A 393,864-nucleotide genomic window follows, 5' to 3' on the forward strand; every position below is an offset into this window, starting at 1 on the left:
GATCTACACATTGATGATCACCACACCATTGAAGATACCGCTTTGGCTCTTGGTCAAGCTTTGAAAGAAGCGCTGGGTGATAAGCGCGGTATCGGTCGATTTGGCTTTAGCTTGCCGATGGATGAGTGCTTGGCGCAATGCGCCTTAGATCTATCTGGTCGCCCATATCTTAAATTTGATGCCCAGTTCTCTCGTGAGCAGGTGGGGGACTTGTCTACAGAAATGGTCGTTCACTTCTTCCGATCTTTGACCGACACGCTCGCATGTACACTGCACTTATCTTCTTCTGGCGATAATGATCACCACATCATTGAGAGCTTGTTTAAGGCCTTCGGCCGTACACTGCGTCAAGCCATTAAGGTAGAAGGTAACGAGCTGCCAAGTAGTAAGGGAGTCTTGTAATGGCCAACAGCAAACAAAATGTAGTCATTATTGATACCGGTTGTGCCAACGTGTCTTCAGTCAAGTTTGCTATTCAGCGTCTTGGCTACGATGTCGTTATTTCTAAGGAGCCTCAAGTGGTTCTTAGTGCTGACAAGCTGTTTCTGCCAGGTGTAGGCACGGCAAGTGAGGCGATGAAAAACCTTCAAGAGCGCGATCTTATTGAACTGGTCAAGCAGGTGGAGAAACCCGTTCTCGGTATTTGTCTAGGTATGCAGCTATTGGGCAAACTTTCACAAGAAAAAGGCCAAAAGGCGGACGAGCTTGTTGAGTGCTTAGGCCTTTGTGAAGGGGAAGTAAAACTTCTGGAGACAGGTGACTTACCTCTTCCTCATATGGGGTGGAATACCGTAAAGGCGGTGGCTGGCAATCCGCTGTTTAATGGGATTGAAGAGGGTGAATACTTCTATTTCGTTCACAGTTTTGGGATGTCTGTTGGCGACTACACCATTGCCGAATGTGAGTATGGCAAACCGTTTAGTGCTGCGATACAAAGTGGCAACTACTACGGCGTACAGTTTCACCCAGAGCGCTCGTCAAAAGCCGGTTCAAAACTGATTCAAAACTTCTTAGAGTTAGTGTAATTCCTTACTAACAAGAAGTTATCGATAGAATTTATCAGCTTCACACGGTCGTGAGGCTTTGAAGGAAATGATTGTGATTATTCCAGCATTAGATTTAATTGAAGGACAAGTGGTTCGCCTATATCAAGGCGATTATGGTCAGGTTACTGAATACAAAGTAGATCCGGTTGAACAGTTCAACCTTTACCATCAAGCTGGAGCAAATTGGCTACACCTTGTCGATCTGACTGGCGCGAAAGACACATCAGCGCGCCAGCTTGATTTAATTGCCAAACTACTAGCAGGAACGCCAGCAAACATCCAGATTGGTGGTGGTGTGCGTACTGAGCAAGATGTCGTTGATTTGCTTGAGGCCGGTGCTCAACGCGTTGTCGTTGGTTCGACAGCGGTTAAACAGCCAGAGTTGGTCAAAGGGTGGATGGAAAAATACGGCGCTGAGAAAATTGTGCTAGCACTCGATATTAACATTGACGAAACCGGTACACGTAAAGTCGCCATCTCAGGTTGGCAAGAAGATTCTGGCGTCACCATTGAAGCGTTGATTAATGATTATCTCACTGTGGGCCTAAAACATGTGCTTTGCACTGATATTTCACGTGACGGCACGTTAGCAGGCAGTAATGTTGAACTCTATGTAGACCTGTGCAAGCAGTACCCACAAGTGCAGTTTCAGTCTTCAGGTGGTATCGGTAGCCTTGCAGATATTGAAGCACTAAAAGGCACAGGCGTATCGGGCGTGATTGTTGGACGAGCGTTATTAGATGGTAAATTTACCGCAGAGGAGGCATTCCAATGTTGGCAAAGCGAATAATTCCTTGTTTAGATGTCCGGGATGGTCAAGTGGTGAAAGGCGTTCAGTTCCGGAACCACGAGATTATTGGTGACATCGTTCCGTTAGCTGCACGTTATGCAGAAGAAGGCGCAGATGAATTAGTATTTTACGATATCACTGCCTCAAGCGATGGCCGTGTGGTGGATAAAAGCTGGGTAGCGCGAGTGGCAGAGGTGATTGATATCCCATTCTGTGTCGCTGGTGGTATTAAGTCTGCTGAAGATGCAGCACGTATCTTAGAATTTGGTGCTGATAAAGTGTCAATCAACTCACCAGCATTGGCTAACCCTGAATTGATTACCGAGCTCGCGGACAAATTTGGTGTTCAGTGTATTGTCGTCGGTATCGACTCCTACTTTGATAAAGAAACGGGTAAGTATCAGGTGTATCAGTTCACCGGTGACGAATCACGTACTAAAGCCACTAAGTGGGAAACCCGCGACTGGGTTCAAGAAGTACAAAAGCGTGGTGCAGGGGAAATCGTACTTAACATGATGAACCAAGATGGGGTGCGAAATGGCTATGACATTGAGCAGCTTAATATGGTTCGCGAAGTGTGCAAGGTACCTCTAATTGCTTCTGGCGGTGCGGGTGCGATGGAGCACTTTGCAGAGGCGTACAACAAAACCAATGTTGATGGTGCGTTGGCCGCTTCCGTATTCCACAAGCAGATCATCAATATCGGTGAGCTTAAGCAATATCTAAAACAACAAGGTGTGGAGATCAGACTATGAGTGAAGCAGCAGTAGCGCTCACCGAGCGTATCGACTGGGAAAAAGTAGATGGTCTTGTACCTGCTATTATTCAGGACTTTCAGTCTAGCCAAGTTCTAATGATGGGGTATATGAACCCAGAAGCGTTGGAAAAAACTTTAGAAACTGAGCAAGTGACCTTTTTCTCTCGCACTAAATCCCGACTTTGGACGAAAGGAGAAACGTCAGGCAACGTACTCCAGCTTCGTAACATCGCTCTAGATTGTGACAACGATACTGTACTTGTCAAAGTGGACCCAATTGGACCAACGTGTCACACAGGTACGACTACGTGTTTTGATGGTGACCCACAAGAAGAGTCTCAAATGGTGTGGCTTCATCAGCTTGAGCAATTGCTTGCCGCTCGAAAAGATGCGGATCCGCAATCTTCTTATACCGCGAGCCTCTATGCCCGTGGTACCAAACGTATTTCGCAGAAAGTGGGCGAAGAGGGCGTTGAAGTCGCGCTTGCGGCAACGTCGGGTGACAAGGCGGAGCTAGTATGCGAATCAGCAGACTTAATCTATCACCTAATGGTTTTACTTCAGGACCAAGGCCTATCGATGAATGATGTGGTTAATAAGCTGAAAGAACGCCATAAGTAAAACACGCTCTCTAATTTATGAGCCAATAGGGTTTAACCTTGTTGGCTTTTTTTGTTTTTGCTTCTTTCTAAATAGCCGAGTGCCTAATTAACTTAAATTTTCGAAGTACGTCGAGAGGTAGTGGAATAATTGAAAACTTTGCAAAGCCAGCCATAGTGAGAATGCTGAAAATAATACCTGTTGCGAATTGAAAAGGTGCACTCATAGACTCGGTTATTAGCCAGTGAGTCGAAATTGCCAATGCTGAGATCGTAAGGGCAGAGAGCCACGCCATGTGGCAATAAGGCAGAAACTCAAGAGATTGACTTGCTTTGTATAGCATCATGAGCCGGGCTGTATAAGCGATAGTAAGCACCAAAATAACCCCCAATAATCCCCAAATAGGCACCAACACAAAATACCCAATAACCGCAATTGTGGCACAAATGCCCTGAATCCACATTTGTGCCTTACTGGAATCACCACTGTAGCAGCCCAAATTTAAGTAATCGCCGGCGTTTTTAATTACGCCTATAACAAGGAGTGCAACCAGAAGTGTACTTGCTGATTGATAGGTGGTTGGTAGTATCAAAGTAACGAAGCTCGGTGCGGTTAGAATCATTACAGTAGCAAGCAAGATTGCAATGTTAACACCGAGAACTGCCTTATTAGCACACTCTTGTTTACCATTGGCTCCGTTTAGTATCGCGACTCGATTAGGAAACCACCACAGCGCGTAGGGCTGGAGAGCAAGTCCAAGTATTAGAGCAAATTTAGCACTGACGGCATAGATAGCGAGTTGTTCCACACCAACAAAACTTGCAAGGAACCAACGATCAAGTCCATTAATCATATAGACTGATGCCCCTCCCACAAGTACGGGCAAACCAAAACTCAAAATTAGACGTGACGATCCTAAATAACCAAAACTCCCCATTTGACTCCATTGATACTTGAGTAAGCACATTAGCAGAAGCAAGCTAGAACAGGCAGCTGATATTAATACACCATCGATACCAAACCCTGCTTCGAGTAGAACGAAGGTCATCATCGCTTGAACGAGCGCTTTAATGACATTAAGAATACAGAAGCGTTTCGCCATGGCATTCATACGCATTAATGTTAACGGGATGGATATTGCGCCATCGATCATGGTTGGAATGAGCAGTAATAAAATCTGGTAGCTTTCGAAGGTAACAGGCAAAGCGTGAATCAACCAGGGGAGGGATATTCCAATGAGGCTACCGCCAACAATACAAACGATGATACTTAACGTAAAGCAATTTGAGATAAGCTGCTGTTTCTCGGCACCTTCTGCGGTACCAATATATCGATACATGGCATCGACTATGCCAAAACTGAATAGAATAGTACCTATGTCTGCGAGTAACACTAAAGCCTCTAGTGAACCATACTCGGCTAGCGACAACTTATGTGTGATGTAGGGAATCATGATGAGCGACACCCCTTTCATCATCAAGATGCCGACGGCGTAGTAAGCGGATTGCTTCAGCGAGTTCATGATGCCGACCTATCTGGTTGAATAATGATGCTTTTACAGTCTCCTAGTAGACTGCGTAAACGTCGTTTTTCTGGAGCCAAGGATAGTGAGCGTAGGTCAAGTATGATCGCCGATAAAGGTTGATTCAGACAGCGGTGGTAGTCTGCATAACCTTCAAGAATGCGTGCTTTTGAACTTCGTAAAGCAGAGGAAGAAATATTCCAATAGAGGTGAGCGGATGTGTACCTGTGCAAGATGGCTTCTAAAGATTTTAAGTTACGTAGCCGATTATCGTCGGTCTGAGTAGTTGAACCTTGACGCATGACATAGCCCACTTCAATAGAGTTCACCACACCGAATGGGTGTTGCTCGCAAATGCGTAGCCACAAATCGAGATCTTCTCCGTACTCTAAACTGGCATCGAAAGGTGCGATGTCTCGAAAGATCTCAGCCTTAATCATTACCGTTGAAGTACCAATGACGTTATTTTGAAGGACAAACTCCAAGGCATCGTCCATCACTATATATTGGCGACTGTCAGACTGAAACTGATTCCAATAGCCAAAGCAATCGACGATGGCTTTGTACTGTTCGGTGACGTGTTGATAGTTGGTAAAGGTAGCTGCAAGCTCGGGGTGGCATTGATGAAAGTTGAGTTGTTTCTCTAACTTGGTAGGCATCCAAAAATCATCAGCATCAAGGAAGGCAATGTAATCTCCGCTAGCTCTGTTAATTCCCAAGTTTCTAGCCCCGGAAGCACCAAGACCTGATGTCGTAATTATCTGCATTCGAGAATCATTGATGCTGTTCAGATACTTGGAGGTGTTGTCCGTGCTGTTGTCATCGACAACAATCACTTCAATGTCCTGATGTGTTTGGGAAAACACACTTTCAATTGCTTTAGGCAAGTACTTAACGCAATTGAAAGTTGGAATGATAATCGAGATTTTAGCCATATCCTTAGCTCTCTTATATGCAGCGGTATAAGACAAGTAGCACTATATATGCCAAGACTGATATTGTTTTAAAACATGAGCTTATGATTACCTATCGCAAATTGGAGGTTTTCAGTTAGCTAAGAAGTGTCAGATTAGGCAAATTGAATATCGAATTGCGAATAGAGCGATATTTAGACGATAAAAGGTTGTTTAACAAGCCTTGTGACTTTGGTGCGTATCTTGCTTAGAACAAAAGACAGAGTCAGAATTTGGGACGGAAGAATGAAGAAAACCGCGTTTATTGCACCGACATACCCGGTGCTGAGTGAGACTTTTATTCAAACAGAAGTGGATTCGATTAGAGAATGTGGGCATCCCGTCTGTGTGTTTGCTTTTGAGTTGGAAGAAACGCAATCGACTTTTGATTATGACGTTATCAAAATCGGTGAAAACTTCCGTTTGTTCGCACTGGCGCAGTTTAAGTATAAAAATTTGCTAACGGCAGCGCAGTTTGTTCGTAATCAGAGTTCACTTCCTATGCGTTCATTACTCGTTTATGGAGCCAAGTTAGCCACTCAACTCGCTGAGCATAATGTTGAGCACGTTCACGCTCACTTTTGTCAGCATACCACGGCACACGCTATTGTTGCAGCAAAGCTGCTTGGTATCAGTTGCTCTTTTGTTGCACATGGGCACGACGTTTATGAATCCCCTTTCGATGTCGGAGAGAAACTTGCCGCCTGTGACTTCGCTGTCGCTGTTTGTCGTGACATGCTGGATGACTTCAAAAACATGGCAGGTAAAAATATCAAATTGTTACATTGTGGAGTGAAAACGGAGCAGTTTACGTACATGCCTAAAATACCTCGTCCCGAAATCTCACTTGTCTTCTTAGGCCGCCTAGTGGAGCAGAAAGGTGTTCAACATTTGTTGGAAGCGATGGCTCCTGTGGCAGAAAAGCTCAATATTTTCCTCGATATTGTTGGGACAGGTGACTTAGAAGCAGAGTTAAAACAGCAGGTACAACGACTAGGTTTATCCGATAGAGTCCGCTTTTGTGGAGCAAAGCCTCATGATTGGGTGACAAAGTCCCTGCCTAACTATGATTGTTTAGTCGCACCATTTTGTATGGCCTCTACGGGTAATGTAGATACGGGGCCCCTTGTCCTTAAGGAAGCTATGGCGGTAGGTACGCCTGTTATCACTACAGACATCATGGGGTGCAAAGAAATTGTGACGCCAGAGACGGGCTTCGTTGTCCACGAAAAAGATGTCACAGCGCTTAGGGCGAGCATTGTGCAGTTTTCCCAGCTCAGTTTTAGCCAAAGAGTGATAATGGGGCGATTGGCGCATGAGCGCGTCCAAGTGAACTTCAACGCGCAGTTACAGGCCAGAAAGTTGTCTCGCTGGATAGAGAATCCAGTTTAACGAATGTACCTTGCGTTGATGCTGACGTGCCAACGATGCAGTTGTCCGTTAGGTTTCTTTATCCATAAATCATTATGATACTCGTAGATGCGGCCATTAACGGTGAGGGTGAATCCATTGTCTTTGATTTTTTCTAACTTTGTGAATTGGTCGGAAGTGACTAGGAAAGGCTCACTGTTATTTATTGGAGTTGCGTCAGATAACACAAAGTAGGCGTATTTGGGACCAGCATCGGGGTCGGTGGAATGAATTCTGTGGGCAACGAGTTTGAATTCATCACTCAAAGGGACGTTGAGAGTTTGTTTACCCATTGTTTCGTGAGTAGGTATAAAAACCCATGAGAGGGTTGCGATGATGGCAAGTAAGACCACGCTGAAAGCTAGGAGTAATTTGTTCATAAGATACGAGTTGAAACGAAGGATAGAGAACCAGTGCCAAGCTTACCATTGAAGGAAAGGGAGTGCGAAAAATTATCTGGTCGCAGGAGGGACCCACGACCAGTAGATGCTTTAGATAGTAGAATTATAAGGTTCGCGTTTAGGGCAAGTGCCGAGAATTTCTCTTCGCCCAGACTCCTTCACTTCTTCTAAAATGACATCGAACCCCCAAAGTCGATAAAGGTGCTTCAAGACTTCGTCATGGCCTTTATCCAGAGGAATGCGATTATGTGGAACATGTTGTAATGTAAGTGAGCGGTCTCCTCGAACATCCACATTATAGACTTGGATGTTCGGTTCGAGATTACTCAGGTTGTATTGCGCTGCGAGTTTTTCACGTATCTGGCGATATCCCATTTCATCATGAATAGCGGAGACTTCGACGAAGTTCTTTCGGTCATCATCGAGAATGGAGAAAAACTTAAACTCACGCATTAAATGTGGAGATAGATATTGGCTAATAAAGCTCTCATCTTTGAAATTGTGCATAGCAAAATGCATAGCATCCAGCCAATCACTGTCAGCCAACTCTGGGAACCATTCTCTGTCCTCGTCCGTTGGTTCTTCACAGATGCGCTTAATATCCCTAAACATTGCAAAGCCTAGAGCGTAAGGGTTTATGCCGCTAAAATAGGGGCTGTTATAAGCGGGCTGAGCAACGACACTGGTGTGGCTGTGCAAGAATTCGAGTATGAACTTGTCAGACACCAGACCTTCATCATACAGATGATTTAGAATGGTGTAGTGCCAGAAGGTTGCCCAACCTTCATTCATTACCTGTGTCTGTTTTTGCGGATAAAAATATTGGCTTACTTTGCGCACGATCCTTACGATCTCACGTTGCCACGGTTCTAGTAGTGGGGCGTTCTTTTCAATGAAGTAGAGGATATTCTCCTGAGGCTCACTTGGAAAGCGTACCTTTTGGTCTTCTTCTGGTGTTCGGTTTTGAGGTACAGTGCGCCACAGGTCATTGACTTGAGACTGCAAATAGGCCTCACGTTCTTCTTGGCGAATCTTTTCTTCTGCAATTGAGATTTTTTCTGGACGTTTATAACGGTCCACACCGTAATTCATTAAGGCATGGCACGAGTCTAGAATTTGCTCGACCTCTTCTTCACCATACTTCTGCTCGCAGTCAGCAATGTATTTCTTAGCAAAAAGCAGGTAATCAATAATAGAACTAGCATCTGTCCATGTTTGGAATAGATAATTGCCTTTAAAGAAGGAATTGTGGCCGTAACAGGCATGTGCCATAACTAGCGCCTGCATGGTGACTGAATTCTCCTCCATGAGATACGCAATACATGGGTTGGAGTTGATTACGATTTCATAGGCCAAACCCATTTGGCCATGTTTGTACCCCTGTTCAGTCTGGATGAACTTCTTACCAAATGACCAGTGATTATAGTTAATGGGCATCCCTATACTCGAATAGGCATCCATCATCTGTTCTGACGTAATGACTTCGATTTGATTAGGGTAGGTGTCGAGACGGTAATGCTCTGCGACACGCTTTATTTCTTTGTGGTAGCGTTCCAACATATCGAAAGTCCAATCAGGACCGTCTGGAAGTACCTTCGACTTCACTTTAGTATCTGTCGTCATATGCGCGTCTCCCTATGCGGTCTCTTTTTGAAACAACTCCCTAAACACAGGGAATATGTCTTCAACAGAACGAATGTTCTTCATTGCAAAGTTGTCGAATTCATTCTCTAACTTTTCATATTCATGCCACAGTGTTTGGTGTGTCCTACGAGTAATTTCGATGTAAGAGTAATATTGGCAAGCTGGTAACAGTTTATTGACGAGTAATTCACGGCAACGAGGTGAATCATCAGCCCAGTTATCTCCATCTGAAGCTTGCGCTGCATAGATGTTCCATTCTCCAAGAGGATAACGGTCTTCTACAATTTCCTTCATCAATTTGAGAGCACTTGAAACGATGGTGCCGCCAGTTTCTTGAGAATAGAAGAATTCGTGCTCATCGACCTCTTTCGCTTGGGTATGATGTCGAATAAACACCACTTCAACGTTCTCATAGGTGCGTGTTAAGAATAGATACAGCAACACATAGAAGCGTTTAGCGATATCTTTGGTTGCTTGGTCCATTGACCCAGATACATCCATCAAACAAAACATCACTGCTTGGCTTGAAGGAACTGGACGTTTTTCATAGTTTTTAAAACGAAGATCGAAGGTGTCGATAAAAGGCACGCTATCGATTTTTTTGCGAAGCTCGGCTATCTCTTCTTTAAGTCGGTTTTCCTCAATTGGTTTAGCTGGCTCGCTCATCTGGACGTCATCAAGCTCTTTACACAGTTCATCGAGCATACGTCGTTTGCCCGCTGTCATCGCGGTACGTCGCGCTAACGACTGTTGTAAGGAACGAACAATGGCAATGTTAGAAGGCATACCAGCAGTTTGATAACCTGCTCGATGCGTTTTCCATTCTTTAATTTTGTTGATTTGATTCTTTTTGAGGTTCGGTAGTGCGAGATCTTCAAACAGAATATCGAGATATTCATCTTTAGAAATCTGGAACACGAACTCGTCTTCACCTTCACCGTCAGGACTCGCTTCTCCCTGGCCAGAACCACCACCCTGTCCGCCTTTCGGTGGACGTTCAATTTTGTCTCCGGTGATGAATTGATCGTTACCAGGATGAACGCGCTCTTTCACGCCCCCTTGGCCTTGATGGAAAATCGGTTCGCTAAGGTCTTTTGCAGGAATCGAAACATCCTCTCCAGTCTCAGTATTGGTAATGGAGCGGCGATTGACGGCATCGGTAACCGATTCTTTGATTTTTTGTTTATGCCTGCGTATGAAACGCTGTCTGTTAACGGCACTTTTGTTCTTGCCGTTCAAGCGTCTATCGATAAATTGTGCCATGAGTTACTCCCTGTATTCCTCTCACCAAACAGCCACCGAGCTTTCGCTCGGGGCTGAGATAAACAGTCAGGTGTACTTATGAGGATTTACGAACTCTCAAGTACCACTCAGACAGCAATCGTACTTGTTTCTCGGTGTAGCCTTTCTCCATCATACGATTGACAAAGTCGTCGTGTTTACGCTGGTCTTCGGATGATGTTTTCGCATTAAATGAAATGACAGGTAGCAGCTCTTCCGTATTGGAGAACATTTTCTTCTCGATAACCGTGCGAAGTTTCTCGTAACTTGTCCAAACTGGGTTTGAACCATTGTTATTAGCACGAGCACGAAGTACAAAGTTAACGATCTCATTTCGGAAATCTTTAGGATTACTAATACCCGCAGTTTTTTCGATTTTCTCTAGCTCTTCGTTAAGTGAAGCACGGTCGAATAGCTGGCCTGTTTCTGGGTCACGATACTCTTGGTCTTGAATCCAGAAGTCGGCATAAGTGACGTATCGGTCGAAGATATTCTGGCCGTACTCTGAGTATGACTCCAAGTAAGCGGTTTGAATTTCTTTACCTATGAATTCCACATAGCGAGGGACTAGATAACCTTTAAGGAATTCTAAATATTTCTCACCCACTTCTTGTGGGAACTGTTCACGCTCAATTTGCTGCTCAATGACATAGAACAGGTGCACAGGGTTCGCTGCGACTTCAGATTGGTCGAAGTTGAATACTCGTGACAAGATCTTAAAGGCGAAACGAGTAGACAGGCCAGACATGCCCTCATCGACACCGGCATAGTCGCGGTATTCTTGATAACTCTTAGCTTTAGGATCGGTATCTTTTAATGTTTCACCGTCATAAACGCGCATTTTCGAGAACAGAGATGAGTTTTCTGGCTCTTTTAGGCGCGATAGTACGCTGAATTGACCCAGAAGCTCTAGGGTGCTTGGTGAACAAGGTGCTTTTGAGAGCTCACTATGATCAAGAAGTTTCTGGTAAATTTTAACTTCTTCAGAGACGCGCAAGCAATATGGTACCTTAACGATATAGACACGGTCCAAGAATGCTTCGTTGTTCTTGTTATTACGGAAGGTTTGCCATTCTGATTCGTTCGAGTGAGCCAATATCATACCGTCGAACGGCAGGGCTGAGAGTCCTTCAGTACCGTTATAGTTACCTTCCTGTGTTGCGGTTAGAAGTGGGTGCAAGACTTTAATCGGCGCCTTGAACATTTCCACGAACTCCATCAAACCTTGGTTTGCGCGGCACAACGCACCTGAATAGCTATACGCATCTGGATCGTCTTGTGAGAAGTGCTCAAGTTGGCGAATATCAACCTTACCCACTAGAGCGGAAATGTCTTGGTTGTTCTCATCTCCGGGTTCAGTTTTAGCGATCGCAACTTGGTCTAAAATAGATGGTCTAACTTTAACCACCTTGAACTTAGTGATGTCGCCGCCAAATTCGTGTAAGCGTTTAGCTGCCCAAGGTGACATGATTGAGCGCAGGTAGCGTTTCTCAATACCATATTCACTTTTCAGTAGGTCGCCATCTTCTGAAACATCGAACAGACAGAACGGGTGATCGTTGACCGGACTGCGCTCGCCGTTGGCAGATAGCACGTAAATAGGCATCTTTTGCATTAGTGCTTTAAGTTTCTCTGCAAGCGAAGATTTACCGCCACCTACTGGACCTAGAAGGTATAGTATTTGTTTTCTTTCTTCTAGACCTTGAGCGGCATGCTTGAGATAAGAGACAATTTGTTCGATGGCATCTTCCATGCCGTAGAAATCTTCGAACGTTTTGTAGCGAGAAATAATGCGGTTTGAAAAAATACGACTTAAGCGAGGATCCTGAGCGGTATCAATAACCTCAGGTTCACCGATTGCGAGTAAAAGACGTTCTGCTGCATTGGCGTAAGCACTCTTGTCGTCTTTACATAGAGATAAGAATTCCTTGATAGATAATTCTTCATCTTTTGCGGCTTCGTAGCGCGCTTGATAATGATCGAAAATACTCATAGCTGATTCCCCTTAAACCTGCAAAGCTGACCATTGACAGATATACAATGCGACTCCATGTCATTTTTAAGACTAGTAGGGTTTTCAGATTTATGCTTATCAATTATGCATTTATTTACAAAACTTCCTTAATTTAGTCAGATGATTACCCTCCAGTCTCAACTTTTATACGTGAGTCCCGATTATTAGATTAGACCGCTTGATACTAAGAAAAATTACGTAAAAAAAGCCCTCTGCCTAGATAGGAAGAGGGCTTTTTGATAACTGATTGTTTTAACGCGTTAAAGTTAGGCGTTGAAAATCTGTCTGAATTCTGCTGCTGATAAGTGGTATTGACGTGGGCAATTTCTCCATGTCACCAACATACGACGATATTTCTCAAGCATCGGCACATGGCTATTAAAGTGGTGATCACCTTTGTCGAATTGTGGGTAAAGCCCTTCAGAATCGAGCAAGAATCGAACATAATTAACCAATTGTGCTTCGGTCGCGATATCAAACCCTAAGAACTGCAAACGACGTTGGTCTACATCGTTACGCTCTTCATCTGAAAGCATCTTATTGGATTCTTGCATGGCGTGGTACATTTCCATGATGTCGATTACTTCACGACACTCATCTTCAACTAAACAACCATACTCTTTGTTCATTTCACGCATTTGCAGTTCATAACCACGTTCTACAATTGTTTGTAGGCGTTTATACTTTTCTGCGTTTTCTGGCGTTAGCTTAGCCATTAGATAATATTGATTAGATAGGATTAGACGTTGAGCATTTGTCATTTCCATGGTGAAAAGCCTCACTAAAAAGTCATCATTATAAGTTTACGAATGAATTCGCTATACCGACAGGTTATCAGCTTCTCGATATTGTGTAACATGATCTCAACACGTATTTATTACAAAAAAACGCGCTTTCTAGCGCGTTTTTTTCGTGTCAAAAGATTTCCGAATCTACGGTTAGTACTTAACGGTATCAGTATATTGAAGAAGAATATTTTGGATGTTATCCATAACTTCTTTAGTCGGCGGCTGCGTCCCTTCAAGAGGGTACTCAAAACCGAGCGCTTCCCACTTATGTGCGCCTAACTTGTGGTATGGCAACAGTTCGACTTTCTCGATGTTGTCCATATCTTTAATAAACTCACCAAGCATGTGGGCGGCTTCTGGATCGTCCGTATAACCAGGGACGACAACATAGCGAATCCATGTTTTTTGGCCAATTTTGTGTAGATAACGAGCGAAATCTAATGTGCGGCGATTAGATACACCGATGAAGTCCTGATGAATTTCATCTTTCATGTGCTTGATATCGAGCATCACTAGGTCGGTAGCATCCAAAACTTCGTCGATAACATCAGTATGCTTACGGATGTAGCCGTTTGTGTCCAGGCAGGTATGAATGCCTTCCGCTTGAGCTGCACGAAAGAAGTCACGGACAAACTCTGGTTGAAGCATGGCCTCACCGCCGGAACAAGTAATACCACCACCAGATGCATTCATAAAGTGGCGGTAGGATTTTGCCTCGGCGATCAACTCGTCGACGGACACTTCTTTGCCGTCATGAGTATCCCAAGTATCACGGTTGTGGCAATACATACAACGCATGAGACAGCCTTGAAGAAAGACAATAAAACGGATCCCAGGTCCATCGACCGTACCGCAGGATTCGAATGAGTGAATGCGACCAGTTGTTGACATATGCTCTTCTCTACTTACTTATTTTTAAGCGTCATTTTATTACAAAATGGGCCCCTACAACAGGAAAAGTGGTACCCCATTCATAGTCTGTATCGATCAAAAACCGACTTCTGTTGCCCACAGTGAAATAATGTTATAGCGTTGTTAATTATATTATTAATACATGGTACATAGATTGCTAGCTTGCTTACATTAAACCGGTATCAACTGGTTTCGTCTGTTGCAGATACTATCGGTCGGGAGACCGGCATGCTTGTCGTCACAAGGGGAAATACATGGAAGTAGCCTTATCACAAAAACAAAAAACTGCCTTTTCGATGATCACTCTTTGGTCAGGGTTCATCATTTTGGTGTTTTTTATTTTTAACTCACTCTCCAGTTTAAGCGAGAAATTCACCAGTAGTAGTGAAATGGAGCGAGCCAGTGCACATTTAGCCTCTACTCAAGTGTTGCTGATGGATACCGTTAATCGACGAACCACACTAGTGGCGGGCGGCATGGATGCGTTTGAAGATAGCATGGACCGATTAGAAACCAGTGCGGAGCAAGACCTAGCATTCTTGAAGCAAGCTGGTTTGACTACTGAGAGTGATAATGTTTCCAGTACCTTAGAATCTTTTATTTTTAATTTAAGCCCGTGGCTTACCATCAAATCAGAGTTAGGTTTCTCCGTGAATGATGGATTGCTACAACAGCTACAGCAAAATAACGCCAAGATCGATGCCGCGATCAAAGAAACAGGTATGGTGACGCTGACTTCAGATTTTCAGAAAGTAGTGACTAGTTTGCAGGAATACTTAATCCAGCCCAGCGAACAAAACGAAAAAGGTTTCAAGCGAGCTCTCGCAGGATTTGTTAACGCATCTAATACCTATGCCATGTTGGAGCTGTATGAGAATGAAGTCAAAGCGTTGGAACTCGGCTTTGCGCGAGTGGTTGAGCTGTCAGGTACTTTGGTTGGTTTAGAGCAGAAGTTAGACCAAGCTCAGGCGATTACATTGGAGGCCTTTGACAAGGCCGCTCTAGCACTTAACCAACAAGCACTTTCATTAGGCAATCAAGCCGCCGATGTATCGAGCATGACTAAGGTTTCTGTCGGTATCGCTTGTGCTTTATTAGCGCTATTTACTACAGCTATCTTCCTGACATTAAATGTCTCTTTGGCTCGTTCGTTAAAGCAAACACTGTCGGCACTTAAACTGGTAGAGCAAGGTGATCTTTCGACACGTCTTGCCGTGAGTAACAATCATCGTGATGAGTTCAACCAACTTAAGCAAGCCATCAATGTGAGTTGCGAAAACCTAGGGACTCTGGTTGACGGTGTTAAAACCAACAGTCAGCAACTTTCGAACAGTTCTGGTGAGCTAGACAGTGGAATCAATCAATTAAGACAGCACCAAAGTCAGGTTATTGAACAAACACAGCTATTGGCGTCTGCGACTGAAGAGGTGAGTGTTACCACACAAGAAATTTCTGGTTCTTTAGAGTATGTGGCAACCATTAGTAAAACCTCAGCAGAGTCTGCGCAAGTTGGTGGCGAAGTCATTGTCGATACCATCGCTGCTTTTGAACAAGTGGGCACTATTCTGGAAGAAGCCGCTACCCATATCGAACAACTGGAGCAAGCTTCCCAAAAGATAGACTCAGTGATGGAAATCATTAATGGTATCGCTGAGCAAACCAACCTGTTGGCACTTAATGCCGCCATTGAAGCGGCGAGGGCAGGAGAGCAAGGTCGAGGTTTTGCCGTGGTGGCAGATGAAGTGCGAAGTCTTGCGGTAAGGACAGTACAAGCGGTAGAGGAAATTTCTGGCACGATAGACACAATGAAACAGGAAAGCACTCAAGTCATTCAGTTTATTGCCCAATCTGACAGTTCCATGCAGTCTGGTCGAGAGCAAGGTAATCAAGCGAAAACTGCACTTGAAGAGATCATGAATAAGGCACAAGAAGCAAGCTCTCAAACTGAAGTGATTTTTGCCTCTGTTAAGGAGCTAGCGACAACTTCGCAGTCTATGGCGAGCAACATGGCTCAAATCAGTGAGTCTATGGGTGAACTTGAGTCGAGTAGTCAGAGTTTGAAAGAAACCAGTGATGGGGTAGACAAGCGCTCTACCGAGCTGTATCAAGAATGTGAGAGATTCAAGACGACGTAACAAAAGTTATAGTTTAAGGAAAATATCTATGAAATAGGCACCTAGGCAAGTGCCTATTTCATTTTAGAAGAACGCAAAAAGAGAGACTCCTCCATTGCCATAGATGGACTTGGACGCTTCTTTATATTCTGCCGACTTAGAACCGACAAAGGCACTGATACCTACATAGGTGTTATACCAAGTTACACCAAGGACGGCCTCACCTTGCCAGGGCTGCAAAGTGACATCGTAAGCATCACGTGGCTCGGGTATTCCAGGTCTATCTCCTTGAATAGTAAGATCGTTAAATCGGTAGCGGGCTTTGAGACCAAAATAAGTAAACCAGCCCTTATTAGAGGCGCCGATCATCCCGGCCTTAAACGGGTTTTCTGTACTGATGTTTGCAGAACCGAAGTTACCTCCAAGTTCTGAACCAAAGCGAAACATCATCCCCGTGGAAACATCACTTCTAAAATTCCCTAGGTTTGCTTCGGTGACGTTCGAGACTTCCCATCCAGTATCGCCAAAAAGCGCTTCGCGCTTCCAATTTAGATGAGTTAAATAACCAATACTGCCTGCGACTTGATCTTCAATCTGATATTCCCAGCCTTTTGGGTCTGCTGAACCCACAATCGAATGCACTAGTTGTTGAGCTTTATCCGCAAATGACCCTTCACCAGTGCTACCTAACGTGAGATTAAAACGCTGTGCCTGTTGAGGGTGCAAACTAATGTAATTCAATTCACCATGGAAATAACCTGCATAGGGGCGTTCATTAGCCAGAGGTACAGTGGCCTCAATATCCGAAGGGGTCCACATCTTATGCCCAAGCTGAAATTCAAACTTATCAAGGGAAGCGGCTCCCCAATAAGACAGACTAAGTGGTCTGAAAAAAGACCAAGGGGTCATGGCACTGCTGGTATAGGAAAGAAAAATACCGTTGGTATAGTCTTCGTCTGTACCAAAAACACCGTCATTGTCGAGTGAAAATGAGACGGTAGAACGTTCAGAGGCTAAGGCAACACTGCTGACAAAAATCAGAGGTAAAATGGAGGCTGCTTTCATGATGTGTCACTCTCTTCAAATACGGCTAGTAGAGATGCTTTATTATTAAGTTGAGTGTGACACGAACGAAAAAGGTTAGTCAGTGATCTATAGATGAAAAAGTATCTCTAACGTAGGTAAATTGTAAACAATCCTTAACCAGTGGGAACTTAGTACTTTTGTTATAGATAAAAATGAAAAATAGATAGAAATAAAAAAACCCCGCCGAAGCGAGGTTTTTATCTCAATCAGTATAATCTGAGATTATAGAGATTCAGTAAACGTACGTGCGATTACGTCAGCTTGTTGCTCTGCAGTTAGAGAGTTGAAGCGAACAGCGTAACCAGATACACGGATTGTTAGCTGAGGGTATTTCTCAGGGTGCTTAACAGCGTCTTCTAGAGTTTCACGGTTAAGAACGTTCACGTTTAGGTGTTGACCACCTTCAATGCCAGCTTCGTGGTGGAAGTAACCATCCATTAAGCCTGCAAGGTTAGCACGTTGGCTGTCTTCTTCTTTACCTAGAGCGTTTGGAACGATAGAGAAAGTATAAGAGATACCATCTTTAGCGTGTGCAAACGGTAGTTTACCTACAGAAGTAAGTGAAGCTACAGCACCTTTCTCGTCACGGCCGTGCATTGGGTTAGCACCTGGTGCGAAAGGAGCGCCTGCGCGACGACCATCTGGAGTGTTACCAGTTTTCTTACCGTATACCACGTTAGAAGTGATAGTTAGGATAGACTGAGTAGGCACAGCGTCACGGTAAGTTTTCAGTGAACGGATCTTGTTCATGAACACTTCTACTAGTTCACAAGCGATGTCATCTACGCGAGCATCGTTGTTACCGAATTTAGGATAGTCGCCTTCGATTTCGAAGTCGATTGCAACACCGTCTTCGTCACGTACTGGCTTAACTTTAGCGTACTTGATAGCAGCTAGAGAGTCAGCAGCAACAGAAAGACCAGCGATACCACAAGCCATAGTACGGCGAACGTCACGGTCGTGTAGAGCCATTAGTGCAGCTTCGTAGCTGTACTTGTCGTGCATGAAGTGGATGCTGTTTAGTGCAGTTACGTACTGCTTAGCTAGCCAATCCATGAAGTGGTCTAGTTTGCCCCATACATCGTCGAAGTCTAGAACTTCGTCAGTGATCTTAGGCATTTGTGGACCAACTTGAATCTTAAGCTTCTCGTCTACACCACCGTTGATTACGTATAGTAGAGTCTTAGCTAGGTTCGCACGAGCGCCGAAGAATTGCATGTGCTTACCAATAACCATTGGAGATACACAACATGCGATTGCATAGTCATCAGACTCGAAGTCTGGACGCATTAGGTCATCGTTCTCGTACTGGATAGAAGAAGTATCGATAGATACTTTTGCACAGAATTTCTTGAAGCCTTCAGGTAGCTGCTCAGACCAAAGTACAGTGATGTTTGGCTCTGGAGAAGGACCCATAGTGTATAGAGAGTTTAGGAAACGGAAGTTTGAACGCGTAACAAGCGTACGACCGTCAAGACCCATACCACCCATAGACTCAGTAGCCCAGATTGGGTCACCAGAGAACAGATCATCGTACTCAGGAGTACGTAGGAAACGAACCATACGTAGTTTCATTACGAAGTGGTCGATCATTTCCTGAGCTTCAACTTCAGTGATCTTACCTTCAGCGATGTCACGCTCAATGTAGATATCTAGGAAAGTAGAAGTACGACCTAGAGACATTGCAGCACCGTTTTGAGACTTAACAGCAGCTAGGTAGCCGAAGTAAGTCCACTGAATAGCTTCTTGAGCTGTTTCAGCTGGGCGAGAGATGTCGCAACCGTATTTCTCAGCCATAACTTTCATTTGGCCAAGTGCACGGTGTTGCTCTGCAATTTCTTCGCGAAGCTGCATAGTCATTTGAAGATCTTCGCCGTTCTCGAAACGCTCTTGTAGAGAAGCGAATTGAGCTAGCTTGTCTTGCATTAGACGGTCAATACCGTAAAGCGCCACACGACGGTAGTCACCGATGATACGACCACGACCGTATGCATCTGGAAGACCAGTTAGAACGCCTGACTTACGGCATTTCATGATGTCTGGAGTGTAGATATCGAAAACACCAGCGTTGTGAGTTTTACGATATTCAGTGAAGATTTTCTTAACTTGTGGGTCTAGTTCGCGGTTATACGCTTTGCATGAACCTTCAACCATACGGATACCACCGTTAGGGATGATTGCACGCTTAAGCGGCGCTTCAGTTTGAAGACCTACGATAGTTTCAAGATCTTTTTCGATGTAACCTGCATCGTGAGCAGTGATGGTAGAGATAACTGAAGTATCAAAATCAACTGGTGCGTGAGTTGAGTTTTCTAGTTTGATACCTTCCATTACCTTAGCCCAAAGCTTGTTAGTTGCTTCAGTACCTTCAGAAACTAGGAAAGACTCGTCACCCTCGTATGGAGTGTAGTTCTTTTGGATGAAATCACGAACGTTAACTTCGTTTTGCCACTCACCTGCAGCAAAACCTTCCCAAGCTTTAGCAAATTGCTCTGCCATGACATACCTACCTTTTTAGTAGAAAAAACACGTACTGTACGCTATTACGCATGTTCACCGGAGGATGAACCAGTACACTTGAATAAAAATATCTATAACCACTTAGGGTTAGTATGGATATAGATATTGTCATTCCCTACGTTAAAATCAAGCTTACACTAAAAATAATTTGTAAAACTTAAACTAAATCAATAAAAGTTAAAAAAGTTTGATAAAAATATGGGCAGTGAATGTCACTGCCCAAATAATCAACTAGATATTATAGGAAAGCTGGAATGCCGTACTGGCCTTCTAACATACCTACAGCTAGCATCGCTACTAAGCAGATAACGAACACACCCACAGGGATGACAATCTTATCTACAAAAGATAGACGAGAAGCACGTTCTTTGTCACCAATTAGACCATTATTATCTAGGAACATGGTCAGCGCCCATGCTAACACTGGGTTAGCAACGACTGACGCAAAGATACAGATACCTGCCGCTTGTGAATCCTTAGTCTCTTTTACCATCTGCATACCAGCTTCAAGTAGAGGAAGGAATACACCCACTAGTAGCGCCACGCGCATTACTGGAGGCCATACTGCTACGTCCATTGGGAAACCAAGAATAGCAACAATGATACATAGAGAACCAAGTAGAATCGCACCCGCTGGAATTGGACGCTTAGCGATCGCCGCTGGGATCATATAAGTACCCCAAGAAGACGTGATGTTACCACCACCAACCGCAGTACCTACCATTTGACGGATTGAACACATAGTCATGGTGTCATCTACATCCATCAGTACTTTTTCAGTCTTACGTGGGTAGTTAAGTTCTTGGAAAATACGGTGACCAAGGAAGTCAGGTGACCACATCGCAACCGCTAGAATCGCGAACGGTAGTGAAGCAATGAAGTGTTGTAGGTTAGGTAGACCTAGCATCCAACCTTCTTCTGTGCTACCCCACCAGTAAACTGGGTTTAGGTTAGGAAGACCCATTTCAGTTTCGAACGTTAAGTCGAAACCAGCACCTAGACCAAGGGCTAATAGAAGGCCTGTAACGGCACAAACCGGAATAGCAAGCCAACGCATGTTGATCTTAGCGAGGTATGCGTACACAGCGATGTTGATGCCAAGTACGACCAAGCCAACATAACCCATGCTGCCTGCTTCAACACTCGCAGATTGCAGACCTACTGCCCATTCTTGTATGGAACCGATTTGGCTCATCGTACCGGTGAAGCCGAGGAAGATTAGCAAGCCCCCCGCCGTACCTTGGGAGGTGAGGTTTACAAGCTTCGAGCCACCTTTGAAGTAACTTAGCAATAGGCCGAACACACCAAGCAGGATTGCAAGAGCAAGAGGGTGAGCACCAGCAAGCGCGATAGAACCGATAAGTGGGATCATCGGACCGTGGTTACCAGCAAGGTTAGCTCTTGGGTTAATGAAACCTGATGCAAGAACACAGAAAAGAAGTGCTGGAATTAGCATTTCTACACGTGCAACTTCGATCGCAAACTCTTTCCCAAGGTTTACGTGATCCCAAGCAGCGGTTAGACCGTCAGCCCATGACATCATTACTGCAGAGTACATCGCAATAATGCCGATGGTACCAGCAAGAGCAGGTACTAAATCTTCTAGTTCAAAACGGAAGTCGCGGCCTGGTAGGTTTAAACCAAAGCGGCGCGGTTTCATGATTTGAAGTTCGTGGTCTAGGTATTCAGAGCGGCTGGCAAACTCGGATGCTGGACGGTGAAGCTCTTGATAGCTCTTAGTCTCGATATCCGAATCAGAATGCGCTTTGTTAACTGCGTCTGACATAGATTCCTCATATATATAAAAAGTTAGTCGTTTGGCTTGATAAACGAACTGGTTCACACCGACTTGGCTAGGCTGCTGCACGTTAACAACGTGCTAAGAATAGACGAGATTCCTAAAAATGGGGTGAATAATTCGTGCTATATCAATGGAGCCGAGTCTAACAAGCAACACTAAGACCTTGATTGATCTTGATCACTTTAAGAAAAAATGTGAAAGAAAACTACAACAGTTGTTTGAATCAGCGCACTTTATTAACAGTGATCGTAAGCGACTTTCAATATGAAAATTTTATGAACAATAAGGTTTAGCGTGAGTTTATTGTGTTATCGAACAGTGAAGAGTCGAGTGAGAGAGAGGCGGAGTATATCTGTCAATCGTGGCGAACCGAAGACGTTGAGGAGTACGTCTGTCTATAAATCATTAAAAGCGATGGGCTGCAAGGAGGCTGTATCGTTCGTTAACAGTGCTCGTACTCAGTATTTTGATCTAACTATCAAAAAACTCAACTAGCTCATTATCGTTGCTAATGTGTCATTAGCTAGGCTTATGTTCTGATTCAAGTTGTATATGCAGATATAAGGTCTAAATAATGATTGTTTAATGTAACAATTGCGCAATAAAGTTGCGGATGGCATAAAAAATCACCAGTGACTAATTGTGCAGCATTCAGTAAAGATTATTCACAATTATAAGTTATAAACTCTTTAAATTGCATAAATCGTCAGATACAATCGCTGTGTAAAGAATAAAAACAGGTTAATAGTTTGTTGCAAACTGTACATTGTAGTGCTAGCTTGTATCGAACAAATAAAAGGTCGGAGTACCTTTCGCCTCTAATAATAGGCATAGCAGTCAATAATATACAGGGAGCACAAGCGCATGAATGATGTACCAGCGCTGGACATAAAAGAACTGCACAAGACCTTTGGTCAAAATGAAGTTTTAAAGGGGATTTCCCTTTCTGCACATAAAGGTGATGTCATCTCGATTATTGGCTCATCTGGTTCTGGAAAAAGTACATTTCTTCGTTGTATCAACCTTCTTGAAACACCCACAGAGGGCGAAATTTGGGTTAACGGTGAGTTAATCGAAATGAAGCGTAATCGTTCGGGTGAATCTCTTCCTGCCAATGAAAAACAAGTCCAGCGAATCCGTTCTCGCTTGGCCATGGTATTTCAAGGTTTTAACCTATGGTCTCATATGACGGTGTTGGAAAATATTATTGAAGCACCAGTTCATGTTCTAGGCGTCCCTAAAGCTCAAGCTATCGAGAATGCAGAACTGCTTCTTAAAAAAGTCGGCTTGTATGAGCGCAAAGATTATTACCCAGGACACCTTTCTGGTGGCCAGCAGCAACGTGCTGCTATCGCTCGTGCATTGGCGGTTGAGCCCGAAGTTATGCTTTTCGATGAACCAACATCGGCTTTGGACCCAGAACTTGTGGGTGAAGTACTGGGTGTAATGCAAGATCTTGCTGAAGAAGGTCGCACCATGTTGGTCGTTACTCACGAGATGGCATTTGCCCGTGACGTTTCAAATCATGTGATGTTCTTACACCAAGGTCTAGTTGAAGAGCAGGGCGATCCTGCCAAACTGTTTACTAACCCGGAATCTGAACGTTTACAGCAATTTATCTCATCCATCTACTAATATAGAGGGTGGTATACCGGAACCTAGGTTCTGAGAACAATCAAACAAACACAACATTAATAACAAAAATCTCAATCACAGGAGTATGGAAATGAAAAAGTGGTTAATGGTAGCAGCACTTGCTGCAACAGCGGTAACTGGAGTAGCACAAGCTAAGGAATGGAAAACTGTGCGCTTTGGTATTGAAGGTGCTTACCCTCCATTTAGCTGGACTGAAGCTGACGGTTCACTGAAAGGCTTTGACGTTGATATGGCAAACGCATTATGCGAAGAGCTTAAAGCGAAGTGTGTGATCGTTCCTCAAGATTGGGATGGCATCATTCCTTCACTATTGGCGCGTAAATATGATGCAATCATCGCAGCAATGTCTATTACGGAAGAGCGTAAAAAGAAAGTTGACTTCACTGGTAAATACGCACAAATCCCTAACAAGTTTATCGCTAAGAAAGGTGCTGGCTTGGACTTTGATAACCTAAACGGTGCGAAGATTGGTGTACAGCGTGCAACTACACACGATAAGTACCTAACAGATAACTACGGTGACCAAGTGGAAATCGTTCGTTACGGCTCTTTCGATGAAGCATACTTAGATCTAGCAAATGGTCGTATCGTTGCTGTTCTTGGTGATGCATCGGCTCTTGAAGAAGGTGTAATCAATAAAGATGGCGGTGACGCGTACGAGTTCGTTGGTCCTTCTTTAACAGATCCTAAGTGGTTTGGTGAAGGTATGGGCATCGCAGTTCGTAAACAAGATAAAGATCTAACTAAGCAACTTGATGAGGCTATCAAATCTCTACGTGAGAAAGGTAAATATCAAGAGATTGCAGCTAAATACTTCAACTACGATGTATACGGCGACTAATCATTTAGCTTAAACAACGATAAGGGCTTGAGCTAGTCTCAGGCCCTTTTACTAAAAAGCGTGTCACAGGTGTTTTTTAGTATGACTTACCAACAAATTTGCTGTGCTGTTGGAAGGAATTATGCTCGATTTACAAGGATATGAAGCCTCAATACTAAAAGGGGCCGTACTGACCATAGAAGTAGCAATACTTTCACTATTGCTCGCTATGTTGTTAGGTATGTTAGGCGCGCTCGCTAAGCTTGCTCCCTATAAGTGGGCACGTGCGATAGCGACACTTTACACTACCATTATTCGAGGCATTCCAGATCTCGTTTTAATGATGCTTATCTTCTTTGGCGGACAAATACTGCTCAATAACAGTCTGTACGCCGTTAACGAGTGGCTCAACAACTGGTTCATGTCCAGTGACCCGAACCACGAGTGGACCTCATACTTACCTGACTATATTGATGTGTCTCCGTTTATTGCCGGGGTATTAACTATCGGATTTATCTTCGGTGCTTATATGGCCGAAACCTTCCGTGGTGCAATCATGGCGGTTGATAAAGGTGAAATGGAAGCAGCGAAGGCCTATGGTATGAGCTCTGTTTTAGCATTTAGACGCATACTGTTACCTCAAATGATTCGTCATGCTTTACCTGGATTTGGTAATAACTGGCTTGTACTTCTTAAGACAACTGCACTCGTCTCCATCATTGGATTAGAAGACATGGTACGCGTGAGTTCATTAGCGGCGGGTTCAACCAAGATGCCGTTTACCTTCTATATGTCGGTGGCGATAATCTTCCTACTGTTCACTAGCATCTCAACCGGTTTCTTAAAGCTGGTTGAGCGCAAATTCAGTATTCATGTGAGGTAGATATGGACTTTTCATTGATTATAGAAAGTTTCCCAGTCTATCTGGATGGCCTTTGGACTACTGCGTGGTTGGTGTCGCTGGCATTAGTGATTGGCTTGTGCGTGGCAATTCCATTGGCGGTAGCCAGAAATAGTACTAACTACTTGTTCAGTTTGCCATCGTGGGGTTTTATATATTTTTTCCGTGGCACGCCATTGTTGGTTCAACTCTATTTGATTTACTACGGCATGGACCAATTCTTCCCAGTCAAAGATACGCTGTGGGAAAACGCATGGTTCTGCGCGTTAGTCGCGTTTGTACTTAACACATCAGCGTATACGGCAGAAATTATCCGCGGTGCGATAAATGGCTTACCAAAAGGTGAAGTCGAAGCCGCAAAAGCTTATGGAATGAGCCCTTGGAAGACCTATCGTCGCATTATTTTGCCTAGCGCGTTACGCAGAGCCTTACCAGCATACAGTAACGAAGTTATTTTCATGCTTCACGGTTCGGCGGTAGCAGGTATCGTCACCATTATGGATTTGACCGGTGCTGCCAGACTAGTGAACTCTCGTTACTATGCACCGTTTGAGTCATTCCTGACCGCAGGTTTGTTCTATATGGGACTGACCTTCATTATTCTTTGGGTATTTAAGAAAGCAGAGAAGCGATTCCTAGCGTATATGAGACCATTAGAGTCACAGTGATGTAGTTATTCCTTAAGAAAGAATAATTAGAATTATTATCCCCGATTGTTGTGAAAGTGATGATCGGGGATTTTGTTTTTGTATTACGCTTTGGGTAGATTCCTGCTCGGAGGCAGGAATTACGGTATATTAGCGCGAACCAAACCTTAGCTTAGCCAAACACAGACCAAATTGGCGCGTGATCAGATGGCTTCTCAATGCCACGTAGTTCGTAATCAATACCTGCTTCTGAACACGTTTTTGCAAGACTCTTCGTTGCCAATACTACGTCAATTCGCAGGCCGCGATTATCATCGAATCCGCGAGAACGGTAATCAAACCATGAGAACTGATCATCGACGTTTGGATGCAGTTGACGGAATGTATCCACGAAGCCCCAGTCGAGTAGAGTCTGTAGCCATTCACGTTCAATTGGCTGGAAGGAACACTTACCGGTCTTGAGCCAGCGCTTGCGATTTGGTTCACCTATACCGATATCTAGGTCGATTGGACTGATGTTGATGTCACCCATAACGATAAGCTTCTCATCATTACTATGGTGGTCATTCAAATAGGCCATCAGATCTTTATAGAACGCTTCTTTGTAAGGAAACTTGGTCTCATGGCTAATGTTATCCCCTTGAGGGAAGTAGCCATTTAACACGGTCACTTTGTCGCCATTCGCATCTTCGAATGTTGCCATGATCATGCGTTTTTGATGATCTTCGTTGTCAGTAGGGAAGCCTTTTTGAACCGAGATAGGCTCCTGTTTACAAAGCATAGCGACACCATAGTGCGCCTTTTGGCCGTGGAAATAGACTTTGTAGCCCATTGCTTCTACTGCTTCTAATGGGAATGCCTCGTCGTGAACTTTGATTTCTTGCAAACCAATGACGTCTGGTTGATGTTTGTCAATCAACGCTTGAAGCTGATGAAGTCGAGCGCGTAGGCCATTGATATTAAAACTGATGACTTTCATTTCTCACTAATCCTGTGATTTTTATATCAGGGTCAAAATACTAGCATTGAGCATCCGGAACGTACAACGCTTCAGTTGAGGTGTAGATGTAAAAATGATGTAATAAATCGCTAAATAAATACGACAATACGTCGATAAAAAAACATACTGGCTCACGTTTGCAAAAAGGATGTACTATGCGAACTCTTTCCGTGCAGTGGAAAATCACGGTGTTGGCAGGCTGCTGCTTGCTATTTACTTCCATAGCTTTGATAGGCTTTTCTCTCTATAACGCCATCAACAGCCAAAAAGCAATTCAAACACTCAGTTCCGAATCGGTGGTTGAAAAATCACAAGCGTTACTTGAAGCTCGTGCGGATATCAACGCGCGAGAAGTCAAAGATTATTTCAATGAAGCGATTTACCGTGCGGAAATGTTGATCGCCAACGCTAAGTTTCAAAAGTATAACGCGGAAGAAAACTTCGTCCCTAGTGAGGATCTGCGTACTGCACTGGATGAAATGATTCGACAGGCCGTTATCGAGTTTCCTTCGATCCAAGGTGCATATTTAGTGTTTAAACCCAATATGCTCGATGGAGAAGATTCAAACTATGAAGGAGCCGACTACGTAGGTTCCAATGAGCTTGGACAGTTTGCAACCTATTGGCAAATCACAGAGACGGGTGAAAATGCCGTCCGCACGGTTCTAACCAAGCGTAAGCTAGACGCTTTAGAAGATGGGGAGCGCTTTTATTGTCCTCTCGCTACCGAAGCATCGTGTGTCAGTACCCCACGACTCAGTACTATTGGTGATCAGCAACATCTCACTTCATCACTCTCAATTCCGATTGAAGTTGATAACATTCTGATTGGATTTTTAGGTATCGACCTTAAACTGACGGAGCTCGCCAATACCGTTATGGAGTCAGATGCCAGCCTCTTTAATGGCAGTGGACACGTGAACATCATCAGCCTCGATGAAAGTGTAATTGCCAGTGACGATTCGAGTATTAAAGTTGGCTCTCCTTATAAAAGCGCCATTTTATCGTCAGAGCAGATTACTGACCTTATGTTTGGAGAAGAAGCTAGCGCTCAATGGAGTGCAGATGGTCAGTGGTTAACGGTATTTAATCCGGTCACCATTGCTAACCAGACATGGGGCGTTTTCTTTGATATGCCTCGTAGCAGCGTTCTCAGTGATGCCATTGAGCTTGATAGCATTATCTCTAAGCAGCTAGAAGAGGGAATTGTATTTGAAGTCTTAGTAGGTGCTGGTTTTGTTATTGTAGGGCTCGTCATCATCGCTCTAATGTCGCTGCGCTTAGTTAAGCCAATTAGAGAGGTGGTTACTCGCCTCGAAGATATTGCCAGCGGAGAGGGAGACCTAACGCAGCGTTTGGAAGTTAAATCGGGTGATGAGATAGGTCAGCTTGCAGAGCAGTTCAATGCCTTCTTAGCGAAACTGCAAACGACGATCCAACAAGTTGCCGTAACCACCGAACGTATTGCAGGTACCGCAGAAAGCGCTAATGCCACGGCGGTAGCAACACGAGAGAGTAGTGAAGCTCAATTTAGAGAAGTTGACCTTGTTGCTACTGCTTCAGAAGAGATGACACAAACGGCGTCACTCGTAGTCCAAAATGCTGAAGTAGCGGTGCAAGCAGCAGCGTCAGCAAATGAGTCTGCTAGCCAAGGTCAGGAAGTCGTTGAGCTATCAGCCAGCGAAATGGTTCGTTTGGTTGAGCAGATGAAAGCTACCGTACCGGTGGTTGAAGAGCTAGCGAAGAACAACACTAATATCACAGAGATACTCGCCGTCATTGAAGGGATTTCCGAGCAGACTAACCTACTAGCGCTAAATGCAGCTATTGAAGCGGCGAGAGCAGGAGAGCAAGGTCGTGGGTTCGCGGTAGTTGCAGATGAGGTTCGAAGTCTAGCAAGTCGTACTCACGACTCGGTCGGCGAAATCCAAGAAGTGATTGAGCGCGTTCAGAAGGGAACGCGAGATGTGGTAAGTGCAATTCAAGAAGGCTCACAACTTGCAGATTCCACTGCGACGCATGTACAGCAAGCCGTTGCAGCACTGAGCAGCATCTTCGAGTCTATCTCAGCGATTAACGATATGAACAGCCAGATTGTTAAGGCGGCGGAAGAACAGCAATCCGTATCGGCGGAAGTTAACCAAAACGTGAGTAACATTCGTGATTTAAGTGCTCAAATCTTAGAGAAAGCAGGAGATTCAGAAAAAGTGGGCAAAGAAATCAACCAGCTTTCTGGAGAACAACAAGGGTTGATGAGCCAATTTAAGGTATAGCCGCTCTTTTTGAGCACAAAAGTAATAACAAAAAACGCGACCGAATAGGTCGCGTTTTGTATTCAACAATTCAGTGAAGAAAAGAAATCAGCACAGAACCGTTATGACGCTTCTTCCTCATTAACGTGCCCAAACATCTTAGCCGCATAGGCAACACGCTCTTCTGGAGAAGGGTAGGTAAACGGATTAGGTTCGCCTAATGATTCGATGTGTTGCAGTCTCGGTAAGATGCCGCACCCATTGGCAATTTGAATCGCAAGACCAGGACGAGCATTAAGCTCTAACACCATTGGTCCTTCTTCCTTGTCTAACACCATATCCGTACCCATATAGCCCAAGCCTGTCATTTCATAAGCACTTGAGGCAAGAGTCAGGAGTCGTTCCCAGTGAGGTACAGCAAGCGTTGCAAGTTCTTTGCCGGTGTCTGGGTGGAGGGTTACTGGCTGGTCAAATTGAACCGCTCGAACCGCTTTGCCGGTAGCGATATCAATACCAACACCTACAGCACCTTGGTGAAGGTTGGCCTTGCCGTCGGACGCGGATGTAGAAAGGCGCATCATCGCCATCACTGGGTAACCTTGGAATACGATGATTCGAACGTCAGGAACCCCTTCGTAACTGAAACCTTCAAAGCAGTCATCAAACTTGATGAGGTTTTCGACGACCGCTACATCGTTCTTGCCACCTAATGAGAACAGTCCCGCTAGCGCGTTACTGATGTGACGTTCAACGTCTTCTTTGTTAATGGTAGAGCCAGATGGTTTAGTGTAGACCCCATCTTTGTGCTCCGTGACCACTAAGATACCTTTACCACCACTACCTTGAGCAGGTTTAATTACGAATCCAGGCCAGTCTTTAACCATCTCATGGATGGTTTTAACTTCAACCTGACTTCGAATTACACCAATCAAGGCTGGTGTGGTTGCGCCAGCTTCCTCTGCGATGATTTTGGTTTTAAGTTTGTCGTCTACCAACGGGTATTTAGAACGATCATTGTAGCGACCAATGTAACTATGGTTACGCTGGTTCATACCCATGATACCGCGTTCACGTAACTTAAAAGGACTGGTTAGCTTACGTAGCATAAATTAGTCCTCCGTTAGAGGTTTGAAACGGCGTAGTTCTGTCAGACGGTAGCCTGTGTATGTACCTAACATCAGGATACCACCAAGGATAACCAGTTGCAGACCGATAAAGTTAAACGTTAGGTGCTGTACATATGGATTGGTCATCGCGAGATAAACCAGAACCGCAGTTAGTAGCGAGCCACCACCTTGCAGTACAACCTCTTTCGCGCCTTCCTCTTCCCATAGAATCGACATACGTTCGATCGTCCAAGACAAGATGATCATTGGGAAGAAGGTAATTGACAGACCTTCAGTGAGACCAATCTTGAAGGCAACGACGGTAAAGACAGAAATAATCAAAATAACGGTGATGATGACCGCTGATATCCTGGCAACTAACAGTAAGTTGAGTTTGGATAGATAGCTACGGATAACTAAACCGGTACCAACAATCAATAGGAAGCCGACAATACCTGTGACTAACTGTGTCTGAACGAAGGCTACGGCAATCAGAACTGGCATGAAAGTACCGGAGGTCTTCAGGCCGATCAGTATTCTTAAGAACACAACAATCAACGCGCCAATTGGTATCAGCATGATAGTCTTAAACATGGCTTGCTCTTCGAGAGGCAGGCTATGAATAGAGAAGTTAAGTAGGCCGTCAGCATCAACTTTGCTGTTTGTCGCTTCTTGAGGGGATACCTCTTGCGAAATCATGGTGAAATGAACTTTACTGTCTTTACCACCCACGACATCAAGTAAAGAGACGTTGGACTCATCCCAAACCAACAGGTTTTGCTGTTTCTTACCTTCAGTTGTTTCAGGAGAGAAAATTTGCCACTTCTTGCCATCCCAAACTTGCAGCATTTGTTGGCTAGATTGGCGACGGCGGCCGTCTTCTAATTCAATAACGCCGACCACTTTGCTTGGAACTTCAGCATACGCAAGAAGTTTAGAAGCTGCTTGCAGCTTAGTCATGTTGTTCAGAATAAGAGCTGAGTTTTGGCTATCGCCGTCATTCAGTGCTTTGATGAGCTCGCGAGTAAAAGTGATATTGTCAGAGGAGCGAGAGTTAGCACGTTCGACCAAAGCGATTGCTGCTGCTTCTTCTGGACCATCAAAGGTTGGTTTAATGACTTCTTCGGTAGGCGGTGTCGAGTTAGCGAGTGCTTGGTCATCGACAAGAAATTGAGTTTTGTAGTAGATCGTTTGAGGGCCTTGCGCTTGGCGGATTGACCACTCTGCCCGACGACCTGCGTCAGAATCTACATAGGAAACACCGTAACCTGGTGACGATGCAGATTCTCCAATGAGCGTGAAGCCTTCTTGAGTGTAAGGTGCCGCTAGAGAAACTTTTGCGGGCTTGCCAATGGCATTAAATTCAACTCTAGCCTCGATATCCCAGACTTGGCGAGTTTCACCTGGAGTCCATGGAACGCCGTATGTTTCGTGCCTGATGACACTAAGCGCAATACCTGCGGCAATCAGTAAGCCTACTGATAGGTAAAATGGAATACGTGAAGTCATAAACAACCTTATTATTGTAATTGCTTTCCCTGAAAGTGTTATTCAAAAGAGATTTATTTGTTAGATGAAAGTATATATTGCTGACTTACATCCACTAAAGCAATATCTTTGATAAATTCTCTTCCTAGTAATATAGGGTGGGTCATTTGCGAGCGATCCGCCAGTGTAAATTGCGCTTTTTCATGGATTTTTCCTACACGGATCCACAATTCAACCACAGCTCTGCGTTCCATTTCATCGCTAGTAGATTGGCGTATTTTAACGTATCGGAGGACAGGAGCTTCAATCCAACGTTTTTCCTGCTCTTTAACTTTGTCGTTGACTAGGTGAAACTTCACCCATTGCTTACCATCTCTCTCAAACGCCTGAATATCCCCGGCATTTAATGAGGACGTCGCAGCGCCTGTATCAACACGTGCATCGAAAGTCTGTTTCAAAACATCAAGTTTAACTTTTTCAACAGAACCCAAGATGACAGGGCTTGAAATTGAAGGCACAGCAACTATAGCCGGAAGAGGCTTAGATTCATCAATTTTCTCCAATCCTGCCGCTTGATTGTTTTCAAGTACCTTAATTTGTTCATTGAGTGCGATGATTTCAGATTCCAAACTATCGATGTAGTCAGTTTGGTTACTCAACTGCAGGTCGATATTGGTGAGGCGATTCTCAAGGCGCTGATCAGATTGCTTGATTGCATTGAGTGTACTTTGGTGAAGTTCTTGATGATTAATAGTGGAACAGCCGGAAAGTAAACCGATGGCGACAAGTGGTGCCAAGCGTTTGTACATCTTAAACCCTAAAACAGTAAATAATGGAACAGGAAGTAGCATGGATTTTAGCTGATCAATAAGGGAGTTTGATACTCCCTATTGTCAGAGCTGCGTTAGAGTTATAAACGTCATGTCAAAACTCAATAAAGTGAGACGTATACAACACTTACGATTGATTAATTGCTTGGATTATCAGCAATTAAGATAGCGCGACGTGGAGCAGGGTAGCCCTCGACAGTTTTGCTAGGATCATTCTGATCTAGATATTCAGGCAACGAGTTATGTGTCATCCATTCAGTGGTTCGTTGCTCACCGATTGTCGTCACGTTCTCATCAACGATACGTACATTTTCAAAGCCAACTTTCTCGAGCCAAACTTTCAATGCACGTGCTGACGGGAAAAAGTAAACATTGCGCATTTGAGCGTAGCGATCGTGCGGCACCAACACAGCATTCTCGTCACCCTCGATAACTAAGGTTTCTAAAATCAGCTCGCCACCCGCTACCAATTGGTTCTTTAACTGGATAAGGTGATCGAGCGGCGAACGGCGGTGATACAACACACCCATGCTGAATACCGTATCAAACGCTTGCAGTTCAGGAAGCTGTTCGATACCTAATGGCAGCAAATGAGCGCGTTGGTCGTTGCCCATCATTTTGCGAATCGCTTCAAATTGAACCAAAAATAGGTGTGATGGGTCAATACCCACGCATAGACGCGCACCTTCACCTAGCATGCGCCACATGTGATAGCCGTTACCACAGCCAACATCCAATACAGAGCGATTCTTTAATGGAGAGATGTGTGGCAGCACGCGATCCCATTTCCAATCAGAGCGCCACTCGGTATCAATATGAATGTCATGAACATGGTACGGACCCTTACGCCAAGGGTGGAAAGTACGCAGTAAACTCTCAAGCTTTTTCATTTCGCCGGTGGGCAATGGCTCAGAGTTTGAAATGGTCACGCTGTCTTTCAGCTCTACGTTATCAGGCTGACCCACATCAATCTTTGCGAGGGCTCTTAACCAACGATCAAAATCGCCATGCTGAGCGTTTTGCCAATCAGTCAGCTGTTGAGGCAACACATTAAGCCACGGCTGTAGGCGTGTATCTTGAGCAATAAGTTGGTAGAAGTCTGCAAAATTAAACATGGGATTCTCTAATTTTTAAACTTAGCGACATCTCGCTAATGGTCTATCTGGGTAATGGTTGTAATACGCTATTTAATAGCAAACATAGAGCCGAAGTTGAAACACTGGAACCAAACTTCGCAGCTGCTAAAACCGATCTCTTCAAAGCGCGCCTTGTGCATCGTGATTGAGTCTGGGCGCATCACGTTTTCAATGGCACTACGCTTTTGGCTAATTTCGAGTTCGCTGTAACCATTGGCGCGCTTGAAGTCATGATGCAAATCGATTAATAGTTCATTGGCGCTTTCGTCTTCGAACACATATTTCTCCGATAAGATCAAAATACCGCCAGGGCGCAAACCAGCGTAGATCTTTTCAAGCAGAGTTCGGCGATCCTCTGGAGATAAAAATTGAAGCGTAAAGTTAAGCACCACAACGGACGCGTCGGTGATATCAATGTCACGAATATCGGCTTCAACGACATTAACCGGAGTATCAGAGCGGTAAGCATTCACATGAAGTTTGCAACGCTCAACCATAGCTGGAGAGTTATCGACCGCAATGATTTGGCAACCTTCTTGAGTAATGTTACGACGCATAGATAGCGTAGCAGCGCCCAAGGAACAGCCTAAGTCATAAATAGTGGAGTGAGGCTTTGCAAAGCGCTCAGCCAGCATTCCAATAGCAGAAATAATATTGCTGTAACCCGGTACACTGCGTTGAATCATATCTGGGAAGACTTCCGCTACGCGTTCGTCGAAGGTAAAGTCACCAATTTTATCGATAGGTGCAGAGAATATCGTATCTTTGTTCTGCATATCATTGTTCCCCATACGGTCTCACTCAGTCCTAAACTTGGCTCAGCGCACTGCTAAGTACAAGTTCAGAGGCAATAAAAAAGGCGCGCATTTTACGTTATTCATCAAGAAAAGTCATCCCGCGTGGTTATATCGCAATTTGTGTTAAGTCAAATCAGTGAGAAATAAACACACAGTAATGAATTAGAACATGGAAATTTGATGATCATCGCGCAATGCAGGAATTGTGTTGAGTGGGGAAAGCGTTGTTTGAAGCGTTGCCATATACTGGCTTAGCACTTCATAAAGCTTAATGGCAAGCTCAGGTGCTTCGACATTGTCAGGAGTATGGATCATAACGTAGGGCTGCTTACCTTGTTGAATCCACTCGGCAAGTTTGTTTTCCCAAGGCTTAAAGAAGCGAAGATTTTGTTCCATATCGGGGTGACCAATAAAGCGAATCAGTGGATGTTGTGCAGTGGCAATAGCGTGAACAGGTACTTTTGGTTTCTTTTCATGAGCGTCGATGACGGCAGGGGTATCCGGCTTGGCCGCGAAAACAGGACGACTATCCATAATAATGCGGTCGATATTTTGCTCCATTAACCATTGGTTAAACCGTCGTTCGTCATCAGATTTATTGAAAAATCCCAAATGGCGAACCTCAACCCCCAACGGCATGTCGCTAGGGAACCACTGGCAAAAAGATTGCAGTGATGCGAGGTGTTCGGGAGCAAAACTGATCGGAAGCTGAATCGTCCACATACCAATTTTCGAGTGCAGCGGTTCCATAACTTTGAGGAAGTTGTTTAGCTCTGCTCGGCATTGAGTGAGCATTTGCTCGTGGGTGATCTGTTTTGGGAGCTTGAAGGTAAAGCGGAAATCTTCAGGAGTCGCACGATTCCAGCTATCGACAGTAGAATTATTCGGTGTAGCGTAAAAGGTGGTATTGCCTTCCACAGTGTGAAAAACAGATGCATAACGCTCCAAGCGCTCATTTGGCTTGGTACCTTTACCATAGAATGAGTGCTGCCAATCACTGTGTGACCACATGGTTAAACCCAATCTTAACTTAAGCTCGCTCATCATCTTCCCTTGCTTTCGTTTCCATCTATGGCATCTCGTGTATTGACTGTAATGTTCTGGCTTAGATCGTATCAACAGGATTTGTTGATATTTTATCCATTTCAAGAGTTCTAGTGCCGCAACTGGCAATTAAACACAACAATTCTGTCAAATTAGGTCGATTTTAGACGATTTTCCGAGTATAAATGAACCTTTGATTTTATGGGTGTAATGTAAGTTGGCTAGATAATAGTCACTTGCCCATACTATACGTTTCATTATCACTATTGGAAATTGGGAAATTCACTATGCGTAGCCATTACTGTGGTCACCTGAACAAGTCCCTTGCAGGACAAACTGTAGAACTGTGCGGCTGGGTAAACCGTCGCCGAGATTTAGGCGGTCTTATCTTTATCGATATGCGAGATCGTGAAGGTATCGTTCAGGTAGTTGTTGATCCAGACATGGCTGATGCTTACGAAGTGGCAAACCAACTTCGCAACGAATTCTGCATCAAGCTGACTGGTGAAGTTCGTGTTCGTCCAGAAAGCCAAGTTAACAAAGACATGGCAACTGGCGAGGTTGAGATCTTGGCAACTGGCCTTGAAATCATCAACCGCAGTGATGTATTGCCACTAGACTTCAACCAAACCAATACTGAAGAGCAGCGCCTTAAGTATCGTTACATCGATCTTCGTCGTCCAGAAATGAGCGATCGTATTAAGCTGCGCGCTAAAGCATCAAGCTTTGTTCGTCGTTTCCTTGACGACAATGGCTTCCTAGACATCGAAACACCAGTACTAACTAAAGCGACACCAGAAGGTGCACGTGACTACTTAGTGCCTAGCCGTGTTCACAAAGGTTCGTTCTACGCACTACCTCAATCACCACAGCTATTTAAGCAGCTGCTGATGATGTCTGGTTTCGACCGTTACTACCAAATCGTTAAGTGCTTCCGTGATGAAGACTTGCGTGCTGACCGTCAACCTGAATTTACTCAAATCGATATCGAAACTTCTTTTATGTCTGCGGATCAAGTTCGTGAAGTGACAGAAAAAATGGTTCGCGATATGTGGCAAGAGCTATTGAACGTAGACCTAGGTCAGTTCCCAGTTATGCCTTTCTCTGAAGCGATTCGTCGTTTTGGTTCAGATAAGCCAGATCTACGTAACCCGCTTGAGTTAGTAGACGTTGCTGATCTACTAAAAGATGTTGAATTCAAAGTGTTCTCAGGCCCAGCTAACGACGAAAAAGGTCGCGTAGCGGTTATCCGTGTACCAGGCGGTGCTTCTCTAACTCGTAAGCAAATTGATGGTTACGCAGAGTACGTTGGTATTTACGGCGCGAAAGGTCTTGCGTGGATGAAGGTTAACGACCGTGCCGCAGGTATGGAAGGTATCCAGTCTCCAGTAGCGAAGTTCCTAAACGAAGAAGTGATCAACGGTATTCTTGAGCGCACTGAAGCTGAGTCTGGCGATATCATTCTATTTGGTGCAGACAAAGCGAACACAGTTGCTGAAGCAATGGGTGCACTTCGTCTTAAAATTGGTAAGGATCTTGAACTTACTGATGAGTCTAAGTGGGCACCTCTTTGGGTTGTTGACTTCCCAATGTTCGAAGAAGATGACGAGGGTAACCTGCACGCGATGCACCACCCATTCACGTCTCCTCTAGGCATGACTGCGGAAGAGCTAAAAGCGAACCCAGCGGCAGCAAACTCAAACGCGTACGATATGGTTCTAAACGGCTATGAAGTAGGTGGCGGTTCTGTTCGTATTCATAACGCAGAAATGCAAGCAGCAGTATTCGAGATCCTTGGTATCGATGCAGAAGAGCAACGTGAGAAGTTTGGTTTCCTACTAGATGCACTTAAGTTTGGTACACCACCACACGCAGGACTTGCATTCGGTCTTGACCGTCTTGTGATGCTACTTTGCGGTACGGAAAACATCCGTGACGTAATCGCATTCCCGAAAACAACCGCGGCAGCGTGTCTACTGACAGATGCACCAAGTGCAGCAAACCCAGCAGCACTTGAAGAGCTAGCGATTGCTGTGACTGCAGCGAAAGAGAAGAAAGACTCTTAAGGTACGACGTGGTTTTTTAGTTAGGTCGCATGTCTTGGGTAGATTCCTGCCTGCGCAGGAATGACACATCAACCTTTGGTGTGCTCAAGCTGTTGTCATCCCTGCGTATGCAGGGATCTTCTAACCGCGAGCACCAAAACTAAAACCCAAGATCACAACATACCCAAAACTCCCGCAACAGCGGGAGTTTTTGTTTCCAAAATCTGTATAGTTATACCAACATAAAAAGTAATCCAACTTCATAGAACTCAAAGGATTTGTTATGGCAGGTCATAGTAAATGGGCGAATATTCGTCACCGTAAAGCAGCGCAAGATGCCAAGCGCGGCAAAATCTTCACTAAATTGATTCGCGAAATTGTCGTTGCCGCTAAAGAAGGTGGTGGTGAACCTGAAAACAACCCTCGTCTTCGTGCCGCTATTGATAAAGCACTCTCCAACAATATGACTCGTGATACGGTAAATCGTGCCGTGAGTCGTGGTGCTGGTGGGGAAGGCGATGACAACATGGAAACGGTCATCTACGAGGGTTACGGTCCCGGTGGAACGGCAGTCATGGTGGAATGCATGACCGACAATCGTAATCGAACCGTATCTGGCGTTCGCCACGCATTTTCTAAAGCAGGGGGCAACCTCGGTACTGATGGTAGTGTGAACTATCTATTCGATAAAAAGGGCGTCATTTCTTATGCTCCAGGTCTGGACGAAGACGAAGTGATGGAGGTTGCACTAGAAGGTGGTGCTGATGATATCGAAACCGGAGACGATGGCGCTATTGATGTTTACACCACACCTGCTGACTTTGGTGCAGTGAAAGATGCGTTAGATGGCGCTGGGTACCAAGCCGCCAATGCAGAAGTGACACTTGTGCCGTCAACCAAAGCGGAGCTTGATGAGACGACGGCACCAAAATTACTGCGCTTGATTGACGCACTGGAAGACCTTGACGATGTGCAAGAGGTCTATCACAACGGTGATATCTCTGACGAAGTCGCAGCAAGCCTTGAGTAATTAACGAGAAATCATGTCAATAATACTAGGAATCGACCCTGGCTCACGTATCACCGGATATGGTGTAATTCGTCAGCAGGGTCGCCATTTGCAATACCTCGGTAGCGGGTGTATCCGTACATCAGAAGCAGAGTTACCGGGCAGACTCAAACAAATCTACGCAGGTGTGAGTGAGATCATTACTCAATTTCAGCCAGATGTGTTTGCTATTGAACAGGTGTTTATGGCTAAAAACGCTGATTCAGCGCTTAAGTTAGGACAAGCCAGAGGCAGCGCAATTGTTGCCGCGGTGAATAATGACTTGCCTGTCTACGAATACGCAGCACGCTTAATCAAGCAAGCGGTAGTGGGTACGGGTGGAGCAGATAAAGCACAGGTTCAGCACATGGTTATGGCAATGCTGAAATTGCCGTCCAAACCTCAAGCTGATGCGGCTGACGCCTTAGGTGTTGCAATCTGTCATGCAAACACCAACAAAACACTTGTTGCTTTAGCAGGTAAAGCAACAGGCGCAAAAAAAGGGCGTTATCGCTAATCAAATTAATCGCATGAAGCCATTAAGGAAGCGTGGCGATATAAACGCCATACCGATAATTTTAACGATAGCCAGTCCACACTTTTAGAGCTTTTCGCCTAATTCGCCTTGTTAATTATTTGTTAACTTCCTAATATTGGTCCGATGAGTCAATTCAAAGGACCAAATGTCCGAATAATCAAATAACAAGGAACTCCAACGGCATGTGGCATTATTTTATCAATAATTCGGATAGCCTTTCTCGTAACACCCTTCGTAAAGCGGAAATCACCGCGGTCTTCTCAGTTGTGGCTTTGGTGGTTGGTTTATACAGCGCGATTAAGTGGCAATCCAATGGTCATGCGTCTCTATTTCTCACCTCTATCGCGTTGATTTTGGTCGAAGTTATTGCTTTAGCAGTGCTTCGTTTTAGTAAGATGATCACACTTGCACTGAATATCGGTTTCTTTGGTATGGTGTTGCATGCGGTGAATATTATTTTCCAAAGCGGTGGCATCGTTGATTCGACGCAGGCGTTCTGGGCCCCGCTGTTGATCGTAGCCTTCTATCTTTCCGCATCTCGTATTATGGCATTAACGTGGAGCGTCGGGATTCTAGCGGTATCCGCTGTGATGACCTATTTGCATACTTCCGGCTATCAGTTCCCAACGATTAACTTGTCGGCATCTAAGCAGAATATAGAGATTTGGTCTGGCATGTTACTGCCGCTCTTTGTCATTTGCTTCGCACAAAACTTTACTTCAAAACAGAAAGAAAGTGCGATTTCACGCGCTGAAAAAGCGCAAAAAGAGAGTGCGTTACAAGCAGAAAAAGCCTCAGAAGGAGAGAAGAAACTCGATAGCATGCTACTCGCTGTTAACGAAAGTGTTCAAGAGTTAGATGAAGTGATTCATCAAGTGAACACGCAATCCACACAGCTGACAAGTAACGTACAGTCACTGAGCCTTAACAGCGCTTCTCAAGCCAGTGCCGCAGAGGAAATGAGTCAGCAATTGGAACAGTTGTCGTCGTTCACCCAAGAGTCGGTGAACTTTATGGAGCAAGTGATTACCCAAACCGATTCGATAAAGCAGCAAGCAGAGAGCAGCTCGGAAATGCTGAATGCTTCGACGCAGGCCATCACCAATATCGATAACAGTAATCAGAAAGTGGTGTCGGTTATTGAGCTGATTACTTCCGTGGCAGAGCAAACCAACTTGCTTGCGTTAAATGCTGCTATTGAAGCAGCAAGGGCAGGTGAACATGGTCGTGGCTTCGCCGTCGTTGCTGAGCAGGTCAGAGAACTGTCGTCTAAAACCAGTAATTCAGTGGATGAGATTCGCACTCTTATCAACAACAGTCAGCAAGAAATCAACTCCGGACAAAAAACCATTCAAACCACAGTCTCTGAGTTGAGTATGATGATAGAACAGGTGCAAACCATTTCTTCAGAAATTACCGAGCTCAGTGAGTTGGTCACTCAGCAGAATTTAGCCATCGGCGAATTAGACCAGGCAAGCAGTGATGTGGCGGAGTCTGTCGTCGGCAGTAAAGCGATTGCCGAAGACATTCAGACGATTAGTGATCAGCTTGGTCAGCAAATCCATGAGGGCACTGAACTCTCCGAGCGCCTACGCTCTGTTATGCCTTAAATTTTACTTAGAATAACTGGATACCTATCCAGTTATTCTATATCCTAAGCCCTATTGCAACTAACATGAGACATTGAACTGTGATAGGACGATTACGTGGAACTCTAATCGAAAAGCAACCGCCAGAACTGTTAATTGAAGTGGGCGGCGTTGGCTACGAAATTCAAATGCCGATGAGCTGTTTCTACGAACTACCTGAAATTGGCCAAGAGGCGATCATTTACACTCACTTTGTAGTGCGTGAAGATGCGCAATTACTTTATGGCTTTAATACCGTCCGTGAACGTGCATTGTTCAGAGAGGTCATCAAAGCCAATGGTGTTGGTCCAAAACTTGGTCTTGGTATCCTATCCGGCATGTCGGCTACTCAGTTTGTTGCGTGTGTAGAACGTGAAGACATTTCTACTCTTGTTAAGCTACCTGGTGTCGGCAAAAAGACTGCTGAGCGTCTAGTTGTTGAAATGAAAGATCGTTTGAAAGGTTGGGGCGCGGGTGACTTGTTTACGCCTGCGACTGACGCTGCACCAGTTGATAGTGTTGGTGCTATGAATGCCGACAACGCGGAAGAAGAGGCGGTCAGTGCACTGCTTGCGTTGGGCTATAAACCTACACAGGCATCAAAAGTAGTTTCTCAAGTTGCGAAACCAGATATGACCAGCGAAGCGCTGATTCGTGAAGCACTGCGTGCTATGGTTTAAGTTGTGGGAAATTAAATCTCACCTTTATTAAATAAGCTGAATGAATAGCAAAGAGACAGCGTGACATGATTGAAGCCGATCGCTTAATAGCGCCTGAAAATCCTGTTTTCAAAGATGAGGACGTGATTGACCGAGCAATACGTCCTAAAAAACTGGCCGATTATGAAGGTCAAGAGCATGTTAGTGACCAGATGGAAATTTTCATCAAAGCGGCACAACTGCGTAATGAGGCGCTTGATCACTTGTTGATATTTGGTCCTCCGGGTCTGGGTAAGACAACCTTAGCCAATATCGTCGCCAATGAAATGGAAGTGAACATTCGCACCACGTCCGGTCCGGTGCTTGAGAAAGCAGGAGACTTGGCTGCGCTGTTGACCAACCTCGAAGAAAATGACGTCTTGTTCATTGACGAGATTCACCGTCTAAGTCCAATGGTTGAAGAAGTTTTGTATCCCGCGATGGAAGACTACCAACTGGATATCATGATTGGCGAGGGTCCTGCTGCACGCTCTATTAAGATTGACTTGCCTCCGTTCACTTTGATTGGCGCGACAACCAGAGCTGGTTCATTAACTTCACCACTTCGCGACCGCTTCGGTATTGTTCAGCGCTTGGAATATTACAAAATTGCTGATCTGCAAAAGATCGTGCAACGCAGCGCGTCTTGCCTTGGCTTGTCAATGGAACCAGAGGGCGCGTTGGAGATTGCTCGTCGTGCTCGTGGTACACCTCGTATTGCCAACCGTCTACTACGTCGCGTTCGAGATTATGCGGAAGTGAAAGGCAATGGACATATTTGTGCAGACATCGCAGACAAAGCACTGAATATGCTTGATGTCGACCATCAAGGTTTTGACTACATGGATAGAAAGCTTTTGCTAGCAATTATGGAGAAGTTCGCAGGTGGTCCTGTAGGTCTCGACAACCTAGCAGCAGCCATTGGTGAAGAGAAAGACACCATCGAAGATGTGATTGAGCCTTATTTGATACAACAAGGCTATTTACAACGCACACCTCGTGGCCGTATCGCGTCTGACCGAGCTTATTTACACTTCGGTATCGATAAACATTGATAATTGTCAGATTTCATCCAAATAGTTCCTTTTTGTGAATAATTATTAAGCCGCATTATTGTAAATTTATATTGCAAATATGCGGCTTTGTTTTATTTGTCATATCTATCGTTTTGTGTGATTTGAAGTCCAATTCTGTTTCATATAGCTAACACTTCACGCTATAATCCCTTGCTACTAAAGGGGTATTCCCAATTCTTCCTCCCCTTCACACTTCCCTTAATTTGCTTACATAAATTCATTGAAATTGATCTGCATCAATGTGATTAAAGATCGTACAATCAACTCTTTGTGTTTATTGATGTAAATCAAAGCAACTCTACAAATAAACCTTTTGAAACCGAGTCAATTTAACAGTAATATTAGCGCCAGCTATATTAGCGCAAGCTTAACAATTAACTAACCATTGAGGTACATTTTTGCAACAAGGATGATGATTTGCTCAACAAGTTTAATGTCTATTAAACAAAGTCCTTGAAGCTAAATGTAGAAAGTGTCGTTCAGCTGACACAAAAGGAGTTACCATGATAGACGTTGTTGATCTGTCGAGACTGCAATTTGCACTCACGGCAATGTATCACTTCTTGTTCGTTCCATTGACTCTCGGTATGGCGTTCCTGCTAGCCATCATGGAGTCCCTCTACGTAATGACCAATAAGCAAATCTACAAGGACATGACAAAGTTCTGGGGTAAGCTATTTGGTATTAACTTCGCTCTAGGTGTTGCCACCGGTCTTACTATGGAATTCCAGTTTGGTACCAACTGGTCTTACTATTCCCATTATGTTGGCGACATATTCGGTGCCCCGCTTGCTATCGAAGCCCTCGTAGCCTTCTTCCTCGAATCCACTTTTGTCGGACTTTTCTTCTTCGGATGGGATAGGCTCTCAAAACGTCAGCACTTAGCCGTTACATGGTTAGTTGCGCTTGGTTCGAACTTCTCTGCACTCTGGATTCTTGTTGCAAACGGTTGGATGCAACACCCAGTAGGCGCTGAGTTCAACTTTGAAACAATGCGTATGGAAATGGTGAGCTTCGCTGAGGTAGTACTCAACCCAGTAGCTCAGGTTAAGTTTGTTCACACAGTAGCATCAGGCTATACAACGGGTGCAATGTTCATCCTAGGTATCAGCTCTTACTACCTACTTAAAGGTCGTGATGTTGCATTTGCTCGTCGTTCGTTTGCTATCGCAGCTTCGTTCGGTATGGCATCTATCCTATCGGTAATCGTACTTGGTGATGAATCAGGTTACGAGCTGGGTGATGTTCAAAAAGTGAAACTCGCGGCTATTGAAGCAGAGTGGCACACTGAGCCAGCACCGGCAGCATTTACTCTGTTTGGCTTACCAAACCAAGAAGAAATGCACACCGACTTCGCGGTTAAGATCCCATATGTAATGGGTATTATCGCAACGCGTTCTCTAGATACTCCAGTAACTGGCCTTCGTGACCTACGCGAAGAGCACGTCGATCGTATTCGTAACGGTATGTACGCTTACGAGCTGCTAGAAAAACTTCGTGCAGGTGACCGCAGCGAAGCTAACGTTGCCGCGTTTGATGAAGTGAAAGATGACCTAGGTTACGGTCTACTACTTAAACGCTACACAGACAAAGTTGTTGATGCGACAGAAGATCAAATCCAAGCAGCAGCGGATGACTCTATCCCTAAAGTTTGGCCGCTATTCTGGTCATTCCGTATCATGGTTGCGTGTGGCTTTGTCATGCTATTCGTATTCGGCGCAGCGTTTGTACAAACATGTCGTCAAAAAATCGAACAGAAGAGATGGATTCTCAAAGCAACGCTATTCAGTATCCCACTACCTTGGATCGCTATCGAGGCAGGTTGGTTTGTTGCTGAATACGGACGTCAACCGTGGGCTGTTGGTGAAATTCTACCTACTCACGTAGCCGCGTCAGCGTTAACGGTAGGCCAGCTATGGTCTTCACTGTTCGCAATCATTGCCCTCTATACTGTGTTCCTAATTGCTGAAGTTTACTTGATGGTGAAATTCGCACGTAAAGGTCCAAGTAGCTTGAAGACTGGTCGTTACCATTTCGAACAAAATGACGAAACGGTAGAGAACAAAGTTAGTCGCCAAGTAGAAGCGTAAGCAAGGAGAAAAAGAATGTTTGATTACGAAGTCTTACGACTCATCTGGTGGATTCTGATCGGCGTACTATTGGCTGGTTTCGCAATCACCGATGGATTTGATATGGGGGTAGGTGCTCTAGTGCCTATCCTAGGTAAAACGGACAGCCAACGCCGTGTAATGATCAACTCGATTGCCCCTCACTGGGATGGTAACCAAGTATGGTTGATCACTGCTGGTGGTGCGTTATTCGCTGCATGGCCACTTGTTTATGCAACGTCGTTCTCCGGTTTCTACTTTGCAATGATTGTGACGCTAGCAGCGCTATGGCTACGTCCAATCGGTTTGGACTACCGTTCAAAGCTAGAAGACACCAAATGGCGTAACGTTTGGGATATCGCTATTTCAATCAGTGGTTTTGTTCCACCAATCATCTTTGGTGTGGCATTTGGTAACTTGCTACAAGGTGTACCGTTCCAACTGAGTGAATTCATGATGCCAACGTATCACGGTTCGTTCTTTGGTCTACTAAACCCATTTGCGCTACTTTGCGGTCTAGTAAGCTTGTTCATGATCTTGCTACAAGGCTCAACTTGGCTACAAATGAAGACAACAGGTGATATCCATACTCGTGCTCGCAACACAGCACAGCTAATGGGTCTATTGGTTGTTGCGGCTTTCGTAGCAGCAGGTTTCTGGATTCAAAACATCGATGGCTACTCAATCGTAAGCGCAATCGACGGCAATGCAGCATCTAACCCACTTAATAAAGAAGTGGTTCGTGAAGCAGGTGCGTGGATGGCGAACTTTGAGAAGTACCCACTACTTTGGATTGCTCCAGCACTAGGTGTGGTGATGCCTCTACTAGCAGTACTGGCTTCGCGTCTAGAGAAATGTGCAGTGTCGTTCATTGCTTCTTCTCTAGCGAACGGCGGCATCATCTTTACGGCTGGTTTTGCAATGTTCCCATTCGTAATGCCAAGTAGCCTAAACCCTAACCATAGCTTGACTATGTGGGATGCGACTTCAAGTGAGTTGACTCTGAACCTAATGACAGCAGTAGCGTTCGTAATGGTTCCAGTAATTCTTAGCTACACAGCTTGGACTTACTACAAGATGTTTGGTCGTCTTGATGACAAGTTCATCGAAGAAAACAAAAATTCACTTTACTAAGGAGCATTTGATATGTGGTATTTCGCTTGGATTTTAGGTGTATTACTTGCGTGTGCATTTGGCATCATCAATGCTCTTTGGCTAGAGCATAGTGAGATGATGGACGAAGACAGTGAGTAACCTTAACCAACAGTTAGAGCAACTCCACAAACCAGTAGATAAGACGCTATTGCGCGTCTTATCCCTGATACTCGGCTTTGTAAATGTCGGTTTGTTTATGTGGAGTCCAGACCAATACGCTGACGCCATTGGTGGCTTCTCGCCATTCTTAGGATTGCTATTTGTATTGTCTGTTTGTGCCAGCATGGTGTTTGGAGTCGGATTCCGACCGAGGTTCTGGCTCTGGCAAGCGGTGTTCAGTCCGTACTTGTCACTAACTGTGTTGAGTTACTTAACGTTAATGTACGTTATCTAAAGAAAACCCGAGCATAGCTCGGGTTTTTTACCTTTTGAAACAAACAAACTTTCGAAACTGCTAATAACTTCATCAGTTGAGTGTAAATTTTGGCACTTTATTCAAAATTTTTTGTCAGCTCTTATAACAAACACAATCACTTGCGTTATATTAGAGCGCAGTATTCATTAGGAAGTTACCAGTTTGTCTCAGTTATCACCGTATTTCGAATTCCCCATCACCGTCTATTATGAAGACACCGACGCAGGCGGTGTGGTCTACCATTCGAATTATCTCAATTTCTTTGAACGCGCCAGAACCGAGTTGCTTCGTAGCAGAAACGTACACCAACGTCAGTTGCTTGACCAACAAGTAGGTTTTGTCGTTCGTCATATCGATATTGATTTTATCCGCGGTGCACGACTAGACGACCACCTCACAGTGAAGACACATATTTCTGAATTCAAACGAGCGTCATTAACATTTCAACAAGAAATTGTTGATGAGCAAAATGTGACAATTGCAAAGGCTCTCGTTAAAGTGGCATGTATCGATAATATAAAAATGAAGCCGAAGGCTATCCCTTCGACTATCTTATTGGAGTTAAAAAACAGTGACGGCTGATATTTCGTTTGTGGACCTCATTCTAGAGGCAAGTCTACTGGTTCAATTGGTAATGTTGATTCTGCTTGGGATGTCAGTCGTATCTTGGGCGATGATCATCAAACGCAGTAAGGTACTAAAACAGGCAACTAAAGACTCAGACGAGTTTGAAGATAAGTTCTGGTCAGGTGCCGATCTTTCACAGATCTACCAAGATGTGAAGAAAAGAAAAGACGATCTTTCTGGGTCAGAAGAAATTTTCTACAGTGGCTTCACCGAGTTCTTAAGACTTCGCAAGTCGAATGCTGATTCTCCAGCATTTATTATGGAAGGCACTGGTCGTTCTATGCGCGTTGCCGTTTCTCGCGAAGTAGAAGAGTTGGAAACTAACCTACCGTTTCTGGCGACTGTTGGTTCAATCTCTCCATATATCGGCCTGTTTGGTACCGTTTGGGGCATTATGCATGCGTTTATCGCGCTAGGTGAAGTAAAGCAAGCAACACTAGCGATGGTAGCACCAGGTATTGCCGAAGCACTGATTGCAACCGCAATGGGTCTATTCGCGGCTATTCCTGCCGTAATGGCGTACAACCGACTCAGTAATAAAGTGGGCAAGTTGGAGCACAACTACGCGACCTTCTCAGAAGAGTTTCACAGTATCCTGCATAGACAGGCAATGGCAGGTAGGGAGCAGTAATGGCTGGCTACCAACCAAAGAAACGTAAGCTGACATGTGAAATCAACGTTGTTCCTTATATCGACGTAATGCTTGTTCTGCTTATCATCTTTATGGTGACGTCACCTTTCGTTACACAAGGTGTCGATGTTGAACTACCAAAAACGTCTACCGCTAAGCCAGCCACTGAGCTAGCTGGTGACACTGATGCAAGTTTTATTATTGTAGAAGTTGATCGCGACGGTAATTTTGGTTTGAGCGTTAACAATGAGGACATGCAAAGAGGACTTAGTTTGCAAGACATTATCGTACGCGTCCGAGCTGAGTTGTCGATCAACCCAAATTCGCCTGTCGCTGTAGGCGGCGATGCGGCTACCCCTTATGCAGAGGTAGTGTTGTTGTTAGATGAGTTAAGTCAGGCCGGTATCCCAAAAGTGGGCCTACTAACCGATATCAGGGAATAGTCATCGCAACGGTATGAAAAGCAATAAGAAGAATAACTCAAGCTACGGAAAGCCAATAGCGATCTCTTTGTTTGCACACTTGATGCTGGTCGTTGCTTTATTGTGGGGGACAGACTTCACAATGAATAAAGCGGAACCAACAGGCATGGTGCAAGCGGTGGTCATCGACCCTGCTAGAGTGCGCCAACAAGCGCAAGAGATTCGCAAGCAGCGCGAAACTGCGGCGAAAAAAGAACAAGATCGTCTCGATAAGCTACGCCGAGAAAGCGAACAACTTGAACGTAATCGTAAAGCGGAAGAGGAGCGCATTCGCAAGCTAAAACAGCAGCAAGCAAAAGATGCGCAAGCTGCTCGTGAAGCAGAAAAACGCCGTGAAGTAGAACGAAAACGTGCTGCGAAAGCGGAAGCAGAACGCAAAGCGAAAGAAGAAGCTGTCCGTGTTGCAGAACAGCAGCGAATTGCGAAAGAAGCTGCGATAGCCGAAGCAGAGAAAGAGCGCCTTGAAAAAGAGCGCGCGATTCAAGAAGCACAGGCTAAAGCACAACGTGAGAAAGAGGCCGCGGAGCGTGCTGAAAAAGAACGTATTGCTAAAGAGAAAGCAGCGAAAGAGGCAGCTGAAAAAGCTCGAGTAGAGAAAGAACGTCTGCAGCAACTAGAGCGTGAGCGTAAGGAGCAAGAGGCAGCGCTTGATAACATCTTCTCAGGTCTTGAAAGTGAATCAGCACTTAATACTAGTGCTCGTTCAAATCACGTTGCATCAGAAGTACAACGTATGGGGGCTATCTACACTCAGCTAATTCAACAAAAGCTGCTTCTTGAGGACAGCTTTCGGGGAAAGCAATGTCGAGTTAACTTGAAACTGATACCTGCGGGTAACGGCGCTATCGCTGGTCAAGTTGCAGTACTCGATGGAGATAGCAGACTTTGTGCCGCGACTAAGCGTGCGATAGCTCAGGTTGGAACCTTCCCGCTTTCAAAAGAAGCAGATGTGAACCAACAACTTAAAAACATTAATCTGACCGTAGTTCCAGAGTAAAAAGGAAGACCTCGTGATTAAGCGAATACTATTAGGAATGGCATTAGTGCTGAGCTTCGCTGCTCAGACTGCAAATGCCGCTTTAGAACTTGTCATTACCGACGGTATTGATTCCGCAAGACCTATCGCCATTGTCCCATTTAAGTGGGAAGGTGAGGGAAAACTTCCTCATGATGTTTCGGCCGTGATTGCATCAGACTTACAACGAAGTGGTAAGTTTAGTCCTGTAGCAACCAGCAAAATGCCGCAAACGCCTTACGATGCGTCAGACATAAACTTCGAGGCGTGGACATCAATTGGTGTTGATTCGTTGCTAACGGGTACCATCGTGAAAAACGCAGAAGGTAACTACGAAGTAAGCTACCAACTGGTTGATGTAGTACGCGGTCAATTGACTGGCGGCAAATCAAAGGCTCTAAGTGATGATGGCCAACTGGTTCTGTCGAACGATCACGTCCTATTCAAGAAGAAAGCAACCGTTCCAGGTAATCGCCTACGTGAATATGCTCACCGCATTTCCGACCTTGTTTATGAAGAACTAACTGGTGAGCGTGGCGCATTCTTAACTCGAATTGCTTATGTCGTTGTTAATGACAAAGATCAGTACCCATATCAAATGCGTATTGCTGACTATGATGGCTATAACGAGAAGCTTGTTCTACGTTCTAAGCAGCCACTAATGTCTCCGGCTTGGTCTCCAGATGGGAAAAAACTTGCCTATGTAAGTTTCCAAAATGGACAAGCTGAAATCTTCATCATGAATATCTACACAGGTAAGCGTGAAAAGATTACGTCATTCCCACGTCACAATGGTGCGCCAAGATTTTCTCCTGATGGCAAGACGTTAGCGTTAACACTATCAAAGACTGGGCAACTGCATGTATATACGTTAAATCTTGAAACAAGAAAACTACGTCAAATTACTAGCGGTAGGTCAAATAATACGGAACCGTTCTGGAAACCAGACGGCAAATCCCTTATTTTTACGTCGGATAGGGGTGGTAACCCTCAGATTTATGAAGTAAATTTGTCCGACGGTAAAACTAAACGTATCACATGGCAGGGTAGACAAAACCTCGGTGGGCAGATCACCCCTGACGGTCGCTACCTCGTGATGGTAAATCGCTCGAACTCTGGATTTAATCTTGCAAAACAAGACTTAGAGACTGGTTCAGTGCAAATTCTCACGAAAACACTGCTAGATGAATCACCAAGCATCGCACCAAATGGTGGCATGGTGATATACAGCTCTATTTATAACAAAACTAACGTCCTTTCTATGGTTTCCATCGATGGGCGATTTAAAGCTAGACTACCGGCTACAAATGGGCGCGTAAGAGCACCTGCATGGTCACCGTTTTTATAGCAATTAAATTTTTAGGTTAAGGAAATAACAAATGCAATTAAACAAAGTTTTTAAGGGGTTGCTAATCGCACTTCCAGTTCTTGCGATGACAGCATGTAGCTCAACTGATGACGCTGCGTCATCAACAGGTGCAGAGACTTCTAACCAACAGCAGCAAGAAACTGTTGTTGCTACTCCAATCGATGAGAATGCACAACTTTCTGAGCAAGAGCTAAAAGAAAAAGCGCTTCGTGAAAACCAAACTATCTACTTTGCGTTCGATAACTCTACAATTGCTGGTGACTACGAAGATATGCTTGCAGCACACGCAGCATACCTAAGCAAAGACCCATCACTAAAAGTGACTATCGAAGGTCACGCTGATGAGCGCGGTACACCTGAGTACAACATCGCACTAGGCGAGCGTCGTGCACAAGCTGTAGCTAAGTACATCCAAGCTCTTGGCGTACAAGCTGACCAAATCTCTATCGTAAGCTACGGTGAAGAGAAACCACTAGTACTAGGTCAATCTGAAGACGCGTACGCGAAAAACCGTCGCGCAGTTCTAGTTTACTAATTCAATCTGCTTAAGATTGTTGAGTCGCAGCCCTTGCGCTGCGACTCATTGTTTTAAGCCACGGCAATTGAGGTAATAACCTTTATGAACAGTAACATTAAGCGCGTTGTTACGCTTACGTTACTAGCCGGCGCAGCAAGCACAGCTTACGCGACAAAAGCACCGGTTACCGACTTGAGCGCAACATCTTCCTCGGCAACTGCTGCCTCTATTTCAGCAGCCCATGCTGCAACCAATGAAACTGACGTTCAACGATTAGAACGCCTGCTTCAAAACCGCAATCGAGTTCAGTTGCAAATGCAGCAACAGCTCGACGACATGACGCAAGAAATCGCAACCTTACGTGGTCAGCTAGAACGCAACAGCTACGATATGGAGCAAATGTTGCAGCGTCAGAGAGAACTATTCATTGAGATCGACAAACTCCGCTCTCAAGCAAGCACGGCCGCAGTCCCAGTTCCTGTCGCAAAAGACAGTACAGCTCCTCAAGGTAAGTTCAGCACCGACGCTGATGAGCAAACCGCCTATCAAAATGCTGTAGACCTTATCCTGAAGAAGCGTGACTATGCAGGTGCTATCGAAGCATTCAAGCAATTCCAAAAAGATTATCCAAACTCAACCTTTATGCCGAACACGCATTATTGGTTAGGTCAGCTTTACTTCGCCAAACGCCAAGATTCAGAAGCAGAAAAGAGCTTTAAAGCGGTATTAGGCTTTAAAGAATCCAACAAACGTGCAGATGCACTAGTTAAACTAGGCGACCTAGCGAAGCGCAGCAACAAAGCAGCAGAAGCGAAAAAGTACTACGAGCAAGTGATTGCTGAGTACCCTGGTAGCTCTTCTGCGAAAGTGGCTCAGTCTAATTTGAAATAATAATCAAACAAGTGCGTTGTCGCTTTTATAGCCGGGCGCCTGCATTGGCAGGCGTTCACCTAAAGCGATCCCAACCACCCAAAGCTCGTCATTCCTGCGCAGGCAGGAATCTACTAAAAGCGCGTTCAGCACTCGCTGGAATAAGACCCCTGCCTCCGCAGGGGTGACGCTCAAAACAACGTCTGTATCAGTTGTGGATGTAATTGTTCTATCTTCCAGCCTAACACTCCCATACAACCCATCACACTCTTAGCCCGATGCGACCACTTTCTATTCAACTTTGGTCGATTACCTCAGGCCTGCCTTTGTCCTTGTAGGAATATCCGTGTACAATGCTCGGACTATTTGGAAGTAGCATAGAGCATGCGCTATGAGCCACATCTTAGACACTATTGATACGGTATATCCGTTTCCCCCTAAGCCTGTTCCTCTAAGTGATGACGAGAAACAGCAATACATTGCAAACATCAAAACGCTATTAAAACAAAAAGACGCGGTTTTGATTGCACACTATTACACCGATCCTGAAATCCAAGCTCTTGCAGAAGAGACGGGTGGTTTCGTGGGTGACTCTCTTGAAATGGCGAAGTTCGGTAACCGCCACGATGCGTCGACACTGATCATTGCCGGCGTTCGCTTTATGGGCGAATCCGCAAAAATCCTAACGCCAGAAAAACGCATTCTGATGCCAACTCTAGAAGCGGAATGCTCTCTAGACCTTGGCTGTCCTGCGGACAAGTTTACTGAGTTCTGCGATGCGCACCCCGACCACACGGTGGTGGTTTACGCCAACACTTCAGCCGCCGTAAAAGCACGAGCTGACTGGGTTGTGACATCAAGTATCGCCCTTGAAATCGTTGAGCACCTAGATGCAGAAGACAAACCAATTATCTGGGGTCCAGATCGTCACCTAGGTTCGTACATTGCAAACCAAACTGGTGCAGACATGCTTTTATGGCAAGGTGAGTGTATCGTCCATGACGAGTTCTCGGCCAAGGCATTGAAAGACATGAAGTCAGTGTATCCAGACGCAGCGATTTTGGTACACCCGGAGTCTCCAGCGAGTGTAGTTGAACTGGCGGATTCTGTCGGTTCTACCAGCCAGTTAATCAAAGCAGCTAAAGAGCTACCACACAAGCAGATGATTGTCGCGACCGACAAAGGCATCTTCTTCAAAATGCAGCAAATGGTGCCAGAGAAGGAGCTGATAGAAGCTCCAACAGCAGGTGCTGGCGCAACATGCCGCAGCTGTGCACACTGTCCTTGGATGGCGATGAATGGCCTACGTGCCATTGAAAAAGCACTAAAAGACGGCGGTGAAGAGCACGAAATCTTCGTAGACGACGAGCTACGCGTTAAGTCGCTGATTCCTTTAAACCGCATGTTGGACTTTGCTGAGCAACTGCAAATTAAAGTGAAAGGCAACGCGTAACCACTAAAGTTAACGCTGTTCTCAAAAACCAGTCTTCGGACTGGTTTTTTCGTATATGTTGTTAGCCATTTTCATATATGCTTAACACATAATCCGTCTACGAATAGGGAAGTCAGTGGCGATTTGGTTACAACTCAGAAAATGGTTTCATTCTCATCTGTTCGAACTCAGGTTTAAAAGCTTAACGGCTGCCATTTTGCTTTATGCTGGCTTGTCATGGGTATTACTCAGGGCCAGTGGCGAAACGGACCTGACGGTTCCTATTTCTCAATTCATCTACTTTATTGTCGTTACCGCTTCAACGGTTGGTTACGGCGACTTATCTCCAACGACGGAAGCAGGTCGTTGGGTGGCTATCTTATTTGTCATCCCCGGGGGACTGATGTTGTTTGCGGCGTTACTTGGCCGCTTAGCAGCACTCGGGCTCGATTCTTGGCGTTCTGGACAACTCGGTAAAAGGAAAGTAAATGTGGAAAATCATATTCTAATGTTGGGTTGGAATGGTCAGCGTACTATTCATCTTATTCGTATGTTGCAACATGAAGAGACAGGTCGCAGACCTATAGTTTTGTGCAGTCGTTCGGATATCGAAAACCCGCTTCCCGGTGAGATTTCTTTTGTCAAAGTGAACAGCTACACCGACGGACGAGAAATGGAGAAAACCAACATCGAAACCGCTAGTTGTATTCTTATTGATAACCCCGAAGATGATATAACCCTCTCTGCGGCCCTTTATTGCTCGAACCGCAACCCTAATGCTCACCTGCTGGTTTATTTCAAAGACGAAGCGCTGAGCGACCTTCTACATCAACACTGTCCAAACTCAGAATGCATTCCAGCTGTAGGAGCGGAAATGCTTGCTAAGGCCGCGGTTGACCCAGGTTCAAGTGCCTTACATCAAGAGCTATTAAGCTCAACACGAGGCATGACACAATACTCGGTTCACTACCCAAACGATGCTCCAGACTCATCGGTCGAAGCCTTGTTCAACTGGATGAAAGTAGAGTACCAAGCGACTTTAATCGCAGTGGATGTAGGAAATGGCATCATTCTTAACCCAGATCTCGAACAATCCATTTCCGCTGGCAATAAATTGTTCTATATCGCCGACGAGCGAATTGACAATTTTTCTTGGAAAAACCTCTAGCCACAAGCCTATGTCATCAAATTGTTCATCGATATTTGAAATGTGAATAATTTGAGAAAGAAAAATATCTTGATACGGAAATGTGTTCTGTTTATTATGCGCGCGCTTTTTTGAAAAAATGAATGAACGTTCATTCATTGATTATGGGAACCTTACAATTCATGCGCGTAAACTTGTTGTCGCTACTTGTCCTTTCTGCTATTGCACCATCTATTGTGGCCGCGAAAGAAGACGTCGTTATACCTAGCTATGCTCAACTTGAAACCAAGAAAGAAGAGATGGTGTTCGAACACGACGTTACTAAAGCAGACGCTAAGGTAGACGAATACGATGACGCTATCTCAAAACTAAAAGACGACAATACCGATAGCCGCTATTCAGAGACCATCTCAGATCTAAAGTACGCAAAAAAATACTACCGTGAAGTGAATGGGTTACCCATGTTCAGCTTCCTAGGTGGACCTGCATTTACTCCGGAACAAGGTGTACTTGTTGCGGTAGGTGGTTTGTATTCATTCAAAACCGACCGTGAACAGCAACAACTGCAACGCTCAAGTGTCTCGGCATTTATCATCGGTAACTATGTTGATTCGGAAGTAGGTTATGGTTTGCGAGCTAAACATGACCTGTTTTGGAATAACGATGATATTCAATTCCAAGGTGCATGGAACGCAGGTACTCAAGGCAAACACTATTGGGGCATCGGCTATGATGCCGCGCAACAGTTTGATTTTGGCGATGTCACTCAATACAAAGCCAACACCAACAATTATAAAGGCAATTTGATCTTTCGAATGGTCGACAACTGGTTTGCAGGCCCCGCAATAAAGCTGAATTACTTTAGTCCAACCACCGAACCTGATTCGGCGATATTGGATGAAAATTTTAACGAGTTCAAAGATAAACCTTTTACATGGGGTCTAGGTGGCAGCATTCAATACGATTCTCGTGACGTTGCCGTTAACCCTTGGAGTGGCTCTTTGTTTAGAACAGAGGTGCTGCTGTATAGCGAAGCACTAGGCAGTCAAGCTGAGTACCAGAAACTGGACGTGGAATATCGAACTTTCCATAGTTTCCAGAAGGGTCGAGTGTTGGCAGTGCTAGGTCGATTCCAACAAGCTTTTGGCGATACGCCGTATTACGACATGCCTGAACTAGGCGGCGCAAACTCGATGCGCGGTTACTATCAAGGCCAATATCGTGACAAGGTGACGGCAGAAGTAACCGCTGAATACCGACATACATTCCGTCGTAGCTCAGGCGCGCTATCTAACCATGGCATTACCGCATGGACGGGCGTGGGCTCGGTGGGAGAGTCTGTCGAAGATTTATCGGGACACGCTATTTTGTCTTATGGCATTGGCTATCGCTATGAACTTCAACCGCGCATGAACATCCGCCTTGATTTAGGGATGGGTAAACATGGCTCGGCATTTTATTTCAACTTTACTGAAGCTTTTTAGGTAAACCGTTTTGATTAGATTACTAACCATACTCGTTCTTACATCCCTTTATATGGTATTAAATACTGTATATGCGGCGAGTGATGAACTGAAACAACAAGTAGAAAGAGAGAAGAACCAAGCGCACTGGAGTGGTCTACCGGTTTGGGGTGAGCAGGCTCGTGACCTAGGTTATGAGTTACCGATTCCCGTTGGTTTTGGCATTTATATGAACTCTCAAGATGTTGAGTATGTGGCGACGGATGATTTCAAAATTGACGCAACAGGTGGGCTACTTGGCGGTCGTAACAAGCCTAATCACTATGTCGTACCAGCAGATGATGTATCGATTAAAGGGTCTGATAAGAGTGTTCAGCTTAGACTTGACGCATGGGTATTTCCATTCCTAAATGTTTATGGTTTAGCAGGCTATACCGAAGGAAATAAGGAGATCAGCGCCGATCTTTCCAATGCAACACGTAATGGCAAACCGTTTCCTGTACCAGCGACCATACCAATCAACATCGAATATGAAGCCTACAACTTAGGTATTGGTGCGGTACTTGCGACGCAGTTTGAAGTGATCGATGGATTCAACCCAATTATTGTCACGGCAGCGGGTGCTGTAACCAATGCTTGGACCACCACGACAGACAGTACCATTTTAACCAAAATCGGTGCGGTGCGAGTTGGTCAGCGTTATGACGTACCTTACGGTAAGCTAACGATGTTATTGGGTTATCAGTATCAAAGCATTGAGCAGAACGTGACAGGTAGCTTAACCGACTTGCAAGTTGGTGGTTTGAACCTTGCTGATGAACTGCGCTTTGACGTAAACCTAAAAAGCAAAGAAACATCCAACATGTCACTCGCAGCAGTCTACGACTTTGGCTATGAGAAAGAGTGGAACTTAATGGCGGAATACAGCTTCCTGAACTGGAATCAGCTGATTGTGTCGATGGGTTACCGTTTCTAAAAATAATAAAAAGCTCCTCATTATGAGGAGCTTTTTGCATTACTGCTGCTCAGCTAGTACCGCGCCTTTTTGCGTAATGCCACAAAGCATCATTGGCATAGCATTATAGATTTCAGCAAACTGCTCCAAACCTTCAATACCTTGTGCTTGTAGCGTTGCGATAGATGTCTCTGGGTCGTAAAGCATGCTCAATGATAGTAGCACGCCGCCTAACAGAGCGTTGTCTTCACTGTGCTCTGGCATGATAGTTTCCCAGTCATCTCTAGCCAATTGCCAACCCTGAAGAACACCTTCACAGAAGTCTTTGGTTGCCAACGTCATGATCTCTTCTTCGTCTAGTTCACAACCTTCTGGCCACTGCCATTCGCCGTCTAATAGAGCAGGGCGGAAGTCGTTCCACAAGCCAATAATTGCTTGTGCGTAAGTTTCTAACTGCTCACCGGATGTGAATGGTGCTACTTCCTCACCACCCCATAAAAATGGTAGCCACTCTTCTGGTGGTAGCGTATGTGGCGCAGCGGCCATCGAGGTGACAAAGCCTTGTGTTTGCGCTTCGTTAAGAAGTTTACCTTCTAACTCAGGAAGGGAAAGTATGTCTTTTAATGTCAAAATGCTTTACCGTAAAGGCGAAAATGATGCTTAATAGTAACAAGCTACAGACGAATAAAATAGACGAAATTATCTGAGTCGAACAAGAAGAAAAGGATCGCTTCTCTAGTTATGGTTATCAACGAGTCTCTCAAAAAGAAAAGTGTCGTCGCGCTAGCGCTGTACCTAGCTCTGTTTATCGCGGTATTCGGAAGCATCACCTATATGGTGGTGGAGTCTCCAGTTCGTGCCAAGCTCGAAGAAAACCTCGATATCAAAAACGAGTTTCTCGCCGCCGAGATCTCAGCGCCACTTTCCAGCTCTGTGGGTGTATTGAAAAGCATCGTCGCTATGGCGCAGTCCATTGAAAACCGCACCGCACTCGATGAAGCGCTCTGCCAGGTATTTAAGCTTAATGATGGAATCGCCGTGAGTGGTGGCATTTGGCCTGAACCGTATTCTGTAGACCCCAACGTTAAACTCACCAGTCTGTTCTATAACCGTACCAGTGATGGAACGGTGGATAAAATTGATCTTTGGAACAACCCCGAAGCTGACGGTTATCACTTAGAGCCGTGGTACACCTCAGTAAAAAATCAGCCTGTGAATACTATTACATGGTCTGAGGTGTACATCGATCCTTATACCCACGTGCAAATGATCACGGCTTCAGCGCCTTATTACTTAAATGGTCAATTTGCTGGAGTTGCTACCGTCGATCTTTCACTAGAAAACCTAGTGAAATTCGTCAAAAGTAAAGCAAGAGAGCACGATCTTGGGGTGATCGTGCGCGACACGAACAATCATGTGATTACCGAGCACAACTTCCGAGTAGGGCGTGATATTTACGTCAGTCAACGTCAATTTGGTGATTTTGATTGGAGTCTAGAAGTCGTCAATGCGAGACGACTGGTATCTGATCAAGTGTCAGACATCGTAATGGCAGTCGAGTTGGGTATCGTGCCGGTCATGCTGCTTTGTTTGATGTTTGGCTATTACCTTATTAGCCAATATCTCATTAAGCCGATTACTGATATTGCTAAGAAAGTCGATGAGTCCAAAGAGGGCGGTAGTATCGATATTAACTATCAAAGTCCGGACGAGATTCGCTACCTCATTGACACCTTCAATGAAAAAACCATTTACCTAGACCAGGAACGTGTCAAAGCGCAGGCTTCCACTAAAGCAAAAACGGCGTTCCTAGCCACGCTCTCCCATGAAATCCGAACACCGATGAACGGTGTATTGGGCACCGCTCAAATCTTACTTAAAACCGACCTCAATCTAGAGCAGCGCAAACTACTCAAAACCCTTTATGATTCAGGCGATCATATGATGTCTCTGTTGAACGAGATATTGGATTACTCGAAGATTGAGCAAGGTCACCTTGAGCTTGAAAATCGTCCATTCCCGCTGAGCTCCATCATTGGCAGTATGCACAGCGTTTATCACACCTTATGCAATGAGAAAGGGCTACGTTTTAGCGTCTTCTCGGAAGTTGATGAAATTCGCTGGTATTCCGGCGATAAAGCGCGCCTGCGTCAAATCCTATTTAACTTGCTCAACAACGCGGTTAAGTTTACTTCACAAGGAATGGTGGAAGTCTACTTGTCTGAAGAAGTGAATGATGGAGTGACGGCGCTCGTTATCCGAGTCAAAGACACTGGAATAGGAATCTCACCCGACGCGCAAGCGAGAGTGTTTAAGCCATTTGAGCAAGCCGAATCGAGCACCACGCGCCGCTTTGGAGGTACTGGGCTTGGTCTTGCGATAGTGCAAGAGATTACTCACTGTATGGGAGGCAACATCACGCTTACCAGTCAGGAAGGGATGGGATCTGAGTTTACGGTTCGCGTCCAACTTGAACCATGCAAACCAAAAGCGTTAGATGTTCATATTGAACGTCACCTCGACTATCGTGGACTCAAAGCGCTTATCGTCGAGGATAATCGCACCAACACCATCATTATCGAGACCTTTATGAAGCGTAAAGGCTTTATCACTTCTTCGGTAGAAAACGGCGAACTGGCACTAAAAGCCGTCTCAACCCAACAGTTTGATCTTATCTTAATGGATAACCATATGCCTGTTATGGATGGGGTAGAGGCTATCGCGGGTATCCGTAATATGCTCGGCCGTGAAAAAGATACCTTGATCTTCGGTTGTACCGCCGATGTCTTTAAAGAGACCCGAGAGCGCATGTTAGGCGCTGGCGCAGACTTTATTGTTGGTAAGCCCATTGATGAAAGAGTATTAGACGATGCGCTGTATCAATACGCCAACAAGCTATTCCAATTCTCAAGCAAACGCCGTTCAAACGTAGAGTCTCTGCGTTAACCCTTCGTAGTGACGCCGTTATTGGCGTCACTGCACCTTCCTAGCTTGTTATTCAACTCACTAGATTTCATAAAACACCCATTTCGGCGCCATCCACCCCGTAAGCCTAAGTAAACTCTGCTTAGACAAGAACATCTAATTGTTTAGAGCTGTAACTATTGTACATAACGTGCCACTAACTCACTGAATATCAGTGGTATAGTCAATAAATGTAATCAAATTACAACAAATAGCGAGTTTATCTAGTTTGAACTTTAAAATTGGTGATTAATTTACCAAGTAACTTTAAATACGGTATGTAAAACTACCAAATTGGTGTTCTAATAGCGACGAAATCTAGATAGTAAAAGATATCTAGTTATATGAATTGCCAAAAGCATTTTTTGATAGTTTATTATTCCGTGAGATTCCTGAATTGAAACCTAAAGCTCCTTTTTGTATTCGTAACGCCGCAGCAGACACTTTTGCTATGGTCGTCTTCTGTTTCGTCTCTGGCATGCTAATCGAAGTATTAGTATCTGGCATGACGTTCGAACAGTCACTGGCATCACGTTTACTGTCGATCCCCGTTAATATTGCAATTGCATGGCCATATGGCGTTTTCCGTGACTGGGCACTAAGACAAGGCGCGAAAGTATCAGGTTCAGGCACCATGAAGGCCATTTCAGACCTGATCGCCTATGTAGCATTTCAGTCGCCAGTATACGCAGCGATTCTATTTACTGTAGGCGCATCGACTGACCAAATCATCACCGCAGTATCGAGTAACGCAGTAGTATCATGCGGAATGGGCGTACTTTACGGCTACTTCCTAGACCTATGTCGCCGCTGGTTCCGAGTACCGGGTTACTACCAAAGCGTCTGATTTGCCGATCATTTGATCGAATTAATCACAAAGTAAGCAAACAATTAAAAAAGAGCGCTTTTTTCCCGATTTGCACTTGACCCCATCAAGGATAATCATTAAATTAGCGCCTCGTTAGCCAACAGCGCTAACAAACAATACGGTGAGTTGTCCGAGTGGCTGAAGGAGCACGCCTGGAAAGTGTGTATACGGCAACGTATCGAGAGTTCGAATCTCTCACTCACCGCCACATTCGAAGCCCCAGCAGAAATGCTGGGGCTTTTTCGTTTCCATACTTCCCCCCCCTTTCTATGACCGACAGCCTTTTCATTAAATAGTGACTTAGGTCAAAACATCTCGTACTAACCTAGCACTCTCTAGCTTTATGCAACTTGGCCCTATAAGATGGTTTCAGTTCAAAACGGGGTATCATAATGTCTATAACCTCCTCTTTTTACGCGGAAAATGCAGATGAACTTGCCAAACAATATAATTCTCTAGCGGCTACGAAAGTCCATCACGTTTGGCGAAAGTACTGGCCCAGTGTAGGAGACAATGTATTAGATATTGGCGCAGGCTCGGGAAGAGATTCACTTTGGTTTACTCGTCTGGGCTGTCATGTGGTTGCATGTGAACCTTGCAAAGAGCTGCTCGTTTTAGGGAGTGCTCACACTGGGAAAGAGGTTGTATGGCTTGATGATAGGCTTCCTGACCTTAAACAACTATCAAAGCTTAATACTAAATTTGATGTCATTTTGGTCTCTGCGGTTTGGATGCATATTCCTAGTAACTTGCGTAAAAAGGCGTTGAATGCCCTAGTTAACCATCTGAAAAATAGTGGTGTTATTGTGATTTCATTGCGTCATGGTTTATTCAATGATGGCCGCGAGTCTTACTCTGTTTCGGTTGAAGAGTTAACGGAACTGGCGAGTGACTTCAACTTAGCTTTAGTTGATGTATTCAATGGCGAAGACATACAACATAGGCAAGGAGTCAGCTGGCAAACCGCTGTGCTAAGAAACAATCCAAGTGTTGATAGGGAGGGACGACATGGCTCTTGAGTTGTATCTGGATAAGTTCAGAAACCTCAATATGAATAGTGCAGGTGGTAAGAAAAGTCCTCACAAGGTTTGTATGCTACTGGCCGTTATGGATCTTATTCATGTGGGTGGCATTGCGTCGAATAAGATATTTTTTAACCAGGCTCTCAAAGATCAATTTACCCATCACTTTGATAACTTTGCTCAAGGAAGAGATAAGAATACGCCTGAGAATCCATATTTTTATCTAAAGAGCGAAGGCTTTTGGCATCTCAAATTTGAGGAGGGGTATAAAGAACAAGCTGTCAAACGTTACTCATCAAAAGCTATCTCATATGCTTATCTAGATGAGGAGCTTTTTGACTTTATGAAAAGTCATATCGTGTCAAACGAGTTGAAAGATGCCTTAGTAACCAATTTGTCAGACATAGCATCACTTTACTATCAATGGTTATTGGATTTAGGTAAGTCTGAGAAGACGGCAACCAATTACCTTGGAGCTATTCGTGGCTCAATTTCAAATTGGCTGATGGATGCAAACGAGATCCGCGAACCATTAACAGAGGTGAAATCATATAGCCGATTTGTTTCGTTGGAAGCGAAGGCCAAAACGATGGAGATCTTTAAACAGCGCGATAGCAAAGGTAAAGGCATGTATAGTGCGGCGCTGGTTCACTACAACAATTTCTTGGCAGATCTGGCTCAGGTAGACGTCAATGCAGATATACGTCAAGTTATGTCTGACCAGAAGCTTACTGAAACGGAAAAGACAATTCTGGTGAATACTAGAATTGGACAGGGCAATTTTAGGGCTCAGCTGGTTGAAATGTGGGGCGGTTGTGCCTTAACCGGATATAAGAACACTCAACTCCTTCTTGCTTCTCATATCAAACCTTGGCGGGATTCGAGTAACGAAGAACGTTTAGATAAATACAACGGGTTGCTCCTGTTGGCAAACTTAGATAAAGCGTTCGACCTCGGATTTATATCGTTCGATAATCAAGGAAAAGTGATGATCTCCAAATACCTCGAAAAGCCTGAGGTAGTTGGTATTCATGAAGCTATGTCATTTCAAATATCAAGTCAGCATAGGCGTTACTTGGAACATCATAGAGGTGTTCTTTTTAAGGGGTTTTGAGCGGTAAATAATAGGCTTTAATTAGAGCCCAAACGAACGATATTGACTCCAATTTCGCCACTATGTCAACTAACGTCATCCAATAAAACTTCTCTTTACAGCACTTGCGCACTTATTCGCATCACTACTTTTATCTTCTCTGTAATTTTCTGACGTTATCAGACTACGATAGGATTATTCCTATTGGCTTCTGCTTTTTCAAACACAATTGGAAGTTATAAACATATCGACATGAAATTCTAGGCTAATGATATTTCTGCCGTTATATCCAATAGGAATCACCAAAATAGTAGTTATATTACCGGATTGTAGATCGCGGTGATTTGACACAATTAACATCATGATAAATATAAATTTAATAACGTCTGCCTATGCAAAAGCAACATTATTCAAATAGGGAGAATATGATCATCTTCAAGATCATGATTTATTACCACGTGTAAAATAAATCCAATGTGACAGAAATCACCACATTTGATTTTTGATGGTTATAGTATGTATACATCATGTATACAACACAAAAACAATAGAGGGGCTGTGTTTAGCATGATCACGATTAACTAACATTAGGACGTTATCTTATGCTAGATCTCATACAAAGCTTTTTGGACTTAGGATCCATTGTAGTTCTACCCATACTCATATTTGTCTTTGCTATAGCCCTTGGTACACCTATATCTAAGGCAATAAAATCAGGCTTAACCGTCGGTATCGGTTTTATCGGTTTGAATTTGGTTATCGGACTCTTGGGAAGTAGTTTAGGCCCAGCAGCTCAACAAATGGTTGAGCACTTAGGTCTCAATTTGAACATCATCGATGTAGGTTGGCCCGCGGCTGCGGCCATCAGTTATGGTACGGCTCTTGGTGGTCTATCAATACCTATAGCAATTGGAATAAACATCGTTCTCATCTTTTTTGGTTTAACTAGAACGATGAATGTCGATTTATGGAATATATGGCATGCCGCATTTATTTCGTCATTGGTGTATATAATTACTGGTGACTTTGCAATTAGTATCGCAGCAACGGTTTCCTATGTATTAATGATACTTCTTTTTGGCGACATACTCGGTGGCACAATTAATCGTTACTATAAATTCCCCAACATTACGTTTCCCCACGGTACTGCTATCCCAGGCTATATATTTGCTCTCCCATTTAACTGGTTGTTTGACCGAATCCCAGTTGTTAAAGATTGGAAGGGTGACCCTAAAACAATTCAGGAAAAACTCGGTATTTTTGGTGACAGTACGGTCATGGGGGTATTAATCGGCCTTGGAATTGGTCTCTTAGCGCAATATGAAATAAAGGAGTTGCTTCAGTTAGCTGTGACGACGGGAGCTGTAATGATGCTGATGCCAAGAATGGTGGCTTTGCTTATGGAAGGTTTAACGCCAATTTCTCAAGCAGCGAATGCATTTATTAAGAAAAAATTTCCAGATCGTGAACTCTATATAGGAATGGATGCGGCATTGAGTGTTGGTGATCAAGCTGTTTTATCATCTTCACTTATTTTGGTTCCGATCACAATTGCATTGGCGGTAGTTCTTCCTTTCAACAACACTCTACCATTTGGTGATTTGGCCACTATTCCCTTCGTTGTGTGTCTGATGGCAGCGGTCTTTAATGGCAACATCATCAGAACCATTATCGCTGGTACATTCTATATGGCCACAATTCTGTGTATCACTACTTGGGTCGCTCCTTTAGTCACTGAAGCCGCTATCGCGTCTAACTTTGATCTTCAAGGGAATACAACCATAACAGCGCTTGCTGAAGGTGGGTTATGGACGACAGGCCTTTATGTATTGATAACTAAGCTCCTTAACTGGACCGGTATTATCGCTATTGGTGGAGTGTGTTTAGCGGGTTTGATCTATGTAAATAAAATTAAAGGTAAGTCTGTAAAGACTCAATCTGTCGAGGAGAGTAAAGCATGAGTAAGAAATTAATGGTTATGTGTGGTACCGGAATCGCGACTTCAACTCTTGTCACCACAACGGTAAAAGAATGGCTTTCAGATAACAACCTTTCGAATCAGGTAGATATGTATCAAGGTAAAATTGCGGACGAAATTGGCAGACTTGAAGACTTTGACATCATCATCAGTACCACTGCTGTGCCGGATCAATTTAATGACCGCTGTTTGATGAGCTTGCCTTTATTGCAAGGGATGGGTGTCGATGAGTTCTACGGAAAGTTGGAACAGATGATAAGGAGTTAAAATTATGCTTGTATCAACAAAAAAAATGTTGATGGATGCACGTGAAGGGGGCTACGCAGTTCCCTCCGCTAACTTCATTGACTATGAGATGGCAAAAACATTTGTCGATATTGCTGAACAAAAACAGATGCCTTTGATTCTTTCTTTTGCTGAGTGTCACATGGATCTTCTCACCTTAGAAGAAGCAGCAAACATCGCCATCTTTCTAGCGTCGAAGGCTAGTGTGGATATTGCATTGCACCTAGATCACGGGATGAACTTTGATGTAATCAAAAAGGCAATTGAGTGTGGTTTTACGTCCGTGATGGTCGACGCATCGGCAGAGAAATTTGATCGCAACGTGACGTTAACCAAACAAGTTGTTGAATATGCCCATAAACACAACGTTCCTGTTGAAGCTGAAATTGGTCATGTAGGAGCTGGCGAGAACTTTGAAGATCACGAACATAATGACTCCGTCTATACCGATGTTCAAGAAGCCATAAGGTTTGCGGATCTCAGTGGTGCTGACTCACTAGCGATCTCCATTGGGACTGCTCACGGTACCTACTCTGGTGTACCGAAAATAAGTTTCGAAAGATTAAAGGAGATTAGAGCATCCGTTGCTATTCCTCTTGTACTTCACGGAGGTTCTTCAACAGGAGATGAAAACCTTTCAACATGTGCTTCTCTTGGTATATCGAAAATTAACATTTTCACTGACTTCATAATCGCCGCGCTAAGCGCCGCAAATGAAAAACAATACAGTGATTATTTTTCGATGAAGCGAGAAATTAACGAGCGTGTTGGCGAAACACTCTCCCACTACTACTCGGTGTATGGGACAAAAACTAATGACTGAAATCAGAGCACCGTTTATTGCGGTGAACCCTAAATCATATTTATACGGCGACAAACTTCTTGCGATGGCGAAGAAGGCCGATGAACTTGCGATCCAATACGACCTAGATATTTTCTTTACGGCTCAACATGTCGACCTGCGAATGATCAAGGATAATACATCTCGTCTCATTGTGACGGCTCAACATATGGATCCTATTGAAATAGGACGAGGTATGGGGCACATACTTCCAAATGCGTTGGTGGAGGCTGGCGTTGGAGCCGTGTTTTTGAATCATGCTGAGAGACCTCTAACACTTGCTCAACTTGTCGCAGCTCTAAAGCGTACGAAGGAGCTAGGCTTATTCTCTATCGTTTGTGCCGACTCACTTGAAGACGCACAAGCCATTGCGATGCTTCATCCCGATGTCATGGTCTGTGAGCCCACAGAACTTATTGGGACAGGGCAAACTGCTAACAAAGAGTACATTCTATCTACGCAGACAACTATCGCAGAGATATCACCAAAAACATTGGGGTTACAAGCCGCTGGGATATCTTCACCGGAAGATGTTGAATACGTTATCAAAAACGGTGCGCATGGAACTGGTGCTACGAGTGGTATTTTTGCCTCAGAAGATCCAATGTATACGATGGTTTCGATGATAGAAGCTGTGGCAAAAGGAAGGAGCTTAAACTCATGAACTTTTACAACAGAACCATCTCTTTAGATACTGTTGTTGGTCGGGTCTCGTATCACAATATCACGGACGAAGTTAAAAACATCGTTCGAGAAAGTGGTATAGAGAATGGTATTTGTGTCATTCAAACTGCCCACACGACCTGCTCAGTGATTTTCGAAGAATATGTGCATGATACAGATTTTAACGGAGACGAGTTTTTACAGGTAGACCTAAACAAGATTCTTGACAAAATAGTCCCTAGAGAACTGACTGAGAACACCAATTATCGTTATCCCGGCGACAAGCACTTAGATTTCTTGATGTCCCTTGATGATCCTAATTATCCCGCAGACCCAGGAACCATATTAAATGGAGATGCGCATATTCGAGCGAGTTTTTTTGGGCCTAGCAAGACATTCATCTTAAAAGGTAAAGAGTTGAATCTAGGGAGTGTAGGGTACGTCTATTTTGTAGACTTCGATCAAAATCGAGAGCGGACCCGAAAATTTGATGTGATGGTCATGGGGCAGTAAATGAGCAAGAACAATTTATTCAAAAAGGAACTGTTAGTATCTTCTTTAAATGCTTCAACCAATGAAGAGGTACTGCGACAACTAGCACAGGTCCTTTTTGAGCATGGTTACGTCAAAGAGTCATTTTCAGATGCAATTGTCGCGAGAGAAGGTGTGTTTCCTACAGGACTAGGAAGGTTGGCTATACCTCATACTGACCGTGAACATACAATTTCGGATTCTATTGCTGTGGCGATCTTATCTAACCCAGTCGAATTTACAATGATGGGTGCAGAAGATGAGGTATGTCTCGTGAATGTCGTGTTTATGTTAGCGATGTCTTCAAACGACGCACAGATTGAGACACTGCAGACCATTATGGGTTATGCACAATCACGAGAAGCGCTGGATATTTTGTTACGTAGTTCGGGCGTGAATGAGATGTACCAAGTACTTTCAAAGGAGTTAGTGTATGAAGACTGACGAAGTTATCGTGAAAGATGTGGCGGGTATACATGCGAGGCCTGCATCTCTGTTGGTTAAGTCGGCCAAGCGATTTGATGCTGATGTATTTCTTGAATATGACAATAAAAAAGCCAATGCAAAATCGATAATGGCATTGATGAAGCTGGGGGTTAAAGGTGGAGAGAAAGTAAAAGTCTGGGCGGAAGGAGCCGATGAAGAGATAGCGGTGAGTGAAATTGTAAAATCTATTAGCACTAACTTTAAGTAAACTTAAATGCACAATCTTCATTGATGGAGATTGTGCATAATCGGGTGTTGTTTATAACTCACCAAACAATCGGTAATAGCATGCCGCTAAATGGAACTTTAAGTGGTGAACAGCTTTATCTTGATCTTCACTGCAGATGCTTTCTAGAAGCGCGATGATTTCTTCAACCGATTTTCTCTTAACTTGGTCAATCAGCTCTACTTTAATTAGGTTGGCTTTGTTGTGTAACACGCTGATGTTTTCAGCAAGGAGTTTGTTATTTGACTTGGAATTTAGCTCTTGATAAAAGTCACTCATTATTTGAGGCATTTGCTCATAGTTACTATTTGAGACAACGTGTTCACACTGAGATTTTATCTCAGCGATTTTCTCTCTATCAATTTCGGACCAAGCGAGCTCCAGTAGCAGCGCTTCTAGGCTCATGCGAACTTGGAAGATCTCACGTGCTTGATCGACGGTTATTTTACAAACTACCTTGCCACCGTTTTCCAGGACTTCTACCCAACCTTCAACAATTAATCGTGCTATGGCTTCCCTTACAGGAGTACGGCTGATGTCCAGTATCTCAGTAAGGTCGTTTTCTACAACCGCATCTTTGATTTCACTAGTTTGAATCATATTAAGTATGGATTCATAAGCGCGTTGGCTTGCTTTCATGTAACACCCCAATAATTCTAAGTAGGACCTTTATAACACAAGATTAATGATTAATAAGTTCGTGCATCTTGAGAGGGCATAATGTCAATAACGTGAATTATGTTCTTTCAACATTATATCTCGAACCGATTATCGAGTAACTGACTAATTGTATTGAGACATCATTATGGCGACTCATCAGGGAGATTAACCAATGAACGTAATTGTTACCCCCATAGCGTTAACCAGGGCAATTAAAAAACATGCAAGTGCGCACATCAAATCCCATTATAAAGATGAGATCGATAAATATGACGTTGCAATGGGGAAACTGTTTCAGAAAATGGGGCTGCTTGGAAGTAGGAGCCAATTTGAGGAAAAACCAGAGCTTGCTAAATTATTTGAACTACATGCTAAGGAGTTGCTAAAACCCGAGAATCAAGCGGTTATTAGAGAGAATATCAGACGCAATGTGTACAGTGCTGATACCATTGTCGATGAGCTCGTCGATTCCTTCGTTGAGGTCATGCAACAGCTCAATGTTGCCAATTATTCAGAAGAGGCGTTGCACTTTGAAAGCATGAGGAAGCACTTACTTAAGAGGTTGCTTGGTTCTGAGTTCAGTCCGCAACAACGAGATTATGATGGTACTGCCGAAGATAGTTCAACATTTGATGTGAGCGGACTACTTGAGCGCGTGAACAACAGCGTTGTGCTGACCGAATATTATCGGAGCCTAGATGCTAGGACTACTGATGATGTCGATATAGATTTGATTTTTACCTTAGAAAATCGGCAGAGGTCTATTACTCCAGCGAAAATTCAAATCAACAGGTCAGATCTTTACCTTAATAACAAACTTTCTATAAACGCTCTTCTTGAAATTAATCAAAAAACCATGCGTGTAGATATTGATTATAGTGACGTAGAAATAGAGTCAAAAGCACTTTTCGAAGAGTTGAGCTTTGTCGCCTCGGCATTGAAGTCCAAAAGCAAGTTTCGTGAAGTAAAGGGCTTAGTTAGTCTAGCTAACAATGGGTGGACCTCACATCTTCTCTGTGGGAAGTTTGATGTCAGCTACTCAGATGGAGACTTTTCTCTCGGCGTCATAACTAATGTCGAACAACTACCGCTTGATCCCTCCGTTCTTTCTTCCGCTAATTTTGTGGTGCTTAGTGGAATTGAGGATTTGCTAGACTGGGATTTCTCGTCCCTAAGAACGTTTTCCCATAACATTCAATCAATGGTTGAAAGTGACAAATTGGTAGGCGTTAAAATAACCAACCAGATAGATAAGCGATTGATTATTCTTTTGATAGGAATGGGAGTTCGAGAGTTCTACGTCAATGAGTCGAGTGGTGCTCGTATTAAATCAGTAATTCGGTATTTATCTTACGCTGAAATTGAGGCGATCACGCTAGAGTATTTATCTGCAAATAATGAAGCTGATGCTAGACAAACATTTAGAAGTAATCTGTTTCTTGGATCTATCGTTAGTGAATGAATTCTCGGCGCATTTGACTTTCGAAATGAGAGAACTCTACTTCAGGTTTCTCGTCGTTATGGCAGACCAAGGGATATTAATACTAAATTGCCTATAAATAACTCTACAAGGGACAAGATTATCTTGATGACGAACGGCTATCTTGGGTTTGCTGTTGTTAAAATCACACGGTCGAGCTTTGTTATTTTGCTTCAAGCAATAGTGACAATGGAAGTTTATGGGGATTTGTTTAGTTAAAAGCTCCCAACGGGAGCTTTCCAATCACCAATTCTCAATTCAAACCACCAAGCCTAAAGCTCAGCAATCTGCTTATTTCGAATAACTCGGCGTTCTTGCCACGCGGCGTTTAGTTGCTGCTTTTTTACCAGCAGGCTTCGCCATTTTCTTCTCAATTTCAGCTTTTGCTTTTACAAAGCGCTCTGGAAGAATTTGCGTTGCGAATACATCTTCAACCGTTTCAGCGCGTTTGATGAGCTCTGCTTCGCCGTCTTTCACTAGCACCGTTGCTGGGCGTGGTAGTGAGTTGAACTGGCTCGCTTGAGACTCAGCGTAGTGACCGACATCCATAATTGCTAGTACATCTTTTGGCTGTAGAGCTGGCATGCGTGCGCCGCTTTCCCAGATAGATGGGATACAGATTGGGCCTGCGATTTCAGTGGTTCTCTCTACCAATGGTTGGGTCATTTTGTTTGCTGGAAGAACTGGGTTCTTCGACTCTTGAGACTCGACCAATGTAGCTAGGTAAGTCGATGCATCAACCATGGTGTAGGTGTAATCCATCTCTTGGTCGTCTTTCACAACGTATACCGAGGTAAGTAGCGTGCCGATGTTACCTGCGATATAACGACCTGGTTCTAGCCATAGTTGTGGTACTTCGAAGCCTTCTTTAGTGAACTCTTCTAGCATGCCCCCACACACTACTTTTGCGTAGTCTTCGATGGTGTTCGGGTTCATCATGTGTTCTTTGCTACGACACTCAGGCTCACGCTCACGTGGCCAGCCGCCACCTAGGTCTACTTGGAAAGGTTGAACGCCACACTCACGAGAGATTTCGATAATGTTGCGTGCGTATTCGCGGTATAGCGCATCCCAACCTTCAGGCTGTTTAGAGAAGCGGCCTAGGTGAGTGTGGAAACCGTAGAATTCGAAGATGTCGATTTCTTTTACGCGGTTGATGATTTTCTTCGCTTCTTCTTTTAGCAAGCCGAATTTGATCCACTTCATCGCGCCGATAAAGTTAGGGAACGGGTAAGCATCTGGTTCAAAGTCATTGAAGAAATCTTCAGGGATAACTTTTAGACGAACCGCGATACGTACTTTTTCCGCCGGTTTCACTTCGCGAGCGATGCGCTCAACGATTTCAATCTCTTCGTAAGAATCTAGGTGAATCGCGTAGCCATATTCAACTGCTTTACGGATAGCAAGTTCAGGCTTTACGGTACCGTTTAGTGCGATGGTTTTTGGGTCGGCACCTGCGATGTATGTCGCTTCAACTTCACCCGGACCAAAGCAATCACCGCCCACGCCTTCTTCGTTACAGATAGCTCGAACCGCGAAGTTGGTGTTCGACTTGATAGCAAACATCACGTTGACTGGTTTTGGCCAGTAGTTGCCAAACGCGTTTTTCACGCGGCGCAGGTTGTTACGGAGCGTGTCTTCGCTCAACACGAACAGCGGGCTACCGTATTGCTCGATAAGATCAGTGGCTTTGCAACCACCAATCAATAAGTCGTCACCTTGAGTGGTTAGCTCATCGGTTGGAGTCAGAATGTTTTCAAGACGCTCAGCATAGTTCTGGTTAGCTTTGTGCTCTGCTAGAAGCTGTTGCTGTGTCTCTAAAATAGTGCTCAGTTGCTTTACAGACTCTTCTAAAAGCGCTTGATTTTTCATATTCATTCCTCACGAAGTGTTCGTAATTGGGTATCGATTTGATGAACGCTAGTCTATCTGGAGGTCAAAAATGCAGCATGTCACTGAGGGTCAATTTATTTTACACCTAGTGTTAACGTATTGAATTAATGTTGCTTTTATCAGAAAGCAGATGTTGGGATTGGGCTGATAGGTTAACAAACTACGGTTGTGGGTGAACTAACGTATTGTTTGCTAAGAGGCGAGAGACAGTGAGGGGTTACGTAATGAGTCAAGTTATCGCTGTGGGTTATTTGTGTTAATGGGTCAAATAAGCTGACACCCAGTGACATCGTGTTGATGAGTGTCTGGGTTAAATTATAGCCATATTAGGTGAGGAATTAGCCTTACTAAACATGTCGAAAAGAACTGGCATAACGCCTAGTTCTTCACAATACCCAATTTTACGAGGTAATCACTATGTCTTTTGATATTAACAACGCTAAAGGTGTATTCGCGACAGTGGACGCTGCGATTGAAGCTACTCATAAAGCTCAACGAGAGTTCTACGTAAACTGTACCAAAGAAGGTCGTGAAGCCATCCTAACTGCTATTCGTGAAGCAGTATTAGCGCGAGCAGAAGACTTCGCAAAAATGGTTCGTGAAGAGACAAAACTGGGCCGCGTGGAAGACAAAATCGCTAAGCACCATCTTACGGCAATGAAAACGCCGGGTACGGAAGTACTGGATACTAAAGTATGGTCTGGTGATAACGGTATTTCTCTTGGTGAGCGCGCACCTTATGGTGTTATCGGCGCGGTGACGCCTGTGACTAACCCAACAGAAACCATAGTGAACAACGCAATTTCGATGCTTGCTGGTGGTAACGCGGTTACATTTAATGTTCACCCATCGTCTAAAGTGGTTTCTGCGGTGATGATTGACTTGCTAAACAAAACCATCGTAGAAGCAGGCGGCCCAGAAAACCTAGTAACTATGGTCAAAGAGCCAACACTAGAAACACTAAACGAAATTGCTCAGTCACCACTGATTAATATGCTTGTGGGTACAGGTGGCCCTGGTCTTGTTAAGGCTATCCTACAATCTGGTAAGAAAGGTGTTGGCGCAGGCGCTGGTAATCCACCAGTAATCGTAGACGCTTCTGCTAACCTAGAGCTAGCTGCGGCGGGCGTATACGGCGGTGCGTCTTTCGATAACAACCTGCTGTGTATTGGCGAGAAGGAAGTCTTCGTTGAAGAGGCCGTAGCAGATGCATTCCTTGATAAGCTAGAAGAAGTTGGCGCTTACGTGTTAACAGCAGAAGAAGCAGAGCAGTTAACTGAGCAAATTTTGACGCTAGATGAGTTTGAAGGCGCGAAGCCGTGCACAGCCCATGAGATTGCTCGTGTTTGGCACCCGGTGAAAAAACACGTCGGTCAAGATGCAGGTGAAATCCTAAAATCAATCGGTGTTGAGTCTGATACTCGCCTTGCAGTAATGCTGGTAGAAAACGACCACCCATTGGTTCACGTAGAGCAAATGATGCCAGTGCTTCCTGTGGTTATCTGTAAAGATATCGATGAAGCCATCGACCGCGCAGTGGCGGCTGAGCGTGCCAATAAGCACTCGGCATGTATCTACTCGGGTAACATCGAGAACGTGACTAAGTTTGGTGCTCGCATCAACACCACTATCTTTGCGCACAACGGCCCAACGCTATCTGGTGTGGGTTATAACGCAGAAGGAACGTCTACATTCACTATCGCGGGTCCAACTGGTGAGGGTATTACTAACGCATTGTCGTTTACTCGTGCTCGTCGTTTTGCTATCGCTCAAGGTGGTCTGCGTATCGTTTAATCGATGGTGTGATGACCCGTCCTGAGATGAGTTGAAAGCCGGAGCGTTAGCTTCGGCTTTTTTGTTTGATTGCCGCAGGAACGTTTCCTCTGAGAGATGCGCGGGCAGTAGACATCGACGGCTTTAACCAGAATAACGCTGTTATTTTAGTAGGTTAACGATTTTATGAAGTCAAATAGCATACTGATTATGCCCATATTCCATCTAAGTATCACAATGTAATAGCGCTTGTAGCACGTTGATATTGCTAAATTTGTTCTAAGATGGCGTGTTGATACGAAGATCAAATTTAACGACTGATTTATCAAATAAGCAGTTCCTTCCATTTATTTCTATGATACTGATATTTTTATCTAGTAGATCTTCCTAATTCAAACCTTCATTCGAGCTGAGCTTAATTTTCGTACAAGTTGCAACATTTCGTAATCCCTCTTTATGTCTGAAAAACAAAGGATAAATCACACTTTCTAAAATCAAATGTTGCTCAGTTGTTAATCAAAACTAGGTTTTTGAATAGCGCTCAGTTTTTGAGGTTGAGCTTGAAGCAGAGGGATAGGCAGTAGAAATGGACAGTCGTTACGTACAATTCAAGAATGTAAAAAAGAGTTATGACCGACACAATTTTGTGGTGAAAGACTTTAGCCTCGACATCGCTAAAGGGGAATTTGTAACACTGTTGGGGCCTTCTGGCTCTGGCAAAACCACATGCTTAATGATGCTCGCTGGGTTTGAAGATGTGACCAGCGGCGGGATAGAAGTCAACGGAGAACTCATCACAAACGTTGCGCCTTATCATCGCAATATTGGCATGGTATTTCAGCACTACGCATTATTCCCTCATATGACGGTGGCAGAAAACCTAGCTTATCCCCTTAATGTTCGCAAACTACCCAAAGAGCAAATCAAACAGAAGGTTCAAGAGTTTTTAAAACTGGTGGAGCTTGAACACTTTGGTGACCGCTATCCGGGTCAGCTCTCCGGCGGTCAAAAGCAGCGTGTGGCACTGGCGCGTTCGCTGATTTTTGAGCCTTCGATTGTTCTTATGGATGAACCTTTAGGTGCATTGGATAAAAACCTTCGCGAGCAGATGCAATTTGAAATTAAGCGCTTGCACGAACAGTTAGGTTTTACCGCCATCTATGTTACCCATGATCAGACCGAAGCACTTACTATGTCTGACCGTATTGCAGTGTTTGAGGACGGCGTAGTTCAGCAGTGTGCGGACCCTTCTACGCTGTACGAGCGTCCAGCCAATGCGTTCGTCGCCGATTTTCTCGGCGAGAATAACCATCTTCCGGGGACTTTAACCAAAATTGACGGCGACCACGCTCATGTTGAATTGAGCGATGGGACTCAAGTCGTGGCGACTGCGATCAATGTTCCTGAAATTGGAGAGCGCTGTATGTTGGCAGTGCGCCCAGAAAACTTCTTTATCGGAGACAAGGACGAAGTGAACAGTAACCAAGTCTCCGCTACCTTTGTCACCCGATTGTACGTTGGTGACTTCATTCGTTACTTCTTTAAGTTGCAAGACGGCAGAGACGTGATGGTGAAGCTCCTCAATGACCAACAAGCACCGACCTTCAAGGCCGGTGATGTAGCCAGCCTAACGTGGTCCATTTCTGATGGGTTAGCGCTTGATCACCCTTAGTCAAGGAAAGAAAGGATATATGATGACGAAAATGAAAAAGTGGCTTCCTATTGCTCTTGCGCTTGGACTGAGCAACGCAGCAATGGCCGACCAACTAACGGCAGTGTCGTTTGGTGGTGCTTACGGCGATGCCCAAAAGAAACACATGCTTGATCCGTTTACTGAGAGTACCGGACACAAGGTGCTGTCTGAAAACTATTCAGGCGGTATCGCAGAGCTTAAAGCCCAAGTAGAGAGTGGCAACGTGCTTTGGGACGTGATTGACGTTGAGGTTATCGACCTTGAGCGAGCTTGTTCAGAAGGATTGCTAGAAGTATTCCCAATGGATACCTTGCCTCCGGGTGATGATGGTACGCCAGCCAAAGATGACTTCAGCAAAGAGGCGCTCGCTAATGAGTGTGGGGTAGGTAACATCGTTTGGACTGTCCTTTTCGCTTACAACCACGACACCATTCAGGGTGGCAAACCAAACTCGATTCAAGATCTTTTCGACACTAAAACGTATCCAGGTAAACGTGCTTTTCGTAAGCGTCCTCAAGTGAACCTAGAGTGGGCACTACTGGCTGATGGCGTTGCTAAAGAAGACGTGTATGACGTGCTAAGTACCGATGAAGGCCAAAAACGTGCGTTCGCGAAACTCGATACTATCAAAGACGACATTGTCTGGTTCGACAGCTGGTCGCAAGCGCCTCAACTACTTAACGATGGTGGCGCGGTCATGGTTCAGTCGGCGAATGGTCGCTTCTTCGATGCCATTCAACGTGAAGGCAAACCGTTTGAAATGGTCTGGGATTCGCACGTTTACGATCTCGATGTTTGGGCGATTGTAAAAGGCACTAAGAAGAAAGCGTTAGCGGAAGAGTTCATTCGCTTTGCAACGGGTTCAAAACCACTGAGTGGTATGCCTGAAGTGGCGTATGGTCCAACTCGTAAATCCGCTTATCAGTATGTGGATCCTGCGGTTATTCCAAAACTGCCATCATCTCACCTAGATGAAGGGGTAAAAGCATCGGGTGATTTCTGGGCTGATTACGGTGAAACACTGGGTGAGAAGTTTAACGAGTGGTTACTTCAATAGCCTCAATTCTATAAGCAAAAGTTGGGCTATCTAAATGTATTAGATAGCCCATTTAATCGAGTTTTTAAGCGTTTAGATTCAAGGATGAAAACAGAATGGCGAGTGAAAATACGCTAACACTGACAGAGCTTTCTGAGAGTAAGAAGAAGCATCGCAGCAAACAGTTAATGCTGTTTTTGTTTACTTTGCCACTGCTGCTGTTTGTGTTTCTTTCCTTTTTAGCGCCGATCACCACCATGCTTTATCGCAGTGTTTATCATCCGACGGTTGCTCAATTGGTACCAAACACCTTAGAGGCGATGGCATCTTGGGATGAGTCAACCGGAGCCATGCCGCCTGATGAGGTTATTCAGGTGTTCACGTTAGAGCTTCACGAACTGGCACAGGAACGCCGCTCCGGAAAGTTGGCCGAGGAAATCAACCGCTCACTGCCGGGCTCTTCAAGTCTTATCAAATCCACTGCACGAAAAATCAAAAGAATGCCGATCGAAGAGCTGCGTCTCGAAGGCACCGATATTCTATTAGATAAACATAAAAAGTGGCGCTCCCCCGATGTGTGGGTAGCGATTAAAGTATCGGGTAACAAATGGACTGAACGTTACTATTTAACCGCTCTGGATCTGAAGAAGTCATTGCAAGGCGACATCGAAGCCCGAGACACCAAAATCTATATCAAACTGTACTGGAAAAGCTTGAAAATCGCCCTGTACATCACTGTGCTCACAGCGATTATTGCGTTTCCATTGTCTTACTATTTATCTACAGCCTCACCGAGCAAAGCCAATAAGTTACTGGTGTTTGTATTGTTGCCGTTTTGGACCTCATTATTGGTTCGAACCACATCATGGATTGCGCTTTTGCAAACCAACGGGGTAGTGAACAGCACCCTAAAGGCGATAGGCATTATTGATGAGCCTCTTGACCTACTGTACACCGAGTTTTCGACCATCATTTCAATGACTCATATTTTGCTGCCTTTCATGATTTTGCCGCTATACAGCGTCATGAAGAACATCGACCCAAGCTATTATCGTGCGGCGCTGTCTCTGGGTTCTAAACCCATGCCTGCGTTCTTTAAAATCTATTTCCCAATGACATTACCCGGCTTAAGTGCAGGGGCTCTGCTGGTGTTTATTATTTCTATTGGTTACTACATTACGCCCGCGCTGGTCGGGGGTACGGACGGGCAAATGATCAGTAATATCATTGCGTTCCATATGCAGTCATCCAATAACTGGGAGTTAGCAGCAGCACTAGGCAGCTTGCTACTGGTTCTGATTTTGGCGCTCTATTGGTTATATGACCGCTGGGTAGGCGTGAACAACATTAAGTTAGGTTAACAGTATGAAGAGATTTCCAAGCTATTTTACGCCTCTGCAAAAACTGGGCTCACTGTCTCTTTCTGCTAGTGCGTATTTGACTCTGTTTTTTTTGATGATGCCGATTTTGGTGATCATCCCGCTTTCATTTAATGCCGAGCCTTATTTTAGTTTTACGCCAGGGATGCTGGCATTTGAAAAAGAAGCCTATTCGCTCGAGTGGTACGCTGAGATTTGGCACGATGATAACTGGCTGCTCGCCATCAAAAACAGCTTTTTAATAGGTATTTGCGCCACGATTATCGCCACAGTATTAGGGACATTGGCCGCAATAGGGCTTAGTAATTCAGCGATGCCAATGCAGCGCATCATAATGGCGATCTTGTTGTCTCCGATGATAGTGCCTTTGATTATTACCGCTGCAGGTATGTTTTTCTTCTATACCCAACTCAACTTGGCGGGCACGTTCTGGGGGGTGGTGATTGCACACGCAGCTCTAGGGACGCCATTCGTGATCATCACAGTGAACGCGGCATTAGCGGGTTTTGATTATTCGCTTGTGCAAGCCTCGCTGGGAATGGGCGCAAGACCGGTTTATACCTTCGTTAAGATCATTATGCCGCTAATCAGGCCAGGCGTGATTTCGGGGGCGTTGTTTGCTTTTGTGACCTCGTTTGATGAAGTTGTAGTCGCGTTGTTCTTGGCAGGACCGGAGCAAAAAACAATTCCGAGACAGATGTTCTCGGGACTAAGAGAGCAAATCAATCCGACCATACTGGCCGTTGCTACCTTGTTGGTCGTCTTGTCGGCTATCTTATTGTTTACTATTGAATATTTGCGCGCCAGATCGGAGCGCATCAAGGTCAATAGTTGGTAATCCATTTCTATCGCAGTCTATCTTTGAACGATAGGCTGTTGTCTCATTACCTTGCTTTCTTCACCTTGTTTTGTGTGTTGATTTTGGGTCTGTACTTGCTTGAAAACTGTGAATTATCTTTAACTTTCAGAACGATAGCGGCGGGTGTACCGTAGTTGGGTTTTTCGTTTGTTTAATCCAAGTATCAAGGACCCTAAGATGAACATTAAAAGTTCGCTGAAGCTTATTACTCTCTCTGTACTTCTTGCCTCTCCACTGTCATTCGCTAAAGTCTACACCACCACCGATATGCAGGCTGTCAGCCACCAAGCGCCACAAATGGAAGTCTATAAAGACATCAATTGGGTGTCGGTATCTGACATTCAGAAGCAGCTTCCTGACCATCCAATTACTGTCGGCTTGGATATTGACGACACCATGCTGTTCTCATCACCGGTGTTCTATCGCGGCCAGCAAAAATACTCTCCCGGCTCGAATGCGTATCTTAAGAACCAAGACTTCTGGAACGAAGCAAGCACAGGCTGGGATGATTTTTCACTACCTAAGCATTCAGCGCTTGCCTTAGTAAACATGCACCTAGCGCACGGTGACACTATTTACTTCATCACCGGTCGTAACGCTCCAGAAGGCAAAGAAACATTAACCAGCACCATCCGCCATCTGTTCCCTAAAGATCGCCGTGACCAAATCAAACCTGTGGTCTTCGCTGGTGGCTTAGAAAAAGAGAAACAACTCAAACAAGCTGGTGTTGAGCAATATTACGGTGACTCAGACTCCGATATCACTAGCTCAATGCATGTGGGCATCAAAGCAATCCGTTTCCTTCGCAACGAACAGTCAACCTACGTCCCTATGCCGCAAGCAGGCAAATACGGAGAACCTGTTTTGATTGGCTCTAACTACTAGTTAGTCACACTAAAACAAAAGGGCGCAGCCAAAAGCCGCGCCCTCAAACACTTAGTCTTCTTATATATCGTCCTCAAAGGCGCCCGTCATTCCTGCCCCCGAGCAGGAATCTACTCAAAGCGCCTACCGCCCTCAAGTGTGGCACTCAATCCCAATCTCAATGGCAATTAAAAAAGTTACGAATGTACTTTTCACCAGAGAGATTCTCCTTATCCGACGATAAGGAAATCAACTCCAACACAATATCAATCAGCTCTTCCTTTGAATAACCAATACTTGGGAATTGGTAAGAGCCAAAATGAGAGAAGAAAGTATTATCAAACCCAATAATTACTGGACGGTCATCTTGGTTACCAAAGCTGTCCACCGCTGCCATCGCCATGGCATCAGAGGTACAAATCACACCGTTGTTTGGTTGAACAATGTCGTTTGAATTGCCGATGAGATACTGCTTCGCCTCATTGTACTTGTAGTTGCAATAGGCGATGTTTTTCAGGGAGATATCGTGGCGTTCGAGGTTGTCTTGGTAGAGAGCAAGTCGACGTTCTTCAACCGCAGAGCTTTGTCGTCCGGCAAGTAAATGAACTTCTTTAACGCCGGATTGAACTGCATAATTCACCGCATCCTGAATGGCCTGTTCTTCGTCGAGTAACACCGACCATGTATTGTCCCAGTTTTGCCCGTTAAGGTTAATCACTCGCGGAGTAAGAAACAGCTTTGGCATGTCTTTAGGTTCAATGAGATCCGAGAAAATGATCGCAGCGTCTACGCGATGAACGAACGCGTTGTCGGTAATTGATGCAATATCCTGCTCGGTTTTGATGCGAATGAAGATCGGCAGCTTGCCTATTGATTGCAGTCCTCGTAGTAAATGATCAAACAGCTCAAGGTCGCTCAAATCACTAATGTGGTTGACCACAATGGCGACGAGTCCAGTGGTATTACTATTCAAACTTTGCGCGAAGGGATTCATGACGTAACCGAGCTCTTCGGCGGCTTGCAACACGCGCTGCTTTTTTACTTCAGATATGGGTTTTTTCTCTTTCGAAAAAGCCCGAGAAGCAACCGCTTTTGATACGCCTGCTCGATCTGCTACATCCTGCAATGTAGGTAGCGTTTTAGTACTCATTCACAAATAACCTCACGATTTTCTTCACTTTATCATAGTCTGTTACCGAGACCCAATCATCGCAACTTTCTGTTCCCATGGAGATTTGTGAGGACTGTTGAATCATATTACTAGGGCGCTGACCTTTACCAGAAAGGTGCAGCTCGGTGATGCCTGTGTCAGCCAGTGAAAGCGCATTGCTGTCGTTTACTCCAGAGCCCGCCATAATGGATAGGCGACCCTGAGCGGTGTCGACTAACTGTTTAATCATCGCTTTACCTTCTGGCGCAGTCGGCTGGAGACCTGAAGTTAAAATTCTTTCAATCGGGTAATGGCAGAGGAGCTCTAAACTCTCTATCGGGTTGGCAACTAAATCAAATGCGCGATGAAAAGTGATTCCGATACCTTGAGCGGCGTTTGTCCATCGACGCAGGGCATCTTCGTTGATGGTAGCGTCGGGATTCAGTGCACCAATAACTACGCCATCAACGCCAAGCAACTTGTAGCTGAGTATTTCCTGCTCCATAAAGTGGATTTCTTCTTCACTGAAGACAAAGTCACCATCACGAGGGCGAATCATCACGTAAATAGGAATGGAGGAAACCGCGACAGCCTGAGTTATTAACCCTAATGAAGGCGTTAGGCCGCCCAGTGACAGAGCGCTACACAATTCGATTCGGTCGGCGCCTGCCTCGATGGCAGTGTGCAGTGATTCAATATTATCGATACAGACTTCAATTTTCATACAGCTCGCTCATTGAAACTTATGGAAAGATAGAGAGGAAAAAAAGGCCCGGGGGAAAGGGCCTTTGAGTTATCGGTTTACCAAGTACCCGCTAGTTTAGGTGGGTTAGCATCCGCACCCCACCATTTGTGGTAAGACGCTTCATAAGCACCAGAGTTAATGTAGTCAGAGACAAACATATCCATCCAGCGTAAGTACTCGGCGTCGCCTTTTCTAACTCCAATAGCGATAGGGTCATTAGAGTGTAAGCCTGGCAGAGTCACAAGATTTGGGTTGTTGGTGGCTAGGTAATCAATCAGAGAGCTGTCTTCGATACCCGCATCTACACGGCCTTGACGAAGCAACAATACACCGTCTGGTGCGAAGTTATCGGTATAAACTAATTCAGCTTCTGGCACTTCACGTTTCAAAAAGGCTTCGCCTGTTGAACCGCGTCCGACAACAACGCGTTTGCCTGCAAGATCCTGCAGTGAATTAATATCTTGGTCTTTTTGATGAACAATACGAAGACCAGCACGTGCATAAGGAATGGAGAAATTCACCGATTTAGCACGTTCTAATGTCGCTGACATGTTACCAATGACCGCATCTAGTTGGTCAGAAAACAGCATTGAAACACGAGCGTCACCATGTACATCAGTGAAGCGTGCCTCAACGCCAAGCTTTTCTGCTAGGCGTTTCGCTAGATCAACGTCATAACCTGCTGGGTTATTCTTTTGATCACGGAATCCGATAGGTTCGCCACCAAGTGATACACCGATTTTGATGTAGCCGCGTTCTCGAATGTCTTCGAGTTTGCCAGCAAACGCTGAGGTGGAGCTGATTGCGAGTGCACTTGCCAATATGGTGGCAACCAATGCCTTAAATTTCATTGTGGTTCTCCATTTCATTTCGTTTATCCATATAGCGCCTTTCCGCTATTCTTTGTTCAGGTTTACTCATTCCAGATTTGTAAACCCAGTATTTGATGTCCTCTTCACATCCAAAATTGATTACTCGATAGTTGTCATCTTTGTCGATCGCATGAATGACAACGCCAGCCAAAAAGCCTGTTCTAAGCGAATTTAGTTCTTCAATGGCCATATCCACCGCTTGATCGAGCGAAAAGCCAAGACGCATCGCCATTACGATGGAGTAGGAGGTATTGGCTCTAATGGTCATTTCGCCAGTATGAGTACAGGCCGCCGCGCCATATCGGCTATCGGCATAAAAGCCAGCGCCGACAATAGGTGAATCGCCAAGGCGTCCTGGGTATTTCCATGCCCAGCCTGAGGTGCTAGTGGCTGCATAAATACTGTCTGTACTGTCTTTGGTGAGAAAGACGGTGGTATCACGGACTTTCTCTGGGTCAGTGATCATTGAGTTGAGGTGTGCAAGCGGACGAGTCGACATATTGGGGTTGTCTTCGCCAGTAATTTCTTGAAGCTTCTTAAACCACACCTCTTTAGAGTCTTCTAGTAGAGGGTTAGGGCACTCAAAACCCATCTCATAGGCAAAGCGTGTCGCCCCTTCACCTACAAGGATCTCGTGGTTCAGCTCTTCCATCACTTTTTTGGCAATGCGCGTGACGTGAAAATGATCTTTGACGGCCCCAACGGCACCGGTTCGAAGCGTGTTGCCGTCCATTACCGCACCGTCAAATTCCATATCACCCAATAGGTTAGGCCAGCCACCGTAACCAACACTGCGAATTCTTGGTTCTGCTTCGACTTTTTCAATACCACAAATGATCGCATCGAGACCATTGTCGCCGTTATTAAGCATACTTACCGTGTCGTCGATTCCCGGCCAGGCTTCTGAATTTGATAATACAATCATTACTTGCTATCCATTTTCTCTAAAAATCGTCTAATTCTTTCGTCTTGCTTACCGCCCTCATCGGAGAAGAAAGCATCTTTGTCCATGTCAGCTCTTACTACCCCTTCGTCGAGGAAAACAATGCGATTGGAGATCTTTTTCGCGAAGGCAATTTCGTGAGTGACAAAGATTAATGTTGTGCCTGATTTGGCAAGGTCAGCGAGCACGTCAAGCACCTCTGAGGTCATCTCTGGATCAAGTGCACTGGTTACTTCGTCTAGTAGCAAACACTCCGGCTTCATCGCTAGAGCGCGACAAATACCGATACGCTGTTTTTGTCCGCCAGAGAGTTGAGCTGGGAAGCTGGTCTCTTTGTCCGCTAAATCAACAAGCTGCAACAGTTCTCGCGCGGTGCTTTCAGCTTGCTCTTTGCTTTGCCCTAGCACTTCAATAGGTGCGAGGGTGATGTTGTCTAAAATGCTCAAATGCGGGTAAAGATTAAAGTGTTGGAACACCGTCGACACTGACGTTCGGATCTTTTGTAATTCCGCTTTGTTGGAGACCGAGAGGTCGCGGAAGTTGATGTCACCGTCATTAATCGCTTCTAGTCCGTTGATACAGCGCAGTAGGGTAGATTTTCCAGAGCCACTTGCACCTAAGATAGAGACCACATCGCCTTGCTCAATATTTAGGCTGACCCCTTTTAATATGTCGTTGCTTCCAAACGACTTCTTTACGTTGTTAATTGAAATCATGGGGTTCACCTTATGCTAAAGACCAAGTTTGATGTTTTCGTAAGTAGAGCTCGAGCTTTCTGCCCAGCTTGGAGATGGCCATCGACATGGCGAAGTAGGTCAGCCCGATGACAGGCCAAACAATAAATGGCTGCCACGTACGTTGGTTCAAAATGGCACCGACTTTGGTAATGTCCATAACCCCGATAACGGAGACCAGTGACGTTACCTGAAGTTGGTTCACCGCAAGACCGACGAGTGGCGCAATGGCAACTAGCAGTGCTTGAGGCGTGATGATTTTCTTCAAAATTACCATCTCGGAGATTCCAAACGAGCGTGCAGCTTCAATCTGACCTTTATCAACCGCTGCCATTGCGGTAACAATAATGACGGAGACAAATGCAGCCGTATTGCCAGTCAGCGTGATTGTGGCGGCTAGTTCCGCTGACATGTCCATGGAGAGGAAAATCGGCAGGCCGAAGTAGATCAGGAACAGCTGAACCAGAACTGGAGAGTTTTTAAGAAACTCGCTCACAAAAACAGAAAGCTGGCTCAATAGAGGGAATCGATAGTGACGAAAGAGCGCGAGCCCTAATCCTAATAGACCGCCAAACAAGCTTGAAATCAAGAACACCTTTAACGACACGCTGATGCCACTAAGCAGAACAATAAGGTCATAGGGGACAAATTCATTACTAGACATTGCTATGCTCCCGCTTCAGAAAATCGATTTAGTCGCTTGTGCGCTAAAGTGATAAGAATGGATAAGATGTACGTCAGCACGCAGTAGAACAGTAATAAGAAGAAGTAGACTTCAAATGGTCTAAATGTTTCCGCCGCAATGATTTTTGCGGTTCCTGTGAGTTCGTTAAGTGTTACTGTCGATAAAATAGAGGTGGTCAAAATTAGGTTCACGAAAATCGAACCTAACGGTTTGATCGAGTTGCGCAACGCGATAGGAAGAATGATTTTTCTATAGATAGTTAAGCGTTTTAAGCCGAAAGATTGAGCTGCTTCGATCACGTCTCGATCGACCTGCTGAACTGCTGCGCGCAGCACGTCAGCACAATAAGCACCAACTGCAATAGAAAGCGCCAACACTCCCGTGGTGTAGGGATCAATGAAAATGCGTAATTCAGGTAGGCCATAAAAAATAAAGAACACCTGAACAATAAAGGGAATGTTCCTAAACACGTTTATGTAGGTATAGCCCGTTTTAGACAGCACTTTCGACTGACTAATACACGCAAACATCACCAGCAAACCAATACAAAAACTACCAATAATAGAAGCGACGCTAATACTAGCGGTTATCGCAAATCCTTCTATAAACGAGTCTAAGTATCGATACATTATCGAGATATCAAACACGGAAGCTCCTTCTAATTGAAACTAGTTTCAATTTACGTGCTGATTCTTTTTTACGCAATGCCATTTAGTTAAAATTGAAACCGGTATCACATTGTTAATAACAACATGCTTAATTAGAGACTTGGTGGTCTAGAAGGTATAAATGAGGATGTTTTTCATACTAGAAATTGCTTCAAGTGCACGTCATTCCTGCCGTCGAGCAAGGTAGGGCAGGCACTTGTGGCAGGAGGTTTCCTTTTTCAAAGAAATAACGGCTTGTCTTAAGGCGAACAAAAAACGAGCACTAATCCTCACCTGCCCTCCGAAACTCCTTCGGCGAACACCCGCTCCATTTCCTAAATGCGTGCCGAAAATTGGCACTGTCAGAAAAACCAATTCGCTCTGAAATCTCTTCCATGGTGATTTGTGTAGTAAGCAGGTAGTGGCGGGCCAGTCGATAGCGTACATTATCAAGCACCTGTTGATAGCTGGTCCCTTCTGCTTTCAAATGACGGCGCAGCGTACGTGATGACATGCCCAGCTCGGAAGACAAGGCTTCAATGGATGGATAGTTGCCTAGACGTTCGATAAATATCTGACTGATTTTTTCTTGCAAACTGGTACCGCCTTCGGCTTTTTCCAGCATTTCATCACAAGATTTCAAACACATTTTCAGCGTCATTGCATTGGCAGCAGGCAGAGGCTCGTAAAGTACCGTAGCGTCAAACTGCCATTCCAAACAATCGCTATCAAACTCGATGGGGCAATGAAAAACCTGCTCGTATAGATGACCATATTCTGGCTCAGGGAAGGGGAATTTAATCAGTGTTGAAGGGAACGGCTGCTGCATCACCTCTTCACACAAATTTTGAATGGCAGTGAACCAGTACTCGGAGCAAAACGGCAGCAGTTCGTCCAAATCGATAAGTTGCTCGGCGCGAAAATAACCGACATTACCTTCGACCCACATCTTCTTTTTAAGCACAGGACCGGCCAGACGAAGGTATTTAAAGCCCATCATAAGAGCATCGAGCATGGTGTTACTGCTGAACACCGCATAGCCCAACACTCCAAAATCACTGAACCTTGCTTGCTTACCCACTTGGAGCCCTAAACCCGCTTCATTTGTCTGAGTGAGTGCGTTGCTGAAGATAGCCATCTTTTGAGCAAAAGTGAGCTGTGTATCTGGTTGATAGAGTTGGGAAGAGGTGACGGTCGTACCCTCAAATAATGATTCGGTGGCAAAGCGACTGTCGAGATAACGCGCCATAAGCTGAAGATCTAAAATCCCGCAAGCTTGAGTATCTGGCTCATAAACTGCCGTGTATTGCATCCAACTTCTCCAAAAAGGTTAATAGGCGACTTTCAATAAGTTAGCGTGATTGTGGGATCTCAATGTCTGAACAATGTCCGAATTTCACCGCTTTTTGTCTCAATGTAACCTGTGCTCAATGTTATCAGAATGTTGTAATGAGGCAAATTTCAATGCGAGATTAATAAATGAGCGAAATGATTGATTGGGTAAAAGATGTAAGTTCTGAATGCGAAAGTGTCGAAGTGAGCGAGCTTAATACTTGGTTTTCTGAGCTTCAAACCGCATACCAACAAGAGACCAACCCTTCACTTGCTGTGCGAAAACAGCGATTGCAGGCTCTCAAAACACAGCTAACGCGATATCAATCGGTATTAGCGGAGGCAATGAGTGATGACTTTGGCGGGCGCAGCCATACTGAGTCATTAATGGCTGACGTGTTAGCACCTATTCTCGATATCAACCATGTCAATCGCCACTTGAAAAGCTGGATGAAATCGAAAAGTCGCCCAACGGAATGGCTGTTTAAAGGCAATAAGTTACAGGTTCGCTATCAACCAAAAGGTGTGGTGGGGATTATCTGTCCTTGGAACTTTCCGCTTTATCTTTCTATTGGCCCGATGATTACCGCGTTGGCAGCAGGTAATCGCTGCATGATTAAGATGCCGCCTAACTGTCCGGCAACCACAAAGGCTCTGCGAACAATGTTGGCTGAGATATACGCGCCAGATCTCGTCAGAATTGTTGATGGTACGCATCCAGAAGCGATGGAAATCTCTCACTTGCCGTTTGACCATCTGGTCTTTACCGGGTCACCAAATAGCGGCAAAACCATAATGGCCAATGCGGCAGCTAACCTTACGCCTGTGACGTTGGAGCTGGGCGGAAAGTCTCCGGTGGTGGTTTTTGATGACTACGATATTGAGAAAGCAGCAAGCCGCATTGCTCATGGCAAAGGTTTTAATTCAGGGCAGATTTGTATCGCTCCGGATTATGCGTTTGTTCCAGAAGGCAAGGTCGATGCATTTGTAGAAGCGCTCAAAAAAGCTCACATCAAGATGTACGGGGAGATCGAGGGTAACGCTGATTACACATCTCTAGTGGATGATGCACAGTATCAAAGGTTTGCTGCTCTAGTCGAAGATGCGCGAATTAAAGGGGCGACGATCACTCAATGTTTGTCTCAAGGCGAAGGTCGAAAAATGCCGCTCTTTATCGCCACTAATCTAAAACCGAGTATGCGAATTTGTCAGGAAGAAATCTTTGGGCCATTACTACCAGTTCATAGTTACCAGTCAATTGACGATGTGGTGCAATACATTATTGAGCGCCCCAGGCCGTTAGCTTGTTACCTATTTAGCCATAACACGCAGCAACGAGAAGCGCTGCTAAATCAAACTCATAGTGGCGGTGTCACCATAAACGATTGGGGCTGGCATGTACTTAACCATTCGGTGCCATTTGGTGGTGTGGGTAACTCTGGTATTGGTAACTACCACGGCGAAGAAGGTTTTCGTGAGTTGAGCCATGCACGCACAGTGTTGCAAATGAGAGAGTGGTTTCCTATCCAGCTCTTTTCTCCGCCTTACGGCAATCTTGTTCAGAAGTTGGTGCTGCGCGTATTTGTTGGTAAGCCAGACCCAGACCTCAAAACCCATTCCTCAAAATAACACTAATAACCTAATCCACTAACAACGGACCATTTTAAGAATCTTCGGCGCGCCAGTATTTACTGGCGTGGTACACCTACAAGGAGACCTAGGATGCATAACCTTGCTGTTAATCTTGAGCGCAGTGCTGCGCTCTTCCCGGACAAAACTGCTCTCAGAATGGGCGCAGAGGAGATCAGCTATCAACAACTGGAGAGTGCGGCTAGCACTGTTGCTCACAACCTCAAGCAACTTGGTTTGGAACAAGGGGACAAAGTGGCGCTTTCGTGTCCTAATGTTACCTACTTCCCCATCGCTTATTACGGAATTTTAAAGGCAGGCTGCGTGGTCGTGCCGCTCAACACGCTGTTTAAGAACCGGGAGATCGCCTACCATCTGCAAGACTCTGATGCTAAAGCGTATTTCTGTTTTGAAAATCAAGACATGGATCCAAGTGAGCAATACGGACGTTTGGGCTTTTCTCAAGTGGACAGCTGTGAACACTTCATACCCATGATGACAGTTGATGAGAGTGAACACTCATTAGAGCAGTGGTTGCAACAACCGCCGCAAGTGTTTGAATCTGCAGCAATGCAAGGGGACGATACTGCAGTCATTCTTTATACGTCGGGTACGACAGGACAACCGAAAGGCGCAGAGCTTTCTCACTCAAATATGCTGGCAAACGCAATGTCCTCTCAGTATTTAATGCGACTAGAGTACAGCGATACCACGATGGCGACCCTACCTTTATTTCACAGTTTTGGTCAAACCGTCATGATGAACGCCAGTGTGCTTACGGGCTCGTCGATTGTGCTCATTCCTCGCTTTGACCCTAAGTTGGTTATTCAACAAATCATCGACCACAAAGTCAGTGTCTTTGCGGGGGTACCCACCATGTATATCGCTCTGTTGACGGTGGGCGAGCAATTACCAGAGCAATCTGAACAGGTTAAACATAGCTTGAGACTGGGCGTTTCTGGTGGGGCGTCCATGCCAGTAGAGGTGATTCGTCAGTTCGAATCGCGCTTTGAGTTACCTGTCTTGGAAGGCTATGGCTTATCGGAAACGGCGCCCGTTGCTACTTTCAATCATATCGACGGTGACCGCTTACCAGGTAGTGTAGGTCAGCCGTTATGCGGTCATATGATTAAGATATCTGATGTTCAAGGTAATGCGCTGCCTGTTGGCGAGTTGGGTGAAGTGTGCATTAAGAGCCCGAGTGTTATGAAAGGCTATTACGGCAGAGCCGAAGCCAGTGCAGAAGCGTTACGTGATGGTTGGTTCTGGAGTGGTGATATTGGACGACTTGATGAGCACGGCAACTTATTCATTGTCGATAGAGTGAAAGATATGATCATTCGCGGTGGCTATAACGTCTATCCACGTGAGATTGAAGAAGTACTGATGTGTCATCCGGATGTAGAAATGGTGGCTGTTGTCGGTGAGCATGATGAGCGACTTGGTGAGGAAATTCATGCTCACGTAGTGTTGCATGAAAACTGCACCAGTGATGGCGAAACCTTGGTAGCGTGGTGCCGTAGTCAACTTGCTGATTACAAATATCCACGCCGTGTATTTATTCGAGCATCACTGCCAATGACGGCAACAGGAAAGATCTTGAAACGCGAACTGCATCCATTGGATGTGATGGAGGCAGTCGATGGACAGCTATGATTTCATTATTGTCGGTGGTGGTTCAGCAGGTTGCGTGCTTGCTTCAAGGCTATCAGAAGACCCTACTGTGAATGTTTGTTTGCTAGAAGCCGGAGGTAAAGATACCAGTCCGTTTATTCATACGCCCGTTGGCTGTGTTGTGATGATGCCAACCAAAATCAACAACTGGGGGTTTGAAACCGTTCCTCAGCCTGGACTCAATGGTCGTAAGGGTTATCAACCCAGAGGGAAGACCTTGGGTGGTTCGAGCTCAATCAATGCCATGATGTATGCACGTGGTCACCGTTATGACTATGATCTTTGGGCATCATTAGGGAATGAAGGCTGGAGCTACGATGAGTGTCTACCGTATTTCAAAAAAGCAGAAAACAATGAAGTTCATCACGATGAATTTCATGGCCAAGGTGGGCCGCTGAACGTCGCTGACTTGCGATCACCTAGCCCAATGGTGGAAAGATACCTATCAGCGTGCGAGTCAATTGGCGTGCCGACCAACCATGACGTGAACGGTGCTGAACAGTTCGGTGCTATGCAAACGCAGGTGACACAATTAAACGGTGAGAGGTGCAGTGCGGCAAAAGCTTACTTAACGCCAAACCTTAATCGTCCGAACTTAACCGTGCTCACCAAAGCCACCACGCATAAGGTGTTGTTCGATGGAAAGCGAGCGATTGGTGTAGAGTATGGAATGAAAGGGCAGCGTTTCCAAATTTACTGCAATAAAGAAGTCATTCTAAGCGCTGGTGCGTTTGGTACTCCGCAAGTGCTGTTGCTATCAGGAGTCGGTCCTAAGCAAGAGCTAGACAAACATGGTATCGACCAAGTGCATGACTTGGCGGGAGTAGGTAAGAACCTGCAAGACCATATCGACTTGGTGCACTCATACCGAACTACGGCCAAACGTGACACCTTTGGTGTATCACTAAAAATGGCGTCGGAGGCCAGTAAAGCAGTGCCTCAATGGTTCAAACAGCGTCAAGGCAAGCTGAGTAGTAATTTCGCCGAAGGTATCGGGTTTTTGTACTCTGATGATGACGTCGATGTGCCTGACTTAGAGTTTGTCTTCGTCGTAGCGGTGGTGGACGATCATGCTCGAAAAATCCACATGAGCCATGGATTCAGTTCTCACGTAACGCTACTTAGACCGAAAAGTACCGGCACGGTAACCCTAAATAGCGCCGATCCTTACGACGTTCCAAGCATTGACCCTGCTTTCTTCCAAGAACCTGATGACATGAGAGTGATGATCAAAGGTTGGAAAAAACAGTATCAGATGCTGCAAAGTGAGGCGTTTGATGACGTTCGCGGGGCAAGTTTCTATCCGGTTGACCCGGACGATGACGCCGCGATTGAGCAAGATATCCGCAATCGCGCCGATACTCAGTATCACCCGATTGGCACCTGTAAGATGGGGACTTCGGATGACCCTGAAGCGGTCGTAAATAGTGAACTGTCTGTATACGGGATGGATAATCTGCGGGTGGTCGACGCATCTGTGATGCCGACGTTGGTGGGTGGCAATACCAATGCACCGACTATCATGATCGCCGAGAAAATTGCTGACGTGATCAAAGCAAAATACTCGATTTGTCATCCTGCTGATGCTTCAAAAGTCAGCTAACCAGCGAGCAAAGACCAAGCCGTCATGGCTTGGTCTATGTATAAATCGCTCTTTCCCTTGACCTTCTCCGTTGTTGTTCCCTCACTAAAGTCAAATGAGTCCTAAGAACGCGATGTTGCAACCTTACGACCTATTTCTCACCATCATAGTCTCTACACTCAAGCTTCTAGAATGGAAAGCGCAGTAAGTAGGGAGAAGGAAGTATGAATTGGAATGTGGCACCAATGATGGCTTTGGTCATGTTGCTGCAAGGATGTGGCGCACAAAATAGCTCACAAGCCATTGAACAGAAATACACAAATCACGCCTCGAAATTTACCACTGTGGAAGGTAAACGAGTGCATTATCGAGATGAAGGACAGGGTGAGGTGGTGATTTTACTGCATGGCACTTCATCGTCACTTCACGCGTGGGAACAATGGACGCAAATCCTCAAACAAGACTATCGCGTCGTACGTATGGACTTACCGGGTTTTGGCTTGACCGGGCATCTGCCTCAAAACCAGTACGAAATCGCTGACGATATTGCTTTTTTGAGCGCTTTTATTAGAGAACTCGACATCGAACAGGCACATTTTGTTGGTAGCTCTTTAGGAGGGCGCATCGTGTGGGAGTTCAGTTTGCAACATCCAGAGCAGGTTAAAACCCTTACGTTGATAAACGCGTTAGGGTATCCGCAACAATCGTGGCCACCAGGCATTGAGATGGCCCAGTGGCCAGTCATCGATAAAATAATGGAACATGTCACTCCAAGGTTTATATTCGAGGATGGGCTTAAAGAGGTTTACTTCGACCCGCAACTCGTGGATGCGGCGTTAATTGATCGATACTACGAACTGACCACCTACCAACAAAATCGACAGGGATTTACACGTCGCGTCAAGGCATCGCTGGATGAGGACTCGGATAAGATAACGCAAGTTGCTAAGCCGACTCTTATTCTGTGGGGGAAGGAAGACCGTTACTTTCCAGCTGAAAATGCACGAAAGTTTGAGCGTGATATTCGGGGCTCTTATGCTGTGGTGTATGACGATGTGGGACATTTACCGATGGAAGAGGTCCCAGAACGATCAGCAGAGGCATTTAAACAGTTTATCTCGAAAGGTAAGCCTTAGGACTAACCTGATACCAGCGCTTGAACGCTTTATAGAAGCTGCTGGTATCTTTAAAACCAAGACGATAGCTCAACTCGGTCACGCTTGGAGGCGGGGTTTGAGTTAGCCAACGAACTGCAAACTGCTTTCTAGTATCATCAAGAATACTCTGGAAGGAGGTATGCTCTTTTTCCAGTTTGCGGTAGAGGGTTTGTCGGCTGATGTGTAATTGCTGTGCAACCTTGTCTACGCTGAGTAGTTCTCCATTTTCTAGTCCGTTTACTACTATGGTCCTGACTTGCTGCTGGACAGGTTGAGTTTTCGTTAGGGTCTCAAGATGACTTTGTGCGGTTTTTGCCATCATCGTTTTCAGATACTCACTACTTGTCACAATGGGAAGGTTGAGCCATTTCGATTCAAATATCAGCTGGTGTTCAGCACAGTTAAATTCAATGGCTTCTCCAAAGATTGGTTGATATTTATCCACATAGTTCGGAGCCAAATACCCAAACTTAGCTTTGGTTAGCGGGAAGGATTGGGCACTCAGCATTCTCGCCCACGTCACCATCGCACTCATACTACGTTCGATGGCGGCTCTAGGGTAGTTATGCAGTGATTCAATGGAGAGGGTTAAGCGGCACTGCTGCCCATCGTCTTCTACTTGCCAACTCTCCGAAGCATTCATCAGCAAAATATTACTTTGAAACGTGTTAAAGGCATCTCTTAACGTCGCGCATTGACTCACCCAACTTGCTAGTACACCTTTTGATTCAGGGGAAATGGTTCGCCCAATGATAAGTCCAATGTCGGGCGATGGATGGTGCTGTTCGAGCAGTGACCACAAGGCAACCATTTGGCTTTCTGGAAGCCGGTCCGATGGCGATAGCTTGGCGCTATTTTGAATAGCCTTTAGCGTAATAGCGTCAAGGTGATTGGATGTTTCTACCTGTTCGCGCAAAGCGGCTGGCAACAGTGGATAGGCATTTACCAAATCAATGACAGAGGCGAATGAAACGGATTTTTCGATAGAGTTATCTGCCATGAGTGTTACCAAAATTTTAAGTTATAGCTAACTAATATCGCAATTTTCCTCGTCTATCAATCTAGAGTGTTTGTAAAAAATGGTTAGTTCATAAGATGTTAGCTGATTGTGCCTATCAACCATTCTCTCAAAAAGCGGACTATGTCCTTTATTTAATTATTGTTATGGTGTTTTATATGGCTTGTTAATGATTTGGTGGTGTAGAGGGCAAATCAGTCAATGGAAATGATACGTGAGTTACGTGAACACTCTAACCAAAGCGTGGCGGCGAGATTTCGTCGTGTGGTTTCTTTGATGCGCCAACAACGCTGGATGAGATTGCGAGGTATAGAACTACGCCTGATTCTGGCACTCGCTATGCTCGCGTTCACTACATTAATCCTATCTGTGGTTACCACTTATACGTTCAATGACCTTAACCAACGTCTTATTGTTCTGAAAGAGAACAAGATCCCAGCCTTGGAGCAGGCCGCTCTGCTCAATGACAAAGTTCGATCGATCATTACCACCTCTTCTCAGCTTAGTGAAGCGGACTCGAATTTAGAGCGAAAGCAGGCCATGCAGAAGATAGAGCGTGCCATTGATGAGATGGATCAGATTATGATCCAGTTTCCGGATTATCACTCGTATTACAAAGAAATGATTGCTCAGGTCAGTAATAGCTTGAGCTTATTGCATCAAAGCGAAAACGAATCACAACAACTCAATCTAGAGCTGCGAGATTTGCTGGAAGGCTTCTACCCGCTATTGAAACAAGCCACTCAGTCACTGGACCAGTTGCCAACTGCGGCCAAAGCTCAAATTCAATACACACAGATGAAGTCGTTGCTGTACTACCAACTTGGGCTGGTGGAAAAGCTCTATAGCGATGCTAGCTTTAACGAGCTTGATTACACCACTTACCGAATTGAGCAAATTGGTCAAGAGTGGTGGACGTTATGGCAACAAAGTGGCGTGAAGTTACAGTTTCCTGAGATCGACCAAAAACTCTCGATTATTTACGACTTGTCTTCTAGCTCGAGCCGCCTGTATACCCTAAAAAACAAAGCACTGGATCACCGATATCAAGAGCAGTATTTCTTGCAGAACAGTCGCGACCATTTGAACCAGTTAACGGTGCAAATTGAATCTAATACCAATAAGGTTAATCGTAACATCGACAACTCCATCGCTGTAGTTCAACAGTCATTGCTTTCAAACCAACAGTTATCGTTAGCGCTGTCTCTGTTTAGTGTGTTAGCGGCGGTGGGTATCTCATGGTTTTATGTACGTAAAAACATTCTTGAACGACTTACGCAGCTGAAACACAACATGTTCGCTATCTCGACGGGACATTTAGATACTGAAGTGGCGATTCGTGGAAATGATGAAGTGACGCAAATGGCTAAATACCTCAAAGTGTTTCAGTCAACGGCGAAAGTAGTGAAGCAGACCAACCGACGCTTGGAAGCGGAAGTGGTGGAGCGTACGGCCGCAGAGGAAAAATTACGTATCACCCAAAACGAATTGATTCAAGCAGGGAAACTCGCGGCGTTGGGACAGCTCAGTGTCGGGATTACTCATGAAATCAATCAGCCATTAACTGCGGTTAATAGCCATGTCCGAAGTGCACAGCGGTGGCTTGAAAAAGAGCGCCCCGATAAAGCTATAACCAACCTTCAAAAAATCGAAGTGCTATTGGAGAAAGTGGCAGCAATCACCAGACACCTTAAAGCATTTGCTGGGAAAAGTGACGGTAGGCTAGAAAACGTACCGTTAAACAAGGTGGTGGAAGATGCTCTTGAACTCTTTGATAACCGAAGAGAGGGGGTATCGATTGTGTTCGAACAGCAGCCGGACTGTTTGGTTCGAGCTAACAGCATTAGATTGGAACAAGTTTTGGTGAATTTAGTCAGCAACGCCTTAGACGCTGTGGAAGGGAGCGCCGAACCACAATTAGTGGTTTCCATTTGGAGCGACACCAAAACAGTTTCAGTTTCCGTCCAAGACAATGGGAAAGGCATACCTGCCGATGAGTTACCCTATCTTTTTGACCCATTTTACTCCACTAAGCGTTCAGGTAAGGGGCTCGGACTTGGGCTCTCTATTGCATATAATATTATTCAAGATTTTGGAGGGACGATTCACGTCCAATCCGAGATTGATCAGGGCACTGAGTTTATTGTGACTCTGCAACAAGGCAATCTATCATGACACAACAAAAACACATCGTCCTCATTGACGACGAACACGACGTAGTAGAAGCAGTAAGTGAAATGCTAGAACTTGAAGGTTTCGCAGTTACGGCGTTCACTGACCCAAGAAAAGCGCTACGATCACTTACCAATAACAGTCGCTCGGTTGTGTTGTGTGACGTCAGGATGCCCTCGGTCGACGGACTGACATTGTTGAGCTCAATTCAACATCGTGCGCCACAAGTTCCGGTTTTATTGATGAGTGGTCATGGGGATATTCCGATGGCTATCGAAGCAATGAAGTTGGGGGCGTTCGACTTTATCGAAAAGCCGCTTAATGCCGATGAGGTGATCGCCAAGCTCGATTTAGCTCAGTTACAAGCGCAACAAACTCTCGTTAGTACCCAATCTCTGGAGTCGACCGACAGCGAAGCGATTGAATCCGTGATTATTGGTCAATCTAAAGCGATGGAAACCATACGTAAGCAAGTGCTCGCGCTCGCTAACACAGGGGTGGATACCATCATTAATGGTGAGACAGGAACAGGAAAAGAAGTCGTAGCAAGAGCGCTTCACCAGTTTAGTCGCCGACAAGCCAAACCATTTGTCGCTATCAACTGTGGTGGAATGACCGAGAGTATTATTGAAAGTGAGCTGTTTGGTCATGAAGCGGGGTCGTTTACCAGTGCCAATAAAAAGCGCATTGGCAAAATTGAGCAGGCTAATGGTGGTACGTTGTTTCTTGATGAAATAGAGAGTATGCCCATAGCGGTACAGATAAAACTACTGCGCGTTATTCAAGAGCGAGTCATTGAGCGTGTGGGCGGGAATGAGTTAATACCAGTGGACATTGTTGTCGTAGCGGCCAGTAAGGCAGATCTTGCAGCATTAAGTGATACTGGCGAGTTCCGCTCGGATCTTTTCTATCGCCTTAATATCGCCAGTCTTAATCTGCCGCCATTGCGTCAACGTAAAGAAGATATCCAGAGTCTATTTAGGCATTTTGTTGGCCAGGCGAGTCAGAAATACAAGACTCGACCTTCCACGATTTATTCGGAACAGATTCAACAGCTATCGCGTCATGAGTGGCCGGGTAACGTGAGGGAACTACGTAACGTTGCGGACCGTTTTGTATTAGGCATCGTTGGTGATGGCTTTGATTTGCAAACGCCAATACAAGACGCCAGTGAGACTGAGTTTGCATTTGAAAAACAGATGGAACAATACGAACGCAATGTATTGACTGAGGCGTTAATTGAATCGGCTGGCAACATAAATGATGTCTCTAGCAAATTGAACTTACCGCGTAAGACGCTCTATCGGAAAATGAAAAAGCACCACTTGGATAAGGACGATTTTAAAGTGACCTAAGGCTTGAAGAGTGATGGAGATAATGGCAAGTCGCTTAATGAGTGGTGAAGGACAATAGTGACCCAATAGCCAGTGTTCTTTGTAAGTGGAAGTTCTAATTAACTGAAATTAAATAGTTTTATTGTTTTGGCATGAAGGGTGCAAATCACGTGCTTGTGATAATTTTGTCACATCCTTCACGGTAAAATAGGGTGTAGAAAACCAACGTTTTCGTTCCTATAAACGATAAACCGTGACCACTAACAAGGATTGATTCTCGTAGAGTAACGAGATGAAAGGAGAACTAAATGAAGCACATACTCACAGCAGTGGCAGGCGTCCTGATGGCAGTAAGCTCAGCAAGTGTTTGGGCTGATGAACCCGCCAATTTGGGGCCAAGACCGGCTTATCTGGTGAATAGCATGGATGATAGCCCTCTTAAAGATAAGCTACAGAGTTGCAGTAATGGCGCGTTTGAGCGCAGTGATTTCTCTATCGGACACCGTGGTGCTGCGATGCAGTTTCCTGAACATACTAAAGAGTCTTATCTAGCTGCAATTGAGATGGGAGCGGGTGTACTGGAGTGTGATGTTACCTTCACCAAAGACAAGCAACTGGTTTGTCGTCACTCTCAAAGTGATTTGAACACAACAACCGATGTATTGGCACACCCAGATCTTGCAAAAAAATGCACCATACCTTTCCAGCCAGCTGATCCATCTACCGGTAAAGACGCACAAGTTGAGTGCCGCACATCAGACTTTACTCTGGCGGAGTTTAAGCGTTTGAAAGGCAAAATGGATGGCGCTAACCCGAAAGCGACCACTATCGAAGAATACATGCAGGGAACGCCAAGTTGGAGAACGGATCTGTATGCACAAAGTGGTACGTTAATGACCCATGCAGAGAGCGCTGCTCTGTTTAAGAAGCATGGGGTCAAAGTGACGCCGGAGCTAAAATCTGCAGCGGTTGAAATGCCGTTTGATGGCTTTAGCCAAGAAATGTACGCGCAAAAATTGATTGATGAACTCAAAGCCGCGGGTTTTGCGCCTTCCGATACCTACGTTCAGTCATTTAACCTAGATGACGTGAAATATTGGATTGCCGAGACTCCGGAGTTTGGCGAGCAAGCAGTGTATCTTGATGACCGTGTCTATGAGCAGAAAGACTTTGTTGCTTCTCTAGAGAACATGAAAGATCTGCATAAGCAGGGCGTCAATATTATCGCCCCACCGTTGTTCGCGTTAGTGCAACTTGATGACAAAGGACAAATAGTGGCATCTGATTATGCGAAACTGGCCAAGCAAGCTGATTTAGACATTATCGCTTGGACGCTGGAACGTTCTGGACCATTGAACAATGGCGGTGGATGGTACTATCAATCAGTCAAACCAGCTATCACGAAAGATGGTGACATGATGGTCATGCTAGATGTACTAGCCAAAGATGTAGGTGTGTTGGGTGTGTTTAGTGATTGGCCGGCAACAGTGACCTATTACGCTAACTGTATGGACATCGAATCGTAGATTTTTGAAGGTATAGTAAGGGCCTTCGGGCCCTTTTTTAGTGGCGTTAATCTTTGCAAAAAAAAAGTTGGGACAAAACTGACTCAAATGACGGTTTGTTTAATGGACACTTTTGACCCATTTAGCTAACGTGTTTGAGTGGTGTAATTTAACTAATTGAATAATAAGAATAAAATTGTTGGCACGTCGCATGCAATATGTGACGTGATTACAACAACAACGTGAAAATAAGGTTTGAATATGAAAATCAGTGTTAAAGGACTGTTAATCGCCACCTCGCTGCTTGCACCTTCCCTCGCTCTAGCAAATGAATGCTCTAGCCGCGGCGTACTTGACGATAGATACTGTGATGAAAACAACGATTTGGTCGCTGACTCTCCGAAAAATGCCGATGAGTGGGTTGACCCAAGTACCTTAGTATTTACCTACACTCCAGTAGAAGATCCGGCATTGTACAAAGATGCGTTTGCTGACTTCCAAGCACATTTGAGCAAGATTACTGGTAAACGCGTAATTTACTACACGGTGCACTCAAACTCTGCTCAGGTTGAAGCGATGCGTTCTGGCCGACTTCACGTCGCAGGCTTTTCGACAGGTCCTACAGGTTATGCAGTAAACTTGGCAGGCTATGTCCCGATTGCAGTAAAAGGTGACGAAGCTGGCTTCCAAGGCTACAACCTGATTACTATTGTTCGCAAAGACAGCGGTATTAACGACATGTCTGACTTAAAGGGTAAAAAGGTTGCTCACACTTCTGCTTCATCCAACTCTGGTAACCTAGCACCACGCGCACTTTTCCCTGCTGAAGGACTTGTACCTGACCAAGACTACAAAGTGCTTTATTCAGGTAAACATGACCAATCTATTCTTGGCGTCTACAACGGCGACTATGATGCCGCGCCAGTCGCGTCAGACGTCTATGACCGCATGGTTGCAGCGGGTCGTGTTGACGATTCAGAACTAAAAATCATCTACCGCAGTCCTCGCTTCCCAACTTCAGCATTTGGTTACTCTTATAACCTGAAACCAGAACTGGTTGAGAAAATCAAAGAGGCATTCTTTAGTTACCGCTTTACCCCAGAAATGAGCGCTTCGTTTAAAGGCGCTGACCGTTTCTCACCAATCACTTATCAAGAGGAGTGGGGCGTGATTCGTGATATCGCACATGCCACGGGTACGGCTTACACCAAGGCGGGTCTGAAGAAGTTGGCTGAGAAAGATGCGGCGAAGCGTGCTAAGAAGAAAGCTGCGGAACTAGCAAAGCAAGCTAGCACTCAATAACTCCCCCCTAATTTAAACCATTAGATCTTTGTTAACTATGCCCTCAAGGGTAGGGCATAGTTCATTCAAAATTTGCCTAAGACGCTGAACAATCGAGAGCGAATTAGGGTAAGCACAAGGAAAGCAGTATGGCTGTAGCAAGCTACGACGGAATCAAAATCAATAACCTATTCCATGAATATGTCGCAGGTAAGCCAATCCTAAAAGGGATCGATATTGATATCGATGAACCGGGGATTATCGCGATCATTGGCCCATCTGGTACTGGTAAAAGTACCTTACTTCGATGCATCAATCGTCTCAACGACCCAACATCCGGTGAAATCCTGTTTGAAGGAGAAGACCTAACTAAGCTAAAGGGTCAAGAGTTGAGAAAGCAGCGCCGACACATAGGTATGGTGTTCCAAGAGTACAATTTAGTTGAACGTTTAACGGTTATTGAGAACGTACTAAGCGGCCGTTTGGGGTACATGAGTGCTTGGAATGCGTGGCGACGTAAATACTCTTCAGAAGATCTTGCTAAAGCATTTGAACTGCTCAATTTTGTTGGTTTACAAGATTTTGCTAACCAGCGAGCTGATAGCCTGTCTGGTGGTCAGCGTCAACGCGTTGGTATTGCAAGAGCTGTGATGCAAGACCCTTATATTCTGCTTGCCGATGAACCGACTTCGTCTTTGGATCCAAAAACCGCTGTGGAAATCATGGAGCTGATGGAGACCTTTGCTGAGCAGAAGAATATTCCGGTGCTGGTTAATATCCACGATGTGAACCTAGCGAAGCGATTTGCAAAACGCATTATCGGCATGTGTAACGGCAAGGTACATTATGACGGCAGCCCTGAGGGAATTACCGAAGAAGATCTGAAGATCATTTACGGAGGTGAGTCATGGCTGGACTAACTCCGAATGCAAAAATCAATGTTGAAAACCCATTCAAACCGTCGTGGACAAGTCGCGCGATTGTTGTTGCGGTCGTGGCGTATCTGTTTTACAGCGTCTCGACGTTGGGTCTGACATTTGACCGATTAATCATAGGTTTTGGTGAGAGTGAACGACTGATCTCTCGTATGATTCCACCTGATTTTTCTCGCACTAACTTGTTATTGAGTGGTTTAGCGGAGAGCTTGCAGATAGCTATCATTTCGAGCTTTTTCGGCATCGTTATTTCGCTCTTTTTGGGTCTACTAGCTGCACGAAACCTGATGCCTTTAATTGTGTCCACTCCGGTGCGAGGCTTTATCGCATTATGCCGTTCGTTCCACCCAGTCATCATTGCCATCTTGTTTGTTAAAGCGGTTGGGTTTGGCGCATTGGCGGGTATTTTGACGCTGGTGTTCGCGTCAATAGGGTTCATTGCCAAGCTATTTGCTGAGGCGATTGAAGAGATTTCCTTTAAGCCTGTAGAGGCGATTAGAGCAACCGGAGCAAGTTTTGCCAGCGTGATTCTATACGCGGTAATGCCACAAGTGTTTACTCGCTTCATCGGCTTTGCCAGTTATCAGCTTGACTCCAACTTACGTAACTCAACCATGGTCGGGATCGTTGGTGCTGGTGGACTTGGTGGTACCTTGTTCTCCGCATTCCAACGCTTTGATTATGATTTCGTTGCCGCCATTCTCATCACCATTATTGCACTCATTTTGGTTGGCGAGTTCTTGTCTAATATCGTGAGGAGAATCTTCTAATGACCACAGCAGCTATTGATAAAGAGTGGCAACGCTTTACTCCCAATGAGCGAATTGCGCGTTTCGCCGTGTATTTGTGCCTCGTATCTGCCATCGTTTGGTCATGGCAAACGGTGGAAGTGATTCCAGAGTTTTTGTATGACGCGCCAGCGCAATTTGCCGACATGTTTCAGCGTATGGTGCCTTTGGATTACGCTTTCTACCCGCAAACCATTCATGCGGCGATGATAGAAACGCTGCATATCGCAACACTGGGTACACTATTTACTTTGATTATTGCAATACCTCTCGCGCTGCTTAATGCACCGAATATTACACCAAGCAAAACATTAAACTGGATTGCTCAGTTCTTCTTGGTATCTTCGCGCTCAGTGAACTCATTGGTTTGGGCGCTATTGTTTATTGCGCTGTTTGGCCCCGGTGTTCTGGCTGGCATTATGGCGATTGCGATCCGCAGCGTCGGTTTTGTAGGGAAACTGCTGTCGGAAGCCATTGCTGAAGTGAACATGGGGCCTATCGAGGCATTACGAGCGACAGGTGCGTCTTGGATGAGCGTGATTGTCAAAGGCTATTGGCCTCAAGTAATGCCCGCTTTTTATTCGATTGTGTTGTTCCGTTGGGACATCAACGTACGTGAATCTGCAGTGCTTGGCTTAGTTGGGGCTGGGGGGATCGGCGTAGTTCTTAACGATGCTCAAAACCTATTCGAATGGCAGAAAGTCTCAATGGTGTTAGTGACGATTTTCGCAGTCGTTATTATTGCTGAAGCCTTAGTCATTCACATTCGAAACAAGTTAATCTAGTTGATTTATAGCCAATAAAAAACGGCCGTTATGGCCGTTTTTTATTGCTATTAACTTTGCTTGAGCGCAATCAGTTTCTCGGCAAACTCTGCAAATCCGAAGCCACCCGGCTTAGTCATCACAAGGCTAGGCTTATGTTCTAGCTTATCCCAATAGTGCGTAATGTTGGCCACACCCACGGTGAGAGGTAAGCGCTCAAACATCAATTGATCATTAAGAGAGTCCCCTACGTAGCAGCACTGCTCATCAACCTTATGGCCCTCAATGCCTTTGCCTTTCAAGAAGCTGAGAGATGAGTGGCGTTTAGAGTGGTCACCATACCAAGCATTAATATGAATAGAACTTGCAGTAGCATGCGCACCCAAAGCATGGATTCGAGTCAGTACCTGTTGAACAATGTTCGGATCTACAGGCTCACGGTTCTGACCAATATCAATGGCAACTTCGCATAATCGATAGGATTGGTCGAGAGTTAACGCTAAATCAGGAAAATCGCTCAATATATCCAGCACTTGCTGTTTGAGTTTGGCTTGATCTGCGCGAATCTGATTCAAAGGTCGCTCGGTGGTTATTTGCAACGCGCCATCTTTCTTTTCCAACAAGAATGCACCATTTTCACCGAGTACCGCATCCACTGGCCACAACTGAGCAATATGGTCACACCATCCTGCACAAGCACCAGTCACCGCCACCACTTTGATGCCATTATCTCGCAGAGACTGTAGGGCGATGAGAGTGTCAGGAGGCAAGGAGCCATCCCACGTTAAGGTGTCATCAACATCGGTCAGAACCCAGTTGATCTGCTTCCATTCTGAAGAGAGTGGATTGGTCATACTTTCTATTCTCAATTGTACTTTTTATCGTGTTTTCAATAGTACCAAAACGGCAAAATTATGCAGTGACGTAGGTAGATTTAGCTATGCCTATATGACGTTTGAAGCGTTGGAACACACTCAAATGTCACAATGTATGTCTGGTTTTCGCCGCTTATGCCCGTTTCCCACAGTCAATGCCCGTTTTTTTGTGTGGTAAACCAAACAATCGGGCAAAAGTGGTCACTGAAAAATCTAGTGTGAGCTGGGTCGTAGTTTTTTTGGCCTTTTCGATTAATCTGTTAATAACAGCAAAGCAGTTGGTAGTAGGAAACGATGCAAGCAATTACCAGAGCGAATTTTATCTTGGGTTTAATTTCAAAGGTTGGTCAAGTTTCAGTTCAAGACCTGGCATCGGAATTAAATGTGTCGGTGGAAACAATTCGTCGAGACCTTAAAACTTTGGATAAAAAAGGTGAATTAATTCGTACTCATGGTGGCGCTATAAGTAAGCGTTATATTGATGAAGGAACGTCGTTTACTAATCGAGCCTCAAGCAATATGCAAGACAAACAAGATTTGGCTAAACAAGTTATTGAGCATATTTATGAAGGTGCCGTTATCGGTTTAGACGCTAGTTCTTCAAGTTGGCTAGTTGCTCAAGCATTACCTGATATTCGTTGTACGATTGTAACCAACTCGTTGAATAATATTAGTGTCCTATCTGGGAAAAAGAATATAACGATTATTAGCTTAGGTGGTCACTACTCAGAAAAATACAAATCATTCTATGGTTTGATTGCCAAAAATACTTTGCAGGAAATGGCGCTTGACCTGAGTGTAATCTCTTGTGTGGGCTTTGATGAACATAGTGGTGTGTGGGATTCGAATGAATACAACTACGAGATAAAAAAGACGCTCATCCAAGTGTCGAGCAAGAATATTCTTATTGCGGATAAGAATAAATACAAGAAACGAAGTTTATTAAAAATATGTAATTTTTGTGAAATCGATATATTGATTTCCAATGCGGAAATTGAAAGTGATATTCATGGTGATATGAATTCAATTTCAAATCCAAATAAGTGCATGATAACACCAATATAAAATAATTAGTTTAATCCAATAACGTGAAACAGTATCCAACATTAATTTGGAGGGTACAGTATATCTAAAGGAAAAGAAAATGACCGACGTACTAATATCCACCACGGACCGTGGATCAAAGAAAGGAAACTCTGAAGTCATACCTAAGAGTATTTTAATACCGTTTATCTTGCTTACCTCATGTTTTGCTTTATGGGGACTGGCAAACAATATGACCGACGTATTGATCGCTCAATTTAGAAAGGTCTTTACATTAACCGATATGCAATCAGGATTGGTACAAACCGCCTTTTACGGAGCCTATTTTGTACTGGCTCTTCCTGCTGCTCTTTTTATTCAACGTTATAGTTATAAAGCGGGAGTGCTACTGGGACTAGGTCTATTCGCCTGCGGAGCCATCCTGTTCTACCCGGCAGCACAAGCAATGCAATACCTACCATTTTTAATGGCGCTGTTTGTGCTTGCGGGTGGTCTATCCATCCTTGAGACCAGTGCCAATCCTTACATTATCGCGATGGGACCGGAAGAGACGGCAACACGACGTTTAAACATTGCTCAAGCCTTTAACCCTGTGGGCTCTATTACTGGGGTAGTGATCGGTAAGGTGTATATCTTATCTCAATTGAATCCGGCAACGGATGTAGAACGCGCCGCTATGAGTTCAGCAGAGTTGTCTGCGATTCAAACATCTGAGCTGAACGCAGTAATGATGCCATATCTCATGGTGGCGGCGGTGATTGTCTTTGTTTGGTTAGCGATTGCGTTCACTAAGATGCCGGCAGCAAAAGACACGGTTGCTGAGAGCGACTTAGACATGTCTATCCGCGCCACATTTGGTCGCCTGATGCAGAAAAAACACTTTGTCAAAGGCGTGATCGGTCAGTTCTTTTATGTTGGTTGTCAGATTGGCTGTTGGTCGTGGACGATTCGTTATGTGATGACTCAAGTAGGCGGCACTGAAGCGGAAGCATCCACTTACCTGTTGGTATCAATCATTACTTTTAGTGTCTTTAGATTCGTATGTGTTGGTTTAATGAAGTACATCGCACCGGAGAAACTATTAGCAGCACTCGCATTGGTAGCCTCTGTTCTAGTGCTAATGCTGATGACCGTTGGTGGCGTGGTTGGTGCTTACGCTTTAGTTGGTATCTCAGCATGTATGTCATTGATGTTCCCAACCATCTTCGGTCTATCACTTCGTGACCTTGGCAGTGATTCAAAATTCGGAGGTAGCTGTCTGATTATGGCTATCTTAGGTGGCGCAGTACTCACCGCCATTATGGGACAAATCTCAGATTCGATGGGTATTCAAGCTGCCTTCATTATCCCTCTAATTGGCTTTGCATACCTTATCTACTTCGGCCTTAACGGCTACAAAATTAAGCAGTAATTCAATTTAACGGAAACGAGAACAAAATTATGACTACAACCCTAACAAGAATTGGTATTCGTCCAACCATTGATGGTCGCCAAATGGGCGTTCGCGAGTCTCTAGAAGTTCAAACTATGAATATGGCGAAGAACCTCGCTGCTTTCATTGAAGAAAACATTAAGCATGTATGTGGCACTGCGGTTGAATGTGTAATCGCTGACAGCACGATAGGCGGTGTTGCGGAAGCAGCGGCGTGTGCAGATAAGTTTCGTCGCGAGAATGTAGGGGTTTCAATTACGGTTACACCTTGCTGGTGCTATGGTACAGAAACCATTGATATGGACCCACATATGCCAAAAGCGATTTGGGGCTTTAATGGCACAGAACGCCCAGGGGCAGTGTATTTAGCCGCGGCCATGGCTGGACATTCTCAGCTTGGTTTACCTGCTTTTTCTATCTATGGGCAAGAAGTGCAAGATGCTGATGACACATCCATTCCTCAAGATGTTCAGGATAAGATTTTACGTTTCTGTCGTGCTGGCTTAACCGTAGCAGCCATCAAAGGCAAGTCATACCTGTCCATGGGCTCGGTCTCGATGGGTATTGCAGGTTCGGTGGTCGATCCAGATTTCTTCCAACGTTATTTAGGAATGAGAAATGAATATGTCGACATGACTGAAATTAAGCGACGCTTGGATCGTGAAGTCTACGATAAAGATGAGTTTGAGTTGGCATTAGCATGGACAAAAGAAAACTGTAAAGAAGGCAAAGACTATAACGGCGAAGCGTTGCTTGAAGAGCAAAAGCAGCAAGATTGGGAAACAGTCGTTAAGATGACGATGATCATGCGCGATCTCATGATAGGTAACCCTAAACTAGCGCAGTTAGGCTTTGGCGAAGAAGCAATGGGACACAACGCCGTAGTGGGCGGCTTCCAAGGTCAACGCCACTGGACTGATCATTTGCCAAACGGTGACTTTAGCGAAGCGATCCTTAACTCGTCTTTTGACTGGAATGGACTTCGTGAACCGTTTGCTCTAGCTACAGAGAACGACAGTTTGAACGGCGTAAACATGCTGTTTGGCAAGATGCTTACCGGTCAAGCTCAGGTTTTTTGCGATGTTCGAACCTATTGGTCTGATAGTGCGGTAGAACGAGTGAGTGGCTACAAACCAGAATCTGGTTTCATTCACCTTGTTAACTCCGGTTCCGCTGCGTTAGACGGCAGTGGCGAAGCAAAAGATGAGCAAGGCAAACCTGTTATCAAGCCTCATTGGGATATGACGGTTGAAGATGCGCAACAATGCCTAGATGCTACTCAATGGCCGCCTGCAATAAGTGAATACTTCCGTGGAGGCGGTTTCTCTTCGAACTTCCTAACACATGGTGACATGCCATTCACTATGCACAGAATCAATCTCATTAAGGGTGTTGGCCCTGTGTTACAAATTGCTGAAGGGCACTCCATCACGCTTCCTGAAAATGTTCACAATACGTTGAATGAGCGTACCAACCCAACATGGCCAACGACGTGGTTTGTTCCAAGACTCACTGGCACTGGTGCATTTAGAGACGTGTACTCGGTCATGGCTAATTGGGGTGCGAACCACTGCGTTATCACTCATGGTCATATCGGGGCGGATCTCATTACCTTAGCTTCCATGCTACGTATTCCGGTGTCTATGCATAACGTTGAGTCGAGCGAGATTTTCCGCCCGCATACTTGGAGCGCATTTGGTCAGGATGCGGAAGGTCAAGACTACCGAGCTTGTGCCAACTTTGGCCCTCTATATAAGTAACTAGGTAAGGCGGGGAAACCCGCCTATAGGATCGCGTTATGTCAGTAGTAATAGTTTTGGATTGTGGCGCTACCAATATTAGAGCCATTGCCGTCTCCGATAACGGACAAATACTCGCGTCGCACTACATCAAAAACAACACTCAGTTATCGGGTTCTGAAAACCAATACCATGTGTGGGATTTTGCAGAGATATGGAGCAAGCTGGTCAGGTGCTGCGCCGCGGTTACTAGCCAATTGAATGCAGAGCAGATAGTGGCGGTGACAGTAACAACGTTCGGGGTTGATGGTGCACCGTATTCGAAAAGCGCTCAACAAATATATCCAATTATTTCTTGGAAATGTCCGAGAACGGTACCTGTGATGTCGCAAGTAGAGACAGAGACCGACAGACTAGCCCTATACCAAAGTAATGGGGTTGGCGACTACAGCTTCAATACGCTCTACAAGCTTCGTTGGCTTAAAGATAACGAGCCGAAGATCTATCAATCGATGGACAAGTTTGTGTTCATTTCCTCGATGCTAACTCACAAGTTAACCGGAGAACTGACCACAGATCGAACCATGGCTGGTACCTCAATGCTAACAAGTCTAGGTGATGGTAGTTGGGATGATAAGACATTGTCATACCTAGATTTAAGTGCTGAGCACTTTCCGAACCTAATAGATGCCGGTTGTCAGGTTGGGTTGGTACTCGATGAGGTGGCTGAGCTGTTGGGATTACCAAAGTCGACTCCAGTCGTTTCTACCGGACATGATACTCAGTTTGCGTTAATTGGTTCTGGTGCTGAACAAGACCAAGCGTTTTTAAGTTCAGGTACATGGGAAATTCTCATGGCTCGTTCGTCGAAGCCCAAGGTGGATAGAGACTCTCTTGAAAAAGGATTAACAGTCGAATTGGATGCGGTTCAAGGGGTATACAACCCGGCTATCCAATGGTTGTCCAGCGCTGTTATTGAGTGGGTTGTTAACCACTTTTATCAAGCGGAAAAAGACAGCAGCGAACTTTATCAGATCATGATTTCAGAAGCTGAGTCCGCCGGCCCTGGAGCAGGGAATGTTCGCTTTAATCCAGATTTTTCTGTTGACGCTGGAGGACAAGGTAACGGTGCTATTGAAGGTTTGTCTATTCACACCACGAGAGGGCAGGTTACCCGAGCTGTTTTTGAAGGGTTAAGTCTGCAGTTCAAACGTAACTTTGATTACCTTGCAGAGCGTTGCCATTTAGGAAGTTTACCCGTTATTGCCGTAGGTGGAGGGACAAAGAATACGCTCTGGAACCAACTGCGTGCCGATGCCATTCAAAAGCCACTATTAATCGTCGACCAAGCAGAGGCGACGGTAACTGGAGCTGCAATGGTGGCGTTTTACGGTGTTGGTCATTTTAACTCGTTATCTGAGGCTCAAAATGCCATGAAATCGCCGACAACGAGAGTCGAACCACGTAATCACGTAATGAGCACAAAGAAGGAGCCAGAATATGCTTAAAGGAATTCATCCGGCGCTATCTCCGCAGTTAATTGCAACATTAGCAGGCATGGGACACGGAGACGAAATCTTACTTGCAGACGCACATTTTCCGGCTGCGAGCTTTAATTCCAACGTTATTAGGGCTGATGGTATTCGAGTTAGCACGCTACTAAGCGGCATCATCCCACTATTTGAATTGGACCAATATGTTCAGCAGCCCTTGGCGATGATGCAGGCTGTTGAAGGCGATACGCTAGATCCTTCGGTTGAGGATCGCTATCTAACCGCAATAAACACTAACAACATTGATGCAACCATGATTGAGCGTATCGAACGATTTGCTTTTTATGAACGCGTGAGAAGTTGCACCGCCGTTGTCGTTACAGGCGAAACGGCAAAATACGGCAACATCATTCTCAAGAAAGGCGTAACAGAATTTAAGGAACTATAAGCATGAACAGACAACAACTTTCGCAACAAATCATCGACACTTGCCTTGAAATGACAAGACTTGGGTTGAACCAAGGCACTGCTGGAAATGTCAGTGTTCGTTTTGATAACGGTATGTTGATCACACCAACGGGCATCGCATACGACAAACTCACACCCGATCATATTGTGTATGTCACTCATGATGGGTTCTTTGAGGAAGGCAAGTTACCGTCATCAGAGTGGCACTTCCATCTGACTTGTTATCAAACTCGTGAAGACGTAAACGCGGTGGTTCACAATCACGCCATTAATTGTGCGGCGGTATCCATTCTGAACAAACCAATCCCAGCGATTCATTATATGGTTGCTGCGTCGGGTGCGACAGAGATCCCTTGTGTCCCTTACGCTACTTTTGGCAGTCACGAACTAGCCGAGTATGTCAAAGAAGGGATGGCAAACAGCAAAGCCATTTTGCTGCAACACCATGGACTTATTGCGGGTGAGGCTAATTTAGAAAAAGCACTGTGGCTAGCACATGAAGTCGAAGTATTGGCTGACCTCTATCTGAAAACAATGGCGATTACACCAGATGTCCCCGTGCTTGACGATGCAGAAATGCAAAAGGTTTTGGGCAAGTTCAAGTCATATGGACTGAGAGTTGAGCAGTAGTTACCAATAACTTATTTGAAGATGTAGAGGGAAATGACCATGGCTTTTTCTTTAAATTTGCCCAAGTTGAGTTTAGCTGGGGCTGGCGCTATTAACGATGCGGTACAAGAGATCCAAGCTCAATCGATTAACACTGCGCTTATCGTGACAGATGCGAATCTGGTTAAACTGGGGATTCTTGATTCATTGCTGGCTCAATTGGAGCAGCTTAGCATTGATTATGTGTTGTTCGATAAAGTGACACCCAACCCAACGGCTGCACTAGTAAGAGAAGGGCTAGAGCTGTACCAAAAGGAACAGTGTGACTGTTTCATTGCTGTCGGTGGAGGTAGCCCTGTAGATTGTGCTAAAGCTATACGCATAGTGACCTCAAATGGCGGTGACATTTGTGATTATGAAGGTGTAGGCAAAGTGCGTGTTGTGGGTGACTACTTTGTCGCGGTTAATACGACAGCAGGGACAGCAGCAGAAATGACGTCTAACTCGGTTATTACTGACGAAGAACGGCAAGTAAAAATGGTGATTATTGATGCCAAGCAGATACCTGATTTGGCGGTTAATGACCCTGAGCTTATGTTGGGATTACCAAGCAGCGTAACCGCTAGCACGGGTATGGATGCGCTCACCCATGCCATTGAAGCCTATGTTACACCCGGTGCACATACACTAACTAAACCGACGGCTTTGGAAGCGATTCGCCTCATCAATAAATGGTTACCAGTTGCGGTAGATGATGGCCAAAACCTAGAGGCGCGTGAACAATTAGCTTGTGCTCAGTTTCTTGCGGGTATGGCGTTTAACAGCGCAGGTTTAGGTTTGGTTCACGCCATGGCTCATCAACCAGGTGCTACACATAACCTTCCTCATGGTGTTTGTAATGCTATCTTGTTACCGGAAGTGTGTGAGTTCAATGCTCAAACACGTCCGCAACCGTTTAGAGCGATTGCCGAAGCTATGGGTTCGAGTACTGCAGACTTAGATGATGAATCTGCGGCGAAAGCCGCAATAGCAAGAATTCGTCAGCTTTCACAGCGTGTGCAAATTCCAAATGGCTTAGCAGAGCTAGGCATTCAAGAAAGTGATTTTGCTCTTTGGTTAGATAAGACTCTGGCTGACCCATGTCTTGGAGGCAACCCTAGGGTTCCGACGCGAGAAGAAATCTTTAAGCTATTTGCTCAAGCTATGTAACGTAATGAAAAACCTAGCGTAATGCTAGGTTTTTCTGAACATCCTTTTGAATGTTGCAGACGTGCTTAATGTCCTCTAATTGTCATAATTCAAATAAGTCACACATAAGTCATGGAATGCTTGTGCTTGAGGGGAAATCGTTCGTTCAGTTAGGCGAAATATCCCGATTTGCCTTTGTAAAGGTGGGTCGATAAGAGGAAGCCAGACTAATCGAGTTTCATTAGTGGGAAAGGCAAGTTTTGGCAGTGTGGTAATGCCAATACCAAGCTCCAATACAGAGAAAAGAGAGGTGATATTTTCAACGGAATACAAAGCCTGCTCGCTGAGGGCTCTGGCTGGTGTTGGGTCTAGGAGCTTGCAAGTACCATTTCTGATAAATGGCTGTTGTAACAGAGTTTGCCATTCGATGCCTTCGGTTTGAGAAGCAATAGGATTGTCGTTCAAACAGACGACGCCAATGGGATCTGAGATAAGCGGCGTAAACTCGATAGCGCCATCTTCAAGGTGTGAGCTGTTACCTAGGGCCAAGTCGACTTCCCCTGACAATAGTCGTGCTTCGACACCTGCAGCGTTATCATCAATCAGACTTACCTCCACATTAGGAAATTGTTCGCAAAAAGCGCCCAATACGCTGGGAATCAGCTTAGCTGCGACGGATGGGACACTGGCGATTCTGACTCGTCCTTGTTGCCCCGCAGCAGCGGCTCGTAAATCATTATCTAATGCACTATAGACGTTAAGAAACTGGATTACTTTGGGAAGGCAAATCTCGCCAAATGGTGTGAGTTTGGATTTGTTCCCTGATTCAAACAGTGCCTGACCTAAGTTCTTTTCGAGTTCTTTTATTGATGTTGACAATGCTGCTTGCGAGCGGTTGGCTCTGTTGGAGGCTGCTCTGAATCCCCCTTCTTCGACCACCATCACAAAATGCCACAATTGTTGAAGCTTGATACTCATTAGACCACTTCCTTAAGCCCTTTTGTCACCGTACCTTTTGTAAGGTGATAGATTTTACTTATCAAATGTAAAAAATTTACCGTTAGATTTATCAAATATCAAGTAGCATTATTTAACCATCAAGAAACATAGTTGTTACAAATGGTGGATTGCTCGTGAATTTTCAAACCCAAAAGTCTCCAGTTAAAACTTCTCTCTTCGCTTCAAAGGCGCCACTTGAATGGGCGATTGTTAACAATGGCACGCTTTATACCGCACAGATACCTATCGATGATACTGGAGCCGTTGTTGATGGTGGCATTGAAGCACAAACCCGTCAGACGTTTAACAACCTGGCTCACACACTGGAATGTGCTGGTTCGTCTCTAGATTCCGTATTGCAAGTGTTGATCTACGTGACAGACCGAGAGTACCTCAAAACCGTTAATGAAGTTTATGCCGAATACTTTGAAGCGCCTTATCCAAATCGCGCAGCCATGGTCGTGGCGGGATTAGCGAGAGAAGAAATGCTGGTCGAATTTGTTGTGTATGCAGCCGCGCCGCAACCAGAATGAAGACAGTTTACGAATCAACTAAGCAGAATATTGGCGGCTAGATCTTATCTAGTGAGCTACAGAACAAGGAAAGCATAATGACTCAACAACTTACTATTCCAACTGAAAATGCCTTGTACATCTCAGGGGAGTGGCAGTCTGGTGTGAGCACCATTGCCAACATTAACCCATCGGATATTTCTGAAAATCTAGGTCACTTTGCTCAGGCTAGCCAAGCGCAGGTTCAGCAAGCCATATCCGCAGCTAAACATGCACAGCCAGAGTGGGAAAAAACGCCTATTGAACGCAAGCAAGCGGTGCTGCAAGCAATTGGAGACGAATTGATAGCGCGCTGTGATGAACTTGGCACCTTGCTTTCTCGCGAGGAGGGCAAGCCATTCTTAGAAGGTCGTGGTGAAATCTATCGAGCTGGTCAATTCTTCCAATACTTCGCGGCTGAGGTGTTACGTCAGATAGGTGACAGTGCCGATTCAGTGCGTCCGGGCGTTTCGGTGGAAGTGACTCGTGAAGCAGTTGGTGTGATCGCGATTATTTCCCCTTGGAACTTCCCAACAGCAACGGCGGCTTGGAAGATTGCGCCTGCATTGGCCTTTGGTAACAGCGTCATTTGGAAACCTGCGAATCTTACTCCAGCGAGTGCGGTGGCTCTAACGGAAATTATCCATCGTCAAGGCATACCTGCTGGCACGTTTAACTTGGTGTTAGGTAGTGGTTCTGAAGTGGGTAACACACTGATCAATTCAACAGATGTGAACGGCGTCAGTTTCACGGGTTCTGTTGAAACGGGTCGTAAAGTAGCAGCCGCAACCGCTCCGAATTTTGTTCGTTGCCAGTTGGAAATGGGCAGCAAAAACGCACTGGTCATTGCCGATGATGCTGATATTCAGATTGCAGTAGAGGCGACGATTGCTGGATCTTTCTCTGGTGCAGGCCAGAAGTGTACCGCGTCTTCTCGTCTTGTGGTGACGGACGGCATTCATGATCAATACGTTGAGGCACTCATTAAGCGAATGAGCGAACTAAAAGTAGGTCATGCACTTGAAGAAGGCATCTTTATGGGGCCAGTGGTTGACGGCAACCAATTAGAGGCAAACTTTGGTTGGATTGAAAAAGCTCGTCAAAGTGGTGCAGAGCTCGCGTTTGGCGGAGAACGCCTGAATCTTGAGCATGAGGGTTACTACATGTCACCAACTCTGTTCTTGAATACTAAGAATGAGTGGGAAGTGAACCAAGAAGAAGTGTTTGCGCCTATGGCGAGCGTTATTCGAGTCGCCGACCTAGATGAAGCAATCGCAACCGCTAACGACACACGATTTGGATTAACAGGTGGCATCATCACTCAAAGCCTGCGAAACAGTGCCATCTTCAAGCAACAGATTCAAACCGGTTGTGCCATGGTGAACTTGCCAACAGCAGGTACAGATTATCACGTACCTTTTGGTGGTCGTAAAGAGTCTAGCTTTGGTCCACGTGAGCAAGGTCAATACGCAAAAGAGTTCTATACCGTAGTAAAAACAGCGTACCAACGCCCTTACTAATCATCACACGACATCGAGAGAGTGACGTCACAACGTCACTCATCTTGAATACCAATTCAATGAGTACAGCAAGAGGTGGGGTATGTACCAGCAAGGGATTGTCATAGACGGATTGCAATACTGCAATTGGGACAGAGAGTATTTTCAAACGCTCAAAGCCAGCGGTATTACCGCTGTTCATGTCACTATCGCTTATCACGAGAATGCACGTGAGACACTGACTCGATTTGCCGAATGGAACCTTCGCTTCGAGCAAAACGATGACCTCATTATGCCGGTTTATTCCATGGCAGATGTTGAGCTCGCAAAGGCATTGGGCAAGGTTGGCATTTTTATGGGGGCACAGAACTGTTCTCCGATTGATGACGAAATTGGCTTAATTGAAGTCATGCGCCGTCAAGGGCTGCTCATCATGCAACTGACCTACAACAACCAAAGCCTATTGGCGACAGGATGTTACGAACAGCACGATACTGGCATCACCCGTTTTGGTAAGCAAGTCATCGAAGAGATGAACCGTGTCGGCATGATCATCGATATGTCACACAGCGCCGAACGTTCAACGCTGGAGGCGATAGACCTTTCTGCTCGTCCAATTTGTATCAGTCATGCCAATCCGACATTCGCTCATGATGCGCTGCGAAACAAGTCGAACACGGTGATCAAATCCCTTACCGAGCGTGGCGGTCTGATTGGATTTAGCCTCTATCCATTTCATCTACCCAATGGCAGTGAGTGTTCATTAGAGGACTTTTGCCAAATGGTGGAGAAAACCGCGGATATCGCTGGCATCGACCACATTGGCATCGGAAGCGACCTTTGCCTGAATCAGCCTCAACAAGTTTTGGAGTGGATGCGCAACGGACGCTGGTCAAAAACCATGGATTATGGCGAAGGTTCGGCTGCTAATTCAGGTTGGCCTGATGCACTTCCTTGGTTTAGCGGCAGTAAAGGAATGGAAAATATCTACAACGGATTAGTCCGTCATGGCTTCAGTGAAGGCGAGGCGGGGAAAATTATGGGTGGCAATTGGTTTGACTTCTTACAACAAGGATTGGAGCCAAATCTATAGCGTACACCCGAACATGGAAGAGCTCGCCAATATAAAAACAACAGGTGAGCGTTAAACACAACATAGGTTGCTTTCCCCCAAGGCGAGCAACACAAACTTCTGGAGTCAGAGTATGTCTGATCTAACCAATAGCATGAACACAGCACCACCGTCTTCTGCAAGCGCGGAGATAGAACATAAAAGTAAACTCTCTTCATCGGATAAGTTGGGGTTGAATAACCCAGCGTTTTGGTACAGTGGCGGCTTTATCGCTCTGTTTGTTGCACTTGCGCTTTACGATGGCGAGCTGCTTTCTTCTCTAGTCAATGCTGGTTTTAGCTGGTCAGTAAAAGTTTTTGGCCCTTACTGGCAAATATTACTATTACTCACTTTTCTTATTGGTCTTGGTCTCGCAGCAGGGCGAACAGGCAAGGTGATTTTGGGCGGCAATGTGAAACCAGAGCTCGACTCATTTCGCTGGATGGCCATTCTATTCTGTACCTTGCTGGCAGGGGGCGGTGTATTTTGGGCAGCAGCTGAGCCGATTGCGCACTATGTGAGTCCTCCTCCTCTGTACGGTCCCCAAGACAGCGTTATGCAAACAGCGATTAATGCTTTGTCGCAGTCATTTATGCACTGGAGCTTCTTGTCATGGGCAATTGTTGGCAGCTTAACCTCCATTGTTATGATGCATTTGCACTATGACAAAGGCTTACCTTTAAAACCTCGTACCTTACTGTATCCAGTATTGGGAGAGCGTGCGTTGAAAGGTCATACAGGTGCTCTGATTGACGCATGTTGTATTGTGGCAGTTGCCGCTGGAACCATCGGACCTATTGGTTTTTTGGGGCTGCAAGTGAGCTATGCGTTGAACGCACTGTTTGATATTCCAGATGGCTTCACCACTCAGCTGATCATTATTCTGTTCGCGATAGTGCTATACACGCTATCAGCACTCAGCGGTCTTAATCGCGGAATGCAGATGTTGAGCCGCTATAACGTCATCTTAGCTATTGCGCTGATGGTTTACATCCTACTGTTTGGTCCAACTAACTTTATCTTTAATGGTTATATCCAAGGTATGGGTACCATGCTGGATAACTTCATTCCGATGGCGACATATCGAGGCGATGAAGGATGGCTGAGCTGGTGGACGGTATTCTTCTGGGGCTGGTTCTTAGGTTATGGACCACTAATGGCTATTTTTATTGCTCGTATCTCACGTGGTCGAAGCATTCGCCAAATCATTTCTATCATTAGTATTGCGGCGCCATTCGCGACCTGCTTCTGGTTCACCATCGTTGGTGGGACAGGACTTGCGTTCGAGATTGCCGACCCTGGTAGTGTGAGTAAAGCATTCGAAGGGTTTAACCTTCCGGGAGCGTTACTCGCAGTAACACAACAATTACCTATGCCAATGCTGGTTTCCATTTTGTTCTTAGTGCTGACCACCATATTCATTGTCACTACGGGTGATTCTATGACTTACACCATCAGTGTTGTCATCAGTGGTGAAACGGAGCCAAATGCAATCGTCCGTACCTTCTGGGGAGTAATGATGGGGGTGACGGCAATCATCTTAATATCACTGGGGTCGGGCGGCATTTCGGCACTGCAGTCCTTTATCGTGATAACCGCGGTACCAGTATCCTTAGTACTGTTGCCCTCCCTATGGAATGCTCCGCAAATCGCGATGAAACTGGCAAAAGAACAAGGCTTATAAACACAACAATAGTTCTTCAATAACGTGAATGCTGTGTGGGCTTAGGTTCACACCCCACACAGCTCCAATCATTCTTATAATTAAAACAGGTGAGCAAAATGGATGTACATCGTTCAACTTACACTGAGACTCCGCTTCGTAGCGTTGATGTGGTAATGAATCCACAACGACTTGGCGCTATGCATCAAAATCGAATCAGTTTTGTGCGCAGCTTAATTCGCAAAATGGCACAGCAAAATTGGCAGGTGAGTAAGCATGAATGGCAGTTGTCGCCGCAAGGGTATGGACACGTCATTTACCGTCTCGCAACACCTAAGCACGTTTATCATCTAGTGGTATTTTGTGACCAGATTGCTGATGAAGAGCGCAACGACCGCGTGATTGCAGAGAAATGGGATGTGACATTCGCTCTAGTGTATGGAGATGTTGATGTGTCTCTGTTGGAGAAGTTGCGTGCTAATGTGCCGCTTCAAGAAGCAGGGCGCAATACCAACGATGTCCTTGTATTGGCTCGCGCTAATAAGAGTGTTCGAGTTTTCGAACATATTGTTTCTCACCTTGCCAAGGGCACTCAACCAGACGCGAAAGAGCTTGCCGAGGTTGGTTATATTCTGCGTACAACAGCAGTATACGGTAATGGTAAGTTCGGGATTGCTGATTTTAAGTTACTGGAAGATAACGATGACTTTAGTCAGTCATTCAGCGCCCAAATGTGCGCCGTGTATCTGCTGCGCGAATTCAGTTTGGATTGGGTGCATTACTTGGCGACGCAACAGGGCGGTGATAAAGCGGTATCATTAGATCGCGGCTTGCAGCGATACTTGGGCGTTGGAAATGCGACTGGGCTTGGTATGGCGCCATACTTGATTAATCACCCATGCATCGTTGATCAGTGGATGACGTCACGAGAAAAAGCCCTCGCGACGGTGTTAGCGCAGCAAACTAATAAAGACAAGTTGCCGCAACTTAAAGTTCTGCTTAGCAAAGCGACTATGCACTTGGCGCAAGTAATAACGATTAATGAGGTGCAAAACAGCTTAAATCAGCAGGCGCTTGATGAATTGTCTTTATTGGTAGACCAACTAGCCACACACCTTGGAAATGCCTCAACTTGGGGGGATTTGCTCGAACAAAATCAGTTAATGAATATGGAAGCTCAAGAAATCCTTATTGCGTGTCTGATGGAGCTCTACCCAGAACAAGTTGACGTATTTGCAGACCTGATGAATACGGATGAAACGCTGTTCCTGCCGACAGGTAAAAAAGTCAGTGATTTGATTTCGTTATTGAAGGCCCGTTATCAGTGGGCAGTCAGCACCGACTTTTCGATGCCAGAAAACAGCTATTGGTTTTGGTATCGATCACAGGACAAAGAAGAGCCCCGCTTAGGTGTGCGTGAGGAAGAACAAGGGGCAGATAAAGAACTACCGCTTGATATTGGCAGACAAGCGTATTACCTGTACAGAGCGTTAAGACAACAATCTCAAGATATGTCGATTGCGCAATTCCTACTGCATTTTCCTCAATATCGGGCTATTGCAAGAAGGGTATGGACGCTAGGTAATCGCGTGATGGGAGACATTCAAATGAATGTTCTCCACAAACAATCATTACCAATGCATTTATTGCGCTGCAAACTAGCCATCTTTGGGGCGACGAAGTTTGATCCTCGCTCTGACCGTTGGGTGCGAGTCACCTTTTTCCAAGGTGCACCGTTGCTAGACGAAATCGGCGATGAGAATTACCAAGATAATTGGATCTTTCCACTGCTGCCTAGCGAGCAATCTATGACTTCCATTAACTCTATTACGCCATAAGGACGTTGGTATGATCGTATCTCACAATGAATTAGTCGCTGCGGTAAACAAAGCTTTTTTGGGTATGAAACGCTCCTGTGGCGAAGCGGACGTGATTGCTAATATGGTTGCGGACCTGCAAATGGTTGGACTTAATGGGATTCGCCATTTTAACAATGCATGTAACTACCTTGGTCTCGAACAAGACTGCGCAGTTCAAATCAATAAGGTTGAACCAGGTGTACTGGAGGTGGATCTCCACAAAAATAGCGTAGCGTGCCATCTGCCTGTTATCTTAGATTTCGCACTTGAGTCGATGATTGGGCAGAAGCAGCTCAAAATAACATTGTTGAATTGTCACAATCGCTGGCTAGCGTATAGCGAATTGGTAAAACTGGCAGCGAAGGGCATTGCTTGTAGAGCATATTGGAGCAATGGTAGTCAACCCAAACGCACTCTTTATGTACTCAACAGAGGATGTGTTGCACCAGAGCTCTATTTTTCTGACACCGATCTTGTTGAAGACGACCTTCACTCGATGACGATTGAATTGTCGATTGAGGACTTTAGCCAGACAGCATTAGCTGACCAATACAACACCCATATCGATAGCACTGAACTTTCTAGCTCGCAGCAAGCAGCTTGGGTAGAAGGCATTTTTGTTGATGATGCGGAGTGGGCAATGTTAAAGCAGACGGCAACGATATTCTTAGTAGAAAATAGTCAGCGCTCGCTGCAAGGAGCGGGTGAATTGGTGGAGTGATAATCAAGCCCACACTGATCTTTTTAGGTTAGCAGTAGATAAAAGTGCCGAGTAATCCGGCACTTTTTTCGTTTTGGGTGACTGGTAATCCAGTTTTAATGCTTTTGTTAGTAGTTAATAAGAGTGTGACGCGCTTTGCTTTTTTTATTGTTCTGGTATGGTTAAATTAAATCCTCAAAAAAATGAAGAATAAAAATGAGTAGTCAAAACTATATAAAGAAAAACGGAGCGGCCATTATCCACATCGCCCGTTATTTATTAACGACAGAGGCTGGAGATAGACTCAAGACGATTGATGAGCTGTCGCTCGAGATTGGTTGTTCTGTTGGCTATGTAGCAAACGCGATTAAATTTATCGAAAAGGAAGAGGCGGTTTACCTAAGTCGTCAAGGACGTAATGGCACCATTATCTCTTCACTAAATTTTCATAAGTTGGTGGGTATTTCCGAGATTGGTAATATCGTTTGTGCGATGCCGCTACCGTATACCAAGCATTACGAGGGATTGGCCTCTGGTCTTAAGCAGCAGATAGACAACGTGCCCCTGTACTTTGCTCATATGAGAGGCGCAGGCGTTAGGGCGGAATGTCTTAGCGACGGTATCTACGACATCGCTATCATGTCCAAACTAGCCTCAGAAAAGTATGTTGCAGAGGGCGAATTGGAGATTGCAGTAGAGTTGGATGCTCACAGTTATGTACCAGAACATCGATTGATTTACAGGCAGTCGGAGCGTAATAACGTCAGACGAATTGGTGTTGATGCTGAATCGCCAGACCAAAAATTGCTTACTGAAATCTACTTTAAAAATCAAGAGATTGAAGTGGTTCCAGTACCTTACAACGAATGCCTCAAGCAAATTGTAAAAGGGGAGATCGATGCGGCAATCTGGTATGCCTCACGAGAAGATTCTATTGAGGCGATGGGCCTTAGCGAAGAGCCGCTAACGTCTATTCCGGATTTTGAAAAGGCGTCGATCGCGGTATTGATGGTCAGAAAAGGCTCGGACTATTTAAAGGCGATGCTAAAGAAATTCGTCAATAACGAGAAGTTACTAGCGCATCAAACAGATGTGATATCCGGAAAAGTGATTCCAACTTATTAGGTTCGAGCTAACAAGGAGAAAATGAGATGTCATTCGACACAACCGGTTTTACCTATTGCCATGAGCATCTGCATATCGATTTATCTCCTCAGAAGGGAGATATTGATTGCAAACTTGATCAATTTGAATTGATTAAACAGGAGCTTATCACGCTTAGGAAACTTGGAGTGCGGAATATCGTTGAGGTGACTAATCGTTTTATGGGTAGAAATCCTCAATTTATTGAGGATTTAATTAAGGCGTCAGGGATGAATGTTGTTTTGTCGACTGGCTATTACATCGAGGGTTTCTTTCCGGATTTCTTAGCGAATCTGTCGATTCGAGATATTGCCCAAACCATGATTGACGAAATTGAACAACCTCTGGATGGCACCTCTCTAAAGGCGTCTGTGATTGGTGAGATTGGGAGCAGCGAAAACCGATTCTCCCCACTAGAAAAGAACGTCTTCTTAGCTGCAGCCATTGCTCACAAAGAGACAGACGCGCCTATTTCAACGCACACGTCATTTAGCACGATGGCGAAGCAACAGATCCAGATACTTAGGGGGGAGGGCATCGACCTTAGGAAGGTGACGATAGGGCACTGCGACCTTCGAGATAACCTTGATGACTTACTTTATTTGTTGGATCACGGGTGTTACGTGCAGCTCGATACAATTGGTAAGAACAGTTACTACCCCGATGAAAAGAGAATTGAAGTAATTAATACCCTGATTGCTAAGGGATACGTCGAGCAACTTATGTTGTCGATGGATATAACTCGACGTTCGCATTTAAAAGCGAATGGCGGGTTAGGTTTTAGCTACTTAATGGAAGAGTTTGTTCCCCGACTGTTCGCTTCTGGTGTAAGCGAAGGTGATGTCGAACTTATGCTCAAACACAATCCAAACCGATTTTTCAATAACGGATAAACAAAAAAGGAAAGCAGAATGAAAACAATCGCTATCGCGGGTTTACAACGCGAACAAATCAAAGCGCAGATAGAGGAGGCGGCGCCAGGGAAGTTTGAATGTCACATTCTTAACGACATGGATGCCGCGATGAAAGTAAAAGCAGGTGAGCTTGATTACTACGTCGGGGCCTGCAACACAGGCGCGGGCGCAGCACTTAGCATGGCTATTGCTATTATTGGCTTCAATGAGTCGTGCACGATTGCAAAGCCTGCTATTCAAGCCAAGGAAGAGCAAATTGCTCAATTTATTACCGAAGGTAAAAAGGCGTTTGGATTATCAATTGAGCACGTAGACCACGCCGTTCCTATGTTAGCGACCTTGCTAGCGAGAGAGGTGTAGTTATGGATATCACCAACATTGCTCTAATTGCGACCTTGTGTGCAATGACTGCTTTAGTTGCACATATGTCGGCCGCTGTATTTCACGATGGGATACGACCCATATTGCCGCAGTTGATCGAAGGTAATATGACACGCCGAGATGCGGGTTCCGTTGCTTTTGGTTTGTCTATCGGTTTTGTCGCGTCTGTGGGTATTTCTTTTACCTTATCGACAGGGCTTCTTAACCCGTGGCTGCTTTTCTTACCGACGGACATCATCGGTGTTATGGCAACGAGCCGCATTATGGCGGTACTTGGGGGCGGCATTTGGGGCGTATTAGTGGTTACCAGTCTGGCTGGTGTTAATGCGGTTCTGACAGGCCTTCCAATTGATGCGCTGGGTGCTTTGGGTGAGTTGGGTACACCTGTCATGTCGGCTTTTGCGCTATTCCCATTGTTAGCTATTTTCTACCAGTTTGGATGGAAAGCAGGGGCTGTTGCAGGCGTTGTCATACTTCTATCACGACTGTTTGTGATGAAGTTTACGGGTATCTATCCTGAGTCAATTCAAATCTTTGTCGGTATGGTGATGCTTGTGGCTATCGCGATTCGTAAAGATGTTCAAGATAAAGCGAACGGTATTACCCCTCCAGATATGAGTGGTATGCGAAGCTTGTTTGAAGAGCGGACTAAGCGAATCTTCAAGAACATGCCTTACTTAGCTGTTGTTGGTGCACTGATAGCCGCTGCCGCTGCGTCGGGAATCTTTGCGGGTTCAGAAGTCTCTATTTACTCGTTAGCAGATGCCTACAAAATAGAAGACCCTGTAGCTCAAAAAGAAGCATTAAACCAAGTAGCTTTGTCTGAAATGATGCGTGGTTTAGGCTTTATTCCACTGATTGCCACTACGGCACTTGCTACCGGGGTTTATGGCGTTGTTGGCTTTACGTTTGTGTTTGTAGTGGGTTATCTCTCACCAAATGCACCTGTGGCGGCGGTACTTGGCGCGATTACAATTTGCATCGAGATCTTCTTACTCCGTGGTATCGGCCGCTTCTTAGAGCAGTTCCCTTCAATTCGAAATGCTTCGGACAATATTCGTAATAGCATGAACACGCTAATGGAATTTGCTTTGCTTATTGGGGGTGTGCTTGCGGTGATGAAAATGGGTAGCACGACAGGGTTCACGATCTTTGCAATGTTGTACTACTTGAACGAAGTAATGGGTCGTCCAATTTTGAAAATTGCAGCGCCTGCAGTAGCGGCAATACTTACCGGTGTGGTGTTAAACCTACTTTACGTCTTTGGGCTTTTTGTTCCTGCATAAATACGCGTACAGCTTTTTTCATACCTATCTGTACAGAGATTTGGAGAAATTATGAAACAACGAATGTCTCTTCTTTTGGAGCATAACGTAATCAGTCAAATCGCGTTTGATGCGACTATGAGGGCTGTCGGAATCTTGACGATTGAATGGAATGTGAAAGAGGATTCAGAACAATTTCAGATGGCGATGACTCATTTTGCACGCGCTATTGATCGAGTACTACAAAGCAATCCTATTGTAGAAGGCTTGGATTCTGAGATTCTAAAAGAAATGCAAGATGACGACGTATTTTCAGACATTGTCAGCATGAACAATCAGTTATGTTCGGCCTCTGGCGTACCTGAGATACCTGAGACGGAAATCAGTTTTCTTTTGAGCAATCTGTATGCAATTAAACTGAGTGTGTCGTAACTAGATTTTTTTGGGAATTAATCTTCAAAAAAATGAAAATAAAAGAGTGGATTGAAAAGTATATGTATTTAAATGCTTTGCAACATCAAAACGACGCACTGATTCAGGCTACCCTTGCTCTTCATGAGCAGGGGAACCTGTTACCGGATTCGTACGTCATCGATGTCGAACAATTTACAGCAAACGCCAAAGTCATAAGGCAGTGTGCTAACGACCTTGGATTAAAGCTGTATGGCATGACAAAACAATTTGGGCGTAACCCGTATTTAGCACAGCTTCTTCTTGATTTAGGCTATGACGGTATTGTTGCTGTGGATTTCAAAGAAGCGCGAGCTCTGCATTTAGCGGGAGTCAAGGTTCAACACGTGGGTCATTTAGTCCAGCCTCCGACGGCTATGGTGGAACAAATCGTGGCAGAGATGAAGCCAGAAGTTATGACCGTCTATTCGCTAGATAAAGCACGTCAAATCTCAGATGCAGCCTCCAAGTGCGGCAGAGTGCAACCTGTGCTAGTGAAGTTTTATGGCGACGAGGACAGGCTTTATGTCAACCAAGAGGCAGGATTTCCGATTGCCGAAGTCGACTCTGTGTTAGAGGCGCTTGGTCAAATGAAGGGGATTCAGCTAGAAGGAGTGACTCATTTCCCTTGCTTTTTGTTCGATGGTGAGCAGCTTACAGCAACAGAGAACGTCGACACGCTGCATCAAGTCATCAAACATTGGCCTGAGGGGGATATGCCTCATCAAGTCAATATGCCTTCAGCGACATGTTGTAACACTCTAACCATGATTAAACGGCTAGGGGGAACGCATGGTGAGCCGGGGCATGCTTTGACTGGTACATTCCCAGCTAACATTGATGGCAGTCAGCCTGAAAAAGTGGCGATGCTGTATTTATCAGAGATTTCTCATCAGTTTCAAGGTGCGTCGTATTGTTATGGTGGTGGTTACTACCGTCGTGGTCAGCTTGAACATGCATTGATTAATGGTTTGGTAATCCCTGTTAGCAATGAGGATGTGAACGCTATCGATTATCACCTAAAAGTATCTGGGAGCCATAATGTAGGTACACCAATAATCATGGCATTTCGAACTCAGGTCTTTGTCACTCGTTCCGATGTGGTTTTAGTTGATGGTATTCAATCTGGAAACCCAAGGATTATTGGGCGCTATGATTCGCTGGGAGGGACGGTAGATGGGTAGGTTTATCGTTATTGTCTTGGATGGATTCGGTGTTGGTGCCATGGACGATGTCCATGAAAGCCGAACCAAAGATATTGGAGCGAATACCGCATACAAACTACTGGCCTCTTATCCCAATAGAGATTTACCAACGCTAGCGTTATTGGGACTTAGTAATGTTGTTGATTGCAACGTATCGCGCCTTAAACAAAACCCTAACGCCAACACCGGTACCATCAACCTGAAACACCAAGGATGCGACACGTTTGCTGGACATCAAGAGCTTATGGGAACGCTACCTAAATCACCAAGGGTAAATCCATTTCATAACTCTATTGATACGATTCAAGAGTCTCTTGAAGAGGCTGGGTGTTTCGTTGAGCGGGTAAAGAGAGGAGAGCTTGCTGTACTGTTGGTCGAGCAATGTGTAGTGATTGGCGACAATCTGGAAGCTGAATTAGGTGAGGTGTATAACGTTGCTGCGGATTTAAATCGTATTGAATTTGATAGTTTATTGAATATCGGTCGAATTGTTCGTGCAAATAATGATGTAGCAAGAAACATTGTATTTGGAGGGCGACTTGATGCGACCGAACAGCTTATTGATTCGATAGAAGTCCGTGGAGAGTGCATTGGAGTTAATGCACCTAAATCTAAAGTGTATGAAAGAGGATTTCAGGTCGCTCACCTAGGGTACGGGGTTAACCATTTAGTGCAAGTTCCTCATTTACTCGCCAATGTTGATTGTGAAACTGTTTTGGTTGGTAAGGTGGCCGACATTGTAGAAAACAACCACGGTGTGAGTTTCAAAGGATTAGTGGATACGGAACAGATCTTATCTATTGCTTATCAGGAAATTGATAAGCGAAAACATGGGTTTATTTGTATCAATGTGCAGGAAACCGATTTATCTGGGCATCGACAAGATCCAGATTCATATTGGAAAGTGTTGGAAAAAAGCGACGTTGGAATCGCTAAAATTATGCAAGTGATGAACGATGAGGATGTTTTAGTGGTCACTGCCGATCATGGGAATGACCCTTATATTGGTCACGGGCAACACACCAGAGAAAAAGTGCCGTTATTGGTTCATAAGAACGGTATCAATGGTGTGTGCTTTAGTGAGCGTGCGACGTTAGCAGACATCGGGGCGAGTGTCGCCGAGTATTTTGGGGCAGATTTACCCGAGAGCGGTGAGTCGTTTATCGAACCGCTCAAGCTGTTTGATTGAAGTGGTAAGTTATAGGTGAAGTAGACTAGAGAGTTAAGGACTGCTTTGAGCTCTAGTACTTTTCTCACTCAAAAAAACACTGAACGGTCGGCAGTTATTTCACTACTACGTCAGTAATCATAATTGGCTCACAAGGGACGTCATCATGCCCTTTGTAGGAATGCGTTGATACTTTTCCAATGGCGTTGACTACATCCATGCCTGCGGTCACTTTGCCGAAAACCGAGTAGCCCCAGCCGCGGTTTGTGGTGGCGGTGTGGTCAAGGAAGTCGTTGTTAGCTAAATTAATGAAAAATTCCGATGTTGCAGAATGAGGCGCATCGGTACGAGCCATCGCTATAGAACCCGTCACGTTTTTAAGTCCTCGATTGGCCTCGTTGACGATAGGTGCGCGACCTGGCTTTTCTTCAAGATTTTGGTTGTAACCGCCAGCTTGAATCATGAATCCGTCGATGACGCGATGAAATACTGTTCCTTGATAAAAACCTTCTTGGCAATATTTAAGAAAATTTTTGGCACTAACAGGGGCTTTTTCGATATTAAGCTCAATGTCGATATTACCGACGTTTGTTTCCAAAGTGATAGTAGTCATGGTTAAATCCTGAGTTTTCATTCAAAAAAGTAAGAAGTTTGCTCTTAGTACTGTAGCTGTGATAATGAGTGCAGTAGTTACCGACGGTGATATGTTGAAAGACATCAGTAAATGCGATTGCTTTCTAGCTATAGCCTATGATGAAATAGCGCCGCATTCCACCCACACACTATTTTGGAACTTTTAATGAGAACTGAACAACCAAACAACCCTCTACATGGCCTAAAGCTGGAGAAAATCCTTACTCAATTGGTGGAGCATTATGGGTGGTCTGGGTTACACGATATCATTCGAGTGAACTGTTTTTCTAAAGACCCTTCTATTAAATCATCGCTCAAGTTTCTACGTAGAACACAGTGGGCTAGAGATAAAGTAGAGCGTCTGTATATTGAAACGTTTTGCTAGATAATGTTAAGGCCAGTCATAGACTGGCCTTATTGGTCTTGGTGACCTGCAAATTAGTGACCTGCAAATTTTACGCGAATCTTGCTGCCTTTGAACATGGTAAGATTGAGTTCCTTGATCGCCAATTTCGCTTCGTCTTCGTTTGGCATATCTACAAACGCAAAGCCTTTAGACTTACCCGTTTCCTTATCTAACACCAGTGTACACTCAACAACGCGGCCGTGGTCTAGAAACAGTTTTCGTACGTCGTGTTCAATTGTGTCTCGGTCAAGGTTTCGAACTAAGATTTTCATAATGAGCCATTTGATATAAGAATTACCGGCGGATTGTCTCAGTTTATGCGGCGTAAACCAAGTGATTCTGTGGAAATATCAGTTCGGCAAAAAACTGACAATTGTGAAATCCCATTAATCAGGTATAACTAAGGCATTAGTAAATGAAAATATTCTGTTTAATCTGTCAGTTAGAAGTTGAGAGGAGACTCGCGGTGTTCACTTTAAAAGTTGATGACGAAATTGAGCTTGCGTTAGTACAACCTTCTTTTGCAGGGCAGTATCTGAAGATAGTTAACGAGCAACGCGACTACTTAGCACAATGGTTAGCGTGGCCACCTCACGCCGACTCAGAAGCTTTTTTTCAGCGATTTATTACCCAGTCGCTGCACGATTACGCGGATGGTAAATCTTTGGTGTGTGCCATGATGTATCGTGGCGAGTTGGTAGGAAACATTAGTTTTAACGCTATCAACCTGTCGCTAAAGAAGGTGGAGTTAGGTTACTGGCTATCATCAAGGGCGCAAGGTAACGGGATTGTCACGCGCAGCGTCGGTAGGCTTATCGAATGTGCATTTAACGAGCTTGGTATGGAGAAGGTTCAGCTGTGTGTTGCGACTGAAAATACGGCTAGTAGAAATGTGGCGGAGCGTTTGGGCTTCTCGCTGGAAGGGATAATTACTCGCAATGAGAACATAAATGGCAGGGTCGTTGATCACGCTGTCTACGGATTGCTGCGCTCTTGAGTGGCGCAGCACTGAGCTAATTCCTGTTATCTTCTGCTTACTGAAGAGCGTTTTACTAATATTGGCGCAAATAGGTTTTGTGCTCTTTCAACCTCTTTCCCGCTGGCTCTTTGTAACGCTTCTAATACGGCTTGTTTAGCCATCACCTGAATTGGGTAACGAATAGTTGTCAGGCGAGGGTAGATAAAACGAGCGATCAATCCATCATCGAATCCAATAACAGACATATCTTCTGGAATTCGAATACCATTTTCTTGGATTAATGCTAAGCAGCCTGCCGCCATATCATCGTTATAGGTAGCGACGGCGGTAATCGATAGATTCTTGGCGAGTAGGTTCACCATGGCTTGTTCACCGCCGATCTCATCCGGCTCACCATACTCTATAAATTCTTCATTGGGTTCGATGTTGTGATCTTTGAGTGCTGCTAGGTATCCATCTCTACGATCATGGGCATCATCGATGTCGTGACTAGAGGCGATGTAGCCTATTTTCTCGTGACCGTTTTTGATCAAAAACTCAGTGGCCAAATACGATCCCTTGAAATTATCGAGTGCAATACAGCGGTCTGCAATTGCTGGAACAGAGCGGTTAATGATCATCATACCGGGTATTTCGTCGGCCAGTTCAGTGAGCTCTTCATCTGACAGTCCTTTACTGTGGATGACAAGTGACTCACAGCGACTACTAATGAGTAGGTTGATAGCATTTCGCTCTTTCACGGGGTCGTGGTATCCGCTACCGATAAGAATTTGTTTGCCTTGCTCTGCAGCGATGGTATCTATGGCTTTAACCATAGCGCCAAAGAAGGGAGCAGATACGTCGTGGACCAGAATCCCTACGGTATTAGACGATTTGCTAACCAGCGCGCGCGCGTTTGCATTTGGTCGATAGCCAAGCTTTTTCATGGCAGCTTGAACTGCAACGATAGCGGCCTCACTAGTGTGGGGAGCATTGTTTATCACTCGGGATGTGGTCGCGATTGAAACGCCAGCTTCTTTTGCGACTTCTTTGATTGTGGCCATGACGCTCTCTACATCTTATTAATCATTTTATTAAACAATGCTTAAGCAAATATGACAAACGCTATTAGTGTGCGTGAACCCCCATTTTTAACGATTAGAGTAATCGTTTCCAAAAATGTTACCGTGAATAAAGTTTAACTCTACTTGACCATCTTGTTTTGGCGCAATTATACGTTCAGCCGCTTTATCCTCCTATGTTTAGAAAACACGCTTTGAACACACTATAATTGTAAACGTTTCCATGATTATGCAGTGCCTCACAGAATTTCTACGATTTGAAGCTATTATGTAGAGCAAATCGTTTCTGAGGTTAGAGTGAATGACAAATAAAACGCTGATTGAACTTAAGGGCACCAGTACACAGATGCTTCTTGAAGTCGGGGAGTTAGCCGAGGTTTTACACTGGGGTAAGAACATCGATGTGTCTGACCCTCAATCACGGTTGGCGTTGCAACGTCCAGTTCCTTATGGGCGCTTGGATGATGATATCGCTATGTCTTTAACTCCGGAATTGGCTCGCGGGTTATTTAGCAGTCCGGCCTTAGAAGGACACCGCAACGGCCTAGATTGGGCTCCAGTTTTTACCATTTCAGAGACACTCCACAAAGATGGTCAGCTTACCTTAGTCAGTGAAGATGCATCTGTGGGGCTAACGTTAACCACTGAACTGCATTTGGATCAGTACGATGTGGTTAAAGTTCGTCATACACTAACGAATAATAAGGCGGGAGCGTATCAAGTAAACCGATTAGCCAATACTTTGATGTTGCCAGAGCGAGCCAAAGAATTGATGAGCTTCTTCGGGCGCTGGGTTCATGAATTCCAAACGGTACGTCAGCCATTATTACAAGGAGGCTTCCAACAAGAGAACCGTCGTGGACGGACCTCTCATGAGCATTATCCAGCAATTATTGCGGGTACCAGCCATTTTGATGAAATGTCTGGTGATGTTTGGGGTTTCCATTTTGCGTGGAGTGGGAACCACAGGTTAAGAGTTGATGTGAAAGCCGATGGCCGCCGTTATGCTCAGGCTGAAGTTATCTATCTGCCGGGAGAAGTGACTCTTGAACAAGGTGAAAGTCTAACTACTCCGTGGCTGTATGCCAGTTACAGCGATAAAGGGTTGAATGGCATGAGCCAGCAATTCCATGAACACGTACGTCACTCAATTTTACCTTCTGAGTTTGTGAATAAACCTCGTCCAATTCACTTGAATACTTGGGAAGGTATCTATTTTGACCACGACCCTGACTACATCATGTCTATGGCGACACAAGCAGCACAGATGGGCGTTGAGCGCTTTATTATTGACGACGGGTGGTTTAAGGGCCGCGATGGTGATAAGGCCGCGTTGGGGGATTGGTTTTTAGATGAAACAAAATATCCTAACGGTTTGCAGCCTGTTGTTGAGCATGTAAATAATCTCGGAATGGAATTCGGCCTATGGTTTGAGCCGGAAATGATCAACAAGAATTCCGATCTTTATCGTAGTCACCCTGATTGGCTGCTGGCAGTTGATGGCTACCAACAACCTACTGGGCGCAACCAATATGTCATCGATCTTCAAAATGATGCAGCGTTTGAATTCTTGTTTGAGCGCTTGGATTATTTCCTATCCACTTACAATATCGGCTACATCAAGTGGGATATGAATCGTGAAGTGGTGCAACCCGGACACAGAGGTAAAGCGGCCGGGTATCAACAAGTGGTTCGCTATTATCAGCTGGTTGATAAAGTGCGAGAAAAACATCCTAACGTAGAAATTGAATCGTGTGCAGCAGGCGGTGGAAGAATCGATTTTGAAGTGTTGAAGCGTACCCATCGCTTCTGGGCATCAGATAATAATGATGCGCTCGAGCGACAGTCTATACAACGAGGTATGAGCTATTTCTTCCCACCGGAAGTCATGGGGAGCCATATCGGTGCGAGCCATTGCCATAGTACCAGACGCCGTCACTCTATTGAATTTAGGGGCCTCACTGCCTTGTTCGGCCATATGGGAATTGAACTTGATCCAGTCAAAGAAAGTGACTTTGAAAAACAAGGATTTGAGCGCTACATCAAGTTGCACAAATCATTGCGATCATTGTTACACAGTGGGAATTCATGGCGTCTTGAAACCGATGATAACGCCCATCAGATTTCAGCCGTTGTCGCAAAGGACCAGTCTCAAGCGGTTATCCAGATCGCTCAGTTGGCCATGCCAACGAACTCTTTAAGCGGGCATCTACGAATGCCAGGACTGGATCCTAAAGCAAGGTACAAAGTTTCCGTGATTGATAAACCTGCTTTATTTGATGACATCGTTAACTACCAACCGCCTTGGATGGAAGAGGGATGTGAGTTAACTGGAGAATGGTGCGAAGAGATCGGTTTGACGATGCCGATACTAGACTCGGAATCTGCGGTTCTAGTGGTGTTACAGAGACTATAAACTGTACTGATTGCAAAAAGGCTGCATGACTTTGTCCTGCAGCCTTTTTTGTTGGTTTGTAATCGTTTCCGGAGTTTATTTGCTACTCTAAGCTAGTAATAGCTGTATTCGGTCACATTTAATTTACATATTGTTATGTTTTTCTGTTTTAGATCTCATTTTTAAATATGTCAGTGTAAACGTTTCCAGTTGTGGTCATGGATCACAGAAAGGTGACGCTTCTGTCAGTAGGATTGCGCTCAGACCAATAAATCAAAGAAACTAAGTGTAACCTATGTCTGATCAACTGACTCTAAAAACCAAACTCTCATACGGCCTAGGTGCTTTAGGCAAAGACTTTGCCTGTGCGCCTATCTACATCTTCCTAATGTTCTACTTTACGGACGTCGCAGGGTTGTCCGCTGCGTTTGTCGGTACAATTTTCCTTGTGGCCCGAATTTTCGATGCTGTGACTGACCCACTTATGGGCGTGATCGTTGACAACACTCGCTCAAAAATGGGTAAGTTCCGTCCGTGGATTGTTGTTGGGACGATTCTAAACGCGGTAGTGTTGATTGCGTTGTTTAGTACCCATATGTTTGAGGGCACAGCCTTATATGTATATGCAGCGGCAGCGTACATCTTATGGGGGCTGACCTATACCATTATGGACATTCCTTATTGGTCGATGATTCCAGCGCTGTCTAGCTCTAGACAAGAACGCGAGAAGTTAGTCGTATGGCCTCGTCTATTCGCTAGCTTGGCGTGGTTTATCATCGGTACTTACGGCTTGCATATTGTTGGTACGTTAGGAGACGGCAATCAAGGAGAGGGTTTTTTCAATCTATCAATCCTAATCGCGATTCTATTTGTGTTAAGTGCTTTCTTGGTGGCTCGCAATGTAAAAGAGGATACCAACGTCAAAGCAAATGCCGCGGAGAAGTTTAATTTCAAAGATGTGATGGTGATTATTGGTCAAAATGACCAACTAAAAGCACTGATTGGCACGGTATTATCTTTCCAAATCGCTAACTTGTTAGTGGGTGGATTCGCTATCTATTACTTTTCTTATGCACTAGGAAATCCTGAACTTTTCCCAATCTATATGATGGTTGCTGGTGCTGCGGAAGTCGCGGGTGTTTTCTTGTTCCCACGCATTGCTGCTAAGTTGCCTAGAAAGAACTTGTGGTTTATCGCCTGTGGTTTCCCGATTCTCTCATGTGGCCTGCTACTTGCGATGAGTGGCTTGGCTCCGGGTAACGTGGTGCTCATCGGTCTCTCAGGTGCGGCGATCAAATTTGGTATCGGTATTGCGAATGCGCTACAAACCGTAATGCTTGCTGATGTTGTGGACTATGGTGAATATAAAACTGGTCGTCGCAGCGAGAGTGTTATTTTCTCAGTTCAAACCATGTTGGTGAAATTCGCGGGTGCAGCCGGTGGCTTCATCGTTGGTGTGGGACTGTCATTAGTCGGCTATGTACCGAACGTAGAACAAACTGCGGACACTATTTTTGGCATCGAGTTCATGATGGTGGGCTTACCTGCAATCTTAATGGCGATTAGTGGCATTGTTTACAAACGCTATTATCACCTGCACGATGGGTTTTCTGAGAGTGCGGTTAAGCACATCGAACAGGTGGAGTCTCAAACGGTTAACGCGCAATAATTCAGCATCTCTCTAATTATTATGAATCACATGGTTTAATTCAGTTTATACAGAATGTATTGAATGGTGTGATTCATAAATAGAATCAGTCACTTCTCGTTTTACTCTTCCGATCTGAAGGTACTCTTCTGTCCCTTCGATGCTGACATTTCATTACAGCTCTTGACTATCTATCCATATAGACTATTCATATTATAAGTGTCATTAATTTATATAACTTATTAATAACTAAGATATTTACAGAAAAATGACTTGAAGCCATTTTGTGATGCGCTTCAAGTGAGTAAAGTCTATCGCCAAAACCTTCTATTTTGACTTTTTAGGGGAGCCCTTTTTAGCCAATGTTTTCAACTATTCTCAGTTTTGACCGAGCATCCACGAGTTCAACAGATGTGCAGCGTTCGCATCGCTTTGCATTCATGTGGTGTTTTTTCTATGCCGTTGCTTGGTCTTTGGTGTCTTATCATCTAGATCCAACCGTACCTTATGACGCAGTGGAAGCGTTGAACTGGGCCAGTAATGGTGAATGGGGAAGTCCAAACAACCCGTGGTTTGTAGGCTTTTTTGCTCGTATTTTACTTGTCTCAGATACTACAGAGTTTGCATCAGCATTTTGGTATGTAGGTCACTTCTCTGTTATTGCGTTGGGTATGCTGGGTTGCTACAGACTCACTTACAAACTTACAGACTCAACGGCCTTTGCATGGTTGGGTCTGCTGACTCTGAACTTATCGGGCGTGATCAATTTTGAAGCCATTCCATATAACGACAACTATTTGTTGTTCGGTTCTTGGTCATGGATTTTGCTGTTTTTTGTTAAAGCGGTTTATGAAAACGCGAAGTGGTGGTTACCGTTTGGTGTGTTAGCCGGTTGCTCTGCAATGGCTAAATACACGACCTTCGCACCGGTTGCGATGGTATTTATACTTAGCCTTACAGTGCCAAGCGTGCGTCGCTTTTGGAAAGAACCGTATTTCTATGCCGGTATTATTGCGTTTCTAGCTTTAGTAACACCAAACTTCTTTTGGATGTTTGCTAACAACTTCTCGTCGGTGAAGTGGGTGAGTGGTCAAGTATCGGCACAGTTGAGTCCTGGTAGTTGGTTAGCGCTGCTGTCGGTATTCTATCCGTTTATTTTGTTAGCCGCGCTACTTGGCAAACGGGCGCTGAAACTAACTAAAGATGTGCCTGAAAAAGTATGGTTAACAACGTTCGTTTTATTGGCTCCGCTGGTGCTTATCATGGCTTGGTTTACCTTCCATAAAGGTAATCGCCTTGTGGAATGGCTACACCCGTTCTTCATGCCTGCGCCGGCAGTATTGGTTGCTTATCTAGCAAAAGATGTTGTAGGTAAACTATCGAGACCATTTAAAGTGTTGTCAGTGATGGCATTGGTTATGATTGTTGGTTACGCCTCGGTGATGATCTTTAACGTTCGTAATGCGGGACAGAACTTTAGTGGGATTAAGACGTTAAGCAACGAAGCAGAACAGTTTTGGTACCAACACAACGACAAGCCGTTGACATTAGTTGGTGGAACAGAGCTTTCTCAATGGTTTACCTTCTATATTGCGCCTCATCCAAAAATGACGAATCAGTGGAGCAATGAGACGCTACCCAATGTTTACAATCGCCATATCTCAGCAGAAGCGATTTCGCAGCAGGGTGTGTTGTTGATGGGTAATATGGGGGCAGGATGTGAAAAAGGGGTATTTGCTCGCTTTACTAATGAATGGCCGCAGTTTGTACCAGATATTCAGCAAGAAGTGATTTATCAAGAGTCTCCGCAGGACAAACAGCAGGCAGTATGTTTGGGAATCGTGAGTCCGCGTTCTTAATCAATGCAGCGTTATAATCAAATAAGCCCTCTAGTATTGAGGGCTTACTTTTTTGAAGAGACGTTACAATAGAGCTTAAGCGATCTTGATACCTTCTAGGTGCTGCTGACATTGTGTTCTCGCTGTCCCAAAAAACGCTTGCAGATAGTGTTTATCCTTTTCTCCATTTCTCACCGCGGCAAAGAGTCTTCGCCAAAGCCCTTGTCCTAGTGGCTTACTGGTAATTAACCCTTGGCGAGAAAACTCACTCACTGCCCAGTTAGGTAAAGCTGCGACCCCTAAACCTGCCGATACCATTTGCACCAACATTAAGGTGTTGTCAGCTTGTTTCCATTTCTTTGGTTCTATCCCTGCTGGGGTTAAGAAATGTTTGACTACATCGAGACGTTGCTTTTGAACGGGATATGTCAATAAGGTCTGCTCAGATAGATCTTCGGGTTTAATCACAGACTTTTCTGCTAGTAGGTGAGAAATGGACGTGACTAAACGCATCTCAAAATCGAACAGGGGTTCATAATGAATTTCAGAGCGCGGCTGGATATCAGAGGTAATGACCAGATCTAGCTCTCCAGCAACCAATGCAGGAATAGGTTCAAAGCCGAAGCCAGAGGAAAAATCGAGTTCTACATGAGGCCACGCGAGTTGGTACTCTTTCAACGCAGGCATCAGCCATTGAAAGCAAGAGTGACAGTCTATTGCCATGTGCAAACGACCGTTGATGTCTTCTTTGAGACCTGCTAAATCACCTTCCGCTTGTGCTATGCGAGGAAGAATTTCGTTCGCTAGGTTGAGGAGTATCTCTCCTTCTGAGGTAAATCGAACTGGGCGTGTCTTACGAATAAACAACGGTGAGCCGATACGCGCTTCTAGGTCCTTCAGTTGATGAGAGAGGGCGGACTGAGTTAGGTGAAGCGATGTGGCGGTCGCAGTTAGTGATCCTGTGTCCCGTAGCGATGCCAATGTCTTTAAGTGCTTTAGCTCTATCATGAATATCCCTCATCCTGTTCCCTTGACTATTAACTTAACGCGATTTATAGGATGTGTAAACATCTAGACGTCCAAAATCTATTTCTATCTGTTGTTGAATTAATTTCATATTCAATGTGAATGATTTGAGATTGTTCATATTTGCTGGCTAGGAGATAGTTTAGCCATCCAGACTGCTTCAGATAAAGGACATCAACATGACAGTAACTCACATTCTTGGCTATCCACGTATCGGTGAAAAACGCGAACTTAAATTTGCTCTAGAGAAATACTGGAAAGGGGAGAGCGACCAAGCTGCTCTCAAGCAAACCGCAAATGACATCAAAGAGAATAACTGGGCGCTGCAACGCGATAATGAACTGTCATTCGTGACAGCAGGCGATTTTGCTTGGTATGACCATGTACTTGGTACCAGTTTACTGCTAGGCCATGTGCCAAAGCGACATGCGAACGGCTTTCCTGATCTTGATACTCTTTTTCGTGTCGGACGAGGCCAGTCACAAGCTCAGTGCGGCTGCAGTGGCCAAGCGGCGTCAGACATGACGAAGTGGTTTAACACCAACTATCACTATATTGTTCCTGAGTTTTCCTCGCAAGATAGTTTTCAGGTAAGTTGGACCCAATTATTTGATGAGATAAATGAAGCTCAGCAAGATAACCGCAATGTGAAACCTGTGCTTCTAGGCCCGTTGAGTTACCTTTATCTCGGTAAAGAAGTCGAAGACGGTTTTGATAGACTCACTCTTTTGCCGCGTCTTTTGACGGCATACCAAGCTATCTTAGCGAAACTAGAAAAGCAGGGTGTGGAGTGGGTGCAAATTGACGAGCCAATATTGTCTCTTGAGCTTCCAAAGCCATGGCTAAGCAGTTTTAAGCTGGCCTATCAGGTAATTCGAAGTGACGTGAAAGTGTTACTAACAACCTATTTTGACTCGGTTGTAGAATCGCTAGATGTGATTAAGCAGCTAAGTGTTGATGGGCTGCACATTGATGTAGCAGCGGCTCCTGAACAGCTAAATATAGTGGTTGATCAACTACCAGAAGACTGGGTGTTATCGGTCGGTACTATCAATGGTCGAAATGTATGGCGCGCAAATCTACACAGTAAGCTACAACAGTTGCAGCCAGTAAAAGAAAAGCTTGGTGATCGTTTGTGGATCGCCACCTCATGTTCTTTGCTACACAGCCCGGTTGATTTAGACCTGGAGACCAAACTTCCAGAAGGAACAAAAAACTGGTTCTCCTTTGCCAAACAGAAGGTTAGTGAAGTGCAATGGTTGGCTAAGGCATTAGATGGCGATGAAAATGCAAGACAGTATTGTGCTCAATACAGTCAACCCATTATAGAGCGTGAGCTATCGACTTGGGTGAATAAACCTGCGGTTCAAAAGCGTGTTGCCGCTCTGGGCCAAACCAACGGTGATCGCTGCGCACCTTATGATGAGCGAGCCCATCACCAGAAAGAAGTTTTGAAGCTTCCTTTATTGCCAACTACGACGATAGGTTCGTTCCCACAAACCTCTGAAGTTCGACAAACACGTGCGGCGTACAAACGTAATGACATTGATTTCTCTAGCTATCAAACCGCTATGCATGCGTTTATCAAAGATACGGTAGAGCGACAGGAAGCCACTGGATTAGATGTTTTGGTGCATGGTGAAGCTGAACGTAATGATATGGTGGAGTACTTTGCGGAGAATCTTTCAGGCTTTCAAACTACTCAATTTGGTTGGGTACAGAGCTATGGTTCGCGCTGTGTGAAACCTGCCATCGTGGTTGCTGATATTGAACGTGACAAACCAATGACAGTTGAGTGGTCAACTTACGCTCAGTCTCTAACCTCAAAACCGATGAAAGGTATGTTAACGGGTCCTGTGACTATCTTATGTTGGACGTTCCCTCGTGAGGATGTGACGCGAGAAACGATAGCGAATCAGCTTGCATTAGCGCTTCAAGATGAAGTTAATGATTTGCAGAACGCCGGAATTAATATCATTCAGATTGATGAACCTGCTATTCGCGAAGGCTTACCGCTAAAACAGCGTGACCATAAAGCGTATCTAGAGTGGGCGGTGAAGGCGTTCAAAGTGTCTGCGGCAAGTGCTAAACCAGAAACCCAAATACACACTCATATGTGTTACAGCGAGTTTAATGAAATCATTGAATCTGTTGCTGCGTTAGATGCAGATGTGATTACCATTGAAACTTCTCGTTCAAATATGGAACTGCTAAATGCGTTTGAAGAGTTTAACTATCCAAATGAGATTGGACCGGGGGTTTACGATATTCACTCTCCAAACATCCCGACCGTTGAATGGATTGAGCAATTGATTGAGAAAGCGGCTGAACGTATTCCTGTGGAAAGGTTATGGGTGAACCCAGACTGCGGTCTAAAAACACGTAACTGGGAAGAAACGGAAGCGTCATTAAACAACTTAGTGAAAGCTGCGAGTAACTTACGTAAAAAGCTAAGTTAATCGGTGAAAAAAGTAGAAAAGGCTTGCATCTGCAAGCCTTTTTTCGATGAGTCGAACTAGTTCGCAGGCGGCTTGTCGCAATAATCTTTTGTGACTAGCTGGTCTATCATAAGTTGACCGCGCGAATTACGAATTTTGATGCGATAGGCCAAACCCATATCCAGATTTGACTTCACTTCACGGTCTGTACAGTAATAGTTCATGCTATTACGTAATACCGTATCAAGCGGTTTCGCGCCTTTGGCATCGGTATTGTAGATCATCATAATTTCAACCGTGCCTTTGTTGGCGGAGGCCTTCATGATGGATAAAGGGCCCTGTTCAATCGGCAAACCAGAAGACAACACGCTAGCGCGGCTTTGAGCCAGCATTTCTATTTGACGCTGTTGGTCATCATTGGTGCTAGAACAGCCAGCTAACACGGTCACTGCCGTGATAGCCATCCAAAGAGATTTTTTCATCGTTCGCCTTTAGAATACTTTCTTAAATGGTTTAACGATAACGTTAGCATAAACACCAGCTTCAATGTACGGGTCAGCATCTGCCCATTGTTGCGCTGCCGCTAACGATTCGAACTCAGCAATAACGGTTGAGCCAGTAAACCCAGCATCTCCCGGATTATCACTGTCGATGGCTGGCATTGGGCCTGCGGTGAGCAATCGACCTTCATCTTGGAGTGTTTGAAGTCTTTCCAGATGTTGTGGGCGAACGCTGAGACGCTTTTCTAGTGAGTTCTCAACGTCTTGTGAAAAAATAACGTACCACATATTTGTTTCCTTCAAATAGTCATGTCCTCATAAGATGTCATTTTTTCACTGAAAAGTCATCGCTAGAACTGCTTTAATTTGGATTAATTGGACGAGGGCGTCCATTTGCATCAATGGCAACGTAATGGAAGGTTGCTTCACATACTTGGTAACGCTCTCCGACACCTTCTAAGCTTACTGGTTTAACCCATACTTCTAGGTTGATGGTCATTGAGGTATTACCAATTTTGGTGCATTCACCATAGCAGCAAACCACATCACCAACTTTTACGGGGTGTTTGAACGTGATACCTGACACTGAAACCGTCACGATACGGCCATGAGAGATCTCTTTAGCTAGGATACCGCCGGCTAAGTCCAATTGAGACATAATCCAACCACCAAATATATCGCCATTCGCATTGGTGTTTTCTGGCATAGCCAGAGTACGAATTATAGGCTGGCCTTTGGGTGTGTTCGATGTTGTATTGGTCATGGTTATAGTCTTCCTGAAACAAGACAGCGACCCGTAGGTCGCTGTTTTCAATTATCTGCGGAGTATACAAAACTTCCGCCTTGAATCAAGACGTATGATCTTGGTTCTCATTTTTGGCAGGTTTGCCTTCTTCATCTTTTGGGATGTGTTTGTAGATATACACACCAGTGAAAATGGTGAAGAGCAGGGTAGCGGCTAATAGGCCGAAGACTTTAAAGTTTACCCAAACGTCGAGTGGAAGGGAGTAAGCGACGTAAATGTTCAAACCCGCGCAGAAAGAAAAGAAGCCGACCCACGCATAGTTTACTTTGGCCCAAACCGCGTCAGGTAAGGTGATTTCTTTACCCAGCATACCTTTAATAGCACTTCGTCCCATTGCATGACTAACCGCTAGACCTATCGCAAAGATCACGTAAACAATAGTTACTTTCCATTTTATGAAGTTGTCATCATGTAAGAATATCGTCATGCCACCAAACACAGCGACCATTAAAAATGTAATGACCTGCATTTTTTCGACTTTCTTATATAGGAAATAGGTGACGACGATTTGAACTGCGGTTGCGACGATCAATGCGCCCGTTGCTACGTAGATATCTTGCATCTTATATAGAACGAAAAAGATAATCAGTGGAATAAAATCAAGTAGTTGCTTCATGTTTCTCGCAAACCTTTCAATGGTGATTCACGACAGTGTAACCAAAACTTTGCCAATACAAAACAATTTGAACAAATTGGTGGTGAAGATGCTTTGGACAAGGAGAGCTCTATGAGTGACGAAACGAACTCCTTTTGTTTGTAATCAGAGATAACCTAATAGAAAAATATAAATTAAAACAGTCTCATATAAAAAAGGGTCGCCACCATAGAGTGACAACCCTTGTAATCCGTTTATTAGCTTTACGTTAAGCTTGCTGTTTTTGTAACTCAGCCTCTTGTGCTTCTTCTTCAACCAGAGCATCAACGATGACCGCACAGGCTGCATCACCAGTGATGTTTAGTGCAGTACGAATCATGTCGAAGATACGGTCTAAAGCGAATAGCAGAGGTAGACCTTCGATAGGAATGCCAGCCGCCAGTAGTACCGCTACGACAAGGAATGAAGGGCCTGGAACACCAGCTTGACCAACCGCACCTAATGTCGATGTAACGATGATAGCAATGTATGCGCCCATTGAAAGGTCGATATTAAATAGTTGTGCAAAGAAGATAGCTACGAGGCCGTAGTAGATTGCGTTACCAGACATGTTGATGGTCGCACCAAGTGGCAGTACGAACGATGCTGTCGAGTTCTTAACACCTAACTCTTTTTCTACAGTGTCCATAGTTACAGGCAGTGTTGCCATTGAAGAGGCTGTAGATAGTGCAACTGCCTGAGGCTTTTTCATGGCACTAATGAACTTCTTCGCTGATGTCTTTGTAAACACTTGAATCATTAGTGGGTATACAACAAAGCCAAAGATAAGAATGGCAGCGATGTAGACGACGAACAGCTTGAATACCACCATTAGTGCACCAAAGCCGAAAGTGCCAACCGCTTCTGCCATTAGGCCGAATACGCCGATAGGAGCAATGATCATCACTTTATTGATCATCCACACCATAACATCAACGATTGCGTTTACGCCATTAAGAAGAGGGTTACGACGAGTTTCTTCTAGTTTAGAAAGGCCGATACCAAAGAATAGGCAGAACACCAAGATCTGTAGGATGTTTGCTTCATTCAAGGACTGAAAAACGTTGGTCGGGATCATACCTGTAATGGTTGCCCAAAAAGAAGGTAGGTCGCCCTTGGAAGCGTATTCAGCAGAGAACATGCCTTCGATGCCTGCTGTATCGATATTAATACCTGGTTGGAACACTTCACCCATAACAAGCGCTAACGCCACTGCTAGAGCTGATGTTAGACCAAAATAAGCCAGTGTGGTGACACCAACTTTACCTGCGTTACTGCTGTTGCCAAGACCTGCAGCACCAGAAATCAGAGCTACGGCAACCAAAGGAATGACTAACATCTTAATTAGATTAATAAAGATAGTACCCAGTGGGGCAAACATAGACGCAGATTCACCCATCATGGCACCGATTAGGGTACCTAAGATCATTGCAATCACGACTTGGACGCCAATATTGTTTAGCATCAACTTTTCTTTTAACACTTCCTTAACTCCTGTGCTAATAAATTATAAAATCCTAGCATAGTCTTCCAGATGAACGGCAAATGTTAGACTAATGTTCGTTGGAGTTTTTACACTTTATTAGCACTGTTAGCAATAGATAGAAATCAATTAGCGGTGATTTAGATAAGAATATTAGAAGAAATGCTGTTCTATTGACCAATAGCAAACGTTTGCTTTGAATTTGGTTAATAATTACTTACGGATTGAAAGATATTGATAATAGTTGTGACGGTAAAGATGTAAAAAAAAAGTTGCGCATTTGGCGCAACTTTTCTGTTATGAAAGGGCGAAATAAACTGTCTAAACTGACGTCTATTTTTGTGTTGCTGCTTTCATTGCATTAACAAATTCAGCAAGTTTGTTTAGCATTTTTTCTGGCTCTGCCAAGTTGTTCTCGATGATTTTAACGACCGCTGAACCAGAAATAGCCCCTGCAGCACCGGCAGCCAACGCCTCAGATACTTGCTTCGGTTCAGAAATACCAAAACCAAGTAATGATGGCGGAGCATCATGTTTGGTGAGTTTGTCTAGCTGAGTATTCATAGGCATATTCGCTTTAGTTTCAGTACCAGTTACTCCGGCTCTCGAAAGCAAGTAGGTATAGCCGCCGCCTAGTTTTGCCACTTGCTGAATGGTTTCTTCACTCGCTGTTGGTGGCGCAATAAAGATAGGGTGAATACCGTGCTTATGAGCCGCTTCCACAAACTCTTTGCTTTCGTTAGTTGGGACGTCAGCGATCAGTACTGAGTCGACGCCCACTTCCGCGCATTTCTTATAGAAAGTGTCAACGCCACCTGAATAGACGAGGTTTGCGTACATGAGCAATCCAATTGGAAGCTCTGGGTACTTTGAACGTATTTTTGCCAGTAGTTCAAAACAGATAGTCGGTGTGGTTTTTGAGTCCAAAGCACGAATGTTTGCGCCTTGAATAGTAGGGCCGTCCGCTTGAGGGTCTGAAAATGGCATGCCAAGCTCTAGCGCATCAGCGCCGGACTCAACTAAGGTTTCGATGATTTTCAGAGACAGCTCTGGGTTTGGATCTCCCATTGTCACGAAAGGAACGAAAGCGCCTTGATTCTTCTCGCCTAGGCGTTGAAACATTTCTTTGTAGCGATCTTGATTCAGGCTCATTACATAACTCCTTTTTCTTTTAAGATATCGTGAACAGTGAATATATCTTTGTCTCCGCGCCCTGATAGGTTAACAACGAGAAGCTGTTCCTTCTCTGGGTTTTCGCGTGCCATCTTTAACGCGTAAGCCAGTGCGTGTGAAGACTCAAGAGCTGGGATAATACCTTCTCCGCGTGCTAGTTCTTGGAATGATTCAAGTGCTTCGTCATCAGAAATAGACTCGTACTCTGCTCGACCAATACTATTGAGATAAGCGTGCTGTGGTCCAACGGATGGGAAGTCGAGACCTGCAGAGACGGAATAAGACTCTTCTATTTGGCCATGTGGGTCTTGCATAAGTGGCGCTTTCATACCGAAGAATATACCAGTAGTACCATGCTTCAATGGTGCGCCGTGTTGGTCTGTATCAATCCCTAGTCCTGCTGGTTCAACACCGATTAGGCGAACGCTCTCGTCTTCAATAAAGTCTGCAAACATGCCAATGGCATTTGAGCCACCGCCGACACAGGCAATAACAGCGTCAGGAAGAACCCCTTCACGTGCTAGGATTTGATTTTTGGTCTCTTCACCAATCATACGCTGGAATTCACGTACAATGGTTGGGAACGGGTGAGGGCCTGCCGCTGTCCCTAGCAAGTAGTGCGCATCTTCGTAGCTGGCTGACCAGTCACGTAGTGCTTCATTACAGGCATCTTTTAGTGTTGCTGAACCAGAATGCACAGGAATTACCTCAGCACCCATTAGACGCATGCGGAAAACGTTAGGACTTTGACGTTCTACGTCTTTTGCACCCATATATACTCGGCATTTTAGTCCAAGCAACGCACAAGCAAGTGCTGTTGCAACCCCATGCTGACCAGCACCTGTTTCGGCAATAATTTCGTTTTTACCCATACGTTTGGCAAGTAAAGCTTGGCCAAGTACTTGATTGGTTTTGTGAGCACCACCGTGAAGTAAATCTTCACGTTTAAGGTAAAGCTTCGTCTTGGTGCCTTTGGTTAGGTTGCGAGTTAGTGTTAGTGCCGTTGGACGTCCCGCGTATTCTTGTAGTAGGGACATAAACTCTGAACGAAATTCAGGGTCATCCTGAGCATCGATAAAGGCTTGCTCTAGCTGATCCAGTGCTGGGACAAGGATCTGTGGAACAAATTGTCCACCGTATTCGCCAAAATAGGCATCTAATTTAGACATGGTAAATTCCTTAAGTTGAAACTTGTTACTCGTACTAGAGCAAGTTTTAGTAATCTCGAATTAATGCGAAGGCTTGGTTGAGTTTTTCGGCATCTTTCTTACCCGGTGCGGACTCAACGCCCGAATTGAGATCTAAGCCGATGCATCCAAGCTGACTAGCTTGCTTAACATTCTCAGGAGACAGTCCTCCAGCTAGCATAATGTCAGTGGTGTTATTTAATAATTGCCAGTCAAAGCTTTTCCCGGTACCGCCTGATTGTTCACCTACCTTGGCATCCAATAAGTGGCGGTCAACATTGACGCTGGTTAGGTCTGGTAGCTCATCGGTGACGCCGTGTGCTTTCCACACTTTGATATCATCATTAAGAAGGGTTTTGAGCGTATCCACATAGGCTTGGTCTTCGTTACCGTGTAGCTGGACCGCAGACAGTTTCAGTTGATTCGCTGTATCTGCGACAAACTCCGGATTATGGTTTTGGAATACGCCAACAAACTCAAGTGGAGCGCCACTCATGACCATGCGAGCTGATTCTAAATCGACATAGCGCGGAGACTTCTCAACGAAAATCAGTCCGCCTTTGACTGCACCGGCTTGGTAAGCTTTTGCTGCATCGTCCGCTTGTGTTAGGCCACATACTTTGTTATCGCCTAAAAGCACTTTGCGAACGGCAAGTTCGAGGTCTTTTTCAGCCATCAATGAGCTGCCGATAAGGAATCCATTAGCATATGCAGCTAAATCACGCACTTGTTGATGGTTGTATATTCCGGACTCTGAAATGACGATAGTCCCTTCCGATAGTTTAGGTGCTAGTTTCTTGGTGCGATCTAAGTCAATTGATAGATCTCGTAAGTCGCGATTATTAATACCGACTACTTTTGCTCCTAAAGCATCAGCTCGCTTCAACTCTTGCTCGCTAATTATCTCCGTCAGTATGCCTAACCCCAGAGATTCAGCTACGGCTGCAAGTTCACGATATTTGTCATCATCGAGTACCGATAACATGAGTAGAATAGCGTCGGCGCCATAGTGACGTGCAAGATAAACCTGATAGACATCGATCATGAAATCCTTACAAATAACCGGCTGTTTCACCTGGCCGCGTACTTGTGGAAGAAAATCAAAGTTCCCTTGAAAATATTTCTCATCTGTTAAAACTGAGATGGCGCTTGCGTGATTGTTGTACACCGAAGCAATATAGTCCAAGTCGAAATCGTCGCGGATTAGTCCTTTTGAAGGGGACGCTTTTTTACATTCGAGAATGAAAGCCGCTTTCCCAGTAGAAAGTGCATCGTAAAAACTGCGATCTGATGGCTCTAAGTCTGATTTGAAGCTTTCTAGTGGTTGAGACTTTTTACGAGCCGCAACCCAGATTTTTTTGTCTTCGACGATTTTTGCTAATACAGTTTCCATTTTCTTTTCCTATGTTGTCGTCGATGGTCTATCCGCGCTCAGCGAGTTGCTGGACGAGTTGATACGCTTTACCTGAATTCATGGCATCTATCGCTTGCTGAGCATTAGACTTAAGGTCGTCATACCCAAATAATTTCATCAATAACGCAACGTTGACAGCAACAGCGCCAAGTTGAGCGTCAGTACCTTTTCCGGTCAGCATATTGGTGATAATTGCGCGGTTTTCTTCTGGCTCACCACCTTTGATAGCCTCAAGTGGATGAGCATCTAAGCCGAAATCTTCTGGCGTTAACGTGTACTCGGTAATTTTTCCGTCTTTGATTTCGGCTACTAGCGTTTCGCCATGAATCGCTACTTCGTCTAGACCGCTACCGTGTACTACAGCTGCACGTTTCATCCCCATTTGTAGCATGGTTTCTGCAATAGGACGAACCAGTTTTGCGTCATAAACGCCCATCAACTCGATATTTGGTTTTGCTGGGTTAATCAGCGGGCCCAAAATATTGAAGATAGTGCGAGTTTTCATGGTTTGGCGAACGGGCATCGCATGACGAACACCACCGTGATATTGCGGTGCAAATAGGAAGGCAACACCAATATCATCAACGGCTTTACGTGTGTCCTCGGCAGACATCGCTAGGTTGATGCCAAAAGAGTCGAGCAGGTCAGAAGAGCCAGATTTGCTCGACACACCGCGGTTACCATGCTTCGCTACTTTTAAACCACAAGCCGCGGCAACAAATGCTGCCGTTGTGGAAATGTTGATAGTGTTAGCTCCGTCGCCACCAGTACCCACGATATCTGCGAAGTCATAGTCAGGACGGGGGAAGGGATTTGCATTGGCTAATAGTGCTTTGGCTGCGCCTGCGATCTCTTCTGGGGTTTCACCTTTGATTTTCAGAGCGGTCAACGCGGCAGACATCAAAATAGGGTCAAGTTCGCCTTTAATGATGGTGTCAAACAACTGCTGGCTCTCTTGTTGAGACAGGTCTTGTTGGTCGTAAAGTTTATTAATAATAGTTTCCATGATTACGATTCCTTGAATTTGTTTCAGTTGTTTGAATGATTAAAGCTGTTTCGTTGCCCACGCAATAGCGTTGCTTAGCAACGTTGCGCCATACGTCGTCATGATCGACTCTGGGTGATATTGAAAACCACAGACACGGTCTTGTTCATGCGCGACAGACATCACCAAACCATTGACTTGTGCAGTGATATCTAGGCTGTCAGGCACTGTCGTTGCGACCAGAGAGTGATAGCGCGCGATTGCCATTGGTGACGGCAGTCCTTGATAAATGCTGTGGTTATCGTGAGCCATCATGGATACTTTGCCGTGAATGATTTCTCCAGCACCAGCTACCACACCACCGTAAGCTTCTACAATCGCTTGGTGGCCTAGACAAATACCGATCATGGGTACTTTGCCACGCAGTGTTTTGATGAGTGCTGGCATGCAACCCGCATCTGCTGGCGCGCCTGGGCCAGGAGAAAGCACAACCACTGGATTGTCCAATTCAAGCACCGCGTTAGCTATGACGTCAGCAGCAATGTGATTACGATAGATCTTTACGTTGTGGCCTAAGCTGCGGAATTGGTCGACCAGGTTGTAAGTAAATGAGTCGAAGTTGTCGACAAATACAATGTTGGCTTTGCTAGAAATAGTATTAGTAGACATTGTAATTACCCCTTGTGCGCCGTTTTAATGGCAGAAATAACGGCTTGTGCTTTTCCTCGTGTTTCGTCTGCCTCAGATTGAGGGTCGGAATCAAATACAACACCTGCGCCGGCTTGAACCTGAGCAACTCCATCCTCTACATAGGCGGAGCGGATGACGATACACGTATCAAGGTCACCAGTACCATTCATGTAACCAACTGCTCCACCATAGCTACCACGTGTTTGCCCTTCAAATTGACGAATAAGCTGCATAGCACGAATCTTTGGTGCACCTGTAAGTGTTCCCATGTTCATACATGCTTGATAGCCATGAAGGGCATCGAGATCACCACGGAGCTGTCCAACAACACGGGACACTAAATGCATGACGTGGCTATAACGATCGGTTTGAAGTAGATCGGCGACATGTCTAGTGCCGGGCTCTGCGATTCGTGCAACATCGTTACGAGCTAAATCAACCAGCATCATGTGCTCAGCGTTCTCTTTCATGTCGCTACGCAGTTCCAGTTCAATGCGGCTGTCTAGATCTTTGTTGATGGAGCCATCGGCGTTTTTACCGCGACGTCGTGTGCCCGCAATAGGGTAGATTTCAATTTGATTGGAGTCAGAACCGTACTTGAGTGCGCTTTCGGGTGATGCTCCAAATAGGGTGAATAACTCGTCCTGCATGTAGAACATGTATGGACTTGGGTTGCTTTGCTTCAGCTCTTTGTATGCAGCTAGCGGAGAAGGGCATGGTAGAGTGAAACGGCGTGATGGAACGACTTGGAAAATGTCGCCACGAACGACGTACTCTTTTAAATCTCTTACTATCTGGCAGAAATCTTCATCAGAGATACTAACGGTCTCTTCGATACCTTCAACTTTTTTCGCCTCTGGAACAAGCTTTAGGTCATCGCATTGCTGACTGATTTGTAGAATTCTTCCTCGGATACGAGCTAATTCATCTTCATCATGGTTGAACAACGTTGTGTGCAGGTCGCACGATTCTTTTTGGTGGTCAACAACAAGTAAACTCTCTGCGACATAAAATACGAAGTCTGGGCATTGGTTTGATTGCTCAGCATCACCCAGAGGTTCGAAGTTAGCAACGATGTCATAAGCGAAAAGTCCGCCCATAAACAATGCATTTTTATCTTGGCCTGTCAGGTCGAAACTGTGTTGTACAAGGCGAAGTGCATCAAAAGAAGAGGCTTCACGGAGTCTAGAATCTTCATCAAGCGTATCATCAGGCATCTCAAACTGAACGACTAACTCACGTTCTTGTAGGGTAAATTCAATACCTTCAGCAAGATTCTGAGCAATGATATTGAGTAAGTTAACGCCGTTTGTGGTTAATGCTTCGTAGCGAACTTTGTGACCCTCACAAACAATTCTTACCGCTGAATCAACGATAAGCAGACTTTGGAGATCTTGTTTAGAGTCAATTTCAGCAGACTCAAGCAACAGGCTATCTGTTTTGTTTTCACATAGCGTATGAAATAGTCGTGTCGGATCTTGGGTATAAGGTACTTGCAATGACAGTACTTCCAAACGACCTTGCTTTTTGATGGTAATGGCTTTGTTCACAAAACCTCCTCTAAATTCTTTGAATCTGCTTTTGCAACAATCTTGATACATACTCGCATAATTAAAACGTTTGCCCAACGTTGAATAGGTTCAATTTGTTGCTTAATTAATCAGTTAAATCGAAAAACAAAAAAGCCCACTCGTTTGAGTGGGCTTTAATCAAATTAGGTTTTGATTATGCACGCAAAAAAGCCCACTCGGATTGTGTCCAAGTGCGCCACCAACCTTGTAGAGAATTAACCGTACGGTTTAAAGGTTTTTTGATTGTATGAATATCTAGTAACATACGTGCTTAACTCAAATAATGTATCTGCGTACTAGTTAACTAGTTCATGGTGCGAAAGTCAACCGAAATTGTGAAAAAATGAAGATAGATTTACATAGCCATACCACAGCCTCAGATGGCCGACTATCGGTTGCCGAACTTTTAGACAGAGCGATTGGTTTTGATGTCAAGGTGCTTGCCATTACTGACCATGATACTTTGGATGCGATCCCCGAAGCGCTTGAGCTTATTGAACAGCAATCACTACCGATTGAGTTGGTCAACGGCATTGAAATCTCAACCGTCTGGCAGAACAAAGACATTCATATTGTGGGGCTAGGCGTATCAATTGATTCTCCGGAATTATTAGCGCTTATCGAAGCTCAGCAAGCAAGACGTGTTGAACGCTCCGAACTCATTGCACATAGATTAGAGAAGGCCACTCGTGAAGGCGTTCTAGAAGAAGTAAAACTTATCGCGGGAGACGCGCCAATCACTCGTGCACACTTTGCAAAGTGGTTGGTGGACAACGGCTATGCTAAAACCATGCAGCAAGTGTTTAAGAAATATATGACGCGTAATAATACTGGTTATGTGCCTCCTAATTGGTGTTCAATGCAAGAAGCTGTTGCTGCGATTCATAGTGCAGGGGGAGTGGCGGTCCTCGCTCACCCTGGGCGCTACCAATTAACCGCAAAGTGGCTCAAACGACTAATCGCTGCATTTTGTGAGGCTAACGGTGACGCGATGGAAGTAGCACAGCCGCAACAAAGTCTTCAAGAAAGACGCAACCTGGCCGATTATGCGATACAATACAATCTATTAGCTTCACAAGGGTCGGATTTCCATTACCCGTCGCCTTGGATGGAGTTAGGTAGAAATTTATGGCTTCCATCTGGAGTTGAACCAGTATGGGACCAATTATCTTTAAAGACGGCAACCTCACTCGACAGCGCTACACTAGATAGTGGGGATGCTGCACAGCAGTAGTTAAAAGAGAGCGCTCTTGAAGTCGAACAACATGGAAGGTTGTACCGAGAGCATCCTAAAAGCTTGAAGGAATAACAATGAGTCAATTTTTTTATGTACACCCAGAGAATCCACAAACGCGCTTGATCAATCAGGCCGTTGCCATTATCCGCAATGGTGGGGTGATTATTTATCCAACTGATTCTGGCTACGCGCTTGGATGTCAGCTTGAAAATAAACAGGCGCTAGAGCGTATCTGTCAAATACGTCGTTTAGATGACAAACACAATTTTACATTGTTGTGTCGAGATTTATCAGAGTTATCTCTTTACGCTCGAGTAGACAACACAGCTTTCAGATTACTTAAAAATAATACACCGGGTCCGTTTACTTTTATTTTTAAAGGGACCAAAGAAGTGCCGCGTAGGCTAATGAATCCAAAACGTAAAACAATTGGTATTCGTGTTCCAGACAATCGCATCGCATTGGATTTGTTAGAAGCACTTGGTGAACCTTTAATGTCAACGTCGCTGATTCTTCCGGGAAATGACATTACAGAGTCTGATCCTGAAGATATTCGCGATAAGCTAGAGCATGCGGTTGATTGCATACTAAATGGTGGCTATTTAGGTGAACAGCCTACAACGGTTATTGACTTTAGTGATGACGAGGCGAAAGTCTTGCGAACAGGGGCTGGTGACCCAACGCCATTCCAATAAATAGGTCAATGTTTTCTTACTAATTAAGGGAAGAAACTTGGTGCGTCTAACAGAATTCTTTGCGATAATGTGCGACCGCGATTTTTAAGGTCGCATTATCTGGTTTCGACGTCTGTGAAGACGACATTATAGGTAGGTAAATGAGCGAAAAATTACAAAAGGTGCTTGCTCGCGCAGGCCATGGTTCACGACGTGAACTTGAAACCCTAATCAAATCTGGGCGCGTGAGTGTTAATGGTCAGGTAGCAAGACTAGGTGAACGTCTAGAAGACGAAAATGCGGTTATCCGTATTGATGGTCATACAGTTTCTGCCAAAGCACAAGAAGAAGTGGTTTGTCGAGTGCTGGCCTATTACAAGCCAGAAGGTGAGTTATGTACTCGTCACGACCCTGAAGGTCGCCGCACAGTATTTGATCGCCTACCTAAGATCCGCGGTTCGCGCTGGATTTCTGTTGGTCGTCTTGATGCCAACACATCAGGTCTACTTCTTTTCACTACCGATGGTGAGCTAGCAAACCGTCTAATGCACCCAAGTCGCCAAGTTGAACGTGAGTACTTGGTTCGTGTATTTGGTGAGATTAACGAGAAGAAAGTTCGCAATGTGGTCAACGGCGTAGAACTTGAAGACGGTATGGCTCGTTTCGAAGATGTAGTTTACGCCGGTGGTGAAGGTATGAACCATACTTTCTACGTAGTTATCAACGAAGGTCGTAACCGTGAAGTTCGCCGTCTTTGGGAATCACAAGAAACCACAGTTAGCCGCTTGAAACGTGTCCGTTATGGCGACATCTATCTTGATAAGAAGCTGCCACGTGGTGGATGGATGGAGCTGACACTGAAAGAAGTGAACTATCTTCGTGAGCTCGTTGAATTACGTCCCGAAAAAGAAACGTTGTTAGATCTTAGTCAGAACACGTCACGTCAACGTGAGCGTTCTCGTAGCCAGAAGATTCGTCGTGCGGTACGCCGTCATGAAGAGCGTGCTAATGCACCTAAAGGTCGCAGTAACCAGCAGCGTCGTAACAAAAAGTCTGCTGGTGAGCAAAGCGCTCGCTCCAAGACTCGACGCTAAGCGTTATAGTTACTAAAAAGCCAGCTTATCTAGCTGGCTTTTTTTCGTCTGAAGATCGAGCCACCTTCTAACTATGCCAAGTTTTTACCTATGCATTGGCGTTTTGCGGAAATGACTCTCCACCATACGCTGGGTCACAATATGTTGTGGATTGGTCATGATCTCATTAGTGTTTCCGTATTCCACTACATCACCTTCGTGCATTACCATGACCTTGTCGGTAATATGTTTGATGATGCCTAAGTGTTGTGACACGTAAACGAACGCAACCCCCATCTCTTCTTGAAGCTCTAAGAATAGGTTAATGATTTGCGAGCGCATTGCCATATCAAGGCCGTTCAACGCTTCATCTGCGACGATAATTGAAGGCTGAAGGATCAAAGCACGAGCGAGGCAAACACGCTGCTTTTGACCTGTTGCCAACATCTGAGGGTAGAAGTAAGCATGCTCTGGAAGTAAGCCTACTCGAACCAAGGTATCTTTTACTCGTCGCATACGCGCTTCTGGAGGCATATTGGTGTTTCGTTTTAGCGGGCCTTCCAAAATACGACCAATCTGAATTCTTGGATTCAAAGACGTGTTTGGGTCTTGAAAGATCATGCGAATCAGTTTGCAACGGGTGGAGTAATCTTTATGTTCAAGTAAATCACCGTTGACTCGAATTTCTCCCGCGGTTGGATCGACTACGCCCGCAAGCATACGAGCTAGCGTGGATTTACCAGAACCATTTTTGCCAATAAAGCCGATAGTTTGCCCGGCTTCTAGGTCAAAACTCACTGGTTTAACGGCGTGCTGAATTTTTTTCTTAAATAGCTTAGATCGAGTTACAAAGTCTTTTTTTAATCCGGAGACTTCTAACAACGCACTCATGCTTTTTTCTCCGTATTAAGAGGGAAGTGACAACTGTATTTATGATTCTTAACGCGTTTAGCGCTAGGAATTTCCACGCATTGTCTCTGCGCATAGGGGCAACGAGGGCCCAGGCGACAACCAATCGGTAAATGCTGTAATGGCGGAATAGAACCTGGTAAGGATTGGAGCTTCTCTTTGTGTGGAATCCAATCGCCAAAATCCGGCATTGCTTTGAGCAGTGCAACTGTATAGGGATGTTTGGGTTTAGCGAGCAGTTTTGCAGTATCTGCCGATTCGACAGACTGACCACAGTACATCACTGTAATTCGAGTCGCCCATTGAGTAATGGTGGTTAAGTCGTGGCCGATCAGAATGATAGTGGTGTTATTTAACTGATTCATACGACTCAACAGACGCAATATTTGCGATTGAGTAATTGGATCCAAGTCGTTGGTTGGTTCATCTGCAATCAGCAGTTTTGGCTTGGTTGCAATTGCCATGGCGATCATGATTTTCTGACATTCACCATCAGTCAGTTCGTAAGGGTAGCTGTTCATGATACGAGTATGGTCTTTAATACCCACCTTATGAAGTAACGCGATGGCTTGTTTTTTACGCCACTTAAATCGCTCCCACCATTTACCTTCAAAGGAACGAGAAGGGATCGATTCTATAAGCTGCTTGCCCACTTCGTCAGAGGGGTCAAGACAGGTTGAAGGCTCTTGGAAAATCATTGCCACATCGCGAGCAATAACACGTCTGCGTTCACGAGGAGTGAGTTGCAGTAGATCGATATTGCCTAAGCGCATTCTATCGGCGGTCACGCGCCAGTTGTCCTTACAAACGCCAACAATGGCCTTGGCAACAAGACTTTTTCCTGAACCGGATTCGCCAACCAAACCTCGAATTTCACCTTCATTGATGGTAAAGCTCATGCGATCCACCGCTTTGACGAGACCTTGTGGTGTCTCGATTTCGATGGTCAAGTGTCGAATATCTAAAACTGGCATTATTCGATCCCCGCGTTTAGTGCGCTGCGCACACCTTCACCAACAATATTCACCACAACAACGGTAAACAGAATAGCCAAACCAGGAAGGATAACAGTCCATGGTGCTAAATAGAGCAACTCAGCGGCATCACCTAACACTGCTCCCCATTCGCTGCTTGGCGCTTGTGCGCCCAGACCAAGGAAACCAAGTGCGGTAATGTCTAGTATGGCGATGGATAACGCAAAAGTCACTTCGGCTGCAATGACTGTTAATATATTAGGCAGTATAGAGTTCCATAGCAGATAGAAGTCGTTCGCGCCGTCTAATCGAGCAGCCATAATGTAGTCTTTTTCAACTTCGGTATGAACCGCAACATAGATTGAGCGAATGAACCTTGGAATGAGTGCTAAACATATTGCTAGCAGAATATTGAACTCACCAGGACCTAAGAACGCCACGAATATGATCGCTAGTAGTAACGATGGGATAGACATTACAGTGTCGAGAAGGTGGTTCAGCGTACTGGAAAGTAGGCCGCGCGTCATTCCTGCTAATATACCAATTAAGCAACCTACTGCTGCTGCAATGGCTGTAATGATAATTGCAGCGCCAAATGAGAGGCGTGAGCCATCGATAATGCGTGACAAAATATCGCGACCTAAATCGTCGGTCCCAAAGAAGAAATCGACGGTACCTTGAGGATCCCAAGATGGTGGAATTAACAAATAGGAGCTCTGCGCCATTGGGTCGTAAGGCGCGATAAATGGTGAGGCAAGAGTGATGATAATAACAAAAACCAAACACCAAAGACCAAACATTGAGAGGCTATTCGAACGATAACTGCGCCAAAATCGCTCTAGCTGAGTAGGAATACGCTCTTCTTGGTAGACGTTATCTGACAGCATACCATTCCTTCCTTACTAGAGGATTGACCATCGCACCCAACAGATCTGACAAAATGCTCGCTGCCAAGACGATAGAAGCCACAACCAAGACGCCAGCTTGAATTGATGCATAATCCTGATTGGAAAGCGCATCCAGCAGCCAACGTCCAATACCCGGCCAGTTAAAAATAGACTCAGTCATAATGGCAAGTGTGATCATACTTGAGAGCTGAACCCCAAGCTTAGGAATAATGGGTGGAATGGCATTACGTAGCACGTGCTCAATGACGATTTCATAGTTAGATAAACCTCTAATTCGAGCAGCTCGAATGTAGTTTTGTCCCATTACTTCGGTTACTGAAGTACGCATCATACGAATAACTTGCATCGTCGGTGAGAGGGCGAGCACTAAACAAGGCAAAATCATATGTTCAATAACGCTTTGTAACGCCTCTTTGCGATAAGGTGCGTCCGATAGCAGAGCATCAATGAGTGCAAATCCTGTGACATGATCAATTTCATAAAGTAGGTCATAGCGTCCGGCAACAGGGAACCATTGATAATTCAGCGAGAAGTACATAATCATCAATAACGCAATCCAGAATAAGGGTGCGGCATAACCTACCATGGAGGAGAACGAAATGATGTTATCCAACCATTTACCTTGTCTCATACCCGCGATGGTGCCAGCTGGAATACCCACAAACACCGATATCATAAACGCAGCAAAACACAGCTCAAGAGTTGCAGGAAGTACTGCTGAAAGCTCTTGGGTAATGGGCACGCCAGCTTTAGTCAGTCCAAAGTCTAGACGAGACAATTGAGCGACATAATCAAGCCAACCAGGGAAAAACGCTTGAGTAGTCCAGAAAGAATCAGGGTCAAGTCTCACTAAGCTATAGCCGACGAAAGTCAGGATCAATAACGTAATGACAAATAGATTTAGTCTGCGGACAGAATACCAAAACATCTACTTCAACCTCACAACTTGATCAAACGGTTGGGCATTGAATGGACTGGTTCTAAAACCTGTCAGACTATCGCTATGTGCTTGATATTTTTGACCGTGCGCAATAGGCAACACAGGAACTTCCTCATTCAAAATGTTTTGTGCTTGTCGATATAGATTGAGTCGATATCTTGGTTGACTCACCTCAAGTGCCAGATCTAACAGAAAGTCAAAGTCATCATTACACCACATAGATAGATTTAAACCTTCACGTTTTGACGTGCAAGATAACAAAGGACGTAAGTAGTTATCTGGGTCGCCCGTATTTCCCACCCAGCCTGTTAGCAGTAGATCAACGGACTCAATATTCGATAGCTCTTGGCGATCGACTCGATCATCGGTGAGTAGGTTAAGGGTAATTCCCACATCGGCTAAGTTAGCTTGGATAAGTTCTGCCGTTTTACGCGGACTCGGGTTGTAGACACGTGGCTCAAGAGGCACCGCCATGGTGAGCTCTAGACCTTTCTCATAGCCAGCCTCTTTTAGCAGCGCCATTGAATAATTCCGGTCATAGCGAATTTGAGTGGCATCTTTCTGGTGTGCCCAAGAACTTGGTGGAAGAAGACTATAAGCTTTCTCACCCGTGCCAAAATAAACTGCTTCGAGAATGTTGTCGCGGTTAATCGCGAGATTCAGGGCTTTGCGAACTCTAGGGTCACTAAGTGCTTGATGCTGAGTATTGATAGCCACAAAAGCCACGTTCATGGCTGGCTTGGCTTGCAGGACGATGGACTCTTCATTCAGTATCACAGGAATTTGGCTCGAAATAGGCGAGTTCAGGACATCGCACTCATTTCTTAATAGTTTAGCTAAGGCGCCAGCTCCGCGATGAGAGATATCAAATACGACTTGTTCCATATCTACTTTGCCACGCCAGTAGTTTTCGTGACGCTTTAGGCGAACTAAATCTGCGACTTGGTATTCGTCTAGGTAGAAAGGCCCAGTACCAACAGGGTAAATATCAATATCGAGTTTATGATCGGAAAATACGAGTTGATCAGCATATTCAGCAGAATAGATAGGTGCGTGTGCCGTCGAAATGTTGGAAAGGAACGAGTTGTCTGGCCTTGATAGAGTATACTTAACGGTATTGTCATCCAATGCTTCAACTTTCTCGACCAAATTTGCGAAGTCAATGCCTGCGAACCATGGATAGACACTGCCGCCTACGTCGTGGAAAGGGTTGTTAGGGTCGATAATACGCGTGAAGCTAAATACAACATCGTCCGCATTCATCGGACGTGTGGGAGTAAACCATTCAGTGGTTTGGAACTCTACACCTTTGCGCAGAGTGAACGTGTACTCGGTGCCTTCCTCATTAACTTGCCAGGATTTCGCTAAGTTTGGAACAGGTTGGTGAGTACCCGGGTTTAGCGTTAGTAGCGTATCGAATAACTGCGGCGCAATGGATTCGACAGTGATGCCACCGTCTACTAATTGCGGGTTAAAAGTACTAGGACGACCTTGGTCGCAATAGACGAATCCGTCTTGTCTAACTTTCGAGTGATCGACTTTTTCTTCGCAACCTGTCAATAGGATGAGACCGCAAAGTCCAAGCGATAAATTGATTAATGCCTTCATAAACACGCTACATTCATTTTAGCGAACGTAATATCTGTATTGAGATCAGGGTAATTTACCACTAAATCGTCAGCTAAACCAATAATCACAAGCACTTATCGTGCAATTGGTTAAAAAGTGTGGCGACTGTCTGAACCTGCTCAAACCAGTTTGTACTTTCGCACTAAACCTCTTAGCTGATCATAGCTCAAGCTTAGCAGCTTAGCAGCACCGCGTTGATTGTATTGAGCTTGCTTAAGTGCTTCATTAATCAACTTTATATTTTGTTCATCCTGCCATGTTTTAAAATCGAGTGGAAAGGTGAACGCCTCTTCAGCAGGAGGTTGCGAGGACAGAGGCTCTTGTTCCGAAGGCGTCTCACTATGTTCCGCTCTCATTGATGGGAGAGCACCGAATTGACCTTCAAATGGATTGAATATTAATGACTCAATGGGCTGTTCATTGGCTCCTTGCTGATACACAGCACGCTCCACTACATTTTTTAATTCACGAATGTTACCTGGCCAAGGGTAGTCAGCCATACTTTGCCAGGCTTGTTCGGTGAACCCAACAAAGAACGGTAGACCTAACTCTCGACACATTTTTATTGCAAAGAACTCGGCTAAGAGTGGAATATCCTCTGGACGATGGCGCAGAGGTGGTAGATGGATCACGTCAAATGCCAGTCTATCAAGAAGGTCAGGGCGAAACTTTCCTTGCTCGGCGAGTTTAGGTAAATCTTCGTTGGTGGCACAAACCAGGCGAACGTCAGCTTCCAACGCTTTTGCTCCACCTACGCGTTCATACTGTCCGTATTCAATCACTCTAAGGAGCTTCTCTTGCACAGATAAAGGGGTGGTAGCGAGCTCGTCTAAGAACAGTGTGCCATTTTCTGCCCGCTCGAATCGTCCTTGGTGACGACCTTTTGCACCGGTAAACGCACCAGATTCGTGCCCGAACAGCTCAGAGTCGATCAGCCCTTCACTCAAGGTTGAACAATTAAGAGAAACCAAAGGTTGATCCCAACGTTTAGACAAATAGTGTAAACGCTGAGCAATCAGTTCTTTACCTGTACCACGCTCGCCAATAACCAGCACTGGACGGTCAATGGGAGCGAGACGAGATACTTTATCGAGTACAGCTAGAAAAGCAGGAGATTCGCCAATTAAGTTTTGCGCCATAGTGAGTCCTCTAGGTTGGTAAAAATTACCAATAGTTGGCTAGAGTCATCATAGCATGTCAATCTGATTAAGCGAGTGCAATATCTATCTTATTGAATATTATGGATTTAAAAAATTGGCACGGTAATTGGATTACCTATAGCAACGATTCAGAGTTCATTGGCGAGCTCATCCAATTAGGAGAAGTAGTATGGGTATTTTTTCTCGTTTTGCAGATATTGTAAATTCAAACGTGAGCGCTTTACTTGATAAGGCAGAAGATCCAGAGAAAATGATTCGTCTGATCATTCAAGAAATGGAAGATACACTAGTTGAAGTTCGCACTAACTCAGCAAAAGCGATTGCCGACAAAAAAGAGTTAGCTCGTAAAGTGAAAGCGATTGAAGAGCAAATTATAGAGTGGCAGCAAAAAGCGACACTCGCGTTAACAAAACAACGTGAAGATTTAGCGCGAGCAGCACTGATTGAAAAGCAGAAGCTTGAAAATGTCGTAAAAGGGCTGCACGATGAGCAAACTTTGGTGGAAGAAACGATCGACAAGCTCACTAATGAAATTGCCAAATTAGAAGCCAAAATTACCGAGACACGTGCGAAGCAGCAGGCGCTGATCATTCGTTCGGAAGCAGCAAGTAATCGTCGTGATGTGCAGAAGCACTTGCATACTAGCCGCACTCATGAAGCGATGGCGAAGTTTGAGCAATACTCTCGTAAAATTGATGAATTGGAAGCGGAAGCGGACCTGTATTCGAAAACAGGTAACGCGAAATCTTTAGATCAAGAGTTTGCTGAGCTGCAAGCACAGGACGAAATTGATAAAGAGCTCGCTAAGCTTAAAGAGCAAATGAATAACGAAAAATAATGCGGATTAGGAGAAAAGTATGTCGTCATTTTTAATTGCGGGTCCATTAATTGTCTTTTTGATTTTTGTTGCACCGCTGTGGCTTTTTCTCCACTACCGCAGCAAGCGTAAATCAGAGAGTGGTCTGTCGCAGCAAGACTTCCAAAAGCTGCAATCGCTGTCTCAACGTGCAGAAAAAATGCAGCTACGTGTGGATAACCTAGAGAGAATTCTGGATGCGGAATCCCCAAACTGGAGGCAAACCTATGACTCATAGAGAGCTGTATAAAGATCCGGTCAATGGTAAGCTGACAGGAGTGTGCGCAGGTTTAGCCAATTATTTCGGTGTTGAGGTTTGGCTGATACGAATTCTTGTAATTTCAGCGGCGCTGTTAGGGGGGAGCTTTTTAGTCTTGTTGGCGTACGTGGCAATGAGTTTGATGCTAGAAAAGCAACCTGACAACTTTGTTGAAGCCATGAAAACCAAGAAAGAGCATTCATTGAAGAGTAAACCTTGGCAACAAGGGCAAAACGCGAAAGACTTGCTGAATACGCTAGAGCGTGATTTTGATTCGATGGAGCATAAAGTGAGAGATATGGAAGCGTATGTCACGTCAGAGGCATACAAAGTAAATCGAGAGTTCAGTAAGCTTTAATATCTTATAGCGTAATGAAAAAAGAGGTGCAGCGGCACCTCTTTTTGATATTTGCTGGAGAATAGATGAGAAGCACACGTTGTTAATGCGTGTCGCGCAGCTGTTCTGTTAACCAGTTTGACAACGCTTGAAATTTGGCCCGATGTTCCATTCCATTTGGGCAGACTAAATCATAGCCTTTACCTGATTCCACGCTGGCAAACGGAGCCACTAACTTTCCCTGCTTAATTAACGGTGCAATAAACTCTTTTCTTCCGAGAGCGACTCCCAAGGAGAGCTGGGCAGCATCAATGGCAATCCTATTATCGCTATAATAGTCACACTTATCCTGACAGTTGATGTCGAGCTGCATCTCATTCAGCCAGTGCTGCCAAGCAATACTGTCGCTGTTGTGAATAAAACGGATATGATTTAATCGAGCATCATCAAGGTGAAGTTGGTGTTTTTCAGCGTACTCTGGGCTGCAAACCGGTATACGCTGACCAGCAAAGAGTCGTCGGCTGAAGTGGTTAGGATAACGCCCTTCACTGTAAAAAATAGCAGCATCGTATGGTTCGAACTGAAAATCACTTTGATTCTGTTTGGTGTCCAGTTTGATGCTTAGATTCGGATATTGATGACGAAAATCCGGCAGTCTTGGCATTAACCACGATGATGCGAAATAGGGGGAGGTAGCGATGTACAGCTCACCCGTTAACTCACCTGTTTGGATGTCTGACAGTTCGGAAAATATAGATTCAAATGAGGTATTCAGAATACTGAAAATACGCTGTCCTTCTGGGGTAAGTGCGAGTTTCCTCGTTTTCCTAATGAACAAGTTAAAGTTAAGCAGCGTTTCAAGCTTTTTAATACGTTGGCTTACGCCTCCTTGAGTAAGAAATAATTCTTGTGCGGCGTGAGTGAAACTAAGATGTCGAGCCGCCACATTAAACGTATGCAAGAGTGATAACAATTGCTGTCGATTGTGGGTTAGATTCATGGATTACTCCGGCTAATGTATTGGTTCGATTTATTGGTTTGTTTAACGTTTTACTTGATTATAAATTACATCACATAATCTAAAGCTGGAAGGGTATTCGTTGTGCTATAGACTAAAACGAATAATCGGTATTGCTTCTAGTTATGAGCCAGCGTTTGTAAACGTCTTCTTGGAATAATAAAGTTGGGTGTTATGAGACTTATATTGAACGCAGATGATTTTGGGCTGACTGAATCGGTGAACTTAGCGATAGCAGATTGCTTTCATGCTGGAATGGTGAAGTCGACGACGATTATGATGAATCAGCCTGCTGTAGAGCATGCCGCTGAATTATATCGACGAGGGCTTATATCAGAGGTTGGCTTACACTTTACCGTTACCGCAGGTAGGCCGCTCTCCGATCCTGATCTTATCCCTAGCTTGGTGAATGATGACGGAGAATTCTTTGATAAGACGATACTGTTTAACAAATCAGATGTTTCAAGTGACGAGGTCGAAGTTGAGCTGAAGGCTCAGTACCGCGCTGCGTTAGATATGGGATTCAATATTAATCACATCGATAGTCATCATTTTGGAGGCGTCTATCGATCCCTAAAACAAGGTTTTACTCAAGCAGTGAACAAGATTGGACTTCCTGTGCGGAGAATCGATAGCATCATCCAAGGGCAAGAGCTGTTAGCTGTCCTTACACCGGATGTATTTGATATGGGGTTCTATGCTGAGGGAGCGACGATCGAACACTTAAAAGCGATGCTTCTTGCTTACCAAGAGCAAAAGCCGAGCGGTACGATAGAGCTCATGTGCCATCCAGCTCGAAAGGTTAGTGAGGAGCTTGCCGCACTCTCAAGTTACACCGACTCAAGGGTTGAAGAATGGCGAATTCTTACCAACTTAGAGATGTCATTGTGGTTGCAGCAACAAGGAATTGAGTGTGTCGGCTTTGATGCACTGAACGTATAAAATCATTTACGAAAATTCGATAGAGCAAGGTGAGGATATTCACCTTGATCATTAACCTGTGAAATGCAGGGAAGCTAGTATAAATCTATTATTAATTAATGAGTTGCTGGCAAGGCACGATTCTCTCGACTATGTTTTAAATTACATTAAGAACAAGGCAGTTGAGAATGAAGAGCAAGCTTTCCTTTTTGGCGATAGTCGCCAGTCTTATAAGTGGCTGTGGACAAGAGCCTCCGCCAATTCCTGAACCGGACTCTCGTCCAGCCAAACTGTTTAACGTCGCTGTCGGCAATAGTAAATTTGAGCGCACATTCCCTGCTACTTCAGAGGCGGGTGATAAAGCCGTTCTCGCTTTCCGTGTTCCCGGGCAATTAGAGCAAATAGTAGTGCGCGCAGGCCAACCTGTTTCTAAGGGACAATTACTTGCTCAGCTCAATCCCGACGAATATCAATTATTAGAGAAGCAAGCCAAGGCGAATTTCCAATTGGCGGATGTTCAATATCAAAGGGCTCTTAAGTTACGCAAGGATAAAGTCGTGTCCGAACAAGACTTTGACCAAGCAAAGGCAAACATGAATTCCGCTCAAGCTAATTGGTCTCAAGCTAAGGCCAATTTACGCTATACCAAACTGCTTGCCCCGTATGACGGTACTATTTCCATAATCCCTGCAGACAATTACGAGTACATTCAAGCCAAAGAAGGGGTTATGAATATCCAATCGAGTCAACTTATTAAGGTTATTTTTCAGCTGCCTGATCTATTGTTGAATCGATTCCAATCGAAAAATCAAGTAGATGCTTCCATGGTATTCGATGCCTATCCATCACGTGCATTCGAACTAACTTTTCAAGAAATTGATACTGAGGCTGACCCAAAGACGGGCAGTTACAAAGTGACCATGATCATGGAGAGACCGACGGATGTTGGAATCCTACCGGGAATGGCTGGTCAGGTAAGCGTAGTCACTCGCAGCACCGGCGCTACGGTAATCCCTCAATCGGCACTGTTTATGGAAGGGGATACTAAGTGCGTTTGGCGGGTTAGTGAACAAGGAATTGTCGAGAAAGTAGCAGTAGAGCTTAACGAGAAGCGACAGGTTATTAGTGGGCTAAACGATGGCGATCAAATAGTAGTTTCTGGGGTGCAAGGGATTGAACCAGGTATTAAGGTCCGTGAGTGGGTCAAGGAAAGAGGGCTTTGATATGCATAGTCGCTTAGTAAGTATTTTAGTTCTTGCTGCAATAATATCAGGTTGTAGCAAACCCGAAGTGGGAACGAGAGAGGAAGTTCCTAAAGTGAGAGTCACGGAGATTGGTAAAACCGAGCTGAAAAATAGTCTTTATTTTCCTGCTCTTGCTATGGCAGCGGACCGCTCTCACCTCAGCTTTAGAGTCGCCGGAGAAATCAGCTCTATCGATCTTAAAGAAGGTGACTTTGTGAAAAAAGGTGATGTGTTAGCAGCGCTTGAACCCACAGATTACCAATTGGCGGTAGACAATGCGCAAGCGCGGTTTGGGGTCATTGACAGCCAATTTCGCCGCTCAAGTCCTTTGGTTAAAAAGGGGCTATTAGCGCAATCACAATTCGATGAAATTGCAGCGCAAAGAGCCTATGCCAAAGCAGAACTTGAGCTTGCTAAGTTACGACTATCTTTTACAGAGCTCATTGCTCCGGTGGATGGCGTAATATCGCGAGTGTCAGCAGAACAATTTGAGAACGTTCAAATAGGTCAGCAAGTGGTCAATATCCATAGCGTCGATGAAGTAGAGGTTATTGTTCAACTCCCTGACAGCTTTTCACTAAACCAACCTACGAACCGCGATCTGGCTAGCATTGAAACTCTCGTGCGCGTGCCCTCTGGTAATGAATATACGGCACGGCTGAAAGAGTTTACGACCGAGCCCGACCCTTCGCTCGGTACTTTTACCGCTACCTTAGTGCTGCCCATGCCGAAAAACGAATACATTTTAGATGGTATGGCGGTTGATGTGACATCCAAAGCTAAAGATGTTGGTCTGAATCTGACCCGTGGAGTGAGTGTTCCCATAGAGGCTGTCTTTAATCAAGATGGCGATTCGCTCAATGACAATGAGAAGTTCGTTTGGCTGCTCAACGAAGATAGTACGGTAACTAAACAGAAAGTGACGACGGGTAAAGTCTCTCAAACCACAATTCAAATAGTTGATGGCTTGGAGCAAACGCAACAGATAGTGATTGCTGGTATTGCAAGGCTCAGAGATGGAATTAAAGTGGAAGTACTTTCGCAGGAGGCGAAGTGATGAACCAAGAAAAACAACAATCATTGCCTCAATCGGATGCCGAGATTACTGGCGTTGCCGCGTATTTTATTCGCAATAAAGTCATCAGTTGGATGGTGTCATTAATATTCCTGATAGGTGGCGTTTCTGCATTCTTTGGATTGGGTCGATTAGAAGACCCCGCATTTACGATAAAAGATGCAATGGTAGTGACCTCGTACCCTGGTGCGACGCCTCAACAAGTGGAAGAGGAAGTCACGTATCCGATAGAGAAAGCTATTCAGCAGCTCACTTATGTGGATGAAATCAACTCCATATCGAGCCGTGGTCTGTCACAGATAACCGTGACCATGAAGAACAACTATGGTCCTGATGACTTACCTCAAATATGGGACGAACTGCGTCGTAAAGTAAATGACGTGAAAGGTTCGTTGCCTCCAGGGGTGAATGAGCCATCGGTAATTGATGACTTTGGTGATGTATATGGCGTGTTGTTTGCCTTGACGGGAGAAGGATACAACTACAAAGAACTTCTAGATTATGTTGACTATCTTCGACGTGAATTAGAGCTGGTAGACGGAGTCAGTAAGGTCTCGGTAACGGGTGACCAACAAGAACAAGTATTTATTGAGATTTCGATAAAACGGATAAGCGCTCTTGGTATCGCACCAAGCACGATTTTCAATTTGCTTCAAACTCAGAATATTGTTTCCAATGCGGGGGCAACCCGAATTGGTGACGAATACATCCGTATTCAACCAACCGGGGAGTTTACTGATGTATCGGAGCTCGGTGATCTTATCCTTACGGAAGGTGGTGCTCAAGGTTTGATCTTCTTGAAAGATGTCGCAGAGATAAAGCGAGGTTTTATCGAAGTCCCATCGAACATCATTACTTATAATGGCGATACTGCACTCAACGTAGGAATCTCGTTTGCCAGCGGCGTCAATGTCGTCGAAGTCGGTGACCGGCTATATAGACGATTAGCGGAACTCAAATATCAACAGCCAGTTGGGGTCGAAATTAATGAAGTTTACAGTCAACCTAAGGAAGTGGGTAAATCAGTTCGTGGATTTGTGGTTAGCTTGGGACAAGCTGTCGCCATTGTAATCGTGGTTTTGCTGTTCTTTATGGGGCTTCGTTCGGGTTTATTGATTGGACTGATTTTACTGCTTACGGTGCTCGGGACTTTTATTTTCATGCAGTACATGGCTATCGATCTTCAAAGGATTTCTTTGGGTGCCTTAGTCATAGCGCTTGGGATGCTGGTGGATAATGCCATCGTGGTCGTGGAAGGAATATTAATAGGAACACAAAAAGGGAGGACTCGGCTTCAGGCCGCAACTGATATTGTGACGCAAACGAAATGGCCATTACTAGGGGCGACTGTGATTGCGGTTACGGCCTTTGCGCCCATTGGTTTGTCAGAAGACTCAACAGGCGAATATTGCGGCACATTATTCTCCGTACTATTAATTTCACTCATGCTAAGTTGGTTTACTGCCATATCTCTTACGCCTTTCTTCGCCGATCTGTTTTTCCGAGGTATGAAGGTGAAGGAAGGAGAAGAAGGCAATGATCCTTATAACGGATTTGTTTTTGTTGCTTACCGAAAGTTCCTTGAGTTTTGTATGCATCGAGCTTGGTCGACAGTGATCGTATTGATTCTGGCACTAGTAGCGGCCTTATATGGATTTACTCAAGTTAAACAGTCATTCTTTCCTGCCTCTACAACGCCAATGTTCCAAGTGGATGTTTGGCTACCAGAAGGAACCGACATTAGAGCAACCAATACCAAACTTAAAGCAATTGAAACTTGGATATCTGAGCAACCAGAAGCTGACCATATCACGACAACGGCGGGTAAAGGGTTACAGCGATTTATGCTGACTTATGCTCCGGAAAAGAGTTATGCCGCTTATGGAGAAGTTACAACTAGGGTCACTAGCTATGAGGCATTGCAGCCACTAATGGCTAGGTTCCGAGATTATCTAGACGCAACCTTCCCAGAGATCAACTACAAGCTTAAGCAAATTGAACTCGGCCCTGGCGGTGGTGCAAAGATTGAGGCTAGAATCATTGGCTCTGACCCGACGGTACTTAGGAGTATAGCGTCGCAAGTTATGGATATTTTGTATGCCGACCCAGGTGCTTATAACATTCGACACGATTGGCGTGAGCGCACTAAAGTTCTTGAACCAGTGTTTAACGAGAGTCAAGCTAGACGTTACGGCATTACAAAATCTGATGTGGATGATGTGCTAATGATGTCCTTCTCCGGTAAATCCGTTGGTTTGTACCGAGATGGAACAACCTTGATGCCCATTGTGGCAAGGCTACCAGACGAAGAGCGGGTGGATATTCGTAACATTGAAGGGATGATGATTTGGAGTCCCGCACTGAGTGAGTTTATTCCATTCCAACAGGTCACACAGGGATATGATACTCGCTGGGAAGACCCTATCATTGTCCGCAAGAATCGCAAACGGATGCTGACGGTGATGGCAGATCCAGATCTACTTGGCGAGGAAACTGCTGCTACACTCCAAAAGCGTATCCAGTCAAAAATTGAGGCGATAGACCTACCACCAGGTTACTCATTAGAGTGGGGGGGAGAATATGAGTCTTCTGGGGATGCGCAAGAGTCTCTGTTCCAAACAATGCCTATGGGCTATCTGTTCATGTTCTTAATTACTATCTTCTTGTTCAATGCCGTTAAGGAAGCACTTATTGTCTGGCTAACTGTGCCTCTGGCCGTCATTGGCGTTACCACCGGACTACTTGCCTTAAATACCCCATTTGGTTTTATGGCATTATTGGGTTTTCTAAGTCTGTCCGGGATGTTATTAAAAAACGGTATCGTTTTACTTGACCAGATTGAGATAGAAATCAAAACCGGAAAAGAGCCGTATTTAGCGGTCGTTGATGCGGCGTTAAGCCGAGTGAGACCGGTGTGTATGGCAGCGATCACTACTATCTTGGGGATGATTCCGCTGTTACCGGATATCTTTTTTAAGCCGATGGCGGTAACAATTATGTTTGGTTTAGGATTTGCGACCGTATTGACGTTAATTGTCGTTCCAGTGCTGTATCGTATCTTCCACAGAGTTAAACCAATCTAGATATTTGGGAGCAGCGTAATGCTCCCAAATATCTCTATCCATTAAGGAGAGATGAATTCGATGTGCAAACGATGCCCATGGCTTGATGAAACCAAGCAAGATTATGTGGAATACCACGATAAGGAGTGGGGTGTCCCCGTACTAGACGACCAAACTATGTTTGAGTACCTAGTGTTGGAATCCGCTCAGGCAGGATTGAGTTGGTATACCATCTTAAAACGTCGCGAAGGGTATCGAAACGCATTTGCTAACTTTGATGTAGAGAAAGTAGCCCGTTTTACCGAAGAAGATGAACGTCGTTTGCGGGAGGATAGTGGGATTATTCGCAATAAATTGAAAATCAGCTCTACTATCACCAACGCTCAGCATTTCATTGAGATACAAAAAGAATTTGGTAGTTTTTGCAATTATATCTGGTCGTTTGTCGACAATAAGGTATTAGTTACTAGTCCTAAGACACTAGAAGATTATCCAGCCACGTCTGAGGTCTCTGATCGGTTAAGTAAAGATCTAAAGAAGCGCGGCTTTAAGTTTGTTGGGTCGACCATCATCTACGCCCACCTTCAAGCGGCAGGGCTAATCAATGATCACAGTGTTTCTTGCTATCGACGCCAAGAGGTTATCGATAGCTATCAGCAGCTTGGTCTAGAATACCAGTTAATTTAGAGATTACTCTATAGTGTTGGAAACCTGTCCGATCCCTTCAATTGAAACCGTCACAGTATCACCCGACCTAAGTGCTCTTGTTCGACCTGGTGTACCAGCAAAAATCAAATCACCAGGTCGTAGCGTAATGTATTTACTGATATAGCTAACGATTGTTGGGACATTGTGAATCATATTTGCCAGCGTTTCTTGTTGCAGGATTTTGCCATTAAGACGCGTAACGATTTCTTGGTTACCGATATCGACATCAGTTGTAATGAAATTAGATACAGGACCAAAACCTGTTGCACCTTTCGCGCGCCACCACTGCAGATCTTGACCTTGCCAGCTGCGCTCCGTCAAATCGTTACCAGCTAAGTACCCAAACACACAACTCAATGCATTTTGTTTGCTTGTATCGTGACATATTTTGCCGATCACAATGACAAGCTCTCCCTCAAAATGAACATTATTCGCCCCATCAGGAAATGACAATGCACCGCTCAGCCTAACAGCGTCGACGGACTTGAAGAAAATCTCTGGCTTTGCAGCTCCAGAGTTGCCTGCATGACTCCGAAAGTTGAGGCCGACAGCGTAAATGCTACCGTGAGTAATAGGTGCCAGTAACGTTGCGTCGCGGGCTGTGATGACTTTGACGGTAGAAGGACTATCAAATGGCCTTGAAGACAAAAGCTCATAGTGATTTGGGTTTTGTTGTGATACCCGTATCCAGTGTTGTTTGTTTTGATACTCGACGAGTCCATATTGTGCCGCTAGTGATTGAAATGATAGAAAAGTCAGTAACAGTAAGGGTCTCATTGCCGCCGTCCTAGAATAGGTTCCTGAATACATCTATGAAAGTGTGCTCAACAGAGTATAGTGTTGAGTTATTAATTACGTGAAAATAGATGTCTGGTTCAATAGAACTTAGTAGGTAGTGGAAAGATATGGAAAAATTCGATTCGATTTACGTCAGAGCGGCAGATAGAAAAGGTGGTGAGCAAGGACTTGAGTCGATCGTCTCCAAACCACTGAGCCGAGATGAAGTGGCGGCTATTCCTGAAGATCGTTGGTTGTCTGCGTTTTCAATGAAAGTCTTCCAAAGTGGAATATCGTGGAAAGTGGTAAGAAACAAATGGCCAAACTTTGAGGAACATTTTTTCCAATTCAGAATCGACCCGCTACTGCTGTTGTCTGAAGAACAGTGGGAACAAAAAGCCCAAGACCCAAAAATCATTCGTCATATGACTAAAGTCATGTCGATACCAGCTAATGCCTCGATGATCCAAGCCGCTCGCTACGAGCACGAATCCTTTTCGAAAATGGTTGCCGATTGGCCGAAAGAATCTATCGTCGAACTCTGGGCACACCTTAAAAAACATGGTGCAAGACTCGGCGGAAATACTGGACCTTATGCGCTAAGACAATTGGGTGTAGACACCTTTATTTTATCAAATGATGTGGAAGGCTATTTACGTAATACCAATATTATTGACTCGGGTAGAGGCACAAAACGTGCGATGAATGCTGCAAACAAAGCATTTATGGAATGGCACCAAGAGTCGGGTAGGTCACTTTCAGAAATCAGCCAAATCATTGCTTATGGTTTTGGTGATAATAGGGTTTAGCTAGGTAAGGGAGACTTTCTCTTCCAATATTTTTGAGACACAAGTGCCCCCCTGTTGAACAGGGGGGAAGACTAAGTCGGGCAAACTCTGCAAGCAAATCTATTTATGATTCCAGAATCACTCGCGTATCTTCACTCAACGATTCTAACTCACTTGCCACATCTTTAATTTGCATTGCTGCGGGTATTTTAAGTGCCATTGTTGCTGTAAATAGGCTTGAACCAATACCACCGCCCCCTGCGATAAACACCCGTTGGCAGTCCATATCTAGAATACGTATATCTTGCCCATCTAAGAACTGGGTAATTTCGTTAACGATACCGGCTCGATCATTAGCATCTAATCGTAACTGGAACACCTTTTCTTGGTCATGACGATGCTCCGCGGTGTCGGTGATTTGAACTAATAATCCTTGCTGTTCACTGAAGGCGTTTTTGACTGCTTTAACATTGTCCGTAGGAAGTTCGACCTTTATGACGGCGGCCACATGGTCCTCGATAAAATTCACTTTACTCACCAGCCATTTACCGCCGTTTTCGTGGGTAACTGATGCAAGGTTTTTAATGGTGGTTGGGCTAGCTTGGCCAACAAAGTTGACAATGAAAGTACTGCTGCTCATACGATTCCCTCCACAGGTATAAAACCAACAACTATTTGAATAGTTAACTCCAGTTTAGATCTAAAACAGCTCGGTCGCATGATGAACGTCAAGTATTCACTCTAAAAACAACACAAGATTATTGAACTGTAATTAGGCGCACAATTTTCATGGTTTTTATTTGGTCAACAAAGAGTTAGCCATAATACATCCTTCTGTCGCAGATCTAATTTACAGTTCTCTGACATTTAATCACTAGACCGACCGGTTTGTTTTGTTTATTGTGTGATCACTTTATTAGGAGGACAACCATGCAAAACACGACTTTTGATGATTTGAAACTCATTCACAAGCGATTAAAAAAGCACTATCAAAGCGAACCAATGCCAAGCTATGAGGCTCGTGTTGCCGTGCTTACGTCGTTAAGAGTGTCGTTGCAACAATTCAGTGACGCGCTTTGTGATGCTCTGGATAAAGATTATGGAAAGAGAAGCCGACAGGACACATTAGTTGCCGACGTCTTGCCATGTATTGGCAATATTGACCACACCTTATCCCAGTTAGAGCAATGGATGAGTCCATGTCCGAGAGACGCGGGCCCATTACTTTCAAGCTCTACTGTAGAGGTGGTGTATCAACCTAAAGGAGTTGTCGGCATCGTTACTCCTTGGAACTTCCCTGTCATGCTTTCTATCGGTCCTTTGATATCTGCGATTGCCGCGGGTAACAGGGCGATGATCAAACTGAGTGAGTTCACCCCTGCCACCAATTCGGTCATTCGTGAAATGCTTGCATGCTGCTTTAGCGATACCGAGGTTGTCGTCATTGAAGGTGAGGCTGATATCGCTGCTCAGTTCACCTCTTTACCATTCGATCATTTGCTCTTTACTGGCTCAACAGAAGTTGGTCGTAAGGTCATGAAAGCTGCGTCAGAAAACCTAACGCCAGTCACCTTAGAACTTGGCGGCAAGTCTCCAGTTCTTGTCGCGGATGACGCTGATATTGAGATGGCTGTGGAACGCATTATTTATGGCAAGAGTTTGAATAATGGTCAGGTTTGCGTAGCTCCTGATTATGTATTGATTCCCGAAGGCAAGCAGCACGCTTTTGTTAAGTCGTATGTCGAGCATTATCAAAAACTGTTTCCACAAGGGGTAAACAGCGACTCGATGACTAGTCTGATTAATCAGCGTCAATTCCAACGTCTTCATGACTTACTCTCCAATGAAGTGGCAGCAGAGTCTCAGGTTACTGCTGGTCATAAAGAAGCGCTCGATGTGGAACGACAACTAATGGCGACACACTTAATTGTTAATCCATCTTTGCAATCACCGGTTATGACTCAAGAAATTTTTGGCCCTTTATTGCCAATCATCACCTATTCCAACATTGATGCTGCAATTAACTTTATTACCGAGAGACCGAGACCCCTAGCACTCTACCTGATGAGCGAAGATGACTCATTACAACGCAAAGTGGCCACTCAGGTGCACTCTGGTGGCATGTGCATCAATGACTGCGTTTTCCACCTAGCGGTCGATGATGCACCATTTGGAGGTATTGGTGAGTCTGGAAAAGGGGCTTACCACGGCAAAGAAGGCTTCCTAACTTTTTCTCACGCTAAGACGGTGATGACGACCGATGCACAACAACACAATATCAGCTTATTACTTGGCCCTGAAGATAACGAATTCAAACGTGCAGTGCTAAAAACACTGTGCGCATAACTGACTAATTGGAGATTCAACTATGAATAACTTTACTTTCAACCTTAGAACCGTCGTTCACTCTGGTGCATCTTCCATAGAGGCGATCCCAACCTTGTTTAAAGCGAAAGGTGCGCAACGAGTGTTGCTGGTCAGCGATAAAGGTCTCGAGTCATTGGGTTTTGTAGAGCGTTTGGCATCGCTGTTTTCGACGGAAGAGAACGTGAAGCTCGCGGGTATTTACACCGATATTGAAGCGGATGCGAGCTGTTTGGATATTAATCGCGCTCTGGAATTTGCAAAACAGGTGAATGCAGACAGTATTTTGGCGCTCGGCGGGGGGAGCGTAATCGATGCATCAAAAGGCATCAAATATGGTTTAGAACATCAGCTTGATGATATCCGTGATGCAATTCAAGGTGGTGGGCGTCTTGAAGTTGGTCCTGATGTAAAACCGTTTTCAATTCTTCATATAGGAGTACCGACAACGGCAGGGACAGGTGCAGAAGCATCACCTATCGCGGTTTTTTATAATGACAAGGAGCAGGTTAAAGCAAGTTTAGTCGTCTCTGGACTTGAGTGCGATATCGCTGTTTTAGACCCTGAGCTGACAGTGAATTTGCCAGCAGCGTTAACAGTATCGACAGGTATGGACGCATTAACTCATGCTATCGAAGCGTTGGCATCGCCTTTGAGTAATACCTTCACTGATGCTTATGCAACACAGGCGTGTCGCTTGATACTGAATAACCTACCGCAAGTACTTCAGTCTCCGCAAAATGTTGCGGCTCGTAGTGAGCTCCTGCAAGCAAGCACCATGGCTATTTCTGCTTTCTATTCGTCTCTAGGTGGCATACCGATCCACAACTGCGCGCACGCTTTTGGCGCGATAGCGCATATCCCACATGGTGATGCTAATAGTGTCTTATTACCAGTGGTGATTGATGCACTTCCTGAGTTTTACCTCCCAAGCATTAATAAATTAGCAGCGGTGTTTGGAATATCACCTAGCTTAACAGATGCCGAAAAACACCAAGAGGTTGTTCATTCATTACGTGCCTTCCAGACGTTAGTGAATGCGACGCAGAGCTTTACTAAATGGAACCTAGATGACAACAAAAAAGCGCAGATTGTCTCTGGGATAGAAAAAGACATCAGTTTCCAGTTCTACCCGATTGCTCAAGAAAAAATCACCGCAATACTCGAGACTACTTGTTAATTTCCCAACTTACTCATTGTGGCATAGGGATGTGCCTCACTTTTGAATACTAGGAGGCAATTATGTTTTTTACTCAACACGTCAACAAGATGTTATTGGTGACCGGTATTGGAACCGCGGCGGCTTTCGCTTATGCGTTTTTTCCGCAATGGGCGATTACTCACATTGGGCAATTACCTTATGTGGAGCAGGATTTTGTGTTCTATCAACACTGGGGTGTCATGGTAGGCATGATGGGGGTGATGATGGTGGGTGCTGCTTTCAAACCTCAGTGGAGGGAGAGCATCATGCTTTATTCTGCGGTGGAGAAAGGCTTTATGGTGATTCTTCTTCTGCTTAACTTCAACAGCCCCCACATTACCGGCTTTTTACTTGCAGGTGCTATGGATACATTCGTTGTGATTTGGACATTAGCATACTGGAAAGAGCAGAAAACCATACGCTTACAAGCCTCAAGCTTTCAGCACTAGCGTCAACCTATGAATAAACGCGTTCAACATTGGTCGCTTAGCTTTCTCTGTTTGCTTGTTATTGGGACGGCGTGCCTAGGGTACGTAACAGACACACCAGATACGTTATCTAGTGATGTTGGCACCACGTTTCAAAACGGCTACGTGGGTGACGCTGCAGCACAGTACGAGATTGGTATGTTTTATCTGCAGAGTGCCGAATCTGAGAGTGAATATCTTGAATCTACTCAAGAAAAAGCACGCAAATGGATATCACTAGCAGCGAACCAAGGGAATGCAGACGCTCAATTACAGCTTGGTCTTATGTACGCGACAGGGACTGGTGGCGAGCAAGATCATTCTCTAGCGGTTAGCTGGATAGGCAAAGCCGCTGAACAGAATCATCCTAGAGCACTGGATATGCTCCATTGGATGTCACAAAGTGCTCACTAAATAAGGGTGAACCATGAATAATTCAAAAACTATCTTATGCACGGCCATAGCAGCCTCTTGTGCACCTAATGCGTTTGCTGCGCAGGAAAAACCTAATATCTTACTCATCGTTGGTGATGATGTCGGATTTGCTGATACGCAACCTTATGGTTCTGAAGTGTCAACACCAAACCTGATGCAACTGGCTGAAGAGGGGGTGAAATTTACCAACTTCCACGCTTCACCAACGTCATCTGTCACTCGTTCTATGATGTTAACGGGTGCCAACAGTCATGAGGTTGGGTTGGGAACGTTCGACTATGCCGTCTATCCGCCTGCTATTGGTAAGCCAGGTTACGAAGGTTACCTCACTAAGGATGGCGTAACCGTAGCGACGCTACTTCGTGATAATGGTTACCACACTTACCTTTCTGGGAAATGGCACTTGGGTCATGACGATGGTTTCCTACCGGATGACCGTGGCTTTGAACAGAGCTACGGAATTTTGGCTGGCGGTTCTAATCATTTCAATAGAGATATGATGTTCCCAGCGAAGAATGAAGCGACAGCAAATGCGCTGCAAAAAGGTGAAATGCCAGGCGTTGAGGTCGAACCGACTTATCAAAATGGTCAACAAGTAAAAGACAAGTATCCGGGAGAGTATTCAGACCAAGGCTATACCGAAGAGTTGATCAGCATGATTGATAGCAATAAGGACTCTGGAAAACCCTTCTTTGCCTACTTACCATTCACAGCGATTCACTTACCACTACAAGCACCTAAAGCATCATTTGAAGATAAAATTGCTTATTACGTAGAGCACGGATGGGATTCAGTTCGAGAGGACCGCTTTAAACGAATGCAACAGATGGGCGTAATTCCAAAGAGTGCCACGATGTCCGATAGAAATTCACTGAGTCGACCATGGGATGATTTGTCAGATGAACAAAAGCAATGGTATGGCAAAAAAATGGCCATTGCTATGGGAATGATGGAGCTTCAAGACCAGCAGATAGGCCAGGTAACTGATTATTTGAAGAAAATAGGTGAGTACGACAATACGTATATTATCTATCTTGCAGACAACGGTCCGGAAGCGACGGATATTACTGGGAAAAATGTTAGTGATTTGATTCGTACATGGACCGATTATCACTTTGACAATAGTACCGAAAATCTGGGTAACGCAGATTCAAGTGTCTCTTTGGGCCCTGAATGGGCAAGTGCATCTACAGGTGGATTGTCTTGGTTCAAAGCGTACACAGCAGAAGGGGGAGTACGTGTTCCTTTGATCATCAAACCTGCCAAGGGGGTTCTCGGAGAGAAGGAGTCACTGGATGTCGGAACTCAAACGAATGAACTGGCTCAAGTGAAAGACCTTGCCGCTACAATATTGGATGTGGCCGATGTTGAACCAGCGGGTAGTGAATATAAAGGTAGAAAAGTGGCCCCAATGAGCGGTCAAAGCATTATGCCTTATCTAAATGGTGAGCAAGATACTGTTCATAGGCAAGACAATGCTATCGCGTTTGAGCTATTCGGCAGTGGCATCCTTCTTCAAGGGGACTTTAAGATCATTCGAATTTCGAAAGGGATGGGAGGAGACAGTGAGTGGCATATGTACAACACTAAGTTAGACCCAGCTGAAATGATAGATCTGAAGCACCAACGTCCTGAGCAGTTCCAACAAATGTTGTCTGCTTATAAAGAGTACGAAAAAACAATGGGTATCGTACCGGTGGATGAACAATGGAATCCATTTGAAAACGTGAAGTAAAAAATTTCGCCCTAACACAAACTGACCGATTTGTGTTAGGGCGAGTTCATACTTTAAAAATGTTGAACGGTATGGATACCTTCTTAAGAGGAACAATACCATGTCTCACTATCACCTTAATGTACCTCAGTTCCAAGGCCAGCCTCATGCAAAGTTTCAGGCGTTGGCGAAACCAATTGGTGCTGTGTGTAATATTAACTGCGACTATTGCTATTATCTGGACAAACAACAGCTACTAGAGTATCCGAAGAACCGTTCATACAAGATGAGCGATGAGTTGTTAGAGCGTTATATTCGCCAGTATATTCAAGGGCAGAACACACCAGAGATCGTCTTCTCTTGGCATGGTGGCGAGCCGACGATGTTAGGTCTTAGTTATTTTGAACGAATAGTGGAGCTCCAAACGAAATACGCCAAACCGAATGTGAAGATAGTAAATGATATTCAGACTAACGGGTTGTTAATCAATGACAAGTGGTGTCAGTTCTTGGCGAAACACGCGTTTAGCGTAGGTTTGAGTATTGATGGCCCAGAACAGCTTCACAATACTTATCGCAAGAACCGTTGTGGGCAGGGGACGTTTAGCAAGGTGATTGAAGCGGCGGAACGTCTAAAGCGTCATGGTATCCACTTTGCGACGCTGACTTGTGTCAACAACGTTAATGGAAATTACCCTTTAGAGGTGTATCGCTTCGTAAGAGATGAGATTCAACCATCACAAATTCAATTTATCCCAGTTGTTGACCGAGATGAAGAGATAAAATGGGCTCAGTGTTCTGAAGCTGCAATCATCCCTGTATCCGCTCAAACAACAAGTTGGAGTGTCGCTCCGACTCAATGGGGAGACTTCTTAACGACCATTTTTGATGAATGGATGAAGCAAGATTTTGGCAAAGTTCATATTCCTTACTTTGAAAACTTTTTCGGAATTTGGATGGGTAAACCGAGTTCGATGTGTACGTTAAGCGATATATGCGGCAAGGGCATTGCTGTCGAACCTAATGGCGATGTTTACGCCTGCGATCACTATGTTCATCCTGAACACAAAATTGGCAATATTGAGCAGACGCCATTGGCGGCAATCGCTTTATCCAAACAGCAAATGACCTTTGGTTTTGCTAAACAAAGAGCGTTACCCAAACAATGTTTGGAGTGCAAGGTGAGGTTTGCTTGTCATGGTGAGTGTCCAAAGAATCGAATCGTAAAAGATAAGTACGGTAACCCTGGGCTCAATTATCTATGCCAAGGTTGGCAACAAATATTTCATCATGTTGACCCAGTGATTACGCATATACTTGAGCTAAATGGAATGGCGAAAACAACATGCAGAGTTACTGGGTGAGAATATGGATAGTTATTTACTACTTGGCTTGGTCATGGCGCTGCTTAGTATTTGGAAAACCTATTCCGGTCCGGCATTAGCGGGTTTTGTTGGTTTTAGTTACCCAGAAATGTTGTTGTTTAATGTAGTTCCAGCATTGATGGCAGGTTATTTCGGATGGTTTATAGGACGATATTCCTTTTACCTTTATGCGAGAAAGAATTTTCAGCCTTACAGGCCAAAGTTGAGGCGATTCGTAACCGCATGGAAAAGGTATGGCAATAAGACTATGGCCACACTTGCTCCTGTTCTAGTTGGTATTCCACTCTACACCTTGGTCGCTAGGCGCCTCAGACAAAGTCACGTTACGACCTTCATTTTACTTTCACTGTCTATTTTGTGTTGGAGCGGTTTGAGTTATAGCCTAGTCAATGCACTAAATCTTAGTACACATCTCAATTTACAAGGCTTACTTAGCCAGATAGGGCTTTGAGCTAACTTACTCTATTCAATCTGAAAGTTTGCTTTATCGATACCAGCAACTAGTCTGTAAGAACAAACCGGAGAAGCAACATGACGCATACACAAAAGTTTTTGTTACTGGCGGTCCTTGGGTTAGTCCCTATTGCCCTGATGTATGGCTTGGTACCTAGTATTACCTTACCTTTCCTGTTTGATATTGATGCATCACCGACTAATGTGAGTCATATCTTTCGCGCCGTTATGGGGCTCTATCTTGCATTGGCGGTTTACTGGCTTATGGGGGCTTTCGGGACGCAGCAAATGGCGCGTTCTGCACTACAAAGTCTGATTGTGTTTATGTGGGGGCTGGGGTTAGGTCGTGCTTTCAGCATGGTCGTCGATGGGATACCAAATGGGCTGTTAGTCGTTTATCTCCTCCTCGAAATAGGATTTGGAGTTGTAGGGATTGTGCTTCTCAACAAAGATGATTTTAAAACCAAACGTGCCGCGTGAATATATTAGGAGGTAGGATGCACCGTATATTAATGAAATGGTTAGTGGTGAGTTTATTAGGCTTGAGTTCACTTGTGAATGCGAATGAAAAGCCACCAAATATTTTTGTTATTTTTACTGATGATATCGGTATCTCTAACCTAAGTGCTTACCATCGAGGGTTAATGAGTAGTGAGACGCCCAATATTGATAGTATTGCTGAAAAAGGAATGTTGCTGACGGACTATTATGCTCAGCCTTCTTGCACCGCAGGACGCTCTGCATTTATTACTGGACAGTTCCCTGTTCGTACCGGCATGCATACTGTTGGTCTTCCAGGGAGTCCAGTAGGACTGAATGCTGAAACACCGACATTGCCGGAAATACTGAAAACCTTAGGTTATACAACGGGCCAGTTTGGTAAGAATCATTTAGGTGACCGAGATGAAGTGCTACCGACAATGAATGGTTTCGATGAATATTGGGGTTGGTTATACCATCTTAATGCGATGGAATACACTGAAGATCCTGATTGGCCAAAAGACGAAGCGTTCCAGAAATTCGCACCACGAAATGTGATTCATTCCAAGTCAGATGGCAAGGGTGGACAAACCATCAAAGATGATGGGCCTTTGACCATCGAACGCATGCGTACTTTAGACGATGAGGTTAATAAACATGCCATCAACTTCATTGAAAATGCGGTGAAACAAGACAAGCCTTTCTTCACTTGGTATTGCCCTTCAAGAGGTCATGTTTGGACCCACTTGTCCCCAGAATACGAAGCTATGCTCGGACAAAACGGTTGGGGCTTGCAAGAAGTCGTGATGAAAGACCTTGATGATCATGTCGGTGAGATGCTTGCCAAATTAGAAGAGTTGGGTGTGGCGGACAACACTATTGTGATCTTTACGGCGGATAATGGTCCAGAAATCATGACATGGCCTGATGGCGGAATGACGCCATTCCATGGTGAAAAAGGCTCGACTTGGGAGGGTGGTGTGCGTGCGCCTCTTCTGGTGAGCTGGCCAGGTAAAATTCCAGCCGGACAAATACACAATGGGATGTTTGATGGTATGGACTGGTTACCTACGCTGGTTGAAGCCGCGGGTGGACCAAGTGATCTCAAACAACAAATGCTGACAGGGTATGAAGGCTTTAAAGCGCATTTGGATGGTTACAATCAAATATCGATGCTCACTGAACTAGCACCGTCAAATCGTAAAGAGATCATTTACTACGAACGTGACCGACTTCAAGCGGTTCGTGTTGGTGATTGGAAAGCTCATTTTGTGGTGCAAAACCATGGTTGGAGTGGACCGAAGGAAGAGCTTAATGCACCGCTGCTCTTCAACTTACGCCGCGATCCTTATGAGCGTGCTGCCGAGGAGTCTGGTATGTACATCAACTGGATGGGCAAGAAAATGTGGGCATTTGGCCCGGCTCAGGCAGCGGTACAACAACACTTAGAAACCTTTAAAGAGTGGCCTCCTGTCACTTTTGAGCCGGATGCGGTGGATGCGTCCGGAATAGGGCGCTAAATGGTTGTTAATTAACTTAGTTACTAAAGGGCTGCTTGCAGCCCTTATTTTATCAGTAACTTGGTTTCCGCCATGGCTTGCTCTAAATGCGTCCGGTCTTTTTGCATGGCGCAAAGTAGTGTCGCACCTAGCCACTTGGCATAAAGTGTTCGCGAGACCATGTAAGGATTTTCGATGGCTAGCAGACCTTGCTCGTTGCCAGACGTGAAGTAATCCGCCATGCGATTAATGACTTTCTCAGCACCGTTATCCAGTTCGACTTGCATACTTGATGATGTCCCAGATATTTCACCAGACAACTTCACAACTAAACATTTAATCCGAAAATCTTCTGTCACTTTTGATTTTGACCAGAACTCGAAGTAATGTATCGCTCGCTGTTCAAAAGCAATGGTGCTGTCCTCAAGATACTGACTGAGCGTGCTTAGATGGTCTTCGAAATAGTCCTCTAATAACTGACGGCCAAAATCTTCCTTTGACTTGAAGTGGTGATAGAAAGAACCTTTCGTCGCATTCGCTTGTTGAATGATTTTCATAATGCCAATGCCTGCGAATCCGTGTTCGCTAATAAGCTCAAACCCAGCGTCGAGAAGTGTTTGTTTTAAATCAGCCATAAGCCCGCCATTTGATGAAAATAGTAGTTATTGTAACTCCGAACAAACAGACCGTACAGTCTAGAAAGGGCAAATACATTTAGTCGGATGATTTGCCGTGAAATGGCTATTGCTATTTCAATAACTCATGTCATCCTTATGGAAAAACCTACAAGGAGAGATCATGCCTAAAATTGCAATGTTGAGTACTGGTGAAGAGGTATTGTATGGCGATATTGTTGATACCAATGCCGCGTGGCTCAGCCGTGTATTTTATGAGCATGGGTTTTCCATGTCGAAACGCTCTACAGTAGGTGATCAGCGAGCTGCGTTGCTGCAAGAAATGATCATGTTGAGTTTGAATCTGGATGTGGTGATCGTCAATGGTGGTTTGGGGCCTACGTCTGATGATCTCACTGCTGAAGTGGCTGCGGAAGCTGCGGATCAATCTTTAGTGTTGAACCAAGGTTGGTTGGAAACACTGAGAGCCTTTTATGCTCAACGTGGTAAATCCATGCCTGACAGCAACATAAAGCAAGCAATGCTGCCAAAAGGAGCGGTAGTGGTCGATAACCCTATTGGCACCGCATGTGGCTTTAAAATGATGATCAATGACTGTTTGTTTTACTTTACCCCTGGTGTGCCAAGTGAATTCAAAAAAATGACGCTTGAGCAGATTTTACCCGACTTAAAACGTGAATTCCCTAATCAGCAAGGCAGGGTATGTCGACGTTTATATACTTTTGGTCTGTCTGAATCCGGTATTGCAGATACGCTTTCAAGTCTTAATCTACCTTTAGAGTACGAGTTGGGTTATCGCTCTTATCTTCCTTTTATCGAAGTCAAACTATTTGGCCCGTCTGACGATTTGGAAATAGGATCAAGAGTGCTCTCTATGGTAGAGAAGCTCTTGCATAGTAATGTTGTCAGTGTCGATCAACCCATGCTGGACAGAATTGGTCATTTGGTTGAGTTACATAAACCAACGATTGCTATTTCTGAACATAGCACCAAGGGCTACCTAGCTTCTTGGCTTCAAGACAATGAACAGATTGAGCAATATTGCGGGGCAACTTGGGTACTTGGCTCTAAAACGGCATCGCCGCTCGATAGAGATAGCGAAAGGTTGGGGGCCACTTTAGCGTTGGCAGGAGCTACGAAAAGTAACTGCAGTTCAGATATTGCGTTGTCCACAGGAAAGCTTGAAGATGGAGAGTTTTCGGTAGCGCTTTCAACGCCTAAAGGTGAATGGGGACAGACGCTAAAATTGCAACGAAGTTATAACGCTCAGAGCATTAAAACGGTTATCAGCACGGTGGCGGGGGATATGCTTAGGCGTTACCTAGACAATAAGCCGATGTTCCCTGATTATGGTTTTCTTACTCGTACCGATGAGATATTCCTACCGGCGGATCAGTTAAAATGAGTTGGCTAGTGTAAATATTCAACACGGTGCCTATATTCTATTTTGTTATGTATATATGATAATTGGATCTAGCTCACAATAAGCTGATCTCTAACGGGAATTTCAAATTCTCATTTTTGAGAGTAGCCCTTTCTTTTTATTTGATTAAAATCAATGTTCACCCTGAAAATAGTGGTGTGTAGGAGGGGTAAATATGATCCAGCAAACAAGAATAAGAGTGTTTTATCAAATTGCTAATGAGCAGATTATGCTTGGCGAAGCACTCAGCAAAAAATGCGGTGATATAGCAGCTATGTGGTTGAAGGCTCCTATGGAAGAGATCCTGTCTGACGACGGTTTTAGAATCTCACTCTACGATGACGGTGGACGTCGCATTGCAGACAAACATGTTTCTATGGGTACAGCAGACTCCATATTGTCGACTGTCGACTGAGACCCAATTCAAGTTACTTTAGGCTGATCAATTTGATCAGCCTTTTCTTTTTCTGGCGTTTATTTGTACGATTTTGTGATCCATTTTGTGCTTTTGCTCTAATTTGGCCACAGTCGCCGATTCTTGTCTCATACTTTGCGAACCGACAAGAATAAGACCTGAATAAGGTTATGAGAAGAGTACGTATTAGAATGAACCCGCCTTCTGTTCAACAAATTAAATCGCTCATGGGTGTAGATGGTAAACCTAACTACGGCCATCTTTTGTCCATTCCTGAGGCGTTAGACGTTGCCAGCTTTCGCTACTATTCCACGATGGATAGGGAACGCAGTTCACTCGCTAAATATTTCCATTACAAGCAGTTTCAGTTTGTCAGTATCTTTACTCCTAAATACGTTTTAGGCATAGCGATCGCCGATATTCGCTACCTTGGAACCAGCTTTTGCTATCTCTATGACATTGAAAAAAAACAACTCATTGAAGAGAGTTGGATGCGTCCCGTGGGATTAGGGTATTCACTCACAGCGTCGCCGTGGAAAGGGAAAGCACAGTTCAATCAAGGGCAGATTTGCTTTGATATTGAAGAGGGAGAGTGGCGAGTTCGAGCTAAGTGTAAAGCGTTCGAATTGGACGTATTGCTTGATGCCGGAGATGCAGAAAGTACACCTCTAATGGTTTCATCTCCTACAGGCTACAACGGATGGACTTATACGCAAAAGCACAATGCATTGAATGTGAGGGGAGAGTTCAAGGTAGGTGGTCAAACGCAATTGGTGGAAAGTTGTTTAGGGGGGTATGACTTTTCAGCAGGTTTTATGAGGCGTGAAACAAGCTGGCGCTGGGCGAGTATTAGCGGCAAAGCTCAAGGTGTGACAATTGGTCTTAATCTCGCGGCTGGAGTTAACGAGACGGGGGTAACTGAAAATGTACTTTGGGTTAATGGTAAGCGTTGTCTATTAGCGGGCGTAATGTTTGATTTTGACCGACAAGTACCGGACTCTGACTGGCGTATTTATGATGATCAAGGGCGGGTTGATTTGACCTTTCAACCGCTTAATGCTCGTAAAGAGAAACTCAATTTTTGGGTACTTAAGAGTAATTTTCGCCAGTTCATTGGCCATTTTTCTGGCGTTGTAAAGGATGAAGAAGGTCGCGAGTATCAACTTTCGCAAGTAATGGGATTAACCGAAGACCACTTTGCAAAGTGGTAAATACTAACTAAAAGTCAATGGAATATGATGGAAAAACTCGTTCAAAACCCGGAGTGGTTGTTAATAGTATTAGCTCCTTTCTTTGTCATTATGATGGTGCTCGAGTATTGGCTTGGTCAACGGGGAAACCGGCTACCAAGCTCTGCCCAGTACTCTTTAAAGGAATTGACATGTAACTTCTCGTTGGCTGGGCTTCATCAACTTACCGATTTGGTTACGGGTCTGTTTATCGCCAAACTATACCTGCTAGTGTTTGGCTGGAGATTTTTTGATATCAAGATGTCGCTAGGCATGTTTTTGGTGTTAATGGTACTACAAGACTTTTTCTACTATTGGTTCCATCGAGCGAGTCATCGTATTCGCTGGATGTGGGCCGCTCACGTTGTCCATCATAGTTCCGAGAATATGAACTTCAGTACCGCATTTAGACAGAGTCTAATGTACCCGCTAGCGGGAATGTGGCTGTTTTGGATGCCGCTGGTCATTATAGGTTTCGACCCCAAATGGGTGGTGTTTGTAGTACTGCTGAATCTAGGTTTGCAGTTCTTTGTTCATACACAATGGATACGTCGCTTAGGACCCCTTGAATGGGTGATTAATACCCCATCGCATCATCGGGTTCATCATGGTGTCAACGCGCAATACATAGACAAAAACTACGCGGGAATTCTGATTATTTGGGATCGAATGTTTGGAACTTTTGAGCCTGAAGTAGAAGAAGTCCGTTATGGAATCAGTAAACCAGTCAATAGTTTCAATCCAATCACGGTCACTTTTGCCGAGTGGAAAGATATGTTAAATGACCTATCACGCAAAGACCTGACGTTACGGGCGAAAATCAAAATGATCTTATCTCCGCCAACGGATACGCATTAACCTAAGGTTAATCAAACTAAGACTGTGATAAGGGTTGAGTGTTGTGACGAGGAGTGAGTAAGGCGCGAGAGTCACTATAATAGTCGCAATATTATCAAGGTGCTGAAGGCGGTAAGCACTTTGATGGATAGTTTTTATAGATAGTTATAGCGATGTTCAATGGATACTGGCCTTAGTAGTGAAGGTACTGAGTATCAAGCCTGTAGCGAGAACTTTCCTATTAGTTCGTCATGGACATTGGTAATGGTGCCAGTATGAGTAGATTCACAGTAACTAAACGCCAAATTTAGGTCTTTGGTTTTTGCTCTGGTAAGGAAGTGTCTAAGCAAAATATCGCTGTTTAGTTGGTGCGGTTCAGAGACCCAAGTTACATTATCTTTGATTGATTTAAACGTTACTTTCATATTTCTCCTATTTGGACTTTTGTGTGTTTTTAGTGGATTCACGGTTTTGGTAAAACCAAAAGCGTTTTCTGCCGATAGATCGAGACATAATTTACCTAAATATAATGATGCTAATTGTAGATTTAATACCATCAGAGAGTGATGGGTGATTGAGCGTGTTGCTTGATAGAGAAATGTATAGCGAGAACGTTGAGAGGAGAGGTTATTGCTAGGTTTTTCTAAAATTCAAAGTTAAAAGACTCAATGAAAGCGGCTAATGACACCGCTTTCATTGATAAAATCTTATACAGCTACAACGTTTGCAGCTTGAAGACCTTTTTGGCCTTGCTCTACTTCAAAAGACACTTTTTGGCCTTCAGTTAGAGTCTTAAAACCTTCAGATGCGATAGCACGGAAGTGAACGAATACGTCAGCACCGCCGTTTTCTTGAGCTAGGAAACCGAAACCTTTCTCTTCGTTAAACCATTTTACTGTGCCGTTTACTTTGTTAGACATGTTGTGTCCCTTATATAAATTTAAAATTGTCGCGAAGTTGCGATGCGCTGATGGGCTGGAATTATTTAATGTATCGATGAAGCTTAGGGAAACACTGAGGATGACAACAATAACGAAGAGATTCTGAGAGTTTTACTTTTACAACTGCATATTTCATTTAATAACTCTGAACAACAGAGCGGCGTCAGTATGGGGCTTATAAAACACCTTGTAAAGGGTTATTTTTAATGTTGCACGATTTAGTGAAGGGAATTGCACAGTCGCTGACTGCACCTGTTCAAACCCGCAGCAATAAAAAACGGCTCTGAAGAGCCGTTTTGGGAATGACTTGAGCTACGCTCGCTTCTTAACTTGATGCGCAATATTGTCGAGTTCGATATCAGTCTTAGCTCGACAAATACAAGGCAGAATTTCATTATCTTGTGTATATGCCATTGCAAACCCTACATATTCCACTTCTCCCGAAACCAGTGTACAGCGGCAAGCGCCACAGTGCCCGTCTCGACAGTTGTATTCAGGTTCTAACCCAGCTTGCTCCATAGTCTCTAGGACTGTGTTTGAAGGGTTAGACTCTATAGTGGTGATAGAGTTTATCTTAATGGTTGGCATTAAAGTTCGAAGCCCTCGAAGTCGTCTGCGTTTACTTCGTTATCGATTTGCCCGACAAGGTAAGAACTGATCTCAGCCTCTTGTGGTGCAACCTGTACGTTATCAGATGACAACCAAGCGTTAATCCAAGGAATTGGGTTCGATGTCGCTTCTGGGTAAGCTGCATCAAGACCAACTGCCTGCATACGAACGTTCGAGATATATTCAACGTATTGGCACAGGATATCTTTGTTAAGACCAATCATAGAGCCGTCTTTGAATAGGTATTCTGCCCACTCTTTCTCTTGCTCAGCCGCTTCTTTGAATAGGTCGAAACAGTCTTGCTTACATTCTTCTGCGATTTGCATGAATGAGAAATCGTCTTGACCATTACGCAGCAGGTTAATCATGTGTTGAGTACCCGTTAGGTGCAGCGCTTCGTCACGAGCAATAAGCTTGATGATCTTCGCGTTACCTTCCATCAACTCACGCTCTGCAAATGCGAACGAGCAAGCGAAACTTACGTAGAAACGAATCGCTTCTAGTGCGTTCACCGACATCAAGCATAGGTACAACTTCTTCTTCAGATCGTACAAGCTAACTTTAACTTCTTCGCCTTTGATGTTGTGTGTACCTTCACCGAAGCGGTGGTAGTCGTTTGTCGCTTGAATCAAGTCATCGTAGTAGTGCGCGATGTCTTTCGCACGCTTAAGGATGTGCTCGTTTTCAACGATATCATCAAAAACCACACCCGGATCGTTCACGATGTTACGAATGATGTGCGTGTATGAACGAGAGTGGATAGTCTCTGAGAATGACCATGTCTCGATCCATGTTTCTAGCTCTGGCAAAGAAACCAATGGAAGTAGTGCAACGTTAGGACTACGGCCTTGGATAGAATCAAGTAGAGTTTGATACTTCAGGTTACTGATGAAAATGTGTTTTTCATGCTCTGGCAATTTGTTGTAGTCAATGCGATCGCTTGATACATCGACTTCTTCTGGACGCCAGAAGAAGGAAAGCTGCTTCTCAATCAGCTTTTCAAAAATCTCAAATTTCTGTTGGTCATAACGCGCAACGTTCACTGGTTGACCTAGGAACATTGGTTCTTTTAATGCGTTATTCTTTGTTTGGGTAAAAGTACTGTAAGCCATTGTGCTGCAATCCTTTTTAAGCCCCTCCGTTTAAGGGAAGGGCGAGAAAATCTTAACTTGTTTACTGCGAGATATTAAATCTTACAGCCACCGCCTGCGCAATCGTCATCTTGCTCGACTACTACTACAGATTTGTCGCTTTGGTCGTCTTTCGCACCGTCGCGAGTGTTATGGTAGTAAAGTGTCTTCACGCCATATTTATACGCAGTAAGCAGGTCTTGAAGCAATTTCTTCATCGGCACTTTGCCGCTTTCGTAAACGCTTGGGTCATAGTTAGTGTTTGCTGAGATCGCTTGGTCAACGAATTTCTGCATGATACCGACTAGATGCAGGTAACCGTTATTGTTGCCGATGTTCCAAAGTAGTTCGTAGTTCTCTTTTAGATTAGCGAAGTCTGGAACAACCTGCTTCAGAATACCGTCTTTTGATGCTTTCACTGAAACGTAACCGCGAGGTGGTTCAATCCCGTTAGTCGCGTTAGAAATCTGAGAAGAAGTCTCAGATGGCATTAGCGCCGTCAGTGTTGAGTTACGTAGACCAAATTCCATGATTTCAGAACGTAGTGCATCCCAATCATAGTGCAGTGGCTCGTCACACACTAAATCGACATCATTCTTGTAAGTGTCGATAGGTAATAGGCCTTTCGCATAGTTCGTCTCATGGAACGATGGGCAACGACCTTGCTCTTTCGCCAGTTCAACAGACGCCTTTAGCAGGTGGTACTGAATCGCTTCAAACGTACGGTGAGTAAGGTTATTTGCAGAACCGTCAGAGTACTTAACACCATTTTTCGCAAGGTAGTAGGCGTAGTTAATGACACCGACACCCAGCGTACGACGATTCATCGTAGACTTATAAGCGGCTGGTAGTGGATAGTCTTGATAATCAAGTAGAGCATCAAGAGCACGAACCACTAGGTCCGATAGATCTTTTAGGTCATCGAGCTCGTTGATAGCACCAAGGTTAAATGCCGAAAGTGTACATAGAGCGATTTCACCTGAGTCGTCTTCTACGTTTGACAATGGCTTAGTTGGCAGTGCGATTTCTAAACATAGGTTAGATTGGCGAACTGGCGCAACTTTCGAATCGAATGGGCTGTGCGTATTACAATGGTCTACGTTTTGAATGTAGATACGACCTGTAGAAGCACGCTCTTGCATCAGTAGAGAGAATAGCTCTACCGCTTTAACGGTTTCTTTCTTAATTGATGGATCGTTTTCGTACTTAACGTATAGACGCTCAAACTCATCTTGATCTTCAAAGAACGCGTCATAGAGACCTGGTACGTCTGAAGGCGAGAATAGAGTGATGTTGCCACCTTGAACTAGGCGAGCATACATGAGTTTGTTCAGCTGAACGCCGTAATCCATGTGACGTACACGGTTTTCTTCTACACCACGGTTGTTCTTAAGAACAAGTAGTGATTGTACTTCGCCATGCCACATAGGGTAGAACACAGTTGCTGCGCCACCACGAACACCACCTTGCGAGCAGCATTTTACCGCTGTTTGGAAGTACTTGTAGAATGGGATACAACCGGTATGGAAGGCTTCGCCTCCACGGATTTCAGAACCCAGCGCGCGAATACGACCGGCATTGATGCCGATACCAGCACGTTGCGAAACGTAACGGACAATTGAGCTTGCCGTTGCGTTAATAGAGTCTAGGCTATCGCCACATTCAATCAGTACGCACGAGCTAAATTGGCGCGTAGGAGTACGAACACCGGACATAATGGGTGTTGGTAGAGAAATCTTGAATGTCGACGTTGCATCATAAAAGCGCTTGATATAGTCAAGGCGAGTCGCCTTTGGATACTTAGCGAATAGGCAAGCCGCTACTAGTATGTAGAGGAACTGTGCACTTTCGTAAATCTGACCAGAAACACGGTTTTGAACGAAGTACTTACCTTCAAGCTGTTTAACGGCAGCGTATGAGAAGTCGTGATCTCGAGTGTGGTCGATATAGCTATCCAACTCATCTAATTCAGACTTAGTGTAATCTTCCAATAGATGTGCGTCGTACTTGCCCATCTCTACCATTTTAGAAACATGGTCAAATAGCGCTGGAGGCTCATATTGGCCATACGCCTTTTTACGCAGGTGGAAGATAGCTAAGCGCGCAGCAAGATATTGATAGTCAGGCGCGTCTTCTGAAATCAAATCTGCAGCAGACTTGATGATAGTTTCGTGGATATCTGACGTAGTAATACCATCATAAAACTGGATGTGAGCCTTGAGTTCTACCTGAGATACAGAAACGTTGTTAAGCCCTTCTGCAGCCCATGCGATGACGCGATGGATTTTTTCGAGATCGATACTTTCTTTGCGGCCATTACGCTTAGTAACGGTAAGTTGTTGGTTCATTCTGAGGTGTTCCCTAACAAAACAATATGAAGCTTCACTTTTATGAAATTTTGTTGAGTCTTAGCGATAGCTTCGTGATCAATGTCACCCTATATGTTTCGGCTTCCAACACAAGATATAGGGGTCATCTTAACTACGAGTTACAAGATAGTGCTATAACGGGAGATTTTCAAGTTTGAGAAATTGAATGTCTTGTGGATAACTAGGGGAAAGAAAATTTTCAGTTAGTAGATACTTACCATTGAAGATAGACCCGACTTAGTAGTGAAATTTACGTGCTAGCAGATTGGTTTTCTTTTAAACAAAGACGAAAAAAAATTCCTTGATCTTTGCCAATTTTTGGTTGTTATTCTTTAGCTCAATAAAACTGCGATATCGGCACACAAAATCGGCGAAAGTGTCTTGTTTTTGTAAATGATTTGTGTGTGAAAATTAACGAAGCTGAGTGCCAATCAACCGAAGGAAATTGGCACTAGATATAGACGAACTTAAAGCGACTTTTCGGTGAACACGATGTAGTTCACGTCGACACGACTACCTAGTTTATAGGTATCGGTTAATGGATTATACAGAAGCCCCGTAATCCCTTTTTCAGTAAGATCAGTTTTATCGATCATCTTGATAAGTTCTGAAGGTTTGATGAATTTGTCATGTGAGTGTGTGCCATCTGGAACTATTTTAAGCAACTTCTCGGCACCAACGATGGCGAATAAGTAAGACTGCAAGTTGCGGTTAAGGGTGGAGAAGAACACTTGACCACCAGGCTTCACCAGTTTTGAACATGATGCAATTACTGATGCTGGATCTGGCACGTGTTCTAGCATTTCCATACATGTTACGACATCGTATTTGCCTGCGTTTTCAGCAGCGTGTTGTTCCACTGTACTTTGTACATAGGTCAGTTTGGTGCCTGTTTCTAATGCATGCAGTCTGGCGACTTCAAGCGGCTCCTTACCCATGTCTAGCCCTGTAACCTCAGCACCTTGTTTCGCCATGCTTTCTGCAAGGATACCGCCACCACAACCTACATCAAGAACGGTTTTACCAAACAAGCCATTGGCCTTTTCTAAGACGTAGTTGAGTCTGAGAGGGTTGATTTGATGCAGTGGTTTGAACTCACCTTCAAGATCCCACCAGCGACTTGCCATCTCTTCAAATTTCTTAATTTCGTTGAGGTCTACGTTTTGTTGCTTATCCATATATGCCAAGAGTTTTGTTCCAAGGTTGCGACGCAGTATACCGCAAATTGGTTTGGGAAATATCTTCTCGTAGGCAGAATCCTCAGAATTCTTTAGCTAGCACACTATTTATCTGATTGATTGACGGTTTTTTCGCCGATTTTCAGAGTCATAGATTGGAAATGTGCAAATTGTGGACGTTTGAATCGCAACCAAGGTCACAACATGATAAAAGCGAAGGGAAAGTGATGCCGAACACAGTATTAATGTGTTATATTTTGTCACCTTATACGTATCGAGTATACGATCAAAATATAGAGGGATATTGGCTCTATGAGCGATCTAGCTAAAGAGATCACGCCCGTAAACATTGAAGATGAGCTGAGAGGCTCTTATCTCGACTACGCGATGTCAGTTATCGTGGGTCGTGCTCTTCCAGATGTGCGTGATGGTCTAAAACCTGTTCACCGCCGCGTTTTGTTCGCGATGAATGTTCTAGGTAATGATTGGAATAAACCATATAAAAAGTCTGCCCGTGTGGTCGGCGATGTAATCGGTAAATATCACCCGCACGGTGATAGTGCTGTATACGACACCATCGTTCGTATGGCGCAACCTTTCTCACTTCGCTACATGTTGGTCGATGGTCAAGGTAACTTCGGCTCGATTGACGGCGACTCTGCGGCGGCAATGCGTTATACCGAAGTCCGCATGGCGAAAATCGCTCATGAGTTGCTAGCGGATCTAGACAAAGAGACGGTTGACTACGTTCCTAACTATGATGGAACGGAGCAAATTCCAGCCGTACTACCGACAAAAATTCCAAACCTTTTGGTTAATGGTGCGTCAGGTATCGCTGTAGGTATGGCGACAAACATTCCACCACATAACTTAAACGAAGTTATCGATGGCTGTTTGGCATACATTAAGAACGAAGACATTACTATTGATGAGCTCATGGATTACATCCCGGGCCCAGACTTCCCGACAGCGGCACTGATCAGTGGCCGTAAAGGCATCATCGATGCTTACAAGACGGGTCGTGGTAAGGTCTACATGCGTTCTAAAGCAGAGATCGAAGAAGACAAGAATGGTAGAGAAACCATCATTGTTACCGAGATCCCTTATCAAGTTAACAAAGCTCGCCTAATCGAAAAGATTGCAGAGCTTGTTAAAGATAAGAAAGTAGAAGGCATTAGTGCACTACGTGATGAGTCTGATAAAGACGGTATGCGCATTGTGATCGAATGTAAGCGTGACGCAGTAGGTGAAGTGGTTCTAAACAACCTGTACTCACAGACTCAGCTGCAAACGACATTCGGCATCAACATGGTTGCCCTAAACAATGGTCAGCCACAGCTGTTCAATCTTAAGGACATGCTGAAGTGCTTCGTTGATCACCGCCGTGAGGTTGTGACTCGTCGTACTATCTTCGAACTTCGTAAAGCAAGAGACCGTGCCCACATTCTAGAAGCGCTATCTCTAGCACTTGCGAACATCGATGAAGTTATTGAACTTATCAAGAACGCACCAACACCAGCTGAAGCAAAAGTAGGCCTGGTTTCTCGCGGTTGGGAACTAGGTAGCGTAGCTTCTATGCTAGAGCGTGCTGGTACTGATGCAGCTCGTCCAGATTGGCTAGAAGATCAATACGGTATTCGTGATGGTCTGTACTACCTAACGGAGCAACAAGCTCAAGCGATTCTTGAACTTCGCCTACACCGTTTAACGGGTCTAGAGCACGAGAAGATTCTTGATGAGTACAAAGCACTTCTAGAAGAAATTGCAGAACTGATGCACATTCTTGCAAGCACAGAGCGCTTGATGGAAGTGATCACCGAAGAACTTGAACTAGTTCAAGCAACATACGGTGATGAGCGTCGTAGTGAAATCACAGCGGCAGTTCACGACATTGATATGGAAGAGCTAATCGCTCGTGAAGACGTAGTAGTCACTTTGTCTCACGAAGGTTATGTGAAGTATCAAATCCTAAGCGACTACGAAGCACAGCGTCGTGGTGGTAAAGGTAAGAGTGCGACTAAGATGAAGGAAGAGGATTACATCGAGCGTCTGCTTGTTGCAAATACTCACGACAATATCTTGTGCTTCTCTACGCGCGGTAAGACTTACCGTCTGAAAGTGTATCAATTGCCACTCGCAAGTCGTACTGCTCGTGGTAAGCCTATCGTTAACATTCTTCCACTAGAAGAAGGTGAGCGTATTACGGCGATTCTTCCTGTAAGTGAATTTAGCTCAGAGAAATTTATCTTTATGGCGACTGGTGACGGTACTGTTAAGAAGACTTCTCTAGACCAATTCTCTAACGTTCGTGCAAACGGCCTAATTGCTGTAAACCTACGTGATGATGATTCGCTAATCGGCGTTGATATCACCGATGGTCAAAGTGATATCATGCTGTTCTCGAAGCAGGGTAAAGTAGTTCGATTCAGCGAAGATAAAGTACGTGCTATGGGTCGTACTGCGGCAGGTGTCCGTGGTATGAAACTGGCAGATGAAGACCAAGTGGTGTCGTTGATTGTTCCTTCTAACGAAGGTGACATTCTAACCGTGACACAAAATGGTTACGGTAAGCGTACTGAACTTGAAGAGTACCCAACGAAAGGTCGTGCAACACAGGGTGTTGTATCTATCAAAGTTTCTGAGCGAAACGGTCCAGTCGTTGGCGCGATTCAAGTTGAAGAAGGCGACGAAATGATGATGATCACTGACGCAGGGACGCTAGTTCGTACTCGTGTTGCTGAAGTGAGTCAAGTTGGTCGTAATACTCAAGGTGTTACGCTTATCCGCACCGCGTCTGACGAATCAGTCGTTGGTTTGCAGCGTATTGATGAAGTCGAAGAGTTAGAGCTGCCAGAGGGCGAAGAAGTTGAAGCAAATGCAGAGACTCAAGCGCCAGAATCTGGAGATTTAGCGACTGACGACTCAGCAGCTGACGATTCTGCTACTGAAGAGTAATCAACATTTGTAGTGAAAAACCTGTCTCAATGAGACAGGTTTTTTTTCGTCTTTAGAACGATCAGAGTTGCTGTTTGACTAAATCGATTGTTGTGTTGGGATTTTTATAATCAATGGGTAGCTCAACAATGATGTCATCATGGGCTAAAAATAAAGAAGGAAAGCTGTTACCGCCAATGCTACGAGCAAATTTTATCTCTTCCGAAAGCTGCTGATTGATCTCAGCTGAAAGAAAGTCATGTCTAAATGCTTCAATATCTAGTTCAACCTGTTTAGCTAAGTCGAAAAGAACTTCTGACTCACTGGGATTCTTTGCTTCAAGATAATACGCCTGCTGTATAGCACGATACATGTCTTGTTCGGACTGCTGCTTACGTGCAGCAAGCACCGCGCGGCAGGCTGGGTAAGTGGAGCGTTTAGGCGTATTTAAAGTCCAAAAATCATGATTAAACTCAGTGCCTAAATAACTTTCGATTTTGCGCCAATAAGAGGCGATTTGAGTTTGCATTTCTGATGGCATTGGAACGTCAGAATCAGGGGCTAAGCCTCCAAGTACGTATTGAATGTCTAGTTGGTCGTCTAGCTGTGTCTCAATCAAATTCCACGTGGGTGCATAGCCCCAGCACCAAGAGCACATCGGGTCATAAACATAATACAGTTTGGCTGGTTTACTCATAAGATCATCCTTGTCGCTCGCTAACCGACGAGTGCAATTGTTCACCATATCATGAAAAATTGACTTATAACCTACATCTGGTACAGAAATATACGAGGTTCATCAATATGCAGATGAGCTTCATTATTCGCCTGTAATGCTATTCTACTCGGGTGTTATTGAGTGCGTAATTCCAAACACGATAAAAGTAAAATACATAGCCGATCCCTAGTGTCAGTATTGAAATAACAAACCAAAGCAATACATGGCCTAAGTCGCTAAATAGGTCGATATCGCAGCCCATTCGTCGCTCTCGGCCGGATTCATCAATGACGTAAGTACGATTAATGATGAATTTGGAAAATGAATAAGGGAAGAAAAACAGCGCGATGCCAAATGTGACAATGCTGAGAATTAACCAAATGAGCAAGTGGCCCAGAATGTCAAAGATAGCGACATCTGCTCGTAATCTCATAAAAGTACCTTACTTTAAATTAAAAATGGCTTCCATAACTGAAAGCCATTTGAGGTTTATTGGGTGATAGCTTGTTCTTGTATTGTGGAATTATAGCGCTCAAAGCCCTGCTTGAGATCGTTAATCAGATCATCAATGCTTTCCAGCCCAATGTGAAGTCTAATTAGCGTCCCTTCAAAATTAGGGTTGGCTACCGTTCGTAATGAATTGAAGCTACTTGGTTCATTTGCCAACACTAAGCTTTCGAATCCACCCCAAGAATAACCCATACTAAAGTGCTTCATACCGTCCAAAAATGCCGTTGTTGCTTTGGTATTACTGGTCTTAAGGATAAAGCTAAATAGCCCGTTGCCGCCGGTGAAATCCCGGTGAAAAAATTCACTACCAGGACATGTATCTAGAGCAGGGTGACGCACATGGTCGACTTCGGCACGCGTTGCTAACCACTTCGCAACTTGCAAACTGTTCTCTGCATGTTGGCGCAGCCGCACATCAAGCGTCCGAATGCCGCGAAGTCCTAAGTAGGCATCATCTGGAGAAACACATTGTCCCATCAGATAGCTTTGTTCACGCAATTGATCCCAGTACTTTTCGTGAGTCACTGCCGTACCTAGCATAACGTCGGAGTGACCAACGATGTATTTAGTAGCTGCTTGAATAGAAACGTCGACCCCGTGCTCAAAAGGTGAGAAATTCACACCAGCTCCCCAAGTATTATCAAGCATGACGATAATATCGGTTTCGTGTGCGATCTTAGCCATCAAAGGAACGTCTTGAACTTCCATTGTGATTGAGCCAGGTGATTCCAAAAACAGAATCTTGGTATTGGGTTGAATCAGATCACGAATGCCTTCGCCAATCATCGGATCATAGTAGGTCGTTTCTACCCCCATTTTCTTCATGATTGAATCACAAAAATCGCGCGTTGGTTCGTAGCAAGTATCCACCATCAGGATATGATCACCAGTCTCAACAAACGACAAAATGGCGTTAGAAATAGCGGCGGTACCACATGGATAAAGCGCGCATCCGACACCACCTTCAATTTCAGTCATGGCATCTTGAAAGGCAAAGTGTGTGTTAGTGCCGCGGCGTCCGTAGAACAGTGTCTTGTTGGCTCGATTGATGGTGGCGTGCTTTTTTTCTGCCACAGTGTCAAAGACAACGGTAGAAGCTCGTTGGACGGGTGGGTTAACTACACCGTTTGTCCATTTCTTACTACGGCCAGCGGTTACAAATTTGGTGGTCTTGCTTTCTGACATTTAGATTCCCTGTCTTAGCCTTGAACTTTCGTGTAGGAAGGCGAGTTTTTAAAAGAGGATAGACGCAATAAAACACGAAGGCTAAAGAGTTTCAAGTCTTTAGCCTTCACAAAACGTTGTTGGGTAAGTGTGCAGTCTAAGGTCAGAGCAGTGGATTGAAGAGATAAAACAGTCTTTCAAAAAATCGATGATAAATACTTCTTTGCTTCCATACGCTGTAGTCGACTAACTCCGAGCGTTGTATATAGCTCGATTGCAACTGGTGCATCTCTTTGGTGAAGCTTGGGTCTTCTACTGCGAGAGTCACTTCAAAGTTAAGCCACAAGCTGCGCATGTCCATATTGACGGTACCAACTAAGCAAAAGAGCTCGTCGATAACAACGGACTTAGTATGCAGTAAACCGCCATCAAACTCGTAGATTTTGACACCAGCGGAAAGTAAGTCAGTGTAAAATGCGCGTGATGCCCATTTCACCATAATCGAGTCGTTATTCTTCGGGATAATGAGCTCAACGTTGACTCCTCGTTGTGCGGTCGTTTTGATCGTTTCCAACAAATCAGCACTAGGCACAAAATAAGGCGTGGTGATTCTTACCGACTCTTCTGCCTGATGCATAGCGAGTGTGAGGACTTGACCAATTAACTGATCTGGCATACCTGGACCAGACGGTACTACCTGAACTGGTTTAGAGTCTTTTGGGATTTCTATAGCGCATTCTGGTTGAGCTGGTAACTGTCGATCACCGGTTTCTACTTCCCAGTCCCAACAATGTATCGCAGAGAGCACATTGACTGTAGGACCTTCGATACGGACCATAATATCAATCCATTGGCCTACGCCGGAGTTTTGCTTAAAGTAAGCGGGATCGACCATGTTCATTGAGCCGGTGTAAGCGACTTCATCGTCTATTACGATGATTTTTCTGTGCTGACGGAGATCTAAACGACGCAGGAAAATACGCCAAGGAGACACTTCTAGCCCTTCGACCAGTTCAATTCCCGCATCACGCATCATCTGTGCCCAATGACTTTTCTTGAAGAACGTTGGGCTACCAGCAGAGTCAAGAAGCACTTTAACATCTACGCCGCGCTTGGCAGCTTGTATAAGCGCAGATGCAACCGAATCCGCTAATCCACCCGGATACCAAATGTAGAACACCATACGAATGCTCTCTTTGGCTTGCTCAATATCTTTGATCACTGACAACAGGATCTCTTGTGGCGTGGTTTGTAGCTGAAGTTGATTACCACATAGAGCTGGAATGCCCATTCTGTTATTACACAGATGGTCGATTTTCGAAATATGAGTGCCTAACCCATCGGTAACATGCGCGTTGCAGTCATTCAGTTGATAAAACCAGTCACCAAATGGATGGAACATTTCTCTAGCTCGATCTGCTCGCTTTCTACCTAGGTTAAGCTCACCAAACATGAAGTAACATAAGACCCCAACCACTGGGATGATGTATATCACCATTAACCAAGCGAGAGAAACGCTGACGGCGCGGCGTTTTAGTACAACGCGCAAGGTGACACCTGCCACTAGGACCCAATAAAGTCCAATGCCTGCGAGAGTAAGAAAGTGGTATACCTTGTCCATTATGCCTCGATAGAAAGACGCTTTCGCAAATAATAAGCTCAGAATCAAGTATTTGGAATAGTTAGTTGCCTGTCAAATACAACCTGTTACACAAGCCATGAAAATTAATGAAATAGGTAGTTTCTATACAATTCGGCGTTGTTTTGATGACGATGTTATTAATATCGAGGCACGGCATACCAAGTAGCCAGAGAGCGTGAGAGTGGTCTAGGTGTGGGGTTTACAGTTGATGAAATAAACCGCAAACTATCAGCAAAGCGAATGGAAAATAGTCAGTTAGAAGTTTGGCGCTTCCAATTCTAAAGATAAGCTGTTTTACTTGCTATATCGCTATTGGATATAAATTTTACATAATGTGTAAACTAAAAATTACACCCCTATATTTAACAGCGAGAGATCGTGAGCACAGGGATAGGCTGCCAATCAAAGGCAGCTTTTTTGTGCGCAAAAATCATTTCATGGACAGCCGCAAACTCGTCTAGTTAATAGACACACATGGTACATACTGATGGCAAGTTCCGATAGAGGCCAATTCTCTTCTCGCTTTGGCTTTATTATGGCTGCTGCTGGGTCAGCAGTGGGTTTAGGCAATGTCTGGGGGTTCCCGACACAAACAGCCAGTAATGGCGGAGCCGCATTCCTCCTTATCTATCTTTTGATGATGGCTCTACTTGCTTTCCCAATGCTTGTCGCTGAGCTTACAATTGGTCGATATGGGCAATCTAACCCGATCGGGTCGTTACGAAAAATCTGGACAAATAATCGTTTATTAGCGGTGTTATTTGGTACCACTGCTATGTTAACCGCATCAATGATCTTGAGCTTTTACGCCATCTTAGCTGGCTGGTTAATTGGCTTTGGTATCTCTCCAATTATGAAATTGATTGGTTTACAGCAGTTTTCTGAATGGTTAATTACCTTTGGAACAGGACGAAACGTCCTCTTGACCGTCATATTTATGTTAATGACAGTGTTTGTGGTACGCCGTGGTGTCGCAGATGGCATTGAAAAGTGGTCATCACGATTGATGCCAGTTTTGTTTGCGCTGTTTTTGGTTCTCATTATCTACATTTTCACTCAAGACGGTGCTATTGATGGGCTAAGAATGTACCTCGTTCCTGACTGGGAGCATGTGAATGGTGGACTGGTCGTTAACGCGATGGGACAAGCCTTTTTCTCGCTGTCGCTCGGCGTTGGCGCGATGATGGTTTATGGCTCTTACCTAAGTAAAGATGTCAATATTCCCAAAACAGCGGGTCAAGTCGCCATTATTGATACTGGTGTAGCGTTTTTTGCTGGTTTACTGATTCTTCCTGCAATGTTCGTTGCAAAAGCAAATGGTGTGCAGATCTTCAGTGAAACAGGCCAGCTGATCAGTTCAGGAAATCTTGTCTTTACGGTCTTACCAAGTTTGTTTGACTCAATGGGATTAGTGGGAGAGGTGGTTGGTGTCGCTTTCTTTGCTTTAATGGTGATTGCTGCCTTGACGTCATCTATCGCTATGCTGGAAGTGCCAGTATCGTGTCTGCAAGAAGAATTAAAGATAAAGCGAGAGAAGTCAGCCATTATTCTGGGCGTCGCTATTCTTGTGTTCAGCGTACTCATCGCTGCGAATTTCGATACGCTATTCGATTGGGTAGCAACGGCATCAACTATGTATATGCAGCCATTACTGGGTGTGGTTTGGGCAGTGGTTATTGGTTGGGTTTGGAGTCGGAATGCTCTGCTTAAAGAAATTCAACAAGGCAACCCAGAGATCGAGAAAACTTGGTTTTGGCGTATTTGGCCGATTTACGTCAAAGTGGTTTGTCCTATCGCCATCATAATGGTGTTTGCTTACCCATTCTTGTAAGCAATCTACACATTATCGCAAACTAGAAGCTGCTCATTGAGCAGCTTTTGTGTATTATCCCTGCCCATTATTCCTTAGCGATAAGGCATCGCATGTTCGATATTCATTATGAAAATGAGGATTTTGTTGTCATTAACAAATATCCGGGAGTGAGCGTTCATAAAGATGATGGCGACACAATGTTGGTGTCGGACGTAGCAATCGCCATTGGCGCATCGTCACTTCATCTGGTGCATCGGCTCGACAAAATGACATCGGGGTTACTGATATTAGCCAAGCGAGCAGAAGTCGCGGCACAGTTTTCACGTTTATTTGAGCAACGCGACATAAACAAGTATTACCTTGCCATAGGCAGCAAAAAGCCAAAGAAAAAGCAAGGAACGATAATTGGCGATATGGAGCGTTCAAGACGTTCGTCTTGGAAGTTGGTTAACTCAAAGAATAACCCAGCGGTGACACAGTTTTTTTCTGCCGCAGCAGAAAACGGTGAGCGGGTCTTTTTGTGCAAGCCGTTGTCAGGCAAAACACACCAGATTCGTGTTGCTTTGAAGTCGATCGGTTCTCCAATTAAAGGCGATGCGATCTATAACACGAGTGACAATTCTGATCGTGGCTATTTACATGCTTATGCGCTGCGCTTCGAGCTAAGTGGTGAGTTGTTTCAGTTTAGGTGTGACCCGCGAGAGGGTACTCTTGGGAAAAAATGGCAGTCAACAGAAGTTGCGGACGCTATCGATAAATGGTCACAACCATGGGAGTTAGCATGGCCGAAAAAATAGAGCAGAAAAACAGCGAAAACGAGTCGATGCAAGCTAGCCAGTTAGGCGTATTCTTTGATCAAGTCTCAATCGGGCTATCTCAATCCAATGCAGAGGTGAGACGTCTTTTTCACGGAAGAGGAAAGTGCTGGCCAGGTTTAGAGCAGTTGACTTGTGACTGGGCCGCTAATCAGTTGCTGGTGAATTTGTTCAAGCCTGTTGATGAGACGTTTATGGTCGCGCTCACGCAAGGGCTTGAGGATTTATCAAACAGCGAGCTTTGGCAACAAGTGCAAGGCAAGTCGATTGTCTTACAGCACCGCTATAGTGATGGTGCACCAACAGAAGTCTTATTAGGTGAGCTTGACAAAAGACCAGTTGTCTCAGAGCTAGGTTGTAAATATCAACTCGATATTGGTCGCAACCAAAACTTTGGACTTTTCCTTGATATGAGAAATGGCCGGGAGTGGGTCAAAGACCGTGCTGCTGGAAAGCGAGTCCTTAACCTTTTTGCCTACACATGTGGATTCTCCGTTGCCGCAATCGAAGGTGGGGCAGAACATGTGGTTAACGTCGATATGGCACGCGCGTCGCTAAATAAAGGACGCGATAATCACCGATTAAATGACCATGACACGTCTAAAGTAACCTTTATGGCGCACGATATCTTTAAGTCGTGGGGGAAAATCAAAAAGCACGGACCCTATGACATCATTATTATCGACCCACCTTCATTCCAAAAAGGAAGTTTTGCCCTGACTAAGGATTACAAAAAGATCCTACGACGTTTGCCTGAACTGTTGAATAAGCAAGGCGAGGTGATGGCGTGTGTGAACTCACCTAGCGTTACACCAAGCTTTCTGATTGACAGTATGAAAGAAGAAGCGCCAACACTTGCTTATATTGAGCGATTAGCTAATCCATCAGAGTTTGCTGATAAAGACGATGATGCCAGTTTGAAGGTATTACTCTTTCGCTAAACAAACTTCCTATAAAAAACGGCACATTGCGTGCCGTTTTTTATAGGAAGTAATTGGAATTAGTTCATCCAATCTTTCAATTCGAATGTTAGTGTGTGCTCAGCGCCTTTTAGCTCAAGACCGTTTTTAGTGACGGTAATATCGCTCCAATCTGACAACGTTTTAGACATAGTTTGTTCAATATCCATCGCTGTGCCTGCACACATCTTCATAGTCATGCCCATTTTTTCGATGCGGAATTGACCATCTTTAAGCTCACCTTGACCGAAGAAGTTGTTACAACCAGCATTGCCGTTTGCCGTCATCTTTTCACCGATCTCTAGGCGAGGTGTTTGGTTCTGTTCATCAACTTGAATAGGGTTGCCGTCAATTTGAACCAAGTTCCAATTGTGGTGTTGAAGATCTTGTGCGGTTACAGCTTTCATCGCTTCCTCTTTAGTGTCGTTCGCGGCACAAGCCGTCATTAATACTGGAAGTGCAACTGCGGCAAGTAACTTCTTAGAAAAAATCTTCATATAATTTGCTCCAACTGAATGAAATTGTTGACAAGCCTAACTAATAAAACACTGTTTTTTGTCAGGAGTAGGTTATGTTTAGTATAGTGGTTTTTTAATTGGATAAGTGTAAACCATTGCGTAACAGTGATATTGGATTCGCAAAAGCCACATAAGTCAGACTATTCTTACTATCCAAGTTTGTTTTCGCTCAAAGAGTGTAGTCCAAATATATGAATAAAGGATGTCGATGGAGCAACTAGAGTTTTTCACCGTACCGAGTCCATGCGTACGAATATGCACGGTTGATGAGAAAGGGTATTGTCAAGGATGCATGCGTAAGCGTGATGAGCGTTTTAATTGGTTGAGCTTCACCACCGCACAGCAACTTCATATCATTAAATTATGTCGTCAACGTTATCGCCGCAAGCTAATGCAAGGCAAAATAACGGTGACAAACGCAGTACTGGAAGAGGACGATAGCCCTCAGCAAGATTTATTTTAATAATCGCTTGCGCACATTATTATTTATATCTTCTCCATTGACTCACTCTCAACTGTAGTAGCTGTAGCATTAATTTAGTTCGTTTTCGCTATTTTAACCACACAGCGTATTTAAAATGAAAGTGTGATCTTAGTTCAAATTGGTGCTGGTATCCCAGATGGAATTCTGTTTATTATAGGTTAGTCAATAATCAATAATATTAATGGATTCATGCGGATACTTATATGTGACGATTCAAAGGTAGCAAGAAGAAGTCTAGCGAGTTTTATCGCAAGCTCTTTTGATGGTGAGATCATATTTTCGGAAAATGGCCGCCAAGCACTCGAAATAATGCAGTGCGACACCATTGATATCTTATTTCTTGATTTAACAATGCCAGAAATGGATGGCTTTGAAGTACTGATAGCGCTTCAAGAGTTCAGCTATCAAACCAAAGTGGTCGTAGTATCTGGCGACATCCAAGAAATTGCCCAACAACGCTGTTTCGCTCTCGGTGCATATGCATTCATAGAGAAGCCGTTAAAAGCAGAGTCGGCAATCCCTTTATTCCACGAGCTCCAGATCCCAGTTCATCATGCACATTCTTCAAAGCAGTCATTTAGCAAACAGCAGATGTTTGAACGTTTTCAAGAAACGTCGAATATCGCTTTGGGGGTGGGTGCTGCAACGATTTCAGAGCAGCTTAAAGAGTTCATTCTACTACCGGTTCCCAGAGTCGGCGAGCTGACGTTTAGTGAGCTCACCATGATGATACAAGACACCTTAAACCGTGAGAATAGCTGCGCGGCGGCACAGCGGTTTGTGGGTGGCGGTTTACATGGTGAGGCACTAGTTTGTATCGAGGGTGAATCGGTAGCACAAGTAGGACGACGTTTGGGGTATGACGATGGTGAGATTTCCCATGATGAAATAGTTGTCAATCTAGTGAATGTCCTAGTTTCTTCTTTCTTAGTCTCGTTATCGGAGCAGCTAGGGTTGGAGTTCTCGTTACGTGAACCGCTAAGAATAGAGGATTTCAGCCCTGAAAACTCAATGCTCAATGCTAACGAACAAGTATTTACGATTGAATATACCTATGATGCAGAAGCGTTAGACTTATTCTGCTCGGTATTGTTTATGTTTGATGTGGAATCTGTGGAGATTATCCACCGTCAAATGGAGCTATTACAATGACCACTATGACACTCGAGCTTTCCGACTTTCATTGGACGATGCAGCTGCTGGATACGCTAGATGCGGGTCTTATTGTGGTTGATCGTGAATACAATGTCTGTGCATGGAATAGTTTCATGCAAAACTATAGCGGTATCAATGCAGACAGCATTATGGGCAAGTGCTTGTTTGAAAGTTATCCCAATCTTCCTGAAAAGTGGCTAAGAGCGAAACTCGAATCGACTGGAACTCTCAAAACTCGGGGGTTTTCAAACTGGGAAGATCGCCCAATCATCTTTGAATTCAAAAACTTCTCACCTGTCTCACAAGGCTTGCTCAACATGTACCAGAACATGGTGATTACGCCACTTAAGTCTCCCCAAGGAGATGTCACGCATTTCGCCATCATGCTGCAAGATGTGTCGGACATTGCTAAGAGCAAAATGCACCTCAAGCGCTCCAATGAAAAGTTGACGGAGTTGGGTCGCACAGATGGTCTTACGGGACTGTTTAACCGGGCTTACTGGGAGTCACAGTTTATTGAGGAATTTAATTCGGTACAGACCACGGGACGTACGTCAACGCTGGTGATGTTCGATATCGATCACTTTAAACGTGTCAATGACAACTATGGCCATGCCACTGGCGATAACGTGATCAAAGAAACTGCTAAGCAGCTGTTAAAGGCCGCGAGAGGTAGTGATGTGTGTGGCCGCTACGGCGGCGAGGAATTTGCCGTTTTACTCACCGACACGACAGCAGATCAAGCGTCGTATTTTGCAGAAAGGTTGCGTAAACGAGTAGAGGATCTCTGTCTAGAGTTCGATGGGCAGTCACTCCAATACACCATTAGCTTAGGCATAACCGAGTGCAGCGCTGAAGATAATAATCATGTAGATTGGCTAAAGCGCGCGGATAAAGCCCTTTACCAGTCCAAGGAAGCTGGTCGCAACGCCACGTCCATCCTCTAGAACTGTTTATCTTTTAACTCAAAGCGCTGCTGTTCAATAGGCAGCGTTTTGGTTTTTGGCAGTTTAACTAGCACCCAACTCGCAAGCATGGCGACAACAAGACCGCTTAACGCCAAAAAGCTCATCACGCTGGCAACCCTATCTTGATCTAACAGAACCCCCACGATGTAAGTACCAATAGAGAACCCTACGGATACGGCGGCTGCCATAAACCCTTGCGCTGTTGCAGGTCGATAAGGGCTAATTTCGTCCGCTAGCGCGGCAATAGAAATGTCGTTCCACGCACCATTAATAATGGAGATTAATATCAGTGAGAGCGGTAAAAGCGCCATAATATTGTGGCCAAACATAAACCAGATACTGATGCCTACAATTAGGTTTACTGTCACAGTGATGAACCAAAGTGAGGGGGCTCCATGAGTTGCCATCCAGGTTCCCGCGGGAGTGAGTGCGACGAGGGTGACAAGTGCTGCGATAGCCATTCCGAGTGCGGAACTCGATATGTTGACGCCAAACCCTTTATCAATAATGACTGGTCCCATTTCCACCATATTTGAACCCACAAACATAGACATAAACACGCAAGCGACGAATCCAAACCAAACAACTTTAGAATGGTTTCGATCTGAATTCGTGTTTAATTCATGAGGTTCAGCGATAGAGACCAGGGTCTTCGGTGGATAAAATACTGTAACGACGAGCAACAACAGGTCGAAGGCAAAGAGCGCGCCCAACTGTATATTCACAGATAGCTGCAAATAGTCCAGACAAGCAACGGTCACGCCAGCCACAGCTACCCCAACCATTTGAATTTGGAAAAGGTGTTTCAGTGCGTTCGACTGGCTTTTGGGTGTAGTATTTAAGCGCAAAGCAAACGTTGGGTTGAGAATAAGCAGGAGGTTACTGCCAAGACCAATCAAACAGGCAATACCCCAGTAATGCCATTGCGTTGTAGAGACGAAAAGTAATAGCAGTAACGCGCTGGCATGACATATGAGAGCGAGTAGGTGCAGGGGTCTATGAAGCCTATATTTATCGGCGAGAGAACCAAGCAAAGGGGCTGTTAAACCACTTAATCCTAAAATTAACATCACTTGACCAACGAGTAACGCGCTGTTGGTCCGGGATAGGATGAGAGGGGCAACAATGATCGCAAGACCAACCCATTGAACAACGCCCATTGATGCTTGGCTTAGCTGCCATAAGTTGCTTTTTTTCATAGCAAAACCCGGTGATAAATAGGGCAGGAAGTATAAAAAAAAGCGAGCATCAGTGATGCTCGCTCAGTGTCAACTTAATTGACTATCACATTAGCTAATCGCTAATCTAGGGTTATTAACCATATTGTACCAACGACGTCTTTGTTCTTTTAACGTTAAGTCCAACTGTTCTATCTGTACTCGCAATAAGGCTTGCTCATACTTTTCTTTTACATTGGATTTTGCCGACTTGATAAGTTGAGTCTTTAAGTCATCACATTCATTCAGTTTGCTGATCAAATGTTGCAGTTCCTGTTCAATCACCGAATGAATTTGCTCTGCGTTGGGAAGTTGGAAGATTTTGCCCTTAGCCGTTTGCATGGTTTGCAGCAGACGTGCTTTTTCAATGCGATAAGGTGACACGCGTTTTAATCCCTTGGCTAGCCCAACGTAAGCGCAAGAGCGTATTAACCATTTAGTCGGATCAAACTGCCACCAACGAATACCATTTCGATAGTCATGCTCAAAGATATGGTGGAAGTTGTGGTACCCCTCACCGAACGTAACAAACGCTAAAATCCCGTTGTCCCGTGCCGTGTTTTTGTTGGTGTACGGCTGGGTTCCCCAAACATGAGCTAAGGAATTAATAAAAAATGTCGTGTGATGACTGAGTACCAATCGCAGTGCTCCTACAATCAGCACAAAACCGATAATATCGCCGTAAATGGCTCCTAGAGCAATTGGGATACCGAAATTGGTGAGTAGGGCAAGGGCGACATAGTGTTTGTGTTGCCACATCACCACTTTGTCTTTTTGAAGATCTCGGCAATTACGATAATCATCGTATCGAGCGGCTTGATACTCCCTAAGCATCCATCCGATATGTGAGTACCAAAAGCCTCGCTTCGCAGAGTAGGGGTCTTTGTCGTTATTGTCTACGTGTTTGTGATGAACACGATGGTCTGAAGACCAGTGCAATGCGCTATTTTGCAGAGCAAAGGCACCACCAATGGCGAATAGGTATTTCAGTGAATTATGCGCTTCGTACGCCTTGTGTGACCACAGCCTATGATAGCCCGCCGTAATGGACATACCACAAAATACAAAGGCAATGAGTAACCAAATCCAGTGTGCAAGGGTATAACCGTGTGTCACGCCGTACCATGTGGTGCCTACTGTGGCTAGGATAAAAGTGCCAAGAAAAATCGTGACGTTTAACCAAATTATCGGAGGCTTGTGAGCCGTGTTCATACAATAACTCCATTTAAGCTTACAACTGTTCGCCAGAATATCAGCGTACACGTGTAAGTCAAAGAATAAGTTGTTACAGTGTTTAACGGAAAATTGCACCAATACTAGCTATCGACGGGTGAAAGTGGTGCGATATGAAGCATATGATTTGGCTAACTCTTTTAAAAACAGGAGTTTAATTAATGGTATGCATATTGCTTAATCTTTGTGGTCTTAGTTGTATACAATCAAAAATACATAAGGAATCACATGGAACAGCAACATAGCAGTGACTTAATCTACGGACTGGATGAGAGACCCTCGGTAAAAGCCGCGAGTTACGCCGCACTTCAACATGTATTAGCGAGTTTTGTCGGCATCATTACCCCAACATTAATTATCGGAGGAGTGTTAGGACTTGGCGACCATATCCCATACCTTATTAGTATGGCGTTGATGGTCTCGGGAGTAGGTACTTTTATACAAGCGAAGCGAATTGGCCCAATTGGCGCAGGTATGATTTGCGTTCAAGGGACAAGCTTTGCTTTTTTAGGCTCTGTCTTGGGAGCTGGCTTTCTTGTCAAGGCTAACGGAGGAGGGCCGGATGAAATGCTCGCAACCATTTTTGGTGTGTGTTTCTTCGGTGCTTTTGTTGAAATTATCTTGTCGAGATTTATCGATAAACTAAAGGCTGTCATCACTCCTGTTGTTACGGGCATTGTGATTACGACGATTGGTATCTCGCTGATCAAAGTAGGTATTACTGACATCGCTGGTGGTTTCGGCGCCGAAGACTTTGGCTCTGCATCGAACTTAGCGTTAGGCGGCGTAGTCTTAGCAACCATAGTGATTTTAAACTTGAGCCGCAATACCATGGTGAGATTATCTTCGATTCTAGTTGGGTTATTGGTCGGGTGGTTAGTGGCGATGATGTTAGGCAAAGTCACCATGCCAGACTTTTCATCGCAACCATTCCTGAGTATTCCTATCCCTTTTAAGTATGGATTCGCGTTTGATTGGCAAGCTTTTCTACCGATTGCTTTTATCTACCTGATTACCGCGATTGAATCGACGGGTGATCTAACTGCCAACTGTCTGTTTTCAAAACAGAAGATTGAAGGTAAGCAGTACATAAAACGAGTAAAAGCGGGCGTATTAGCAGATGGTATTAATTCAATGATTGCAGCGGTGTTTAATACATTCCCGAACACCACCTTCAGCCAAAACAATGGGGTGATTCACCTGACTGGAATTGCCAGTCGTTACATCGGATACTTCATTGCTGGCATCTTATTCTTACTTGGTCTGTTTCCAATACTTGGAGCTATCTTGATGACGATACCAAAGCCAGTGTTAGGCGGGGCAACTTTGGTAATGTTTGGTACTGTAGCTGCAGCAGGCATCAAAATCATCGCAAGTGAAACACTAGATAGACGCCGAATTATGACTATAGCTATTTCACTAGGGCTAGGGTTGGGCGTTATGCTGGTGCCAGATTTGCTAAAAGAAGCCCCCAAACTGGTACAAACTATATTGGGGTCACCAGTGACAATGTCGGGCATCGCCGCGTTAGTGATTACAGGATTGCTGTCATTGGTGAAAGAGACGCCGCAAGAGACAGAGTTGAAATCTCAGTCATTACCTGAAGCGTGATATCTTTTTGCAACGAACGTAATCAGGCATTTAGTCGAGATAGAAAGGCCGTCGTTAAGAGACGGCCTTTTGGTTGTCGCGAACATAAGTTAAGCACTTTGACGAGCTTCGACCAGTTGCTGAGCCAACTCAGCAAATCCGTATCCACCATTACCGCTAGTCATATAACTGGGTTTCGCCCGTAGTTTTGACAGCAAAGGCGTTAGGTTATTTACGCCAAATGTAATGGGCAGCCAATCAAACATCGACTCGTCATTGAGTGAATCACCGATGTAAGACAGTGTTTCCAATGCAAACACGCTCTGGTTACCGCTTACTTTAAGGTACTGTTCGCTGCTGAATCGTTTACTGTGTTCACCGAGCCAAACATTGATGTGAATGGAACTCTGAGTGGCTTTCACTTCGTGTCCGTTAACGACTAGCGAGCGAATCTCATTGAGTAGTCGTGCACTAACATCGTCTGAGACAGGTTCACGGTCTTGTCCGAGGTTTATAGCAACGTCGCAAAATCTAAAACTCTGGTCATTAGCAAACTCGATGCCTGGGTAGTAGGTAAGTAATACTTCTAAACGCTGTAACAGGAGTTGCTGGTTATTTCTCATCTCGTCCATAGGTTGTAGTGAGTGGACGTGAAACCCTTCTTGGTTTTTCATCATCCAAAATGCACCATTTTCCCCAATGACACCATGAACTGGCCACAGTTTGGCGATTTGGTCACACCAACCAGCGCAAGCGCCAGTGACAGCGACGACTTTAATCCCACTCGACCTCAGTTTATTGAGTGCGAGTAATGTCTCGGGAGGTAATGCTCCCTCCCAAGTCAATGTGTCGTCCACATCGGTGAACAGCCACTCGATCTTTCTCGCTTGATGTGGCGATAACGCAGATAACGACTTAGGCATTAATGACCTCTTGCTGAAGAGTAGTGCGATCATTGAAATGAAGGCGCTTTGAGGTTTCATTGCTGAAAAGATGTAGATGCTGTCGATCGACATCAATACCAAGTTGATCGCCAATGGCTATTTTGGAGTGACCTTCGACACGGACAACCAGTTTTTGAGGCTCACTTCCGGATGTGATGCAATAGAGTAATAGATCAGCCCCCAGTGCTTCGATGAGTTCAACTTCTACATGAAACCAAGGATCAATGTCGTTTAGCGTCAAATGTTCAGGCCTTAGCCCCAGTTTTACTGAGCCAAGGTTAAGAGTTTTGGTATCCATTTTGAATAACGATGAACCCAGCTCTATACCTTCAACGGTTACCTTGGCGTCGAGAATGTTCATAGACGGTGAGCCAATAAAGGTTGCCACGAACAGAGATTCTGGGTAGTCGTAAATATCTAAAGGAGTGCCCACTTGCTCAATATTACCTTTGTTGAGTACCACCAACTTATCGGCTAGTGTCATGGCTTCGACTTGGTCGTGCGTAACGTATACCGATGTGGTGCCAAGGCGGCGCTGTAAGCGTTTTATCTCGAGTCGCATTTGAACTCGTAGCTTGGCGTCCAAGTTGGATAAGGGCTCGTCAAATAAAAAGACTTTAGGTTCACGCACAATGGCACGGCCCATTGCTACTCTCTGACGCTGACCTCCAGAAAGCTGCTTCGGTTTTCGATCCAGTAAACCATCGAGCTCGAGCATTTCCGCTGCTTGGCCGACAAGGCGCTGTATTTCCGCTTTTGGCGTTTTTCGATTGCGAAGTCCATAGGCCATATTGTCGTATACCGTCATATGCGGGTATAACGCATAGTTTTGGAACACCATGGCAATATCGCGTTCACCAGGTTCTAGTTCGTTCACGATGTTATCGTCGATACGCAGAGTTCCGGAACTGATTTCTTCCAGTCCAGCCAGCATACGTAGCAAGGTGGATTTGCCACAACCACTTGGACCAACAAGGACAACCATCTCACCGTCATCGATGTCGAGGTTGATATTAGGGATCGCTTGGTAACCATTTGGGTAGCATTTAGCGATATTAGAAAGAGTAAGCGTTGACATTTATTTCTCCGAATCTACCAAGCCTTTGACGAATACTTTTTGCATAGCAATAACCACGATGACTGGCGGTAACATGGCGATGATGGTGGTGGCCATGATCTTGTTCCACTCGATTACGCCATCGACGACGCCAAGCATTTGCTTAATACCCATCACGATCGTGTAGTACTGAGCATCAGTGGTAATAAGTAATGGCCAGAGGTATTGGTTCCAACCATAGATGAAAGTGATCACGAATAGTGCTGCAATATTGGTGCGTGAGAGAGGAAGCAGAATATCGAAAAAGAACTTAATCGGACCTGCGCCATCAATACGGGCCGCTTCGACTAGCTCATTCGGCACGGTCATAAAAAACTGCCTGAATAAGAATGTAGCCGTTGCACTCGCGATGAGAGGAATGGTTAATCCCGAAAACGAGTTAAGCATGTTCAAATTAGTGATGACTTCGAACGTCGGCATGATTCTCACTTCGACTGGTAACATTAACGTGAAAAAGATCATCCAAAACGCAATCATTCGTCCGGGAAAGCGGAAAAAGACCACAGCATAAGCAGACGTTATTGAAATAGTCAGCTTTCCTATGGTGATACACAGCGCCATGATAAGAGAGTTGGTCAGCATGTGTGTGATTGGAAGCGCGTTGTTGTTAAATGTACTTTCATTGCTCAGCAGGTCTGAGAACACACTAAATCCCAGATCGCCAAACCATAACGGTGTGCCTGTCGCGAACTCTGTGTTCTCATGTGTCGTCGCTACCAAAGCTATCCACACCGGTAAAGCAATAGAAACAATGCCTAATACAAGAATAATGTGACAAAACACATTGAAAAGAGGTCTTCTTTCTACCATTAGTACGCTACCTTTTTCTCAACATATTTGAATTGAATAACGGTCAGCATTGCGACCAAAACCATAAGAATGACCGATTGTGCTGCTGATGAACCAAGATCGAGTCCAATAAAGCCATCGTTATATACTTTATATACCAGCGTCGATGTACTGTTACTTGGACCACCTTGTGTCATTGCATGAATAATGGCGAAGGTGTCGAAGAACGCGTAGACAAAGTTAACCACGAGTAAGAAAAAACTGGTTGGGGAAATAAGTGGAAAGCTAATCGTTAGAAAGCGTTTCACCGGACCACTACCATCAATTGCAGCAGCTTCGTGCAACGATTTAGGAACCGATTGCAAGGCAGCTAAGAAGAAGAGGAAGTTATAACTGATCTGTTTCCAGGTTGAAGTTATTACTACCATCCACATGGCATGGCTTCCGTTTAATGTTGGATTCCAATTAACCCCAAACCAATTCAAGATATCGGTAACAACCCCGATGGTCGGGTCAAACAAAAATAGCCATAGAGATCCTGCAACAACGGGTGCGACCGCGTATGGCCAGATGAGAAATGTGCGATATACCGTGGCACCTCTAACGATATGCTCAGCAAAAGCAGAGAGAATGAGCGCACTGACTAATGCCAGCAGTGCAACGCTGATACTAAATTGGATCGTAGTGAAAAAGGAATCAAGGTAGTAGCTATCGTTGAGAAGCTTAGTAAAGTTCTCCAGACCAACAAACTCACGGCTGATGCCAAACGCATCCTCCAATTGAGAAGACTGAAATACAGCCTGACCTGCGGGCCAAATAAAGAAGACAAGGGTAATAATAAGCTGAGGTGCGATTAACGCATAGGGCAGCCATTTATTTTTAAAAACAACTTGTGATGACATACGGTGTACCAAAGAGCCGTCACTCTCGATCAGAGAATGACGGCGAAAAGACAAAGACTATTATTTTTGTGTGCGTTCAAAGCGGCGCAACTGCTCGTCACCACGACGAACGGCATTGTTAAGTGCAGACTTAGCGGATGCTTTGCCTGCCCACACGGCTTCTAACTCTTCATTAATGATGTCGCGGGTTTGTAGGAAGTTACCAAAGCGAATGCCTTTTGAGTTCGCTGTTGGTATTGTTGATGTCATTTGTAATACCGCAGTATCTGTTCCTGGATTCGCTTGGTAGAAGCCTTGTTGCTTAGTCAGTTCGTAGGCTTGTTTGGTGATAGGCAGGTAGCCAGTGAACTGGTGCCAATCTGCTTGAACCTCAGGGCTCGACAAATACGTGAAGAACTTAGCAACGCCTTTGTATTCCTCTGACGTATGACCTCTAAGTACCCAAAGTGATGCACCGCCAATGATGGTATTTTGCGGCTTTGTAATTAGGTCATCATCGTACGGAAGCTGCGCAACGCCCACGTCAATACCTTTCATGTTCTCCTTAATCCCCGCTAGGCCAGCAGAAGAGCCCATAGTCATCGCACACTCTTGTGTATAGAAAAGAGGCATGCCATCCGATTGACGGCCGCCATATTTGAAGATGCCTTCTTTTGACCAATCGCCCATTTGTTGGATGTGTTTTACGTAAGGCGCGTCATTGAACTTGAACTCAGTATCAAAACCACCAAAGCCATTATTCTCAGTCGCCACAGGAATGTTGTTACGAGCGCCGAAGTTCTCTATTTGAGTCCAAGATTGCCATGTGGTTGTGAAGCCACATTTCGCGCCTGACGCTAACAGCTTACGCGAGACCGCTTCCATTTCCTTCCAGGTTTTTGGTGCGTCCTTGATGCCCGCTTTTTTAAACATGTCTTTGTTGTAGTACATCACAGGTGTTGAACTGTTAAACGGCATAGACAGCATCTGTCCATCGTTCGTAGTGTAGTAGCCCGTTACTGCGGCAAGGTAGTTGTCTGCGTTAAATGGTTCTTTAGTATCAGCCATCAACTCATAAACAGGGTAGATTGCTTGCTTAGCACCCATCATGGTTGCGGTACCTACTTCGAATACCTGAACGATTGCTGGTTGTTCTTTTGCTCTGAAAGCAGCGATAGCACTGGTCATAGTTTCTGCATAGCTGCCTTTGTACACTGGCTTAATCTCGTATTCGGATTGGCTAGCGTTAAAGTCAGCGGCAATTTCATTGACCTTTTGACCTAAAGCGCCACCCATGGCGTGCCACCATTCAACCTCGGTTTTCGCGTGTGCTTGAGCACTGATAACTGCCATTGTTGCCGCAATTGCCGTGAGGTGCTTAATAGACATATCTTTTCCCTTATGATTTTAAGTATCTGTTCGACAAGACAAGAGCAAATGTTCGCTTGTGTTGTTTTATCTGCTCCATTTGTTCAAATGAAAGTTAAGCGACGAAAATGACGCTTAGGTGACAGTTAAATGAACTTATTTGAAAGGTTTTGTTTTCATCAAGGATGGTTTTAACTGCAATACGCTTGTCATAAAGGGCTGGGATGCTGCATGTGAAAATAAATGAACATATGAGGGAATCATGAAAACAACAGCGCATCGCGGTGTATCGAGTCTGGCACCAGAAAACACATTAGTAGCATTTCAACTTGCGGCTCTACAAGGCGTCGAGTGGATAGAAATTGATGTTCAATTGAGTGCCGACAAAGTACCTGTGGTTATTCATGACCAAACAGTAAACCGTTGTACTGACGGCAGTGGCAAGGTAGCTGATCTGTCGCTGAAAAAGCTGCAAGAGTTGGATGCCGGGTTATGGTTTGGAGAGCAATATAGGAATGAACGCATTCCCTCCTTGTCAGAGACATTATGTTTTGTACAGCAAAATAACATCAGCTTAAATATCGAGTTAAAGGTTTACTCAGGTGATGATATTGAATTGCTATGTCAACAGATAGCGACAGTCGTAGCGGAGGTTGGCGTTTCCCATGAGCAGTTGTTGTTTTCTAGCTTTAATACCCAAGCACTCATGGAAGTGAAAGCTAAGATGCCAAGTATTCGCCGTGGACAGTTGTGGCAATCAATCCCGGAGAATGCTCTGAGTGTGTTAAATGAACTAGAGGCGTTTAGTGTGCATTGTGATTATCGTTTTTTAACGGAAAAGCTCGCTAAGCACGTAAAAACTGCTGGATACCAGTTGTACTGTTACACCCCTAATTTCCCTGAATTGGTGGAAGCACACTGGAAATGGGGGGTTGATATGATGATTACTGACGAACCTCATTCTTACCTGAAGCAAGCTGAAACGGTTTTCTCGTAGTGGTAGCTAACACTCAGTTGTTAAAACCGAATAACACATATTGAAAGAGTAGAACCAAAACCAATGCACAATTTAAGTCTGCGGCAGCAAAACGTTATCGAACTTATTCAGCATCAGGAATATTGCACCATTGAAGAGCTTTCGGCTCATTTTAATGTCACGACACAAACCATTCGGCGTGATATCAACGAACTTTGTGCGTTAGGTCTGGCAAGACGTCATCATGGTGGCGTGAGTTTGCCCACAACATTAACGAACCGAAGTTTTGCCTCTCGAAGCGCAACGAACTTGAGTGAAAAGCAGATTATTGCGAAACAAGTGGTTGAGTTAATACCGGACGGCTGCACTTTGTTTCTTGGCATTGGCACCACCATAGCCGCCATCGCCGAAAAGTTAGGGAATCAGAAAGAGCTAAGAGTTGTGACCAATAACTTCCAAGCTGCTCATATATTGTCTCAGTACGATCATATAGAGACTTGGATACCAGGAGGTCGATTAAGAACCAATGATGGCGATGTTGTGGGTGACAGTATCGGTCATTTCTTTGGCCAATTCTCCGCGGATATAGGGATAGTGAGTTGTGCGTCGGTGAGTTTAGCATCCAGTGCCTCATTGAGCGCCGATATTTCGCCATTAGAGTTGAAGCAAGAAGAGTACGCTATGGAACATCAGCTTCGGGAAGCGTCTGTAAGCCAAGCAATTATTGCTGGCTCGCAGCAGAAATGGCTGGTGGCTAATAGCACTAAATGGCAACGAAAGGCCGGGGCCCGCGTCGCGCCACTTAGCTATTTTGACCGTATCTTCGGTTCGGCGTCAGGAGTAAGTTAAGCCACTTGACCTGATGTCAAAGGCTCAGGTGGAAATCGCTCATAGATAGCTCTAAATTTATCGATGTTATCCAACAACATTTGCACAATGATAGGGTCAAACAAGCTTCCTGCTTCTTGGCGAATATAGTTTTGCGTATCCTCCATTGTCCAAGCGTGTTTATAGCTACGCTTGCTCAATAACGCGTCAAATACGTCAGCGATAGTGATGATGCGAGCTTCGAGTGGAATGTCACTCCCCATAATTTTGCATGGATAACCATTGCCATCGAATCGTTCGTGGTGGCAGTAAATAATGTTCTTAAGAAATGCTACCTCCGCGCTGGAAGCGGTCATAACATCAATGTTGTTCAACACATCATCAATAATATCGACGCCATAATCGACATGTTTATCCATGACGGCTTTTTCTTCAGGGGTGTAGCGATGAGGACTAAACAAAATATGGTCTGGAATACGATATTTGCCGATATCGTGAAAAGGAGAATAGAGCTCTATCCATTGAATAAAGCGGTGATCGACAGGTAACTTAACTGCCAGCAATTCGGCCAACAGTTTGCTATAAAGGCTCATTCGCTGCAGGTGGTCCGCAGTTTCTGGGTCGCGTTTGTGACTAATACGAAGTGCCAATTGCAACGCCTGTAAAAACATTTGATGTTTGTACCTATCGTGACAAAGCAGGCTTGTGATTACCTCTTTAACAAACAATAAGTCCGCATGCAGCTCGCCGTCGCTAAAATAGTCGGCTTTAGTGGCATTAAAGAAAAGCAATGCCCCATGGCGCTCATCTATTTTTAATCCCATTGTGAAGCTGCTTCGGTGTCCTAGTTGTCTTAGCCGCTCATTTCTGGTGTTTGGGCTGAGCTCGTTGAGGTCTGCAACCACTCGAATTTCTTGATTATCTATGATTTTTGTCAGTGGTTGGCAATGTTCTGCATGGATTGAAATGACATCGAAGTAATCGCTGGTGTCTTGATGGTCAATAACATGGAAGTTTTCGAGATGGTTGTGACTAGTAACGGACACACACAATCTCGACAGAAAAGGATGCTTTTTTCTGAGGCTTTTGAAGAGCTCGTCTATGCCGTTTCGACAACTTAACGCGCGGTTGGTGCTGGCAATACAATCAATATAATCCATACGTTTCTTATCATTAGTTTTTATATGGTTATTGCAATAATAGCCACTACTAGGAGACTTCTTCAAGTGACGGATTTCACGATTGAAGGTGTAAAGGAGTGAATATGCACCTAGTGGCAACAATCTGTGATCGCGTTATCAAGTTGAATCTTTGAGCATGGAAAACGTTTGCTTTGCTTAATTTGACAAATTACTATCCAAACAAAAGTTTGTACAAGCGGACAAATGTTTATGACTGAGCGTGAGCAGCAGATTTTAGAGTTAATCAAACAAGACCCAATGATAGCCCAGCATACTCTTGCGGATATGTTGGATTTAAGTCGAAGTGCCGTTGCAGGCCACATAATGAACCTGACTAAAAAAGGCTTCATTGAGGGCAAAGGCTATGTCATTGCTCCAGAACGATTCAGCGCTGTCATAGGCGGTGCCAATATGGATCTTTGTGGCCGTTCAAGTTCTGATTTGGTGATGGGGGATTCTAACCCAGGTGTACTAACTTCAGGAGCTGGCGGCGTCGCACGTAACATTGCCGATAACTTATCTCGACTAGGCAGTAAGGTGCAGTTTATTGGTGCAATCGGTGATGATCTTTGGGGCGAGCAGCTGTTAGATTCTTGCCGAAATGCAGGCGTTGGCGTTGACCATTGTTTAACCGTTCCAGGTAAAGCGACCAGCACTTATTTGTCGATTCACGACCAGAGCGGTGAGCTTCAGCTTGCACTAAACGATATGGCGTTAATTGATGAACTCAATGTTGAGCAACTTTCTAAACGCGCAGCAGTATTTAATCGCTCATCTGCCATTGTGCTCGACGCAAACTTAAGTGAGTCGGCACTGGATTATTTATTCCACGCGCATGCGGATAAAGCTATTTTTGTTGATCCTGTGTCATCAGTTAAAGCAGGAAAAATAAAGCCTTATTTGGAATATGTGCATACCTTAAAACCAAACCTTTCTGAAGCCGAACTTTTGGCGGATTGTAAGATTGAGCATCCGGATCAATTGCCAGACGTTGCTAACAAACTGCACGCAATGGGTGTTAAGCGTTTGCTAATCAGCCTTGGTAAAGACGGCGCTTATTCGAGTGTGGAGGGTCAGGGTGAGTTTATTCCTGCTTCGAAAACACTAGTAAACAATGTCACCGGAGCGGGTGATGCGCTGATGGCGGGTCTTGCTCATGGTTATCTACAAAACTGGGATTGGCAGCAGAGCGTGGAGTTTGCACTTGGTGCAGCCCGATTAGCACTTCAATCCAGTTCAACAATTAATTCAATTATGTCTGAAAAGGCAGTCTCTCGTTTAATAGAGGAATCAACATGTTAGAGAAGTATCTAGATATTCAACCTGAAGTTGCGCAAGCATTGGCTGAAAACAAACCTGTCGTGGCACTAGAATCAACGATCATTTCTCACGGTATGCCTTATCCACGCAATGTAGAGACCGCGCTTTTAGTTGAAGAAACAATCCGTGAATCAGGCGCTATTCCAGCGACTATCGCTATCATAAAAGGTCGCCTAAAAGTTGGTCTAGATAAAGAACAGATCGAATATTTAGGTAAAGCCGGTACTAGCGTAACCAAAGTCAGCCGTCGTGACATTCCTTTTATGGTGGCAGGCGAAAAAGACGGTGCGACAACAGTAGCGGCGACAATGATTTTGGCAGAAATGGCAGGGATTCGCGTATTTGCCACGGGTGGCATCGGTGGTGTTCACCGTGGCGCTCAAGAAACATTTGATATCTCTGCTGACCTTCAAGAGCTTGCAAATACTGATGTTGCTGTAGTGTGCGCTGGCGCGAAGTCAATTCTAGACTTAGCGCTTACTCGCGAATATTTGGAAACGCAAGGTGTACCGGTTATTGGTTATCAAACCGATAGTCTGCCAGCTTTCTATACCCGTGAAAGTGAGCATGGTATCGACTACCGTCTAGACTCAGCAAAAGAGATCGCGATTGCGCTGAAAGCGAAGTGGGAGATGCAACTTGTTGGTGGTGCAGTGATTGCCAACCCAATCCCTGTTGAATACGCGATGCCAGTGGAAACTATCAACTCTGCGATCGAGCAAGCATTGGCAGAAGCGGATGAGCAAGGTATCGCTGGTAAAGAATCGACGCCGTTCTTGTTAGCTCGAGTTTGTGAACTAACAGGTGGGAACAGCCTTGACTCAAACATTCAGTTGGTTCTAAACAATGCTCGTCTTGGTGCTGCTATTGCTAAGTCGTATTGTGAAGCCTAAACGTTTCTAAGTTCGCCCTCTTAATTCAAGCCCCGTCCTAGTTAGGCTCATTTGCTAGGGTGGGGCTTTTTGATTTCTGCGTATCGCTGTTTCTCATTTTACAGATGTTAATATTGCAAATTTAGTTATTGGCATATGCTATTTATAGGAGTAGTTTAGTCACCATTGTTCAGATGGAGGAACTCTTATGATCGTTGCTATCCCTTTCAATAATGATTCTATATCGTCTCATTTCGCTAAAGCACCTCAAATCATGTTGGTTGATACTTCGAAAAATAGTCAGCATAGATTGACCTTACCTGACGCTTCTAATGGTGGCTGTGGGAACAAAAAACACTGGCTCAATATCATCAAACAATATGAAGTAGATACCGTCGTGGTTCGAAATATAGGCAAAAAAATGCTTAGTGCTTTGTTTAACTTGGGTGTCAATGTCAGGTCTGCACCTGTCAGAACACATATTGACGATATCGACTTTGATGCGCTGAATAAGGTGGAATCACTGGATTATGGCAGAGTGAATAAGCCAAAACACAATACCTGTTGTACTGGCCACGAACCGAAACGAAATAAACTCGCGCCTAGTACGGTCCATCATATTAGAATGAATCTCAAATCGATTGAGTGACGGGGTAACATCATGGAAGTACTGTTCGCTATTATTGCGTTTTTAGCGGCAATTGCGTTAATGGCTATTGGTGTGATGTTTAAGCGAAAAGCCATTCAAGGCAGTTGTGGTGGACTTGCGAGTGCTGGCATCGATGGTGAATGTGACTGCAAAGATAAATGCGCTACAACTCATAAAACCTTATATCAAATACAAGAACCTAAAAAGCACTAATCTTTAACAGGCTCTTATTCGATAATGAGTGCGTGACCGTTAATTAGGCAAGTCGCGACTTTCAAACGGGCAGACTTTACTATGTTGGCAAAAGTCTGCCTAGATACTTGCATCTCTTTCGCTGCATCAATCTGGTTCATACCATTGAGATCTGCCAGCCTTAATGCCTCTAGTTCATCGGGTAATAATGCCATCTTATCGAGCTCAGAAAGTGGTACTCCATTAGGTTTGAAACATTCAAAGGGAGCGCGGCCGCAGATACGACGCTGTTTTTTAGGCCTAGCCATTGTTTTACATCCTACTTAGTCTTTGCAGTGGCGATTTTAATACCACGGGCATCATATACAACATCATTAATCGCATCACATGATTTATCGCAACAAAAGCGGGTTCTAAACCCAATAATAGGGCTACTGCGGTCATCGCTTCAACGCTGCCAGGTACCCAAGCAAGCAATAACACTTCCCAATCTGTGTTGGTCAGATAACTAAAGATCAGAGCATAGACCACGGTTACGGTGACGCCTAACGCAGTAACAATAAATCCAGCTTTAGAATATTCAACGGCGTCTTTCAATGATGTAGGAGCCAAACGGGTGCCAATAAGCACGCCTAGAATTGCTGTTGCAAACATAATAAGTAGCTCAGGTACTACCAAATGAAGTGACGAAAATTGAGCGTTAAATATCGCAGCAACAATCAGACTGGTTAACAGGTACGGGGCAGGGATACCGATCTTCCCAACGATCTTACCAAACACAAAGCTCAGCACAGTAAGCAGAATAAGATAAGGAATTTGTGCTAATGAAACCGTTTGGCTGAGCTGAGACGCTCCTTCCCCGGTTGTTGCAACAATTCCCGCTAATACAACGAGCAGAAGTAAGCGGATTGAATGTGAAAAGATGATTTTGGGAGAAGGTTTTTCTTGTTCTTCACTGATGACCAGAATTGCTGCCATTGCTCCGGGAATAGCACCAAGTAAGGACTCAAAAGGCGTCCATTTTTCCCGCTTATAGAGCCAGAAAAAGTTGACGGTGGTTTGCGACAACATACATAGAATCAAACCCATGAATAAAGGCAATGAAAAGGAGCCAATAAGCTCACTCGTGTGCACTGTGATACCAATACTCAGACCAAGAATAATCTGAATCGTCGTGAGGATCGCACTGGGTAATCTTACGTCTGTTTTGGTTAAGCGTAGATACACTACAACAAACAGAGCCGCGGAAAATAGCTCACCGAGCGGTATTGGTAATACGCCGCCAAGAAGTGACCCGATAAGTCCTACCAAGATGGTTTTTAATACTTCCATGCACAACCGATCCGTTAAATGAATTAACACGATTGTACGCGAATTCGCGTTTTCAAGACATCTATTTGCAGAATTTGATGTAAGCCAGGTTTGCAATATATCCAAACTAAACAATACTTTATTGATATAAGTGACAATGGTCGAATTGAGATGAGTATCATAGATCAAGACACAGCACCGTTTACGGTTCTAGTGGTGGATGACACACCAGAAAACCTAGATGTACTCAATGGTATTCTTTCCGATGCGTATAAAGTTAAAGTCGCTATTAATGGGAGGATCGCTCTAAAGGTTGCGCAAAAAAAACCTAAGCCGGACATTATCTTGCTAGATGTCATGATGCCAGAAATGGACGGGTATCAAGTTTGTAAACTCCTTAAGGCTAACCCGCTTACAAGTGATATACCCGTGATATTTGTTACTGCAAAGGGGGAGGTGTCAGATGAGACCAAAGGGTTTGAGCTTGGGGCTATAGACTACATCATCAAACCTGTGAGTCCTCCTATCGTGAGGGCAAGAGTGGCAACGCATTTGTCGCTTCATCATCAGAAACGTCAGTTAGAGAAGATGGTTCGACAGCGAACACAGGTTATTAAAGACACACAACGAGAGATTATCAGTTGCCTTGGAAGAGCTGCAGAATTTAAAGACAATGAAACCGGAATGCATGTGGTTAGAATGAGCCACTACAGTCGAATGCTTGCTGACAAAATTGGTGCAGATTCCAAATGGGTAGAGTTGTTGTTTGAAGCTGCTCCTATGCATGATATCGGTAAGATTGGTATTGCAGACAGCGTGTTGTTAAAGCCTACTACTTTGAATGAACCCGAATGGGAAGAAATGCAGAGGCATGTGGAATATGGCGTTAAGATATTGGGGCATTATCGTTCCCCCTTACTTGATTTAGCCAAAGAGATTGCCCAGTGTCACCATGAAAAGTGGGACGGTAGTGGGTATCCAAATGGCCTTTCCGGCGAGAATATCCCATTAAGCGCCAGGATAGTTGCAATTGCAGATGTTTTTGATGCACTAACAAGCGAGCGACCCTATAAACAAGCATGGCAAACTGATAAGGCCTTTGACTATTTACGTCAAGAGTCAGGGTGTCATTTTGAACCCGATTTAGTTGATGCGTTTATCGGCTTGGAAGCCGAAATCGAAGAAATCAAACGAACATTTTCAGATTAACGAATGCTAATCGTCATTACAGGATGTAACCCCCAATCATGGACTCTGAAAGCATAAAACAATCCATTATCACTTCCAACAAGATAGCCATAGGCTTTCTGATCGTGCTTGTGCTGCTTTTAAGTGTCGGGCTAGCGGCGTGGTTCAGTCTGGATAAGCTATTTCGCTCTGTGGATCGTTATGAGGGGGCTGGGCAGTTACTTCTTACGCTAGACAGAGCTCGTTTACATGAGCTCTCTTTCACCCGTGACTTGTCAGAACGTGAATCGGAAGTGGCTCTGTCTCACATGACAGAAGCGCTCAACCTATCAGAAACGTTTCACCTAGAAAGACATGAAGACAGCTCCGGCACAAAAGAGTTAGTTGGGCAGATAACTGAATATCGAGTTGATTTCCAAAGGTATGTTGCATTGTCGTGGGAGTCGGTAGACAAGCGAGAAAAGATGGTCGCTGCCGCTCAGCGAGCGAGTTCAATAGCAGATGCCATTCATAGTTTGCAGATCAAATACATAGAGAAAGACAAACGTCTGGTAGATAGCCTTCGTCGAGCCATGAGTGATATTTCTCGTAACTCTACAGCCTCGTTCCAGCTTTCTGTCGCAGTGGAGTCTGCACGAAATCATGCTAAAGACTTTTTGGTGTCGGGAAACTTAAAGGAATATCACTTAAGCAAAGGGGAGCTGAAGAAAATCTCTCGCTATTTAGATTTCTTAGAGGAGCGCATTAAGGACGAGCGCAGTAAAGAACTCTTAACTGAATTGGAACAGCTAGAGCGTGCCTATTATGAAAAATTAACCGTATTTCGAAATGATAGTGCCAGAGAGGGACTTCAATTAGACGATCCCGCATTGGCCGACTTTAGTCGGGTTGCGTTTGATTTGGCGCAGTCTGCATTGGACTTACGCAATAACGAAACCTTAGTATTCGAGCGGGCCCAATCCAAAGTAGCGGCAATACAGAACTTGATGGCTAGGCGATTGGATTTGTCTAAGAGCGTGACTGAGCTAATTCAAGAGTTAGATCGGGCAAGGCAAACGGACCGAGACTTCTCGTTAGCATTATCTCCAGAAGCAAAGACAATTCATGCACAAAATGTGGTGATGCTGTTAGAAAAAGGGTTGCAAACTACTTCTATTCTGAAAGGGGCACTTATTGAATTTGATGAGAAGGTGCTGTTTGAAGAACTTAAACCTGCAATGCAGAATTATCTCGATCAGTTTCGTCAATTAAGAATGGTCTCTGCGCAAATTGACACGATTGCGCAACAGATGGTGGATTCAGCTATTGATATCGATAGTGCCATTTTAGATATTAGGAATCGCCGCTTTAGCGAAATGTCGGATGCACGTGGCTTAGCCAATATGACGACCTATGGCGGTATTTTGTTCGCGATGGCCATTTTGCTTCTCGCTTACCTGATCAGAAAGTCACAACGTGAGCTGCATATCGTTACGGAAGAGTTGGAAGAGAGCAATATTCAAACTCAGAATGCCAGCCAAGCTAAGTCTGACTTCCTTGCCAATATGAGTCATGAAATTCGAACCCCGATGAATGCCATTATCGGAATGAGTCATCTCGCTTTGGAAACCAATCTAAATAACAAACAGCGACATTATATAAGCAAGGTACACAACTCGGCTCAAGCGTTACTCGGTATCATTAATGATATTCTAGATTTTTCCAAAATTGAGGCAGGAAAGGTTGAGATTGAATCTATAAGCTTTTCGTTAGACGGCGTGTTAGAAGAAGTGATTAGCCTAATTGATGAGAGTGCAAAGCAGAAAAAGCTACCACTTGTTGTTGATGTAGATCCTGACGTGCCCGACCAGCTAATTGGTGATCCTCTTCGTATTAAACAGATTCTGACAAATCTCACTTCTAATGCTGTCAAGTTTACCGACTCAGGAGAGGTTTGCATCAAACTTTCTACTGTGATGATGCGAGACAAAGAATGTAAAATTATCTTCACAGTGAAGGATACAGGTATCGGGATGACTAGAGAGCAGATCGATACACTGTTTCAGTCGTTCTCTCAAGCGGATTCATCAACCACTCGCAAGTACGGCGGTACGGGGTTAGGGCTTTCTATAACAAAAAATCTCGTAGAGCTGATGGGAGGCCGTGTCAGTGTGGAAAGTCAATTGGGAGAAGGATCTAGGTTCAGTTTTTCTTTAATTTTAGGGGTGTCAGAAAGTAATACTACGGTCTTTTATCCAGCTCAATTGCAGAGCCAAAAGTTAGTTTTAGTGGATAGTTCTAAAGAGTCTGAGCGAGTTGTCATGAGTCAGTTGGAAAGGATTCACTGTAAGGTTGATAGTTACTCTGATCTGGATCAGTTGGAGCTAGCGTTGAGTCGAGGAAAAACGGATCCTAATGTCGTGCTTTACGGGTGGCGTAACGAAATATCTGATAATCTTGATTCGCTGCTCTCGATGAGAGAACGAACACCCCAAATACTGACGGCTAAGCTCATCATCCTTTGTTCTGATTCAAGACAGTATATTGTAGAAGCGTTAGAAGAGACTGATATCCAAGTTTCCAATGTTTTGGAAAAGCCGTTTACGGCATCTACGTTACATGATGCATTAATCGCTGCGGTTTTGAAGGAGCTACCTCGTCAAGGCCATTTTCGAAGTCATAGTGAAGAACTTGAGCAGGCGTTGGTCAGTTTGAAAGGAGCAAAAGTCTTACTAGTCGAAGACAATGCAATTAATCAGGAAGTCGCATTGGAACTACTACGCTCAAAAGGCCTAGAGGTTGATGTGGTTGAAAATGGGCAGGAGGCAGTGAATTCTTTGCAATCTACGAGCTATGATGGGGTTCTTATGGACTGTCAAATGCCGGTGATGGACGGATACGAAGCAACGCGGGTGATTAGGAGTGACCTTGGTTTAGTGGATATGCCTGTCATTGCTATGACAGCCAGCGTGATGGCCGATGACAAAGAAAAAGCGCGGGCTAGTGGGATGAATGACATTATTGGTAAGCCGATTATTCTCGAAGAGATGTTTCAAGTAATGGCAAATTGGATCCGACCGAGTGGGGCTTCCTCAAAAGCCAGAAACGACAATGAAAACATGTTTGACCCAGAAGCAGGATTGCGTCTACTGGGTGGAAATAGGGCGCTGCAGCAAAAACTCATTCAGCGGTTTATTGACCAATATGGAGGCGTGAAGATTAGCTCAGCGGAGGAAAAAGAGCCCTCATCAATATTGTTTGACGTCCATACTCTCAAAGGCGCGTCTGGAAATTTAGGATTGACCGCTCTTGCAGAGTGCTGTGAGCAAATAGAAACGCTCTTGAATCAAAATAGTGTTGTCGAGAAAGAGTTAACCGAATTAAATGAAAAATTGGTGTCAGCGGTCGAGGTTTTATCTCAATTTATATCTTCAGATGATGAATGTGAACTATCGCCAATTGTTATGCCTGCATTGGAGCCACAACTTCAACGTTTGAATGAATTGATTGAGCTTTCTGAAGACTTTGACATGCAACTTTCTGATCTTTTGGCGGACTCCGATTATTTATCTCAATTAGGGCTTCGGGAAGATGTGATAAATGACTTAAAAGTGGCATTAGGACGTTATGATTTCGAGAAGATAACTGCCATTCTGCTAGCTTACAAAGCGTCTATGAGTGCAAAGTAAGAGAGATGACTTATTGAATGGGTTACTCATCCTTTCTTGTTCTGGAATCTGCTATACTCGCCCTTTTTGAAGGTAAGTAAGGTAGTTCATGAACTTTAAAGCAGCAGTTTTCGATATGGATGGATTGCTTCTCGATACAGAAAATGTCTGTAAAGGCATTTTTGAAAAAGCATGCCAAACGCTCGGTGTGCCTTTCTTAGAACAGAGCTATTTATCTATTATTGGATGCAACTCGAAAACTATTCATAGCAAACTCGGTGAGGCGTATCAGGATATTATCGATTATAAGGTGATTAATGAAGAGTGGCGAAAAAGCTATGACTCGGTCGTGTTTCATCAGGCTATTCCGAAAAAATATGGTGTAATCGAACTACTGGATTTCTTGAAATCAAAAAATATCCCTCTTGCTGTTGCGACATCGACTCACCGAAATGTCGCTGAAGCTAAACTAAAACTGGCAGGCTTAGATAAATACTTCGAATGTTTAGCAACGGGTTGTGAGGTGACTAGAGGCAAGCCTGACCCAGAGATCTATCATTTGGCGGCGCAAAGACTTGGTGTTGAATCAGAAACGTGTTTAGCATTTGAAGATTCGAACAACGGTGTCAAAGCGGCTGTTGCGGCCTCTATGCATACTTACCAAATTCCCGACCTCGTATCGCCGTGTGAAGATGTGAAAGCTCTGAATGCGAAAACTAGAACTTCGTTATTTGAGGTATACCGAGAACTTTCAGATAGTTATACTATCGAGTAGATTTTAAAAGAACTCGAACTGGAGTGATGTTTTGAAGCAAACCCAACGCCACAGACAAATACTTGCCATGCTTTCAGAAAAGGGCTTTTTGAATACTGAAGAGTTCGTAGATGTATTTGGCGTCAGCCCACAAACCATTCGCCGAGACTTAAATGATTTGGCGAAGCAGGGGCTAGTCACTCGTCATCATGGGGGCGCATCGCTTCACTCTAGTACTGAAAATGAAGCGTACTCTTCACGTAAAGTGCGGTATCAAGACGAAAAAAATCGCATTGCCAACGAATTGGTAAAACGCATACCTAACTCATCCTCCTTATTTATTGATATCGGTACGACAACAGAAGCGGTAGCGACGGCACTACTTGAGCATAAAGATCTTAAGATCGTTACTAACAATATTAACGTTGCCAACATACTACGAGTCAAAGACGACTTCACGGTTATTGTCGCTGGTGGACAGATCCGTAACAAAGATGGCGGTATTATCGGAGAAGCGGCGAAAGAGTTCATCGAGCAGTTCCGACTTGATTACGGCATCATCGGTATTTCTGGTATACACGAAGATGGCAGTCTTCTCGATTTCGATTTTTCCGAAGTTCGTATTGCGCAAGCGATTATTGCTTGTTCAGGGCAAACGATACTTGCGGCAGATAGCACTAAAATTAATCGAGGTGCCATGGTTAATCTTGGCCATATTTCTCAAGTGGATGCGTTTTACACTGACGCGATGCCCCCACAAGAATTAGTAGATATTCTTGAGCATAATGAGGTTGATTTGCAGGTGTGTTAAACACACCTGTCATACATTTTCGGTACTTCTACTGGTACCTCTCAACGCTTAGTTCTGCTAGTTCTAGACGACCATCGGAAGCCAATAACTCAGTGAGAATATCCGCCGAACCACATGCCATCGTCCAGCCTAAGGTGCCGTGTCCTGTATTGGTGTAAAGGTTTTTGATCGGTGTTTTGCCAATAATCGGTGTGCCATCTGGTGTCATAGGTCTAAATCCACTCCAGTATTCTGCTTGAGTAAGGTCTGTGCCTTTGGGAAAAAGGTTGCGGACGACATGGTTGAGCGTGGAAAGTCTCTTGTCAGGAAGTGTTGCATCAAATCCTGCAAGCTCGGCTGTACCAGCGACGCGAATGCGCTCATCAAATCGAGTAACCGCAACCTTGTAGGTTTCATCCATAATGGTAGAGGTAGGTGCTTGCTGATCATCGATCACCGGAAGTGTTAATGAATAGCCTTTTACCGGATAAATCGGTAGGTCAACGCCAAGAGGCGCCAGCAAAGATTTGGAGTAGCTTCCTAGTGCGACGACGAATCGATCACCTGTTATTGTGCCTTGAGACGTGTTAACCCCCCTGATGCACTGCTTATCAACCTCTAGTTCATTGATATTGGTATCAAATAGGAACTTGACACCTGCTTGCTCCGCTAAAGTTTGCAATTGTTGGCAAAACAAATAGCAATCACCGGTCTCATCATCAGGCAGGTAAAGGCCGCCGACCAGTTTTCCGTTCATATTTTCTAGTCCAGGCTCCTGTTGTAAGCACTGCTGACGATCGAGTAGTTGAAACCGAGTGCCACTTTCTTTGAGCAGCTCGATATCTCTTTCTACCGCGCTCATTTGGTCATTATTTCGAAAGATTTGTAGTGTGCCTTGCCTGCGTCCTTGATATTGCAGTTGGTATTGTCTATTAAGCTGGGCTAAACAGTCTCTACTGCGATTAGCAATGGTCAACATGCGAGCTTTATTGGTTTTGTAATGACTAAGTTGGCAATTCAACAACATTTGGCTCGCCCAGTGAATCAGTTCAGGGCTTAAGCTAGGCTTTATTTTTAACGGTGCGTGCTGCTCAAAAAGCCATTTAAGTGCTTTTGTGGGAATCCCTGGAGCTGCCCATGGAGAGGAGTACCCGTAGGAAATCTGTCCCGCATTGGCGAAGCTTGTCTCTTCGGCAGCTCTGGATTGACGGTCGACGACTGTCACCTCAAAGCCAGCTTGAGACAGATACCAAGCACTGGTTAATCCAATAACTCCACTTCCTAATACGACGACTTTCACATTCAACTCTCACACTTTTTATTTTCAGCAACAATGAACGCTTTACATCTGATTAACAATCGATATAAATTGACAATAGATTTTAGTAAAACTAAAGGCTAGATATGAAATCTGCTGTACTTCATGGTGTTAATCTAATTTGTATCGTCGCGCGTCACACCAGTATTACCAGTGCGGCAAAAGAGCTGAATTTGACGATTGGCGCGGTGAGTCAGCAGCTACATCAGATTGAGCAACGCTTAGGTTTTACTGTATTTGAACGCCACGCTCGGGGAATTCGGCTTACCGAACGTGGTAACAAACTAGTAGAAGCGGCAGGTCATCATTTACTGGCCATTGAAGAAGCGGTGTTTCAACTAACACGAGTGTCTGAGCGTAAACAGATACGGCTCAAACTCACCCCGTCGTTTGCCTTTAAGTGGTTAGTCCCTCGTTTGGAAGACTTTTATCGCCGTTATCCCGATGTTCAGATACACACTTTCGCTGAAGGCGCACTCGTTGATAGTGACAGCCGCGATTTTGATATTGCGATAGATTATGGACCGATACCTTATAAACGCTCTGATGCAGAATTACTGTTAGAAGAATCACTGATTCCGGTAATGAGTTATGACTACTGGCAGCGTCACCCAGATTTGGCAACCAGCAATAAAGCGTGGGAACAAGTGACACTATTGCATGATCTTATGCCGTGGGAAGGTGCCCTCAAAGATTATGAATGGCTGTACTGGGCATCTCGGCAGAGTCTGGATTTTGACACTAACCAAGGGCATTTCTTCAATCGTACTGATATGGCGATGTCGGCTGCCGAGGCTGGAGTTGGTATTGCACTGGCTCGGACAGCCTTGCTAGGTGAAGAAGTCGCGCAAGGGAGGCTAGTAGCCCCATTTGAAAAGATGGCGGCGAATGCTGGATATTTTGTCATCACCCATACTGACAATCCTTATACGCGGCTGTTTAAGAGTTGGCTGCAAGAACAGTCACAGTAACCTGTGATAAAAGGCTCACCTCACCGTGCTGAGGCGAGCAAGAGGATTAAGCCTGTTGGCAATGATAAGTATGATTCCCCATGGTAATCAGGTTGCTAAGAATGCGCTCACCATCCGCACGCAGTCCATTGTGTTCGTATTCATTGGTAATCCAAGCTTTAGCATTAGGCATCAGAGCAAGGGTCTCGCGGCTGATATCCATTTCCACGAACATATCGTCGGCATAAACAGCGCAACTAACTGGAACTGAGTTATTGGCGAGTGTTTCGGCATCATACAGTTTGCCCCAATCTGATTTCTCTGCCAGTAGATCTGCGGCTTCTTTCAGGGGTTTTAGGCACTCGTATTGTTCAAACATCCAAGGGAAGACCATTTCTCCAGTAAAGTAGAATTCGCTTTCTTCGCCAGAGTAGTTGAACTCACTATGCTTTTGACGTACTCGATGCGCAGACCAATTAGAGCTAAAGCCTTGGCAATAAATGGATTCGTGCAGCAAGGCGTAGATAGGGTTAGTTTGAAAACTCTGTTGCATCAGCATTTCATTAAGGAACTCATAACGCATAATAGTCTCACCGTTGGCCTCAACCAGTGCGTTCTCTAGGTTGTAATAAGTCGGTAGGAAGGTATCACTCATACCAAAATTAATGCCAATCTGTTGAAATTGCTCTACTGTGAAGCGCTGACCATTCGGTAAGTAAACTTCATTGTTCATTAGGTGATTGGCAATGTTCTTACAAAGTGCTTGTGCATGAGGGAATTGACGAAAGAATGCCTGATTTTTCTCTCTGGTACGCTTAAATGTCGCATGATAAACGTCGTCTGGGTGACGCGCAATTGATGGTACACCGCCAGTGATAAATGAACGCGATAAGCTCTCTGGGAATAAAGAGAGGTAGGTTAATGAACAAAAACCACCAAAGCTTTGACCGAGAATTGCCCATTGCTTAACACCAAACTGTTTACGAATAGACTCTGCGTCACGAACAATATTGTCCGCTCTAAAATGGCTGAGGTAATCGGCTTGCTGCTGTGGTGTTTGAGTTGCCAAGGTTTGATGGCTGATTACGGTACTGTTTCCGGTGCCTCTTTGGTCTAGTAAAAGTACTTTGTAATCCTGTAAAGCACGTTTTAACCAACCATTATTGCCATTCGGACGGGGTGAAGGGAACCCAGGACCTCCCTGAAAGTAGACCAGCCACGGCTTGTCTGCAGTGTCATCGACAAGAGTTACTTCCCGTGCGAAGACATTGATATTGCCTTTATCTGGGTGCTGATAATCCAATGGAACGATAAAGTTGTGAGGGGTAAAACGTAAACCTGAGTCGATGAAAGAGGCGGTGTTGACTGTCATATTCGAACTTCCGTGATGAATAGGGAAACTGCTATTTCTGCAATGTCAGAAAATGAGGTATTCGCTGCGCGAAGAAACAGCAGTGAAGTAGCACCGACGTTAACGTTTTTGTAATGAAAACGCTAGTGAGAATCGAACAAATGCAAGGTATGAACCCACAGGTCTTAGTTTTCGGTACTTAAACATGGTGATCGTTTATTTTTCAATCTCAGGCCATCGCGAATATTTAATCCCATAAGCGTTAAGTTGATAAAGCCTGCGACAAACTCCATGCCTTGAATCCAATAAAAGGTGTGGTCAAATTGCCCCTTAGAGGCAAGGGTGTGAAGATAAATCGCACAAGGTAGCAGCACCAACATGCCATTAGCTGCAATAAATGGCATCCGTTTTTTCTTTGTTCCAAGTATTCCCTTACTTGCTTTTGGCGCGAGCTTTGAACCAGTTATGCCAGCGATTGCCATACAAGGGAGCAAAATCCATACGGAAAAGAAAATGACCGCTTTCACTTCAGTAACAGCTTGCTCACTTCCGAACAGCTCGACTAAAACGCTGCTGGTGAAGAATGACAGAATCAAAAGAAAAGCAATGATCGCTGCGGTTCGGTGAAGCAGAGAGATGGAAGTACGCATAATAAAACCCCATAGAGTTGAGCTGTTCGTTTTGAAGTTAGATTACACAACAATAGTTGCGTGTGCAACTATTGTTGTTGGTTTTATCTTGTGCGATTTATTGATTATAGCTTGGGTAGCTAATTACCTTGGATAGCAGATAATATTTTGAAACACTGCTCTCTTGGTTACGGCTTTATAACCGTGCGGCTGATCGCTGTAAAATCGTAAACTTTCACCCTGTGCGACGGCATGCCACTTATCTTCAAAAAAAACCTCGACATTGCCTTCCAAAACAATGATGTGCTCAATCACGCCTACGCTGTGAGGTGAAGACAGTTGGCAATGATGCTGAGCTAGCGTAATTTCAAACATTTCCATGTTGGTGTCGCTGGTATAGGGGAATAGGGTATTGACCAACATGTTTTCATCTTCTGGGAACGTCATTTCACTGTCCCGTAACACAGGGTCGTTTGCGAAGAACCCAGAAAAGGACGCCTCTAAACCACTAGATATCTTCCAGAGTGTCGAAATTGTAGGGCTTGATTCCTCCCTTTCTATCTGTCCCAGCATAGCTTTGGAGACGCCAGTAAGCTTAGCTGTTGCGTCTAAGCTCAATCCTTTGTGTTTTCTGATTTGCTTTAAGTGTGCCGCGATTTGCGATTTAAAAACGGTATCATTCATAGTGCTCTCTTATTGTGCGCTATAACGCACGGTGGTACTCTTAGATTTGTGCGTTATCACGCACAAGAATAACACTATTGATGAAATAAGGAACTAACATGAAAGGAATCTTTAGTTTGAGTCATGTCTCCGCGGGCTTTACTGCGGTATTAGTTGGCTATACCAGTTCTGTGGTCATCATCATTCAAGCGGCGACTCAATCCGGCGCAGACCCTGTTCAAATCGAGAGCTGGCTGTTGGTTCTAGGCATAATGATGGGGTTAACCTCAATAGGCCTTTCATGGTTTTACAAAATGCCTATCCTCACCGCGTGGTCGACACCTGGGGCAGCGATGTTAGTTGTGTCGGCAGGCGAGTATCAGTTAAGTGAGGCGATAGGTGCGTTTGTGGTTTCTGGTTTAATGATTACCGTGACAGGGCTGATTGGTCCCCTTAGTGAAACCTTAAAGCGAATTCCCTCATCACTAGGCACCGCTATGCTGGCAGCCATTCTGTTGCCTTTCTGTCTAAAAGGCTTTGAGCCACTTCAGACGTCGCCAATCCTGTTTATTGTCATGTTCCTCACGTATCTGTTGGCAAAGCATTTGGTTCCAAGGTATGCCATGCTGCTCCTTCTTTCGGTGGCATTAATTTGTGGCTGGTTCGTGACGCCGCATGACGCTGTCGAATTTCAATTAACGATGGCTAAGCCTGCTTGGATGCCAGTGACGTTTAATGTATCTGCATTACTCAATCTTGCGCTACCGCTTTATCTTATCACCATGATTTCTCAAAACTTGCCTGGTGTTGCGATGATGAAAAGTTATCACTATCAGACACCAGTGAAATCGTTGTTAATTACCACTGGTGTCGCAAATATGATTTTCGCTCCTTTCGGTGGTTTTAGCGCTAACTTGGCAGCGATTTCAGCGGCTATCTGCATGAACGACTCGGTGGATGCCGACAAGAATCAGCGCTACAAAGCAGTAATATGGGCCGGTTTGTTTTATCTCATTGCTGGGTTGTTCGCGACGTCTGTGGTTGCTCTTTTTATCGCGCTGCCAGCTGACATCACCAGTATGTTAGCCAGTTTTGCCTTGTTGGGAACGTTATTGATGTGTTTACACTCGGCATTTATGACGGAAGAGTACAGAGAGGCGGCATTATTGACCTTCTTGATTACCCTTTCGGGCGTTAGCTTCTTAGGCATTAGCTCAACCTTACTTGGCTTGGCAGTAGGGGGGATTTATAGCCGCTTTACGCGCCGCGCTTAATAATAAACCCGCACTCGTTTTTTTGAGTGCGGGTTTATTAGACTTATGAAAAACTATGCCTTAGTGTGATTTAGTTCGCTTGATCGCGTCTAACCAACCAGCGTACAACGCTTCTCTTTCATTTCGCTCTATTTGCGGACTAAAGGTACGCTCGATTTCTTTCTTGTCAGCAAGCTCTCCTTGGCTTTGCCAAAAACCAACCGCGAGACCGGCTAGCATTGCAGCACCTAAAGCGGTTGATTCTCTCACAACCGGACGAACGACTTTGCTGCCCATAATGTCGGATTGGAACTGCATCAGGAAATCGTTAGCAACGGCACCGCCGTCAACGCGGATTTGACTAAGCTTAATACCTGAATCCTCTTCCATCGCAAGTAAGACATCTCGACTTTGATAAGCGATGGACTCAAGAGCCGCGCGGATAATGTGGTTGCGGTTCGTGCCGCGTGTTAAACCTGTCAAAGTACCACGTGCGTGTGGGTCCCAATAAGGTGCACCTAGGCCAACAAACGCAGGGACGAGATATACGCCGTTGGAGTCATCGACTTTCTCTGCAAAGTATTGAGTATCTTGAGCATCTTGAATGAGTCCTAGCTCATCGCGCAGCCACTGAATCGTTGCACCACCCATGAACACACTACCTTCGAGCGCATAAGTGACCTCATTGCCAACTTTATATCCGATGGTAGTAAGCAAACCGTGTTTCGAAGCTATGGGCTTGTCGCCAGTGTTCATAAGTAAGAAACAGCCAGTGCCATAGGTGTTTTTGACCATGCCTTTCTTAAAGCACTGCTGACCAAATAGGGCGGCTTGTTGGTCTCCTGCGATACCACTGATAGGAATGTCTTCAGTCCCGCCACCAATATGGGCGTAACCATAGACTTCACTGCTCGATTTAACTTCAGGTAACATGGATTTTGGAATGTTGAAGATATCGAGTAGTTTCTCATCCCATTCAAGGGTATGGATATTGAACAGCATACTGCGTGATGCGTTACTTACGTCTGTTACGTGAGACTTACCGTGGGTCAGTTTCCAGATTAACCAAGTATCCACAGTGCCGAATAGTAATTCGCCTTTCTCTGCGCGTTCTCGTGCACCTTCAACATTGTCGAGAATCCATGCAATCTTAGAACCAGAAAAATAAGCATCAACCACTAAACCCGTCGTGTCACGAATGTAGTCTTCATGACCTTCGGCTTTTAACTTTTCACAAAAATCGGCGGTACGGCGGCACTGCCAGACTATGGCATTGTAGACAGGGTGACCCGTATCTTTTTCCCACACAATGGTGGTCTCACGTTGATTGGTGATACCAATCGCAGCGACTTCTTCGTTAGCAATGTCAGACTGAGCTAATACTTCAGTAAGGGAAGAGCGCTGTGTGGCCCAGATTTCCATCGGGTCATGTTCGACCCAACCGGGCTTAGGATAAATTTGAGTGAATTCGCGCTGAGCAGCACTGATCGTATTCGCGTCATGATCAAAAATAATAGCTCGGGAGCTAGTCGTTCCTTGATCTAGTGCGACGACGACTTTCTTCTTACTTTCCATATCTTTCTCGTTATTTCTTTATGCTTTTTCGCTGTCATCGCGAAATGTTCGTTTCCGCACACTGTAGTGTTCGAAATGTCAAATATACATGAAATTAATGTTAATGAACTTTCCGGCGTATTGCAAAGGTTGAGTTCTCATTCCTTGATTTATCTTGGCTTAATGAAACTTTCGTGAAAGGTGTAAAAAATACTCGATCTTTTCGTTTATGATGATTATATTGTATCTAAACGAACATAAACGCGCATTTGCGAATAAAGAGCTGGACGAGGAAACTATGAGTGTAACCAATAAAGTGTATGATTTAGTCGTAATAGGAGGCGGTATTAACGGCGTTGCAGTTGCAGCTGATGCAGCAGGACGTGGCTTGAAAGTCGCACTTTATGAAATGAACGATTTGGCTTCGGCTACGTCTTCGGCAAGTAGTAAACTTATTCATGGTGGATTACGTTATCTTGAGCATTATGAGTTTCGTTTAGTTTCGGAAGCTCTTGCAGAGCGTGAAGTATTGCTCAAAAATGCACCTCACCTTGTTTCTCCACTTCGTTTCCAGTTACCTCACCGACCTCATTTGCGTCCAGCATGGATGATAAGAACGGGATTGTTCCTATACGATAACTTGGGCAAGCGTGTTTCTTTACCTGGTAGTCATAGTGTGAAGTTCAAGGGCGAGCAAAGTCCGTTGTTACCAGAAATGAAAGTAGGTTTCGAGTATTCGGATTGTGCCGTTGATGATGCGCGTTTGGTTGTCACTAATGCCAAGTTAGCTGAAGAGAAAGGCGCGGATATTTTCACTCGCTCGAAATGTGTTAAAGCCGAACGCTCTGGTGAAGCATGGCGGGTGGATATCGAGAACACGCTGACAGGTGAAGTGAGCTCAATACAAACCAAAGCACTTGTAAATGCCGCCGGTCCTTGGGTTGACCGTTTCTTCGGCAGTCAATTGGCTATGCCATCACCACGAGGTATTCGTCTAGTTAAAGGAAGCCATATAGTGGTTCCTAAGATGTACGACGGCAATCATGCATTTATTCTGCAAAACGAAGACAAACGAATTGTGTTTGTGATTCCGTACATGGATAACTACTCGGTGGTAGGTACCACTGATGTTGAGTATCAAGGCGACCCAAGCAAAGTAAAAATTGACGACAACGAAATTGCTTACTTGTGCGATATCGTCAACCAACACTTTACGACTAAGATTTCACCTGAAGATGTGATTTCCGATTGGTCCGGTGTACGTCCTCTATGTGATGATGAGTCCGATGACCCGCAGGCAGTAACACGTGATTATACGATCGAGCTTGATGATCAGATGGACGATGCTCCGTTGCTATCTATTTTTGGGGGCAAGCTGACAACGTATCGCAAACTTGGTCAGGCAGCGGTGGATAAACTTGCTCCATTCTTCCCTCATATGGGGCAGGCTTGGACTCGTGAAGCAATTCTACCTGGCGGTAATTTCTCTAATCGTGATCATCTGGAGCAGCAGCTCGCGTCTCAGTACTCATGGTTAGACTGTGGCATTATCAAGCGATGGGTCAGAGCATACGGTACACGTATTAGTCAGTTCCTTGAAGATAAAACCAGGGTTGATGAGTTGGGGACGGATTTTGGACACGGTCTGTATCAAGTAGAGGTGGATTACTTAGTACAGCAAGAATGGGCTGTATCAGTAGACGATGTCCTTTGGAGGCGAAGCAAGCTTGGTTTAGAGTTTGAGGCGGAACAAGTCGAACAACTTAGCAATTATCTAGACGCATCACTTGCAAAAAAGAATGGTGTGAATCTTAAACGTGTTAGCTAGTCCTTTATAAGGTTCACCTTTGCTCGCTTTATACGAACAGCGCCCTTAAGTCAGGGCGCTGTTTTATTATGGGTTCAGTCGTTTGGCTTTTCGAATGGATACCATCGAACTTAGCCGATAAAAAACCAATGAAGCAAGTAACAATAAACAGCCGAATACTTTGTTAATGGGCATCGGCTCGGAATAAATAAGTACACTTAGAATTAACGTCCACACCGGTTCGAGCAGCATCAATAGTGCCGCGTTCGTCGGGTTAGCTAGCTTTTGACCCGTTGTTTGCATTAAGTACCGCAAGCTGGTTGCGAGTAAAACGCTCAGTGCAAACCACTTCCAAGTAATCAACGAAATATGTTCAGGCCAAGTTTCGACACTGAGTGAAAGAACAATACCTATACAGCCAGTTGAAAATAGCTGCAAGGTTGTCAGCAGCATAGGTGACAACTGTGCGGAATACTTGCTATTGAAGTTAAAGTGGAGCGCCAAACCAACAGCGGACGCTAAAAACCAAAGCTGACTAGGGTCGGTTTGCCAGCTTCCTTTCCAGGACAACAGAAACAAGCCTGCGGCCGCAATCGGAAGTGACAGCCAAAAAGCACGTATTGGTTTCGTTTTAAATAGTACCCAGGCGACTATCGGGACAAACAGCATCGATAGGCTCATGATGAATGCGCCTTCACCTAAGGTGTCACTGATAGAGATCGCATGAATCCAGCAAAAGATAGCGCTTCCTAAGAAACAACCCACACTCATTGCTCGAAGACAGTCTCCTAACGAGGCTGCTTTGAGTGCTCGCATACAGAATGGAAATAAAATTAACGATGCAAAGATAAACCGCAAACCAATAAAGCCGAAAGGCGGAAGGCCTTGAATGGCTTCTTTTGAAAACACCCATCCGGCCCCAGCAAGCAGTGTGGTAAATACCAGAATAAATTCAGCGCGATATTTGACGTGCATAAAAGTGGACTCTTTTTTTTGCTCATTCTGCGCTATTTTTGCCGGATAGACCATAGTAGAACCGAGCGGAATTATTGATATATCTGATAAATAGAATTACCGATTTGATGTTGATTGCCTTCACTTTTAGCGTGTGCAGTAATATTTGGGATTAGTTTGTAGATGCTACTATATTCATATCTAGAGTAAGTTATATCCGAAAAGGAGAAAGTGATGTCGTTCATTGCCTATAGTAATGATACTCACACTGTTATCGAAGTAGACGCGCCGCACTTTGATGCCAAAACTGTCCCCAGTTTTCGACAATGTATCGATGGCTTGGATGATTCATTGAATCGATGCATGTTATTAGATTTAACCAATGTGACATTTATGGACAGTAGTGCGTTAGGGGCGTTGATGGCGCTGCGCAAAACTCATCAATGTCACACCATTTGCCTCATCACTGAGAGTGTACCTGTTCTCCAATTGTTAAAAGTTACCAAAGTAGATCAGTTAGTTACCGTCTATCCCGACCTTGAACAAGCGATAACTGCGAACTAGTTACCACTTTGCTTGCATAACGTACAAAAATAAGTCAAATCGTAGCGCCAACATACTGTTTTTGTTGACGCGAAACCGCTTGTCATACACACTTACTGTCAACATTTCGTGACACTTTCTATAGGAAGACAAAGTGCGTTTAGAGGTTTTTTGCGAAGATAGATTGGGGCTCACGCGCGAGCTATTGGACATTCTTGCGTCCAATAGTATTGATTTGCGTGGCATTGAAATTGATATATCTGGGATTATCTACTTGAACTGTCCAGATATTGATTTCGAGACGTTTAGGGACTTAATGGCCGAAATTCGCCGAATTTCCGGGGTGAAAGACGTTCGAAAGATCCAGTTTATGCCAAGCGAACGACACAATACAGAACTCGTGTCACTGCTCACTAATCTGCCTTATCCGGTATTGTCAATTGACCTTAAGGGGGCGATTGATATGGCTAACCATGCAGCTTTGAAATTACTTGCGAAAAGTGAAGAAGAAGCCATTGGTCAGTTAATCTCTCATCTATTACCAAGCTTTAACTTCACTAAATGGATTGAAGGCGAGATCTCCCGACAGAAACAAGCCATTGTTATTGATGGTTTAGATTACACTATGGAAATTCTACCGGTTTACATTACTGGCGAATCGAATGAAACGTTACTAGCCAGTGCGGTTATGAGTATCCACCCAACTACGACTTCAAGTGCGCCCGAGGTACTTGCAGACAGTAATTCTCTTGGGTTTGAGCACTTTGTCGGCGTATCTAACCGCCACAAGGCTCTGATGAGTCAAGCGAAAAAGCTGGCTATGTTAGACCAGCCGCTACTGATTGAAGGCGAAACCGGTACTGGTAAAGAAATGCTAGCGAAAGCTTGCCATAACCGTTCAAACCGAGCTTCTAATCCCTTTTTAGTACTAAGCTGCGCATCTATGCCTGATGATGTTGCAGAAACGGAACTGTTTGGTCATGCTCCTGGGTCGTTTAATCATGAACATGGTCACAAAGGAATTTTCGAGCAAGCTAATGGCGGCACTGTACTATTGGATGAAATCGGTGAAATGAGCCCTCACTTGCAAATCAAACTGTTACGTTTCTTACAAGATGGTACTTTTAGACGCGTAGGGGAAGAGCACGAAGTACACGTTGATGTACGTATCATTGCATCGACTCGCTACAATCTAGCGGATCTTGCTGAGCAAGGAGCATTCCGAGAAGATCTTTATTACCGATTAAATGTGCTGACGCTTACTATTCCACCCTTACGCGAGAGAGCAAGTGATATCTCACCGTTATTAGATTTGTTTGTCGCAAAACATAGCAATAAGCTAGGCATAGCCAAGCCTGATATTGATGAGGAACTCGTGAAGTCACTCTGCAACTATCCGTGGCCAGGCAATATCCGTCAGCTAGACAATATGGTGTTGCGTGCGTTGACGCAGGTAACGGGGTCAACACTGGAGCTGGAAGACTTTAATTTGCCTAAGTTGGAAAGTGTGAACTCCGGCTCTGTTAATCTAAACATCGATGGTTCTCTCGATGACATCATGAAGGACTATGAGTCACGTGTACTTGAAAAACTCTATCAGTCCTTCCCGTCAAGTCGTAAGTTAGCCAAGCGTCTTAATGTGTCACATACCTCCATTGCCAATAAGTTGCGTGATTACAATATCAGGAAGAATTAATGGAAGATCTTAGCTCGGCGGTGCAGTTGCATCGTCGCGAAGGGAATGTGCTAGTGAGAACGGCTAAGCCCTCTGATGCTTACACAATTGCTCAGTATTTTCGAGAGAACAAAACCTTTCTCAAACCGTGGGAACCAAAACGAGATGCCGACTTTTATAAAGTCGACTCGTGGGCAGCCAAATTGGTGAAATTGGAAGAATTGCATCGTTTAGGGCTAGCGTATTACTGCTTAATTTTCGATGCGGAAACGAACCAGATGCAGGGGACGATCTCGTTTAGCAGTTTGATACGTTTTCCATTTCACTCATGCAATCTCGGTTACTCTTTGGCAGAAAATGCACAAGGGCATGGCTATATGCGCCGTGCGTTGAAGTTAGCGATACCGTATATGTTTGATGTGCAAAACATGCATCGTATTGCTGCATCATATATGCCTAGAAATGTTCGCAGTGAAGCGGTATTAAACGCGATGGGCTTCACTCGGGAAGGTTTTGCTAAAGACTATCTTTTAATCGATGATAAATGGGAAGATCACGTGTTAACGTCGTTGATTAACCCTAATTGGAAGCCATCCTAATGACTAGACTTGAACAGCAACTCAACTTATTGATGGAACTTGATAAGTTAAAAGCCGTTTTGCGCCGAACTCGAGTTCGATGTGCGGATGGTCGTTTCGAAAATAGTGCCGAGCACAGTTGGCACGTCGCAATGATGGCGTTGCTGTTGCAAGAGCATGCTAACGAACCTGTTGATATTGCAAAGGTCGTTAAAATGCTTTTGTTACACGACATGGTTGAAATCGATGCTGGCGATACTTTTGTTTACGACACCGCCGCATATGAAACGCAACAGCAAACTGAACTTGAAGCCGCCAAGCGTTTGTTTGGTATGTTGCCTGATGACCAAGGAGAGGCTTTATTTTCGGTTTGGCGCGAGTTTGAGGCAGCAGAATCGGCAGAGGCCAGATTTGCTAAGGCGTTGGATCGACTTATCCCGATGTTATTGAACTACCATAATGATGGTCAAAGCTGGATCGAAAACAATGTTAGCAAACAACAAGTGATGCAAGTGAACCAACGTATAGAAAAAGGTTCACAAGTGCTTTGGGATAAAGCAAAATTGCTGATAGAAGAAGCCACAGAAAATGGCTGGTTAAGAAATTAGGAGACTGAATGTCTTACACAACTTTGGATGAATACCAAAGAAAATGGATTTTTACTCATCAATCAATGCCTGTTCCTGAGCAAGATTGGCCACAGATTAAACCCATGACTCAAGCGCGTGCAGCGCAGTTTTGGAAAGAAAATATCAGCGCCCAAAGCCCAGATGCAGAACGTCTAAGCTCACAAGATTGGCCAATGAAAGATAGCAATTGGCAAGATGATGTTGATTGGATGGCTGCGTGGGAAGCAGATGAGAACGAGCTTCCTGAAGCCGTGAACCAGTTTATCGATTGGCAAGACGACGTCACAGTGTATTTCTGTTATGAGAAATACAACGTGATTGAAACTAAATGGTCGGTGTTTAAAAAGTATTGGAAGAACTTCCTGTTTTACGATGATGGCCCTATCTTACTTGGTCGCCGTCGCTCGGAAGCGCTTTGGTTTTCGACTCAGGGAACCGTGCGATTAGGCCATCGCAAGTAGAGTGACTAAAAAGCCAGACAATTCATCGTCTGGCTTTTTCATATCTGTTTTATTGACTTGACGTTACTTTACGCTTGCTTTCCATTTAGCCAACACCTCAATGTGCTCTGGTCCAATACCACAACAACCGCCAATGACATTCGCCCCGTGCTGCTGCCATTTCTTGGCGAACTGTAAATACTCTTGTGGGCAGACGTCTCGTAACTCTTGTACTGCATCATTTGCTTTATGCCCAGACTGAATTGGCGTAAAGCTATTGGCGAATGCCCCTAAGCAGATTGAAGAATGGTGACTTTCTAACACCTTTGCCGTTGCTGCTAAAGCTGCTTCAATAACTTCTGGAATAGAGCAGTTGAATAAGATGCCATCTGGGTTGTGTTTTAGCAGAGACTGCACCGCATCGACTACTGTTTCACCTGAGCGCAGCTTACCCAGCTGGCTAACATCATCTAACAAGGTGTACGCGTAATATTTAGGCTTTGTCGACTCAGCGAGTACCTGAGATACCACCTGTGCTTCTTCAATACTGGAGAGTGTTTCGACCAACCAAATATCGACATACGCATCCTGAGCCTGCATTAAGTCTTGCCAAACCTGTGCTCCTTGCTCTGCCATGAACAAGTCTGGACGGTAAGAGCCAAATGCCGGGGGCAGAGAGCCTGCAATAGTGACTGCACGGTTACTGTGTGATACCGCATTTTTCGCCAGCTTTGCTGCCAAACTCGCGAGCTCGGTTCCTCGCTCTTGATAGAGAAGATCACCCAAATGGAAAGGTACACAGGCATAGCTGTTGGTCGTGATGATATCTGCACCCGCATCAATAAACTGCTGATGAGCCTTTTCTACAAAATGCGGCGCTTCTATTAAGGCTTGTGCGCTCCAGTAGGGTTGAGAAAACGGTGCGCCCATGCGCTTGAGCTCTCTTCCCATACCGCCATCTAGAATGATGAGTGGATTCATTGTCTGGTTTCCTACAGCTAAACCGTTATGGTGTTATTTATATAAGTGTAATCACTGATGTGGGTAACAATAACAAATTGTTACCCAATTCACACTCCAAGAAACTTCATGATAAATATGCAAAAACTTTGATCCTACGCTAAGTAGCTCAATACATAGCGGCGTGATACTGCTCACAGTATAATATTTCTCAGGACGAGCAGTACCATGCAAAAGTATTTAAAGTATATCATTCCGATATCTATCCCATTAATCGTTTTGCTCTTGCCGTTATCGGCATTTCCTTTCGATGGATTGACTATTATCCAGCAGCGCGTTATCGCGATTTTCCTTCTTGCCGCCTTGTGTTGGGTGTTTGAGCCCATTCCGATCTACGCCACCTCCGTGGTGATTATCGTGCTTGAGCTTTTACTAGTATCGAATAAAGGGCTTTATCTGTTTAGGTTGAATGAGGGACAGCCTCACTTTGGTGAACTGCTTAGCTATAACGAAATCATGGCAACTTTTGCTAGTCCAATCATCATGCTTTTTCTAGGTGGCTTCTTTTTAGCAATGGCTGCAACAAAATACCGCCTCGACGTTAACTTAGCGCGAGTGTTACTCAAGCCATTTGGCAGTGACCCAAAATTCGTCATGTTGGGTTTGATGTTAATAACCGGCATCTTCTCCATGTTTATGTCGAATACCGCCACTACGGCGATGATGCTCTCCATCTTAACGCCGGTTATTGCCGTTTTTGGTCCCAAAGATCCGGGACGAATTGCGTTTGCGTTATGCATCCCTGTCGCGGCTAATATCGGAGGGATCGGTACGCCAATTGGTACGCCTCCCAATGCGATTGCTCTTAAATATCTCGTTGGTGATAACTACATCAGTTTTGGGGAGTGGATGGCGTTTGGTGTGCCGTTCGTAGTGGTCATGATGGCGTTAGCTTGGATGCTGATTAACTTCCTTTATAGTGCCGACCAAAAGAAAATTGAGCTGTCAATCAAAGGTAAGTTTCTTAAAACACCGAAAGCCATCATGGTCTACATTACGTTCACATTGACTATCGTACTTTGGCTGATGGGATCCAGCCATGGTATGAACTCGTATACCGTCGCATTGATTCCAGTCGCTATCTTCTCACTGACAGGCATTATCAACAAAGAAGATCTCAAGAAGATATCTTGGGATGTGTTGTGGCTGGTGTCCGGTGGTATCGCTCTTGGACTAGCTTTAGACAAAACGGGCCTTGCAAGGCTAGTTGTACATAGCATTCCATTTGATGCTTTTTCTCCATATGCTGTGCTGTTTGGGGCTGCTTTCTTGTGTTTGGTGATGGCAAACTTTATGTCTCACACCGCAACCGCTAACTTATTGATGCCAATTATGGCGGCGTTGGGCACGTCTATGGCGTCGCTGACACCGTTGGGTGGCGAAATTACGCTGATACTCGTCGTTACGTTTGCTGCGTCATTGGGCATGTCGCTGCCAATCAGTACGCCACCTAACGCACTGGCACACGCAACGGGACATGTGCAAAGCAACCAAATGGCGAAAGTGGGCGTGATTCTAGGTGTGGTTGGTGTATTGCTTAGTTTCGTATTGGTTTGGCTATTACATGCCGTGGGGCATATTGGGTAGGGTTTATGGAGCAATTAGTACGACATTATTTCTCGCAAAGTGATCGGCAGGTAACCTTGTCTGCTGATGAGGTCGTGCTGCGTCAAAACGGTCAAAATGACCGCCTTTATCTTGTATTGCGAGGTGAGCTAGAAGGTTACTTTGAAAGTGATGAAGACGGCAAGCTTACCAAACTTTTCACAGCGTCGGCTGGTGCGTTTATTGGAGTCCATAGTTTCTTTTCAGGGACTTGGACTGCGTCGTCAACAGTCATAGCAAAAACCGAAGTCACATTAGCGTGGATTGATAGGCATACGCCTGCCGTTTCGCCGGAAACGTTAGGGCCACTCAACGCGCAGTTTATGCCAGTAATGGTCAATGAACTGTCGCGACGTCAGCGCCGTGCGACTCAAGAAGCATTAGCAAAAGAGAAAGCCCTACAGCGTCTACACACAGCAGAGCAAATGACGACGCTTGGACAACTCGCTGCTGGCATTGCGCATGAACTCAACAACGCTATCGGTGTGGTAAGCAGTAAAACAGAACGGTTACAGCAAGATTTGATTCAACTTCTAGAAGAGGTGCATCCAGAAGCAAGCCAGTTCTTTGATATAGGGCTAATGCAAGGGCAAAGCGCGTCATCGAGTGAAGTAAGACAGCTTGCCAAGCAAATACAGTCACGGTATCGGTTGGAACGAAATCTCGCGAAACGTCTAGCTAGAGCCACTGCGAGCCATACGATTCCTGATTCTTGGTTAGCAGACCCTGAACAAGCATTAAAATATTGGGGAATGGGGCGCGATCTTCATGATTTACGAGTCGCAGCTAAACATACGGTGGGTATCGTCAAATCAGTGAAGCAATTGGGACGTACTGACGGAGAGCCTGACGAATTACTAGATATCAATGACACCATCAATAAAGCCCTTGCTCTATTGCAAAGTGATTTACGACGCGTCTCTGTTCGACTGCGCCCTGCAACGCTGCCTTTAATCAAAGGGGCATCCACTGAGTATGTACAGATATGGAGTAATATCGTCAAGAATGCTTGCGATGCGATGTTGCAAACGGAATCACCTCAAATTGATATTCAAACAAAGTTATCGAATCAAAGAATTTTGGTCACCATTGCTAACAATGGGCCAGAAATTGATGAACCTACCCGCCGAAAAATATTCCAGCCCAATTTCACGACTAAGAAGGGTGGTCTATCGTTTGGCTTGGGATTAGGGTTATCCATCGTTAAACGAATCGTTAGTGAAAATGGTGGCACGATTGTCGTGAAAAGCGATAAGGAGAGCACCATTTTCCGAGTCAAATTACCTGTAGGAGAAGCATATGGAGAAGCTTAACGTCATTTGTGTCGATGATCAGCGTGAAGTATTGAGCGCGGTTATTCAAGATTTGGAGCCTTTAGCTAGTTGGCTAAACATTGAAGACTGTGAATCTGGAGAAGAGGTTCTCGACTTAATGGAAGATCTTGACGCCGAAGGGGAGTGCGTTGCAGTTATCGTCTCTGATCATGTCATGCCGGGGATGACCGGTGTTGAATTGCTAACAGACGTCTCCAGAGATAGTCGATTCAAAGAAACTAAAAAAGTGTTGCTAACGGGACAGGCAACGCATTCCGATACTATTACGGCGATAAATACGGCAGGCGTTAGTCACTATTTTGAGAAGCCTTGGAATGCTGAAGAGCTTATTGCGTGTGTACGTTCTCTTGTGACCAGCTATATTTTCGATAAAGGCTTTGACTACCAACCCTATCATGAAGAGCTAGACCAGACGATTGTGTTTGAAAGGCTGCGCTAGTTCCTTAATTGATATAATACTTTTTTACTTAGGAGGATATATGAAGAAACTACTGTCCTTGTCGGTACTTTGTGTCGCATTGACTAGTGTCGGCGTGATGGCATCTGAACGTGCCGAACAAGGTTGGCAAATGATAGAACAAGGCGCAATGGTTGTGGACGTGCGCACTCCTGATGAGTTTGCTGACGGTCATTTGGAGAATGCAGTGAACTATCCGTTATCTGATATAGATAAATACTTTGCTAGTGTCGATAAGTCTACACCGATCGTTGTGTATTGCCGAAGTGGCAACCGTTCAGGTAAAGCAATGGACTATTTGACCTCTGCTGGTTTTAGTAACGTTCATAACGCGGGTGGGTTGGAAGAAATGCGCGAACAAAAAAGCGCACAATAACAACCGACAACCTACTATCATTCGTATTGTCACCCAAGCAGGCCTTTTCTCGATGTGTAAACATCAAAAAAGGGGTGACTATACCGAATGTGAGTCATCAGATGAGTCGTTCAAGCTAATTTACTTCCTCCGCACATCAATCAAATAGTTTCATAAATGACAGAGGTTGCTTTGAATTTTATTGAATAATAAATATGATATAGAAAAGAATATTTGCAATTTGTTGCTTGCTTTTAATCTCATTTGATATATCGTCTGTAAAAGCATTAGTGACTATTCGGTATTTTCGAGTTTTTATTGGTGAACCATTTTTACTATGGGGAGACTAATATTATATCAATAGCATTTTTTAATGAGTTGCTTTTTGAGTTTGCGTTTTTAAGTTACTGATATATAAAGGTTGTTTTTTATTTTTTGCAATAATTCCCTTCAATTCCCTCTGACACCGTTCGTTACAAACTGTCATCTATTCCAGATGTTTTTAATAAATATATTAGAAAACTAGCTTTCTTAAACACTCGGAAACTAGAATTACTACTAATCAACGACTCTTTACAATTGTATTCTGGAACTAAAATACTCGCCAAGGATAGAATTTATATCGTTTAGGATGTAAAGATTGATTAATAAATCAGCTCAATGGTTGTTCTGGTATTAAATTAGCTACTTACTTCTTCATGTTGGCTATTAGAAAACTCTTCATCTAAAACAAGCACTACTTCGGGTATATGGAACTAATCGAATAAGGTTGCTGCAAAGGTAAGTGACCGTTTTGCTATTTCTGCAATTTGGTATTTAGCATGAATTCACTTGGATATAGTAGATAAAGGTGAGTATTAACTTGAACATCGAAAAGGCTGCATTGACGTCCAATAAACTCGGCAAACAAGGTGAGCATGTAAGCTTGCATAGCTCACAGCTATTCGCGTTGTTTGCTGTGTTTCCACTGTCGATATTTCTTTCAATCTTATACCTGTATAGCCCTGAAGGCGTGGTGTGGACTGCGTCGTGGGTTCCAAGCTTAGGTTTAGATCTCAGTTTTAGGCTCGACGGCTTATCATTTCTATTTGCCTGTTTGATTAGTGGTATAGGTACTTTAGTGCAAATATACGCGTTGGCTTATTTGCGTGAATATCCGAACCGTCTCAAATTTCACTTTTACTTAACGGCATTTATGTTAGCGATGCTGGGCGTAGTGCTCAGTAATAACGTGTTGTTACTATTTGTTTTTTGGGAACTAACAACCATTACGTCTTATTTGCTGATTGGCTTTAACCACGAGAACCCAACTTCTAGAAAGAATGCGTTGCAGTCTTTACTTATTACTGGCGCGGGTGGTTTAGCGATGTTAGCGGGTCTGATTCTCTTAGGGAACATGGCCGAAAGCTATCAATTGACGACTATTTTACAGCAGGCGTCGGTCATTCATGACCATGCACTGTTTGTTCCATCATTGGTGCTCATTATATTGGGCGCATTTACCAAGTCAGCGCAGTTCCCGTTTCATTTTTGGTTACCTAATGCGATGGCGGCACCAACGCCAGTGAGTGCTTATCTACACTCGGCAACAATGGTGAAAGCCGGTATCTTTTTATTGGCTCTGCTTTCGCCCATTTACGCTCACAGTGATGTTTGGTTTTATACCCTAACAACAGTGGGTGGTTTCACTGCGCTTTGGTGTGCTGTTCTAGCTTTAAAACAGACGGACCTAAAACTAATGCTGGCCTACAGTACAACAGTTGTTCTCGGCAAGCTGACGTTTTTGTTAGGTATTGGTACCGATTTGGCGCTTAAGTCTGCGTTAATGTTGATCGTTGCTCACTCTATGTATAAAGCGGGCTTGTTCATGGTGATTGGCAACATCGATAAGGCGACAGGGACTCGTGAGGTCGGGGTGCTTCGAGGATTACGTCCGGTATTACAAATCAGCTTTGTGGCTGCATTTATAGCGGCGCTATCTACATCGGGCGTTCCGCCGCTACCAGGCTTTTTGAGTAAAGAGTACATGTACAAAGCTGGCTTGGAAGTGAGCTCGTTAGCGGTACTGCTAATGCTGGTGGTCAATGCACTGACCGTTACGTTGGTACTTGCTCTTCTGATAAAGCCCTTCTCACGAAAATACCAGGGTGAACCAACACCAGCCAAACCCATTGAGGTAAATAAGGGGCTGTGGCTTCCTCCAATTACGCTTGCGTTAGTGAGTGTACTCGCGACGGTACTGGGGCTTGGCTGGCTTAACGAACAAGTGATTTTACCCGGGGTGACCTCGATTGCTCCGATATCTGAACCAGAGCCACTTAAGTTATGGCATGGCATTAATCTACCTCTGGTGTTAAGTGCGGTGACGCTCTTACTTGGTGTCTCAGTGTATAAAATTTACCCTTGGCTACTCGCTCAGTGGACACGGCTATCTATCACTCTGCCTAATGCGAACAAGGTGTTTGATGGTTTGCTAAAAGGAATGATGGCATTTGCGTCTTGGCAAACTAATCTGATGCAGCAGAAGCGTATGAGTTTTTATGGGTTGATTTCATTTTCAGCGTTGGCAGTACTGCTGGTATCTCAAGTTCATGTTTCTTCGAACGTTATGCTTAATCAGCTTGCCGACGTTAAGTTCTACGAGTTTGCAGTAGCACTACTGCTTATTGTCTCCACGGTTGTCGTCATTGTATCTAAGACGAAACTTCTCGCGGTTGCGGCGCTAGGAATGATCGGCTTCATGACAACTTTGGTGTTTATGATCTACAGCGCGCCTGATGTGGCTAAGACGCAACTTCTAGTAGAAACGCTAATGGTGGTGTTTTTGGTCTTGCTGATGCGTCATGTGCCTAAGCTGGCCACGGTTCGTCAACATTCAATGAAAAGAAAAACGCTCCACGCGGTAGTTGCCGGTGTGATTGGTTTTGCCATCACTATGCTGCTTATCAATATTACTTCACAGCCGATGGATACCAGTGTGGCAGAGTTCTTTTCTAACAACAGTGTTCCAGGCGGTCACGGGCGCAATATTGTGAACGTCATTCTGGTGGACTTCCGTGCGTTCGATACCTTTGGTGAAGTGGTTGTGGTGGTGATGGCTGGGCTATGTGCGGTCAGTTTGCTGAAGCCGGGTAGTATGACCTATAAGAACATTCAGTCACTGATCTTTGGTACGGCTTCGCACATCGTTGCTGCTTTGATGTTGGTGTTCTCACTCTATCTCCTGATGCGAGGACACAACTCGCCAGGTGGTGGTTTTATCGGGGCGCTAATCGCCGTGATTGGTTTATCACTACTGATGTTTGCAGAGTCTCCTAAATATGTACGTGAGCGATTGCACTTTGCGCCATTCAGCATTGCCATGTTTGGCGTATTGCTGAGCTTTATCGCAGGCGTTATCAGCTTGTTTTTCAACTTACCTTTCTTGACCGGGTTGTGGTGGAAAGATGTACTTCCGCTCGGTACACCATTGATCTTTGATATTGGTATTTATCTGGGTGTTATTGGTGGTGTGATGGGAATGGTATTGCACGTCAGTGAGGAGCTTAACTAATGGAAATTTTATGGAGTGTGGTCGTAGGGGTGTTTGTTGCCGCTGGGATCTATCTGATGCTCGAGCGCCATTTGTTACGCGTTCTATTTGGCTTAATTATGCTGAGTAGTGCTGTCAATATGGCGATCTTTACAGCGGGTAGGCTGACAGTGGGTGAGCCACCATTGATTGATGTTAATGCAGTTGTGCCACCTTTAGGTGCTGCAAACCCATTACCTCAAGCATTGATTTTAACGGCGATTGTTATTGGGTTTGGTTTATTGGTCTTTACGCTTGTGCTGTTTTATCGAGCCTATCAAGAGTCCTTAACGGCGGATATTGATCAAATGACGTATTCAGAGGAGGAGCAGTAATGTCACTGTGGTTAACGTTACCTGTTGTTCTCTCAGTTCTTACCTCGGCTTTAGTTTTCTTTAGTCGCAATCATGTGAGATTCGTTGAGTGGATTAGCGGTGTCAGCGCGCTACTCACTCTCCTTGCTAGCGTAATGCTGTTTGCTGATGTCACTACTTTGGGCCCTCAAGCGGTCGCGTTTGGTCAGTGGGCAGCGCCATTCGGTATCGTATTTGTCGCAGATATGCTGAGTGCGGGCATGGTAGTCATGACTGCTTTCATTGGGGTAATCATCGTATTTTATGCCATGGCAGATTTACGACCTAAGCCATCGTATAGCTTGTTCCATTCGTTAATTCATATTCTGTTGGCAGGCGTTTATGGAGCGTTTTTAACGGGTGATATATTCAACCTATATGTCTGGTTCGAAGTGATGCTGATTGCGTCGTTTGGATTAATGGTACTGGATGCCACGCGTGAACAGGTAGATGGAGCCGTTAAGTACGTAATGTTGAATTTGATCTCAACGTTAATGTTCTTGCTGGCGATTGGTTTGCTTTATGGGGCAACGGGCACTTTGAATCTTGCTGACTTACATGGGAAAGTCGCGTCCATTCACCCGCAAACTCAGTCAACGGTGGCGGTGCTATTCTTGTTTGCGTTCGCCATTAAGTCGGCATTATTTCCACTGTTTGCCTGGTTACCAGCGTCATACCATACGTTACCAAGTGGTGTTGTTGCTCTGTTTGCTGCACTACTGACTAAAGTTGGCATCTATGCGCTTATGCGGATGTTCACCCTTGTGTTTCCTTTGTCGGACAGTGGTTGGCAACCATTAATGTTATGGATTGCTGGGTTAACTATGTTGGCTGGCGTTTTAGGTGCGGCGAGTCAGTTCAACGTCAAGAAGATCTTGTCGTTCCACAGTATTAGCCAGCTAGGTTATATGGCAATGGGTCTAGCCATCGCGACACCGTTAGCGCTTGCTGGAACGATTTTCTACATCGTCCACCATATTATCGTAAAGTCGAATCTGTTTTTGATTGGTGGGGTATTAGAACGCAAGTATGGCACGAGTGAATTACGCCACTTAGGCGGGGTATACAAATCGACACCATTGTTGGCGTTTCTGTTCCTTATCCCAGCGTTTTCACTTGCAGGCTTTCCTCCTCTGTCAGGTTTCTGGGGTAAGTTTCTGGTTATTCGAGACAGTCTACACGTTGAGTATTACTGGTTAGCGGGTACAGCTCTATTTGTGGGGCTACTGACGTTGTTTTCGATGACCAAAATTTGGAGCGAAGCGTTTTGGAAGCCGCAACCAGAAAGTAAGCCGGCGAAAAAACTGTGTAAGAAAACTAAGGTGCTGTATTACGCACCGATCATCAGCCTGACATCAATGGCGTTGTTGTTTGGATTCATTGCAGAACCTTTTTTCCAGCTAGCCATGGGAGCAGCAGAACAGTTACTTGACCCAAGTGCCTACATCAATGCGGTTTTAGGAGGTGGAGCATGAACTACTTTTTCCTCAATGTTTTCCTAGCAGGTGCTTGGATGCTGATCAACGGCGAATACAGTGGTCTAAATTTCGTGGTTGGGTTTACGGTTGGCTTCTTTGCTTTGAGACTGAGTCAGCCATTTGGGATGAAATCCACTTATTTCACACGCTTCAGTGCGGTGATTAAACTGTTTCTGTGCTTCTGCTATGAGATGGTGGTTTCCGCAGCTCAAGTGGTTTGGGATGTGGTGACGCCAACACACCTAAGTGACCCGGATATTGTTTATGTACCTCTGGATGTGACGACAGATTTAGAAATCACGCTATTAGCCAATATGGTGTCATTAACGCCAGGCAGTCTAAGTTTGGATGTCACAGAAGATAAAAAGCACTTGGTCGTTCACGCTATGTTCGCACCTAAACATGAAGAAGTTATTCAAACGATTAAACAAGGGATGGAAAAGCGTATTTTGGAGGTGACTCGTGGATAGTTGGTTGCAGTTGACGATTACCATTTCTTACGCTGGATTATTATTTAGCTTAGTGATGGTTTTTATCAGGTTAATATTAGGCCCAACGTTGGCCGATAGGGTGGTTGCACTCGATTTGATAGCATTCATTACCGTTGGCTTTATTGCAGTACATACTTTAGATAGTGGACAGAAATCATTATTAGACGTTGCGATAACGCTAGGTCTGGTAGCATTTTTGGGCACGATTGCTTTTTCAAGCTTTATTGCGAAGAGAACATTAGAGGAGGAAGAGTAATGGAAATCATAACGGGAATTTTGCTCTGTGTCGGAACCTTTTTTGTCATCGTTGCTAGTATCGGTGTGGTAAGAATGCCGGATCTTTATACCCGAATGCATGCTTCAACCAAAGCCAATACTATGGGGTTAACTGCATTGCTGGCTGCAGTAGCTGTAGGGATTCCGGATATCACGGTAACCTCACGTGTTCTGGGCACCATGTTATTTATTCTGCTGACGGCACCGGTTGCGACGCACTTGTTGGGAAAAAGTATGCACGCTAGTGGTTATAAGATGTGGCGAAGAGAAAAATGACCAGCAACGATTATCTTTAATTGGATTTATTACTCCATGGAAAGGAAAGTATGTCGACATATTTCGTTTTGTAATTCAACGTTATATTTGATTGTTAATTGTATTTATGTGGTATGGCTTTAACTATCAAGATAAATCTATATTTGATGTTATTTTCATATTTACCTGAATTAGAGTGGAAGGTAATATAGTTTATAGAGTCAACGCTCCTCTTTTTGATAGCTCATTAAATTATAAGTTCCACTTTAAGTGTTCTGAAGTTTAGTCGTTCGTTAAAAATCGAAGGAGAATAATATATGCGTAAAAAAGAAATGATATTGCTTGTTATTACTAGTACTCTATTTCTAGTGAGTTTAGTAATAGGGAAGTAAGCTTAATTGTTCATCTTATAATGTAGAACGATATATTCCACGAGCAAGTACTGTGAATAATCGTGCTTCATAAATAAGTGTTAATGAGTTTGAGTATGTGGCGCGAACACAATAGCGTCGTGCCACTACCAGCTTGGTTATTGGTGTGCAATCTTCACTTCTAGCTGCTGAATTACTGATTCCACAAGCTCCTGAGCAGGTAAACTCTTCCATTGTTCCGTTAACCCCACCTCTGATAATGACTGCCGTTTGCTGACCAACACTCCCCGTAATAGATAGCTAAGAATGCGGCAAGCGCACTGATAGCAATCTTTGCTGTCCGGATAATGTTTGTTAAACCAAGTGAGACACTCGTGCATTGCTTGCAACAAAAGAGATGGTTCAATGTTTGGGAATATGCGATTAAACGACTCACCGACTAAGGTTATCGCCCAATTGCCGGCCATTGCAATGTCGAGTAGGAACCAATGCCTAGGATCATTATTATGGTCAAACGAAACGTAGTCATACTCTAAGGTGCGACCCGTATTGAAATTAATAGAGTAGTGCAGCGATTGTGCGGTGTGCAGTTGGGCTTTGTGATAAACCACGAATTCCAATTTGGTTGCAGGACAGGGTAGGCGAGAGTGCGATAGCGCCTCTATGATGGCCTGTTTTTGAGCGTCGCAGAGCGGTTGGTCTAGCACCATTTGGACGTCTAAATCACTTTCACCCACAACATAACTCCCCTGACTTGCTGAGCCAAGTAAATAGATACCAACAAGATTATTACTTGCGACTAACTGAAGCACGTCGCACAAGCGATTTATATATTCTTGTTCAGCGGAGGGTAAGGCAAGAAGTCGTGAGTGCATGATGATAGTGTGGATCCGTGTCGATGATTATCAATGCTACCACAAGCGATTAGTTCGAATCAGTGAAACGTCTGGCAACCTCAACAAGTTATAAGTATGGCTCAATTATTTTTGTTCTAAGTGCATCCTGCTGAAGGCTATTTCTGTAATTAGCTAAATTATTGCCGTTACATCATCGAGCAAAACTGTGATAATGGCGACCCACAGTGATCATTGCCTTATTGGCAATAGAACACTTTGGTTAAGCTATTTGTCATATTCATTAAGTAGGATTTTACATCTATGCGCGCCTTTGTACTACGAGCTCGTTCCGCCCCTACAGAAAGCCAGCAACTTCTCGCTTCCGTTGGTCAGGAGGCACACACCGAAATTTTAGCTCACACGTTGATGAACACGATCTTTGTCGCGCAGTCTCATCGTGAAGATGTGGTGGTTTACCTCGTCTTGGAAAGTACTAAAGATTACTCTCGCACTATACGCTTTAGCTCAAACGACATCAGTAATGTTGGTGGCTTTCATGAGAAAGTGCTACTCGATAAAGTTGCCAGAGCATTAGACGTATCCCAAGGTATGGGGAAAGAGCAAGAGCGTGAGGTTGAAGCGGGTATTACTGTACGAACCATTAGTTTCGAAAAGCTGGTTCAAGAACTGGCTGAAGATTACCAGCTCTACATGATGGATAAGAAAGGTACCTTCATTCGAGAACAACAGTTTGTCGGTAATTCCTGTTTTCTTCTTACCGACCATATTCCAATGCCGAAGAAGAGCTTTAATAGTTTAAAGCGGCTAGGCACAGAGAAAATCAGCCTTGGTCCTAAAATGTTGTTTGCTTCCCAATGCGTAACTCTGATTCATAATGAACTGGACTTAAATGAGTAACATTGAAGGGCGATAGGAAATCACAATTCGATAATGTATTGAACGCTATGGCTTTTAGGCATAGCGTTTTTTTAACTTTTCCGTTTTTGCAGATTATTTTTAGATAATGCAATGCATAATTCTTTCAGTTCAGGTTAACCATCTCACTGATGCCTAACGTCAAAGAAGACACCTTTAATTACTGAGAACAAATTATGAAAATGCCTATCAAAAGCCTCTTGTGCTTAGCTATTTTATCTACTCCTGTTTTCGCAGCGCAGCATCCTGATCCTTTACCTTCTTGGAACGGTGGCGCTACTAAATCTGCTATTGTTGAATTTGTTGAAACCGTCACCACAAAAGGCTCTGAAAATTACGTTCCAATTGAAGAGCGTATTGCGGTATTTGATAACGATGGTACGTTATGGGCCGAGAAGCCGATGTATTTTCAATTGTTCTTTACCTTAGACCGTATTAAAGAGCTTGCTCCGAAGCACCCTGAGTGGAAAACTGAAGAGCCGTTTGCATCTGTTCTGAACGGCGATATAAAAGCAGCCCTGTCTCATGGTGAGGAAGGATTGCTGAAAATGGTCATGGCAACGCATTCCGGTATGAACTCTGTGGAATTTGAGGAAATGGTGCAAGCTTGGGTGAGGAGCGCTAAACACCCAATCACTAAAAAGCCTCTGACAGAGATGATTTATCAACCGATGTTAGAAGTGATCGACTTTCTTCGTGATAATGATTTTAAAACCTACATAGTTTCTGGTGGAGGTGCAGATTTTATGCGTCCCTGGACAGAGGAGGTGTATGGTATCTCTCCAGAGTACGTTATTGGCAGCGAAATAGAGACAGAGTTCGCTTACACTAGTGATGGTATTGAGATCCAACGGTTGCCAAACGTCGCTCATATTAATGACAAAGCAGGTAAGGTCATTGGTATTCACAAGAGACTAGGTCGCCAACCTATTGCGGCTTTTGGTAATTCTGACGGTGATTTGCAGATGATACAATGGACGACCCAACAAGAAGGTGTCACGTTCGGCCTTTATGTGCATCATACTGATGAAGGGCGAGAGTGGAAGTATGATCGTAATTCTTCGGTTGGCCGCCTAGATAAGGGACTAGACGAAGCCAAGAAAGAAGGCTGGACTATCGCAGATATGAAGAATGACTGGAAAGTGATTTACCCAAATTGATAGCGTAGTAGTTTGGAACCCGCAGTGCTTTTGAGGTCCCCAGAAAGCATTGCGGTGGTTGCTAGCCTTTTAAAGGTATAAGTGAAGGTAAGAGGACTGAATGGCAGTCACTAATAGTAAACAAATACTCACTTTCGAGCAGCTATCTAATGAGATAACTGCGATAGCAAACTGCAAGGTTCTGTTTGATTTTCCCACTGAACCAAACCATGTTACCAAGCGTCAGTATGGATTTTTACAAATTAATCGTCCGACAATTCGTTATACAGCATTCACAACTCCACATGCACTGACACTTTACTCCGCTCTATTCAAGCCTGAATGTGCTTTGCAAACTCGATTACATTCACCAGAAATTACCCTGATGATCACCACGATGGAAAGTCAGTCTGTGTGTTTTAATGGTAGTTGGATTAACACTGACCAAGTTGCCATTATCTCTAGTCGTTCTGAAGTTCCCTTTGCGTTATTTATTCCCCAGAACACCACTATTATCTTAAGTGAAATAGCTGAGCCCTCTAGAAAATTGAAGAGTTTTAGTGATTCCCTTGTCCCAGTTGTTGTTTCGAAAAGGAACTTAGACAAATTTAAGGCGGTGGGAAAGTTTGTCTTTGAACAACCGACTGAGAAACAAGGGCATGGTGGGACGAAAGCCGTCCTTGATTTAATTGCCGTTCTTTTGGATGAACTCCCTCCACTGCGCCCCCAATCGTTGCATGGACCAAGTCGCAGGCCTAGAAAGCATCTGATGACAAAAATAGTAAATCTTATGGAAAAGAAAACGACGCGAGCGATGTCGCTAAAGCAGATAGCTAATGAATTAGAAATTAGCACAAAAAGCATCAACCTTTTTTTCAAAGAGTACTTATTCATTGCACCCAAAAGATTCTACTTGCTCGTTAACCTGTTTAAATTTCGAGATATTTTGATTCAAGGTAAGTGCTCTTCAGTGCTAGAAGCCACTGTGTTATCTGGGATTGATGGATGGAGCCGATATTCTGAGCGATACCAAAAGCTGTTTGGTGAAAAGCCTTATGATACGTTTATGAGATCAAAATAACGACGTAATTTGGCACAGGTCTCAAAGGTAGTGAACTTTGGTATTTTCATGTCTAAAATCTTTCTTGAGCATGACCGAAAGACATCTAGGTCGTGGAACAATCGGCCATTGATATCGAATGTTGGCTTTTGTCCCATTCGATTGTTTTTATGAGCTTTATTGCTACAGCGTCAACAGTTCAAGAATAGATAAACACGATATGAATAAATTTCAGTTTCCAATTAGTCTCAAGAAGATCAATTTCATCTTTGCTGCATTAATGTTCTCTTTTCTAGCTGGTTGCTCTTCAACCACTTCAATTGATAGTTCCAAAACTCGAAGTTATGCCAAATCCCATGAACTCGTAGGTCAAGCGTCTTGGTATGGGAATAAATACCACGGACGACGCACTGCGAGTGGTGAGCGCTATAACATGAGGGCTTATACCGCGGCTCATAAAACGTTACCGTTTGGAACGATCGTGAGAGTGACAAATACCGCTAATGGTAAAACAGTGGACGTCAAAATCAACGATAGAGGCCCGTTTGTAAAAGGTCGAATTATTGACTTATCTCGCAAGTCATTTGAACAAATTGGCGAAATCAGTAAAGGGATAGCACCGGTAAAAATTGAGATTATCGATGATAGTAATACTTTTAGGTATAAGCACTAATCCACTGCTCGAATGACGCGTTGGTGATACAATTCAGCAGTAAAAAAAAGACCCGAGTTGAGAGACAATATGACTGAGTTCGAGAAAATGCTTGCTGGCGAAGAGTTCGATGGCGGCGCCGAAAGCATTAACCAAATCCGCGAAAATGCCTCCCTTCTATTGCAGGCGATAAATAAAAATACTGATGACACTCTACGTGGTGAGCTGTTTCAACAGTTAATGGGGAATATTGCAGATTCCAGTATTGTACGTTCTCCATTCTATTGTGAGTTTGGTAAGACGATTTCGATTGGCGAAAAGACCTTTATTAATATGAATGTCACTATGCTAGATGGTGCCAAAATCATGATTGGTAACAACGTGTTGATAGGGCCCAATACGCAGTTCTACTGCGCTAGCCACGACTTAAACTATCTCAAGCGTCGCAACTGGGAAACGATCTGTGGACCGATTACGGTGGAAGACGACGTATGGATTGGAGGTAATGTGGTGATCAATCAAGGTGTCACTATTGGAGCGCGTTCTGTGATTGCCGCTAATTCCGTTGTGAATAGTGACGTGCCGCCCGACTCGTTATATGGTGGAACACCCGCTAGGTTGATTAAGAATCTCAATGAGAGTGATAACACTCACAAAGCCCAATAGCCACACAACTCAGTAAATTCTTCCGAAAGGATGGCGATAAGCATTTTTTAGTATGAGAAAAGAGCAAGAGTATCTAATCTCTTTCTCTGCATTTCAGCTTAATAATCGTGATCCTTTCGGCGAACACTCATATTTCCCCCTTGTTTCTGTGACATTAATCGTTATTTCACATTACTCTGCAATTTAATTAGCTTCCGTTAAATTCAATGAAACGAAAGTGTTTCATGAATTATTTTGTCGACAAATGTCGCAAACGTGCGCCCATATGTCGGCTAAATTAACGCTTCTTCATTTTATTCTTAATAAAACTGTAATGTGTCCTCTTTAATCTTGCGTTCAACAACGGAGGAGAGGCGATGAATATCAAAGATGTAGCAGAACTTGCAGGTGTGTCACCTGCAACTATCTCTCGTTATCTAAATCAGCCTCAATCTGTAGCGCATGCTACGAGCAAGAGAATTGAGAAGGTCATTACTCTCACTGGATACAGTGTTGAGCGACGACATGACCAAATTGAATTCAATAAAAATCCAACTCTCGGAGTGGTGATTCCAAGTTTAATTAACCCTGTGTTTTCAGAGGTAGTTACCGGCATCCAACAAAGAGCGAGGCACTTTGGGTATTCGGTTGTGGTTGTTGACACTCAATATGACAGTGGCCAAGAGCAGCAAGCGGTTATCGACCTTATAAGGCAGCGTGTCGAAGGTGTCATTTTGACGATTGCAGACACCTCTGAAAATGAAGCATTAAAGCTTCTTAGAGACTTTAAGTTTCCTTACTGCCTATTACACAACCGTTCAGATGAGCAAGAACCTTGCGTTTTTGTTGATAACTATCAAGCCGGTATTGATGTGGCGCAGCGAGTCGTGGAATTAGGACACCGAAGAGTAGGCATGTTAACGGGGCGATTTGTCTCATCTGATCGTGCTGAGCAGCGCTATAAAGGGTTTAAAAAAGGTCTTAATGACAATGGATTGGAATTAACTGAGCTATTAGAAGTAGACCAAAACAAGCTTGATCCATTTGGTGACCAAGAGATGAGTGTTATCCAGAGAGAACAAGCGCCCACCGTGTGGTTTTGTAGCAATGATTTGCTGGCATTGAAGGCGATAAATGCCGTGAAAGCCAACGGTCTACATGTACCTTCGGACATCTCAATTATCGGTTTTGACGGCATGAGTTTAGCTCAGCTTATCACCCCAACTCTCGCAACGGTTGCGGTACCACATCTAACAATGGGGCAAGTCGCTGTAGATATTTTATTTAACGCCAAAGCAGGGGCGAGCGTCTCGACTCAACTTGCTCTGGATTATCAATTGCAAATGAATGGCTCACTTGACGTGGTGCCGCACTTACAAAACAACGAATAGTCACATATTGGAGAATATAATGACTTTTACACTAGGCTCTAAAACAAAAAAACTAGCGGGAATGCTATTTGGTTTGGCTTGCGCTTCATTTCAAGCGCAGGCATCTAGCGCAATTTGCTACAACTGCCCTCCAGAGTGGGCGAACTGGGGAGGGCAATTACAGCTCATAAATAAAGAACTTGGAATTCGAGTTCCAATGGACAACAAAAATTCCGGTCAGTCTCTGTCTCAGTTAGTTGCGGAGAAAAACAATCCAGTAGCAGACGTTGTTTATTATGGTGTGTCATTTGGCATCAACGCGACTAACCAAGGGGTAGTAGAACCATACAAACCGAAGAATTGGGACCAAATTCCAGAGGGAATGAAAGATCCAAACGGTAATTGGTTCGCAATTCATTCGGGAACCATTGGCTTCTTCGTTAACGTTGATGCTTTAGATGGAGCGCCGGTCCCACAGAGTTGGGAAGATCTTCTTAAGCCAGAATATCGTGGCATGGTCGGTTATCTTGACCCAACCAGTGCGTTTGTGGGCTACGCAAGTGCGGTAGCGGTAAATGAGGCAATGGGTGGCGATATCAATGACTTCACGCCTGCTATTGAGTACTTCCGCAAACTTGCGAAAAATCGCCCGATTGTCCCAAAACAAACCTCGTATGCACGTGTGATTTCGGGTGAGATTCCAATCTTATTGGATTATGACTTTAATGCGTATCGCGCCAAATATAACGACTTCTCTAATGTAGAATTTGTCATTCCGAAGGAAGGGTCTATTGCTGTTCCTTATGTAATGAGCATGGTGAAGGACTCGCCACACCCTGACAACGCGAAAAAAATCTTGGATTTTGTGTTATCCGAAAAAGGCCAACAAGTTTGGGCAAAGGCATATCTACGACCAGTTATTGATGGGGTGATGGATGAGGATGCGAAGAGTAAGTTCCTACCTGACTCTGAATATCAGCGCGTTGGTTCTGTTAACTTTGCAAAGATGTCTGAAAACCAAGCCGCATTCGCTGATCTGTATCTAAGAGAAGTCAACTAAACCTCACCGGACCATGGTTGGCGGACAAGATTTCCGCCATTGTTTTTATGAAAAAGAATCATCTATCTATTTTGCTTATTCTGCCTGCTGTAATAGTAAGCTGCGCATTTTTCTTGTTACCAGTGGTGCAACTGTTGCAGGTCTCGTTAGTTGATGGCGGTGCTCAGAGCTACATACAAATTCTAACCCGACCTTTGTACTTGAAGAGTCTTTTTTCAACCGTAACGCTTTCTGTCCTAGTCACAGTTGTGAGTTTAGCGGTGGCTACGATCAGTGGGCTGTTTTTGACGCGTTATGAGTTTAAGGGGAAGCAGCTGTTGGTTGCTATGTTGAGCTTTCCGCTTGCATTTCCCGGGGTGGTGATTGGTTTCTTCGTCATTATGCTTGCAGGACGTCAAGGTTTGTTTGCCCAAGCAGGGCTATTGCTTACTGGGGAACGCTGGATGTTTGCTTACTCAATCGCGGGATTGTTTTTGGGTTACTTATACTTCTCAATACCTCGAGTGGTACTCACGGTTATGGGTGCCGCAGAAAAACTCGATCAAAACCTACTTGAAGCAGGGCGTTCATTAGGCGCAAATCGTTGGCAAATTTTCAAAGATGTAACGCTACCTGCGTTAAAGCCAGGATTGATTTCTTCGGGTTCTATCTGTTTCGCAACCTCAATGGGTGCGTTTGGCACGGCGTTTACTCTGGCAACCAACATTAACGTGTTACCGATGACGATTTACACGGAATTTACGCTCAATGCTAACTTCGCTATGGCGGCTGCTTTGAGCTTAATCCTTGGTCTAGTGACTTGGTTGTGTTTGATGTTGGCGAAGCGCCAGGGTAACTCTTCTATGGCTATGGGAGGCTAATCAATGAAGAAAGATAAGTACTTTTATATCCAGCTTGGGTTCACTTTATTGGTCTGTGCGTTTCTGATTGTTCCTGTTTTTATGTCGATTGTTGCGGGACTAACGAACAACTATTTTGTTGGTGTGAAAAGTGGATTGACCCTTCGTTGGGTTGAGCAGGTATGGTCACTCTATTCAGATACGATTTGGCTAACACTACAAATCGCCATCGCGACCACCATTATTAATGTGCTGGTGGGCGTACCTTGTGCTTATGTGCTGGCGAAAAGCAAAAGCCGTTGGGCATCGTTGTTTGATGAGATCTTAACCTTGCCGATTGCCATTCCTGGTATGGCAATTTCGCTTGGTTTAATACTCGCTTACGGTGACTTTAGTGATTTCCGTTCTAACTGGACGTTTATCTTAGTGGGTCACGTTATCTTCACTTTACCGTTTATGGTTAAGTCAGTGTTGGCGGTACTGCAAAGTATTAATTTCAATGTGTTGGAAGAGGGCGCGGCGAGCTTGGGAGCAAGCTTTTGGCAGCGTTTCTTTGATGTCATTGTCCCTAACTGCAAGGCAGGTATTGTCGCTGGTATGTTGATGACCCTCACTCTCTCTATTGGCGAGTTTAACCTAACTTGGATGCTTCACACGCCATTAACCAAAACCTTGCCTGTTGGTTTGGCTGACTCGTACGCCTCCATGCGTTTAGAGATTAGCTCTGCTTATACCTTAATTTTCCTTTGTCTCATTTTACCGTTGCTGGTTCTGGCTCAGATGCTGAACAGAAAACCGGTTACAAGCAATTAAGATTGAACTCAATGTTAGAACAAACAATGACTGGCGTAGAAATCACGCTGAAAGATATTACTAAGACTTTCCCAGATGGAACCTTGGCACTAAAACCGACTGACTTAAAAATAGAAGCGGGAGAGATTTTAGTATTACTGGGGCCTTCTGGTTGTGGGAAAACGACAACCTTGCGTCTTATCGCTGGATTGGAGTTTGCTGATGAAAATGGTGGACAAATAACTTTTGGTGATCAAGAGGTTACCTCGCTCCCTATTGAGCAAAGAAAAGTCGGGATGGTGTTCCAATCATATGCGCTGTTTCCCAATATGAACGTTAGCGAAAATATCACTTATGGCCTGAAAGTTCGTGGTGTGGATCCTTCGGTACGAGCTCAAAAGCTTAAGCAGATGCTGACTATGTTCGACCTAGAAAAGTATGCCAAAAGAGGCGTCCATCAATTATCTGGTGGCCAACGTCAACGTGTGGCGTTAGCTCGCGCCATCATCACCGAACCAGATGTATTACTGCTTGATGAGCCGCTTTCAGCTTTGGATGCGTTGCTAAAACAACGTTTGAGAAGTGACATTCGCTCGTTGTTAAAAGAGTTAGGCATCACTGCAGTATATGTGACTCATGACCAAGAAGAAGCTATGGCGATGGGCGACAGAATTGCCGTTCTCGACCATGGCGAAATTGCCCAGATTGGTTCAGCAAAGGATATCTATCTGCAGCCAAGTAACAGCTTTGTCGCCGACTTTATAGGGCAAATGAATCGATTTGAAGGAACGGTAGAAGCAGGGAAGTTGCTGTTAGACACCGGTAAGTACCTTAAACTACCAGAGCATATAGACACGACTATAGCCGCTAAAAATGACCCATTGAGCGTCATGCTAAGACCAGAAGATATTACCTTGAAGGACATCAGCGATGATTGTGATGCCTTAACTGGTGTTGTAGTGAGTACGGTATTTTTAGGGGACAGAACCCGTGTCACTTTGTCCGGAGTGCAAAAGCAGTCACAACTCATGGTCGACTGTTTTGAGCGCACTGAATATCAAGCAGGCCAAGTGGTGACCGTGTCCTTTGAACCTAGTCGTTTAATTCCTTTGAAGAAGTAAAGTTATGTTAATTGCTCAACTTACCGATTTGCATATCAAACAAGGTGGCAAGCAAGCGTATCGCAAGGTAGATACGTTGCGATGCTTACAAAATGCCGTGCAACATATTAACCACCTTAACCCCAGACCAGATTATGTCGTTATTACCGGTGATCTTGGTGACTTTGGCACAGAGCAAGAATACCAAGTCATTAGGCAAGAACTAAAAAAACTGCAAATACCACTTCGGGTCGTTCCGGGTAACCACGATCATCGTGATAATTTGCGAGTAGGACTGCAACAGTTAGTCGATTTCGACCACTCTGAGTTTTGCAACTTTGTTGTTGAACAGGGTGAACAAGTTTTGTTGGGTTTAGACTCGTCTGTCATTGGTAAATCTTATGGCTTTTTATCTTCACAGACACTTGAGTGGTTGCAAAGTCAGCTAGCCCGTTTATCCAATAAGTCTGTGCTTATTTTTCTGCATCATCCGCCAATGCATGTGGGATTAGGGCATATGGATGTCCAAAACCTGACAAATGCAGACAGCTTGTATGAAGTGCTAAGTCAGTTTGATAACGTGTGTGGACTGTGCGCTGGCCACTTACACCGTCCTATCACCGCGACCTGGCGTTCAATTCCGGTTTGGGTGGGACCATCACACAGCCATTCGGTGACGCTTGACCTCGATCCTAACGCACCATCGTCTTTTTCATTAGAGCCAAGAGCCATTCAACTGCTCAGGTTTGAGAATGATTCGGTGGTTTCCCATATTAGCTACATTGAAGACAGTGATGGTCCCCATCCATTTTTCGATGAACAGGGTAAATTGATCGATTAGCGATTGAGCCAACCCAGAAAGGGTCCATGCTAGGTATTGACCCTTATAAACTTGTTACGCGAGTATGTTGTGCTTTCTTAATTACTCGTACTTTGACGCGTACGTTTCTTCGTATGTGTGCGAGTACAACTCTAATAGTTCAACAACTTTAGTGTCATTCAAGAGGGTTTATAGGCTGAGAGCTTCAGGGTAAAACTCAACCGTTACATATCGAGAGGTATTTGCGTCGTCGTTAGGCTCAATCCATGTATATGGGTAATCGTTTGTGGTTTAAGTAGTTTCCACTCTTTGCTTTTTTCGAGAGGTTCGGACGCAACGCTGACGTTTTCTCCTTCTGCTTTAATAAAAACAGTCGGTGGCTCTTGGTCACTACTGTATCGTACGACCCAAAACTGTTCGCCGTCGGAGAGGCAAATAGAGGCTTTAAATGGCAAGGCTACCTCTCTTTCTGATTTAGCGTTTTCGATATCTTTGATGGTTTCAATAATGGCGTTGTTTACGTTGCTCGACAGGCCATTTTTCATCATCAATAAGAAGATAAGCTCGCTGTCGGTCGTTCCTTTTCGATAGTGATAAAGTGATTCAGGCAGCAGACGTTCTAGTTGGAAGCGCAGCTTTTCAAATTCGTCGATTTGTCCGTTATGCATGAACATCCAATTGTCGACTACGAAAGGATGGCAGTTAGAGCGTGATACGCTCGTTCCTGTTGAAGAGCGAACGTGTGCCATAAATCGATGGGAGCGAATGTGATGCGTCAGGGAACGAAGATTATCGTCACTCCAGGCAGGCATGACTTCGTGGAATTGACCGGGGATATCACGTTGGGTGTACCAACCTAACCCAAAACCATCAGCGTTTATTCGCGTGGCACCTTTTCTTGCTTCTAAACTCTGGTTAATCAGTGAGTGTTCAGGTACATAAATTAGTTCATCTAGATAAGTTGCGGTTCCCTGATAAGCTAGCCAACGACACATTCATCGCTCCCTCTGTGTAGTGTTTGAAATGGGTACTGTTCCTAAATTAACCACTTTTGTGGCGTTCAACAAGCACCCATACCAACTGTTACAAAGGAGACGGTTACTCGATTTCAACCGGCGGTCTAAACGTCATCTCATGCATGACTACATCACTAGGCAGTTCAAGTAATAGAGAGATGGTGGATGCAACGCTTGCTGGATGCATGTACTCAGGGCGGTCTGCTTCTCTAAAGTTGGTGTCTGCACCGCCAGGGAACAAAGAAGTCACTTTTATTCCATGAGGCTGAGCTTCTTTCATCAAGATTGCACTAAATCCCGCAAAGCCCTGTTTCATTGCCGTGTAGACACTCATGGTTTCGTTAGAGCGTTTAGCAACTGTGCTTACCACATTGATAATTTGTCCTGACTTAGCCGGTTTCATGACCTTTAAGGCTTCTCTACATAACAACGCAGGTGCTCGAAGGTTGACGGCATACTGTTGGTCAAACTCTTCTAAGGTGAACTCTTCAATAGCGCATTTGCGCGAGTTCATACCCGCGTTATTAATTAGAACGTCCAGCCTACCTAGCTTATCGAGCGTCTTTTGGAATAGTTCGACAGTCTGGTTGGGATCGGTTAAGTCGGCAGCGATGGTATGACAGTTCGCTTCTTGCTCTAACTGTGCCAGTTTTTCGGGATTACGGCCCGTTGCTACTACTTGGTGGCCTTTATGGCTAAGTTCTTTTGCTAGTTCATAGCCGATACCACTTGTTGCACCAGTTACCAAGATTGTTTTCATCGCCAAAGCTCCAAATTGATAAGAAGTTGAGTAGGTTGGATAGTGGCACAAGCTTACCGTGGACACGAGTAAATTACCGTACCAATTAATGAAAACAGGGCCCACGTTTGTGCTTTGTTACAAAACAAATGCAAAGGGAGAGGCAACTGGTCAATAAAAACTGATAGGCAGATAAAAATCCAGTTCAAAAACTTCGTCAGACGCCAAAAAATGATTGCGATGATAATGTACGTAAGCTGGTGTTGCACTGGCTTTGAAGCCAGACTGCGGTAACCATTTCTCTTGAATTCTACTTATTTGCGGAAGCAACTCACCGTAAACACCTTGAAGACGGAACACGGCGTGTAAACCACCCGGAATGGTCATTTGGTTTACGGTACCTCGAAGTTTGATCGGAGCATCAATTTCTAGGCATGCGACATAGCGACACTTATCTAGTTCAACCCAAGCGGGGTTCGAATGATGTAACCCAAACTGTACCGAAAAGTCTCGTTTTTCAGCGCTTGCCCATGCTTTGAGCATTTGCCATGGCTTACCTATAGAGCGGTTGTAGCCAATGTGACGGATATATGCGACGCGTCGTGGCGGCGCATCGATAATCTTAGGTGCGGGAATAGGACGATCCACAGCTCGGGCATAACCCGCAGCAACATCGGGGTCCGCTAAATAAGGCTTGTGTGACACTTGAGGATCGTGTTTTCGCCACTGACCGGGTGAGAGTCTGAACACGTCTTTGAACGCACGCGAAAAGGATGATATTGAGCTAAAACCACTCTTGTTCGCTATCTGCTGAATGCTAGATTTGGTGTCGAACATTAATTGATTTGCTGCGTATTCCATTCTTGTGCGGCGGATATATTGATGCAGTGACTCACCAACGACTTCTTTAAATACTCGATGGAAATGCTGTTCGGAATAAGCCCCAATAGCAGCGAGCTCTTTTCCTGAAAGCTCTTTGCTTATATCACTGTGGATATAGAACAGGACGTCGTTGATTCGAGTTAGATGACGGGCATTCACAATCAAAATCGCATAAATGGACATATTTATAAGCATAAATGGACAACATGAAGCTTGCAATAGCGTGTAAGCTGATTTTTCTTTATGGCGAGGTAGTTTAAATCTCTCTATTCACGTCATTAATTGTGCTTAATCTAAAATAATGCCCGGCTATTGGTTGTATTAGTAAGGAAATATATGGAAATCGCTCGCTCTCTTCAAAATGTCCCTTCATCTTATATTCGTGAAATTCTGAGTGCAGCCAGCGATCCAAGCGTCATTTCCTTGGCTGGAGGATTGCCAGATCCGGATACATTTCCCATTGAGTTAATGCGCTCTACGTTCGAAGGGTTATGCGATAAGCCAGAGGTGTTCCAGTACGGAACCACAGCAGGGTATGCGCCGTTACTCGATTTCCTATCGGACTATTACCAACTACTAAGCAATCACAGTGCGGTTGTTTGTACAGGCTCTCAGCAAGGTCTTGATTTGGTGGCGAGAGCGTACATTAATCCGGGCGATACGGTCGTAATGGAAGCACCAAGTTATCTGGGGGCTATGCAAGTGTTCGGATTAGTCGGGGCGAATATCGTGACGGTGTCACAAGTGGCTTCCGGTCCTAACCTAGAACAACTTGAGGCGTGCTTTAAAATCAACGCGCCAAAAATGTTTTATGCAGTACCAGATTTCCACAATCCGACTGGTGTTTGTTGGACACTGGAAACGCGTCAAAAAGTCGCGGAGCTTTGCATTCAATACAATGTGGCATTTATTGAAGATGCCCCGTACCGCGAACTCCGATTTACCGGTGAGGCGTTGCCAATGGTCTCGACCTTTTGTCCCGACCACTCCATTGTATTCCGTTCGTTCTCTAAAATTGCTTCTCCAGGCCTTCGTATCGGTGTGGTCACTGGCAAGAAGAGCTATATTGAGCCGATTATTAAGATCAAACAAGGTGCCGATTTACACTCCAGTATTCCGATGCAAGCCGCGCTACTGGGCTTGCTAAAACATGATGACTTTGACGCCCACTTGGAGTCAGTAAAAGAGATTTATAAGGCGCGTTATCAAACTCTATTTGAAGCATTAGAAGCTAAGTTACCTGAGAGTTGTACGTTGAACTCTGTCGATGGCGGTATGTTTATTTGGGTTGGGATTCCTTCGTGCGATACGTTTGAACTAGCTAAGGTGCTGTTGTCAAAAGGTGTTGCCGTGGTTCCTAGCCCAGTATTTTATCCAGAGGCAAACGGGCAGCCTTCGGCACTTCGCTTGAACTTCACTAACTCAACGCCAGAAGAGCTTGTAAAAGCAGTGGATGTGCTCGCTAATGTCCTAAGCGAACACCAGTAACGTTCCGCAGCCCTTAAACAACGCAGCCGATAAAGTTTAGTGACTTTATCGGCTGTTTTTTATCCGTTGTTCATTGTATTAGCTATTTTCGGCTTTCGTCTTACTTTCAGATGTTGCCTCAGCGTCGTCTTCTGATAACTCGGTCTGCTCTTCGTAATTAATCCAGAATAAGAACAACTCATACCAAATGGCGAGAATAATAGCGCCAAGGAATAGACCAATAATTCCTGCGAACAACATCCCACCAATGGCACCGATTAAGATAATTGGCATCGGCACATCAACGCCACGTCCCATCAACATAGGCTTGAGAATGTTATCGGAGAGTCCACCTGCCAATGCCCAAATGGTAAATAGTGTTGTGCTGGTTCCATCACCTGTGGAATAAACGTAGAAAATCACCGGTGCAACGATAAGTAGAGCGGGTAACTGTGCGATACAAAGTATCAATGTTGCTAGCGTAAGCAAACCGGCGGCTGGAACTTTAAACACAAACATCGCAGCACCGATGATTGCCGCTTGAATAAACGCCACACCGACAACACCTAGTAACACACTGCGAATGGTTGCTGCCATTAAATTGGCCCACTGTTCAGCTTTTTTCCCAACCGCTCTTACTGCGACGGTTTCTAACGCTCCTGAAATTTTCTCTGCATGTGCCATAAATCCACCGGCAATTGCGAGGGAAATGATGAACATAATCAAGCTTGTCAATGCACCGCCTAATATGGATGCAACCGTGCCTAGAAAGCCTTTAATCTCAGGTAAAAACTGCTGTATGGCTTTTTCCATGTTAGTGGCGAACAGGTTCCAAATGCTATACAGCTTGTCACCAACGACAGGGATGTCAGCGACCTTAGAGGTGGGGCCCGGGATTTTTATCTCACCACTTTGTATTACTTCAGTGGTATGAGCCACGCCCTCGTAAATTGAACCAGAAACCATGACAAAAGGGATCACCAACAAAGAAATACCGATTAAGGAGACCAGAGTAGCGGCTAATCCGCGTTTGCCACCTAGTGAGTGCTCTAACTTTTTAGTCAATGGCAACAAGGCGACGGCTATGATTGAGCCCCAGAGCACGGGAATGATAAAAGGTTTGATGATATCGTAGGTGAAGATCAACAAGATCACCAGTAAGCCAATACGAATGGCCGATTCCACCATATTATTGACAAAGAGCTTGCTTTGACGCTGTTCAGTTTGTCTATCCATTGTTGTTTTCCCTGTTTTCAATATTTGCACTTACCAAACTTGATACGACTATTGCCATGTAGAACACTCCGACAATGGCCTCTAAATACACGACGACTTGGGCCAACGGCGTGATTGGACTGATGTCGCCATAACCTAACGTTGTTAACGTAACGAAGCTGAAATACGCTGCGTTAGAGAAATTCTCTCCCCACGTAATGGCTTCGAGCCCCGTAAAGGCTTGTGGGGAATATTCGATAATAATTAAGTAAACGATAGCCCACATTAAGCCGAGTAGTAAAAATAATGCTACTGAACCAATGACTTTGTTGGTGTTGACCTTGCCGTGGAAGAGCACTTGTTTAGCAGTTGATTTAAAAGTGCCAAAGAAGAATGAAAAGGTGAGAGCAAGCATAACAAAGTCCATTTCACTGCGCTCGAAAACGACTTTTGCCAACGTCGCTAAGATCCATAGGCATACCAGCGTTATCAAAAATCGTGACCATCCTTTATCGAATCGTAGACTGGCCAGGCAAACAACGAAAGTGACGATGATAAACAGTTGAAGAACATGATCTATTACACCTTGTCCAACGATTTCGGCCAATGCTGAGCTGATAAGTAACGCGATTAACGCCACCGTAAGATAGAAGAAATTATTGTCTTCATTGATCTTTTTTAACCGATTCCCCATCTCCATTATCGTTTCTCCCTAGTCTTCATTTTGTTCCATCACCATAATCGACGCTGATAATCCAAATCGCAGATGCACTCCTTCAGGGAGTTCATGTAACGACACACGAACAGGGATTCTCTGGGCGAGGCGAATCCATTGGAAGACAGGATTGACGTTGGGCAACAGGTTATAACCAACCGTACCGTCTTTGGGAGCAATACCCCAGCCGATAGAATCGACTGTGGCATTAATAGGTTCATCTGGATGCGACATCAAAGTCACTTTAGCTTGGCTACCAGGGTGTATTCGCGGTAGTTGGTTCTCTCTAAAGAAGCCAAATACCCAGAAACTGTTTTCATCAATCAGGGCGACAAGAGGTTGGTTAGCGACACCCTGAGTTCCTTCTCGAATATCAAGGTTGGAGACATAGCCATCCACCGAAGCTACAACGCGCGTATAGCTAAGATTGAGGCGAGCGGATTTTAATTGTTCCTCTGAAGCTTTGATTTGAAGCTGTGACTCCTGATAGGCAATTTCGCGACGAATGAGGTCCTTATGAGAGACTGCTCCTTTGTCTTTTTTACGAATGTCGAGTAAACGGTCGTACTCGATTTTCTTTCCCTTTGAGCTGATGATGGCGCGTTGCAAAGCCACTTCGGCTTGAGAGAGGGCAACTTGATAGGTTTCCGGGTCGATTTCAAATAACAGGTCGCCTCGTTTGACTTGTTGATTGTCAATAATAGCCACGTTGACAATAGGACCTGAGACTCTTGGGGCAACCTTGATGATATTCGCTCTAACTTGCCCATCGCGTGTCCAAGGGTTGTTGAAGTAGTCTTGGTACTTCTGATACCCAAACCACCCAGCGCCACCAAGGATAATCAGGTTTAGGATGATAATGATAGATTTTTTCATAGTGACGAGCTCCTAAAACCTTAAATAGAAATGGTCGATAGCAATGACATACAACACGAGGATTGCTAAGAATGTGAGCGAAGGAAAGGCGATGAATCTCGATAGCTTCACCTTGTTTAGAATCACGACGGTTATCCAAGTCGCAATGAGTGCGAGAATCAGGACTAACACCAAAGGAGAAAAGTAAATATCTCCCCATGACATTTCATGTGGCATCTATTTATCCTCCTTGTCCGCTGCTGGTGGTTTGGCACCTGTGCGCAGCGTTAATGAAGGTAGAGCAACATTCTCTTGCTGTAATTGGTCACTCCAATCGGTGCGCTTATTCATCTGTTCAACATGCTCTGGTGACACAAACGCTTTTCCTGAGTTAATTTGCCAACCGCCGCCTAAAGACTTATACAAGGCGACAACTTGGTTAGCGACGTTTCCTTTAATTTGCGCGTAACTGTCTTCGCTTCGAGTCATTTTTTCCACGGAGTTCAATAAACGCTCAAATGAGATTTGTCCGTTTTCATACTGAGTGAGTGAGATATTAAACGCGCGAACTGATGCGTTTACGGACTCCAGGCGCAGGGATTTTTGCTCTCGATACAAATCGTAGGCTTCCATTGCATTCGTTACCTCTTGAACCGCTTGCAGTACTTTTTTGTTGTAATTGGTTAGGGTTTCTTGGAATTTCGAGTCTTCAAAACGGATATTGTTCTTCACTCGTCCATATTGAAAAATGTTCCAGCTCATTGCGGGTCCGGCCACTAAAGTCAGCGAATCGTTGAAGCTGAAACTACTGCCTGAAGGTACAGAGCTGTTAATGCCTATGGATCCAAAAAGGGAGAAGCTCGGGTACAACGCCGTTTCAGCAACACCGATTTGTGCGCTTTGGGCATGAGCTTGAAGCTCTGCGACTTGTAAGTCTGGTCTGCGCATCACCAAACTAGCGTCAACAAGATTGGCTAATACTGGGGTTTCTGGAACGATAGAGCCATCTCCCTTTTCTGAAATAGCGCTTTTTGAGCCAGATGCCTTAAAACGCTGCTCAAATTGAACCAGTTTTTGCTCCATATCTGACTTAAGAATTGGTTCTATTTCTTCAGGCAGCGTGCCCAGTAGCACCGCCAACGCATTCTTGGCTTGCAACATTGCCACCGTCAGTCCCGGTAGGGCTGCTTTGGTGGTGAAGAGTTGATTGCGCGCCTGTTGAACGTCGAGTTCGGTGACATTGCCGGACTCAAACTGCACTCGCGTAATGTTAACTACCCGCTCTTGAATTTCGATATTGCGCTGCGAAAGTAGTATGCGTTCTTGGAACGTTCGGTAATTGATATAGTTTCTTGCAACTTCAGAGGTGATGGTCACTAAAATATCGTTGTAGGAAGCGATGGAGGCGTAATAACCAGCTTGGGCTGATTCAATTCCTCGCGCATATTTTCCCCAAACATCCATCTCCCAACCCGCATCAAAGCTCAAGGCCGCATTGTTGAATGAACTTTCGTTGGCGTAAGCTTTGGCTAGGTTGCCAGATATGGATTGCAGCTGAGGGTATTGCAATCCATCGGCGATACCCAGCACTGAACGCGCTTGCAAGATTCTAAAACCAGCTGCTTCCACATCTAAATTCTGTTGAGAGGCAATATCAACCAGTTTGTTCAAAGTAGGGTCGTTAAACTGTTCCCACCATTTTACGGTTGAGTCCATGCTAGCTTGTGTGTCCGAATCGTTCCACGATGACGGAAGTTGGGTTTCTTGACTCGGTGTAAAATCTGGACCAAGCGTAGTACACGCCGTCATAGACAACGTGGCTAAGGCAATAAAGCAGGGCTTTGTGAGATGAGAAATCATTACTACCTTTCCTAAAATCGATGCATTTTGAGGTTATCGAGGTCGACATTCTGAGCCGCTTCTTCCGCTTTAATCAGAGACTCAAAAACACTTCGTTTTAAGCTGAGGAAGATATAGAACTCTGCAATGTCTTTTTGAGCGTACTGTTTAGGGTCTAACTGCTGAAAAAACACATCGAGAATGGCCTCTGTTTTAGCGTATTCGCATTGCACGTCTTCAAGCGTTTGTACACGCTCTCTTTGATCACGGTTATGAGTACGTATTAACGTTAGCAAGCTTTCGTCTGTGTACTCGTTTCTAAGCTTAGTAATCAATGGGTTATTTTTCAGATGAGTTTGCGCGATGACGAGTGTATTTAGATGATCTGTTAGATTACGACACTGCTTTGTGTAGGTAGTCAGTGATAAGTGGTCGTTCTTGTCAAAGTAGTTGAGATCTATCTTATTTGCCCACAGTGTGAGTTTTTTAGCTGCAACATTGGCCGTTTTTAGATGTAATTGAATTGCTAAGTTAGTCAGGGGTGAGTGGTTTAGCGTTTGAAGCTTAACGACTAAATGATAAACATGAGTAAAAAGTCTTTGTCTTACCAATAGGAATAGGCGTTCGGCTTTACTTGAGAAAGGGAAGTAATGGGCGAACACAAGCATTAGTACCACGAGATAGAACAACATCATGATGGTAAGGAGAATGCCAAAATGGTAATTCATGACGTTGTCGATACCGAGAATAAAAAGGCCGATCATAAAGAAGATAGTAATGGGGCCTTTAAACAGATAAAAGCCAATAAAGGTATACGCAAAAAGGAAAAGGGCGAGTTCGATGCCAAGTTCCAGTGTGGGAAGAACAAAAACGTAAGCGGGAACGGCAAAGATAAACCCGAACGTAAATAGAAAGCCCAGTAATTTAGGATGCACGGGTAAGAAAGAGAGTAAAGAAACAAAAATGGTGGAGAAAATTACGAAGCTATACCCACCCGGAGGATTGAAAAAGATCCAGATAAAAGCGGCTACCCAGTAGGTAACAAAGACTTTAATCGATGTCTTAAAGTTTTCTGCATCCCACCATAGGAAAGCTCCAGCACTTTTCCGTGGCTTTTCGTCAAATGACACTGACTTGGTAATGGAATCGATACAACTAACGGTTTCGGTCAACCGCGAAATACTGGTATGAAGGCGGTTGAGCACATACCCCAAGGTAATGGCAGAACTCTTAGATAGATGAGGATGGTTACTGAGAGAGTCTAGGTCTAAGGTGACTTTGCGCTCTTGCCAACGATACTCTAACCCCTCGTCTGATGCTCGGAGGTAGTGTTCACACTGTTCGAATAATTGCTGAATATCGGCGACAAACTCGTCGTAATTGGTGATAAATTTCTGAGACTCACCTTGCAGAAAGTTGGAACTAGAAGTTGCTATCAGCAGATTGGTTATCTGTTTGGTGTAGTGAAGCGTGAGTTGCCACTCCAGGAGGTAAGCGGACACATCGCTGCATTCTTTACTCTCGGTAGAAAAGCGAGTTTCTAAGGCGGTTTGACTCGCGTACAACTTCTCAATTAAGTCATTTAGAGTGGGGGGCTGATTATCGTCTGAAGATGGTTCAGATGCTTGTTCCGAATCTGTTACATGAGATATTGTATTGATTGGTGGCGAGAGGCGTTCGAGGATCTGTTTTTGGAGCGATACGACGTCGTGGGTCATACGGCGAAGATTTTGTTCTGTTTTGCTTGGGAACAGGTATGTGCCTACCAAGGTGTAAATAATGACACCAAACACGGTCATGTGCGCACGGTCTACGCCATATAAAAATGCACCTTCTGCATCTCCCCCGTTTGACATCATTAAGGTCATGACACCTGTTAACATGAATAACGTCGGATCTTTTATATAGGCATTTTTAAAATAGAAGATAAAGGATGCTACAACAGAAACACATAGCATATATAACAGACGATCTTGGGCGAACATACCGACTAGTAACAACCCAATAACGGCACCAACTATGGTTCCAAGTACTCTTAAGGTTCCTTTCTCTAATGATTCACGTTGGCTTCCTGTTGATGCGATGAGCATAACAGTGGTAGCCGCAGTAGAAGCCTGAGGCCAACCTAATGCAAATGGAATGAGGTAAGCGAGGGTAAGACTGAGTGCTACCTTTGTCGCAAATTTGGCCTTGTCGTTCATAATCCCTTACGTTGAAGATACCAACTCATAAGAAACTATAGACATTAAATGAAGTTTTGCGTGGTAATTTTGAAGATAACTATCGAAAATTAAAGAAAAAAGCGCTGCCGAGCAGCGCTTTAAAGTTTGCTAAGTTGTGTTAACCAAATAGGTAGCTGTAGAGGTAGCCTGCGCTAATTGCCATGCCTAAGATAACGACTAAGAAAGCGGCAATCATTTGGTTCTTGAAGATAGATTTCAACAAGATAACCTCTGTTAAGCTGGCGCCAGCACTGCCGATGATGAGTGCCATCACAGAACCTAATGCCATACCTTTTTGAACCAAAGCTGCACTTAGCGGAATAACCGCTTCTGCACGAATGTATAGTGGAATACCGATAACAGCTGCAATTGGAATCGCATACCACACGCCTTCACCAGCATATTGTGCGATAAGGTCAGTTGGGATAAACCCGTAGATGAATGAGCCTAACAAGATACCAATCATTAGATATGGGAATACTTGTTTGAAGTCGCTCCAAGTCGATTTCCAAATACGTAACCAACGGCTATCTTCTTTCGTCTCTGCTGAAGTGCTACCACAGCACGCACTACCGTCGCTCTTGATGTCGGTAATGGTTGGTTCCTCGCTAGAGCTGCAGCTTGTATTCGCAGCCACAGGTGCACTGCATGACGACTCTTTCGCCTGCGTTACAACTGGCTTTGCAGAAGTGCCACAGCCGCTAGATGTGCCGCAAGAAGAAGTTTCAACTTTTGCGGATTCAGCATCGCCACATGATGTGCCACATGAACTCGCTGCTGAGTTTGCTTGATACGCTTCAGGTTTTACGTAACGCTCAAAGCCCAGTTTCTCTAAAACGTAGCCCGCAGTTACTGAAACAAGCATGGCAATAGAGAAGTAGAACACGGCGACTTTAATTCCAAATGTCACTACAAACAAACCAATGATTACAGGGTTTAGCAGTGGGCTAGCAAACAAGAAAACCATCATCGGGCCAAATCCGGCTCTTGCTCTCAGTAATCCTTTTAGGAAAGGAATGGTTGAGCATGAGCAAAACGGTGTAATTGAGCCAAGTAGGGCAGCAACAAAGTAACCTTTTCCGTTTTTCGAGCTCAAAATAGATTGGATTTTTTCAGGTGTTAGGAATTCTTGTAGTACTCCAACAATGTAGCTTATTGCCAAGAAAAGAATGATAAGTTCGGTAGCAAGAAAGGCAAACATGTTTGCGGTTTCTTTGGCCATTTCTAAAAATTCAGCGTTCATATTAGTCAGTCCTAATGATTCGATATGTTTGGAATTATAGAACTATTTAAGTTGAGATCAATAAATATTTCGATAAATGTCGAAATAAATTTTAACGCACTGAAATTAATAATAAAAAAAGCGGCCAAAAAGGCCGCTTCGTTAGAATGACTTGAGCTATTGTTATGCGTTAGCTTGCTTGAGTTCAGGTTGTTTCTTCTTGAGCAGACGACTAGTAATGGTACCTGCCGTCATTGCGCCAGAGACATTCAGTGCGGTACGCGCCATATCGATTAAAGGTTCAATGGAGATAAGTAACGCAGCGATAGTGACGGGCAACCCCATAGCTGGTAGTACGATTAGAGCCGCAAATGTTGCGCCACCACCGACACCCGCGATACCAAAAGAGCTAATAGTAATAATGGCAACCAACGACAGGATGAAGTTAAAGTCCATTGGGTCAATACCGACGGTTGGTGCAACCATCACGGCTAACATTGCAGGATAGATACCGGCACAGCCGTTTTGGCCAATTGTCGCCCCAAATGATGCTGATAAGTTAGCAATAGCTGGTGGTACGTTAAGTTTGGTAACCTGTGCTTCTACGTTCAATGGAATGGTCGCAGCAGAGCTTCGAGATGAGAAAGCAAAAGTTAGTACTGGCCAAATCTTCTGGAAATATTCTTTTGGACTTACACCAACAAGTGAGACCAAGAAACCGTGAACCAAGAACATTAAGAAAATGGCTAAGTAAGACGCAACGATAAAACCAAGTAGATTTAAGATGTCACCTGCACTTGAAGTCGCGACAACTTTCGCCATCAGAGCCGCAATGCCATAAGGCGTTAACGCCATAATCATTTTTACCAGACGCATAACAACAGATTGCGTTGCATCGACAAAAGTGCGAATCGGTGATTCAAGCTCTTCTTTTTCGGCCATCACTTTTCGTGCAGCGATACCGGTAAGGACCCCAAAAATAACGACGGCGATAATAGAAGTAGAGCGGGCACCGGTTAGGTCAGCAAATGGATTGGTTGGAATAAAGCTAACCAGCATTTGTGGAATTGTGAGATCGCTTACACGATCGACGCGACTTTCTAGTATCGCGATACGAGCCGTTTCACGTGCACCTTCAGTGAGGCCTTCAGCACTTAAACCAAATGCTTGAGTGACTGCAATACCGATAAGCGCGGATACGGCAGTCGTAGCAAGAAGCACTGAAATCGTCAGGCCACTAATTTTGCCTAAAGAGCCACCTTTTTCCAGTTTTACCACAGCGGCAATCATAGAGACCAAGACTAAAGGCATGATGATCATTTTTAGAAGACCGACATAGCCCCTGCCTACAACGTTAACCCATTCAAGGGTTTCGGAAATAGCTGCGTGACCTTCACCTAGTAGCAATTGCAATCCGAGTCCGAAAGCACTACCTAAAACCAAACCGAACAAAACAAGACGTGAAAGGGTGTGTTTCTTTTGTTGCTGTCCATACAAAAAATAGAGTATGCCTAAAAATATCGCTAGCGCTGCGACAACCGCAATTGACATTGAAATATCCTTTTATCCATCTGACGTATAAACCTTATTTAGCATAAGGTAATTAGAAGTGTAGATGGCTAAAGTACCGATCTGTTGTAATCGTTAACAATAAATTAATGTCATTAGTTAGAGCAATTCGTTATATGTCGTTTAATATATATTCGAGCTAGTTTTGATAACTAGAAAGCATATCCAACATATTTGCAGAATTATATGCGACGCAATTCGCATCATGATGTTCAATTACGCTATAGAGCATCACTTGAGCAACAGACTCTGCGGGGATAGGAGTGTATGATCTAAGCGGGCCGAGCATGAGTGGCGATATAAGGTTGAATATCTTTTGAACAGCTACTTCATCTGATCGGACCTGTTTTTCTCTACCTGCGAGTGGTCCAGGTCGAACAAAGACAACTTGGTCGAATCCCATACCTTCGATACGACGTTCAACTCGCCCTTTACACTTGAGGTAATGGGAAAGAGATCGTGGAGAAGCTCCTAAGCTTGAAACGACGGCAATACGTGTTACGCCAATCATTTTCATGGTTTGAGCAACATCACAGACAAGGTCGTAATCTACTTTTTCCAACGCCGCTTTGCTGCCAGCTTGCTTAAGGGTAGTCCCGAGGCAGATAAACCCAAGAGTGGGGGTAGGCGAGGAATCCTCCCAGTTTGTAACTCTTAGCGCCCCATCCATTAATTGAATCGTTTTTGAAGTTTGTATATCCAGAGGCGAGCGACATAATGCGTAAATGGTTTCAATATGATCGGTTTGCTCTAACAGTGTGAGCAGTTTACTTCCCACTAATCCTGATGCGCCGGCAATGATGGCATTGTAACTTGATGACATAAAGAAAAGTCCCACTAACCTGATGGTAAGTGGGACTATAGTAAATGTTGAGCTAACGTGCTGTGATAGAAGCGAAATTAATCAATTTCTGCTCGAGTTAGATTTTGTCGTTTAAGTTTATCTCGAAGCGTTTCCATAGCACTTTTTTGGATCTGACGTACTCTCTCTCGAGTGACGCCGACAATTTCTCCCACTTCTTCTAACGTCTTGGGATCATCGTTAAGCAGTCCGAAGCGATGATGTAGGATAACTCGCTGTTTCTCTGGCAAGCTATCCACCAAATCAATGAGAGCTTTGTTTAGATTCTGGGTCACGATATCTTGTTCTGGAAGCTCAAATACATCGTCATCATCGATTGTTTGCAAATGATCTTTCTTATCGCCTTCTTCATCCCAGCCATTATCTAACGACAAGGACTGCTCAGAGAGCTTGAGTAGTTTGCTTACTTCTTCAGGTGCGCGGCCTGTACGTTCAGCTATTTCTGAGGACGTAGGCTCATGGTTACCTTCTTTACGGAGTTCATGGGCTGCTTTGCTACATTCACGTATTTGCTTTGTTACGTGAACGGGAACACGAATAGTTCGGCCTTGGTTCATAATCGCTCGGTCGATCGCTTGCTGAATCCACCAAACAGCATACGTTGAAAAGCGATAGCCTAACTCAGGGTCAAACTTATCAACGGCTTGAATGAGTCCTATGTTTCCCTCATTGATTAGATCATAGAAATCAAGACCTCTGTTTGAATAGCGTTTCGCTGTTCTAATCACCAACCTAAGATTAGAGTTGATTAAGTGCTGTCGCGCTAATGTATCTCCAGATCGCGCTTTTCTTGCAATGTGTCTTTCGTCTTCGGCGCTCAGAAGATCGTGTCCTGCGACTTCTTTGAAATATGTCGCACCAATATTTAGGGATTCATCTTTGCCTGACGTTGTATGGCTGTTCTTTTCCTTGACTGCTCTCATATTCATCCCTTCCCAACTGCTTGTAATAAATGTGTCTTTCTTTTTCTGATTATATTGTTCAGCTATGAAATTGGTTTCTCTGTCATAAATTACTATATTTTAAAATCGGAATACAATGTTCATTTAATAAAATGGATACATGGTGGCAACATTTATTCCTCGTTCCATTTGTTGCTGGTGTTTATTTGAGAATAAACATCATTTGTATCAAGGTGCCCTGAATGTATATGTCATTGCGTTGCTGATTTAACCTCATGATTAATATGATAAAAATTGTCAGATAATTTTGTCGTGTAGCGCGAATTTACTCAACATTTCTAATGTACACTTAAATGAAAGCGCTTGTGTTTACAGTTGTTTAAATTCCACTCACAGCGTTGTGAAATTTTATATTGTTGATTGTTTTGTAGATTAAAGTGCGATCTTATGGGCAGCTTTTGGTGTAATAAGTGGCCTTGTAGGGTTAGTTTAGTATCATGCATCGTATTACAAGTGGTCGTTCAATTGTGTGATATTTAACCCATTTTATATTCTTGTAAGCTATATATTTACCCGCATGTTACAAAGTACTACCATTTGCAATGCGTTTTATAAAAATAGAGCGATAGTTTAGAAATATGACAAATGTATCAATTTAAGTGATTAAGGTTGTTGGATTGAATAAGTACATTAGACTTTAGTATAAATAGACAGGTAAAGACCGCCAGAGTCGGGATAATAATATGAATCAAGAATTAAAACAGAAGATAGAAGAGCTTCTTGTGCTTGCGAGGATGCAAGGAGTCTCTATCGTTGGGTTAGCCGACATACCTAACTCAGACAAATGTCACGTATTTAAAACGATTGAGCATGATTGCAAGCAAGGTACCCGCAATTTAGACGATATTATGATGCGCCAAATGTGTGATGGAAAACCGAGTAATTGTTCTACTTGTCATAAAACCACCCCAACGATTTCAGACGATGGCCTTGCACAGCTGTTTTCTGAACTTCAGCAACCTAGTGACACTTAGCACGTCTACTTTCCCTCTTAAAGTGATGGACACTAAAAAGCCCTCTACAGCATTGTAGGGGGCTTTACTATTTTACTGGCAGTTAAGTGATTTGGTCACGTCAGCGATAAAGGGACATTAGAACGTTTCTTGTTACAGTTTTGCGGTCCTTTTTTTGACGGAGCTCTTTGATTGGTAAGCATAATTGCCTCCTCACTTTTTGTTATGTTGTTATTCTCAACACCTAGTCCGATTTAACTCAATTCCTTCTTTTCAATTTACGGTTGTTGATACGATCTTGGCAATACAAGGGTGTCCTTCAGATTATGCTTCCAAGATTTAGGTGAGATCTAAAGTTGGTTTGTGATCTCGTAATAAGTACACTAGGTGAACTCTAAGTATAGCTCATAGGCTCTAATGCAAATTTTTAAGGTTTTGCAGGGAGTTAGAGTAAGTGGAATCATAAAGAAAGGACATCATGCTAGCGAATACATTTGATCAATCTATTCAAAACCGAATAGACCAAAAGACCAAGCCACTAGGTGCATTAGGAAAGCTTGAGGACATCGCTTTTCAGTTGGCAAAGATTCGAAGCCTCTCATTAGGTCATTTAGCAACCAGTATCGATGTATCAAATCCGCATGTCATCGTATTTGCAGGGGACCATGGTGTAGCCGAGCGAGGAGTGAGCATTGCACCAAGTGCGGTAACTCAGCAAATGGTGATGAATTTTCTTGCCGGTGGTGCAGCAATTAACTGTTTCTGCCGTGCTAACGCGATAGCTTTCAACGTTGTAGACTGTGGAATGCTTGAGCCAGTTCCAGATAGTTCAGGCACTTTAGTTTTGAGTCGTTTAGGGTGCGGAACGGATGATTTCTCCTTACATCCTGCAATGACGCTTGAACAATCTACACAAGGTATCGAAGCGGGACGGAATATCGTCGCGTCAAAGATTAAAAGTGGCGCGAATATACTCATGTTTGGCGAAATGGGTATTGGCAATACTAGCTCAGCATCAGCGCTGCTTTGTGCAATCACCGAACTACCAGTAGCACAGAGCGTAGGGCTTGGGACTGGAATTAATGCCGAGCAGCTGGCATTAAAGCTGGCGTTGGTTCAACAAGGTGTCGATAGAGTGCAGAGCAAATCAGTTATGGAGATCTTGTCCGAACTGGGCGGTTTCGAAATTGTTCATATGGTGGGTGGTTTTCTAGAAGCAGCAAAACGACGCGTTCCAGTGTTGGTGGATGGCTTTATCGTTTCCGTCGCAGCGCTTATAGCCGCTAAATTAGAACCGAGCGTAGAAGATGTTTTACTGTTCTCTCATACCTCTCAAGAGGCAGCGCATCGTTATGTGTTGGAACAATTTAATGCGAAGCCACTTTTAGACTTGTCGCTAAGATTGGGTGAAGGGACTGGAGCGGCGCTTGCGTATCCACTTATTAAATGTGCGGCTGAGTTTTATAACTCAATGGCAAGCTTCGAGAGTGCTGGAGTGACGGTGTGAGTAACATAACCTCTGGCAGGTGGTGGTGTTATCAATGGCAACTGTTTTGTCTCGCTTTGAGTTTTTTTTCACGTTTGCCGATACCTAAGAACACGCCATATTCTGCTGAACGGATGAATCGATCTGGTCGTTATTTTGCGGTAGTGGGCTTTGTTATTGGGGCATTGTGTGCGCTCGTTTTTACTGTTGCGAGTGCTGTGCTTCCAGTGTCTGTCGCTGTCGTTATAACAATGGTGTTTAGTTTGCTATTAACGGGGGCATTTCATGAGGATGGCCTCGCAGATATGGCAGATGGCATTGGCGGTGGAATGACGGTCGAAAAACGGCTGCTTATCATGAAAGACAGCCGACTTGGAACATACGGTGTCAGCACGCTCGTGATGGTGTTACTGTTAAAGTTCGTCACTCTTGTAGAGCTTGCTAACCACAGCCAATTCATTGCCGCTATTATTCTGGCGTATGTTTTTAGTCGTGCCGTCGCCGCGTCGTTGATATCGACGATGCCGTATGTGTCTGATCCAGAGGGTAGCAAAAGCAAACCGTTAGCCAATCAACAAACACAAAAAGAGCTTATTTTTCTAGCCGTGTGTGCACTGCTTCCTGCGGTTTATTGGGGTATGCAAATCACTATTACTTTAGTGATTTGGGCATTCTTGTTTCGAATAGGGTTTAAACGTTGGCTCATGGCGAGATTAGGTGGATTCACAGGTGACTGCCTTGGCGCTGCGCAACAAATCGTTGAGCTGTCGGTTTACCTTATCTTGCTCGCATACACTGTGCCATAGGAGTAGTCTGTGCCAGTAGAATTGATATTAGGTGGAGCTCGCTCAGGCAAATCAAGCTTTGCAGAAAATAGAGTGTCGGAGTTAATTGACGCTAATGAGGGACTTACTAAGCATTATGTAGCAACCTCTGAGCCGATTGATAACGAGATGCGTGCTCGTATTGAGCATCACCGTAGCCAACGTGGACTTGGCTGGCAAGAGTGGGAGTGCCCATTGGCGCTGGCGAAGCAATTATCGATCTTCTCATCGTCGGATGTCGTACTTATTGACTGCCTCACGTTGTGGCTGAACAACCAAATTTTCCACTTGGGTGACGATTGTGATGACCTGGGTTTAATGAAGGAAATTGAAACCTTAGTTAGGGCCTTAGCACATTGTGATGCGCATGTAATTGTGGTGTCGAACGAGGTCGGCTTAGGGGTTGTGCCTATGGGCGAAGTGTCTCGCCTTTTTGTGGATAATGGCGGGCGTATGAACCAACAAATCGCAAAGATCGCAGAGAAAGTCGTGTTTGTCGCCGCTGGTTTACCGTTGGTTTTGAAGTAACTGTGGAGCGGAGTAACAAGGGAAAGTAATGCAGAACATTCTATTGATGCGTCACGGCAAAGTATCGGCGCCTCCAGCTTTATACGGTGTAACCGATGTTGAAGTTGCTAAGAATACCAACCTGGACATTGTCTCAGCTTTGGCCGCCACACAAATTGATATTCAAAACATCTACTCTTCTCCTTTAAAGCGCTGTGCCATGCTAGCGAAAATGGTAAGTCAAACGATGAATATCGATGTAGTGCATGTCGATGAATTGGCTGAAATGAACTTTGGCGCCTTTGATGGTGTCCCATTTGATAAGATGAGCAGACAAGATTGGTTGAGCGTCGAGCCGTTTTGGAGTGACCCGGTGAACTATCCTCTTCCACAAGCCGAGTCACTAAGTCAATTTAGAGCTCGTGTTCTTCACGGTTGGCACAGCCTTCTAGCATTACTTAGTCAGCCCAATAAAACAACATTGGTAGTTGCTCATGGGGGTGTAATTCGATTGATTTTAGCGGAAGTTCTTGGTTTAGATTGGACCAATCCAAAGCTCTACTCAACGCTTGATATTGGCAATGCCTCTATCACCCATTTACAGTTTAATTCCGAGTTCCCTGCGCATGTAAAAGTGAAAACGGTCGGGGCCTCTCTACATTCTTTTAAGCTATAACAGTGAGTTACGGCAGCTGTGCCTCGTCGAAGGCAGTCAGCATCCGTTAACTCGGTATCGTGAAATCAACGGTGTTTAGGTTTCGCGAAACGCTAATACAGGGAAATATCGCAATGAACAAAGTCGTTTGGGATCTATCAATAGCTTATCAAAACCTAGATGATCCAAAAGTAGAGCAAGACATTGCTTTGATTCAACGTTCTATTGAATTGTTGAATAGCCATAGTGGTGAACGTCAAAATGTATCAGCGATGCAAAATGCGATTCAAACTATGGAGGCGGCTGGCACTTTGTTGGCTACCGTGAATACCTTGGCAAATTGCTATGCCTCTACAGATGCGCAAAATACACAAGCCAAACAGTTAATTGGACGTATTGCTCAGCTCAATTCAGAGCTAGAGCAGGCGTTTACGCCGTATGAAAATACCCTAGCGTTGGCGGAAGTATCATTCATAGAACAAGTTCTAAATCATGATAATCCTTCGGTCTCCGGGCAAGGTTTCCAAATTGAGTTATTGCAGCGCAAAGCCGAGACTCAACTGAGTATTGAGGAAGAGCAACTGCTTTCAGCGATGCAAGTGGACGGACGCGATGCATGGGGCAGGTTATACGATAATATTACTGGCTCACTGACCATTGATATCAAAACCGACTCCGGCTCTGAAACCGTAGGATTTTCAACAGCGGCGAGTCTCTTGTATGGTGGTGAATTTGCTAAGCAGCAAGCTGCTTGGGAAGGCATTCAATCAGCCATGAAAGCCAATGAAACGTCGTTTGCTGCCATCGTAAATGCCTTAGCTGGTTGGCGACACAATGAAGGTAAAAAGCGCTCAAAAGCGAAGCAAGAACATTTCTTAGACTCTAGCTTGCGCGAGAATCGTATTCAACGAGAAACACTGGATGCGATGATGTCTGCTGCTAATGAGAGTAAAGCAATAGGCCAGAAAGCGGGGAAATTAATGGCTCGCGTTCATGGGCTTGATGCGATGACACCTTGGAACCACCTTGCTGCGATGCCACCATTAAACAGTGGAGAAGCGCAAGTCTATTCTTTTGAAGAAGGTATCGCTGTTATTAAAGCCGCATTTGAACAGGTCGATCCATCCATGGCGGAGTTTGTTCAAACCATGGTTGATAATGGTTGGATTGATGCGGAGCCGTCAAACAACCGCCGTTTAGGCGCGTATTGTACCAAGCTTGCCGCGACACGCACGCCATTGGTCTTTATGACTTGGGGTGGTAGCCGCTCAGATTCGCTAACGTTAGCCCACGAGCTAGGGCATGCTTTTCACAACTGGGTGATGCGTGACTTGCCTCTGTGTCGTACTCACTACCCGATGACTTTGGCAGAAACGGCCTCCATTTTTGCTGAAAACATCGTTCGAGATTACTTATTAGCTCAAGCTCAAACCACAGAAGAGAAACTAGAAATGCTGTGGGAGGAGTTATCTTCTGCCTACGCTCTGACGATTAATATTCCAGTGCGCTATGAGTTTGAAAAAGCCTTCTATGAAGCCCGAGAAACAAGTGAGTTGGACGCTAAGCAACTGTGCGAACTTATGTCGAGTACATGGCGTGATTGGTATGGTGATTCTATGTCAGGAACCGACCCTTATTTCTGGGCGAGCAAGCTGCATTTCAGCATCTCCGAACTGAGTTTCTACAACTATCCATATTTATTTGGTTATCTGTTTAGCCAGGGTGTTTATGCACAGCGTACAACCAAAGGAGAGGCATTCTTTCCTGACTATGTTTCCTTGTTACGAGATACAGGGTCTTATTTAGCTGAAGAGGTGGTGTTGAAGCACATGGGTAAAGACCTCACTCAAGCCTCATTTTGGAATGAAGGAATGGCTAAGTTGGCGTTGAAAGTGGATGAATTTGAATCTTTGCTGGATAGCCTAGAAAGTTAAGAAAGCCTGAAACGTCTGTGGTGATAGGGTAGTTATGTCACCACATGCGTAGTGCTCAACATTGATTTTTCGGTAAAATAGGTGTTTTGCCTTAAAGTTACGAGACTTACTTCGATAAACGCGATCATATCCGTATAAATTTATTGAATGTTTCATTACCATACCGCTGTTAGATAGGGAGCAGCGCATGACGAAATCGCTTTTTCGCCAGTCATTTCTGAAAGATACATTGGAAACCGAAACTGAGTTCACTGCAAAATCGCTGAACACTCCAGATGGAGTGAAAATGGAACTGAGTTATCGTGGGGTATTAGAAGTTACCCCAAAACATCTAGATAAAGACAGTAAACACATCATAATTTCATGTGGCATCCATGGTGACGAAACAGCACCGATGGAACTGGTCAGTAAAATGGTGGAAGACATAGAATCGGGCTTTTTGAAGCTGAATGCTCGTTGTCTGTTTATCATTGCTCATCCAGAGGCTACCAACCGACATACGCGTTTTATTGATGAGAATCTAAATCGATTATTCGGTAGTAAAGAACACGCGGTAAACCGTGAGGTGGCAATTGCTAAACACTTGAGATTATTAGTCGATAAGTTTTATCAAGGAACAGAAGAGGCAAGTCGCTGGCACTTGGATCTTCACTGTGCGATTCGTGAATCAAAACACTACTCTTTTGTCGTTAGCCCTCGCTCACGACATGCGGTAAGAAGCAAGGCTCTGTTTGATTACGTCGCGAGCGCTCATATGGATGCGGTGCTGTTATCCAATGCGCCGTCGAGCACGTTTAGTTGGTTCTCCGCCGAAAATTATGGCGCACAAGCATTAACAATGGAGCTTGGTCGTGTAGCGCGAATTGGCGAAAACGAACTGGAAAAATTGCTTGCGTTTGATATTGCCACTCGAGATCTGTTATCTGAAGAAACACCAGAGCATTTAGCGAAGCAGCCAGTCATTTATCGTGTGTCACGCACTGTAGTTCGTCACCATGATGATTTTGGCTTCTTGTTTGATGATGATGTTGAGAACTTTACAGAGTTTAAACATGGTGAAGTCTTTGGTCATGACGGAGATAAACCTTTAATGGCTAAGAACGATCATGAAGCGATTGTTTTTCCTAATCGGAAAGTAGTAATTGGCCAACGCGCTGCCTTGATGGTGGTAAAAGTGGCAACTCGCTATGAGGATGACCAGCTGGTCTACGATTGATCGAAAAACAGTGGCGTTCTGCATCGCCGCTGTTATGCTTCTCAAATGGAATTCAATCAGTTACTGAATCAAAACCAAAGACGCTGGCGCAAATTAATTATTGCGATGACTGGCGTCTTAGTTATTTTTGCGTTACTCCACCTATCGGTTGGAGAGCTTTTTATTAATCCTTTCTCACCTCAGACCGCACTTGAGTCTCGTCTTCTCTACGATTTGCGTTTGCCACGACTGCTTGCTGCCGCTGCGATTGGAGCCGCGCTCGCGCTCTCAGGTGCATCATTGCAAGTGTTGTTAGGTAATGTACTCGCCGAACCTGGTGTTCTTGGTATTTCAGGCGGTGCCAGTCTAGGGATGGTGATTATTTTGTTTGCTTTTCCCGCGGCTGCGACGCCACTAGGCTTTATGTTATCTGGGGTGGTAGGGGCACTTGGCTTCACCTTGATATTGGTGAGTATGGCCAAAACCATGAGATTGACAACAACTCGACTGTTATTAGTTGGTGTCGCACTTGGAATTCTATCTAGCGCGGTGGTGACTTGGGCGTTCTACTTCAGTGACGAGCTTAGTATTCGCCAGTTAATGTACTGGTTGATGGGAAGCGTCGGCGGGGTAAGTTGGTATCAGCATGTTCTCACGGTATTAATGATTCCAATAGGTATCTGGCTATGCCTTCAAGGTAAGGTTTTGGATAAGTTGATGGTAGGAGAAGTGCACGCTAAGCAATTGGGTGTAGATGTAAATCGCGTCCGTTGGCAACTTATCCTTTGCGTATCGCTGTTGGTTGGTGGTTCGGTTGCTTTAGGTGGTGTGATTAGCTTCGTTGGATTAGTTGTCCCGCATCTACTTCGCTTGGCTTTCGGCACTGAAAACCGCTATCTGTTGCCATTGTCTGCGGTAACGGGAGCAACATTGTTGGTGATCTCTGACATACTTGCGCGACTAGTACTGGATTCTGCGGAGCTACCAGTTGGAGTGATGACCACGACAATAGGAGCGCCAATCTTTATTTGGATGCTGGTGAAGAGTCATGATTCAAGTTCATAACCTAACTATTGGCACTAGGTTACTGCCATTGACAATAGACATCCCAACGGGACAACTAACGCATGTGATTGGTCCGAACGGGAGTGGCAAAAGCACTTTACTAGCAGCTTTAGCTGGTGTGATTGACTATCAAGGTGACATTGTTATCGAAGGTACGGCGCTGTCGACCTTATCTCTTCCAGATATCGCATTAACGCGAGCGTATCTCAGTCAATCAGCTCGCCCAGCGTTCAATATGCCCGTTTATCAGTTTCTTTCATTATCTATTCCTGCAAATTGTAGAGATGACAGCGAAGAGGTAAATCACGCCATTCTATCTATTGTTGAACTGCTTAATCTGGATACCATGTTGAGTCGTACAGTTCATCATTTATCTGGTGGGGAGTGGCAGCGAGTGCGGTTAGCGGCTTGCTGTCTGCAAGTGTGGAAACCTATTAACCCATTAGCCAAATATCTAATTCTGGACGAACCAGCGGCCCCACTTGATATTGGGCAGGAAAAATACCTTCATAGACTCATAGATCTTGTAACTGGACAGGGTACAACTGTCGTTGTGGCGAATCACGATCTTAACGTGACTTTGAGAAGGGCGGACAATGTTGTGCTATTAAGCAATGGTGTACTCGAAGCGGTAGGGAGTAGCCAGCGTGTTCTGACGGTTGAGAACATCAACTCGGTATACAGGACTAATGTGCAAAAGCTCGAACATAACGGTAAAGCTTATCTCATTTTTGAATGATTAATGATGCCGTTAATACAATGACCAGCGCCATTTTAGCAAATACCCTCATCACCGTAATAGGTTAGCTTTGTGCAGCTAACCTATGCCTAGCTTAATGATTGAACTTAAGGGTTAACATTAGTGGTAGAGAGTAACGATAAGCGCAACAATGGATAAAATGGATGGAATAGCGATCCCCAAAACCATCACTTTCAGTTTCATCCAGTACAATCTTGATTCATATCTCCGAGTTTGCTCCAGTAAGTATAAAAGGCGATCTAACTTCATATCTTCATCACCAAAATAGGCAGCGAGTTCTTCGTCATAACGTAAGCTCATTATAAATTCTCCCATTGATGATTAGTGACCAAATGTCATTGTTAAAAAGTTAGGGTTATCATATTTACCGTATTTTTTCACCAGAGCTTCGGTTTGAGGGTTCATCCCAATGACCTCAACTTGATTACCAAGTTTAGAAAAACGTAAAACCACTCTATCTAAGGCATCTACCGCGGTAATATCCCAAAAGTGAGCATCTGATAAGTCGATTGTGACCACAGGATGGTCATTGTCATAACTAAACATATCAAGAAAGTCGTAGGCTGATGCAAAGAAAATCTGCCCATGAACCTTATGGGTAATATGCTCTCCATCAACAATCACTTCGTCGACTACATCCATGATGGAGATACTGGCATTGGCGTAAAAGACGGACGCCAAAAGTACGCCAACTAGCACGCCAATGGCGAGATTATGTGTCATAACCACGGATACCACTGTTGCCAGCATGATGACATTGGATTGAAGTGGGTGATGTTTTATCTCGACCAGAGATTTCCAAGAGAAGGTGGAAATGGAAACCATAATCATCACAGCGACAAGCGCAGCCATTGGGATTTGTTTCAAGAAGTCGCCGAGAAAGACCACCATTACTAGCAATGCAACGCCGGCAAATAAGGTGGAAAGTCGAGTTCTTCCTCCTGATTTCATGTTAACCATAGACTGACCAATCATGGCACAACCAGCCATGCCGCCGAGTAACCCCGAAATTATGTTGGCAATACCTTGACCCTTGCACTCTCTGTTCTTATCACTGGTTGAATCGGTGTAATCGTCAATGATGGTGGCTGTCATTAGTGACTCCAACACGCCAACCACTGCCAAGGCAAGTGAATACGGGAAGATGATTTGCAGCGTTTCTAAGTTAAATGGAATGTCAGGTAGCAAGAACACTGGCAAAGTATTAGGCAGTTCACCCATATCACCAACGGTTCTGACGTCAAAACCTAGGTAGGTACTGATTAGGGTAATTGTGACAATACACACCAAAGGAGAGGGTAACGCCTTGCCAATTTTGGGGATCAAAGGAAGCAAATAGATGATGCCTAGTCCTGCTAGTGTCAGTGCGTACACGTGCCATGTCACATCGGTCAACTCAGGCAACTGTGCCATGAAGATCAAAATGGCCAGCGCATTGATAAACCCCGTAATGATCGACTTTGCGATAAATCGCATCAGGTTGCCCAGTTTAAGCCAACCAATCACATACTGCATCACTCCAGTTAACAGGGTAGCTGCTAAAAGGTAATCCAAACCGTGGTTTTTAACCAAAGAGGTCATCAATAAAGCCATGGCTCCTGTTGCCGCTGAGACCATGCCCGGTCTTGCGCCGGTAAAAGCGATGACGACACAGATACTAAACGAGGCATACAAGCCTACTTTAGGATCCAATCCTGCAATAATCGAAAAGGCAATGGCCTCTGGAATCAATGCTAGGGCAACAACAATGCCTGCTAAGAGATCGTTGCTGATGTTACTAAACCACTCTTCTTTACTAAAAACTGCCATATAAATGAGTTCTGTCCTAATTATTAAATTGTAAAAAGCCAATTTCGTTTTGCGCGAGCGCAAGTACGAGTTTGTCGTTTAGAACCTAAGTTCTTCTTGTTTCGGCTGTCGCCGAGCGTTCATTTTTGGGATTTTGTAGTCACAACCAGATATCTGGGACGATACCTAGTCGCAGTGAGTAATCGTGTAATTACTTACATGCCGTGACCAATGCTGTGTTGACTTCAAAAAGGCAAAGATGCCTCAATCTGTCTGCGTATAGCTGTGACGCTTGGGAGAGCGCCGACAAGAGTTATTCGATAGCGCTAAGGCATTAAACTTGCGTTAGTTTTTATAAACTTGCATTAGTTTTTGCCTTGGTATCGAATGGCTGGCATTGTACGCTCATCTCGTTATGTGCATAGATGCTCAATCATAACTTCCAGTTTTGATAGGTAGAAATAAAACGAATGGGTGAATGACTCTAAGAGAAAAAAATGGCTATCGCAAGGATAGCCATTTAAAGAGAGTTATTCGGTTTACACCAAAGGAGTTAGATCTGCAGGGCGGTAATAGACGGATTTAAGTACTTTGCCTTTACGAATTGTTTTTGCTTCAGAAACGAAATCTTCAGCACATTTTGCGATGATGTATTCGCCTTTTTGAACGGCCATTAGGGCAATGCCTTGCTTCGCGTAGTGCGCTTCAGTCTCCGCATACTCTTGCTCATTGCGGCACACTTTGCTCATGTTACTAGAGTGGATTTCATCCCAGCACTTAATGAAGTCGATGTCGCGGTTGGCTGCTACATGCAGTAGAAGCTCAATAAGGTAACTGATAGCTACGTTGTCTTCTACCTTGCTGTCGCCAAGGTGCACTAAGCGGCCCATTAAGACATAAACAGAATCGATGATCGCGTCCGCTTGTTCTACTTTGCTGTCAGCTTCCGCCAACTCAGTCATTTCTTCGATAGCAAGAGAGCTATGCAAAGTATCCGCTGCATCATCTAGAGAATTTGCATCATTTACTGGTAGGTCAAATGTAGTACGGAACTCAGTGATATCACGATAAAGGTGATCGAAAATCTCTTGGGTAAGTTTGGTTAATTTCATCGATTTCTGTCTTTTGGTATAGGTTTTACGATCCTATCAAACCATCTGAACGTTCGCTACTTTAAGAACTATATTCTTAATGTAAGTTTAAAATTCGTAGATTATGATGAAACGAGAAAATAGCATCTGGATGATATTGAAATTCAGAGTTATAGACGATACTCTTTCAATAAATTCAGTTGGTTAAGTACTTAAAATAACCGCTGTCTGCACGGATTTTGCACGATTTGTATGTTTAGTAAGGGTAGAGATCGCGCACCAGTTTCAGAAAGTACACGTACTTTTTGGAAAACGTCGTTTCGGAATTAGGGTCCCGAGTCGTCGTACCTAAAGGCCACCTTTCGAGGTGGCCTTTTAACATCTTGTACTCAATAACGCAGCCGAATGGCCATTATCTAAGTGTAGGTTCATGTTGAGAATGTCACCTGCCAGTAGGCAGTTCAGCATAAAAGTCATCGAAGTTGCCCCATAGCTCTAATAACTGATACACATCTCTTTGGGTAATAAACTTACTATTCACATGTTCTTTGTCATCTAAAAGCACGAGGTAGTGAGGCATGACTTGGTTTGCTGTTGGGATGGCATTCCATTGGGCGAGAATGCTCTCGGAGCAAGCGTTAGAAAAGGTGGCAAGTTCGATGCCTGTTTCTCCAACAGTATTGTAGATAGTTAGAGATAAACTCATATTAAAATGCTGAATGAATTGAGCCTTAAGGATGGATGTAGTGTATCAGTGGGCGTGGATACTACAAAGCAAAGACTTGTCAGAATTGTATGACGTTTATAAGTGGAAAAGTTCGCCCACTAAACAAAGAGCATAGTGGGCAGGCAAATCACTTCGTTGACTCTACTTGAGCCGTAGTTTGGGCTGGGTTGTCATGCCCCATTTGATCCATGATGTCGTAGGTCACAAAATACGTGACAAGCAGAATCAAAGGGATAAATTTAATCCAAGGTTTCATGGTGGTAGTCTCATCAAATCAATTAAGGTGAAACTACCACTGAGTTAACGGTTTCGATACGACTAAAATCGCAATGTAAGGTTGACTTGAGCAGAGCTTGAATTTGATCAGTGACCAAATAGATATGGGAACAATTGCTTTCTTTCCGATTCATTTAGAGCACTGACGCGGTCAATATTATTATCTGGGATCGCTTCCGGATTCGGGTAATGCTTTAGCACTCGCTCCATACTTTCTTCTCGAATAAGGTGGAAGATAGGGTAGGGAGAACGATTGGTCAGATTTTCAGGGTCTTCTGGTTCTGCGCCACCAAAACAGTAATCTGGATGGAATGTGGCGACTTGGTAGATGCCTTCCCAATCATTTTGTTTGATAAGTGCTTCGACCCAATCAATAAAGAAGTTATAGTCCATGAAGTCTTCAAGCATATTCGGAACTACAACCAATGTGGTCTCGAGATCACTTGCTTCGGTTTGTTCCAATAACATCAGTTCGCCCAGAATATCTTCTAATAGACCTTCTTCATTATCGGCCAGACTAACAAAGGTTTTGATTTGCTTGTTTCTTTCAGGTTTGGCTGCAAAAGGGCAAAGGTTTAAACCAATAACCACATCTTTTAGCCACTGTTGAACTCGTTGCTCGATCTTTACTACTTCTTCACGTAAGGGTCTAATTTCTTTCATATATCTTCGTAATCAACGCATTGTTGCTATTCAGTTGCTTAAGCTGAGGCACCAAAAAACCATCAGCTGAAGGGAGATGATGCTCAAATCCATTGGATCAAAGCGTCGGTTAGCCACATGCTAATGCAGTTGAGGCTGATTTGAAACTATTTTGGATCACTGTCAATCATAGTCAAAGCATCAAGAAAGCTCTAAGTTCTTCAATGAATGTTTTGACTTTTCGAGGCGTATTAACTCGTTCTCGATAGAGTGCAAACACTGCCCGCTTTTGTAATTGGTAGTGGCTGAGTACTTCGATGAGTTTGCCATCACTGATTTCTTCTCTAGCCAACTCTCTTGGGAGCATAGCGACACCAAAGTGGTTGAGTAGTGCCGCCTTAATGGCTTGAACACTATTGACCGAGATGGAAGGCGAAACCTCAATATCGTATTCTTCTATGCCCTTGCGAAAACGCCATAGAGAATAGTTTTTCAGATTTGGGTCTTCAACTACCCGATGAGATAACAAGTCTATCGGATGCAGAAGCGGCTCATGATTTTGCAAATATTGTGGTGACGCACAGACAATGCATTGGTTTTCAGTGAGTTTTGTAGCAATAAGGTCTAGGTCTTGTCTGACCAAGTTACCCGAGCGGATGGCGACGTCATAGCCTTGCGAAGAGATGTCGTTTACTCCGTCATCAAGCTGCAGGCTAACTTGAACCTCTGGATACCTAGCACAAAATTCGCAGATGAATGGCATTAACATGATCTCGGTAAGACCATTCGGTGCGAGAACGTTCAACGTACCTGACATTGCATCACTATCGTGCCTAATGCTGTCGTTCAGCGTATCCAACTTAGTCACTAAAATGTTTGACTCAAGGTAGTAGTGTTTACCTGCATCGGTTAAAGACAGTGTTTTAGTTGAACGATTCATTAATCGCGTGCCTAGATGATTTTCTAGATCACGAATGTTCCTGCTAACCAATGACTTGGATACACCTAATTGTTTTGAAGCACCGGTGAAGCTGCCCTCTTCAACAGTACTGATATACGAACGTATGAGTGTCAGTAGATTCATGGTTATTCTCATTGTTTACTAATTGTTGACATCCTATCCACCTTTTACAGTCTATTCAAATCTACTATTACTAATAAAATGACAATAAAAACAAAGGTAAAATAAAGGAGAATAGAGATGGCAAGTAAACAAATTCAAACGATTAAAGACTATTTTGAATTTTGTGTTGATGGAAAAGCAACAGAGCGTGTAGGCGAGTATTTTGCGCTGGATGCCCTGATCTATAGACCAGACTGTGGAACAATATTACGGGGGCTTGAGGAGTTTGAAGCTAAGCTCAAATCTTGCGTTACTGAACGGTATGAAAGTGTGAAAACAACATTTCAACGAGTTGTCGAGGCAGAAGATCAAGTGGTCGTGGCGTTAACACATAAAGCCGAAAATTCGAATACTTGGATGGGTTTTGATGTGTCGGGGAAAGACGTGACATGGACTAGCCTTACCTATTTCCGTTTCAATGATGAAGGTAAAATAATCGAAGAGATTGTTGAACGAAACGAACTTAGTATGGCTAAGCAATTGGGCTTACATCTAGATGTCACCAAAAGAGCGTAAATAACACTTACAGCATCGAATTCGAAATGTATCTTTGAATCAACAAAGTATAAAGCCATCTTTTATAAGATGGCTTTTATCGTTAATCGGATTTTCTTTCTACCTCCGCAGGACAAGACTTCGACAGTGGGACTTCAACGACGTAGTCACGACCGTTGTCATCGTAATGGCAAATGCGATGATCACCATTTTTAAACTCATAGTCGTACTTGACTGTATAAGCGAAGGCTAGCGGAGCAGCTAGTGATAGAGCTAGAAATAGCAGTTTTTTCATAGGTACTTCCTCCTTGTTTGTCTTTGTTTGATTGACACTTGTAATCGCTTAAAAACAAAAAATATCCTTAAATGAGTAATTCCATGAGACTGAGAAACGCAGGGGCTACCAGTAGAAGAAAGCAGACCCACATCATCGCAATGGCCAGACGCTCAATACCGTCAGTAGTGCAGACCTTTAGTAGGGTCTTTGTGACCGGGTGGCCTAAAAACTTCACTATGCGTGCCATATCAACAAGCATTGAGCAAGTAATACGTTGTCGTCGCGACAGCGCAGGCAGAAAATAAAAGTAGGATGAGAGCGAGCGTTTCCTTATCCATCTTGTTGTGCCGCTACTGGCTAAAAAGTAGCGCTTTTGAGAAAAAACGAGTAAAGCCGCACTGATCACAACAGAGATGAACATATTCAATGTTGCCCATAGTCACCGTATAGATGGTATCTGGTAGAGCAGAAATATTTGAATAGCGACTGTTGATTCTTGGTGTTCGCCAATATTCAGAGCCACATTGAGAGCATACAGACTCGACCTTTTTTTCCTTCAAACGGTCATATAGTTCATTTATTGTTAGTGTGTTCATAGCTAATACCTAGATGTTCTTGTTACAGAAAAATAAGATGGTTGTTCTTGCATTAGCCAACTGTTAACTAAACATAACGAGAAAAAAGAGAATACTTGAATATTGTTATTGGTCATGTTTGGTTTCTTTATTCTTAATTTTCATAGATCTTTTGCACACCTAACATCTTTCAAGGTTCTTATAGTCGGTTCCATTACGGGAACTTGCCTTTTACGAAAGACCTTGCGATGTTTAATTATTTCAGTGATAGGTTGGTGTTGAGAGATATTCCCGGTATAGATGACTTTAATGTCATGACACAAGAACCAACCACCAACAAAGTCACCGCTTAACCTTGTCAACAGCTTATGCGACGAGGCTTTCTTACTCCGCCCCACATGCCCTCCAAATGACATCAAATCACCGTTAGATACGACACACCAATACACTTTGCTCACTTTTCGGTTTATGAATAGCGTCCCGTCGGGGAATAGAGGTGAGGCATTCTCGCCCAATAAGCTCTCTATATCAGGATTGGTAAGAATTTGGAAAGGTTTGCGTTGTGCTGTAGCGCGTCCCATTGTTTACCTCTCATAAAATCTTCGTTTTATGTTAATTTTGATTATATAGGCTGACATGGTTTGTTGATTAATTAACTATTTTTACTGTTATTGTGATTATATTATTAAACGATTTTTAACTTATTTAGCTAATGGTTTTAATAGCCCTTGTTGTACATAACCTTCAATTGATCGATCTTGTGATTTCATATTTTAAAAAGAACCCTCTAACAATTTTTCATGGAAGTTTGTTAGAGGGCTAATACACGGATTCGTGTAGAATGTTAGCATTAATATTAACGGTGTAGTTCGTTAATAACTCTGTGAGTTGTTGGATAGCCACAAAGTAAATAAACCTTAAACAATTAGTTAAGGTTTGTAACGAGAAAAGTTATTAACGTTATTTGTTACTTACATTAATATTGATTACCGTTGGTTAGTATGTGCCCAACGGTAAAGGAAAGTTTAGGAGAGGATTTAACGAGAGTCTGCGACAAGTGCCGTAGTTTGCTCTGCTCGATCTAGCTTGGCAAGTTTCCAACATAATGCAAACAGAGCAAGGTATAAGACTAATCCACCTTCAACCACAGAAGTCCATTTACCGTGTTGCCAACAGTACAGTAAGAAGAAACCACCAATACTTCCACCTACGTAATAATGCACAAGATAAAGTGCGGTAGCCGTTGCTTTGGCAGTAGTCGCTTTCTGACTAACCCATGCGTACGCCAATGTGTGAGTAAAAAACGCACCGCCACTGATGAGAAGTAGCCCGACCAACATGGCAGGGATGCTCTCTATTATAGCGACTAGCATACCGAGTAAGCTGAGTGTAGTGCCTAGTGCCATTCCAAGAGTTGGCGAGAAATGAGCGCGCCATTTGCCAGTCCATTTGGAAGAAACCGTCCCTGCTAAGTAGCAAAGGAAGATCAAAGCAGATAACGTGACCGGTAGATTGTGCGGATCCGCCACCAATCTAAATCCCATAACAGAGTATAGATTGACAAAGAGTGCAAAGTTAATACCGCCGATAATCATTGCAACCCAAACTATCGGTGTTGAAACGTGAGTTAACAGGGCTCGGTTATGATGAAAGAAAAGGCCACGCGTAGGTTTGAAATGTTGCTGCTTCGGCAATAGCAAGGCGACGATGATGACGCAAACTAATGTAAAGCTGGAGATAATCAGCACCGCCGTATGCCAATCAAAGTAGCCTGTGAGTATACCGCCGGCCACACGCCCGGCAATACCACCTAGTGAGTTGGCCGCGATATAGCCGCCGATCGCTCGAGTAAAGGCTTCACTGGATAACTCCTCAACCATATAAGCGACGGCTACTGAGGCAAATGCTGCTAAGGATACTCCCATACAAGCTCGCAGAAACACGAGTGTCGATAAGTTATCGGTTAACAACATCAAATAACCGATAACAGGAATCGCAAATAAACCTGCGAGCATAACGAACCGTCGGCCTAAGCTCTCCGAAGTAATAGCCCAAGGAACTAAACATACCGACAGCCCTAGCGTAGAAGCAGCGAACACCCAGTTTATCTCAGTTTCTGAGACTGAAAAGTGTATAGCAAGCTGCGGTAGGATTGGTTGGAAGATATATAGATTACAAAACACCAAAAAGGAGCCGAGGGCTAATGCCCAAGTTATCTGTTGGTATTGTTTCGTATGCAGCTCTATCACAACCTGATTCTCTATAACTAAACGATGCTTATGTGACCAAGTTAGCACTCAAATATGGATTAATGAAATATATTAAAGCTATAGTTTCGATATATTTTATTAATATGGATATTAAACAACTTAAGCACTTTCTTGCCGTCGCAGAACACCAAAACTTTACCCGAGCAGCCCAAGCGGTCGCCATTGCTCAGCCTGCACTGAGTATTTCTATCAAGAAGTTTGAACAACAGTTAGGTGTGCAGCTTTTTTCTCGTGTCGATAAACAAGTGATGCTGACACAGGAAGGCCGAGTGCTATTGCCTCATGCTCAGAAAGTTCTGCGCCAAATTGATGATGCCAGCCTAGCCATTGATGAGATGAAAGGGTTATTAAAGGGCGAAGTCCGTTTGGGGACACCAAGTATGATGGGGTCATATTTTTTTCCAGAAATAGTCATGGCATTTAAGAGTGCTTATCCTAATCTCAAAATGACGGTTATCGAGGCAGGAACACAAGACATCAGAAAGATGTTACTTCATGGGGATATAGACCTCGGTGTTATTCGCAATACGGACGTGCCCGATGATTTAGAAGTCGACCAAATCTTTCGCTCTGAAATGGTAGCGGTAGTCAGTCAAAACCACCCATTTGCAAATAAGCAATCATTAGATTTTGACGATTTTTTCGATGAAGAATTGGTGATGTTTAAACCCGGATATTTCCACCGCGACTTTATTGATGAGGAGTGTGAACGCCGTAATATTGAAGCGAAGTTTTCGTTTGAAACTAATCTTCTCCCAATGATTCTATCTATAGTGAAGCGTGAGTTTGCCATTACGGCATTACTGGAATTGGTTACAGGACATGAACCGCAACTTAAGGGCATATCGTTTTCGCCGCCAGTGTTCGTCGACCTTGCTCTAGCGTGGCGTAAAGATGGGTATTTATCGCGTGCTGATAGGACTTTTATAGATTTTGTTAAGAAGCATCTCTGATGCAAGTGCTAGACGCAGGCAGCCGAGTGAGTACTTGCCCGATAGACGTTGCGGAATAAACGGAATGGCTTATGTCTTGTTGTCTATTGGTTACCATACCAATCAAAGCCATATTCGCACCTATTTGGACATAAAGAGGTGTGCCAGAAAACACCTGAGTCATATCACTGCATTGACTTATGGTCATGTTGCTCAGAGTAGACGAGTCAACAAAACAGGTTTCGATAGAAAGTGCTGCACGAGCTTGATCATAAACCAATAATTGAATGGGTTCGTTTTTCCATTGAATGGAAGAGGTGTCGACAAGCGAGGCGATATCCTGGTGGCAGCCTAATTGAGAATCCACTTCCAGAATGGCCCAGTCATCTTGCGCTGTTATCTTTTCGACGTTCTGGTGGTCGGTCTTTATAGAAGTCGCGTGTGCAAAGTCATAACGTTCATCTTGGCCAAATAAAGCGGTTAGCCGAATATCTCTGAGTGGGTAGAAGCTACGAGAGGTATAATCGTAGATACAATGAGCCGGCGTGATTAACGTCTGGTTGGCAATTTGAGTGGCGAAACAAGTGTGTATCGGCGAAGGCTGACTGCCAATATGAACTAAATACAGCCGTTGATTAATGATCCTCGCTTCATCCAAGACTTCCAAACTGTCTGCATGACTGCAAGCGTTAGCCAAACCAATTAAAACAGCCCACCACTTATTCATATTATACTGCCTCCCGACATTGATAGAGGCAGTATAGGAAATGATGGATTAATTGCTTTTGTACATACGTTCGAAATTCTTCGGATTCCAACCAACCATATATTGGTCACCAATCTTCAATACAGGAAGAGAACGAGCTCCGATCGCATCTAACTCTTTGCGGCCACGCTGCATCTTTGCATTGGTCAGGCGGTATTTATAACCCTTGTTGTCCAAATAACGCTGAGCATCTTTACAGTGAGGGCATTTGTCTGAGACATACAGTACTAATCGTTTCACAAGGATTCTCTTTCGGCAAAAATAGGCGCATATAGTACGTTTCTGACTCGGTTTGTAAAGTGCTAGCTTAAGAAACAGCAATGCTCGGTAGGTACTACCGAGCATTGCGTTGATTGTGATTTAAAAACTACGGCCGTGGAACTATCGGTTAGCGAGTCGTCTCACACGATGCTGCTTTACGGCCATGATCATCTGTGGGATCAATGAGGTAATGATCATACCTATCATCAGTATGTATTGAGTATGCGTGAACGACTCACCCAGTAGCATTAGGCCACAAACAATACCGGCGATTGGGTTAGCGATACCACCGAAAGTGAAATCTACTACTGTCATTCGTTGTAGAAGCCAAACGTACATGCCGTAACTGAGTGCAGTATTGAGACCAACGACCCAACTTAAACCAAACAGGTTTCGACCATCAAAGTTCTCGATGACCGAGACATACGTTTCCGGTGCAATTGCTGAGTGAAAGCCTGAAGCAATCGCCAAGATTGCGCCGCCTAAGATTAGCTGCCAAGTTAATATTGTCCACCAGTGAATTCTAGTGCCCAATGACTTAGTGATGCTACTACCTGCGACAATACACATAATCGCCGCAAGCATTGCGCCTAAACCTACTGGGTTAAGGCTGATCGAACCTGGCGAGAACAAGAAAAATGCCAGTGATACCAGTGCCAAGCCACTTAATGCTTGTGACCAGCTAGGACGGTGTTTTTTTACCAGCCACTGATATAACATTGCAAAGACAGGCACCGAAACCATACCTACACCAGAAATGGCAGAGGGCAAGGTTTGCGCCATCACAAATATCAAACCAAAGAAGGTGGCGATATTGATAAGACCAAGCGTTAGTAATACTTGCCATTCACCCTTTTTTGGTAAAGTTGGCTTAACCAGCAGTAGTAATAAACCCGCTGGTAGTGCTCGCAGTGCCCCTAACAAAATAGGTGGCCAATCTGGTAGCGTGAATTTGGTTACGGCATAAGTTGTCCCCCAGAAAAAGGCGGGGATCATTGCCAAAAGTATGTTCATTTAATTTATCTTTACGTTAAGATATTTGCGCACACTCTAACGACAAATTGGCTGCCTGTAAAGTATCTTTATGTTAAACTAATTTTTCTTGATGATTAACCAGTGGATGAATAAGACATGGATGCGATTGATCGCGTAGTAGAGCAGTGGGCAAAACAGAAGCCTGAGCTCGACACAGAACCTATGGCCATGATGGGGCGGCTAATGCGCATTGCCAAATATATGGAAACCAAAGTGGCGGATTTACATAAAAAATACGACTTAAAACTTGGTGAATTTGATGTATTGGCAACCTTGCGACGTAGCGGTAAGCCTTATCGTTTAACGCCGTCAGAGCTAATTAACACGATGATGCTTACGTCAGGAGCGATGACCAATAGATTGGATAAGTTGGAGTCCAAAGGATTAATTTCGAGAGAGCACAGCAAAGCGGACCGTCGAAGCGTTACGGTGCAATTGACTCAAGATGGCTTAGTGCTGATTGATAAAATGATCGAAGAACACGTCGAAGTGCAAGATGGATTGGTGAAATCTCTTTCGGCTTCTCAGAAAAAACAGGCAAATCAGTTGTTTAAAACTTGGTTAAGCCAATATGAATAAGCATTAAGGCCCTAATTCGTTAGGGCCTTATACGTTAAGCGGCTACCTCATCGCTGTATAAGTTGGCACAGTTAATCCCTTGAATAGCGCAACGCTCATCAATATCAGAGAGGTCGCCACTCACGCCAATAGCCCCAATCACGTTTTTCTCTTCGTCTCGAATAAGTAGTCCGCCCGGAACGGGAACCATGTTACCGTGGGCAAGTACGTTAACCGCGGAGATAAATGCAGGACGAGAATCAGCGTCTTGTGCTAGTTTTCGGGAGGAACAACCTAACGCCAATGCGCCCCATGCTTTGGCAATTGCAATATCAGGTCGCATCATGCTGGACCCATCTTGTCGCTGCAAAGAAATCAGTTTTCCTCCATTATCAAGAACAGCAACAGTCAAAGGCGCACAGTCGTCAGACAGTCCAGCTTCAAATGTGCCATCAATAATGGTCAGTGCTTGTTGTAGAGTTAAACTTCCCATGTTATCTCCTCGTCTCATAGCTTGCGCTATTCGTACCTGCTGTCTTAAATATTTATTCGAATCAAGTCAGCAGGATTTATGCGTACTTTGCCAACAGTTTGGTTAAAGTAACGAATAGCTTGGAAGGGTCAGGAAGTTAGCGAACTGTTTTGCTGTAGAAAGCTCATAAAAAAGGTCAGCTGTTTCATCAAAGCGTCCTGCGGCATAACGTGCATCGCCAACTTCCTGTTTAATCGTTTTTAGCTCTTGGTAGAGCCAAGTGTGAAAGAGTGATGATGTAAAGACTTGGCCATCATCCAGAGTGACACCGTGGTGGATCCACTGCCAGATGTTGGCACGAGAGATCTCTGCCGTCGCGGCATCCTCCATCAGTCCATAAATTGGTACGCAACCGTGCCCCTGTATCCATGCTTCAATGTAGTAGAGAGCGATACGAATATTTTTGCGTACACCCGCTTCATCGCGAGTACCTTCGCAAGGTTTCAATAGCGTCTCGGCAGCAATGTCTTCCGACGGACTGACATAATCAAGTTGGTTGGTTTTCCCCTGAAGTTGCTCGTCAAACACCGACATCGCAAGGTCAACCAGTGCAGGGTGCGCTACCCACGTACCGTCGTGACCGTTATTTGACTCGCGTTTTTTATCTTCAATGACTTTCGCCGTTACACGTTCCATTTCCGCAGGATCTTTGGCCGGAATGAAGGCAGACATCCCGCCCATCGCAAGTGCACCACGTGCATGACAGGTTTTAACCAGTAGTTGGCTGTAGGCGTTTAGGAACTCTTGGTCCATACCGATGCCGTGTCGGTCTGGCAAAATTCGGTCTTTGTGGTTCTTTAGCGTCTTAATGTAGCTGAATATATAGTCCCATCGGCCACAATTCATGGCTACAATGTGGTCCTTCATTGCATACAATATCTCTTCCATTTGGAATACAGCAGGCAGCGTTTCGATAAGTACTGTCGCTCGAATTGTTCCTGTTGGTACCCCGAAGTAGCGTTCAGTAAAGGCAAAGACGTCATCCCACCATTTCGCTTCTTCCATGCTTTCCAACTTTGGAATGTAGTAATAAACACCTAAGCCTTTATCTGCTCGAGACTGATAGTTGTGGAAGAAATACAACGCAAAATCCATCAAGCACCCGCCAATCGGCTGGCCCTGATATTGAATAGATTTTTCTGGTAAATGAAGTCCGCGAGGTCGGGCAATTAATAGTGCTGGGTCGCTATTTAATGAGTATTGCTTGTCTTTGGTATCGTCGTAATAACTGATGGTTCCAAGGTTGGCGTCACGTAAGTTGATTTGTCCTTCTACCATGTTTTGCCAGGTCGGGGAGGAAGCATCCTCAAAGCAACACATAAACACTTTTGCACCGGAATTCAGTGCATTAATGACCATCTTTCTATCAACAGGACCGGTAATTTCAACACGACGATCTAATAGCGGAGCTGGTGGCGGGCTAACCTTCCAACTCTTGTCATCTCTGATTGATTTAGTGTCCTTACGAAAATCTGGTAGCTCGCCCGCATCAAAGGCGGCTTGTTTGGTTTCACGGTCTTGTAGCAGTTGAGTGCGTTGACTACCAAAGTGCGCTACTAACGTCTCTAGGAAGGTTAGGGCGTCGGAATTTAGGATCGCTTGATAAGCTGTGGACTGGGTATCTCCAATTACCTTAAGACAATCTGCTTGTGCTGCGTCCATAACTTCATTAAGTGCCATTGTTCGTCTCCTTTAAACAATACTTTCTTATTTTGTATACAAAACTGTATCCGTGTATTTACTTATATTGGAAAACAAACAAATGATCAAAGGGTATTTAACATTAATTTATCATCGAATTTCCCTGAAAATATTTTTACGTAAAGATATTTTATATAAAGCATTATCTGTTAGGAACTACGGCGTAAGTGGTCACTTAGTGCTTTAACTCTATGTTGCAAAAATGTTGATTTTGGGGTTGCGATTCTCTGGATATGGTTCATAGTACACAATATGGATTTGAATTGTATACAATCTGAGAGGGATATTAGAATGGCGAAAATGAAGGCAATTGAAGCAGCTGTAGCCGTACTAAAGAAAGAGGGAGTAGACATTGCGTTTGGTGTTCCGGGCGCAGCAATCAACCCCATGTATGCGGCGATGAAGCACCTAGGTGGTATTGACCATGTGTTAGCCCGCCACGTTGAAGGCGCATCACACATGGCAGAAGGCTACACACGAACTAACCAAGGTAATATTGGTGTTTGTATTGGTACATCGGGACCCGCTGGAACGGATATGATCACGGGACTCTATTCTGCATCGGCGGACTCGATTCCGATTCTATGTATTACTGGGCAAGCCCCTCGAGCAAGACTGCATAAAGAAGATTTTCAGGCGGTAGATATAGAATCTATTGCCAAACCAGTAACGAAGTGGGCGACCACAGTACTAGAGCCCGCTCAAGTGCCACGCGCATTTCAAAAAGCATTTCATTTAATGCGTTCAGGTAGGCCTGGCCCGGTTCTTATCGATTTGCCACTAGACGTACAGCTAGCTGAAATCGAATTTGATATCGATACCTACGAGCCACTTGCGGCATACAAACCAACCGCAACTCGCGAGCAGGCAGAAAAAGCATTCGATATGCTGTGTGCTGCCGAAAAACCGGTCATTGTTTCAGGTGGCGGTGTTATCAACGCAGGCGCATCAGAATTGCTACAACAGTTTGCGGAACTGACTGGCGTGCCGGTGATTCCAACGTTGATGGGTTGGGGTACTATTCCTGATGATCACGAGTTGATGGCAGGTATGGTGGGTCTTCAGACGGCACACCGCTATGGTAACGAAACGCTTTTGAACTCTGATTTTGTATTCGGTATTGGTAACCGCTTTGCTAACCGTCACACAGGTTCATTGGATGTGTATACCGAAGGCCGCAAGTTTGTCCACGTAGACATTGAGCCGACTCAAATTGGACGCGTATTCTGCCCGGATCTTGGTATTGTGTCGGATGCCAAGTCTGCATTGGAACTGTTAGTCGATGTTGCTCGCGAACGTTCATCAAAAGGCACTCTACCTAATCGTGCGTCTTGGGTTGGTGAATGCCAGCAGCGCAAATCCAGTATGTTGCGTAAAACCCACTTCACGGAAACGCCAATTAAACCAATGCGTGTTTATGAAGAGATGAACAAAGCATTCGGTCGTGAGACTTGTTACGTCAGCACGATTGGTCTATCGCAAATCGCAGCGGCTCAGTTCCTTCATGTATACAAGCCACGCCACTGGATTAACTGTGGGCAAGCGGGTCCTCTAGGGTGGACTGCTCCCGCTGCGCTGGGTGTGAAAGCTGCGGATCCAAACCGTGATGTTGTCGCAATATCAGGTGACTATGACTTCCAATTTATGATTGAAGAGTTAGCTGTGGGTGCGCAGTTTAATCTTCCATATATCCACGTAGTCGTTAACAACTCGTATCTTGGCCTAATTCGTCAGGCACAACGTCAGTTTGACATCGATTATTGCGTGCAGCTTGCGTTCGACAATCAGAACTCTCCAGAACTTGAAGGGTATGGTGTTGACCACGTGAAAGTGGTGGAAGGGTTAGGTTGTAAAGCGATACGTGTAACGCAGCCAGAAGACATCCAAGGTGCGTTCGTTCAGGCAAGAGAGCTGATGGCGAAACACAAGGTCCCTGTTGTGGTTGAAATTATTCTAGAACGTGTCACTAACATCTCAATGGGTGTCGAAATCAACGCTATTAATGAATTTGAACCACTAGCTGAAAATGCAACGGATGCGCCAACTGCATTGTCGTCGCTAGATTCGTCAAACTCACCGTCTTAAGGAGAAGATTATGCCAAAATTCGCAGCCAACCTATCGATGCTGTTTAATGAGGTCGACTTTCTGAGTCGATTTGAAAAAGCGGCTAACGCAGGGTTTCACGGAGTAGAGTATCTGTTTCCTTACGATTTCTCAGCAGAAACCATTAAGTCGGTGTTGGATGACAATAATCTAGAGCAGGTTTTGTTTAACCTTCCGGCAGGTGACTGGAATGCGGGAGACCGCGGCATTGCGGTCGACCCAAGCCGCATCGAAGAATTCCAGCAAGGGGTGAGCAAAGCGATAAGCTACGCCCAGACTCTGGGCTGTAAGCAAATCAACTGCTTGGCAGGCATTGTTCCGGCAAGTTTGACTGAGCAAGACGCGCGAACAACGTTCGTAATCAACCTTCGTTATGCTGCTCAGCAATTGGAAGCGGCAGGCATCAAGTTGGTGATTGAAGCGATTAACACGCGTGATATTCCAGGCTTCTTCTTGAATTCCACAGAACAAGCGAAATCCATCATTGAAGAAGTTGGTAGTGCGAATTTATCTGTGCAATACGACATCTATCACATGCAAATTATGGAAGGCGACTTAATTCCGACTATCACTAACAACTTATCGCAAATTTCTCACATTCAATTGGCTGACAATCCGGGGCGTCATGAGCCAGGTACCGGGGAAATCAATTATGACTTTGTATTGAGAGAACTTGACGCAATGGGCTACCAAGGTTGGGTGGGCTGTGAATACAAACCGAAAACGACCACTGAAGAAGGTCTTTCTTGGTTAAACGCTTTTCAATAATTCGATACGTTAAGGAGAACACATCATGAAAATTGCATTCATCGGTACCGGAATTATGGGCCAGCCAATGGCTAAAAACCTGCAAACTGCGGGTTACGAATTGGTGTTGTCTGATCACTTCAATGCTCCACCGGCTGAGCTGGTAACTCGTGGAGCGACAGTATGTCACTCGCCGAAAGAAGCGACTGAGCTCGCTGATGTTATCATTCTAATGGTGCCTAATACGCCACAAGTTGAAGACGTTCTGTTCGGAGCGAGCGGAGTAGAAGAGGGGTTAGCGGCTAGCTCGTCTCAAAAGTTAGTGATTGATATGAGTTCAATTTCACCAATCGCGACGAAGTCATTTGCTAAACGCATCAAAGAAAGTGGTGCACAGTATCTAGATGCTCCGGTGTCTGGTGGTGAAGTGGGTGCTGTTAATGCAACACTGAGCATTATGGTAGGCGGCGACCAAGAAGCATTTGATCAAGCTCGCCCACTGTTTGAGAAGCTGGGCAAAAACATCACGCTTGTTGGTGATAGTGGCGCAGGCCAAACATGTAAAGTCGCTAACCAAATCATTGTTGCGCTTAATATTGAGGCAGTGTCGGAAGCCCTCGTTTTTGCATCGAAAGCCGGTGCGGATCCAGCGCGTGTAAGGCAAGCACTATTGGGAGGCTTTGCGAGTTCCAAGATTTTAGAAGTGCATGGCGAGCGTATGGTAGAAGGCACATTTGACCCTGGCTTTAAGATTGCACTTCACCAAAAAGATCTAAACCTTGCGCTGACTGGTGCTCAAGAACTTGAGGTCGCGTTACCCAACACTGAAAACGCGCAAGCACTGTTTGGTGAGTGTGCCGACTTAGGTGGTGAAAACTGGGACCACTCAGCACTGATTAAAGCAATAGAGGCTCGCTCTAATCATTCAATCCGTAACGATTAATGATTACTTAGGGCCATGATTTCCGCATAAATCGCGTAGTTTTGTCTCCTTTTATACGCGTTCCCGAAATCGTGCAGGCAGTTATTGGAGTTAAAGGGCTTCTAACTTCAACATTAACAGGCGCTGTTTGTATCGGTTTTGGGATTTTTTACCTCTCAGTATTCCCCATAAGTTTTGGACTTATTCTTTGTTTTCATTAAGATTAACTAAGTAGCACATGAGAGCAGGGAACAGTATGTCGCGAATCAGACGCAAGAACCAAGACCTTATTATCGAGGTTGCCAGTGAACAGTTTGCTATGCATGGTTACGCTGCCACCAAGATGGCCGATATAGCGAAGGCGGCTGACATTCCCAAGCCTAACGTCTTTTACTACTTTAGCTCCAAAGATAAACTCTACTATGCCGTGCTCGAAACCGTCACTCAGCCATTGCTTGCTGCGTCATTGCCTATCGAGCAGTTAGATGATCCCGTTGAGGCGCTAACTCAATACATTCGTACCAAACTGACGATTTCCCGTGATTACCCCCATGCTTCTCGTGTATTCGCTAGTGAGGTAATGTCTGGGGCAAAGGTGTTGCCAGAATCCATTCGAGATAAGCTGTTTGAACAGTCGCAGATGATCATTTCCAAGTTTGCCACATGGTCGAAACAAGGCTTTATGGATGAAGTACCACCACATCATCTTATGTTTGCGATTTGGTCCGCGACTCAGACCTACGCTGACTTTAATTGGCAGATTTGCAGTGTATTGGATAAACCCGAATTAGACGACGCAGATTATGAACAAGCGGCGACGTTTCTCACCAAGTTAGTTATACAAGGCTGTGGTGTTAAGAGTCGGGTATAGGTCCACCTTTGCAAGGTAGAGGTGACACACAGCTGCTCCATCAATGTTGAGCGGAATAGAAGCAGCTGTGTCTGATAGATACGTTAAAGGTCTTTATTTCGAGAGGTTTGCTGGCGAATATAGTCACCAAATTCGTATTTACGTTCCTGACTACCAATTTGATACAACTCTGTTTCTGTTCGCTGTTGTGCATAGTTAGAGGCTTTCATTGAGCCATTGAGAATTTTCAACATCTGAGCAGAGACACGCTTCATAAATCGATCAACACGCCTTCCATACACCCTTAGTATGCCTAGAAAGCTGCAAAAGCTCATTGCGAGCGCGACCGACCAATGGATTTCAATCATGAGATTTCCTTGAGTATTATAACGACTTTGACTACAACAAAGGTTATTAACCAGTGCACAAATATTTATATAGTTATTATGGGTTGTGAATATAGTTATATAAGTTCGTTATATCAATGTGCCAGAAATCTATTGATACAAACAGTCACACAGCTAGAAACTAATTAACGGAACTTTTAATATTGAAACTAATATACTCCATAGTTTCTTTGTGGTTACTGGGTTGGATTTATTTTCAGTGTGACTTTAGCGTGGGTAAGTCACGAATGAATGTTACTTGAAGGTTGATTTAAAGTGAAATTAAATATATCGCATATAAATCAGTGCTTTATGTAATATATTGGTCATTATGTGTTAATTGGTTAAATTATATTTCAAAATGACCGATGAGTTGATTAATTATCGCTAATTTACTAGGTGTAATAAAAGTCTGATAATATGTTTGCGATTGAAACAAAACATTTCTTTTGAGAGTGTCGCCTGTCAAATATGTAATTTAACAGGCGAGGTTTAATTGGTGGTGATATTTATATGTGGCTAAGTGAATATTAAAATTGCTTCAATATTGCTGAGTCGTAGTCGCTGACATTAATTGTCACACCGTACTTTTGTATCCACTCGTCAAGGTTTTCCTGTGCAGTGTTTAAGCTACTTATGGTGATAGTGTTGTCATCAAGCTGCCAAAGTTGGCGCGACCCTTCGTAGCTGAACTGCAGGGCTAACATCGCATCAGCGTTGCCTTGTTCGGCGGCGGCTAGCAGCTTGCGATTTTTGCGATAGATGAGATTCAGTGCTTGTTTCAGTTCCCAAACATAAACGACCTCTTTCATCTTGGGCTGGGCTTTGAGCTTTACAAGAACAATAACAAGCCCAATAGCGCTAATCATGACGCCTAGAAGGTTCCAGTGAAAGTGAGAACCGGAAGAAGAAGGAAAGAGGTAAATCAGGGTTTGTGAAATCGCTAAACTTGAAATTGCTAAGGTCGCGATGCAAGCGATTATGACGATATTTAAACGAGATCGGTATAACTGCTTATCGATAGTTTGTAATTTCATCTTCAATCCATTTTTGTGCATTGTTTAGGTTATGTGATTGCTAGAATCCAAGAGCGATTATACAGATTTGCACAAGCCCATAAATCGCCTAGCCTAAGCCGGTATAGCTTATCTAGTAATAGAGCGTTGTCTATGGATTTCGAAATTTAGCCGACTGACAGATAAATCTCAACAATCAATGATTTATATGTGAACTTAGCGCTAAGAAAAGGGCCTAACGCATAGCGAGAGGCCCTGTGATGCTACTATGAAATTTAATCAAATTACATACTTAATGCCGCTTGTCTTAAGCGAAGTGCGGCGGCTTTATGTCGCTCAATGAGCTGTGGCATATCCACGCCCATAACGGCACCATCGTGAACTCGCCATTGACCAGCCACCATCACACGGTCTGCCTGTTGAGCTCCGCACAATAGTAGAGCTGCGAGTGGATCGTGGCTGCCAGAGAAACGAATGTCATCGAGCTTAAACATGGCAATGTCTGCTTGCTTGCCGACGGAGAGTTCGCCTATATCTGTGCGACCCATGGCGCGCGCTGATCCTGACGTTGCCCAGCGAAGCGCGTCAAAGTGCGTCACGTTGTTTGAGCCGTAGCGAAGGCGTTGCAAATACATCGCCATACGAACCTCAGCTATTAGGTTTGAACCGTCGTTGGAGGCTGAACCGTCTACCCCCAAGCCTACTTTCACGCCAGCTTTCTCAAGCTCGTTATTTTTACAGATACCAGAAGCTAACATCATATTAGAAGTAGGGCAGTGACTTATTCCTACCTCTGCTTTACCAAGTCTGCGAATCTCTTCACTGTTAAAATGGATACCGTGAGCTAACCAAGTGCGCTCATTAAGCCAACCTACGTCTTCTAGGTAATCTACCGGACGCATACCAAACTTCTCTAGACAGAAATCTTCTTCATCCAACGTTTCACAGAGATGCGTATGCGTCATCACCGATTCATTTTTGGCGATTCGTGCCGTTTCTTTCATTAAATCAGTGGTCACAGAAAATGGCGAACAAGGCGCGAGCGCAATTTGTGTCATCGCGCCATCTTCACGTTGATGATAGCTATTGATCAAGCGTAAGCTGTCGTCGACGATGGTTTGTTCCGTTTGTATTGTGTGACGCGGTGGTAATCCGCCATCATCTTCCCCTAAACTCATCGAACCGCGAGTAAATATGGCCCTTATTCCAAGCTTTTGCGCGGCTTCAACTTGTAAATCTATCGCATGTTCAAGGCCAGTAGGGATTAAATAGTGATGATCCGAGGCTGTTGTACAGCCAGAGAGCAATAGCTCGACAAGTGCCAATTCTGTAGCGACACTCATCATCTCTTCGTCAAGATTTGCCCATACTGGATACAAGCTTTTTAGCCAATGAAACAGCTCTTTGTTGAGCGCATCGGGGTAAGCTCTAGTTAGCGTTTGATAAAAGTGATGGTGGGCATTCACAAGCCCTGGAGTGACGACATGTTGTGATGCGTCAATAACCGCCGTAATGGTTGTGGTGGGTTCTTGGTTGCTTGCTACTAGCTCGATAATTCGACTGCCTTGTATGACGATACCGCCGCCAGCGTCTTCTGTAGTGCCAGTGTAAATAGCAAGTGGATTCTTAATCCATACGGTTTCCATTCATAGTAATCCTTAGCCATCTCAGCCTTTTCAGGGAAGAGGGTCTTTTATAAGTTTTTAGTTGATGTAAGGTGCTCTATGTCATTGATTAAGCCATGTCCTAGAGCACGACAGTTATAGCCACTGTGTTGTTAGCTGATTTTAATTATTACCTTTTGTAGACAGCTCTGTCTGTGATATTTCTTGGTTTTCTTCTTGTTGCTGAAGTTCATGAATCTCTTGCTTAACCATAGCACGGCTTTCTTCGTGTGCTTCTTGCTCTTCGCGCTTGCTTGATTTTGGCAAGAACTGATGCAAAAGTACGGTGACGATCGTACCGGTTGTAATTCCTGAGTGAAGGAAGTTTGAAAGTTCATGAGGGAAATGTTGAAGTAAGCGTGGCTCAAACGTGACTGCCAATCCTGATGCTAAACCAACGCAGATGACAAGAGCATTACGTTTAGTGTCAGCCGCTTTAATAAGCATGCGAATGCCCGCGTAAGCTATCATGCCAAACATGACAAAACCCACACCGCCTAACACTGGCTTTGGAATCGTTACCGCAATCGCCGCCAATTTCGGGAACAAACCGCCCAAGATGAGCAGTCCACCCGTTGCTGCAACAACGTAACGGCTTGCAACACCTGTAATGCCAACAATGCCTACGTTTTGACTGAATGATGCCAACGGCATAGCCGTTAAGCATGAAGCAAGTGTGCTGCCCAGACCATCACCAAGCAATCCACGCTTAAGGTCTTTACCATCAATTTTGGTGTGACAGTTGTTTGCCAGTGCCATAAAGTCACCAGTCGCTTCGGCGATGACAACTATATAAACCAAACTCATACTTACAATGGCGCTGGCTGAGAACGTAAGACCATATTTAAACGGCTCTGGACCACCTACCCACTCAGCGGTGCTTATTTGGTTGAGATCGACCATTCCCATGGACAGCGCTACGATGTAACCACCGGCAAGGCCGATAACAATAGCAGACGCTGCAACCGCACCTTTACAATAAACCGATACCGCAATCACAATGCCAAGTGACACAGCGGCAAGAAACAGCTTAGGTAAGGTGGCAAATTCACTGCTGACTGCGGGGGCGTCTCCGACCCAGTTCATGGCAACAGGGAGTATAGTAAGTCCGATTAAGGTGACGACGACACCACTTACAACGGTTGGGAAGAGCTTGCGCACTTTGTCCATATAGAAGCTAGCTAATATAACGACAAACGAACCCACCAAGGCAGCTCCCATAATGCCGGATACGCCAGAATCTTTACCTATGGAGATGGCAACACCAAGAAAGGCAAAGCTTGAGCCCATAACAACCGGTAGCTTAATTCCGATAGGGCCGAAACCGACACATTGTGCGATGGTGACGATACCAGATGCTAGTAAGGCGGCGTTAATGAGGGAAACAATTTCGTCGTTGGGTAGGCCAATGGACGCGCCAACAATTAATGGTACAGCGACGATACCACCGATAGAGGCCAGCATATGTTGGACGGCCAGTAAAAAGGTCATGCCGTGAGGCGGTTTTTGGTTCAGGGTGTACAGAAGTTTCATACTTATTCCTTTAGAGAGCGATGAATCGACTCTTCCTTGGTGGTGACATGGTGACTTCTACAAACTGCGTAGTGATAGTTATCCTGCTCGTCCGTTGTGCTGACCTAAACGGCAGGTTTAAAAAGAAGCAGTAACCGTTAAGGCACGATTACCGCTTGATTTGGGGTTATCCAATGAACACTAGTTTGGCAACGAAAATGGCGCTTAGTAGGTACATTGAAATAGAGACATCTTTGGTTTTACCCGTTGCTACTTTAAGAACGGTGTAAGTGATAAAACCAAGGGCGATACCATTAGCAATAGAGAAAGTAAGTGGCATCATTAGCGCTGTAATGGCTGCTGGAGCACCATTGGTAAAGTCTTTCCAATCAACATGCTGCATACTGCTCATCATGACGAACGCGACATAAATAAGAGCGCCAGCTGTAGCATAAGAAGGAATCATACCGGCTAATGGAGAAAGGAAAATTGCTGCTAGGAAAAGAGCGGCAACGACAATCGCGGATAGACCGGTTCTAGCACCTGCAGCTACACCCGCGGCACTTTCTACATAACTGGTCACTGGTGGACAACCCACGCATGCACCGGCAACACTAGAAATACTATCGGCTTTAAGTGCCTTGCTTAGTCCTTCAATTTTGCCTGTTTCTTTGTTGATTAGGTGAGCTCGCTCAGCGACACCCATCAGCGTACCTGCTGTGTCAAACATGTTCACAAAAAGGAAAGCAAGAATCACACTGACCATAGACACGTTAAGCGCACCTGAAATGTCCATCGCCATAAAGGTTGGAGCAATACTTGGTGGTGCAGAGAAGAAGCCATTGTATTGAACAAGACCCAACATCATGCCAACAATAGTGACGCTAAGAATACCAATTAATACCGCACCGAACACGCGACGCTCACTGAGCACTGCGATGATCAAGAAGGCAATAGCAGCTAACAGAGCATCTGGTTTAGTGAAGTCACCTAGAGAGACCAATGTTGCTGGGTTTTCAACAACAATACCTGCGGTTTTCAAGCCGATAAGACCCAAGAAGAGACCGACACCTGCTGTCATCGAGTAACGTAAACTCTCAGGAATACTCTCAATGATCCACTGTCGTATCTTATAGAAGCTCATACCGACAAAGAGAATACCGGAGATAAATACCGCTCCGAGTGCCACTTCCCAGCTATATCCCATTTCACTGACGACAGTGAAAGAGAAGAAAGCGTTAAGCCCCATACCGGGCGCGAGTCCAACGGGCCAGTTCGCAAACAGCCCCATGAGTAAACAGCCAATGGCTGCACCAATACAGGTGGCGACGAAGACCGCTCCCTGATCCATTCCAGAGGCCGCCATAATGCTTGGGTTGACGAAAATAATGTACGCCATAGTAGCAAAGGTCGTTACACCTCCGACGAGCTCATTTTTAACGCTCGAACCGTGTTGCTTTATCTTGAAAAAGCGTTCTAGTACGCCATTCCCAGCCGATTCGTTGAGCACTTCTGCTTTGCTTTCATTCATTTGAGTAAGTCCTTTACACAATACCCTTAATGTAGAAACTGGGTATAAAGTTTGTTGCTTTTCCTTAAATTGAAAACAGCAGTACCCATGACACCTTGCTGCAGAGTCACTCCAGCGCTAGTGCCTTTCTCTAAAGAGAGCAGGTTCATTCCAATTTACTTATTGCTCTTTCGCAAAAGAGCGAGCTCTTAGAAGTGCAAGGCTGCCTGTTGTTGTCTTGCACTTGCTAGGAGAAGGTTGCTACAGCGATCAACTGCCTCTGTAGGTTGAAAAACTGTATGGGGAGGCGAGCAGAGGTACATGATAATGCGCATCCTCGTCATTCAATCCAAAGCGAATCACGATATCGTCAAGGAATGGAACTTGATCTAGCTCGACTCCTTTACGCTCAAAGTAAGGAGCGACGTGGAAAATGAGTTGGTATTTTCCAGCGACAAAGTCATCGCCTTCAAGAATAGGAGAGTCAGTTCGGCCATCGAAGTTTGTCATTACGCTTTTAATAAACTGACTTTCTTCACCTTCAATACGGAAAAGATCCACTTGGATCTCTGACCCAGGTACACCATTTGCGGTGTCTAGTACATGCGTTGTTAGTCGTCCCATAATTGCTTCGTGCTTACACACGCTCCTTTAATGTCATCTTGTAATTCTGTATACAAAAATCAGCTCTGTTTAATTCTATTGATATTAATATGTACACAATTTACACCATTAGTAAAGGTTTATGTTATGAAAATGTTGCATCAAAACAGTGCTAAATGTGGTTGGAACGTGCACTAAAATAGTGATGGTTAAAAATTATTCAATTATAACTTATTGAAAATTAGCGTTATGTTTCCAAAATGTAATTTGATAAACAAAATCTTTACATTGAGATAAATTATTGTATACAATTAAGTAAACCAAAGAGTGAAAGCGCACTCCAAAGAGAGTGCAGAAAAGAACCAAGAAGGAGTCTGTGGATGAATAAGGATTATTCGCGCAATCTCATCGGCTACGGAGCGAATCCCCCTCACCCTAAGTGGCCAAATAACGCACGAATCGCGGTTTCCTTTGTATTGAATTATGAAGAAGGTGGTGAGCGTTGCTTACTGCACGGTGATGATGAATCGGAATCGTTCCTGTCGGAAATTCCGGGTGCTATGCCAATAAAAGGTGAGCGCCACATCAGTATGGAGTCTATTTACGAATACGGAAGCCGCGCCGGTGTATGGCGTGTGCTTAGGTTATTCAAGCAATACGATATTCCATTAACTATTTTCGCGGTCGCGATGGCGGTGGAGCGCTATCCAGAAGTCGCCATGGCAATGAAAGAAGCGGGCCATGAGATATGCAGTCACGGCTATCGTTGGATCGACTATCAATATACTGATGAATCGCAAGAGCGTGATCATATGGTCAAGGCGATAGAAATTATTAAGCAGGTGACGGGTGAACGTCCGCTTGGTTGGTATACCGGAAGAACCGGTCCTAATACACGACGCATTGTGGCAGAAGAAGGTGGGTTTCTTTACGACTCTGATGCCTATGACGATGATCTTCCTTATTGGCACACTGAAGCAGGTAGACCTCAGCTAGTTATCCCGTACACGCTTGATGTAAATGACATGAGATTTGCTACCGCTCAAGGGTTCAACTCCGGCGAGCAGTTCTTCCAGTACCTAAAAGATACCTTCGATACCCTGTATGAAGAAGGTGAAACTGCACCCAAAATGATGTCTGTCGGCTTACATTGCCGATTAATTGGACGTCCGGGACGTATCGCCTCGCTAAAACGCTTTTTAGATTACGTAAGTCAACATGAAGATGTGTGGCTATGTCGCCGCATCGATATTGCCAAACACTGGCATGAACACCACCCATATCAACCCGATGAACAGCAAGGAGCTCAATAATGACACAATTCAAATCATGCACACCGACAACTATGGTACGTGATGAGTTTGTCTCAAGCTTTGCTGATATTTATGAGCACAGTCCTTGGGTGGCTGAGTCCGTTTTTGATGCTGGACTGGATGCAGATGACAACCATATAGAAAGCTTACATTTAAAAATGTCGATGACGCTACTTAATGCGTCTTCGCAAAAACAACTCGATTTGATCAACGCCCACCCAGATTTAGCGGGTAGAGCTGCGGTCAATGGAGAACTTACCGCGGCATCTACAGCTGAGCAGGCTGGTGCTGGTATTGACCAGTGTTCCGAAGAGGAATTTGCCAAGTTTACTACTTACAACAACAGCTACAAAAATCGCTTCAACTTTCCCTTTATCATGGCGGTTAAAGGGGCCAATCGTTACCAAATTCTTGAATCGTTCGAGATGCGATTAGGCAATGATAGTGAAACTGAGTTTGCTACTGCGCTTAACGAAATCAACAAGATAGCGTTATTTCGCTTGAGAGATATGTAAGTCAAAGGAAAGGCGACTATCTCTTTTATTAACCTAAGCTCGAAAGCCTAAGCTGGAAAATCTAAGCAATGAGCGCATCGGCAGAGGCCGATAATGGCGACGAGCAAGCAGGTACTCATTTTATTATTAATTGGATTAATTGAACTGGATGACAGGAAATGTCTTTGAATATTGAACAATACATCAACCTTGCAGATGACAAACTAGGCGCAGAAGCGCTATACGCTACCGATGACTTCTTTGCTGACAAGAGTCGTTTACTTCGTCGTGAAGCACCTGAGTGGAAAGACGACCTTTATGACGACAATGGCAAATGGATGGATGGTTGGGAAAGCCGCCGTAAACGTGGCGAAGGTTATGACTTCTGTGTGGTTAAGCTCGGTTTAGCAGGAACGATTGCAGGCCTTGATATCGATACCTCATTTTTCACAGGTAACTTCCCTCCGTCAGCGTCTGTTGACGCGATTTATAGCCCAGATGCTGATCCAACTCATGCGGAAGGCTGGGAAGAAATTCTACCGTCACAAAGTCTAGAAGGTGACAAGCACCATCTAAACGAAATTGACAGCGACAAAGTATATACCCATGTTCGTCTTAACATCTATCCAGATGGTGGTGTAGCGCGTCTTCGTGTCTACGGTAGCCCAAGTGTAGATTGGAATGCTATCGACGAGTTGCAACAAGTCGACTTGGCGGCCGTAGAAAATGGTGGTCGTGCGTTGGCTTGTAGTGATGAGCACTATGGTAATAAGTCAAATATCCTTGGCCCTGGTCGTGGTGAAAACATGGGTGATGGTTGGGAGACCGCTCGACGCAGAACGCCGGGTAATGACTGGGTGATTGTGGCACTTGGACATGCGGGTAATGTTGGCCGTGTTGTTGTTGATACAGCGCACTTCAAAGGTAACTACCCAGATAGTTGCTCAATTCAAGCCGCTTACGTGAAAGGTGGAACAGATGATCAAGTTGCCACTCAGAGTCTGTTTTGGAAGGAGCTACTTCCTTCTCAAAAACTGAACGCACACGATATTCATGAGTTTGTTGCTGAGGTTAACGAGATTGGTCCAGTTACCCATGTAAGACTAAACATCTTCCCTGATGGTGGTATTAGTCGCTTACGCCTATTCGGCACAAAAGCAGACTAAACTTAATAGAGGGAATTTTTATGAGTAATGGTATTCGTCATCTAACTATTGAGCCACTCACTAAAGCCGCATTTGAGCAGTTTGGTGATGTGATTGAAGTTGAAAATAGTGACTATTTTATGATCAATAATGGATCAACTCGTCGCTACCATAAGCTAGCAGAAGCCGATGTTGAAGAGCTGGGGGGGCGTGCGATCATGAGTATCTTCCAAGCGACCCCGCTTCAGTATCCGCTCGTTATTTCAATGTTAGAGCGACACCCACTGGGTTCACAGGCGTTTATACCATTGCTTGGTCAACCGTATCTTATCGTTGTCGCACCAAAAGGCGACAATCCTTCTTTGACTGATTGCCGAGCTTTCTATAGCAACGGTCGTCAAGGGGTCAACTATCACAAAGGCGTTTGGCACCATCCTGTTCTGGCTCTGACCGACCAAGATAAATTTCTGATCGTCGATAGAGCTGGAGAAGGACACAACTGTGATGAAGTGTTCTTTGAAGAAAACCTTGTACAGTTGGACTTGAAGGATTTACCGCAAGGCATCGATAAGACGAAACAAGATAAGGACAAGCAGCAAGCGACTGTCTAAGCTGCTTTTGAGGAGTGTGTTATGGATCCGCACATGACAGAATGGCTCAACTTGATGATTCGTTGGGCCCATATGATTGTAGGTATCGCATGGATTGGAGCGTCTTTCTACTTCGTTTGGCTTGAGAACAATCTCAACCGTACTAACCCTAGAGACGGCCTATCTGGCGATTTATGGGCGATTCACGGCGGTGGTATTTACCATCTTGAGAAATACAAACTGGCACCACCAAAAATGCCAGAAAACCTTCACTGGTTTAAGTGGGAAGCTTACTTTACTTGGATTACTGGTGTCCTGCTATTGGGCGTAGTGTATTACCTCAATGCTGAAATCTACCTCGTAGCGCCAGGTTCAGGTATTGATTCAAACTCTGCAATTATGATCGGTGTAGCTTCGCTTATATCGGGTTGGGTTATTTACAACTTGTTGTGTAACTCGCCCTTGGGCAAGACACCTGTGTTATTAGGTATTGTGTTATTCCTCGGGTTGGTAGGTGCAGCCTACGGATTGTCACAGGTGTTTAGTGGACGTGGAGCATACATCCATGTAGGGGCAATTATCGGTACCATCATGGTGGGTAATGTGTTCTTCGTGATTATGCCAGCACAGCGTGCATTGGTGAACGCGATTGAAAACAATCAAGAACCGGATCCTACGCTGCCAGCAAAGGGTCTGTTGCGTTCACGACATAATAACTACCTAACGTTGCCAGTGTTGTTCATCATGATAAGTAACCATTTCCCTAGCACATATGGTTCTGCATACAACTGGGCAATTTTAGCGGCGCTATCGGTATTTAGTATTTTGGTTCGCCACTACTTTAATACGCGTCATGGTAGTCAGAGGTTCGCTTGGACTATTCCGGCGGCTGCACTGGGTATGGTAACGCTTGCCTTTGTGACATCTCCTTACGCTAATAAACCAGCTGCTCCTGTGGCAAAAGCACCTGTGGTTGAAGTTGGTGATCATCATGCAGATGTGCAAGCGGCTACCGACATTACGGCTCAAGCAGATGATGGCACAATAGCCTTTGCACAAATTAATGATGTCATTCAAGAGCGCTGTTCGGTATGTCACTCTGCAACACCAACGCATGCTGCATTCCAAACGGCTCCAGCTGGCGTGATTCTGGATACGCCTGAAGAGATCAAAGTGAATGTACCACGCATTGTTGCTCAAACCGTGACCACGAAGGTGATGCCATTGGGTAACTTAACTCAGATGACAGATGAAGAACGAGTGTTAATTGGAGAATGGGTAGAGCAAGGCGCTCAAATCCAGTAACTAAGACAGCCACTGTTACTATTCATAAACTGACTAGCGCATGCTAGTCAGTTTTTTTGTCTAATTAAAAGCAGAACTCAGACGCAGATGCACAGACGCCATAATCTGTAGCAGGTTGTTGTGTCAGCTCGAGATCTTCTACGTGAAACTCACCTTCTACGATTTTAACTTTGATATCAGATCGACTGTAAAACTCAAACGTACAGCCAGTAATGACTTCATGGTACATCCCCGAGACATCAAAAACGTCTTTTTTAACACTTACTCTTTTCAACTTATGAAGCTTATGGCCGTCGTTGAAATATTGAGTACTAAACTGGTTATTCTTCATTGAAGTATGAATATGGAAAACCTCTTTAAAAGAATCAACGGTAAATATAATCATAGTTTTTATTGTAGTTTTGAACGGAGCGGGAAGGTTATAGGAATCAGTTGGTTACGACAGTCGAGGTTTTGTCAGGGTTTTGTCAGGAAATACAATGAATTATAGGTTAATTACTCTATTTGCGACATCGGTTTGAATTGGTTTACTAAGAGAATATGAAGCTGGTTTATTCATTTCAGTTTTCTGCGCTCAAGCTGCAGCGAATGTGGGAAGGGCAAAAGGTGAATTGGTGCTTCTTATCGCTTCCACAAAATATGCATCACCTTTTGGTAAAAGGAGAGTGTTCAGTCCAAACACTGTCATTGCTGTGAAGGCAGGAATCTACCGGCAGCGCCCACTGAGTCATATGCTCGACTACAGCTAGTTTTCTCTGGCTTACCTTTACGCCTCTCGACGTTACTTGCCAGCAAGCGGCCAAGTCCAAATACAACCCTTCCTGCGAAGGCACGAATCTACCTACAAGCGTCTCCTGAATCATATGATCTACCTCTGCTAGCTGTCTGATGAGGTTAACTTGTTTTTGCCCCTTTCGATGTTAATGACCGAAAAGTACTCAAATCCCCATGCGGTCATTCCTGCGAAGGTAGGAATCTACTGACAGCTTCCACTAAACTCTATGATCCACTCCACAAACTGTGTGACGTGGCTGGCTTATTTTTGCCCCCAAGCTTCTTAGAGGAATTATTCATAAACGTCCTGTTTTATTAGTTTTACCTTACCAAAAGTTATCCAAATTTCTATTCGTCATTGTTTCTATTGAATACGATCATTAGTTATGCACACTGTTAACTACCTTGTGGGAATCTAAATTCTAAGCACAACCTACAAATATCTGATTAGTAAGAAGAAGTTGATTGTGCTACTGGGTAAAAGGTGGCAGTCTAGGTGCATGTGAAACGTATTTTAGCTACATGAAAGCGTTGGGCGTAAGTCAGAGTGTCAAATTAACTATATGGTATGTTCAGATTGTTTTAATGATGAAGGATTGCGGCTAAGCGCATTCCAGATGGGAATTGATGATGATTTAGCATGTGATAAGTGTGGATCTGCATCAGGTAGAAAACTTGATAAATCTCAATTGCTTTCATTAGCTCATCGCTTCTTCGTATGGGGAACTTTACATAAGTGCGAGTATGGTGCAGCTCCACAAGTGCAGTTTAATCAACATCAGAAGACTAGTATTAATGTCTCAGAGTGGTTAAAGCATGATGTTAAGTTATTTGAAAGCTACTTGGGAATAGGCTTTTTTCACTATGGGCCTAGATTTTGGATGATTGGAGAAGTTGAACCCCTCAAAGAGCTTCAAAGTAATGAAACCAGAAACAATGTGATTGATAGGATTCTCACGGAATATCCCGCTATCGAAATCAGTGAAGACGTCAGTTTTTATAGAATTAGAAATAATCCACAGCGCCCCCATGAAAGCTATGAATATGACAGCCCGCCAATCCAGTACTCGGGTGTTGGTAGATTAGATTCTGACGATTTATCGATAATGTATGGTTCACCTGACCTTCAGGTTTGTTTGCACGAATGTAGAGTGTCTGCCGAAGATGAGATCTATGTGGCGACCTTACAGCCAAAACAAAAGCTAAAGTTATTGAATTTAACTGAGATATTAGAGGAAGACTGTACTGAATTTGAGAGCCTTGATATGGCTGTTCACATGTTATTTCTAGCTGGCAAACACTCATATGGTATATCTCGTGATATCAGTAAAGCAGCAGTGGATGCTGGTTACGATGGTATAGTATTTCCGTCTTACTTCAGTTTATTACGGACCGGTGGAATGCCATTTGAAACAACATACGGTTTATCACACAGGCGCATTCCTCAGCTACAAGGATATGAAGCTGGTAAAATCATTCAAAATATAGCGTTGTTTGGGTATCCAATTAATGAGAACAAGGTCGTCGTAAAGTGCATCAATAAACTAATTCTTCAGCGCGTTGAATATTCATTACACTTTGGACCAGTTGAGCAATAGTAAACGCCTACTAAAGCGTTTCTGACTGCTTCGCAAGCACGTGGCATTTTTAGTTTATAGCCGATATTCAAATAGTATTTTTGTTTACGACTGACGATTTATCACATACAAACGAATGGTAGTGCATACCTGTAAGTATACATTCACGGAGTAACCAATGAGCCTTCCACGAAGAACTAGGACCCATATATTAGAAACTCTCTCAGTCAGGAAGTTTGAATCTCTTTTACCTGAAGAGTGGATCTACAGAATCCCTTCCCATGACTATGGGATTGATGGAGAAGTGGAGATTATTGATTCGCAAGGCTACACCACTGGGAAGAAGTTCCTAGTGCAAATAAAAGCTACAGACGAAAAAGATATAACTAAGGCTCTGAACCTACGAATGAAGAACAAATCCTTGAACTACTTCAATCAGCTCAAAGTGCCTATTCTTATAGTTCGATACTTAGACGACTCGAAATCTATCTATACTAGGTGGCATTATTCTCTAAACCCTAATGATGATACAAAAGCAGAACAAAGCTTTTGTATGTGCTTTCAAGAAAAGGATAAGTGGACAGAGAAAAGCGCAGAAAAAATATTGAACGATATTGACGCTTACTATCACCTAAAACAGCAAATACTAAGAAATCCTATTGATGTTGCTATAAGTATTGATAGCAGTTCATCACTATCAAACTACACCGCACAATTCGCCTCTAAACTCATAGACAGTGCAAAGTACTCGCAAAGCCCTTTTGTATTCTCGCTTATATCTAGTACCGATGAACAGTCAACTAGCTTTATTGAGATATTTGATAAAGAAATTTATGTGAACCTTGGTGGGGTAGGTAGTTTTCGATCCAAATTCAATCCGCCTAACTGTCCGAGTGACCTTGATACATTCCTTGCAGATATTTATGTTGCTCTAGCTTTCATCCTACAAAACCTTAACCATATTAGAGAGGCTGAAGAACTCTATGATAGCTATTTAAAAAACTCCAATTACAAAGACGAAGAGTTTGCATTTTTCTCATATATAGCGACAAAAGTTCAATCGAAACGTATTCCTGACGCACTCGAGTACATCGTGGAAACGGAAAAAAGAATCACTGTCGACAACGAAGAAGGCATTAACTTTACTCAAATTGCTCTGACACTAGTTACCAGCCAAGTGCCTAAAGAACAAGTCGAATCTGTCGTCACGGCTTATCTTGATTTGATCGAGAATGCCGATGAGCCTCTTATTCGAGCTACCTATTATTACAACATTGGAAATTGCTTAGCTCGCGAGAATAGAAACCGCCAAGCGATTAGATATTACATTAAAGCCGCCAAAGCGAACCCAGACTATAAGCTTCGTACATATTGGAAAAAGGAACTTGCTGGCTTATTTTTCATGATAGGCAAATATGCTTCGTCTAGTGAGCTATACTCGCAAGCTATTCAAAGCGAAGACACCCCAGAAAACCACGTTTTGTATGCTGACAGTCTCATGCTAACTGGTAAATACAAACAGGCATTAGAAGAGCTTGAAGAGTATTATCCTAAGTTAGAAACCAGAAACTCCGAATGGTGCTTAAAGGTCGCTTGTTTAGAGTACATTATTGATAAATTAGGGATCCAAGAACAGTCAAGACAGGGAGAAGCTGGAAGAGAGTTCCTTGAAAGAGCAAGTGAAGAAGAGATTCAACGTTACCTTAAAGATAACAATGCCCTATGTCCTGATAGTCAGTATTTCATAGCTACAAAACTCGCTCAAAATGAACAGTTCGAAGAGGCTTGTCTCTGTTTTCTTCTTTCGGCTTTTGCTGACGAACACTATAAACCGTCTTGGCTAGGTGCTCTGGGGAGCGCATTTAGTGCACAAGATCTGGGCTTATTCATGCATGTTATTGAGGTTGCTAGCCGTAAATTTGGAAGCCAAATAGTTAGCGAATTTGTTAGTGCGTTCCCTTCTAGTAACGCAATGTTGAATGAATTAGCTTTAGGGCTAATTCAACATTGTGAAGAGTACATAAAAACGTTTGAAGAAAAAAAATTTGAAGTGAGATTTGGTGATAGTAAGTCCACTAAATCAATTTTGGTTGATAACGAGACTTTTCAGGGTACTAGTTGATTGAGTCAACAGTCCAAAGCGCGTCTGTCTGCCAAATATTGATGTGGATTTCAATTCACCTTATTTAGTTAGCGCTTGAGCCAAAATCTCGAACAAGACTAAGGTGTCATCTTGAATTTGGCATGCCAAAGCTAATTCGATATATACGAAATCAAGCAAAAGATCTAACTCACTTTTGTCCATTTCCGTGCCATTCCAGTAATCACTGGGCAGCATACTTTTCGACTTTCAGTGTGCGCGTTAATTAGATTCCGCATTAAGTGCGGAATGACGAATAATTGTGCATTCGTGTCATTAGTGCCGTAGGTGATTTGTACTACTCTGAGGATTTTTGCCTATTTAGAGCTTTTTGTTTACCCCCACAAAAAGAACAGAGTGTATATTTGTGAATTAGCGCTTGGCTAAAATGGGCATGCTATTGAAATTCATCATATTATTAGCGATGCCCATTCGCCGATTTCAACTTACCGAATAGAGTTTAGCCCATCTGAGTAATAAAGGTTTGCTCATCATCCACAAAAGCCACAAAGCCGCCGTGATAGATAAACACCCGACCACGCCCTTCAACTAGGCAGGCAAGCTGTGGGTTCAAATCTTCTTCGTTATTCTGGCGTTGAAAGGTGCCGGTATCGGTGATTACGCCGTCGAGTGAAGGCAAGTATCCATAAGTACGCTTGGCTTGGTCAATCAAGCTCAGTTCGCTGGCGTTAGAGAAGCAAGAGGGGATCGTTCCGGCATCTTCGATAAACATGGTTTTTAGTTCTTCAAAGGCTGTAATCACCAGCCAGTCGATGCCGTTAACGTGATGGATAAACATAGTGTATCTCGGTAATTCTGATGCGCAGATATTATCACTAATCAGGGAGGGTGTAGCAGAGATTTAATAACTAAATCTGATAATTCGCTTTAATGCCAATATCGAAGTGAAGCGGCATTTGCCATTTCTTAAATGATAAGAAACCCATAATTCCGCCGACAGCGGTATAGAGTGCAACTAAAACGGGAAGTTTGTTCAGGGCAGTGCAAAGCACTGCGATAACGAGAAGGACTGGAATCAACTTCAGTCCTGGTACTCTGAAGCAGAATGATTCTTTGAGTGCGATACCGGAAAACACTACAAAGCAAAAGCCAAGTGATACCCAAGTCGGGAAGCCTGTGACCACGAGTAGAAGTGCTAACCAGCCACTCCACATTACCACTGTTCTGACCGTTTTGTCGTAGACGTGGATGTTGGCGGCTGATAAAACCGTGGATGTAAGCAGCATCCAGAATATCCATTGATCAAATGGAGATGTCACACTTGCGAGCGTGATACCTTCGTAGCTTAATGCGGCTGCCAGCAAACAGCCGATGGAAAATAGTGATATACCCAACCGATACAGGCAGACACTGAGCTTATCCAGTACATCTAAGTCTTCTTTAAATTCAGGATTGGCCATGACTATTTCACGCTTTTTATCTGGTTATTGATAAAACAGAGCTGTTCATAAAGCGCCTGAGTTTTTGGCATCGCGACTCCTTGAGCTTTTGCTAAATCAATCGCGTTTTTATACATATATTGAATCTCAAGTTCTCGATGGTTGCGCCTGTCGAGTAACATGCTAGTGAGGTAAGGCTTCATCTTAGCGGTGTTTGATAGCATGGTATCAATCAAGGAGTCTGAAATGTCAGTGTCTGTGGTTTTGGCGGCATGTTGAACTTCAATCATGATTTCTTTTGAGAGATTAACCAGCTCCTCGCAGCTCATCATTTCAGCAGTATCAGCGTTGAGTACGGTTGACAGTCCATTAAAAGGGATATTCCACAATAACTTTTTCCACCTTGCGTCTATGATACGTTGATCGACATCGACTTCTACACCGCTTTGAGTCAGGTGATTGGCAAAGTCTTCGAGTGTTTCAATGCCCGCATCGCCATAAGTACCGATAGTGATACGGCCGTAATCAATATGGTCAATATGTCCAGGCGCTAGTTTATTTGAGCAAATAAAGCACAATCCGCCTCCGACAAAAGGAAGGTTAAATTGCTCAGCTACCTCTCGCTCCGCACCAATGCCATTTTGAAGCAACATAACAAGTGTGTTGGGTTTTAATAAAGGGCGAAGCAGTGCTTCGAGAAGGTGGTTTTGGGTGGTTTTTAGAGCGACAAGAACGACATCGGCTTTGGGCATGTCACACGTTGCATTATAAGCATTTAAGCTTTCAACTGAAATTGAGTAATCACCATAATGGGAGTCGACTTTTAAGCCGTTTTTGATGACATGTTGATAATCGCTGTTGAAGAGAAAGTGCACATCATTGCCGCCGTGGTGGAGTCTTGCTCCGTAATAACCACCGATGGCGCCTGTGCCAATAACTGCGAATACCTTTTTGCTCATGTCATATCCCTAAATCAATGTTGTTATCGTACTAATGTACATGAATTTTATTATGAATGAAGTGCTACGCTTGTAAGAGTGTGTTTTGACGGGAGACTGATGTGAACGTAACAAGTGTCGTACTGGTGATACTCAGCGTTGTTGTTGGGGTTGGTTTAGTGTCTCAAGCTGGCGTCAACGCGCAATTGAAAATTGGTATGAGTTCATCGTTACAAGCGGCGTTTGTTTCGTTTGTGGTTGGAACAGCTGTGCTAGGCATGCTGGTCGTGATTGAAGGCAAACCTTGGTTTCCTCAAGGTTCTATATCATCGCTACCTTGGTGGGCATGGATAGGTGGGCTTTTAGGGGCTTTTAATATCGCTATGTCGATCTATTTAGCACCGCAACTTGGTGCGTTGGCGTTGGCGATTTCTATCGTCTGTGGTCAGGTTATCGCGTCGATTTTCTATGATCAGTATGGGTTATTGGGATATCCGACAATTGAAATGACGCCACAACGAATTGGCGGAGCGTTATTGATTATATTGGGTGTGATGTTGGTAACCTATCAGCCAAACAAAAGCGGCTGAATGACAGCCGCTTTTGAAAATGGGATGAGTATTGTTGGCTATTAACCCGCGATGACAACGCGTTTAACGTCAACTATTGCATCTTCCAACGTGTCTTTGTCCACACTACCAGTAATTGTTACACGGTCATTTGGTGTAACGTCCACACCGCGCCAATCTTCACGATCGATTTCAATCACAATGGTGTTCGCGCCGTCTGTAAATTGGTACTTCTCGTCACCCAAAGAGTGCGTGATGTTACCTGTGATTTGAACCGGAGCGTCATCATTGGCACTTAGCGCTTGAGCGACTGTTGTTTGTGCGCCTTTGATAGGGCCGTTAAAACCACCTTGCTCAGGCATAGATTTCGCAGCTGCAAAACCAGAAGTAAGGATAAGTGCTGTAGTGATGATTACTTTTTTCATAAAAACCTCAAAGTAGGCGTTGTGTTCATTTGATGGTGCTACTATGCCTGAGTCAATCTTAACGAGAATTGAAGTTAATATTCAGAATTCGTTCATCTAGAAAAAAACTGAAAAAAGATTGTATCAATATTCTATGAATGCGTTTGGGAAAAAAAAAGAACCCTACTTTTAAGAGCAGGGTTCTTTTAGGGGAATAGGTGGCTAGTAGTTATTCTTAGACAAGTTCATTGTGTTTAGCTTGCGATATTGACGCTGTCTACGTCGATCGTTGCGTCTTGCACCATGTCTTTATCGATACTGCCAGTTATTATCACGCGGTCGTTCGGAGTTACGTTAACACCACGCCAATCTTCGTTGTCGATTTCAATAACGATGGTGTTGCTACCATCGGTGAATTGATACTTTTCATCGCCCAAAGAGTGTGTGATGTTACCTGTGATTTGCACCATGGTATCGTCTTTCGCATTAAGTGCCTGGGTCACAGTTGTTTGAGCACCGTCATTAGGCCCGTTGAAACCACCAGTTGCAGGCATAGATTTCGCAGCTGCAAAACCAGAAGTAAGAATAAGTGCTGTAGTGATGATTACTTTTTTCATAAAAACCTCAAAGTAGGCGTTGTGTTCATTTGATGGTGCTACTATGCCTGAGTCAATCTTAACGAGATTTGAAGTTAATATTCAGAATTCGTTCATCTAACAAAAAAATGTGCTTTTTTTTAAATTATTTCTCGAAATTGTTTATCTAGATAAAACAAAAGGCCCATTAAGGGCCTTCGATTTATTGCTATGTTTTGTTAACTGACTAAGCGCTTATCACGCTCGCCTTGAACGTCATAAGCTTTGTCGCCAAAGATATACGTCTCGCAGACCGTTCTATCGTCACCAAGGCTCATCAATACAAATAGTTTCTCTTCTAGAGTAGTGGCTTGCTTCATTCTAAAGCGCATCAATTGAGTTGCGTGAAGATCTAACACGACGAAATCAGCTTCTTTGCCAACGGCCAAGTTACCAATCTTGTCCTCTAAATGAAGAGACTTGGCGCCGCCCAGTGTTGCTAAGTAGAGCGATTTCAACGGATGCAGCTTTTCTTGTTGGAGCTGCATGATTTTGTACGCTTCACTCATTGTTTGTAGAATCGAAAAGCTGGTTCCCGCACCCACATCGGTGCCCATACCAACACGCACGCCATGCTCCTCAAGCTTATTCAACTTAAATAGGCCTGAACCAAGGAACAAGTTGGAGGTAGGGCAGAAAGCGATAGCAGATTCGGTATCCGCCAACCTTTGACATTCGCAATCAGACAAGTGAATACCATGAGCGAACACCGAACGCTTGTGTAGCAGTCCGTAATGGTCGTAGACATCAAGATAGCTTTCACGTTCTGGAAAGAGGTCAAGTACCCACTCAATCTCTTTTTTGTTTTCCGATAAATGCGTATGCATGTAAACGTCTGGGTATTCTTCAAGCAGCTTACCTACGGTTGCAAGTTGCTCTGGCGTGCTTGTTGGCGCAAACCTAGGAGTGACGGCATAGAGTAAACGGCCGCGATTATGCCATTTTTCGATTAGCTCTTTAGACGCTTGGTATCCGGATTCTGGCGTGTCGGTTAGATAGTCTGGTGCATTGCGGTCCATGAGCACTTTACCTGCTATCATACGAAGCTTACGTTTCTCTGCCTCTTCAAAGAAAACATCGACCGATTCTTTGTGTACGGTACCGAATACCAAGGCTGTAGTGGTTCCGTTACTCGCCAGTTCATCCAAAAACAGTTTCGCGACTTTGTGTGCGTAAACCGGGTTTTTGAATCGTCTTTCTTCTGGGAAGGTATAGTTTTCCAACCAATCCAATAGCTGTTCGCCGTAAGAGGCAATCATGCCTGTTTGTGGATAGTGGATATGAGTATCAATGAAACCTGACGTAATTAGCTTGTTTTTATAGGTGGTGACTTTTAGTGGCTTTGGGTGTCTTGCTAGTACGTCTGTAGCTGAGCCAATATCGATGATATGACCGTGTTCAACGACAATCATGCCGTCTTCAAAAAACTCATACGAGTTCTCTAACCCGACGTCTTTCGGGTCAGCAATGCTATGTAAAATACTGGCTCTGTAGGCCTTACGCTGTGATGTCATGGTACTTCCTTTTAGCCAACTCCTCACAAATTGGCCGTCAAATTCTGAGTCCTTTAAGTAAGCATTTAACTTACTTCATGCAGTGCCTGCGACGGATCCGGACGTTTTTGCTCTACTGGATTTCCTTGATAGAGTGAGATCAGTTCCCCTGCGACAGATACAGCGATTTCTGCAGGGTGTTTGCCGGTAATTGCGCCTATACCGATAGGGCAGGTCATGGTGTTGATCTGCTCTTGTGTATAGCCGCGCTGAGATAACCTAAAGTCGAACTTCTTACGTTTGGTCAATGAACCGATCATTCCAAAGTACGCACTGTCATTACGATCAATGATGGCTTTTGACAGGTCGAAGTCGAGTTGATGATTATGAGTCATGACCAAATAGTAGCTATTCGGTGGCATGTGTTTTACTTCACCAACAGGGTCATCTGACACCAATTTCTTCACGCCATCTGGGAGCACTTCTGGGAACTCTGCCTCTCGTTCATCTATCCAGGTCACTCTAAATGGTAATGTCGACACTATGTGCAGTAGTGCTTTTGCGACATGACCAGCGCCGAATAACACTAAGTGTTTCTGCGCTGTTCCAATAGGTTCGAAGCTTAACGTCGCCATTCCGCCACAGCATTGACCGAGGCGCGCTCCAAGATTAAAGCGCTCTACTTTTAATGCGCTCTCTCCTGAAATAAGCATCTCTCGTGCCATTTTTGATGCTACATGTTCGAGATGACCACCACCGATGGTGGCGATAATCTTGTCTCGTGTTACCAGCATCTTCGTGCCCGCGTCACGCGGCACAGAGCCTCGGTCTTCCAAAACGGTCACCATGACACAAGGCTCGTGGTTTTCTTCAAGCTTCGCGAGTTCATGAATCCAATTGTCCTTAAACATAGTGACCTCTCTTATTAGTTTGCTTCCGTTGTGGTAGTGGTTGTATTTTTCTGCCCTTGTGTGACGGCTTGTACCGCCATTAATACACGCTCAGGTGTCGCAGGTGTGTCGAGTTTTGGAATTGCACCGTCCACGGCGACATATGAGATCGCATCTTTGAGCGCACTCCACACTGACATACCCAGCATGAATGGTGGTTCACCAACGGCTTTTGAATTGAACACCGTATCCTCTGGGTTGCTACGGTTCTCCAGAAGGTGGGTTCTAAAGTCGATAGGCATATCCGCAATCGCTGGAATCTTGTAGCTTGCAGGTCCGTTAGTCATTAGGCGGCCCTGTTCATTCCAAACCAGCTCTTCGGTTGTTAGCCAACCTACACCTTGTACAAAACCGCCTTCAACCTGACCAATATCGATCGCAGGGTTTAGTGATGCACCAACATCGTGCAAAATATCGACGCGCAGGATTTTGTACTCACCTGTCAGCGTATCAATGATTACTTCTGAGCACGATGCTCCGTAAGCGAAGTAGTAGAATGGGCGACCGCGCGCTTTCTCATGGTCATAATAGATTTTTGGCGTGCGGTAAAAGCCGGTGCTCGACAATGAAATTTGGTTCATCCATGCCAGCTGAGCAAAGTCCGCAAACGTCATAATTTCTTCACGAATCTGTACCATACCATTCTTAAAAATCACTTCCTCTGGCGTGACTTTAAAGTGTGACGATGCAAATTCTATGAGGCGCTGTTTGATGGTTATTGCAGCGTTTTGCGCGGCTTTACCGTTGAGGTCGGCGCCCGATGAGGCCGCAGTGGGCGAGGTGTTCGGCACCTTGTCGGTGTTAGTTGCAGTGATTTGGATACGGTCAACATCTACTTGAAACTCCTCTGCTACGATTTGAGCCACTTTGATATTCAAGCCTTGGCCCATTTCAGTACCACCGTGATTCAAATGAATACTGCCATCGGTGTATATGTGAATCAGTGCTCCAGCTTGGTTTAGGAAAGTCGCGGTAAACGAGATCCCGAATTTCACTGGAGTAATGGATAAGCCTTTTTTCAAAATCGGGCTGTTGCGGTTGAACTCGGCAATTTCTTTACGTCGCGCATGGTAATCACTGCTTTGTTCGAGTTGCTCAGTAATTTCCGGCAAGAAGTTATCTTCTACGGTTTGATAGTAGTGGGTAACATCACGACCTTCTTCACCGTAGTAGTTGGCTTTGCGCACTTCGAGCGGATCTTTTTTCAAGTAACGAGCAATCTCGTCCATGATGTGTTCGATAGTCATCATGCCTTGTGGACCACCAAACCCGCGGTATGCAGTATTAGATGCCGTGTTGGTTTTACAACGATGGCCTGTTACGGTCGCATCGCCTAAATAGTAGGCATTGTCTGAGTGGAACATAGCACGGTCGACAATAGAGCTAGATAGGTCGGGAGAGTAACCACAGTTTCCGGCTACAATGATCTCAGCTCCCTCAATCACACCATCATCGTTAAAACCGATCTTGTATTGGTTGTAGAACGGGTGACGTTTACCCGTCATGGTCATATCTTCATTACGCAGCAAGCGCATTTTGGTTGGACGACCTGTTAGGTGTGCAATAACCGCTGCCATACAGGCAGGTCCAGCCGCTTGAGTCTCTTTACCACCAAAGCCGCCACCCATGCGGCGCATGTCGATAACTACTTTGTGCATGGCAACACCGAGCACTTCCGAGACAAGTTTCTGAACCTCAGTCGGGTTTTGTGTTGAGGTATAGACAATCATGCCACCATCTTCGGTTGGCATAACACTACTGACTTGGGTTTCTAGATAGAAGTGCTCTTGCCCGCCGATCTCAAGCTCACCTTCAATGATGTGTTTGGCCTTTGCTAGTGCTTTTTGAGAGTCACCACGCTTTTGCTGGTGGCTTTCAGTCACAAAGTGCTCTTTGGCAAGGGCTTCTTTAACATCAAGGATAGCAGGCAGTGCTTCATACTCGACGATGGCGGCATGAGCGGCTTTACGGGCCGTTTCTAGGTCGTTTGCTGCTACAGCGATAACAGGCTGGCCGTAATACTCAACAACACCATCGGCTAACAGAGGGTCACCAGGTAGAATCGCGCCAATATCTAATTGACCGGGCACATCTTTGGACGTAATCGCGATGGCAACGCCATCAAATTCATAACAAGGCGATACGTCCAATTTGGTGATTTTCGCGTGCGCTTGTGTGCTCAAAAGAGCATACACATGCAGCTGATTTGGAAACTCAAGACGGTCGTCAATGTAGACCGCTTCACCAGTTACCTGTTTAGGTGCACTGTCATGCTTAACGCTTTTACCCACGCCAGTTTTCAAATCTTGTTTGACAATGGCAACCATCTCTTCGTGAGTCAGTTGCTGATGATTCACGTTAGACATAAGACGTTACCCTCGTTTCGATCAGATTACTGGTGTTATTGGTTTCAATGTAATAGCGCTTAAGCATATTGGCAGCTGAAATAGTGCGGTACTCTTGACTGGCGCGGAAATCGGAAAGCGGCTCGAAATCGTTTTTCACTGCTTCCATTGCGGTGGCTACGGTCTCTTCATTCCATGCTTGACCGATTAGCGCTTGTTCGCAAAGTGTGGCGCGCTTAGGTGTTGCTGCCATACCGCCGAAAGCGACTCGTGCGTCTGTCACGACGTTATCTTCCACAGTAATGGCGAAAGCGCCGCATACTGCTGAAATGTCATCATCTAAACGTTTTGACAATTTATACGCTCGGAAGCTGTCGTTACTTGGCTTGGGAATGATGATCTTTTCGATGAACTCACTCTCTTGCTGCGCCGTCACTTTGTAGCTAATGAAATATTCTTCCACTGGAATCACACGTGTTTCATCACCACAACGAAGCTGAATACTAGCATCAAGCGCGATCAGTAGCGGCGGGGTGTCACCGATAGGGGAAGCATTGGCAATGTTGCCGCCAATCGTGCCTTGGTTACGCACTTGCAGTGAGGCGAAGCGATGTAGAAGTTCTCCGAAATCAGGGTAGTGCTTAGTCAGCAGTTGATACGCATCGGAAATAGGCAGATTGGCACCAATTTCTAACGTTTGATCCGTCTCTTGGCACACTTTCATCTCTTCAACCAGATTGACACTGATTAACGTTTCAATTTCACGATGGAATTGAGTTACTTCAAGCGCTAAATCGGTACCGCCAGCGACCAATTTGGCTTGGGGATGTGCTTTGTAAAGCTTGGCCAATTCGTCAGTAGTTTTTGGCGAAAAAGCAGTGAGGTGACCAAGGCGTAAGCTTGCATCTTCATCTTGAATACTTTCAAGCTTCTGTATAGTTGCGCGTTCTAATTCAGAGAATTGGTCAACAATATGTTCTTCTGAGCAAAGTGATAAAGCAGAGTTGACGATAGGACGATAACCGGTACAGCGGCATAGATTACCCGCAAGGGACTCCATAACGTCTGGCTTGCTTGCGTTAGGTTTGTTTTTAGTCAATGCAAACATCGACATGATAAAACCAGGTGTACAATAGCCGCATTGTGAGCCGTGAAACTCAACGATGGCCTCTTGTACTGGGTGGAGTGATTGACCTTTTTCTTGTAGGTCTTCCACCGTAATGAGCTGTTTTCCGTGCAGAGCAGAAATAAACGTTAGACACGAGTTGACGCTGCGGTACTTTAGCTGCCCATCGACGAGCTCACCTAGTACGACAGTGCATGCCCCACAGTCACCAGAACCACAACCTTCCTTTGTTCCAGTTTTCTTTACATGAGTGCGTAGATAGTTCAGCACAGTCATGTTGGGGGAGACATTTACTTCCTGCTTGATTTCTTGATTGAGTAGAAAAGTAATCAAGAGACCTCCTTGTTCCGTGATAGTTCGTTTTTATAATTTTCTGACCTTTGGGTCAATAATTGGATAATTTGACCAAGAGGTCAACTAAAATTTTACAAAATAGCAACAAAACTAAGGCTGTTAATCGATCGTAGAATGAAGTGGTTTTCTTATCTGTCTGATATTATTAAATAAAGTAAGAGTTTAGGTGTCGATTCTGTGTTACAAAAAATCAGTCATGATTATTTCGTTGTTTAAAACGATAAGCTGCGGAAATTTCGAGGAGACAGGCAGGATCAAAAAAGCCAACCGTATTTGGTTGGCTTATAAAGTGGTATTCAACTTAGCTCGCTTTGTTCTTAAGCACGTCTGAGAACACCACATGAAGATCGTTGGAGGCGTTGTTTCCATCGAGATTCAATTTAGAACGAATGTGTTCTAAGTGTTCTTTCATAAGCTCAAGAGCTACTTCTTCATCGCCGTTCTCAATGGCATCAAGCAACATGGTATGTTCATCTTGAGAACAGTTGGAGTGGTTGCCCGTTTCGTACATGGCAATAAGCAGTGACGACTGCGAGACAATACTGCGTTGGAAGGCTAGCAAAGGTGCGTTATCTGCCATTTCGGCGAGCTTGATATGAAACTCACCAGATAAACGCAGGCCACTGCCGTAATCGTCTTTGGCAAAGGCGGCGTTTTCCTCTTCGACCAATTTACGGCACTCAGCAATTTGCGCCTTGGTTGCGCTTACAACCGCGAGTTCAGTAATGGCAAGCTCAAGCACTTCTCTAGCTTTGAAAATCTGTTGTGCTTCTTCAACCGAAGGGGCGGAAACAATAGCGCCACGATTCGGTCGAATATCGACGACTTTTTCAAGCGATAATCGAAGTAGTGCACGACGAATAATGGTGCGACTCACACCAAAAATTTCCGCTAAAGCTTCTTCATTCAGTTTAGTTGCGGGAGGAAGGCGTTGTTCTAATATGGCATCAAAAATATGACAATAAACGACGTCATCTTGCGTTTGACCAGCAACTTTGGTCTTTACGCTTTTACTTACAGAGTTTTTCAGGCTTCCCATCTGATTACAGCACTCTCATGATTTATGTCCCTAATAAAACAATAATACTTCAGTTTGTATACAAGTGGCTATACAAAGATGGAATTGTGACGAACTAGGCAATATTGGCGCGTATTCAGTGTTTGGGGTTGCATGTATCAATTTATGAATCAACGACATGTTTGGTTACATTCTGCCATATTGCTCGTTAGAGGGTTTGGTGATTTACTTGCGATCCCTAAGTAACAGAGGTATTAACCCTAAATGGACGACCCCTATAGTCGACTTTACAATTCTATTGGTTCCACTTTCCTGGAGCCGCAATCATGTTAGAACTTTTCCTTCAGCCTGAAGCATGGGCTATTTTTGCCACACTATTTGCCTTAGAGATCGTACTCGGTGTTGATAACGTCGTGTTTATCTCCGTACTTTGTGAGCGCCTTCCACTACATCAACGCAAACTGGCCCGAAACCTAGGTATTGGCTTGGCCGTTATGGCGCGTATCGTGTTAGTTTTTTCGATCACTTGGGTCATGTCATTGACGCAACCTTTATTCGAAATCGCTAAATTCGCCTTCACCGGACGAGACGTCATTATGATCTTGGGTGGTGCGTTTTTGTTAGCCAAGAGTCTAAAAGAGCTATGGAGTTGGCTGACTCACGATGAAAGTACGCATTCGACACGAGTAAGTGCAGGCTTGGCAGTGGTGTTATTACAGATTGTCGCGGTGGATGCGGTCTTCTCTATGGACTCTGTCATTACGGCGGTTGGTTTAACAAGTGAAGTGCCAATCATGGTTGCTGCGATATTAGCGTCGGCGGTGGTCATGGTGTTGACGGCAGAGAAAATTAATAACCTTGTCACCCAGTACCCGGGCTTCAAAACTCTAGCGTTATTGTTCTTGGTGTTGTTAGGTGGCTTGTTGATGGCGGAAGGCTTCGCAATTCATATCAACAAAGGTTACGTATACTTTGCGATGGCGTTTGGTTTGATATTGGAACTTTGCCACATTCAATTAAAACGCACTCAAGCCAAGAGGTTGTCTGGGCAAGGTGGTCAAAATCCACTGGCTATCAGGAAAATTCGTCCGTTTAGAGTGGGAACAATAGCCTAGTTGGGGCCTTTTATTTAAAGGCTGGTTGCAGTGCACTAAGGCAATTCGAACCATTAAAAAGGAGAGCTAATGCTCTCCTTTTTTGTATTTGTCTATGAGTTAAATTCCAAAGTCGTAGCCTTGATAGATATCAGATAGTGTTTTGGGTTTCTTGCTACGTTTACTTGGAGTGGGGTGATATTCGTGTTTAATCGCATCAGCGTGTGCTTGCGCAGACTTCATGAATTCAGGATCAGACATCGCTTGCTTGCGAAGCTCATTGATGCGTTCTAGTTTTTCTTGCAACATAACTACACCTCATGAATTGCTGTATGTACAACCAGTATAGTTCTTTGCTGTATGAATATCCAGTACTTTGTGTCGAGGGTAAAAATAACGCCTAGGTGAGTGATTAAACTCAACTAGGCGTCTGGCTAATGTTCAGGCTTCTAAGACCAGAATTAGCAAGGGATAGGCATTGGTTTTAATGCAGGGGAAATGCGAAGTTCAGCTTCTGTTGCTTGCTGTACGTCTTCAATTGAAAATTCCGGAGCTAATTCAGTGAGCAGCATCCCTTGTTCCGTCAACTCTATGACGCCCATTTCCGTGACAATCAAATCCACTTGATTCACAGCCGTGAGTGGCAAAGTACAGTCGCGTAATAGTTTAGCTTTACCTTTGACGGTGTGCTCCATCGCAACGATCACCTTCTTCGCTCCAACCACCAGATCCATTGCCCCACCCATGCCGGGCACCATCTTTCCTGGAATAATCCAGTTAGCGAGATTACCTTTTTCATCCACTTGCAATGCGCCCAACACGGTGGAATCGACATGACCGCCGCGAATAATGGAGAACGAATCCGCACTATTGAAGTAACAACTCCCTTGGATAGCGGTAATTGGTTGTGCGCCTGCGTTAACCAAATCAGCATCTATTTCATGCTCTTCAGCTAAATTATCAATACCAAGCAGTCCATTCTCTGCTTGAAGAAGGATTTCGACATCTTTATCGACTTCGTTAGCCACTAGAGTAGGGAGACCAATGCCTAGATTGACGATATCTCCGTCACGCATTTCTTGAGCGACACGCCAGGCGATGCGACGGCGAATAGTATTTTTGTCTAGTTGAGTGCTCATTACGCGTCCTCCGTTAAGATATAGTCCACATATAGGCTAGGGGTGTGCACGGCTTCAGGCTGAATGTCGCCTATGTCTACTAGAGACTCCGCTTCAACAATGACTGTGTCAGCAGCGGTTGCCATCAAGGGGTTAAAGTTTTGCGTGGTTTTGCTGTAAAACACATTACCACGGCGGTCGACTATGGAGCCGCGAATAAGAGCGATGTCTGCCCTCAATGGGGTTTCTAGCAAGTAGTCTTTTCCTTGAACATTAATCACTTGTTTGCCTTCGGCGACAATAGTTCCTAAGCCAGTAGGCGTCAAAACACCACCGAGTCCGGCTCCTCCGCTGCGAATACGTTCGGCAAGAGTGCCTTGAGGGACGAGTTCGACATCCAAGATTCCCTCATTCATTTGTGCCCCTGTTTCTGGGTTAAGACCGATGTGTGATGCATAAAGTTTTTTGACCCGCTTTTCAGCAATCAATCGACTCGTGCCTCTACCGGGTGATGCTGTATCGGTAGTAATAAGGGTGATGTCTTTGATGTCGAATTCGATAAGTAGATCGATAAGTTTCTCTGGCGCACCGGTTGCCATAAAACCACCTACCATAATGGTCATACCATCATGAAGAATGTCTTTGAGTTGTTGAGGTGATGCTGCTTTTTTCATGGTCGTTTCCTCTTTAACAACGTTTGATAATGACGGCTGTGCCCATGCCGCCGCCAATGCACAATGAAGCCAAACCCAAATCGCTCTGAGTTCGATGCAATTGATAGACAAGAGTGGTAAGAATTCGGTTGCCTGATGCTCCGATAGGGTGGCCGAGTGCGATCGCTCCACCACTTAAATTGGTTCGCTCCAATAGCCATGGCACATCAATATTGTGTTGTTCCGCTAATGAATGAGCAACGCCAAGCGCTTGGGCCGCGAAGGCTTCGTTAAGCTCGAACACATCAATATCAGTTATCGACAAATTGGCTTTATTAAGTGCATTGGCAATCGCGGGAACTGGACCAAGTCCCATAACCTCGGGCGCTATGGCCCCTTGTCCGTATTCAATAAGCTCCGCAAGTGGTGTTAAACCATGACGTTGTACTGCGGATTCAGAGGCCAATAGAATGGCTGAACCACCGTCATTGATGCCAGATGCATTACCTGCGGTAACCGTGCCTTCGGCAGTGAATGCGGGTCTGAGTTTTTGCAATGCTTCGTAGGTGCAATCTGGTTTTGGGTATTCGTCACTTTTTACTTCAGTTTGACGGCGGCGGTTTACAATAGTGAGTGGAGCAACTTCGTTGGTGAAATCACCACTTTCTAAGGCGTGGACCGCTTTCTTTTGACTTGCGAGTGCAAAAGCATCTTGCTCTTCACGTGTTAGCTCAAATTTCTTGGCGATGTTTTCTGCCGTGATACCCATATGGTATTGGTGGAACGCGTCAGTAAGTCCATCCTTAATGATGCTGTCTTCAAGGTTTTGATGGCCCATTTTATATCCGCGACGGATTTGACCGTTGGCGATAAAGGGAGCGTTTGACATACTTTCCATTCCACAAGCCATGACGATGTCGGCATCGCCTGCTCGAATGTGGCTCGCGCCATCCATTACGACTTTCATTCCACTGCCACAGATCATGTTAAGGGTGTAGGCAGGAACGGAATCTGGGATCCCGGCTTTAATGGCCGCTTGGCGGGCAGGGCCCATACCAGCTCCACCGGTTAACACATTGCCTACGATCACTTCGTCAATCAGGTCTGGCGTAATATCAGCCTGCTCGATTGTTGCTTGAATAGCGTGTGCACCAAGCTCAACTGCGGATAATGAGCTAAGTGAACCGTTGAAGCTCCCTATAGGGGTTCGTTTTGCTGCGACAATAAAAATTCGTTCCATCTCTGTCTCCCAATACCTTAAATGTTGCGGCTGTTTTAGCGCTTTGTTTCAGTCTAAAAGGGAGTAGCGACTATGTGTTATAGACAAGAATTCAAAGCGGCTTTGCATAAATGCAAATACCAAATTGGTGGTTGATCACGTCTTTTCATTATTAACACTTTTATCTTGGTATCAGGATAATTGGAGAAAACGTTATGCATAATCGAATAGCTTGCGCCCCTTGCTGCTGGGGTATCGAAGAGCCAGACAATGGGCTAAACCCAAGTTGGGGTAAAGTACTAATGGAGGCAAGTGACTGCGGATATCGTGGTATTGAACTGGGGCCAGACGGCTACTTTCCAGAGGAGGCGATGCTGACCAAAAGTGCGTGCCGAACGCGAGGACTAGAAATATGTGCTGGTAAGCTGCAGCAACCTTTTAGTGACGGCGAACAAATGCCAGCAATTCTTAACCAAACTGAGAAAACGTGTGTTCGTTTAAAAGCGCTAGGAGTGGGTACGCTGCTGCTTATGGAAGGAAATCACCCTGAGCGCTTTGGCAGCCTCGGTCAAAGTGCGACAGCGCCTCGATTAACCTCAGAACAGAAACATCACCTCATCAACAATATGAGGCAAATCATTAGCCTAGCTCAGGATCATGGATTGCGTTGTTTACTGCATCCCGGTGTTGGTGGGTATATAGGGTTTAAAGATGAGATAGAGTTTGTATTGCATCAAATTTCCGATTCCGAACTTGGATTATGTCTCGATATTGGTCATACGTTTTTGGATGGAATGGACCCTTTGAGCCTCATCAGACGGTATGCGGATAGAATCGAGCATGTTCATTTGAAAGATGTATCTATCGACAAGTTACGTGTAGCAATTAGAGACAAACAGCCGTGGTTTGATGCCTATTCTGATGGACTTGTTACTCCACTTGGAGACGGTGATATCAAACTTAATCAAGTCATTGCGAGTTTAAAATCAATTGACTATCAAGGATGGTTAGTTGTGGAACACGAGCACAATGTCAAACAATCGCAACAGGTAAAAGTTGACCTTCAACGCAGCCGCAACTACCTCGCCTCGTTAGGAGTCTAACCATGCCGATAGTCAGCGATCCTTGGTTTTACATAATGGCGATACCTGCTGTGTTGATTTATGGAATAGGTAAAGGTGGGCTAGGAGGGGCATTGGGGATCATCGCGGTGCCGTTAATGGCACTGATCATCTCTCCTACTCAGGCAGCAGCAATTTTACTGCCCATTCTTATTGTAATGGACGCGTTCGCCGTCCGTCACCATTACAAGAACGCTGATTATCGGATCTTAAAGCAAATGCTTCCTGGGTCGATTTTAGGTGTGGTGCTTGCGGGGTTATTCTTAAGTGTGACACCTGAAACTGGCCTAAAACTCACCATAGGTTTACTGTCTTTGGCTTTTTGTTTTCAGCACTGGTTTGGCGGTAGACAGTCGTCATCGACACCGGGAAAATTTAGCGCGTGGTTTTGGAGTGCATTGGGCGGGTTTTCCAGTACGGCTATCCATGCGGGCGGTGGTCCAGCGAGTATTTACTTGCTGCCACTGCGCTTAGAGAAAGTCACGCTTATCGCAACCATGGCGGTTCTGTTTGCCATTATCAATGTGGTAAAAGTAGTCCCGTATGTGGCGCTGGGGGAGTTTGATGAAACCAATTTATTCACTGCATTGTTACTTATTCCGTTTGCTCCCGTGGGAGTGAAACTTGGCGTAATGCTACTACATAAAGTTAGTCAGGAGCGAATTTATCAGCTTTGCTACGCGTTCTTATTTCTATCTGGTGCGAAGCTATGTTTCGACGCGATACAAAGCTTCGCATTGGTATAAATCAGCTATGCTGTTCTTCTTTGCTGGTAAGCAAAAAATCCTTAAATTTTGTCGCCGTAGGAGAGGCGGTCTGCGGCGAATGATAATACAGATTTAAACTCCAAATACTGGTTTGATAATCGGGCAGTAGTGCGATTAGCTTACCATTATCAATGTAACTTCTCGCGACAAACTCTGGCAGGTAAGCGATACCAATTCCATTCAAAGCCCCTCTTAGCAACAAATCACTGTCATTAACCTCAACGGTTTTCGGTACCTTTAAAATGATGTTCTCCGCTTGCTGACGAAAGATCCAATCGTTACTTCCAGTGAGCGTGGTGGCGATCAAACAAGGGTGTTGAGCCAAGTCACTAGGGTGAGAAGGCAGGTTGTGCGATTCAAGATATTGTGGAGAGGCGACGACAATAAATGGACATTGCATCAATTCTCGCTTCACCAGCAGTAAATCTTTTTCACGATAACCTTGGAAGCTGGCATTGGCGCTGATCATTAAGTCAGAGGTACTTGCATGATCTAACGCCCAAGGCGTGACGTTGATATTAAATGTCACGTCTGGGTGAGCCTTGGAGTATTGGGCAATCATATCCATCAAATAGTGATTGGCATAGACAGGCGTGCAGACGATGTCGATATGGCCTTTTTCTTGTGACTGGTAATCTTCTAGCTTTCTGCTGATTCGTTCTGCGCTATCGACTAGGGGAGAGAATTCTTCGAATAGAGTTTGACCAGCCTGAGTGGCTTCCAAAAGTCGATTTGAACGACGACACAAAGTGGTTCCAAAATGGTTTTCAAGCTCCTGTAACCAGCGGCTGCCAGCCGAAACGGAAATATTGAATCGTCGTGCCGCAGAAGAAATGGAACCAGAGCGAATCACGTAAACAAAAAACGCCATTTTATCGAGCATAAACGCCTCATTGTATTGGCCAGGTTAAAAACAAAAAAAAGGAACAGGCCTTAAGTTAGCCTGTTCCCGTTTTGTTGTGGAGTCTTATTGATTAAGCACGTGCTTCAGATGTGGACTGTGGCACTTTTTTGCCCAATTTTTTCGCCATGGCTTCTTCCATTTTTTCCAGACTGACGCCTTTGGTTTCAGGTACATACTTAACAACAACGTACATACAGATGATTGAAAGAATCGCAAATAACCAGAACGCAAATGCACCATTAAAGTTCTCTTTTAGATAGGCATTTTCGTTGAGCATAGGGAAGGATTGAGTGACGATAAAGCCAGTAAACCATTGAGCACCAACGGCGATCGCCATCGCTCTAGAGCGGATGCTGTTCGGGAAAATCTCAGAAATCATGGTCCAACATGCGCAGCCCCATGAAGTGGCATAGGAGACAACGTATAGACATAGCGCGAACAAGGCGGCATAACCTTCCGTTTGTTGATACAACACATAGCCAACAACAAACATACCAAGTGCACAGCCGAAGGTACCGTATTTCATTAGCGGTAGACGTCCGACTTTGTCGATAAGATACATGCCAAGCGCATTACCTAGAATGAATACCACGCCAACAAACGTCGTTTGGAATAGAGCGTTTTCTGTAGAGCCCGTAATCGGTTTCAGGATCTCAGGGGTGTAATACATGATGACGTTGATACCCGTTAACTGTTGCGCCGCAGCAACAAAGGTACCGATGACAAGAATAGCGAATAAGAGAGGAGAGCGTAAACTCACTTTGTTCTTAGCGGTGCCTAAACTGTCTTTAAGAGAGTCTTGGATTTCCAGAATAAGTTGTTCTGCATGTTTTGGGTTAGAGATTTTAGACAGTGTGGTTTTCGCTTCATCGATTCTCCCTTTGAGTACCAACCAACGAGGGGACTCTGGAATAATAAACAGTAACACTGCAAACAGTGCCGCCGGAATCACTTCGGAGCCCAGCATCCAACGCCAGCCTAGATCCACTAACCAAGCTTCTGACATACCTTTAGCGATAAGATAATTGACGTAGAAAACACCTGTTTGACCAATAACGGCAGACTGTTGGAACATACTGACGGCGCGCCCTCGAAAGTCTTTAGGAGCGACTTCAGACATATACATTGGTGAAACAACACATGCCAGACCGACGGCAACACCACCGACAATTCTTAAGATGACATAGAAGCTAAATGTGGCGGCTAAAGCTGAACCAATGGCCGAAATCATAAAGAGCACGGCTGCGATGAATAGGGTGTTGCGACGGCCATACTTAAGAGCAGCCCAACCGGCACTGACTGCGCCGATAATACTGCCTAGTACGACACTGGATACGGCCCAGCCAGTTTGTGCTGGGGTTAAACCAAAGTGTTCTCTAATAGGGCCAATGGCGCCTGAAATTACCGCGGTATCATATCCTAATAGTATCCCGCCTAGTGCTGCAATACAGCAGATTCGAACAATATAGGCAATATTGTGTTTTCGTGCTTCTGCCTTGGATGTTGCTTCCATTTTATTTTCCTTATTGAGATTCCCCAAAGCTGTCCCTTTACCATCGAACCAGTTCCAGTTGGGTAACGCCCAATACTTCGGTTTGTAGGGTACGAGTATTGGCATTCTATAAGTCCAGCAGATGTTATAGTTGTGTAATTTGAAAATTATTTTTCATTTTGCTGGTGTTTTAATCATATTGACTCTTTTCTGTTTCGACTACCGCTAAACTGTCATTTTGTCCAGAAATGTTATCTTCATCAAACTATGAAAAATCTTTTTCAAATCTTAAAAATGTTATAAGTGTATGAAAAATATATGTTTAATAAAAGTGAGATCTAGATCAAAAACAGTGGTAAGCCGCGTGCTATATAGGTTTTTTCCAATTTCATCTTGTTTTGAAAATCTCACTGTATGATATGAAAAATATTTTTCATTGATGCTTTTTTTGGCTAAAGTAGTCCTCAGTGAAACAACAGGAGATGTTCAAAGTTTGCTAATGCGATGAATCAATCAATATGAGCGCTTTGAATCACTTGGAAAATCTTTAAAACATTGTCGGAGAATAAAAATGAGCAACGTGCAATATGGAATTAGCCCACTGACTTGGACCAACGATGATATGCCAGAGCTTGGTGGCGAGATCCCTTTGGAAACGTGTTTAAGTGAAATGGCTGAAGCTGGATTCACAGGCACAGAGCTAGGCACCAAGTATCCACGTGAACCAGAAGTATTAGTACCACTACTTAAAGAACACGGCCTTGTACTTGCGTCAGGTTGGTATAGCGGCAACCTAATGACGATGACTGCTGATGAAGAGATTGCAGCGATGCAAGACCACATCAAACTTCTTAAGGCAGCAGGCTGTAAAGCAATGGTATACGGTGAAGTGAGCAACACTGTCCATGGCAACATCAACACACCACTTTCACAGCGCGTCATCTTATCAATGGATGAGTGGAAAATGTACTGCGAGAAGTTGACCAAAGTCGCTGACTATTTGCTAAACGAACACGATATTAAGCTCTCTTTCCACCATCATGTTGGCACTATCTGTGAAACAGAAGATGACATCAACCTTATGATGGAATTCACAGGTGAGTCTGTATTCCTAACATTGGACACTGGCCACATCACATATGGTGGCGGTAACCCAGTGACTATGATTGAGCGTTGGGGTCATCGCATCGGTCACATGCATTTCAAAGACCTTCGTCTTGATGTAATGAAAGCGGCTCGCGAAGCGGATAAATCCTTCTTAAATGCTGTTCTTGACGGTGTATTCACTGTCCCTGGTACGGGCGATGTGGACTATGACGACGTGTTTGCTGCGCTTAAAGCTCGTAACTATCAAGGTTGGTTACTGGTTGAAGCTGAACAAGACCCAGCAAAAGCTCACCCACTAACTTACGCAAAAACTGCTTACGAGAACATCACAGGTTATGCGAAGAAATATGGCTTGTAATTGAGCTCTGGATGATGGGGAGCCATGCTCCCCATCACAAAGCTACGGGGTTAGGGATGCAAAACGTAGCTTACTCATGGAATGGACAAAGTTGAGACTACCGAGGAATAGAATGAAAACTGTACGCCTAACTGTCGCAGAAGCGCTTGCACAATACTTAGCTGCTCAAATGATCGAAATAGATGGAAAAAAAGAGCAACTTTTCGGCACCGCTTTTGCCATATTTGGTCACGGTAACGTGACGTGCTTTGGACAGCAACTTAAAAACATTGAAGACAAAATTCCGACTTGGCGTGGTCAAAATGAACAGTCGATGGCGACGGCGGCGATTGCTTATGCAAAAGCAAACCAGCGCAGACGTATTGGTATCGCGACCAGTTCAATTGGTCCAGGTGCAACCAATATGGTGACCGCAGCGGGTATTGCTCACACTAACCGACTTCCTGTGCTATTGATTTCAGGTGACGCGTACGTAAGCCGTTTACCTGACCCAGTACTACAGCAACCGGAGAACTTCTACGACCCATCTATTACTTGTAACGATGCATTCAAACCACTGACTCGTTACTGGGATCGTATTATCTCGCCTTCACAGCTGATGCACTCATTGCCTCAAGCGATTGACACCATGCTTGATCCAGAGACCTGTGGACCTGCATTTATCGGCCTTCCTCAAGATATTCAAGGCGTTGCTTACGATTTCCCGGAAGTGTTTTTCGAAGAAAAAGTTCACCGTATTCGTCGACCAGAGCCAGAAATTGCTGACCTTGAGGACGCAAAAGCAGTACTGATGAAAGCGGAAAAACCACTGATTGTATCAGGTGGTGGAGTGCATTACTCACTTGCAACTGATGAGCTCGCGGCATTCGCAAAACAGCACAATATTCCGGTTGTAGAGACCATCGCGGGTCGTGCCACGATGTTGCAAGACAACCCGCTCAATGCAGGGCCTATTGGTGTGACAGGCTCTGATTCGGCCAACTATATGGCGGCGCATGCGGATGTTGTCGTCGCAATTGGCACTCGCTTGCAGGACTTTACCACAGGTTCTTGGAGTGTATTTAAGAACCCAAACATGAAGCTTATCACTATTAACGTTGGTCGATTTGACGCGATAAAACACCGCGCGTTGCCAGTGAAATGTGATGCCAAACGTGGCTTGGTTGAGTTATCGAAGTTACTTGGTGATTGGCAGGGTGATAATGCTTGGGCTCAAACTGCGAAAGAGCAGGCCGATGAGTGGAAGGCGGTCGTTCATCGTCGTACCAACCCTCAAGAGGGTGACCTGTTACCTGGACTGTCTTCATATGCAGAAGTGATTGGTAAGCTGAACAAATCCATGCAGCCGGGTGATACGGTGCTGACAGCTGCAGGCGGTCTACCTGCTGAATTAGCAATGAACTGGCAAAACTACCAAATCGGCAAGTTTGATATCGAGTTTGGCTTCTCATGCATGGGCTATGAAATTGCCGGCGGTTGGGGCGCTAAAGTGGCGAATCCAGACAACGATGTGGTTGTGCTTGTCGGTGACGGCTCATACCTGATTCAAAACTCAGACATATACTCATCCGTCCTTACGGGTCACAAGATGATTGTCGTAGTGTGCGATAACGGTGGCTTTGCTGTTATCAACAAACTTCAGAACAACACGGGTAACGACTCCTTTAACAATCTACTTGAAGACTGTCGTCGTCCTGATGGTGAAGTGGCTCGTGTCGACTTCGCTAAACACGCTGAAGCGCAAGGTGCGATCAGTGAGAAGCTGACGTCGGTAGATGAGTTCGATGCAGCATTCCAACGCGCTAAAGAAGCTGACCGTACTTACGTTATCGTGGTTGATATTGACCCAGTATCGCCAGCAGCATGGTCTAAGTGCGATTGCTGGTGGGAAGTCGGTCTACCAGAGGTAACACGCAACGAGCACGTCGCAGAGAAAGTGGTGAGTTGGGAAGAAGGCCGCACTACACAGCGCCGCGGTGTCTAGTTCAGATTTCTATATAATTTTCTAACACTTAATCTCGGCTCCTAGACACTAGGAGCCACACAAGGAGTCAAGCATGTTTAATGAAGAGCGTCATTTTGAGCAGCCAATTCGTTGGGCAATGGTAGGTGGTGGTCGTGGTAGCCAAATTGGTTACTCTCACCGCAATGCAGCGCAGCGTGATGGATTGTTTAAGCTGGTAGCGGGTGCGTTTGACCTAGATGCTGATCGTTGTCGCGATTTTGGCGTCAATCTTGGCCTAGACCCAGAGCGTTGTTACTCAAGTTATAAAGAGTTGTTTGCTCAAGAAGCACAGCGTGAAGATGGCATTCAAGCTGTCTCTATTGCAACGCCAAACTCTACTCACTATGAAATCTGTAAAGCAGCACTAGAAGCCAAACTTCATGTGGTGTGCGAAAAGCCAATCACCTTCACGACAGAAGAAGCGGAAGAGCTAAAAACTATCGCGGCACAAAACAATCGTGTTATCGGTGTGATGTATGGCTATACAGGTTTCCCTATGGTCCAACAGGCGCGTGAAATGGTGCAACGTGGTGACCTTGGTGAGATTCGTGTCATCAATATGCAGTTCGCTCACGGCTTCCATAATGAAGAATACGAAAAGAATGACCCAGGTTTGAAATGGCGTGTAAGCCCTGAAGTATCAGGTCCAACTTATGTGCTAGGTGACATTGGTACTCATGCGTTTTATCTCAACGAGGTAATGACCGGACTAGAAGTTGATAGCTTGGCATGTATGCGCCAAAGCTTTATCGAATCTCGTGCGCCACTCGAAGATAACGCTCACGTAATGATCAAGTTTAAAGGTGGCGCAGTTGGCACGCTTTGGGCATCGGCTGTGAACTCTGGTTCGATGCATCAACAGAAGATCCGCATTGTTGGTTCTAAAGCATCGATCGAATGGTGGGATGAGTATCCAAACCAACTTCGTTACGAAGTACAAGGTGAAGCACCTCGCGTACTAGAGCGTGGCATGGGGTACTTGTATCAAGATGCAGAGGGTGTTGCCTCTAACCGTGTTGGTGGTGGTCATGCTGAAGGTTACTTTGAGTCTTGGGCTAACCTATATCACCGTTTCGCTATGGCATTTGATGCTGCTGACCGTGATGACCAAGAAGCTCTAGCGGGTATTTGGTTCCCTGGTATTGATGCGGGCATCGAAGGGGTACGTTTGTGTGAGAAGTGCGTTGAGTCTGCTGACCAAGGCGCGGCTTGGGTTAGCTACAAATAATAGGAACGACGATGACGAAAATTGCATTTCAACATGACAGACCGTTGGATGCCATCGTTTTAGGACGCGCGGGTGTGGATCTATACGCCCGCGAATCAAAAACCGATATGGCGGATTTATCGGGCTTCAACAAGTTTGTTGGTGGTTCAGCAGCTAATATTGCGGTCGCTGTGAGCAAACTAGGTGGCAAAGTGGGCTTCATTGGTTGTGTCGCTGATGACGCGTTTGGTGGCTATGTAAAAGGTTACATGTCAGGACAGGGGATCAACCTAGATGGCATGATGACAGACAACTCTGGCTCTCGCACTTCGGTCGCTTTCACTGAGATGAAACCAAGTGACTGTACGGTCCTTATCTATCGCAATAATGCTTCTGATCTGACGATAAAGCCAGAGCAAATCGACCCTGAATATATCGCAAGCTCAAAGGTTTTGGTGGTGACAGGTACAGCACTATCTGAGAGTCCAAGTCGTGAAGCTACGCTGATTGCAATGCAACATGCGCGTCGCAGCAACACTTTAGTTGTCTTGGATGTGGACTACCGTCCTTATTCATGGCGCACCGATACTGATGCTTCTATCTACTATGGTATCGCGTCGAGCCTGTCCGATATCGTGATCGGTAATCGTGAAGAATTCGACATGATGGAAACGGTGATTGCACCGGGCAATAAGGACGACGATGCTACGGCAGAACGCTTTATGCGCGACAACACCCAGATTGTGGTGATAAAGGCTGGTGAGTTTGGTTCGAAAGTGTATTGCCGTGATGGCTCTAAGTTCCAACAAGGCATCTTCCGAGTTGAAGTGAATAAGCCATTTGGCTCTGGTGACTCCTTTGCAGGTGGCTTGATTTGGACCTTAGTGAATGGTGGCACACTGCAAGAAGGCGTGAGAAATGGATCTGCTGCGGCTGCGATTAATGTCAGTGGTGATAGCTGTACCGAAGCTATGCCAACGAAAGAGCAGCTTTTTGATTTTATTGAGACAAGAAACCAAGGTGTTTAGTGGCATCGATTGATGTGATTGAAGACAGTATTTAGTCTCCCGGGCCGGTATTTCGACCTCAGATACTCGCGAAAATACACTCCATCGTGGCCCGGTTTTTTTATTAATGAACAAGTTTAGGGATTTGAAACTGCGCTCAAAGAAAAGAGCAGTGAGGAGAAAGAATATGGGTAAACACATACCACCCTACGATAATAAAAATGAACCCATTGTAGGTATTAATGATGAAGTCACACCTTTGTGTTATTTCAACCAAGTTTGTTTGACTCAAGGCGGCACATTCAACCATGAGGTTGAAGGGTATGAGTCTGTCATCGTGTTGGCTGGTGGCACTTGTAGCGTTTCAGTGACTAATGGGCAAGACACCCAAGTGTTCGACAACATTGGTAAACGTGCGTCAGTATGGGACGGCAATCCAGAAGCGGTTTATGTTCCACTTGGCTACACAGCGCAAATAGAGTGTGTCAGCGAGAATGCCGACATCATGATTGCTGGCGGTAAGTTTGAAGCGTCACTCGAACCGTTCTGCGTTCGTGAAGAGAATGTCGATATCGTTCAATACGGTTCAGACGACACCAAAACGCACCGCAAAATCAAGCATGTTCTTGGCCAATCAAATGCGGACAAACGCGGTCGTTTACTAGTCAGTGAATTGTTTACGGTCGGCGCAGGTGGTTGGTCAGGTTTCCCTCCACATAAGCATGATGAAGACCGTGTAAAAGAAGATGGCAGCCGCGAAACGTTATACGAAGAAGTGTACCAGTTCCGTTTTAACCCTGATTTCGGTTTTGGTGCCCAGTTCTTGTATGAACATGAAGATGACCATGGCCCGGTTTATCACGTTAAAACAGGCTCAGTAATTGCTATCGACAAAGGTTACCACCCAAGTGTGGCAGCGCCGGGCTATGAGATGTATTACTTCACCATTATTGTTGGGAAGACTGACAAATCTCTGATTCAACATTTTGACCCTCACCATGAATATCAAGTGAATACCATTCCAGGTATCAAAGATATGATTGCGAAGTTCAAATAGGAGACAAAGCATGTTAGTGAATCTTAATGATCTATTACCTGATGCGGCGGCTTCTGATTATTCAGTACCTTGCTTTAATATTTTCGGTTTCGAAGACGCAAGAGCAGTGGTAGAAGCGGCGGAAGAAGTTGGTAAGCCTGTCATTCTGGCTTGTAATAAAGACGTAGTTGATTTTTATGGTGTGGAAACCGCTGCGGCGATGTTCCTCAACCTCGCTCACAAGAGCAGCGTACCGGTCTGCCTACATTTGGACCATACTTATGAAGAAGACATTGTCTATCGTGCGCTTAAAGCGGGTTTCAGCTCGGTTATGTTTGATGGTTCTCAACTTACTTTGGATGAAAACATCGCTCGCACAAAAAAAGTGGTCGAAGTGGCTCACGCACTGGGTGCGTCTGTAGAAGGTGAAATTGGCTCAGTACCCTACGAAGAGGGACGTGACCATATCAAATCTATCTATACTGAGCCCGAGGATGCTGCTAGATTTGCCCAAGAAAGTGGCGTTGACTGTGTAGCAATTTCTGTGGGTAATATTCATCGTTTGACCGAGCCAACTTGTACTATCGACTTTGGGCGTTTAGATCGTATTGCCAATGAGGTAACGGTACCTTTAGTCATTCACGGAACGAGCGGTATTCGCGATGAAGACATGCTTAAATTGAAACAGAGTCGCGTATCAAAATTCAATATCGGTACCTGCTTGCGTCAAGCTCTTGGTCACAACTTGCGCGGTTATATGAATGATGAACCGCAGAAATTTGATCGAATCTACTTTATGCAGAAAGCAATGCCGTATGTTAAGCAAGAAGCGATTCGCAACTTTGAGTTATTATCATAAAATAGAGTCCCCAACCTAATTTGGGAAGGGGACCGGTTGACTATTTATTGCGTTCGAATAGGAGTGCGTTATCACTATGGATGTAGAAGTAAAAGTACCCGCTGATTTAGATTCGTTACGCGAACTTATCGTGAAACGCTATGACGGCCTGAGCAGTAGGCTGCAGCAGGTAGCCGACTTTGTCATGGAACAGCCAATGCTGGTCGCCGTAGAAACCATGGCAACCATCGCCCAACAAGCTAATGTACCGCTGTCGACACTAAGTCGATTCTCCAATGCGATGGGCTTCGATGGCTTTACGTCTATGCAGATACTGTTTAGAGATCAGTATTTGAATCGCCCAAGAGACTACAAAGAGCGTGTTCGTAAAGCTCGTGAGATGGAAGATGTACCACACGATTCACCACAAGCCATCTTTCAAGATTTTGGTGATGCCAATATTGAGGCGCTTGAACAACTTCAAGTTATGGTGTCGCCACAGAAATTGGAACGTGCCGTAGCCATGCTTGAAGGGGCTGAAACCATCTACATTCAAGGGATGCGCCGAGCTTACCCAGTGGCGTTCTACCTCTGGTACGCGTTAATGAAATCGGATAACAACGTTGTGCTCTTAGATGATCACGGTGGCATGTTGTCACCCATGACGCGTCGTATGAACGAAAACGATGTGCTGTTCACGGTGACATTCAACCCTTACGCGCAAGAGACCAGTGACCTAATTGACGAAGCATACAAAAAGAACGTGCCTATTATCGCCATTACCGACAATCAGATGACACCTCAAGGCAGTAAGATGGAAGTGTGTTTTGAAGTACAAGAGGGCGAGGTGATGGGGTTCCGTTCGTTGAGTAGTTCAATGTATCTCGCTCAGACATTAGCGGTTAGCTTGATGTGCCGCGAAGTGAATTAACCACAATTAATGAACATCCAGACTATTAAAGAGTAAGCCTTGTAAAGCTGATGCAACAAGGCTTAGCTTCTTGTTGCCAAAATTCAAGGAGATCCACTATGCGTTATGCTTTACATGGAATGTGTTCACTCCACAGCAATATTATTTCAGACATTCGTTTAGCTCATGATACTGGGTATCAAGGGTTAGAAATCCACACCGAAAAGCTCTGGCGCTACATTAAAGCCGGCTTATCCGCAGAGCAATTTAAACAGCGTTTAGATCATTTCAACATAGAGCCTACAGCCATCGATATTATTGGCGCCATCGAAGTGACGGATAAAGCGTCGAAAGCTCAATTGTTCCAAGATGCAGAAGTGTTGTGTCAGTTCGCTCAGCAAATAGGTGCACCTACCATTCAACTTAATGCCTTTGAAGCATTGAACGGACTCACTTTAGAGCAAAATATTGAGCTCACAGCTCAAAATGTGCGTTCGATTGCGGATATAGGTAAAGATTACGGTATTCGCTTTCAATATGAAGGCGCAGCATGGACCCCTATTGCTTCGCTCAATGATTACTATCGTTTGTTAGATGCTGTAGGGCGCGACAACTTTGGTTTTGTTCTCGACACCTGGCATTTTTGGGCATGCCGAGGCGCAAGTCTCGAACAAATCGCCAGCATTGATCCCTCGCTTATCTACAACGTCCATATTTCAGATGGTACTCGCCCTGAAGAAGGAGTCGTTTGGCCGGACGAAAGAGAGTTACGTGGTCACTTTATTGGGCAAGGTGATATTCCTTTGTCTGAGTGGGTTGATGCCATCCAGTCTACGGGTTACCAAGGCTTCTATTCGGGCGAATATCTAAATGATCAAATGTGGGAGCAAGATTATTACGATGTCGCTACCAAGATGCTTAAAGGTATGAAAGCTCTGTTCTAAGCAAATGATATGTCCACTTAACGGTTAAATATTCTCCGTATTAAGTGGACTTTGTTGTCTATGTCACGAAATAAATATTCCATATAAATATAATTGAATTAAACATTTCATAAGGCCTCATTGGCAATGGAGCGCTCCCAATGTCTTATCTACTTTCTAAGTATTCTAAATCATCTCCTGATTCCCGTGTTCAATCGATTACGCCAGAGCGTGCAAATTGGCAATACGTTGGCTTTTCAGTTTATGAGATCGAAAAAGGGGAGGTGTTAATGCTTGCTCAAACGGCTACCGAGAAGTGTTTAGTCTTGGTGTCGGGAAGAGCAACTGTGACAGTTAATAATCAGGTATTTAGTAATATTGGTGAACGTATGTCGCCATTCGAAAAAGATGAAAATCAACAGCGTATTAAGCCACATTCAGTGTATGTCGCGCCCCAACAGAGTGTTCACGTACTGGCCGAAACGGATTTGGAACTGGCGGTTTGCGAAGCGCCAAGTGAAGGCAGTTTTCCGACTCGTCATATCGCCCCTCAAGATGTTGATGCTGAAAACCGAGGTAAGCGACAGAACCAAAGGTACGTACACAATATTCTCCCAGATAACAAACTCGCGGACAGCCTGCTCGTTGTCGAGGTCTTTACTGAAGAGGGCTGTACGAGTTCTTATCCTAGCCATAAACACGACCAAGATATCGACGGCCAAGAAACCTATTTAGAAGAAACTTATTATCATCGCTTAGACCCGACTCAAGGCTTTTGTATGCAGCGCGTGTACACCGATGATAGGGAATTAGATGAGTGCATGGCGGTGTATGACAAAGACGTGGTCATGGTGCCAAAAGGTTACCACCCTGTAGCTACCATGGCAGGCTATGACAGCTATTACCTGAATGTAATGGCCGGACCTAAGCGCAAATGGCTGTTCAGTTGGGAGGGGCCTCATGCATGGATTAATTCTGAGGACTACATGTAATCGCGATGAGTGTCATATGGCTACCTACTGAAACCATGCCGCTCATGAGCAACTTATTCTGGTTTGACTCACCATCGAGTTGGACTAACGACAAGCAAAGGAAGGAGTGCAGAATGTATAATATCGCGCTGTTTGGAGCTGGGCGCATTGGGCAAGTTCATGCTGTGAACATTGCCAATCACCCTGAAACTAACTTGTATTCGGTGATTGACCCTTATGATGTCAATGCCAATCTTTTATGCGACCAATATGGTGCTAAACGTCAATCTATTGAAGAAGCAATGGCTGACACAAGTGTTGATGCGGTATGTATTTGCTCCGCTACCGATACTCACGCTGATTTGATTGAACTGGGCGCGAAAGCAGGTAAAACGATCTTCTGCGAAAAGCCGATCGACCTCGACTCAAGCCGAGTTCGTGATTGCTTGGGTGTTGTTGAACAATATAAGGTGCCTTTACTTGTCGGTTTTAATCGCCGTTTTGACCCTCACTTTGCAAACCTGAAACAACGCGTGGTAGAAGGTGAAGTGGGTGAGCCTGCGACACTGACGATTACCTCTCGCGACCCAGAACCGCCACCTGCGGAATACAGTAAAGTATCTGGTGGCATGTTCCGTGATATGACAATCCACGATCTTGATATGGCGAGATTCATTTTGGGTGAAGATCCAGTCTCAGTGACTGCTCATGGCAGTTGTAAAATAGACCCTGAGATCGGAAAGGCAGGTGACATTGATACTGGAGTGATTGTATTGAACTTTGCGTCTGGTGCAATCGCTACGATTCAGAATAGTCGTAAGTCTGGTTACGGCTACGATCAGCGTATTGAACTGCACGGCGAAAAAGGCATGCTTCAAGCGGAAAACGTCCGTGAGAACCTGATAAATATGACCTCTGAGCAAGGAGTAGAATGCGCGAAACCACTACATTTCTTCTTAGAGAGATATAAAGAGGCGTATATTGCTGAGTGGCAACACTTCGTAGACATTCTTAATGGTGGTAAGCCTAATTGTTCCGGTATCGATGGCGAGTTTGCACTGCGTTTAGCAGACGCCGCAATTGAGTCAATGAATAGCAAGCGAACGGTCTTTATCTAGTTCTTGACGATGTCATAAAAACAGCGCCCAATTTAGGGCGCTGTTTTTATTCGTGTTCGTTATTAATCGCCATGGCAACGGCAATACTCTGAACCAAACATAGCGAAGCGGATTGAGAGCGAAAGGCGTCCACTTTGGCTTCTTTGATGACGAAACTGACATCGCTAAAAGCGGCGAGGGGGCTGACCTGACTATCGGTTATCACTATCTGCTTCGCACCTGCTTTGGAAGCCACTTCACTTAGGGCGACGGTTTCATTGGCATAAGGACTAAAGCTGATGGCAACAATGGCATCGTTTGGACCAATCATGCTCAGTTGTTCTTCGTACATTCCCCCGAGGCCATCAATCAGAAATGCACGTTTGTTTAAATGACGTAGTGCATAAGTGAAGTAGGAAGCCACGCTAAAAGAGCGGCGTAAGCCAATTAGATAGATGTTTTCACAGCTCTGTAGAATATCGATAGCACTATTAAGATCGTGCTCTGAGGTTTGGTTTGCCAGGAAATTCATGGCTTGTGAGTTAGCGTTGGCAAACTCTTGAAGTATCTGTTTTGGGCTTTCAGGTGCTAATGGTTCTGTGTGTAGCTGCTTGTGGATTCTTGCTCGATCGGTATAGCTTGAGGTTTCTTCAACGATTTTGTTACGAAATAACTGTTTCATCTCATTAAAGCCACTAAAACCAAATGCGCTGGCAAACCGAATTAAGGTAGAAGGTGGAACTTCGGCTTTCTGTGCAATGATAGCAACAGTTTCAAGTGCGATATCATTTGGGTTATCAAGCACATATTTTGCTACTTGTTGAAGTCGTTTACTTAAGCCGGAATATTCTAAACGTATTTGTTCTTGTAGTTCACTTAATGTAGCAGCCGCTATCATAGAGTTCTCCGAAAGCCAAAATCAAAGGATAGATGTACAAAATACCTCATTTTATAAGGGTTTGAAATATTTGTTTCATTGAGGATGTGCTAAGGAAGAAAAACGCGCCTTGTAAAAAGACGCGATGAGCCAAACCGAGAGCGACTATACCGAGGCATCCAAGGTATCCTAGATAAGAGCCGCCTCGTACCCTACTCAAAGTTATTCTGTAGTTGCACTATTTACTCTTCTTATGGCGCTTCATATCAAACATAACGGCAAAGATAATGACTAAGCCTTTTACCACTTGCTGCCAGTAGGCCGAAACGTTGAGAAGGTCGAGACCATTTTGTAGTACACCCATAATCATGGTACCGATAATGGTTCCTTGTATCGTACCAATGCCCCCAGCGTGCGATACGCCGCCGACAGTCGCAGCTGCGATTGCATCTAGCTCGTACATGATCCCCAAACCCGGTTGACCGGAGTTGATTCGAGCTGCCAAAATCAGTGCAGATATACCCGCCAACAAACCCGCATAGGTATAAACCAAGATCTTATAGCGCTTCACGTTAATGCCAGAGACGTACGCTGCGGTTTCGTTCCCACCGATGGCATAAGCGTATTTACCAAATCGGGTGTAGTTCAGTAGTACGTATGACACGAAAGCCATCACTGCAAAAATGATGACGGGGACAGGAATACCTACGATGCTGCCTTGGCCAATCCATTGATAAGAATCGATAAGGCTACTAACAGGGCGGCCATCTGAGTAAAGCAGGGCAGCGCCACGGGCAACGATCATCATACCTAGAGTTGCAATGAATGGAGGAATACCAGTGTAAGCAATGAGTGCTCCATTGATATAACCGCATAATGCGCCGACAGCTAATGCTGCTAGGATCGGAACGATGATGGGTAGCTCGGGCATTGCTGGGTACATACGCATTGACCAGTCGATGGTTTGCGCCATACTAGCTGAGACCACTGCCGCTACCGCAAGCACTGAACCAGAAGATAAGTCAATGCCTCGGGTAATAATGATGATTGTAACGCCAAGAGCAAGAAGACCAATACTTGCCATTTGAGTCATTACATTCAATAAGTTAGCGACTGATAAGAAAACGGGTGAGAGGATGGACATCACTACGCACATAAAGACGAAGACGACGTATATCGCGTACTTGGATATCAATCGTTTGAAATTGGTTTGAGCTTGACCTTCTGGTGAGGTCGCTTTAATCAGTTTAGCAATCATAACTGCATTCCTTGAGTTACTACTCTGGCCTCAAGTCCTAATTTGAAAGACTCGCGGTGTTTTTAAATATTGGGGTTGTCTCAATCTTTAATTGAGTGCCATCGACATGATTTTTTGTTGCGTTGCATCAGGGCCGTCGATAAGACCTTTGAGTTTGCCTTCATGCATAACTAAGATGCGGTCGCTCATTCCCATGACTTCTGGAAGTTCTGATGAGATCATGACCAAGCTTTTACCCATGCCAGTTAGCAGACGCATTAGCTTGTAGATTTCTGACTTCGCTCCAACGTCGATTCCTCTGGTGGGTTCGTCTAGGAATAAGATGTCAGGTTTGGTCAGCATCCAGCGGGCCAACAAGACTTTTTGTTGATTACCGCCGCTCAGGTTGTCGATCATTTCGTACATTCCCGGCGTTTTTACTTTTAGCTTTTCACAGTGGGTTTGGCTGTCTTGCTTCATCTTTCTCACATCGAGCACATTGACGACTTTATTTCGGTAGGCGTCCAAATTAGCAATGGAGGTATTGGCGAAAATATCGAGCATCAGATAAAGCCCTGAATGTCGTCGATCTTCGGTTAGGAATGCCATTTTGTGTCGGATAGCATCTTGCGGTGTGTTAATTTCGACGTAATCACCATTGATTCGAATGGTGCCTGCATCTTTTTGTCTAACGCCGAAAAGCGTTTCAATTAACTCAGTTCTACCTGCGCCTACTAGACCCGCGATACCAAGGATTTCTCCTTCGTGTAATTTGAAGTTGATATCGCTAAATGCGCCTTCAACGGTGAGGTTTTCCACCTCTAAGCGAGTTTTACCAGGTTTGGCAGTAGGGGGAGGGAATACTTCTCCTAAATCTCGGCCTACCATCATCTGTACCAATTCGTCATTGTTGGTAAGCTTCGCTTCGCGCTCTCCGACAAAACAGCCGTCACGAAAGACAGTAATATCGTCACAGATCCTGAATATCTCATCCATCTTGTGACTGATGTAAACAATGGCACAACCACGAGACTTCAGCATTTCAATGATTTCGAAGAGATGGTCAACTTCTTTATCCGTGAGTGCAGAAGTTGGTTCATCCATAATGATGATCTCTGATTGATAGGAGATAGCTTTCGCAATCTCTACCATTTGCATAGTTGCAACGGTCAATTCACTCATTGGAGTTTTGGGGTCGAGTTTTAAGTCCAATTTACTTAATAACTCTGTGGTGTCGCTGTACATCTTGGCGTGGTCTACAAGGCGTAGTGGCCCTTTTAGCGGTTCTCTACCTAGCCAGATATTTTCCGCGATGCTTCGATGCAGGATAGGAGATAGCTCTTGGTGTATCATTGAAATACCCGCTTCTAACGCTTCTTTGGCGCCTTGAAACTCAACATTTTCTCCTTTGTAGCGAATGGTACCGCTGTCTCTTTGATAGATACCAAACATCACTTTCATTAAGGTTGATTTACCCGCGCCGTTTTCACCCATCAATGCCATAACTCGGCCTTGTTTCAAAGTGAGCTGCACATTATCGAGCGCTTTTACACCAGGAAAGGTTTTGGTGATTCCACGCATTTCTAGTAGGACTTGGCTCATACTATTACTACTCCGAAAAAAGCTCCGTATTCTAATGAGGGGGAGAACACGGAGCGTGGGTGGTTAACCTTTTTGCTTCGCTTCGAATGCTGCTAAATTACTTTGAGTCACAAGCTCAGCCGGAATCCAGGTGACCTGTTGATGTTGTTTGCCTTTAACAGCATCTACCGCAGCATCGATAGCACCTCGCGCTTGACCGCCGCCATCTTGGAAGACTGTAGCGCTTAGCGCTCCATCTTTTACCGCAACCAAACCATCAGGTGTTGCGTCGACTCCAACAACTAAGGTGTCATCAAGCTTGCCAGCTGCGCGCAATGCTTGAATTGCTCCTAGAGCCATGTCGTCATTGTTTGCGACGATGACATCAAGCTTGTCTCCTGAATTGAGCCAGTTTTCCATAACCGTCATGCCTTGTGAGCGCTGCCATAGACCAGTTTGTTTTCTAACAACGTGGAAGTTTGGGTTTTTAGACAAGTAATCTTCGACACCTTTAGTGCGCATGATTGCGGCTTCTTGAGTCAGCATGCCCATAAGAATGGCAACATTACCGCCGTCCACTGAGTCTGTGATGTATTGAGCTTGTGTTTCGCCAAATTTTAGTTCTTCAGAACCAACGTAGAACACACTATCGGGTAGATAGTCAGGACGACGGTTCAGGTAAACAAGTTGAATGCCTGCCTTGATAATTCGATCAGTAATAGGTTGTGTGGCGTCGGTGTTAACTGGAACCAAAATAATGGCGTCCATTTGCTGAACGATGAAGTTCTCTACTTGCCCTAACTGTTTGGCTGCGTCTTCTTTGGCGTCCACAAATGTGAGTTCGACTTTGCCATCAAACTGCTTAGCGTATTTATCCATGGCATCTTTCATATAAACCATGAAGGTGTCATCGAAGTTTGGTATCGCTACTCCGATGCGTGTTACATCGTCTTTTTTCTCTTCCTGACCACAAGCGGTAAGAACAATCAGTCCAAGAACTAATAGCGTTCCTTTAAGCAGTGCCTTGGTGTTTGATGCGAGTATTAACATTCTGTCCAGCAACATAGTAATCCCTTGTTTCTTAGTTGGCATAAATGCCTCCTTGGTATCCATCACACTTATCTATCGACAAATATGAACATTTCATTTCGTTATTAGATGAAATCTGTAGAGCATTTATTCAGTATTCACTCTGACTTTTTACTAACGGTGGTAGCAAACTTAATTGAAAAATATTTTCTACTTTCCGTTGGTTTTTAACTATAAGGTGATGTTCAAAATATCACCACTGTTAATGTGTCGTAATTGTTAAAAGTGTTATCTCGATCTCACTTGATTTTCTTGCTTATTGGTGAGTTTCTTTTTAAGTGTATGTTTTTAAATGAAATAAATAAACTGTAACGTGTGTTTTTTAAACGTTATAAATGGATCGAGGTATGGTGGGGTGATTTGATAAATGATCTCCGTTAAATGAAAAATAATTTTCGATTTTGATCGTTTTTGAGGTTTACTGATTAGATTGGACACAAAAACTGGCGGCCGATCACGGTTTTTATCGATAATTCCAATTTATAATGAAATGAAATAAATATTTCATTAATCTTGGAGGAGATGAGGTAATGAGGCAGAAGGACAAGAAGTTTGATGTGATTTGCATGGGCAGGGTGGCTGTCGATTTTTATGGTCAGCAAATTGGTTCACGGCTAGAAGACATGAGCAGCTTTTCGAAATACCTAGGTGGCTCATCTGGTAATGTCGCGTATGGCACAGCGAGACAAGGGTTAAAGTCGTCAATGCTGGCTCGTGTGGGCGATGAACATATGGGCCGATTCCTTTGTGAAGAGCTTGAAAGACTTGGTGTAGACACCAGTTTCTTAATTACTGATAAAGAACGTCTGACAGCCTTAGTCATATTGGGTATCAAAGATGAAGATACTTTCCCGCTGATCTTCTACCGTGACAACTGTGCCGATATGGCCATTACGTCTGACGATATAGATGAAGACTATATTGCGTCAGCACGCTGCCTCGCTATCACGGGCACGCATTTGTCGAATCCTAAGACCCGAGATGCCGTGCTTACTGCACTTCGCTATGCCAGAAAGCATGGCGTTAGAACGGCGTTGGATATCGACTATCGCCCGGTGCTTTGGGGACTAACTTCACTGGGTGATGGTGAGACTCGCTTTATTGAATCAGGAGCGGTCACTGAGCAATTACAAGAGGTGCTCGGCCTGTTCGATTTGATCGTCGGGACAGAAGAGGAGTTCCATATTGCAGGTGGTTCAACCGAGACGTTACAAGCACTTAATGGGGTGCGCAAAGTCACTGATGCGACATTGGTTTGCAAGCGAGGTGCTTTAGGTTGTTCGGTCTACGATTCGCAAATTCCAGACCACCTTGATGGAGCAATTAATGCAACCGGTGTACGAGTTGATGTACTTAATGTACTCGGCGCAGGCGATGCCTTTATGTCTGGATTATTGCGAGGCTACCTAAATGATGAAAGCTGGCAGCAAGCGTGTGATTATGCGAATGCTTGTGGGGCACTAGTTGTTTCTCGTCACGGTTGTGCTCCGGCGATGCCTTCGAAAGAGGAGTTGGACGATTACTTAGCTCGTGCAGAGCAAGTTCCAAGGCCAGACTTAGATTCAAGATTGAACCACTTACATCGTGTGACTACTCGAGATAAACAGTGGGACGATCTTTGCATTCTTGCCTTTGACCATCGAATTCAATTGGAGCAAATGGCTCAAGATGTCGGTGCGTCAGTGAATCAGTTGCCCAAGCTCAAGAAGCTGATACTAGAAGCGTATTCAGAAACAGTGCGTGAGCAGGGGTTACAAGGCGGAGCCGGTTTGTTATGTGATAGTACTTATGGACAAGCTGCACTCAATGAAGCTACAGGTAAAGGTTGGTGGATTGGAAGACCAATCGAGCTGCCAGGCTCTCGTCCTTTGGAACTTGAACATGGCAATATTGGCTCGCAACTTGTGTCTTGGCCTAAAGAACACATTGTGAAGTGCTTAGTCTTCTATCATCCCGACGATGCTTTTGAACTCAAAAAGCAACAAGAGCGCCTACTAAGTGATGTTTATCTTGCATGCTGCCAATCAGGGCATGAATTACTGATTGAAGTCATTCTGCCAAGCTCGATGCCTCAAGGCGATAACTATTATATCGAAACGATACAGCGACTCTATCAGTTAGGAATCAAACCGGATTGGTGGAAGTTGCCCCCTCTATTACCCGAAGGCTGGAGAGCGGTGGAAGATCTAGTGTCAAGCAATGACAGCCATTGCTATGGCGTTGTGTTGCTTGGATTAGATGCCTCGAAAGAAGCGCTGGCTGAAGGGTTTAAACACGCTCAAGCCAGTAAGCTTGTTAAAGGGTTTGCCGTAGGGCGGACTATCTTTGGTGAGCCTTCGAAAGCGTGGCTTGCTAACCAATTAGATGACGACACATTCAAAGCGAATATAAAGGCGAACTATCTAACGCTTGTTTCAGCGTGGAAAAATCGAATGTAACTACATGTACTCAGGCCGAGTACATCGCAGTGATGCTCGATGCCTGAATATTTATTAGAATTGTGGAGATACTATGGAAACCATTCAGAACTATATCGCAGGGGCGATTGTTAACAGTGAAAGTGAGCGCTTTGGTGCGGTCTATAACCCTGCAACCGGAGAACAAACAAAACAAGTGGTATTGAGTTACTCTTATGAAGCTGAGCAAGCGGTTGAAGCGGCGAGTACAGCCTTTAAAGCTTGGTCTAAGACGTCACTGCTCAAACGTGCGCGAGTGATGTTTCAATTTAAGGCGTTACTTGAAGCGAATATGGATCGGATAGCACGCACCATTTCAAATGAGCATGGCAAGGTATACTCCGATGCGATAGGGGAGGTGACTCGTGGGTTAGAAGTGGTGGAGTTTGCCTGTGGTATCCCTCACCTACAGAAAGGTGAGCACTCAGCGAATGTCGGCACTGGCGTTGACAGTCACTCTTTAATGCAACCTCTAGGTGTTTGTGTTGGCATCACTCCGTTTAATTTTCCTGCCATGGTTCCAATGTGGATGTTTCCAGTTGCCATAGCGACGGGTAATACCTTTGTGTTGAAGCCGTCTGAGAAAGATCCGTCAACGGCTTTGATTCTTGCTGAACTATTAAAGCAGGCGGGGTTGCCTGATGGTGTCTTTAATGTGGTTAATGGTGACAAAGAAGTTGTAGATGCTCTGCTTACGTCACCTAAGGTTGAAGCGGTGAGTTTTGTCGGTTCTACGCCAATCGCTGAATACATTTATGCCACAGCCTCTGCTCATGGGAAACGCTGCCAAGCCCTTGGCGGGGCGAAGAACCACTGCATCTTGATGCCAGATGCTGATATGGATATGGCAACCAACGCCATTATGGGAGCGGCATATGGTGCTGCCGGTGAGCGTTGCATGGCATTGTCCGTCGCAGTGGTAGTCGGCGATGAGACCGCAAACCGTCTGATTGAAAAGCTCACACAGCAAATTTCACAAATGAAAGTAGGCCCAGGTATTGTGGAGGGTACTGAAAACGATATGGGGCCAGTAATATCTGCGCTTCACAAACAAACTATCTGCGACTATATCACCAGTGGCGAAGAACAAGGTGCCGAAATTGTTGTTGATGGCCGCGACTATAACGTGACGGGACATGAAACAGGGTACTTTGTTGGCCCAACTCTGATTGATAACGTCACGCCAGAAATGACAGTGTATAAGGAAGAGATTTTTGGACCGGTGTTAGCCGTTGTTCGTGTTAGTGACTATGAAACGGCTTTATCACTAATCAATCAACATGAATATGGTAACGGGACCGCTATTTTCACTCGTGATGGGGAAACCGCACGTCAGTTTAGTGAGGATGTTCAAGCTGGCATGGTAGGTGTGAACGTGCCAATTCCTGTTCCAATGGCATTTCATAGCTTTGGAGGGTGGAAGCGTTCTATCTTTGGGCCTTTGAACGTACATGGAAATGATGGCGTACGTTTCTATACTAAGATGAAAACCGTGACTAGTCGTTGGCCTGCGAGTGTTCGATTAGAACAGCATACAAGCTCTTTCTCAATGCCGACGATGGAATAACCTATACTCAATTTTATCAAGTAGCCTAAAGAGGAGCTTTGCTCCTCTTTTTTGGTTCAGCTGCGGTAAATAGTGTTGAAAATGCGATAGATGGTGCCAAGTTTCGTGAAAATTACCGTTAAAAGTCGACACTTTTATGTTCTCAAATGTGATTTGCATCAAATAACAATCAATCGATGCTTGTTTGATATTTGTACGATTTAACAATTTTTATGCATCTAGTTGTATTGCGAGATTGATGATTAATAGTGAAGGAATTGTTGTCAAAATGATTGCTGAACAACATGAAATACGTATTACAACTCACTGATAATATAGCGTTTTTACTTAGTTCTAGTGAATGGCTATACGCAATCGACATACTTAAAACACGTAGGCTAATCGATTTTTGGCAAAGATGAATTTCTATTTATTCATTTCGATTGCGTAAAAATTGTTAAAATTTGTGACAATAAAGAGATGTATGTATAGTCTCTGGCCACTGACCAAATGTGTCCAAATGTTTCAATGGATGCAAGTTAAGGAGACTAACAATAATGATCACGAATGACGCAGTCATCATGGGCTTACTTGCTGCCATTCTTGGTGGAGTATTTATCACCGAGAGCAGCAAAAATCCTTTTTGGAGAAAGTTCTACTCTTTTGTCCCAGGTCTGTTGCTGTGCTATTTCCTCCCATCATTGTTTAACACATCGGGCATTATCGACGGTTCTGCCTCTAAGCTCTATTTTGTAGCCAGCCGATACTTACTGCCAGGCGCTTTGGTTCTACTGATCGTTTCTGCGGACTTGAAGAAGATCTTCGGTCTAGGTTCGAAAGCGTTAATCATGTTCTTAACAGGCACACTGGGCATCATTATTGGTGGACCAGCAGCAATTGTCATTTTAGATTTTATCAACCCAGACCTCGTATCTGGCGATGTATGGCGTGGTCTAACTACGGTAGCAGGTTCATGGATCGGTGGCGGCGCCAACCAAGCCGCAATGAAAGAAGTGTTTGGTGTTGGCGACCAGCTATTCTCTGCGATGATTACGGTTGACGTTATCTGTGCCAACATTTGGATGGCCATTTTGCTTATCATGGCCGGTCGTCAAAAGAAAATGGATGCATGGCTTAAAGCGGATACCTCTTCTATCGATGAACTAAAAGAAACCGTTGCGAAGTACGAAGAGGAAAACTCTCGTCCAATCACAACGACAGATATGATGAAAGTCGTGGCGATCGCCTTTGGTTTAACGGGTCTTGCACATTTCGGTTCTGATTTGATTGCACCATGGATTGCAACCAATGCGCCAGAGTTAGAGAAATACAGTCTGACTTCAGGTTTCTTCTGGCTCATCGTTCTTGTTACGACATTTGCACTTATCGCTTCAATGTTCAAACCAGCACGTACATTAGAGCATGCAGGTGCCTCTAAAATCGGTTCAGCGTTTATCTATATTCTAGTGGCGACTATCGGTATGCAAATGGACGTTACTGCGATTCTAGATAATCCGGGCTACTTCTTTATCGGTATCACATGGCTGACGATTCACGCATTGCTGATGATCTTTGTGGCTAAGCTGATTCGTGCTCCGCTATTCTTCATGGCGGTAGGTAGCCAAGCCAACGTTGGTGGTGCAGCATCAGCGCCTGTTGTCGCCGCCGCCTTCCACCCATCATTAGCACCAGTAGGTATTTTGATGGCAGTACTTGGCTATGCGCTAGGGACGTACGGAGCTTACATCTGCGGCATCATCATGCAAGCTGCTGTTGGTGTTGTAGGGTAAGCAACAAACAGTATCCCGTTCAAGGCAGTGCGTATAAGCACTGCCTTTTTAATTTTGGGTTGTCTCAAAAATCCAAAGCACTGTTTTGTTGTATTTGCAGAGAAAACGGCTCATTTCACACAGTAAATACAATTATTTATTACCGATCAGCATAACCCTCTTGCCTTAGCATCTGTTTTACGACAATGTGATGAATAGTTATTCAATATTCACAAGCAGGGAGGCTTATGAAACCTCAACTCAAACCGCAAAACCCTAACTTCTCTTCTGGACCATGTAGCAAGCGTCCGGGGTATGACCTCACTCAACTGGATGCTTCCACATTAGGTCGTAGTCACCGTTCATCTCTAGGTAAAGCAGTACTGGCTGAATCGATAGAAAAAACCAAAGCGATACTGGGTATCCCTGAAGACTATCGTGTTGGCATCGTTCCGGCATCCGATACTGGAGCGATGGAGATGGTGATGTGGTCGATGTTAGGTGCGCGTCCAATCGATGTTTTCCATTGGGAGTCGTTCGGTTCGGGGTGGCTTGCGGACATCACCAAACAACTGAAACTTGAACAAGTAAATAGCTATTTAGCCGATTATGGGTCGCTACCAGATCTAACGCAGGCAAATCCGCAACACGACACCATCTTTACGTGGAATGGCACGACCTCTGGAGTCAAAGTCCCTAATGGTGATTGGATTAGCGATGACAGAGAAGGGGTGACTATTTGTGATGCCACCTCCGCTGTGTTTGCGATGCCGATGCCTTGGGAAAAACTGGATGTGGTCACTTTCAGTTGGCAGAAGGTGTTAGGTGGAGAAGGAGCGCATGGTGTCATTGTTTTGAGTCCGAAAGCGGTTGAGCGATTAGAGTCTTATACACCGCCGTGGCCATTGCCGAAGATTTTCCGCATGACTAAAGGTGGAAAACTCATAGAAGGTATTTTCAAGGGGGCGACGATTAATACGCCCTCTATGTTGTGCGTAGTGGACTATGTTGACGCATTAGATTGGGTAGCAGATATTGGCGGTGTAGGTGCGGCGATTGATAAATCGGAATCCAACCTTGCTGTGTTAACAAACTTCGTTGAATCACGACATTGGATACACTTCCTAGCGAAAGAACCAACACAGCGTTCTAACACCAGTGTATGTCTCACACTTGATGCATCGGAGCAGCAAGTTAAAGCGATGATTAAATTGTTAGATGATGAAGGTGTCGCATTTGATATCGGCGCTTATCGGGACGCGCCAGCGGGACTCAGGATTTGGGCAGGAGCCACCGTTGAGTCTAGTGACTTGGAAGCGTTACTGCCATGGTTAGATTGGGCTTACGCTGAAGTAACACAATAATTACAAAGCACCTGCTGGTCAGGTGCTTTGTTGTCTCTGGCACAACAGAAAAAAGCCAGCTTTGGGACAATAACAGTACGCTGATGAGTAGAAATGGAATTTCAACTTAAGGTGAAGCAACAATGAAGAAAATAAAGACCTACAACGCTATTTCGAATCAAGGATTGGACAAGTTTTCACGCGACAAATATGAAGTCTGTAGTGAGTTTAGTGAGCCTGATGCAATTTTACTGCGCAGTCATAAACTCCATGATGAGCCTATTGCTTCAAGTGTTAAAGCTATTGCACGATGCGGAGCGGGGGTAAACAACATCCCGATCAAATCTTGCACGGAAAATGGAATCGTCGTGTTTAATACGCCGGGTGCTAATGCCAATGCAGTGAAAGAGTTGGTATTAACCGGGCTTTTGTTATCGGCAAGAGATATTGTGGGTGGTATTCGTTACTCCCACACCCTCTCCGATATGACTGATGCTATGGCGATGGACAAGCTATTAGAGAAGGAAAAGAAGCGTTTTTCTGGCTCTGAAATCAAAGGCAAAACACTTGGTGTAATTGGTTTAGGCGCAATTGGTGCCTCTGTCGCTAATACCGCTATTGATCTTGGTATGAACGTGATTGGTTACGATTCAGCGCTGAGTGTTGAAGCGGCTTGGCGGTTATCAAGTCGTATTAAGCGAGCGGAGAATTTAGTGTCGTTGATTGCGAAATGTGATTTCGTGACCGTTCACGTCCCTGCACTGCCTTCAACTATAGGATTGATTAACCACGATTTATTGTCTTCAGCCAAACCGGGCATGGTGTTGCTGAATTTTGCTCGTAAAGAAATTGTCGATACAGACGCAGTAATAACCGCGCTCGAGAATCACCAAATTGATCAGTATGTGACTGACTTTCCAACGCCGTCTCTTATTGGTCGTGATGGCGTGATCCTCATGCCTCATATAGGCGCTTCGACGGCCGAAGCAGAGGAAAATTGCGCCATCATGGGGGCAGAACAACTCATTGATTTCTTAGAAAATGGCAATATTACTAATTCAGTTAACTTTCCTACGATTCGTTTAGAAAGGGCAGAGGGCTACCGAATTACGTTTGCTAACGACAATGTCCCTAGGGTCTTGGGTAGCGTATTGTCTCTGTTGGCTGATTTGAATATTAACGTGCTCGATATGCTGAATAAAAGCCGAGAGGAGGTCGCGTATACCATTCTTGATATTGAGCAAGAACCTAATGATGAACTCCTTTCGGCGATCAGCAACGTGGAGCATGTGTTTAATGTAAGAACACTCTAGGTGACAACATTGGCGAACTTGCAGGCTATTTGGCGGAATTTGACTGCTCTAATGCATAAGGGTAGATAGCATGATTACCAAGAGCTTTATACCATAGTGCAGTGAGCACCAGAGAGTTGGTATTGATGTTATAGGCGGTGTTGGTACCACCATTTTTATAGCGACCAGTTGGGATACTTCGAGAGCTTAGACTGGTTTTAACAACCGTATTGTAGAGTTGCTGTGAGAAATCGTCGGCATATAAAACACTTAGTCCGAATCCTATCTTTGAACTGAACGTTTGTGGGTTCTCGATCGGTTTCCCCCCAGGGCTCACGCTCAGCCAAGGTTTGCCGTAATAGTAAATATTGTTGTAGGCAAACCAAGGACTTTTACTCATCGCGTCTTCAGAAAATACTTGGGGTTGGCCTAACTGTTTGGAGCGTTTTTTATGTAGTTGGTAAAGTTGTTCAAGTTGATTCCACCATACGTTCTTTGACCCTATTTCTATGGCTGTTAGTACATAGGGGTCAGTGGTGAAATAGGGGACATTTCGATTATCAACATATACAGACATACCATCGACCGACACTTTTTCTACGTGCTGTTTGGTAAAGCTCTGCGCTAAGTTATAACCGAATAACTTAAACCCTTGTGCGGCATATTGCAGATAGCCTAAGCGTCCTTCCTGTCGGTAGTGTTCTTTGTTTTTATATAGTTTGGTGCCATAAAGGGTACCTTTGTGAACTGCTGATGCGAGTTTCCAGTTTTTTTCTATGACGGCGACTTTACTAGCCAGTTCGGGCAGCATTTGTTCGGTGATGCGTAGCCAAATAAGTAATCGACCTATATCAAGCGCCGACCAACCATTGCCATTACTTTTGGTGTCGCTGTAACTGCCTGATGGTTTTCCATGTTTGGTACTGTATTCCCTATTCGGGAGGGTATTTTTATACAAAGCTAGAGTAGCGAGCGTATCTAAAGTAAGACTAAGTTTATCTCTTACTTCTTCTCTGGAAATGAGTTGAAGTTCATAACTTGCTAGCGTTGCTGAAATTCCACTCGCAATGTCCCACATGGTCGCGTGATGATAGCCTTGTACGGAATCCCAGAACCCAGTTTCAGGATGATAATTTAAATCAAAGTAGTACATGGATTTTTTTGCAAGTAGCCAATCGTTGCGCGTTAAACGAGACAAATCTAGTTCGACAGTTTGACTTGAGTTAGTAAGGGACAACGATGGTCTGCTAAGCTCAACGTTTGAAGGGGCATCAACTATCGTTTCGACAATAATTGGGGGAGCGAGCGCCCTTCTTTGGTATTCGATAGTGGAAGGTGCCTCAGAGGTATCACCCTGAGATACGCCTCTTCCGCCATAAAAACTGGGTGCTTCTATTTCATCGGACGCAGAAGTGGGCACGGGAATGAAAGCAATGTAGAGAGCTAGCTTTGCCATCAACTTTTGCACTTATATTGCTCCCTTATCTAGATTCCGTACTTAACTAAATGATAAGACATGAATAATGTTTTTCTAATCTAGTTTTTACGATACTTATCAGAAGGTTTTAAATTAGAAGTGGTCTGTATAATAATTGAACGTTTTTCTGTTCTTTTTCGATAATTCTGTTACTATATTTTGCGTCAAAGGACTCTTCAAAAGTCAACGGATAGGCGAGCTGAAATTTAAGGTGCTCCTATGCGAAAATTCATCGACTTACTCTCTCAATCTAACGTTTCTCTCGTTCGTCAATCAGCCAGTGTCTTGGCTACTTTTCTTAAATCTGAACAACTTGACTATCAACTCAATGCAGTTCAGAAACAGAGACTTGCTCAGTATTTAGAAACTACAACGCTCGTTAGCGAAAACTTTGGTTCACCACTTAACGCACATAGCATAGTCGCGTTTTCTTTCGGTGACAGCGAAGATGTCAATAAACGACTTGCCAATGTAGCCACTGACTTGGTTCGTGAAAATGGATTTCTTGATGCGCATATACAACAAGAAGTAGCAGAGCACACTACGGCTTTGCCCAATGCACACGTAATTGCTGATGACAATTACCAAACCACGACTGACGTAGCAAGAAAAGCGTTAGATAAATCCGTGGGCCGTAACGTTATAGTGGTTGCGCAAGCATGGCACGCCAAACGATGTATAGAGACGTGTCAGGAAGTAGGCTTGAACGTGGTTGGATTAAGAACGGTAGACCGCTTTCCACAAAATGACCCACAACCATGGGTGAGAAATCCGATTAATTGGGTGCTAAAAGAAAGCCAGCGAGAGTTTGTTACTGGACAAGAAGTCAGTCGCCTCTTACAACTTGCTTAAGTCATTATGCCTACCCTAAACTTTTGTTTACAAACAAGGTATATTGATCAAATAAACTCGACACGAATAGCTCGAATCCTAGACTGTTAGAGAAATAACAGTCACAACAATCGTTAAATCGGAGTGGTGTCGATGGATTCTGAGATGGTTTTTTGGCTTAGCTTTTATGGTGTTTTCTTTGTTGCAAGCAGTGCTATTGGCGCGTTAAAAGGTCGTTTAATAGCGGGGCTACTCTTAGGGTATGTTCTGGGGCCAGTAGGGTTGGTGATAATTTTACTGAGCAAGGATAAAAGAATGCTAGTTTGTCCTCATTGTAGCCAAAAAACGCACCGCCATTCATACTATTGTCAGCATTGTGAACGAAAAGTTTATGGCTGTTTGCAATCGTAAAGTTTATTTCTCTTTTCTCTATAATTTCCCTTCTCTTTATACTTATAAGATTGAAATCGGGCCTTATAAGACAAAAAAGCCCCTCAAATAGAAGGGCAAGCAGTCAGAGCCTCACAAGGAAATGTGCTTTATAAGAAATAGGATCTTTTTTAGCACATTTCTACAAAATTTCTAAAAGGCGAAGGAGTAAGCAAGAGTAATGGAGCCATCAAGGAAACGGCCTGTTCCTTCTGCGGCATTACTTGGGTTCCAACGGTTACCAGAGTAGTTGTTGTATTGCAAAGTAATCGTTCCTGGTCGCCAATCAAAATAGCCGAACCCATAGGTATAATCTGGATTCCACGGCTGCTGTTGCGATTTGTCAAAGTAGTAGAAGGCGGTGGCGTTAACGTACCAGTTACCAAAAATGGCGTATTTACATCCAAGGGATGCAGTTCTTTGATGTGCCTTATAACTGGAGGAGGCTAGATCGAAGTAGGAAGGCGTCCAATTGTAGTCGACTTGACATCCAATGCTCCCGTCGTCGGAAACTCGAGTCCATTCTAGTAGCTTTCCGGTAATTGGAAACTTCCATCCAAGCGATACTGTACCCTCATCAAAATTGGTTCTTGAGCCGCCTGGTTCAGGAGAAAAACGATTCCCACCGTAATTGGAATACAAAAGACTAAAAGTGTAAGGACGCCAATCGCTATAACCAAAAACATAGGTAAAGTCTGGGTTCCACGTTTGTTGCTGATCTTTATCGAAATAGTAATAAAGAGTGCCAGAGGCAAACCAGTTGCCAATTAATACATATTTCAACGATAAATTTGCTGTGTAATTGACATTGGAAGGGCCATTTGTTGCGCCAGAAGGCAAGTTGGCATCTTGGGTTTGAATTAATGGCAAGTTAAGTGAAAAGTTACCACTTAGTCCTGATAACCCTTCTCGGTCTTTTAGTTCACCAAATGGCAGTTCGAAGGAGCTTTCTACGCCTCGCCAAATTAAGTCTAATTCACTGTCTTCATCTTTATTATTGATGGAGTTGTCACTATTGGTCAGGTTTGGGGAAATAGGCGCAGGCGCATGCTCGCGTGTATTTGATAGATATTCATCACCAAAACACAACGAGGAAAATGTGATGGTTGATAAGCCAATAATGACGTATTTCTTCATTTATTATTGCGTCCTTGCAAGCCGTAGTCCTATCTTCAGATATACAACCTTGCTCTAAGGTAAAGAAAAGCAAAATAATTTTTTGTTTTTTCGTTCTCAGTTTCTATTCTAGTAAATAATGCTTCATAAGTGAGACGGAATCTCGTAAATGACACAAAAAGAGTTCAAAGACGCAGCAGAATCTAAAGAAGTTTTATTGGTGGAAGACAATAAAACCACGCAGATTCTAATGAGCTCACTTCTTAAGAAGAAGGGGTATAGTGTCACTGTAGCCAGTCATGGTTATGAAGCCTTAGAAATATTGCAGAAAAGCGAACATATTCAATTCGTATTGAGTGATTGGGTTATGCCTAAAATGGATGGTGTTCAATTGTGCCAAGCTCTAAAATCGACAGATTACAATCGCTATATATTCTTCGTTTTATTATCTGCTAAAGATGATAATGACTCGATTGTCAGCGGGATTAATGCAGGTGCTGATGATTTTGTTGCCAAAAATACGGCTATAGACGAACTAGATGCGCGTATTCGAGCTGGCTTTAGAAATTTAAACCTTCATAACGAATTACTCAAAAAGAATCAGGCACTTGATAATGCGTATGCCACCATCCGACAAGACTTAGACGCGGCAGGCGATTTTATTCGTCAATTACTACCAACGAAAGTTGAATTCAACAACGTGTTGATGAATTACACATCAATTCCGAGTGCGCAGATTGGCGGTGATATTTTGGGTTATTTCGAACTCGACGAGCAGCATATTGGTTTCTATTTATTAGACGTGTCGGGACATGGGGTATCTTCTGCATTGTTGTCCTTCTCCGTTCAGCAAACGCTGTCTATCGCAAGTGGTCCAAACTCAGTGGTTTATAAGCAATCGTCCTCAGGAAAAGTAATTCGCCGAACTGATGAGGTAGTGGCGAAACTAAATAACATATATAGCCAAGATGATTCAAACCCCCTTTATTTTACTATGGTATACGCCGTATTGAACCAGGCAACTGGGCAGCTCGATTATTGCATTGCTGGTCATCCGCCAATTGTGTGGTATCAGCATGAAACGCAGTCTACGGAATTTCTTGGAGAGGATAACTTTGTTGTCGGTATGTTTGATTTTGCAGACTACAAGCAAAAGTCGGTGACGCTTGGTCCTAGCGATGAGGTTTGGATTTATACCGATGGCATCACTGAAGCTAGATTTGAAGGTGAGTTTTACACCGAAGAAAGGTTAAAAGAAAGGATACAACACCATGCTGCTACAGACTTTGAAAACAAACCGAATGCCATTGTGTCAGAGGTGAGAGAGTGGCAAAAGAGTGACGTTTTTGACGATGATATCAGTATGTTAGTTTGTAAATGGGTACCAAACCAATAGGAAAATTACTATGAATTATGAAGTGTCGAACAACGACCTGTTTACGGTTGTAGAAGTACAAGAATCGCGTTTTGACGCTAAGTTGGCTCCAACGTTTAGACAATCTATGGAAGATATTCAGGGCGATATTAAACCTAATTTGTTGCTTGATCTATCGAATGTAAATTTCATGGATAGTAGTGGCCTAGGAGCTGTAATGGCGGTTTATAAGCTCCTTCGAGATAGGCAAATTGCTATTGTTGGCGCTAAACAACCTGTTAGAGATCTATTGAAGTTGACCCGAATGGATAGGCTAGTAAAAACCTATGACACGGTTGAGGATGCAATGACGGCATCGGTTTAAGTGGTAATTCTTAGGCTAGGGGATAGGCAATGAAAGGCATGATATTGGCGGCAGGTAAGGGGACTCGAGTTAGACCCATCACTCAGCAGATACCTAAACCTATGATTCCGATATTGGGCAAACCTGTAATGGAATCAATGATTGAGTTATTCGCTCAACACAATATTACTAAGATTGTCATTAATACGAGTCACTTGGCTGAGGTAATAGAAGACTATTTCGGCGATGGCCACCATTTTGATGTACAGCTTTCTTACTCTTGTGAGGGAGAGCTTAAAGACGGCAAGTTTGAAAGCAAAGCCCTAGGTTCGGCTGGGGGGATGAAACGTATTCAAGAGTTTTCAGGATTCTTTGATGAGACGTTTGTCGTGGTGTGTGGTGATGCGTGGATTGACCTTGATTTGAAAGAGGCGGTTCGCAAGCATAAAAAATGCGGAGGTATTGCGACCATTATAACCAAACGAGTGCTTGAAGAAGAAGTCGAAAAATATGGTGTTGTGGTAACGGCCGATAAAGGTTTGGTGCAAAGTTTTCAGGAAAAGCCCGCTCGCGAAGATGCGCTGTCTAATCTTGCCAATACAGGTATTTACATCTTTGAACCCGCTATTTTCGACTATATTCCTAGCGACCAAGAGTTTGATATTGGTAGTGAGTTATTCCCTAAACTCGTAGAGAAACATGTGCCTTTTTACGCTGTTGAAATGAACTTTCAGTGGTTGGATGTCGGTAACATCAAGGATATTTGGGGTGTTACCAAGGATGTATTGAGTGGCAAAGTTCCTGGTTATAGAGTGCCGGGCACGCAAGTGAAAGCGGGTATCTGGCTTGGGATTAACACTCAAGTCAATCTTGAAAAATGCAATATTGTTCCGCCAGTTGTTATTGGTAGTGGATGCCAAATTAAGGAGGGTGCGACCATCACTGGCCCCGCTTTGATTGGCGCAAACTGTCAAGTGGACGCCAATGCGACAATAAAACATTCTCTGGTGTTTGATTACACGCAAATTCATAACAATGCTGTTGTCGAGGAACAGACTATCTTTGGTGATTATGGCATAGGACATGACGGTGAGGTTGAGGATAAAACTCAGTGGACTAACCTGCGCCCACATCCTGCTTTGAATCGTTTAGCCGATGTGATTAATAAAATGTGATGGGAGAAAGCATGGTTGATAGCAATGTATTTACTCGCACTTATGAAAGCTCACTTATTACGTCAAGAAGCGTTGCCAATGACCTGAAGGCATTTTGGTCTCAACAAGCGGTTAAAAACAGTGTTATTGATGAATTAGAGCTGTGCGTGGTTGAGCTGGTAAATAACGCTTTTGAGCATGCTTATAAAAAGCGTGACGGTGAAGTTATAGAAATTGTATGCACTTTGACAGATTCAACGATCACCGTCGATATCACCAATTTCGGGGAAGGAATGTCTCAAGATGATTTTGCGTCTGCGCTTGAGGCCGATTTTATTGAGCCGGATGCGGACGATCCTAATACGTGGGTAACGTCAGGCAGAGGCTTTATTATTCTTGCGGCCTTAGTTGATAAAGTCGAACTAACTCTCGATGACAACCGCAATACTTTCCATTTAATTAAGTCATATGACTCGCTGGCATAGGTGGCTGGGATGTGGCGTTGGATTGCAAAACTAAGTATCGGAATACTATTAGTAGGCTGCACGTCTAACGAGTTAGCACACACTGATGCCACCCAGTTTTTGAATGGCTATTGGGATTTTAAAAAGCTTAGTTCCGAAAATGCAGAGCAAACGAGTATCGCAGTTCCATCAAATTGGTACAGTTCAGGCGTAGAGTATTCAGGTAGCGCCTTGTACCAGACCAACTTCGATGTCAGCAATTATGACTCATCAAAGCGTTACTGGCTCAAGTTTGATGCTGTCGATTATCAAGCACGAGTTGCACTCAACAATATTCCTTTCACACCTCATAGCGGATATTTCGCCCCCTTTGATTACGAAGTCACTAATGTTATCAAATCCAACGAAAATCAACTCTCTGTGGTGGTAACGAGCGAAAATGACCAGAAAGTAGAAGATTGGTCTCTCAACAAGAAAGAGATTAAGGGTGTTTTAAATCATCATGACACTCGGCCTGGAGGAGCGTGGTCTGATAGAGGGCAAGAGGCTAACTCTGGAGGGATATGGGGAAGCGTAACTCTTGAGAGAACAGGTCCGGTAGCGATAAGAGCACTTAAATTTGTTCCTGAGATAAGTCGTGATGGAAAGACGACAGGGCAACTTAAACTGACTTTAAATAGCAGCATTACCGCTGACGCAACCATTGTTATCACACTGCAACGTCATGACACAGATCGACCTGAAGCGACGATTGAGCGCTACGAATTTACTCGCTCGGTAAACATAGGGAAATCGGACATCCTTTGGACAATTCCTAGTATGAAGAGGGATCTGTGGTGGCCATATGATTGGGGAAAGCCAACATTATACGACCTCAGCGTTGAAGTATTCGAAGGTGAAAGAGTTTTGTCTCATCAACGCTCTGAAAAAATAGGCTTTCGACGTTTTGAATATTCAGAGGACAACCAACATTTCTACGTAAATTTCCAACCTTATTTTATTCGTGGGACTAATTATATTGGGAGTCAGTGGCTAGGCGAAATGGGGGGGGAAGAGTATGAACGTGACTTGATGCTGATGCGAGAAGCCAACATCAATAGTGTTCGAGTGCACGCTCATGTTGCAGGTAAGCGTTTTTATGATAAAGCAGATGAGCTCGGTCTAATTGTTTGGCAAGACTTCCCATTGCAATGGGGCTATGAGGATTCAATTGGTTTGGTCGCAGAAGCGGAATCTCAGGCTAGAGATATGACCGATATGTTATACAACCATCCTTCTATCGCATTTTGGAGCGCTCACAATGAACCGCCGTGGGATGCAACGTGGATGAAATATAAGTACCAAAGTTATCAATCTGACCATAATTTGGAACTTACTAAAGCCGTTTATGAGGCTTTAAAAGCAACGGGTGACCATCGTATTGCAAGAGAAGCGTCTTATACCCATGAGCATCCATGGTTTGGGTGGTATTCAGGTCATTACAAGGACTACCATAAAATTGTAGGTCCGCCCATCATCAGTGAGTTTGGTGCACAGTCTTTCCCTGAGGCCGACGTTGTGGAAACAATATTGGAAGGCGATTCTAACTGGCCACTCAATAAAGCGCAGCTTGACAAGCTCTCTTATCATAATTATCAACACCATGAAACGCTCAATATTGCAGGAGTAGAAATAGGGGACTCTCTTAATAACTATATTGTTAATACCCAGCAATACCAAAGACAAGTGAATAAATACGCTGCTGAGCAACTTAGATTGAAAAAAAATAAAGGCATCGCTGCAATCTATCAATTTATGTTTGTCGATAGTTGGCAAGCCGTAACATGGGCAATTCTTGATGCAGAACGAAACCCTAAACCCGCCTATTTTGCAATTAAAGAGTCATTTCAGCCTATTTTAGCGATTGCTAGTGTAAATGATGACAAGTCGTCTAAGATTATAAATATCAGTGTAATCAATGACTCAAGAAGCGAATTTTCAAAAGCAACCGTGTCGATCGAATGTTTCGATAATAACAATGAACTCAATTTGTGTTGGGAACAAAGCGACGTAATCATCGCTTCAAATTCGATTTCTGACATTGCTTCAGTTCCGCTAAATATGGTGGGTTCAGAGTTTGTGATTGATATTAAGTCAAGGGATGGAGAAGTGATATCCAGTAATCACTATTCCAAAGGAGATTACTAATGTGCAGAGAGTTAAATGATAGGTGGTTTTAAATCGACACATTAGAGTTAATAAGTAGGAAATTTCATTTTCTATAGGGAAGCTAGGCAAATGGACAACTATTTTCAAAAGTATGAACATCGAGTGCCGCCGGAACCTGTACCTCACAGTATACCGAGAGAGTTGCTGTATCAATATTTAGCGACGTGTAATTTAACGTTAGGTGTTTGGTACCTGTGGTGGCGTTGGACTTACGCTCTGAACATGGATGCATTGTGGTTTTCACTTCCATTGGCTTTTGCAGAATCTTGTGCATTTATCGGCTCTATACTGTTTACGTTTAACTTATGGAAAACTAAAGATGAACCTAAGAAAGAGCCACCATCAAATATCAATCAATGTGTTAAAGACTCGGCTGAGGACAGACCATTAGCGGTTGATGTGTTTTTCCCAAGCTATGACGAAGAGCCTGACCTCGTCAGGCTGAGTATTGAAGACGCCCAACGAATTACTTATCCCCATGACATCGAAATGAAAATTTTCATTCTTGATGATGGTAAGCGGGAGTCGATGAAGGCACTTGCAGAGGAGATGAATGTTGGATACATCACTCGCGAGGGAAATGTGGGGTTCAAAGCCGGTAACCTGAGAAATGCCATGGAACAGACTTATGGTGATTTCGTGGTTATCTGTGATGCTGACACTAGGCCACTACCTACGATTCTAGAGAATACGCTAGGTTATTTCCGAGACCCAAATGTGGCTTGGGTCCAGACACCACAATGGTTCTTTGATTTACCAGAAGGAGTTCGTCTTCCGGTCTGGCTGGAGCGTAAATTTGGTAAAGCTGCCGCCGCTCTTGGCAAAGGAGTCGAAAAGTTTTACGGGCCAGTGACCTTTGGCCAGGATCCTTTTGTCAATGATCCGCAAATGTTCTATGACGTTATTCAACGTCGTCGCAACTGGGTAAACGCGTCATTTTGTTGTGGTGCAGGCTCGATTCATAGACGCGAGGCGGTAATGGAAGCAGCGCTAAGAGCATACGCTGAACAGATCACCAAAGAGCAGCAAGATGTTGAAAAACAGATACGAAAACTAACTAAGGAAAAAGAGGTTGATCAGTCGATTTCAGACAACCTTAGAAATGAGATTTTATTTGATACGGAATTTACACCATACAAATTCCACGTATCAGAGGATTTGTACACTTCGATTGTTCTTCATTCAGATACAGAACGAAACTGGCGTTCGGTAATGCATCCGAGAGTAGAAAGTAAAATGCTGTCACCGCAAGATTTGCAAACTTGGACCGTTCAGCGTTTTAAGTACTCTGGTGGTTCCATCGATATCTTTATGAACGACAACCCGATTTTTAGGAAGGGCTTGAGCTTTAAACAAAAACTGATGTATGGCGCGAGTTTCTGGTCTAACTTATCGGCAGTCTGGAACATCATTTTCCTCGCTTGTCCAATTATCTATTTTCTTACCTCAATCGCACCCGTTAGTGCTTATGATGTGACCTTTTATTTACATTTCTTGCCGTACATCTTAACTGCGGAAATCGCGATGATGGTGGGCACTTGGGGTGTGGCTGGCTACAAAGGTAAGACGAATTTCTTGTCATTTTTCCCAGTTAATTTGCGTGCGCTGTGGACAGTGCTACGCGGACGCAAAATCAGCTTCCCAACCACACCAAAAGAAAGACAAACAGGTAATTTTGCCAAACTTGTATTGCCTCAAATGGTGGTGTTTGGCTTAAGTCTCTTCGCTATTTTTTATGCTTGGGTCGGTTACTACACGGGCTCTTGGGGTGAATATTCCGGTGGCGGTCTAGTGTTCAACACATTCTGGATTCTCAATAACATGTTAGCTATGTGGGGAATGATAGCTGCCGCTTTTTGGGAGCCTCCAAAAGAAGAAGAAAACAAAGAAGAAGTCACCAGCACAGAGGATTTAAAGTATGAAGTTTAAAGACGCATTATTGGCTGCAAGGCACCACGTTGTTTTCATTCTTGGTCTGTGTACTGCGTTGGTCATCGCTTTCAATATAGAGACGCGAGACTACGGAAAGGTGTTAGGCAATATCACTTTTGAAGCTCATGAAGAAATCCCACTAAAGGAAAATCGAGTGTTATCTCATGAGGAGTTTACTTGGGCGAATACAGCATGGCGTTACTTTGAAAACAACTACCAAGATAATACTGGTTTGGTGAATTCCGTTGATGGTTATCCGTCGACGACCATGTGGGATACTGCCTCGTATTTAATGGGGCTAATTGCCGCGGAAAAGATCAATGTGATCACCGATGAAGTGTTTGAAATGCGAATGCAGAAAGCGTTGCGTTCACTTGCTAGACTTCCACTGGTTGAGGGTAAGTTACCGAACAAAGCTTACAACACACAAACGCTTGCTATGGTGGATTATCAAAACAACCCAAGTCCAGAGGGAATTGGGTGGTCTGCTATTGATATTGGCAGGATATTAGTGCCACTCAATATCTTGATTTGGCAATATCCCAACTTCAACGCCGATGTAAACAACATTCTGAATCATTGGAAGATTGGCGAAATGCTCATCGATGGATATCTATATGGTTCTAGACCGAGTGAGCAAGGCGGTTTTGAGTTAGTGCAAGAAGGGCGTATTGGTTATGAAGAATATGCGTCTAAATCTCTGTTCCTGATGGGGCGAGATGTATTTAACTCTATGAAATACATTGATTATCTAGACTTGATTGATATTTACGGTATTGAAATCCCAACCGATAAACGCGATCCAGCCAAGTTCCATGCTCATAACTATGTGGTTAGCGAGTCTTACATTCTTGATGGGCTAGAGTTTGGTTCTGACAGCGTCTCGAAAATCTTCGCGCACCGTGTGTTTAGTGCTCAAGAGCGCAGGTATGATGATACTGGTGTGGTTACTGCAGTAAGTGAAGATAACGTCGATGAGCCACCTTATTTCGTTTACAACACGGTTTTTTCTGACGGTAAAGAATGGAACGCAATTTCAGATGATGGTAAAGACCAGTCACACCTAAAAACCCTATCTACCAAGGCTGCGTTTGGTTGGTACGCCTTGTATGAGAATGAATACACGGATTTGTTAATTAGTGAGGTATCGCCCTTGTTCTCAGAAACCAAAGGGTGGTACTCGGGTCGTTATGAAGTTGATGGGCGACCTAACAGAGCAATTACCGCGAACACCAATGGCATTGTTTTAGAGTCGCTGGCCTACATAGAAAACGGACCATTATTAAGCGTAGGCGCAAAATAAGGACAAGGTTGTATTAGGGAGAATAACATGCGCTATTTGACAACGTTATGTGTTGCGCTTGCAGTGGCTGGCTGTGGTAATAAATATAATCAGTTTTCCGACGATATTGTCGAACGTAAAAGTCATTGGAGCATTCCGCAGGCTCGACAAGGAGAGCTTACCGAAAAAGAAATGGATATGGCTCGTATTGCTTGGAAGTACTTCGAGAATAATTATCAAGAGCCAACAGGTCTGGTGAATGCGGTAAATAACTACCCATCGGTCACGTGGTGGGATGCGGCGTCCTACCTAGCAGGGATGGTGAGTGCGTACGAGTTAGGAATTATTGAGAAAGAGGAAATGGACCGTCGATTGATTGCCTTTATTGGGACGTTAAATCGATTGGACCTATTCCGTGGCGAGTTACCTAACAAGGCTTATAACACGCAAACTGCTGCCAAAGTGGACTACGGTAACCAACCAGGGGAAATCGGCTATTCTGCCCTCGATTTAGGTCGATTGCTCATCTGGTTATATATCGTCAAACATCGTTATCCAGAGTATGCGACCGGTATCGACCAAGCGATTCTGAGATGGAATTTCTGTAACGTCGTTGATGAGAACGGCACTATGTTTGGTGCGTTGCTTGAGAAAGACAAGCCTGTTCAGTATCTGCAAGAGGGCAGATTGGGTTATGAAGAGTATGCTGCCAAAGGGTTCCAACTCTGGGGGTTTGATACCAGTCAAGCCTCTGACCCAGAGCCTTATGCCACCATCAATTTGTATGGTTATGACGTCCCTTACGATACCCGAGACCCTAGAAAGCTCAAAGCTCATAGTTACGTCGTAACGGAGAGCTATGTTTTAGATGGCATTGAGCTAGGGTGGGACTTGACCGACGATAGGACAGGGCATAACTACAACTATACCAATGAATGGATGGCTGAGTTCGCCTTGCAAATTTATCGTGTACAAGAGGAGCGATATAAGCAAACCGGTATTATCACTGCGCGTACTGAGCACCAACTAGCAGGGCCCCCATACTTTGTTTATGACACCATTTATACCGACGGCTTTGCTTGGAATACTATTTCTGAAAATGGCGAATATCTACCACAGTTCTCAGCTGTAGCAGTAAAAGGTGCGATGGGGATGTGGGTATTATGGGATACAGAGTATACCGATCTGCTGTTTGAGCATATTTCTCACCTTTACGATAGAGAGAAAGGGTTTTACGAGGGTATTTTCGAGAATGGTACCGGTCGTATCAATACCTTCACTTCGAACAATAATGGTATCACCCTAGAAATTCTGCTCTATAAACAACAAGGAAAATTACTCAAGTATCATGAAGAAATAGCACCGAGTTTGTGGGAAAAAGCACTGGAATCACCTTTTGGTTATGAGGGGCAGTGTTTGCCACGCGAGAACTATAAAAAGAAGAAAAATAAGTCTTAGGGGCGCATAGAATGCAAAGGCTGGTTGTTTTGCTTTTAGCTCTGCCTCTACTTTATGCCTGTGGAACCATTGTTCAAGGTGTAAGTTCTGGTGTTGAAGCAATCAATACGTCTCAGACATTTCGTCAGGGACGTTACGGTAAGCTAACTGAACAAGAGTTGGCCTGGGCAAGTACCGCCTGGAAATATATTGAGAACAACACCCAGCTTCAAACTGGATTAGTTAATGGCATCGACAACTACCCATCGACCAATATGTCAGGCATTGCCGATTATCTATTCGCCTTGTTAGCAGCGAAAGAGTTCGAGTTCATCTCAACCAAACAATACGATGAACGACTCACCTTGGTACTGACTTTTCTCAATGACATGAACTTGAGTATCGGACAAGTTCCGCACAAGGTTTATCACACCCAGACGGGACAGAAAGTGGATTACGGTTTGCAACCAGGTGATATTGGGTGGTCCTCGTTAGATACTGGGCGTTTACTTATTGCACTCGCCATCGTTAAACAATTCTCTCCGGAATTTACCGAGTACATTGATAAAGCGGTATTGCGCTGGAACTTCTGTGAACTTATCAATGAAGATGGTGAGTTGTTCGGCGGTGCGATATATGGCGGCAATGTGACTCGATACAAAGAAGGGCGTTTAGGTGTCGAAGAATATACCTCTTATGGCTATTTAGATTGGCAAGTTGTGCCTTATAAAGCGATGCGAATTGATCCTTATGATGTCGCGACTATTTATGGCATCGATCTGCTTTTTGATGGCAGAGACCCCAGAGACTTTGACGTCCTAAGGCCCGTCTATAGCACCCCTTATTTGTGGATGGGGCTAGAGTTTAATTGGGACCAGATTTCAGATTCCAGCTCCAACGATGCGAATCATTCTGACCTGGTAATGTCGGCGATGGCAGACTCTCTCTATTTAGTGCAAGAGGCGCGTTGGGATGTAGATAGAATCTATACCGCGCGAGGTGACCACGTAGTAGCGGGTGACCCTTATTTTGTTTATGACGCAGTCTATGCATTGGGTACCCCATGGATTACGTTAGCCGAAGATGGAAGCTCCCATGACTTGCTTGCTTTGGTATCGACTCGTGTGGCTTTTCAAATGTGGGCGCTTTGGAAGACCGACTATACCGACCGCTTGATGGTACTCGTGCGCGAACTCTATGACCCGCAACGTGGTTGGTATGAAGGTCGTTATGAAAGAAACAGCAAGTACGAAAAGAGCATCACGCTTAAGACCAATGCAGGGGTTCTAGAAGCCTTGCTGTACAAGCAGAATGGAAAACTCTATCAACCATCGGGAACACGAGAATACCGAGACGTACAGTTTGACTCACGTTTCTATCATCCTGGTAAGTGTTTAGTGGAGACGTTTGATGACTACAATTAGATTTCTGCTGTTGGTATTACTGCTTTCCTTTACCATCTCTACCAGCGCGCGGGTTCAAGAAGTCGAATTAAGGATGTTTAGTCAGCCGACTTTATTGGCTGGTAACGGTAGATTCAAACAAGCAGCGGAACAATATCATAGACTGAGTCTGCAAATACTGGCCTCGGAAGCAAAATTGGGCACTGAAAAGATGTGGCAATACGCGGGTCTTGCTGAGGCGTTAGCCACGGTGTGTGCCAACTTAGACAATGACCCGAAAGCGTATGAGTATTGGGCAAATAGTGTACGTTATTTACTGACAGGAGGGACGGAATGGTCTCAAATGCAGCAGTATCTTCATCAGAAAAACGAACAAGCGAATACTCTACTGCTAACCCAAATGCAGACTTTTGATGTTGCTGGAGGCTATGACCAATCGTGGGAGAATGACACAGCAGTCTTGCAAGTTTGGCAGGAAAAACTAAGTCTATTCACGTTCTCTGGACCCAAGATTGGTTTGAAGCCTACTCGAACGCAAACAAGCTTACCATCGAGTACACCTCCACCACCAGTGGCTACGCAGACTATTCCAGGGCAAAAAAAACTGAAAGGCATTGAATCGAATTTTTCACAATCTCAAGGTTTCGTGCCGACGTCGGCATCACAACCAAAAGAAACGCCTGAACGCATTAACAATGCTGCGCCAAAACCAACACCAGCGAATACACCTGTAACTAATCGTCACTTGATTCAAACTTCACCAGCGCCAGTTGAAAACGAGGCTACGATAATCGCGACGCCAATTGATGATTTCGATTACGAAGCCGCAGAACGAGATGAAATCAATGCCTTGGCTAACGAAGCTGATTTAGGCGACTTAGGCAATACGACGAATACGGAGCGACAAGTGCCCCGCGCGAATATCGGTGCAGAGAGCAGCTCCGGCGTTGAAGCCGTGCAAAGAAGGAGTTTTGCTCCAGTGCCTGTTGAACCACCCAATCAGTAAATCATGCTGTTCGATGTGGCTTGTTTGAGCGCGCTTAGACTACGCCGACGATGACTTGAGAACAATTATTTGAACTCAGTTACATAAATCCTAGTCTGCTTTTGTTTCCAACAACTAGGACAGGGATCATGGCTAGCAATAGAGACCTTCAGCAGGCAGCGGCACTTCTTCGAGATTCAAACGCGAATTTCGATCTTACTAACAATCACCAACAAAAGGATTTGTTGTTCTTAGCTGAGCAATTGGACTCATTAAGTAGTTTATCTGTTGGCGATTTAAAACAGTTAGCAATAGAAGAGCAAGCGCCTTTGGAGTATCGGCTAGCGGTTAAACTCGTCGCGTCAAAGCGCTATGTTCGAAAGATCACTACACCACTACGTATTGGCGTTGTCTTCGCGATGTGGGGTGAACATAACCGCTTAAATCCCAAAACAGAACAGAACCCCAACGGTGAAGATTCACTGAGGATGAAAGTGGAACAGCTGTCTTGGATAAGTGCGGACAGTTGTATTGATTGGCATTTATATCCAGTGGACGATGGATGCCCTCATGATAGTGCTGATATTGCGAAAGGCATCGTAAAGACCACAGAGCAGCCCAATAAGGTCACGGTGCTTAAACTGTCGGAACATTTGGATACAGATGATGGACCGTTAGCTAATCTACATAGTGTTGACGACTCTCGTAAAGGTGGAGCGATTGTGCTTGGCTGCCAAAAAGCCATAGATGAGGGTGCAGATGTCGTTGTGTATACCGATGCTGATAACTCAGTTCATTTAGGACAAATAGGATTGCTGCTAGAGCCTTACTTAGAACAGGCCAAACAAGTCGTTTTGGGTAATCGCAAGCACCCTGAATCGATTTTGGTCAAACAAGAAGAGCGTTGGGGTATCGGTATTAAGACCCTACGCCATATGCAGCGCATGATAGGGGATCAAATATTCTCTCAAGGTATCAAAGATACTCAGGCGGCATTTAAGCTTTATTCGCGTGATGCGTTGCAAGTTATCCTTCGTAATCCAACAGTGTATGATTTTTCATTTGATACCGATTGGATCTTGGCCGCGATGGAATACAACAAGCCGATTACGACCGTGCCATTTGCCTTTATTGATTCAGCAGCCGAGTCTGCCTCGGTTGTGCAAGGGCCAATGACAACGTGGTATACTCTATTAGAGGGGTTGGTTAAAGCGGCAAGGGCACGTCACGCGTCGTACAGTCGTGATATGGCGAACGTTTTTGATGAGGAGATTCATTCCCACAAAGATCTAGAACTGCTAATTGATATTCTGCCAAAACAGCTTGCCGAAGCCGATGACAAATCGTTGGGTGATCCTGCCATTATGTCGCCTAGCGAGGTTAGAGCTTGGATACAGCAAGCGAGATATGCTAAGGCGAGTTCGTGACTCACGGAGTGATGATGTTAAAAAGGAGGTATGATTGCCTCCTTTTTGCTTTTCTTATTCGACGACTTTCACGCCGGATATTCGAGTGCCATTAGCAAGCATAATGATGGCGGTGGAATCATCATGATTTTGGTCGAGTTGGTTTTCAACTTCGATGACTTCGCTGCCTAGTGATAAGTGTCCTTCACAATATACGGTAGAATGCCCATCTTGATTGAGTTTGACGTAATATTCTGAATGGTCCATAAGAAGTCCCTTTTTCCAACATACCTAATATATAGATTAGAAGCTATTGATGTGAAATCAAAGATTCACATAACGAGAATGAGGCTCCAACAGCAGGAATTTACGAGGTATGCCACGCAGTGGGAGAGAGGCGAGTTATCGTTGTTTTATTAAACATGTCACATTTCTGATTGTTATTTCTTGAGCTTTGTTTACAATGTTCGTTCGCTTTGGCTGGTGCATCCGTATTTGCATCAAAATAAGCAGATAACACAATGAAATCGCGGCAGTTTTCGCTTCACTGAAAATTGCTAACCAACAAAACATGTCTTGCTTGGTGTGCAAGACCACTGTAAATAGGATACTACATGCCTGTAATTACTCTTCCTGACGGTAGCCAACGTCAATTTGATAACCCTGTTTCTACAATGGATGTCGCTCTTTCAATCGGTCCTGGTCTTGCGAAAGCAACCATCGCTGGTCGTGTAGATGGCGAACGCGTAGATGCTTGTGATTTAATTGAAAACGATGCGAGCCTAGAAATCATCACGGCGAAAGACGAAGACGGTCTTGAAATTGTTCGCCACTCTTGTGCTCACTTACTTGGTCACGCTATTAAACAACTATACCCAGATGTGAAAATGGCAATCGGTCCTACGATCGACAATGGCTTTTACTACGATATCGATTTAGAACAGTCTCTTACAATGGAAGACGTTGAAAAAATCGAAAAACGTATGAAAGAGCTAGCAAAAACCAAGTATCAAGTTATCAAGAAAAAGGTTAGCTGGCAGGAAGCTCGTGACACATTTGAAAGTCGCGGCGAACCATACAAGATGGAAATCCTAGACGAGAACGTTTCTAAAGACGACCGTCCAGGGCTGTACCATCATGAAGAATACATTGATATGTGCCGTGGTCCTCATGTTCCTAACATGGGCTTCTGCCAACACTTCAAACTACTGAACGTGGCGGGCGCATATTGGCGTGGTAACAGTGACAACAAGATGCTTCAACGTATCTACGGTACTGCATTCCACGATAAAAAAGCGCTTAAAGCGCACTTGACGCGTCTAGAAGAAGCGGCAAAACGTGACCACCGTAAAATTGGTAAGCAGCTGGATCTATTCCACATGCAGCAAGAAGCGCCGGGCATGGTGTTCTGGCACCACAACGGCTGGTCTGTATTCCGTGACCTAGAAGTATTCATTCGTGAGAAACTGACTGAATACGGTTACCAAGAAGTAAAAGGTCCTCTAATGATGGACCGCGTTCTTTGGGAACGTTCTGGTCACTGGGACAAGTACGCAGACGCAATGTTCACAACTTCATCGGAAAACCGTGAATACGCGATTAAACCTATGAACTGCCCAGGTCACGTTCAAATCTTTAACCAAGGTCTGAAATCTTACCGTGATTTACCGCTACGTATGGCTGAGTTTGGCTCATGTCACCGTAACGAGCCATCTGGCGCACTACATGGTATTATGCGTGTCCGTGGCTTCACACAGGATGATGCACACATCTTCTGTACTGAAAGCCAGATCCAAGACGAAGTAACCTCTTGCATCAAGATGGTTTACGATACATACAACACGTTTGGTTTTGATAACATCGTGGTGAAACTGTCGACTCGTCCTGAGAAGCGTGTAGGTAGTGATGAAATCTGGGATCGCTCTGAAGAAGCATTAAAACAATCTCTTGAAGCAATGGAAATTCCATTCGAGATTCAAGAAGGTGAGGGTGCGTTCTACGGTCCTAAGATCGAATTTACTTTATATGATTGCCTAGATCGCGCATGGCAATGTGGTACAGTTCAGCTAGACTTCAATCTACCGGGTCGTCTAGGTGCTACATATGTGGATGAAAACAACGAACGTCAAGTTCCTGTTATGATTCACCGTGCAATCCTAGGTTCTCTTGAGCGTTTCATCGGTATTCTTATCGAAGAATACGCTGGCTTCTTCCCAACGTGGTTGTCGCCAGAACAAGCTGTTATCATGAATATCACTGACAAACAGTCTGATTATGTTCAAGAAGTAACACAAAAACTGCAAAAAAGTGGAATTAGAGCCAAAGCGGACTTGAGAAATGAGAAGATTGGCTTTAAAATCCGCGAACATACTTTGAAGCGTATCCCGTACATGCTTGTTTGTGGCGACCAAGAAATGGAAGCCGGAGAAATTGCAGTACGTACACGTAAGGGTAAGGACCTAGGCAAGTTTAAAGTGGATGACTTTATCTCATACATCCAAGCCGAGGTTTCTAGCCGTAAGCTCAATCTGGAGGAATAAGCTATTAAAGGCGGAAGACGTGGCCAACAACCGGCCAAACAAAACCAGCACCGTTTAAACGGTGAAATTCGCGGCGTTCGTGAAGTTCGTCTAACAGGCGCTGACGGTGAACCCGTTGGTATCGTTTCAATTAATGAAGCGCTTGAAGCAGCTGTTGAAGCTGGTATGGATCTCGTAGAGATCAGCCCTAACGCCGAGCCGCCAGTCTGTCGTGTGATGGACTACGGCAAGTTCCTCTTCGAGAAGAGCAAAGCTGCGAAAGAGCAGAAGAAGAAGCAAAAGCAGATTCAGATTAAGGAAGTAAAATTCCGTCCTGGAACTGATATTGGAGACTATCAGGTAAAACTACGCAACCTGACGCGTTTCCTAGAAGACGGCAACAAAGTGAAGGTAACAATTCGCTTCCGTGGCCGTGAAATGGCTCACCAAGACATTGGTGTCGACGTTCTAAATCGTCTGAAAGAAGATACTGTAGATTTAGCTGTAGTAGAATCTTTCCCGACTAGAATCGAAGGTCGCCAAATGATCATGGTATTGGCCCCTAAGAAGAAGTAATTAACGGCTTTACAAGTAAGAAAACCCTGCCGTTCCAGTTTTAAACGGAAAGCGGTAGGGTTTTGTTCGCCCTAATTACTATTGTTTAATCAACTCAACAATGCGGAGTTATTCATCATGCCTAAGATGAAAACCAACAAAGGTGCTGCTAAGCGTTTTAAGAAAACTGCTGGTGGTATTAAGTACAAGCACGCTACAAAACGTCACATTCTGACTAAGCGTACTACTAAGAACAAGCGTCAGCTTCGTCCAAATGCAATCCTTCCTAAGTGTGAAGTGGCTGCAGTTGTTCGTATGATGCCATACGCTTAATTCTTTTTAGTTTATCAATCGTTTAGTTTAGGAGAGACATAATGCCTCGCGTAAAACGTGGTGTACAAGCTCGTGCACGTCATAAGAAAGTTCTAAAACAAGCTAAAGGTTACTACGGTGCACGTTCACGTGTTTACCGCGTAGCTTTCCAAGCAGTTACTAAAGCTGGTCAATACGCTTACCGTGACCGTCGCAACAAGAAACGTCAATTCCGTCAACTGTGGATTGCACGTATCAACGCTGCATCTCGTCAAAATGGTCTATCTTACAGCCGTTTCATTAACGGTCTTAAGAAAGCATCTATCGAGATCGACCGTAAGATCCTTGCTGACATCGCGGTATTCGACAAAGCTGCATTCGCAGTTCTAGTTGAAAAAGCGAAAGCTGCTCTTTAATTAGCAGTTAGGTCTATGTAAAAGGGGAGCGAAAGCTCTCCTTTTTTGTATCTAAAGAATATTAGATAACGGACTCTTCACGCCACTCGCTCCTCGGTTAATGACATGGGTGTAGATCTGAGTCGTCTTAATGTCTGTATGCCCTAATTGCTCCTGCACTGTTCTAATATCTGCGCCACTTTCCAATAAGTGCGTCGCAAATGAATGTCGCAACGTGTGACAGCTAACCTGTTTTTCTACTCCCGCCTTTTTCACCGCAGATTTCAGAGCTTTTTGCACACTCGACTCATTAATATGGTGTCGACGAATTAAATTAGAAGTAGGGTCGATAGACAGCCGAGCAGAAGGGAACAGAAACTGCCAGTTGAGCTCCTTGTTAGAGTTTGGATATTTGGTCGCCAATGCATTGGGGAGCCACACGCCGGAATAGTCACTCTGCTTAACATCTTGCCTCCAAATGCTCTCAACGTGTTGCTGCTGTCGCCGTATCGCCGGGAATAGCTCTCTCGCTAACGTCACTACTCGATTCTTATTTCCTTTAGCTCGCCATATTCTCAACGCACCATAATCAAAGTCGATATCTTGATACCTGAGCCGAAGGCACTCCATAAGACGCAGTCCAGAGCCATACATGAGTTGGGCTGGTAATAAAAAGCTCGGGGGCATATTTTCAAGCACTTTGCTCACTTCCTTTACCGTCAGGACCGTGGGTAGCTTTTTGCTCTTATTAGATTTCTTAAAGCGCATATTGACGTCTATGGGGTCATGAAGGATATGTTTATATAAAAACACCAACGCGTTGAGTGCTTGATTCTGGGTACGCATGGCTAAGTTACGGCTAGTGATCAAATAGGAAAGAAAATCTTCCACCTCCGCAGTACCCATCTCCTTTGGATGCTTTTTGTCGTGATAAACAATGTACTGAAATATCCACGAGAGGTAGGCGTCTATTGTCCTTTCCGAATAGTGCCTCGCGCGCATAAAGTCACGAATGTAGTTCAAAAACGGGGATTTCATTACTTGCTCCGGTACTGTGTTTGTGTACAGTTCATGAGTCTAAGTAAGATTTGAGGACTTATACGGAAAATTTCCGCTTTTTGTGATGTGCAACAAAGCTAATAATACTTAATCTACTGATTTTCATACACTAATGATCTAACATGGTCAGATTCTATGTTTTTAGAAGGCGGTAGCGTGTACGGAAGTGCGGAAATAATCCGTCTATAAAGCGTTAACTACTAGGAGTATCAATTGGATTGTGTCGCAATATTTCAGATCGTTAAAGATATTGCCGTTGCGAGTGCGGCAGTGACAACTTCTGCGATTGCAATTATGGGATTAAAAAGTTGGAAGAGGGAGTTAAAAGGTAAAACAGAGTTTGAAGTCGCAAGGGCCCTGATATTAAGCACTTATAAATTGCGTGACGAATTGAAATATGCTCGTTCTCCTTGGGTTTCTGGTCATGAGTTTCCAGATGACTATCCGCAGAATCCTTCGATTAGAACTCCGCAAATTGAGGCTGAAGCTTATGCGTTTGTTTATGGTAATCGGTGGAAGCCAGTTTCAGTAGCCTTACAGGAGTTTGAAGCTCAAGCCTTAGAAGGCGAAGCGCTGTGGGGCGTGTCTAATAAAACCAAAACACAAGAATTGCGCCAATGCGTAAGAAACCTCCAAGTTTCTATCGAAGCATTCATAAATGACAAAGCTACGGGTGGTGAAAATTTTCGTGCCGATAGAGTGTTTGGGCAATCTGTTAAGGCCGATGTCTGGGGTACGGAAAACGACAATGTGCTGACTGATAAAATTAATGCTTCCATTGCCGCAATAGAAAAAGAAATTCGACCACACTTACAGCGCAGTTAACAAATTGCTTAAGAGTGACGGCTAACCTTTAGCATTTTTCGTTCGGTTTAGTTATGTGATTACGTGGCTTTGCTTGAGGCCAGTGGTTTAGCCACACCTTAGCAAGGCGTTATACAAATTAAGGGTAATATGAAAGCAATAGTAGCATTTGATGATACAGGCTCAGATCATTTAACAGCATCTCGTACATTAGAGCGTAATCGAAAAACGTATGTCGCAGTGGTAATGAGAACAAAGCATGCACGTAGACTAAGTGATCATTTTAAACGAATGCAGACTCGTATTAAAAAAGAATTTGGCTCATTTGAGTTGCACTTTGTTGATATAGTCAATGGAAACGGTGATTGGAAAGAAGTCGATTTTGAGTCACGTATCAAGTTATTTGAAGATATCTGTTCTACTTTTCCTAATATTGAGGTCCCATGCTTTGTTCAAACATGGAGTCCAAATCATTACGAAAAAAATAAAATGGTTCCTGAAAACCTTCCTGACTTTGAGGTATTCGATAAAACAAATTATGAGCATTTTGCGTTTTATGTATCACTTCTAAAGTCAGTTAAGTATGTTTGTTCAGAAAAATGGGTGCCGGCAAAATTTATATGTGATGAAGGGATGAGAAAGGCTGGCTCAAAAATTGAAATGAAGTTATTGCAGAATATTACTAAATCTTCTGCTATTCATTTTGAAAGCTCATCTGAAAATGTATATTTGCAAATCGCCGATTTAGCGGCCTATATCTATAATAGACACCAAAATTTTGCAGTAAAAGAGAACAAAGGTCCGATTGATAAGCGCATAATTATAGCAGCTCAAAACCTAGGCTTTAAGTATTCTGATACTGAAGTTGTGACTGGTCAACCCGATGATATTGATGTGGAATTATATGATTTTGTAACCACAATGAAGCACTCATCCGTGCATGGTTAGAATTTGTATAACAAACGGTTCAAGTGGATTCGTAACGCTCGGCACTTTTGGCGTCAACTTTGGCTTATGTGATTACGGTTTAAAAATTTAGTTCGGTGGTGCGTCACTCACCACTTAACCGAGCGTTATGTATTTTGGAGAAAGTATGTACAAAAATGAGCCAGTGAGACTAATAAAAGACTTATTTGATGGTCAGAAAATCCTACTACCAGAAGAGGCTGGAATTTATGTGTTTTGGTGGCTTGGTGATAAAGATCATTTGATGAATTCAAATAGAACTCAAGTATTAAAAGGGCCCGGTGAAAAGCCTGTAGCAATAACTTTTGAAGATTGGTGGCCTGATTATCTAGAGCACCCTTGTTTATATGTCGGAAAATCGACCAACATAAAGAAGAGGTTCTCACTTCATCTCAAGCGAGGAAGCAAAGGCCGTTTACATGCAATTCCAAGTTCTAACGAAAAGCAAAGGGCTGTCACGACGTCTTGTCAACTAAGGTATGGTATTGAGCATATTTTTCCTGAACATGAAGAACCTTTGGATCTGATTTCCTCAAATGTTGGCTTTTCGTATATGACTAAATTTTCGGGAGAAAACCCGACTATTGAGCGCTTTTTTACAGAAGACTTGTTAATTGGACAATATCGGCCTTGGTTCAATATTGACTCTGAGCGTTAAAAAATACATAACAAACTGTTCAAGAGTGATTCGCAACGCGTGGCATTTTTACTATGCGTTGCGTTTAGTGTTTAAGGTGGTCTGCGGTAGCTTCGGTATTGCGTTGCTCACATATATGGTCTCCCCCTGTTTTGCAAGTCAGTAGCATGATTAAAAGTGCAGGT

At 44.4% G+C, this 393,864-nt stretch carries 368 protein-coding genes, 1 tRNA gene, 1 pseudogene and 1 other annotated feature; of the genes and pseudogenes, 223 read left to right on the forward strand and 147 right to left on the reverse strand.

Translation table 11 applies throughout. The features are described from left to right. The 5 genes and pseudogenes from AWH66_RS06410 to hisIE form a co-directional block, all read left to right on the forward strand. Nucleotides 1-402, forward strand: a pseudogene (locus AWH66_RS06410) (bifunctional histidinol-phosphatase/imidazoleglycerol-phosphate dehydratase); the annotation flags it as partial. Beyond that, complete coding sequence (hisH, locus tag AWH66_RS06415) at nucleotides 402-1,025, forward strand: imidazole glycerol phosphate synthase subunit HisH (protein ID WP_063605616.1); 624 nt, start codon at nucleotides 402-404, stop codon at nucleotides 1,023-1,025. The pseudogene AWH66_RS06410 and the gene hisH, both read left to right, overlap by 1 nt. Before the next feature lie 73 nt (nucleotides 1,026-1,098). Continuing rightward, nucleotides 1,099-1,836, forward strand: a complete 738-nt coding sequence (hisA, locus tag AWH66_RS06420; RefSeq protein ID WP_062460411.1) for a 1-(5-phosphoribosyl)-5-[(5-phosphoribosylamino)methylideneamino]imidazole-4-carboxamide isomerase — start codon at nucleotides 1,099-1,101, stop codon at nucleotides 1,834-1,836. Further along, nucleotides 1,818-2,591, forward strand: a complete 774-nt coding sequence (hisF, locus tag AWH66_RS06425) for an imidazole glycerol phosphate synthase subunit HisF (protein ID WP_006074116.1) — start codon at nucleotides 1,818-1,820, stop codon at nucleotides 2,589-2,591. The genes hisA and hisF overlap by 19 nt, the downstream gene beginning before the upstream one ends. Continuing rightward, nucleotides 2,588-3,214 carry a bifunctional phosphoribosyl-AMP cyclohydrolase/phosphoribosyl-ATP diphosphatase HisIE gene (gene hisIE / locus AWH66_RS06430; RefSeq protein ID WP_006074118.1) on the forward strand — a complete coding sequence of 209 codons (627 nt, stop codon included), beginning with the start codon at nucleotides 2,588-2,590 and terminating at the stop codon, nucleotides 3,212-3,214. The genes hisF and hisIE overlap by 4 nt, the downstream gene beginning before the upstream one ends. A 67-nt stretch (nucleotides 3,215-3,281) precedes the next feature. Here the strand turns inward: hisIE and AWH66_RS06435 are convergent, their stop codons facing one another. Both AWH66_RS06435 and AWH66_RS06440 read right to left on the reverse strand, forming a co-directional pair. Then, nucleotides 3,282-4,715 carry a lipopolysaccharide biosynthesis protein gene (locus tag AWH66_RS06435; RefSeq protein ID WP_063605615.1) on the reverse strand — a complete coding sequence of 478 codons (1,434 nt, stop codon included), beginning with the start codon at nucleotides 4,713-4,715 and terminating at the stop codon, nucleotides 3,282-3,284. Beyond that, a complete protein-coding gene (locus AWH66_RS06440; RefSeq protein ID WP_063605614.1) occupies nucleotides 4,712-5,650 on the reverse strand; it encodes a glycosyltransferase family 2 protein in 939 nt (312 codons plus the stop codon). Before AWH66_RS06440 ends, AWH66_RS06435 begins: the two co-directional genes overlap by 4 nt. A gap of 264 nt (nucleotides 5,651-5,914) precedes the next feature. On the opposite strand from AWH66_RS06440, the gene AWH66_RS06445 reads away from it, so the two are divergent. Then, nucleotides 5,915-7,060: a glycosyltransferase gene (locus AWH66_RS06445; RefSeq protein ID WP_063605613.1), complete on the forward strand. Its 1,146-nt coding sequence runs from the start codon at nucleotides 5,915-5,917 to the stop codon at nucleotides 7,058-7,060. Here the strand turns inward: AWH66_RS06445 and AWH66_RS06450 are convergent. The 6 genes from AWH66_RS06450 to pflA form a co-directional block, all read right to left on the reverse strand. Continuing rightward, the gene (locus AWH66_RS06450) at nucleotides 7,057-7,458 is read right to left on the reverse strand and encodes a hypothetical protein (protein WP_063605612.1); all 402 of its coding nucleotides are present in this window, start codon (nucleotides 7,456-7,458) and stop codon (nucleotides 7,057-7,059) included. The two genes, AWH66_RS06445 and AWH66_RS06450, sit on opposite strands and share 4 nt — an antisense overlap. A 111-nt stretch (nucleotides 7,459-7,569) precedes the next feature. Then, a complete protein-coding gene (locus AWH66_RS06455; protein WP_038230078.1) occupies nucleotides 7,570-9,102 on the reverse strand; it encodes a SpoVR family protein in 1,533 nt (510 codons plus the stop codon). A 12-nt stretch (nucleotides 9,103-9,114) separates the two neighbouring features. Beyond that, a complete protein-coding gene (locus AWH66_RS06460) occupies nucleotides 9,115-10,386 on the reverse strand; it encodes a YeaH/YhbH family protein (protein ID WP_006074131.1) in 1,272 nt (423 codons plus the stop codon). A gap of 76 nt (nucleotides 10,387-10,462) precedes the next feature. Next, nucleotides 10,463-12,397, reverse strand: coding sequence for a PrkA family serine protein kinase (locus AWH66_RS06465; protein ID WP_006074135.1), 1,935 nt, complete (start codon nucleotides 12,395-12,397; stop codon nucleotides 10,463-10,465). A 287-nt stretch (nucleotides 12,398-12,684) separates the two neighbouring features. Next, nucleotides 12,685-13,185: a YfbU family protein gene (locus AWH66_RS06470; protein WP_063605611.1), complete on the reverse strand. Its 501-nt coding sequence runs from the start codon at nucleotides 13,183-13,185 to the stop codon at nucleotides 12,685-12,687. Nucleotides 13,186-13,356: 171 nt separating this feature from the next. Then, nucleotides 13,357-14,097: a pyruvate formate lyase 1-activating protein gene (gene pflA / locus AWH66_RS06475; protein ID WP_063605610.1), complete on the reverse strand. Its 741-nt coding sequence runs from the start codon at nucleotides 14,095-14,097 to the stop codon at nucleotides 13,357-13,359. 275 nt (nucleotides 14,098-14,372) lie between these two features. Between pflA and AWH66_RS06480 the strand changes: the two genes are divergently transcribed. Beyond that, a complete protein-coding gene (locus AWH66_RS06480; RefSeq protein WP_063605609.1) occupies nucleotides 14,373-16,253 on the forward strand; it encodes a methyl-accepting chemotaxis protein in 1,881 nt (626 codons plus the stop codon). A 63-nt stretch (nucleotides 16,254-16,316) separates the two neighbouring features. On the opposite strand, the gene AWH66_RS06485 is transcribed toward AWH66_RS06480, so the two are convergent. The 3 genes from AWH66_RS06485 to AWH66_RS06495 all read right to left on the reverse strand — a co-directional run bounded on the left by AWH66_RS06485 (nucleotide 16,317) and on the right by AWH66_RS06495 (nucleotide 21,624). After that, on the reverse strand, nucleotides 16,317-17,297 hold the full coding sequence (locus tag AWH66_RS06485) for a lipid A deacylase LpxR family protein (protein ID WP_063605608.1): 981 nt from the start codon (nucleotides 17,295-17,297) through the stop codon (nucleotides 16,317-16,319). 243 nt (nucleotides 17,298-17,540) lie between these two features. Then, nucleotides 17,541-19,817, reverse strand: a complete 2,277-nt coding sequence (gene pflB, locus AWH66_RS06490) for a formate C-acetyltransferase (protein WP_062460295.1) — start codon at nucleotides 19,815-19,817, stop codon at nucleotides 17,541-17,543. Between the two features lie 259 nt (nucleotides 19,818-20,076). Next, complete coding sequence (locus AWH66_RS06495) at nucleotides 20,077-21,624, reverse strand: DUF3360 family protein (protein WP_031494604.1); 1,548 nt, start codon at nucleotides 21,622-21,624, stop codon at nucleotides 20,077-20,079. Between the two features lie 879 nt (nucleotides 21,625-22,503). On the opposite strand from AWH66_RS06495, the gene AWH66_RS06500 reads away from it, so the two are divergent. The 4 genes from AWH66_RS06500 to AWH66_RS06515 all read left to right on the forward strand — a co-directional run bounded on the left by AWH66_RS06500 (nucleotide 22,504) and on the right by AWH66_RS06515 (nucleotide 25,684). Beyond that, complete coding sequence (locus AWH66_RS06500) at nucleotides 22,504-23,274, forward strand: ABC transporter ATP-binding protein (RefSeq protein WP_006075027.1); 771 nt, start codon at nucleotides 22,504-22,506, stop codon at nucleotides 23,272-23,274. A gap of 91 nt (nucleotides 23,275-23,365) precedes the next feature. After that, the gene (locus AWH66_RS06505; RefSeq protein ID WP_063605607.1) at nucleotides 23,366-24,136 is read left to right on the forward strand and encodes an ABC transporter substrate-binding protein; all 771 of its coding nucleotides are present in this window, start codon (nucleotides 23,366-23,368) and stop codon (nucleotides 24,134-24,136) included. 121 nt (nucleotides 24,137-24,257) lie between these two features. Next, nucleotides 24,258-24,998: an ABC transporter permease gene (locus AWH66_RS06510; RefSeq protein ID WP_063605606.1), complete on the forward strand. Its 741-nt coding sequence runs from the start codon at nucleotides 24,258-24,260 to the stop codon at nucleotides 24,996-24,998. A 2-nt stretch (nucleotides 24,999-25,000) separates the two neighbouring features. After that, the gene (locus AWH66_RS06515) at nucleotides 25,001-25,684 is read left to right on the forward strand and encodes an ABC transporter permease (protein ID WP_063605605.1); all 684 of its coding nucleotides are present in this window, start codon (nucleotides 25,001-25,003) and stop codon (nucleotides 25,682-25,684) included. 151 nt (nucleotides 25,685-25,835) lie between these two features. Here AWH66_RS06515 and xthA read toward each other — a convergent pair whose 3' ends face one another. Continuing rightward, entirely contained in the window at nucleotides 25,836-26,642 is an 807-nt protein-coding gene (gene xthA, locus AWH66_RS06520; RefSeq protein WP_063605604.1) for an exodeoxyribonuclease III, read from the reverse strand. Nucleotides 26,643-26,818: 176 nt separating this feature from the next. On the opposite strand from xthA, the gene AWH66_RS06525 reads away from it, so the two are divergent. Then, nucleotides 26,819-28,936, forward strand: a complete 2,118-nt coding sequence (locus AWH66_RS06525) for a methyl-accepting chemotaxis protein (protein WP_063605603.1) — start codon at nucleotides 26,819-26,821, stop codon at nucleotides 28,934-28,936. Between the two features lie 101 nt (nucleotides 28,937-29,037). Here AWH66_RS06525 and AWH66_RS06530 read toward each other — a convergent pair whose 3' ends face one another. The 6 genes from AWH66_RS06530 to AWH66_RS06555 all read right to left on the reverse strand — a co-directional run bounded on the left by AWH66_RS06530 (nucleotide 29,038) and on the right by AWH66_RS06555 (nucleotide 35,316). Then, the gene (locus AWH66_RS06530) at nucleotides 29,038-30,021 is read right to left on the reverse strand and encodes an alpha-L-glutamate ligase-like protein (protein ID WP_063605602.1); all 984 of its coding nucleotides are present in this window, start codon (nucleotides 30,019-30,021) and stop codon (nucleotides 29,038-29,040) included. A 3-nt stretch (nucleotides 30,022-30,024) separates the two neighbouring features. Beyond that, the gene (locus tag AWH66_RS06535) at nucleotides 30,025-31,530 is read right to left on the reverse strand and encodes an inactive transglutaminase family protein (RefSeq protein ID WP_063605601.1); all 1,506 of its coding nucleotides are present in this window, start codon (nucleotides 31,528-31,530) and stop codon (nucleotides 30,025-30,027) included. Between the two features lie 53 nt (nucleotides 31,531-31,583). After that, entirely contained in the window at nucleotides 31,584-32,318 is a 735-nt protein-coding gene (locus AWH66_RS06540; protein ID WP_063605828.1) for a putative ATP-dependent zinc protease, read from the reverse strand. Between the two features lie 158 nt (nucleotides 32,319-32,476). Beyond that, complete coding sequence (gene cmoB / locus AWH66_RS06545; RefSeq protein ID WP_063605600.1) at nucleotides 32,477-33,454, reverse strand: tRNA 5-methoxyuridine(34)/uridine 5-oxyacetic acid(34) synthase CmoB; 978 nt, start codon at nucleotides 33,452-33,454, stop codon at nucleotides 32,477-32,479. A 68-nt stretch (nucleotides 33,455-33,522) separates the two neighbouring features. Further along, nucleotides 33,523-34,251, reverse strand: coding sequence for a carboxy-S-adenosyl-L-methionine synthase CmoA (gene cmoA, locus AWH66_RS06550; RefSeq protein ID WP_063605826.1), 729 nt, complete (start codon nucleotides 34,249-34,251; stop codon nucleotides 33,523-33,525). 183 nt (nucleotides 34,252-34,434) lie between these two features. After that, nucleotides 34,435-35,316 carry a DUF72 domain-containing protein gene (locus AWH66_RS06555; protein WP_063605599.1) on the reverse strand — a complete coding sequence of 294 codons (882 nt, stop codon included), beginning with the start codon at nucleotides 35,314-35,316 and terminating at the stop codon, nucleotides 34,435-34,437. Nucleotides 35,317-35,603: 287 nt separating this feature from the next. On the opposite strand from AWH66_RS06555, the gene aspS reads away from it, so the two are divergent. The 21 genes from aspS to AWH66_RS06665 all read left to right on the forward strand — a co-directional run bounded on the left by aspS (nucleotide 35,604) and on the right by AWH66_RS06665 (nucleotide 56,556). Then, entirely contained in the window at nucleotides 35,604-37,382 is a 1,779-nt protein-coding gene (aspS, locus tag AWH66_RS06560) for an aspartate--tRNA ligase (protein WP_063605598.1), read from the forward strand. A 262-nt stretch (nucleotides 37,383-37,644) separates the two neighbouring features. Then, nucleotides 37,645-38,391, forward strand: a complete 747-nt coding sequence (locus tag AWH66_RS06565; protein ID WP_038230107.1) for a YebC/PmpR family DNA-binding transcriptional regulator — start codon at nucleotides 37,645-37,647, stop codon at nucleotides 38,389-38,391. A gap of 13 nt (nucleotides 38,392-38,404) precedes the next feature. Beyond that, nucleotides 38,405-38,926: a crossover junction endodeoxyribonuclease RuvC gene (gene ruvC / locus AWH66_RS06570; protein WP_006075042.1), complete on the forward strand. Its 522-nt coding sequence runs from the start codon at nucleotides 38,405-38,407 to the stop codon at nucleotides 38,924-38,926. Nucleotides 38,927-39,129: 203 nt separating this feature from the next. Further along, complete coding sequence (locus tag AWH66_RS06575) at nucleotides 39,130-40,557, forward strand: methyl-accepting chemotaxis protein (protein ID WP_063605597.1); 1,428 nt, start codon at nucleotides 39,130-39,132, stop codon at nucleotides 40,555-40,557. Between the two features lie 80 nt (nucleotides 40,558-40,637). Beyond that, nucleotides 40,638-41,255, forward strand: coding sequence for a Holliday junction branch migration protein RuvA (gene ruvA, locus AWH66_RS06580; RefSeq protein ID WP_006075044.1), 618 nt, complete (start codon nucleotides 40,638-40,640; stop codon nucleotides 41,253-41,255). 65 nt (nucleotides 41,256-41,320) lie between these two features. Further along, nucleotides 41,321-42,328: a Holliday junction branch migration DNA helicase RuvB gene (ruvB, locus tag AWH66_RS06585; RefSeq protein ID WP_006075045.1), complete on the forward strand. Its 1,008-nt coding sequence runs from the start codon at nucleotides 41,321-41,323 to the stop codon at nucleotides 42,326-42,328. A 524-nt stretch (nucleotides 42,329-42,852) separates the two neighbouring features. Further along, a complete protein-coding gene (cydA, locus tag AWH66_RS06590; RefSeq protein WP_063605596.1) occupies nucleotides 42,853-44,439 on the forward strand; it encodes a cytochrome ubiquinol oxidase subunit I in 1,587 nt (528 codons plus the stop codon). Nucleotides 44,440-44,454: 15 nt separating this feature from the next. Then, a complete protein-coding gene (gene cydB / locus AWH66_RS06595) occupies nucleotides 44,455-45,591 on the forward strand; it encodes a cytochrome d ubiquinol oxidase subunit II (protein ID WP_031495488.1) in 1,137 nt (378 codons plus the stop codon). Nucleotides 45,592-45,603: 12 nt separating this feature from the next. Next, complete coding sequence (cydX, locus tag AWH66_RS06600) at nucleotides 45,604-45,711, forward strand: cytochrome bd-I oxidase subunit CydX (RefSeq protein ID WP_006075291.1); 108 nt, start codon at nucleotides 45,604-45,606, stop codon at nucleotides 45,709-45,711. Further along, on the forward strand, nucleotides 45,704-46,006 hold the full coding sequence (gene ybgE, locus AWH66_RS06605) for a cyd operon protein YbgE (protein ID WP_006075292.1): 303 nt from the start codon (nucleotides 45,704-45,706) through the stop codon (nucleotides 46,004-46,006). The genes cydX and ybgE overlap by 8 nt, the downstream gene beginning before the upstream one ends. A 183-nt stretch (nucleotides 46,007-46,189) precedes the next feature. After that, the gene (ybgC, locus tag AWH66_RS06610; RefSeq protein ID WP_006075293.1) at nucleotides 46,190-46,609 is read left to right on the forward strand and encodes a tol-pal system-associated acyl-CoA thioesterase; all 420 of its coding nucleotides are present in this window, start codon (nucleotides 46,190-46,192) and stop codon (nucleotides 46,607-46,609) included. Then, entirely contained in the window at nucleotides 46,599-47,285 is a 687-nt protein-coding gene (gene tolQ / locus AWH66_RS06615) for a protein TolQ (protein ID WP_063605595.1), read from the forward strand. The genes ybgC and tolQ overlap by 11 nt, the downstream gene beginning before the upstream one ends. Then, the gene (locus tag AWH66_RS06620) at nucleotides 47,285-47,728 is read left to right on the forward strand and encodes an ExbD/TolR family protein (RefSeq protein WP_063605594.1); all 444 of its coding nucleotides are present in this window, start codon (nucleotides 47,285-47,287) and stop codon (nucleotides 47,726-47,728) included. Before tolQ ends, AWH66_RS06620 begins: the two co-directional genes overlap by 1 nt. 13 nt (nucleotides 47,729-47,741) lie before the next feature. Next, nucleotides 47,742-48,764, forward strand: coding sequence for a cell envelope integrity protein TolA (tolA, locus tag AWH66_RS06625; protein WP_063605593.1), 1,023 nt, complete (start codon nucleotides 47,742-47,744; stop codon nucleotides 48,762-48,764). A 37-nt stretch (nucleotides 48,765-48,801) separates the two neighbouring features. After that, entirely contained in the window at nucleotides 48,802-50,130 is a 1,329-nt protein-coding gene (gene tolB / locus AWH66_RS06630) for a Tol-Pal system beta propeller repeat protein TolB (protein ID WP_006075297.1), read from the forward strand. Between the two features lie 31 nt (nucleotides 50,131-50,161). Continuing rightward, nucleotides 50,162-50,686 carry a peptidoglycan-associated lipoprotein Pal gene (pal, locus tag AWH66_RS06635; protein ID WP_006075298.1) on the forward strand — a complete coding sequence of 175 codons (525 nt, stop codon included), beginning with the start codon at nucleotides 50,162-50,164 and terminating at the stop codon, nucleotides 50,684-50,686. Between the two features lie 84 nt (nucleotides 50,687-50,770). Next, on the forward strand, nucleotides 50,771-51,559 hold the full coding sequence (gene ybgF, locus AWH66_RS06640; RefSeq protein WP_063605592.1) for a tol-pal system protein YbgF: 789 nt from the start codon (nucleotides 50,771-50,773) through the stop codon (nucleotides 51,557-51,559). Nucleotides 51,560-51,929: 370 nt separating this feature from the next. Continuing rightward, entirely contained in the window at nucleotides 51,930-52,991 is a 1,062-nt protein-coding gene (gene nadA, locus AWH66_RS06650) for a quinolinate synthase NadA (RefSeq protein ID WP_006075300.1), read from the forward strand. Between the two features lie 115 nt (nucleotides 52,992-53,106). Beyond that, the gene (locus AWH66_RS06655) at nucleotides 53,107-54,138 is read left to right on the forward strand and encodes a potassium channel family protein (protein WP_063605590.1); all 1,032 of its coding nucleotides are present in this window, start codon (nucleotides 53,107-53,109) and stop codon (nucleotides 54,136-54,138) included. A 122-nt stretch (nucleotides 54,139-54,260) separates the two neighbouring features. Further along, on the forward strand, nucleotides 54,261-55,601 hold the full coding sequence (locus AWH66_RS06660; protein ID WP_083399964.1) for a BamA/TamA family outer membrane protein: 1,341 nt from the start codon (nucleotides 54,261-54,263) through the stop codon (nucleotides 55,599-55,601). Nucleotides 55,602-55,611: 10 nt separating this feature from the next. Then, a complete protein-coding gene (locus AWH66_RS06665; RefSeq protein ID WP_236110463.1) occupies nucleotides 55,612-56,556 on the forward strand; it encodes a hypothetical protein in 945 nt (314 codons plus the stop codon). 39 nt (nucleotides 56,557-56,595) lie between these two features. Here AWH66_RS06665 and AWH66_RS06670 read toward each other — a convergent pair whose 3' ends face one another. Then, nucleotides 56,596-57,165, reverse strand: coding sequence for a UPF0149 family protein (locus AWH66_RS06670; RefSeq protein ID WP_063605588.1), 570 nt, complete (start codon nucleotides 57,163-57,165; stop codon nucleotides 56,596-56,598). Between the two features lie 111 nt (nucleotides 57,166-57,276). Between AWH66_RS06670 and AWH66_RS06675 the strand changes: the two genes are divergently transcribed. The 12 genes from AWH66_RS06675 to AWH66_RS06730 all read left to right on the forward strand — a co-directional run bounded on the left by AWH66_RS06675 (nucleotide 57,277) and on the right by AWH66_RS06730 (nucleotide 67,474). Beyond that, nucleotides 57,277-59,481, forward strand: a complete 2,205-nt coding sequence (locus tag AWH66_RS06675) for a hybrid sensor histidine kinase/response regulator (protein WP_063605587.1) — start codon at nucleotides 57,277-57,279, stop codon at nucleotides 59,479-59,481. 415 nt (nucleotides 59,482-59,896) lie between these two features. Next, a complete protein-coding gene (locus AWH66_RS06680) occupies nucleotides 59,897-60,346 on the forward strand; it encodes an L-alanine exporter AlaE (protein ID WP_038223284.1) in 450 nt (149 codons plus the stop codon). Nucleotides 60,347-60,487: 141 nt separating this feature from the next. Then, nucleotides 60,488-60,575: transfer RNA gene (locus AWH66_RS06685), tRNA-Ser, on the forward strand. A gap of 184 nt (nucleotides 60,576-60,759) precedes the next feature. Next, a complete protein-coding gene (locus AWH66_RS06690) occupies nucleotides 60,760-61,386 on the forward strand; it encodes a class I SAM-dependent methyltransferase (protein ID WP_063605586.1) in 627 nt (208 codons plus the stop codon). Beyond that, nucleotides 61,376-62,503 carry an HNH endonuclease gene (locus AWH66_RS06695; RefSeq protein ID WP_063605585.1) on the forward strand — a complete coding sequence of 376 codons (1,128 nt, stop codon included), beginning with the start codon at nucleotides 61,376-61,378 and terminating at the stop codon, nucleotides 62,501-62,503. The genes AWH66_RS06690 and AWH66_RS06695 overlap by 11 nt, the downstream gene beginning before the upstream one ends. A gap of 581 nt (nucleotides 62,504-63,084) precedes the next feature. Next, nucleotides 63,085-64,443, forward strand: coding sequence for a PTS galactitol transporter subunit IIC (locus AWH66_RS06700; protein ID WP_063605584.1), 1,359 nt, complete (start codon nucleotides 63,085-63,087; stop codon nucleotides 64,441-64,443). Continuing rightward, complete coding sequence (locus tag AWH66_RS06705) at nucleotides 64,440-64,727, forward strand: PTS sugar transporter subunit IIB (RefSeq protein ID WP_006071518.1); 288 nt, start codon at nucleotides 64,440-64,442, stop codon at nucleotides 64,725-64,727. Before AWH66_RS06700 ends, AWH66_RS06705 begins: the two co-directional genes overlap by 4 nt. Before the next feature lie 4 nt (nucleotides 64,728-64,731). Further along, nucleotides 64,732-65,568, forward strand: a complete 837-nt coding sequence (locus AWH66_RS06710) for a class II fructose-bisphosphate aldolase (protein WP_083399965.1) — start codon at nucleotides 64,732-64,734, stop codon at nucleotides 65,566-65,568. Next, complete coding sequence (locus AWH66_RS06715; RefSeq protein ID WP_006071520.1) at nucleotides 65,561-66,250, forward strand: triose-phosphate isomerase; 690 nt, start codon at nucleotides 65,561-65,563, stop codon at nucleotides 66,248-66,250. The genes AWH66_RS06710 and AWH66_RS06715 overlap by 8 nt, the downstream gene beginning before the upstream one ends. Next, nucleotides 66,247-66,762: a YjbQ family protein gene (locus AWH66_RS06720; protein WP_063605582.1), complete on the forward strand. Its 516-nt coding sequence runs from the start codon at nucleotides 66,247-66,249 to the stop codon at nucleotides 66,760-66,762. Before AWH66_RS06715 ends, AWH66_RS06720 begins: the two co-directional genes overlap by 4 nt. Further along, nucleotides 66,763-67,224 carry a PTS sugar transporter subunit IIA gene (locus AWH66_RS06725; RefSeq protein WP_063605581.1) on the forward strand — a complete coding sequence of 154 codons (462 nt, stop codon included), beginning with the start codon at nucleotides 66,763-66,765 and terminating at the stop codon, nucleotides 67,222-67,224. Continuing rightward, on the forward strand, nucleotides 67,214-67,474 hold the full coding sequence (locus AWH66_RS06730; protein WP_063605580.1) for an HPr family phosphocarrier protein: 261 nt from the start codon (nucleotides 67,214-67,216) through the stop codon (nucleotides 67,472-67,474). The genes AWH66_RS06725 and AWH66_RS06730 overlap by 11 nt, the downstream gene beginning before the upstream one ends. A gap of 51 nt (nucleotides 67,475-67,525) precedes the next feature. Here AWH66_RS06730 and AWH66_RS06735 read toward each other — a convergent pair whose 3' ends face one another. Further along, a complete protein-coding gene (locus AWH66_RS06735) occupies nucleotides 67,526-68,131 on the reverse strand; it encodes a GntR family transcriptional regulator (protein ID WP_006071524.1) in 606 nt (201 codons plus the stop codon). Nucleotides 68,132-68,324: 193 nt separating this feature from the next. Here AWH66_RS06735 and AWH66_RS06740 point away from each other — a divergent pair, with 193 nt between their 5' ends. Then, nucleotides 68,325-69,614: a hypothetical protein gene (locus AWH66_RS06740; RefSeq protein ID WP_063605579.1), complete on the forward strand. Its 1,290-nt coding sequence runs from the start codon at nucleotides 68,325-68,327 to the stop codon at nucleotides 69,612-69,614. 309 nt (nucleotides 69,615-69,923) lie between these two features. On the opposite strand, the gene AWH66_RS06745 is transcribed toward AWH66_RS06740, so the two are convergent. Then, complete coding sequence (locus AWH66_RS06745; RefSeq protein WP_063605578.1) at nucleotides 69,924-71,504, reverse strand: diaminopimelate decarboxylase family protein; 1,581 nt, start codon at nucleotides 71,502-71,504, stop codon at nucleotides 69,924-69,926. 438 nt (nucleotides 71,505-71,942) lie between these two features. On the opposite strand from AWH66_RS06745, the gene AWH66_RS06750 reads away from it, so the two are divergent. The 6 genes from AWH66_RS06750 (at nucleotide 71,943) to aphA (ending at nucleotide 79,150) form a co-directional block, all read left to right on the forward strand. Continuing rightward, the gene (locus AWH66_RS06750; RefSeq protein WP_063605577.1) at nucleotides 71,943-73,319 is read left to right on the forward strand and encodes an aldehyde dehydrogenase EutE; all 1,377 of its coding nucleotides are present in this window, start codon (nucleotides 71,943-71,945) and stop codon (nucleotides 73,317-73,319) included. 565 nt (nucleotides 73,320-73,884) lie between these two features. Then, entirely contained in the window at nucleotides 73,885-74,970 is a 1,086-nt protein-coding gene (locus AWH66_RS06755) for an ABC transporter ATP-binding protein (protein WP_006071538.1), read from the forward strand. A 19-nt stretch (nucleotides 74,971-74,989) separates the two neighbouring features. Continuing rightward, the gene (locus AWH66_RS06760; RefSeq protein ID WP_051868160.1) at nucleotides 74,990-76,048 is read left to right on the forward strand and encodes an ABC transporter substrate-binding protein; all 1,059 of its coding nucleotides are present in this window, start codon (nucleotides 74,990-74,992) and stop codon (nucleotides 76,046-76,048) included. A 95-nt stretch (nucleotides 76,049-76,143) separates the two neighbouring features. Next, entirely contained in the window at nucleotides 76,144-77,388 is a 1,245-nt protein-coding gene (locus AWH66_RS06765; RefSeq protein ID WP_063605576.1) for an ABC transporter permease, read from the forward strand. Nucleotides 77,389-77,392: 4 nt separating this feature from the next. Next, nucleotides 77,393-78,244 carry an ABC transporter permease gene (locus AWH66_RS06770; RefSeq protein WP_038228033.1) on the forward strand — a complete coding sequence of 284 codons (852 nt, stop codon included), beginning with the start codon at nucleotides 77,393-77,395 and terminating at the stop codon, nucleotides 78,242-78,244. A 198-nt stretch (nucleotides 78,245-78,442) separates the two neighbouring features. Further along, on the forward strand, nucleotides 78,443-79,150 hold the full coding sequence (aphA, locus tag AWH66_RS06775; protein WP_006071542.1) for an acid phosphatase AphA: 708 nt from the start codon (nucleotides 78,443-78,445) through the stop codon (nucleotides 79,148-79,150). 157 nt (nucleotides 79,151-79,307) lie between these two features. Here aphA and AWH66_RS06780 read toward each other — a convergent pair whose 3' ends face one another. The 8 genes from AWH66_RS06780 to AWH66_RS06815 all read right to left on the reverse strand — a co-directional run bounded on the left by AWH66_RS06780 (nucleotide 79,308) and on the right by AWH66_RS06815 (nucleotide 86,217). Further along, nucleotides 79,308-80,279 (reverse strand): LacI family DNA-binding transcriptional regulator, encoded by a 972-nt coding sequence (locus tag AWH66_RS06780; RefSeq protein ID WP_006071543.1) that lies wholly within the window; start codon nucleotides 80,277-80,279, stop codon nucleotides 79,308-79,310. Then, a complete protein-coding gene (locus AWH66_RS06785) occupies nucleotides 80,269-81,003 on the reverse strand; it encodes a copper homeostasis protein CutC (protein ID WP_063605575.1) in 735 nt (244 codons plus the stop codon). The genes AWH66_RS06780 and AWH66_RS06785 overlap by 11 nt, the downstream gene beginning before the upstream one ends. Nucleotides 81,004-81,080: 77 nt before the next feature. Continuing rightward, a complete protein-coding gene (locus AWH66_RS06790; protein WP_006071545.1) occupies nucleotides 81,081-81,875 on the reverse strand; it encodes a transporter substrate-binding domain-containing protein in 795 nt (264 codons plus the stop codon). Continuing rightward, the gene (locus tag AWH66_RS06795; protein ID WP_063605574.1) at nucleotides 81,865-82,821 is read right to left on the reverse strand and encodes a glycosylasparaginase; all 957 of its coding nucleotides are present in this window, start codon (nucleotides 82,819-82,821) and stop codon (nucleotides 81,865-81,867) included. The genes AWH66_RS06790 and AWH66_RS06795 overlap by 11 nt, the downstream gene beginning before the upstream one ends. Further along, entirely contained in the window at nucleotides 82,821-83,555 is a 735-nt protein-coding gene (locus AWH66_RS06800; RefSeq protein WP_063605573.1) for an amino acid ABC transporter ATP-binding protein, read from the reverse strand. The genes AWH66_RS06795 and AWH66_RS06800 overlap by 1 nt, the downstream gene beginning before the upstream one ends. 10 nt (nucleotides 83,556-83,565) lie before the next feature. Beyond that, nucleotides 83,566-84,237 (reverse strand): amino acid ABC transporter permease, encoded by a 672-nt coding sequence (locus AWH66_RS06805; protein WP_063605572.1) that lies wholly within the window; start codon nucleotides 84,235-84,237, stop codon nucleotides 83,566-83,568. A 2-nt stretch (nucleotides 84,238-84,239) separates the two neighbouring features. After that, a complete protein-coding gene (locus tag AWH66_RS06810; RefSeq protein WP_110165287.1) occupies nucleotides 84,240-84,905 on the reverse strand; it encodes an amino acid ABC transporter permease in 666 nt (221 codons plus the stop codon). Between the two features lie 283 nt (nucleotides 84,906-85,188). Continuing rightward, the gene (locus AWH66_RS06815; protein WP_063605571.1) at nucleotides 85,189-86,217 is read right to left on the reverse strand and encodes an AraC family transcriptional regulator; all 1,029 of its coding nucleotides are present in this window, start codon (nucleotides 86,215-86,217) and stop codon (nucleotides 85,189-85,191) included. Between the two features lie 167 nt (nucleotides 86,218-86,384). Between AWH66_RS06815 and AWH66_RS06820 the strand changes: the two genes are divergently transcribed. The 4 genes from AWH66_RS06820 (at nucleotide 86,385) to AWH66_RS06835 (ending at nucleotide 92,258) form a co-directional block, all read left to right on the forward strand. Further along, nucleotides 86,385-87,866 (forward strand): coniferyl aldehyde dehydrogenase, encoded by a 1,482-nt coding sequence (locus AWH66_RS06820; RefSeq protein ID WP_063605570.1) that lies wholly within the window; start codon nucleotides 86,385-86,387, stop codon nucleotides 87,864-87,866. Between the two features lie 93 nt (nucleotides 87,867-87,959). Next, nucleotides 87,960-89,522, forward strand: a complete 1,563-nt coding sequence (locus tag AWH66_RS06825) for a long-chain-fatty-acid--CoA ligase (RefSeq protein ID WP_063605569.1) — start codon at nucleotides 87,960-87,962, stop codon at nucleotides 89,520-89,522. Then, nucleotides 89,509-91,143 (forward strand): GMC family oxidoreductase, encoded by a 1,635-nt coding sequence (locus AWH66_RS06830; RefSeq protein ID WP_063605568.1) that lies wholly within the window; start codon nucleotides 89,509-89,511, stop codon nucleotides 91,141-91,143. Before AWH66_RS06825 ends, AWH66_RS06830 begins: the two co-directional genes overlap by 14 nt. A gap of 203 nt (nucleotides 91,144-91,346) precedes the next feature. After that, nucleotides 91,347-92,258 (forward strand): alpha/beta fold hydrolase, encoded by a 912-nt coding sequence (locus tag AWH66_RS06835; RefSeq protein WP_063605567.1) that lies wholly within the window; start codon nucleotides 91,347-91,349, stop codon nucleotides 92,256-92,258. Here the strand turns inward: AWH66_RS06835 and AWH66_RS06840 are convergent. Continuing rightward, on the reverse strand, nucleotides 92,236-93,279 hold the full coding sequence (locus AWH66_RS06840) for an AraC family transcriptional regulator (protein WP_063605566.1): 1,044 nt from the start codon (nucleotides 93,277-93,279) through the stop codon (nucleotides 92,236-92,238). The genes AWH66_RS06835 and AWH66_RS06840 overlap by 23 nt on opposite strands. A gap of 294 nt (nucleotides 93,280-93,573) precedes the next feature. Here AWH66_RS06840 and AWH66_RS06845 point away from each other — a divergent pair, with 294 nt between their 5' ends. The 7 genes from AWH66_RS06845 (at nucleotide 93,574) to phnE (AWH66_RS06875) (ending at nucleotide 102,097) form a co-directional block, all read left to right on the forward strand. Continuing rightward, nucleotides 93,574-95,472, forward strand: a complete 1,899-nt coding sequence (locus AWH66_RS06845) for a sensor histidine kinase (protein WP_420882858.1) — start codon at nucleotides 93,574-93,576, stop codon at nucleotides 95,470-95,472. Continuing rightward, nucleotides 95,469-96,824, forward strand: a complete 1,356-nt coding sequence (locus tag AWH66_RS06850) for a sigma-54-dependent transcriptional regulator (protein WP_063605564.1) — start codon at nucleotides 95,469-95,471, stop codon at nucleotides 96,822-96,824. Before AWH66_RS06845 ends, AWH66_RS06850 begins: the two co-directional genes overlap by 4 nt. A 287-nt stretch (nucleotides 96,825-97,111) precedes the next feature. Next, nucleotides 97,112-98,329 carry a glycerophosphodiester phosphodiesterase family protein gene (locus AWH66_RS06855; RefSeq protein WP_063605563.1) on the forward strand — a complete coding sequence of 406 codons (1,218 nt, stop codon included), beginning with the start codon at nucleotides 97,112-97,114 and terminating at the stop codon, nucleotides 98,327-98,329. A gap of 240 nt (nucleotides 98,330-98,569) precedes the next feature. After that, the gene (gene phnD / locus AWH66_RS06860) at nucleotides 98,570-99,610 is read left to right on the forward strand and encodes a phosphate/phosphite/phosphonate ABC transporter substrate-binding protein (RefSeq protein ID WP_063605562.1); all 1,041 of its coding nucleotides are present in this window, start codon (nucleotides 98,570-98,572) and stop codon (nucleotides 99,608-99,610) included. Nucleotides 99,611-99,738: 128 nt separating this feature from the next. Continuing rightward, the gene (gene phnC, locus AWH66_RS06865) at nucleotides 99,739-100,509 is read left to right on the forward strand and encodes a phosphonate ABC transporter ATP-binding protein (RefSeq protein ID WP_006071560.1); all 771 of its coding nucleotides are present in this window, start codon (nucleotides 99,739-99,741) and stop codon (nucleotides 100,507-100,509) included. Continuing rightward, nucleotides 100,497-101,294: a phosphonate ABC transporter, permease protein PhnE gene (gene phnE / locus AWH66_RS06870; protein ID WP_006071561.1), complete on the forward strand. Its 798-nt coding sequence runs from the start codon at nucleotides 100,497-100,499 to the stop codon at nucleotides 101,292-101,294. The genes phnC and phnE (AWH66_RS06870) overlap by 13 nt, the downstream gene beginning before the upstream one ends. Next, nucleotides 101,294-102,097 (forward strand): phosphonate ABC transporter, permease protein PhnE, encoded by an 804-nt coding sequence (phnE, locus tag AWH66_RS06875; RefSeq protein ID WP_063605561.1) that lies wholly within the window; start codon nucleotides 101,294-101,296, stop codon nucleotides 102,095-102,097. Before phnE (AWH66_RS06870) ends, phnE (AWH66_RS06875) begins: the two co-directional genes overlap by 1 nt. 50 nt (nucleotides 102,098-102,147) lie before the next feature. On the opposite strand, the gene AWH66_RS06880 is transcribed toward phnE (AWH66_RS06875), so the two are convergent. After that, complete coding sequence (locus AWH66_RS06880) at nucleotides 102,148-102,930, reverse strand: HAD-IIB family hydrolase (RefSeq protein ID WP_063605560.1); 783 nt, start codon at nucleotides 102,928-102,930, stop codon at nucleotides 102,148-102,150. 315 nt (nucleotides 102,931-103,245) lie between these two features. On the opposite strand from AWH66_RS06880, the gene AWH66_RS06885 reads away from it, so the two are divergent. The 7 genes from AWH66_RS06885 to fucO all read left to right on the forward strand — a co-directional run bounded on the left by AWH66_RS06885 (nucleotide 103,246) and on the right by fucO (nucleotide 110,945). Then, nucleotides 103,246-104,016 (forward strand): DeoR/GlpR family DNA-binding transcription regulator, encoded by a 771-nt coding sequence (locus AWH66_RS06885; RefSeq protein ID WP_063605559.1) that lies wholly within the window; start codon nucleotides 103,246-103,248, stop codon nucleotides 104,014-104,016. Between the two features lie 79 nt (nucleotides 104,017-104,095). Continuing rightward, nucleotides 104,096-105,406, forward strand: a complete 1,311-nt coding sequence (gene fucP, locus AWH66_RS06890; protein ID WP_006071565.1) for an L-fucose:H+ symporter permease — start codon at nucleotides 104,096-104,098, stop codon at nucleotides 105,404-105,406. 29 nt (nucleotides 105,407-105,435) lie between these two features. Further along, nucleotides 105,436-107,187 carry an L-fucose isomerase gene (gene fucI, locus AWH66_RS06895; protein ID WP_062460847.1) on the forward strand — a complete coding sequence of 584 codons (1,752 nt, stop codon included), beginning with the start codon at nucleotides 105,436-105,438 and terminating at the stop codon, nucleotides 107,185-107,187. A gap of 38 nt (nucleotides 107,188-107,225) precedes the next feature. After that, entirely contained in the window at nucleotides 107,226-108,674 is a 1,449-nt protein-coding gene (fucK, locus tag AWH66_RS06900; protein ID WP_063605558.1) for an L-fuculokinase, read from the forward strand. Further along, a complete protein-coding gene (gene fucU, locus AWH66_RS06905) occupies nucleotides 108,667-109,107 on the forward strand; it encodes an L-fucose mutarotase (protein ID WP_038228073.1) in 441 nt (146 codons plus the stop codon). The genes fucK and fucU overlap by 8 nt, the downstream gene beginning before the upstream one ends. Before the next feature lie 2 nt (nucleotides 109,108-109,109). Further along, nucleotides 109,110-109,757, forward strand: coding sequence for an L-fuculose-phosphate aldolase (fucA, locus tag AWH66_RS06910; RefSeq protein WP_038228076.1), 648 nt, complete (start codon nucleotides 109,110-109,112; stop codon nucleotides 109,755-109,757). Between the two features lie 39 nt (nucleotides 109,758-109,796). Next, on the forward strand, nucleotides 109,797-110,945 hold the full coding sequence (fucO, locus tag AWH66_RS06915) for a lactaldehyde reductase (RefSeq protein WP_063605557.1): 1,149 nt from the start codon (nucleotides 109,797-109,799) through the stop codon (nucleotides 110,943-110,945). A 75-nt stretch (nucleotides 110,946-111,020) separates the two neighbouring features. Here fucO and AWH66_RS06920 read toward each other — a convergent pair whose 3' ends face one another. Beyond that, entirely contained in the window at nucleotides 111,021-111,902 is an 882-nt protein-coding gene (locus AWH66_RS06920; protein WP_063605556.1) for a LysR family transcriptional regulator, read from the reverse strand. A 155-nt stretch (nucleotides 111,903-112,057) separates the two neighbouring features. Between AWH66_RS06920 and AWH66_RS06925 the strand changes: the two genes are divergently transcribed. The 13 genes from AWH66_RS06925 to AWH66_RS06985 all read left to right on the forward strand — a co-directional run bounded on the left by AWH66_RS06925 (nucleotide 112,058) and on the right by AWH66_RS06985 (nucleotide 125,853). Next, nucleotides 112,058-112,456: a RidA family protein gene (locus AWH66_RS06925; protein WP_063605555.1), complete on the forward strand. Its 399-nt coding sequence runs from the start codon at nucleotides 112,058-112,060 to the stop codon at nucleotides 112,454-112,456. A 77-nt stretch (nucleotides 112,457-112,533) separates the two neighbouring features. Next, entirely contained in the window at nucleotides 112,534-113,994 is a 1,461-nt protein-coding gene (locus tag AWH66_RS06930) for an aldehyde dehydrogenase family protein (RefSeq protein ID WP_063605554.1), read from the forward strand. An 82-nt stretch (nucleotides 113,995-114,076) separates the two neighbouring features. Beyond that, a complete protein-coding gene (locus AWH66_RS06935) occupies nucleotides 114,077-115,066 on the forward strand; it encodes a membrane dipeptidase (protein WP_063605553.1) in 990 nt (329 codons plus the stop codon). A gap of 133 nt (nucleotides 115,067-115,199) precedes the next feature. After that, the gene (locus AWH66_RS06940) at nucleotides 115,200-116,768 is read left to right on the forward strand and encodes a BCCT family transporter (protein WP_420882859.1); all 1,569 of its coding nucleotides are present in this window, start codon (nucleotides 115,200-115,202) and stop codon (nucleotides 116,766-116,768) included. Between the two features lie 98 nt (nucleotides 116,769-116,866). Continuing rightward, nucleotides 116,867-118,585, forward strand: coding sequence for a hypothetical protein (locus AWH66_RS06945; RefSeq protein WP_083399966.1), 1,719 nt, complete (start codon nucleotides 116,867-116,869; stop codon nucleotides 118,583-118,585). 10 nt (nucleotides 118,586-118,595) lie between these two features. Then, nucleotides 118,596-119,327 carry a DUF3726 domain-containing protein gene (locus AWH66_RS06950; RefSeq protein WP_063605550.1) on the forward strand — a complete coding sequence of 244 codons (732 nt, stop codon included), beginning with the start codon at nucleotides 118,596-118,598 and terminating at the stop codon, nucleotides 119,325-119,327. 195 nt (nucleotides 119,328-119,522) lie between these two features. After that, the gene (gene yhfZ / locus AWH66_RS06955; protein ID WP_063605549.1) at nucleotides 119,523-120,431 is read left to right on the forward strand and encodes a GntR family transcriptional regulator YhfZ; all 909 of its coding nucleotides are present in this window, start codon (nucleotides 119,523-119,525) and stop codon (nucleotides 120,429-120,431) included. A 26-nt stretch (nucleotides 120,432-120,457) separates the two neighbouring features. Next, entirely contained in the window at nucleotides 120,458-121,342 is an 885-nt protein-coding gene (locus AWH66_RS06960) for a phosphotriesterase family protein (RefSeq protein ID WP_063605548.1), read from the forward strand. 18 nt (nucleotides 121,343-121,360) lie between these two features. Next, a complete protein-coding gene (locus tag AWH66_RS06965; protein WP_031494231.1) occupies nucleotides 121,361-121,723 on the forward strand; it encodes a DUF2620 domain-containing protein in 363 nt (120 codons plus the stop codon). Nucleotides 121,724-121,725: 2 nt separating this feature from the next. Beyond that, a complete protein-coding gene (locus tag AWH66_RS06970; protein WP_063605547.1) occupies nucleotides 121,726-123,030 on the forward strand; it encodes a YhfT family protein in 1,305 nt (434 codons plus the stop codon). 51 nt (nucleotides 123,031-123,081) lie between these two features. Next, nucleotides 123,082-123,441 (forward strand): hypothetical protein, encoded by a 360-nt coding sequence (locus AWH66_RS06975; RefSeq protein WP_063605546.1) that lies wholly within the window; start codon nucleotides 123,082-123,084, stop codon nucleotides 123,439-123,441. A 62-nt stretch (nucleotides 123,442-123,503) separates the two neighbouring features. Further along, the gene (locus tag AWH66_RS06980; protein ID WP_063605822.1) at nucleotides 123,504-124,643 is read left to right on the forward strand and encodes a YhfX family PLP-dependent enzyme; all 1,140 of its coding nucleotides are present in this window, start codon (nucleotides 123,504-123,506) and stop codon (nucleotides 124,641-124,643) included. Then, entirely contained in the window at nucleotides 124,636-125,853 is a 1,218-nt protein-coding gene (locus tag AWH66_RS06985) for a phosphopentomutase (RefSeq protein ID WP_063605545.1), read from the forward strand. The genes AWH66_RS06980 and AWH66_RS06985 overlap by 8 nt, the downstream gene beginning before the upstream one ends. Nucleotides 125,854-125,947: 94 nt before the next feature. On the opposite strand, the gene AWH66_RS06990 is transcribed toward AWH66_RS06985, so the two are convergent. Continuing rightward, nucleotides 125,948-126,445 (reverse strand): peptidylprolyl isomerase, encoded by a 498-nt coding sequence (locus AWH66_RS06990; protein WP_063605544.1) that lies wholly within the window; start codon nucleotides 126,443-126,445, stop codon nucleotides 125,948-125,950. Between the two features lie 186 nt (nucleotides 126,446-126,631). On the opposite strand from AWH66_RS06990, the gene AWH66_RS06995 reads away from it, so the two are divergent. Further along, nucleotides 126,632-126,850 carry a VF530 family protein gene (locus AWH66_RS06995; RefSeq protein ID WP_063605543.1) on the forward strand — a complete coding sequence of 73 codons (219 nt, stop codon included), beginning with the start codon at nucleotides 126,632-126,634 and terminating at the stop codon, nucleotides 126,848-126,850. A gap of 53 nt (nucleotides 126,851-126,903) precedes the next feature. Here the strand turns inward: AWH66_RS06995 and AWH66_RS07000 are convergent, their stop codons facing one another. Beyond that, on the reverse strand, nucleotides 126,904-127,143 hold the full coding sequence (locus tag AWH66_RS07000; RefSeq protein ID WP_063605542.1) for an RNA recognition motif domain-containing protein: 240 nt from the start codon (nucleotides 127,141-127,143) through the stop codon (nucleotides 126,904-126,906). Nucleotides 127,144-127,337: 194 nt separating this feature from the next. On the opposite strand from AWH66_RS07000, the gene AWH66_RS07005 reads away from it, so the two are divergent. After that, the gene (locus tag AWH66_RS07005) at nucleotides 127,338-127,868 is read left to right on the forward strand and encodes a GNAT family N-acetyltransferase (protein ID WP_063605541.1); all 531 of its coding nucleotides are present in this window, start codon (nucleotides 127,338-127,340) and stop codon (nucleotides 127,866-127,868) included. A gap of 26 nt (nucleotides 127,869-127,894) precedes the next feature. Here the strand turns inward: AWH66_RS07005 and AWH66_RS07010 are convergent, their stop codons facing one another. After that, nucleotides 127,895-128,893 (reverse strand): substrate-binding domain-containing protein, encoded by a 999-nt coding sequence (locus AWH66_RS07010; RefSeq protein ID WP_063605540.1) that lies wholly within the window; start codon nucleotides 128,891-128,893, stop codon nucleotides 127,895-127,897. Between the two features lie 319 nt (nucleotides 128,894-129,212). Between AWH66_RS07010 and AWH66_RS07015 the strand changes: the two genes are divergently transcribed. From AWH66_RS07015 to AWH66_RS07025, 3 genes are all read left to right on the forward strand, one after another. Continuing rightward, complete coding sequence (locus tag AWH66_RS07015) at nucleotides 129,213-131,327, forward strand: alpha-galactosidase (RefSeq protein ID WP_063605539.1); 2,115 nt, start codon at nucleotides 129,213-129,215, stop codon at nucleotides 131,325-131,327. Between the two features lie 274 nt (nucleotides 131,328-131,601). After that, a complete protein-coding gene (melB, locus tag AWH66_RS07020) occupies nucleotides 131,602-132,975 on the forward strand; it encodes a melibiose:sodium transporter MelB (protein ID WP_063605538.1) in 1,374 nt (457 codons plus the stop codon). 341 nt (nucleotides 132,976-133,316) lie between these two features. Beyond that, nucleotides 133,317-134,813, forward strand: coding sequence for an ArnT family glycosyltransferase (locus tag AWH66_RS07025; protein WP_083399967.1), 1,497 nt, complete (start codon nucleotides 133,317-133,319; stop codon nucleotides 134,811-134,813). A gap of 75 nt (nucleotides 134,814-134,888) precedes the next feature. On the opposite strand, the gene metR is transcribed toward AWH66_RS07025, so the two are convergent. Then, nucleotides 134,889-135,800: an HTH-type transcriptional regulator MetR gene (gene metR, locus AWH66_RS07030; protein ID WP_063605537.1), complete on the reverse strand. Its 912-nt coding sequence runs from the start codon at nucleotides 135,798-135,800 to the stop codon at nucleotides 134,889-134,891. A gap of 197 nt (nucleotides 135,801-135,997) precedes the next feature. Here metR and metE point away from each other — a divergent pair, with 197 nt between their 5' ends. Next, nucleotides 135,998-138,277 (forward strand): 5-methyltetrahydropteroyltriglutamate--homocysteine S-methyltransferase, encoded by a 2,280-nt coding sequence (gene metE / locus AWH66_RS07035; RefSeq protein ID WP_063605536.1) that lies wholly within the window; start codon nucleotides 135,998-136,000, stop codon nucleotides 138,275-138,277. 56 nt (nucleotides 138,278-138,333) lie between these two features. Here metE and AWH66_RS07040 read toward each other — a convergent pair whose 3' ends face one another. From AWH66_RS07040 to AWH66_RS07090, 11 genes are all read right to left on the reverse strand, one after another. Next, nucleotides 138,334-138,738 carry a GspS/AspS pilotin family protein gene (locus AWH66_RS07040; protein ID WP_063605535.1) on the reverse strand — a complete coding sequence of 135 codons (405 nt, stop codon included), beginning with the start codon at nucleotides 138,736-138,738 and terminating at the stop codon, nucleotides 138,334-138,336. Between the two features lie 9 nt (nucleotides 138,739-138,747). Beyond that, the gene (locus AWH66_RS07045; RefSeq protein WP_006071598.1) at nucleotides 138,748-139,044 is read right to left on the reverse strand and encodes a YciI family protein; all 297 of its coding nucleotides are present in this window, start codon (nucleotides 139,042-139,044) and stop codon (nucleotides 138,748-138,750) included. Between the two features lie 73 nt (nucleotides 139,045-139,117). Further along, nucleotides 139,118-139,519, reverse strand: coding sequence for an acyl-CoA thioester hydrolase YciA (gene yciA / locus AWH66_RS07050; protein ID WP_038228126.1), 402 nt, complete (start codon nucleotides 139,517-139,519; stop codon nucleotides 139,118-139,120). An 85-nt stretch (nucleotides 139,520-139,604) separates the two neighbouring features. Further along, nucleotides 139,605-140,177: a septation protein A gene (locus tag AWH66_RS07055; protein WP_063605534.1), complete on the reverse strand. Its 573-nt coding sequence runs from the start codon at nucleotides 140,175-140,177 to the stop codon at nucleotides 139,605-139,607. Between the two features lie 247 nt (nucleotides 140,178-140,424). After that, nucleotides 140,425-141,660, reverse strand: a complete 1,236-nt coding sequence (locus AWH66_RS07060; RefSeq protein WP_038228130.1) for a dicarboxylate/amino acid:cation symporter — start codon at nucleotides 141,658-141,660, stop codon at nucleotides 140,425-140,427. 351 nt (nucleotides 141,661-142,011) lie between these two features. Next, the gene (gene trpA / locus AWH66_RS07065; protein WP_063605533.1) at nucleotides 142,012-142,830 is read right to left on the reverse strand and encodes a tryptophan synthase subunit alpha; all 819 of its coding nucleotides are present in this window, start codon (nucleotides 142,828-142,830) and stop codon (nucleotides 142,012-142,014) included. Then, a complete protein-coding gene (gene trpB, locus AWH66_RS07070; protein WP_063605532.1) occupies nucleotides 142,830-144,020 on the reverse strand; it encodes a tryptophan synthase subunit beta in 1,191 nt (396 codons plus the stop codon). Before trpB ends, trpA begins: the two co-directional genes overlap by 1 nt. Nucleotides 144,021-144,066: 46 nt before the next feature. Continuing rightward, entirely contained in the window at nucleotides 144,067-145,431 is a 1,365-nt protein-coding gene (gene trpCF, locus AWH66_RS07075; RefSeq protein WP_063605531.1) for a bifunctional indole-3-glycerol-phosphate synthase TrpC/phosphoribosylanthranilate isomerase TrpF, read from the reverse strand. Between the two features lie 28 nt (nucleotides 145,432-145,459). Next, on the reverse strand, nucleotides 145,460-146,458 hold the full coding sequence (gene trpD, locus AWH66_RS07080; RefSeq protein ID WP_063605530.1) for an anthranilate phosphoribosyltransferase: 999 nt from the start codon (nucleotides 146,456-146,458) through the stop codon (nucleotides 145,460-145,462). 39 nt (nucleotides 146,459-146,497) lie between these two features. After that, nucleotides 146,498-147,106: an aminodeoxychorismate/anthranilate synthase component II gene (locus AWH66_RS07085; protein ID WP_063605529.1), complete on the reverse strand. Its 609-nt coding sequence runs from the start codon at nucleotides 147,104-147,106 to the stop codon at nucleotides 146,498-146,500. Between the two features lie 5 nt (nucleotides 147,107-147,111). Beyond that, nucleotides 147,112-148,677, reverse strand: coding sequence for an anthranilate synthase component 1 (locus AWH66_RS07090; protein WP_063605528.1), 1,566 nt, complete (start codon nucleotides 148,675-148,677; stop codon nucleotides 147,112-147,114). Between the two features lie 126 nt (nucleotides 148,678-148,803). Next, nucleotides 148,804-148,906, reverse strand: a sequence feature (Trp leader region). 135 nt (nucleotides 148,907-149,041) lie between these two features. On the opposite strand from AWH66_RS07090, the gene rnm reads away from it, so the two are divergent. The 3 genes from rnm (at nucleotide 149,042) to rluB (ending at nucleotide 151,703) form a co-directional block, all read left to right on the forward strand. After that, nucleotides 149,042-149,932, forward strand: coding sequence for an RNase RNM (rnm, locus tag AWH66_RS07095; RefSeq protein WP_063605527.1), 891 nt, complete (start codon nucleotides 149,042-149,044; stop codon nucleotides 149,930-149,932). A gap of 77 nt (nucleotides 149,933-150,009) precedes the next feature. Next, a complete protein-coding gene (locus AWH66_RS07100) occupies nucleotides 150,010-150,630 on the forward strand; it encodes an L-threonylcarbamoyladenylate synthase (protein WP_063605526.1) in 621 nt (206 codons plus the stop codon). Between the two features lie 140 nt (nucleotides 150,631-150,770). After that, entirely contained in the window at nucleotides 150,771-151,703 is a 933-nt protein-coding gene (gene rluB / locus AWH66_RS07105) for a 23S rRNA pseudouridine(2605) synthase RluB (protein ID WP_063605525.1), read from the forward strand. Nucleotides 151,704-151,787: 84 nt separating this feature from the next. Here the strand turns inward: rluB and AWH66_RS07110 are convergent, their stop codons facing one another. The 6 genes from AWH66_RS07110 to pspF form a co-directional block, all read right to left on the reverse strand. Continuing rightward, nucleotides 151,788-152,573, reverse strand: coding sequence for a peptide ABC transporter ATP-binding protein (locus AWH66_RS07110; RefSeq protein ID WP_063605524.1), 786 nt, complete (start codon nucleotides 152,571-152,573; stop codon nucleotides 151,788-151,790). Further along, complete coding sequence (locus AWH66_RS07115) at nucleotides 152,570-153,565, reverse strand: peptide ABC transporter ATP-binding protein (protein WP_063605523.1); 996 nt, start codon at nucleotides 153,563-153,565, stop codon at nucleotides 152,570-152,572. Before AWH66_RS07115 ends, AWH66_RS07110 begins: the two co-directional genes overlap by 4 nt. Next, nucleotides 153,565-154,452, reverse strand: coding sequence for a putrescine export ABC transporter permease SapC (gene sapC, locus AWH66_RS07120; RefSeq protein ID WP_063605522.1), 888 nt, complete (start codon nucleotides 154,450-154,452; stop codon nucleotides 153,565-153,567). Before sapC ends, AWH66_RS07115 begins: the two co-directional genes overlap by 1 nt. Further along, on the reverse strand, nucleotides 154,439-155,401 hold the full coding sequence (locus tag AWH66_RS07125; protein WP_063605521.1) for an ABC transporter permease: 963 nt from the start codon (nucleotides 155,399-155,401) through the stop codon (nucleotides 154,439-154,441). The genes sapC and AWH66_RS07125 overlap by 14 nt, the downstream gene beginning before the upstream one ends. Beyond that, a complete protein-coding gene (locus AWH66_RS07130; protein WP_063605520.1) occupies nucleotides 155,402-157,021 on the reverse strand; it encodes an ABC transporter substrate-binding protein in 1,620 nt (539 codons plus the stop codon). 140 nt (nucleotides 157,022-157,161) lie between these two features. Then, entirely contained in the window at nucleotides 157,162-158,181 is a 1,020-nt protein-coding gene (gene pspF, locus AWH66_RS07135; RefSeq protein WP_063605519.1) for a phage shock protein operon transcriptional activator, read from the reverse strand. 190 nt (nucleotides 158,182-158,371) lie between these two features. Between pspF and pspA the strand changes: the two genes are divergently transcribed. Genes pspA through pspC form a run of 3 tightly spaced genes read left to right on the forward strand, consistent with a single transcriptional unit; the run spans nucleotide 158,372 to nucleotide 159,675 of the window. Further along, nucleotides 158,372-159,040 (forward strand): phage shock protein PspA, encoded by a 669-nt coding sequence (gene pspA / locus AWH66_RS07140; protein ID WP_006073881.1) that lies wholly within the window; start codon nucleotides 158,372-158,374, stop codon nucleotides 159,038-159,040. Between the two features lie 19 nt (nucleotides 159,041-159,059). Beyond that, on the forward strand, nucleotides 159,060-159,296 hold the full coding sequence (gene pspB / locus AWH66_RS07145) for an envelope stress response membrane protein PspB (RefSeq protein ID WP_063605518.1): 237 nt from the start codon (nucleotides 159,060-159,062) through the stop codon (nucleotides 159,294-159,296). Further along, nucleotides 159,256-159,675 carry an envelope stress response membrane protein PspC gene (pspC, locus tag AWH66_RS07150; RefSeq protein ID WP_198557657.1) on the forward strand — a complete coding sequence of 140 codons (420 nt, stop codon included), beginning with the start codon at nucleotides 159,256-159,258 and terminating at the stop codon, nucleotides 159,673-159,675. Before pspB ends, pspC begins: the two co-directional genes overlap by 41 nt. A gap of 82 nt (nucleotides 159,676-159,757) precedes the next feature. Here the strand turns inward: pspC and AWH66_RS07155 are convergent, their stop codons facing one another. After that, complete coding sequence (locus AWH66_RS07155) at nucleotides 159,758-160,654, reverse strand: LysR substrate-binding domain-containing protein (RefSeq protein WP_063605517.1); 897 nt, start codon at nucleotides 160,652-160,654, stop codon at nucleotides 159,758-159,760. 192 nt (nucleotides 160,655-160,846) lie between these two features. On the opposite strand from AWH66_RS07155, the gene AWH66_RS07160 reads away from it, so the two are divergent. The 5 genes from AWH66_RS07160 to AWH66_RS07180 all read left to right on the forward strand — a co-directional run bounded on the left by AWH66_RS07160 (nucleotide 160,847) and on the right by AWH66_RS07180 (nucleotide 167,661). Then, nucleotides 160,847-161,614, forward strand: a complete 768-nt coding sequence (locus AWH66_RS07160) for a carbohydrate deacetylase (protein ID WP_063605516.1) — start codon at nucleotides 160,847-160,849, stop codon at nucleotides 161,612-161,614. 167 nt (nucleotides 161,615-161,781) lie between these two features. Then, nucleotides 161,782-162,816: an efflux RND transporter periplasmic adaptor subunit gene (locus AWH66_RS07165; protein WP_063605515.1), complete on the forward strand. Its 1,035-nt coding sequence runs from the start codon at nucleotides 161,782-161,784 to the stop codon at nucleotides 162,814-162,816. 1 nt (nucleotide 162,817) lies between these two features. Next, a complete protein-coding gene (locus AWH66_RS07170; RefSeq protein WP_063605514.1) occupies nucleotides 162,818-163,894 on the forward strand; it encodes an efflux RND transporter periplasmic adaptor subunit in 1,077 nt (358 codons plus the stop codon). Beyond that, nucleotides 163,894-166,995, forward strand: coding sequence for an efflux RND transporter permease subunit (locus tag AWH66_RS07175; RefSeq protein WP_063605513.1), 3,102 nt, complete (start codon nucleotides 163,894-163,896; stop codon nucleotides 166,993-166,995). Before AWH66_RS07170 ends, AWH66_RS07175 begins: the two co-directional genes overlap by 1 nt. Nucleotides 166,996-167,055: 60 nt before the next feature. Then, nucleotides 167,056-167,661, forward strand: coding sequence for a DNA-3-methyladenine glycosylase I (locus AWH66_RS07180; RefSeq protein WP_206360042.1), 606 nt, complete (start codon nucleotides 167,056-167,058; stop codon nucleotides 167,659-167,661). A 3-nt stretch (nucleotides 167,662-167,664) separates the two neighbouring features. On the opposite strand, the gene AWH66_RS07185 is transcribed toward AWH66_RS07180, so the two are convergent. Continuing rightward, nucleotides 167,665-168,459 (reverse strand): fumarylacetoacetate hydrolase family protein, encoded by a 795-nt coding sequence (locus tag AWH66_RS07185; RefSeq protein WP_063605511.1) that lies wholly within the window; start codon nucleotides 168,457-168,459, stop codon nucleotides 167,665-167,667. 128 nt (nucleotides 168,460-168,587) lie between these two features. Between AWH66_RS07185 and AWH66_RS07190 the strand changes: the two genes are divergently transcribed. Beyond that, complete coding sequence (locus tag AWH66_RS07190) at nucleotides 168,588-169,268, forward strand: DNA-3-methyladenine glycosylase I (protein WP_063605510.1); 681 nt, start codon at nucleotides 168,588-168,590, stop codon at nucleotides 169,266-169,268. A gap of 103 nt (nucleotides 169,269-169,371) precedes the next feature. On the opposite strand, the gene AWH66_RS07195 is transcribed toward AWH66_RS07190, so the two are convergent. Beyond that, entirely contained in the window at nucleotides 169,372-169,887 is a 516-nt protein-coding gene (locus AWH66_RS07195) for a glycine cleavage system transcriptional repressor (RefSeq protein ID WP_063605509.1), read from the reverse strand. A 290-nt stretch (nucleotides 169,888-170,177) separates the two neighbouring features. On the opposite strand from AWH66_RS07195, the gene AWH66_RS07200 reads away from it, so the two are divergent. From AWH66_RS07200 to AWH66_RS07240, 9 genes are all read left to right on the forward strand, one after another. After that, nucleotides 170,178-171,593 (forward strand): coniferyl aldehyde dehydrogenase, encoded by a 1,416-nt coding sequence (locus AWH66_RS07200; RefSeq protein WP_063605508.1) that lies wholly within the window; start codon nucleotides 170,178-170,180, stop codon nucleotides 171,591-171,593. 22 nt (nucleotides 171,594-171,615) lie between these two features. Further along, nucleotides 171,616-172,791, forward strand: a complete 1,176-nt coding sequence (locus AWH66_RS07205) for an iron-containing alcohol dehydrogenase (protein ID WP_063605507.1) — start codon at nucleotides 171,616-171,618, stop codon at nucleotides 172,789-172,791. Nucleotides 172,792-172,853: 62 nt separating this feature from the next. Beyond that, entirely contained in the window at nucleotides 172,854-173,261 is a 408-nt protein-coding gene (locus AWH66_RS07210) for a hypothetical protein (RefSeq protein ID WP_063605506.1), read from the forward strand. A gap of 9 nt (nucleotides 173,262-173,270) precedes the next feature. Next, nucleotides 173,271-173,693, forward strand: coding sequence for a tetratricopeptide repeat protein (locus AWH66_RS07215; RefSeq protein ID WP_063605505.1), 423 nt, complete (start codon nucleotides 173,271-173,273; stop codon nucleotides 173,691-173,693). Nucleotides 173,694-173,706: 13 nt separating this feature from the next. Then, entirely contained in the window at nucleotides 173,707-175,449 is a 1,743-nt protein-coding gene (locus AWH66_RS07220; RefSeq protein ID WP_063605504.1) for an arylsulfatase, read from the forward strand. Nucleotides 175,450-175,549: 100 nt separating this feature from the next. Continuing rightward, entirely contained in the window at nucleotides 175,550-176,791 is a 1,242-nt protein-coding gene (locus AWH66_RS07225) for an anaerobic sulfatase maturase (RefSeq protein WP_063605503.1), read from the forward strand. Nucleotides 176,792-176,795: 4 nt separating this feature from the next. Next, entirely contained in the window at nucleotides 176,796-177,263 is a 468-nt protein-coding gene (locus tag AWH66_RS07230; protein WP_063605502.1) for a hypothetical protein, read from the forward strand. Between the two features lie 80 nt (nucleotides 177,264-177,343). Then, nucleotides 177,344-177,745, forward strand: coding sequence for a DUF4345 domain-containing protein (locus tag AWH66_RS07235; protein ID WP_063605501.1), 402 nt, complete (start codon nucleotides 177,344-177,346; stop codon nucleotides 177,743-177,745). A gap of 32 nt (nucleotides 177,746-177,777) precedes the next feature. Then, on the forward strand, nucleotides 177,778-179,265 hold the full coding sequence (locus AWH66_RS07240; protein WP_143081482.1) for an arylsulfatase: 1,488 nt from the start codon (nucleotides 177,778-177,780) through the stop codon (nucleotides 179,263-179,265). A 44-nt stretch (nucleotides 179,266-179,309) separates the two neighbouring features. Here the strand turns inward: AWH66_RS07240 and AWH66_RS07245 are convergent, their stop codons facing one another. Further along, on the reverse strand, nucleotides 179,310-179,879 hold the full coding sequence (locus AWH66_RS07245; protein WP_063605499.1) for a TetR/AcrR family transcriptional regulator: 570 nt from the start codon (nucleotides 179,877-179,879) through the stop codon (nucleotides 179,310-179,312). Nucleotides 179,880-180,042: 163 nt separating this feature from the next. Here AWH66_RS07245 and AWH66_RS07250 point away from each other — a divergent pair, with 163 nt between their 5' ends. From AWH66_RS07250 to AWH66_RS07265, 4 genes are all read left to right on the forward strand, one after another. Beyond that, nucleotides 180,043-181,284: a CinA family nicotinamide mononucleotide deamidase-related protein gene (locus AWH66_RS07250; protein ID WP_063605498.1), complete on the forward strand. Its 1,242-nt coding sequence runs from the start codon at nucleotides 180,043-180,045 to the stop codon at nucleotides 181,282-181,284. Between the two features lie 193 nt (nucleotides 181,285-181,477). Further along, nucleotides 181,478-181,717: a hypothetical protein gene (locus AWH66_RS07255; protein ID WP_063605497.1), complete on the forward strand. Its 240-nt coding sequence runs from the start codon at nucleotides 181,478-181,480 to the stop codon at nucleotides 181,715-181,717. A gap of 191 nt (nucleotides 181,718-181,908) precedes the next feature. After that, the gene (locus AWH66_RS07260) at nucleotides 181,909-182,928 is read left to right on the forward strand and encodes a DUF2804 domain-containing protein (RefSeq protein WP_063605496.1); all 1,020 of its coding nucleotides are present in this window, start codon (nucleotides 181,909-181,911) and stop codon (nucleotides 182,926-182,928) included. A gap of 24 nt (nucleotides 182,929-182,952) precedes the next feature. Beyond that, nucleotides 182,953-183,804, forward strand: a complete 852-nt coding sequence (locus tag AWH66_RS07265) for a sterol desaturase family protein (RefSeq protein ID WP_063605495.1) — start codon at nucleotides 182,953-182,955, stop codon at nucleotides 183,802-183,804. A 194-nt stretch (nucleotides 183,805-183,998) separates the two neighbouring features. On the opposite strand, the gene AWH66_RS07270 is transcribed toward AWH66_RS07265, so the two are convergent. The 6 genes from AWH66_RS07270 to ubiG all read right to left on the reverse strand — a co-directional run bounded on the left by AWH66_RS07270 (nucleotide 183,999) and on the right by ubiG (nucleotide 190,010). After that, the gene (locus AWH66_RS07270) at nucleotides 183,999-184,208 is read right to left on the reverse strand and encodes a hypothetical protein (RefSeq protein WP_038222859.1); all 210 of its coding nucleotides are present in this window, start codon (nucleotides 184,206-184,208) and stop codon (nucleotides 183,999-184,001) included. Between the two features lie 282 nt (nucleotides 184,209-184,490). Then, on the reverse strand, nucleotides 184,491-184,703 hold the full coding sequence (cspE, locus tag AWH66_RS07275) for a transcription antiterminator/RNA stability regulator CspE (RefSeq protein WP_063605494.1): 213 nt from the start codon (nucleotides 184,701-184,703) through the stop codon (nucleotides 184,491-184,493). Nucleotides 184,704-185,036: 333 nt separating this feature from the next. After that, nucleotides 185,037-185,312 carry a class I ribonucleotide reductase maintenance protein YfaE gene (gene yfaE / locus AWH66_RS07280; RefSeq protein ID WP_063605493.1) on the reverse strand — a complete coding sequence of 92 codons (276 nt, stop codon included), beginning with the start codon at nucleotides 185,310-185,312 and terminating at the stop codon, nucleotides 185,037-185,039. Then, nucleotides 185,312-186,445: a class Ia ribonucleoside-diphosphate reductase subunit beta gene (gene nrdB, locus AWH66_RS07285; RefSeq protein WP_063605492.1), complete on the reverse strand. Its 1,134-nt coding sequence runs from the start codon at nucleotides 186,443-186,445 to the stop codon at nucleotides 185,312-185,314. Before nrdB ends, yfaE begins: the two co-directional genes overlap by 1 nt. Nucleotides 186,446-186,519: 74 nt before the next feature. Next, the gene (gene nrdA / locus AWH66_RS07290) at nucleotides 186,520-188,811 is read right to left on the reverse strand and encodes a class 1a ribonucleoside-diphosphate reductase subunit alpha (RefSeq protein ID WP_063605491.1); all 2,292 of its coding nucleotides are present in this window, start codon (nucleotides 188,809-188,811) and stop codon (nucleotides 186,520-186,522) included. A 488-nt stretch (nucleotides 188,812-189,299) separates the two neighbouring features. Beyond that, nucleotides 189,300-190,010, reverse strand: coding sequence for a bifunctional 2-polyprenyl-6-hydroxyphenol methylase/3-demethylubiquinol 3-O-methyltransferase UbiG (gene ubiG, locus AWH66_RS07295; protein WP_063605490.1), 711 nt, complete (start codon nucleotides 190,008-190,010; stop codon nucleotides 189,300-189,302). A 312-nt stretch (nucleotides 190,011-190,322) separates the two neighbouring features. On the opposite strand from ubiG, the gene gyrA reads away from it, so the two are divergent. Then, nucleotides 190,323-192,965, forward strand: coding sequence for a DNA topoisomerase (ATP-hydrolyzing) subunit A (gene gyrA, locus AWH66_RS07300; RefSeq protein ID WP_063605489.1), 2,643 nt, complete (start codon nucleotides 190,323-190,325; stop codon nucleotides 192,963-192,965). Nucleotides 192,966-193,026: 61 nt separating this feature from the next. Here the strand turns inward: gyrA and AWH66_RS07305 are convergent, their stop codons facing one another. The 4 genes from AWH66_RS07305 to cls form a co-directional block, all read right to left on the reverse strand. Further along, the gene (locus AWH66_RS07305) at nucleotides 193,027-193,641 is read right to left on the reverse strand and encodes a DsbA family protein (protein WP_063605488.1); all 615 of its coding nucleotides are present in this window, start codon (nucleotides 193,639-193,641) and stop codon (nucleotides 193,027-193,029) included. A gap of 139 nt (nucleotides 193,642-193,780) precedes the next feature. Further along, nucleotides 193,781-194,095, reverse strand: coding sequence for a DUF6693 family protein (locus AWH66_RS07310; RefSeq protein ID WP_063605487.1), 315 nt, complete (start codon nucleotides 194,093-194,095; stop codon nucleotides 193,781-193,783). 56 nt (nucleotides 194,096-194,151) lie between these two features. Then, entirely contained in the window at nucleotides 194,152-195,357 is a 1,206-nt protein-coding gene (locus AWH66_RS07315; protein ID WP_063605486.1) for a cystathionine beta-lyase, read from the reverse strand. 142 nt (nucleotides 195,358-195,499) lie between these two features. Beyond that, on the reverse strand, nucleotides 195,500-196,957 hold the full coding sequence (gene cls / locus AWH66_RS07320; RefSeq protein WP_038228207.1) for a cardiolipin synthase: 1,458 nt from the start codon (nucleotides 196,955-196,957) through the stop codon (nucleotides 195,500-195,502). 508 nt (nucleotides 196,958-197,465) lie between these two features. Here cls and AWH66_RS07325 point away from each other — a divergent pair. The 3 genes from AWH66_RS07325 (at nucleotide 197,466) to AWH66_RS07335 (ending at nucleotide 200,547) form a co-directional block, all read left to right on the forward strand. Continuing rightward, nucleotides 197,466-198,809, forward strand: coding sequence for a sodium-dependent transporter (locus AWH66_RS07325; RefSeq protein ID WP_063605485.1), 1,344 nt, complete (start codon nucleotides 197,466-197,468; stop codon nucleotides 198,807-198,809). A 92-nt stretch (nucleotides 198,810-198,901) separates the two neighbouring features. Then, complete coding sequence (locus AWH66_RS07330; protein WP_063605484.1) at nucleotides 198,902-199,588, forward strand: TIGR01621 family pseudouridine synthase; 687 nt, start codon at nucleotides 198,902-198,904, stop codon at nucleotides 199,586-199,588. 26 nt (nucleotides 199,589-199,614) lie between these two features. Then, nucleotides 199,615-200,547, forward strand: a complete 933-nt coding sequence (locus tag AWH66_RS07335; RefSeq protein ID WP_063605818.1) for a class I SAM-dependent methyltransferase — start codon at nucleotides 199,615-199,617, stop codon at nucleotides 200,545-200,547. A gap of 59 nt (nucleotides 200,548-200,606) precedes the next feature. Here AWH66_RS07335 and AWH66_RS07340 read toward each other — a convergent pair whose 3' ends face one another. Beyond that, nucleotides 200,607-201,062 carry an META domain-containing protein gene (locus AWH66_RS07340; RefSeq protein WP_063605483.1) on the reverse strand — a complete coding sequence of 152 codons (456 nt, stop codon included), beginning with the start codon at nucleotides 201,060-201,062 and terminating at the stop codon, nucleotides 200,607-200,609. A gap of 229 nt (nucleotides 201,063-201,291) precedes the next feature. On the opposite strand from AWH66_RS07340, the gene AWH66_RS07345 reads away from it, so the two are divergent. The 3 genes from AWH66_RS07345 to AWH66_RS07355 all read left to right on the forward strand — a co-directional run bounded on the left by AWH66_RS07345 (nucleotide 201,292) and on the right by AWH66_RS07355 (nucleotide 203,669). Further along, the gene (locus AWH66_RS07345) at nucleotides 201,292-201,546 is read left to right on the forward strand and encodes a DUF1289 domain-containing protein (RefSeq protein ID WP_063605482.1); all 255 of its coding nucleotides are present in this window, start codon (nucleotides 201,292-201,294) and stop codon (nucleotides 201,544-201,546) included. A 210-nt stretch (nucleotides 201,547-201,756) separates the two neighbouring features. Beyond that, nucleotides 201,757-202,719, forward strand: a complete 963-nt coding sequence (locus AWH66_RS07350; protein ID WP_063605481.1) for a response regulator — start codon at nucleotides 201,757-201,759, stop codon at nucleotides 202,717-202,719. Further along, on the forward strand, nucleotides 202,716-203,669 hold the full coding sequence (locus tag AWH66_RS07355; protein WP_063605480.1) for a sensor domain-containing diguanylate cyclase: 954 nt from the start codon (nucleotides 202,716-202,718) through the stop codon (nucleotides 203,667-203,669). Before AWH66_RS07350 ends, AWH66_RS07355 begins: the two co-directional genes overlap by 4 nt. Here AWH66_RS07355 and AWH66_RS07360 read toward each other — a convergent pair. Together AWH66_RS07360 and AWH66_RS07365 are read right to left on the reverse strand one after the other, a co-directional pair. Next, nucleotides 203,666-204,889 (reverse strand): MFS transporter, encoded by a 1,224-nt coding sequence (locus AWH66_RS07360; RefSeq protein ID WP_063605479.1) that lies wholly within the window; start codon nucleotides 204,887-204,889, stop codon nucleotides 203,666-203,668. The two genes, AWH66_RS07355 and AWH66_RS07360, sit on opposite strands and share 4 nt — an antisense overlap. A gap of 90 nt (nucleotides 204,890-204,979) precedes the next feature. Further along, nucleotides 204,980-206,119, reverse strand: coding sequence for an acyl-CoA desaturase (locus AWH66_RS07365; protein ID WP_063605478.1), 1,140 nt, complete (start codon nucleotides 206,117-206,119; stop codon nucleotides 204,980-204,982). Between the two features lie 249 nt (nucleotides 206,120-206,368). On the opposite strand from AWH66_RS07365, the gene AWH66_RS07370 reads away from it, so the two are divergent. After that, complete coding sequence (locus tag AWH66_RS07370; RefSeq protein ID WP_063605477.1) at nucleotides 206,369-207,751, forward strand: nucleobase:cation symporter-2 family protein; 1,383 nt, start codon at nucleotides 206,369-206,371, stop codon at nucleotides 207,749-207,751. An 89-nt stretch (nucleotides 207,752-207,840) separates the two neighbouring features. Here the strand turns inward: AWH66_RS07370 and AWH66_RS07375 are convergent, their stop codons facing one another. From AWH66_RS07375 to ugpB, 5 genes are read right to left on the reverse strand one after another with little or no spacing between them, the layout of a single operon-like run. Beyond that, nucleotides 207,841-208,653: an HAD-IIB family hydrolase gene (locus AWH66_RS07375; protein WP_063605476.1), complete on the reverse strand. Its 813-nt coding sequence runs from the start codon at nucleotides 208,651-208,653 to the stop codon at nucleotides 207,841-207,843. Next, entirely contained in the window at nucleotides 208,646-209,752 is a 1,107-nt protein-coding gene (locus AWH66_RS07380; RefSeq protein ID WP_063605475.1) for a sn-glycerol-3-phosphate import ATP-binding protein UgpC, read from the reverse strand. The genes AWH66_RS07375 and AWH66_RS07380 overlap by 8 nt, the downstream gene beginning before the upstream one ends. Further along, nucleotides 209,753-210,601, reverse strand: coding sequence for a sn-glycerol-3-phosphate ABC transporter permease UgpE (gene ugpE / locus AWH66_RS07385; RefSeq protein WP_006072237.1), 849 nt, complete (start codon nucleotides 210,599-210,601; stop codon nucleotides 209,753-209,755). It lies immediately after the preceding gene. Then, a complete protein-coding gene (gene ugpA, locus AWH66_RS07390) occupies nucleotides 210,601-211,482 on the reverse strand; it encodes a sn-glycerol-3-phosphate ABC transporter permease UgpA (RefSeq protein WP_006072238.1) in 882 nt (293 codons plus the stop codon). The genes ugpE and ugpA overlap by 1 nt, the downstream gene beginning before the upstream one ends. Before the next feature lie 60 nt (nucleotides 211,483-211,542). Continuing rightward, the gene (gene ugpB / locus AWH66_RS07395; RefSeq protein WP_063605474.1) at nucleotides 211,543-212,850 is read right to left on the reverse strand and encodes a sn-glycerol-3-phosphate ABC transporter substrate-binding protein UgpB; all 1,308 of its coding nucleotides are present in this window, start codon (nucleotides 212,848-212,850) and stop codon (nucleotides 211,543-211,545) included. A 241-nt stretch (nucleotides 212,851-213,091) separates the two neighbouring features. On the opposite strand from ugpB, the gene AWH66_RS07400 reads away from it, so the two are divergent. Together AWH66_RS07400 and AWH66_RS07405 are read left to right on the forward strand one after the other, a co-directional pair. After that, complete coding sequence (locus tag AWH66_RS07400) at nucleotides 213,092-213,826, forward strand: glycerophosphoryl diester phosphodiesterase (RefSeq protein ID WP_063605473.1); 735 nt, start codon at nucleotides 213,092-213,094, stop codon at nucleotides 213,824-213,826. A gap of 63 nt (nucleotides 213,827-213,889) precedes the next feature. Further along, nucleotides 213,890-214,654: a DeoR/GlpR family DNA-binding transcription regulator gene (locus AWH66_RS07405; RefSeq protein WP_063605472.1), complete on the forward strand. Its 765-nt coding sequence runs from the start codon at nucleotides 213,890-213,892 to the stop codon at nucleotides 214,652-214,654. Here AWH66_RS07405 and AWH66_RS07410 read toward each other — a convergent pair. Then, nucleotides 214,651-215,679 (reverse strand): HD-GYP domain-containing protein, encoded by a 1,029-nt coding sequence (locus tag AWH66_RS07410; RefSeq protein WP_167360932.1) that lies wholly within the window; start codon nucleotides 215,677-215,679, stop codon nucleotides 214,651-214,653. The two genes, AWH66_RS07405 and AWH66_RS07410, sit on opposite strands and share 4 nt — an antisense overlap. Nucleotides 215,680-216,024: 345 nt before the next feature. Between AWH66_RS07410 and AWH66_RS07415 the strand changes: the two genes are divergently transcribed. From AWH66_RS07415 to nqrM, 4 genes are all read left to right on the forward strand, one after another. Next, nucleotides 216,025-217,116, forward strand: coding sequence for a PfkB family carbohydrate kinase (locus AWH66_RS07415; RefSeq protein ID WP_063605817.1), 1,092 nt, complete (start codon nucleotides 216,025-216,027; stop codon nucleotides 217,114-217,116). After that, a complete protein-coding gene (locus AWH66_RS07420; protein WP_063605470.1) occupies nucleotides 217,110-218,027 on the forward strand; it encodes a pseudouridine-5'-phosphate glycosidase in 918 nt (305 codons plus the stop codon). Before AWH66_RS07415 ends, AWH66_RS07420 begins: the two co-directional genes overlap by 7 nt. Nucleotides 218,028-218,214: 187 nt before the next feature. Continuing rightward, nucleotides 218,215-218,655 (forward strand): NifB/NifX family molybdenum-iron cluster-binding protein, encoded by a 441-nt coding sequence (locus AWH66_RS07425; RefSeq protein ID WP_063605469.1) that lies wholly within the window; start codon nucleotides 218,215-218,217, stop codon nucleotides 218,653-218,655. Nucleotides 218,656-218,667: 12 nt separating this feature from the next. Then, nucleotides 218,668-218,868 (forward strand): (Na+)-NQR maturation NqrM, encoded by a 201-nt coding sequence (gene nqrM / locus AWH66_RS07430; RefSeq protein WP_063605468.1) that lies wholly within the window; start codon nucleotides 218,668-218,670, stop codon nucleotides 218,866-218,868. A 14-nt stretch (nucleotides 218,869-218,882) separates the two neighbouring features. Here the strand turns inward: nqrM and AWH66_RS07435 are convergent, their stop codons facing one another. Further along, nucleotides 218,883-219,155, reverse strand: coding sequence for a DUF134 domain-containing protein (locus tag AWH66_RS07435; protein ID WP_063605467.1), 273 nt, complete (start codon nucleotides 219,153-219,155; stop codon nucleotides 218,883-218,885). Between the two features lie 4 nt (nucleotides 219,156-219,159). Then, a complete protein-coding gene (locus tag AWH66_RS07440; RefSeq protein WP_063605466.1) occupies nucleotides 219,160-220,179 on the reverse strand; it encodes an AbrB family transcriptional regulator in 1,020 nt (339 codons plus the stop codon). Nucleotides 220,180-220,329: 150 nt separating this feature from the next. Here AWH66_RS07440 and AWH66_RS07445 point away from each other — a divergent pair, with 150 nt between their 5' ends. The 4 genes from AWH66_RS07445 to AWH66_RS07460 all read left to right on the forward strand — a co-directional run bounded on the left by AWH66_RS07445 (nucleotide 220,330) and on the right by AWH66_RS07460 (nucleotide 226,558). Beyond that, nucleotides 220,330-221,367, forward strand: a complete 1,038-nt coding sequence (locus tag AWH66_RS07445) for a response regulator (protein WP_063605465.1) — start codon at nucleotides 220,330-220,332, stop codon at nucleotides 221,365-221,367. A 38-nt stretch (nucleotides 221,368-221,405) separates the two neighbouring features. Continuing rightward, nucleotides 221,406-225,014, forward strand: a complete 3,609-nt coding sequence (locus tag AWH66_RS07450) for a hybrid sensor histidine kinase/response regulator (protein ID WP_063605464.1) — start codon at nucleotides 221,406-221,408, stop codon at nucleotides 225,012-225,014. Nucleotides 225,015-225,102: 88 nt separating this feature from the next. After that, nucleotides 225,103-225,768, forward strand: coding sequence for an HAD family hydrolase (locus AWH66_RS07455; RefSeq protein ID WP_063605463.1), 666 nt, complete (start codon nucleotides 225,103-225,105; stop codon nucleotides 225,766-225,768). A gap of 31 nt (nucleotides 225,769-225,799) precedes the next feature. Next, nucleotides 225,800-226,558, forward strand: coding sequence for a DeoR/GlpR family transcriptional regulator (locus AWH66_RS07460; protein ID WP_038222536.1), 759 nt, complete (start codon nucleotides 225,800-225,802; stop codon nucleotides 226,556-226,558). Nucleotides 226,559-226,586: 28 nt separating this feature from the next. Here the strand turns inward: AWH66_RS07460 and AWH66_RS07465 are convergent, their stop codons facing one another. Continuing rightward, nucleotides 226,587-227,837: a D-amino acid dehydrogenase gene (locus tag AWH66_RS07465; RefSeq protein WP_063605462.1), complete on the reverse strand. Its 1,251-nt coding sequence runs from the start codon at nucleotides 227,835-227,837 to the stop codon at nucleotides 226,587-226,589. A gap of 104 nt (nucleotides 227,838-227,941) precedes the next feature. On the opposite strand from AWH66_RS07465, the gene AWH66_RS07470 reads away from it, so the two are divergent. Next, complete coding sequence (locus tag AWH66_RS07470) at nucleotides 227,942-228,826, forward strand: LysR substrate-binding domain-containing protein (RefSeq protein WP_063605461.1); 885 nt, start codon at nucleotides 227,942-227,944, stop codon at nucleotides 228,824-228,826. Between the two features lie 46 nt (nucleotides 228,827-228,872). Here the strand turns inward: AWH66_RS07470 and AWH66_RS07475 are convergent, their stop codons facing one another. The 3 genes from AWH66_RS07475 to AWH66_RS07485 form a co-directional block, all read right to left on the reverse strand. Further along, a complete protein-coding gene (locus tag AWH66_RS07475) occupies nucleotides 228,873-230,177 on the reverse strand; it encodes an alpha/beta fold hydrolase (protein WP_063605460.1) in 1,305 nt (434 codons plus the stop codon). A 164-nt stretch (nucleotides 230,178-230,341) separates the two neighbouring features. After that, on the reverse strand, nucleotides 230,342-230,806 hold the full coding sequence (locus tag AWH66_RS07480) for a hypothetical protein (protein ID WP_063605459.1): 465 nt from the start codon (nucleotides 230,804-230,806) through the stop codon (nucleotides 230,342-230,344). Between the two features lie 123 nt (nucleotides 230,807-230,929). Further along, nucleotides 230,930-231,469: a helix-turn-helix domain-containing protein gene (locus AWH66_RS07485; RefSeq protein WP_063605458.1), complete on the reverse strand. Its 540-nt coding sequence runs from the start codon at nucleotides 231,467-231,469 to the stop codon at nucleotides 230,930-230,932. 98 nt (nucleotides 231,470-231,567) lie between these two features. On the opposite strand from AWH66_RS07485, the gene AWH66_RS07490 reads away from it, so the two are divergent. Continuing rightward, a complete protein-coding gene (locus AWH66_RS07490; protein WP_063605457.1) occupies nucleotides 231,568-232,722 on the forward strand; it encodes a benzoate/H(+) symporter BenE family transporter in 1,155 nt (384 codons plus the stop codon). Nucleotides 232,723-232,782: 60 nt separating this feature from the next. Here AWH66_RS07490 and glpK read toward each other — a convergent pair whose 3' ends face one another. Next, a complete protein-coding gene (glpK, locus tag AWH66_RS07495) occupies nucleotides 232,783-234,276 on the reverse strand; it encodes a glycerol kinase GlpK (protein WP_063605456.1) in 1,494 nt (497 codons plus the stop codon). A gap of 277 nt (nucleotides 234,277-234,553) precedes the next feature. Between glpK and glpD the strand changes: the two genes are divergently transcribed. Continuing rightward, the gene (glpD, locus tag AWH66_RS07500; RefSeq protein WP_063605814.1) at nucleotides 234,554-236,083 is read left to right on the forward strand and encodes a glycerol-3-phosphate dehydrogenase; all 1,530 of its coding nucleotides are present in this window, start codon (nucleotides 234,554-234,556) and stop codon (nucleotides 236,081-236,083) included. Nucleotides 236,084-236,149: 66 nt separating this feature from the next. Here glpD and AWH66_RS07505 read toward each other — a convergent pair whose 3' ends face one another. After that, nucleotides 236,150-237,037 (reverse strand): DMT family transporter, encoded by an 888-nt coding sequence (locus AWH66_RS07505; RefSeq protein WP_063605812.1) that lies wholly within the window; start codon nucleotides 237,035-237,037, stop codon nucleotides 236,150-236,152. A gap of 213 nt (nucleotides 237,038-237,250) precedes the next feature. On the opposite strand from AWH66_RS07505, the gene AWH66_RS07510 reads away from it, so the two are divergent. From AWH66_RS07510 to AWH66_RS07530, 5 genes are all read left to right on the forward strand, one after another. Next, nucleotides 237,251-237,580 carry an STAS domain-containing protein gene (locus AWH66_RS07510; RefSeq protein WP_063605455.1) on the forward strand — a complete coding sequence of 110 codons (330 nt, stop codon included), beginning with the start codon at nucleotides 237,251-237,253 and terminating at the stop codon, nucleotides 237,578-237,580. Between the two features lie 133 nt (nucleotides 237,581-237,713). Further along, on the forward strand, nucleotides 237,714-239,255 hold the full coding sequence (gene tyrR, locus AWH66_RS07515) for a transcriptional regulator TyrR (RefSeq protein WP_063605454.1): 1,542 nt from the start codon (nucleotides 237,714-237,716) through the stop codon (nucleotides 239,253-239,255). Beyond that, nucleotides 239,255-239,833, forward strand: coding sequence for a ribosomal protein S5-alanine N-acetyltransferase (rimJ, locus tag AWH66_RS07520; protein WP_063605453.1), 579 nt, complete (start codon nucleotides 239,255-239,257; stop codon nucleotides 239,831-239,833). Before tyrR ends, rimJ begins: the two co-directional genes overlap by 1 nt. After that, a complete protein-coding gene (locus AWH66_RS07525) occupies nucleotides 239,833-240,420 on the forward strand; it encodes an HD domain-containing protein (RefSeq protein WP_062460027.1) in 588 nt (195 codons plus the stop codon). The genes rimJ and AWH66_RS07525 overlap by 1 nt, the downstream gene beginning before the upstream one ends. An 8-nt stretch (nucleotides 240,421-240,428) precedes the next feature. Beyond that, nucleotides 240,429-240,902 carry a DUF2947 domain-containing protein gene (locus AWH66_RS07530; RefSeq protein ID WP_006072292.1) on the forward strand — a complete coding sequence of 158 codons (474 nt, stop codon included), beginning with the start codon at nucleotides 240,429-240,431 and terminating at the stop codon, nucleotides 240,900-240,902. Nucleotides 240,903-240,965: 63 nt separating this feature from the next. On the opposite strand, the gene AWH66_RS07535 is transcribed toward AWH66_RS07530, so the two are convergent. Continuing rightward, nucleotides 240,966-241,862 (reverse strand): homocysteine S-methyltransferase family protein, encoded by an 897-nt coding sequence (locus tag AWH66_RS07535; protein WP_063605452.1) that lies wholly within the window; start codon nucleotides 241,860-241,862, stop codon nucleotides 240,966-240,968. Nucleotides 241,863-242,069: 207 nt separating this feature from the next. Between AWH66_RS07535 and AWH66_RS07540 the strand changes: the two genes are divergently transcribed. The 10 genes from AWH66_RS07540 (at nucleotide 242,070) to mnhG (ending at nucleotide 252,097) form a co-directional block, all read left to right on the forward strand. Then, on the forward strand, nucleotides 242,070-243,488 hold the full coding sequence (locus AWH66_RS07540) for an SLC13 family permease (protein ID WP_063605451.1): 1,419 nt from the start codon (nucleotides 242,070-242,072) through the stop codon (nucleotides 243,486-243,488). 5 nt (nucleotides 243,489-243,493) lie between these two features. Beyond that, nucleotides 243,494-244,819: an ATP-binding protein gene (locus tag AWH66_RS07545; RefSeq protein ID WP_063605450.1), complete on the forward strand. Its 1,326-nt coding sequence runs from the start codon at nucleotides 243,494-243,496 to the stop codon at nucleotides 244,817-244,819. Continuing rightward, a complete protein-coding gene (locus AWH66_RS07550; protein WP_063605449.1) occupies nucleotides 244,806-245,279 on the forward strand; it encodes a response regulator in 474 nt (157 codons plus the stop codon). Before AWH66_RS07545 ends, AWH66_RS07550 begins: the two co-directional genes overlap by 14 nt. A 40-nt stretch (nucleotides 245,280-245,319) precedes the next feature. Further along, nucleotides 245,320-245,673 carry a rhodanese-like domain-containing protein gene (locus AWH66_RS07555; protein ID WP_063605448.1) on the forward strand — a complete coding sequence of 118 codons (354 nt, stop codon included), beginning with the start codon at nucleotides 245,320-245,322 and terminating at the stop codon, nucleotides 245,671-245,673. Between the two features lie 862 nt (nucleotides 245,674-246,535). Next, the gene (mbhE, locus tag AWH66_RS07560; protein WP_420882860.1) at nucleotides 246,536-249,205 is read left to right on the forward strand and encodes a hydrogen gas-evolving membrane-bound hydrogenase subunit E; all 2,670 of its coding nucleotides are present in this window, start codon (nucleotides 246,536-246,538) and stop codon (nucleotides 249,203-249,205) included. Further along, on the forward strand, nucleotides 249,205-249,558 hold the full coding sequence (locus tag AWH66_RS07565) for a Na+/H+ antiporter subunit C (protein WP_063605447.1): 354 nt from the start codon (nucleotides 249,205-249,207) through the stop codon (nucleotides 249,556-249,558). The genes mbhE and AWH66_RS07565 overlap by 1 nt, the downstream gene beginning before the upstream one ends. Then, nucleotides 249,558-251,051, forward strand: coding sequence for a proton-conducting transporter transmembrane domain-containing protein (locus AWH66_RS07570; protein WP_063605446.1), 1,494 nt, complete (start codon nucleotides 249,558-249,560; stop codon nucleotides 251,049-251,051). The genes AWH66_RS07565 and AWH66_RS07570 overlap by 1 nt, the downstream gene beginning before the upstream one ends. Then, nucleotides 251,048-251,524, forward strand: a complete 477-nt coding sequence (locus AWH66_RS07575) for a Na+/H+ antiporter subunit E (protein ID WP_063605445.1) — start codon at nucleotides 251,048-251,050, stop codon at nucleotides 251,522-251,524. Before AWH66_RS07570 ends, AWH66_RS07575 begins: the two co-directional genes overlap by 4 nt. Further along, nucleotides 251,517-251,801, forward strand: coding sequence for a cation:proton antiporter (locus AWH66_RS07580; protein WP_063605444.1), 285 nt, complete (start codon nucleotides 251,517-251,519; stop codon nucleotides 251,799-251,801). The genes AWH66_RS07575 and AWH66_RS07580 overlap by 8 nt, the downstream gene beginning before the upstream one ends. Continuing rightward, the gene (gene mnhG / locus AWH66_RS07585) at nucleotides 251,801-252,097 is read left to right on the forward strand and encodes a monovalent cation/H(+) antiporter subunit G (protein WP_063605443.1); all 297 of its coding nucleotides are present in this window, start codon (nucleotides 251,801-251,803) and stop codon (nucleotides 252,095-252,097) included. Before AWH66_RS07580 ends, mnhG begins: the two co-directional genes overlap by 1 nt. A 508-nt stretch (nucleotides 252,098-252,605) precedes the next feature. On the opposite strand, the gene AWH66_RS07590 is transcribed toward mnhG, so the two are convergent. Further along, a complete protein-coding gene (locus AWH66_RS07590; RefSeq protein WP_063605442.1) occupies nucleotides 252,606-253,322 on the reverse strand; it encodes a hypothetical protein in 717 nt (238 codons plus the stop codon). A gap of 282 nt (nucleotides 253,323-253,604) precedes the next feature. On the opposite strand from AWH66_RS07590, the gene trmY reads away from it, so the two are divergent. The 11 genes from trmY to AWH66_RS07645 all read left to right on the forward strand — a co-directional run bounded on the left by trmY (nucleotide 253,605) and on the right by AWH66_RS07645 (nucleotide 263,717). After that, a complete protein-coding gene (trmY, locus tag AWH66_RS07595; protein ID WP_006072313.1) occupies nucleotides 253,605-254,201 on the forward strand; it encodes a tRNA (pseudouridine(54)-N(1))-methyltransferase TrmY in 597 nt (198 codons plus the stop codon). Nucleotides 254,202-254,395: 194 nt separating this feature from the next. Beyond that, nucleotides 254,396-255,379, forward strand: coding sequence for an HAD family hydrolase (locus AWH66_RS07600; protein WP_063605441.1), 984 nt, complete (start codon nucleotides 254,396-254,398; stop codon nucleotides 255,377-255,379). Between the two features lie 100 nt (nucleotides 255,380-255,479). Further along, nucleotides 255,480-256,439 (forward strand): hypothetical protein, encoded by a 960-nt coding sequence (locus AWH66_RS07605; RefSeq protein ID WP_063605440.1) that lies wholly within the window; start codon nucleotides 255,480-255,482, stop codon nucleotides 256,437-256,439. A gap of 199 nt (nucleotides 256,440-256,638) precedes the next feature. Beyond that, on the forward strand, nucleotides 256,639-257,091 hold the full coding sequence (locus tag AWH66_RS07610) for a septal ring lytic transglycosylase RlpA family protein (RefSeq protein WP_063605808.1): 453 nt from the start codon (nucleotides 256,639-256,641) through the stop codon (nucleotides 257,089-257,091). Nucleotides 257,092-257,160: 69 nt separating this feature from the next. After that, complete coding sequence (locus AWH66_RS07615) at nucleotides 257,161-257,736, forward strand: sugar O-acetyltransferase (protein ID WP_063605439.1); 576 nt, start codon at nucleotides 257,161-257,163, stop codon at nucleotides 257,734-257,736. Nucleotides 257,737-258,092: 356 nt separating this feature from the next. Further along, on the forward strand, nucleotides 258,093-259,106 hold the full coding sequence (locus tag AWH66_RS07620; protein ID WP_063605438.1) for a substrate-binding domain-containing protein: 1,014 nt from the start codon (nucleotides 258,093-258,095) through the stop codon (nucleotides 259,104-259,106). 19 nt (nucleotides 259,107-259,125) lie between these two features. Then, nucleotides 259,126-260,145 carry an ABC transporter substrate-binding protein gene (locus AWH66_RS07625; RefSeq protein WP_063605437.1) on the forward strand — a complete coding sequence of 340 codons (1,020 nt, stop codon included), beginning with the start codon at nucleotides 259,126-259,128 and terminating at the stop codon, nucleotides 260,143-260,145. A 47-nt stretch (nucleotides 260,146-260,192) separates the two neighbouring features. Continuing rightward, a complete protein-coding gene (locus AWH66_RS07630; protein WP_038222552.1) occupies nucleotides 260,193-261,005 on the forward strand; it encodes an ABC transporter permease in 813 nt (270 codons plus the stop codon). A 3-nt stretch (nucleotides 261,006-261,008) separates the two neighbouring features. Then, nucleotides 261,009-261,797: an ABC transporter permease gene (locus AWH66_RS07635; RefSeq protein ID WP_006072328.1), complete on the forward strand. Its 789-nt coding sequence runs from the start codon at nucleotides 261,009-261,011 to the stop codon at nucleotides 261,795-261,797. A gap of 11 nt (nucleotides 261,798-261,808) precedes the next feature. Continuing rightward, nucleotides 261,809-262,897 carry an ABC transporter ATP-binding protein gene (locus AWH66_RS07640; RefSeq protein WP_063605436.1) on the forward strand — a complete coding sequence of 363 codons (1,089 nt, stop codon included), beginning with the start codon at nucleotides 261,809-261,811 and terminating at the stop codon, nucleotides 262,895-262,897. A 4-nt stretch (nucleotides 262,898-262,901) separates the two neighbouring features. Continuing rightward, nucleotides 262,902-263,717 carry a phosphodiesterase gene (locus AWH66_RS07645; RefSeq protein WP_063605435.1) on the forward strand — a complete coding sequence of 272 codons (816 nt, stop codon included), beginning with the start codon at nucleotides 262,902-262,904 and terminating at the stop codon, nucleotides 263,715-263,717. Nucleotides 263,718-263,920: 203 nt separating this feature from the next. Here AWH66_RS07645 and AWH66_RS07650 read toward each other — a convergent pair whose 3' ends face one another. From AWH66_RS07650 to AWH66_RS07660, 3 genes are all read right to left on the reverse strand, one after another. Beyond that, nucleotides 263,921-264,691, reverse strand: a complete 771-nt coding sequence (locus AWH66_RS07650; protein WP_063605434.1) for a class II glutamine amidotransferase — start codon at nucleotides 264,689-264,691, stop codon at nucleotides 263,921-263,923. 103 nt (nucleotides 264,692-264,794) lie between these two features. Then, nucleotides 264,795-265,472 (reverse strand): SDR family oxidoreductase, encoded by a 678-nt coding sequence (locus tag AWH66_RS07655; protein WP_063605433.1) that lies wholly within the window; start codon nucleotides 265,470-265,472, stop codon nucleotides 264,795-264,797. A gap of 150 nt (nucleotides 265,473-265,622) precedes the next feature. After that, nucleotides 265,623-266,528 carry an AraC family transcriptional regulator gene (locus AWH66_RS07660; RefSeq protein WP_394629354.1) on the reverse strand — a complete coding sequence of 302 codons (906 nt, stop codon included), beginning with the start codon at nucleotides 266,526-266,528 and terminating at the stop codon, nucleotides 265,623-265,625. A 141-nt stretch (nucleotides 266,529-266,669) separates the two neighbouring features. Here AWH66_RS07660 and AWH66_RS07665 point away from each other — a divergent pair, with 141 nt between their 5' ends. Next, nucleotides 266,670-267,821, forward strand: coding sequence for an aminotransferase-like domain-containing protein (locus AWH66_RS07665; RefSeq protein WP_063605432.1), 1,152 nt, complete (start codon nucleotides 266,670-266,672; stop codon nucleotides 267,819-267,821). A gap of 78 nt (nucleotides 267,822-267,899) precedes the next feature. Here AWH66_RS07665 and AWH66_RS07670 read toward each other — a convergent pair whose 3' ends face one another. The 10 genes from AWH66_RS07670 to AWH66_RS07715 all read right to left on the reverse strand — a co-directional run bounded on the left by AWH66_RS07670 (nucleotide 267,900) and on the right by AWH66_RS07715 (nucleotide 279,222). After that, nucleotides 267,900-269,036, reverse strand: coding sequence for an AI-2E family transporter (locus tag AWH66_RS07670; protein ID WP_063605431.1), 1,137 nt, complete (start codon nucleotides 269,034-269,036; stop codon nucleotides 267,900-267,902). Then, the gene (locus tag AWH66_RS07675) at nucleotides 269,029-269,715 is read right to left on the reverse strand and encodes a potassium channel family protein (RefSeq protein ID WP_063605430.1); all 687 of its coding nucleotides are present in this window, start codon (nucleotides 269,713-269,715) and stop codon (nucleotides 269,029-269,031) included. Before AWH66_RS07675 ends, AWH66_RS07670 begins: the two co-directional genes overlap by 8 nt. A 12-nt stretch (nucleotides 269,716-269,727) precedes the next feature. Continuing rightward, nucleotides 269,728-270,606, reverse strand: a complete 879-nt coding sequence (locus AWH66_RS07680; RefSeq protein ID WP_063605429.1) for an HlyD family secretion protein — start codon at nucleotides 270,604-270,606, stop codon at nucleotides 269,728-269,730. Nucleotides 270,607-270,618: 12 nt separating this feature from the next. Beyond that, nucleotides 270,619-270,822, reverse strand: a complete 204-nt coding sequence (locus AWH66_RS07685) for a DUF1656 domain-containing protein (RefSeq protein ID WP_038228314.1) — start codon at nucleotides 270,820-270,822, stop codon at nucleotides 270,619-270,621. Further along, nucleotides 270,823-272,445, reverse strand: a complete 1,623-nt coding sequence (locus AWH66_RS07690) for a TolC family protein (RefSeq protein WP_063605428.1) — start codon at nucleotides 272,443-272,445, stop codon at nucleotides 270,823-270,825. It abuts the gene before it with no gap. Between the two features lie 11 nt (nucleotides 272,446-272,456). Beyond that, complete coding sequence (locus tag AWH66_RS07695; RefSeq protein WP_063605427.1) at nucleotides 272,457-274,625, reverse strand: FUSC family protein; 2,169 nt, start codon at nucleotides 274,623-274,625, stop codon at nucleotides 272,457-272,459. 139 nt (nucleotides 274,626-274,764) lie between these two features. Further along, entirely contained in the window at nucleotides 274,765-275,889 is a 1,125-nt protein-coding gene (locus AWH66_RS07700; protein WP_063605426.1) for a permease, read from the reverse strand. Nucleotides 275,890-276,051: 162 nt separating this feature from the next. Next, entirely contained in the window at nucleotides 276,052-277,419 is a 1,368-nt protein-coding gene (locus AWH66_RS07705) for an L-cystine transporter (RefSeq protein ID WP_063605425.1), read from the reverse strand. A gap of 157 nt (nucleotides 277,420-277,576) precedes the next feature. Next, nucleotides 277,577-278,260: an NAD(P)H-binding protein gene (locus AWH66_RS07710; protein WP_063605424.1), complete on the reverse strand. Its 684-nt coding sequence runs from the start codon at nucleotides 278,258-278,260 to the stop codon at nucleotides 277,577-277,579. Nucleotides 278,261-278,337: 77 nt separating this feature from the next. Then, the gene (locus tag AWH66_RS07715) at nucleotides 278,338-279,222 is read right to left on the reverse strand and encodes a sigma-70 family RNA polymerase sigma factor (protein ID WP_063605423.1); all 885 of its coding nucleotides are present in this window, start codon (nucleotides 279,220-279,222) and stop codon (nucleotides 278,338-278,340) included. Between the two features lie 722 nt (nucleotides 279,223-279,944). On the opposite strand from AWH66_RS07715, the gene AWH66_RS07720 reads away from it, so the two are divergent. From AWH66_RS07720 to btuD, 9 genes are all read left to right on the forward strand, one after another. Further along, nucleotides 279,945-280,235, forward strand: coding sequence for a hypothetical protein (locus AWH66_RS07720; RefSeq protein WP_063605422.1), 291 nt, complete (start codon nucleotides 279,945-279,947; stop codon nucleotides 280,233-280,235). 457 nt (nucleotides 280,236-280,692) lie between these two features. Next, the gene (gene cobT / locus AWH66_RS07725; protein ID WP_063605421.1) at nucleotides 280,693-281,721 is read left to right on the forward strand and encodes a nicotinate-nucleotide--dimethylbenzimidazole phosphoribosyltransferase; all 1,029 of its coding nucleotides are present in this window, start codon (nucleotides 280,693-280,695) and stop codon (nucleotides 281,719-281,721) included. Next, on the forward strand, nucleotides 281,718-282,506 hold the full coding sequence (locus AWH66_RS07730; RefSeq protein WP_240495599.1) for an adenosylcobinamide-GDP ribazoletransferase: 789 nt from the start codon (nucleotides 281,718-281,720) through the stop codon (nucleotides 282,504-282,506). The genes cobT and AWH66_RS07730 overlap by 4 nt, the downstream gene beginning before the upstream one ends. A gap of 9 nt (nucleotides 282,507-282,515) precedes the next feature. Then, nucleotides 282,516-283,052 carry a bifunctional adenosylcobinamide kinase/adenosylcobinamide-phosphate guanylyltransferase gene (gene cobU / locus AWH66_RS07735; protein WP_063605420.1) on the forward strand — a complete coding sequence of 179 codons (537 nt, stop codon included), beginning with the start codon at nucleotides 282,516-282,518 and terminating at the stop codon, nucleotides 283,050-283,052. A gap of 28 nt (nucleotides 283,053-283,080) precedes the next feature. After that, nucleotides 283,081-283,707 (forward strand): histidine phosphatase family protein, encoded by a 627-nt coding sequence (locus tag AWH66_RS07740; RefSeq protein WP_063605419.1) that lies wholly within the window; start codon nucleotides 283,081-283,083, stop codon nucleotides 283,705-283,707. A gap of 113 nt (nucleotides 283,708-283,820) precedes the next feature. Then, nucleotides 283,821-285,620 (forward strand): M3 family oligoendopeptidase, encoded by a 1,800-nt coding sequence (locus AWH66_RS07745; protein WP_063605418.1) that lies wholly within the window; start codon nucleotides 283,821-283,823, stop codon nucleotides 285,618-285,620. 187 nt (nucleotides 285,621-285,807) lie between these two features. Beyond that, nucleotides 285,808-286,836, forward strand: a complete 1,029-nt coding sequence (locus AWH66_RS07750) for a succinylglutamate desuccinylase (protein WP_063605417.1) — start codon at nucleotides 285,808-285,810, stop codon at nucleotides 286,834-286,836. Nucleotides 286,837-286,881: 45 nt separating this feature from the next. After that, nucleotides 286,882-287,880, forward strand: a complete 999-nt coding sequence (gene btuC / locus AWH66_RS07755; RefSeq protein ID WP_063605416.1) for a vitamin B12 ABC transporter permease BtuC — start codon at nucleotides 286,882-286,884, stop codon at nucleotides 287,878-287,880. Continuing rightward, entirely contained in the window at nucleotides 287,864-288,619 is a 756-nt protein-coding gene (gene btuD, locus AWH66_RS07760; protein ID WP_063605415.1) for a vitamin B12 ABC transporter ATP-binding protein BtuD, read from the forward strand. Before btuC ends, btuD begins: the two co-directional genes overlap by 17 nt. A 120-nt stretch (nucleotides 288,620-288,739) precedes the next feature. On the opposite strand, the gene AWH66_RS07765 is transcribed toward btuD, so the two are convergent. From AWH66_RS07765 to AWH66_RS07790, 7 genes are all read right to left on the reverse strand, one after another. Beyond that, nucleotides 288,740-288,940, reverse strand: coding sequence for a hypothetical protein (locus AWH66_RS07765; RefSeq protein WP_063605414.1), 201 nt, complete (start codon nucleotides 288,938-288,940; stop codon nucleotides 288,740-288,742). A gap of 21 nt (nucleotides 288,941-288,961) precedes the next feature. Next, the gene (locus tag AWH66_RS07770) at nucleotides 288,962-290,449 is read right to left on the reverse strand and encodes a SulP family inorganic anion transporter (protein WP_063605413.1); all 1,488 of its coding nucleotides are present in this window, start codon (nucleotides 290,447-290,449) and stop codon (nucleotides 288,962-288,964) included. Nucleotides 290,450-290,967: 518 nt separating this feature from the next. Further along, on the reverse strand, nucleotides 290,968-291,540 hold the full coding sequence (locus AWH66_RS07775; RefSeq protein WP_063605412.1) for a nucleoside triphosphate pyrophosphohydrolase family protein: 573 nt from the start codon (nucleotides 291,538-291,540) through the stop codon (nucleotides 290,968-290,970). 421 nt (nucleotides 291,541-291,961) lie between these two features. Further along, a complete protein-coding gene (locus AWH66_RS07780; RefSeq protein ID WP_063605411.1) occupies nucleotides 291,962-292,225 on the reverse strand; it encodes a hypothetical protein in 264 nt (87 codons plus the stop codon). Nucleotides 292,226-292,373: 148 nt separating this feature from the next. Next, nucleotides 292,374-292,502 (reverse strand): hypothetical protein, encoded by a 129-nt coding sequence (locus AWH66_RS26210; RefSeq protein WP_268679200.1) that lies wholly within the window; start codon nucleotides 292,500-292,502, stop codon nucleotides 292,374-292,376. Between the two features lie 107 nt (nucleotides 292,503-292,609). Continuing rightward, entirely contained in the window at nucleotides 292,610-293,185 is a 576-nt protein-coding gene (locus AWH66_RS07785) for a DUF1415 domain-containing protein (RefSeq protein WP_063605410.1), read from the reverse strand. 172 nt (nucleotides 293,186-293,357) lie between these two features. Continuing rightward, on the reverse strand, nucleotides 293,358-294,248 hold the full coding sequence (locus AWH66_RS07790) for a LysR family transcriptional regulator (protein WP_063605409.1): 891 nt from the start codon (nucleotides 294,246-294,248) through the stop codon (nucleotides 293,358-293,360). Nucleotides 294,249-294,365: 117 nt separating this feature from the next. On the opposite strand from AWH66_RS07790, the gene AWH66_RS07795 reads away from it, so the two are divergent. Then, entirely contained in the window at nucleotides 294,366-294,803 is a 438-nt protein-coding gene (locus AWH66_RS07795) for an ester cyclase (protein WP_063605408.1), read from the forward strand. A gap of 82 nt (nucleotides 294,804-294,885) precedes the next feature. Here the strand turns inward: AWH66_RS07795 and AWH66_RS07800 are convergent, their stop codons facing one another. The 4 genes from AWH66_RS07800 to AWH66_RS07810 all read right to left on the reverse strand — a co-directional run bounded on the left by AWH66_RS07800 (nucleotide 294,886) and on the right by AWH66_RS07810 (nucleotide 297,883). Beyond that, nucleotides 294,886-295,077 carry a hypothetical protein gene (locus AWH66_RS07800; RefSeq protein WP_063605407.1) on the reverse strand — a complete coding sequence of 64 codons (192 nt, stop codon included), beginning with the start codon at nucleotides 295,075-295,077 and terminating at the stop codon, nucleotides 294,886-294,888. A gap of 332 nt (nucleotides 295,078-295,409) precedes the next feature. Further along, nucleotides 295,410-295,655, reverse strand: a complete 246-nt coding sequence (locus AWH66_RS25650) for a hypothetical protein (RefSeq protein ID WP_143081480.1) — start codon at nucleotides 295,653-295,655, stop codon at nucleotides 295,410-295,412. A 140-nt stretch (nucleotides 295,656-295,795) separates the two neighbouring features. Beyond that, on the reverse strand, nucleotides 295,796-296,215 hold the full coding sequence (locus tag AWH66_RS07805; RefSeq protein ID WP_063605406.1) for a hypothetical protein: 420 nt from the start codon (nucleotides 296,213-296,215) through the stop codon (nucleotides 295,796-295,798). A gap of 456 nt (nucleotides 296,216-296,671) precedes the next feature. Beyond that, a complete protein-coding gene (locus AWH66_RS07810) occupies nucleotides 296,672-297,883 on the reverse strand; it encodes an MFS transporter (protein ID WP_063605405.1) in 1,212 nt (403 codons plus the stop codon). A gap of 104 nt (nucleotides 297,884-297,987) precedes the next feature. Here AWH66_RS07810 and AWH66_RS07815 point away from each other — a divergent pair, with 104 nt between their 5' ends. After that, nucleotides 297,988-298,857, forward strand: coding sequence for a LysR family transcriptional regulator (locus AWH66_RS07815; RefSeq protein ID WP_063605802.1), 870 nt, complete (start codon nucleotides 297,988-297,990; stop codon nucleotides 298,855-298,857). Here the strand turns inward: AWH66_RS07815 and AWH66_RS07820 are convergent. From AWH66_RS07820 to AWH66_RS07830, 3 genes are all read right to left on the reverse strand, one after another. Beyond that, the gene (locus AWH66_RS07820; RefSeq protein ID WP_063605404.1) at nucleotides 298,841-299,563 is read right to left on the reverse strand and encodes a hypothetical protein; all 723 of its coding nucleotides are present in this window, start codon (nucleotides 299,561-299,563) and stop codon (nucleotides 298,841-298,843) included. The two genes, AWH66_RS07815 and AWH66_RS07820, sit on opposite strands and share 17 nt — an antisense overlap. Nucleotides 299,564-299,611: 48 nt before the next feature. Beyond that, nucleotides 299,612-299,842 (reverse strand): glutaredoxin family protein, encoded by a 231-nt coding sequence (locus AWH66_RS07825; RefSeq protein WP_063605403.1) that lies wholly within the window; start codon nucleotides 299,840-299,842, stop codon nucleotides 299,612-299,614. Nucleotides 299,843-299,983: 141 nt separating this feature from the next. Continuing rightward, nucleotides 299,984-300,877 (reverse strand): DMT family transporter, encoded by an 894-nt coding sequence (locus AWH66_RS07830; RefSeq protein WP_063605402.1) that lies wholly within the window; start codon nucleotides 300,875-300,877, stop codon nucleotides 299,984-299,986. 117 nt (nucleotides 300,878-300,994) lie between these two features. Between AWH66_RS07830 and AWH66_RS07835 the strand changes: the two genes are divergently transcribed. Next, nucleotides 300,995-301,477, forward strand: a complete 483-nt coding sequence (locus AWH66_RS07835) for a MarR family winged helix-turn-helix transcriptional regulator (RefSeq protein WP_006070592.1) — start codon at nucleotides 300,995-300,997, stop codon at nucleotides 301,475-301,477. 34 nt (nucleotides 301,478-301,511) lie between these two features. Here AWH66_RS07835 and AWH66_RS07840 read toward each other — a convergent pair whose 3' ends face one another. Together AWH66_RS07840 and aceB are read right to left on the reverse strand one after the other, a co-directional pair. Then, nucleotides 301,512-301,949, reverse strand: coding sequence for a GlcG/HbpS family heme-binding protein (locus tag AWH66_RS07840; protein ID WP_006070593.1), 438 nt, complete (start codon nucleotides 301,947-301,949; stop codon nucleotides 301,512-301,514). Between the two features lie 102 nt (nucleotides 301,950-302,051). Continuing rightward, nucleotides 302,052-303,650 (reverse strand): malate synthase A, encoded by a 1,599-nt coding sequence (gene aceB / locus AWH66_RS07845; RefSeq protein ID WP_420882861.1) that lies wholly within the window; start codon nucleotides 303,648-303,650, stop codon nucleotides 302,052-302,054. A 330-nt stretch (nucleotides 303,651-303,980) separates the two neighbouring features. On the opposite strand from aceB, the gene gcl reads away from it, so the two are divergent. From gcl to AWH66_RS07865, 4 genes are all read left to right on the forward strand, one after another. Further along, on the forward strand, nucleotides 303,981-305,774 hold the full coding sequence (gene gcl, locus AWH66_RS07850) for a glyoxylate carboligase (protein WP_063605400.1): 1,794 nt from the start codon (nucleotides 303,981-303,983) through the stop codon (nucleotides 305,772-305,774). Between the two features lie 10 nt (nucleotides 305,775-305,784). Next, entirely contained in the window at nucleotides 305,785-306,561 is a 777-nt protein-coding gene (gene hyi, locus AWH66_RS07855) for a hydroxypyruvate isomerase (RefSeq protein ID WP_063605399.1), read from the forward strand. A 22-nt stretch (nucleotides 306,562-306,583) separates the two neighbouring features. After that, on the forward strand, nucleotides 306,584-307,483 hold the full coding sequence (locus tag AWH66_RS07860) for a 2-hydroxy-3-oxopropionate reductase (protein WP_206360043.1): 900 nt from the start codon (nucleotides 306,584-306,586) through the stop codon (nucleotides 307,481-307,483). A gap of 235 nt (nucleotides 307,484-307,718) precedes the next feature. After that, nucleotides 307,719-308,333: a TetR/AcrR family transcriptional regulator gene (locus AWH66_RS07865; RefSeq protein ID WP_038228372.1), complete on the forward strand. Its 615-nt coding sequence runs from the start codon at nucleotides 307,719-307,721 to the stop codon at nucleotides 308,331-308,333. Between the two features lie 83 nt (nucleotides 308,334-308,416). Here AWH66_RS07865 and AWH66_RS07870 read toward each other — a convergent pair whose 3' ends face one another. From AWH66_RS07870 to uraH, 6 genes are all read right to left on the reverse strand, one after another. Further along, nucleotides 308,417-308,680, reverse strand: coding sequence for a hypothetical protein (locus AWH66_RS07870; protein ID WP_063605397.1), 264 nt, complete (start codon nucleotides 308,678-308,680; stop codon nucleotides 308,417-308,419). A 548-nt stretch (nucleotides 308,681-309,228) separates the two neighbouring features. Beyond that, nucleotides 309,229-309,735, reverse strand: coding sequence for a DUF3087 domain-containing protein (locus AWH66_RS07875; RefSeq protein ID WP_063605396.1), 507 nt, complete (start codon nucleotides 309,733-309,735; stop codon nucleotides 309,229-309,231). A 263-nt stretch (nucleotides 309,736-309,998) separates the two neighbouring features. Beyond that, nucleotides 309,999-311,360, reverse strand: a complete 1,362-nt coding sequence (locus AWH66_RS07880) for an 8-oxoguanine deaminase (protein ID WP_063605395.1) — start codon at nucleotides 311,358-311,360, stop codon at nucleotides 309,999-310,001. Nucleotides 311,361-311,501: 141 nt separating this feature from the next. Further along, nucleotides 311,502-312,911 (reverse strand): nucleobase:cation symporter-2 family protein, encoded by a 1,410-nt coding sequence (locus AWH66_RS07885; RefSeq protein ID WP_063605394.1) that lies wholly within the window; start codon nucleotides 312,909-312,911, stop codon nucleotides 311,502-311,504. 166 nt (nucleotides 312,912-313,077) lie between these two features. Beyond that, complete coding sequence (locus AWH66_RS07890) at nucleotides 313,078-314,421, reverse strand: NCS2 family permease (RefSeq protein WP_006070605.1); 1,344 nt, start codon at nucleotides 314,419-314,421, stop codon at nucleotides 313,078-313,080. A gap of 249 nt (nucleotides 314,422-314,670) precedes the next feature. Then, complete coding sequence (gene uraH, locus AWH66_RS07895) at nucleotides 314,671-315,024, reverse strand: hydroxyisourate hydrolase (protein ID WP_006070606.1); 354 nt, start codon at nucleotides 315,022-315,024, stop codon at nucleotides 314,671-314,673. A gap of 359 nt (nucleotides 315,025-315,383) precedes the next feature. On the opposite strand from uraH, the gene puuE reads away from it, so the two are divergent. The 5 genes from puuE to AWH66_RS07920 all read left to right on the forward strand — a co-directional run bounded on the left by puuE (nucleotide 315,384) and on the right by AWH66_RS07920 (nucleotide 319,850). After that, nucleotides 315,384-316,316: an allantoinase PuuE gene (puuE, locus tag AWH66_RS07900; protein ID WP_063605393.1), complete on the forward strand. Its 933-nt coding sequence runs from the start codon at nucleotides 315,384-315,386 to the stop codon at nucleotides 316,314-316,316. Continuing rightward, a complete protein-coding gene (gene uraD, locus AWH66_RS07905) occupies nucleotides 316,316-316,831 on the forward strand; it encodes a 2-oxo-4-hydroxy-4-carboxy-5-ureidoimidazoline decarboxylase (RefSeq protein WP_063605392.1) in 516 nt (171 codons plus the stop codon). The genes puuE and uraD overlap by 1 nt, the downstream gene beginning before the upstream one ends. Nucleotides 316,832-316,989: 158 nt before the next feature. Beyond that, on the forward strand, nucleotides 316,990-317,976 hold the full coding sequence (gene alc / locus AWH66_RS07910) for an allantoicase (protein WP_062460123.1): 987 nt from the start codon (nucleotides 316,990-316,992) through the stop codon (nucleotides 317,974-317,976). Between the two features lie 20 nt (nucleotides 317,977-317,996). Further along, a complete protein-coding gene (locus AWH66_RS07915) occupies nucleotides 317,997-318,566 on the forward strand; it encodes an ureidoglycolate lyase (RefSeq protein ID WP_063605391.1) in 570 nt (189 codons plus the stop codon). A gap of 21 nt (nucleotides 318,567-318,587) precedes the next feature. Then, the gene (locus AWH66_RS07920; RefSeq protein ID WP_063605390.1) at nucleotides 318,588-319,850 is read left to right on the forward strand and encodes a urate hydroxylase PuuD; all 1,263 of its coding nucleotides are present in this window, start codon (nucleotides 318,588-318,590) and stop codon (nucleotides 319,848-319,850) included. A gap of 64 nt (nucleotides 319,851-319,914) precedes the next feature. Here the strand turns inward: AWH66_RS07920 and AWH66_RS07925 are convergent, their stop codons facing one another. Further along, complete coding sequence (locus AWH66_RS07925; protein ID WP_143081481.1) at nucleotides 319,915-320,235, reverse strand: hypothetical protein; 321 nt, start codon at nucleotides 320,233-320,235, stop codon at nucleotides 319,915-319,917. 1,006 nt (nucleotides 320,236-321,241) lie between these two features. Between AWH66_RS07925 and AWH66_RS07935 the strand changes: the two genes are divergently transcribed. Then, complete coding sequence (locus tag AWH66_RS07935; RefSeq protein ID WP_206360039.1) at nucleotides 321,242-322,222, forward strand: RES family NAD+ phosphorylase; 981 nt, start codon at nucleotides 321,242-321,244, stop codon at nucleotides 322,220-322,222. A 157-nt stretch (nucleotides 322,223-322,379) separates the two neighbouring features. Next, nucleotides 322,380-324,323 carry a DUF4365 domain-containing protein gene (locus AWH66_RS07940; protein ID WP_063605386.1) on the forward strand — a complete coding sequence of 648 codons (1,944 nt, stop codon included), beginning with the start codon at nucleotides 322,380-322,382 and terminating at the stop codon, nucleotides 324,321-324,323. 60 nt (nucleotides 324,324-324,383) lie between these two features. Here the strand turns inward: AWH66_RS07940 and AWH66_RS25885 are convergent, their stop codons facing one another. The 4 genes from AWH66_RS25885 to AWH66_RS07955 form a co-directional block, all read right to left on the reverse strand. Further along, complete coding sequence (locus AWH66_RS25885) at nucleotides 324,384-324,539, reverse strand: hypothetical protein (RefSeq protein WP_167360933.1); 156 nt, start codon at nucleotides 324,537-324,539, stop codon at nucleotides 324,384-324,386. Between the two features lie 262 nt (nucleotides 324,540-324,801). Beyond that, on the reverse strand, nucleotides 324,802-325,140 hold the full coding sequence (locus tag AWH66_RS07945; protein ID WP_063605385.1) for a hypothetical protein: 339 nt from the start codon (nucleotides 325,138-325,140) through the stop codon (nucleotides 324,802-324,804). A 70-nt stretch (nucleotides 325,141-325,210) separates the two neighbouring features. After that, entirely contained in the window at nucleotides 325,211-325,762 is a 552-nt protein-coding gene (locus tag AWH66_RS07950) for a DUF2301 domain-containing membrane protein (protein ID WP_063605384.1), read from the reverse strand. A 2-nt stretch (nucleotides 325,763-325,764) separates the two neighbouring features. Then, the gene (locus tag AWH66_RS07955; RefSeq protein WP_063605383.1) at nucleotides 325,765-326,700 is read right to left on the reverse strand and encodes a 2-dehydropantoate 2-reductase; all 936 of its coding nucleotides are present in this window, start codon (nucleotides 326,698-326,700) and stop codon (nucleotides 325,765-325,767) included. Nucleotides 326,701-326,801: 101 nt separating this feature from the next. On the opposite strand from AWH66_RS07955, the gene AWH66_RS07960 reads away from it, so the two are divergent. Further along, on the forward strand, nucleotides 326,802-327,269 hold the full coding sequence (locus AWH66_RS07960) for a DMT family transporter (RefSeq protein ID WP_063605382.1): 468 nt from the start codon (nucleotides 326,802-326,804) through the stop codon (nucleotides 327,267-327,269). 41 nt (nucleotides 327,270-327,310) lie between these two features. Here the strand turns inward: AWH66_RS07960 and AWH66_RS07965 are convergent, their stop codons facing one another. The 7 genes from AWH66_RS07965 to AWH66_RS07995 form a co-directional block, all read right to left on the reverse strand. Next, the gene (locus AWH66_RS07965; protein ID WP_063605381.1) at nucleotides 327,311-327,673 is read right to left on the reverse strand and encodes a YgiW/YdeI family stress tolerance OB fold protein; all 363 of its coding nucleotides are present in this window, start codon (nucleotides 327,671-327,673) and stop codon (nucleotides 327,311-327,313) included. Between the two features lie 233 nt (nucleotides 327,674-327,906). After that, a complete protein-coding gene (locus AWH66_RS07970) occupies nucleotides 327,907-328,269 on the reverse strand; it encodes a YgiW/YdeI family stress tolerance OB fold protein (RefSeq protein ID WP_063605380.1) in 363 nt (120 codons plus the stop codon). A gap of 197 nt (nucleotides 328,270-328,466) precedes the next feature. After that, a complete protein-coding gene (gene guaD / locus AWH66_RS07975; protein WP_063605379.1) occupies nucleotides 328,467-329,801 on the reverse strand; it encodes a guanine deaminase in 1,335 nt (444 codons plus the stop codon). Nucleotides 329,802-329,866: 65 nt separating this feature from the next. Next, a complete protein-coding gene (xdhC, locus tag AWH66_RS07980) occupies nucleotides 329,867-330,691 on the reverse strand; it encodes a xanthine dehydrogenase accessory protein XdhC (protein WP_006070631.1) in 825 nt (274 codons plus the stop codon). Between the two features lie 14 nt (nucleotides 330,692-330,705). After that, the gene (xdhB, locus tag AWH66_RS07985; RefSeq protein ID WP_006070632.1) at nucleotides 330,706-333,096 is read right to left on the reverse strand and encodes a xanthine dehydrogenase molybdopterin binding subunit; all 2,391 of its coding nucleotides are present in this window, start codon (nucleotides 333,094-333,096) and stop codon (nucleotides 330,706-330,708) included. Further along, nucleotides 333,089-334,534: a xanthine dehydrogenase small subunit gene (gene xdhA, locus AWH66_RS07990; protein WP_063605378.1), complete on the reverse strand. Its 1,446-nt coding sequence runs from the start codon at nucleotides 334,532-334,534 to the stop codon at nucleotides 333,089-333,091. The genes xdhB and xdhA overlap by 8 nt, the downstream gene beginning before the upstream one ends. A 322-nt stretch (nucleotides 334,535-334,856) precedes the next feature. After that, the gene (locus AWH66_RS07995) at nucleotides 334,857-335,594 is read right to left on the reverse strand and encodes a GntR family transcriptional regulator (protein ID WP_006070634.1); all 738 of its coding nucleotides are present in this window, start codon (nucleotides 335,592-335,594) and stop codon (nucleotides 334,857-334,859) included. A gap of 305 nt (nucleotides 335,595-335,899) precedes the next feature. Between AWH66_RS07995 and AWH66_RS08000 the strand changes: the two genes are divergently transcribed. Continuing rightward, nucleotides 335,900-336,688, forward strand: a complete 789-nt coding sequence (locus AWH66_RS08000; protein WP_063605377.1) for a TerC family protein — start codon at nucleotides 335,900-335,902, stop codon at nucleotides 336,686-336,688. Between the two features lie 99 nt (nucleotides 336,689-336,787). Here the strand turns inward: AWH66_RS08000 and AWH66_RS08005 are convergent, their stop codons facing one another. The 4 genes from AWH66_RS08005 to AWH66_RS08020 all read right to left on the reverse strand — a co-directional run bounded on the left by AWH66_RS08005 (nucleotide 336,788) and on the right by AWH66_RS08020 (nucleotide 339,678). After that, complete coding sequence (locus AWH66_RS08005; protein ID WP_006070636.1) at nucleotides 336,788-336,976, reverse strand: hypothetical protein; 189 nt, start codon at nucleotides 336,974-336,976, stop codon at nucleotides 336,788-336,790. Nucleotides 336,977-337,128: 152 nt separating this feature from the next. After that, nucleotides 337,129-337,806 carry a 3-oxoacid CoA-transferase subunit B gene (locus AWH66_RS08010; RefSeq protein WP_063605376.1) on the reverse strand — a complete coding sequence of 226 codons (678 nt, stop codon included), beginning with the start codon at nucleotides 337,804-337,806 and terminating at the stop codon, nucleotides 337,129-337,131. Further along, on the reverse strand, nucleotides 337,806-338,459 hold the full coding sequence (locus AWH66_RS08015; RefSeq protein WP_038228418.1) for a CoA transferase subunit A: 654 nt from the start codon (nucleotides 338,457-338,459) through the stop codon (nucleotides 337,806-337,808). The genes AWH66_RS08010 and AWH66_RS08015 overlap by 1 nt, the downstream gene beginning before the upstream one ends. A 13-nt stretch (nucleotides 338,460-338,472) precedes the next feature. Next, entirely contained in the window at nucleotides 338,473-339,678 is a 1,206-nt protein-coding gene (locus AWH66_RS08020; protein WP_063605375.1) for an acetyl-CoA C-acetyltransferase, read from the reverse strand. A gap of 194 nt (nucleotides 339,679-339,872) precedes the next feature. Between AWH66_RS08020 and AWH66_RS08025 the strand changes: the two genes are divergently transcribed. Both AWH66_RS08025 and AWH66_RS08030 read left to right on the forward strand, forming a co-directional pair. Further along, nucleotides 339,873-340,760, forward strand: a complete 888-nt coding sequence (locus tag AWH66_RS08025; protein WP_063605374.1) for a sugar phosphate isomerase/epimerase family protein — start codon at nucleotides 339,873-339,875, stop codon at nucleotides 340,758-340,760. A gap of 2 nt (nucleotides 340,761-340,762) precedes the next feature. Then, the gene (locus AWH66_RS08030) at nucleotides 340,763-341,524 is read left to right on the forward strand and encodes a sulfite exporter TauE/SafE family protein (protein WP_063605373.1); all 762 of its coding nucleotides are present in this window, start codon (nucleotides 340,763-340,765) and stop codon (nucleotides 341,522-341,524) included. A gap of 1 nt (nucleotide 341,525) precedes the next feature. On the opposite strand, the gene AWH66_RS08035 is transcribed toward AWH66_RS08030, so the two are convergent. Then, nucleotides 341,526-342,428, reverse strand: coding sequence for a LysR family transcriptional regulator (locus tag AWH66_RS08035; protein WP_063605372.1), 903 nt, complete (start codon nucleotides 342,426-342,428; stop codon nucleotides 341,526-341,528). A 91-nt stretch (nucleotides 342,429-342,519) separates the two neighbouring features. Next, the gene (locus tag AWH66_RS08040; protein ID WP_063605371.1) at nucleotides 342,520-343,962 is read right to left on the reverse strand and encodes a sugar porter family MFS transporter; all 1,443 of its coding nucleotides are present in this window, start codon (nucleotides 343,960-343,962) and stop codon (nucleotides 342,520-342,522) included. A 550-nt stretch (nucleotides 343,963-344,512) separates the two neighbouring features. Here AWH66_RS08040 and iolE point away from each other — a divergent pair. From iolE to iolG, 10 genes are all read left to right on the forward strand, one after another. Then, the gene (gene iolE / locus AWH66_RS08045; protein ID WP_063605370.1) at nucleotides 344,513-345,406 is read left to right on the forward strand and encodes a myo-inosose-2 dehydratase; all 894 of its coding nucleotides are present in this window, start codon (nucleotides 344,513-344,515) and stop codon (nucleotides 345,404-345,406) included. Between the two features lie 112 nt (nucleotides 345,407-345,518). After that, on the forward strand, nucleotides 345,519-347,390 hold the full coding sequence (gene iolD, locus AWH66_RS08050) for a 3D-(3,5/4)-trihydroxycyclohexane-1,2-dione acylhydrolase (decyclizing) (RefSeq protein WP_063605369.1): 1,872 nt from the start codon (nucleotides 345,519-345,521) through the stop codon (nucleotides 347,388-347,390). Nucleotides 347,391-347,463: 73 nt separating this feature from the next. Then, on the forward strand, nucleotides 347,464-348,639 hold the full coding sequence (locus tag AWH66_RS08055; RefSeq protein WP_063605368.1) for a Gfo/Idh/MocA family protein: 1,176 nt from the start codon (nucleotides 347,464-347,466) through the stop codon (nucleotides 348,637-348,639). Nucleotides 348,640-348,650: 11 nt separating this feature from the next. Further along, nucleotides 348,651-349,646: a 5-dehydro-2-deoxygluconokinase gene (gene iolC, locus AWH66_RS08060; RefSeq protein WP_006070647.1), complete on the forward strand. Its 996-nt coding sequence runs from the start codon at nucleotides 348,651-348,653 to the stop codon at nucleotides 349,644-349,646. 166 nt (nucleotides 349,647-349,812) lie between these two features. Beyond that, entirely contained in the window at nucleotides 349,813-350,682 is an 870-nt protein-coding gene (locus tag AWH66_RS08065; RefSeq protein WP_006070648.1) for a 5-deoxy-glucuronate isomerase, read from the forward strand. A 10-nt stretch (nucleotides 350,683-350,692) separates the two neighbouring features. Then, the gene (locus tag AWH66_RS08070) at nucleotides 350,693-351,520 is read left to right on the forward strand and encodes a class II fructose-bisphosphate aldolase (RefSeq protein WP_006070649.1); all 828 of its coding nucleotides are present in this window, start codon (nucleotides 350,693-350,695) and stop codon (nucleotides 351,518-351,520) included. Nucleotides 351,521-351,596: 76 nt separating this feature from the next. Then, the gene (locus AWH66_RS08075; protein WP_006070650.1) at nucleotides 351,597-352,430 is read left to right on the forward strand and encodes a MurR/RpiR family transcriptional regulator; all 834 of its coding nucleotides are present in this window, start codon (nucleotides 351,597-351,599) and stop codon (nucleotides 352,428-352,430) included. 98 nt (nucleotides 352,431-352,528) lie between these two features. Continuing rightward, nucleotides 352,529-353,353 (forward strand): sugar phosphate isomerase/epimerase family protein, encoded by an 825-nt coding sequence (locus AWH66_RS08080; RefSeq protein ID WP_063605367.1) that lies wholly within the window; start codon nucleotides 352,529-352,531, stop codon nucleotides 353,351-353,353. A 140-nt stretch (nucleotides 353,354-353,493) separates the two neighbouring features. Continuing rightward, entirely contained in the window at nucleotides 353,494-354,324 is an 831-nt protein-coding gene (gene iolB, locus AWH66_RS08085) for a 5-deoxy-glucuronate isomerase (RefSeq protein ID WP_063605366.1), read from the forward strand. Nucleotides 354,325-354,437: 113 nt separating this feature from the next. Beyond that, a complete protein-coding gene (gene iolG, locus AWH66_RS08090; protein WP_063605365.1) occupies nucleotides 354,438-355,421 on the forward strand; it encodes an inositol 2-dehydrogenase in 984 nt (327 codons plus the stop codon). Between the two features lie 46 nt (nucleotides 355,422-355,467). Here iolG and AWH66_RS08095 read toward each other — a convergent pair whose 3' ends face one another. The 4 genes from AWH66_RS08095 to AWH66_RS08110 form a co-directional block, all read right to left on the reverse strand. Continuing rightward, nucleotides 355,468-356,298: a MurR/RpiR family transcriptional regulator gene (locus tag AWH66_RS08095; protein ID WP_006070654.1), complete on the reverse strand. Its 831-nt coding sequence runs from the start codon at nucleotides 356,296-356,298 to the stop codon at nucleotides 355,468-355,470. Nucleotides 356,299-356,515: 217 nt separating this feature from the next. Continuing rightward, the gene (locus tag AWH66_RS08100) at nucleotides 356,516-357,535 is read right to left on the reverse strand and encodes an ABC transporter permease (protein ID WP_063605364.1); all 1,020 of its coding nucleotides are present in this window, start codon (nucleotides 357,533-357,535) and stop codon (nucleotides 356,516-356,518) included. Nucleotides 357,536-357,622: 87 nt separating this feature from the next. Then, nucleotides 357,623-359,116: a sugar ABC transporter ATP-binding protein gene (locus AWH66_RS08105; RefSeq protein ID WP_063605363.1), complete on the reverse strand. Its 1,494-nt coding sequence runs from the start codon at nucleotides 359,114-359,116 to the stop codon at nucleotides 357,623-357,625. 63 nt (nucleotides 359,117-359,179) lie between these two features. Then, on the reverse strand, nucleotides 359,180-360,187 hold the full coding sequence (locus AWH66_RS08110) for a sugar ABC transporter substrate-binding protein (protein WP_063605362.1): 1,008 nt from the start codon (nucleotides 360,185-360,187) through the stop codon (nucleotides 359,180-359,182). 527 nt (nucleotides 360,188-360,714) lie between these two features. On the opposite strand from AWH66_RS08110, the gene AWH66_RS08115 reads away from it, so the two are divergent. The 5 genes from AWH66_RS08115 (at nucleotide 360,715) to AWH66_RS08135 (ending at nucleotide 368,611) form a co-directional block, all read left to right on the forward strand. Then, nucleotides 360,715-362,622 carry a bifunctional 5-dehydro-2-deoxygluconokinase/5-dehydro-2-deoxyphosphogluconate aldolase gene (locus tag AWH66_RS08115; protein WP_063605361.1) on the forward strand — a complete coding sequence of 636 codons (1,908 nt, stop codon included), beginning with the start codon at nucleotides 360,715-360,717 and terminating at the stop codon, nucleotides 362,620-362,622. Between the two features lie 73 nt (nucleotides 362,623-362,695). After that, nucleotides 362,696-364,207 (forward strand): CoA-acylating methylmalonate-semialdehyde dehydrogenase, encoded by a 1,512-nt coding sequence (locus AWH66_RS08120; RefSeq protein ID WP_063605360.1) that lies wholly within the window; start codon nucleotides 362,696-362,698, stop codon nucleotides 364,205-364,207. A gap of 536 nt (nucleotides 364,208-364,743) precedes the next feature. Beyond that, the gene (locus tag AWH66_RS08125; protein WP_063605359.1) at nucleotides 364,744-365,976 is read left to right on the forward strand and encodes a DUF819 family protein; all 1,233 of its coding nucleotides are present in this window, start codon (nucleotides 364,744-364,746) and stop codon (nucleotides 365,974-365,976) included. Between the two features lie 227 nt (nucleotides 365,977-366,203). Continuing rightward, nucleotides 366,204-367,319, forward strand: a complete 1,116-nt coding sequence (locus tag AWH66_RS08130; protein WP_063605358.1) for a phosphoserine transaminase — start codon at nucleotides 366,204-366,206, stop codon at nucleotides 367,317-367,319. A 122-nt stretch (nucleotides 367,320-367,441) separates the two neighbouring features. Further along, nucleotides 367,442-368,611, forward strand: coding sequence for a phosphoglycerate dehydrogenase (locus AWH66_RS08135; protein ID WP_063605357.1), 1,170 nt, complete (start codon nucleotides 367,442-367,444; stop codon nucleotides 368,609-368,611). A 25-nt stretch (nucleotides 368,612-368,636) separates the two neighbouring features. Here the strand turns inward: AWH66_RS08135 and AWH66_RS08140 are convergent, their stop codons facing one another. Beyond that, complete coding sequence (locus AWH66_RS08140; RefSeq protein WP_063605356.1) at nucleotides 368,637-370,058, reverse strand: DUF3131 domain-containing protein; 1,422 nt, start codon at nucleotides 370,056-370,058, stop codon at nucleotides 368,637-368,639. Between the two features lie 228 nt (nucleotides 370,059-370,286). Here AWH66_RS08140 and AWH66_RS08145 point away from each other — a divergent pair, with 228 nt between their 5' ends. Next, nucleotides 370,287-370,919, forward strand: a complete 633-nt coding sequence (locus AWH66_RS08145) for a YdcF family protein (RefSeq protein WP_063605355.1) — start codon at nucleotides 370,287-370,289, stop codon at nucleotides 370,917-370,919. Nucleotides 370,920-371,480: 561 nt separating this feature from the next. Here AWH66_RS08145 and AWH66_RS08150 read toward each other — a convergent pair. Beyond that, on the reverse strand, nucleotides 371,481-372,464 hold the full coding sequence (locus AWH66_RS08150; protein ID WP_063605354.1) for a hypothetical protein: 984 nt from the start codon (nucleotides 372,462-372,464) through the stop codon (nucleotides 371,481-371,483). Nucleotides 372,465-372,612: 148 nt separating this feature from the next. Here AWH66_RS08150 and AWH66_RS08155 point away from each other — a divergent pair, with 148 nt between their 5' ends. The 11 genes from AWH66_RS08155 to AWH66_RS08205 all read left to right on the forward strand — a co-directional run bounded on the left by AWH66_RS08155 (nucleotide 372,613) and on the right by AWH66_RS08205 (nucleotide 386,453). Continuing rightward, on the forward strand, nucleotides 372,613-373,839 hold the full coding sequence (locus tag AWH66_RS08155) for a PP2C family protein-serine/threonine phosphatase (protein WP_063605353.1): 1,227 nt from the start codon (nucleotides 372,613-372,615) through the stop codon (nucleotides 373,837-373,839). 10 nt (nucleotides 373,840-373,849) lie between these two features. Next, nucleotides 373,850-374,182, forward strand: a complete 333-nt coding sequence (locus AWH66_RS08160) for an STAS domain-containing protein (RefSeq protein ID WP_006070671.1) — start codon at nucleotides 373,850-373,852, stop codon at nucleotides 374,180-374,182. Between the two features lie 29 nt (nucleotides 374,183-374,211). After that, on the forward strand, nucleotides 374,212-375,336 hold the full coding sequence (locus AWH66_RS08165) for a nucleotidyltransferase family protein (protein ID WP_063605352.1): 1,125 nt from the start codon (nucleotides 374,212-374,214) through the stop codon (nucleotides 375,334-375,336). Nucleotides 375,337-375,347: 11 nt separating this feature from the next. Further along, nucleotides 375,348-375,800, forward strand: coding sequence for an ATP-binding protein (locus tag AWH66_RS08170; RefSeq protein WP_063605351.1), 453 nt, complete (start codon nucleotides 375,348-375,350; stop codon nucleotides 375,798-375,800). 9 nt (nucleotides 375,801-375,809) lie between these two features. Further along, nucleotides 375,810-377,966: a glycoside hydrolase family 2 protein gene (locus AWH66_RS08175; RefSeq protein ID WP_063605350.1), complete on the forward strand. Its 2,157-nt coding sequence runs from the start codon at nucleotides 375,810-375,812 to the stop codon at nucleotides 377,964-377,966. Nucleotides 377,967-378,056: 90 nt separating this feature from the next. Then, complete coding sequence (locus tag AWH66_RS08180; RefSeq protein WP_063605349.1) at nucleotides 378,057-379,916, forward strand: glycosyltransferase family 2 protein; 1,860 nt, start codon at nucleotides 378,057-378,059, stop codon at nucleotides 379,914-379,916. After that, nucleotides 379,906-381,222, forward strand: a complete 1,317-nt coding sequence (locus AWH66_RS08185) for a DUF3131 domain-containing protein (RefSeq protein WP_063605348.1) — start codon at nucleotides 379,906-379,908, stop codon at nucleotides 381,220-381,222. Before AWH66_RS08180 ends, AWH66_RS08185 begins: the two co-directional genes overlap by 11 nt. A 27-nt stretch (nucleotides 381,223-381,249) precedes the next feature. After that, nucleotides 381,250-382,659 (forward strand): DUF3131 domain-containing protein, encoded by a 1,410-nt coding sequence (locus tag AWH66_RS08190; RefSeq protein ID WP_063605347.1) that lies wholly within the window; start codon nucleotides 381,250-381,252, stop codon nucleotides 382,657-382,659. Between the two features lie 11 nt (nucleotides 382,660-382,670). Beyond that, nucleotides 382,671-384,062 (forward strand): DUF3131 domain-containing protein, encoded by a 1,392-nt coding sequence (locus tag AWH66_RS08195; RefSeq protein ID WP_063605346.1) that lies wholly within the window; start codon nucleotides 382,671-382,673, stop codon nucleotides 384,060-384,062. Continuing rightward, nucleotides 384,049-385,047: a hypothetical protein gene (locus AWH66_RS08200; RefSeq protein WP_063605345.1), complete on the forward strand. Its 999-nt coding sequence runs from the start codon at nucleotides 384,049-384,051 to the stop codon at nucleotides 385,045-385,047. The genes AWH66_RS08195 and AWH66_RS08200 overlap by 14 nt, the downstream gene beginning before the upstream one ends. Nucleotides 385,048-385,175: 128 nt before the next feature. Beyond that, the gene (locus AWH66_RS08205; protein WP_063605344.1) at nucleotides 385,176-386,453 is read left to right on the forward strand and encodes a glycosyltransferase; all 1,278 of its coding nucleotides are present in this window, start codon (nucleotides 385,176-385,178) and stop codon (nucleotides 386,451-386,453) included. A gap of 54 nt (nucleotides 386,454-386,507) precedes the next feature. Here AWH66_RS08205 and AWH66_RS08210 read toward each other — a convergent pair whose 3' ends face one another. Next, complete coding sequence (locus tag AWH66_RS08210; RefSeq protein ID WP_063605343.1) at nucleotides 386,508-386,699, reverse strand: hypothetical protein; 192 nt, start codon at nucleotides 386,697-386,699, stop codon at nucleotides 386,508-386,510. Between the two features lie 347 nt (nucleotides 386,700-387,046). On the opposite strand from AWH66_RS08210, the gene thrS reads away from it, so the two are divergent. The 4 genes from thrS (at nucleotide 387,047) to rplT (ending at nucleotide 390,234) form a co-directional block, all read left to right on the forward strand. Then, complete coding sequence (gene thrS, locus AWH66_RS08215) at nucleotides 387,047-388,972, forward strand: threonine--tRNA ligase (protein WP_031494507.1); 1,926 nt, start codon at nucleotides 387,047-387,049, stop codon at nucleotides 388,970-388,972. Nucleotides 388,973-388,975: 3 nt separating this feature from the next. Then, nucleotides 388,976-389,527 (forward strand): translation initiation factor IF-3, encoded by a 552-nt coding sequence (infC, locus tag AWH66_RS08220; RefSeq protein WP_083399971.1) that lies wholly within the window; start codon nucleotides 388,976-388,978, stop codon nucleotides 389,525-389,527. 117 nt (nucleotides 389,528-389,644) lie between these two features. Then, the gene (gene rpmI / locus AWH66_RS08225; protein WP_004401085.1) at nucleotides 389,645-389,839 is read left to right on the forward strand and encodes a 50S ribosomal protein L35; all 195 of its coding nucleotides are present in this window, start codon (nucleotides 389,645-389,647) and stop codon (nucleotides 389,837-389,839) included. 41 nt (nucleotides 389,840-389,880) lie between these two features. Next, nucleotides 389,881-390,234: a 50S ribosomal protein L20 gene (gene rplT, locus AWH66_RS08230; protein ID WP_004401084.1), complete on the forward strand. Its 354-nt coding sequence runs from the start codon at nucleotides 389,881-389,883 to the stop codon at nucleotides 390,232-390,234. A gap of 51 nt (nucleotides 390,235-390,285) precedes the next feature. On the opposite strand, the gene AWH66_RS08235 is transcribed toward rplT, so the two are convergent. Then, entirely contained in the window at nucleotides 390,286-391,251 is a 966-nt protein-coding gene (locus tag AWH66_RS08235) for an integron integrase (protein WP_083399972.1), read from the reverse strand. Nucleotides 391,252-391,485: 234 nt separating this feature from the next. Between AWH66_RS08235 and AWH66_RS08240 the strand changes: the two genes are divergently transcribed. The 3 genes from AWH66_RS08240 to AWH66_RS08250 all read left to right on the forward strand — a co-directional run bounded on the left by AWH66_RS08240 (nucleotide 391,486) and on the right by AWH66_RS08250 (nucleotide 393,700). Continuing rightward, the gene (locus tag AWH66_RS08240; protein ID WP_063605342.1) at nucleotides 391,486-392,097 is read left to right on the forward strand and encodes a hypothetical protein; all 612 of its coding nucleotides are present in this window, start codon (nucleotides 391,486-391,488) and stop codon (nucleotides 392,095-392,097) included. Nucleotides 392,098-392,226: 129 nt separating this feature from the next. Beyond that, on the forward strand, nucleotides 392,227-393,024 hold the full coding sequence (locus AWH66_RS08245) for a DUF3800 domain-containing protein (protein WP_063605341.1): 798 nt from the start codon (nucleotides 392,227-392,229) through the stop codon (nucleotides 393,022-393,024). Nucleotides 393,025-393,169: 145 nt separating this feature from the next. Continuing rightward, nucleotides 393,170-393,700, forward strand: a complete 531-nt coding sequence (locus AWH66_RS08250; protein WP_083399973.1) for a GIY-YIG nuclease family protein — start codon at nucleotides 393,170-393,172, stop codon at nucleotides 393,698-393,700. Nucleotides 393,701-393,864 lie beyond the last annotated feature (164 nt).

Source organism: Vibrio barjaei (assembly GCF_001639065.2).
Lineage (GTDB): Bacteria > Pseudomonadota > Gammaproteobacteria > Enterobacterales > Vibrionaceae > Vibrio > Vibrio barjaei.

Coding starts and splice junctions, on each gene's coding strand:
- AWH66_RS07055 (WP_063605534.1), bottom strand. CDS start 140,177: ATGAAGCAACTACTTGATTTTATTCCACTGATTATCTTTTTCGTTCTA.
- mnhG (WP_063605443.1), top strand. CDS start 251,801: ATGGAAATCATAACGGGAATTTTGCTCTGTGTCGGAACCTTTTTTGTC.
- AWH66_RS07940 (WP_063605386.1), top strand. CDS start 322,380: ATGAGCCTTCCACGAAGAACTAGGACCCATATATTAGAAACTCTCTCA.
- AWH66_RS06575 (WP_063605597.1), top strand. CDS start 39,130: ATGTGGCATTATTTTATCAATAATTCGGATAGCCTTTCTCGTAACACC.
- AWH66_RS06995 (WP_063605543.1), top strand. CDS start 126,632: ATGAGAACTGAACAACCAAACAACCCTCTACATGGCCTAAAGCTGGAG.
- trpCF (WP_063605531.1), bottom strand. CDS start 145,431: ATGGAAACTGTATTAGCAAAAATCGTCGAAGACAAAAAAATCTGGGTT.
- AWH66_RS07225 (WP_063605503.1), top strand. CDS start 175,550: ATGTCTCACTATCACCTTAATGTACCTCAGTTCCAAGGCCAGCCTCAT.
- AWH66_RS07110 (WP_063605524.1), bottom strand. CDS start 152,573: ATGAGTGCGTTGTTAGAAGTCTCCGGATTAAAAAAAGACTTTGTAACT.
- AWH66_RS07220 (WP_063605504.1), top strand. CDS start 173,707: ATGAATAATTCAAAAACTATCTTATGCACGGCCATAGCAGCCTCTTGT.
- trpB (WP_063605532.1), bottom strand. CDS start 144,020: ATGTCTAAATTAGATGCCTATTTTGGCGAATACGGTGGACAATTTGTT.
- AWH66_RS08150 (WP_063605354.1), bottom strand. CDS start 372,464: ATGAAGAAATACGTCATTATTGGCTTATCAACCATCACATTTTCCTCG.
- AWH66_RS07965 (WP_063605381.1), bottom strand. CDS start 327,673: ATGAAAAAAGTAATCATCACTACAGCACTTATCCTTACTTCTGGTTTT.
- AWH66_RS07325 (WP_063605485.1), top strand. CDS start 197,466: ATGGCAAGTTCCGATAGAGGCCAATTCTCTTCTCGCTTTGGCTTTATT.
- cmoB (WP_063605600.1), bottom strand. CDS start 33,454: ATGTTTAATTTTGCAGACTTCTACCAACTTATTGCTCAAGATACACGC.
- AWH66_RS07255 (WP_063605497.1), top strand. CDS start 181,478: ATGATCCAGCAAACAAGAATAAGAGTGTTTTATCAAATTGCTAATGAG.
- AWH66_RS08235 (WP_083399972.1), bottom strand. CDS start 391,251: ATGAAATCCCCGTTTTTGAACTACATTCGTGACTTTATGCGCGCGAGG.
- AWH66_RS07590 (WP_063605442.1), bottom strand. CDS start 253,322: ATGCACTCACGACTTCTTGCCTTACCCTCCGCTGAACAAGAATATATA.
- AWH66_RS07370 (WP_063605477.1), top strand. CDS start 206,369: ATGGAACAGCAACATAGCAGTGACTTAATCTACGGACTGGATGAGAGA.
- xdhB (WP_006070632.1), bottom strand. CDS start 333,096: ATGTCTAACGTGAATCATCAGCAACTGACTCACGAAGAGATGGTTGCC.
- AWH66_RS07175 (WP_063605513.1), top strand. CDS start 163,894: ATGAACCAAGAAAAACAACAATCATTGCCTCAATCGGATGCCGAGATT.
- AWH66_RS06750 (WP_063605577.1), top strand. CDS start 71,943: ATGTCTTTTGATATTAACAACGCTAAAGGTGTATTCGCGACAGTGGAC.
- fucO (WP_063605557.1), top strand. CDS start 109,797: ATGGCTTTTTCTTTAAATTTGCCCAAGTTGAGTTTAGCTGGGGCTGGC.
- iolC (WP_006070647.1), top strand. CDS start 348,651: ATGACGAAAATTGCATTTCAACATGACAGACCGTTGGATGCCATCGTT.
- pspB (WP_063605518.1), top strand. CDS start 159,060: ATGTCGTCATTTTTAATTGCGGGTCCATTAATTGTCTTTTTGATTTTT.
- AWH66_RS07665 (WP_063605432.1), top strand. CDS start 266,670: ATGGAAATCGCTCGCTCTCTTCAAAATGTCCCTTCATCTTATATTCGT.
- nadA (WP_006075300.1), top strand. CDS start 51,930: ATGAGCCACATCTTAGACACTATTGATACGGTATATCCGTTTCCCCCT.
- cmoA (WP_063605826.1), bottom strand. CDS start 34,251: ATGCAGAACAAAGATACGATATTCTCTGCACCTATCGATAAAATTGGT.
- trmY (WP_006072313.1), top strand. CDS start 253,605: ATGCGCGCCTTTGTACTACGAGCTCGTTCCGCCCCTACAGAAAGCCAG.
- aphA (WP_006071542.1), top strand. CDS start 78,443: ATGAACATTAAAAGTTCGCTGAAGCTTATTACTCTCTCTGTACTTCTT.
- AWH66_RS07660 (WP_394629354.1), bottom strand. CDS start 266,528: ATGCTTATAAATATGTCCATTTATGCGATTTTGATTGTGAATGCCCGT.
- AWH66_RS07630 (WP_038222552.1), top strand. CDS start 260,193: ATGAAAAAGAATCATCTATCTATTTTGCTTATTCTGCCTGCTGTAATA.
- AWH66_RS07550 (WP_063605449.1), top strand. CDS start 244,806: ATGGAGAAGCTTAACGTCATTTGTGTCGATGATCAGCGTGAAGTATTG.
- AWH66_RS07270 (WP_038222859.1), bottom strand. CDS start 184,208: ATGAAAGTAACGTTTAAATCAATCAAAGATAATGTAACTTGGGTCTCT.
- cls (WP_038228207.1), bottom strand. CDS start 196,957: ATGGACAAGGTATACCACTTTCTTACTCTCGCAGGCATTGGACTTTAT.
- AWH66_RS06435 (WP_063605615.1), bottom strand. CDS start 4,715: ATGAACTCGCTGAAGCAATCCGCTTACTACGCCGTCGGCATCTTGATG.
- AWH66_RS07785 (WP_063605410.1), bottom strand. CDS start 293,185: ATGAAAGAAATTAGACCCTTACGTGAAGAAGTAGTAAAGATCGAGCAA.
- AWH66_RS07315 (WP_063605486.1), bottom strand. CDS start 195,357: ATGTCAGAAAGCAAGACCACCAAATTTGTAACCGCTGGCCGTAGTAAG.
- AWH66_RS25885 (WP_167360933.1), bottom strand. CDS start 324,539: ATGCTGCCCAGTGATTACTGGAATGGCACGGAAATGGACAAAAGTGAG.
- AWH66_RS07470 (WP_063605461.1), top strand. CDS start 227,942: ATGAAATCTGCTGTACTTCATGGTGTTAATCTAATTTGTATCGTCGCG.
- yfaE (WP_063605493.1), bottom strand. CDS start 185,312: ATGCCAACCATTAAGATAAACTCTATCACCACTATAGAGTCTAACCCT.
- AWH66_RS08120 (WP_063605360.1), top strand. CDS start 362,696: ATGGAAACCATTCAGAACTATATCGCAGGGGCGATTGTTAACAGTGAA.
- AWH66_RS07915 (WP_063605391.1), top strand. CDS start 317,997: ATGAGTAATGGTATTCGTCATCTAACTATTGAGCCACTCACTAAAGCC.
- AWH66_RS07215 (WP_063605505.1), top strand. CDS start 173,271: ATGAATAAACGCGTTCAACATTGGTCGCTTAGCTTTCTCTGTTTGCTT.
- AWH66_RS07155 (WP_063605517.1), bottom strand. CDS start 160,654: ATGAATCTAACCCACAATCGACAGCAATTGTTATCACTCTTGCATACG.
- AWH66_RS08035 (WP_063605372.1), bottom strand. CDS start 342,428: ATGCTCGATAAAATGGCGTTTTTTGTTTACGTGATTCGCTCTGGTTCC.
- AWH66_RS08145 (WP_063605355.1), top strand. CDS start 370,287: ATGCGAAAATTCATCGACTTACTCTCTCAATCTAACGTTTCTCTCGTT.
- AWH66_RS07865 (WP_038228372.1), top strand. CDS start 307,719: ATGTCGCGAATCAGACGCAAGAACCAAGACCTTATTATCGAGGTTGCC.
- AWH66_RS07345 (WP_063605482.1), top strand. CDS start 201,292: ATGGAGCAACTAGAGTTTTTCACCGTACCGAGTCCATGCGTACGAATA.
- AWH66_RS06985 (WP_063605545.1), top strand. CDS start 124,636: ATGGGTAGGTTTATCGTTATTGTCTTGGATGGATTCGGTGTTGGTGCC.
- pspA (WP_006073881.1), top strand. CDS start 158,372: ATGGGTATTTTTTCTCGTTTTGCAGATATTGTAAATTCAAACGTGAGC.
- AWH66_RS07200 (WP_063605508.1), top strand. CDS start 170,178: ATGCAAAACACGACTTTTGATGATTTGAAACTCATTCACAAGCGATTA.
- AWH66_RS07165 (WP_063605515.1), top strand. CDS start 161,782: ATGAAGAGCAAGCTTTCCTTTTTGGCGATAGTCGCCAGTCTTATAAGT.
- gyrA (WP_063605489.1), top strand. CDS start 190,323: ATGAGCGATCTAGCTAAAGAGATCACGCCCGTAAACATTGAAGATGAG.
- phnD (WP_063605562.1), top strand. CDS start 98,570: ATGAAAATCAGTGTTAAAGGACTGTTAATCGCCACCTCGCTGCTTGCA.
- AWH66_RS06705 (WP_006071518.1), top strand. CDS start 64,440: ATGAGTAAGAAATTAATGGTTATGTGTGGTACCGGAATCGCGACTTCA.
- AWH66_RS08020 (WP_063605375.1), bottom strand. CDS start 339,678: ATGGAACGAATTTTTATTGTCGCAGCAAAACGAACCCCTATAGGGAGC.
- fucK (WP_063605558.1), top strand. CDS start 107,226: ATGTCAGTAGTAATAGTTTTGGATTGTGGCGCTACCAATATTAGAGCC.
- AWH66_RS06675 (WP_063605587.1), top strand. CDS start 57,277: ATGGTTATCAACGAGTCTCTCAAAAAGAAAAGTGTCGTCGCGCTAGCG.
- AWH66_RS07875 (WP_063605396.1), bottom strand. CDS start 309,735: ATGAAATTACAAACTATCGATAAGCAGTTATACCGATCTCGTTTAAAT.
- AWH66_RS06715 (WP_006071520.1), top strand. CDS start 65,561: ATGACTGAAATCAGAGCACCGTTTATTGCGGTGAACCCTAAATCATAT.
- hisF (WP_006074116.1), top strand. CDS start 1,818: ATGTTGGCAAAGCGAATAATTCCTTGTTTAGATGTCCGGGATGGTCAA.
- cydB (WP_031495488.1), top strand. CDS start 44,455: ATGTTTGATTACGAAGTCTTACGACTCATCTGGTGGATTCTGATCGGC.
- AWH66_RS06735 (WP_006071524.1), bottom strand. CDS start 68,131: ATGAAAGCAAGCCAACGCGCTTATGAATCCATACTTAATATGATTCAA.
- AWH66_RS07805 (WP_063605406.1), bottom strand. CDS start 296,215: ATGGGACGCGCTACAGCACAACGCAAACCTTTCCAAATTCTTACCAAT.
- AWH66_RS06820 (WP_063605570.1), top strand. CDS start 86,385: ATGAGCGAAATGATTGATTGGGTAAAAGATGTAAGTTCTGAATGCGAA.
- AWH66_RS06660 (WP_083399964.1), top strand. CDS start 54,261: ATGAACGTTCATTCATTGATTATGGGAACCTTACAATTCATGCGCGTA.
- AWH66_RS07720 (WP_063605422.1), top strand. CDS start 279,945: ATGAATCAAGAATTAAAACAGAAGATAGAAGAGCTTCTTGTGCTTGCG.
- phnC (WP_006071560.1), top strand. CDS start 99,739: ATGGCTGTAGCAAGCTACGACGGAATCAAAATCAATAACCTATTCCAT.
- AWH66_RS07510 (WP_063605455.1), top strand. CDS start 237,251: ATGTCGTTCATTGCCTATAGTAATGATACTCACACTGTTATCGAAGTA.
- AWH66_RS07690 (WP_063605428.1), bottom strand. CDS start 272,445: ATGATTTCTCATCTCACAAAGCCCTGCTTTATTGCCTTAGCCACGTTG.
- AWH66_RS06485 (WP_063605608.1), bottom strand. CDS start 17,297: ATGAAAGCAGCCTCCATTTTACCTCTGATTTTTGTCAGCAGTGTTGCC.
- AWH66_RS06480 (WP_063605609.1), top strand. CDS start 14,373: ATGGAAGTAGCCTTATCACAAAAACAAAAAACTGCCTTTTCGATGATC.
- AWH66_RS08005 (WP_006070636.1), bottom strand. CDS start 336,976: ATGTTGCAAGAAAAACTAGAACGCATCAATGAGCTTCGCAAGCAAGCG.
- AWH66_RS07040 (WP_063605535.1), bottom strand. CDS start 138,738: ATGAAAAAATCTCTTTGGATGGCTATCACGGCAGTGACCGTGTTAGCT.
- AWH66_RS07840 (WP_006070593.1), bottom strand. CDS start 301,949: ATGGGAAGTTTAACTCTACAACAAGCACTGACCATTATTGATGGCACA.
- AWH66_RS06765 (WP_063605576.1), top strand. CDS start 76,144: ATGGCGAGTGAAAATACGCTAACACTGACAGAGCTTTCTGAGAGTAAG.
- AWH66_RS08165 (WP_063605352.1), top strand. CDS start 374,212: ATGAAAGGCATGATATTGGCGGCAGGTAAGGGGACTCGAGTTAGACCC.
- ugpE (WP_006072237.1), bottom strand. CDS start 210,601: ATGGTAGAAAGAAGACCTCTTTTCAATGTGTTTTGTCACATTATTCTT.
- AWH66_RS07920 (WP_063605390.1), top strand. CDS start 318,588: ATGGATCCGCACATGACAGAATGGCTCAACTTGATGATTCGTTGGGCC.
- AWH66_RS07680 (WP_063605429.1), bottom strand. CDS start 270,606: ATGAAAAAATCTATCATTATCATCCTAAACCTGATTATCCTTGGTGGC.
- yciA (WP_038228126.1), bottom strand. CDS start 139,519: ATGACCAATACAACATCGAACACACCCAAAGGCCAGCCTATAATTCGT.
- AWH66_RS07380 (WP_063605475.1), bottom strand. CDS start 209,752: ATGTCAACGCTTACTCTTTCTAATATCGCTAAATGCTACCCAAATGGT.
- AWH66_RS06620 (WP_063605594.1), top strand. CDS start 47,285: ATGGCTGGCTACCAACCAAAGAAACGTAAGCTGACATGTGAAATCAAC.
- AWH66_RS08030 (WP_063605373.1), top strand. CDS start 340,763: ATGCCGATAGTCAGCGATCCTTGGTTTTACATAATGGCGATACCTGCT.
- AWH66_RS06990 (WP_063605544.1), bottom strand. CDS start 126,445: ATGACTACTATCACTTTGGAAACAAACGTCGGTAATATCGACATTGAG.
- btuC (WP_063605416.1), top strand. CDS start 286,882: ATGGAATTCAATCAGTTACTGAATCAAAACCAAAGACGCTGGCGCAAA.
- AWH66_RS06780 (WP_006071543.1), bottom strand. CDS start 80,279: ATGAGTACTAAAACGCTACCTACATTGCAGGATGTAGCAGATCGAGCA.
- AWH66_RS07600 (WP_063605441.1), top strand. CDS start 254,396: ATGAAAATGCCTATCAAAAGCCTCTTGTGCTTAGCTATTTTATCTACT.
- AWH66_RS06720 (WP_063605582.1), top strand. CDS start 66,247: ATGAACTTTTACAACAGAACCATCTCTTTAGATACTGTTGTTGGTCGG.
- AWH66_RS07885 (WP_063605394.1), bottom strand. CDS start 312,911: ATGAAACTTCTGTACACCCTGAACCAAAAACCGCCTCACGGCATGACC.
- nrdB (WP_063605492.1), bottom strand. CDS start 186,445: ATGGCTTACAGTACTTTTACCCAAACAAAGAATAACGCATTAAAAGAA.
- AWH66_RS06730 (WP_063605580.1), top strand. CDS start 67,214: ATGAAGACTGACGAAGTTATCGTGAAAGATGTGGCGGGTATACATGCG.
- AWH66_RS07205 (WP_063605507.1), top strand. CDS start 171,616: ATGAATAACTTTACTTTCAACCTTAGAACCGTCGTTCACTCTGGTGCA.
- AWH66_RS07505 (WP_063605812.1), bottom strand. CDS start 237,037: ATGCACGTCAAATATCGCGCTGAATTTATTCTGGTATTTACCACACTG.
- AWH66_RS07485 (WP_063605458.1), bottom strand. CDS start 231,469: ATGAATGATACCGTTTTTAAATCGCAAATCGCGGCACACTTAAAGCAA.
- AWH66_RS25650 (WP_143081480.1), bottom strand. CDS start 295,655: ATGAACACACTAACAATAAATGAACTATATGACCGTTTGAAGGAAAAA.
- AWH66_RS07245 (WP_063605499.1), bottom strand. CDS start 179,879: ATGGCTGATTTAAAACAAACACTTCTCGACGCTGGGTTTGAGCTTATT.
- AWH66_RS07185 (WP_063605511.1), bottom strand. CDS start 168,459: ATGAGACCCTTACTGTTACTGACTTTTCTATCATTTCAATCACTAGCG.
- AWH66_RS07260 (WP_063605496.1), top strand. CDS start 181,909: ATGAACCCGCCTTCTGTTCAACAAATTAAATCGCTCATGGGTGTAGAT.
- fucA (WP_038228076.1), top strand. CDS start 109,110: ATGAACAGACAACAACTTTCGCAACAAATCATCGACACTTGCCTTGAA.
- AWH66_RS06530 (WP_063605602.1), bottom strand. CDS start 30,021: ATGCTACGTAAGCTAACCAGTCCTTTTAAGTTACGTGAACGCGGTATC.
- AWH66_RS06500 (WP_006075027.1), top strand. CDS start 22,504: ATGAATGATGTACCAGCGCTGGACATAAAAGAACTGCACAAGACCTTT.
- AWH66_RS07125 (WP_063605521.1), bottom strand. CDS start 155,401: ATGTTTTGGTATTCTGTCCGCAGACTAAATCTATTTGTCATTACGTTA.
- AWH66_RS07880 (WP_063605395.1), bottom strand. CDS start 311,360: ATGGAAACCGTATGGATTAAGAATCCACTTGCTATTTACACTGGCACT.
- AWH66_RS07405 (WP_063605472.1), top strand. CDS start 213,890: ATGCACAATTTAAGTCTGCGGCAGCAAAACGTTATCGAACTTATTCAG.
- AWH66_RS08135 (WP_063605357.1), top strand. CDS start 367,442: ATGAAGAAAATAAAGACCTACAACGCTATTTCGAATCAAGGATTGGAC.
- AWH66_RS07575 (WP_063605445.1), top strand. CDS start 251,048: ATGAACTACTTTTTCCTCAATGTTTTCCTAGCAGGTGCTTGGATGCTG.
- iolG (WP_063605365.1), top strand. CDS start 354,438: ATGTATAATATCGCGCTGTTTGGAGCTGGGCGCATTGGGCAAGTTCAT.
- AWH66_RS06535 (WP_063605601.1), bottom strand. CDS start 31,530: ATGACTTCACGTATTCCATTTTACCTATCAGTAGGCTTACTGATTGCC.
- AWH66_RS07535 (WP_063605452.1), bottom strand. CDS start 241,862: ATGAATCCACTCATCATTCTAGATGGCGGTATGGGAAGAGAGCTCAAG.
- AWH66_RS07655 (WP_063605433.1), bottom strand. CDS start 265,472: ATGAAAACAATCTTGGTAACTGGTGCAACAAGTGGTATCGGCTATGAA.
- AWH66_RS07835 (WP_006070592.1), top strand. CDS start 300,995: ATGGATGCGATTGATCGCGTAGTAGAGCAGTGGGCAAAACAGAAGCCT.
- AWH66_RS08195 (WP_063605346.1), top strand. CDS start 382,671: ATGCAAAGGCTGGTTGTTTTGCTTTTAGCTCTGCCTCTACTTTATGCC.
- btuD (WP_063605415.1), top strand. CDS start 287,864: ATGATTCAAGTTCATAACCTAACTATTGGCACTAGGTTACTGCCATTG.
- AWH66_RS06965 (WP_031494231.1), top strand. CDS start 121,361: ATGAAAACAATCGCTATCGCGGGTTTACAACGCGAACAAATCAAAGCG.
- AWH66_RS07305 (WP_063605488.1), bottom strand. CDS start 193,641: ATGAGTAAACCAGCCAAACTGTATTATGTTTATGACCCGATGTGCTCT.
- AWH66_RS08190 (WP_063605347.1), top strand. CDS start 381,250: ATGCGCTATTTGACAACGTTATGTGTTGCGCTTGCAGTGGCTGGCTGT.
- AWH66_RS08110 (WP_063605362.1), bottom strand. CDS start 360,187: ATGCCAACTAAGAAACAAGGGATTACTATGTTGCTGGACAGAATGTTA.
- AWH66_RS08115 (WP_063605361.1), top strand. CDS start 360,715: ATGAGGCAGAAGGACAAGAAGTTTGATGTGATTTGCATGGGCAGGGTG.
- AWH66_RS06725 (WP_063605581.1), top strand. CDS start 66,763: ATGAGCAAGAACAATTTATTCAAAAAGGAACTGTTAGTATCTTCTTTA.
- trpA (WP_063605533.1), bottom strand. CDS start 142,830: ATGAGCCTGAATCAAGATCGCTACAAAGAAATGTTTCAACGCCTAGGC.
- AWH66_RS07750 (WP_063605417.1), top strand. CDS start 285,808: ATGACGAAATCGCTTTTTCGCCAGTCATTTCTGAAAGATACATTGGAA.
- AWH66_RS07490 (WP_063605457.1), top strand. CDS start 231,568: ATGAAAGGAATCTTTAGTTTGAGTCATGTCTCCGCGGGCTTTACTGCG.
- metR (WP_063605537.1), bottom strand. CDS start 135,800: ATGATAGAGCTAAAGCACTTAAAGACATTGGCATCGCTACGGGACACA.
- AWH66_RS07210 (WP_063605506.1), top strand. CDS start 172,854: ATGTTTTTTACTCAACACGTCAACAAGATGTTATTGGTGACCGGTATT.
- rplT (WP_004401084.1), top strand. CDS start 389,881: ATGCCTCGCGTAAAACGTGGTGTACAAGCTCGTGCACGTCATAAGAAA.
- AWH66_RS08065 (WP_006070648.1), top strand. CDS start 349,813: ATGGGTAAACACATACCACCCTACGATAATAAAAATGAACCCATTGTA.
- AWH66_RS06460 (WP_006074131.1), bottom strand. CDS start 10,386: ATGGCACAATTTATCGATAGACGCTTGAACGGCAAGAACAAAAGTGCC.
- AWH66_RS06690 (WP_063605586.1), top strand. CDS start 60,760: ATGTCTATAACCTCCTCTTTTTACGCGGAAAATGCAGATGAACTTGCC.
- AWH66_RS06830 (WP_063605568.1), top strand. CDS start 89,509: ATGGACAGCTATGATTTCATTATTGTCGGTGGTGGTTCAGCAGGTTGC.
- AWH66_RS08070 (WP_006070649.1), top strand. CDS start 350,693: ATGTTAGTGAATCTTAATGATCTATTACCTGATGCGGCGGCTTCTGAT.
- AWH66_RS07565 (WP_063605447.1), top strand. CDS start 249,205: ATGGAAATTTTATGGAGTGTGGTCGTAGGGGTGTTTGTTGCCGCTGGG.
- xdhC (WP_006070631.1), bottom strand. CDS start 330,691: ATGTTTAAGGACAATTGGATTCATGAACTCGCGAAGCTTGAAGAAAAC.
- AWH66_RS06740 (WP_063605579.1), top strand. CDS start 68,325: ATGAACGTAATTGTTACCCCCATAGCGTTAACCAGGGCAATTAAAAAA.
- iolB (WP_063605366.1), top strand. CDS start 353,494: ATGTCTTATCTACTTTCTAAGTATTCTAAATCATCTCCTGATTCCCGT.
- metE (WP_063605536.1), top strand. CDS start 135,998: ATGACAGTAACTCACATTCTTGGCTATCCACGTATCGGTGAAAAACGC.
- AWH66_RS06850 (WP_063605564.1), top strand. CDS start 95,469: ATGACACAACAAAAACACATCGTCCTCATTGACGACGAACACGACGTA.
- AWH66_RS06805 (WP_063605572.1), bottom strand. CDS start 84,237: ATGTCTAGTAATGAATTTGTCCCCTATGACCTTATTGTTCTGCTTAGT.
- AWH66_RS06855 (WP_063605563.1), top strand. CDS start 97,112: ATGAAGCACATACTCACAGCAGTGGCAGGCGTCCTGATGGCAGTAAGC.
- AWH66_RS06935 (WP_063605553.1), top strand. CDS start 114,077: ATGTACCAGCAAGGGATTGTCATAGACGGATTGCAATACTGCAATTGG.
- AWH66_RS06515 (WP_063605605.1), top strand. CDS start 25,001: ATGGACTTTTCATTGATTATAGAAAGTTTCCCAGTCTATCTGGATGGC.
- AWH66_RS07640 (WP_063605436.1), top strand. CDS start 261,809: ATGTTAGAACAAACAATGACTGGCGTAGAAATCACGCTGAAAGATATT.
- thrS (WP_031494507.1), top strand. CDS start 387,047: ATGCCTGTAATTACTCTTCCTGACGGTAGCCAACGTCAATTTGATAAC.
- AWH66_RS08055 (WP_063605368.1), top strand. CDS start 347,464: ATGTTTAATGAAGAGCGTCATTTTGAGCAGCCAATTCGTTGGGCAATG.
- AWH66_RS07685 (WP_038228314.1), bottom strand. CDS start 270,822: ATGCCACATGAAATGTCATGGGGAGATATTTACTTTTCTCCTTTGGTG.
- AWH66_RS07010 (WP_063605540.1), bottom strand. CDS start 128,893: ATGGCCACAATCAAAGAAGTCGCAAAAGAAGCTGGCGTTTCAATCGCG.
- AWH66_RS07700 (WP_063605426.1), bottom strand. CDS start 275,889: ATGAACGCTGAATTTTTAGAAATGGCCAAAGAAACCGCAAACATGTTT.
- AWH66_RS07375 (WP_063605476.1), bottom strand. CDS start 208,653: ATGCCTAAGTCGTTATCTGCGTTATCGCCACATCAAGCGAGAAAGATC.
- ruvB (WP_006075045.1), top strand. CDS start 41,321: ATGATTGAAGCCGATCGCTTAATAGCGCCTGAAAATCCTGTTTTCAAA.
- AWH66_RS06950 (WP_063605550.1), top strand. CDS start 118,596: ATGATCGTATCTCACAATGAATTAGTCGCTGCGGTAAACAAAGCTTTT.
- AWH66_RS08185 (WP_063605348.1), top strand. CDS start 379,906: ATGAAGTTTAAAGACGCATTATTGGCTGCAAGGCACCACGTTGTTTTC.
- AWH66_RS07025 (WP_083399967.1), top strand. CDS start 133,317: ATGTTTTCAACTATTCTCAGTTTTGACCGAGCATCCACGAGTTCAACA.
- AWH66_RS07475 (WP_063605460.1), bottom strand. CDS start 230,177: ATGACAGTCAACACCGCCTCTTTCATCGACTCAGGTTTACGTTTTACC.
- AWH66_RS08105 (WP_063605363.1), bottom strand. CDS start 359,116: ATGAGCCAAGTCCTACTAGAAATGCGTGGAATCACCAAAACCTTTCCT.
- AWH66_RS08025 (WP_063605374.1), top strand. CDS start 339,873: ATGCATAATCGAATAGCTTGCGCCCCTTGCTGCTGGGGTATCGAAGAG.
- AWH66_RS07445 (WP_063605465.1), top strand. CDS start 220,330: ATGAGTATCATAGATCAAGACACAGCACCGTTTACGGTTCTAGTGGTG.
- fucI (WP_062460847.1), top strand. CDS start 105,436: ATGACTACAACCCTAACAAGAATTGGTATTCGTCCAACCATTGATGGT.
- aceB (WP_420882861.1), bottom strand. CDS start 303,650: ATGGACGCAGCACAAGCAGATTGTCTTAAGGTAATTGGAGATACCCAG.
- phnE (WP_063605561.1), top strand. CDS start 101,294: ATGACCACAGCAGCTATTGATAAAGAGTGGCAACGCTTTACTCCCAAT.
- AWH66_RS06815 (WP_063605571.1), bottom strand. CDS start 86,217: ATGCAATACACGGCAGTTTATGAGCCAGATACTCAAGCTTGCGGGATT.
- rluB (WP_063605525.1), top strand. CDS start 150,771: ATGAGCGAAAAATTACAAAAGGTGCTTGCTCGCGCAGGCCATGGTTCA.
- guaD (WP_063605379.1), bottom strand. CDS start 329,801: ATGACATCACAGCGTAAGGCCTACAGAGCCAGTATTTTACATAGCATT.
- aspS (WP_063605598.1), top strand. CDS start 35,604: ATGCGTAGCCATTACTGTGGTCACCTGAACAAGTCCCTTGCAGGACAA.
- AWH66_RS07945 (WP_063605385.1), bottom strand. CDS start 325,140: ATGTTTATCCATCACGTTAACGGCATCGACTGGCTGGTGATTACAGCC.
- AWH66_RS07440 (WP_063605466.1), bottom strand. CDS start 220,179: ATGGAAGTATTAAAAACCATCTTGGTAGGACTTATCGGGTCACTTCTT.
- trpD (WP_063605530.1), bottom strand. CDS start 146,458: ATGGAAACTATTATTAATAAACTTTACGACCAACAAGACCTGTCTCAA.
- AWH66_RS07830 (WP_063605402.1), bottom strand. CDS start 300,877: ATGAACATACTTTTGGCAATGATCCCCGCCTTTTTCTGGGGGACAACT.
- AWH66_RS07000 (WP_063605542.1), bottom strand. CDS start 127,143: ATGAAAATCTTAGTTCGAAACCTTGACCGAGACACAATTGAACACGAC.
- AWH66_RS06770 (WP_038228033.1), top strand. CDS start 77,393: ATGAAGAGATTTCCAAGCTATTTTACGCCTCTGCAAAAACTGGGCTCA.
- AWH66_RS06945 (WP_083399966.1), top strand. CDS start 116,867: ATGGATGTACATCGTTCAACTTACACTGAGACTCCGCTTCGTAGCGTT.
- AWH66_RS08125 (WP_063605359.1), top strand. CDS start 364,744: ATGATCACGAATGACGCAGTCATCATGGGCTTACTTGCTGCCATTCTT.
- AWH66_RS06445 (WP_063605613.1), top strand. CDS start 5,915: ATGAAGAAAACCGCGTTTATTGCACCGACATACCCGGTGCTGAGTGAG.
- cydX (WP_006075291.1), top strand. CDS start 45,604: ATGTGGTATTTCGCTTGGATTTTAGGTGTATTACTTGCGTGTGCATTT.
- AWH66_RS07740 (WP_063605419.1), top strand. CDS start 283,081: ATGCAGAACATTCTATTGATGCGTCACGGCAAAGTATCGGCGCCTCCA.
- hisH (WP_063605616.1), top strand. CDS start 402: ATGGCCAACAGCAAACAAAATGTAGTCATTATTGATACCGGTTGTGCC.
- AWH66_RS07240 (WP_143081482.1), top strand. CDS start 177,778: ATGAAATGGTTAGTGGTGAGTTTATTAGGCTTGAGTTCACTTGTGAAT.
- AWH66_RS06505 (WP_063605607.1), top strand. CDS start 23,366: ATGAAAAAGTGGTTAATGGTAGCAGCACTTGCTGCAACAGCGGTAACT.
- yhfZ (WP_063605549.1), top strand. CDS start 119,523: ATGAGTAGTCAAAACTATATAAAGAAAAACGGAGCGGCCATTATCCAC.
- hisIE (WP_006074118.1), top strand. CDS start 2,588: ATGAGTGAAGCAGCAGTAGCGCTCACCGAGCGTATCGACTGGGAAAAA.
- AWH66_RS07820 (WP_063605404.1), bottom strand. CDS start 299,563: ATGAATAAGTGGTGGGCTGTTTTAATTGGTTTGGCTAACGCTTGCAGT.
- AWH66_RS07330 (WP_063605484.1), top strand. CDS start 198,902: ATGTTCGATATTCATTATGAAAATGAGGATTTTGTTGTCATTAACAAA.
- AWH66_RS07525 (WP_062460027.1), top strand. CDS start 239,833: ATGACTAGACTTGAACAGCAACTCAACTTATTGATGGAACTTGATAAG.
- pspF (WP_063605519.1), bottom strand. CDS start 158,181: ATGGCGCAAAACTTAATTGGCGAATCTCCTGCTTTTCTAGCTGTACTC.
- AWH66_RS06710 (WP_083399965.1), top strand. CDS start 64,732: ATGCTTGTATCAACAAAAAAAATGTTGATGGATGCACGTGAAGGGGGC.
- AWH66_RS07995 (WP_006070634.1), bottom strand. CDS start 335,594: ATGGGAAGCCTGAAAAACTCTGTAAGTAAAAGCGTAAAGACCAAAGTT.
- AWH66_RS07400 (WP_063605473.1), top strand. CDS start 213,092: ATGAAAACAACAGCGCATCGCGGTGTATCGAGTCTGGCACCAGAAAAC.
- AWH66_RS07540 (WP_063605451.1), top strand. CDS start 242,070: ATGCAAAAGTATTTAAAGTATATCATTCCGATATCTATCCCATTAATC.
- ybgF (WP_063605592.1), top strand. CDS start 50,771: ATGAACAGTAACATTAAGCGCGTTGTTACGCTTACGTTACTAGCCGGC.
- AWH66_RS06700 (WP_063605584.1), top strand. CDS start 63,085: ATGCTAGATCTCATACAAAGCTTTTTGGACTTAGGATCCATTGTAGTT.
- AWH66_RS07265 (WP_063605495.1), top strand. CDS start 182,953: ATGATGGAAAAACTCGTTCAAAACCCGGAGTGGTTGTTAATAGTATTA.
- sapC (WP_063605522.1), bottom strand. CDS start 154,452: ATGCTGTCAGATAACGTCTACCAAGAAGAGCGTATTCCTACTCAGCTA.
- AWH66_RS07555 (WP_063605448.1), top strand. CDS start 245,320: ATGAAGAAACTACTGTCCTTGTCGGTACTTTGTGTCGCATTGACTAGT.
- AWH66_RS06510 (WP_063605606.1), top strand. CDS start 24,258: ATGCTCGATTTACAAGGATATGAAGCCTCAATACTAAAAGGGGCCGTA.
- AWH66_RS06790 (WP_006071545.1), bottom strand. CDS start 81,875: ATGAAATTTAAGGCATTGGTTGCCACCATATTGGCAAGTGCACTCGCA.
- phnE (WP_006071561.1), top strand. CDS start 100,497: ATGGCTGGACTAACTCCGAATGCAAAAATCAATGTTGAAAACCCATTC.
- AWH66_RS06785 (WP_063605575.1), bottom strand. CDS start 81,003: ATGAAAATTGAAGTCTGTATCGATAATATTGAATCACTGCACACTGCC.
- cspE (WP_063605494.1), bottom strand. CDS start 184,703: ATGTCTAACAAAGTAAACGGCACAGTAAAATGGTTTAACGAAGAGAAA.
- AWH66_RS07950 (WP_063605384.1), bottom strand. CDS start 325,762: ATGGCCAATCCTGAATTTAAAGAAGACTTAGATGTACTGGATAAGCTC.
- AWH66_RS07085 (WP_063605529.1), bottom strand. CDS start 147,106: ATGTCTACTAATACTATTTCTAGCAAAGCCAACATTGTATTTGTCGAC.
- AWH66_RS07250 (WP_063605498.1), top strand. CDS start 180,043: ATGCCTAAAATTGCAATGTTGAGTACTGGTGAAGAGGTATTGTATGGC.
- AWH66_RS07935 (WP_206360039.1), top strand. CDS start 321,242: ATGGGAATTGATGATGATTTAGCATGTGATAAGTGTGGATCTGCATCA.
- AWH66_RS06695 (WP_063605585.1), top strand. CDS start 61,376: ATGGCTCTTGAGTTGTATCTGGATAAGTTCAGAAACCTCAATATGAAT.
- AWH66_RS07115 (WP_063605523.1), bottom strand. CDS start 153,565: ATGCCAGTTTTAGATATTCGACACTTGACCATCGAAATCGAGACACCA.
- AWH66_RS08100 (WP_063605364.1), bottom strand. CDS start 357,535: ATGATTGCTAAACTGATTAAAGCGACCTCACCAGAAGGTCAAGCTCAA.
- AWH66_RS07130 (WP_063605520.1), bottom strand. CDS start 157,021: ATGAAGGCATTAATCAATTTATCGCTTGGACTTTGCGGTCTCATCCTA.
- iolE (WP_063605370.1), top strand. CDS start 344,513: ATGAGCAACGTGCAATATGGAATTAGCCCACTGACTTGGACCAACGAT.
- AWH66_RS06465 (WP_006074135.1), bottom strand. CDS start 12,397: ATGAGTATTTTCGATCATTATCAAGCGCGCTACGAAGCCGCAAAAGAT.
- AWH66_RS07745 (WP_063605418.1), top strand. CDS start 283,821: ATGAACAAAGTCGTTTGGGATCTATCAATAGCTTATCAAAACCTAGAT.
- AWH66_RS07775 (WP_063605412.1), bottom strand. CDS start 291,540: ATGAAATTAACCAAACTTACCCAAGAGATTTTCGATCACCTTTATCGT.
- pal (WP_006075298.1), top strand. CDS start 50,162: ATGCAATTAAACAAAGTTTTTAAGGGGTTGCTAATCGCACTTCCAGTT.
- AWH66_RS06495 (WP_031494604.1), bottom strand. CDS start 21,624: ATGTCAGACGCAGTTAACAAAGCGCATTCTGATTCGGATATCGAGACT.
- AWH66_RS06970 (WP_063605547.1), top strand. CDS start 121,726: ATGGATATCACCAACATTGCTCTAATTGCGACCTTGTGTGCAATGACT.
- nqrM (WP_063605468.1), top strand. CDS start 218,668: ATGGAAGTACTGTTCGCTATTATTGCGTTTTTAGCGGCAATTGCGTTA.
- AWH66_RS07180 (WP_206360042.1), top strand. CDS start 167,056: ATGTGCAAACGATGCCCATGGCTTGATGAAACCAAGCAAGATTATGTG.
- alc (WP_062460123.1), top strand. CDS start 316,990: ATGTCTTTGAATATTGAACAATACATCAACCTTGCAGATGACAAACTA.
- AWH66_RS08080 (WP_063605367.1), top strand. CDS start 352,529: ATGCGTTATGCTTTACATGGAATGTGTTCACTCCACAGCAATATTATT.
- AWH66_RS07060 (WP_038228130.1), bottom strand. CDS start 141,660: ATGCTAAACAATATTGGCGTCCAAGTCGTGATTGCAATGATCTTAGGT.
- AWH66_RS07195 (WP_063605509.1), bottom strand. CDS start 169,887: ATGAGCAGCAGTACTTTCATTGTCAACTTTGTTGGCCAAGCTAGCCCA.
- AWH66_RS06450 (WP_063605612.1), bottom strand. CDS start 7,458: ATGAACAAATTACTCCTAGCTTTCAGCGTGGTCTTACTTGCCATCATC.
- AWH66_RS07340 (WP_063605483.1), bottom strand. CDS start 201,062: ATGAAGATTTTTTCTAAGAAGTTACTTGCCGCAGTTGCACTTCCAGTA.
- AWH66_RS06840 (WP_063605566.1), bottom strand. CDS start 93,279: ATGGCAGATAACTCTATCGAAAAATCCGTTTCATTCGCCTCTGTCATT.
- AWH66_RS07480 (WP_063605459.1), bottom strand. CDS start 230,806: ATGCGTACTTCCATCTCTCTGCTTCACCGAACCGCAGCGATCATTGCT.
- AWH66_RS07815 (WP_063605802.1), top strand. CDS start 297,988: ATGGATATTAAACAACTTAAGCACTTTCTTGCCGTCGCAGAACACCAA.
- AWH66_RS06470 (WP_063605611.1), bottom strand. CDS start 13,185: ATGGAAATGACAAATGCTCAACGTCTAATCCTATCTAATCAATATTAT.
- AWH66_RS07970 (WP_063605380.1), bottom strand. CDS start 328,269: ATGAAAAAAGTAATCATCACTACAGCACTTATTCTTACTTCTGGTTTT.
- rimJ (WP_063605453.1), top strand. CDS start 239,255: ATGGAAGATCTTAGCTCGGCGGTGCAGTTGCATCGTCGCGAAGGGAAT.
- ugpA (WP_006072238.1), bottom strand. CDS start 211,482: ATGTCATCACAAGTTGTTTTTAAAAATAAATGGCTGCCCTATGCGTTA.
- AWH66_RS06440 (WP_063605614.1), bottom strand. CDS start 5,650: ATGGCTAAAATCTCGATTATCATTCCAACTTTCAATTGCGTTAAGTAC.
- AWH66_RS07620 (WP_063605438.1), top strand. CDS start 258,093: ATGAATATCAAAGATGTAGCAGAACTTGCAGGTGTGTCACCTGCAACT.
- AWH66_RS06960 (WP_063605548.1), top strand. CDS start 120,458: ATGTCATTCGACACAACCGGTTTTACCTATTGCCATGAGCATCTGCAT.
- AWH66_RS07235 (WP_063605501.1), top strand. CDS start 177,344: ATGACGCATACACAAAAGTTTTTGTTACTGGCGGTCCTTGGGTTAGTC.
- AWH66_RS07710 (WP_063605424.1), bottom strand. CDS start 278,260: ATGTCATCAAGTTACAATGCCATCATTGCCGGCGCATCAGGATTAGTG.
- AWH66_RS08000 (WP_063605377.1), top strand. CDS start 335,900: ATGTTAGAACTTTTCCTTCAGCCTGAAGCATGGGCTATTTTTGCCACA.
- AWH66_RS07425 (WP_063605469.1), top strand. CDS start 218,215: ATGATCGTTGCTATCCCTTTCAATAATGATTCTATATCGTCTCATTTC.
- AWH66_RS06795 (WP_063605574.1), bottom strand. CDS start 82,821: ATGATTGTATTATCAAATTCAGAAGCCTGGCCGGGAATCGACGACACG.
- cobT (WP_063605421.1), top strand. CDS start 280,693: ATGCTAGCGAATACATTTGATCAATCTATTCAAAACCGAATAGACCAA.
- AWH66_RS06745 (WP_063605578.1), bottom strand. CDS start 71,504: ATGAAAAATCAAGCGCTTTTAGAAGAGTCTGTAAAGCAACTGAGCACT.
- AWH66_RS07100 (WP_063605526.1), top strand. CDS start 150,010: ATGAGTCAATTTTTTTATGTACACCCAGAGAATCCACAAACGCGCTTG.
- AWH66_RS06525 (WP_063605603.1), top strand. CDS start 26,819: ATGCGAACTCTTTCCGTGCAGTGGAAAATCACGGTGTTGGCAGGCTGC.
- AWH66_RS06940 (WP_420882859.1), top strand. CDS start 115,200: ATGAACACAGCACCACCGTCTTCTGCAAGCGCGGAGATAGAACATAAA.
- pflA (WP_063605610.1), bottom strand. CDS start 14,097: ATGTCAACAACTGGTCGCATTCACTCATTCGAATCCTGCGGTACGGTC.
- AWH66_RS08245 (WP_063605341.1), top strand. CDS start 392,227: ATGAAAGCAATAGTAGCATTTGATGATACAGGCTCAGATCATTTAACA.
- cydA (WP_063605596.1), top strand. CDS start 42,853: ATGATAGACGTTGTTGATCTGTCGAGACTGCAATTTGCACTCACGGCA.
- AWH66_RS07780 (WP_063605411.1), bottom strand. CDS start 292,225: ATGAGTTTATCTCTAACTATCTACAATACTGTTGGAGAAACAGGCATC.
- ubiG (WP_063605490.1), bottom strand. CDS start 190,010: ATGGATAAGCAACAAAACGTAGACCTCAACGAAATTAAGAAATTTGAA.
- AWH66_RS06760 (WP_051868160.1), top strand. CDS start 74,990: ATGATGACGAAAATGAAAAAGTGGCTTCCTATTGCTCTTGCGCTTGGA.
- AWH66_RS06930 (WP_063605554.1), top strand. CDS start 112,534: ATGACTCAACAACTTACTATTCCAACTGAAAATGCCTTGTACATCTCA.
- xthA (WP_063605604.1), bottom strand. CDS start 26,642: ATGAAAGTCATCAGTTTTAATATCAATGGCCTACGCGCTCGACTTCAT.
- AWH66_RS07695 (WP_063605427.1), bottom strand. CDS start 274,625: ATGAACGACAAGGCCAAATTTGCGACAAAGGTAGCACTCAGTCTTACC.
- hyi (WP_063605399.1), top strand. CDS start 305,785: ATGCCAAAATTCGCAGCCAACCTATCGATGCTGTTTAATGAGGTCGAC.
- iolD (WP_063605369.1), top strand. CDS start 345,519: ATGAAAACTGTACGCCTAACTGTCGCAGAAGCGCTTGCACAATACTTA.
- tolA (WP_063605593.1), top strand. CDS start 47,742: ATGAAAAGCAATAAGAAGAATAACTCAAGCTACGGAAAGCCAATAGCG.
- AWH66_RS06825 (WP_063605569.1), top strand. CDS start 87,960: ATGCATAACCTTGCTGTTAATCTTGAGCGCAGTGCTGCGCTCTTCCCG.
- AWH66_RS07605 (WP_063605440.1), top strand. CDS start 255,480: ATGGCAGTCACTAATAGTAAACAAATACTCACTTTCGAGCAGCTATCT.
- AWH66_RS07790 (WP_063605409.1), bottom strand. CDS start 294,248: ATGAATCTACTGACACTCATACGTTCGTATATCAGTACTGTTGAAGAG.
- AWH66_RS07450 (WP_063605464.1), top strand. CDS start 221,406: ATGGACTCTGAAAGCATAAAACAATCCATTATCACTTCCAACAAGATA.
- AWH66_RS07870 (WP_063605397.1), bottom strand. CDS start 308,680: ATGATTGAAATCCATTGGTCGGTCGCGCTCGCAATGAGCTTTTGCAGC.
- AWH66_RS07800 (WP_063605407.1), bottom strand. CDS start 295,077: ATGAAAAAACTGCTATTTCTAGCTCTATCACTAGCTGCTCCGCTAGCC.
- AWH66_RS07925 (WP_143081481.1), bottom strand. CDS start 320,235: ATGATTATATTTACCGTTGATTCTTTTAAAGAGGTTTTCCATATTCAT.
- AWH66_RS07310 (WP_063605487.1), bottom strand. CDS start 194,095: ATGAGATTACGAGCAGATGTCGCTATCTTTGACATTCTGGGCCACTTG.
- AWH66_RS08210 (WP_063605343.1), bottom strand. CDS start 386,699: ATGGACCATTCAGAATATTACGTCAAACTCAATCAAGATGGGCATTCT.
- AWH66_RS07350 (WP_063605481.1), top strand. CDS start 201,757: ATGCGGATACTTATATGTGACGATTCAAAGGTAGCAAGAAGAAGTCTA.
- AWH66_RS07645 (WP_063605435.1), top strand. CDS start 262,902: ATGTTAATTGCTCAACTTACCGATTTGCATATCAAACAAGGTGGCAAG.
- AWH66_RS07415 (WP_063605817.1), top strand. CDS start 216,025: ATGACTGAGCGTGAGCAGCAGATTTTAGAGTTAATCAAACAAGACCCA.
- AWH66_RS07365 (WP_063605478.1), bottom strand. CDS start 206,119: ATGAACACGGCTCACAAGCCTCCGATAATTTGGTTAAACGTCACGATT.
- gcl (WP_063605400.1), top strand. CDS start 303,981: ATGGCGAAAATGAAGGCAATTGAAGCAGCTGTAGCCGTACTAAAGAAA.
- AWH66_RS06920 (WP_063605556.1), bottom strand. CDS start 111,902: ATGAGTATCAAGCTTCAACAATTGTGGCATTTTGTGATGGTGGTCGAA.
- AWH66_RS08015 (WP_038228418.1), bottom strand. CDS start 338,459: ATGAAAAAAGCAGCATCACCTCAACAACTCAAAGACATTCTTCATGAT.
- AWH66_RS08180 (WP_063605349.1), top strand. CDS start 378,057: ATGGACAACTATTTTCAAAAGTATGAACATCGAGTGCCGCCGGAACCT.
- AWH66_RS08010 (WP_063605376.1), bottom strand. CDS start 337,806: ATGAGCACTCAACTAGACAAAAATACTATTCGCCGTCGCATCGCCTGG.
- AWH66_RS08170 (WP_063605351.1), top strand. CDS start 375,348: ATGGTTGATAGCAATGTATTTACTCGCACTTATGAAAGCTCACTTATT.
- AWH66_RS08250 (WP_083399973.1), top strand. CDS start 393,170: ATGTACAAAAATGAGCCAGTGAGACTAATAAAAGACTTATTTGATGGT.
- AWH66_RS07015 (WP_063605539.1), top strand. CDS start 129,213: ATGACAAATAAAACGCTGATTGAACTTAAGGGCACCAGTACACAGATG.
- AWH66_RS08075 (WP_006070650.1), top strand. CDS start 351,597: ATGGATGTAGAAGTAAAAGTACCCGCTGATTTAGATTCGTTACGCGAA.
- tolB (WP_006075297.1), top strand. CDS start 48,802: ATGGCATTAGTGCTGAGCTTCGCTGCTCAGACTGCAAATGCCGCTTTA.
- AWH66_RS07455 (WP_063605463.1), top strand. CDS start 225,103: ATGAACTTTAAAGCAGCAGTTTTCGATATGGATGGATTGCTTCTCGAT.
- AWH66_RS07615 (WP_063605439.1), top strand. CDS start 257,161: ATGACTGAGTTCGAGAAAATGCTTGCTGGCGAAGAGTTCGATGGCGGC.
- fucP (WP_006071565.1), top strand. CDS start 104,096: ATGACCGACGTACTAATATCCACCACGGACCGTGGATCAAAGAAAGGA.
- pflB (WP_062460295.1), bottom strand. CDS start 19,817: ATGGCAGAGCAATTTGCTAAAGCTTGGGAAGGTTTTGCTGCAGGTGAG.
- AWH66_RS07625 (WP_063605437.1), top strand. CDS start 259,126: ATGACTTTTACACTAGGCTCTAAAACAAAAAAACTAGCGGGAATGCTA.
- rnm (WP_063605527.1), top strand. CDS start 149,042: ATGAAGATAGATTTACATAGCCATACCACAGCCTCAGATGGCCGACTA.
- nrdA (WP_063605491.1), bottom strand. CDS start 188,811: ATGAACCAACAACTTACCGTTACTAAGCGTAATGGCCGCAAAGAAAGT.
- AWH66_RS06835 (WP_063605567.1), top strand. CDS start 91,347: ATGAATTGGAATGTGGCACCAATGATGGCTTTGGTCATGTTGCTGCAA.
- AWH66_RS08200 (WP_063605345.1), top strand. CDS start 384,049: ATGACTACAATTAGATTTCTGCTGTTGGTATTACTGCTTTCCTTTACC.
- AWH66_RS07890 (WP_006070605.1), bottom strand. CDS start 314,421: ATGAATGAAAGCAAAGCAGAAGTGCTCAACGAATCGGCTGGGAATGGC.
- AWH66_RS07635 (WP_006072328.1), top strand. CDS start 261,009: ATGAAGAAAGATAAGTACTTTTATATCCAGCTTGGGTTCACTTTATTG.
- AWH66_RS06540 (WP_063605828.1), bottom strand. CDS start 32,318: ATGTACAAACGCTTGGCACCACTTGTCGCCATCGGTTTACTTTCCGGC.
- AWH66_RS06555 (WP_063605599.1), bottom strand. CDS start 35,316: ATGAGCGAGCTTAAGTTAAGATTGGGTTTAACCATGTGGTCACACAGT.
- AWH66_RS07955 (WP_063605383.1), bottom strand. CDS start 326,700: ATGAGCAAAAAGGTATTCGCAGTTATTGGCACAGGCGCCATCGGTGGT.
- AWH66_RS07360 (WP_063605479.1), bottom strand. CDS start 204,889: ATGAAAAAAAGCAACTTATGGCAGCTAAGCCAAGCATCAATGGGCGTT.
- ugpB (WP_063605474.1), bottom strand. CDS start 212,850: ATGTCTATTAAGCACCTCACGGCAATTGCGGCAACAATGGCAGTTATC.
- AWH66_RS06455 (WP_038230078.1), bottom strand. CDS start 9,102: ATGACGACAGATACTAAAGTGAAGTCGAAGGTACTTCCAGACGGTCCT.
- AWH66_RS06980 (WP_063605822.1), top strand. CDS start 123,504: ATGTATTTAAATGCTTTGCAACATCAAAACGACGCACTGATTCAGGCT.
- AWH66_RS07765 (WP_063605414.1), bottom strand. CDS start 288,940: ATGAGCTTACGTTATGACGAAGAACTCGCTGCCTATTTTGGTGATGAA.
- AWH66_RS07545 (WP_063605450.1), top strand. CDS start 243,494: ATGGAGCAATTAGTACGACATTATTTCTCGCAAAGTGATCGGCAGGTA.
- AWH66_RS07610 (WP_063605808.1), top strand. CDS start 256,639: ATGAATAAATTTCAGTTTCCAATTAGTCTCAAGAAGATCAATTTCATC.
- AWH66_RS08130 (WP_063605358.1), top strand. CDS start 366,204: ATGAAACCTCAACTCAAACCGCAAAACCCTAACTTCTCTTCTGGACCA.
- AWH66_RS08160 (WP_006070671.1), top strand. CDS start 373,850: ATGAATTATGAAGTGTCGAACAACGACCTGTTTACGGTTGTAGAAGTA.
- glpK (WP_063605456.1), bottom strand. CDS start 234,276: ATGGAAAGTAAGAAGAAAGTCGTCGTCGCACTAGATCAAGGAACGACT.
- uraH (WP_006070606.1), bottom strand. CDS start 315,024: ATGGGACGACTAACAACGCATGTACTAGACACCGCAAATGGTGTACCT.
- rpmI (WP_004401085.1), top strand. CDS start 389,645: ATGCCTAAGATGAAAACCAACAAAGGTGCTGCTAAGCGTTTTAAGAAA.
- melB (WP_063605538.1), top strand. CDS start 131,602: ATGTCTGATCAACTGACTCTAAAAACCAAACTCTCATACGGCCTAGGT.
- AWH66_RS07530 (WP_006072292.1), top strand. CDS start 240,429: ATGTCTTACACAACTTTGGATGAATACCAAAGAAAATGGATTTTTACT.
- AWH66_RS07570 (WP_063605446.1), top strand. CDS start 249,558: ATGTCACTGTGGTTAACGTTACCTGTTGTTCTCTCAGTTCTTACCTCG.
- AWH66_RS07795 (WP_063605408.1), top strand. CDS start 294,366: ATGGCAAGTAAACAAATTCAAACGATTAAAGACTATTTTGAATTTTGT.
- AWH66_RS07420 (WP_063605470.1), top strand. CDS start 217,110: ATGTTAGAGAAGTATCTAGATATTCAACCTGAAGTTGCGCAAGCATTG.
- AWH66_RS07190 (WP_063605510.1), top strand. CDS start 168,588: ATGGAAAAATTCGATTCGATTTACGTCAGAGCGGCAGATAGAAAAGGT.
- AWH66_RS06880 (WP_063605560.1), bottom strand. CDS start 102,930: ATGACCAATCCACTCTCTTCAGAATGGAAGCAGATCAACTGGGTTCTG.
- AWH66_RS06885 (WP_063605559.1), top strand. CDS start 103,246: ATGCAAGCAATTACCAGAGCGAATTTTATCTTGGGTTTAATTTCAAAG.
- AWH66_RS07230 (WP_063605502.1), top strand. CDS start 176,796: ATGGATAGTTATTTACTACTTGGCTTGGTCATGGCGCTGCTTAGTATT.
- AWH66_RS07675 (WP_063605430.1), bottom strand. CDS start 269,715: ATGGAGATGGGGAATCGGTTAAAAAAGATCAATGAAGACAATAATTTC.
- uraD (WP_063605392.1), top strand. CDS start 316,316: ATGACACAATTCAAATCATGCACACCGACAACTATGGTACGTGATGAG.
- AWH66_RS07705 (WP_063605425.1), bottom strand. CDS start 277,419: ATGTCAATTGCGGTTGTCGCAGCGCTAGCGATATTTTTAGGCATACTC.
- AWH66_RS06565 (WP_038230107.1), top strand. CDS start 37,645: ATGGCAGGTCATAGTAAATGGGCGAATATTCGTCACCGTAAAGCAGCG.
- AWH66_RS07355 (WP_063605480.1), top strand. CDS start 202,716: ATGACCACTATGACACTCGAGCTTTCCGACTTTCATTGGACGATGCAG.
- AWH66_RS08095 (WP_006070654.1), bottom strand. CDS start 356,298: ATGATAGCGGCTGCTACATTAAGTGAACTACAAGAACAAATACGTTTA.
- AWH66_RS08040 (WP_063605371.1), bottom strand. CDS start 343,962: ATGGAAGCAACATCCAAGGCAGAAGCACGAAAACACAATATTGCCTAT.
- AWH66_RS08155 (WP_063605353.1), top strand. CDS start 372,613: ATGACACAAAAAGAGTTCAAAGACGCAGCAGAATCTAAAGAAGTTTTA.
- AWH66_RS06975 (WP_063605546.1), top strand. CDS start 123,082: ATGAAACAACGAATGTCTCTTCTTTTGGAGCATAACGTAATCAGTCAA.
- AWH66_RS08205 (WP_063605344.1), top strand. CDS start 385,176: ATGGCTAGCAATAGAGACCTTCAGCAGGCAGCGGCACTTCTTCGAGAT.
- AWH66_RS07335 (WP_063605818.1), top strand. CDS start 199,615: ATGCAAGCTAGCCAGTTAGGCGTATTCTTTGATCAAGTCTCAATCGGG.
- AWH66_RS07435 (WP_063605467.1), bottom strand. CDS start 219,155: ATGGCTAGGCCTAAAAAACAGCGTCGTATCTGCGGCCGCGCTCCCTTT.
- AWH66_RS07650 (WP_063605434.1), bottom strand. CDS start 264,691: ATGTGTCGTTGGCTAGCTTATCAGGGAACCGCAACTTATCTAGATGAA.
- AWH66_RS26210 (WP_268679200.1), bottom strand. CDS start 292,502: ATGAAACCTTGGATTAAATTTATCCCTTTGATTCTGCTTGTCACGTAT.
- puuE (WP_063605393.1), top strand. CDS start 315,384: ATGAATAAGGATTATTCGCGCAATCTCATCGGCTACGGAGCGAATCCC.
- AWH66_RS07170 (WP_063605514.1), top strand. CDS start 162,818: ATGCATAGTCGCTTAGTAAGTATTTTAGTTCTTGCTGCAATAATATCA.
- AWH66_RS07670 (WP_063605431.1), bottom strand. CDS start 269,036: ATGGATAGACAAACTGAACAGCGTCAAAGCAAGCTCTTTGTCAATAAT.
- AWH66_RS08175 (WP_063605350.1), top strand. CDS start 375,810: ATGTGGCGTTGGATTGCAAAACTAAGTATCGGAATACTATTAGTAGGC.
- AWH66_RS07045 (WP_006071598.1), bottom strand. CDS start 139,044: ATGTGGTACGTTATTTTTTCACAAGACGTTGAGAACTCACTAGAAAAG.
- AWH66_RS07715 (WP_063605423.1), bottom strand. CDS start 279,222: ATGAGAGCAGTCAAGGAAAAGAACAGCCATACAACGTCAGGCAAAGAT.
- ruvC (WP_006075042.1), top strand. CDS start 38,405: ATGTCAATAATACTAGGAATCGACCCTGGCTCACGTATCACCGGATAT.
- AWH66_RS06845 (WP_420882858.1), top strand. CDS start 93,574: ATGCGCCAACAACGCTGGATGAGATTGCGAGGTATAGAACTACGCCTG.
- AWH66_RS06755 (WP_006071538.1), top strand. CDS start 73,885: ATGGACAGTCGTTACGTACAATTCAAGAATGTAAAAAAGAGTTATGAC.
- AWH66_RS06800 (WP_063605573.1), bottom strand. CDS start 83,555: ATGATTTCAATTAACAACGTAAAGAAGTCGTTTGGAAGCAACGACATA.
- pspC (WP_198557657.1), top strand. CDS start 159,256: ATGCGGAATCCCCAAACTGGAGGCAAACCTATGACTCATAGAGAGCTG.
- glpD (WP_063605814.1), top strand. CDS start 234,554: ATGAGTGTAACCAATAAAGTGTATGATTTAGTCGTAATAGGAGGCGGT.
- fucU (WP_038228073.1), top strand. CDS start 108,667: ATGCTTAAAGGAATTCATCCGGCGCTATCTCCGCAGTTAATTGCAACA.
- AWH66_RS07160 (WP_063605516.1), top strand. CDS start 160,847: ATGAGACTTATATTGAACGCAGATGATTTTGGGCTGACTGAATCGGTG.
- AWH66_RS07770 (WP_063605413.1), bottom strand. CDS start 290,449: ATGGCAGTTTTTAGTAAAGAAGAGTGGTTTAGTAACATCAGCAACGAT.